This window comes from Vibrio sp. Y58_MX_L22, from assembly GCF_024181865.1.
Taxonomy (GTDB): Bacteria; Pseudomonadota; Gammaproteobacteria; order Enterobacterales; family Vibrionaceae; genus Vibrio; species Vibrio alginolyticus.
In genome coordinates, this window is sequence record NZ_JAMZAN010000004.1 from 57,672 (window position 1) to 455,789 (window position 398,118).

General features: G+C 44.0%; 361 protein-coding genes, 4 tRNA genes, 3 pseudogenes and 1 other annotated feature. Of the genes and pseudogenes, 223 read left to right on the forward strand and 145 right to left on the reverse strand.

Translation table 11 applies throughout. The features are described 5' to 3' along the window. Positions 1 to 311 precede the first annotated feature (311 nt). Together pta and NL626_RS10825 are read right to left on the reverse strand one after the other, a co-directional pair. The gene (pta, locus tag NL626_RS10820; protein ID WP_253657334.1) at positions 312 to 2,456 is read right to left on the reverse strand and encodes a phosphate acetyltransferase; all 2,145 of its coding nucleotides are present in this window, start codon (positions 2,454 to 2,456) and stop codon (positions 312 to 314) included. 136 nt (positions 2,457 to 2,592) lie between these two features. Then, a complete protein-coding gene (locus tag NL626_RS10825) occupies positions 2,593 to 3,789 on the reverse strand; it encodes an acetate kinase (RefSeq protein WP_005380807.1) in 1,197 nt (398 codons plus the stop codon). A gap of 346 nt (positions 3,790 to 4,135) precedes the next feature. Here NL626_RS10825 and yfbV point away from each other — a divergent pair, with 346 nt between their 5' ends. The 6 genes from yfbV (at position 4,136) to NL626_RS10855 (ending at position 11,388) form a co-directional block, all read left to right on the forward strand. Next, complete coding sequence (gene yfbV, locus NL626_RS10830) at positions 4,136 to 4,588, forward strand: terminus macrodomain insulation protein YfbV (protein WP_253657335.1); 453 nt, start codon at positions 4,136 to 4,138, stop codon at positions 4,586 to 4,588. A gap of 330 nt (positions 4,589 to 4,918) precedes the next feature. After that, positions 4,919 to 5,884, forward strand: coding sequence for an ABC transporter substrate-binding protein (locus tag NL626_RS10835; RefSeq protein ID WP_017633858.1), 966 nt, complete (start codon positions 4,919 to 4,921; stop codon positions 5,882 to 5,884). A gap of 174 nt (positions 5,885 to 6,058) precedes the next feature. After that, positions 6,059 to 6,994 carry an ABC transporter permease gene (locus NL626_RS10840; RefSeq protein WP_012841584.1) on the forward strand — a complete coding sequence of 312 codons (936 nt, stop codon included), beginning with the start codon at positions 6,059 to 6,061 and terminating at the stop codon, positions 6,992 to 6,994. Then, the gene (locus tag NL626_RS10845; RefSeq protein ID WP_005387275.1) at positions 6,991 to 7,785 is read left to right on the forward strand and encodes an ABC transporter ATP-binding protein; all 795 of its coding nucleotides are present in this window, start codon (positions 6,991 to 6,993) and stop codon (positions 7,783 to 7,785) included. The genes NL626_RS10840 and NL626_RS10845 overlap by 4 nt, the downstream gene beginning before the upstream one ends. 141 nt (positions 7,786 to 7,926) lie before the next feature. Beyond that, the gene (malZ, locus tag NL626_RS10850; RefSeq protein ID WP_253657336.1) at positions 7,927 to 9,753 is read left to right on the forward strand and encodes a maltodextrin glucosidase; all 1,827 of its coding nucleotides are present in this window, start codon (positions 7,927 to 7,929) and stop codon (positions 9,751 to 9,753) included. Positions 9,754 to 9,927: 174 nt separating this feature from the next. Next, positions 9,928 to 11,388, forward strand: coding sequence for a sensor domain-containing diguanylate cyclase (locus NL626_RS10855; RefSeq protein WP_005380815.1), 1,461 nt, complete (start codon positions 9,928 to 9,930; stop codon positions 11,386 to 11,388). A gap of 51 nt (positions 11,389 to 11,439) precedes the next feature. On the opposite strand, the gene dusC is transcribed toward NL626_RS10855, so the two are convergent. Continuing rightward, positions 11,440 to 12,399 carry a tRNA dihydrouridine(16) synthase DusC gene (dusC, locus tag NL626_RS10860; protein WP_017633856.1) on the reverse strand — a complete coding sequence of 320 codons (960 nt, stop codon included), beginning with the start codon at positions 12,397 to 12,399 and terminating at the stop codon, positions 11,440 to 11,442. Between the two features lie 170 nt (positions 12,400 to 12,569). Here dusC and NL626_RS10865 point away from each other — a divergent pair, with 170 nt between their 5' ends. After that, the gene (locus NL626_RS10865; protein WP_005380818.1) at positions 12,570 to 13,187 is read left to right on the forward strand and encodes a YecA family protein; all 618 of its coding nucleotides are present in this window, start codon (positions 12,570 to 12,572) and stop codon (positions 13,185 to 13,187) included. Between the two features lie 79 nt (positions 13,188 to 13,266). Here the strand turns inward: NL626_RS10865 and dsbB are convergent, their stop codons facing one another. After that, the gene (dsbB, locus tag NL626_RS10870) at positions 13,267 to 13,803 is read right to left on the reverse strand and encodes a disulfide bond formation protein DsbB (RefSeq protein ID WP_171344335.1); all 537 of its coding nucleotides are present in this window, start codon (positions 13,801 to 13,803) and stop codon (positions 13,267 to 13,269) included. An 83-nt stretch (positions 13,804 to 13,886) separates the two neighbouring features. Further along, complete coding sequence (gene nhaB, locus NL626_RS10875) at positions 13,887 to 15,473, reverse strand: Na(+)/H(+) antiporter NhaB (RefSeq protein ID WP_005380822.1); 1,587 nt, start codon at positions 15,471 to 15,473, stop codon at positions 13,887 to 13,889. 639 nt (positions 15,474 to 16,112) lie between these two features. On the opposite strand from nhaB, the gene fadR reads away from it, so the two are divergent. After that, entirely contained in the window at positions 16,113 to 16,952 is an 840-nt protein-coding gene (fadR, locus tag NL626_RS10880; protein ID WP_005380824.1) for a fatty acid metabolism transcriptional regulator FadR, read from the forward strand. A gap of 110 nt (positions 16,953 to 17,062) precedes the next feature. Here the strand turns inward: fadR and NL626_RS10885 are convergent, their stop codons facing one another. Then, the gene (locus NL626_RS10885) at positions 17,063 to 17,872 is read right to left on the reverse strand and encodes a hypothetical protein (RefSeq protein ID WP_017821380.1); all 810 of its coding nucleotides are present in this window, start codon (positions 17,870 to 17,872) and stop codon (positions 17,063 to 17,065) included. 310 nt (positions 17,873 to 18,182) lie between these two features. Here NL626_RS10885 and NL626_RS10890 point away from each other — a divergent pair, with 310 nt between their 5' ends. Both NL626_RS10890 and NL626_RS10895 read left to right on the forward strand, forming a co-directional pair. After that, positions 18,183 to 19,256 carry a hypothetical protein gene (locus NL626_RS10890; RefSeq protein ID WP_171344334.1) on the forward strand — a complete coding sequence of 358 codons (1,074 nt, stop codon included), beginning with the start codon at positions 18,183 to 18,185 and terminating at the stop codon, positions 19,254 to 19,256. 109 nt (positions 19,257 to 19,365) lie between these two features. Then, the gene (locus NL626_RS10895; protein WP_226975267.1) at positions 19,366 to 19,611 is read left to right on the forward strand and encodes a hypothetical protein; all 246 of its coding nucleotides are present in this window, start codon (positions 19,366 to 19,368) and stop codon (positions 19,609 to 19,611) included. A gap of 78 nt (positions 19,612 to 19,689) precedes the next feature. Here the strand turns inward: NL626_RS10895 and metG are convergent, their stop codons facing one another. Beyond that, a complete protein-coding gene (gene metG / locus NL626_RS10900; protein ID WP_005387290.1) occupies positions 19,690 to 21,765 on the reverse strand; it encodes a methionine--tRNA ligase in 2,076 nt (691 codons plus the stop codon). A 162-nt stretch (positions 21,766 to 21,927) separates the two neighbouring features. On the opposite strand from metG, the gene apbC reads away from it, so the two are divergent. The 3 genes from apbC (at position 21,928) to NL626_RS10915 (ending at position 26,101) form a co-directional block, all read left to right on the forward strand. Beyond that, positions 21,928 to 23,004 carry an iron-sulfur cluster carrier protein ApbC gene (gene apbC / locus NL626_RS10905; RefSeq protein WP_253657337.1) on the forward strand — a complete coding sequence of 359 codons (1,077 nt, stop codon included), beginning with the start codon at positions 21,928 to 21,930 and terminating at the stop codon, positions 23,002 to 23,004. A 180-nt stretch (positions 23,005 to 23,184) separates the two neighbouring features. Continuing rightward, positions 23,185 to 23,826 carry a uridine kinase gene (udk, locus tag NL626_RS10910; protein ID WP_005380833.1) on the forward strand — a complete coding sequence of 214 codons (642 nt, stop codon included), beginning with the start codon at positions 23,185 to 23,187 and terminating at the stop codon, positions 23,824 to 23,826. 187 nt (positions 23,827 to 24,013) lie between these two features. Beyond that, positions 24,014 to 26,101 (forward strand): AsmA family protein, encoded by a 2,088-nt coding sequence (locus tag NL626_RS10915; protein ID WP_253657338.1) that lies wholly within the window; start codon positions 24,014 to 24,016, stop codon positions 26,099 to 26,101. A 62-nt stretch (positions 26,102 to 26,163) separates the two neighbouring features. Here the strand turns inward: NL626_RS10915 and cobO are convergent, their stop codons facing one another. Further along, positions 26,164 to 26,769, reverse strand: coding sequence for a cob(I)yrinic acid a,c-diamide adenosyltransferase (gene cobO, locus NL626_RS10920; RefSeq protein WP_005380837.1), 606 nt, complete (start codon positions 26,767 to 26,769; stop codon positions 26,164 to 26,166). A gap of 117 nt (positions 26,770 to 26,886) precedes the next feature. On the opposite strand from cobO, the gene NL626_RS10925 reads away from it, so the two are divergent. After that, positions 26,887 to 27,336, forward strand: a complete 450-nt coding sequence (locus tag NL626_RS10925) for a low molecular weight protein-tyrosine-phosphatase (protein WP_253657339.1) — start codon at positions 26,887 to 26,889, stop codon at positions 27,334 to 27,336. A gap of 60 nt (positions 27,337 to 27,396) precedes the next feature. Here the strand turns inward: NL626_RS10925 and NL626_RS10930 are convergent, their stop codons facing one another. After that, positions 27,397 to 28,956, reverse strand: coding sequence for a SulP family inorganic anion transporter (locus tag NL626_RS10930; protein ID WP_005380840.1), 1,560 nt, complete (start codon positions 28,954 to 28,956; stop codon positions 27,397 to 27,399). A 332-nt stretch (positions 28,957 to 29,288) separates the two neighbouring features. Then, a complete protein-coding gene (gene rne / locus NL626_RS10935) occupies positions 29,289 to 32,372 on the reverse strand; it encodes a ribonuclease E (RefSeq protein WP_253657340.1) in 3,084 nt (1,027 codons plus the stop codon). A 639-nt stretch (positions 32,373 to 33,011) separates the two neighbouring features. On the opposite strand from rne, the gene rluC reads away from it, so the two are divergent. After that, positions 33,012 to 33,956: a 23S rRNA pseudouridine(955/2504/2580) synthase RluC gene (gene rluC / locus NL626_RS10940; RefSeq protein ID WP_021033985.1), complete on the forward strand. Its 945-nt coding sequence runs from the start codon at positions 33,012 to 33,014 to the stop codon at positions 33,954 to 33,956. Between the two features lie 58 nt (positions 33,957 to 34,014). Here the strand turns inward: rluC and NL626_RS10945 are convergent, their stop codons facing one another. Then, positions 34,015 to 34,596, reverse strand: coding sequence for a nucleoside triphosphate pyrophosphatase (locus NL626_RS10945; RefSeq protein ID WP_253657341.1), 582 nt, complete (start codon positions 34,594 to 34,596; stop codon positions 34,015 to 34,017). A 149-nt stretch (positions 34,597 to 34,745) separates the two neighbouring features. Between NL626_RS10945 and yceD the strand changes: the two genes are divergently transcribed. From yceD to NL626_RS11020, 15 genes are all read left to right on the forward strand, one after another. Then, entirely contained in the window at positions 34,746 to 35,270 is a 525-nt protein-coding gene (gene yceD, locus NL626_RS10950) for a 23S rRNA accumulation protein YceD (protein ID WP_213901622.1), read from the forward strand. Positions 35,271 to 35,329: 59 nt separating this feature from the next. Beyond that, the gene (rpmF, locus tag NL626_RS10955; RefSeq protein WP_005396978.1) at positions 35,330 to 35,500 is read left to right on the forward strand and encodes a 50S ribosomal protein L32; all 171 of its coding nucleotides are present in this window, start codon (positions 35,330 to 35,332) and stop codon (positions 35,498 to 35,500) included. Positions 35,501 to 35,510: 10 nt separating this feature from the next. Then, positions 35,511 to 36,536: a phosphate acyltransferase PlsX gene (gene plsX / locus NL626_RS10960; protein ID WP_017633846.1), complete on the forward strand. Its 1,026-nt coding sequence runs from the start codon at positions 35,511 to 35,513 to the stop codon at positions 36,534 to 36,536. Positions 36,537 to 36,541: 5 nt separating this feature from the next. Further along, positions 36,542 to 37,492 (forward strand): beta-ketoacyl-ACP synthase III, encoded by a 951-nt coding sequence (locus tag NL626_RS10965; RefSeq protein WP_017821385.1) that lies wholly within the window; start codon positions 36,542 to 36,544, stop codon positions 37,490 to 37,492. A gap of 75 nt (positions 37,493 to 37,567) precedes the next feature. Continuing rightward, positions 37,568 to 38,491, forward strand: coding sequence for an ACP S-malonyltransferase (fabD, locus tag NL626_RS10970; protein ID WP_005387313.1), 924 nt, complete (start codon positions 37,568 to 37,570; stop codon positions 38,489 to 38,491). 45 nt (positions 38,492 to 38,536) lie between these two features. Next, the gene (fabG, locus tag NL626_RS10975) at positions 38,537 to 39,271 is read left to right on the forward strand and encodes a 3-oxoacyl-ACP reductase FabG (RefSeq protein ID WP_031781117.1); all 735 of its coding nucleotides are present in this window, start codon (positions 38,537 to 38,539) and stop codon (positions 39,269 to 39,271) included. Positions 39,272 to 39,517: 246 nt separating this feature from the next. Further along, positions 39,518 to 39,751 carry an acyl carrier protein gene (gene acpP, locus NL626_RS10980; RefSeq protein WP_004406112.1) on the forward strand — a complete coding sequence of 78 codons (234 nt, stop codon included), beginning with the start codon at positions 39,518 to 39,520 and terminating at the stop codon, positions 39,749 to 39,751. Positions 39,752 to 39,844: 93 nt separating this feature from the next. Next, complete coding sequence (gene fabF, locus NL626_RS10985) at positions 39,845 to 41,095, forward strand: beta-ketoacyl-ACP synthase II (protein ID WP_005372948.1); 1,251 nt, start codon at positions 39,845 to 39,847, stop codon at positions 41,093 to 41,095. 107 nt (positions 41,096 to 41,202) lie between these two features. Next, on the forward strand, positions 41,203 to 42,018 hold the full coding sequence (gene pabC, locus NL626_RS10990; protein WP_253657342.1) for an aminodeoxychorismate lyase: 816 nt from the start codon (positions 41,203 to 41,205) through the stop codon (positions 42,016 to 42,018). Then, positions 42,015 to 43,031: an endolytic transglycosylase MltG gene (mltG, locus tag NL626_RS10995; protein ID WP_005387347.1), complete on the forward strand. Its 1,017-nt coding sequence runs from the start codon at positions 42,015 to 42,017 to the stop codon at positions 43,029 to 43,031. Before pabC ends, mltG begins: the two co-directional genes overlap by 4 nt. Further along, positions 43,028 to 43,660: a dTMP kinase gene (gene tmk / locus NL626_RS11000; RefSeq protein ID WP_005387350.1), complete on the forward strand. Its 633-nt coding sequence runs from the start codon at positions 43,028 to 43,030 to the stop codon at positions 43,658 to 43,660. The genes mltG and tmk overlap by 4 nt, the downstream gene beginning before the upstream one ends. A 24-nt stretch (positions 43,661 to 43,684) precedes the next feature. Further along, on the forward strand, positions 43,685 to 44,647 hold the full coding sequence (locus NL626_RS11005) for a DNA polymerase III subunit delta' (protein ID WP_054729226.1): 963 nt from the start codon (positions 43,685 to 43,687) through the stop codon (positions 44,645 to 44,647). Then, complete coding sequence (locus tag NL626_RS11010) at positions 44,638 to 45,405, forward strand: TatD family hydrolase (protein ID WP_253657343.1); 768 nt, start codon at positions 44,638 to 44,640, stop codon at positions 45,403 to 45,405. The genes NL626_RS11005 and NL626_RS11010 overlap by 10 nt, the downstream gene beginning before the upstream one ends. Before the next feature lie 444 nt (positions 45,406 to 45,849). Then, positions 45,850 to 47,280, forward strand: a complete 1,431-nt coding sequence (ptsG, locus tag NL626_RS11015) for a PTS glucose transporter subunit IIBC (RefSeq protein WP_005372959.1) — start codon at positions 45,850 to 45,852, stop codon at positions 47,278 to 47,280. A gap of 212 nt (positions 47,281 to 47,492) precedes the next feature. Continuing rightward, positions 47,493 to 47,894 carry a hypothetical protein gene (locus NL626_RS11020; protein ID WP_253657344.1) on the forward strand — a complete coding sequence of 134 codons (402 nt, stop codon included), beginning with the start codon at positions 47,493 to 47,495 and terminating at the stop codon, positions 47,892 to 47,894. A gap of 68 nt (positions 47,895 to 47,962) precedes the next feature. Here NL626_RS11020 and NL626_RS11025 read toward each other — a convergent pair whose 3' ends face one another. The 3 genes from NL626_RS11025 to NL626_RS11035 form a co-directional block, all read right to left on the reverse strand. Then, the gene (locus NL626_RS11025) at positions 47,963 to 48,058 is read right to left on the reverse strand and encodes a MetS family NSS transporter small subunit (RefSeq protein WP_005372963.1); all 96 of its coding nucleotides are present in this window, start codon (positions 48,056 to 48,058) and stop codon (positions 47,963 to 47,965) included. Further along, positions 48,055 to 49,521: a sodium-dependent transporter gene (locus NL626_RS11030; protein ID WP_005372966.1), complete on the reverse strand. Its 1,467-nt coding sequence runs from the start codon at positions 49,519 to 49,521 to the stop codon at positions 48,055 to 48,057. Before NL626_RS11030 ends, NL626_RS11025 begins: the two co-directional genes overlap by 4 nt. Before the next feature lie 568 nt (positions 49,522 to 50,089). Then, the gene (locus tag NL626_RS11035; protein ID WP_253657345.1) at positions 50,090 to 50,680 is read right to left on the reverse strand and encodes an outer membrane beta-barrel protein; all 591 of its coding nucleotides are present in this window, start codon (positions 50,678 to 50,680) and stop codon (positions 50,090 to 50,092) included. A 127-nt stretch (positions 50,681 to 50,807) separates the two neighbouring features. Here NL626_RS11035 and NL626_RS11040 point away from each other — a divergent pair, with 127 nt between their 5' ends. Next, positions 50,808 to 50,900, forward strand: a complete 93-nt coding sequence (locus NL626_RS11040; RefSeq protein ID WP_005372970.1) for a YnhF family membrane protein — start codon at positions 50,808 to 50,810, stop codon at positions 50,898 to 50,900. Positions 50,901 to 50,944: 44 nt separating this feature from the next. Continuing rightward, positions 50,945 to 52,096 (forward strand): patatin family protein, encoded by a 1,152-nt coding sequence (locus tag NL626_RS11045; protein ID WP_176311090.1) that lies wholly within the window; start codon positions 50,945 to 50,947, stop codon positions 52,094 to 52,096. 108 nt (positions 52,097 to 52,204) lie between these two features. Here NL626_RS11045 and pyk read toward each other — a convergent pair whose 3' ends face one another. Beyond that, positions 52,205 to 53,647: a pyruvate kinase gene (gene pyk / locus NL626_RS11050; RefSeq protein ID WP_253657346.1), complete on the reverse strand. Its 1,443-nt coding sequence runs from the start codon at positions 53,645 to 53,647 to the stop codon at positions 52,205 to 52,207. Positions 53,648 to 54,057: 410 nt separating this feature from the next. On the opposite strand from pyk, the gene NL626_RS11055 reads away from it, so the two are divergent. Continuing rightward, positions 54,058 to 55,275 carry an ROK family protein gene (locus NL626_RS11055; RefSeq protein ID WP_005385828.1) on the forward strand — a complete coding sequence of 406 codons (1,218 nt, stop codon included), beginning with the start codon at positions 54,058 to 54,060 and terminating at the stop codon, positions 55,273 to 55,275. 363 nt (positions 55,276 to 55,638) lie between these two features. Further along, positions 55,639 to 56,592, forward strand: coding sequence for a chemotaxis protein CheV (locus NL626_RS11060; protein ID WP_005372976.1), 954 nt, complete (start codon positions 55,639 to 55,641; stop codon positions 56,590 to 56,592). Between the two features lie 72 nt (positions 56,593 to 56,664). On the opposite strand, the gene NL626_RS11065 is transcribed toward NL626_RS11060, so the two are convergent. The 4 genes from NL626_RS11065 to NL626_RS11080 all read right to left on the reverse strand — a co-directional run bounded on the left by NL626_RS11065 (position 56,665) and on the right by NL626_RS11080 (position 62,743). Next, the gene (locus NL626_RS11065; RefSeq protein ID WP_239933086.1) at positions 56,665 to 59,739 is read right to left on the reverse strand and encodes an error-prone DNA polymerase; all 3,075 of its coding nucleotides are present in this window, start codon (positions 59,737 to 59,739) and stop codon (positions 56,665 to 56,667) included. A 27-nt stretch (positions 59,740 to 59,766) separates the two neighbouring features. Further along, positions 59,767 to 61,170 (reverse strand): DNA polymerase Y family protein, encoded by a 1,404-nt coding sequence (locus NL626_RS11070; RefSeq protein ID WP_253657347.1) that lies wholly within the window; start codon positions 61,168 to 61,170, stop codon positions 59,767 to 59,769. Between the two features lie 4 nt (positions 61,171 to 61,174). Beyond that, positions 61,175 to 61,867 carry a translesion DNA synthesis-associated protein ImuA gene (gene imuA, locus NL626_RS11075; RefSeq protein WP_017821660.1) on the reverse strand — a complete coding sequence of 231 codons (693 nt, stop codon included), beginning with the start codon at positions 61,865 to 61,867 and terminating at the stop codon, positions 61,175 to 61,177. Between the two features lie 129 nt (positions 61,868 to 61,996). Further along, on the reverse strand, positions 61,997 to 62,743 hold the full coding sequence (locus NL626_RS11080; RefSeq protein ID WP_005372980.1) for a YciK family oxidoreductase: 747 nt from the start codon (positions 62,741 to 62,743) through the stop codon (positions 61,997 to 61,999). A gap of 254 nt (positions 62,744 to 62,997) precedes the next feature. Between NL626_RS11080 and sohB the strand changes: the two genes are divergently transcribed. The 8 genes from sohB to NL626_RS11120 all read left to right on the forward strand — a co-directional run bounded on the left by sohB (position 62,998) and on the right by NL626_RS11120 (position 72,108). Continuing rightward, entirely contained in the window at positions 62,998 to 64,059 is a 1,062-nt protein-coding gene (gene sohB, locus NL626_RS11085; RefSeq protein ID WP_005385819.1) for a protease SohB, read from the forward strand. Between the two features lie 208 nt (positions 64,060 to 64,267). Then, positions 64,268 to 64,948 carry a (d)CMP kinase gene (gene cmk, locus NL626_RS11090; RefSeq protein WP_053306696.1) on the forward strand — a complete coding sequence of 227 codons (681 nt, stop codon included), beginning with the start codon at positions 64,268 to 64,270 and terminating at the stop codon, positions 64,946 to 64,948. A 110-nt stretch (positions 64,949 to 65,058) separates the two neighbouring features. Then, positions 65,059 to 66,729, forward strand: a complete 1,671-nt coding sequence (gene rpsA, locus NL626_RS11095; RefSeq protein WP_005385817.1) for a 30S ribosomal protein S1 — start codon at positions 65,059 to 65,061, stop codon at positions 66,727 to 66,729. Positions 66,730 to 66,942: 213 nt separating this feature from the next. Further along, a complete protein-coding gene (gene ihfB, locus NL626_RS11100) occupies positions 66,943 to 67,224 on the forward strand; it encodes an integration host factor subunit beta (RefSeq protein WP_005385816.1) in 282 nt (93 codons plus the stop codon). A 269-nt stretch (positions 67,225 to 67,493) separates the two neighbouring features. Further along, the gene (locus NL626_RS11105) at positions 67,494 to 67,790 is read left to right on the forward strand and encodes a LapA family protein (RefSeq protein WP_005376663.1); all 297 of its coding nucleotides are present in this window, start codon (positions 67,494 to 67,496) and stop codon (positions 67,788 to 67,790) included. Between the two features lie 18 nt (positions 67,791 to 67,808). Beyond that, positions 67,809 to 68,984, forward strand: a complete 1,176-nt coding sequence (gene lapB / locus NL626_RS11110) for a lipopolysaccharide assembly protein LapB (protein WP_005376665.1) — start codon at positions 67,809 to 67,811, stop codon at positions 68,982 to 68,984. Between the two features lie 84 nt (positions 68,985 to 69,068). Continuing rightward, positions 69,069 to 69,770, forward strand: coding sequence for an orotidine-5'-phosphate decarboxylase (pyrF, locus tag NL626_RS11115; RefSeq protein ID WP_017821659.1), 702 nt, complete (start codon positions 69,069 to 69,071; stop codon positions 69,768 to 69,770). A gap of 499 nt (positions 69,771 to 70,269) precedes the next feature. Next, the gene (locus NL626_RS11120) at positions 70,270 to 72,108 is read left to right on the forward strand and encodes an extracellular solute-binding protein (protein WP_253657348.1); all 1,839 of its coding nucleotides are present in this window, start codon (positions 70,270 to 70,272) and stop codon (positions 72,106 to 72,108) included. Between the two features lie 61 nt (positions 72,109 to 72,169). On the opposite strand, the gene NL626_RS11125 is transcribed toward NL626_RS11120, so the two are convergent. The 10 genes from NL626_RS11125 to dsrO all read right to left on the reverse strand — a co-directional run bounded on the left by NL626_RS11125 (position 72,170) and on the right by dsrO (position 84,250). Beyond that, complete coding sequence (locus NL626_RS11125) at positions 72,170 to 72,409, reverse strand: hypothetical protein (RefSeq protein WP_253657349.1); 240 nt, start codon at positions 72,407 to 72,409, stop codon at positions 72,170 to 72,172. Between the two features lie 206 nt (positions 72,410 to 72,615). Continuing rightward, the gene (locus tag NL626_RS11130) at positions 72,616 to 73,389 is read right to left on the reverse strand and encodes a hypothetical protein (RefSeq protein WP_005385811.1); all 774 of its coding nucleotides are present in this window, start codon (positions 73,387 to 73,389) and stop codon (positions 72,616 to 72,618) included. A 102-nt stretch (positions 73,390 to 73,491) separates the two neighbouring features. Then, positions 73,492 to 74,070 (reverse strand): membrane integrity-associated transporter subunit PqiC, encoded by a 579-nt coding sequence (locus tag NL626_RS11135; protein WP_054574786.1) that lies wholly within the window; start codon positions 74,068 to 74,070, stop codon positions 73,492 to 73,494. Then, positions 74,070 to 75,716, reverse strand: a complete 1,647-nt coding sequence (pqiB, locus tag NL626_RS11140; protein WP_253657350.1) for an intermembrane transport protein PqiB — start codon at positions 75,714 to 75,716, stop codon at positions 74,070 to 74,072. Before pqiB ends, NL626_RS11135 begins: the two co-directional genes overlap by 1 nt. Continuing rightward, entirely contained in the window at positions 75,709 to 77,040 is a 1,332-nt protein-coding gene (locus NL626_RS11145) for a paraquat-inducible protein A (protein WP_005385807.1), read from the reverse strand. The genes pqiB and NL626_RS11145 overlap by 8 nt, the downstream gene beginning before the upstream one ends. A 303-nt stretch (positions 77,041 to 77,343) precedes the next feature. Continuing rightward, complete coding sequence (locus NL626_RS11150) at positions 77,344 to 78,396, reverse strand: c-type cytochrome (protein WP_213968760.1); 1,053 nt, start codon at positions 78,394 to 78,396, stop codon at positions 77,344 to 77,346. A gap of 8 nt (positions 78,397 to 78,404) precedes the next feature. Then, on the reverse strand, positions 78,405 to 79,016 hold the full coding sequence (locus NL626_RS11155) for a c-type cytochrome (protein WP_017821653.1): 612 nt from the start codon (positions 79,014 to 79,016) through the stop codon (positions 78,405 to 78,407). Positions 79,017 to 79,245: 229 nt separating this feature from the next. Continuing rightward, positions 79,246 to 82,338, reverse strand: a complete 3,093-nt coding sequence (locus tag NL626_RS11160; RefSeq protein WP_213968759.1) for a tetrathionate reductase subunit A — start codon at positions 82,336 to 82,338, stop codon at positions 79,246 to 79,248. Between the two features lie 17 nt (positions 82,339 to 82,355). Continuing rightward, the gene (gene nrfD / locus NL626_RS11165) at positions 82,356 to 83,486 is read right to left on the reverse strand and encodes an NrfD/PsrC family molybdoenzyme membrane anchor subunit (RefSeq protein ID WP_253657351.1); all 1,131 of its coding nucleotides are present in this window, start codon (positions 83,484 to 83,486) and stop codon (positions 82,356 to 82,358) included. Next, positions 83,483 to 84,250 (reverse strand): sulfate reduction electron transfer complex DsrMKJOP subunit DsrO, encoded by a 768-nt coding sequence (gene dsrO, locus NL626_RS11170; protein WP_176311085.1) that lies wholly within the window; start codon positions 84,248 to 84,250, stop codon positions 83,483 to 83,485. Before dsrO ends, nrfD (NL626_RS11165) begins: the two co-directional genes overlap by 4 nt. A 178-nt stretch (positions 84,251 to 84,428) precedes the next feature. Between dsrO and NL626_RS11175 the strand changes: the two genes are divergently transcribed. The 5 genes from NL626_RS11175 (at position 84,429) to NL626_RS11195 (ending at position 90,078) form a co-directional block, all read left to right on the forward strand. Further along, complete coding sequence (locus tag NL626_RS11175) at positions 84,429 to 86,261, forward strand: sensor histidine kinase (protein WP_253657352.1); 1,833 nt, start codon at positions 84,429 to 84,431, stop codon at positions 86,259 to 86,261. Positions 86,262 to 86,286: 25 nt separating this feature from the next. Beyond that, a complete protein-coding gene (locus tag NL626_RS11180) occupies positions 86,287 to 86,889 on the forward strand; it encodes a response regulator transcription factor (protein WP_186584814.1) in 603 nt (200 codons plus the stop codon). 102 nt (positions 86,890 to 86,991) lie between these two features. Then, entirely contained in the window at positions 86,992 to 87,390 is a 399-nt protein-coding gene (locus NL626_RS11185) for a hypothetical protein (protein WP_253657353.1), read from the forward strand. Between the two features lie 64 nt (positions 87,391 to 87,454). Then, positions 87,455 to 89,566: a protein-disulfide reductase DsbD gene (locus NL626_RS11190; protein ID WP_253657354.1), complete on the forward strand. Its 2,112-nt coding sequence runs from the start codon at positions 87,455 to 87,457 to the stop codon at positions 89,564 to 89,566. Further along, positions 89,563 to 90,078 carry a protein disulfide oxidoreductase gene (locus tag NL626_RS11195; protein ID WP_213968757.1) on the forward strand — a complete coding sequence of 172 codons (516 nt, stop codon included), beginning with the start codon at positions 89,563 to 89,565 and terminating at the stop codon, positions 90,076 to 90,078. Before NL626_RS11190 ends, NL626_RS11195 begins: the two co-directional genes overlap by 4 nt. Before the next feature lie 49 nt (positions 90,079 to 90,127). Here NL626_RS11195 and NL626_RS22945 read toward each other — a convergent pair whose 3' ends face one another. Beyond that, a complete protein-coding gene (locus tag NL626_RS22945; protein ID WP_258480658.1) occupies positions 90,128 to 90,259 on the reverse strand; it encodes a hypothetical protein in 132 nt (43 codons plus the stop codon). Between the two features lie 515 nt (positions 90,260 to 90,774). On the opposite strand from NL626_RS22945, the gene NL626_RS11200 reads away from it, so the two are divergent. The 7 genes from NL626_RS11200 to NL626_RS11230 all read left to right on the forward strand — a co-directional run bounded on the left by NL626_RS11200 (position 90,775) and on the right by NL626_RS11230 (position 97,873). Continuing rightward, a complete protein-coding gene (locus NL626_RS11200) occupies positions 90,775 to 91,587 on the forward strand; it encodes a TIGR02594 family protein (RefSeq protein ID WP_253657355.1) in 813 nt (270 codons plus the stop codon). Positions 91,588 to 91,589: 2 nt separating this feature from the next. Continuing rightward, positions 91,590 to 92,024, forward strand: a complete 435-nt coding sequence (locus NL626_RS11205; protein WP_017633884.1) for a hypothetical protein — start codon at positions 91,590 to 91,592, stop codon at positions 92,022 to 92,024. A 227-nt stretch (positions 92,025 to 92,251) separates the two neighbouring features. Next, positions 92,252 to 93,385 (forward strand): efflux RND transporter periplasmic adaptor subunit, encoded by a 1,134-nt coding sequence (locus NL626_RS11210; protein ID WP_253657356.1) that lies wholly within the window; start codon positions 92,252 to 92,254, stop codon positions 93,383 to 93,385. After that, the gene (locus tag NL626_RS11215; protein WP_017448389.1) at positions 93,378 to 94,649 is read left to right on the forward strand and encodes a TolC family protein; all 1,272 of its coding nucleotides are present in this window, start codon (positions 93,378 to 93,380) and stop codon (positions 94,647 to 94,649) included. The genes NL626_RS11210 and NL626_RS11215 overlap by 8 nt, the downstream gene beginning before the upstream one ends. Further along, the gene (locus tag NL626_RS11220) at positions 94,646 to 95,860 is read left to right on the forward strand and encodes an ABC transporter permease (protein ID WP_149192479.1); all 1,215 of its coding nucleotides are present in this window, start codon (positions 94,646 to 94,648) and stop codon (positions 95,858 to 95,860) included. Before NL626_RS11215 ends, NL626_RS11220 begins: the two co-directional genes overlap by 4 nt. A 2-nt stretch (positions 95,861 to 95,862) precedes the next feature. Further along, positions 95,863 to 97,146, forward strand: coding sequence for an ABC transporter permease (locus NL626_RS11225; protein ID WP_213915218.1), 1,284 nt, complete (start codon positions 95,863 to 95,865; stop codon positions 97,144 to 97,146). Positions 97,147 to 97,168: 22 nt separating this feature from the next. After that, positions 97,169 to 97,873 carry an ABC transporter ATP-binding protein gene (locus NL626_RS11230; protein ID WP_253657420.1) on the forward strand — a complete coding sequence of 235 codons (705 nt, stop codon included), beginning with the start codon at positions 97,169 to 97,171 and terminating at the stop codon, positions 97,871 to 97,873. A gap of 66 nt (positions 97,874 to 97,939) precedes the next feature. Here NL626_RS11230 and NL626_RS11235 read toward each other — a convergent pair whose 3' ends face one another. Then, positions 97,940 to 98,623, reverse strand: a complete 684-nt coding sequence (locus tag NL626_RS11235) for a topoisomerase I (RefSeq protein ID WP_042523048.1) — start codon at positions 98,621 to 98,623, stop codon at positions 97,940 to 97,942. A 75-nt stretch (positions 98,624 to 98,698) separates the two neighbouring features. Next, on the reverse strand, positions 98,699 to 99,616 hold the full coding sequence (locus NL626_RS11240) for a leukocidin family pore-forming toxin (RefSeq protein ID WP_005376731.1): 918 nt from the start codon (positions 99,614 to 99,616) through the stop codon (positions 98,699 to 98,701). 1,099 nt (positions 99,617 to 100,715) lie between these two features. On the opposite strand from NL626_RS11240, the gene NL626_RS11245 reads away from it, so the two are divergent. Beyond that, complete coding sequence (locus NL626_RS11245) at positions 100,716 to 101,690, forward strand: DUF1852 domain-containing protein (RefSeq protein ID WP_005457949.1); 975 nt, start codon at positions 100,716 to 100,718, stop codon at positions 101,688 to 101,690. 30 nt (positions 101,691 to 101,720) lie between these two features. Continuing rightward, positions 101,721 to 102,749, forward strand: a complete 1,029-nt coding sequence (locus NL626_RS11250) for a methionine synthase (RefSeq protein WP_253657357.1) — start codon at positions 101,721 to 101,723, stop codon at positions 102,747 to 102,749. A gap of 1,193 nt (positions 102,750 to 103,942) precedes the next feature. On the opposite strand, the gene NL626_RS11255 is transcribed toward NL626_RS11250, so the two are convergent. Together NL626_RS11255 and NL626_RS11260 are read right to left on the reverse strand one after the other, a co-directional pair. After that, positions 103,943 to 104,962, reverse strand: coding sequence for a DUF2955 domain-containing protein (locus tag NL626_RS11255; protein ID WP_253657358.1), 1,020 nt, complete (start codon positions 104,960 to 104,962; stop codon positions 103,943 to 103,945). Between the two features lie 9 nt (positions 104,963 to 104,971). Beyond that, positions 104,972 to 106,036, reverse strand: a complete 1,065-nt coding sequence (locus tag NL626_RS11260) for an HlyD family secretion protein (protein WP_025625303.1) — start codon at positions 106,034 to 106,036, stop codon at positions 104,972 to 104,974. 99 nt (positions 106,037 to 106,135) lie between these two features. On the opposite strand from NL626_RS11260, the gene NL626_RS11265 reads away from it, so the two are divergent. Both NL626_RS11265 and NL626_RS11270 read left to right on the forward strand, forming a co-directional pair. After that, positions 106,136 to 106,996, forward strand: coding sequence for a LysR family transcriptional regulator (locus tag NL626_RS11265; protein WP_005494676.1), 861 nt, complete (start codon positions 106,136 to 106,138; stop codon positions 106,994 to 106,996). 149 nt (positions 106,997 to 107,145) lie between these two features. Further along, positions 107,146 to 107,688, forward strand: a complete 543-nt coding sequence (locus tag NL626_RS11270; protein ID WP_206953374.1) for a hydrolase — start codon at positions 107,146 to 107,148, stop codon at positions 107,686 to 107,688. A 39-nt stretch (positions 107,689 to 107,727) separates the two neighbouring features. Here NL626_RS11270 and NL626_RS11275 read toward each other — a convergent pair whose 3' ends face one another. The 3 genes from NL626_RS11275 to NL626_RS11285 form a co-directional block, all read right to left on the reverse strand. Further along, positions 107,728 to 108,624, reverse strand: coding sequence for a 1-aminocyclopropane-1-carboxylate deaminase/D-cysteine desulfhydrase (locus NL626_RS11275; RefSeq protein ID WP_053349647.1), 897 nt, complete (start codon positions 108,622 to 108,624; stop codon positions 107,728 to 107,730). Positions 108,625 to 108,731: 107 nt separating this feature from the next. Continuing rightward, the gene (locus NL626_RS11280; RefSeq protein ID WP_213866450.1) at positions 108,732 to 110,018 is read right to left on the reverse strand and encodes a HAMP domain-containing sensor histidine kinase; all 1,287 of its coding nucleotides are present in this window, start codon (positions 110,016 to 110,018) and stop codon (positions 108,732 to 108,734) included. Beyond that, entirely contained in the window at positions 110,015 to 110,692 is a 678-nt protein-coding gene (locus NL626_RS11285) for a response regulator transcription factor (protein ID WP_005389368.1), read from the reverse strand. Before NL626_RS11285 ends, NL626_RS11280 begins: the two co-directional genes overlap by 4 nt. A gap of 152 nt (positions 110,693 to 110,844) precedes the next feature. Between NL626_RS11285 and NL626_RS11290 the strand changes: the two genes are divergently transcribed. The 3 genes from NL626_RS11290 to NL626_RS11300 are packed head-to-tail and all read left to right on the forward strand — an operon-like array spanning position 110,845 to position 113,715. Further along, positions 110,845 to 111,885, forward strand: coding sequence for a glycosyltransferase family 2 protein (locus tag NL626_RS11290; protein WP_020197904.1), 1,041 nt, complete (start codon positions 110,845 to 110,847; stop codon positions 111,883 to 111,885). Between the two features lie 2 nt (positions 111,886 to 111,887). Then, on the forward strand, positions 111,888 to 113,294 hold the full coding sequence (locus tag NL626_RS11295; protein ID WP_253657359.1) for a glycosyltransferase family 39 protein: 1,407 nt from the start codon (positions 111,888 to 111,890) through the stop codon (positions 113,292 to 113,294). Between the two features lie 4 nt (positions 113,295 to 113,298). Then, entirely contained in the window at positions 113,299 to 113,715 is a 417-nt protein-coding gene (locus NL626_RS11300) for a GtrA family protein (RefSeq protein WP_238843769.1), read from the forward strand. Positions 113,716 to 113,848: 133 nt separating this feature from the next. Here NL626_RS11300 and NL626_RS11305 read toward each other — a convergent pair whose 3' ends face one another. From NL626_RS11305 to NL626_RS11325, 5 genes are all read right to left on the reverse strand, one after another. Then, positions 113,849 to 114,793: a hypothetical protein gene (locus NL626_RS11305; RefSeq protein ID WP_239938492.1), complete on the reverse strand. Its 945-nt coding sequence runs from the start codon at positions 114,791 to 114,793 to the stop codon at positions 113,849 to 113,851. 3 nt (positions 114,794 to 114,796) lie between these two features. Further along, a complete protein-coding gene (locus tag NL626_RS11310) occupies positions 114,797 to 115,261 on the reverse strand; it encodes a DUF2079 domain-containing protein (protein ID WP_182016748.1) in 465 nt (154 codons plus the stop codon). Positions 115,262 to 115,380: 119 nt separating this feature from the next. Continuing rightward, positions 115,381 to 116,334, reverse strand: coding sequence for a hypothetical protein (locus tag NL626_RS11315; RefSeq protein ID WP_182016746.1), 954 nt, complete (start codon positions 116,332 to 116,334; stop codon positions 115,381 to 115,383). A gap of 3 nt (positions 116,335 to 116,337) precedes the next feature. Beyond that, positions 116,338 to 119,847 (reverse strand): T6SS effector BTH_I2691 family protein, encoded by a 3,510-nt coding sequence (locus NL626_RS11320; RefSeq protein WP_182016744.1) that lies wholly within the window; start codon positions 119,845 to 119,847, stop codon positions 116,338 to 116,340. A gap of 262 nt (positions 119,848 to 120,109) precedes the next feature. Further along, entirely contained in the window at positions 120,110 to 122,443 is a 2,334-nt protein-coding gene (locus NL626_RS11325) for a YgiQ family radical SAM protein (RefSeq protein ID WP_132936814.1), read from the reverse strand. Positions 122,444 to 122,868: 425 nt separating this feature from the next. Here NL626_RS11325 and NL626_RS11330 point away from each other — a divergent pair, with 425 nt between their 5' ends. The 3 genes from NL626_RS11330 (at position 122,869) to NL626_RS11340 (ending at position 126,475) form a co-directional block, all read left to right on the forward strand. After that, complete coding sequence (locus NL626_RS11330) at positions 122,869 to 125,325, forward strand: EAL domain-containing protein (RefSeq protein WP_151514980.1); 2,457 nt, start codon at positions 122,869 to 122,871, stop codon at positions 125,323 to 125,325. 86 nt (positions 125,326 to 125,411) lie between these two features. After that, positions 125,412 to 126,122 carry a hypothetical protein gene (locus NL626_RS11335; RefSeq protein WP_005389354.1) on the forward strand — a complete coding sequence of 237 codons (711 nt, stop codon included), beginning with the start codon at positions 125,412 to 125,414 and terminating at the stop codon, positions 126,120 to 126,122. A 152-nt stretch (positions 126,123 to 126,274) separates the two neighbouring features. Further along, positions 126,275 to 126,475, forward strand: a complete 201-nt coding sequence (locus NL626_RS11340) for a DUF4250 domain-containing protein (RefSeq protein WP_005376762.1) — start codon at positions 126,275 to 126,277, stop codon at positions 126,473 to 126,475. A gap of 21 nt (positions 126,476 to 126,496) precedes the next feature. Here the strand turns inward: NL626_RS11340 and metR are convergent, their stop codons facing one another. Then, positions 126,497 to 127,408 carry an HTH-type transcriptional regulator MetR gene (gene metR, locus NL626_RS11345; RefSeq protein WP_065274681.1) on the reverse strand — a complete coding sequence of 304 codons (912 nt, stop codon included), beginning with the start codon at positions 127,406 to 127,408 and terminating at the stop codon, positions 126,497 to 126,499. A 278-nt stretch (positions 127,409 to 127,686) separates the two neighbouring features. On the opposite strand from metR, the gene metE reads away from it, so the two are divergent. Further along, positions 127,687 to 129,969 (forward strand): 5-methyltetrahydropteroyltriglutamate--homocysteine S-methyltransferase, encoded by a 2,283-nt coding sequence (metE, locus tag NL626_RS11350; RefSeq protein ID WP_213962760.1) that lies wholly within the window; start codon positions 127,687 to 127,689, stop codon positions 129,967 to 129,969. Positions 129,970 to 130,102: 133 nt separating this feature from the next. On the opposite strand, the gene NL626_RS11355 is transcribed toward metE, so the two are convergent. From NL626_RS11355 to NL626_RS11390, 8 genes are all read right to left on the reverse strand, one after another. Beyond that, a complete protein-coding gene (locus tag NL626_RS11355; RefSeq protein ID WP_005386726.1) occupies positions 130,103 to 130,495 on the reverse strand; it encodes a GspS/AspS pilotin family protein in 393 nt (130 codons plus the stop codon). 3 nt (positions 130,496 to 130,498) lie between these two features. Continuing rightward, complete coding sequence (locus tag NL626_RS11360) at positions 130,499 to 130,795, reverse strand: YciI family protein (RefSeq protein WP_005386727.1); 297 nt, start codon at positions 130,793 to 130,795, stop codon at positions 130,499 to 130,501. A 115-nt stretch (positions 130,796 to 130,910) separates the two neighbouring features. Continuing rightward, positions 130,911 to 131,306 carry an acyl-CoA thioester hydrolase YciA gene (gene yciA, locus NL626_RS11365; RefSeq protein ID WP_005376768.1) on the reverse strand — a complete coding sequence of 132 codons (396 nt, stop codon included), beginning with the start codon at positions 131,304 to 131,306 and terminating at the stop codon, positions 130,911 to 130,913. A 225-nt stretch (positions 131,307 to 131,531) separates the two neighbouring features. Then, on the reverse strand, positions 131,532 to 132,095 hold the full coding sequence (locus NL626_RS11370) for a septation protein A (RefSeq protein ID WP_253657360.1): 564 nt from the start codon (positions 132,093 to 132,095) through the stop codon (positions 131,532 to 131,534). 198 nt (positions 132,096 to 132,293) lie between these two features. Beyond that, positions 132,294 to 132,536: a hypothetical protein gene (locus NL626_RS11375; RefSeq protein ID WP_005376770.1), complete on the reverse strand. Its 243-nt coding sequence runs from the start codon at positions 132,534 to 132,536 to the stop codon at positions 132,294 to 132,296. 111 nt (positions 132,537 to 132,647) lie between these two features. Further along, positions 132,648 to 135,188, reverse strand: coding sequence for a hybrid sensor histidine kinase/response regulator (locus NL626_RS11380; RefSeq protein WP_253657361.1), 2,541 nt, complete (start codon positions 135,186 to 135,188; stop codon positions 132,648 to 132,650). Next, the gene (locus NL626_RS11385; RefSeq protein ID WP_253657362.1) at positions 135,181 to 136,365 is read right to left on the reverse strand and encodes an acyl-homoserine-lactone synthase; all 1,185 of its coding nucleotides are present in this window, start codon (positions 136,363 to 136,365) and stop codon (positions 135,181 to 135,183) included. The genes NL626_RS11380 and NL626_RS11385 overlap by 8 nt, the downstream gene beginning before the upstream one ends. 156 nt (positions 136,366 to 136,521) lie before the next feature. Continuing rightward, positions 136,522 to 137,781 (reverse strand): dicarboxylate/amino acid:cation symporter, encoded by a 1,260-nt coding sequence (locus NL626_RS11390; RefSeq protein WP_005376774.1) that lies wholly within the window; start codon positions 137,779 to 137,781, stop codon positions 136,522 to 136,524. Positions 137,782 to 138,324: 543 nt separating this feature from the next. Between NL626_RS11390 and NL626_RS11395 the strand changes: the two genes are divergently transcribed. Then, on the forward strand, positions 138,325 to 139,866 hold the full coding sequence (locus NL626_RS11395) for a long-chain fatty acid--CoA ligase (protein ID WP_064354141.1): 1,542 nt from the start codon (positions 138,325 to 138,327) through the stop codon (positions 139,864 to 139,866). A 126-nt stretch (positions 139,867 to 139,992) separates the two neighbouring features. On the opposite strand, the gene NL626_RS11400 is transcribed toward NL626_RS11395, so the two are convergent. From NL626_RS11400 to NL626_RS11435, 8 genes are all read right to left on the reverse strand, one after another. Then, positions 139,993 to 140,688, reverse strand: a complete 696-nt coding sequence (locus NL626_RS11400; RefSeq protein ID WP_005376777.1) for a Crp/Fnr family transcriptional regulator — start codon at positions 140,686 to 140,688, stop codon at positions 139,993 to 139,995. Positions 140,689 to 140,884: 196 nt separating this feature from the next. After that, positions 140,885 to 141,691 carry a tryptophan synthase subunit alpha gene (gene trpA, locus NL626_RS11405; RefSeq protein ID WP_253657363.1) on the reverse strand — a complete coding sequence of 269 codons (807 nt, stop codon included), beginning with the start codon at positions 141,689 to 141,691 and terminating at the stop codon, positions 140,885 to 140,887. Continuing rightward, positions 141,691 to 142,881: a tryptophan synthase subunit beta gene (gene trpB / locus NL626_RS11410; RefSeq protein WP_005445041.1), complete on the reverse strand. Its 1,191-nt coding sequence runs from the start codon at positions 142,879 to 142,881 to the stop codon at positions 141,691 to 141,693. Before trpB ends, trpA begins: the two co-directional genes overlap by 1 nt. 64 nt (positions 142,882 to 142,945) lie before the next feature. Then, complete coding sequence (trpCF, locus tag NL626_RS11415) at positions 142,946 to 144,385, reverse strand: bifunctional indole-3-glycerol-phosphate synthase TrpC/phosphoribosylanthranilate isomerase TrpF (protein ID WP_253657364.1); 1,440 nt, start codon at positions 144,383 to 144,385, stop codon at positions 142,946 to 142,948. 13 nt (positions 144,386 to 144,398) lie between these two features. Next, positions 144,399 to 145,409: an anthranilate phosphoribosyltransferase gene (gene trpD / locus NL626_RS11420; protein WP_033905671.1), complete on the reverse strand. Its 1,011-nt coding sequence runs from the start codon at positions 145,407 to 145,409 to the stop codon at positions 144,399 to 144,401. Positions 145,410 to 145,446: 37 nt separating this feature from the next. Then, complete coding sequence (locus tag NL626_RS11425) at positions 145,447 to 146,055, reverse strand: aminodeoxychorismate/anthranilate synthase component II (RefSeq protein WP_054574752.1); 609 nt, start codon at positions 146,053 to 146,055, stop codon at positions 145,447 to 145,449. A gap of 16 nt (positions 146,056 to 146,071) precedes the next feature. After that, positions 146,072 to 147,637 (reverse strand): anthranilate synthase component 1, encoded by a 1,566-nt coding sequence (locus NL626_RS11430; RefSeq protein WP_033905669.1) that lies wholly within the window; start codon positions 147,635 to 147,637, stop codon positions 146,072 to 146,074. A gap of 126 nt (positions 147,638 to 147,763) precedes the next feature. After that, positions 147,764 to 147,867: a sequence feature (Trp leader region), on the reverse strand. Continuing rightward, positions 147,814 to 147,939 (reverse strand): trp operon leader peptide, encoded by a 126-nt coding sequence (locus NL626_RS11435; protein ID WP_005376787.1) that lies wholly within the window; start codon positions 147,937 to 147,939, stop codon positions 147,814 to 147,816. It overlaps the preceding feature by 54 nt. 95 nt (positions 147,940 to 148,034) lie before the next feature. On the opposite strand from NL626_RS11435, the gene NL626_RS11440 reads away from it, so the two are divergent. Next, a complete protein-coding gene (locus tag NL626_RS11440; RefSeq protein ID WP_005386777.1) occupies positions 148,035 to 148,892 on the forward strand; it encodes a PHP domain-containing protein in 858 nt (285 codons plus the stop codon). Positions 148,893 to 148,951: 59 nt separating this feature from the next. After that, positions 148,952 to 149,572 carry an L-threonylcarbamoyladenylate synthase gene (locus tag NL626_RS11445; protein WP_005376791.1) on the forward strand — a complete coding sequence of 207 codons (621 nt, stop codon included), beginning with the start codon at positions 148,952 to 148,954 and terminating at the stop codon, positions 149,570 to 149,572. 93 nt (positions 149,573 to 149,665) lie between these two features. On the opposite strand, the gene NL626_RS11450 is transcribed toward NL626_RS11445, so the two are convergent. After that, positions 149,666 to 150,376: a calcium-binding protein gene (locus NL626_RS11450; RefSeq protein ID WP_005376796.1), complete on the reverse strand. Its 711-nt coding sequence runs from the start codon at positions 150,374 to 150,376 to the stop codon at positions 149,666 to 149,668. 565 nt (positions 150,377 to 150,941) lie between these two features. On the opposite strand from NL626_RS11450, the gene rluB reads away from it, so the two are divergent. Then, positions 150,942 to 151,880, forward strand: a complete 939-nt coding sequence (rluB, locus tag NL626_RS11455) for a 23S rRNA pseudouridine(2605) synthase RluB (protein WP_005376798.1) — start codon at positions 150,942 to 150,944, stop codon at positions 151,878 to 151,880. A 187-nt stretch (positions 151,881 to 152,067) separates the two neighbouring features. Here rluB and NL626_RS11460 read toward each other — a convergent pair whose 3' ends face one another. Then, positions 152,068 to 152,388 (reverse strand): HI1450 family dsDNA-mimic protein, encoded by a 321-nt coding sequence (locus NL626_RS11460; protein ID WP_005376800.1) that lies wholly within the window; start codon positions 152,386 to 152,388, stop codon positions 152,068 to 152,070. A 2-nt stretch (positions 152,389 to 152,390) separates the two neighbouring features. Then, positions 152,391 to 152,957 (reverse strand): elongation factor P-like protein YeiP, encoded by a 567-nt coding sequence (yeiP, locus tag NL626_RS11465; RefSeq protein WP_005376801.1) that lies wholly within the window; start codon positions 152,955 to 152,957, stop codon positions 152,391 to 152,393. A gap of 194 nt (positions 152,958 to 153,151) precedes the next feature. Between yeiP and NL626_RS11470 the strand changes: the two genes are divergently transcribed. Beyond that, complete coding sequence (locus NL626_RS11470; protein WP_053306582.1) at positions 153,152 to 153,919, forward strand: nucleotidyltransferase; 768 nt, start codon at positions 153,152 to 153,154, stop codon at positions 153,917 to 153,919. Here NL626_RS11470 and NL626_RS11475 read toward each other — a convergent pair. Next, positions 153,916 to 156,279 carry a DNA polymerase II gene (locus NL626_RS11475; protein ID WP_253657365.1) on the reverse strand — a complete coding sequence of 788 codons (2,364 nt, stop codon included), beginning with the start codon at positions 156,277 to 156,279 and terminating at the stop codon, positions 153,916 to 153,918. The two genes, NL626_RS11470 and NL626_RS11475, sit on opposite strands and share 4 nt — an antisense overlap. 427 nt (positions 156,280 to 156,706) lie before the next feature. On the opposite strand from NL626_RS11475, the gene uvrY reads away from it, so the two are divergent. From uvrY to nspC, 10 genes are all read left to right on the forward strand, one after another. Further along, positions 156,707 to 157,351: a UvrY/SirA/GacA family response regulator transcription factor gene (uvrY, locus tag NL626_RS11480; RefSeq protein ID WP_005386783.1), complete on the forward strand. Its 645-nt coding sequence runs from the start codon at positions 156,707 to 156,709 to the stop codon at positions 157,349 to 157,351. Between the two features lies 1 nt (position 157,352). Then, entirely contained in the window at positions 157,353 to 159,185 is a 1,833-nt protein-coding gene (gene uvrC / locus NL626_RS11485) for an excinuclease ABC subunit UvrC (protein ID WP_203345909.1), read from the forward strand. A gap of 46 nt (positions 159,186 to 159,231) precedes the next feature. Beyond that, positions 159,232 to 159,789: a CDP-diacylglycerol--glycerol-3-phosphate 3-phosphatidyltransferase gene (pgsA, locus tag NL626_RS11490; protein ID WP_005394805.1), complete on the forward strand. Its 558-nt coding sequence runs from the start codon at positions 159,232 to 159,234 to the stop codon at positions 159,787 to 159,789. Between the two features lie 463 nt (positions 159,790 to 160,252). After that, a tRNA-Cys gene (locus NL626_RS11495) sits at positions 160,253 to 160,326 on the forward strand. Positions 160,327 to 160,362: 36 nt separating this feature from the next. Continuing rightward, a tRNA-Gly gene (locus tag NL626_RS11500) sits at positions 160,363 to 160,438 on the forward strand. Positions 160,439 to 160,515: 77 nt separating this feature from the next. Then, positions 160,516 to 160,602, forward strand: a tRNA-Leu gene (locus NL626_RS11505). A 13-nt stretch (positions 160,603 to 160,615) separates the two neighbouring features. Then, positions 160,616 to 160,691, forward strand: a tRNA-Gly gene (locus NL626_RS11510). Between the two features lie 899 nt (positions 160,692 to 161,590). Then, positions 161,591 to 164,467, forward strand: coding sequence for a pyridoxal phosphate-dependent class III aminotransferase (locus NL626_RS11515; protein WP_005386787.1), 2,877 nt, complete (start codon positions 161,591 to 161,593; stop codon positions 164,465 to 164,467). An 18-nt stretch (positions 164,468 to 164,485) separates the two neighbouring features. After that, the gene (locus tag NL626_RS11520; protein ID WP_253657366.1) at positions 164,486 to 165,730 is read left to right on the forward strand and encodes a carboxynorspermidine synthase; all 1,245 of its coding nucleotides are present in this window, start codon (positions 164,486 to 164,488) and stop codon (positions 165,728 to 165,730) included. 103 nt (positions 165,731 to 165,833) lie between these two features. Beyond that, positions 165,834 to 166,967, forward strand: coding sequence for a carboxynorspermidine decarboxylase (gene nspC / locus NL626_RS11525; RefSeq protein ID WP_054577687.1), 1,134 nt, complete (start codon positions 165,834 to 165,836; stop codon positions 166,965 to 166,967). A gap of 77 nt (positions 166,968 to 167,044) precedes the next feature. On the opposite strand, the gene NL626_RS11530 is transcribed toward nspC, so the two are convergent. Both NL626_RS11530 and NL626_RS11535 read right to left on the reverse strand, forming a co-directional pair. After that, positions 167,045 to 167,557 (reverse strand): glycine cleavage system protein R, encoded by a 513-nt coding sequence (locus tag NL626_RS11530; protein WP_005376814.1) that lies wholly within the window; start codon positions 167,555 to 167,557, stop codon positions 167,045 to 167,047. 221 nt (positions 167,558 to 167,778) lie between these two features. Continuing rightward, positions 167,779 to 168,681, reverse strand: a complete 903-nt coding sequence (locus NL626_RS11535; protein WP_005376815.1) for a DUF3943 domain-containing protein — start codon at positions 168,679 to 168,681, stop codon at positions 167,779 to 167,781. 191 nt (positions 168,682 to 168,872) lie between these two features. On the opposite strand from NL626_RS11535, the gene NL626_RS11540 reads away from it, so the two are divergent. Continuing rightward, positions 168,873 to 170,105: a CinA family nicotinamide mononucleotide deamidase-related protein gene (locus NL626_RS11540; protein ID WP_005376816.1), complete on the forward strand. Its 1,233-nt coding sequence runs from the start codon at positions 168,873 to 168,875 to the stop codon at positions 170,103 to 170,105. A 96-nt stretch (positions 170,106 to 170,201) separates the two neighbouring features. On the opposite strand, the gene yfaE is transcribed toward NL626_RS11540, so the two are convergent. From yfaE to ubiG, 4 genes are all read right to left on the reverse strand, one after another. Further along, a complete protein-coding gene (gene yfaE, locus NL626_RS11545) occupies positions 170,202 to 170,483 on the reverse strand; it encodes a class I ribonucleotide reductase maintenance protein YfaE (RefSeq protein ID WP_005376817.1) in 282 nt (93 codons plus the stop codon). Further along, positions 170,483 to 171,616, reverse strand: coding sequence for a class Ia ribonucleoside-diphosphate reductase subunit beta (gene nrdB / locus NL626_RS11550; protein ID WP_005376818.1), 1,134 nt, complete (start codon positions 171,614 to 171,616; stop codon positions 170,483 to 170,485). Before nrdB ends, yfaE begins: the two co-directional genes overlap by 1 nt. A gap of 83 nt (positions 171,617 to 171,699) precedes the next feature. Further along, positions 171,700 to 173,982 (reverse strand): class 1a ribonucleoside-diphosphate reductase subunit alpha, encoded by a 2,283-nt coding sequence (gene nrdA, locus NL626_RS11555; protein ID WP_005376819.1) that lies wholly within the window; start codon positions 173,980 to 173,982, stop codon positions 171,700 to 171,702. Between the two features lie 501 nt (positions 173,983 to 174,483). Next, positions 174,484 to 175,191 carry a bifunctional 2-polyprenyl-6-hydroxyphenol methylase/3-demethylubiquinol 3-O-methyltransferase UbiG gene (gene ubiG / locus NL626_RS11560; RefSeq protein ID WP_005376820.1) on the reverse strand — a complete coding sequence of 236 codons (708 nt, stop codon included), beginning with the start codon at positions 175,189 to 175,191 and terminating at the stop codon, positions 174,484 to 174,486. Between the two features lie 475 nt (positions 175,192 to 175,666). Between ubiG and gyrA the strand changes: the two genes are divergently transcribed. The 3 genes from gyrA (at position 175,667) to NL626_RS11575 (ending at position 179,731) form a co-directional block, all read left to right on the forward strand. Next, positions 175,667 to 178,387 carry a DNA topoisomerase (ATP-hydrolyzing) subunit A gene (gene gyrA, locus NL626_RS11565; RefSeq protein WP_054574746.1) on the forward strand — a complete coding sequence of 907 codons (2,721 nt, stop codon included), beginning with the start codon at positions 175,667 to 175,669 and terminating at the stop codon, positions 178,385 to 178,387. 123 nt (positions 178,388 to 178,510) lie between these two features. After that, positions 178,511 to 179,134 carry a tetratricopeptide repeat protein gene (locus tag NL626_RS11570; protein ID WP_054701274.1) on the forward strand — a complete coding sequence of 208 codons (624 nt, stop codon included), beginning with the start codon at positions 178,511 to 178,513 and terminating at the stop codon, positions 179,132 to 179,134. A 42-nt stretch (positions 179,135 to 179,176) separates the two neighbouring features. Next, positions 179,177 to 179,731 (forward strand): hypothetical protein, encoded by a 555-nt coding sequence (locus NL626_RS11575; protein WP_253657367.1) that lies wholly within the window; start codon positions 179,177 to 179,179, stop codon positions 179,729 to 179,731. 130 nt (positions 179,732 to 179,861) lie between these two features. Here NL626_RS11575 and nrfA read toward each other — a convergent pair whose 3' ends face one another. Then, positions 179,862 to 181,289, reverse strand: a complete 1,428-nt coding sequence (nrfA, locus tag NL626_RS11580; RefSeq protein ID WP_253657368.1) for an ammonia-forming nitrite reductase cytochrome c552 subunit — start codon at positions 181,287 to 181,289, stop codon at positions 179,862 to 179,864. 450 nt (positions 181,290 to 181,739) lie between these two features. Here nrfA and nrfB point away from each other — a divergent pair, with 450 nt between their 5' ends. The 15 genes from nrfB to NL626_RS11655 all read left to right on the forward strand — a co-directional run bounded on the left by nrfB (position 181,740) and on the right by NL626_RS11655 (position 196,232). Beyond that, the gene (gene nrfB, locus NL626_RS11585) at positions 181,740 to 182,342 is read left to right on the forward strand and encodes a cytochrome c nitrite reductase pentaheme subunit (RefSeq protein ID WP_031781070.1); all 603 of its coding nucleotides are present in this window, start codon (positions 181,740 to 181,742) and stop codon (positions 182,340 to 182,342) included. A gap of 1 nt (position 182,343) precedes the next feature. Continuing rightward, positions 182,344 to 183,030, forward strand: a complete 687-nt coding sequence (nrfC, locus tag NL626_RS11590; RefSeq protein WP_253657369.1) for a cytochrome c nitrite reductase Fe-S protein — start codon at positions 182,344 to 182,346, stop codon at positions 183,028 to 183,030. Then, positions 183,027 to 183,998 carry a cytochrome c nitrite reductase subunit NrfD gene (nrfD, locus tag NL626_RS11595; protein WP_213886645.1) on the forward strand — a complete coding sequence of 324 codons (972 nt, stop codon included), beginning with the start codon at positions 183,027 to 183,029 and terminating at the stop codon, positions 183,996 to 183,998. The genes nrfC and nrfD (NL626_RS11595) overlap by 4 nt, the downstream gene beginning before the upstream one ends. A 9-nt stretch (positions 183,999 to 184,007) precedes the next feature. After that, the gene (locus NL626_RS11600; RefSeq protein WP_213886646.1) at positions 184,008 to 185,915 is read left to right on the forward strand and encodes a heme lyase CcmF/NrfE family subunit; all 1,908 of its coding nucleotides are present in this window, start codon (positions 184,008 to 184,010) and stop codon (positions 185,913 to 185,915) included. Beyond that, positions 185,893 to 186,426, forward strand: a complete 534-nt coding sequence (locus NL626_RS11605) for a DsbE family thiol:disulfide interchange protein (protein WP_053304294.1) — start codon at positions 185,893 to 185,895, stop codon at positions 186,424 to 186,426. The genes NL626_RS11600 and NL626_RS11605 overlap by 23 nt, the downstream gene beginning before the upstream one ends. Continuing rightward, entirely contained in the window at positions 186,413 to 186,823 is a 411-nt protein-coding gene (gene nrfF, locus NL626_RS11610) for a heme lyase NrfEFG subunit NrfF (RefSeq protein ID WP_025767282.1), read from the forward strand. Before NL626_RS11605 ends, nrfF begins: the two co-directional genes overlap by 14 nt. Positions 186,824 to 186,968: 145 nt before the next feature. Further along, positions 186,969 to 187,145, forward strand: a complete 177-nt coding sequence (locus NL626_RS11615; RefSeq protein ID WP_020480909.1) for a hypothetical protein — start codon at positions 186,969 to 186,971, stop codon at positions 187,143 to 187,145. Between the two features lie 211 nt (positions 187,146 to 187,356). Next, on the forward strand, positions 187,357 to 188,013 hold the full coding sequence (gene ribA, locus NL626_RS11620; RefSeq protein ID WP_005376846.1) for a GTP cyclohydrolase II: 657 nt from the start codon (positions 187,357 to 187,359) through the stop codon (positions 188,011 to 188,013). Positions 188,014 to 188,187: 174 nt separating this feature from the next. Continuing rightward, positions 188,188 to 189,450, forward strand: coding sequence for an imelysin family protein (locus NL626_RS11625; protein WP_253657370.1), 1,263 nt, complete (start codon positions 188,188 to 188,190; stop codon positions 189,448 to 189,450). A gap of 92 nt (positions 189,451 to 189,542) precedes the next feature. Continuing rightward, a complete protein-coding gene (locus tag NL626_RS11630; protein ID WP_253657371.1) occupies positions 189,543 to 190,925 on the forward strand; it encodes a di-heme oxidoredictase family protein in 1,383 nt (460 codons plus the stop codon). 10 nt (positions 190,926 to 190,935) lie between these two features. Beyond that, the gene (locus tag NL626_RS11635) at positions 190,936 to 191,973 is read left to right on the forward strand and encodes an imelysin family protein (protein ID WP_253657372.1); all 1,038 of its coding nucleotides are present in this window, start codon (positions 190,936 to 190,938) and stop codon (positions 191,971 to 191,973) included. Then, positions 191,954 to 193,036 carry a DUF1513 domain-containing protein gene (locus tag NL626_RS11640; RefSeq protein WP_253657373.1) on the forward strand — a complete coding sequence of 361 codons (1,083 nt, stop codon included), beginning with the start codon at positions 191,954 to 191,956 and terminating at the stop codon, positions 193,034 to 193,036. The genes NL626_RS11635 and NL626_RS11640 overlap by 20 nt, the downstream gene beginning before the upstream one ends. 153 nt (positions 193,037 to 193,189) lie before the next feature. After that, a complete protein-coding gene (locus NL626_RS11645) occupies positions 193,190 to 194,731 on the forward strand; it encodes a murein L,D-transpeptidase (protein WP_005376852.1) in 1,542 nt (513 codons plus the stop codon). 166 nt (positions 194,732 to 194,897) lie between these two features. Beyond that, on the forward strand, positions 194,898 to 195,446 hold the full coding sequence (locus NL626_RS11650) for a DUF882 domain-containing protein (protein WP_031778936.1): 549 nt from the start codon (positions 194,898 to 194,900) through the stop codon (positions 195,444 to 195,446). Positions 195,447 to 195,575: 129 nt separating this feature from the next. Next, entirely contained in the window at positions 195,576 to 196,232 is a 657-nt protein-coding gene (locus NL626_RS11655; RefSeq protein WP_005376855.1) for an MBL fold metallo-hydrolase, read from the forward strand. Between the two features lie 18 nt (positions 196,233 to 196,250). Here the strand turns inward: NL626_RS11655 and NL626_RS11660 are convergent, their stop codons facing one another. Then, complete coding sequence (locus NL626_RS11660; protein WP_005376857.1) at positions 196,251 to 196,916, reverse strand: DUF2982 domain-containing protein; 666 nt, start codon at positions 196,914 to 196,916, stop codon at positions 196,251 to 196,253. Between the two features lie 273 nt (positions 196,917 to 197,189). Here NL626_RS11660 and NL626_RS11665 point away from each other — a divergent pair, with 273 nt between their 5' ends. The 6 genes from NL626_RS11665 (at position 197,190) to NL626_RS11690 (ending at position 203,192) form a co-directional block, all read left to right on the forward strand. Further along, positions 197,190 to 197,594 carry a hypothetical protein gene (locus tag NL626_RS11665; RefSeq protein ID WP_047103233.1) on the forward strand — a complete coding sequence of 135 codons (405 nt, stop codon included), beginning with the start codon at positions 197,190 to 197,192 and terminating at the stop codon, positions 197,592 to 197,594. A 414-nt stretch (positions 197,595 to 198,008) separates the two neighbouring features. Next, positions 198,009 to 199,100, forward strand: a complete 1,092-nt coding sequence (locus NL626_RS11670; protein WP_017636112.1) for a TRAP transporter substrate-binding protein — start codon at positions 198,009 to 198,011, stop codon at positions 199,098 to 199,100. A 115-nt stretch (positions 199,101 to 199,215) separates the two neighbouring features. After that, positions 199,216 to 199,755, forward strand: coding sequence for a TRAP transporter small permease subunit (locus NL626_RS11675; protein WP_005376869.1), 540 nt, complete (start codon positions 199,216 to 199,218; stop codon positions 199,753 to 199,755). A gap of 12 nt (positions 199,756 to 199,767) precedes the next feature. After that, positions 199,768 to 201,054 carry a TRAP transporter large permease subunit gene (locus NL626_RS11680; protein WP_253657374.1) on the forward strand — a complete coding sequence of 429 codons (1,287 nt, stop codon included), beginning with the start codon at positions 199,768 to 199,770 and terminating at the stop codon, positions 201,052 to 201,054. 151 nt (positions 201,055 to 201,205) lie between these two features. Further along, entirely contained in the window at positions 201,206 to 202,561 is a 1,356-nt protein-coding gene (locus NL626_RS11685) for a cache domain-containing protein (protein WP_005386831.1), read from the forward strand. Beyond that, on the forward strand, positions 202,554 to 203,192 hold the full coding sequence (locus NL626_RS11690; protein WP_005376875.1) for a response regulator transcription factor: 639 nt from the start codon (positions 202,554 to 202,556) through the stop codon (positions 203,190 to 203,192). The genes NL626_RS11685 and NL626_RS11690 overlap by 8 nt, the downstream gene beginning before the upstream one ends. A 40-nt stretch (positions 203,193 to 203,232) precedes the next feature. On the opposite strand, the gene NL626_RS11695 is transcribed toward NL626_RS11690, so the two are convergent. Further along, positions 203,233 to 203,709 carry a MarR family winged helix-turn-helix transcriptional regulator gene (locus tag NL626_RS11695; RefSeq protein ID WP_005376877.1) on the reverse strand — a complete coding sequence of 159 codons (477 nt, stop codon included), beginning with the start codon at positions 203,707 to 203,709 and terminating at the stop codon, positions 203,233 to 203,235. A 387-nt stretch (positions 203,710 to 204,096) separates the two neighbouring features. Here NL626_RS11695 and NL626_RS11700 point away from each other — a divergent pair, with 387 nt between their 5' ends. Together NL626_RS11700 and NL626_RS11705 are read left to right on the forward strand one after the other, a co-directional pair. Beyond that, positions 204,097 to 205,668 (forward strand): BCCT family transporter, encoded by a 1,572-nt coding sequence (locus tag NL626_RS11700; RefSeq protein ID WP_005394723.1) that lies wholly within the window; start codon positions 204,097 to 204,099, stop codon positions 205,666 to 205,668. A gap of 231 nt (positions 205,669 to 205,899) precedes the next feature. Continuing rightward, positions 205,900 to 207,783 (forward strand): methyl-accepting chemotaxis protein, encoded by a 1,884-nt coding sequence (locus NL626_RS11705; RefSeq protein ID WP_005376880.1) that lies wholly within the window; start codon positions 205,900 to 205,902, stop codon positions 207,781 to 207,783. A gap of 69 nt (positions 207,784 to 207,852) precedes the next feature. Here NL626_RS11705 and NL626_RS11710 read toward each other — a convergent pair whose 3' ends face one another. Beyond that, positions 207,853 to 208,572 (reverse strand): 3'-5' exonuclease, encoded by a 720-nt coding sequence (locus tag NL626_RS11710; RefSeq protein ID WP_213903911.1) that lies wholly within the window; start codon positions 208,570 to 208,572, stop codon positions 207,853 to 207,855. Positions 208,573 to 208,580: 8 nt separating this feature from the next. Then, positions 208,581 to 210,470, reverse strand: coding sequence for a DUF294 nucleotidyltransferase-like domain-containing protein (locus NL626_RS11715; RefSeq protein ID WP_033905640.1), 1,890 nt, complete (start codon positions 210,468 to 210,470; stop codon positions 208,581 to 208,583). A gap of 314 nt (positions 210,471 to 210,784) precedes the next feature. Here NL626_RS11715 and NL626_RS11720 point away from each other — a divergent pair, with 314 nt between their 5' ends. Next, positions 210,785 to 211,426 (forward strand): outer membrane beta-barrel protein, encoded by a 642-nt coding sequence (locus NL626_RS11720; RefSeq protein WP_253657375.1) that lies wholly within the window; start codon positions 210,785 to 210,787, stop codon positions 211,424 to 211,426. A gap of 89 nt (positions 211,427 to 211,515) precedes the next feature. On the opposite strand, the gene NL626_RS11725 is transcribed toward NL626_RS11720, so the two are convergent. From NL626_RS11725 to NL626_RS11735, 3 genes are all read right to left on the reverse strand, one after another. Continuing rightward, the gene (locus NL626_RS11725; protein WP_017636105.1) at positions 211,516 to 212,706 is read right to left on the reverse strand and encodes an amino acid aminotransferase; all 1,191 of its coding nucleotides are present in this window, start codon (positions 212,704 to 212,706) and stop codon (positions 211,516 to 211,518) included. Positions 212,707 to 213,037: 331 nt separating this feature from the next. Then, positions 213,038 to 213,337 carry a hypothetical protein gene (locus tag NL626_RS11730; protein ID WP_005376885.1) on the reverse strand — a complete coding sequence of 100 codons (300 nt, stop codon included), beginning with the start codon at positions 213,335 to 213,337 and terminating at the stop codon, positions 213,038 to 213,040. Between the two features lie 245 nt (positions 213,338 to 213,582). Next, positions 213,583 to 213,813, reverse strand: a complete 231-nt coding sequence (locus NL626_RS11735) for a hypothetical protein (protein WP_017636104.1) — start codon at positions 213,811 to 213,813, stop codon at positions 213,583 to 213,585. Positions 213,814 to 214,071: 258 nt separating this feature from the next. Between NL626_RS11735 and NL626_RS11740 the strand changes: the two genes are divergently transcribed. Further along, the gene (locus NL626_RS11740) at positions 214,072 to 215,463 is read left to right on the forward strand and encodes a PLP-dependent aminotransferase family protein (protein ID WP_171344301.1); all 1,392 of its coding nucleotides are present in this window, start codon (positions 214,072 to 214,074) and stop codon (positions 215,461 to 215,463) included. Positions 215,464 to 215,561: 98 nt separating this feature from the next. Next, positions 215,562 to 215,786: a hypothetical protein gene (locus tag NL626_RS11745; protein ID WP_033905633.1), complete on the forward strand. Its 225-nt coding sequence runs from the start codon at positions 215,562 to 215,564 to the stop codon at positions 215,784 to 215,786. 91 nt (positions 215,787 to 215,877) lie between these two features. Here the strand turns inward: NL626_RS11745 and asnS are convergent, their stop codons facing one another. Further along, on the reverse strand, positions 215,878 to 217,278 hold the full coding sequence (gene asnS / locus NL626_RS11750; protein ID WP_017636101.1) for an asparagine--tRNA ligase: 1,401 nt from the start codon (positions 217,276 to 217,278) through the stop codon (positions 215,878 to 215,880). 189 nt (positions 217,279 to 217,467) lie between these two features. Then, positions 217,468 to 219,093: a methyl-accepting chemotaxis protein gene (locus tag NL626_RS11755; RefSeq protein ID WP_054729078.1), complete on the reverse strand. Its 1,626-nt coding sequence runs from the start codon at positions 219,091 to 219,093 to the stop codon at positions 217,468 to 217,470. Between the two features lie 293 nt (positions 219,094 to 219,386). Between NL626_RS11755 and queD the strand changes: the two genes are divergently transcribed. Continuing rightward, positions 219,387 to 219,749, forward strand: a complete 363-nt coding sequence (queD, locus tag NL626_RS11760) for a 6-carboxytetrahydropterin synthase QueD (RefSeq protein ID WP_005376896.1) — start codon at positions 219,387 to 219,389, stop codon at positions 219,747 to 219,749. 89 nt (positions 219,750 to 219,838) lie between these two features. Here queD and NL626_RS11765 read toward each other — a convergent pair whose 3' ends face one another. The 5 genes from NL626_RS11765 to NL626_RS11785 form a co-directional block, all read right to left on the reverse strand. Then, positions 219,839 to 220,306, reverse strand: a complete 468-nt coding sequence (locus NL626_RS11765; RefSeq protein WP_064368577.1) for a GNAT family N-acetyltransferase — start codon at positions 220,304 to 220,306, stop codon at positions 219,839 to 219,841. Positions 220,307 to 220,400: 94 nt separating this feature from the next. Next, on the reverse strand, positions 220,401 to 222,116 hold the full coding sequence (locus NL626_RS11770; RefSeq protein ID WP_238966974.1) for an EAL domain-containing protein: 1,716 nt from the start codon (positions 222,114 to 222,116) through the stop codon (positions 220,401 to 220,403). Positions 222,117 to 222,328: 212 nt separating this feature from the next. Further along, positions 222,329 to 223,690 carry an L-serine ammonia-lyase gene (locus NL626_RS11775; RefSeq protein ID WP_005376899.1) on the reverse strand — a complete coding sequence of 454 codons (1,362 nt, stop codon included), beginning with the start codon at positions 223,688 to 223,690 and terminating at the stop codon, positions 222,329 to 222,331. A gap of 97 nt (positions 223,691 to 223,787) precedes the next feature. Continuing rightward, positions 223,788 to 225,041: an aromatic amino acid transport family protein gene (locus NL626_RS11780; protein WP_005376900.1), complete on the reverse strand. Its 1,254-nt coding sequence runs from the start codon at positions 225,039 to 225,041 to the stop codon at positions 223,788 to 223,790. 345 nt (positions 225,042 to 225,386) lie between these two features. Next, positions 225,387 to 225,986, reverse strand: coding sequence for a CoA pyrophosphatase (locus tag NL626_RS11785; RefSeq protein ID WP_005376901.1), 600 nt, complete (start codon positions 225,984 to 225,986; stop codon positions 225,387 to 225,389). 231 nt (positions 225,987 to 226,217) lie between these two features. Between NL626_RS11785 and NL626_RS11790 the strand changes: the two genes are divergently transcribed. Both NL626_RS11790 and NL626_RS11795 read left to right on the forward strand, forming a co-directional pair. Then, positions 226,218 to 226,757, forward strand: a complete 540-nt coding sequence (locus NL626_RS11790; RefSeq protein ID WP_005388282.1) for a heme NO-binding domain-containing protein — start codon at positions 226,218 to 226,220, stop codon at positions 226,755 to 226,757. A 7-nt stretch (positions 226,758 to 226,764) separates the two neighbouring features. Then, entirely contained in the window at positions 226,765 to 228,465 is a 1,701-nt protein-coding gene (locus NL626_RS11795) for an ATP-binding protein (RefSeq protein ID WP_005376903.1), read from the forward strand. A 365-nt stretch (positions 228,466 to 228,830) separates the two neighbouring features. Here the strand turns inward: NL626_RS11795 and pabB are convergent, their stop codons facing one another. Continuing rightward, positions 228,831 to 230,195, reverse strand: coding sequence for an aminodeoxychorismate synthase component 1 (gene pabB, locus NL626_RS11800; RefSeq protein ID WP_054577019.1), 1,365 nt, complete (start codon positions 230,193 to 230,195; stop codon positions 228,831 to 228,833). A gap of 270 nt (positions 230,196 to 230,465) precedes the next feature. Between pabB and NL626_RS11805 the strand changes: the two genes are divergently transcribed. The 8 genes from NL626_RS11805 to NL626_RS11840 all read left to right on the forward strand — a co-directional run bounded on the left by NL626_RS11805 (position 230,466) and on the right by NL626_RS11840 (position 238,354). Beyond that, a complete protein-coding gene (locus NL626_RS11805; RefSeq protein ID WP_253657376.1) occupies positions 230,466 to 231,983 on the forward strand; it encodes a fumarate hydratase in 1,518 nt (505 codons plus the stop codon). A 174-nt stretch (positions 231,984 to 232,157) separates the two neighbouring features. Continuing rightward, a complete protein-coding gene (locus tag NL626_RS11810; protein ID WP_005376906.1) occupies positions 232,158 to 232,343 on the forward strand; it encodes a hypothetical protein in 186 nt (61 codons plus the stop codon). Positions 232,344 to 232,598: 255 nt separating this feature from the next. After that, the gene (locus tag NL626_RS11815; RefSeq protein ID WP_005376907.1) at positions 232,599 to 233,975 is read left to right on the forward strand and encodes a YcjX family protein; all 1,377 of its coding nucleotides are present in this window, start codon (positions 232,599 to 232,601) and stop codon (positions 233,973 to 233,975) included. Then, entirely contained in the window at positions 233,972 to 235,012 is a 1,041-nt protein-coding gene (locus NL626_RS11820; RefSeq protein ID WP_064354116.1) for a YcjF family protein, read from the forward strand. Before NL626_RS11815 ends, NL626_RS11820 begins: the two co-directional genes overlap by 4 nt. Positions 235,013 to 235,112: 100 nt before the next feature. Further along, positions 235,113 to 236,657, forward strand: a complete 1,545-nt coding sequence (tyrR, locus tag NL626_RS11825) for a transcriptional regulator TyrR (protein WP_005376914.1) — start codon at positions 235,113 to 235,115, stop codon at positions 236,655 to 236,657. Between the two features lie 36 nt (positions 236,658 to 236,693). Continuing rightward, entirely contained in the window at positions 236,694 to 237,278 is a 585-nt protein-coding gene (gene rimJ, locus NL626_RS11830) for a ribosomal protein S5-alanine N-acetyltransferase (protein ID WP_005376916.1), read from the forward strand. Between the two features lies 1 nt (position 237,279). Further along, complete coding sequence (locus tag NL626_RS11835) at positions 237,280 to 237,867, forward strand: HD domain-containing protein (protein WP_005376917.1); 588 nt, start codon at positions 237,280 to 237,282, stop codon at positions 237,865 to 237,867. Between the two features lie 13 nt (positions 237,868 to 237,880). Further along, positions 237,881 to 238,354: a DUF2947 domain-containing protein gene (locus NL626_RS11840; protein ID WP_064354115.1), complete on the forward strand. Its 474-nt coding sequence runs from the start codon at positions 237,881 to 237,883 to the stop codon at positions 238,352 to 238,354. Positions 238,355 to 238,397: 43 nt separating this feature from the next. Here the strand turns inward: NL626_RS11840 and NL626_RS11845 are convergent. The 3 genes and pseudogenes from NL626_RS11845 to NL626_RS11855 all read right to left on the reverse strand — a co-directional run. Then, positions 238,398 to 238,502: pseudogene (locus NL626_RS11845) on the reverse strand (integron integrase); the annotation flags it as partial. 236 nt (positions 238,503 to 238,738) lie between these two features. Next, entirely contained in the window at positions 238,739 to 240,655 is a 1,917-nt protein-coding gene (locus NL626_RS11850) for an ATP-binding protein (protein ID WP_253657377.1), read from the reverse strand. A gap of 453 nt (positions 240,656 to 241,108) precedes the next feature. Next, complete coding sequence (locus NL626_RS11855; protein WP_253657378.1) at positions 241,109 to 241,696, reverse strand: site-specific integrase; 588 nt, start codon at positions 241,694 to 241,696, stop codon at positions 241,109 to 241,111. 134 nt (positions 241,697 to 241,830) lie between these two features. Here NL626_RS11855 and NL626_RS11860 point away from each other — a divergent pair, with 134 nt between their 5' ends. Next, the gene (locus NL626_RS11860) at positions 241,831 to 242,478 is read left to right on the forward strand and encodes a class I SAM-dependent methyltransferase (protein WP_253657421.1); all 648 of its coding nucleotides are present in this window, start codon (positions 241,831 to 241,833) and stop codon (positions 242,476 to 242,478) included. Between the two features lie 258 nt (positions 242,479 to 242,736). Here the strand turns inward: NL626_RS11860 and NL626_RS11865 are convergent, their stop codons facing one another. Next, positions 242,737 to 242,904 carry a hypothetical protein gene (locus NL626_RS11865; RefSeq protein WP_253657379.1) on the reverse strand — a complete coding sequence of 56 codons (168 nt, stop codon included), beginning with the start codon at positions 242,902 to 242,904 and terminating at the stop codon, positions 242,737 to 242,739. A 172-nt stretch (positions 242,905 to 243,076) separates the two neighbouring features. On the opposite strand from NL626_RS11865, the gene NL626_RS11870 reads away from it, so the two are divergent. From NL626_RS11870 to NL626_RS11925, 9 genes and pseudogenes are all read left to right on the forward strand, one after another. Next, positions 243,077 to 243,676, forward strand: coding sequence for a glutathione S-transferase family protein (locus tag NL626_RS11870; RefSeq protein WP_054579718.1), 600 nt, complete (start codon positions 243,077 to 243,079; stop codon positions 243,674 to 243,676). A gap of 210 nt (positions 243,677 to 243,886) precedes the next feature. Beyond that, complete coding sequence (locus NL626_RS11880; protein WP_140139435.1) at positions 243,887 to 244,219, forward strand: type II toxin-antitoxin system RelE/ParE family toxin; 333 nt, start codon at positions 243,887 to 243,889, stop codon at positions 244,217 to 244,219. Continuing rightward, entirely contained in the window at positions 244,206 to 244,520 is a 315-nt protein-coding gene (locus NL626_RS11885; RefSeq protein WP_140139434.1) for a DNA-binding transcriptional regulator, read from the forward strand. Before NL626_RS11880 ends, NL626_RS11885 begins: the two co-directional genes overlap by 14 nt. Positions 244,521 to 244,658: 138 nt before the next feature. Next, on the forward strand, positions 244,659 to 245,012 hold the full coding sequence (locus NL626_RS11890; protein ID WP_031848073.1) for a VOC family protein: 354 nt from the start codon (positions 244,659 to 244,661) through the stop codon (positions 245,010 to 245,012). Next, positions 244,996 to 245,119, forward strand: a pseudogene (locus NL626_RS11895) (DUF3265 domain-containing protein). Before NL626_RS11890 ends, NL626_RS11895 begins: the two are co-directional and overlap by 17 nt. A gap of 41 nt (positions 245,120 to 245,160) precedes the next feature. Further along, complete coding sequence (locus tag NL626_RS11900; protein WP_025613414.1) at positions 245,161 to 245,571, forward strand: cytidine deaminase; 411 nt, start codon at positions 245,161 to 245,163, stop codon at positions 245,569 to 245,571. A 187-nt stretch (positions 245,572 to 245,758) separates the two neighbouring features. Then, a complete protein-coding gene (locus NL626_RS11910; protein WP_005448240.1) occupies positions 245,759 to 246,016 on the forward strand; it encodes a type II toxin-antitoxin system Phd/YefM family antitoxin in 258 nt (85 codons plus the stop codon). Further along, positions 246,004 to 246,306 (forward strand): type II toxin-antitoxin system RelE/ParE family toxin, encoded by a 303-nt coding sequence (locus tag NL626_RS11915; RefSeq protein WP_025796191.1) that lies wholly within the window; start codon positions 246,004 to 246,006, stop codon positions 246,304 to 246,306. Before NL626_RS11910 ends, NL626_RS11915 begins: the two co-directional genes overlap by 13 nt. A 154-nt stretch (positions 246,307 to 246,460) precedes the next feature. Further along, a complete protein-coding gene (locus NL626_RS11925; RefSeq protein WP_367618282.1) occupies positions 246,461 to 246,871 on the forward strand; it encodes a hydrolase in 411 nt (136 codons plus the stop codon). A 152-nt stretch (positions 246,872 to 247,023) separates the two neighbouring features. On the opposite strand, the gene NL626_RS11935 is transcribed toward NL626_RS11925, so the two are convergent. Beyond that, positions 247,024 to 247,302, reverse strand: coding sequence for a type II toxin-antitoxin system RelE/ParE family toxin (locus tag NL626_RS11935; RefSeq protein ID WP_253657382.1), 279 nt, complete (start codon positions 247,300 to 247,302; stop codon positions 247,024 to 247,026). Further along, positions 247,299 to 247,583, reverse strand: coding sequence for a type II toxin-antitoxin system RelB/DinJ family antitoxin (locus NL626_RS11940; protein ID WP_005398409.1), 285 nt, complete (start codon positions 247,581 to 247,583; stop codon positions 247,299 to 247,301). Before NL626_RS11940 ends, NL626_RS11935 begins: the two co-directional genes overlap by 4 nt. 196 nt (positions 247,584 to 247,779) lie before the next feature. On the opposite strand from NL626_RS11940, the gene NL626_RS11950 reads away from it, so the two are divergent. The 22 genes and pseudogenes from NL626_RS11950 to NL626_RS12095 all read left to right on the forward strand — a co-directional run bounded on the left by NL626_RS11950 (position 247,780) and on the right by NL626_RS12095 (position 264,824). Then, on the forward strand, positions 247,780 to 248,148 hold the full coding sequence (locus NL626_RS11950) for a hypothetical protein (RefSeq protein ID WP_225474307.1): 369 nt from the start codon (positions 247,780 to 247,782) through the stop codon (positions 248,146 to 248,148). 832 nt (positions 248,149 to 248,980) lie between these two features. After that, complete coding sequence (locus NL626_RS11965; RefSeq protein WP_253657383.1) at positions 248,981 to 249,799, forward strand: DUF2892 domain-containing protein; 819 nt, start codon at positions 248,981 to 248,983, stop codon at positions 249,797 to 249,799. 140 nt (positions 249,800 to 249,939) lie between these two features. Further along, positions 249,940 to 250,242, forward strand: a complete 303-nt coding sequence (locus NL626_RS11975) for a hypothetical protein (RefSeq protein WP_253657384.1) — start codon at positions 249,940 to 249,942, stop codon at positions 250,240 to 250,242. A 684-nt stretch (positions 250,243 to 250,926) separates the two neighbouring features. Next, complete coding sequence (locus NL626_RS11990) at positions 250,927 to 251,325, forward strand: DUF6232 family protein (protein ID WP_064368481.1); 399 nt, start codon at positions 250,927 to 250,929, stop codon at positions 251,323 to 251,325. 156 nt (positions 251,326 to 251,481) lie between these two features. Next, the gene (locus NL626_RS12000) at positions 251,482 to 251,952 is read left to right on the forward strand and encodes a GNAT family N-acetyltransferase (protein ID WP_065646338.1); all 471 of its coding nucleotides are present in this window, start codon (positions 251,482 to 251,484) and stop codon (positions 251,950 to 251,952) included. A 165-nt stretch (positions 251,953 to 252,117) separates the two neighbouring features. Next, a complete protein-coding gene (locus tag NL626_RS12010) occupies positions 252,118 to 252,600 on the forward strand; it encodes a MazG-related protein (RefSeq protein WP_042769992.1) in 483 nt (160 codons plus the stop codon). A 139-nt stretch (positions 252,601 to 252,739) separates the two neighbouring features. Next, complete coding sequence (locus tag NL626_RS12015; RefSeq protein WP_253657386.1) at positions 252,740 to 253,165, forward strand: hypothetical protein; 426 nt, start codon at positions 252,740 to 252,742, stop codon at positions 253,163 to 253,165. A gap of 685 nt (positions 253,166 to 253,850) precedes the next feature. Then, positions 253,851 to 254,372 carry a GNAT family N-acetyltransferase gene (locus NL626_RS12025; RefSeq protein ID WP_253657387.1) on the forward strand — a complete coding sequence of 174 codons (522 nt, stop codon included), beginning with the start codon at positions 253,851 to 253,853 and terminating at the stop codon, positions 254,370 to 254,372. Between the two features lie 104 nt (positions 254,373 to 254,476). Next, a complete protein-coding gene (locus NL626_RS12030) occupies positions 254,477 to 254,878 on the forward strand; it encodes a DUF2007 domain-containing protein (protein WP_104979296.1) in 402 nt (133 codons plus the stop codon). Between the two features lie 143 nt (positions 254,879 to 255,021). Continuing rightward, the gene (locus tag NL626_RS12035) at positions 255,022 to 255,630 is read left to right on the forward strand and encodes a pyridoxamine 5'-phosphate oxidase family protein (RefSeq protein ID WP_213915354.1); all 609 of its coding nucleotides are present in this window, start codon (positions 255,022 to 255,024) and stop codon (positions 255,628 to 255,630) included. Between the two features lie 141 nt (positions 255,631 to 255,771). Beyond that, positions 255,772 to 256,185 carry an RDD family protein gene (locus NL626_RS12040; RefSeq protein WP_031778951.1) on the forward strand — a complete coding sequence of 138 codons (414 nt, stop codon included), beginning with the start codon at positions 255,772 to 255,774 and terminating at the stop codon, positions 256,183 to 256,185. Positions 256,186 to 256,328: 143 nt separating this feature from the next. Next, positions 256,329 to 256,892, forward strand: a complete 564-nt coding sequence (locus NL626_RS12045; RefSeq protein WP_213915353.1) for a sugar O-acetyltransferase — start codon at positions 256,329 to 256,331, stop codon at positions 256,890 to 256,892. A gap of 253 nt (positions 256,893 to 257,145) precedes the next feature. Beyond that, the gene (locus tag NL626_RS12050; RefSeq protein WP_253657388.1) at positions 257,146 to 257,691 is read left to right on the forward strand and encodes a GNAT family N-acetyltransferase; all 546 of its coding nucleotides are present in this window, start codon (positions 257,146 to 257,148) and stop codon (positions 257,689 to 257,691) included. A 142-nt stretch (positions 257,692 to 257,833) separates the two neighbouring features. Beyond that, entirely contained in the window at positions 257,834 to 258,475 is a 642-nt protein-coding gene (locus NL626_RS12055) for an alanyl-tRNA editing protein (protein ID WP_225491901.1), read from the forward strand. Positions 258,476 to 258,613: 138 nt separating this feature from the next. Further along, positions 258,614 to 258,901 (forward strand): putative quinol monooxygenase, encoded by a 288-nt coding sequence (locus NL626_RS12060; protein WP_158173947.1) that lies wholly within the window; start codon positions 258,614 to 258,616, stop codon positions 258,899 to 258,901. A gap of 143 nt (positions 258,902 to 259,044) precedes the next feature. After that, the gene (locus NL626_RS12065) at positions 259,045 to 259,341 is read left to right on the forward strand and encodes an antibiotic biosynthesis monooxygenase (RefSeq protein ID WP_025768092.1); all 297 of its coding nucleotides are present in this window, start codon (positions 259,045 to 259,047) and stop codon (positions 259,339 to 259,341) included. Positions 259,342 to 259,433: 92 nt separating this feature from the next. Next, positions 259,434 to 260,039, forward strand: coding sequence for a hypothetical protein (locus NL626_RS12070; RefSeq protein WP_186584962.1), 606 nt, complete (start codon positions 259,434 to 259,436; stop codon positions 260,037 to 260,039). A 97-nt stretch (positions 260,040 to 260,136) separates the two neighbouring features. Further along, positions 260,137 to 260,490 carry a DUF1428 domain-containing protein gene (locus NL626_RS12075; protein WP_017821465.1) on the forward strand — a complete coding sequence of 118 codons (354 nt, stop codon included), beginning with the start codon at positions 260,137 to 260,139 and terminating at the stop codon, positions 260,488 to 260,490. A gap of 129 nt (positions 260,491 to 260,619) precedes the next feature. Then, entirely contained in the window at positions 260,620 to 261,246 is a 627-nt protein-coding gene (locus NL626_RS12080; RefSeq protein WP_042523838.1) for a LysE family translocator, read from the forward strand. A gap of 327 nt (positions 261,247 to 261,573) precedes the next feature. After that, complete coding sequence (locus tag NL626_RS12085) at positions 261,574 to 262,200, forward strand: LysE family translocator (protein WP_186584964.1); 627 nt, start codon at positions 261,574 to 261,576, stop codon at positions 262,198 to 262,200. A gap of 169 nt (positions 262,201 to 262,369) precedes the next feature. Next, positions 262,370 to 262,829: pseudogene (locus NL626_RS12090) on the forward strand (DUF2846 domain-containing protein). 336 nt (positions 262,830 to 263,165) lie between these two features. Beyond that, positions 263,166 to 264,824: an autotransporter assembly complex family protein gene (locus NL626_RS12095; protein WP_253657389.1), complete on the forward strand. Its 1,659-nt coding sequence runs from the start codon at positions 263,166 to 263,168 to the stop codon at positions 264,822 to 264,824. 58 nt (positions 264,825 to 264,882) lie between these two features. Here NL626_RS12095 and NL626_RS12100 read toward each other — a convergent pair whose 3' ends face one another. The 6 genes from NL626_RS12100 to NL626_RS12125 form a co-directional block, all read right to left on the reverse strand. Next, entirely contained in the window at positions 264,883 to 266,334 is a 1,452-nt protein-coding gene (locus NL626_RS12100) for a phospholipase D family protein (RefSeq protein WP_115386045.1), read from the reverse strand. Positions 266,335 to 266,435: 101 nt separating this feature from the next. Further along, a complete protein-coding gene (locus NL626_RS12105; protein WP_253657390.1) occupies positions 266,436 to 268,475 on the reverse strand; it encodes a carboxylesterase family protein in 2,040 nt (679 codons plus the stop codon). A 210-nt stretch (positions 268,476 to 268,685) separates the two neighbouring features. Beyond that, positions 268,686 to 270,341, reverse strand: coding sequence for a hypothetical protein (locus NL626_RS12110; protein WP_017821369.1), 1,656 nt, complete (start codon positions 270,339 to 270,341; stop codon positions 268,686 to 268,688). 302 nt (positions 270,342 to 270,643) lie between these two features. After that, positions 270,644 to 271,999 (reverse strand): FUSC family protein, encoded by a 1,356-nt coding sequence (locus NL626_RS12115; RefSeq protein WP_253657391.1) that lies wholly within the window; start codon positions 271,997 to 271,999, stop codon positions 270,644 to 270,646. Between the two features lie 13 nt (positions 272,000 to 272,012). Next, positions 272,013 to 272,876, reverse strand: a complete 864-nt coding sequence (locus NL626_RS12120; RefSeq protein ID WP_005377105.1) for an HlyD family secretion protein — start codon at positions 272,874 to 272,876, stop codon at positions 272,013 to 272,015. A 10-nt stretch (positions 272,877 to 272,886) separates the two neighbouring features. Then, positions 272,887 to 273,099: a DUF1656 domain-containing protein gene (locus tag NL626_RS12125; RefSeq protein ID WP_005377106.1), complete on the reverse strand. Its 213-nt coding sequence runs from the start codon at positions 273,097 to 273,099 to the stop codon at positions 272,887 to 272,889. 426 nt (positions 273,100 to 273,525) lie between these two features. Between NL626_RS12125 and aspT the strand changes: the two genes are divergently transcribed. From aspT to NL626_RS12155, 6 genes are all read left to right on the forward strand, one after another. Beyond that, positions 273,526 to 275,241: an aspartate-alanine antiporter gene (gene aspT / locus NL626_RS12130; RefSeq protein WP_213898655.1), complete on the forward strand. Its 1,716-nt coding sequence runs from the start codon at positions 273,526 to 273,528 to the stop codon at positions 275,239 to 275,241. A 95-nt stretch (positions 275,242 to 275,336) separates the two neighbouring features. Further along, positions 275,337 to 276,932 (forward strand): bifunctional aspartate transaminase/aspartate 4-decarboxylase, encoded by a 1,596-nt coding sequence (locus NL626_RS12135; RefSeq protein ID WP_253657392.1) that lies wholly within the window; start codon positions 275,337 to 275,339, stop codon positions 276,930 to 276,932. Between the two features lie 125 nt (positions 276,933 to 277,057). Continuing rightward, positions 277,058 to 277,915: a pyridoxal kinase PdxY gene (pdxY, locus tag NL626_RS12140; protein WP_151514840.1), complete on the forward strand. Its 858-nt coding sequence runs from the start codon at positions 277,058 to 277,060 to the stop codon at positions 277,913 to 277,915. A gap of 210 nt (positions 277,916 to 278,125) precedes the next feature. After that, positions 278,126 to 279,295: a patatin-like phospholipase family protein gene (locus NL626_RS12145; RefSeq protein WP_253657393.1), complete on the forward strand. Its 1,170-nt coding sequence runs from the start codon at positions 278,126 to 278,128 to the stop codon at positions 279,293 to 279,295. A gap of 17 nt (positions 279,296 to 279,312) precedes the next feature. Then, positions 279,313 to 279,741, forward strand: a complete 429-nt coding sequence (locus tag NL626_RS12150) for a hypothetical protein (RefSeq protein ID WP_253657394.1) — start codon at positions 279,313 to 279,315, stop codon at positions 279,739 to 279,741. A gap of 142 nt (positions 279,742 to 279,883) precedes the next feature. Beyond that, on the forward strand, positions 279,884 to 280,792 hold the full coding sequence (locus tag NL626_RS12155; RefSeq protein ID WP_017634569.1) for a LysR family transcriptional regulator: 909 nt from the start codon (positions 279,884 to 279,886) through the stop codon (positions 280,790 to 280,792). A 286-nt stretch (positions 280,793 to 281,078) separates the two neighbouring features. Here the strand turns inward: NL626_RS12155 and NL626_RS12160 are convergent, their stop codons facing one another. The 5 genes from NL626_RS12160 to NL626_RS12180 form a co-directional block, all read right to left on the reverse strand. Further along, the gene (locus NL626_RS12160; RefSeq protein ID WP_253657395.1) at positions 281,079 to 282,230 is read right to left on the reverse strand and encodes an ABC transporter permease; all 1,152 of its coding nucleotides are present in this window, start codon (positions 282,228 to 282,230) and stop codon (positions 281,079 to 281,081) included. After that, the gene (locus NL626_RS12165; protein ID WP_054579566.1) at positions 282,227 to 283,393 is read right to left on the reverse strand and encodes an ABC transporter permease; all 1,167 of its coding nucleotides are present in this window, start codon (positions 283,391 to 283,393) and stop codon (positions 282,227 to 282,229) included. The genes NL626_RS12160 and NL626_RS12165 overlap by 4 nt, the downstream gene beginning before the upstream one ends. 22 nt (positions 283,394 to 283,415) lie before the next feature. Further along, positions 283,416 to 284,396: an HlyD family secretion protein gene (locus NL626_RS12170; protein WP_253657396.1), complete on the reverse strand. Its 981-nt coding sequence runs from the start codon at positions 284,394 to 284,396 to the stop codon at positions 283,416 to 283,418. Positions 284,397 to 284,399: 3 nt separating this feature from the next. Next, positions 284,400 to 285,815, reverse strand: coding sequence for a TolC family protein (locus NL626_RS12175; protein ID WP_104975368.1), 1,416 nt, complete (start codon positions 285,813 to 285,815; stop codon positions 284,400 to 284,402). A 130-nt stretch (positions 285,816 to 285,945) separates the two neighbouring features. Beyond that, positions 285,946 to 286,173: a hypothetical protein gene (locus NL626_RS12180; protein ID WP_005377125.1), complete on the reverse strand. Its 228-nt coding sequence runs from the start codon at positions 286,171 to 286,173 to the stop codon at positions 285,946 to 285,948. 476 nt (positions 286,174 to 286,649) lie between these two features. On the opposite strand from NL626_RS12180, the gene NL626_RS12185 reads away from it, so the two are divergent. Together NL626_RS12185 and NL626_RS12190 are read left to right on the forward strand one after the other, a co-directional pair. Next, positions 286,650 to 288,269 carry a sensor histidine kinase gene (locus NL626_RS12185; protein ID WP_253657397.1) on the forward strand — a complete coding sequence of 540 codons (1,620 nt, stop codon included), beginning with the start codon at positions 286,650 to 286,652 and terminating at the stop codon, positions 288,267 to 288,269. Then, on the forward strand, positions 288,266 to 288,952 hold the full coding sequence (locus NL626_RS12190) for a response regulator (RefSeq protein ID WP_154204529.1): 687 nt from the start codon (positions 288,266 to 288,268) through the stop codon (positions 288,950 to 288,952). Before NL626_RS12185 ends, NL626_RS12190 begins: the two co-directional genes overlap by 4 nt. 91 nt (positions 288,953 to 289,043) lie before the next feature. Here NL626_RS12190 and NL626_RS12195 read toward each other — a convergent pair whose 3' ends face one another. Then, positions 289,044 to 291,179 (reverse strand): TonB-dependent siderophore receptor, encoded by a 2,136-nt coding sequence (locus NL626_RS12195; protein WP_213916760.1) that lies wholly within the window; start codon positions 291,177 to 291,179, stop codon positions 289,044 to 289,046. A gap of 99 nt (positions 291,180 to 291,278) precedes the next feature. After that, positions 291,279 to 292,244: a helix-turn-helix domain-containing protein gene (locus NL626_RS12200; protein WP_033906176.1), complete on the reverse strand. Its 966-nt coding sequence runs from the start codon at positions 292,242 to 292,244 to the stop codon at positions 291,279 to 291,281. Between the two features lie 537 nt (positions 292,245 to 292,781). Between NL626_RS12200 and zwf the strand changes: the two genes are divergently transcribed. The 4 genes from zwf (at position 292,782) to NL626_RS12220 (ending at position 297,238) form a co-directional block, all read left to right on the forward strand. Further along, positions 292,782 to 294,284, forward strand: coding sequence for a glucose-6-phosphate dehydrogenase (gene zwf / locus NL626_RS12205; RefSeq protein ID WP_017634563.1), 1,503 nt, complete (start codon positions 292,782 to 292,784; stop codon positions 294,282 to 294,284). Continuing rightward, positions 294,281 to 294,997, forward strand: coding sequence for a 6-phosphogluconolactonase (gene pgl / locus NL626_RS12210; protein WP_253657398.1), 717 nt, complete (start codon positions 294,281 to 294,283; stop codon positions 294,995 to 294,997). Before zwf ends, pgl begins: the two co-directional genes overlap by 4 nt. A 38-nt stretch (positions 294,998 to 295,035) precedes the next feature. Next, positions 295,036 to 296,484: a decarboxylating NADP(+)-dependent phosphogluconate dehydrogenase gene (gnd, locus tag NL626_RS12215; protein WP_005377160.1), complete on the forward strand. Its 1,449-nt coding sequence runs from the start codon at positions 295,036 to 295,038 to the stop codon at positions 296,482 to 296,484. 226 nt (positions 296,485 to 296,710) lie between these two features. Next, a complete protein-coding gene (locus NL626_RS12220) occupies positions 296,711 to 297,238 on the forward strand; it encodes a hypothetical protein (protein WP_005377161.1) in 528 nt (175 codons plus the stop codon). Between the two features lie 10 nt (positions 297,239 to 297,248). Here NL626_RS12220 and NL626_RS12225 read toward each other — a convergent pair whose 3' ends face one another. Next, positions 297,249 to 297,452 carry a hypothetical protein gene (locus NL626_RS12225; protein ID WP_005377162.1) on the reverse strand — a complete coding sequence of 68 codons (204 nt, stop codon included), beginning with the start codon at positions 297,450 to 297,452 and terminating at the stop codon, positions 297,249 to 297,251. A 578-nt stretch (positions 297,453 to 298,030) separates the two neighbouring features. Between NL626_RS12225 and NL626_RS12230 the strand changes: the two genes are divergently transcribed. Next, complete coding sequence (locus NL626_RS12230; protein ID WP_005377165.1) at positions 298,031 to 298,168, forward strand: hypothetical protein; 138 nt, start codon at positions 298,031 to 298,033, stop codon at positions 298,166 to 298,168. A gap of 61 nt (positions 298,169 to 298,229) precedes the next feature. Here NL626_RS12230 and NL626_RS12235 read toward each other — a convergent pair whose 3' ends face one another. Beyond that, the gene (locus tag NL626_RS12235) at positions 298,230 to 299,996 is read right to left on the reverse strand and encodes a sigma-54-dependent Fis family transcriptional regulator (protein WP_005377167.1); all 1,767 of its coding nucleotides are present in this window, start codon (positions 299,994 to 299,996) and stop codon (positions 298,230 to 298,232) included. Positions 299,997 to 300,235: 239 nt separating this feature from the next. Here NL626_RS12235 and NL626_RS12240 point away from each other — a divergent pair, with 239 nt between their 5' ends. Further along, positions 300,236 to 301,756, forward strand: a complete 1,521-nt coding sequence (locus NL626_RS12240; RefSeq protein WP_005377169.1) for an aldehyde dehydrogenase family protein — start codon at positions 300,236 to 300,238, stop codon at positions 301,754 to 301,756. 126 nt (positions 301,757 to 301,882) lie between these two features. On the opposite strand, the gene exsE2 is transcribed toward NL626_RS12240, so the two are convergent. Together exsE2 and exsC are read right to left on the reverse strand one after the other, a co-directional pair. Next, positions 301,883 to 302,188 carry a T3SS regulon translocated regulator ExsE2 gene (exsE2, locus tag NL626_RS12245; protein ID WP_005377171.1) on the reverse strand — a complete coding sequence of 102 codons (306 nt, stop codon included), beginning with the start codon at positions 302,186 to 302,188 and terminating at the stop codon, positions 301,883 to 301,885. Positions 302,189 to 302,196: 8 nt separating this feature from the next. Further along, on the reverse strand, positions 302,197 to 302,643 hold the full coding sequence (exsC, locus tag NL626_RS12250) for a type III secretion system regulatory chaperone ExsC (protein ID WP_005377174.1): 447 nt from the start codon (positions 302,641 to 302,643) through the stop codon (positions 302,197 to 302,199). 388 nt (positions 302,644 to 303,031) lie between these two features. Here exsC and NL626_RS12255 point away from each other — a divergent pair, with 388 nt between their 5' ends. The 20 genes from NL626_RS12255 to NL626_RS12350 all read left to right on the forward strand — a co-directional run bounded on the left by NL626_RS12255 (position 303,032) and on the right by NL626_RS12350 (position 319,140). Then, complete coding sequence (locus NL626_RS12255) at positions 303,032 to 303,445, forward strand: YscW family type III secretion system pilotin (RefSeq protein WP_253657399.1); 414 nt, start codon at positions 303,032 to 303,034, stop codon at positions 303,443 to 303,445. Positions 303,446 to 304,054: 609 nt separating this feature from the next. Next, the gene (locus NL626_RS12260) at positions 304,055 to 304,915 is read left to right on the forward strand and encodes a helix-turn-helix transcriptional regulator (RefSeq protein ID WP_253657400.1); all 861 of its coding nucleotides are present in this window, start codon (positions 304,055 to 304,057) and stop codon (positions 304,913 to 304,915) included. Between the two features lie 148 nt (positions 304,916 to 305,063). Beyond that, positions 305,064 to 306,044, forward strand: a complete 981-nt coding sequence (locus NL626_RS12265; RefSeq protein WP_253657401.1) for a T3SS regulon anti-activator ExsD domain-containing protein — start codon at positions 305,064 to 305,066, stop codon at positions 306,042 to 306,044. Between the two features lie 12 nt (positions 306,045 to 306,056). Further along, positions 306,057 to 306,485 (forward strand): YscB family type III secretion system chaperone, encoded by a 429-nt coding sequence (locus NL626_RS12270; protein ID WP_171344943.1) that lies wholly within the window; start codon positions 306,057 to 306,059, stop codon positions 306,483 to 306,485. Further along, entirely contained in the window at positions 306,473 to 308,356 is a 1,884-nt protein-coding gene (sctC, locus tag NL626_RS12275; protein ID WP_253657422.1) for a type III secretion system outer membrane ring subunit SctC, read from the forward strand. Before NL626_RS12270 ends, sctC begins: the two co-directional genes overlap by 13 nt. A gap of 5 nt (positions 308,357 to 308,361) precedes the next feature. Next, positions 308,362 to 309,663, forward strand: coding sequence for a type III secretion system inner membrane ring subunit SctD (gene sctD / locus NL626_RS12280; RefSeq protein ID WP_017821344.1), 1,302 nt, complete (start codon positions 308,362 to 308,364; stop codon positions 309,661 to 309,663). After that, complete coding sequence (locus tag NL626_RS12285) at positions 309,650 to 309,853, forward strand: EscE/YscE/SsaE family type III secretion system needle protein co-chaperone (protein ID WP_253657402.1); 204 nt, start codon at positions 309,650 to 309,652, stop codon at positions 309,851 to 309,853. The genes sctD and NL626_RS12285 overlap by 14 nt, the downstream gene beginning before the upstream one ends. Positions 309,854 to 309,871: 18 nt before the next feature. Further along, on the forward strand, positions 309,872 to 310,120 hold the full coding sequence (gene sctF, locus NL626_RS12290) for a type III secretion system needle filament subunit SctF (protein ID WP_005377199.1): 249 nt from the start codon (positions 309,872 to 309,874) through the stop codon (positions 310,118 to 310,120). A gap of 3 nt (positions 310,121 to 310,123) precedes the next feature. Continuing rightward, positions 310,124 to 310,483, forward strand: a complete 360-nt coding sequence (locus NL626_RS12295; protein ID WP_005377200.1) for a YscG family type III secretion system chaperone — start codon at positions 310,124 to 310,126, stop codon at positions 310,481 to 310,483. Next, positions 310,480 to 311,115 (forward strand): YopR family T3SS polymerization control protein, encoded by a 636-nt coding sequence (locus NL626_RS12300; protein ID WP_017821342.1) that lies wholly within the window; start codon positions 310,480 to 310,482, stop codon positions 311,113 to 311,115. The genes NL626_RS12295 and NL626_RS12300 overlap by 4 nt, the downstream gene beginning before the upstream one ends. 8 nt (positions 311,116 to 311,123) lie before the next feature. Continuing rightward, the gene (gene sctI, locus NL626_RS12305; RefSeq protein ID WP_005387149.1) at positions 311,124 to 311,468 is read left to right on the forward strand and encodes a type III secretion system inner rod subunit SctI; all 345 of its coding nucleotides are present in this window, start codon (positions 311,124 to 311,126) and stop codon (positions 311,466 to 311,468) included. After that, a complete protein-coding gene (sctJ, locus tag NL626_RS12310) occupies positions 311,468 to 312,214 on the forward strand; it encodes a type III secretion system inner membrane ring lipoprotein SctJ (RefSeq protein ID WP_086012989.1) in 747 nt (248 codons plus the stop codon). The genes sctI and sctJ overlap by 1 nt, the downstream gene beginning before the upstream one ends. Beyond that, a complete protein-coding gene (vscK, locus tag NL626_RS12315) occupies positions 312,207 to 312,872 on the forward strand; it encodes a SctK family type III secretion system sorting platform protein VscK (RefSeq protein WP_054728547.1) in 666 nt (221 codons plus the stop codon). Before sctJ ends, vscK begins: the two co-directional genes overlap by 8 nt. Further along, positions 312,851 to 313,489 (forward strand): HrpE/YscL family type III secretion apparatus protein, encoded by a 639-nt coding sequence (locus NL626_RS12320; protein WP_053307008.1) that lies wholly within the window; start codon positions 312,851 to 312,853, stop codon positions 313,487 to 313,489. The genes vscK and NL626_RS12320 overlap by 22 nt, the downstream gene beginning before the upstream one ends. 185 nt (positions 313,490 to 313,674) lie before the next feature. Then, positions 313,675 to 314,106, forward strand: a complete 432-nt coding sequence (locus tag NL626_RS12325; protein ID WP_025768117.1) for a type III secretion system chaperone — start codon at positions 313,675 to 313,677, stop codon at positions 314,104 to 314,106. Positions 314,107 to 314,109: 3 nt separating this feature from the next. Then, a complete protein-coding gene (locus NL626_RS12330) occupies positions 314,110 to 315,273 on the forward strand; it encodes a VopS family T3SS effector adenosine monophosphate-protein transferase (protein WP_154204538.1) in 1,164 nt (387 codons plus the stop codon). 255 nt (positions 315,274 to 315,528) lie between these two features. Continuing rightward, positions 315,529 to 315,975 (forward strand): type III secretion system chaperone, encoded by a 447-nt coding sequence (locus tag NL626_RS12335; protein WP_054576980.1) that lies wholly within the window; start codon positions 315,529 to 315,531, stop codon positions 315,973 to 315,975. A 10-nt stretch (positions 315,976 to 315,985) separates the two neighbouring features. Next, positions 315,986 to 316,963: a hypothetical protein gene (locus NL626_RS12340; RefSeq protein ID WP_253657403.1), complete on the forward strand. Its 978-nt coding sequence runs from the start codon at positions 315,986 to 315,988 to the stop codon at positions 316,961 to 316,963. A 230-nt stretch (positions 316,964 to 317,193) separates the two neighbouring features. After that, positions 317,194 to 317,652: a CesT family type III secretion system chaperone gene (locus NL626_RS12345; RefSeq protein WP_005387141.1), complete on the forward strand. Its 459-nt coding sequence runs from the start codon at positions 317,194 to 317,196 to the stop codon at positions 317,650 to 317,652. 9 nt (positions 317,653 to 317,661) lie between these two features. After that, positions 317,662 to 319,140 carry a hypothetical protein gene (locus tag NL626_RS12350; protein ID WP_005387135.1) on the forward strand — a complete coding sequence of 493 codons (1,479 nt, stop codon included), beginning with the start codon at positions 317,662 to 317,664 and terminating at the stop codon, positions 319,138 to 319,140. Positions 319,141 to 319,229: 89 nt separating this feature from the next. Here NL626_RS12350 and NL626_RS12355 read toward each other — a convergent pair whose 3' ends face one another. The 10 genes from NL626_RS12355 to vscN form a co-directional block, all read right to left on the reverse strand. Beyond that, a complete protein-coding gene (locus NL626_RS12355) occupies positions 319,230 to 320,126 on the reverse strand; it encodes a DMT family transporter (protein ID WP_213904045.1) in 897 nt (298 codons plus the stop codon). A 112-nt stretch (positions 320,127 to 320,238) separates the two neighbouring features. Next, positions 320,239 to 320,949, reverse strand: a complete 711-nt coding sequence (locus NL626_RS12360; protein ID WP_130546118.1) for an AraC family transcriptional regulator — start codon at positions 320,947 to 320,949, stop codon at positions 320,239 to 320,241. A gap of 102 nt (positions 320,950 to 321,051) precedes the next feature. Continuing rightward, a complete protein-coding gene (gene vscU / locus NL626_RS12365; protein ID WP_005387129.1) occupies positions 321,052 to 322,101 on the reverse strand; it encodes a SctU family type III secretion system export apparatus subunit VscU in 1,050 nt (349 codons plus the stop codon). Positions 322,102 to 322,116: 15 nt separating this feature from the next. Then, positions 322,117 to 322,902, reverse strand: coding sequence for a type III secretion system export apparatus subunit SctT (gene sctT, locus NL626_RS12370; protein ID WP_253657404.1), 786 nt, complete (start codon positions 322,900 to 322,902; stop codon positions 322,117 to 322,119). Beyond that, positions 322,899 to 323,165 (reverse strand): SctS family type III secretion system export apparatus subunit VscS, encoded by a 267-nt coding sequence (gene vscS / locus NL626_RS12375; protein WP_005377227.1) that lies wholly within the window; start codon positions 323,163 to 323,165, stop codon positions 322,899 to 322,901. Before vscS ends, sctT begins: the two co-directional genes overlap by 4 nt. A gap of 13 nt (positions 323,166 to 323,178) precedes the next feature. Next, complete coding sequence (gene vscR, locus NL626_RS12380; protein ID WP_005377232.1) at positions 323,179 to 323,829, reverse strand: SctR family type III secretion system export apparatus subunit VscR; 651 nt, start codon at positions 323,827 to 323,829, stop codon at positions 323,179 to 323,181. Then, the gene (gene vscQ / locus NL626_RS12385; RefSeq protein WP_017634547.1) at positions 323,826 to 324,794 is read right to left on the reverse strand and encodes a SctQ family type III secretion system cytoplasmic ring protein VscQ; all 969 of its coding nucleotides are present in this window, start codon (positions 324,792 to 324,794) and stop codon (positions 323,826 to 323,828) included. The genes vscR and vscQ overlap by 4 nt, the downstream gene beginning before the upstream one ends. After that, entirely contained in the window at positions 324,791 to 326,002 is a 1,212-nt protein-coding gene (locus NL626_RS12390) for a type III secretion system needle length determinant (protein WP_213874506.1), read from the reverse strand. The genes vscQ and NL626_RS12390 overlap by 4 nt, the downstream gene beginning before the upstream one ends. Positions 326,003 to 326,011: 9 nt before the next feature. Continuing rightward, a complete protein-coding gene (locus tag NL626_RS12395; RefSeq protein ID WP_005377236.1) occupies positions 326,012 to 326,473 on the reverse strand; it encodes a type III secretion protein in 462 nt (153 codons plus the stop codon). Beyond that, a complete protein-coding gene (gene vscN, locus NL626_RS12400) occupies positions 326,470 to 327,792 on the reverse strand; it encodes a SctN family type III secretion system ATPase VscN (RefSeq protein WP_213894451.1) in 1,323 nt (440 codons plus the stop codon). The genes NL626_RS12395 and vscN overlap by 4 nt, the downstream gene beginning before the upstream one ends. 185 nt (positions 327,793 to 327,977) lie before the next feature. On the opposite strand from vscN, the gene sctW reads away from it, so the two are divergent. The 13 genes from sctW (at position 327,978) to NL626_RS12465 (ending at position 339,589) form a co-directional block, all read left to right on the forward strand. Beyond that, positions 327,978 to 328,871, forward strand: a complete 894-nt coding sequence (gene sctW / locus NL626_RS12405) for a type III secretion system gatekeeper subunit SctW (RefSeq protein WP_017821331.1) — start codon at positions 327,978 to 327,980, stop codon at positions 328,869 to 328,871. Then, entirely contained in the window at positions 328,852 to 329,136 is a 285-nt protein-coding gene (locus tag NL626_RS12410; protein ID WP_005377239.1) for a TyeA family type III secretion system gatekeeper subunit, read from the forward strand. Before sctW ends, NL626_RS12410 begins: the two co-directional genes overlap by 20 nt. Continuing rightward, positions 329,123 to 329,497 (forward strand): type III secretion chaperone SycN, encoded by a 375-nt coding sequence (sycN, locus tag NL626_RS12415; protein ID WP_213964382.1) that lies wholly within the window; start codon positions 329,123 to 329,125, stop codon positions 329,495 to 329,497. The genes NL626_RS12410 and sycN overlap by 14 nt, the downstream gene beginning before the upstream one ends. After that, the gene (gene vscX / locus NL626_RS12420; RefSeq protein WP_005377246.1) at positions 329,494 to 329,871 is read left to right on the forward strand and encodes a type III secretion system protein VscX; all 378 of its coding nucleotides are present in this window, start codon (positions 329,494 to 329,496) and stop codon (positions 329,869 to 329,871) included. Before sycN ends, vscX begins: the two co-directional genes overlap by 4 nt. Positions 329,872 to 329,876: 5 nt before the next feature. Beyond that, positions 329,877 to 330,218, forward strand: coding sequence for a type III secretion system chaperone VscY (gene vscY, locus NL626_RS12425; protein WP_005377248.1), 342 nt, complete (start codon positions 329,877 to 329,879; stop codon positions 330,216 to 330,218). Beyond that, entirely contained in the window at positions 330,202 to 332,328 is a 2,127-nt protein-coding gene (gene vcrD, locus NL626_RS12430; protein ID WP_086013006.1) for a SctV family type III secretion system export apparatus subunit VcrD, read from the forward strand. Before vscY ends, vcrD begins: the two co-directional genes overlap by 17 nt. Next, complete coding sequence (locus tag NL626_RS12435; RefSeq protein WP_253657405.1) at positions 332,328 to 332,741, forward strand: LcrR family type III secretion system chaperone; 414 nt, start codon at positions 332,328 to 332,330, stop codon at positions 332,739 to 332,741. The genes vcrD and NL626_RS12435 overlap by 1 nt, the downstream gene beginning before the upstream one ends. 60 nt (positions 332,742 to 332,801) lie before the next feature. Then, positions 332,802 to 333,086: an LcrG family type III secretion system chaperone gene (locus tag NL626_RS12440; protein WP_005395092.1), complete on the forward strand. Its 285-nt coding sequence runs from the start codon at positions 332,802 to 332,804 to the stop codon at positions 333,084 to 333,086. 10 nt (positions 333,087 to 333,096) lie between these two features. After that, positions 333,097 to 334,920, forward strand: a complete 1,824-nt coding sequence (locus tag NL626_RS12445; RefSeq protein WP_301338853.1) for a virulence-associated V antigen — start codon at positions 333,097 to 333,099, stop codon at positions 334,918 to 334,920. Between the two features lie 12 nt (positions 334,921 to 334,932). Next, a complete protein-coding gene (gene vcrH / locus NL626_RS12450) occupies positions 334,933 to 335,418 on the forward strand; it encodes a SycD/LcrH family type III secretion system chaperone VcrH (protein WP_005377258.1) in 486 nt (161 codons plus the stop codon). 7 nt (positions 335,419 to 335,425) lie between these two features. Beyond that, the gene (gene vopB, locus NL626_RS12455) at positions 335,426 to 336,625 is read left to right on the forward strand and encodes a type III secretion system translocon subunit VopB (RefSeq protein ID WP_054866172.1); all 1,200 of its coding nucleotides are present in this window, start codon (positions 335,426 to 335,428) and stop codon (positions 336,623 to 336,625) included. Positions 336,626 to 336,635: 10 nt separating this feature from the next. After that, complete coding sequence (vopD, locus tag NL626_RS12460) at positions 336,636 to 337,640, forward strand: type III secretion system translocon subunit VopD (protein WP_253657407.1); 1,005 nt, start codon at positions 336,636 to 336,638, stop codon at positions 337,638 to 337,640. A gap of 977 nt (positions 337,641 to 338,617) precedes the next feature. Next, positions 338,618 to 339,589: a TAXI family TRAP transporter solute-binding subunit gene (locus NL626_RS12465; protein WP_005388171.1), complete on the forward strand. Its 972-nt coding sequence runs from the start codon at positions 338,618 to 338,620 to the stop codon at positions 339,587 to 339,589. 293 nt (positions 339,590 to 339,882) lie between these two features. Here NL626_RS12465 and NL626_RS12470 read toward each other — a convergent pair whose 3' ends face one another. From NL626_RS12470 to NL626_RS12490, 5 genes are all read right to left on the reverse strand, one after another. Beyond that, complete coding sequence (locus tag NL626_RS12470) at positions 339,883 to 340,653, reverse strand: sulfite exporter TauE/SafE family protein (RefSeq protein ID WP_047102688.1); 771 nt, start codon at positions 340,651 to 340,653, stop codon at positions 339,883 to 339,885. 81 nt (positions 340,654 to 340,734) lie between these two features. Then, a complete protein-coding gene (locus tag NL626_RS12475; RefSeq protein ID WP_064353969.1) occupies positions 340,735 to 341,250 on the reverse strand; it encodes a hypothetical protein in 516 nt (171 codons plus the stop codon). Positions 341,251 to 341,529: 279 nt separating this feature from the next. Then, entirely contained in the window at positions 341,530 to 343,056 is a 1,527-nt protein-coding gene (locus NL626_RS12480; protein WP_005388177.1) for a tripartite tricarboxylate transporter permease, read from the reverse strand. Positions 343,057 to 343,075: 19 nt separating this feature from the next. Continuing rightward, positions 343,076 to 343,570: a tripartite tricarboxylate transporter TctB family protein gene (locus NL626_RS12485; RefSeq protein ID WP_005388179.1), complete on the reverse strand. Its 495-nt coding sequence runs from the start codon at positions 343,568 to 343,570 to the stop codon at positions 343,076 to 343,078. Between the two features lie 238 nt (positions 343,571 to 343,808). Beyond that, entirely contained in the window at positions 343,809 to 344,780 is a 972-nt protein-coding gene (locus tag NL626_RS12490; protein WP_213908116.1) for a tripartite tricarboxylate transporter substrate binding protein, read from the reverse strand. A gap of 266 nt (positions 344,781 to 345,046) precedes the next feature. Between NL626_RS12490 and NL626_RS12495 the strand changes: the two genes are divergently transcribed. The 10 genes from NL626_RS12495 to NL626_RS12540 all read left to right on the forward strand — a co-directional run bounded on the left by NL626_RS12495 (position 345,047) and on the right by NL626_RS12540 (position 358,539). Continuing rightward, positions 345,047 to 345,445 carry a GFA family protein gene (locus tag NL626_RS12495; protein WP_253657408.1) on the forward strand — a complete coding sequence of 133 codons (399 nt, stop codon included), beginning with the start codon at positions 345,047 to 345,049 and terminating at the stop codon, positions 345,443 to 345,445. A 264-nt stretch (positions 345,446 to 345,709) separates the two neighbouring features. Continuing rightward, a complete protein-coding gene (locus NL626_RS12500; RefSeq protein WP_005377279.1) occupies positions 345,710 to 346,423 on the forward strand; it encodes a GntR family transcriptional regulator in 714 nt (237 codons plus the stop codon). Positions 346,424 to 346,435: 12 nt separating this feature from the next. After that, positions 346,436 to 347,332 (forward strand): methylisocitrate lyase, encoded by an 897-nt coding sequence (prpB, locus tag NL626_RS12505; RefSeq protein ID WP_005388185.1) that lies wholly within the window; start codon positions 346,436 to 346,438, stop codon positions 347,330 to 347,332. 132 nt (positions 347,333 to 347,464) lie between these two features. After that, complete coding sequence (gene prpC, locus NL626_RS12510) at positions 347,465 to 348,607, forward strand: 2-methylcitrate synthase (RefSeq protein WP_005377283.1); 1,143 nt, start codon at positions 347,465 to 347,467, stop codon at positions 348,605 to 348,607. 156 nt (positions 348,608 to 348,763) lie between these two features. Further along, entirely contained in the window at positions 348,764 to 351,355 is a 2,592-nt protein-coding gene (gene acnD, locus NL626_RS12515) for a Fe/S-dependent 2-methylisocitrate dehydratase AcnD (protein WP_253657409.1), read from the forward strand. A gap of 9 nt (positions 351,356 to 351,364) precedes the next feature. After that, complete coding sequence (gene prpF / locus NL626_RS12520) at positions 351,365 to 352,561, forward strand: 2-methylaconitate cis-trans isomerase PrpF (protein WP_047102685.1); 1,197 nt, start codon at positions 351,365 to 351,367, stop codon at positions 352,559 to 352,561. 77 nt (positions 352,562 to 352,638) lie between these two features. Beyond that, on the forward strand, positions 352,639 to 354,516 hold the full coding sequence (locus NL626_RS12525; RefSeq protein WP_170890264.1) for a propionyl-CoA synthetase: 1,878 nt from the start codon (positions 352,639 to 352,641) through the stop codon (positions 354,514 to 354,516). A gap of 189 nt (positions 354,517 to 354,705) precedes the next feature. Then, positions 354,706 to 355,185 (forward strand): GNAT family N-acetyltransferase, encoded by a 480-nt coding sequence (locus tag NL626_RS12530; RefSeq protein ID WP_005377290.1) that lies wholly within the window; start codon positions 354,706 to 354,708, stop codon positions 355,183 to 355,185. A 191-nt stretch (positions 355,186 to 355,376) separates the two neighbouring features. After that, complete coding sequence (locus NL626_RS12535; protein WP_253657410.1) at positions 355,377 to 356,708, forward strand: trypsin-like serine protease; 1,332 nt, start codon at positions 355,377 to 355,379, stop codon at positions 356,706 to 356,708. 385 nt (positions 356,709 to 357,093) lie between these two features. Next, positions 357,094 to 358,539, forward strand: coding sequence for a bifunctional NUDIX hydrolase/phosphatase PAP2 family protein (locus NL626_RS12540; protein WP_253657411.1), 1,446 nt, complete (start codon positions 357,094 to 357,096; stop codon positions 358,537 to 358,539). Between the two features lie 160 nt (positions 358,540 to 358,699). Here the strand turns inward: NL626_RS12540 and NL626_RS12545 are convergent, their stop codons facing one another. Beyond that, positions 358,700 to 359,509 carry a Cof-type HAD-IIB family hydrolase gene (locus NL626_RS12545; RefSeq protein ID WP_017821691.1) on the reverse strand — a complete coding sequence of 270 codons (810 nt, stop codon included), beginning with the start codon at positions 359,507 to 359,509 and terminating at the stop codon, positions 358,700 to 358,702. Between the two features lie 216 nt (positions 359,510 to 359,725). On the opposite strand from NL626_RS12545, the gene queE reads away from it, so the two are divergent. Beyond that, positions 359,726 to 360,376, forward strand: coding sequence for a 7-carboxy-7-deazaguanine synthase QueE (gene queE / locus NL626_RS12550; protein WP_005377296.1), 651 nt, complete (start codon positions 359,726 to 359,728; stop codon positions 360,374 to 360,376). 310 nt (positions 360,377 to 360,686) lie between these two features. Here the strand turns inward: queE and queC are convergent, their stop codons facing one another. The 3 genes from queC to eamB form a co-directional block, all read right to left on the reverse strand. Further along, entirely contained in the window at positions 360,687 to 361,343 is a 657-nt protein-coding gene (gene queC / locus NL626_RS12555; protein ID WP_005377298.1) for a 7-cyano-7-deazaguanine synthase QueC, read from the reverse strand. Between the two features lie 67 nt (positions 361,344 to 361,410). Then, on the reverse strand, positions 361,411 to 361,752 hold the full coding sequence (locus NL626_RS12560; protein ID WP_005377299.1) for a helix-turn-helix domain-containing protein: 342 nt from the start codon (positions 361,750 to 361,752) through the stop codon (positions 361,411 to 361,413). A gap of 299 nt (positions 361,753 to 362,051) precedes the next feature. Further along, positions 362,052 to 362,636, reverse strand: a complete 585-nt coding sequence (eamB, locus tag NL626_RS12565; protein WP_253657412.1) for a cysteine/O-acetylserine transporter — start codon at positions 362,634 to 362,636, stop codon at positions 362,052 to 362,054. A gap of 112 nt (positions 362,637 to 362,748) precedes the next feature. On the opposite strand from eamB, the gene NL626_RS12570 reads away from it, so the two are divergent. Beyond that, a complete protein-coding gene (locus NL626_RS12570) occupies positions 362,749 to 363,648 on the forward strand; it encodes a LysR family transcriptional regulator (RefSeq protein WP_053350357.1) in 900 nt (299 codons plus the stop codon). A gap of 1,234 nt (positions 363,649 to 364,882) precedes the next feature. Here NL626_RS12570 and NL626_RS12575 read toward each other — a convergent pair. From NL626_RS12575 to NL626_RS12585, 3 genes are all read right to left on the reverse strand, one after another. Then, positions 364,883 to 365,812, reverse strand: a complete 930-nt coding sequence (locus tag NL626_RS12575) for a LysR family transcriptional regulator (RefSeq protein WP_033906145.1) — start codon at positions 365,810 to 365,812, stop codon at positions 364,883 to 364,885. A 145-nt stretch (positions 365,813 to 365,957) separates the two neighbouring features. Beyond that, positions 365,958 to 369,098, reverse strand: coding sequence for an efflux RND transporter permease subunit (locus NL626_RS12580; RefSeq protein WP_005377311.1), 3,141 nt, complete (start codon positions 369,096 to 369,098; stop codon positions 365,958 to 365,960). A gap of 12 nt (positions 369,099 to 369,110) precedes the next feature. Further along, positions 369,111 to 370,280, reverse strand: a complete 1,170-nt coding sequence (locus NL626_RS12585; protein WP_172563242.1) for an efflux RND transporter periplasmic adaptor subunit — start codon at positions 370,278 to 370,280, stop codon at positions 369,111 to 369,113. 378 nt (positions 370,281 to 370,658) lie between these two features. Here NL626_RS12585 and NL626_RS12590 point away from each other — a divergent pair, with 378 nt between their 5' ends. Then, positions 370,659 to 371,582 carry a LysR family transcriptional regulator gene (locus NL626_RS12590; RefSeq protein WP_253657413.1) on the forward strand — a complete coding sequence of 308 codons (924 nt, stop codon included), beginning with the start codon at positions 370,659 to 370,661 and terminating at the stop codon, positions 371,580 to 371,582. A gap of 140 nt (positions 371,583 to 371,722) precedes the next feature. Continuing rightward, positions 371,723 to 372,697, forward strand: coding sequence for a porin (locus tag NL626_RS12595; RefSeq protein WP_253657414.1), 975 nt, complete (start codon positions 371,723 to 371,725; stop codon positions 372,695 to 372,697). A gap of 604 nt (positions 372,698 to 373,301) precedes the next feature. Here the strand turns inward: NL626_RS12595 and NL626_RS12600 are convergent. After that, positions 373,302 to 373,646, reverse strand: a complete 345-nt coding sequence (locus NL626_RS12600; protein ID WP_005377323.1) for a DUF3316 domain-containing protein — start codon at positions 373,644 to 373,646, stop codon at positions 373,302 to 373,304. Between the two features lie 461 nt (positions 373,647 to 374,107). Here NL626_RS12600 and NL626_RS12605 point away from each other — a divergent pair, with 461 nt between their 5' ends. The 4 genes from NL626_RS12605 to NL626_RS12620 all read left to right on the forward strand — a co-directional run bounded on the left by NL626_RS12605 (position 374,108) and on the right by NL626_RS12620 (position 377,907). Next, a complete protein-coding gene (locus tag NL626_RS12605; RefSeq protein WP_005377324.1) occupies positions 374,108 to 374,896 on the forward strand; it encodes a transporter substrate-binding domain-containing protein in 789 nt (262 codons plus the stop codon). Positions 374,897 to 375,031: 135 nt separating this feature from the next. Then, positions 375,032 to 375,979, forward strand: a complete 948-nt coding sequence (locus NL626_RS12610; RefSeq protein ID WP_005377325.1) for an amino acid ABC transporter permease — start codon at positions 375,032 to 375,034, stop codon at positions 375,977 to 375,979. A 14-nt stretch (positions 375,980 to 375,993) separates the two neighbouring features. Further along, positions 375,994 to 376,728 carry an amino acid ABC transporter ATP-binding protein gene (locus NL626_RS12615; protein WP_170893395.1) on the forward strand — a complete coding sequence of 245 codons (735 nt, stop codon included), beginning with the start codon at positions 375,994 to 375,996 and terminating at the stop codon, positions 376,726 to 376,728. A gap of 276 nt (positions 376,729 to 377,004) precedes the next feature. Beyond that, on the forward strand, positions 377,005 to 377,907 hold the full coding sequence (locus NL626_RS12620; protein ID WP_053304412.1) for a homocysteine S-methyltransferase family protein: 903 nt from the start codon (positions 377,005 to 377,007) through the stop codon (positions 377,905 to 377,907). 147 nt (positions 377,908 to 378,054) lie between these two features. Here the strand turns inward: NL626_RS12620 and NL626_RS12625 are convergent, their stop codons facing one another. Then, positions 378,055 to 379,047, reverse strand: a complete 993-nt coding sequence (locus NL626_RS12625) for a zinc-binding dehydrogenase (protein ID WP_206954749.1) — start codon at positions 379,045 to 379,047, stop codon at positions 378,055 to 378,057. 325 nt (positions 379,048 to 379,372) lie between these two features. Between NL626_RS12625 and NL626_RS12630 the strand changes: the two genes are divergently transcribed. Next, positions 379,373 to 380,467 carry a permease gene (locus NL626_RS12630; RefSeq protein ID WP_253657415.1) on the forward strand — a complete coding sequence of 365 codons (1,095 nt, stop codon included), beginning with the start codon at positions 379,373 to 379,375 and terminating at the stop codon, positions 380,465 to 380,467. A 98-nt stretch (positions 380,468 to 380,565) separates the two neighbouring features. Here NL626_RS12630 and NL626_RS12635 read toward each other — a convergent pair whose 3' ends face one another. Further along, positions 380,566 to 381,327 (reverse strand): transporter substrate-binding domain-containing protein, encoded by a 762-nt coding sequence (locus NL626_RS12635; protein WP_005388903.1) that lies wholly within the window; start codon positions 381,325 to 381,327, stop codon positions 380,566 to 380,568. A gap of 120 nt (positions 381,328 to 381,447) precedes the next feature. Continuing rightward, positions 381,448 to 381,966: a cysteine hydrolase family protein gene (locus NL626_RS12640; RefSeq protein WP_025768146.1), complete on the reverse strand. Its 519-nt coding sequence runs from the start codon at positions 381,964 to 381,966 to the stop codon at positions 381,448 to 381,450. Positions 381,967 to 382,086: 120 nt separating this feature from the next. Here NL626_RS12640 and NL626_RS12645 point away from each other — a divergent pair, with 120 nt between their 5' ends. Continuing rightward, complete coding sequence (locus NL626_RS12645; RefSeq protein ID WP_062730577.1) at positions 382,087 to 382,998, forward strand: GlxA family transcriptional regulator; 912 nt, start codon at positions 382,087 to 382,089, stop codon at positions 382,996 to 382,998. A gap of 203 nt (positions 382,999 to 383,201) precedes the next feature. Here the strand turns inward: NL626_RS12645 and NL626_RS12650 are convergent, their stop codons facing one another. The 3 genes from NL626_RS12650 to NL626_RS12660 all read right to left on the reverse strand — a co-directional run bounded on the left by NL626_RS12650 (position 383,202) and on the right by NL626_RS12660 (position 386,094). Continuing rightward, positions 383,202 to 384,251 (reverse strand): alcohol dehydrogenase family protein, encoded by a 1,050-nt coding sequence (locus tag NL626_RS12650; protein ID WP_253657416.1) that lies wholly within the window; start codon positions 384,249 to 384,251, stop codon positions 383,202 to 383,204. After that, positions 384,248 to 384,769 (reverse strand): TetR/AcrR family transcriptional regulator, encoded by a 522-nt coding sequence (locus NL626_RS12655; protein WP_042523849.1) that lies wholly within the window; start codon positions 384,767 to 384,769, stop codon positions 384,248 to 384,250. Before NL626_RS12655 ends, NL626_RS12650 begins: the two co-directional genes overlap by 4 nt. A gap of 143 nt (positions 384,770 to 384,912) precedes the next feature. Next, complete coding sequence (locus NL626_RS12660) at positions 384,913 to 386,094, reverse strand: MFS transporter (protein ID WP_158173913.1); 1,182 nt, start codon at positions 386,092 to 386,094, stop codon at positions 384,913 to 384,915. A gap of 159 nt (positions 386,095 to 386,253) precedes the next feature. Here NL626_RS12660 and NL626_RS12665 point away from each other — a divergent pair, with 159 nt between their 5' ends. Beyond that, positions 386,254 to 387,138, forward strand: coding sequence for a LysR family transcriptional regulator (locus NL626_RS12665; RefSeq protein WP_005377338.1), 885 nt, complete (start codon positions 386,254 to 386,256; stop codon positions 387,136 to 387,138). A gap of 115 nt (positions 387,139 to 387,253) precedes the next feature. Here NL626_RS12665 and NL626_RS12670 read toward each other — a convergent pair whose 3' ends face one another. Both NL626_RS12670 and NL626_RS12675 read right to left on the reverse strand, forming a co-directional pair. Continuing rightward, the gene (locus NL626_RS12670) at positions 387,254 to 388,159 is read right to left on the reverse strand and encodes a TIGR03571 family LLM class oxidoreductase (RefSeq protein WP_086046771.1); all 906 of its coding nucleotides are present in this window, start codon (positions 388,157 to 388,159) and stop codon (positions 387,254 to 387,256) included. Between the two features lie 132 nt (positions 388,160 to 388,291). Further along, the gene (locus NL626_RS12675) at positions 388,292 to 389,197 is read right to left on the reverse strand and encodes a LysR family transcriptional regulator (protein ID WP_005377343.1); all 906 of its coding nucleotides are present in this window, start codon (positions 389,195 to 389,197) and stop codon (positions 388,292 to 388,294) included. Between the two features lie 112 nt (positions 389,198 to 389,309). Here NL626_RS12675 and dkgB point away from each other — a divergent pair, with 112 nt between their 5' ends. Further along, positions 389,310 to 390,110: a 2,5-didehydrogluconate reductase DkgB gene (gene dkgB / locus NL626_RS12680; protein WP_053304418.1), complete on the forward strand. Its 801-nt coding sequence runs from the start codon at positions 389,310 to 389,312 to the stop codon at positions 390,108 to 390,110. A 198-nt stretch (positions 390,111 to 390,308) separates the two neighbouring features. Here dkgB and NL626_RS12685 read toward each other — a convergent pair whose 3' ends face one another. The 6 genes from NL626_RS12685 to NL626_RS12710 all read right to left on the reverse strand — a co-directional run bounded on the left by NL626_RS12685 (position 390,309) and on the right by NL626_RS12710 (position 396,508). After that, positions 390,309 to 391,001 (reverse strand): SDR family oxidoreductase, encoded by a 693-nt coding sequence (locus NL626_RS12685; RefSeq protein WP_054730597.1) that lies wholly within the window; start codon positions 390,999 to 391,001, stop codon positions 390,309 to 390,311. Positions 391,002 to 391,107: 106 nt separating this feature from the next. After that, on the reverse strand, positions 391,108 to 391,806 hold the full coding sequence (locus NL626_RS12690) for an IclR family transcriptional regulator (RefSeq protein WP_253657417.1): 699 nt from the start codon (positions 391,804 to 391,806) through the stop codon (positions 391,108 to 391,110). A gap of 87 nt (positions 391,807 to 391,893) precedes the next feature. Further along, positions 391,894 to 393,864 carry a diguanylate cyclase gene (locus NL626_RS12695; RefSeq protein ID WP_253657418.1) on the reverse strand — a complete coding sequence of 657 codons (1,971 nt, stop codon included), beginning with the start codon at positions 393,862 to 393,864 and terminating at the stop codon, positions 391,894 to 391,896. 187 nt (positions 393,865 to 394,051) lie between these two features. Beyond that, positions 394,052 to 394,405, reverse strand: coding sequence for a DUF2750 domain-containing protein (locus NL626_RS12700; RefSeq protein WP_005377352.1), 354 nt, complete (start codon positions 394,403 to 394,405; stop codon positions 394,052 to 394,054). 175 nt (positions 394,406 to 394,580) lie between these two features. Further along, the gene (locus NL626_RS12705; RefSeq protein WP_005377354.1) at positions 394,581 to 395,195 is read right to left on the reverse strand and encodes an OmpA family protein; all 615 of its coding nucleotides are present in this window, start codon (positions 395,193 to 395,195) and stop codon (positions 394,581 to 394,583) included. A 2-nt stretch (positions 395,196 to 395,197) separates the two neighbouring features. Further along, a complete protein-coding gene (locus NL626_RS12710) occupies positions 395,198 to 396,508 on the reverse strand; it encodes a TolC family outer membrane protein (RefSeq protein WP_017635971.1) in 1,311 nt (436 codons plus the stop codon). Between the two features lie 400 nt (positions 396,509 to 396,908). Here NL626_RS12710 and NL626_RS12715 point away from each other — a divergent pair. Continuing rightward, on the forward strand, positions 396,909 to 398,118 hold a 1,210-nt coding region (locus NL626_RS12715; RefSeq protein WP_253657419.1), incomplete at its 3' end, for a cadherin-like domain-containing protein.

Sequence of the window (398,118 nt, forward strand, 5' to 3'; positions counted from 1 at the left end):
TTGCAGTAGCTTTTACGTATTTCCTAGCAAAAAAGTTTAGCTAAAACGTAAATAATGCCGATAAATTGAACAGGGACCGTGCTGCTTTGGAGCCAATGCATTTTTGGGAGTGGGTCAATCGGTGTAATAACAAGCACGAGCAATGTCGATTAGGTATGGGGGGGCGATAGGGAGAAAAGCTTTGTGCACCAGTAATTATAGGTTGTGCAGTAATTGGTATAAAAAACAAATAAGTGTTCTGGCCAGCAATAGAAAAAGCCCTCGACGAATCGAGGGCTTTGTATCTATATCCAACTAGATGTCAGAAGCGATTATTTAGCTTCTTGGTCTGCTTGGATAGCTGTTAGAGCGATGGTGTACACGATGTCGTCTACTAGCGCGCCACGAGACAAGTCGTTTACAGGCTTACGCATACCTTGCAGCATTGGACCGATAGATACTAGGTCAGCTGAACGTTGTACCGCTTTGTAAGTTGTGTTACCCGTGTTTAGGTCTGGGAATACAAATACTGTCGCTTTACCTGCAACTGGAGAGTTTGGTGCTTTAGAAGCAGCAACGTTTTCCATAATAGCAGCGTCGTACTGTAGAGGACCGTCAATGATAAGATCAGGACGTTTCTCTTGAGCCAGTTTTGTTGCTTCACGTACTTTATCAACATCTGCACCCTTACCAGATTCACCAGTAGAGTAAGAGATCATTGCAACGCGTGGTTCGATACCGAATGCTGCTGCAGAGTCAGCAGATTGGATAGCGATTTCAGCAAGCTGTTCAGCAGTTGGATCTGGGTTGATTGCACAGTCACCGTAAACCAGTACTTGATCAGGCAGAAGCATGAAGAATACTGAAGATACGATAGACGCATTTGGTGCCGTCTTGATGATTTGGAACGGAGGAACGATAGTGTTCGCCGTAGTGTGAACAGCACCAGAAACTAGGCCGTCAACTTCGTCGTTCTCAAGCATCATTGTGCCAAGGAATACTGAATCTTGTAGCTTCTCACGAGCCACAACTTCAGTCATGCCTTTCGCACCGCGCAACTCAACTAGGCGAGCAACGTAGTTTTCACGAACAGCATCTGCATCAATGATGGTTACACCAGTACCTAGCTCAACGCCTTGTTGAGCCGCTACGCGACGGATTTCATCTGGGTTACCTAGAAGTACACAGTCTGCAATGCCGCGTTCAGCACAGATCGCTGCTGCTTTAACTGTGCGTGGTTCGTCACCTTCTGGAAGAACGATACGCTTACCTGCTTTACGAGCAAGTTCAGTTAGCTGGTAACGGAACGCTGGTGGGCTTAGACGACGAGACTTCTGAGTGCCTTCAGTCATAGACTCGATCCAGTTACCGTCAATGTGGCCAGCAACGTGTTCGTTGATGAACTCGATACGCTCTTTATCGTCTGCAGGTACTTCGATGCTGAAGCTCTGTAGGTTTAGAGACGTTTGCCAAGTGTTACCTTGTGCTTTGAAGATAGGTAGACCAGTGTCGAATGCTGGTTTACATAGGCCTTCGATTTCGTTAGGGATATCGTAACCGCCAGTTAGCAGTACTGCACCAATATCCACACCGTTCATTGCAGCAAGAGAAGCAGCAACGATAACATCAGGACGGTCTGCAGAAGTAACAAGTAGAGAGCCCGGTTTGAAGTGCTCAATCATGTTTGGCAGAGAACGTGCACAGAAAGTGATGCTCTTGATGCGACGAGTGTTGATGTCACCTTCGTTGATGATATCTGCTTTCAGGTGTTTAGCCATGTCGATTGCACGAGTCGCAATCAGATCAATGCTCCATGGCACACAACCTAGTACACGAATTGGAGAAGTGTTAAAAATTTCCATCACTTTCAATTCGTTTTGTTTCGCGCTGTCTGCATCGTCAAAGATTTCAGATAGGTCAGGGCGAGTACGGCCAGCTTCGTCAACAGGAGCGTTTAGCTTGTTGATGATAACACCAGAGATGTTTTTGTTTTTAGTGCCGCCGAAGTTAGAACATGCTACTTCGATACGCTCTTTCAGTTGCGCAGGGTTATCAGTACCTGGAGTCGCAACTAGCACGATTTCTGCACCAAGTGTTGCCGCGATTTCCGCGTTTACTTGGTTTGCAAATGGGTGCTTACGAGTAGGTACAAGACCTTCGATTAGCGTAACGTCTGCGTCTTTGTTGATTTGGTTGTAACGTTCAACAACGGTTTCTAGCAGCTCGTCCATGTTGTCGTTACCGATTAGGCTTTCAGCAACAGACATCGCCATTGGTTCACCGATCTTCATATCGCTGTTACGACCAACGATAGTTGAAGTCAGATCTGGCTGATCACCACCTGAACGTGGCTGACAGATTGGCTTGTAGAAAGAAACTTTAACGCCTTTACGCTCCATAGCGCGAAGAACACCCATGCTAACGCTTGTTAGGCCAACGCCTGCGCTAGTAGGGATAAGCATAATAGTACGAGACATTCGTAGAGTACCTTTAGCTATTTGGGGGATAAAAGCTCAACTCTTATTCCATGAAGCTCGAAGAATAGGAGTTGAGCCCCTAAGAAATTCGTTTGAATGAAAATCTGGCTAGCCGAGTGGCTAGCCAGGAATTCAATTAAAGACCTGTCAGGCGAGCAGTGTCTTCAGCGATGACTAGCTCTTCGTTAGTAGAGATAACCATTGCAGGGATACGGCTGTTTTCAGTCGTGATAACGCCTTCGCCGCCGAAGCGAGCTTTAAGGTTAGCTTCGCTATCTACTTCGATACCGAAGATGCCAAGACGGTTTAGAACCATTTCACGGATAGGGCCAGAGTTCTCGCCGATACCGCCAGTGAAAGTGATTGCGTCTAGACGGCCTTCCATTGAAGCAGTGTAGCCAGCAACGTATTTAGCTAGACGGTGGCAGAACACGTCCATTGCGCGTGTTGCTTCTTCTTTTTGACCGTAGTTGTCTTCAACGAAACGACAGTCAGAAGTCACTTCAGTTAGACCTTGAAGACCAGACTCTTTAGTTAGCATCGTGTTGATTTGATCAACAGAGTAACCTAGAGCGTCGTGTAGGTGGAAGACGATAGCAGGGTCGATGTCGCCACAGCGAGTACCCATTACCAGACCTTCAAGTGGAGTAAGACCCATAGACGTGTCTACAGATTGACCGTTCTTGATCGCACATACAGATGCGCCGTTACCTAGGTGACAGTTGATGATGTTTACTTCTTCAACTGGTTTGTTTAGTAGGCCTGCAACTTCACGAGTGATGAACAAGTGAGAAGTACCGTGCATGCCGTAACGACGGATACCGTGTTCTTTGTATAGGTTGTATGGAAGAGCGTATAGGTAAGACTCTTCAGGCATAGTTTGGTGGAACGCAGTGTCAAATACAGCAACGTTTTTCAGCTCTGGGAAGTTTTTCTTAGCCGCTTCGATACCGATGATGTGAGCAGGGTTATGAAGAGGTGCAAATGTTGCAGCGTCTTGAATACCTTTTAGAACTTCATCAGTAATTAGTGCAGATTGAGTGAACTGCTCGCCGCCGTGAACGATACGGTGACCGATTGCGCCTAGGTTAGCTTTAAGCTCTGGCTTAGAAGCAAGAATAGTTTCTACCATAAACGCTAGTGCTTCTTCGTGAGCTGCACCATTGCCTAGTTGAGCTTCGTGCTTGCCATCAAGTTTCCACTTGATGCGAGCTTCAGGAAGGTGAAGACACTCAGCAAGACCTGACAAGTGCTCGTCGCCGTTCTCGGCATCAACAACGGCAAATTTAAGAGAAGAACTACCGCAGTTTAAAACTAAAACTAGCTTAGACATGTATGACTACCTGTTATTCGTCTGATAAAAAATCAGTTAAAGAATGAAAAATTAATCACAAGAATAGCCGATACCCAGAAGGCTGCGTACTAATCCTGGTCAAAAATTGTTCTAATTCCATATAAAGAAATAGTGATGAACCCTTCCATCACTATGATGCGATCCGTGCAGATAGATATCTCGGAGTTGCTTAAATTGTAAATAACAGCAACAATGAGATTGAGGGTCTGCAAAGGATAGCGATAATAAGCAATGATAACAAAAAAAATTTGAAAGAATATTAACTTTCATCAATTTTTTGTACCTTCAGTTGAAATGTTCAACTATTTTTTAGTGAGAGAGCGGTATGAGTAATAAAGTCGGATTGATCCATAGCCTGAAAGATGGCCAGAATTACATGGAGATCTGGCCGGTTCGTAAAGAGCTAAGCGCCATATTTCCGGAACAGCGTATCATTAAGGCGACTCGCTTCGGCATTAAAGTCATGCCGGCCGTTGCTGCGATCAGCGTACTCACTCAAATGGCATTCAACAATTACCACGCGTTACCTCAATCCATTGTTGTCGCCTTGTTTGCGATTAGCTTGCCACTTCAAGGCATTTGGTGGCTTGGGGCTCGGTCCAACACGAAATTGCCGCCTTCTTTGGCCTCTTGGTATCGGGAGTTGCATCAAAAAATTGTGGAAACAGGTTTTGCATTAGAGCCTGTCAAAGCTCGCCCTCGTTACAAAGAGCTTGCGATAATACTGAACCGAGCGTTTCGCCAGCTCGATAAATCGTCATTAGACCGTTGGTTCTAATTTAAATTGTTTGAAATGGAGTGTGCACTGGCCGCTCCATTTTTGATCCTGCCTCTATTACCTACTTTGACGGTCGTTGATGAAGCGAGCGAAGCTTTGTTTACCAAAGATTCTTTCCGGATGAAGAAGTCCCCCCGATCACAAATGTTGCTTTAGTGTTAAATCTTTCTTTTCTTTACTAAGACTTAGTAGTAATAATAAAAACAAGATGCGCAAGAAGTGCACAGTTATATGAACACAACAATACCGCCTTCAAACATTTGAATTCACGAGTCGATACACATATTGAAAGCTCGTGAAACAAGGACGAAGTCACATCAAGGAGTTATGATGAAAACGAAACGTTTATTAGCCACTGCCGTTCTATCAGCTACTGCTATTTTCTCTTCTACCAATGTACTGGCCGCCACTGCAACTGTCGCAGTTTCACAGATTGTCGAACACCCGGCGTTAGACGCGACGCGCCAAGGGTTACTTGATGGTTTGAAAGCGAAAGGCTACGAAGAAGGCAAAAATCTAGAATTTGATTATAAGACCGCACAGGGTAATCCAGCGATTGCGGTGCAAATTGCCCGTCAGTACGTCGGCGAAAATCCCGATGTGTTAGTTGGCATCGCGACACCTTCGGCACAAGCTTTGGTGTCGGCTACTCGCTCTATTCCTGTTGTCTTTACTGCGGTAACAGATCCGGTTGGTGCGAAATTGGTTAAGTCGATGGAACAACCAGGCAAAAACGTAACTGGCCTGTCTGATCTTTCACCCGTTGCTCAGCATGTCGATCTCATCCAAGAAATTCTTCCTCAGGTGAAAAGCATCGGGGTTGTATTTAATCCCGGTGAAGCTAATGCCGTGACTTTAGTTGAATTACTAAAAGAAAGCGCAAAAGCAAAAGGCATACAAGTGGTTGAAGCGACCGCACTAAAAAGTGCTGATGTTCAGTCTGCGACTCAAGCGATTGCAGCGAAATCAGACATTCTTTACGCCCCAACAGACAATACAGTTGCAAGTGCGATTGAAGGGATGATTGTGGCAGCGAATCAAGCGAAGAAACCTGTATTTGGTGGCGCGACGTCGTATGTCGAAAAGGGTGCTATTGCAGGCTTAGGTTTTGACTACTACCAGGTTGGTGTACAAACCGCGGATTACGTGGCGGCGATTCTTGATGGTCAAGAACCAGGCAAGCTGGATGTAAAAGTCGCGACGGGCTCTGACCTTGTAATTAATGAAAGCGCAGCATCTAAGCTCGGTATCAAGCTGCCAAGTTCCGTGGTTGAACGTGCGACAAGCATGCAATAAGTAACGCTTTTTGGGGTTAAGCCTGTCACGTTGGTTGGTAGACGCTTGCCCCAAAATTGATACTCGCCGGATTTCTCGTGTAGAGCATTCTGCTAGAGAAGAAGGGGAGTATACGTTAGAAGTCTTACGTTCAGGTTGGTATTAGCCAGCCTGAGTATGCAGAAAGGAGCAGTTATGTCTGCATTTGCTTTTTTTGGCGCACTCGAAATTGGCTTGATTTATGGCCTAGTCGCTCTGGGTGTGTATCTTACGTTCCGTGTTCTCGATTTCCCCGATTTGAGTGTGGATGGCAGCTTTCCAATGGGAGCGGCGGTGGCTGCAACGGCGATTGTCGCAGGTATTAATCCTTGGCTTGCGACAATAATGGCGATGATAGCTGGTAGTATGACGGGGTGGGTAACCGCTTTTCTGGCTGTTCGGTGTGGTATTTTACACCTGTTAGCTTCCATTCTTACCATGATCGCTGCATTTTCAATTAATATTCGTATTATGGGCAAACCTAATATGGCGTTGCTTGGAGAGGATACTATTCTCACTCCGTTTGAAGCATTGGGCGATGCGATGTTTATTCGCCCTCTGGTTGTTGGGGTCTTAGTTCTTCTTTCCGCTTTCTTTGTCATTCGCCTGCTGAACAGCGACTTTGGTCTTGGTTTACGAGCCACGGGTGTGAATGCGCGTATGGTTTCTGCGCAAGGGGCGAGCACTGGCTTTTATACCTACTTTGGCTTGGCTTTATCCAACGGGTTTGTGGGATTCGCAGGCGCGTTGTTTGCACAAACGAACAGCTTTGCGGATGTGACCTCTGGCGTGGGCACCATTGTCGTTGGTTTGGCAGCTGTGATTTTGGGGCAGACCCTTATTCCCGGGCGCAAGATTTGGGTTGCGGTATTTGCGGTCATCATCGGTTCGGTACTTTATCGCCTTGCAGTGGCTTTCGCTTTGAGCTCTGGCATGTTTGGTTTACAAGCTTCAGACCTCAACCTTGTTACCGCAGTATTGGTGGCTGTGGCGCTTATTGCTCCAAAGCTAAAACAGAGCATGAGAGCGAAACAACGCGTTACTGATGCTAAACAAGCGGCATCAAAAAATGGTTCTGGGGAGGCATTATGATCGAACTAAATAACATTCAGGTCACGTTCAACCCTGGGACGATTTTGGAAAATCGTGCATTGAAAGGCGTCTCTTTAGAGGTTCCAGAGCATCAGTTTCTTACCGTGATTGGTTCTAATGGCGCAGGAAAATCCACGTTGCTTGGTGCGGTGACAGGTGAGACGCCGATGATAGGTGGTCAGGTGATCATTGATGGCAAAGACGTCACCAAGCAGACGGTAGCCCAACGTGCGACGCAATGTGCCCGAGTGTTTCAAGATCCATTGGCCGGGACTTGTGGCGAACTGACGATAGAAGAGAACATGGCTCTAGCGCACATGCGTGGTAAAAAACGCAGCTGGGGGTTGGCGCTCTCTACTAAACGTCGCAAGCTGTTCCAAGAGCGAATTAGCATCCTCGGTCTTGGTTTAGAAGACCGCTTGGGCGATAGCATTGGGTTGCTGTCTGGTGGGCAACGACAAGCCGTTAGCCTTGTGATGGCGACGTTATCGGAGAGTAAGCTGTTATTGCTTGATGAACACACGGCTGCGCTTGATCCTCGTATGGCGGCGTTTGTTATCGACTTAACTAAACGTATTGTCGATGAGTTCGATTTAACCGTGATGATGGTGACGCATTCGATGAAAGACGCATTAGCATGTGGCGATAGGACCGTAATGCTTCACCAAGGTGAAATTGTGCTTGATGTGGCTGGAGAGCAGCGCGCTAACATGCAAGTACCAGACTTGTTGGATATGTTCTCTAAAGTGCGTGGTGAAGAGCTTGCAGATGACAGTCTCTTGTTGAACTAAGCGGTATCCGACAAGTCACTACGCCTACTAAGTGTGATCCTCCTTGGGAAAATTGGCTGATATGTCAACTCGCAGGGAGGATTTCTTGTCTCTAATTCTTCAATAACATAGTGGCATATCCGATGACGAGGAGTGCCCATAATGAACCTGCCATTTATTTTTCATAGTCAAACTATTGATGGTTTAGCTTTTAATGACGAGCAAATTACAGTCAGACTGAAAACCGAGACATTGGATTTTGATTCCGTCTATGTGCGTATTGAGCCGGACAACGAAGAATATCTGGTCGACATGGCTCAAGTAGGAACGGCTGGTGAATTATTACTATGGGAGGCATCGTTTCGACCAAATCAAGATCGAGATGTCACACATTATGTGTTTAAGCTCCTCAAAGACGGACAGCAATACTGGCTCGATGCACGAGGCGTACAAAAGCGTATTCCACCCAAAGAGTTCCACTTTAAGTTGAATGTAGAGCATCAACCACCAAGCTGGGTCCAAGAGCAAGTTTTCTATCAAATCTTTCCTGACCGTTTTTCTGCTAGTAAAAGTGAGTCTGATATTCGCCACGCTTATGCTCAGTATGATTCTGCATCGGTCGTCAAGGCGTGGGGAGACGCGGTAGGCTCTCACCAAAATACCGGGGCACGTGAATTCTTTGGCGGCGACCTCAAAGGTGTAGAACAAAAGTTGGACTATCTTGAACAGCTCGGCGTTACTGCGCTTTATTTCAACCCGATCTTTTCTTCACCAAGTAATCATAAATACGACACCACCGATTACTTCACTGTTGACCCTATGCTCGGCACCAACGATCAGTTTGCTGAACTGTGTGAGAAAATCCGTGGTAAGAATATGAAGATTGTCTTAGACGCGGTGTTTAACCACACGTCAGTGCATCATCCTTGGTTTGATATCCAACAAAAAGGAGAAGGAGCGTATGGCAATCCGCAGTCAAAGTTCCGTGATTACTACTTTTTCGAAGGTGAAACCAATCACTACATTGGTTGGAAAGGCATTGGTAACTTACCGGTTCTGAACTTTGAAAATGAACAGGTGCGCGACTACATCTACCAAAGTGAAGATTCTGTCATCAAGTATTGGCTGAAGCCACCGTACTTGGTTGATGGCTGGCGGTTTGATGTAATCCATATGCTTGGCGAAGGGGACGGCGCGAAAAACAATGCTCATTATGTGGCAGCGTTTCGTAATGCGACTAAGTCAGTAAACCCGAATGCTTATGTGTTAGGTGAGCACTTTTTTGAAGCAACGCAGTGGTTGCAAGGTGATCAAGAGGATGGGGCGATGAACTACTACGGTTTTGCTCATCCAGTCCGAGCTTTTATCGCACGACAAGATATTATGTACGATCCAATCAACATTGATGGTTTGGAGTTTAAAGCATGGTTGGACGAAGCCAGAGCAAAAATCCCATTTTCTAATCAGCTATCGCAGCTAAATCAACTCGATAGTCACGATACTGCTCGGTTTATCACATTGGTTGATGGTGATAAGCGTAAAATGAACATCGCGCTAGCAATGCTTATGACTTACGTTGGCACGCCTTGTATTTACTACGGGAGTGAAGTCGGTCTAGAAGGAGGGCTAGACCCGGATAATCGTCGTTGTTTTCCTTGGAATGAAATTGAAAGTTCACAATGGCTATCGCTTTACCAACAATGGATCAAGATACGTAAACAATGTAAGCCTTTACAGTCGGGCTGTATTCAATGGTTGCATTGCACTAACAACCAGTTGGCGTACGCACGTGTACTGGGTCGTGAAGCAGTCGTTGTTATGATTAATCTCAGTGGTAATGAATGTTCAATCGATTTACCTATGTGGCAACTGGGCTTGGAGGTTAGCCAAGTTATATCGTTGTTAGATGACACAGAACAGGTTGATTATAAAGGTCATATCTCTGTCAATATGTCGGCACAGAGCTGCAAATTATGGCGACTAAAGTGACACCACACTCTATATTGATTAAACTCCTTTAATATATAAACGGTCTCAAACAGCGCGCACACATTTGTTTGGTCTCTTGTTATCTGGTGCTGCATTGCATGCGTCACCAGATAACGAGTATCAATTTAATAGCAGTCATAAGAGACTATTGACCTTTCATATGCATGGTACTCAATGGTAAACCAAAGGCGATTTAGCCTCTCATTTGTCATCTTTTTTCCTCTGGCGTTATTTGTAGTGGTTTTACTCGTGACAACGAAAAATTACTATGATGCGGTTAACCGCTATATCGATTCTGAGTATTCGCGTATCGAGCGTGCAATGTCTCGCGGTATTAAAGTACTCACGGCTTTAGATTACAGCTTCACCAACTATACCAATTACGCTAACCCACTGTTTGAAGAACATAATTCTTTAGTCAAAGAAGGGCTTTGTTATCTTTGGCCTATAGATGTGTTATTACTCGAAAGTGTCTATAGTGAAGGGTTACCTGCGGTTGACCTTGATTATATGATCGTAGGGGACGAAAGCTTATGCCAGCAAGGTTCAACGATTAACCAGTTAGCTGAACAAAAGGCGGGTTTTGCGCCGTCCTTGTCATTTCTGCACGATATTGAATCGCACATTGTTGGAATCCATTACATTGACAAGCGCGGTTACGTTATCTCCTCACCCGATACCTACGCAAAAAATTTCACGAGAGAGCTTTTGTCAACGCTAAAAGCCCGACCTTTTTGGCAAAAAACCGCGCAAGATAAAGTGAACATTACCTTGGCTGGACCAGGGCCTGTGTTGGACTCGATGGAAGGTCAAGTCATTAGTATGACGGTACCCGTCTATGAGAAAGGAGAACATCAAGGTGTTTTATCTATTGATTTTGACATCAATACGCTTATGGCTTCGTCGCTAGGTCTTGTAGGTCAGTTTCATTTGGTTTCCAATTTACAATCCATTCCTTCAAACAGTACACGAATCAAACCAGTCGAATTAGAGCGATTGAGTGCGAATCACAGCATGTACTACGAGTACAACCTTTGGGATGAAGCTAAGAACCTAGCGGTTTTTGAAAAATACAGCCTTATTGTCGCACTATTTATTTACGTGTTGAGTACCGTCGTCTTGTTCTATGTGAATATGCATAGCGAGCGACGCTACTTTAAAGAACTGGCAGCAAGAGACCCAATGACCAGCTTATTGAATCGTCGAGGTATGCAAACCGTGTGGCGTAATAAGATGACAAAAAAACAGGTTGCTTTAGCAGTGTTCGATATTGATAACTTCAAGAAGATCAACGACACCTATGGTCATGATGTCGGTGATTCTGCAATTCAGCTTGTTGCAAAATGTATACGTGAAAATATTCGCCATACCGATGTTGCCTCAAGGTTTGGTGGCGAAGAGTTCGTTTTAGCGATTTATGACGAAGATTCAGAGGGCATTAAACTCATTTTAGACAGAGTAAAAAAGGCCATAGATGAGCGCTCGACACGCGTAACGAAAGAAGGCTTTACGATCTCTGGCGGTGTGGTGTTTAGTAAAGAGAGCCGAGTAGAAAACTTTGATGAATTGTTTAAAGCGGCGGATGAAAAGTTATATCAAGCCAAAAGTACCGGCAAAAATAAGATCTGTTACTAGGATTTAGGTACAAAAAAGGACGAGATATTCGTCCTTTTTTGTGTTCGGGAGTTATGCAACCTGAGAGTTTAAGTCATCGCGGTAGCGTTGAATATGCTCAACAATTGGTGCGGCTTTGTTGAACGTTCTGATTTCTCTAAATAGGTCTTTTGCTTCAGGATAAGCCTGACGTAAGTAAGAGAACCATTGTTTTACGCGGTTTGGGTAATACAAGCCTTTATCGCCTTTCATCTCAAACTTGGAGTAATAGATGAGCAACTCAACCACCTCGGGCCATGACATTGGCTGGTGGTTATGTTTTACCATATTGCCTAAGTTAGGGATATTGAAAGCGCCTCGGCACACCATCAAAGAGTTAACGCCAGTCGTTTCAATGCAACGTTGACCGTCTTCATAATTCCAAATTTCGCCATTCGCAATCAGTGGGATATCAAAACGTTCGCGAATTTGGTTGATGTAATCCCATTTTATCTCAGAAGCTTTATAACCACCTTGTTTAGTACGTGCGTGTACGGTCAGTTCATTTGCGCCAGCAGACTGAATGGCATCGACAATTTCAAAGCAATCTTCAGGGTTCTCCCAGCCAAGACGAATTTTTGCAGTTACGGGAATGGCTTCTGGAACGGCTTCTCGACAAGCTTTCACAACACGGTGAATGAGCTCTGGATGCTGGAGTAGCGCTGCACCACCTTTACTTTTGTTGACCATTTTGGCTGGGCAACCAAAGTTTATATCAATGCCTCTGGCACCAAGATTTGCCGCTTTAATTGCGTTCTCAGCCATCCAGTTCGGTTCTTGTCCCAACAATTGCACATGTACTGGCACACCAGATGCAGTCTGAGAACCTTGCAACAGCTCTGGGCATAAACGGTGAAATACATGATCGGGTAATAGCTGGTCGATTACGCGAACAAACTCCGTAACACATAGGTCATAGTCGTTTATCTCGGTCAGGATTTGGCGCATCAAATGATCTAAAACGCCTTCCATTGGGCCTAGTACAACTCGCATAGCTTGCCTAATACAGTTTGGTGGTAAAAAGGAGGGCGATTGTAGCGATGTAAGTTAAGTTTGTCATTAAAAGACTCGAAGCGCCCAATGCAGTCAAACACACAACGTTAGGTTACGTGCTTTTGAGCTCTGAGGTATAATGCCGCCAAATTTATGGGAAACCAGATGTCATGCAATACACATTGATTGAAAAAGGTGAAGTTCACGTCGATGAATCTTGCCTATTTATCGAAGGCGCAGTGTTAGCTGCGAATCTGACGACAAAACCACTCGCACCTGAAAAGTGGTTAGAGCCGCTATTAGGTGAGGGATTCAAAGCGATTCAACCAGCTGTGGAAGAGCAAATTCACAAGCAGCATAACCGAATTCAACGAAACGAATATTCCGTGCTAGAGCTAACAGGCAAAGAACCTGAACAACTTGCTGATTTTGCCGAAGGCTTTATGTCTGTTTGGCCAATGATTGAAGAACAGTGGCAAGACGTTGAGCTCAATGATGGATTACAGCGTATGCTGCAAGCATTACTGACCACTTTGATGCTGGCGATCGATGAGCCAGCAACGCAGCAACAGATGCGCGACGCAGGTATTGAAACGCCACCGGCCCTGACAGATTTAGTCGACCAGCTTGATTTAATGGTCGGTGAAGTCGCGCTGGGCGCGGATGAGTTGATGGTAGGAAATAAAGCTCAAAGCCTAAACCCATTCAAAGGTATCGGGCGCAATGATCCCTGTCCTTGTGAGAGCGGAAAAAAATTCAAGCAGTGCTGTGGTCAATCACGCGGCTAAAGCGAATCGCCGCGCTATCCACTTAACAAAAAGCCGATCAGATGGTCGGCTTTTTGTTAATTTTTACGCGTCAGTAGGATTAACGAATTGGATTAACGCGTTTTGCAGGGAAGAATTGTGCAATTACAATTAATGCCAAAGCGATTAAATTGCCTGCAAAAATTACGACTAACCATTGTGGCATTGATAAATCAAGGAGCTGCCACACAACCTTAGAGCAATCACCATATGCTTCAAACATCCAAGGAACCCACTGATTGAGCGGAGCCCAGCTAGGGAATGTGACGAATAAATCACAAGTCGCGAATGGTGATGGATTAAACTGGTAGTCAACGTGCTGCATTGCAAGTAACAAACCCTTGTAAGCACTTAATCCCCAGCTTATCAAACCTAGCCAGCGGAAAATTGGGTTCTTGGGTGCCAATATACCAACCATTGCAGCGACGCCCACTCCCATCATCGCGACTCTTTCATAAATACACATGACACATGGTGCAAGCATCATGACGTGCTGAAAATAGAGGGCACATGCTTCAAAGAAAACGACGAATAGCAGAAGCAGTAGCCACGATAAACGTCCCTTTGAAAACTGGTTAAGTGAATTTAAAATAGTCACGTTTTTGTTCCTGTCTGAAATAGAAAAAGCTCTGAATACTCAGAGCTTTTTATCGTGGATAAGTTTCCTAATCAACTCAAATTTTAGTGACCACCGGATACTACGGGAGTCAGATCACCACTATGAGGTAAAATCCAACCAGCTTCGTAGAAAGAAGCTGTTGCAGGCTCTAGGAAGAACATGATTCCCATCAGACCGACAATCGCAAGAACGACGGTGTAAGGCAGCGCCATGATAACCATTCGACCGTAAGACAGACGAATTAATGGAGCGAGAGCTGATGTGAGTAAGAATAGGAATGCCGCTTGACCGTTTGGCGTTGCAACAGAAGGCAGGTTAGTACCAGTATTGATTGCCACCGCCAGTAAGTCGAACTGATCACGAGTAATGAGACCCTCAATGAGTGCAGTTTTTACTTCATTGATGTAAACCGTACCAACGAACACGTTATCCGACACCATAGATAATAAGCCATTCGCCACATAGAACAGAGCTAGCTGAGTACCTTTATCTTCAACGGCAAGCACCGCATCGATGACTGGTTTAAACAGCTCTTGGTCAATGATTACAGCAACGATCGAGAAAAATACTGCAAGCAGTGCAGTGAAGGGCAGGGCTTCTTCAAACGCTTTCCCCATGGAGTGCTCTTCAATGACACCAGTAAATGCGGTCGCTAAAATGATCACAGAAAGGCCAATTAAGCCGACAGCCGCTAAGTGCAAAGCGAGTGCAACGATCAACCAAACCGCAATAAGACCTTGAACCCAGAGTTTTGCGACATCTTGATTTGTTCGCGTTTTACGCTCTTCACGGTCAAAATCGACGAGGATCTGACGAACGTTGTTAGGAAGCTTCGCGCCGTAGCCAAACACTTTAAGCTTTTCAACTAAAGCACAAGTGATGAGACCACAGAAAAATACAGGGAGTGTCACTGGAGACATACGGATTAGGAATTCACCAAACAACCAACCCGCTTGGTCTGCAATAATTAAGTTTTGAGGTTCACCAACCATCGTGGTTACGCCACCTAAGGCAGTACCTACACCAGCATGCATCAACAAAGAGCGCAAAAAGGCACGATAGTTTTCTAGGTCATCACGCGTTAGTTCAGTGATCGTGTCATCTTGTGTATGGTCATGGTCACCGATAGGGTTACCAGACGCCACTTTGTGATAGATAGAGTAAAAGCCGATCGCCACGCTGATAACAACGGCGATAACCGTCAAGGCATCCAAAAATGCAGACAAAAATGCAGCAGCAAAGCAGAACGCGAGTGATAGTAGGGTTTTAGAGCGAATGCCAAGTAAAATTTTGGTAAAAATGAACAGCAATAGCTGCTTCATGAAGTAGATGCCCGCAACCATAAATACCAGAAGTAGCAGTACTTCGATATTTGCTACTAATTCGTGCTTAACTTGCGCAGGGCTAGTCATGCCGATAGCAATGGCTTCAATAGCAAGTAAACCGCCAGGTTGTAATGGGTAGCATTTTAATGCCATTGCTAGCGTGAAAATAAATTCAGCGACCAACAACCATCCAGCTACAAATGGGTTTATTAGGAAGAATACAATCGGGTTAATTATTAAGAAGGCTATAATGGCAACTTTGTACCAATCAGGCGCTTTACCAAGGAAGTTCTTGATAAAAGCGTTTCCGAGCGATATCGGCATGATAATTCTCTTTATAACAAAATTATGAATAGACACTACAATAGTGCTTAAGTATCTGTTTGTTAGACTTATTAACTAGTCTTTAAAAACAATAACTTAGTAAAACAACAATCCTTTGTTTATTGTAGTCTTGCCAAGTTACTTCCCCTGAACTCAAGCACCGCTCACTTTCGACCGCAAACTCTACACTCAGGCATTTATTAGTCAATAACAAAACGTGATGCTACCGACTAAAATGACTTTTTAAATGTAATAACGCGATCAAAACGGCGTTACTATACCATGAAAGTCTTAAAAAAATCCTCTTGGATTTTAAATGACGGTCAGTGACGAGAAAAGGCAAATTAAGAAAGAATATTAACTGTGATATACAAAGTAATTTTTCATATTTTGAATATAAAAATGTGACACGGTTGTCTTTATTTCTCCGAGATTTGTGAGCTGTTTAATTAAATGAAAATTCATATTTTACTGCTTTCGCTCGCATGTTAGAGCCTCTTAAATTGACACAACATATAGAGTATTAACTCTATGTTATGGAGTCGTTTCCACTATTGATCGTAAATTTTCTCAAACCGCTAAGTAGTGGTATGATGAGTAGTATCGACCCTCAGAAATCAATATTGGATAAAAAGTAGAATGGTCATAAAGGCGAAAAGCCCTGCGGGATTCGCAGAAAAATATATTATCGAGAGCATTTGGAACGGCCGTTTTCCTCCAGGCTCAATTTTACCTGCTGAGCGCGAGCTGTCCGAACTGATTGGTGTTACTCGAACGACTTTAAGAGAGGTTCTTCAACGACTAGCCCGTGATGGATGGCTGACTATCCAGCACGGCAAACCTACGAAAGTTAACCAATTTATGGAGACCTCTGGTCTGCATATTTTGGATACTTTAATGACGCTAGACGTTGATAATGCGACAAACATTGTAGAAGATCTGCTTGCGGCACGTACCAACATCAGTCCTATCTTTATGCGCTATGCATTTAAAGCGAACAAAGAGAGCTCTGAGCGTACAATTAAGAACGTAATCGAATCTTGTGAAGCTTTAATGAATGCGGCTTCCTGGGACGAATTCATCGCTTCTTCGCCGTATGCTGAAAAAGTTCTGCAGAATGTGAAAGAAGATAACGAGAAAGATGAAGCGAAGCGTCAAGAAATCTTGATTGCTAAAACGTTCAACTTTTACGATTATATGCTTTTCCAGCGCCTAGCATTCCATTCAGGAAATCAAATTTACGGTTTGATCTTTAATGGTTTGAAGAAGCTCTACGATCGTGTCGGTAGCTACTACTTCTCAAATCCAGCTTCTCGTGAGCTAGCTCTGAAGTTTTACCATCAATTGCTCGAAACTTGTGAAAGTGGCCAGCGTGAACAACTACCAGTGGTGATTCGTCATTATGGTATGGAAAGTGCGTTGATCTGGAACGAAATGAAAAAGCAATTACCAACGAACTTCACGGAAGACGACAGCTAAGCGCTGACAAGTTGAATAAACGAAAACCGCAGTGCCTTAGGCCTGCGGTTTTTTTGTTTTTATTTATAAGTCGGCGACGGACCTAGCACCAATAATAAGGCATGGAACGTTTATCCTGCTAGCGAGAGTCTGGGTAACGGTAGATATAATGACTCTACGACATCTGAAAGGACATGGTCGTAAGTATTGAAGATGGTCAATGACAAGTCCGATGTGACGCCATAAAGCTCTGCTTCTGTTAAGTCGACATGACTCCCTGTCACGTATTCATTTAGCGTCTGTATTGAGCGCGTGGAAGCAGGAGAGGTAATGCTAAGTGGAGCGATAACCGCTAGTTGGTTTAGCTTACGCATCATGACCGATGCATAGTTTTTGAAACGCTCATTTCCGCCTTGTTCTCCTAAATCTTGAATGCTGATTCGTAACTGAGTCAGGGTCTCCAAGCTATCCATAATGTTTTGCCAGTTCATGTGATACTCATTATGTAAGTCATCTCTTTGTTCAACCGCTAGCCATGCGATGGTTACTTCATCCATCAAAAACAAGCAATGACGAATTAACTTACCATGCTCCATCTGGTTTCTTGCAACACTATGGTCATTCCATTGTTCAAGTAGTTTCCCTACTTTAATCTGTAATACGCGATACATGGGTTTGTTTTCAAACCGTGATGTTTCGACTAAAAGATGCAGCTTGTTAGTCAGAGCATCATGAAGAGCGTCCAATTTTTGTTGATCGTTTTGTTGGAATTGAAGCGAGTAGTGAGTAGCAGCTCGGTGGTGTCTCAGAAGGTGAACAACATCTCGCAACAATGTTAACAGCTGATATTTGCGCGCATGTTGCTGCTCTCGTTTAGAAGATAAGTGATATATTCCGGCTAAAATAGCGATGGACAATAGTGTGGAAATCAAAACAAACATAACCAACTCCTTGTTAGTGTTTGGACCTAACAAGGAAGATTGCAGTTTTGATGCCAAACAAAAACTCAATTTAAACAATTGGTTATATTGAATGTTCTTTTCGAATGGTCGTTGTTGGTGCATGGATTCACCAAATTTGTGAATATGTTTGATTATTCGGTGTCGATGCTTGGTGTACGCGTTATTCTTTGTGAGTTACATATTGATTACTTTTTAGTCTGATTCAAGTCACAATGTTTAGAAATTAAAATATTCGAACACTTCATATGATATAAGTTGTCTATTTTGTTGATTGTTCGAGGTAATTAATTTGTCTAATAAATTCGACCTATGCTTCAGTACTCACTCAAAGATAACGCTCCCTATCGATACAAATGATGAGGATAGGTACCTTCAGTTTCGTAAGGACAACCCACATATATTTGGTAGTTTTATTCCCGCAGGTACTCCTTTCATACTGAACGAAGGCTCTGTGATCAACATAGCTAAGTTGCGTAGCGAGAGACCTGATATAGCTTGTGCTCTTGATACTGTAAAAAGTTGGTCACAAGAAACCAAAAGAAATGTAGCCAATCTAACAAGTGAGTTTGGCGATGAAAACTTACAAGCGGTAGCCCTCCTCTATGAAAAAGAGATTAAGCCTTTTTTAGATGCTACTAATCATACTATGGGAGGGAAAATCGATGAGTATACTGCAGTAGGTGCTGCCGCTACTGCTGTTAATGAAAAGCAAGTCAGATTGAGTAATTTCGGGAAAGCTTTGCTCAAATATCAAAATGCCTTACTAGATGTACGTACAGCCTCACGAAATGGTGCGCAGAAAAAGGAGCTTGTGAAGCTTGGATATAGAGTTAAAGAAGCTCATAGTTCTTTGAATGCAAAATTTACAAAAGAACTTGCCCATTATGCAGGGCGAATTAAAAGTAGCCGCGGTAACATTTGGAGCAACCCGAATAGGGCTGTCAATATCGCGCGAAGCGGTAGGGATATAACTAAGTTACATTTAACATCTATAGCTAACATCCGCTCAATTCGAGTTCTTGAACAAAGCTCTAGTATTGTAGGTAAAAAGATCATCATGATTGATGCTGGTGTTCGCTTTAACAATGTTCGAAATGCCAAGAATAACGGAGAAAATTGGCAAAAAAGAGCGGCAATGGAAGTTGCTGGGTTTGGTGCGAGCAACGCTGCTGGCATTTGGACCACATCCAAAGTGATTGCATCTGGAATGGGAATCGCTTTGGCTGCTGGCCCATTTGGAGTCGTAGTCTTAATTGGTGTGGGCTTAGGTGTCGGCTATGCAGCAGCTAAGATGGCTGATAGTGCAGGGCAAAATTTAGCCAAAGGTGCCTATGAAGTTAGTTCTAACATTCATTGGAATTAAAGGGATCAACGTGTCTTATTTTGATATGACAAATATGATTATCGGATGTACTTGGTTAGTTAGTACTTTGCTTTTCATTCGTGTTTCGGTAAAGCGGATCGAGAAAAAGATGTCGAAGGATGGTCATGGCCCTGTCGGTTGGGATAGAGATACCTGGGGGGTTAGATTCCCAATGTATACTACAGTTTTAATGCGAGGCAAGCCTGCGAAAGTATCACTTGTAGATGATCAGTTAATACTAAAATACGCAACGACATTTGATCGAGTTCTCGCTTTTGTAGTCACGATCAGCTTTGTACTTTTCCTTGCATGTGGCGCGATTATTACTTGGGGTCCAGAAGAATTCTCTTTGTAGTACAATCAAGCTTAATCGATAAGCTTAACTGCGAGAAAAGGCTTAACTGATTTAGTTAAGCCTTTTCAATAAAGATACTTACATTACGCGCATGCCAGGTTGAGCGCCTTCGTGTGGCTCAAGGATCCACAGGTCGCTACCACCAGGGCCTGCCGCTAGGATCATACCTTCAGACATACCAAACTTCATCTTACGAGGTTTTAGGTTTGCTACCATTACCGTTAGCTTGCCTTCTAGCTCTTCAGGTTTGTAAGCTGACTTGATGCCAGAGAATACCTGACGAGTTTCACCACCGATGTCCAATTGGAACTTAAGCAGTTTGTTGGCTTTTGGTACTTCTTCACAAGAGATGATACGAGCGATACGCATATCTACTGCAGCAAAAGCATCGAACTCAATCTCTTCAGCGATTGGTTCTTTGTCTAGCTCGGTTTGGCTAGCCTTGTTCTTTTCCGCTTCAGCTTTCTCTTTCGCCGCCATTTCTGCCGCCGCATCTTCTTTAGACGCTTCGATCATCGCTTCAACATTCTTCGGATCGATACGGTTGAACAGTGCTTTGAACTTAGTGATCTCGTGGCCTGTTAGTGGAGCAGCGATGTTTTCCCAAGTTAGCTCTTGGTTTAGGAACGCTTCAGTACGCGCAGCTAGCGATGGCATTACTGGTTTCAGGTAAGTCATCAGTACGCGGAACAGGTTGATACCGACAGAACAGATGTCTTGTAGTTCCTGATCTTTGCCTTCTTCTTTTGCTACAACCCACGGTGCTTTTTCATCAACGTATTGGTTAGCTTTGTCTGCCAATGCCGTGATTTCACGGATTGCACGACCAAACTCACGCGTTTCGTAAAGCTCAGCGATACGGTCAGCAGCAGCAACAAATTCGTTGTAAAGTTCAGGCTCTGCAAAGTTGTCAGACAGTTTGCCTTCAAAACGTTTCGCGATGAAACCTGCGTTACGAGATGCCAGGTTAACGATCTTGTTAACAACGTCAGCGTTTACGCGCTGAGTGAAGTCTTCAAGGTTAAGATCTAGATCATCGATACGGCTGTTTAGCTTCGCAGCGTAGTAGTAACGTAGACACTCAGGGTCTAGGTGCTCTAGGTAAGTGCTTGCTTTTACGAACGTACCTTTAGACTTCGACATTTTCGCGCCGTTTACGGTTACGTAACCGTGTACGAATACGTTGTTAGGCTTGCGGAAGCCAGAACCTTCTAGCATTGCTGGCCAAAATAGGCTGTGGAAGTAAACGATGTCTTTACCGATGAAGTGGTACAGCTCTGCTGAGCTGTCTTTTTTCCAATACTCGTCGAAATCTAGGTCGTCGCGCTTGTCACATAGATTTTTGAAAGAGCCCATGTAGCCGATAGGCGCGTCTAGCCACACGTAGAAGAATTTGTTTTTCTCACCAGGGATCTCGAAGCCAAAGTATGGTGCATCACGTGAGATATCCCATTGCTGCAAGCCAGATTCGAACCATTCTTGCATTTTGTTCGCTGTTTCAGCTTGTAGCGAGCCAGAGCGAGTCCACTCTTTTAGCATGCTTTCAAACTGAGGCAGGTCGAAGAAGAAGTGCTCTGAATCTTTCATTACTGGCGTCGCACCAGAAACCGCAGATTTAGGATTGATCAGTTCTGTTGGGCTGTAAGTCTCACCACAGTTGTCACAGTTGTCACCGTACTGGTCTTCAGACTTACATTTTGGACAGGTACCTTTTACGAAACGGTCCGGTAAGAACATCTCTTTTTCTGGATCGAACAGCTGAGAGATAGTGCGGCTAGAGATAAAGCCATTTTTCTTCAACTCAAGATAAATGTGTGACGCTAGCTCACGGTTCTCATCTGAGTGTGTGCTGTGGTAGTTATCAAAGCTGATATCAAATCCAGCGAAGTCTTTTTGGTGCTCTTCGCTAACTGCGGCAATCATTTCTTCAGGAGTAATACCCATCTGTTGCGCTTTAAGCATGATTGGCGTGCCGTGAGCATCGTCAGCACAGATGAAGTTTACAGTGTTGCCGCGTAGGCGTTGGTAACGAACCCAAATGTCCGCTTGGATATGCTCAAGCATATGACCAAGGTGGATCGAACCGTTAGCGTACGGAAGGGCACAAGTTACCAGCATTTTCCTTGACGGAAAGTTTTTTGGATCGTTTGCCATACTTAATATTCGCTTTTCTTGATAGGTATAAATAAATTTTGATGGATAATACTACCCCATGAACTGACTAACTCCAAGGTGTCAAACTGCGGAATGCCTTAGTTTTTTTGGGGTTCTGGTTGAGCCTGGACGGTGGTAGCATGACATCTAAAAGGAGGGCTTATGCATCAGTTCACTTCAAAACAAGATTTTTGTCACTGGTTTAACCAATTCCAACATCCACAGTTGGTGGAAAACTGGGCAGATATTCATGGCGCAATTTCGATTACGACACAGGGTTCTATTGATATAACGTTGCCATTCGCAAGTAATGAGCTTCAAACCGTACTGCATGACTGGATCAAACAGCAGCAAGCCTCGGGTAAAGTGGCTGAATTCCCATTTAATATTCGCCTTGGAGTTAAAGCTTTAGAAACTCAAGTGGCTAACTCGGTTAAGGGTGTTAAGAACATCATTGCCGTCAGTTCTGCGAAAGGTGGCGTTGGTAAATCTACTACCGCAGTTAACTTAGCGTTGGCAATTGCTCAATCTGGGGCGAAAGTGGGATTGTTGGATGCTGATATCTATGGTCCGTCCGTACCTATGATGTTGGGGCAAGAAGATGCTAAACCAGAAGTTCGTGATGGCAAGTGGATGAAACCCATTTTTGCTCACGGCATCTATACTCATTCTATCGGTTATTTGGTGGATAAATCAGAAGCGGCGATATGGCGCGGTCCAATGGCTTCAAAAGCGTTGTCGCAGTTATTAACTGAAACAGATTGGCCAGATTTGGATTATTTGGTGATTGATATGCCGCCAGGTACGGGGGATATTCAATTGACTCTGTCACAACAAATTCCGGTAACAGGTAGCGTGCTAGTCACAACACCGCAAGATTTAGCCCTTGCCGATGCAAGGAAGGGAGCGGCAATGTTTAACAAAGTCCATGTCCCGGTTATTGGTGTTGTGGAAAACATGAGTTATCACATTTGTAGTCAATGTGGCGCGAAAGAGCATATTTTTGGTATGGGCGGAGCTGAAAAAATGTCGCAAGAATTTGGCTTAGCATTGTTAGGACAAATTCCGCTTCATATCTCTATGAGAGAAGATATTGACGCTGGCGTGCCAACGGTAGCAAGACGCCCAGAAAGTGAGCATGCAGGGTATTATAAGCAACTTGCCGATCGCGTATGTAGCACGATGTTTTGGCAAGGCAAAGCAAAACCAGATGCGATTAGCTTTACAATGGTGAACTAAGTTTACTATGCCTGTTGGTTGATAATTGCACATTTTAACGTTTGCTCGGAGGTTAATCCTCTGAGCAGGCAGAAACTTATGACTAAACCCTAATTCCAACTAGTAACTATGGGGTGAACTCCCTATAATCAGGCAGTTTATCTTTTTATGTGACTAGAAATCATCATCGGGTGCAAACTAATGTCTGATAATAATCAATGCGTCATCGTAGGTATTGCTGGCGCTTCTGCTTCTGGAAAAAGTCTGATCGCGAGCACTATTTATAATGAGCTTCGCGCGAAAGTAGGCGATCATCAAATCGGTGTCATCACGGAAGATTGCTACTACAACGACCAAAGCCACCTAAGCATGGAAGAGCGAGTAAAGACGAACTACGATCACCCGAGTGCGTTGGACCACGACCTACTGTGTGAGCACCTAGAAAAATTGGTACGTGGTGAAGCAGTAGAAGTGCCTGAGTACAGCTACACTGAGCACACAAGAACAATTAACACCACCACAATGACACCTAAAAAGGTGATCATTCTAGAAGGTATCCTTCTTCTTACAGACCCTCGTCTTCGTGATTTGATGCATGCGACAGTATTTATGGACACACCGTTAGATATTTGCTTGCTTCGCCGTGTTAAGCGTGATGTGGAAGAGCGAGGCCGAACTATGGAGTCTGTTCTTAAGCAATACCAACAAACAGTACGTCCGATGTTCATGCAGTTTATCGAACCTTCTAAGCAATATGCGGACATTATTGTTCCTCGCGGTGGTAAAAACCGTATCGCAATTGATGTATTAAAAGCTCACATTGCAAGACTTTTGAAAGCTTAAGCCTATAGACGGCTATATCGCTTTATTTTTAGGAGAAGAAGTGGCACCTTAAGTGCCACTTCTTTTTTTGTTTTTAAATTAGTCAGTTGCAGGTTAAAACCAGACACTTTTCACGCTTTGTGGAACTGTCAGCGGCAAATGGAGTCTGCGCTTATAATTGTAAAAACACTCGAGCAAGGAAAAACAAATGAAGAAACTGCTCTTAATTCTAGCAATACCGATTGTGGTCATTTTGGTCGCAATTTTAGCGTTAACCATCTTCGTCAATCCGAATCAGTTTAAACCCCTTATTGTTGAGCAAGCGCAAAAGCAAACGGGATTAGAGTTGGTGATTGAAGGGGATATCAGTTGGCAATTTTTCCCATCAATTGGCTTTGAGTTGGGACATACAGAATTGCGAAACCCACAAGGCTTTAGTAAACCCAATTTATTCAAAGTTGATACCGTTGGTGTAGACATCTCTGTTATGCCACTTTTTAGTCAACAGCTTGAAATTGGAAACGTCACGCTTGATGGTGCTGAGTTCTACATTGAAACCAAGAAAGATGGCAGCAAGAATATTGATGCATTGACGAAAGCCCAAACACAACAAGCAGAACAAGAGAACAATGCTGCGCCTACGCAAAATGGTGAAACGCAAACTTCTGGTTCTGATTGGAGTATTAATCTTGCTGGCGTTACGGTTTCTAACGGTTCATTAGAAATGCAGGATAAGCAAGCCGGTAGTTACACCAAACTTTATGATATTTCATTAAACCTTTCCGAATTCGCTTTTGACAACTGGACAACGGCTGATTTTGGCGTGAAGGGCGAAATGAACGACCAAAAGTTCACCGCGAAAGGTCAGGCAGACTTTAAGCTAGAAAAAGGTTTGGCAAACTACGCGCTAAAGAACATCAACTTTGATGCGACATACTCTGACCCTGCCAATAAAATTGAATCGGCAACGATCGGTTTAGACACGTTTGAATTCGATAAAGTAAATAACCTGACTTATGCCATTAAGGGTGACGCTGGTGGTATGAAGTTAGATATGCAGGGTGCTGGTCAACTTAGCGTGGACAAGGCTATCAGCAAAGTACAGTTGGATAAGTTAACTCTTAAATCGACTTTTGAGGGTGATGCCTTACCTCAGTCCCCGATGAAAGTCGACATGGTGTCTGATCTGTCTTTCGACCTAACGAAAAACCATCTGAGTTTTGTTCTAGAGAAGTTAACAGCGAATGCTATCGCCCTAGATGGTAAGGCAGATGTGACACTCGGTGATATTCCTAAAGTACGCTTTGCTCTCCATAGCCCCAATATCGATCTTGATGAGTTCTTAGGGTTAGATAAGCAAGCTGCCGAAGGTAATAAGCCTGCTTCTGGTGGCGAGAGTGCTCCTGCCGGACCTGAGGTTGAGCCTGATTTGTCTGCGTTGAAAGCGTTAGATGTAAAGGGTGACATTACCATCGACAAATTCAAAGCGGCAAATGCGAAGATGGAAGCGGTAAAAACGAGCTTCACTGTAAATCGTGGCGTGTTTGAGCTTACATCATTTAGTTCGAAGTTGTACCAAGGCTCAATCTCAGCGACAGCGAAGTTAGATGCCCGCCAATCACCAGCGACTTACAGCGTTAAAAAGTCAATCAAAGGCGTGAAAGTTCAACCGCTACTTATAGACGTTGCTGAGAACGACAAACTTGAAGGGACAGGTAACATTGATGTGAATGTTACAGGTAAGAGTCTAACGCCTACCGGTATCAAGAAGAATCTATCTGGTACGGTTGTTATCAATTTTGCTGACGGTGCGGTGAATGGCATCAACGTTGCTCAGTTGATTCGTGAAAACTATGCGAAATTTAAAGGGCAAAAAGTTGAAGGCACCAATGAAGCTAAGAAAACAGACTTCAGTGCGATGACGGCGACATTGAAACTCAATAAAGGTGTCGTATCAACGGATAATATGCAAGCTCAGTCTCCATTGTTACGTGTTCGTGGTAAAGGTACCGCAAACTACATCAATGAAACAGTCGACTTTACTATCAGCACGTCAGTTGTAGGCAGCCTAGAAGGCCAGGGCGGTAAAGATATAGATGAGCTGAAAGACATCACGATTCCAATCAATGTGTCTGGTAAGTGGGCAGATCCTAAATTCAAGCTCGTATTCGATGATGTTCTGAAGCAGAAAGCTCAAAAAGAAATCGATCGTGGCGTGGAGAAGCTAACGGACAAAATCAAAGACGAGAAAACCAAAGATGCGGTCGATGGTTTATTGAAGAATCTTTTCAACTAACCGTGCGTGAAAATCAAAAGGGTTGGCATTTTGCCAACCCTTTTTAAATTACTCTGCGAGTGTTACCAATCGACGCCTTTGAGGGCTTTTACGCCAGATTCAAATGCGTGCTTTACATTTTTCACTTCAGAAACGGTATCGGCCATTTCAATCAGGGTTCGATGTGCGCCACGCCCAGTAATAATAACCGACTGCATTTTAGGTCTGTTGCTCAGTGCTTCGACCACTTCGTCTAAGTCGATGTAGCCGTAGCTCACCATATAAGTTAGCTCGTCAAACAAGATGACATCGATAGAGTCGTCTTGCAGCATGCGCTTACATTCTTGCCATACGCCTTGCGCTGCTTCGGTATCAGCGGCTTTGTTTTGAGTTTCCCACGTAAAGCCGGTTGCCATTACTTGGAATTCAACGCCGAGTTTCTCAAGTAGGTTGCGCTCACCGTTGTCCCAAGTACCTTTAATAAACTGCGCGACAGCACAATTCAAACCATGACCCACTGCGCGTGCGATCGTACCGAATCCTGATGTCGATTTACCTTTACCATTTCCGGTAATGATCAGTAGCAGACCTTTTTCCTCTTGAGCAGCAGCGATTTTTGCGTCTACCTGTTCTTTGACTTTTTGTTGGCGAGCTTTATGGCGTGCTTCTTTATTTTCTTCGATAGACATAATACTTCCTCAATTCCTTTTCGTGCTGTGCCCAAGCTAATTTGGGTTCATTGATTTATCTCGCTATGATAGACCAACATATCGTGAAGAAAAACCACCGATAATTCAGGGAATAAAATGAAGAAAATACTTGTTGTTTGTATGGGAAACATTTGTCGGTCACCAACTGGAGAGGCAGTGTTAAGAGCGAAAGCTCAAAAGCTAGGCGTTGAAGTAGAGGTTGAGTCGGCAGGTACAATTGGCTACCACGCAGGAAACCGACCGGATTCAAGAGCGATGGCAACAGGAAAGCAGCGAGGTTATTCTTTTAAAGGAATGCAAGCGCGCCAAGTCACCATTGATGACTTTGAAAAGTTTGACCTTATATTAGCCGCAGATAAAGCAAATTTGGCCGATTTATTGGATATTTGTCCGTTGAAGTATCGACACAAAGTATCGTTATTTTTAAGTCATTCTGAGTCAGTTTACGACGAAGTCCCGGACCCATATTATGGTGGGGAAGATGGCTTTGAACTGGTGCTTGATTTAATCGAAGAGGCATCAGACGCAATTTTGAAGAAGCTATAATCACCGTGCTTGAAGACAATAGAAAAAGGGATGAGCTCAGCTCATCCCTTTTTATTCGTGTTAACCCGCTAGTATGTCGGTTGCGACTTTGTAGCTTGGGTCTTCCTTCACGTTAATTTCAACCAAGCTGCCAGCTTTGTCCAAAAGTTTACGACAATCTGGGCTTAGGTGACGAAGGTGTAGCGTTTTACCTTGAGCATTGTAACGCTCAGCCAGTGTTTCAATGGCTTCAATTGCAGAGTGATCAGTCACGCGAGAGTCTGCAAAATCGACAATCACATCTTTTGGATCTTCAGGCGCGTTAAACAACTCCAGGAAGTTAGCCGCAGAGCCAAAGAAAATAGGGCCGTGAATCTTGTACTCTTTTGAACCTTCCTCGTTTAAGCACGTGTCGGCATAGATGTGCTTAGCGTGTTGCCATGCAAACATTAATGCAGAAACGATAACACCAACCGCTACGGCAACAGCAAGGTCAGTAAGAACAGTAACAACGGTCACAAGAACAATAACGAAGAAGTCTTGCTTCGGTACGCGGCGTGCTAGCTTAAATGTTGCCCATTCGAATGTACCAATGACAACCATGAACATCACACCAACCAGAGCAGCGAGTGGGATCATTTCAATTAGCGAAGAAGCGAATAAGATAAACATCAATAGAGCGATAGCCGCAACGATACCAGATAGACGGCCGCGACCACCTGAGTTTACGTTGATCATCGACTGACCAATCATCGCACAACCACCCATTGCGCCAAACACAGAACACGTCATGTTTGCCATACCTTGACCGATACATTCGCGGTTAGATTGACCACGAGTGTTCGTCATCTCATCTAAAACTGTCAGCGTTAGCAGAGATTCAATTAGACCAATGGCCGCTAGAATGATCGCGTATGGAAGAATGATTTGTAGAGTTTCTAGCGTAAATGGCACCGCCGGAATAGAGAAGGTCGGCAGTGAACCTGCGAGTGTTGCCGCTTCATCACCAGACATTGTACGCAGGAAGTCAACAACAGTGCGAGTTTCCAGATCCAAACCAACCACTAAAGCAGTCACCGTTACGATTGCAACAAGTGAAGAGGGTACAGCCGTTGTGATTTTTGGTAGAAAGTGAATGATTGCCATAGTTAGCGCAACCAAACCAAGCATTAGTAGCATTTGGTCTTGTGGTAGCCAAGTAAGCATGCCGTTGATATCTGGCGCTTTAAACTGACCCAACTGAGCTAGGAAGATAACAATAGCCAGACCGTTCACAAAACCAATCATCACAGGGTGAGGCACGATACGGATGAACTTACCCAATTTAAACATACCAGCGGCAATTTGAAGTATACCAGCGAGCATGATGGCTGCGAATAGGTACTGGACACCGTGAGTCGCGACAAGCGAAACCATTACGACTGCCATGGCACCTGTTGCACCAGAGATCATGCCGGGACGACCACCGAAAATGGAAGTAATAAGACCAACGATGAATGCAGCGTAAAGACCGACCATCGGATCTACGCCTGCGACGAACGCAAATGCGACAGCTTCAGGAACCAATGCTAGCGCAACGGTTAAGCCTGATAGCACATCATTTTTTACGGAGTGCTTAGAAAATTGGGGAAATTCGAACATGTTTGTTTTTAAGTTCTCTTTGCAATGAGTTAAACCCGACACATATTCGTATTTGCACAAGCCACTGAGTGGTTGATTTCTAATCAAACATTGCAGTGTAAACCGTAGTATTAAAAGAGCAGCATCAGAATGGTGTCGAAAACTTGAGTCGGCGCATGCTACCGAAAAGTGTGATTAAGTTCAAGAATGATACGAATAATGGCGTACAAATGTGATCACGAATTGGTATTTATATGAACAATTTATTGGGCAAATATGAAGATAAAAAAGGCTACCAGATGGTAGCCTTTAATTTATTTATGCCGTTAAGCCGTTGAACGTAATGATTTAGCCTAGTTAAAGTTAGGCTTTGTCATCTCTGCTGATGCGCGGTTTTTAGCCACTTGGCTACCCGCACCTTTAGCTTGGTAACGTTCGGTTTTGAACGGTGCTGCTGCAACCGTGATTTCGCGTAGCTCTTGAGGGCCAGGTGCTTTCGTCATCGGTGCGCTAGCGTTTAGCTTAGCCGCAACTTTAATGGCTTCGACTTTAGGCTCTGATTTAGCTACTGGCGCTTCGGCTGCAATCTCTTTTGCTGCTTCAACCACAGGCTCTTCAGCAGGTGCCGTTTCTACAATGGCATCAACCGGTTCAGTCGCAGGAGTTTCAACGATAGGCTCTACCGAAGCTGTTTCTACTACTGCCGATTCAGTTTTTTCTGCGATTACTGCTTCCACAACAGGTGCTTCTACTACTGGAGCTTCCACTTTCGCTTCAACTGTTTCTTGAATCTTTGATTCAACAACTGGCGCTTCCGTTACAACAGGTTGCTCGCGGCGAATAATCACTTTACCCATAGCCATCTCTGGACAAGCAAAACCACCTTGCATTGTAGGTACTGCTGCTACTGTTTCTTCCTTAACTTGCTCTTCTTTCTTAGGTGCTGGTTTCGGAATGTAGCGTGGCATTACTTTACCCATAGCCATCTCAGGAGAAGCTACACCACCTTTACGCAGGCGGAACGGGTTAGGACGGCGATCGCGGCCACGGCGACGGCGTTGGCCGCTTGCACGCAGGTGACGTGGCGAACGACGGTTACGACGTTGCTTAGACTCTGCTTGCTTGTTGTCTTGTTGTGCTTCTACCGCTGCTTCTGTTGGCTTCTCAACTTTGGTTTCAACCGTTTCTTGAGTCTTAACCGCCGTTTCTTCTGCTTTCTTCTCAACCGCTTCTTGGTCTTTAACGCGTACAGACTTGTTCAGTTTGCGACGTTGGCGACGCTCCTTCACTTTTTCTGCTTTCGCGTTTTGTTGCTTTGGTTTGCTCTCTTCTGGTTTTGTTTCAGTTCGAGCTTCCGCCGCTAGCTGCAGGCCTTTTTCCGCTACTTTTGCATTTGCTTTTTGCTCTTGGGCTTTGTCTGCTTGTTGAGCTTTAGGCTTACGCTTTTGGTTGCGGTTTTGCTGTTTATTGGTTTGTTGTTGAGCTTCGTTTTGCTCATTCGCTTGCTCATCACGAGGCTTACGACGACGTCGGTTATCGCGATTGTCGCGGTTATCACGATTATCACGATTATCACGATTATCGCGCTGGTTGTTATTGCGACGACGATCGTTGCGATCACGCTTATTACGTCGATTATCGCGATTTGGTTTTTTCTCTTCCTGAGGTTTCTGTTCTTCTTTTGTTTCTTCAGAACCACCGAATAGGAAGCTACCAAGTGCTTTAAACAGACGGCTGAACAATCCAGGTTTCTCTTCTTGTTCAACGTTTTGTTCTTTCTTCTTCGCCTCAGGAGCTGGTTTAGCTGCTGGTGCAGGTGCGGTTTGAGACGGAGCAGCAAAGCCTTTAAGAACTGGCTCTTCAATTCGTTTTGGTTTTACGTCAACTTCCGCTGGCTCTTTACCTTCTGCTTCTTTCATTGCTTCCAGTTTCTTAGGAAGTAAGTAAGAAATCAGATCGAACTCTTCGCCTTCACGAACACGGATAACTTCAAAGTGCGGTGTTTCCATATCAGAGTTAGGAACAACCGTAATTTTCACTTCTTGAATGCGTTCGATATGGTTTACTGAACGACGTTTTTCGTTCAATAAGTAAGAGGCGATTGGCACAGGTACGACTGCAAGTACTTGTGCTGTATTGTCTTTTAGCGCTTCCTCTTCAATTAAACGAAGTACAGAAAGTGCTAGAGATTCGTTGTCGCGAACGACACCAGTTCCGCTACAGCGAGGACAGATGTGATGGCTTGCTTCTGCAAGAGAAGGGCTCAAGCGCTGGCGTGACATCTCCAACAAACCAAAGCGAGAAATACGACCGATTTGTACACGAGCGCGGTCAAGGCGAACGGCTTCACGTAGACGGTTTTCTACTTCTCGTTGGTGACGAACTGGGGTCATATCGATAAAGTCGATAACCACTAAGCCACCTAAGTCACGTAGACGCAATTGGCGAGCAATTTCGTCGGCTGCTTCTAGGTTCGTGTTTAGAGCTGTTTCTTCAATATCGCCGCCCTTGGTTGCACGAGCAGAGTTGATATCGATAGACGTTAGTGCTTCAGTCGGGTCAATAACAATAGAACCACCAGATGGCAGACGCACTTCACGTTGGAAAGCCGATTCAATTTGGCTTTCGATTTGGTAGTGGCTGAATAGTGGAACTTCGCCTTCATATTTCTTAACGCGGTTAAGGAAATCAGGGCGCACCAATTGAATGTGCTCTTTTGCACGTTCGTAGATGGTGTTGCTATCAATTAAGATTTCGCCAATATCACGACGCAAATAGTCACGGATTGCACGAACGATAACGTTACTTTCTTGGTGGATTAAGAATGGAGCAGGGTTAGAGTCCGCTGCACCTTTGATTGCACCCCAGTGGTTAAGTAGTACATTCAAATCCCACTCAAGCTCTTCAGCACTCTTGCCAACGCCAGCAGTACGTACGATTAGGCCCATGCCCTGAGGCAGTTCCAAAGTACTTAATGCGGCTTTTAGTTGAGTACGCTCGTCACCTTCGATTCGACGAGAAATACCGCCAGCACGAGGGTTGTTAGGCATCAGAACAAGGTAACTACCAGCAAGAGAAATGAAAGTAGTAAGAGCTGCGCCCTTGCTTCCTCGTTCTTCTTTTTCCACTTGAACGATAACTTCTTGGCCTTCCGTTAGCACTTCTTTGATGCTTGGACGACCTTGGTAGGTGTAACCTTCAGGGAAATATTCGCGGGCAATTTCTTTGAGAGGGAGGAAACCGTGACGCTCGGCGCCGTAATCAACAAATGCGGCTTCTAAGCTTGGTTCGATACGTGTGATACGTCCTTTGTAGATATTCGCTTTTTTAGATTCATGACCTGGACTCTCGATATCAAGATCGAAAAGTCGCTGGCCATCAACCAGAGCGACACGCAACTCTTCTTTTTGAGTTGCGTTAATTAACATTCTTTTCATTGAAAATTCTCGTTGTCTTTTCTTTTATATCTTTCTTGTCGACTTGCCACTGTTTTTTCGCTCTTTCACGGTGCCTGATCCCATGGCTTGTATTTTGCAGCCTCCCGGCTGGAAGGGGATGCTCTCGGGCACTTCAGTCATCACAAGCCTCTTGTGGTTTCTGTTGGAAACGTAGACTTGTGACCCGCTATTTGGGCGGTAGGTACTCAACGTGAATATGCGAGGAGTAGGGTGGCAAGAGTGTTGAATTCGATGTGTCTCACGCCAATGCTGCACTCGACCTTCAACGATCTACTCACATTGCTTGAGGATAAATGATTGGTAATGAATAAAATGTAACCAAACCTTCCTTAGCAGCTGTGAACTATAGCAGTGCGCGTGGCTATCAGCAATCTGCTTTCACGCAAACGATAGAAAATTTGCCGCTAAACTCAAAATTTCTAATTTATAACTGGCTGTTTCATAAGCAATTGAGATGTGCAAACTGTTCAGGACAGAAAACAAATTGAGAACTTGATTGAGAGTTTTAATAATTTAAACAAAAGCTTGGCGAAATTTAGACCAGTATGTGTCACCGAGTGTTTCTTTTACGACAAGAATAATGTGAAGTCGCACGAAATTGAGTTTACAATACGGCTCATGAACGAAATAAGAACAAAAGTCCAGTTCGTCGACATTGACGAAGATATGGCGGGTCAGCGCATTGATAATTTTTTGCGCAACCAATTAAAAGACATTCCTAAAAGCATGATTTATCGAATTGTGCGTAAGGGCGAAGTGCGCGTAAATAAAAAGCGTATAAAAGCAGAGTACAAGTTAAAAGCAGGCGATCTCGTTCGTATTCCACCGGTGACCGTCGAGAAAAAAGATGACGATGTCGCACCAAGTACGAAACTTAACAAAGTCGCTGAGTTGGAAAATATGATTATCTTCGAAGATGATCATATGTTGATTCTAAACAAACCATCTGGCACCGCTGTGCATGGTGGCAGTGGTTTAAAGTTTGGTGCGATTGAAGCGCTTAGGGCTCTGCGACCTCAAGCTCGCTTTCTTGAACTTGTGCATCGTATTGACCGTGATACTTCAGGGATTTTGCTGGTTGCTAAGAAGCGTTCTGCACTTCGTCACTTGCAAGCCCAGTTTCGTGAAAAGACAGTAAAGAAGTTTTACTTAGCTCTTGTCATGGGGCAATGGAAAAGCAGTTGTAAGGTTGTGAACGCGCCACTGCTCAAAAACGAAGTGAACAGTATTGTTCGTGTTAACCCTAATGGTAAGCCGTCAGAAACGCGTTTTAAGATTTTGGAAAAGTTCGAACAAGCTACATTGATTCAGGCGAGTCCGATTACTGGTCGAACTCACCAAATCCGAGTTCATACGCAATACACTGGTCACCCAATCGCTTGGGATGATCGCTACGGTGATCGCCGCTTTGATGCTTATACAGGTCAAGTTGGTTTAGATCGTTTGTTCCTACACGCGGCAAACATTAAGTTCCAACACCCATCAAATGATGAGTGGATGGAAATCAACGCACCGATGGAACCGAAACTAGAAAAAGTGTTGGCGGGTTTAAGAAACGCGTAACCATGTTTTCCTCGCGGATGCAAAAGGGAGCCACAGGCTCCCTTTTATCGTATTTGGGTTAAAGGACATCGAGTCCTTGAACATGCAATATATCAATCAAATCAATCAATGGTAGTCCGACAAGTGTGTTCGGGTCTTTACCAACTAATTTCGTAAACAAACAAACTCCCATGCCTTCGGCTTTAAAGCTGCCTGCGCAGTAAAAAGGTTCTTCCCTGTCGACGTAGCGTTCGATTTGTTCAAGCGTTAAATCTCTAAAGTGCACCTCGAAAGAATCAAAGCCGACTTCTGTATGGTTTGTGACGGTGTTATGTACTGCAAGACCAGTATAGAAAGTGATGACTTTTCCACTTTGAGCCAAAAGTTGATTTATCGCGTTATCTCTATTTAAAGGCTTGCCAACGATTTCACCATTAATGACACAAACTTGGTCACTGCCGATAACTAAACTTGCTGTATCCGTCTGGCAAGATATTGCTTTCTCTTGGGCCAGTCTCTGCACAAGTTCAGTTGGCGTTTCTTGGTCAAAAGGTGTTTCATCGCAATCAGGTGATAAACAAACGAATGGTAGTGAGAGCTTTTCAAGCAGTTGTTTACGAAAAGGGGAGGTTGAGGCTAAAACCAGTTGGTAATTTTTCATTTTGAATTACAATTCGTGGGAGCATTTCCAATAGGATAATCGATCAAAAATGATTCTGGCTAATGCTCTGTATGTTAAGCGTAAAAAAGTACAACTTTTTTGCCTTTTTCTTTGACTAATTTTGATTTGGAAGATAATATTCGCGCCCTATGCAAAAGGTAAAAATACCGCGAACGGTTGACCCAGCTAAAGCTGCACAGAAACGATTGGATTACGATGGCATCATCCAAGCTAGTCTTTTCAAGCGCTTAGTGGAAACAACTGAAGGCGTAAAACGCGACGCAGAAGTCTCATTGTCATTTGGGATGGATGAACAGCGACTCGTTGTTGTCTCTGGTAAAGCTAACATCGAAGTCGATTTAGAGTGTCAGCGTTGTAATGAGGTATTCGCACATGAGTGCGAAGTTGAATTCCTTTCTACTCCTTACTACGGTGAGAAAACAGAACAGGAAGCACCAGAAATTTATGATTTGGTAGATCTAAATGAATATGGTGAATTAGACCTCATACAACTTGTTGAAGACGAGTTCATCTTAGCATTACCTCAAATTGCGATGCACGATGAAGCGGATTGTAGCGTTGATTCAAATAACATGGTTTTTGGTGAGATTCCTGAAGAAATTGAGGAAGAAAAACCGAATCCATTCGACGTTTTGAAAAGTCTGAAAAAGTAATAGGTGTGGTAGCCGATTCTTCTTCAGGTTTTTAACCCAATAGTATAGGAGTAGGGTCAATGGCCGTACAGAAAAACCGTAAAACTCGTTCTAAGCGCGGTATGCGTCGTTCACACGATGCGCTAACTACAGCTGCTCTATCTGTAGACGCGACTTCTGGTGAAACTCACCTACGCCACAACGTAACTGCTGAAGGTTACTACCGTGGTCAAAAGGTTATCAACAAGTAAGGTTGAACCTTTGCAAAGTATTACCGTTGCACTTGATGCAATGGGCGGGGATTTCGGTCCACGCGTAACAGTGCCTGCCGCCGTGCAGGCACTGTCTCATTTCCCAGAGCTAAAAGTGATTCTTATTGGTGATCAATCTCTGATCACGTCTCAATTATCTCAACTCGGTACCTCGACCAGTTCCCGCTTGACTATTCTTCACAGCGAGAAAGTTATCTCGAACTCAGAAAAACCTTCATTGGCGTTACGTAATAGCCAAAATAGTTCTATGCGTATGGCTATCGATTTGGTTTCTGAGCAGAAAGCGGATGCTTGTGTTAGTGGTGGCAACACCGGTGCATTAATGGCACTATCGCGTTTCATTCTTAAGTTACTTCCTGGCATTGAACGTCCTGCTTTAGTTTCCGCTTTACCGACGATTACCGGAAAGCGTACTTGGATGCTAGATCTGGGGGCGAATGTATCGTGCGATGCTGATAGCTTGTTCCAATTTGCTGTAATGGGCAGTGCATTAGCTGAAGAACACTTGGGTCGTCCTCCTCGCGTTGCTGTACTCAATATTGGCGCAGAAGAGATTAAAGGTAACGATTTAGTCAAACGTTGCGCAGAAATGCTTTCTCAGACCGATGCGATTAACTTTGTCGGTTATATTGAAGGTAATCAAATTTTGCATGATGTTGCGGACGTCATTGTTTGTGATGGATTTGTCGGCAACGTATGCTTAAAAGCCAGTGAGGGAACAGCTCAACTTTTTATCGAAAAAATTAAAACCAGCATAATGGCATCAACGATAAAGGGTTGGATAGCTAGAAAGTTGTTTTCTAGGCTGTTTAATGAACTAAAAACACTGAACCCCGACCAGTATAACGGCGCAAGTTTGCTAGGATTGCGCGGCATTGTCATAAAAAGCCATGGAAGTGCGGATGTATCTGCGATTGTCAATGCACTTGGCGAGGCAGTACACGAGGTCAAACGACAAGTACCAAGCCGTATTAGCGATCGTTTGGAAGCGGTTTTACTCGAGAGGCATTATTAGTCTTCATGTATAGCAAAATTTTAGGTACTGGCAGCTACCTGCCATCTCAGGTGCGTACAAACGCAGATCTAGAGAAAATGGTAGATACAAGTGATGAGTGGATCGTTGCTCGCACGGGTATTAAAGAGCGTCGAATTGCTGCAGAAAACGAAACTGTAGCAGACATGGCATTCTACGCAGCTGAAAACGCTATCGATATGGCGGGTATTGATAAAAACGATATCGACCTGATTATCGTAGCCACAACGAGCAGTAGCCATACTTTCCCTTCATCTGCGTGTCAGGTGCAGGCAAAGCTTGGCATTAAAGGTTGTCCAGCTTTTGACTTAGCCGCTGCTTGTTCTGGTTTTGTGTACGCATTATCTGTTGCAGACCAACATATCAAATCTGGTATGTGCAAAAACGTACTTGTGATTGGTTCAGATGCTTTGTCTAAAACGTGTGATCCGACAGACCGTTCAACCATCATCCTATTTGGTGATGGTGCCGGAGCCGTTGTCGTAGGCGCTAGCCAAGAGCCTGGCATTATCTCTACCCACATATACTCGGATGGTCAATTCGGAGAGCTTCTAAGCCTACCTGTACCTGTGCGGGGGCAAGATGCGGATAAATGGCTTCATATGGCTGGGAACGAAGTATTCAAAGTCGCTGTCACTCAGCTATCGAAACTAGTAAAAGATACGCTTGAAGCCAACAACATGCATAAGTCTGAACTAGACTGGCTAGTGCCGCACCAAGCGAACTACCGCATTATTTCAGCGACAGCGAAGAAACTTTCGATGTCACTAGACCAAGTCGTGATTACACTTGATAAACACGGCAACACATCAGCTGCTACTGTGCCAACAGCACTAGATGAAGCGGTACGTGATGGTCGTATTAAACGCGGTCAAACTCTGCTTCTTGAAGCGTTTGGCGGCGGATTCACTTGGGGCTCGGCCCTTGTGAAGTTCTAAGTTTCACAAGAATTCAAAATTTAAGGTGCACTTGGTGCATCTTATTTCTTTTTACTTTGCTTAAAGGAAAACAACATGAGCAAGTTTGCTATCGTATTTCCAGGTCAAGGTTCTCAAGCTGTAGGTATGCTTGCAGAACTAGGCGAACAATATGACGTAGTAAAACAAACATTTGCAGAAGCATCTGACGCACTAGGTTACGATCTATGGGCGCTTGTTCAAAATGGACCTGCAGAAGATTTAAACGAGACTTTCCGTACTCAACCAGCTTTGCTAGCTTCATCTGTTGCAATCTGGCGTGTATGGCAGGAACTTGGCTTAGAGCAACCAGCAAACCTAGCCGGTCACAGCCTAGGTGAGTACTCAGCACTTGTATGTGCGGGTGTTATTGACTTTAAAGAAGCCATCAAGCTGGTTGAATTACGTGGTCAACTTATGCAAGAAGCAGTACCAGCTGGTACTGGCGCAATGTACGCGATTATCGGTTTGGCTGATGATGCGATTGCAAAAGCGTGTGAAGACGCAGCGCAAGGCGAAGTGGTCTCTCCAGTAAACTTTAACTCGCCTGGTCAAGTCGTTATCGCTGGTAGCAAAGACGCAGTAGAGCGAGCTGGTGCGCTATGTAAAGAAGCTGGTGCGAAGCGTGCGCTTCCTCTTCCTGTTTCAGTACCTTCACACTGTGCACTTATGAAGCCAGCAGCGGAAAAACTTGCTGTAGCTCTTGAGTCTATCGAATTTAACTCACCACAGCTGCCAGTTATCAACAACGTTGATGTGGTTGCTGAGACAGATCCTGCAAAAATCAAAGATGCGCTTGTTCGTCAGCTACATAGCCCAGTTCGTTGGACTGAAACAGTTGAACTGATGCACGAACAAGGCGTAGAAAATCTTCTTGAGCTTGGTCCTGGTAAAGTTTTAACAGGTCTAACAAAACGTATCGTGAAAACGCTAACTGCAGCAGCAGTGAATGATATCGCATCGCTAGACGCTGCGAAGTAATCCATCAAGCGATAAATTTGCGATAAGAAAAGGAAACACAACATGATGAATCTAGAAGGTAAGATCGCGCTAGTTACCGGCGCAAGCCGTGGTATTGGCCGCGCGATCGCGGAACTTCTTGTCGAGCGAGGTGCTACGGTTATCGGTACTGCTACTTCTGAAAGTGGTGCGGCTGCTATCAGCGAGTATCTTGGTGATAACGGTAAAGGCTTAGCGCTTAACGTGACTGATGTCGAGTCTATCGAAGCGACATTAAAAACGATCAACGAAGAATTTGGTGTGATCGATATTCTGGTGAATAACGCTGGTATTACTCGTGACAACCTATTGATGCGCATGAAAGATGATGAGTGGAACGACATCATCGATACCAACCTAACGCCTATCTACCGCATGTCTAAAGCGGTTTTACGCGGTATGATGAAAAAACGTGCGGGTCGTATCATCAACGTAGGCTCTGTTGTTGGTACCATGGGTAATGCTGGTCAAACTAACTACGCAGCAGCGAAAGCGGGCGTGATTGGTTTTACTAAATCAATGGCTCGTGAAGTTGCGTCTCGTGGTGTAACAGTGAACACTGTTGCTCCTGGTTTCATCGAAACTGACATGACTAAGGCGCTAAATGATGACCAACGTGCGGCAACTTTGTCGAACGTGCCAGCAGGTCGTTTAGGTGACCCACGTGAAATTGCATCAGCAGTAGTTTTCCTTGCTTCTCCTGAAGCAGCGTACATTACTGGTGAAACTTTGCATGTAAATGGTGGCATGTACATGGTTTAATGCGACAGTTTATGCAAAATAAGCTATTTTACATTGTGAAAAATAGCCTATAGTTGCAGTTAACTATCATGAACTTGTCATGCTTATGCGCAAGATTTGTGCATGATTTAAGTCAAAAATGTATTGAAATTCGGTTAAATTCGCTAATTTTGTGGTTTGACCAGCAAGGACCCCCTTGCAACTTTCAATAGTTCGAATAAACTACGGAATCATCGCATTAGGCGAAATCTGTAAAGGAAAAGAAAAATGAGCAACATCGAAGAACGCGTAAAGAAAATCATTGTTGAACAGCTAGGTGTAGACGAAGCAGAAGTTAAAAACGAAGCTTCTTTCGTTGACGATCTAGGTGCTGATTCTCTAGACACTGTAGAACTAGTTATGGCTCTAGAAGAGGAATTCGACACTGAGATTCCTGACGAAGAAGCTGAGAAGATCACTACTGTTCAAGCTGCAATCGACTACGTAAACAGCGCTCAGTAATTAGCTCTCCCAGGCGGTCTCCTAGACCGCCTGTGTTCTTTCTAACTTCTTCTATCCTCTCATAGAAATATTCAATTCCCGGAGAATTATATCGTGTCCAAGCGTCGTGTAGTTGTCACTGGCATGGGTATGTTGTCACCGGTAGGCAACACAGTAGAATCATCTTGGAAAGCCCTGCTAGAAGGTCAAAGTGGTATCGTAAATATCGAGCACTTTGATACTACGAACTTCTCAACTCGTTTTGCAGGTCTTGTTAAAGATTTCGATTGCACAGAGTACATGTCTAAAAAAGATGCTCGTAAGATGGACCTTTTCATCCAGTACGGCATTGCAGCGGGTATTCAAGCTCTTGATAACTCTGGCTTACAAATTACCGAAGAAAATGCGGCTCGAGTTGGTGTTGCTATCGGCTCAGGCATTGGCGGTCTTGACCTTATCGAAACTGGCCATACTGCATTAGTAGACAAAGGCCCTCGCAAAGTTAGCCCATTTTTTGTTCCTTCGACCATTGTAAACATGGTTGCAGGTAACCTATCTATCATGCGTGGTCTTCGTGGTCCAAATATCGCGATTTCTACCGCATGTACTACTGGCCTGCATAATATCGGCCATGCAGCACGTATGATTGCCTACGGCGATGCAGATGCGATGGTTGCTGGTGGTGCAGAAAAAGCTTCTACGCCTCTTGGCATGGCTGGCTTTGGTGCAGCTAAAGCGCTATCTACTCGTAATGAAGAGCCTCAAAAAGCGTCTCGCCCATGGGATAAAGGCCGTGATGGTTTTGTTCTAGGTGATGGTGCTGGCATGATGGTGCTTGAAGAGTACGAACACGCAAAAGCACGTGGCGCGAAGATTTACGCAGAACTGGTTGGTTTTGGTATGTCTGGTGATGCTTACCACATGACATCTCCAAGCGAAGACGGCTCTGGTGGTGCACTTGCGATGGAAGCGGCGATGCGTGACGCTAACATCACAGGTACTCAAGTAGGTTATGTGAATGCTCACGGTACTTCTACTCCAGCTGGTGATGTCGCAGAAATCAAAGGCGTGAAACGTGCTCTTGGTGAAGAAGGTGCGAAGCAAGTTCTTGTGTCTTCAACTAAGTCGATGACGGGTCACCTATTAGGTGCTGCTGGCTCTGTTGAAGCAATTATCACGGTTATGTCTTTGGTTGACCAAATTGTTCCGCCAACCATTAACCTTGATGATCCAGAAGAAGGTCTAGACATCGACCTTGTGCCGCATACAGCGCGCAAAGTTGAAGGTATGGAGTACGCTATCTGTAACTCGTTTGGCTTTGGTGGTACAAACGGTTCTTTGATCTTCAAGAAGTTCGCTGAGTAACACTATCTAACCTAATTTAGATAAGCGAAACTTGTATTCTAACGGCTCGATGCTTAGCATTGAGCCGTTTTGTTTTATTTGTTGTCTGCTAATTTGAAGGTACGTGAATGTTTTGGGTAAATGGAGTTCCGCAAACGCATGTAGAGCTAGGTGATCGCTCATTCCAATACGGTGATGGAGGCTTTACCACCATCCTGACCCAAAATGGAGAGTTGGTTTACTGGCAAGAACATACTGAGCGCATGAGTGCTTGCCTTGACGCTTTGAAGATCTCTTCACCTGACTGGAAAGTTGTGCATGATTGGGCAAGCAAAGCGGTTTTATCTGACGCACGAGCGGGGGTGAAGATTCACGTTAGCCGCGGTATTGGTGGGCGAGGGTATAGCCCTAATGGGATTGAAGGCCCTATCGTGACGATTTCCAATTTTGCGTTTCCTTCTCATTATTCATCTTGGCAAGAACAAGGTGTGGACTTGGGCGTTTGTAATACTCGTCTAGGGATTCAACCTTTACTTGCTGGACATAAGCATAACAACCGTTTAGAGCAGATTCTCGCCAAGGCTGAAATCGACAATACAGAGTTTGCAGATGCAATAACGTTAAATGTGCAAAACCATGTCATTGAAACTACAATGGCCAACCTTTTTTGGGTTAAAGGTAATAAAGTATTTACGCCGGAGCTGACCTTATCAGGCGTTACGGGCGTAATGCGTTGTAAGGTGCTTGAGTTACTTAAAGTAAGTCATATTGAAGTCATCGAGGGGCGTTTTATACTTCCAGATTTGCTGAGTGCTGACGAGGCTTTCATGTGTAACTCAATATTAGGTGTCGCACCTATTAGCAGCATAGTGACATCGAACTCTAAGACTATATTTCCGATAGGAAAATTGACTCAACGACTGCAAGGGAATTTAACTACGTGATTAAAAAACTGTTGGCTTTTGTTGTGCTGATCGCAGTGATAGGCGCAGCAGCTGTTTTTTATATAATTTCACAGGCTAAACAATACGTTGAAAAGCCTATTCTATTGGAACAACCTCAGCTGTTTACTGTAGAAAGTGGTACAAGCTTTCATCATGTCATGCGCGCCTTAGTTGAAGATGAGGTGATTGAAACATCGGAGTACATCCGTTTAATTCCTCACTTATATCCAGAATTGTTGCAGGTGCGAGCGGGTACTTACCAACTTGAGCCTGGTATGTCGCTTTCGCAAACATTGGAGCATCTGAATACTGGAAAAGAATACCAGTTTGCGATCACTTTTGTTGAAGGCAGCCGCTTTTCTGAATGGGTAGATCAACTAAAAAGTGCTCCTTATTTAAAGCATGATTTAACCGATCTTTCAGAAAAAGAAATGGCTGCGAAGCTCGGAATTGAGAGAGAAAAGCTAGAAGGGTTGTTTTTAGCAGAAACCTACCATTACACAGCGGGTGCGAGTGAAAGCCAGTTATTAAAACGAGCGCATCGAAAACTCAATAAAATACTGGATGCTAGCTGGGAAGCTCGTCAAGAAAAGCTGCCATTACAGGACAAATATGAAGCCTTGATTCTCGCGTCTATCATCGAGAAAGAGACGGCTATTGATTCTGAGCGTGAGCGCGTCGCTTCTGTGTTTATCAACCGATTGAACAAACGCATGCGGTTACAAACTGATCCGACAGTTATTTATGGTATGGGTGACGCCTACGATGGCAACATTCGTAAGAAAGATTTGCGTACGCCGACACCATATAACACCTATACCATCAATGGTTTGCCACCAACACCGATTGCGATGGCTGGTAAAGCTTCCATTGAAGCGGCTTTGAATCCAGAAAGCAGCAACTATTTATATTTTGTAGCAAGTGGAAAGGGCGGACATGTATTTTCGAAATCCCTTGCTGAGCACAACCGTGCTGTTCGTGCCTATTTAAGAGAACTAAGAAAGAACAAATGATGAAAGCAAACTTTATTGTCGTTGAAGGCCTAGAAGGCGCGGGTAAAAGCACTGCGATTAAAACCGTTTTAGATACGCTAAAAGCGGCCGGTATTGAGGATATCGTAAATACCCGTGAGCCAGGAGGCACACCGCTAGCAGAAAAAATGCGCGCTCTGGTGAAAGAAGAGCACGAAGGCGAAGAACTTAAGGACATGACGGAGTTGCTTCTTCTGTACGCTGCACGTGTTCAGTTGGTTGAGAACGTGATCAAACCAGCTTTGGAAAACGGTCAGTGGGTGGTTGGTGACCGACACGATATGTCGTCGCAAGCTTATCAAGGTGGTGGCCGTCAGATTGACGCATCGTTAATGAAAAATCTCCGGGATACAACGCTTGGTGATTTTAAACCTGCTCTCACTCTCTATATGGATATTGACCCTCGTGTTGGGCTTGAGCGTGCACGTGGGCGTGGTGAGTTAGATCGTATAGAGAAGATGGATATTAGTTTCTTCGAGCGTACACGTGAGCGTTATTTGGAGATTGCTCATGCCGATCCTTCCATCGTTATCATTAACGCAGAACAGACGATTGAAGGCGTGTCGCGTGATATTCGGGACGCTCTAAACGAGTGGCTAGCTCGTCAATAAGTGAAACGTAAATTTAGGTGACTCATGTTAAATGATTATCCATGGCTACAGCCAATATGGGATAACCTCAAAGTAGGGTTAGAGTCGGACAGAATACCAGGTGCGCTTTTATTACAAAGCGAGCAGGGCTTGGGCATCGAAAAACTTATCGAGTTTTTTAGCCAAGCACTTCTTTGCCAAAATTACGCGAGTGAAGCATGCGGTTTTTGTCATAGCTGCCAGCTAAATCAATCTCAAAACCACCCTGATTTACACTGGATCAAGCCAGAGAAAGAAGGAAAGGCGATAACGGTGGACCAAATTCGCGCTTGTAACCGTCTTGCTCAGGAATCATCTCAGCTTAATGGTTACCGCCTATTTGTAATAGAACCGGCGGACTCTATGAACGAGTCGGCATCGAATGCGCTGTTAAAGACGCTAGAAGAGCCTGGGGCAAAGTGCTTGTTTTTGCTCGTTACCCACAATCAGGAGCGTCTGCTCCCAACGATTCGTAGCCGTTGCCAACACTGGGTTGTTGCGCCTCCGTCAGCGGAACAAGCGATGCAATGGATGCACGAACAAGGGGCGAAGCAAGTTCCTGCTTATGCCTTAAAACTGAATATGGGCTCTCCAATAAAAACATTGGATGCGTTAAATAATGGTGAGCTCGAAGCTTACTTGGCTTTTGAACGCAGTTTTATTAAGGCAATGTCTTCGCCTGTTTCAGACGTTTCTGAGTGTGCTTCTTTAATCGCTAAACACTCAGAGCAATCACTAGACTGGGCATGGTATTTACTGACAGATGCTCAGAAAGCGCAGTTTGGTGTATCAGAAGCTCAAATGCTTCCGGGCGCGACAAAGTTTCAACCGGACAACTATAACGGTTTGTACTCATCAGCGAAGGCGCTGATGAACCTGAAAGCTCAGGTGCAAGCCTTTCCTGGCCTGAACCTTGAGCTACTATCAATGAATTGGTTAATTGAATCACGAGAGGCATTATGTTCGTAGATTCTCATTGTCATTTAGACAAATTGAATTACGACGATCTCCACATCAATGTGGAAGACGTTATTAACAAAGCTAAACAAGCAAACGTAACTGAGCTACTTTCTGTTGGAGTAACGCTGGATTCTTTCCCGAAAATGATGGAAATGATCGAGCCTTATGACAATGTTTATGCTTCGTGCGGTGTGCATCCACTTGATGTTGAAAGCGACTTTTCGATGGACGTATTGCGCCACCATGCGTCGAATGCAAAAGTCGTCGCTATTGGCGAAACGGGTTTAGATTATCATTACAAGCCCGAAACGGCCGCGTTACAGAAAGAGCGCTTTGAGCAACACGTTGATCTTGCAGTGGAGCTCAACAAACCTTTAATTGTCCATACCAGAAACGCACGTGCGGATACTCTTGATATTTTGCGTAAGGGTGGGGCAGAGAAATGTGGTGGTGTTATCCACTGTTTTACAGAAGATCTTCCATTTGCTGAAGCTGCACTGGAGCTGGGGTTTTATATTTCTATCTCGGGGATTGTTACTTTCCGTCAAGCTACAGAGTTAAAAGAAGTGGTGAAGACTCTACCTTTAGAGAAGCTTCTTATTGAGACAGATTCTCCTTACTTGGCTCCTGTCCCTCATCGTGGCAAAGAGAATCAACCCGCTTATGTTGTCGAAGTCGCTTCTTATATTGCGCAACTCAAATCGTGCTCTCTTTCTGAAGTGGCACAAAAAACCACCGAAAACTTCCGAAATCTTTTTTTGCGATGAAAAAATAATAAGAGCATAAAAAAGGAGCTTAGGCTCCTTTTTTGTTGATAAAAACAACAGATACGCTCACGAGTTTAATGTTTACTAAAAATGTTGATTTAATAACATTCAAAAATCACAAATGTAATTTTGTTACTAAAAATAACATTGAGGCGTATTTTATTTACGCCTTAAAATTAATTATATAAATAATTAATTCTTTATAAAACAGTAATATAAGTGCAATGCAAACCTTTTCATCGGCTGTTTTTGGGTGTGATCCAAGACTTGTTTTGAAACTAAATTTCGTAACTGTGTGGAAAGTTTGAGGGTCATCAATATATATTTAGAGCCGGAAAATATAATGCAGTTGTGGTTACATTTTCATTGGGTGCTAACCTTTAGGCTACGGGGGTGTGCCGTTAGTGCCCAAATAATACTTATAAATTTATCAGGAGCATAAACATGTTTAAGAACCTTTTTGCTAACCTGCAAAAAGTTGGTAAGGCTCTGATGCTTCCAGTATCAGTTTTACCAGTTGCAGGTATTTTATTAGGTGTGGGTGCTGCCCATCTAAGCTTTATTCCAGAGATCGTTTCTAATCTTATGGAACAAGCTGGTGGTTCAGTATTCGGCCAAATGGCACTTCTATTTGCAGTAGGTGTAGCTCTAGGCTTCACTAACAACGACGGTGTTGCAGGTCTTGCAGCTATCGTTGGTTACGGCATCATGACGGCAACGCTAGGTGTAATGGCGGGCGTTATGGGTGTTGAGAAAATCGATACAGGTGTACTAGGTGGTATCCTTGTCGGTGGTGTGGCTGCTTGGGCATTCAACCGTTTCTTCAAAATCCAACTTCCAGAGTACCTTGGCTTCTTCGCTGGTAAGCGCGCAGTGCCAATCATCACTGGTTTTGCTGCGATCATCCTAGGTGTTATCCTTTCTGTTATCTGGCCACCAATTGGCGGTGCAATTTCTGCATTCTCTGATTGGGCTGCACACCAAAACCCACAGCTAGCATTCGGTATCTACGGTGTTGTTGAGCGTTCTCTAATCCCATTCGGTCTACACCACGTATGGAACGTACCGTTCTTCTTCGAAGCAGGTTCTTGTGTTAACGCTGCCGGTGAAGCTCAAAATGGTGTGCTAACTTGTTACCTAGTTGCTGATGAAGCATCTCGTGCTGCTGGTAATGGCTTCGGTCAGCTAGCGGGTGGTTACATGTTCAAGATGTTCGGTCTACCAGCTGCAGCAATCGCAATTGCTCATTGTGCTAAACCAGAAAACCGTGCAAAAGTAATGGGTATCATGGCGTCAGCTGCACTGACTTCATTCCTAACTGGTATTACTGAGCCAATCGAATTCTCATTCCTATTCGTTGCTCCACTACTATACGGTATCCACGCTCTACTAGCTGGTTCTGCATACATCGTTTCGAACACTCTAGGCTTTGTACACGGTACTTCTTTCTCTCACGGTCTGATCGACTTCCTAGTTCTATCTGGTAACGCTCAGAAGATGGTGCTAATGATTGCCGTTGGTCTAGTTTACGCAGTAATTTACTACGTAGTGTTCCGTGGTGTAATCACAGCGCTTGACCTAAAAACACCTGGCCGTGAAGATGAAACGGAAAGTGCAGCTGTAACTTCTGGCTCTGATATGGGCGGTGAACTGGTTGCAGCGTTTGGCGGTAAAGCTAACATTACTGGTCTAGATGCATGTATCACACGTCTACGTGTAGCAGTTGCAGATACAGCAGCTGTTGACCAAGACAAGCTAAAACAACTAGGCGCTGCTGGTGTTGTAGTTGTAGCTGGTGGTGTACAGGCTATCTTCGGTACTAAGTCTGATAACCTAAAAACTGAAATGGATGAGTGGATTCGTAACCACGGTTAATCGCAGTCATTCATAGTAATGCATAAAAGGAGGCTTCGGCCTCCTTTTTTAGTTCCTATTTTATTAACTGACAGTTCCTTTTTAGTGTGATCCTAAACTCATCTTTACTTTTGTCAGCTTTTTCATACATCGAGCTTACCCATCGTTGACATATTGATATGCCATTATGTTTGAATAGCGAATAATGTTTTTTTGAATAATTGATAACGTGTATGAAGAACAAATTCATTTTAGTTTTGGGACTAGTTTCTAGTACAGCAATGGCGGCAAGCGAACCAACGAATCTATCAGTTGGTATGGCTGTCGATCAACAATTAAGTGTTGTTGTAGAGTTAGATAACAAATATCGTGGCATTATCGGAAACGATGGTATGGCGTTTGATTACATCGCTAAGCGTGGAACATTCGATCAAAACATGCCTGTGACTTGGTATGTCGGCGTTGGTGGCTGGTATGAATGGGATGACGAGTTTGGTGTGAGAGTACCACTTGGTGTGAACTGGGATTTATCACGCGGCTGGGACCTTTATGGTCAAATACACCCAGAGCTAGATCTTTACAAAGGTGCTGACTTGCAACTTGGCGGCGCCGTTGGCATCAAGTACAGTTTCTAGAATTGAACTAATGTATGTATAAAAAAACGCCGGTAACTACCGGCGTTTTTTATGTGGAACTTAACGTTCTATTGTTTATCCATGGCTCGCTTGATGCAAACGGCAGCGCCGCCCCAAGTGATACCTAAACCAATAACCATCATAATAATTGCGCTGATTGTCATTTTGCTGTCTCCTTGCGGTTCACTGCGTTGATCACTAGACCAAAGATAAAGAGTGCGGCGATAAGTGCCCAGCCTAAAGTTAGATCATAGCCACCGTAGCCTTCAGTAATTAGGGCGTATAGCTTGGTCGCTAAGATAATGGCGAGCATGATTGGTGTAACGAAGCGTAAGCAGATCTCGAACCATTGACCAACAGAGAAATCAGAGCGCTCGTTAACGTAATTACGTACTTCTGGCACGCGCTTCAATAGCCACGCCATCAAGACAATCTCAACCAGACCACCAACCATGATGCCAACGTTGTTTGCAAAGTGGTCTACTAGATCGAGTAGCAGCAGACCGCCATTGGTAGCAAACGCCATAGAGACAACGAAGCCAATACCAATCACAACATTTGCAGCTTTTTTACGGCTCCACTTCAGCTTGTCGATAATGGCTGAAGTTACGGCTTCCATAATTGAAATATGCGAACTTAGACCAGCAACCACCAGTGCAAAGAAGAACAGTGGACCAAGAATATATGGGGCAGGTAGTAGGTTAATTGCCGCAGGTAAAGTAACAAAAGCCAAGCCAACGCCTGCAGATACCACCTCTGTTAACGGCTTACCTTGCTCTTGAGCCATGTAACCCAATACTGAGAAGATCATGATGCCGGCTAGGATCGAGAAGCCACAGTTGATCAACACGGTCATAAACGCGTTATTCGTTATGTCTGACTTTTCTGGTAGGTAGCTAGAGTAAGCTAGCATGATGGCGAAGCCGATACTTAGCGTAAAGAAGATCTGACCATATGCCGCTGCCCATACTTTCACATCCCAAATTTTGCTGAAATCGGGTTCGAACATGTAGTTCACGCCATCTAGAGCTCCTGGCAAGAAAATCATACGTCCGATTAAGAAAATCACCATCAAGAATAGGATTGGCATCATAATTTTAGATGCTCGTTCAATTCCTGATTTCACGCCTTTGGCAATAGCGGTGTAAGTAATTGCCCAAGCAATCACCATGGATAAAGCAATCTTCCATTGAATACTGCCTAAGTCTGTTGGTGAGTTGTCACCTAGCTTTAGGTATTCACTAAAGAAAAATGCGTTGGTATCGGTTCCCCAACCTTGAGTGAACGACAACCCAAAGTAAGAAATCGACCAACCGATAACAGCCACATAGTAAACGGCAATAACTGCAGCCACACCAACTTGGAACCAGCCAAGCCATTCAAATTTAGAATGAATTTTCGCTAGTGTTTTTGGTGCTGAGCCTCGGTATTTTTGTCCCATACTGAACTCAAGGATCATAAATGGAATACCGGCAGTGATCATGGCAAAAATGTAAGGAATAAAAAATGCGCCGCCACCGTTTTCATAGGCCATGTATGGGAAACGCCAAATGTTTCCCAAACCGATAGCAGACCCAACTGCTGCTAAGATGAATCCCGCCCGGGATCCCCATTGTTCTCGCTTCATATTTGACTCCTATAAGACTCCCTGAGGAATGAAGCTCTCTACGTAACACAGTAATAATTGCGCAAACAGTTGGAAGAAAGGACCGCTGTTATCCATCAGCTTTTCTATCCTTAATTCTAACTTCTTATAATTTTATAGAGCTATATTCTGGCTACTGTAAGAGAAAGTAGATTATTAATCTTAAAATTTTGATGTGTGTTTGATAAAACTGAAATATTTATCTGTTTTCACTGATCAGACTAACTTCTAATAATACTTAGCGCAATAGAATCTAAATGTTAATTCAGATGCGTTGTCTGGTTTTAATCTTGTTAAATTTGAGTTTGATTGTGGTTTTGTGTGGGTGGGTGGTTGTTTGTATGGAATAAATGACTGGGATCCAATAATTGCTTTGGTGTTTAAGACTATTTTGATTAATTAGGGCGTACGGCTATCTTTTGTGCACCTATCTAGATGATGCTTCGTTACTTTGCCAAACAATGGTGTTTAGACGATATCCTTTATCGTCTCTGTGCAGGACTCGTTCAGCGTTCTTTGTGACGAGTCCTACAAAGGAGCATGCATAAGATTAGAAGCGGAAACTAAAACCGACATTTGATTGGAATTGGTTCATCCAATCAGTATCGAACTTAATGATACAGTTTGAGCCGTCATTAGGTAGAGTACAGGCGCCAGATGTATCGTTATCAACGACCGTTCCTAACCATCTCAGTTGGGCTGTTAATGCAAAGTTCTTTGAAAATTCATATTCCAGCCCTGCAAAAGCGCTAGCCGAAAATCCGTATTTTTTGTCTACCCAATCCACATCGGCGTAAGAAGCGCCCAAACCTACACCGATATAGGTTTGCCAATTTTCTGCGACAGGATAGTACATGCTGCTTTGGAAGTGCAGATAATGGATATCTGCCGAGTTGGACAGCTTTTCAAGTTCCGTCGATTGATTGGAGTAAAACAATCCGATCCTTCCTTTTTCTAAGGGAGTCTCGACTGAAAGAGCGTAATTCACTGCGGGGTCGAGATTGTATGTATTACCACTTGCATCCTCTACTTGGCCGCCTCCTGTATAGCCTATGTATGGTGTAACGATGATATTCGCTTGTGCATTGATAGCAGTACTCATCATCATGATTCCTACTAGCCAGCTGAGTTTTTGGTTCATGCCCTATCTCCTTATTATGACTAAGCTAATTGTGATGGGTTAGTCAAAATTGCGCGACTAAATTAAGCAAATCTTGAACATATTTCACACCGGTGTTATTAATTTGTTACATATTAAGGAGGTGTTTATGGAACACGATCTAAAATCCGCATTAATCATTGTGGTGACTGTTTTTGCAGTGCTTTTGTCATTTGGCATCATTGCTATTACAACAGCTTAAGATAACCACTTTTACCAAACGATTTAACAAAATGGCGTGAGCCTATGATACGTAACAGCGGTATAATCACAGAAAGCCATGCAGAGCTTGATGTAAAAGTTTATGAGCACTTTAGGCATGGTAAAACTGCTTTAGTCACGCAAGGTGGAGGGCAGAGAGGGATTTTTACCGCTGGCGTTTTAGACGCCTTTTTACTTTCCAACTTCGATCCTTTCGATGAGTTCTATGGCACCTCTGCCGGAGCACTTAACTTATGTTCTTACTTGTGTCGTCAACATGGCATGGGCAAAGCTTTTATTACCGAGCTGACAACGTCTCCTGAATTTTTTAATCTGTTTCGCTATATCCGAAAGCAGCAGTACTTAGGTTTAGAGTGGGCATTAGAACGGATTCAAGATTTCCCATACAAGCTTGACCTTGATTTAGGTCGCAGTGCATTGGGAAAACGAGGAGCGTTTGCTGCGGTAACGAATATAGAGACGCTATCAGATCAATATCTACCAATCTTGGATGACTCGTGGTTTAACACTATGCTAGCGACATGTGCGATTCCCAAGTTGTACCACGGACCTGTCGACGTAAATGGCAATAAGTTTGTTGATGGCGGCGTGTCTGCCTCTATCCCTGTACAAGAAGCGTGGCGTCAGAATGCTCGCAACATTATTGTCATTCGCACAGAGCCGTTTTCAGAGATTGAAGCGAGAGCCCAAAGTGAAGTGGGGGATGTGCCTGTCGAATGGTATCGGGAGTCTATCAACTCAGTACAGCAATCATGGCAGCAAAAAGTGAATCAGTGGAAGCTGGATTGGGCGTCGTTCTTCCAACAAAAAATTAATGCAGCACATCAATCGAAGCTTGCAGGGAAAATGCTGTTAAATGGAGGTCGTTGGTTGTTCGGTGCCGATAACTTGTATCGTTTAAGTCATCTGATTGGTGAGAATTTTGATTCAGGTTTAGCCGACATGCTGATGATTCATTATCAAACATTTGAGCTCACTCAGGCCTTTATATCTGCTCCACCTGACGACACTTTTATTTTACAAGTTGCGCCTAAAGAGGGGCTTCGTTCTTCTTCTTTGTTAAGTGACCAAGAGTCACTAGAGCATGACTATCAACTTGGGCTTCAAGCTGGGTTTAACCTAGTTCAACTCTATGACCAGCTGGATGTTGAAATTGATGGTAGAGAGAGAGCATAAACCTTCTTACGTTCACGATGTGCGCAATATACAAAGCATATAAATAAGGCTCCATTTTCGGAGCCTTATTTGCGGGTTCTTGTGGTTAACTCCGGTTAGGTATAACGACTACGCTTGTAGAATGCGCATGCAGTTGGTTGAGCCAACAACATCCATTACATCGCCTTGAGTAATAATGACTAAATCACCTTTGTGCAAGTACCCTTGCTCTTTAAGGCTAGTAATCGCTGCTTGAGCCGTTGGTAAACCCGCATCACTTTTTGACTCGAAATATACAGGTGTCACGCCTCGGTATAATGCTGCTCGATTTAGTGTCGATTCATTCCGTGATAAGGCAAATATTGGCAAGCCAGAGCTTAAGCGAGACATCATCAACGCAGTCCTGCCGGACTCAGTTAACGAGATCATCGCTTTAATTCCTTCCATGTGATTCGCAGAGTACATGGTTGCCATTGCGATGGTTTCTTCAGCGGTTTCGAAGGTTCTATCTAAGCGATAGGTTGATAGACTTGCCTCCGACATTTTTTCTGCCCCCACACATACTTCGGCCATGGATTTGACCGTTTCTACAGGATATTTACCTGCAGCGGTCTCTCCAGAAAGCATCACCGCGTCAGTGCCGTCTAGAACCGCATTGGCCACATCCATCACTTCAGCACGCGTTGGCATTGGGCTAGTAATCATGGACTCCATCATTTGTGTCGCAGTAATCACGATACGGTTTAAACTGCGTGCGCGGCGAATCAGTTTTTTCTGGACACCTATGAGCTCAGGGTCACCGATTTCTACACCAAGGTCACCACGTGCAACCATCACTACATCGGATGCGAGAATAATGTCGTCAATAGACTCATTGGTCGCGACGGTTTCTGCTCGTTCGACTTTAGCCACTAACATGGCTTCAAGGCCTGCATCTCTGGCTAAGCGTCGAGCGTAATGCATGTCTTCGCCGTTACGCGGGAATGAAATAGCAAGGTAGTCTACTTGAATTGCTGCGGCGGTAAGAATGTCGGCTTTATCTTTCTCTGTGAGCGCATCGGCTGACAATCCGCCGCCTTTTTTGTTGATCCCTTTATTGTTGGACAGTGGACCACCGACAATCACACGGGTATGAACTTTATTACCCTCTACTTTGGTAACTTGCAGCTGAACGCGTCCATCATCGAGTAATAAAATGTCATTTGGTGAAACATCTTGCGGTAGTTCTTTATAATCTAACCCTACAGATTCTTGATTGCCTTCCCCTTTTGGTAAATCACTATCTAATGTGAATTTATCGCCCACATTCAAAATGACTTGGCCGTCTTTAAACGTTGATACACGGATTTTAGGGCCTTGTAAGTCACCAAGAATTGCAACCTGACGCCCAAGTTTTGCTGCAATGGTACGGACTTTTTTCGCACGTTGAATGTGGTCTTCACTGGTTCCATGTGAAAAATTCATACGAACAACGTTTGCACCGGCTTTGATGATCTCCTCAAGTATATTGTCCTTATCCGTTGAAGGACCCAGCGTAGTGACAATTTTTGTTCGTCTTAATTTGGAAGTCATAGATTCTCCGATGAATGTGTGTGTAAAGGTAACTTGAACTCTATCCTTACTTTACGCAGTCGCTCTCAAGGTTAGCCTCGTTGCTGAGCCCACGCCTTAAAGCTACTTGAATATAAGTATATGCACAGAATGTTTACATTAAGAGTAACCCCGGTAAAACAGACAGATATTCGACAGGCAATGGCCTTATTGATAAAAATACGCTGCTTTAAAGGCATTACTTCATAATTTAGTGAATAAAAATAAGTTATTTTTCAAACAATTTAACAGGAGTAGATTCTTCGTTATTTGATTGAATACACAAACAAACAGGTTTATACGTGATGCTTGTCACGGGGATTTATTAATTCACTTCACAATTAGTTCGCAAAGTAAAAAAATTGTCCCGTTATAGAATTTCGGAGTGCAAGATGTACATGGCTCAACCGGGCCATATTGATCATATCAAACAGGTCAATGCTGGTCGTGTATATAAACTAATTGACCTAAAAGGTCCTATTTCTCGAATTGATTTGTCCAAGCAGAGTGAGCTTGCTCCTGCTAGTATCACCAAAATCACTCGAGAATTAATTGAAGCGCACTTGATTCATGAAACGACAGTACAAGAAGCGACGAGTCGTGGTCGACCTGCTGTCGGTTTGCAGGTCAATAATGAAGGTTGGCAATTTTTGTCAATGCGTTTGGGGCGAGGTTATTTAACTATTGCTTTGCATGAGTTAGGCGGTGATGTACTGATCGATACTAAAATCGAGATACACGAGCTTGACCAAGACGATGTGCTTGAGCGCCTGCTTTACGAAATTGATGAATTCTTTCAGACTTACGCGGATCAACTTGATCGGGTTACCAGTATTGCCCTTACGCTACCTGGTCTCGTGAACTCAGAGCAAGGTGTCGTTTTGCAGATGCCTCATTACAATGTCGAAAATCTTGCTCTTGGACCAGAGATATACAAAGCAACAGGCTTGCCAGTTTTCATTGCCAATGACACGCGAGCTTGGGCATTAGCAGAAAAGCTTTTTGGTCATTCTCAAGATAATGACAACTCCGTTCTTATCTCTATCCACCACGGTTTAGGTGCGGGCATCATTCTGGATGGGCGCGTTTTGCAAGGCCGTCACGGTAACATTGGTGAACTCGGGCATATTCAAATTGACCCAAATGGAAAACGTTGTCATTGCGGCAATATTGGCTGTTTGGAAACCGTTGCCAGTTCTCAAGCAATTCGTGAAGAAGTCGTAAGACGAATCGCTGATGGCGAAGACTCTATTCTTGCTAAACAAGAAGAAATGAGTATTGAGAGCATTTGTGAAGCCGCTGCAAACGGTGATCCTTTGGCCGTCGATGTGATTGAAAAACTTGGACGCTACTTAGGCTCTGCAATTGCTATTGTGATCAACTTATTTAACCCTGAGAAAATCTTGATCGGTGGTGTGATTAACCAAGCAAAAGATGTGCTTTATCCTGCGGTTCGTCGCTGTATCGAAGAGCAGAGTTTACCTGTTTATCACCAAGATCTTGAGCTGGTGGAGTCTCGTTTCTATAAGCAAGCCACAATGCCTGGTGCCGCGTTGATTAAGCAAGCGTTGTACGATGGTCAACTATTGATGAAGGTTGTGGAAGGTTAAGTACTTTTTAACATGATGATGTACCTGGCTGTTGAGACTGCATTTGTAGGTGATTTAGGGTGAGACTTAACGGCTCACCCTTTTTGATCGCCTATTACTAGAAAGGGAATTTGAGTTATGTTGCATTGCTATATCTGCGCCATTCATGTAATTTCCTAAAAAGCTCAAGTAAATAAACAAAATGGCTTTCAATGTGCTGCGTGACTTTGCGTCTGATGCAAAGAGAAGTAATACGCTAAAACTGTTGTACTTTAAAGCTGTGCTCGAAAAGCCAAATATTTTAAGGTTATTTGGTTATATAACCTTGCTGTGTCTGTACTGATTTCGAGTAAAATAAGAATTATCCATAATTTAGGTAGTAGTATGTCCGGAGTGTTAAATACGGTTGACCAGCGTACAAACTTGGTTGGTGAAAATCGACTAGAGCTTCTGCTGTTCACTTTAAATAGTCGCCAATTATTTGCGATTAATGTGTTCAAAGTGAAAGAGGTCATCAAGCTTCCACCGTTAACCAAGCTCCCTGGATCGCACTACAATATTCGTGGGGTTGCTTCTCTACGAGGTGAAGCGGTACCAGTGATTGATTTACGAGGCGCAATTGGTTTTCCTGCTTTACGTGGTGAAGCGGAAGAAGAAAATTTGATCGTGACAGAGTACAACCGCACGGTGCAGGGCTTCTTAGTCGGTCCGGTTAAAAACATTATTAATACGGCATGGACTGAAATTCAGCCGCCTCCTTCCACGTCTGGTCGCTCGAATTACCTCACGGCTATCACGCAAATCAAAGAGGGGGATGCCTCTCAAATTGTCGAAATTATTGACGTTGAAAAAGTTTTAGCAGAGATCGTACATTACGACGTGACTATCTCGGAGGACATTCTCGATCAAGAATTGGCCCAAGCAATGGTCGGGCGTAATGTTCTGATTGTGGATGATTCCTCTACAGCTCGTAATCAAGTTCGCGATACGCTTTCTCAATTAGGTATGAATATCATCGAGTGTCGTGACGGGCTAGAAGCGTTAACGGTTTTAAAACGTTGGTGTGATGAAGGTAAAGATGTAGAAAAAGAGCTGTTGATGATGATTACGGATGCTGAAATGCCTGAAATGGATGGTTATAAACTGACCCATGAAGTGCGCCAAGATCCACGTATGTCTAAGTTGTTTATCACATTGAACACTTCTCTGAGCGGTAGTTTTAATGAAGCCATGGTACAAAAAGTAGGCTGTGATCGCTTTATATCTAAATTCCAACCGGATCTGCTGGTTGAAGTTGCTCAAGACCGATTACGCCAGATGCTTTCTAAAAGTGCATGATTAGATCTAGTGAAATCAGAGGGAGCGCACCTCTCTCTGATTTTTAACATCTCTCTCCTTAATTCCTCTGTACTAATGGAAATCCCGAGATTTACTTTGTAGATTGTTCAAGTAGTGCGTGCAATCAATCAACTTACCAGCAATAACGTGCGTGACTTCTCCCTCTCTTTCAAGAATGCCTTTCACCATTAATACTTTAGCGCCTAAATACGCTTGCTTTTGGGCTCGTGCTGTCGCTTGCCAAACGACCACATTAATGTTGCCCGTGTCATCTTCTAACGTAAAAAATGTCACGCCAGCGGCGGTGCCTGGAGATTGTCTTCCTGTTACCACACCTACCACTGTGACCAGTGACTTATGCGGTTTCTCTGTCAGTTGCCTCATGCGGGTAAAGTGAGGGAGTTTGCCCGTTTCTTCTAATAATTTAATTGGATGGCGGCTAAGAGATAGTCCCGTGCTTGCGTAATCCTCAACTAAATTTTCATATTCAGAGGGTCGAGTCTGGTAGCTAACATTGGGTTCTTCGACCTTGTGAAACAATGGTAGGTCAGATAAGGAATCCATTGCTGCCCAGCGAGCGTTATAACGATTTCCCGATAAGGCCTGAAATGCATTGGCTGAAGCCAATAATTCAATGTCACTTCGGCTTCTTAATACCTGCTTTACTTCTTGAATCGATCGGTAACCATTAAGTGGTTTGCGCTCAATAAGCCTTTGTGCGCTTTCTGCGTTAAAGCCTTTCACCAAGCGAAAACCAAGTTGCACGCCGAGCCTGCCATTCGGACGTGAGACGAGATGATGTTGATATTTTGAATGATTGACGCACACCGGCAATACTTCGACGCCATGTCGGCGAGCATCTTGTACTAATTGCGATGGGCTATAAAATCCCATTGGTTGGCTGTTCAACAATGCAGTGTAAAATTCGGCTGGGTAATAATATTTTAACCATGCAGAACAATATGCCAGCACTGCGAAAGACGCTGAATGACTTTCAGGGAAGCCGTACTCACCAAAGCCGCAAATCTGATCGAAAATGCGCTCAGCAAACGCTAAGTCATAACCTCTCTCTTGCATACCATTGATCAGTTTTGGTCTGAATTTAGCGAGATCGCCATTCTTTTTCCATGATGCCATCGCTCGACGGAGTTGATCGGCCTCGCCGCCGCTAAACCCTGCGGCTACCATGGCTAGCTTGATGACTTGCTCTTGGAAAATAGGGACGCCCATAGTCCGCTCAAGAACGCTTTTTACTTCTTCCGATGGATAACTGACAGGCTCTTTGTGATCTCGTCGTTTTAAAAAAGGATGCACCATATCACCCTGAATAGGGCCTGGACGAACAATTGCAATTTGAATCACTAAGTCGTAATAACAAGCAGGCTTTAGGCGAGGAAGCATGCTCATTTGTGCACGAGATTCAATTTGGAATACGCCTATCGTGTCAGCTTTTTGGATCATGCGGTACACGTGTGGATCATCTTGTCGGCGAGTGATCTCGGAAATCGAGAGGGATCGCTGGTGATGTTTCTCGACCAGTTGAAAGCACTTTTTGATGGCGTTTAACATGCCGAGTGCGAGCACATCGACTTTTAGTAGCTTCAAGCTTTCTAAATCGTCTTTATCCCATTGAATGATAGTGCGATCTTCCATCGAGGCATTTTCAACAGGAACCAACTCATATAAAGGGCCAGATGAAATTACAAAGCCACCTACGTGCTGAGATAAATGGCGTGGGAAGCCAATGATCTCGTTGACCAATTGGATGAACTGCTGCCCTTTGAGAGATTCTGGTTGTAAGCCCAGTTCAATAATTTGAGCTTGCCAGCCTTGGCTGCGATCTCGGCGATTAACGTTCTTAATGAAAAAATCCAATTGGGTCTCTTCAATCCCTAGTGCTTTACCGACTTCACGCACGGCACTTTTAAAGCGATAGCTGATCACTGTTGCAGCAAGTGCTGCACGCTCACGGCCATATTTTTTGTAAATATACTGGATAACTTCTTCACGGCGCTCGTGTTCAAAGTCCACATCAATATCCGGCGGTTCCTTACGTTCTTTACTGATAAATCGTTCGAATAAGACAGCGATTTGTCGAGGATCGACGGCGGTAATTTCCAGGCAATAACACACCACAGAGTTTGCAGCGGAACCTCGCCCTTGGTAAAGAATGCCTTGCTGTTTCGCGAACATTACGATGTCGTGAATAGTAAGGAAGTAGTAGTGGTATTTCAGCTCTTGAATAAGCGCCAGTTCATTCTCGATGGTTTGATTGACTTCTGCTGGCACGCCTTCAGGAAAACGCAGCCTTTTACCACGTTCGACCAACATACGTAAGTAAGAGTCGGGTGTATAACCATCTGGGATCAGCTCGGTAGGATATTCGTATTTTAAATCGGAGAGCTTAAACTCGCATAAATCGGCGATGTAAGTACTTTCTTCCAGCCATTCTGGTTTGTAAATCCGAATCAACTTTTTAAAAGGACGAAGTGCTCGCTCAGTATTCGAAATACGATCAAAACCGAGTTTATCGACGCTACACCCATGCTTTATAGCAGTAAGTACATGCTGTAATGGCAAGCGTTCAACATCATGCATGAGAACGCCTCCGCAGGCAGTTATAGGTAATTGAAATTCATGTGCTAACTGCTCGCAGTGCGCAATGTATTCAGTATCGTTGTTACTCAAATGGCGCTGAATCGCTACCCACAAACGATTAGCGTGGTGTTGATTGAGCCAGCGCCCCCAGTAGTGATCACTCTCTTGATGTGTGGGCAGCCACAATACCAAACAATGTCGAACCGACATCAAATCCCATTCGAACAGTTGATAGTTGCCTTTTTCACTGCGTCTCCTTGCGTTTGTGATGATACGACACAACTCGGCATAAGCCTTGCGACAAGGGCAAAGCAGTACGATTTGGCATTCATCATTTAACCAAAACATACTTCCAACGATTTGTTTGATATCGAGTTTATGTTGTTCGATGGTTGCATGGGCTTTGACAACGCCCGCGACTGAACATTCATCCGTTATAGCTAGAGCTTGATAGCGATAGAAAGCAGCTTGGAGTACCAGCTCTTCTGCATGAGAAGCCCCAGTCAAAAAAGAGAAGTTAGACTGACAAAATAGTTCCGCGTAACTCATAATGACCCAACAAAAATAACTGTCGATTTAACAAAAATAGCCATGAAGAAACCAGTGCTTGTGCTGATCGCGAAATATCCATAACCAGCGGCCTTGCTTGGTGTGTGCAATGTAGTAATCACGCATGATCTCATCACCATCCCACCACCCAGAAACTATTCGCTCAGGTCCGTGGACCAAAGAAACTTGCTCTTGCAATACAATGGGAGTCGGTAATTGCATTGCTGGGCGTAGTATGGATGGTATGGCGTGCCCCTTTTCATCCGGAGCATCAGCAGGGCGATACTGACTGGCCTTTTCTGGTCTAGGATCGCAAGCAATATTGGGTTTTAAAACGGCACTTTTTCCCAATTTAGCTTGCAGTAAAGAGAGCAGCTCTAAAGCATTCATGTTTCCTTTCTGCCCAGCAAAGAGATCGCGTGATGCACTAAGAGGCTCACCTTGACGGATGACTTTTAACGTTAGCCCTGTGACTGGGCCATTAAGCGAGAGTGATTCTAAGCTTAAACTCGCTAACTGTTGCCAACGCTGACATAGGTAATCACCTTGCGCAGAAGTGAGTTGAAGGTGTTGCTCTTGTTTCTCACGCTGGTGGAGTGTTAAACACAGTTCAAAAGCGACCTTATCTCTTAATTTAAGAAAGGTTTCGAGTTGACGAAGTAATTTGGCCAACGGCTTTTCAATCCACTGAACGTTTTCGATCTCAAACAAGAGCTCTAAATAAACTTGGAAGGATTCGGTAGGGTGATAAAAGTCGACAGGGTGTTTAAACTGCCCAGTCAGTCGACCAACGTAGTTCACCAAATCGATATCAAAGCGTCGTGCGATGTCTTGCAATGGCAGTTCAAGCAGGTTTTGCAATGTGGTGACACCTACACGTTGTAACTTCTCTACGGTAGCGTTTGATAAATCTGTCAGTTTTAACGGTAGTGGTGATAAAGCTTTTTGTATGGCAGATTTGTCTTCACTGATGACGTTCGCTCCTGATATTGCCATCAATTTGGCAGCAAAAGGCGAAAAACCACATCCGAATTGAAAACTCAGTTTCAGCTCCGATAAGTGAGCTCTGACTTTATTCCAATAGTTTTCAAGCCCTTCATACAGAGCGAGCATTGGAGTAGCACGCAGTAAAATACCTTGGTTTGGCATCAACACAACGTCAGATGTGATCAAATACAGCCATTGAGCAATTTCTTGTAACTTGCTCCATTCGGTGTGCGGATGATAAGGATGCACTTGTAAATCTCGACACAAGGACGCAGCACTGCCTAGGCCCATACCTGGTTTAATGCCTTGTTGTTCGGCAATCTCGTTGTATTGAAGAATCTGGCAACGTTGGCTTTCGACAATCACCACGGGTTGTTCTTGGTTATCACCAAAGAGTGCGTCTAGCTGCAGGCGAGGGAAGTGCAAGTAAATCCACAGAGACATATCACTAACCTTGGTTCGCCAGTGGGAAGTTGACCACAGTCGAGTGCACAGTTTCAGATGATGGTTTCACCAGTTGCGGGTAATGGTGTTGGAATCCGATACTAACGCTACCTCTATTCCAGCCTCCTTTCCTTTTCAGCACTTCAACATGAATCCCTTGCTCGTCGCCTTTCAGTTTTAAACTGAGTGACACAGGCAAAGACAAGCGGTTGATAGTATCTGTTTTAAGCATAAAGAGAGGGCAACTCCCTTGTTCACTTGCTACCTGTAAGCGTTTCACTTGATGTATTTCAAGCTCTTCTTGCCATAACAAAACATTACTGCATACCCCACTTTTCAGACATTGCTCTGCAGCCCAAAGAGCGTCTTTGGGGTGAGTTGGAGTAACGACCCACACTTGGTTTATATCCAACCCGATGTAGTGTAAAAACAGAGAATTCACTAGCGCAGGTGGTTGAATAAATGCGGTCACACCATTGGTCTGAGTGGCTTTTAAATAGGGAGCGAGCAAACGCAATTCACCAATACTACCAATAGATTCCATCTCCACTACGCCATGAGGTGGAAAGCCTCCGCCGAGCAAATCATCTAATTCAGAAAAACCGGAACTAGTCTGCAACTGCTGAGGATCTGCTTTCGTTAAATTTGCTTGCCAAACAAGGTGTTGGCTTTTTAAGTTCTGAATAATATCTTGCATAATAAATACCTGTATATATATACAGTATATTTCTGTGGGAGAAAGTCGCAAGATTTTTATGAAGAGAGAAATGAAAAAAGGCAGCGTTTGCTGCCTTTTCAATCGATTATGTGAGGTAACCTGAATGAGTTATTTACGCTTCGGTTGAGCGTCGATGCACTGACCGTTCACATCGGTAACCGCAGGATCCATTAAGTGCAAATATAGCGGCATGATATCCAGTGGCGTTTTGAGAGTATTCGCATCTTCACCCGGATATGCTTTTTCACGCATGCGAGTACGAGTGGCACCAGGGTTAATTGCGTTAACGCGGATCGGTGTATCACTCAGCTCGTCAGCCAAAACTTGCATCATGCCTTCTACGGCAAATTTAGAGATAGCGTATGGCCCCCAGAATGCGCGGCCAGAGTGGCCGACGGTTGAAGAGGTAAAGATAATACGCCCAGCTTCTGATTTACGCATCACAGGCAGTAGTGCTTGAGTCATTAGCACTTCGGCTTTCACGTTGATCTGCATGATATCGTCGAAGTCTTCCTCTTTGATTTGATCAAATGGACACAGCGAACTCAAGACACCTGCGTTGTGTAATAGACCATCCAAGCGACCAAACTGTCCTTCGATTGTCTCTGCCATATCAATGTAATTCTGCTGAGTTGCACCCTTGAGATCCAATGGAATGATAGCTGCTTGTGGATAGCCAGCAGCTTCAATCTCATCATAGATAGATTCAAGGTTTTGCACATTTCTACCCAAGAGAATAACAGTTGCACCGTGCTCGGCATAAGAAAGCGCGGCTTGACGGCCGATGCCATTACCAGCGCCAGTAACAAGAATGACTTTACCTTTTAGAGCATCAGCTGAAACGGAGTAGTTCACGGCGATAAATCCTTATTATTGTAAGAGGGTCCATGATAGTTAATTGACGCTAAAAAACGCCTGTTTCTCAATGGAAAATCTTGGTAATCGTGACAAGATGGTTACAATACACCAATTCATGTGTTATACCAATTCCAGAACTTTCGTTAGGTATGCTATCAATCAGAACAAGTGGTTACAAACCGCGCTGCCTTCTCGCTGATGTTTCTGCGTAACATACTAACGTCATCTGAAATGAGATAAAGGAGCTCTCGTTGGAATTTTTATTAGATTATGGTCTGTTTCTGGCCAAAATTATCACGGTGGTTGCTGCGATAATTGTTCTGCTCATTATTGCAAAATCGGCTGGTGGCAAATCGGGTGCGGCGAAAGGGGAGTTAGAGATTACCAACCTTTCAGAGCAACACAAACAATCTGTTGAGCAGTTAGAGCATCATTTGCATGACGATGCTTTCATCAAGGCTCGAGATAAAGCCGTCAAGAAAGAAGAAAAAGAGAAGAACAAATCTCGCGAGAAAGAAATCAAACAAGCGAGCAAAGACGGTTCATTAGATAGCAAGCGTGAACCACACCTATTTGTTCTTGATTTCAACGGTAGCATAGACGCAAAAGAAGTCGCGTCTCTACGTGAAGAAATCACCGCTATTTTGGCTGTCGCACGTGAAGGTGATGAAGTGTTACTTCGCTTAGAGTCTGGCGGTGGTATGGTTCATGGTTACGGCCTTGCCTCTTCTCAACTGGACCGAATCAAAGCTGCAGGTCTTCCTCTGACCATCTCTGTTGACAAAGTTGCGGCAAGTGGCGGTTACATGATGGCATGTGTAGCAGATAAGATTGTTTCTGCACCATTTGCAATTGTGGGGTCTATTGGCGTTATCGCACAAATTCCTAACTTCAACAAACTGTTGAAGAAACATGACATTGAGTACGAACAACTAACAGCGGGTGAATATAAACGCACGCTAACGATGTTCGGTGAGAATACCGATAAAGCGCGCGATAAGTTTAAGCAAGAACTTGAAGAAACACATGTCTTGTTTAAAGACTTCATCCGTGAGCGTCGTCCTAGTTTGGACCTAGACAAAGTAGCCACTGGTGAGCACTGGTTCGGTACACAAGCGAAAGAGCTTGGTTTGGTGGATGACATTAGTACATCTGATGATATCGTTGTTGCAGCATGCAAAGATAAAACTGTACTTTCTGTGCATTATGTACAAAAGAAAAAACTGGCCGACAAGCTAGCAGGTGTGGCGGGTAAAGTCGCTGATAGTGTGATTTTAAAGTTAGCTGAGCGTGGTCAAAAGCCGATTGTTTAATCGAGCTTAAGTTCATGACATTTAAAACGGCGAGGGCGGAAGCTCTCGCCGTTTTTGTTGAACTTTATGTTTATTGATGAATCCAATTACGCATTAGGTGTAATGCTTTACACGACATTTTTCCTCGCTCCAAAGACTGATTACCCGTATAATGTGCGCCTCGAAAACCGAGCAAATTGCTGAAAAGAAACTATTGGTGGAGAAGAACATGTCCTCTCAAACTCCGGTTGTAACCGTAGATGGACCTAGTGGTGCAGGTAAAGGCACTTTATGTATGTTGCTGGCGAAAAAGTTGGGTTTCCAACTCTTAGATTCTGGCGCAATTTATCGTGTACTTGCACTCGCTGCGATTCACCACGGTGTCGACACCGAGTCAGAAGATGCTCTTGTCCCACTAGCAACCCACCTAGACGTTCAATTTATCGCGGAAGGTGACTTAGTTAAGGTCATTCTAGAAGGCGAAGACGTGTCAGGGGAGCTTCGCAAAGAAGAAACAGGCATGGCAGCATCTAAAGTTGCGGCTTTGCCACGTGTTCGTGAAGCATTACTACGTCGTCAGCGTGCATTTGAGACCGCTCCGGGTCTGGTTGCTGATGGTCGTGATATGGGCACAATTGTATTCCCGAGTGCGCAAGCAAAAATCTTCCTTGATGCGAGTGCTGAAGAGCGTGCAAATCGACGCCTTAAACAGTTGCAAGAGAAAGGGTTAGATGTTAGATTTGCTGACCTTTTAAGCGAGATCCAAGAGCGTGACGACCGAGATCGTAACCGCCCAGTGGCGCCATTACGCCCTGCTGAGGATGCGCTTGTGCTAGATTCTACGTCGATGAGTATCGACGAAGTAGTAGAAAAGGCACTACAATATATCGAATCGAAGCTAGCTGAGTAATAATACTCGACTAGGCTAAGAGCGTTGGTCGCAAGGATGATGACTGGCGAATTTAATAACCCCATGCGGTAGGATACCCGTGGAAGTTTAATTTATTGAAGATTAATTAAATGACTGAATCTTTTGCTCAACTCTTTGAAGAGTTTCTAAACGAAACAGAATTCCAACAAGGCAGCATCGTTAAAGGTACTGTAGTAGCTATCGAGAACGGTTTCGTTCTTGTTGACGCTGGTCTTAAGTCTGAATCTGCTATCCCTGCTGAACAGTTCAAGAACGCTGCTGGCGAACTTGAAGTAGAAGTTGGCGCTGAAGTAGACGTAGCTCTAGACGCTGTTGAAGATGGTTTCGGTGAAACTCAACTTTCTCGTGAGAAAGCTAAGCGTCACGAAGCTTGGATCGTACTTGAGAAAGCTTACGAAGAAGCTGAAACTGTTGTTGGTATCATCAACGGTAAAGTTAAAGGCGGTTTCACTGTTGAACTAAACGGTATCCGTGCTTTCCTTCCTGGCTCTCTAGTAGACGTACGTCCAATCCGCGACACTGCTCACCTAGAAAACAAAGAGCTAGAGTTCAAAGTTATCAAACTTGACCAAAAACGTAACAACGTAGTTGTTTCACGTCGTGCAGTTATCGAATCAGAGAACAGCGTTGAGCGTGACGAGCTTCTAGAAACTCTACAAGAAGGTTCTGAAGTTAAAGGTATCGTTAAGAACCTTACTGACTACGGTGCGTTCGTTGACCTAGGTGGCGTTGACGGTCTTCTACATATCACTGATATGGCTTGGAAGCGCGTTAAGCACCCATCTGAAATCGTTAACGTTGGTGACGAGATCCAAGTTAAAGTTCTTAAGTTCGACCGTGAGCGTACTCGCGTATCACTAGGTCTTAAGCAACTAGGCGAAGATCCATGGGTAGCAATCGCTAAGCGTTACCCAGAAGGTCACAAACTAACTGGTCGCGTAACTAACCTAACTGACTACGGCTGCTTCGTTGAAATCGAAGAAGGCGTTGAAGGTCTAGTTCACGTTTCAGAAATGGATTGGACTAACAAGAACATCCACCCTTCTAAAGTTGTTAATGTTGGCGACGAAGTTGAGGTTATGGTTCTTGAAATCGACGAAGAACGTCGTCGTATCTCTCTAGGTCTGAAACAGTGTAAAGCTAACCCATGGCAGTCATTCGCTGAAGCACAAGCTAAAGGCGACAAAGTTACTGGTAAGATCAAGTCTATCACTGACTTCGGTATCTTCATCGGTCTAGAAGGCGGCATCGACGGTCTAGTTCACCTATCTGACATTTCTTGGAATGTTGCTGGCGAAGAAGCTGTACGTGAGTACAAGAAAGGCGACGAGATCTCTGCAGTTGTTCTAGCAGTAGACGCTGAGCGTGAGCGCATCTCTCTAGGCATCAAGCAAATGGAAAATGACCCATTCAATGCTTACGTTGCTGACAACAAGAAAGGTGTTCTAGTTAACGCTACTGTAACTGCTGTTGACGCTAAAGGCGCTACTGTTGAAATCGCAGAAGGCGTTGAAGGTTACATCCGTGCTTCTGAAGTATCACGCGATCGCGTAGAAGATGCTTCTCTAATCCTAAGCGCTGGTGATGTTGTTGAAGCGAAGTTCACAGGTGTAGACCGTAAGAACCGCGTAATCAACCTATCTATCAAAGCTAAAGACGAAGCTGACGAGCAAGAAGCAATGGCATCTATCAACAAGCAAGATGACAATGCATTCGGTAACGCAATGGCTGACGCTTTCAAAGCTGCTAAAGGCGAATAATATACTCGCTTAAGCAAAAAAGGAGCCGCAAGGCTCCTTTTTTATATTTGGTCATATTTAAGTAGTAATACTAATGACAGTAAACTATCTTAATAAAAGGCATTTCTTCATTGCGCATTTTGCATAAAATTTGTCTAGAATTGTCAGCAAGTGTTTGTTGGAATTAGTATTACTTACTATAATAAGTGATAAAGATACTCAAAGAGGGCAACTATGACTAAGTCTGAACTGATTGAAAGACTCTGCGCTGAGCAAACACACTTATCAGCGAAAGAGGTAGAGGATGCTGTAAAAGATATTTTAGAGCACATGGCCTCTACACTAGAGAGCGGTGACCGTATCGAGATCCGTGGCTTTGGTAGTTTTTCTCTTCATTACCGCGAGCCTCGCGTAGGTCGTAACCCTAAAACGGGCGATAAAGTGGAATTGGAAGGTAAATACGTTCCACATTTCAAACCTGGTAAAGAACTTCGTGAGCGTGTAAATATTGGTTAATGCACTCTTATTAGTTTGAAAAAAGCGGCATACGTTTGTGTATGCCGCTTTTTTGTAATGTATCCAAGTTAGTCATACATCCAAGATCGTTTACTAATCTAATTGTGGATTCAGCTGTTTTCTATACCCAAATAACTTTAACTTCTAAGCATGTCTACAAACTAAGCATCTTGAGGTTACTTGGGTATAGATTATTGCTAATATACGTAGTCTGAAGAAGCATTTTCCTGCATAATCTTACCGACTTACTCCTAGAAGGGTGATGTAACATGAAAATTATAAAAATCGTTGCTGTTTTAGCTCTCTTTTTAATTGCATTGGCGTTAGGTTCCCAAAACCAAGAGCTCGTGACTTTTAACTATCTTCTAGCAAAAGGAGAGTTCCACTTATCTACGCTATTAGGTGTAGTATTTGTGGTTGGCTTTGCTTTAGCGTGGGTTATCTTTGGTAGCATCCAACTGAAAACTCAGCTACAGGTCCGTCGTTTAAAGAAAAAACTGAAAAAGTACGAACCAACTGAATCAAACAACGCTGCTGATAAGCCAGCCATTGAAAAACAGGCATAAGGATAAGGCTTAACTTTAATGCTTGAACTACTCTTCTTGTTGTTGCCTATAGCTGCTGCGTATGGCTGGTATATGGGGCATCGCAGCGCTCAGCAAGACAAGCAGAAGCAATCTCATCAAATCTCTCGTCAGTATATGACGGGTCTTAATCTGCTGCTCTCTGACCAATCAGATAAGGCTGTCGATCACTTTATTGAATTGCTCCAAGTTGATAACGAGACCATCGATACTCACCTTGCGTTGGGTAACCTGTTCCGGTCTCGTGGTGAAGTCGACCGCGCAATCAGAATTCACCAAAATCTTATTTCTCGTTCAGGCTTAACACTGGACCAAAAGAACCTCGCCCTTCAACAGTTAGCGAAAGACTACATGGTCTCAGGTTTTCTTGATCGTGCAGAGAAAATCTTCGAACAGTTAGTCGAAGAGCCAGATTACAAAGAGGCGGCTCTTCAACAATTAGTGACCATTTATCAGCAAACACGAGAATGGGAAAAGGCGATTTATTACGCGAACCAATTGGCTAAGTTAGGTAATAAACGCTCAAGGATGCGTGCAAATATTGCCCATTTTTGGTGTGAAATAGCCATGCTCGACCAAGCTGATGGGAATACTAATAAGGCAATACAGCATTTTAAAAAAGCGTTAGCGGAAGACCCGAAGTGTGTTCGAGCAAGTATTGCTTTGGGACGAATTTACCTAGAGTCTGAAGACTATAAGCACACCATCAAATATCTGACGGGGGTACTTGAGCAAGATAAAGACTTTATCAGTGATGTCTTGCCAACTATTGCAGAATGCTATCATCATCTGGGTCAGGAAGATGAACTTGTCGAGTTTCTGAGAGCTTGTATTGATAAGAAAGCAGGCGTATCAGCCGAGTTGATGTTGGCTCAATTAGTTGCTCATCACGAGAACGTTGGGGCTGCTCAAGAGTTACTGACGAAACAATTGCTGAAAAACCCAACCATGAAGGGCTTCTACCGTTTAATTGACTACCACATTGCAGAAGCAGAAGATGGTCGAGCGAAAGACAGCCTATCAACACTACAAGCGATGGTGGGTGAACAGTTAAAAGTGAAACCGCATTACCGATGCCGGAAGTGTGGATTTTCTACCCATTCCCTTTATTGGCATTGTCCGTCCTGTAAAGGATGGGGGACGATCAAGCCAATCCGCGGATTGGATGGTGAATAATTCTTAATGCAGCTGGCAGAGTTTCTGTCCGCTGCATTTTTTTAACTTTTTATTGAATAAGAACCAAAACAGTTAGGAGATGAAATGATCGACCAAAAAGTTATTGTCGCACTGGATTATGATAACCAAGCAGATGCACTTGCGTTTGTAGATAGAATTGATCCTGCGTCATGCCGACTAAAAGTTGGCAAGGAGATGTTTACGCTATTTGGTCCTGATTTTGTACGTGAACTCCATAAACGTGGTTTCTCTGTATTCCTAGATTTAAAATTTCACGATATTCCAAACACCTGCTCGAAAGCAGTTCGCGCTGCGGCTGAAATGGGTGTATGGATGGTGAACGTACACGCGAGCGGTGGTGAGCGTATGATGACGGCATCACGTGAAATTCTTGAACCATATGGTAAAGATCGTCCACTTCTTATCGGTGTAACGGTACTAACCAGTATGGAACAAAGTGATTTAGCTGGTATTGGTTTGAATGTTGCGCCTCAGGAGCAAGTTATTCGTCTAGCAACCTTGACCAAAAACGCAGGCTTAGATGGTGTCGTATGTTCAGCGCAAGAGTCCTCATTACTGAAGAGCGAACTAGGCCAAGAATTTAAATTAGTGACCCCTGGTATTCGACCTGCTGGCTCAGAACAAGGTGACCAACGCCGTATCATGACACCAGTAGACGCTATCCAATCAGGTTCAGATTATCTTGTGATTGGTCGCCCTATCACTCAAGCGTCAAATCCTGCAGAAGTGCTGAAGTCGATCAATGAGAGCTTATCTAAAATGTAAGCACTGTCTCGATTGTATGGAGAAAAGTGAGGCTAAGATGCCTCACTTTTTACATCGAATGAAAATACTAATCGCGGTAAAAAACCATTCCTTTTAACCAGCTATGTCTGATCATTTACTCGCTGTAACTGGTATATCGGGGCCAATTGAGATAAAGGTTCTGCGGTTTATTCTGAGTAAAGTAGGGCTTGGTACTATGCCGATCACACTTTTGTAACATAACTCACTGTGATGCCTCGAAAATGCAACCATGTGTTATTGATGGCTTGCGTTACAAATGTCTAAAGAATACTATGGCGAAGATGCATTCACTGCGTTGTAAGGTCTAGGATGACCTAGTGAAACTCTTTGAAATTAATATAGAAGCTGGCAGGACGTCACTTCATATTACGTTCCTATTATTTCCTATCTGCGTATTTTAAATCGCAGCTTTCTGTGAGCTTTCACACGCTGTCTTCCTTGTTACGACCTTAGTGCGCAAACACAACAAGGAAGAAACATGACTAAAAAACTGCCATTTTCAGTACTAGCAACACTGACCGCTGCCAGTTTTCAACTGAGTGCGGCAGAATTGCCAGCTGATATCGAATGGATTTCAAACAACAACGAACCTCTATTTGCCTCTGAAGAGGCGGTACGAGGTGGCACCTATCGCACTTACATTCAGAGCTTTCCGCAAACATTACGAAGTGTTGGTCCAGATGCGAACTCAGGTTTGCGCCAATACTTAATGGATGGTTCACCAAAACTGGCTCAGCGTCATCCAAATACTGGCAAATGGATCCCTCAACTTGCTAAGTCATGGGCATTTGGAGAAGACAACAAAACCGTATTCTTTAAACTCGACGAAACGGCCGAGTGGTCAGATGGTGAAAAAATTACATCAGATGATTACGTCTTTATGATGAAGTACTACACGTCAAAAGACATTATCGACCCGTGGTATAACGACTTCTTCACAAACAGTATTGTGAGTGTTGAAAAAATTGATGACTACACGATCAAAGTCAATCTTGCTGTAGCTCAAAGTCATGACTCACTTATGGTTATGATTAACATGCCAAGTAATGGTTTTCAGCCTCGTCCTGAACACTTCTTTGAAGGAGAAAAGGACGCAAATAACGATGGCATGCCTGATAACTTCGTCAGAAAGTTTAACTTTAAATCTGAGCCAACCGCAGCGCCTTACTACATTGATCAAGTGAAGAAAGGTAAGAGCGTGACATTCAAACATGTCGGTGAAGATTGGTGGGGATACAACAACCGCTACTATAAAAACCGTTATAACGTTGAAAAGGTTCGCATTAAGGTGATTCGCGATCCTGATATTGCCATGAAGCACTTTGAGAAAGGCAACTTAGACTACTTTGAGATGGTGCTACCAAGCTTTTGGCATGACAAAACCAATAGTGATGTGTACAAAAAAGGCTATATCCAAAAGTACTGGGGCTTTAACGAAGCACCGCAAGGAGCTGGTGGTCTTTGGATGAACACAGCGATGCCGATGTTGGATAACCTAGAAGTGCGTAAAGGTGTTATGGCAGCCACTGACTATGACGGCATGATTGAAAACATCATGCGTGGAGATTATTCACGTAAACCGCATGGACTCGGCTTTGGTCATGGCGAATACGATGATCCTAACAATACACCGCCAAAGTTTGATGCTGATGCGGCGGTTAAACACTTCGAAAAAGCGGGCTTTGACAAAGTGGGCGCAGATGGTATTCGTATTAACGACAAGGGCCAACACTTGAGCTTTGCTATCACCTATGGATACAACTCTTGGACACCGCGTATTGCATACCTGAAAGAGCAAGCGAAACTTGCTGGTCTTGAGTTCACGTTAAACTTGGTGGATGGCTCATCTGCGTTTAAATACATTCTTGAGAAAAAGCATCAGCTAGCGTTTTTGAATATGGGCTCTGGTGAGATCCCTGCGTATTGGGAATACCTACACTCGGATAATGCAAATCGACCACAAACGAATGCTCACACCAACTACAGCAGCCCTGAGCTAGACAAGTTAATTGAAGCGTATGATTCTGAGTTTGATCAGGAGAAGCGTTACGACTTGTCGCATCAAATCCAAAACTATGTCAGCAAAGCGAACATCATCGTTCCTGGCTACATGGTGCCTTATTCTCGAGTTGCTCATTGGCGCTGGGTTAAAATTCCTAAAAACGGCATGACAAAAGCGACAGAATGGGTGCTTCATCCAATGGATATCGGTAATTTCTGGATTGATAACCAAGTAAAAGAAGAGACAGAGGAAGCGATGGACGAGGGTAAAACCTTCCCAGAATTAACGGTAATTGATGATCGTTACAAATTGTAAATCAGTAGTTTAGATAGAAAATGATAGCCCCGGTAATGAATTTTATCGGGGCTTTCTTTTTTTACTTAATAAGGTAAGACACTTCTAAAAGGTAGGTTTTTGCATCACCAAGCAAAGAGAACGCTCTATCGATGGTTTTAAATCGATCATCAAGCGAGTCGCTTGATATCAGCTGGCTGAATGTTTGTAACGAGAAATCTTCGTTTGCTTTGAAGAACTGATGTACGTTTTCAAGCTGCACTTTATGAATATGCTCCACCTTATTTAGGGCGGTGGTTAAATCGGAAATGTTAATCGACATTGCTACTCGGGAACCTTATCAACAAGACCTATATGAGGTCATAGAGTGGGGTTTTATATTTTGTGACAGAGAGTAGCACCGAAGAGCAATTTATAGTCTGATGAAGATCAATTTGCCTTATTTAAGCATCTGTAACGTGGCACTAGACGTGTACCTAGAGCTAGTACACGTTACAACGCTTGAATATAGGCTAGGATTTCACCTGATCAAAAGTAAAAGCCAAGTCCGACTAAAAGTCCTTGAGAAGCTGTATCATATTCAAATACTCCCTCATTTTTGTAATCAACCCAGGTCGACTTGTAAGCTAAGTTGAGATCAGACCATTCGTTAAAACGATAACGAACACCAGTTTGAATGGCATAAGTGAAGTGAGTATCGTTGCCAAGTCCGGCGTCGATGCTGGCATGAAATCGCCAGTTTTCGCTCAATTCATCAATGAGTCGCAAGCCAACTAAAAAATCGACCCAATCTTCTTGTAATGACAGTCTATCTTCTAGTACCCGGTTATCATTACGATACAGCTTGCCGGTGATGTCATTGTCCCACCAACGTAATCCAAACATATAATCCAGTTTACCAAATGAATATTGTTCGCGTTGGAATGCCTTTGCTTCTAGAACACCTTGCCGTATTTCGATGTCCGCACGATAACGAGCGTTAGGCAGAGCGCCCTTGATATTATTAACATCACCACTTAAGTTCATGAAACTATAATCTATGTAGTAGCCCCACTTACTTTGGTAAATACTCTCGAATCGCAACATCGCCCCAATATCGAGGTGGTCTACGATGAACTTAGGATCGACATCCACCTCTGATGAAAAGCGACCAATACTGGTATCCCCGTGGATATTCAGTCCTAGCATGTACACTTCTATGCTATTTCGCCAACGAGATTCTTGTGTCTCGGCTGAGAGCGCTACTGATGTAGGTAATACAAGAATGAGTGAGGAGAGTGATAGCAGGTTACATGGTTTCATCCAATTTCCTTTTCGGCTTTTCGTCAGCTTTCAGCTTAGTAGAAGTCGCTACACTCTGCATAAAAAAGGGAAGCAACTTGCTTCCCTGTAATTAACATTGACTTAGAGTTGTTTGGCAATGTCTGAGGTTAGGCTTTCTAAGCCTATGGATAAAGCGTTGACGAGCGCTTCATAGCCCTCATCTTGAAGCGGCTGTGAGATTTGTATTGGCGCGCTGTTTTCTACCTTACCTTCGGCATTAATGAGTAACCATTCCCCCTCAATTTCGATATTACCTTTGTAGCTGCCATTAAATTTATTTAACGTAAGCTGGAGTTTGGCTTCACCGCTTTGATCCAGCAGATTATTCATTTCAGCCGGCCAGTAATGACTTTGCTTGTGACGCAGCTCCGCGACGACTCTCTGAGTGATTTGCTCAGAAATACTGTGCGCCCATTGATTGTGTTTCGCCTGAATAACTTGGGTCTCAGAGGTTCGATAAACAATGCCATTATCATTCAAATAACTCGCCAATGTCACTGGACGAACAACTAAAGTTGGGCGCTGAGCGATATCAGAAGAGCTCAGCGTCACTGGTTCCGCCTTAGGTAGAAGGTACATAGCTCCTTTAGTTTGCGGAGCGCTACTGCAACCCGTTAGACCGACAAATAGCGCGATAGACAGAAAGAATACTCGTTTCATTAGTTTTGGCCTTTAACTGGTATTGGGTCACTGATTTCATCTTCTCCAAACACAAGAGAGTTTGGCTTTTCGTTTAGCTGTTTAAGTACGGGTTTAAACTCTGTCATCACGCTTTCTAATTCTTTTAGCGTGGCTTCCATTTCGCTGTACATGGTTGAGTTGGGCCCATAACCATCGAGTGTTTTTTGTAATTGCTGTAAGCTTTGGCGAATATCTGTTGGGATCTCTTGCGTCTCTTTTTGATTCAAAAGTTTATCAATACTGTCCGTCACGCGTTCTGCTGAAGCTAACGTTTTTTCAGACGTTTTTAACGTTGAATTGAGAGAATCTAGCGTTTCTTCCATCGGTAAGTTATTAATCTTATTTAGGAAGTCGTTCACTTGGCGCTGAACCTGCGCAAAACCACCACGCATGGTTGGGAAAACATCTAAATCAGCAAACTTACTCGGTACGTAAGGCTCGTCATTTGGATAGAAGTCGGCGTCAACATACAGTGCCCCTGTTAATAAGTTACCTGTTTTTAAAGTACCACGTAGGCCTTTAGCAAACTCACTCTTCAATTTATCTTTTAACATTGGTAAAGATTGGGATTGGAAATCGCCATAAACACGGCCGAGCTCGATACGTACCAATACAGGGATTTTTTTCGCAGAAAAGTTCTCTTCTGGGGTTGGAAGTCGCATTGGTACACGCATCACAGTACCAATTCTCAAGCCTCGATATTCGACAGGTGCCTTACGTTTAAGTCCTCGTACCGATTCATCAAAAAGCATAACGAATTCAATATAATCATCGTACATACCTTCTCGAAGTTGTTTAATATCATCGTACAAGCGGAAGTTGACCATATTTTCAGTGAGCTGTTCACCGGATTCAAGACCTGGAACGGTATCGAAGGTAACACCACCCGTTAGCATGCTCTCTAATGAGCCAAACTTGACTTCGAACCCTTCAGCATTGAGCTGTAAATCTACGCCAGAATTCAGCCAGAACTTGGTACGAGTGCGCACTAAGCTGTCATAAGGCTTGAAAATAAAGAGTTGGTATAACGCTTTGCGAGTGTCAACATCAAAGCTGGTTTTCTCTACGCGACCAACCGTAAAGCCTTTATAAATGACGGGGTCACCAACGCCTAGCTTACCAGCCTCGCGGTGTGTTAACACAAGGCGTAACCCCTCTGCATCAGGAGAGGCCACTGGGGGAACATCTAAGACCGTAAAGCGCTCTTTCTCTATCTTAGATTTACCCGGTTGAAGTTGGATATAAGCGCCAGAGAGCAAGGTCTCTAAACCTGAAACGCCATCACGGCCAATACGAGGCTTCACCACCCAAAACATGGTGTCATCTCGCAGCATGCGTTCTGCATCCTTGTTCATTTGTGCCTTAGCGATGATGTGATCGTAATTTTCACTGAGAGTGACTTCAGTAATCAGTCCGACTTTTACATTCAATGCTCGGATTTCGGTTTTGCCAACCTCAATCCCATCTGCGGTTGGCAGTTGGAGAGTAATTTGTGGGCCTGTACTGTTGATATATTGGAACAGCATCCACGCTCCCATGGCTAGCGCAAGGATCGGGACAATCCATATCGCAGAAATCTGCTTTTGCGGTTTTATTTGAGCGGTTACGTTGTTCTCATCACTCATATTTGGCTTTCTCGTTTAAGTTGTCAGAAATCGGCTCCTGCACTTCGTTTTGTGGCAATTGCCACAACAAACGTGAGTCAAATATCATTGCAGAAAGCATAGTAAAAATGACCACTGCCGCGAAAGAGAGCGCAGCAGGACCTGGATAAATCGCCATTAAGTTTTGCAGTTGAACCAGTGCAACTAAGATCGCGACGACGAAGATATCGATCATGGACCAACGGCCAATAAACTCAGTTATACGGTAGATCTTTAAGCGTGAAATACTCTCTTCGTGCGGAAGATATCGCGCTTTTTGCGCATTGTAATACAGCCACGCGAGTGCCAGCATTTTCGCCATTGGAATAAATACGCTAGCAAAGAAAATTACCATCGCAATAGGGTAAGAACCTAAATGCCAAAGCAATATTACCCCCTCCATGATAGTTGAACCTTCTGCATGTCCAAGACTTACGGTGTACATCATAGGGTAGAGGTTTGCAGGGATATAGAAAATGACTGAAGCAAACAAAAGCGCCCAAGCTTTTTGTAAGTTGTCTGCGGGGTTGTATTTGTGAATAGGGCTTTTACAACGAATGCAGTGTTGGTGTTTTTTAGCTTCAATAGGGTTGAGCTGGTGACACGTATGACAACCAATATGGTTGTGGTTATGGTGCGTATCACCCTCTTTTACATCAGATAGCTCGATAGCTGGAATAAAGTGCCCCCAGAGCCAGCTTTTGTCGACCATTGATATGCATTTGACTACCAGAACGGTATATACACAAAACGCCCAGAATGAAGTGCCCATTCCTATGTCTGCGAGTGAAGCGATTTTAATTAAGCTGACCAACACGCCAATCAAAAAGACATCCACCATTAACCAGGGTTCGACTCGAAACAGAAGACGGCATAAAACTTTTGCCATTCGTTGCTGCTTTCTAGAGGGGGTATGTTTACGTGCTTTTAATGCTTCAAGGTGAAGAAAGAGAATGAGACCAACATAGATTGCAGGCAAAACGATAACTGTTGCGAGTAGCAGCACACCCAAAAGCACATTTTGAAACTCAGCCAGCATTTTGGCAGCGTGCAACAAGGTGATTTCTTGCGACAACCCTTGCACGCTGAACGACATAAAAGGGAAAGAAATGCTTAGCACTAACATGATCAAACATGCCGATGATATGGCGATCACGCTTTGGTAAGGCTTGGCATTCACTTTAGTCAGCGAATGCGAACATCGAGGACATTGTGCTTTTTGCCCCTGTTCGATATCAGGAATGCGAACAACAAGGCCGCACTCTTCGCATGAAATTAACTGACGGGAATTAGGTTGAATACTCATCGGGTAGGTTTTAGATTCATTTGCTTTAAGAATACTCTTTTTTCACTAGGCACGCTTGTTTTGATTCAGGAGTTTACGAGTTTCTTACTTTTGGCATTAGAGCATATGGGAGATCTAAGACATAAACGAAGTCGCGTTTGGTACAAGATTTTACGGCGAAGATGAGTATGTTGGAAGCCGAAAGTAATATGATGTTGCTTGTTTATTGGAGGGGGTAACTACTTGTTTTTAAGGGTAAGTAACCCTGCCCAGATAATCTGAGCAGGGAAAAAGAGCATTTTATTTAAGGTGCTTAGTTGTACTTTACTTGACCGTTCCGCTCTTAAAGGCATTGGAGCCGACTTGCGTACCGTTGAGCGTTTTGCCGTAATAGCCTTGGTGCTGGTGATATTTCTCCGAGTTTGCGGTGACATTGCCTTTGAATCGAGGATCTTGTGGGCGCTCATGGCTGTTAACGTATGCTGCGACATCCCAAGCTTCTTGCTCTGTCAGCTGGACACTTTTCCCAAGCGGCATGTTTTCGTAAATAAAATAGGCCGCTGTGTTAATCCGGTGCATACCTGCGCCCCAGTTATACGCATATTCGCCCCAAAGTGGTGGAATGTATGAGTGGCCGTTGGTGTCTTTGATGCCAGAACCGTCGGCGCGATGGCAAGTTTCACAGTTCTTTTCGTAGACCAGTGCGCCTCGCTCTATTGATGGTTCTTGCTCAGGGGCGTTGATTTTTGGGTAGCCACGCCCAGAGAGATTACCTCGCTTTTCAATTGGTAGTGCTTGTGCGATGGCTTCGGGCAACGGGAAGTCTTTTGCTTTTCCACCAATTTGCAACGCTTTTGCGTCTAGCTCTGGAATGGGTTCATCCGCCATACCATGTTTGTCAAGCAAACCGCCCATCGCTAACCAGTAGGCGTAAGCACTAAGGGCAACAATTTCTGGCGAATCGTAAGCGGGCGCTTTACCGTTCATGGAATACTCGAAACAACCCTGGATACGGTCAGCATAGCTATTTACGCGATCGTTTTTCTTACGATATGCCGGGTATGCCATGTAAGCTGCCCACAGTGGCGCAGCGTTTGCTTTTCGTCCTGCCTCCATATGGCAGTTCACACAGTTTTGTTCGTTGCCAACGTATTTTCCGCGCATTTGTTGTGAGTTAACAAAGAGCGAGTAACCGCGTTTTACTTGCTCACCAAATGCGGTGTTTGGGATTGTGCTGAGACCACGCGGTTTTAAGTATTCACCGTGCTTTTCTTTTTCTATCGCAGGTAGCTCTTTCTGGCGGTCCGGTAACAGATCGTTAGCTAATACGAGCGTAGAAATGAAAGGCAGTGCGAACAAAGAATAGAAACGTTTCATGACTGCTCCTAGTAACGTAATGAGGCAAAGTAGTAAGCAAGATTTTCGATCTCTTTGTCAGTGAGATTTTTTGCGATGGTCCCCATCATATTGAGCGGGTCACCACTGCGAGTGCCGTTTTTCCATGCCATCAATTGCGTTTTTAAGTAATCAGCATGTTGGCTTGCGAGGCGAGGGAACTTGTCGACGCCCATACCGCTGGCTCCATGACAAGTTGCGCAAGCTGGAATATTTCTATCCCAATCGCCTTGGAAAATTAATTTACGATACGGGTTACGAATATCAGCTTGGTCGCCGCGTTGTTCTGGATTCGTGAACTCATAGCTCGGGAGGTTAGCAAAGTACTCCATAACTTCCTTACGGTCTGCGGGATCGCTGAGTTCCTTCGCCATGCCTTGCATGACCACATTTTGGCGTTCGCCACTAAGGAATAGTTCGATTTGAGTGTTGAGATAATTCGCGTTTAAACCAGCGATCATAGGCGCGATATTTGGCTGTCCCATGCCATCTTGGCCGTGACAACCGCTACATACGCTGGCTTTTTCCGGAATAGACGAGGCGCTTGCGCCCATAGTGGTTGCTAACAAACAGGCCACCACCACTGGAAGAATTTTTGACATGCTGACTCACTTTAATTTTTATTAATATGTCTAAGTGCTACTTGGTAGTCACTTGGACAATATTGTCGGCCTTATCAATAATGAAAGGTATTGTGGATTTCCACATATTTAATAAGTGTAAATGGCCGTATTTGTTTTTATTGGTTGTTCTATAAGCGATAAAAACAAAGTGGTGAAGAGCTGCACAAATCGGCAGCTCTAAGTGGTAGAGACGTCTTAACGTGCGGCGTTACGCTTTGCGGATTTTGGCTGGTAATGATTGACGAGCCGCGGCTCCTACCACCCAATCCAACAATACACCTTTACCTTCTCGGGTAGGATCAATTAAGCCAATGTCGTTAATATTGACGCCATCTTGGCTGCGCGTTTTTACGGGTTGTTGTTTATCGCCGATCCAGTGCGAGCGTTGTCCTAGCTCGGTATGACCAAACCCATGTTCAAATCCGAGTGTGCCAGGGCGAATCCCGCTGACTATCATCGCAAGTGCTTTGGTGCTTGCAGATGGTGTCTCGATAACAAACTCATCACCCGTTTTAATGTCTGCGCGCTCGGCATCGATTGGATGGATGTACACTGGGTTTACGCCTTTAATCGAGTTCAACCTTGGCGATAGATTGGATACCGCACTGTGAATGTTGGATTTAAAGTTCGTCAGGCTGAAAGGCCATTCTGAGCTTGGGAACTGGTCTTCCATTGGTGTGCCATCGGCCAGTTTTTGTGGATGCCATGTTGGGCAACCCGTGTAGAAATCACCGGTCATGGTGTTTCTTGCACTGCCGACACGTTCATTCCATATCGCGACAGGTCGTGTCCATTTGTGCTTCATTTGCTCACCTTGATACGCTTCGGTTGCATTTTCAAAACGTCCACCGCGAGCAAAAATAAACGCCACACGTTTCATCTCATCCGCTGTCAGCGTCTTCTGCATGGCTGGCATTAAACGCTCTAGGCCGGACCACGCAATGTCTTCTGCCGAAACTTCAGGCACCCCGCCTTTCACATAAGCCAAGTTTGCCGCAGCTCGCAAATAGAAATCTTCAGCGCTGTGGAGAGCGTGCCAATTCCCTTGCGCATCTTGAATCGCGTTGTCACCAAAGCCGCCTAGTTGCATTTTCTTGGCGACATCAATCAAAAAGTTTTCTAAGCAAATTGAACGACCATCGGCGGTTTTCTCTGTTCGCGCTTCCACAATCGGCCAGCGAGCGGTGACGGTTTTCACCGGAACGTCGTGCCAAGGCGTTGCCATACCCCAGCTTTCGTAGGTGACCGTGTCCGGCACAATATAATCCGACAATGCGGTGGTTTCGTTAATGAACGCATCAACAGACACAATCAAACCGAGTTGTTTTGGATCTTTAAGCTTGTCTTCCAGCAGCGTTTTCAAACCGGGCACACCATACATCGGGTTCGCCATGTGGTTGATCCACGCTTTAACGCGATATGGATAACCATCAATAGCCGCAGATAGGTGTTCTGTCAGCAGTGGCGCTGCAAACGGATACCAAGGTGCGCGAGTTGGATAAGGGGATTCACCAGCCTCAACGCGACGTTTGTATTCGCTGGTTTTGTGGTATGGGAATTTACTGCGCGATAAAAAGACGCCTTTCGGGCCGACTTTGCCAGCAAATTTGGTGAAGTCGTAACGAGGACCCGCAGCGGAAGTTGGGTAGCCACCCGCTTTCGCCATCGCGCCGCCTTTCATGTTGATGTTACCAATCAACGCATTGAGCATCATGATGGTAAACGAGTTATAGAACCCATTGGTGTGCATGTTGCCACCGTGGGTATCGACCACCGCTTTTGTTCCGTGACTGGTAAAGCGCTTTGCTAGTTCAACAATTTGTTCGACAGGGATTTCACATTGTTGGCTGTAGAACGCAAGGCTGTATTTGAACGCCTCTTCTTTGAGTCTTTGTAGAGACGATTTTACGCGCACTTCGCCCGATGCAAGCGAAACCGTTTTATCGATAAACAGTGCCGCTTCCTCAGCTTGGGTATGAACACCAAATTCGCCTCTTTGCTCATTCACGATGACGTACGGGTCGGAGTCAGACAACGCTTCGCCCTCAAATGGCAGGTTCAGATCAGATGCGCGTAAAAACGTGCCGTTTCTCGGGTGCTGCTCATCGCTGATTACCAAGTGCGTGGCATTACACCAGTGCGCGGTGCCGGCTCGCTTCATCGCGTTTGCCCCCGGCTGCGCCAAGAAGGTTTTGTTGTAGCGTTGGTTTTCGATGATCCACTGGATCATGCCAAGCACGAGGGCAGAATCGGTACCCGGTTTGATTGGTATCCAGCGGTTGTTGTCACCGGCAGCTAAGCTCGATGAACCAGCAGGCAAACTTGGTGTGATGATGGTGTATTCCAAGCTACCTTCTGTTCGCGCATTGGCGAGTTGGCGCGCCTGACGCTTAAAAGGGTTACCCGCTTGAGCTGGTGACATACCGATGAAGATGATGTATTCCGCGTTATCAAAGTCTGGCTTCAAGTGCGCGTTCTTATCTAAATCGTTCATGAATGCGCCGCTGCCAGCACGAAATGCGTAGCCGCAGTAAGAGCCGTGATGCCCAAAGTTACGTGTACCATAGCTATTGAACGCGAAGCGTTTGAATATGTCGTCTCGGCCTTCGTTACCGGCGTTGGTCATTAACAATTGGTTGGCTTTCGGTCCATATTCCGGGCTTTCAGGATCTACGGGCGTTGTTAAATCGCGGATGTCGCGTAAGCCATCAACATGGCCTTCACCAAATAAATCACCACCCTCTACGACTTCTTCTATCAATTGCTCGTAGCTGATCGGAATCCATTTTCCTTCGCCGCGTTTTCCAACTCGTTTCAGTGGCTGAGTAATGCGGTACGGGCTGTTGCGAATTTCTAGCATCCCATTGCCACGTGCGCATGCTGTTGAACGACCGTCAAGGCCCGCTTCTCCTGCCAAACTTAAATAAGCATCTTTGACTGGCGTTTCGAACGGAATGTGTTGCTGATGAGAGAGTGGGTGATATGGGTTGCCAGTAATACGCAAAATCTCGTCGTTACGGTTATCAATGCGTACACGCAATCCGCACAGTGACCAACAACCAAAGCACATCGATGGCGCAACGCGCTGATTTGGATTAGGGATTAGGTTGCCTTTGCTGTTGACCGTGTACTCAGGTTCAAGCGAGTTACCGTGGTGAATATCACGCGTTTTTTCTCCCGCAGTGCCTTCGAGCGCACCCTCGACCATGTGTTTGGTGGTGGTGGCGTAACCCGCAGCGAATGCGCCAAGCCCACCCACTGCAATGCCTGATTTCAAAAACTGACGGCGTTTGTTATCCATGATGAAATCCTCTTTGATTAGCGTTCAGTTAAGGTGAGTGATGAGGCTTTTACTTCGATCTTTTGTTTTGGCTGAACCAGCTCCGAACCGAGCAGTGCCAGTGCAAGCCATAATCCGAGCATGCCGATAATGCCTATCCAGCCATTTCCATCCATAGTGAGTTGGTATGGATACAGCCCTGCATCGAACTTGGCGATGGTTTGCACTTCCATGATGGTAAACCAGCGAATCAGCCATGCACTTGCCAGTGCGGCAGCAGACACAAAACTGAGCCCTATGACGTGACGAAATCTGGCTGATGCGGACTTTTTGGTATCGCGCAAGAAGATGAAAGCGAGCAAAACACAACCTAAAACGACAAAAGTGAGCAGGGCAATGTTGTGCATCCATTGTTCGCTAGAATAGAGCGAAAATGCGGAATTGTTGGATGCCCAAATCGGTAGCAGTATCAGCGTTAATACACCGCTGGTAACCACTGATTTTTTAAGTAAATTAGTATCGCCAGATGTCAGTGTCTTTGACTGACTAGGCAGCAAGAGCCAAATCAACAGAGAAAATCCGACCGCGCTCATAAATGCAGTGACAAACCAAAGAACCGGCGACGCGGGTTGGTGCCATAAAGAGCGCGATTTAACGACTGCAATTTCAGCGCCTGTGTAGACTGCAATGGTGATGCCTGATAGCACCGTGATAACAGATACCATAAGCATGACTCTACGAGAGAGCGCCCAGTCACCCAGTGACAGCTTTGAAATTAGAGGCAGTACTTTCCCTGGCTGATTACGTAAGTTGATCATATCCTCGCGGAGATACAGCCATGCAGTCACTACCGCTAAACCTGAGAAAACAGGCAAGAAAAGCGACCCTAAAGACATCCATGACCACGGAGTGATGTGTGCGTAAAAATGCCATGCTCGTCCCGGTTGGTGTAAATCACCAGTTAACGCTAATGGTCCCACGATGGCGCCTATGGCCAGCGTCAGAACAAGCGCAGCGCGCAGTCTTTGACTGGTGTGTTTTTCAAATAATAGGGCGATTAGGAACAAAACAGCAGCCGCATAAGCCGAACCGATGTAGAAGAAATACTGCACCGCCCACGGGAGCCAAGCTATCGCTTGAGGCTGGACTAACACTTCGGTGATGTTCATGCGCGATCTCCTTGTGGGTCGTAAATAGCAGGTTGTCCGTCGATGTGGCTGGTGAAGCGTTCATCCATGCCGATGTAAAACACGTGAGGCTTGGTGCCTTCATTGGGTTTTAGCACTTTGATATCGTCTTGGTGCTTCGCAATTAAGCGGCGAACTTCACTTGATGGATCATTCAAATCACCAATTACACGTGCTCCGCCAACACAGGTTTCCACGCAGGCAGGCAATAGACCTTTTTCTAGACGGTGAGCACAGAAGGTACATTTATCTGCGGTGAGGGTGTCTTCATTGATAAAGCGAGCATCGTAAGGGCAAGCTTGTACACAATACGCACACGCTACGCAGCGACTGTTATCCACCATGACGATGCCATCTTCGCGCTGAAAGGTTGCTTGAACCGGACACACTGCCACGCAAGGTGGGTTGTCGCAGTGGTTACAAAGGCGCGGTAGCATAAAGGCTTTTGCTTCTCGCGTGGCTGTAGAGCCATCATCTAACGTAACTTCGTATTGCTTTACGGTGGTTCGGAATTGACCGATAGGCACTTGGTTCTCGATGCTGCAACCCACAGTGCAAGCCTGGCATCCGACACATTTACGCAAATCTATCACCATGGCATAACGCTTCCCGACTTGTCCTTTTCGGTCAGCGGACTGGTTATTTCGAATAATGTTTCCCGCAGTTGCCGTGCCAATGCCTGCGACTGGAATTAACGCGGCTCCGGCTGTGACCGCGCTGAGAAAGCGACGTTTGGTGGAATCCATAACTCACCTGCTTTTTTGTTGTATTTGAATTGACTGATTCCATTGTGAGAAATGCACTGCGAGGCTTATATTGTGGATTTCCACATACCCAGATCAAACTTGATCTAAAACAAATGTGGTTTAGGGAAGGTAGCTGTTACTCTTGTCGTACTCTCTTGACGGAACGATTCGACTCATCATGAAAAAAGCACTGTGGCTTCAGCTTTGGATTCTTTGCTTAGTTGCCTTTGCATCTTTGGCTCAGGGCGCAGTTTCTGAACAAGCAGATCTGCAAGGAATGCAAGAGCAAAAGGCAGAGCAGCCAGAGGCCAAGCAGAAAGTTGAAGTGGGCGTGTTAGCGATACGCGGCCACCTCTATGCAGAGCAAAGGTGGCAACCGACCATTGATTGGCTCAATCAGCAAATTTCCGATGTGCATTTTGTTCTTCATCCCCTTAACTTGGATGAAATGGGCGAAGCGGTGAAGTTTCAGACGATGGATTTCATCTTAACCAACCCAGGTCAAGCAGTGCGGTTGGGCAGGCAATACGCGCTGTCGTGGATGGCAACGCTAACCAGCCGAGCGCCGCAAAATTCGAACTACGGCATTGGTTCGGCGCTTGTGGTTCGAGCCAATTCAAGTTATCAAACGGTGCAAGATGTCTCAGGACGTCCCGTTGCGGCGGTATCAGAAAAAGCCTTTGGTGGTTATCTCACGATGCGCTATCAAATAGTCAAAATGGGGCTTAATCCAAACGATTTCTTATCCGATGTCCGCTATCTTGGTTTTCCTATTGATGCCAACCTGTATCAATTACGTGATGGCAATGTGGAAGCCGCTGTCGTCCCTGCTTGTTTATTGGAACAGATGCAAAATGAAGGTCTGTTACAGCAAGGTGATTTTCGAGTCCTAAATCAACAGCTAAATGAACATTCTTCGTGCGCTGTTTCTACGCCGTTATATCCAAACTGGTCATTTGCCAAAACAGAGCGCGGCTCAGCTCAGATTGCCAAACAGATTGCGCAAGTATTGCTAGCGATGCCACCTGAACACCCTGCGGTTATTGCGGCAGGCGCGTCAGGTTGGACGTCCCCCGTCAGCTTGCTGAGCATCGACAAACTTTATCAGGCGTTGGATCTCCATCCGTTGCAACAACCTTGGTGGAGTGAGGCTCTACGCTGGCTGCGTAGTCATCAAGAATGGGCATGGGCGCTGTTCATGTTTGTGATTGTATTGAACGCTTACCACTTTTGGCTTGAGTATCGATTTAGCAAGAGTAAGCAAGCGTTGGAGCAGACATCGTTACGATTAAAAGAGAAAAGTGAACAGTTAGAACATTCACAAAGGGTTGCGATTGTCGGAGAAATCGGGACTAGTCTTGCCCATGAACTCAATCAGCCACTGGCAGCCATTCGCAACTATAGTGAAGGTGGTTTACTTCGCTTGGCCAAAAAGCGCCCTCATGAAGATATTGTCCCTGTGCTTGAGAAAATACAGGGCCAAGTTGAAAGAGCCGATGCAATTATTCAGCGATTAAGAACGTTGATTCGTAAGCGCAGTGTCGACAAAACGTCGTGCGATCTTCAAGTACTCATTGATGACACGATTGAGTTGCTCCATTTTCGAATGCAGAAGCAAAACACTTCGATCGTGACCAGTATAGAAGGGAACATGCGTCCGTTACTTGTCGATGCAGTTGGCGTACAACAGGTTTTAGTTAATGTGATCAGCAACGCGATTGATGCGTGTACTTTGTTCCAAGAGAAATATCACTCATCAGGCTATCAAGGTAAAATTGCCCTGCATTGCGATTACCAAATCAATCAACTCTCTATTCGAGTGTTAGACAATGGTACAGGGTTGCAGCAAGAGAATCCGACTCAAGCGTTTGTGAGTAGCAAAGAAGAAGGGCTTGGGCTAGGGTTAGCCATTTGTCGCGATGTGATGGAAATGCATGGTGGCGAGTTTGTCATCAGCTCGATAGCACCACATGGTTGTTTGGTTGAGCTTGTGTTTCCATATCAAAACTAATCTGAACTAGGCATAGGAGCACTCAATGAGCAGCGGTGAAAAGCAGCTACCTGTTTTTGTAGTCGATGATGATGAATCGGTGCGTGACTCGCTCGCTTTTATGTTGGAAGAGCATGACTTCAACGTGACGACTTTTGCTGATGGGCAATCTTTTCTCGATAAAGTGAACATTCATCAGGCCGGATGCGTGATCCTTGATAGCCGAATGCCCAACCTTCGTGGCCAGCAAGTGCACCAAATTTTAAATAAAGCCAACAGCCCGTTAGCCGTTATTTATCTGACAGGGCATGGTGATGTTCCGATGGCGGTCGATGCATTGCATGCTGGGGCGGTCAATTTCTTCCAAAAACCAGTCAAAGGCGATGAACTGGCACGAGCCATTTTGCAGGGACAGGCGCAGTCTGCCACAAACCTCGATATGGCAGCAGCAAAATCGGCTTATGAATCGCTCACACCTAGAGAAAAAGACATTTTGCGTTTGATCATTGAAGGAAAGCGCAACATTCGTATTGCTGACGAACTTTGCATAGCAATGCGAACGGTTGAAGTACACCGAGCTAATCTATTGAAGAAGTTCTCGGCAAAAACCGTCGCAGAGTTGGCATATATTTATGGCAAGCTAGATTAAAGCTTACCGAGTGAAGCCTCTTAAGGCTATTTAGAGGATACAACTTGAGCTTTATGACGACTCGCGTATTATCTTCTTCGTTCTTATTTTATCTGAATTCTTATGAGTTTGTTGACTAAACGACATCACACGCCACATAAGCGGGCAAAATGGCTACTGGCGATTATTGGCTGGGTGGTGGTTGTGTGTCTGATGCAAAATTCAGGTTTTGCATCGCCATGCTCTATGAAATATGAGACGGAATCGCCCGCGGTTTCACTTACTGATGAGCGTTCGAGCGTCAAGTCGATTGATACTAAAGAAACCAGCAAGTGCGAATTGTCTGAAAAGTTAATTCAGTTTTCTCAACATCAACTCGATGTATTTATTGTTGTTCTGTTTGTCGGTCTTTTTGCTTCGGCAATTTGGTTGTGCAGTGCCTATATTGGTGCGCAACATTGGACGGAACCGATAGGCCGTAAGTATCGAGTCCATCTGACTTTCTGTGTGTTCCGAGAATAAAAGCGTGCTTTCTGACCACTAGCGTCAGTTATTTAGCACCTTTGTCTTTTAACTAGGAATCACTATGAATCAAATTACTAAACTGACTCAGTTTGCGTTCATGTTTTTTATGACGCTTGCTTTGAGTTTGCTCTCTCTGAGTATTTCAGCTCAAACTACTGATACAGGTTGGATAACCAACCCACAACATCCTCCAGTGCAAACGCGCTTTGTGCTCACTGGTCAACAAGATCCGCAAGCCAAAACACTTACAGGTTATTTGGATGTCAAGTTAACCGGAGATTGGAAAACTTACTGGCGTTCACCTGGTGAGGGCGGCGTAGCACCATCTATTGATTGGCAAAATTCACAAAATTTATCCAAAGTGGATTGGCAATGGCCGCACCCACAAAAATTCGAACTATTAGGTATCGAGACTCTTGGGTATAAAGGCGATACTTTGTTCCCCATGACGCTGCACGTCGAAGACATGTCCAGACCTGTCACGATTGATGCGGTACTGACACTTTCTTCTTGTACGACGATTTGTGTGCTGACCGACTATCAAATTCAATTGACGTTCTTGCCTTCTGATCTAACAGTCGATGAAGGCGTGATGTTCAGTTACGCTCAAGCAGTGAGTAACGTGCCGCAGCCATCGCCGTTTATTGATGTTACTCAGGCGAGTTGGGATGCGAACCAATCGAAACTACAAATCAAGCTACAGAACAGTCAGGGTTGGCAACAACCACAAGTGCTGGTGGATGGTGTCGATGAAGCAACGCGAGACTATAGCTTCAAGCTTGAAGGAATGCATCAAGAAGGAAACATCGTCACCGCGAGCTATATCGTTGATACTTGGCTGGGCGATGTGGCGTTAGATGAACAGTCGCTGTTTGTGACCATCAAAGACACCAATTTACTAGCAGAAGAAACCACTCAAGCAACTGCTGAGGCAATAGTTGAACCGCTGCCGAGCACGTCTCTAACGAGTGTTTTTCTATTCGCGTTGCTCGGCGGTTTAATTCTTAACATTATGCCTTGCGTTCTTCCGGTTTTGGGGATGAAGCTAAGTAGTATTGTTGCCGCTCAAGGTATCGAGCGTCGTCAAATTCGCGCTCAGTTTGTTGCCTCGTCACTTGGTATATTAACGTCGTTCTGGATTCTCGCTGGTTTTATTTTGGTGCTCAAGCTAACAGGTAATGCCATTGGTTGGGGCGTGCAATTTCAAAGCCCCTGGTTCTTAGGTTTGATGGTGTTGGTCACCACTTTGTTTGGGGCCAATATGCTAGGGCTGTTTGAAATCCGTCTATCATCGGGTACCAATACATGGCTGGCCTCGAAAGGTGATAACTCCCTAGTTGGTCACTATGTTCAAGGTATGTTTGCTACATTGCTTGCGACGCCTTGCTCCGCGCCTTTTCTAGGAACGGCCGTGGCATTTGCCTTGGGTGCCGACGTATTAACGTTATTTGCAACTTTTACAGCATTAGCATTGGGTATGGCACTGCCTTGGCTCTTAGTCGCTGTGTTTCCAAATATCGCGCTGAAACTACCAAAGCCTGGCTCGTGGATGAATGTCGTTAAAATAGTGTTTGGCATAATGATGTTGGCAACCAGCGTTTGGCTACTTTCATTAATGGCAAATCATGTACCGATGCTATGGATTGCACTTATCGCTGTGGCTGCTTTTGTTGTAATGATGGCAAGAGTTAAGAAAGTGTATGGTGAGAAAGCGCTTGCTGTATCCGGAACTGCGTCATTAGTGTTGATAGCTGGTGGCCTGTTACTTGGTAGTGTCACTGCCGACCAATGGGCGACACCGCTTCCTGAGGACTTAGCGTGGCAGAAGCTTTCTAACTCGGCGATTGAAGATCACGTCAATAATGGGCGAGTGGTGTTTGTGGATGTCACTGCGGATTGGTGTGTCACGTGTAAAGCGAACAAGATCGGTGTGATCTGGCAAGATCCTGTCTACTCATTGCTGCGAAGCCCTAATGTGGCGACGTTAAAAGGGGATTGGACACATCCGGACAGCTCGGTAACTGACTTTTTACGAGCTCATGGGCGTTACGGTGTGCCGTTTAACATCGTCTATGGCCCGGCGGCGCCACAAGGTATCCCGTTACCTGTTATTCTGACTGATGATGTTGTTTTAAGCGCGGTGAAACAAGCGAGTGGGGGAACCATTCAATGAGTTCGACAAAGCAGCGTAGAACATTCCGATATTGGCTCGTTCAAATCGTACAGATGGTGCTCATTGTCACCGTCATTTCCATCACGATGGATTGGTATCGCACTAAAGATATTCCTAAACAGGAGTTACCACCATTGAGCTCCGTATTGAGCGCTGGTGAACACTTCGATGCCATCGCGCAAAGTTATGAACAACCTGTCGTTGTTTATTTTTGGGCGACTTGGTGTCCCGCTTGTAAATTTGTAAGCCCAAGCGTGAGCTGGCTGAGTGATGACTACACCGTAGTTGGCGTTTCTGGATCGTCGGGACCGAATGAGCGTGTGGCGCAGTTTATGAGGGCAAAAGAATATCGTTTCGAAAACATAAACGATCCTTCAAGCGATATTATGCGCGAATGGAAAATTAGCGTGACCCCAACCATTTATGTTTTAAGAAATGGTGAAATTTCCTCTGTCACAACTGGCGTTACCACTCCGATAGGAATACTAGCGAGAATTTGGTTAGCTCGATAACGTAATAAAAATCCGATATTCAAAATATTGAGTATCGGATTTTTTCTTTTTATTTTCTTGCTCTAACGGGAATAATAATGTGTGCGTATGGCATACCATTCCACATCACGTATGGGCCATCATAACTTGAACCGATGGGTAGATAGTCGAGCAACACTTGGTCTAGGGTAATAATCATCATGTGTGGTCCTTCCACAATCCATTGGTTATCGTCCGTTATTCCTTCTGAAAATGGGTCGGTGTTATTGGCGCCGCCATCACCCGCTAACATGCCAAAAAGTACAATTAACTGAAATGAAATTAGTTAAATAGTCAGATTAATGAATTAAAGCTCAATTTAATAAAAATTAAAGTTTGATAAATTTAATTATAGAGTGCCTTTAAAAAGGAAGTGTTATTTAAATTTAAAATAGTAATTGATAGTTTTACTATGTTAATTTAAGTGTTCATTTATAAACATTTTTTCGTCTATTAATACGCATGGTTTAAAACATCTTGGCTGTCCTGCTTTGAAGCGTGACCAAAAGGTGATAAATAGGTGTTTTTAGTGATATGAGCTGAGTTTATTTGTAATCTATATTTTCAACACCTAATTCCCCTCGTATGGCTAATCGTATAAAACAACATTTTATCTTTATTGTTGTCACGCTAAAGCGTACTTTCTTAATTATATGATTAGTTATAAAGGTAACGAGAATGGGATTAAAAATCCGTGGCTCTGTTGGTATAAATGGCACTAATTCGAAAAATGATGTTAAAGCAGTTCAACAATTTTTAAATGATAACCAAAAGAGAATAGGTTTTACCCGACTGTTGGTTGTTGATGGCTCGTTAGGGCGGAGTCCTCATTTGTCGAAAACAGTAGAGGCAATAAAAGTGTGTCAGCGTAAGCTACTTTATATGGTAAAGCCAGATGGTCGGATCGATGTAAATGGTAGAACTCATCGTAAGCTCAATGGATTACCATCCTATAGTTCAGTGAAAAATGATCCTCATGATGCTCAAAAACTAGTAACCAAAGTGCCTTGGATGAAAACAGCGTTGGGAGAAATTGGACAAAAAGAAGTTTCAGGCACTAAGGCCAATCCAAGGATTTTAGAGTATTTTACAGCATCTAAGTTTTGGGGCACTGATGACTCTGGAGGTCAAAATTCTTGGTGTGGTTCGTTTGCCGCTTGGGTTTTTAAACAACACGGAATCACTCCAGTAAAAGAAGCTTATCGAGCAAAGGAGTGGAAGGGTTTTGGTAAAAACATCTCAGAACCTATACATGGAGCTCTAGGGATTAAATCGAGAAAAGGTGGTGGGCATGTTGCTTTTGTCGTGGGAAAGAGCCCTGATGGTAGGCATTTGTACATGTTAGGAGGAAACCAAAGCAACCAAGTCAATATAGCAAAGTACTCTATTGATGTCTGGGACAAGTTCGTAGTACCGAGTAACTACGATGAAACAAAAGGTACTTTACCTGTATATACAAAAGGCTCTGCCTTAGCAGGAACGGAAAGTTAAACATGAAGAAATTTATAAGTTTGCTAGGCTGTGTGAGCTTATCAGCTTGTGCTTCACAGGGAGTGTACTCTCAGAATGAGGTACTCAAAGATGCGATATTTCAAACGCCCTATTCTGCAGTGGTGAAAATTACAGGTTTTGAAAAGTTTGCTGAACACGAGGAAGATGTTCTCTTTAAAGTTCAAGCAGAAGTGATTCAGAAACTTCGTGGAGACGTTGGGTCTGAGATTACTTTCAGTATGTATGGCGAGCTAGGAGATGAGCCCAATATACACAATGATCCTGTCATTCTCACACTATGTCGTGATAAAGATACATATTATTGGCCTGGAACGGGGGCTGAGTTTGGGGCTAATCAAGAGAACATATTAAACGCTCAAGAAACAGCTGCTCACTTGGATACAGAACAGCGCCATTTTGCACATTGTTCAGAATGAAAAGGGTGGCGGTTGAAACGAGCGGTTACAGAGCATGTTAGTCGCCATCGTAGACAGCGTCTTTGCTGAATGATTCGTCGAGATTTTTTAGTCTTTGATTGTCAGAGGCGACTGACAAAACCATACCAACTGTGACAACCATACCGCTATTAAAGCAGGATATTATTCCTTCAACTTTGTGTTTTAGGAGTAGTCATTAGACTACCCAATAATTGTTGGAATAAATAATGACGAAACGTTGGCTTGTCTCCGCTGTGAGCATTGCGCTGCTCGGCGGTGGTACGTATTTCTATCTCCAATCTGCCGCTCAACCAGAATTGCTGCCTACATTGATTGTGGAAAAAGGCACGATTGAAAAACAAGCGGTGGCTGTTGGTAAAATTGTCCCTGCACACTCCGTGTCTATCAAGTCACAAATCGACGGTATCGTCGGTGAAATTTATGCGAAAGTTGGTGAAAAGGTGAAGCAAGGCCAGCCGCTGATCAAAGTGCGTCCAAACCCAACCCCCCAAGCATTAACGGATGCATCGGCAGAACTCATGCGTAGTGAAGCCGATCTGGAATCCGCCAAACAAAAACTGTCCAACTTAGAAAGCTTGGTCAAGCAGGACATTATTCCAAGTAACTACGACGAATACGTAAGTGCGCGCTCGGCAGTCAAATCTGCGCAAGCGGACGTATTGCAAAAGCGCCAGAATCTCGAACTCATCCGCAGTGGTGAGGCGTCTATCGGTGATGCGCGTTTAACGTCGACGATCTACGCGCCAATTGATGGCACGGTACTCAACCAGAAAGTTGAGGTCGGAGAGCCGATCATCTCGACTCAATCAAGCCAAGCCGCGACTGAAATGATGTCATTGGCCGACATGAACAGTCTGATTTTTAAAGGTAGCGTCAGTGAGCATGATGCTGCGCAGTTGTCTCCGGGAATGCCCGTTATGTTGACGGTTGCGCCTTATCCTGATGTGGCGATTTCTGGTGTGCTAACCAAAGTGGCGATTCAATCTGAGAACCTTAACTCACCAGAAGGCAACGCTTCGGCTAAAAGTTTTGATAACGGTTTTGAGGTTGAAGTGGGAGAACTCAAGATCCCACAAGATGTGTTGCTTCGTTCTGGTTTTTCATCGACGGCTCAAATCATTCTGAAGACTTCTGAAAACGTGCTCACGCTACCGGAGCGCGCTCTGCAATTTGATGGTGACGCACCGAATGTTCTGATCTCCGATAGCTCAGAACAAGGGTTTCATAAACAACCTGTGAAACTCGGTCTGTCAGATGGCATCAATGTCGAAGTGCTTGACGGCGTGGAGCTTGATGAAGAGGTTATCGACAACAGTATGATGGGAGCGGCGCATGGTTAAGCTGCAACGATCAACAATCGCCTTTGCATTGTTGGCTGCCACGCTCAGTTTGCCGACCTACGCAATTTCTATTGAACAAGCTTGGCAACAAGCAAAGCAGAACGATCCAAATTACGAAAAAGCGAAAATCGGCGTCCAGCTTGGCGAGGTTGGCGTACAGAGTAGCCGCAGTGCGTTATTGCCGGGTTTAAGCGCCAGTGCGTCAGCGGATTGGAATGAGTCCTCAAGCCATTCCAACAGTTACGGTGCTACCTTATCTCAAACTATTTGGGATAGCAGTTTGTGGTCGGAACTGGATCAAGCGAATGCCAATTATCTCAAAGCACAGTTAGAGCTATCTCAATCACATAACGAGCTTGCGCAGAAGTTGCTCACCGCTTACCTAGATGTGGCAAGCGCACAGGGCGACCTCAAATTGGCGCAGTCCAAGCTGGAGGAGGGGAAAGAACTTCTCAACATCATCGAGAAACGCTATCGAGCAGGCAAAGTGAAGTCGGTTGATGTTGAAGAGATGCGAGCGAATCAAGTTTCTGAGCAAGCAAGTATCCTCAATGCAAAAGCCGATCTCGAAGTGAAAAAAGCAGAGCTTGCGGCGTTAATCAATCAAATGCCGGAGAGTGTCGACCAAATTCGAACGGATTCTTTGATTCAGCCGCCGATGCTGGTGGACTCTCAGGAGCAATGGCTAAAGCTGGCTAAAGACAGCAGTCCAGAGCTGTTGGTGGCGGCGCAGATGGTGAAAGCGAGCGAGTTCGCGAAAGATTCAGCTAAAGGTGGATACTACCCAACCGTCAAAGGCAGTGTGGGCTACAGCGATGGTGACAATCGTTCAAACGGCGAGTTTAACGCTGGGATTAGTTTGAGTTTGCCGATTGACCTCAATGGTGCAGTGCGAGCGAAAGTGGACGAAGCATCGTTGAACATTTTAAGCGCCAAGCAAGATATGCGTAGAGTGGAAATTGATATTCAGAAACGAGTTATTCAGCAGTTTACGCAGGTCGATATCAACTGGAATCAAGTTTTGATAGCGAACGAGCTAGTTGAGTCGCGCGCCAGAGTGTTGCAAAGCAAAGAGAAACTTTACGACGCTGGCCTGCTTGAAGTGTCGGAAGTTATCAGTGCACACAACAGCTTGTTTGAGGCGAAAAACAGTCTGCAAACCAACTTGTACAGCTATTGGCGTAAGAGAATCGGCTTACTGCAAACCGCAGGGAAACTCGATGACGATACCATGGCGTTGATCTCTCGGGCTTTTCATTCATGAGCAGCCTGTTGCAGCAAACTTGGCAAACGTTGATGGCGCACCGCATGAAGAGCGTGCTAGCCATTATCGCGATTGCTTGGGGCGTGATCTCTGTGGTGGTGTTAATCGCACTTGGCGAAGGCTTTTATCGCCATCAGACCCAGTCGTTTTCATTTATGATCAACAATGTGCAAGTGGTGTTTCCATCGAGCACCAGTAAACCGTGGCAAGGATTACCTTCAAGGCGACAAATTGATATTCCACAAGAAAAAGTCGACATGATCAAACAGTCGGGCTTCGTGCAACTGGCGTCGAGCGTTTACGCCAAATGGGATGCGAATATCACCAATCTCAAAGGACAGAATTTATCGAGTACGGTCAGCGGTATTGATACGTCTTACTTTCCTTTAATGCAACGCAAGCTGCAATCCGGTTCGAGAAACCTGTCACCAAGTGATATGGACAACCACACTCGCGTGGCGGTGTTAGGCGATCAAATTGCGCAAATGGGTGGAATCCAAATCGGGGATAGGCTCAAAGTCAACGGCATTCCGTTTTTGGTGATTGGGATAACCGTTGGTGAGGACACTGGCATTTCATTCGGCGATAGCCGCACGGTTTTCATTCCTCAAACAACGTACCGCGATTTGTGGGATGCGAAACCTTGGATGGTATTGATGAAGCCGAGAGAAGGGATGGATGCATCGTCGTTTCGACAAAATATCGTGAACTTTTTCGCCAAGCAGCTTCATTTTGACCCAAGTGATAAAGATGCGGTCGAATTACCCGATTTTAGTGAAGGAGCGGCGGTCATCAGTGGAATTTTGCGTGGCATTCAGATTTTTCTTGGAGCGAGCGGCGCGATGACCATGGCGGTCGGTGCGCTTGGTGTTGCCAACATCATGTTTTTATCTGTCACGGAGCGCACGCGTGAAATCGGTGTGCGTTTGGCGATCGGGGCGACTCAAAAATCCATACTCAGTCAGTTTATTCTTGAAGGGCTTATATTGGTAGCCGTGGGCACGGCATTAGGTCTGATGTTTTCGTATGCAGTGGTATCTGTCCTAAGCAGCATGGCATTACCGGAATGGATTGGTTTACCTGTGATCACGCCAGATTCCATTGCTTGGTCTTTACTTGTGACGCTTATCTTGGCATTGATGGCATCGTATTTCCCAGCAAGGCGAGCATCGCGTCTCACGCCAGTCATTGCTTTGAGTGCGAGGGCCTAGTCATGTTGTTACCGATGAGACAAATTTTCCAAGAAATGGCCGCAGAAAAGCTGAGACTGGGTTTGACCATTCTGGCTGTAGCGTGGGCGACCCTTTGTATCGCTGCTATGTTGGCGGTAGGTGAGGGTATTCGTCAGGGCGTATTGAAAACCGCACAAAATGGTAACGGCAACTTGATTTATTTGACCGGAGGGATGGCCACCGTCGACCACGGTGCTTTTCACCAAGGTAAGTTTCTGACACTAAAAATGGACGATTCAGAGGTCGTTCGAGCGTTACCCGATGTAAAAAGCGTTGCGCCAACGGCGAAGTGGAAAGAGCGTATCACCGTTGGTGACAGAAGCTCGTGGCAAGAGCCGTTAGCGGTCACGAGCGAGTTTCAATCCATGACCAATTTGGTGCCGATGGCGGGGGGGCGATGGTTAAACCCACTCGATCAAAAAGAGACGCGCAAAGTCGTTGTACTGGGTTATGAACTGGCAGCCGACTTATTCAACCCGAATGAGGACTTTAGTTGGTTTGCGACAGTCACATTGCAAGTCAACCCTGTGGGGAAAAAGGTAAAAATCGGCAATGAGGAGTTCACTGTTGTGGGCGTATTGGAGAAAAACAGCGCCCAAATAGAACTGGGGGATCTTATCAACTATTCCAGCTTTGTGCCGTTAGCGACGTGGAAGCGATTTCATGTCAACGGTGAAATTGGTGGCATCAATGTGCAGCCACAAGCAAATGTAGACCGAGAAGCCTTAGCAAAGACGATCAGGCAAGTGATTGCCCGTAAACACGGGGCAAGTGTCAGTGATGAACAGGTCGTCCAAGTCGATGATATGTTCCTTAAACAAAAGAGTATGCAGCAGTTTCTGATAGGTTTGCAGAGTTTTCTTGGCATTATCGGCTTCGTGACGTTAGCTGTTGCTGGCGTTGGCATCGCCAATGTGATGTATGCCACCGTAAAGCGATCTACGCGTGATATCGGCGTGCGCATGGCAGTCGGTGCAACCCCAACGGCCATTCGCATGCACTATTTAGTGCAGTCTTTATTGACAATGATGATGGGGGGCGCGCTTGGCTTAGGCGTGACGTACGCGCTGGTGTCTGCCATCAGTTCCATTCCTTTAGAGGGCAATGCCTTTTATGAACAACTGGGTAAACCTGTCCCTGAGTTGTCGTGGGTCGTTGTCGCGATTGTCATCCTCACCTTAGTGATAATTGGTGTGGCATCTGCATGGTTACCTGCAAACCGAGCCGCAAAAGTCAGCCCATTGGAGGCGCTACAAAGTGAATAACAACAATAACTCTGGAGAGAACATGTCGAACCAGCCGCTTGTTGAGCTAACCAACATCGGCAAATACTACTCAAGCGGAGAGGCGGAAGTTCGCGCGTTAGACGGCGTTGACTTAACCATTAATCAAGGCGAGTTTCTTTCGATTCTTGGCCCGTCCGGTTCGGGTAAATCAACGCTAATGAACATGCTCGGCTGTTTGGATAAACCCACCGATGGCGAGTACCAACTTGGCGGACAAAACGTCGCAAGTTTAAGTGCGAATGAGCTGGCTGGCATTCGTAACCAAAAGATTGGATTTGTCTTCCAAAGCTTTAACTTATTGGAGTACGCGACGGCGCTCGATAACGTGGCACTGCCGTTGGTTTACTCTGGCATCAAAGCCAAAGAACGTCGCCAGCGCGCCGCCAAATTGCTAGAGCAAGTCGGGCTAGGGGATCGTTTAGACCATAAACCAAACCAGCTTTCTGGTGGTCAAAAGCAGAGAGTTGCTATCGCCAGAGCGTTAGTGAACGACCCTCAAATCATCCTAGCTGACGAGCCAACCGGCGCGCTCGATTCAAAATCTGGTGCTGAGATCGAAGCTCTGTTCAACCAACTCCACGTCGAAGGTAGAACCTTAATCATCGTGACGCACGATAACGCTCTGGCAGAGCGCACTAAACGCATCATCACCATCAAAGACGGCAAGGTAATTTCGGATAGGGTGCCGGTAAGTAGGGAGAAATGAGCTTTTCTTAATTGAGAACTGAGTTTTAAGGGAAATAGCGATACAGAGGCTATCTCCCTTTACTTTTTATTCGCGATGTTCGTTTTGTCTCTCTTTTATCAAGTCATGCTTTTGTTCTTTAAGTAGAGTGATTGCGAGCTTAGTGTCCTCAATCAATTTACTGTTATCGTTGAGATCTTTGCTCTTCAAAGGCAAAACTAGATAATGAATGCTGCCATCTGCATTCTGTACTCCGGTAGCGATGATGACATCACCTTCAGACGCCGTACCAAAATACTCTGATACGACTTTGGTTTCGCTGACACCGTAGCTATCCAAATAGGATGACTCCGTATTGTCAAACAAGATAGGAACCCCTTGCCTAGCTAATGTTCGCAATTGTTTTTGCTTTTGCTCGTCGAATGGATAGTCGGTCGTACTGATGTAACTTACCTGTTCAGCTTCAATAAAATCGTACAGTTCATTGCTCAGTTCATTTAATGGGGCAGATATCCAAGGTGTAGCTGGAATGACGTCGGAAGTATCATCATTGCCACTTTGTGGTGTTGGAGTGGTAACCACCTTCTGAGCAGCATCGCTCTCAGGAGGCGTTACACTTATTGTAGCAGCGTCTTCTGTCTTGATTTGCTCGTCAAGGCTTGCAACAGGTTCGGTCTGGGCATTCTTGTTATTTGAATTAATCAGAAATATGGCGAGTACTGCACCAAGTGCCAGCACCGATCCAGTCAAGAGTTTTTTGTTACTTGTCATGTGTCATGTCTTACCGTTTATTTCATTAGTAAATACGGCGGCCACTTATTTATTCCGTGGCCGCAGGCTAATAAGTTAGTGGTAGAGATCGTCATTCCAAGAGATAGTTACGGCTCGGCTAGTCTCTGTCCATTGACTGCTATCACGATTTTTCTTCCAGGTATTTTCTGGAGTGGTATACCAGCTACACCAGTCGCGACCAAAGTAGTAATTGGTTTTTCGCCAACCAGCAACCAGCTTGACCTCTGATGTATCTAGGCCATCTTGAATGTCATTTTTTCTATATACGACGCCGACTTGTGGTTTAAAATCTGAACGCATAACGACAGGTAACTCATTGTAATCAATCAAATTACCCATGTCACAACTGGTCCAACGATACAATAACCAGTCTTTAGCTGGCGTATTATGGCGGATAGTCTTGTTTTCAATTAACCAATTAATGCTTTCGTTAGCTTGGTTAAAATCGGCAACCGTTTGAAACTCTGGCTGGTCGTACGTTACACGGTTGCTCCAGGAGATTCCCCCACTAATATTTGGAGAAGTAGAAGCACTGAATCCAAGGTTAAAATCTAGCGACTCACTGACAGATGCCGTTGCAATGGTGTTTTCTGGAGCATGGCTCATGTGGCGTAAAGGGGCGCCATTTAAATAGCTCAGTGCCAGCTTAAAAGCCGTTGGAACGGTGTAACGGTAATCTCCCCCAGTGGCAAAACCATAGATTTGTTCTTTGTTTGGAACATTAGTCATGTCGAAGCCAGAGCCGCCATTTAGGATCAACTTAGCTTCTTTAGCGCCATTTGGTAGTAAAGATTGGTTCCAGACATTTTCTAAAGAATAAATTAAGCGGATTTTTTTCGAGCGTGCATCACCATCATCAAGCTGAAGCAACGTCGAAGTGTAAGATTTTAATGTATCTTCAGCATGTGCTGGTGCTAAAGAACCAAGTAAAGCGAGTGCGATAATACTCGCGGAAAGATGCTGTTTTTCCATTATTGTTTCCTATTAGTCAGCCCATAAAGACTTTTGTTTTAAACTATCTTGATGGGCACTTTATAATTATGGACAGGTTATAAATTCAAGCTCAATAAATGAGCGGTGAAATAGTGCATCTTGTTTTTTATTAAAAAAAGAAAAAGGATAGATTCGTGGGATTAATGTCTCATAGTTTTTAAATTCACCTCTCAACTATAATAAATAAGAATCTGGTTATTAAGTCTTGCCTTTTTAAGTTATTGCTTAATTTTAATTTTCTAATGTTATATTGAGCTTTTTTATTGATAAAAGTGAATTTTATAAATGTTAGCCATGTTATTTTTAGGGCTTTTGTTATACCAAACTAAGTAAAGTATCGTTATGTGGTCATCTCGGGTTTATGGGCTTAATTCAAATTAAAACAGTGGTTTATGTTTTTTGTTATTGGTTTTTTAGAACTTAATGTAATAGTTGAGTAATAAAGTCCGTCAATGAAGTTGTCATGTTCGTGTATGAAGTTATATGTGCTTTTACAGCAGGAAATTAAACTTTACGTTTAAGATGGTAAAGATAGAAAAAGAAATAAATAAGATAATTAAATAATCATGTTTCCGAGAATATAAATGTAACGTACTTCTAATTAAACGAATGCTTGAATAAACGATGGAGCATGAAAAGTACTATTTAAGTTACGCTGTCCTATATTCCAGTTGGTGCCTTGTTTATACAATGCGTTTTCTCGGCTTAAAACTGGTTTACGTACTGCTAATCTCTTATCCGTTTCTTAATTACACATATTGGCAATATGCTCGCCAAGTTACGTGTATTGGTGTCAATGAAAAACAGTATCTACGATAGCTCTCTCAGGGTTGGAACTCCCACTATGAATTTCCTTCATGTTCAATGTGAAACAATACCAATATTACTCAACTCGTGAAGCAAGTATAAAAAAAGGACTGCTCTGGTGTTAGGCACTGCGACCGCCGTTTTTAGTACGAACGATTCGTCGTGAAGGCTGCGCAACCTAACGATTGGGAAAACCAAAAAACAAAAATATCCCCATGCACAGAGTTAGGAAAAGTCTGCTTTATCTAAGGAAATAGGATACCAACTCACGATGAATAACGATTTCACATTTGCTATCAAAAGCATTCGTTTTGATGAGAATTACCAACCATCAGACAACACGCGAATCACTACCAACTTTGCTAATCTGGCTCGTGGAAACTACCGCCGAGAGAATCTGCGCAATGCACTCCGAATGATCGACAATCGTTTTAATGCGTTGGCACATTGGGATAATGCGCAAGGTGACCGCTACTCAGTTGAGCTTGAAATCATCTCTGTTGATATGGATATCCAAGGCAGTGGCGAAGCCTTCCCATCAATTGAAGTGCTCAAAACCAACATTGTTGACCACAACACTAACGAGCGCATCGAAGGCATTGTGGGCAACAACTTCTCTTCATACGTTCGTGATTACGATTTTAGCGTTTTGCTGTTGGACCACAACAAAAACCAGCCCCGTTTCAGCATCCCAGCTAATTTCGGTGATTTGCATGGCAAACTGTTCAAAGCTTTCGTTAATTCTGAGTCTTACAAACAGCATTTCAAAAAGCTGCCGGTGATTTGTCTGAGCGTATCGGACAACAAGGTATACCGACGCACCGAAAACCAACATCCTGTTTTGGGCTTTGAATATCAGCCGAATGAATCTTCGTTGACGGAGCAGTACTTCAAAAAGATGGGCTTACAGGTGCGCTACTTTATGCCACCAAACAGTGTCGCACCATTGGCATTCTACTTCTTCGGTGACTTGCTGAACGATTATTCAAACCTAGAGCTTATCAGTACGATTAGCACGATGGAGACATTCCAGAAGATTTACCGACCTGAGATTTACAATGCCAACGCGGTTGCCGGTAATTGCTACCAGCCAAACCTAAAAAACCTAGACCACTCGCTAACTCAAATCGTTTACGACCGAGAAGAGCGCAGCCAACTGGCGATTGAACAAGGGAAATTTGCCGAGGAGCATTTCATCAAACCTTATCAATCTGTGCTTGAACAATGGTCTGCAAACTACGCGTAATCGACAACGAGAATCTAGAAAGGAATGACGATGAAAGCACTATTACCGACTTCAACGGCTGGCAGTTTGCCGAAACCTTCTTGGCTAGCGGAACCAGAAAAACTTTGGTCACCGTGGAAACTGCAAGGTGAAGAACTGATTGATGGCAAACGCGATGCGTTACGTGTCGCTTTGCAAGAACAAGAACTGGCAGGCGTTGATATCGTCAGTGATGGCGAGCAAACTCGCCAACATTTTGTGACGACCTTTATTGAGCATTTAAGCGGCGTAGATTTTGAAAACCGCAAAACGGTGACCATTCGCAACCGTTATGAAGCAAGTGTTCCGACTGTGGTTGGCCCAGTAAGTCGCACAAAGCCCGTGTTTGTTGAAGATGCAAAGTTCTTGCGTCAGCAAACTAAGCAACCTATCAAGTGGGCGCTGCCAGGCCCTATGACGATGATCGATACGCTTTATGATGATCATTACGGTAGCCGTGAAAAGCTGGCTTGGGAATTTGCAAAGATCCTCAATCAAGAAGCGAAAGAGCTTGAAGCGGCAGGTGTCGACATCATTCAGTTTGATGAGCCTGCGTTCAATGTGTTCTTCGATGATGTGAACGAGTGGGGCATTGCATGTTTAGAGCGTGCGATTGAAGGGCTGAAATGTGAAACGGCGGTGCATATCTGCTATGGATACGGCATCAAAGCGAACACGGATTGGAAGCAAACGTTAGGCACTGAATGGCGACAATACGAAGAAGTATTCCCTAAGTTGCAGCAGTCGAATATCGATATTATCTCGCTCGAATGTCATAACTCACGAGTGCCTATTGAGTTGCTTGAGTTGATTCGCGGTAAGAAAGTGATGGTTGGTGCGATTGACGTTGCAACCAACAAAATTGAAACGCCAGAAGAAGTGGCGAATACACTGCGAGAGGCGTTGAAGTACGTTGATGCCGACAAGCTTTACCCATGTACCAACTGCGGTATGGCACCTTTGTCTCGTGAAGTATCGACCGCTAAGCTCAATGCGTTAAGTGCGGGTGCGGAGATCATTCGTAAAGAGTTGGTGGGTTGATATTAATACTTAGGCTCCGCACCATGAACCAAAATTAGGGTCAATCTAGCGAGTTTAAACGAGACTAGGAATCTGATTACAGCTCGCTAGGAAATGACGATAACTTTCGCACTTCAAAGCTCTCGGTGGGTAGATCCTGAATCACGCTCGTCCCTCGCTGTTCAGGATGACGGATGTTGGGAGATATGTTACTCACATACCCAACTATTTGGCTTGTATTCAAATTTGGGTTATTCCAGCGAGTCTAGACGAGACTAGGAATCTGATTACAACTCGCTGGGAAATAGCGATAGTCTACGAACCTCAAAGCACTCGGTGGGTAGCTCCTGAATCACCTCGTCCCTCGCTGTTCAGGATGATGGATGTTGGAAGATACATCGCTCGCCACAAAACCGATATTTGAGCAGCTCCAAGATAGGGTCATTCCAGCGAGTCTAGACGAGACTAGGAATCTGATTACAGCTCGCTAGGAAATGACGATAACTTTCGCACTTCAAAGCACTCGGTGGGTAGCTCATGAATCACCTCGTCCCTCGTTGTTCAGGATGACGGATGTTGGAAGTATATTGCTCGCCACAACCCTAGTTATTAGAGCAGTTTCAAGATAGCGTCATTCCAGCGAGTTTAAACGAGACTAGGAATCTGATAACAGCTCGCTGGTAAATGACGAGAACTTTCGCACTTCAACGCACGTGATTAGTAGATTCTGAATCACTTCGTCCCTCGCTGTTCAGGATGACGGATGTTGGAAGATATATTGCTCGCCACACCCCTAGATATTAGAGCAGTTTCAAGATAACGTCATTCCAGCGAGTTTAAGTGAGACTAGGAATCGGGTTACTGCTCGCTAGGAAATGACGATAACTTTCGCACTTCAAAGCACTCGATGGGTAGCTCCTGAATCACGCTCGTCCCTCGCTGTTCAGGATGATGGATGTTGGAAGATACGTTACTCACATACCCAATTATTTGGCTTGTATTCAAACTTGGGTCATTCCAGCGAGTCTAGATGAGACTAGGAATCTACTAACAACTCACTGGAAAATGGCGATAACCTTAGAACTTCACAGCACTCGGTGAGTCGAGCCTGAACCACGCTCGTTCCTCGATGTTCAGGGTGACCGTTTTAAATAAAAATGCCGCTCACAGTAAAGTGAGCGGCATACATTTCCCGTTTCCAGCCTCGGCCAGATTTAATTCAACTCCACGTTCTTCATCTCAGGATGCTTTAGCAATATCACACGAATCCAGTGATGCACCACCCACATCACCATCGCGGTGAGCAGAACAGCAACGAAAATCGAGCTGAAACGGTACAAGATCGAAAAGAACGCGTCTTTTTGTTCTGGCACCAATGAAGTCGTCAGCGGAACCGATAGGGCAGACATGGCAGAAAACGCGATAGCCGCTTTAATTTGCCCCTTTGTGAGCCACAAGCAGAATGGCCCCATTGCAATGGTAAAGGCGAGCCAAAAGAGTAGCCCATGCCCATACCAACTGCCCAATATCAGCTGAACAGCCATCCCTGCGATGCAGCCTAGTGCGGTGCCGATGATGCGAATTTTTGCCATGGCGAGCGAGCCGGCTAAAGTCATTGGGGTTAGGATGATCAAAATGGAAGCTTGTGCGGATAACGAGTCATATAAGTCCGCTACTTGGAATACGATAAACGCCGCCATCGCCACTAACCAACCCATAGCAACTTGGCTGATGTAGTCAATATCGCTTTTCACTGGGGTCGACATCTCAATGTGCTCGGCGGGGGATTTTGGCTCCGGGAACAACCAATACGCGAATGCGCAAACAAAAATATTGCTGAACGCCATCACCCACATGTTGACATTGAACTCTTCAATATCCATGAAGTTATAGCTGGCAAAATTCAACACAATTGAACCCACCAACAGCCCCATGTAACCAAACAAATAGGTTTTCTGGTTCATCATTGCAATGCACTTGAACAGCATCATGATTCCGACGGCAACGGTCATTAATGTTGGATGAAACTGCAAGTATTCCAGCAAAAATGTGGCTTGTATGGTTGTCCACACCGCAGAGAAAAACACGATCAATAAAGCCGAAATATTAAAGTTGTCCATTCTGCCCAATATAAACAGTGGCATCATGATGGCAAAAAATCCGTAAGACCAACCGAAGATCATGCTTAGCGCGAGCCCTAAAGAGCAGCCGAACCAAATTCGTAAGGTTTTCATTGTCGCCGCCTAGTAAATGAAGTGGAACCAGCTTGCGAGGTGAATCTGTGCTTGCGCCATCAACTGCCAGAAAATGCTGTTGTCTGGGTACAAAACAATGGTAGCGCGAGAGCCGACAAACAGTGCTGGTGGTAACTCTTCGCTGCTGGTTAGGTTCACTCGTGTACGCTGCGCATCACGTACCCAGCGGTTGTTCACTTCCACTTTGGTCAGTGCGCCATTAGGCGTTTGTTGTGCGGCTGCTACACCGTAATCGCGGCTAGCTAAATCAAAGTCGTACACCGAACCTGGGTTGGCATCAAATGTGACCAAGGCGTGGAAAGTCTTGTCTACGTTCGCGACGGACTTTTCACGAAAATCAGCGGCTACCCAGAGTGATCCTGTTGGTACAAACGTCAGCAATGGCATGTTGGTGTTTGCCATCGTGCCAACTTCTAGTTGCAGGTTGGTCACGACACCATCACTGGGAGCGAGTACCGCGGTATTTGCCAAATCAAGTTGCGCCTTTTCGATGCCGTTTTTGGCAATTCGAACGGCGGTGCTTTGACCTTTTTGGTCGCCTAATTGCGCCTCAATGACTTTTAAGTTTTGTCGTTCCGCTTTAAGCGCTGCACGTGATACCTGATTTTGGGCAAAGGCATTATCGAGTGTCGATTGAGAGATGACTTTCTGCTTCGATAGTGTCAGTAAGCGGTTGTACTCGCGGTGTGCATTATCAAATGTCGCTCGTGCGCGGGCAATATTGGCAAGAGCGGCTTCGCGTTGAGAATACAGTGTTGCTTCTTTTTCATAGGCGGATTGCAGAGACAGCTCCGCCTGTTCAAGCGCTATCTTGTATTTACGATCATCAATCGTAAACAACACATCGCCTTTTTGAACGGACTGGTTATTCTCGATGAGAACGTCGGTCACTTTACCAGATACCTCGGGTGCGACTTGGACAACGTATCCTTGCACTCGTCCTTCGGTCGTTAAGGGGGCGTGGCGGTCAGCAATGATAATGTACAAAAATAGTACGATGAACAGGACAATCAAAGTTCGCATCCAGTGTTTGAATTTTTGGTCAGCCGTCATTACAAGTTCCGTTAAACATATTGGATAGCGGATTATAGAGAAGTCACTCACAATTCAGTAGAATGATAATACGAACATAAATGACCTAAAAATAGGACAATGAACGTTAGTTTTGATGATATTTACCTATTCACTCAGACGGTGGTTCACGGCGGTATAAGTGCAGCGGCAGAGGCGAATCAACTACAACGCTCAAAAGTGAGTCGTCGCCTGCAAGAATTAGAGAAATCGCTCGGGGTACAGCTTTTGATCCGCACAACACGCAGCATTGAGTTGACGGAGCACGGGAAACGCTTGTTTGAGTTGGTGGGGCAGCCTATTGACCATATTCAGCAAGGTTTAAATGCCATGCACGAATATCAACAAGAGCTGACGGGCAAGGTGCGTTTAGCCATTCCTTCCGCATTGATGAGCTCTGCCGCGTTTAACGCGATCATCACCGAGTACACAACGCGGTATCCGGATATTTCGGTCGAGATTGAAAACCATCAAGAGAGTGTCGATCTCAAGCGTCAATCGTTTGATTTGCAGCTTCTTCCGAGCGTGGTCAAAGTCACCGATGACAGCTATGTGCAGTTCAGTCTTTTGCCTTATCGTAGTCACTTTGTTGCGTCAAAAGCCTATCTAGAATCGCATCCGCCAGTAAAAACGGTGGAAGATCTTAAGCAGCATCGCCTTTTAACTAATCGTTACAATGCTGATTTGCTCGATTCAGATCTGCATGTGGCGTTGCGCTCGGACGACCTCAACTTGCTGCGCTCGATGGCGATAGCAGGAAACGGCATCGCGTTTATTCCACAAATTCATTCCAAGCCTGCATTGCGAGATGGTTTGTTGGTCGAGGTGCTGCCTCAATTTGCGCATCCGAAGCAGCATCTTACTCTGATTTATCCCTCGGCCTTATTTCTGCCCAATAAAGTCAAAGCCTTGATTGAGCTAATTCGAGAGAAATTTAAATAGTCAGTTCAAACCACCCTTACCTAAGGGCAAATGTGTGAGCGAAGGTCATCTTTCTAGGTTTTATTGCTTAACATGAAAGGGTTCTGATACATTAACTGTTGTTCAACTTGTTGAGTATGTTTTGTGGTCGCACAAGATAGGAGATGGAAATGTTATCGAAAGGAAACACGGGCCTGATTGTGGTGGATGTTCAGGGCAAACTCGCTACATTAATGCATGAAAGCGACGCACTGATTGAAAATATCACGAAACTGGTAAAGGGGGCCAAAGCACTAGATTTGCCTATTCTGTGGCTAGAACAGAATCCAGAAAGGTTGGGCCCAACCGCGGAGCCGATTCGTGAAGTGCTTGAAAGCACGCATTTACCTATTACCAAGTACACGTTTGATGGTTGCAAAGAGGCGACGTTTAAGGTCGCGGTGGAGAATGCGAAAGTTGATACCTGGTTGGTTTGCGGTATTGAATCCCACATTTGCGTCTATCAAACCGCGGTTTCTCTGCGTCAGTCCGGTTATCGCGTTGAATTAGTCACAGATTGTGTATCTTCCCGAACCGCTGCCAATAAAGCGCTCGCTCTTGCGAAGTTAACCGCAAACGGTGTGGTGCTCACTGGGTTAGAAATGTGTTTGTATGAAATGGTCGAAGATTGCCGAGTACCTGAATTCAAAGAAATTCTGGCGCTCATCAAATAGTGGAATCACTGTAATCAGCAACAACTTTATTTGAACACGCTATTCAAATTCTCGTTGATATCTTGGTAACATCGACTCGTTGCCAAGTAACCCACCTTGGTGAATGTAAATCACCGTTTTATCTGTGTTCTCTTCGAACCAAGGTGTTAGGCATTGCCACATATACGGGTCGTATAACAGGTCAAATTCGAGGTCGGTTTGCTCAAAGAGTGCTTTCCATGTGATGTAATCTTCTTCGTACAAGCGACCAAAATGGTGTTTGTTGCGGATGGTTAAAATGGTTGGGTGGCTGTTTTCACAGAGCTGGTTGAACTGCTCAGTTAAGTAATCTGCATCGCCTACGCAAGGGCAAGTTAGCACTTCTATGCCGTGTGGGCTTAAATGTTTATGAAGATATAAAGCGGTCGTGCCAGTGCCTGATGGCAGGGCGACGGTAAACTGTTCTTTACCTCTCAATCGCGTCCAATCAAGAATTTCTCGTGCTAACTGTTTGATGCCAGCTTCAGCGAGGTGGGAACGTCCACCCTCTGGAATAAGCAATGTCGACTCATCTAATCTTCGTACCTGGTGGATGTATTCACTAGGGTGGAGTTCGCTACCGATGTCTTGCATGGCGGTGATTTTCATACCCAAATCGAGAGCGCCGCGATAGTTTCCGATGGGGGAGCTTTTTAGCCAAGATGGAATGTGATGAACATAAAACTCAAATGCCCAACCTTTAATCTGGGCGAGAGCCGCTAGCGAATACATCGCGTTGGATTGAGCAGAGCCGTAACTGATGAGGGTTTTGATGTCGCTGTTTTGCGTTTCCATCAACGCCATAAACTTACGTGCTTTGTTCCCAGAAAAGTGAGAATGCAGCATGTCATCACGCTTAAGAAAAAACGTATGACCGTTGAAGTTGTGTTGAGTTATCGGGCTTTCAGAGAGTTTCATGTGACTGCTGACGTGTCCAACCACGCGACCTTGCCGTTAAAAAGGGCGCGTAGTGTAACGCCATTAAACCCAGATAAAAAGTCTGGGTTTCAGTACATCCATTTCGGTTATTCCTGATGCTCTGACGCAAGATCAATTACTGCCTCACAACCACCTTCTGGATGTGTACCAATCTTAAATTGCCAGCCATAGCGTTGGCACAAATCGTCCACAATCATCAAACCTAATCCGTGCCCATCAGAATGTGGAATGGTCGAAAAGCCTTCACCTTCATCGCGCACCGAGATGGTGTTTTCATCCATATTGATATGAATTGATCCCGAAGGTGTCGCAGCGATGCCGTTGCGAATCAGGTTGCCAAGAATAATGGTCAACACGGCATTGGTCGCGCGCGTTCTAGGGTTGCCGTCGATCTGTACATCAAAGCTGAGTGCTTTCTCATCCGCCTGAGCTTGGCTTTGGAAGATGATTTGGTTGAGTTCTTCTTCGGTGATGCTGCGCACTGGTGAATCATCTGCATTACGCTCGTAACGTACTAAGCCGAGTAGGGCATCCACCATAGTCGACATTTGCTGCGTTGCATCCTGAATTCGGTGCACTTGGCGGGTTTGGAAATCCGTGTTCGCACTTCTCGCCAGTAAGCTGCTTGAGCCTTTCATCACGGTTAACGGTGTACGCAGTTCATGACTCGCGTATCGTGCAAAGGCTTGCTCGCGCTTGATGACTTGGTTGATTTTGTGGCGGTACTCATTCAACTCATCCGCGAGGGTTTGGAACTCTTTGGCTGAACCTTCTGGCACACTAAAAGTCTGCGTAGCATCGCCTTGATGATGGTCGAGTTGAGTTTTGAGCGCATTGACGGGTTCAATTAAGCGCTGTGACAAACGCAGCAGCAGACTACCAAATAGGAACACCAGCACGGCGACAATGGACAACACCATAGCGACGACGAGAATGAATTCCTCTGAGGTGATCTCGATTTCATCAATCAAGGAAACCAGAATCACGGGATGCTCAACGCCTTTATAGGTGTAAGTGCTCATGTAAACCATGCGCGAGTATTCACCGTCTTCTACTTCATCAAGAAAGTGCTTTTGACCAATCAGGTATTTTTGGTAGCGCTCGGCAACCAATGAGATGTCGTTGTAGGCAGTGGTGAGCAGGTCAAGCTGAATACTGCCTTGCTCTGGGTGGGACTGGAAATGTTCAATCGCTTCTTTTTTGTCGACCATAATACGACGCTCGCCCACGCGGTCTTCAGACCAAAGCAGGGAGCCGGTAATCAACAAAAAGCAGAAGATGCCAATCACGACAGACACAAAAGAGAAAAACAGAGCGAGCCGCCCTGTCATACTTTGTGTGCTTTGCGTGCTAGCAAGTAAGCGATTGATCATGCACCTGTCTCCAAGCGGAAGCCAACTTTGGGCACGGTGATCAGCACATGTTGTTCAAATGGCTTATCAAGTTGGTTGCGAAGTTGGTAAATGTGGCTGCGCAGAACGTCGTTGTTCGGCTCGTTCTCTTGCCATAGTTGGAAGGCGATTTCTTCACGTGTTACTACGTCTGGCGCGCTTTTCACAAGCATTTCCAGAATGGTGTAAGTGGTTGGGTTTAGCGCCAACAGTTTATCTTGGCGGTAAGCTTTACGCGTTTTTTGGTCGATAGACACTTCACCGTATTCCAACTTACTCGACGCGACAGTACCACGGTAACGTCGGATCAGCGCCATCATACGCGCTTCTAGAATATCCAAGTCGAAAGGTTTGGTCAGATAGTCATCCGCACCGTGTTGGAAGCCTTTGAGCATATCGTCGCGGCTATCGAGAGCCGTCAGCATAAGCACTGGTGTGTTGTTGCCCGCATCGCGAAGTTTATTACACATGGTCAGGCCATCCATGCGTGGCAGCATGAGGTCGAGCAAGATGATGTCGAAGGTGTTTTCCATCGCCAGTTTCAAGCCGAGCTCGCCGTTGTCTGCATAATCGAGCTCCATACCTGCACACTCAAAATAATCGAACAGCATGCCTGCGATTTCTCGATTATCTTCGACTAAAAGTACGCGTTTCATGTATTTCTCTCCAAGTGGGCAGGTTTTCGAAAATAAGACTTCGTCTTAACCGAACATTATTCACTAAGAACGTGAAAAAGATGTCAACAACATCTCTTTCACATTGATGTTTGTAGACTGGATTCATTCATCGGATTTAGTGGAAGAGTAGCATGTCAACCTTCAACATTCACGCTGCAACCTTTTCAAAGGTGAGCCAACACACTGAGCCTAAAACAGTTTTGTCTGTTGTGGTGCCATTCTTTAACGAGCAAGAAGTCTTGCCTGAATTTCATCGTCGTTTAGCCGCCGTTTTGGATGAAATGCCAGAACGCTGCGAAATCGTCTATGTGGACGACGGTAGCAAAGATGACAGCCTAATGATCGCGCAAAACTTTTCTCAATCTTCTAGCGACGTTCGTTGTATTGCATTAAGCCGTAACTTCGGCAAAGAGTCCGCCATGAGTGCAGGTCTAGAACACTGCCAAGGTGAAGCGGTGATCGTGATTGATGCTGACTTGCAAGACCCGCCTGAGTTGATCCCGCAAATGGTATCAAAATGGCGTGAAGGGTATGACGTAGTGAACATGCAGCGCAGCGAACGCCACGGTGAAACCTGGTTCAAACGCTTCTCGGCCGCTTGCTTTTACAAAGTGCTGAATAGCATGGCGAAATTGGATGTACCGGAGAACGTGGGCGATTTCCGTCTACTGAGCGCAAAAGTGGTTAAACACATCAATGCGTTGCCAGAGCGTAACCGATACATGAAAGGCATTTTCTCTTGGCCGGGTTTCAAGCAAGTGACGGTTCAGTTTGAGCGTGACGCTCGTTTCTGTGGTGAAACCAAATGGAACTACCTCAAGCTGATTGGCCTTGCAATGGACGGCATTACCTCGTTTTCCATTCGTCCTTTGCGTTTAGCGACACTTGCCGGTGCGTTAGTGGCGTTCAGTGCCTTTATCTATGGCGCATTCATAGTGATGAAAACTGTTGTGTTTGGTGAGCCTGTCACTGGCTACCCATCCATGATGGTCGTCCAACTTGCCTTGGGCGGTGTGCAACTGCTGTCGATTGGCCTTTTGGGCGAATACATTGGCCGCATTTTTGTCGAGACCAAGCAACGTCCTCTTTATCTTGTTCAGTCTGTTTACGAGCAGCCTGCAAAACATCAATCCATCCAAACCATGAAGTTTAAACTGGGAGAAACCGCGTAATCATGAGTATTAATAAAACCCATCTGTGGTTGTTGTTGGCGTTTGCTCTTTTACTCCGTCTTATTTCACTTGCCGCTTACCCTTTGATGGACACCACGGAAGCCCGCTACGGCGAAATGGCGCGCTTAATGGTGGAAACAGGCAATTGGCTTACCCCACAGTTTGATTACGGCGTGCCTTTTTGGGGGAAACCACCCCTGTTCACGTGGATGAGTGCTTATGGCATTGAGTTGTTTGGATTGAATGAATTCGCAGTGCGCGCGCCTCATTGGTTGGCGGGTGTCGCGACTATTATTTTTGTTGCAGCCATGGCGCATCGCGCTGGCTTTAATGCAGTCATCGCAGCGTCGGTATTGGCGACGTGTGGCATCTTTTCAATTGCGGCGGGTGCAGTGATGACAGACATGGCACTGACGTTGGCAATGACGATGGCGATGGTCGGTTTTTACTATTGCTGGCTCGGCAAAGACAAACACAGCCGATTGTGGGGTTACCTCGGTTTCTTTGGCTTGGCTTGCGGGCTGTTAGCAAAAGGCCCAGTGGCGATCGTGATCATGGGCATCGCAGTGTTTCCTTGGCTTGTGATTCAGCATGGTTTCTTTGGTGCCTTCAAAGCCCTGTGGCAGCGTTTTCCAATTGTATCGGGGTTGGTGCTCATGCTGGCGATTGCTCTGCCTTGGTACATCATGGCAGAAATGGCGACGCCTGGATTTATTGATTACTTCATTGTTGGCGAGCACTTTAAGCGTTTTGTTGTCAGCGGTTGGGAAGGGGATCTGTATGGCTCCGCTCATGATCAACCACGTGGGATGATCTGGGTATTCTGGCTGCAATCGGCTGCACCTTGGTCAATAGTATTGCCTATCTTGGCGTGGAAACGTCGTAAAGTACTCAAAGCCATTGAAACCGATCATCAAGGTTTATTTAGCTTCCTGATGTGTTGGCTGATTTCTCCAATGATCTTGTTCACCATGGCTGGGAATATTTTGCCTGCTTACGTACTACCGGGTGTGCCTGCGTTGGGTATCTTGATTGCGATGCTGGTGGATAAACACGATTTCAAATGGTTGACCGGAACGGCGGCGGTGTTGCCAGCCCTGCTTATGATTGCGATGTTGGTTTTGAATATGGGCAAAGCAGATAGTCGCAGCGACCGCATCATCTTCGCGCAAATTAATGACAACGCTCCGGTCTTTTATATTGGTAAGCGCCCGTTCTCAGGCCAGTTCTATAGTCATGGTCAGGCGAAAAAGCTTGAAGATAAGAATGACTTAAACAATCTGAAGAAATTCCACCTGATTGGTAAATCGCAGCAAGTGGATAGCATGATTCATGAAAATGCGTTGAGCTGTACCAACGAGTTCACAGCAAAATCGAAACGCTCACTCTACACCTGTGTGGTTGGATAACGGAATGTGCAAATTAATACAACTTGCTTCGTTAGAAAGGTTTGCTTCGTTAACAAGGTTTGCTCTGGTAGGAGGTGTCGGCTTTATGGTCGACACCCTTATCTTTTCTGTGTTGTTCCATTGGTTTGGTCTGGAGTTGATGCTGGCTCGTGGGATAGCATTTTTGTTTGCGGCAACCACGACGTGGCTTGGCAATCGCTGGCTGACTTTCTATCAAGCAGAAAAAACCAACCCTTTCGCTCAATGGCAAAAATTTATGGCGAGTGTCTTTATCAGTGCTTTGCCGAACTTTATTGTGTTCAAAGGCGTAACGCTCGCGCTAGGAACGCAAGGGGTGATGGTCTATTTGGCTTTGATCTTAGGCATATTGGCAGGCATGGTGAGTAATTATTTGCTCAGTGCAAAATGGGTGTTTAGTTGAGGATAGAAAGGTTCGGGCTTACTATCCTATCCTCGAGTTAAAAATTCGTTATTTGAACCAATTTTTCTTTTTGTACATCAGAGTAAACCTAAAGCTTTTCATGGGGTATGTAAAAAGGTAAATAAGCCAAGGTTTATACCTTGGCTGCCGTTAGTTCAGATTTTGATTGTTCGATTTCAAACTCGGTTTGCCACTTGCCGTTGTAAAGATACTTACACTCTGGGAGTGGCGCTTTCGCATCCCTTAAATCAAACACTTCATTGGTAGGGTATTCTCGATAATAAGCGGGAGTCGTAAAAAGTCTAGGTTCAGGCTTCGCTTCAAACAGCTTTTTATGATCATTGACCTCTTTACAATCCAGTTTGTAGACCTCTGACAGTTGCGTGACCATGGATTCTAATTCCGCTTCATTTTTAAAGAAAATGTAACAATAAAATCGTCCCTGTGAGCGAAAAGTAATCTCCTGAGCAGTATCTTGGTATTCGCACCTGTCATACTTAAAAAAGAACTTAATTACTTTCCTTTTCTTATTGTAATCAGCAAAGAGCCAGTCTTCACGTTCTCCGACCCTCACTTCTGTTGGTTCATCAGGCTGACGTTTAAGCATTTTAAAGGATACTAATATAAAAGCACCAGCGCCTGCTAACGCCATCGGGCCAACCACCGCAACCATCACCACACACACCACAGCACCTATCCAGCCAACGGCTTGCGTGGCGGTATTCACCCAGTTAGGCATGTTGCGACGTTTCTTCATCACAAAGCCTTTGTCAGAAAAAATATAGTCATAGCGATAGTCGAGGCCAATCGTAAGGTAAAAGGCTCCAGACACCATCACCGACAAAATAAAAGAAAAAATAGTTACGTCAACCGTGTCACTCGTGTGTATAAACAAAGTTAATAGGAATGGAGCGATCACAAATGGAAGCGCAAAAAGTTTAAAGTAATAGCGAAATGGTTCCTCTACATCATACTTGTGCCATGTTCTGACATTATCGCCTGCGAGTATTTCTTGCTCTTGCGCCTCTTGATAAACTGCCAATTCTTTTGGGGTGATATAAAATGGTGAATATGCCAAGAACTAATCCTTATTTATAAGTGGATAAAGATTATCCGAGTCTTCTAGTTGCTGTAATGTTTTTGGTGTGATGCAAAGAGATTCTTCTCTAGCAAACTTAGTTGCGAAGAATGGTAGGTAGCCTTCGGGGGAACGAGAGCACTCTTTCAGTCCAGCATTGTCATATCGTGTTTGATAAATCCAAGGGGTAATTAGAGTCAATACGATAGAAACAGCAAGAGAACCTAAGATCAAATATTGTAAGCCATTTCCATATACTTGATCCCAGCGTTTCTTTTTAAATGCAAAAAACAAAGCACTGATTAACCCTCCAAGTAATACGAAGCCAAATGGAATCATCGCTAAGTCAAACCTTGAGTAAACCGCAACGTCTCCAATTTGGGAAGTTAGCGCTGAGATTTTTTGATATCCAAAGTAAAAACAGAAGCTCGTTAAGCCAGCAAGGAGCAATAAACCACTTAAATACATAAATTGACTAACCAGAAGTTTAGGCTTGGTTTGTGTACCTTATGTTTTTGCATTCTCAAAAACATAAGGTACGGGGGCAGGTTGATACCTGGAGCCCTTTTTTTAGTGCTTGTTGTGAACTATAAAACGGAAGTAGCTTGCTGTTCACCTGCCGCTTTTAAGCGTTCGATTTCAGATTCCGTTTGCCACTTGCCGTTGTAAATACGTCGCCATTCAGGAAGTGGGGCGTTTTTAGCTCTCAGGTCAAAGGTATCGGCTACCGGAAATTCAAGGCTGCGAGAAGGGATATCTTCAATTCGAGGTTCAGGTCTTCCTTCAAAAAACGCTTTATGGTCTGGAAAATCAATACATTCAATGTCGTATTTGTTTGAAAGGGTCTCTAGCATTGCATCTAGGTCTTGAACAGTCCTAAAGAATATGTAGCTATAACCACGAGTTTGAGCTCTGAAGATGGTATGCTTCTCTAGGCTCCATTTAGAACACTCGTCATACTTGTGGTAGAAGCGAATCACTTTACGCTTTTTGTTGTAGTAGGCGAACAGCCAATCTTCTGTCTCTGCTACTCGAACTTCCGTAGGTTCGTCAGGCTGACGATTTAGCATACGAAATGAAACCAGTATAAACCCTCCAGCACCGACAAGAACCATGGGCCCAGCAATACCTACCATTACTACACAAACTATAGCACCAACCCAGCCCATGACCTGCGTTGCTGAGTTTACCCAATTAGGTAAATCACGTCGCTTTTTTATCACTAAGCCGTTGTCGGACAAGGTGTAGTCATAGCGATTGTCTAAACCAAAAGTCAAATAGGACACTCCAGACATGATTATCGTCAGACCCGATAAAATGTAAGTTAAGATCATTTCACTACTATCATGTAGGAAATAGGTAAGGAAAAATAATGGGCTAACTGCGGCTATAGCAATCGATAAATATAAGTATCGAAAAGGTTCCTCAATATCGTGCTTGTGCCAGGTTGCAAGATCTTTCCCCTTTAGAATTTGTTGCTCTTGTTCTTCTTGGTAGGCCGAAAGTTCGTCTGGCGTGATGTAAAAAGGTAAATAAGCCAAGGGTTACTCCTGTAAGCTAAGTTCACTAGCATCAGAAGTTAATGAACTTCTGATCGTTGCTTGTTTAGTATTGTCTGAAATCGCCGTATAAGTTGCACGCTGTTTTGCATTATTTTGGAACCAGTACTTACGGCTTAATTCGTTTTTATCATCAAGGATGTATTCAATCTCAAATGCTAGATAGTTAGCTGAGTCTTTCATTGGTAAAGTTAATTTATAGACGCTTTGAGAATCTGAGGAATCCGTTGAACTATTCAACGTTTCTAGATTTACTCCAGTGTACCAAGCTCCCGACATCAGTCCCTCCTCTGTTACAGAAGTATTTGTCCGAAGTTTTATGCCATCTCTTGCATTATTGGTGGGAACTTGGATATGTAGCTCAATACCAAACAATTCTTGTTTTGCTGCTGGGTACTGTGTTGATGAATTCGGAACGGTACGCATCATTGGTGTTTGGCAGATTAAAGGTTTATCCATTATGGTTTTTAACTCAAAAAGGGCCTCTTGTACTAAAGAAGAATTATGCTTTTCTCTCTTTACCAAGCTTGAGGATTGACTCCAACGTGCTTTATCTGGGTGATAGCCCCAAGGAAGTTTATCTAACCATTTTTGATAATCGTCTTGTTTAAGTTTACTCATGATATGATTACTAAGAAGGTAAACCGCAGTGAGTCCCATAATGACAAACATTACTGGTCCTCCAAAGAGAACGTTTGCCGACCATATACCTGTTATTCCACCAATGGCCTGAAAGGCACCAACGACCGTTAATCCGACCAACGAAGAAAAGTTAAAATACCCAGCGATTCTTGCATCTCTTTCTAGGTCATCGATGCTATTTAAAACACGATAAGCCTCTATTCCTGACGCTAGTGCACCTATGATCCCAGTAACTGCAAGCCATTTATTGAAGGTTTTTATGTCGTCTATTATTAGGTGCTCGAAACCATCGGCTTGATCTGCAATTAGCTTTTTAAGCCTTATCCGTGAGTGTGCTCTGAGTTGGGCTTCACCTTTCACGCTATCCCATAGCTTACCGGTGCGAATTCCCGTCCAAGCGTTTACTGTATAAAAAAGCTTTTGCTGAATATCCAAAAATTCATCTGAGGACATTAACCCCGTGTCTTGGATACTACTCATGGCATCACCAAGCGCGATGCAGTTGAATATTAGTGCTAAAAAGCCTAGGCCACCTGCATTCTCGAACAGTTTATTCAAATCATCGAGCTTATTCATAGCGATCCGAGTTCTAAGCTCGACGGTTCTTTGCGGTAGATCATCGGGTAATTCAATATATTGTGGGTACTCCAATGTAGTTACAGCGAGTGCCTTCTTAATTCTCTTTTTATTTTTTAAAGCTGTTGTGTATTTAGAGTCGGCTTTGCGGTTGTTTTTCTGGAAGTCAGCAATGACCGCATCGTTTTTCTTGAGCTCACTTAGGTAATCATTTACGCGTGTTTTCCATTTTTTAAAATCGCGAGCGTAGCTTTCATTTACAGTCACCGGCATATTGTGTGCCATATGCTCTGCAATAACGGCTAACAAATAATAGCTCTGACGGTTCAGAGGTTTAGCGAAAACAGGCATCAGTAAAATCGATGCTTGTGAAGTCATGCTAACGCCAAACTCTAAAACTCCTTTTGCAAGTGCACCTATTGCAGATTTAAAGATAATGTCCAGCTCTTGGAAACCTTTGGCGATATCCTTGAGAAAGTCCGTTTCCGCAGTGTTTGGGTTGGAAACAAAGTCCATGATCTTAGAGTACATATTCACGCGGTTGCTTGTATCAGATATCTGGTCCATCAACTGATTATCAGGTTCAGGATTGTCTGAGACGATCGACTGTTCATCAAGCGCCTCTGTAATATTCTTCTCCATCACTTTAAATAAACTACGACTAAACCCTGAGGCATAGAGAGCAAGTAAACTGGTTGGTTTTTCCCATTGGCTTTCAGCCCACTGTCGGTCTTCTTCTTGCATCACCAGAGTAAATGACTCAACGGCTTGCTTGTGCAGTTGATACAAGCTGTACTGCGTGTCTTCGCTGTATAGGTCGAAGGTTCTCTCAAGATGATGAGGTGTCAAAGATTCCATTACAGCAATAAAGTCGCGTTTGACCGAAACCACTTGGGCTAGCATGGTTTCTTTTTGTTCTGACAGCTCTTGCATCTCGCTCAGCATTTGCTTCCAGTTGAGCTGCTGACGCCAGCGTTCAGTCGCTATCCATTGTTCGTATTTACCAAAACGGCTCGCAGAAATTCGATATTTGTCCTGTATCGCTTTAGCAATGTCACTTTGGGTATGTTGGTGTGATTCAATCGCTCCAGCGGAAAATTTAGCAGGATAGCCGGACTGAACTGAGCTTTTGTTCTGCTCTGCCAAATTAAGTTGGTGAGAGGAGTCATAATAGTCAGCCATGTCGGTATAAAACGACAGCTCTTCGCCGTTACGCTTAACGCTAGCTGGCATGTCTATCTCGTCACTTGATCCAAACATACACAGTTGCATGGCAGTCTGCATCAAGTTCCACTGGTTTGAAAACTGGTCAGTGAAAAGGCGGTAAGGGCTTGCGGCACCAACAAAATGCAGTGACATATCTTGAATGTCTGCGGCGTAATCTTTTATCGCGACGAAGTAGCCTGATTCTTCTTCTGGAATCGCAGAGGTTAAATCGCTTTCGACTGCGACAGGTTTAAAGACAGAACCATCTTCATCTGCTTTGGTGGCGATGCCAGAATCCGCAAAGCGACCATCATCGACGGCAGAAGATTCAATATCAGCGACTTGGGTTAACTTATCTATTGGTGCAATGTTGTGCTGATTCTCGTTTGAGGACAGAACAATGGTTTGCATGCGATCGATATGATTACTCGGATTGTTAAGTACGCGCATGAACGTGTGCCATGTCCACCGGTGCTCAGAGAAGCAAATTGATAGTACGCTTCCGTTGACGTAAGTAAGGAAGGGCTTTGCATCTTGTGGTGTCCCACGCTGCTCTGATTTTGGGCTTTCTGATTCTCCCAACTTATAGAGCGTGAATTGCGTTCCTTTGATTTCGTATTCGTCTAAGCTTTTGTTGATTGCATCATACACATACAGCCAACCGTCGCGCAGTTGACGCAGGGTGTAACCAACGGTATTGAGTTTGGCTGGGCCTTGGCCTTTCCATTCTTCAGGCAAACCAAAAGGTTGTGTCTCTTCTGTTTCTAGCTGATCGATGGCATAGCGGACTGGGATAAAGTGCGCAGGTGATGCTTCCGTTGCTTCCTTCTCAGTTTTTAAATTGAGAGGCTCTGGTTCAGACGGCGGTGGCGGATCGATTTTTTTTGTTTCTCCCTCCCAAAACATACTGCGCTCTGGGGGTGAGCCAGCAAGATCATCGGATTCCGTGGTTGGAACGATATTCAGCGATTTCAGTGTACCATCGCTTTCAAATGCCTGAACGGCCTCCTCATAGGTATAGCTGTTGTCATACCAGAACATAGAAGTTTTTGGGGGAAGTGGATTATTCATCGTTAGCCCATGTTTAAGAGTTTTATTCTATTACGCAAATATCGCACCAAAATAAAGCAATTAAAAATCAATGAGTTAGATTTTTATGGTTTTGCTTCAATCAAATAATTGTTTGTTTTTCCAATAAGTTGGTTGGTGTTTACCATTTTTTGTATTGATTGAATCAAAGTTTGAGTTGTGAGTGATGCCTCAATGAGCCGACAAAACAAAAGGGCTCCAGAGTTAACTCTGGAGCCCTTTCTAGTATTTAAGCTCTAAATAATTAGCGACGCTTTGGTTTACGTTGACCAGCTGGTTTGCCTTGTCCTTGCGGGCGACCTTGGCCTTGCGGCTTGCTACCTGCCGGGCGGTTTGCACCGTTGCCGCTAGGACGTTGGCCGTTGCTTGCAGGGCGTTGACCACCTGTAGCTTTGCCAGAACCGTTACGGTTACCAGATGGCTTACCATCTTTTGAACCGCTTTCAGAGCGTTTGTTCAAATGACCACCGAAGCCTGGTTGATTTTTGGTATGTTTGGTTGCAAAGCGGTTTGCCCCGTGACGACCAGATTTACGACGTTGCGCAGGTGTTTGTGCTTCAATGTCTTCTGCAGGAACGAGACAGCCTTGTTTGTCACCAATCAAATGTTTTTTACCCATACTGACTAGGGCTTCACGGATCATTGGCCAGTTTGCTGGATCGTGGTAACGCAACAGCGCTTTATGTAGGCGACGTTGACGTTCACCTTTTGCTACAGGTACATCTTCACGTTTTTTGTACTTCACGCGTTTCAGAGGGTTTGTCTCTGAGTAGTACATCGACGTTGCGTTACACATTGGCGAAGGGTAGAAGTTTTGTACTTGGTCACATTCGAAGTTGTTCTTTTTCAGCCACAGAGCAAGGTTCAGCATGTCTTCGTCTTCTGTGCCTGGGTGCGCAGAGATAAAATAAGGGATTAAGTACTGCTTCTTGCCTGCTTCTGCACTGTATTTCTCGAACATCTCTTTAAAGCGATCGTACGTACCCATGCCTGGCTTCATCATTAGATCAAGAGGACCTTTCTCTGTATGTTCCGGTGCAATCTTCAAGTAACCGCCTACGTGGTGAGTCACGAGCTCTTTCACGTATTCTGGTGATTCAATCGCAAGGTCGTAACGTACGCCAGATGCAACCATCACTTTCTTCACGCCTTCAACTTTACGCGCTTCGCGGTATAAATCGATCGTGTGTTTGTGGTCTGTGTTTAGCTTGTTACAGATGCCCGGGAATACACAAGAAGGACGACGACAGTTCGCTTCCGCTTTTGGATCTTTACAGCCCAGGCGGTACATGTTTGCAGTCGGGCCACCAAGATCGGAAATTGTGCCGGTAAAGCCCGGAACTTTGTCGCGAATTTCTTCAATCTCGTTGATGATAGACTCTTTCGAACGGTTTTGAATGATTCGACCTTCATGCTCGGTAATCGAACAGAAAGAACAGCCACCAAAGCAACCACGCATGATGTTCACAGACGTCTTGATCATGTCGTACGCAGGAATTTTTGCTTTCCCGTACATAGGGTGAGGGACACGCGCGTAAGGCAGGCCAAACACAAAGTCCATCTCTTCGGTCGTCAATGGAATTGGAGCTTGGTTTACCCAAAGTTCACGATCACCATGGCTTTGAAGTAACGCTCGACCAGAGTACGGGTTCGTTTCTAGATGCAATACACGGCTTGCATGCGCATAAAGAATGCGATCGTTTCTTAGCTTTTCAAACGAAGGTAAACGGACCGCAGTCGTCGCAGCATCGTGGCGTGATGGGCGAATCGTGATTGGTTGTGCAACTGGCTCGTCTTTTTTAGTTTCACACTGAGTTTCTACTTCGTATGGGTTCTTTGGTACGAACGCTTCTTTACGAGGTTTTTCAATGCGAGAAGAATCAATAACCGTGTAGCCTTCTGGCGCCGCTGGCAAGTTCACGGCAGTACCACGAATATTGGTCATGGTGCTGATGTCTTCGCCGTTTGCGATGCGATGTGCTACTTCGACAAGTGCGCGCTCTGCGTTACCAAAAAGTAGGATGTCTGCTTTTGCATCAAACAGTACAGAACGGCGAACTTTATCTGACCAGTAATCGTAGTGCGCCACACGGCGTAGGCTAGCTTCGATACCACCTAAAACAATAGGTACTTCTTTGTATGCCTCACGACAACGCTGAGAGTAAACCAAAGTCGCGCGGTCTGGGCGTTTACCACCTTCGTTATTCGGTGTGTACGCGTCATCGTGACGAAGCTTTTTATCCGCGGTGTAACGGTTGATCATGGAGTCCATGTTACCCGCAGTGATCCCGAAGAACAGATTTGGCTTACCAAGTTGCATGAACTCATCTTTATTTTGCCATTCTGGTTGAGCAATGATACCGACACGGAAACCTTGTGCTTCTAGCAGGCGGCCAATGATAGCCATACCAAAGCTTGGGTGATCCACATAAGCGTCACCGGTTACAATGATAATGTCACAGCTATCCCATCCTAGGGCATCCATTTCTTTGCGACTGGTCGGCAAGAAAGGTGCCGTACCAAAACACTCTGCCCAGTATTTTTTGTACTCATGAATAGGAGTGATGTTATTGGTCATATTTTGCTCTCTGTTCCAGGGAGCGCGAATTATAGCGATTTGATTATCAGGTATCTATAACAAACTCATCTATTCCAGCTTAGTTCATCGAGTTTTATTTGGTTTGTAAAAATATCAATGCTCTATCGGCGATTTTCTGTCTAATTTCACCTTGAAAGCCTCATGGTTATAGATCGGTTCATGAAAAATGTCGCAATCTTAATACAAAGTATAAGCAATGGTGTGCTTATATGGGGTAAAGCCTATAATCAAATTAGTGCATATTAAATGCAAAAGGCTGAGCTGCTCTGGAAATAGTTCTAAGTCGATAGGCTTATCGTTGACACAATCCATCTATAAAGAGGATCGGCAGGTCCCAACTGGAATGTCGCGAATTGACTGTGAATTTTGAGCCTTGGGCTAATTACAAAAAAAGGGGCTAGGGTATGAGTGAATCTACGACAACAGTGCATCCAAAAATGCAAACGACTTCCAGTCTAACTCCTGTTATAGAGTGGTCTTACGATATTGATACTCGCGAGTTCGAATGTGATCAGCAAGGAATGGCAAAGGCATTTGGGATAAGTACGCCAGTAACCAGCCTAAATAACTTGTTTGATCATATGCTGATGGGGCAACAAGAAACGCTAAAACAACGAATTCTAGAAGTGGAACTCTTTGGCGGACGGGGGCGGTTTTCTTGTTGCATGATGCTAAAAAACGTTAACTTAGTGCACGTTACTATTAGTTTTGAAAGGCTCAATAAGCGCATTATCCAAGGCACTATCATTCCACAATTAACAATCACTGGTTGCGAGGAGTTAGCGAAAATCCTCGAAACGATTTTTGATTTGCCAAATGTAGGCGTTTTAGTTGCCGATGAAGATACGCGCATCTTAGGTTGTAACCGTGCCTTTGAGTTACAAATGGGCTATCAAAACCGAGATCTGGTTGGGCTTAAAACTCATATATTCAGTACCTCTCACCATAGCCAAGCGTTTTATGATCAGCTGTGGCAGCAAATTAATGATGAAGGATGTTGGTGTGGTAACTTGCTGAGCAAAACAGCAAACGGTAGCAACCAAGCTCATCATCTTTGTATTTACCGACTTACGTTTCACTCTGGACGAATTCTTTATCTCGGATTTTCTACGGATATTTCTGCTTCGTTGTTGTGGATGAAAAATCGTTGTGAACAACAGCATGATTGGGCTGCCTTTTTACCGACGAGGAAAGAATTTGAACTCCAATTAGCTACCTTAGCGAATGAAAGCAGAAATAAAGAACTCAACATTGTTATGACACTAAGACCCAAGTTTTCGGAGAGATACTTGCTTGAACAGCAATTAGGTTTTGCAGATTTTATTATGCGAAGTCGCTACACCAGTATTGCGGGGCAGTTATCTCGGGATGTGTTTGTCGTATGCTTGCAGACCCCTCATTGTCAATGGTTGAGCCCGGTTCGTTTGATCCAAATTGCCATGAAAGGGTTCTTTAATGAGCTTAGAAATGAAATGGGCACAAAAATGCATGCCACTATCGTTAAAGGCCAAACTGGTGTGTCAATCCTTGGCTATGATACGAACCGACCAAGACAAGCGCTAGCACATGCAGCGCAAGCAATGTTGTCCTCTATTTCCGGTGAAGGTAGCTATTTCAACTTTTACGACAGTGAACTTCACTCTGAATTAGTGAAGCGCCAACATCTCGAGGCGTTTTTGGAGGCGCAAATAGAGAGTGGGCTAGTGGACGTTTACTTTCAACCGATTATCGACGTTCAAACCGGAAGCGTGGTTAAGTTCGAGGCTCTCGCACGCTTCTATGATGAAAATGATGCGTATTGCACGCAAAAGATGATCGCTATTATTGAAGATCTAGAACTCATAGCGGCACTTGATGATGTGGTCTGCCAAGCTGCGTTGAAGCACTTTCCGCGCTTACAAGAAATTTATGGCGAGGAAGTGGGCGTGACCATCAATCGCTCCCTCAATACGAAATTGGATTCTCTTCAGATCCTTCAGCGGTCGCATGATTTGATTAAAGCCAGTGGTGTAGACCCTAAGCGAGTAACTATCGAGCTAACAGAAACCGCGTATTTTGAACAAGATGAGGAGCATACTCGAGCTCTAGAGGAAGTGCGGAAAGAGGGCATTGAGATCGCGATTGATGACTTCGGTACTGGGTATTCTTCTTTTTCTTATCTAGAAAAAGGGCAGTTTGATTTACTGAAAATAGACCGAAAATTCATCAAGAACATTCATAAAGGGAGCACCAGCTATAACATTGTGAAAATGGTCACCGAGCTTGCACAGCAAATGAATGTAAAAGTGGTTGCTGAAGGCGTGGAATCTAAGCAAGAACTTCAAGTATTGGCAGAAATCGGTGTCGATTACATGCAGGGCTTTCTATTTTCTGCTGCCGTGCCTGTCGATTTGATGGATAAAGCGGACAGTTATGAGCATCTGTTCTCTGACATCGCGATTGAGTCTAAGCAAAGTGATGTGCTGCAATCTTTGAGCCATGAACAAGTCAGGTCTATGGACCCTGGAGAACCGCTCTCCTTGGCAGTGGAGTACATGAATTTGAATCCAAGCTTGCCTTTAGTTGTTCTCAATGAAAATCGTTGTGTTGGGTTAATTACGAAAGAGACGGTGAATTTACACCTAACGCCCTCGATGGGCACAGAGCGAGAAACTGAACGAGAAAGCAGAATTTGGAAACGTCCTGTTAATCAGATAATGAGCACCGAATTTGTGTTGGTTGATGAGGATTTACCTGTCTCTGTTATTCGAGAGTTGGTTAAAACCGGCATTCGTTTCCCTTGGGTATTGTGTAATACCAAAGAAGAGTACCGTGGAGTTTTAACGCAGGAAGACGCGTTGAAGTATCTTGCTTCTCTGTGAATAAAATTGTCTTACCGTTTTAGCTCATTTGGGGGCCGACTTTCGGTGGTTTGGCGATAGTTGATTTGATATTATCGCCCCCCAAAATGACTTTTGAGCGTGCATTCAACATGATTCAACAATTGCTGGTTACTTTCCCTCCGATGCTATTTGGCGCACAAGCGCTACTGACTTTGCTTCTAATCAAGGGCGATATTTGTCCTGGTCAGCGAGGACGTCTTCATAAAATGTTGCCTGCAGTAGCTGTATTGTGGCTCGCTGTTGCGTCACTTCGCATTGAAGCATTTATGATCGTGTTTGCTATTTTCTACTTCTATTCTCAGGTTCAAACCAAGAAAACGCGTGAAAAAGGGCCACTATGGGCGATGCATTTAGCGAATGGTTTGGCCTTTGCGTATGTGAGTATTCAAGTATTTGAGCAATCAAGCTGGCCAGCATCGATAGCGATGGCGCTAATGATATTTTTCCTTGGGGCGTCATTTTCTCAATTGCTGCTTACGATAGCTCGCAGCAGATTACAGGCATTTCACCGTATTTTACCAGTTACGGGCATTGTGTCTGGAATGCTATTAGTCATCGCAACGTTGTTTGCTTCTTACCAGTTAAATGAAGCCACACTAAACGCTGCGACACAGCCGATCTTGCTGTCTTTAGCTATGCTAATTTCTTCAATTATTGTGTGGTGTTGGCATATTTTTACGCATAAGAAACCAGAAAAGGTGCAACTGAGCGTTGCCTTGCTTCTAGCACTCGCGTCGATGACGAGCCTGCAAGGTTTATTCTCTCTCGCGGCTTAACCTCTATTCTAAAGACAAAGCTAGACAGCTTATATCCAAGTGCTTTCTTGGTGCTTGGGTATAAGGTGATCACGTTTTAGATCGCACTCACTTTAAATTCGCGTGATTACTACTACGCTTGTTTATATACCTTGTCGAAGAGGAGAGTCGCGATGGATTTAAGCAATGTAGGTAATCTGGACAGCACTATTTTGCTAGGTATCGTCAACGAAAAGCTACGTTTAGAGTGCGACAGTTTTGACGAGTTAGTATCAGTGTATGAGATGGATGTAGAGTCTGTAGTCGGCAAGCTTGATATGCTCGGTTATCAGTACGATCCATTGACTAACCAATTTAAAGCATATCAACGCTAAGCCTTTCATAATCCAAATCTTTTAAGCCACCTTGATTCCGTCAAGGTGGCTTTTACATTGTAGCCTCGCGGTTGCGAAAAAAGCTTGTAAGTAACGCTTCTCTTTCTCTGAGTGACGCGTTGCTGCAAACAAGCGACGCCATAAGCCTTGGCCGAAAGGTTTACTGGTAATAAGACCTTGGCGAGAAAATTCAGAAATCGCCCAATTGGGTAGTGCGGCCACCCCCAATCCAGCAGAGACCATCTGAACTAACATGAGAGTGTTGTCGGCTTGCTTCCATTTCGCAGGTTCTATTCCTGCTGGCTGAAGAAAGTGTTTTACGACGTCTAGCCTTTGTTTTTGAACCGGATAAGAGAGCATGGTTTGATCTGCGAGATCTTGCGGATCAATAATGTCTTTTTCCGCCAATGGGTGGTTGGTTGCGGTAATTAAACGCATTTCAAAGTCGAATAGAGGCTCGTAGTGGACTTCAGATCGAGGTTGGATATCGGAAGTAATAACGAGATCGAGTTCGCCTGCCAATAGAGCTGGGAGTGGTTCAAAGCCAAAACCAGAGGAAAAGTCCAATGTTACGCTAGGCCAAGCAAGTTGGTACTCCCTAAGTGCAGGCATTAGCCATTGGAAGCAAGAGTGACATTCAATGGCCATATGTAATCGGCCATTGACGTCTTCTTTCAAGCTCGCTAAATCATTTTCTGCTCTTGCGAGTTTCGGAAGGATATCTTCTGCAAGACGCAATAGGATTTCTCCCTCTGAAGTGAACTTCACCGGACGAGTCTTTCTCAGGAACAGTTGCCCTCCAATTCGCGCCTCCAAATCTTTGATCTGATGAGACAGTGCCGACTGAGTGAGATGCAAAGCGGTCGCTGTTGCCGTTAGAGAGCCAGTGTCTCGAAGCGAAGTGAGTGTCCGCAAATGTTTTAGCTCTATCATGAATTCCTTTCATCCTTTGTTGCTCGCTATGAACAGAATAGCAATCGTGTAAATAACTTAACGACAAAAAATGGATATGTAAACGTCTAGACGTCTATTTGTTGTGTTTATTTGCGAATCATGTCGCCTCATGATGAATTTTTTTAATAAACAAGTTGAATAAATGGACGTTGTTCAAACCGCAGATGAGAGCGATAGTTTAGCCATCCAGACATCTTTCATGACGAAAGATACTCTGACCCAAACAAATTAAACAAGATTGAAAAAGGAATAGGGACATGGCGACAACAACGCACGTACTAGGTTATCCACGCATTGGTGAAAAACGAGAATTAAAATTCGCTCAGGAAAAATACTGGCGCGGAGAAATTGATCAAGCAGAGCTTAAAAAGGTTGGAGCAGATCTGCGCGCTAAAAACTGGCAAACGCAAACAGATGCTGGCTTGAGTTTTACCACCGCTGGCGATTTTGCTTGGTACGATCATGTACTGACGACCACGTTGTTACTGGGTCACGTGCCAAAACGTCACGCAGACGGTTTCCCTGATTTGGATACGCTATTCAAAGTGGGTCGCGGTCAATCTCAAGCGGGTTGCGGCTGTGCGGGCGCTGCAGCATCGGATATGACTAAATGGTTCAACACAAACTACCACTACATCGTACCTGAATTTAGCAAGGACGATACATTTGAAGTGAGTTGGCCGCAACTGTTTGAAGAAGTCAACGAAGCAACCCAAGCTGGGCATAAAGTGAAGCCAGTTTTGCTTGGCCCAGTCAGTTATCTTTACTTAGGTAAAGAGGTAGAAGAAGGGTTCGATCGCCTGACGCTACTGCCACGATTGCTTACGGCTTACCAAGCTATTTTGGCAAAGCTCGCAAGTCAAGGTGTTGAGTGGGTTCAGATTGATGAGCCAATTTTGTCACTGGAGCTAGAAAGCAAATGGGCTGATGCGTTCAAGCTAGCGTACCAAGTGATTCGAAGCGATGTAAAAGTGCTGCTAACGACGTACTTTGACTCTATAAGCGATACGCTAGACAAAATTGTAAAGCTACCAGTGGATGGTTTGCATATCGATTTATCTGCCGCGCCTCAGCAGCTTGACGACGTGGTTGCCAAACTACCGGAGGGGTGGGTGCTGTCTGCTGGCGTGGTCAACGGTCGTAACGTGTGGCGCTCGGATTTGAGTGCGCAACTTGAACGTCTACAGCCAGTAAAAGAAAAACTGGGCGACAACCTTTGGGTTGCGAGCTCATGCTCTTTGCTACATAGCCCGGTTGATCTGGAACAGGAAACAGAACTCAGTGAGGAAGTGAAAAGCTGGTTTGCGTTCGCAAAACAAAAAGTAACAGAAGTCGCCTTGCTTGGCCGCGCACTCGATGGTGATCAAGATGCGATTCTCGCTTGTGATACCTACAGCCAGCCAATCAAAGCACGTAAAACGGCAACGCATGTGAATAAGCCACAAGTTCAAGCACGTTTAAACAGTATTACTGCGTCACTTGCCGAGCGCAGCGCACCTTACGCGGAGCGTGCTGCGCATCAAGCTGAAGTATTGGGCTTGCCTCTGTTGCCAACAACGACAATCGGCTCTTTTCCTCAAACGGGTGAAATCCGGGTGCAGCGCAGCGCTTATCGTACAGGTCAATTATCTGAGTCTGAATATATCCAAGCACTTAAAGGACATATTGCTGACGCAGTAAAACGTCAAGAGGCGCTCGACCTAGATGTGCTAGTTCATGGTGAAGCAGAGCGTAACGACATGGTGGAATACTTCGCTGAGAACTTGGCGGGTTTTCAAACGACCAAATTTGGTTGGGTACAGAGTTATGGTTCTCGCTGTGTGAAACCTGCCATTGTAGTTGCTGACATTGAACGTGAAAAACCGATCACAGTTGAATGGTCGACGTACGCACAATCGCTAACCAGCAAACAGATGAAAGGCATGTTGACTGGACCAGTAACGATTTTATGTTGGACGTTCCCACGTGAAGACATCACACGTCAAGAAATTGCGCAGCAACTTGCTTTGGCACTACGTGATGAGGTGTCTGACCTGCAAGATGCAGGCATCAATATCATTCAAATTGACGAGCCAGCCATTAGAGAAGGTTTACCACTCAAAAAACGCGATCACAAAGCGTACTTAGAATGGGCCGTAAATGCGTTTAAGGTCTCTGCGGCAAGTGCAAAACCAGAAACTCAGATTCACACTCATATGTGTTACAGCGAGTTCAATGAAATCATTGATTCGGTTGCGGCACTCGATGCGGACGTCATTACCATTGAAACATCTCGCTCAAATATGGAGCTGCTGAAAGCATTTGAAGAGTTCAATTACCCGAACGAAATTGGCCCTGGTGTTTATGACATTCACTCACCAAACATTCCTACGGAAGAATGGATTGAAGGTTTAATCAAGAAAGCGGCAGAAAAAATTCCGGCTCAACGTTTGTGGGTAAACCCAGATTGTGGTCTGAAAACACGAAACTGGAAGGAGACAGAAGCCGCATTGGCAAATCTGGTTTCAGCGGCGAAGAAGCTCCGTGCTGAGCTGGCGTAACACATCGTTACAGCAAATAAAAACGGAGACTGTGGTCTCCGTTTTTCTATTCTTAATTGTTAACTTTCGTTTTCAGATTATCCAATAATAGCGAATCATCGTCTCATGCCGAAAGCAACAAAAATTACTGTAGCTACTTCACCTGAGTACAAGTCTGTGCGGAAACCAACTCATCTGCCATCAACTGACCGCGAGAATTACGTACCTTAATACGATACATCAAGCCCATATCAATTTGCTTGCGAACTTCTGGGTTGCTGCAGTAGGTATAGATACTGGTATTCAGTACTTGATTTAACGGCTTTGCACCGAGTGCGCCATCGTTATAAATCATCATCATCTCTACAACATTTTTGTTGGATGAGACACGCATTATTTGCAGTGGACCGTACTCTAAAGGGAGGCCCGCAGACAAGACTCCTGCTCGGTTTGATGCCATAAGCTCAAGTTGGCGCTGATTATCATCGGTTGATGAACAGCCAGCCAGAGCACCAAATACCAAGAAAAGACACAGTAATTTTTTCATAAATTAAAACACTTTTTTGAACGGTTTCACGATTACATGATCGTAAACACCAGCCGCTACATAAGGATCGGCTTCTGCCCACGCTTTAGCATCCTCTAGAGAGGCGAATTCAGCGATGACAGTTGAGCCCGTAAATCCAGCTTCACCAGGATTGTCAGAATCTATCGCAGGCATCGGACCAGCTGTAAGAAGGCGACCTTCGTCTTGTAGCTTTTGTAAGCGATCCAAGTGTTGTGGGCGAACGCTCATGCGTTTTTCCAACGAGTTCTCAACGTCCTGTGAAAAGATGACATACCACATAGCATAGTTCCTTAATTGGTAGGGTAAAGTGTTAATTTAACGCCTTTTTTGTGTCTCTCACAAGTGAACAACAGAAAATGTGAGCTCCTTTCTAACTGTTAGCGTTGTAGGTTGACTAATTCTGAACCGGACGTGGTTTACCTTCACTGTCAATGGCTACGTAGTTGAAGGTCGCATCACAAACCATGAAGCGTTCGCCAACACCGTGAGCTTTGACGGGTTTGACCCATACTTCCAAATCGACACTCATGGATGTGCGGCCGATCTTAGTGCATTCGCCGTAGCAGCATACGACATCGCCCACACCAACAGGTTTTTTGAACGTAATGCTTGATACCGAAACGGTGACAACGCGACCACAAGAGATCTCTTTTGCCAGAATCGCGCCCGCTAAGTCGAGCTGAGACATTATCCAACCGCCAAAAATATCGCCATTGGCGTTTGTATCTGCAGGCATTGCAAGGGTACGAAGCAGCATTTGACCTTTCGGAGAGCTAATTTCTTGACTCATTGTGACATCCTAAATCTTAAAGGCGCTCAAACTAAGCGCCAACATAGTAAATACCTAGAACCAAAGGTCCTTAAAAAACCGCAGATACCGGACCAGAGAAAGTTGGTTTACAGCAGCAAGAATGGTCTGAAAACGGTACGTTGTTTGAGCGGTTTACTGATACATGGAGCAAAACAGCGACCCGAAGGCCGCTGTGAAGTCGCGGATTATAGCAAAACTGAGTTTTTAATCATCAGTGGACACATCGGATGAGTTATTTTTTTGTTCTTTTGGCATGTGTTTATAAATGTAAAAGCCAGTCGCAAACATGTAGGCAAATGTCGCGATCAACATTCCAAATACTTTGAAGTTAACCCAAACATCCAACGGCAATTCGTAAGCAATATAAATGTTTAGGCCAGCGAAGAATGAGAAGAAGCCAACCCAAGCCCAGTTAATCTTTGCCCAAACAGCGTCAGGTAACGTAATTTCCTTGCCTAGCATACCTTTGATGGCTGATTTTCCCAATGCGTGGCTCACTGCTAAGCCAATCGCCAGAATCGCGTAAATGATGGTGACTTTCCACTTTATAAAATTGTCGTCGTGGAAGAAAAGGGTCATGCCGCCGAAGATAGTGACGATAACAAATGTTATTAGCTGCATCTTTTCGACTTTCTTATACAGCGCATAGGTGACGACAAGCTGAATGGCTGTTGCTGCGATCAGTGCACCTGTCGCCACATAGATGTCGTACAGCTTGTATAAAGCGAAGAAAACGATGAGTGGTATAAAGTCTAGGATCTGCTTCATGATGGCAAAATCTACCTAATTGTTGAATTGAAGACAGTCTAACGGAATCTGACAAGATGTGAATACTGGGGAAGTTAAGGTAAGAATAGTAACGCTTAGTATATCGTACAGCCCGCAAGCTTCTTCCACGTCGAAACAGCAAATGGAAAGAATAAAAATTGCCGCGTGAAGCGGCAATAAAGTTGAGAGTTTTAAACCTTAAGCAACACGTTGATATTGGGAAATAAGCGTTTTTACATCTTCTAAATAGCCTTCCCGTAGTAAGTTATCGACCGTTGCTTCTAGCTCTTCGAGAGACATCGTGAAGCAAGTGGATTTACCAGTCATCAGGCTCAGATATTGATGATACTCTTCTTCTGTATAGTGGCCTAAGCGATCAAGTAACAGTGTTTTGATTCCATGATGAATCAAGCCGTAGTATGTATGTCGATGAAGTAACATGGCGATCTCCTTATCAAGCTCATACGCTACTCATTTGCAGCCTGCTTGACCTTCTGGATAATTCGATTTACCCCAATAATGCACATCTAGTGCCAATTCTATATTTGCAAATTAAAAAGTGTTGGAAGGTGCAAAATTCTCGTTCTGTAGCCATCTTTGGATGACGACTTGAAGTGCATTTAACGTGGTGGGCTTTTCGAGTCTGTCATCCATGAGTTTCGAAATTAGCTCCAACTCTCTAGCTCCAGACTCACCAGATAAGGCAATGATTGGAACGGAGGATGTGATTTGCTTAATCCGTTGGCTTGCGTCAAATCCATTCATTACCGGCATTTGGACATCCATAAGAACGAGATCAATCTTGTGAGAGTGGAATAGTTCTACCGCAGAGGCTCCATTATTTGCTTGTAAGCTGTTGACTCCCAGCCTTTTTAAATACATCTGTACCAAGGTGCGTTGCACCTCTTTGTCATCAACAATGAGCACTGTTGGTGCATCTTTAGATACTTGTACGTGTTGAGCTGAATGATTTTCAGAATGTGATGCAGTTGCTTTCCAGCTATCAAAGTCCGGTGCTCTTAATGTCTCTGGTTTTGGTGCGTTTGGTACGACTGGGAAATACAAGTAGAATTCTGTGAACTCATTCAATTCAGACTGGCACTCTATTCGTCCTCCGAAGGAGCGCATAACACGTTGGCAATAGCCCAAACCTAAGCCACTGCCTCCGCTTTTTTGATACGAGAAAAAGTCATCAAATATCTTGTGTAAGATACTGCGATCTATACCTGGCCCACAATCTCGGAAGATCAGAATGTTTTCGTAAGCCCCCGTCTGGGTACGAATCTCAATTTGACTGTCGGGATAAGAATCAAAATAGTAGATAGCGTTACGAATCAAATTGAAAATGACAAAGTTAAACAGGGTCTCATTTAACTTCGCGACAAAATCGTGTGCCTGTGGCAGGTTAATTCTCTCTATTATTTGATCGTTTTCAAAACCATAACGGCTTACTGCTTGGTCGGTGGCTTTATGTATGGAAGTGAGAGCTAAAGGCTCATGCTCTGGTGAACTGTCGCTAACTTCTCGTAAAATAATATCGATAAGTTGTCGACCGCGTTGTATAGCGGCTTCACCTTTATCAATTTCTCTTTTTAGCGTATCCAGTGAGGCGTTTGACTCTATATGCTGTTTTAAAGCTTCAAATTGTAATTGTACTTGAGCGAGAGGGTTACGCATTTCATGTGCAATGGAGTTAGCCAGCGCACGGCTTTGGCGTACCTTTCTATCGGCTTCTATGGTGCTCTGGATGCGAACTAATAACGTTTGCAGAGCTGAGATTTCTTCATTAGAAAACAGCTTATTATCTATTTTATGTGAAGAAATCAGCAAGTGAGTAACAGACTTTCCACGACCGAAGAGAGGCATAACGAGCGCAGTATTGCTTGAGCGCATACGCTCGTAGAGCTTTCTCATAGACCCTTTAGAAGAGGAGGCATAATCAATTTCTTCAGACAACTCATCAAGCACGAGAACTGACTTGCTTGACGGCAGGTACTCTTCGTAAAACGTTTCTGTGTAATTGCTAGTGACTAGCTGTAGCTTGTTGTTTGGTATGTTAAGTAACGATGCCAACTGACGCATAGCATCATCTATTGAGCGTTTAAACTCTTCCTCTAACCCAAGGATTTGCTGAACGGGAGTGTGTCGTTTCCCATAAATAAAATACGAAGCGAAACGACTGACTCGCTTAAAAAGCAAGTGCCAAGTGATACCGATAAGCGCGCATAAAGGTACCGCAACAAGCCATTGGTTATCTTCAGAGATAGGAATAAATATCGCCCCTAGCGGCAGAACAAAAATGGCGCAGACTAAGAGCGCGCTTACCGTTAAGTACGTGAGATATTTAGCGCTGTAGAAGCGGGAGGTAAGTAGGGCATAGCCCACAAACAACATTTCGCTGATTGAAAGTGCTGGTGGTAACCAAGTTAGGGAGAAGTCGCCAAGGAAATACGTCATTCCAAGGTGTATCACTGCCGTAGATAACATGAATACCAAAATGCCAGCGATCATATAGTTGCTTTTTGCTAGCGTGAGCTTGCTGCTGTTCGCGCGCATGGCAATCAAGTTAAGCAGCGTTAGTACCACGAAAGCTAGCAAACTAATGAAAAAATATGAGGTATGTGGGCCAAATTCAATGACGAACTGGCTTGGACCACTAATGGTGACATTTTCGACAGTAAGATTCGGCACTAAGTTGATGTACAGTGAATACGTTGCTAGTGCGACAAAGACGACTTTTTGCCAGACTTTGACCGCTGTTTTTTTAACATCTGCGGTTAACTGGCAAGAAAAATAGAATGCAAACGCAAAGGCGAAAAAAGACGCTAAGTTCGCTAACTTAGCCATAAAGATGCCACCAACAGAGCCTAATTCTGGCAATAAATCGGTATGGAAATAGGCGTTGCTGCTTATCCAAACAATGATACAGCTGGAATAAGCGATGTAAGGCGCGTGATGCGAGCCTAAGATTGATTCACTCTTCTGTTTTAGGCGATAGCAGTAATACAGTAGCCAAGCGAATACTATTAGTACAGTCGCGTACAATGCCATTGCTTTTGGGTAAAAGAGACCGTGCAAATGAACATCAAGCATGCTCATTCACCTTTTTATCCATTCTTTTTGTTCGTACGCAATGTTTGTAGTCGCGAAATTGTATGTCTTGAAATGCTTCAACCATCATACCTAAATTCCAGAAACCGCGGTATGTCTTGGTACCGTCACCGTTAATGTCGCGGTATCCTGAGTGAAAGTAGGCACTTAAATCAATAGATTGATAGAAATTTAACATAAATACTTGCTCAATAATGGTAAAGCCGAGCTTATAGCCTGCTTTATAGAGCTCGCTCATCATAGTTTTTTGCGCCAGATACAAAAAATACAGCTTTTGTTGAATGTTGCCTCCCACCGTAAGACGCAGTACTTCGCAAACCGCTTCAGTGTTCTTTACATGAGATTGAAACTGAGCATCAAACCCAATAAGAGTGTGCTCATGAGTTAGAGCACGACACTCCAAAATACCCAGTTGATTGAGAACACTGTACCCATGATTAGGAAAGCAAAACTGCCATTGTTCGTTACTAAACTGTGGTGAGTAACTGAGCCAGTTATTTCGTTGATGCCAGCCTTGCACTAAAGCGGAGGAGACCATGATTGGTGAAGATGACGATTTGAGCAAGAGCGCAAAGTGCTGCCCTTTTTGCGAGAGTGATAAAAGAGGCAAGATTTCAAACCATTGTTCAGTTTGGACGAAAAGCTCAAGATTACTCAGTGTGATCGCTTCGGAAATCGGCATTAACGCTGCATGATTTGGCAGCATTACCTCAAGATCGCAATCTGCGATATCTTCAATTAACACGCCAGTATAGCTGTGGTCGTCAAACGGAAGCGGAGTAGGAATCGCAGCTTCGTTTGACGGATATTTTTGCTTGATTGCTTCGATCTCGCATTGACACCAGAAAACCATCCAATGCGGGTAACAATCTGCGGCAAGTTGTTCAAGTAAACGAATCTCTTCGGAGAAACCTGTAGGATACTGTTGCACTAAATCTCGATAATCCATTAACTCAAATAGTGCAGAAAGACTTTTTGATGCGTGTTTAGGAAAGAGAGATTTAAGCAGTTTTATTCGATACAGAGCAACCTGTTGAAAAAGAGCATCTCGTTTTTGTTTCGTTAGGGTAAGAATAACTGAGTCAACCAGTGCCTGCTGCTTTGATTCGATCGGCAAATTTGTTTTGGTGAGATATTCCAAAGATTGCTCAAGACTCATGATATAACCTAGTTCTAACGTTTTGTTATATTTTGTAATGGTTTATATCATTTTGAAAAATTTATGCCATCGGTTTCTATTTGTATAGTTACGTAATGCAAGAAAAGACAAAAAAACCGCTCATAATGAGCGGTTTTTGGTCTATTCAAGAAAGAGTTAGGCTTCTTGCTTTTTAAGCTCAGCTTCTGCCGTTTCTTCTTCAATTAGCGCATCAACGATAACTGCACATGCAGCATCACCTGTGATGTTCAGTGCTGTACGAATCATATCGAAAATACGGTCAAGAGCGAATAGCAGCGGTAGACCTTCAATTGGAATACCAGCGGCAAGAAGCACGGCAACCACTAGGAAAGAAGGGCCAGGAACACCCGCTTGACCAACCGCACCCAATGTAGACGTTACGATAATTGCAATGTAAGCGCCCATGCCTAGATCGATATTGAACAGTTGAGCAAAGAAGATAGCAACCAAGCCATAGTAAATCGCATTACCTGACATGTTGATCGTTGCGCCTAGAGGCAGAACAAATGATGCAGTTGAATTTTTTACGCCCAGCTCTTTTTCACAGGTGTCCATTGTAACAGGCAGTGTTGCCATAGAAGACGCTGTTGAAAGCGCAACTGCTTGCGGTTTCTTCATTGAAGACAGGAATTTCTTCGCAGATGTCTTCGTGAAAACATGCACCATTGCTGGGTAAACAACGAAACCGAAGATTAGGATGGCGGCAACGTAAACAACGAACAGTTTAAACACCACCATTAGCGCACCAAAACCGAACGTACCGACGGCTTCTGCCATCAGACCAAATACACCGATAGGTGCAATGATCATTACTTTGTTGATCATCCAAACCATTGCGTCAACGATGCAGTTAACACCATTGATGATTGGTTCACGACGCTCTTTTGCTTGCTTAGAAATCGCAATACCAAAGAACATACAGAAAACGAGGATCTGTAGGATGTTTGCTTCATTTAGTGATTGGAAAACGTTGGTTGGGATCATACCAGTGATGGTTGCCCAGAAAGTAGGTAGTTCACCTTTTGAAGCGTATTCTGCTGAGAACATGCCTTCAACGCCAGAGACGTCGATACCCATGCCTGGTTGGAATACTTCACCCATAAATAGTGCAAGCGCAACGGCTAGGGCGGATGTTAAACCAAAATAACCTAGAGTGACGATACCAACTTTACCTGCTGACTGGCTGTTCCCAAGACCAGCGGCGCCAGAAATCAAGGCTACAGCGACCAAAGGAATAACCAACATTTTGATTAAGTTGATAAAGATAGCACCTAAAGGAGCGAACACTGTCGCATCATGACCCATCATGGCACCAACGGCTGTGCCCACGATCATGGCGATTACGACTTGTACGCCAATGTTGTTTAGCAAACTCTTTTCTTTTAACACTTCCATAACCTCTGTGCTAATAAAATGTAAAATCCTAAAATTACCCACTAACCATAAATGGATTTACGGATAATTATCTCGCCTTGCTTTTTACACTTATCGTTTACAATTGGCAATATGCAGCAAGGTATTATTGATGGATTAATCGATATTTTATTGACGAACGATAAAGTTTTGTTCAATAGCAAACGTTTGCTATTGATTTTTCTTATAAGGGTTACGCTTGGGATTGTTCAAGTTTATTTTTCTTTATTTGTTTTCTTTTTGTTAATTTTAACCGCTTTTGTATTTGCTATTGCAGTCAGAGTTTTTAGTGACTTGGGGTGATATTTATAACAATTCATCTCTTTCAAGCTCACACTTTTATTAATTTGCCTTCTGAAATGTTAATTGCTTTACATTCTTAGTCCTGATTGCGTTGTAAACATAATGTTAAATGGTAATGACTGGTGAGAATCAAATGCTGACGATCCAGTGTTAAGGATAACTTGCTTAGTTAATGCTCCTGAGCTGATTAGACGAGAAAGACAAGTAAGAGGTGAAGAGACTATGATGAATCTTGCTGCTGCGTTACAAAGAAATGCTGCGAGTAAACCAGATAAAACGGCGTTGATATGTGGCGCTGAAAAGATAAATTATGCGCAGTTTAATGCGATCGCCGGCAAGATCGCAGCGTCTTTAATCAATAAAGGCGTAAAGCCAGGTGACCGCGTTGCGATTTCATGCCCAAACATTCCTTTTTTCGCGTTTGTTTATTATGCAATACAAAAAGCTGGCGCGGTTGCAGTCCCATTAAATGTGCTTTTGAAAGCGCGAGAAATTAAGTATCACTTAGAAGATTCAAAAGCGAAGTTTTATTTCTGCTTTGAAGGGACGAAAGAACTGCCAATGGCAAAAGAGGGCGTCAAAGCCTTTGAACAAGTCGATACATGCGAAGGCATAGTCGTACTGACTCAATCTCAAGATCAAAGCTATTGGAATGGTGTAATAACTCTCAATGCGTTTATAGCCGATGTCCAACCGTTGCCGGATTATATACCGCGTAATGCGGATGATACTTGTGTGATTTTGTATACATCAGGGACGACAGGCTTACCAAAAGGCGCTGAGCTGACTCAGCAGAACATCATAATGAACGCTCTGGTGGCACAAAACATTATGGGCAGCCAGGCCGATGATATTCACTTAGTAACTTTGCCTTTATTTCATACATTTGGTCAAACCGTCCACTTAAATGCTAGTGTTTTGGGCGGGGCAACATTGGTGTTAGTGCCTAGGTTTGAGCCTAAACATGTTCTTGAGCTGGTGGAAAAACATAGGGTGACGATATTTGCTGGTGTGCCAACGATGTACATCGGTCTGCTTCACGTGCAGCATCAATTTGATACCTCGTCATTGCGTGTTGCAGTAAGCGGTGGTGCGCCATTGCCAACCGAAATCTTTCGAACCTTTGAAGAAACATTTAATGTGCCGATCTTAGAAGGATACGGGTTATCGGAGACAAGTCCTATTGCATGTTTTAATCATTTGGATCAGGAGCGCATACCAGGCTCGGTAGGTCAACCGGTTCAAGGTGTCGAAGTAAAAGTTATCGATATTGAAGGTAATGCACTACCGATAGGCGAAGAAGGTGAGATTGTTGTGCGTGGTCATAATGTTATGAAGGGATATCTTGACCGCCCAGAAGTTACTGAATCTGCGCTACAAAATGGTTGGTTCCATACTGGTGATGTGGGCCGCTTTGACAGTTCAGGTAATTTATTTATTGTCGATAGAATGAAAGATCTGATCATTCGAGGTGGATTTAATGTTTATCCCAGAGAAATTGAAGAAGTTTTCATGACTCATCCTGCAGTTTCAATGGTAGCGGTGATAGGGATTCCAAATGAAGAGTATGGCGAAGAGATAAAAGCCTACGTTGTACTTAAACCAAAAGAATACATTGACGCCGATTCATTACAAAAGTGGGGTAAAGAGCAATTAGCCTCGTTTAAATATCCTCGTTATGTCGAAATTCGTGAACACCTCCCGATGAGTGCGACAGGAAAGATTTTGAAACGTGAGTTGAAATCTGAATTGAATATAGCTTAGTCAATTCAATGGTTTTTGTGTCACAGCGCCACTTGCCTAAGTGCAAATGGTGTTGTGCTCTTGACCAATTAGATGCATAAGGTTTTTAGCTATCGTTAGACAATACTTACCATTTGTTGAATGGATCTATTGCTCGAGTTCTTTAAAGTATTCTTCTAAGCGCTTCGGATTGGTAATGGTTACTGAGCCATAGTTTAGCTCTAGCATCCCGATACTTTCTAATCGTTTTAGTATCTTGTGTACACTCTGACGAGTTAGCCCCATCATGTTAGCGATATGTTCTCTTGTTACCCTGACAACGCATGGTCGAGTATCGATCGCTTGATTAAGTTGGTATTCAGCAAGCAGCAGCAACCTTTTGGCGACTCGTTCTTCAATTCCTCTAATCGCGTCATCTTCGATAACAGAAATAGCAGACCACAAGCGGCGGCTAAGTAAGTCGAGTATAGTGGGGTAACTTTGAGGGTATTTGGCGAGTAATTGGCGAAATTTATCTCCAGGAAGCTCCATTACAGTCACGTCAGAATGCGCGGTCGCACCAAAAATACGAGGCATGCCGGGAGAAAAAACATTGTCTCCAAACCAGCCACCAGCTTCGAAAATCATCAGTGTGACTTCTTTGCCTTTTGAACTAATTGAGTTCACTCTCACTGCACCTTGAGCTATGACCATAAGAGAAGATTGAAGCGCACCTTTATTGCAAATCAGTGCTTTTTCGTCGAAGCAGCGAACCTTAGTCATTTGCGCTGCTTCACTAAGCCCTTTATCTGGCAGCCCTGATAGTACAGGACATTTGGCTAGCAGTGTTTTGACTTCTTCCATGTAGCAACCTTACTGCACATTGCTTTATTGAGTTAGTTAAGTGACCCAAGCTTAACACTCTTTGAGTGCTCTGCTTGAGATAGATTTGGAAAGTGCGGGCGTTGAACAAAAAATGACGTGGTATAAACGCGATAGTAAGAAAACGCCCACTAAACATAATGTTAAGCGGGCGTTGTTGTGTCATATCAAACTGAAATTATTTTTGAGTGGCAGCTTTCATTGCAGAAACGAATTCACCTAGCTTGTCGAGCATAATTTGTGGCTGCTCAACGTTCGCTTCAATGATTTTGACCACGGCTGAACCAGAAATTGCACCAGCCGCACCAGATTCTAGTGCTTGTTTCACCTGTGCAGGCTCAGAGATGCCAAAACCAAGTAGCGCTGGTGGTGCATCAAATTGGTCCAGTCTATCGAGCATATGACCTACAGGCATGTTTGCTTTGGTTTCTGCGCCAGTAACACCTGCACGAGAGAGTAGGTAAGTGTAGCCGCCACCTAACTCTGATACTTGCTTCAGTGTTTCATCACTTGCTGTTGGTGGTGCGATGAAGATTGGGTGAATATCAAACTTCTCTGCAGCCGCAACGAACTCAGTACTTTCATTAGTTGGTACGTCTGCAATCAAAACAGAATCGATGCCTGCTTTTGCACAACGCTCATAGAAGTTCTCGATACCACGAGAGTAAACAAGGTTCGCGTACATCAGAAGGCCAATAGGTAGCTCTGGGTACTTAGCTCGGATCTTACCAATTTGTTCGAAGCAGATATCCGGTGTTGCGCCTGAATCTAGAGCACGAATGTTCGCACCTTGGATAGTCGGGCCATCCGCAAGAGGATCTGAAAATGGAATACCGAGTTCAAGGGCATCTGCGCCAGACTCGACCAGTGTTTCCATGATTTTGTAAGACTGCTCTGCGTTTGGATCGCAAACCGTTACGAACGGTACAAATGCGCCTTGGTTCTTTTCGTTTAGGCGCGCAAACATCTTTTCATAACGGCTCATTAGATTGCTCCTTTTTCTTCTAAGATGGCGTGTACGGTGAAGATGTCTTTGTCACCACGACCTGATAGGTTAACGACCAATAATTGCTCTTTTTCTGGATTCTCACGAGCCATACGCAGTGCATGAGCCAGTGCGTGAGAAGATTCTAGAGCAGGGATGATACCTTCGTGACGCGCAATTTCTTGGAATGCTTCTAGTGCTTCATCATCCGTCACGTTGTCATATTCAGCACGGCCAATTGCGTTTAGATGTGCGTGCTGTGGACCAACTGAAGGGAAATCAAGACCAGCAGAGACAGAGTATGACTCTTCAACCTGACCGTTTGGATCTTGCATCAATGGCGCTTTCATACCAAAGAAAATACCCGTTTTACCATGTTTAAGTGGTGCACCGTGCTGGTCAGTATCGATACCTTTACCTGCTGGCTCAACACCAATTAGGCGAACGCTTTCTTCTTCGATAAAGTCAGCAAACATACCAATCGCGTTTGAACCACCGCCCACACATGCGATAACCGCATCAGGAAGACGACCTTCACGTGCCAAAATCTGATTCTTCGTTTCTTCACCAATCATGCGTTGGAAGTCACGCACGATCGTTGGGAATGGGTGAGGACCTGCCGCTGTACCTAGTAGGTAGTGCGCGTCTTCATAAGTTGCAGACCAGTCGCGTAGCGCTTCGTTACATGCATCTTTAAGTGTCGCAGAGCCCGAGTGGACAGGGATAACTTCTGCGCCCATTAGTTTCATACGGAATACGTTCGGGCTTTGACGCTCAACGTCTTTTGCACCCATGTAAACGCGACACTTAAGGCCAAGCAGCGCACACGCTAATGCAGTTGCTACACCGTGTTGGCCTGCGCCTGTTTCTGCGATGATTTCGTTTTTACCCATGCGTTTTGCAAGCAGCGCTTGACCCAACACTTGGTTGGTCTTGTGCGCGCCACCGTGAAGTAGGTCTTCACGTTTTAGGTACAGTTTGGTTTTCGTACCTTTGGTTAGGTTACGAGTTAGAGTCAAAGCCGTTGGACGGCCCGCATACTCTTGAAGAAGCGTCATGAATTCGCTGCGGAATTCTGGATCTTCTTGCGCGTCGATAAACGCTTGCTCTAGTTGCTCCAGTGCTGGAACTAGAATTTGCGGAACGTACTGACCGCCGTATTCGCCAAAGTAGGCATTCAGTTTTGCCATCGTTATATTCCTTCTCGTATTTTTCGCTACGAATAGCTTTAAATTTTTTAGCTGATATCCAGCTTTAGTAGTTGCGAATAGCAGTGAATGCCGCGAGCAACTTCTGTGAATCTTTTTTGCCTGGTGCGCTTTCTACACCAGAGTTTAAATCTAACCCCAAGCAACCTAGTGTCGCTGCTTGTTGAGCATTTTCTGGCGACAGTCCGCCCGCTAGCATAATTTGACTTGGGTCGCCGATCAGTGACCAGTCGAAAACTTGACCAGTTCCGCCGGTTTGAGTGCCAACTTGTGCATCTAATAGGTGACGGTCAATGTTTTCTGCAAGTAGTTCTGGCTTGGCATCAGTCACGCCGTAAGCTTTCCAAATTTCTACCGCTGCTGGCAGTTCGGCTTTAAGTTGGTTTACGTAAGCTTGGTCTTCTTGACCGTGCAGTTGCACCGCTTTTAAACCCAAAGAGGTCACGACAGAAGCAACAAAATCGATATCGTGATTTTGGAAAACGCCCACGTAGTTCAGTGGAGCACCGCTCATGGTTAGGCGAGCACCTTCAAGGTCAACCGCACGCTTCGACTTCTCGACAAAAATCAGGCCACCAAATACCGCGCCAGCTTGATATGCTTTTGCTGCGTCATCTGGATGCGTTAAGCCACACACTTTGTTTTCGCCTAAGGTCACTTTACGTACAGCAAGTTCTAAGTTGTCTTCTGCCATCAGTGAACTACCAATCAAGAAGCCGTCTGCGTATTCCGCTAAATCACGAACTTGTTGATGCGTATAAATGCCAGATTCTGAGATTACTGTTGCGTTAGGAGCCAGTTCGCGAATTGTCGGTGCCAGTTCTTTAGTACGATTCAAATCAGTACTTAGGTCGCGAAGGTTACGGTTATTAATGCCGATAACGCGTGCGCCTAGCTTAACTGCACGATGAAGCTCTTCTTCGTTGCTGACTTCGGTCAAGATACCCATGTTCAGGCTGTGCGCCGCTTCCTCTAGCGCTTTGTACTCTTCGTCATTAAGGACAGAAAGCATCAGTAGCACGGCATCAGCACTGTAATGACGTGCTAGGTAAACTTGGTAGGTATCTACCATGAAGTCTTTGCACAGAACCGGTTGTTTGACTTGACTGCGCACTTGAGGAAGAAAGTCAAAGTTACCTTGGAAGTACTTTTCGTCTGTTAGGACTGAAATTGCATCTGCGTGGTTGTTGTAAACCGACGCAATGTAATCCAAGTCGAAGTGATCACGAATCAAACCTTTAGAAGGAGATGCCTTCTTACATTCTGTGATGAATGCCGTCTTTTCGCCACTCAGAGCATCGTAGAAGCTGCGGTCCGATGGCAGCAAATCAGACTGAAATGTGCTTAGCGGTTGAGACACCTTACGGTCTGCTACCCACTGATATTTGTCGCGGACAATTTTCGCCAGTACTTCTGCCATTTCTGCTTCTTTCTTAGAAACGTGTTCAGACAGGTTGTTAGCTTGCTGAGTGTTGAAGTCAGTCATCTTCTTCAATTCCTTAAGCGTGTGCGGCAAGTTGTTGTACCAATTGGTACGCCTTGCCTGAATTCATTGCCTCAATCGCTTGTTGCGTGTTGGCTTTTAAATCTTCGTGGCCGAATAGACGCATTAGCAGAGCAACGTTTACTGCCACTGCGCCCAATTGTGCGTCTGTCCCTTTACCCGTCAGAATATTGGTAATGATCGCTTTGTTTTCTTCAGGATCGCCACCTTTGATTGCTTCTAGTGGGTGCGCTTCTAGACCGAAGTCTGCAGGCGTTAATTTGTATTCTGTGATCTTACCGTCTTTGATTTCGGCAACGGTTGTTTCACCGTGAATTGCTACTTCGTCCAAACCACTGCCGTGTACTACAGCGGCGCGCTTCATACCCATTTGTAGCATGGTTTCTGCGATAGGACGAACCAGTTCTTCACTGTAAACGCCCATCAATTCGATGTTAGGACGAGCAGGGTTAATCAGTGGGCCAAGAATGTTAAAGATGGTGCGTGTTTTCATGGTTTGACGCACTGGCATCGCATGGCGCACACCACCGTGGTATTGAGGTGCAAATAGGAAAGCAACACCGATATCGTCTACCGCTTTGCGCGTATCTTCTGCGCTCATAGCTAGGTTGATACCAAATGAATCAAGAAGATCAGAAGAACCAGATTTGCTTGAAACGCTGCGGTTACCGTGTTTCGCTACTTTTAGACCACATGCTGCAGCAACAAACGCCGCAGTGGTTGAAATGTTGATGGTGTTGTGACCGTCACCACCAGTACCTACGATATCTGCGAAATCGTAATCTGGGCGAGGGAATGGATTTGCGTTTGCCAGCAGTGCTTTCGCCGCGCCTGCAATTTCGTCTGGCGTTTCGCCTTTGAGTTTTAGTGCAGTCAGTGCTGATGCCATCAAAATTGGGTCTAGTTCACCACGGATAATGATGTCGAATAGCTGTTGGCTCTCTTCCTGAGTAAGCGATTCTTGCTCGTACAGTTTGGTAATAATAGGGTTGATGATTGCTTCCATATTTCCTCTCCTAAATTTCTTATGTGCCAAGTGCTTTTTAAGCAGTGAGTGGGTTCGCTGAAGTTTGTTCTTCAAGTGCCCATTCGATGGCATTGGCCAACAGTGTTGCTCCGTAGGTCGTCATAATAGATTCCGGGTGGAACTGGAACCCGCAAACTTTATCTTCTTCATGTACAACAGACATTACCAAGTTATCCACTTCTGCTGTGATGGTTAGGCTCTCAGGAACCTTGGTCGCAACCAGCGAGTGGTAACGTGCAATTGCAAGTGGTGATGGTAGGTTTTGGTAAATCGCATGGTTTTGGTGCTCCATCATAGAGACCTTACCGTGAATGATTTCGCCCGCGCCAGCAACGGTGCCGCCGTATGCTTCAACAATCGCTTGGTGACCAAGACAAATACCAATCATTGGCACTTTGCCTTTCATACGTTGGATAAGCTCTGGCATTGAGCCTGCCTCTGAAGGTGCACCAGGACCTGGTGATAGTAGAACCACTGGGTTTTCAAGCGCGTTTACCGCTTGTTCGATGGTTTCTGCTGGGATGTTGTTTCGGTAAATCTTGACTGAGTGACCTAGCGAGCGGAATTGATCCACAAGGTTGTAGGTGAACGAGTCAAAGTTGTCGATAAAAATGATATTAGCCATCTCTGAACCCTATTCCTTATTGTGACTTATGCGCTGCTTGGATAGCAGAGATTACCGCTTGTGCTTTGCCGCGCGTTTCGTCTGCTTCCGCTTGTGGATCAGAGTCGAACACCACGCCTGCACCAGCTTGAACTTGAGCAATGCCGTTTTCTACGTAAGCTGAGCGAATGACGATACACGTGTCGAGTGTGCCTTCACCAGTTAGGTAACCAACCGCACCGCCGTAGCTACCGCGACGTGCGCCTTCTACATCGCGAATCAACTGCATTGCACGAATCTTTGGTGCGCCAGTGAGCGTACCCATGTTCATACAAGCTTGGTATGCGTGCAGTGCATCTAGGTCTTCACGCAGTTGGCCAACCACACGAGAGACCAAGTGCATTACGTGGCTGTAACGGTCGACTTTTAGAAGGTCTGCTACGTGGCGAGTGCCAGCTTGAGCAATACGAGCGACGTCGTTACGTGCCAAGTCAACCAACATCATGTGTTCTGCGTTTTCTTTCATGTCGGTGCGCAGTTCAAGTTCGATGCGGCTGTCTAGGTCGAAATCAATCTCGCCGTTAGGGCGCTTACCGCGGCGACGAGTGCCTGCGATTGGGTAGATTTCAATTTGGTTGGTATCGGTTTCATACTTAAGCGCGCTTTCTGGTGATGCGCCAAACAGAGTGAACAGCTCATCTTGCATGTAGAACATGTAAGGGCTTGGGTTACTTTGTTTCAGTTCTTTATAAGCAGCCAGTGGAGAAGGACAAGGTAGAGTGAATCTACGAGACGGTACAACTTGGAATACATCGCCTTTCACTACGAACTCTTTTAAGTCGCGAACGGTTTGGCAGAAGTCTGCATCAGACACGCTAGGTTCTACCGTTACATCTGTTATTTGCTCTGCACTCGGCAACAGTTTTGGCGCTGCACACTGGGCGCTAATTTCTGCAATACGAGTCTCTAACGCTGTTTTCTCTGAACCATCAACAAACAACGTCGCTTGAAGCTGGCAAGATTCCGTTTGATGGTCGACAACAAGTAGTGTTTCCGCGACGTAGAAAACGTAATCTGGACACTGATTTGTTGCTTCGGCATTACCAAGCGGCTCGAAGTTTGCGACTAAGTCGTAGGCAAACAGACCACCAAGGAAAATCGCGTGTTTGTCTTGCTGTGAAATATCAAAACTATGCTGAACCAAACGCAGCGCATCGAAAGAAGAGGCTTCACGTAGACGAGAGTCTTCATCTAACGTGTCGCATGGCTGGTTAAACTGCAAAGTTAGCGTTTCGCCATCGAACTTGCTCTCAACGTCACCACGGATGTTCTGGTTTAGGTGAGACAGTAGGTTTTTACCGTTATTAGTCAAGGCGTGCATGCTAACGGTATGGCCGAAGCAAACAATGCGAACCGCTGAATCTACGATCAGCAGGGATTTTAAATTTTGCTTTGAATCGATCTCAGCAGATTCCAGCAATAGGCTGTCAGTTTTGTTCTCACATAGTGTGTGGAACAAGCGAGTCGGGTCTTGAGTATAAGGGACGGAAGCCGTTAGCACTTCAAGCTGTCCAAGTTTCTTAATTTCAATGGCCTTGTTCACAAGACCTCCTTGTAGCTGTTTAAATCTTCCTGCCGTACATAGTCGCATAAAGCAAACGTTCTCCCAATCTAGAGTTGGCTATATTCGATTAATGTTTAGGCAGTTGAATGTGAAATGAGCAACAAAACAAAAAAGCCCGCTTAAGTAGCGGGCTTTACAACGTTTGGTTCTATAAACTAGAAGTATACGTTTGCCCACCAAGAACTAGTCCAAGTGCGCCACCAAGCAAGATCTGATGAGTTTGCCTTATTAAGACAAACCGCAACTTTCGCTTTTTGGTTTTGGTTAAATTCTTGTAACATGGTGAACCTTAAATTACATACTTTGTATTTGTGTACTAGTTAACTAGTGCGGGAGTAAAAAGTCAACCCCAAAACGGCATTAAAACGATAAAAATATGAGAATTGATTTACATAGTCACACCACTGCATCGGACGGTCGGTTAGAACCTAAAGATTTAGTGGAAAGGGCGCTGAGTTTTGATATCGAGGTTTTGGCGATCACTGATCATGATACGGTTGACGGTTTGGCGTTAGCTAAGCAATACGTTCAAGATAATAATTTGCCGATAAAAATCATCAATGGCATTGAGATATCGACCGTCTGGCAAAACAAAGACATTCATATTGTCGGCCTGAATATCGATCCGGAAAATGAACAATTATCTGCCCTTATAGAACAGCAGAAGCAGCATCGCATAACACGATCTGAGTTAATTGCAGAGCGACTACAAAAAGCAACTCGAGTAGGTGTGCTTGAAGAGGTAAGGCAAATCGCCGGTGATGCCCCAGTGACAAGAGCGCATTTCGCGAAATGGTTGGTAGATAATGGTTACGCAAAAACCATGCAAATGGTGTTTAAAAAATACCTAACGCGTAATAACCCAGGTTATGTACCACCGAATTGGTGTTCGATGAAGGATGCGGTTGATGCTATCCATGCGGCTGGTGGAATGGCGGTATTAGCGCATCCTGGTAGATATAAGTTGACAGCGAAGTGGATTAAGCGTCTTCTAGCAGCGTTTGTCGAAGCGGGTGGTGATGCGATGGAAGTTGCACAGCCACAGCAAGCGCAACAAGAAAGGCGCAACTTGGCTGATTATGCTATACAATACAAACTATTAGCCTCTCAAGGCAGTGATTTTCACTACCCATCACCGTGGATGGAGCTAGGAAGGAACCTATGGTTGCCTGCTGGCGTCGAACCAGTTTGGAAAGATTGGGGAATAGATCCTTCGTTGAATAACACTCAGTAATACGAAGTCGAGAACCCATAAAAATATAGAGCCGAGAGGCTCGATAATGAGGAATTACAATGAGCCAGTTTTTTTACGTTCACCCAGAAAACCCACAGGCTCGCTTGATTAATCAAGCAGTAGCAATCATTCGTAACGGCGGCGTTGTGGTTTACCCTACTGATTCAGGGTACGCACTTGGCTGTCAGTTGGAGAACAAACAGGCACTGGAACGAATCTGTCAGATTCGTCGTCTGGATGATAAGCATAACTTTACTTTACTGTGTCGTGATTTGTCGGAGCTTTCTCTCTATGCGCGAGTGGATAACTCTGCATTCCGACTGCTGAAAAATAACACACCAGGTCCTTACACCTTCATCTTCAAAGGCACAAAAGAGGTGCCGCGTCGTCTGATGAATGCAAAACGTAAGACCATCGGTATCCGTGTTCCAGACAATCAAATTGCCTTGGACTTGTTGGAAGCATTAGGTGAGCCGATGATGTCTACGTCGTTGATTCTACCTGGCAGTGACGTAACAGAATCTGATCCAGAGGATATTCGCGATAAACTAGAACATGCGGTTGATGTGATTCTTAATGGCGGTTACCTAGGTGAACAACCTACGACTGTAATTGACTTTAGCGAAGGTGAACCTGTTGTGGTTCGTTTGGGATCTGGTGACCCTGCACCATTCGAATAGTAGACGCACACCACCGTCAAACAAAATAGGAGGCATCGCGCCTCCTATTTTTGTTATCATATCGAACATCTCATTGAACTTAACTGATTGAGGTTAAGCGAAATCGAAAATGTCGATACCATTTTGTTCTGCATAGTTGATGTATGCAGAGCTCACACCGTTTAGTGTCACTTCAACATTGTATTCATCACTTGAGAATACTGCCCAGCCACATTCATTGTAAGATAAAGTCAGATCATCCGCCGAATCCAAGAACGTATCTCGAATGCCATCGTTATCAGTGTCTCGGCCCATATCAAAGACAAGTTTGTCATGGAAAATATTAAAATCGACAATGTCGGCTTTAACATCAATATCGTTGGAAGACACTGGCTGATCAGGTACACCAATAGCCAGGCGGTTTGTAAGCACGAAGGTGTCGTCTCCACAGCCACCGCTCAGTACTGATTCACCATCACCAACAACGAGCGTGTCGTTACCCCAGCCACCACTCAAGTAGTTGTTGCCTGAATAATCAAAAATTGTGTCGTCGCCGCAGCCACCAAAGAGTTTGTCGTTTCCTAATCCGCCGGATAGGAAATCGTTTCCAAAGCCGCCAGAAACAAAGTCGTTACCTCGGCCACCAAGCAAGGTATCATCTCCCCATCCACCGAAGACAATATCATTACCTCCGTATCCTACAAACTTATCATCACCACAGAAGCCGAAGAAAATATCGGTTGTTTCAGAGCCTTTTGTGCCTGTCATATCGTCATCTTGAGATGTCCCAAAAATCCAATTTAGGTCGAGATTTAGCATAGACATTGTTCTATTCCTTTTTGTCTGATTTATGCCAATCGCCGAGAGTGCAGAGCGAACCTAGAGAGTCAGAGTACACGATAGCATTAGTGTTATTTTTGATGTGAACTAATGACTTAAAGACAATTTTTGTCTTGTTACCCACGACCTTGCTTTGCTATGAGCGCTCATTGTCTGCGGTGATTGGTATTACTTAGCAGCAAACAGGGACGGCTTATTTTTCGTTGCTTTCTAGCAATACGAACAGTAAACACACCCCAAGTGGTTATTGTTGTAACCCTGACAATTTTATCAGGTACCGCGTGGTTAAAGTGGTTCAGGAAGACCGATATTAGTGGGATTCTCGTTGAGCAATGCCTGCATTAAGTAGTAAAAAAGTTGCAGAATAGGACAAATATTTCGGTCATTTTTGATGTGAATTTTGGTGTGGAGAATGGCGCCGATTTAGCTTACATTAACTAAGAAAGTTACGTATAATGTCCGACCGAAAAATCCCACTGAAATGGGTAAATAGCAAAATGCAGACCAATCCTGGTCTAGACGTCTGTGAAGACGACACATAGGTAGATAAATGAGCGAAAAGTTACAAAAAGTATTAGCACGTGCTGGTCACGGTTCTCGTCGTGAGATTGAATCGTTAATTAAATCTGGTCGCGTTAGCGTGAACGGTGTAGTCGCTAAGCTTGGTGAAAGACTTGAAGACGAGAGCAGCGTAGTTCGTATCGATGGTCACATTGTCTCTGCAAAGATTCAAGAAGAAGTGATTTGTCGTGTACTTGCGTACTACAAACCTGAGGGTGAACTGTGTACTCGTCACGATCCAGAAGGTCGTCGTACTGTTTTTGATCGTCTGCCAAAAATTCGTGGCTCTCGTTGGATTTCAGTTGGTCGTCTGGATGCGAACACTTCTGGTCTTCTACTTTTCACAACGGATGGTGAACTGGCGAACCGCTTAATGCACCCAAGCCGCCAAGTTGAACGTGAATACCTAGTACGTGTGTTCGGTGAAGTAACTGAACAGAAAGTTCGTAATCTAGTAAAAGGTGTTGAACTGGAAGACGGTTTAGCTCGCTTTGAAGATGTTGTTTACGCGGGTGGTGAAGGCATGAACCACACGTTTTACGTTGTTATCAACGAAGGTCGTAACCGCGAAGTTCGTCGACTATGGGAATCGCAAGAGTGTACCGTTAGCCGTCTGAAACGTGTTCGTTACGGCGACATCTTCTTAGACAAGAAACTGCCTCGTGGCGGTTGGATGGAGCTTGACCTGAAAGAAGTAAACTACTTGCGTGAGCTTGTAGAGCTTCGTCCAGAGAAAGAAACCATGCTTGATCTGAACAAAGACAACACGTCACGCAAACGTGAGCGTGCACGCAGCCAAAAAATTCGTCGCGCAGTTAAGCGCCATGAAGAGCGTGTTAACACACCAAAAGGTCGCAGCAACAACCCTTCTCGTCGTAAGCCGAAGAAGACTGCTGGTGACCAAGGCGCACGCAACAAGCATCGTTAATCGATAGCAAAACATCAGAAAGGCTTGCCAATTCGGCAAGCCTTTTTCTTATCTGTTACATAACAAAAGGATCTAAAGCCGATATAGAGCAGGGTGTTTTGGATAAACAAATATCTCAGCTAAACAAAAACAGCAGATAAAAAAATACCAGCACTAGGCTGGTATCTTTGTTCATGATGAAGAAACGTTAATCGCGTTTCCAAAGCATATGGCAGAACTTATGTTCAGGGTCTCGGCTGATTAGCATACGAGCAAATACGTCATCAAGAACGTCATTTTCCTCATTTACTAGGCCGATACGAACCTCTGCATATACTTCTTTGTCGATCTCGAAGCCAACATGTTCAACCCAGTCATCACCGGTTTCAACAAGTTCTGCGGCACCACGATCTTCAAATTGCGCAGTAAACAGAATCACGTCAGCAGGCTCTAGGTTATCTGGAGCCATCTCAAGGAAAATGTCGTACGCTGCGTCGATGACGTCGTCGTAAGAAATCAAATCAGACATGCTTATGCTCGGCTCATGTATTTACGTTCAGCTGTGTTAATGATAACACGGTCACCAGTTGCAATGTACTCAGGAACCTGGATGACAAGACCTGAAGCGAAGCGTGCTGGTTTAGTACGAGCAGATGCAGAAGCACCTTTGATTGAAGGGTCAGTTTCTTCAATCACTAGCTCAACAGAAGATGGTAGTTCAATACCCACTGCAGCACCGTTAACAAGGATAATGTGGATACCTTGTGTATCTTCGTTGATGAACAGCATGTCGTCTTCAACTTCATTGTGCTTGAATGTGTATTGTGAGTAGTCTTCGTTATCCATGAAGATGTGCTCATCGCCGTCAGCGTATGAGTACACAACTGCACGTTTGTTCATTTCTACCGTTTCAACAACGTCATCAGACTTGTAACGCTCATCTACACGTGCGCCCGTGTTTAGATCTGTACAACGCATTTTGTAGATTTTAGCGCCGCCACGACCGCCTGGAGTCGTTACTTCGATGTCTTTAACTAGAAGAGTTTTACCATTAGACTCGATTGCGAAGCCTTTTTTGATTTCACTTGCCTTTGGCATTGTATATTCCTATTCATACTTATTAAGCAAAACTCGGTGATTATAGCGCTAAGTTAGCCGCCTAGCATTAAAATTCATTGCAGAAATTTGTTGTTACTCCCATGACTAAACACCTGAATGGACTTGATTCAGTGAGTCTGCTAAGAGAACATATAGTCCAACTTCTTGAACCATCTGAGAACACGTTTTAAGTCATGTCTCTGCCTGTTATCGATCCTAAACAACCATTTCAACCAGAGTTTGCGCCTTTAATTAGGGAAGTCATCGCTTGTCTCAAAGGTGGACTGGGGCAAAACTTACACAGCGTTTATGTATACGGTAGTGTTGCTCGTAAAACAGCGATCGTTGGGAGGTCGAACTTAGACCTGGTTGTCGTTACTCAATCATCCTTTGAGCACAATCGCGCGACTTTGCTCAACACAATTAAGTGGCGTGCGCAGCAGAGTTACCCTCACGTTAATGGTGTATCGGTCCGTACAGCCTTAGTGAGCGAAGTGGCTAATTTAGATAGTATTTTTACTTGGGGCTTTATGCTTAAGCATTGCTGTGTCTGTGTTTATGGTGATGATCTAGCAGACTGCTTCGGTGATTACGTCCCAAGTTGGGAAATTGCTAAGCACTGGAATATGGATGTGGAAGATTGGATTACGGTGTATCGCAAAAAAATCGTACAAGCGAAGACGATAGAAGAGCAGGTGGCCGCCCAGCGCGTGATTGCTAAAAAGTTACTAAGAGCGTCATACTCTTTGGTGATGTATCGAGATAAACGTTGGTTTGATGACCCTATACAATGTGGCAAGGTATTCTTAACTTATCATCCTGAAAAGCAGCTTGAGATCGAGCGGCTAGAAATTTTACTTTCTGGCCGGGGGATTCCCAAGCGTTCTGTTATCGGGCTAATTGATGCGTTTGGTGATTGGTTAGTCAAACAGTACCAGAAAACAGAGTTTCGTATCGGCTAAAACAACCCCATTTGTGGCGCTGAAAGCCTGTCAAAGTCCGTCCCAATGAAAGGGAGAATCGCATCCGCAACGGGTTTGAGTTGTTTATCAATGTAATGTTGATAATCAATCGGGCTATTGAGGTACTCATAAGGTTCAGGGCCGTTCACGGTAATAATGTATTCAATTCGCCCTTTGTTTTGATACTGTAATGGGCGGCCAAGCTTGGCATTTATCTCATCCGCTAAACGAGCTGCACGCACTTGTGGCGGGACGTTCTTCTGATACTCATGCAGTTTTCTGCGCAGTCGCTTTTGATACACCAACTGTTCATCAAATTCACCGTTATTAGTTTTCTCAACCATCTCTCGGACATAGTCGCTTGGATCTTCACCATGGAAAATCATGCTATAGAGTGTATTTTGAAATTTCTGTGCTAACGAGGTCCAGTCAGTACGGGCACTTTCTAACCCTTTAAATACAATCCGTTCTTGCTCTCCTTCACCGATTAAACCCGCATAGCGCTTTTTCGAGCCAGTTTCTGCGCCACGAATCGTTGGCATAAGGAATCTGCGATAATGGGTTTCATACTCGATTTCCAACATAGATGTTAGGTTGTACTCAGAACGCAGGTGTTTTTGCCACCAAGAGTTGATGTAATCAACTAATTGATTTCCAACAGCGTCAGCTTCTACTTGACTGTATGGTCGATTCAACGACACGAATGTGGAATCCGTATCGCCGTAAATCACTTGATATCCTTGCTCCTCAATCAGCACCTTAGTTTGCTTCATGATTTCATGTCCGCGCATGGTAATACTAGAAGCTAACCGAGTATCAAAGAAACGACATCCCGATGAGCCCAGTACGCCATAAAAGGAGTTCATGATGATTTTGATTGCCTGAGAAAAAGCTTTTTCATTGTTCTTCTTTGCAACATCACGTGCTGCCCAAAGCTTTTCAATCATTTCTGGTAAAAAGTGTTTCGTACGATGGAACTGCCCACCGCGAAAGCCAGGTACAGCCTGATTTTCTTCTTTTCCAATATCGAGCAATAACCCCTCAACTAAACCCATAGGATCAATCAAGAAAGAGCGAATAATCGATGGATATAGACTCTTAAAATCCAATACTAAAACAGAATCATATAGGTTAGGGATGGAGTCCATCACGTAACCTCCGGGGCTGGCAATCCAATTTTCAGGGTGTAGGTTCGGAGCAACGTAGCCTGCTCGGTGTATCTGAGGCATGTATAGGTTTGTGAATGCTGCAACCGAACCGCCGACACGATCCAGTTCGACACCAGTGAGACGAGAGCGCTCTATTGCAAAGTCTAGCAGGTGAGTCTGATTGAAAATCTTATTCACTAACACGCAGTCTTGTAAATTATATTTAGCCAGCGATGGTTTGTCGGAGCGGTACATACGATTGATCTCATCCATGCGGTCATGAACGTTGTGGATTTCTTTCCCTTCCCCTAAGAGTTCTTGAGATACAGACTCTAATGACCAAGACCGAAAGTGATAAGTCGCCGTTTTTAACGTATCGATACCGTCCATTACAACTCGCCCTGGAATGGAAATAAACCCTTGTTGGCTTTGAGATGAACTTCTGAAAAAGCTGGCTTGGTCTGCTCTACCAAGCATTAGCTTCATGTTGTGCCATTCTGCTCGTTTGTGTAGCAGACGAAAGTCAAAATCAATGACGTTCCAACCGACAATGACATCGGGGTCGAATTGTTTAAACCAAACGATGAGTGCTTCTAGAAGCGCTTTTTCATCCTTAACCCATTGTATCGGTGTCTCCGAAGGTTCTGGTTCTCCGATCATTATAACGCGGGAATCCATGACGCTGTCTAATCCGATTGAGTAAAGAATGCCTTTCTCAGAGCATTCTAGATCTAACGAGACAACGTTTAACTTCGGCTCATATTGCCCCGCACGGCATTTTGCGCTCTGGACGTGTTGGTAGCCATTGGTGCGAGTCACATTGCCTGTAAACTCGATACTGCCTTTGATAAAACGTTCCATTAGGTAGCGATCGGCGAGGCGAATATCACTTTCATACGTAGTGATATCTTTTTGAGCGAATGTGTCTTTGAGTGCGAGAGCGTCTCTGGTTACATTGGTATAGCAGGCAGCAAGAGGCGTATGTTCAAACGTTTTGAGATCCAAAAGGCGGATGTCGACGAATATGTTTTTTTCTCGTGCGAGTGTCTTTGCTTGCTCTGAGTGTTTCTGAGCGATGAAAAATACTGGCTTCTCACCATTAATAAGTAACTGAGTAGGGCCTGCTTCTGTCGAAAGCCACAGCTCGATTTGAGTTTGACCTTTGATGTCTCGTGCATGTCGAGTTAGCAGGAAGCCTTGTTGAATATTCAAATGTGAGAAACCTTAGAAAACTTGAAGAACGTTAGTTTAACACTAAGAACTGTAAAAATAACCAGTAAAGAAAGCGTCTCAAATTTTTGCTGGAATTAGTGATTACAAGTTAGTCTTTGGTGCAAGAGGGACAGTGTCATTTTAAGTTATAGCGTGTTTCTCTGGGCAATATGAAACCTAGTTACTTGATTTATTGTACTTAATGTTGTTAATTGTCTTTTCTTAGATTTCGGTTCTGCTCATCACGCTCTAAAATAATAGAGTGGTTTATGAATAAGTTCTTGCTAAAGTTTGCGTTTCAGCACATATTCATAGAAAGCAATTTTTTGTCGATTACGTTAGTATATAGGCAGTCATACTGATATCCACATTTAACAAATAATGGTTATGTGGGTGCAGAACCAATACAAAGTGTGGAGATACAAGTTTGATAAATGTTTTCCTTGTAGATGATCACGAGCTGGTTCGCACAGGGATACGACGTATTATTGAAGACGTCCGTGGAATGAACGTAGCAGGAGAAGCTGACAGCGGTGAAGATGCAGTAAAATGGTGTCGCAGTAATCATGCTGACGTCGTTTTAATGGACATGAACATGCCAGGAATTGGCGGCTTGGAAGCCACTAAAAAAATTCTTCGCGTGAATCCTGATGTGAAAATCATCGTACTTACCGTTCATACAGAAAACCCGTTTCCAACCAAGGTGATGCAGGCAGGTGCGTCTGGTTATTTAACCAAAGGTGCTGGCCCTGACGAAATGGTGAATGCGATTCGTGTAGTTAATAGTGGGCAGCGTTACATCTCGCCAGAGATTGCGCAGCAGATGGCATTGAGTCAATTTTCTCCAGCCTCTGAGAACCCTTTTAAAGACTTATCCGAACGTGAATTGCAGATCATGCTTATGATCACCAAAGGCCAAAAGGTAACGGATATTTCTGAGCAACTTAATTTAAGTCCAAAGACAGTCAACAGCTATCGCTACCGACTCTTTAGTAAATTGGACATTAATGGTGACGTTGAGTTAACTCACTTAGCGATTCGCCACGGAATGCTGGACACCGAGACCCTTTAGCGTGAATCCTCCTTTCGATTCGGCTTCCTTTCTCAAGACAGTAACTCATCAGCCCGGCGTTTACAGAATGTACAACGCCGAAGCTGTTGTAATCTACGTAGGTAAAGCCAAAGACCTTAAAAAGCGCCTTTCAAGCTACTTTCGAAAAAAAGTAGACAGTGAGAAAACTCGCGCGCTTGTCAGTAATATCGCCAAAATAGACGTCACGGTGACTCATACTGAGACAGAAGCGCTGATCTTAGAGCATAACTACATCAAGCAGTATTTACCGAAATACAATGTGTTGCTGCGAGATGATAAGTCTTACCCTTATATCTTTATTAGCGGTCATAAGCACCCACGGCTTTCTATCCACCGTGGCGCCAAGAAGCGCAAAGGTGAATATTTTGGCCCCTACCCAGATTCTGGTGCAGTAAGAGAAACATTGCATTTGCTGCAAAAGATATTTCCTGTGCGCCAGTGTGAAGACACTGTCTATTCCAACCGAACGCGCCCATGTTTGATGTACCAAATTGGTCGTTGTGCAGGACCATGCGTTAATACCATCATTTCTGATGAAGAATATGCAGAGTTGGTTGGCTTTGTGCGCATGTTTTTGCAAGGCAAAGATCAGCAAGTACTCAAACAGTTGATTGAGAAAATGGAAGATGCCAGTCAGCAATTGCGCTTTGAAGATGCCGCTAAATTTCGCGATCAAATCCAAGCGATTAGGCGTGTTCAAGAGCAGCAGTACGTCTCAGAAGACAGCATGGATGATATGGATGTACTCGGGTTTGCTCAGGAGAATGGTATCGCGTGTATCCATATCCTGATGATACGCCAAGGCAAAGTGCTTGGTAGCCGTAGCCATTTTCCGAAAATCCCACAAAATACAAGCCAGCAGGAAGTGTTCGATAGTTTTCTGACTCAATACTATTTGAGCCATAACGAAGCACGTACAATTCCTTCTCGTATTATTTTGAATCAAGAGTTGGCAGAAGATATTGCGCCAATACAGAAAGCGTTAAGTGAAGTGGCAGGCCGTAAGGTTCATTTTCATACGTCGCCAACTGGCTCTCGAGCAAGGTATCTCAAGCTTTCGAACACGAATGCACTAACGGCGATTACCACCAAAATCAATCACAAGATGACGATTAATCAGCGTTTTCATGCGCTTCGCGAAACATTGAAGTTGGAGTCTATAGCTCGAATGGAATGTTTTGATATCTCCCATACGATGGGGGAAAGCACGATTGCGTCATGTGTGGTGTTCAACAACGAAGGCCCCGTAAAGCAAGAGTATCGTCGCTACAACATTACTGGGATTACCGGTGGTGATGATTACGCAGCAATGGGACAAGCGTTGGAGCGCCGTTATTCGAAGCAATTGGACGTAGAGAAAATTCCCGACATCATCTTTATCGATGGCGGTAAAGGTCAGTTAAATCGTGCGCATGACATCATTTCGCAGTACTGGGGGGATTGGCCAAAGCGTCCTATCATGATTGGTATTGCAAAAGGCGTTACTCGCAAACCAGGTTTAGAAACGCTGATTACAGTCGATGGGGACGAGTTTCATTTACCAAGCGATGCTCCTGCGCTGCATCTTATCCAACATATTCGTGATGAAAGCCATAACCATGCTATAGCGGGGCACCGTGCTAAGCGAGGTAAAACCAGACGTACGAGTGCACTCGAAGGGATTGAGGGAATCGGCCCTAAACGACGTCAGGCGTTACTCAAGTACATGGGTGGGTTACAAGAACTTAAACGTGCAAGTGTCGAAGAAATCGCCAAAGTACCGGGAATAAGTCACTCTTTAGCAGAAATTATTTTCCAAGCATTGAAACAATAAGGAAAATCGCGCAACATTAAGCCGCAATGTGTAAGAGAATAATAAAATGCGTTTGAATATCCCGAACATTCTGTCTCTTCTTAGACTGTTCCTAATCCCTGTTTTTGTGGTTGTCTTTTATCTACCTTATTCATGGGCACCGTTTGCAGCAGCAATGGTGTTTTGGGTAGCGGGTTTTACTGACTGGCTTGACGGCATGTTGGCCCGTAAACTTGGCCAAACTTCTCGTTTTGGCGCGTTTATTGATCCTGTCGCTGATAAAGTGCTAGTGGCAACGGCATTGATTCTAATCACGGAACATTATCATTCAATTTGGGTGACCATTCCTGCGGTAACGATGATTGCGCGAGAAATCATTATCTCAGCATTGCGAGAATGGATGGCTGAAATCGGTAAGCGAGCAAGTGTTGCGGTATCTTGGGTTGGCAAAGTAAAAACTGTTTCGCAAATGTTCGCCTTATGGGTATTGATATGGCGTTACGATGAATGGATGGTTTGGCTAGGCTTTGCGGCCTTGTATGTGGCAACTTTCTTGACATATTGGTCAATGATTCAATATTTGGCTGCTGCGAAAGACGATCTGTTGAATGAAGAGCACCATTAAATTCTGATGTTAGAAAGCAGGCTTAATAGCCTGCTTTTTTGTATCTAAGACAATCTACAGCATTTTTTGGCTTCTCTCGCTTTTCAATGCTTGCTAACGGCCATGTTTGCAATTTGTATCTGGGGCTTTTGCTTCGATAGAGTTCTATTTGTGATCTAAGTCTTGTTTTTGTCCTTGGAGAGTCTTAGAGAGGCGAGTCTTCTGATTATTAATACTTCAATGCACGCAACGCACGGCCAGCAGTGTAAGGCGTAGCCAAAGTTTTATGATAAACAAGTGTATTTAAGCGATTTTTAGTATTAAAACTAAGCAATCCATCGTCTTTCGCACAAATTCTAGTCAAACGATTTAAAAAAATAAAAATAGTGTTGACTCGATCGCTCGAATCCGTAGAATGCATCCCGTACCCAAGAGAGCACGGCTCGAAAGGGTGGTGAAAAAGCTTAGTTTTATTCACAAATGAGGCGCCTTGGCAGAGTGGCTATGCAGCGGATTGCAAATCCGTGGACCTCGGTTCGACTCCGGGAGGCGCCTCCATTATTCTTTTGAGAGCGAATGGCTTTCGAGAAAAATGCGACACTAGCTCAGTTGGTAGAGCGCAACCTTGCCAAGGTTGAGGTCACGAGTTCGAACCTCGTGTGTCGCTCCAAATTTTATTGATATGGCATTGGCGATATCAGATGGTGTTTTACTTTTCTGTAAAGGCATCACAAAGAATATTTGTGTGCCCTGGTGGTGGAATTGGTAGACACAAGGGATTTAAAATCCCTCGACGTTCGCGTTGTGCCGGTTCAAGTCCGGCCCGGGGCACCATCTCATATTAAATGCGACACTAGCTCAGTTGGTAGAGCGCAACCTTGCCAAGGTTGAGGTCACGAGTTCGAACCTCGTGTGTCGCTCCAGATTTAAGGCCTAACATGAAAATGTTAGGCCTTTTTCGTATTTTTTTGAAAATCTCAAACTTCTTTTCTGTCACAGACTTCGTTAAGTAGCGAACCCTTTGTCTCATTGACTCAAGTGATTGTTAATTCTGCCATTGCAAAACATCTTAGCTATTCCTACTAGTCTATGTTTAAACCATCACTTGTGGTGAATAACCACTCTTACTCCAGGCAAAGCTGTGACGAGAATGCTATCTTTTTAAATGTTCCGGATATAGAAAGGAATGTTTTACGATTAAGCAGCACAACCTTAAACCTCTGTTTAGATGAGGTGATGATATCTCAAGAATATTTGTTTAAATAACAGCTATTTGAGAGAAGCAGAAAAGCATAGCTCATGAATATGAACATGTGAGTTGCAATGGGGTATGTTTTGTTGTGATTTACATCACTGTTACTAATATGAAAAATCGTTGCCAGAAGATTTTATTTTGTGATAAATTCGCGCGCAATCTCGGAGCGTAATTAACAACGTTTGATCTCTGGGGGATACGCGTAGTGACCATTCAAGCTGATTGTGACACTGCGTAGGGTAGGTATCGGCAAAGCCTTTTGTCGATAGACGGGATACTAATGCTGTAAACGCGGCATATTAATGGGAAACCCAACATTGAAACCTTTGAATAAACACACACTAATCAGCTTCATACTGCCGAAATGTCCTGTTTTACAAAACGGGTGCATTACAGAACCTTGATTAATCCCTTTTACATATAAAGCCGCGAGTATCGTGGCGGATGATCTGTATTTGTCATTTATGCACTGACAAATGCGGAGGGGTATTCACACCTCCTGTAATTTCATTCTAATGATTATTAATACAGGATACAGAATTATTATAATTCAAGGGATTATGTAGTATGAGCACTGCCTTTGAAGTCGATAGCAATATCGCAAACATTTTTTCGTCTCAGGTTCCTATCGTTGAGGGAACGTATGACTTAACGCCAGATCAAGTATTGATTGATCAGGCTGAGCATGAATCTGAAGTACGTTCTTATCCACGTCGTTTGCCGATCGCAATTAAACAAGCCTTTGGGTGCTTGGTTGAAGATACGCGTGGACAGATCTTTCTAGACTGCCTTGCGGGGGCAGGCACTCTAGCTTTGGGGTATAACCATCCTGAAATAAACCAAGCTCTGAAAGAGCAATTAGATTCAGGACTGCCATATCAGACGCTAGATATTGCAACATCAGCAAAAACGACGTTTATTCAATCTGTTAAGTCTTTTCTTCCTCAAGAGTTAAGCGAGAACAGCGTTATCCAATTTTGTGGCCCGTCTGGAGCTGATGCGGTTGAAGCTGCTATCAAGCTCGCGAAACAGACTACCGGTCGCAACACCATGTTTGCCTTCCGTGGCGCATACCATGGTATGACTAATGGTACGATGGGGATGATGGGTAACTTAGGCACGAAAGCTCGTCGAACTGGTTTGATGTCGGATGTGCACTTTATGCCTTTCCCATACAACCTGCGTTGTCCTTTTGGGCTTGGCGGTGATGAAGGTGCGAAAGCAAGTATTCGCTATATCGATCGTCTTTTAAACGATGATGAGTCAGGCATTATGAAGCCTGCCGCGATTATCGTGGAGCCAGTGCAAGGTGAGGGTGGTGTTGTTCCTGCGCCAGCATTCTGGCTACGAGAGTTACGTCGTATTTGTGATGAACACGGTATCTTACTGATCTTCGATGAGATCCAGTGTGGTGTTGGTAAAACTGGCTACAATTTCGCGTTCGAAGAGTCGGGCATTGTTCCAGATATTCTGTGTTTATCAAAAGCAATTGGTGGTGGCTTACCAATGTCGCTATTGGTTATCAACAAGCAACATGATACATGGAAGCCGGGCGAGCACACAGGTACATTTCGTGGTAACCAGCTAGCTATGGTCTCTGGTGCGAAAGCATTAGAAATTATCCAGCGTGATAATCTTGTTGAGCATGCCAATATTGCGGGTCAGTACTTGCGCTACGGCCTTGAAAGTATTCAAAAGCGTGTGAACTGTATCGCAGAGGTTCGTGGCAAAGGTTTGATGCTAGGCGTGGAGATTAAAAATCCAGACGGTGAGCTCAATAAATTTGGTGAACCTCAAGCGGATAGTGAACTCACACTTTCTATTCAACGCGCAGCACTCGAGCGTGGCTTGATCGTTGAGAAAGGTGGACGCGAAGGTGCAGTAATTCGTTTCCTTCCTCCTCTTATCATCTCGTTTGAGCAAATCGACTTTGCTTTACGTGTATTTGAAGACGCGATTTTAGCCGCTGGCGGTAGTCACATCGAAACTCAGCCACAAGATGAATGGAAGAAGCATTTCATCCACACTGGAGAGATGGGCAGCAATGAATTTGCTTCGGTGATGAATCACACTACTACGGCAATGAAGTCAGTGTTTGAACAAGTGACTGCACCGTATTCAGGTATGGATCCAAAAGCATTGGAAGCAGCGATTCACGACGTTGATCTTGATAATGGAAATGCGCCTCTTAAAACCGTTATCGACGATGCTGCTGAGCTGGTCGCGAAAAACGCAATTTTTACTCAACATCCAGATTGTATTGCTCACCTACATACTCCACCGTTGATGCCAGCGATTGCGGCAGAGGCAATGATTGCGGCTTTGAACCAGTCGATGGACTCATGGGATCAAGCTTCATCAGCGACTTATGTTGAACAGAAAGTTGTGAACTGGCTATGCGATAAATATGAGTTAGGTGAAAAAGCGGACGGTATCTTCACGAGCGGCGGCACGCAAAGTAACCAAATGGGTTTGATGCTTGCGCGAGATTGGATTGCTGACAAACTCAGTGCACACTCAATTCAAAAGCTTGGCCTTCCTGAATACGCAGACAAGCTACGTATTGTATGTTCGAAAAAATCCCACTTCACGGTTCAAAAATCAGCGTCTTGGATGGGGTTGGGTGAAAAAGCGGTCATGACTGTCGATGCTAATGCCGATGGAACGATGGATGTCACTAAATTAGACGAAGTTCTCAATCAGGCCAAAGCAGAAGGTTTGATCCCATTTGCCATTGTTGGTACAGCGGGTACAACGGACCACGGTGCTATTGATGACTTAGACTTTATCGCCGATATGGCAGCGAGACATGACATGTGGATGCACGTCGACGGTGCATACGGTGGAGCTCTGATTCTAAGTAGCCAAAAAGCGCGTCTGAAAGGTTGTGAGCGTGCACATTCCATCAGCGTAGACTTCCATAAGCTGTTTTACCAAACCATCAGTTGTGGTGCGCTATTGGTAAATGACAAGTCTAACTTTAAATTCCTGCTTCACCATGCAGACTATTTGAACCGCGAACACGACGAACTACCGAACTTGGTGGATAAGTCTATTGCGACAACTAAGCGTTTTGATGCGCTCAAAGTGTTTATGACGATGCAAAGCGTAGGGCCAAAAGCCCTAGGCGATATGTATGATCATTTGCTTGAACAGACGCTTGAAGTGGCGGGCATGATTCGAGATAACAAACACTTTGAGTTGTTGGCTGAACCATCACTATCTACGGTTCTGTTCCGCGCGACACATGAATCAGCGGATCTTGATGAACTGAACAAAACGTTGCGCTTAGAAGCGTTAACACGCGGTATCGCGGTATTGGGTGAAACCATTGTCGACGATAAAACTGCATTGAAATTTACGATTTTGAACCCGTGTCTGACGACGGCGGACTTTGAATCTTTGCTCTCAAAAATCAATACGCTAGCGGCAGAGCTAGTTTAACAAAGGTAACGGAAAACTATGGCAATTCTACAGATTGGTGCAGGCGGCGTTGGCTGGGTAGTTGCACATAAAGCAGCACAAAACAACGACGTTCTGGGTGATATCACAATCGCATCACGTACCGTAGGTAAGTGTGAGAAAATCATCGAATCGATTCAGAAGAAAAACAATCTGAAAGATTCAACTAAGAAATTAGAAGCGCGAGCGGTAAACGCGGACGACGTAGATTCTTTAGTTGCTTTAATTAAAGAAGTACAACCTGACTTAGTGATCAACGCAGGTCCTCCTTGGGTGAACATGTCTATTATGGAAGCATGTTACCAAGCTAAAGTGTCATACCTTGATACATCTGTTGCGGTTGATTTGTGCTCTGAAGGCCAACAAGTACCTCAAGCTTACGATTGGCAGTGGGGTTACCGTGAGAAGTTTGAAGAAGCGGGCATTACAGGTATTCTTGGTGCTGGTTTCGATCCGGGCGTAGTATCGGTGTTTGCCGCATACGCAGTGAAGCATCTGTTCGATGAAATCGATACTATCGACGTAATGGATGTAAACGCAGGCGACCACGGTAAGAAGTTCGCAACTAACTTTGATCCAGAAACGAACATGCTTGAGATTCAAGGCGATTCGTTCTACTGGGAAAACGGCGAGTGGAAACAAGTACCTTGTCACTCACGTATGCTTGAGTTTGAATTCCCGAATTGTGGTTCACACAAAGTGTACTCAATGGCGCACGACGAAGTTCGATCTATGCAAGAGTTCATCCCGGCGAAACGCATCGAATTCTGGATGGGCTTTGGTGACCGTTACCTAAACTACTTCAATGTGATGCGCGACATCGGTCTACTCAGCCCAGATCCACTAACGCTTCACGACGGTACGGTTGTTCAACCTTTGCACGTGCTAAAAGCACTACTACCAGATCCAACATCACTCGCGCCAGGCTACACTGGCCTAACGTGTATCGGTACTTGGGTTCAAGGTAAGAAAGATGGTAAAGAGCGCAGTGTATTTATTTACAACAACGCTGATCACGAAGTCGCATACGAAGATGTTGAACACCAAGCTATCTCATACACCACTGGCGTACCAGCGATCACTGCGGCTTTGCAGTTCTTCCGTGGCAAATGGGCAGACAAAGGCGTGTTCAACATGGAGCAGCTAAATCCAGACCCATTCCTAGAAACCATGCCATCTATTGGTCTAGATTGGCATGTTCAAGAACTGGAGCCAGGACAACCTGTTATCCATAAATTGAAGTAAGAATTTAGCGACTCTTATTTGTACGTTTAAGCCGATGCACTTGCGTCGGCTTTGTTCGATTTTATAGTGTCTTTGCTAAGGCGAAGGGACGTAAGGTATCAAAATGCAACAAAACGAACTAAAAACGCCATACTTCATGATCAATGAAGACAAGCTGATTGAGAATCTAGAGAAAGCAAAACAGCTAAAAGACATCTCTGGTGTGAAGCTTGTATTAGCACTGAAGTGCTTCTCAACATGGGGTGTATTCGACATCATCAAGCCTTACCTAGACGGAACAACAAGTTCTGGCCCGTTTGAAGTGAAGCTTGGCTACGAAACGTTCGGTGGTGAGACACACGCATACAGTGTGGGTTACAGCGAAGATGACGTTCGCGATGTGGCGGACATCTGTGACAAGATGATCTTTAACTCTCAGTCACAGCTAGCGGCTTATCGTCATATTGTCGAAGGTAAAGCATCGATTGGCTTGCGCCTAAACCCAGGTGTGAGCTATGCAGGGCAAGACTTAGCAAACCCAGCGCGTCAATTCTCTCGTCTTGGGGTTCAGGCTGATCACATCAAACCGGAAATTTTTGATGGTATTGATGGCGTAATGTTCCACATGAACTGTGAGAACAAAGACGTGGATGCGTTTATCGGCTTACTCGATGCTATTTCAGATCAGTTTGGCGAGTACCTAGATAAGCTGGACTGGGTTAGCATGGGCGGCGGGGTATTCTTCACATGGCCGGGTTATGACATCGAAAAGCTTGGCCTAGCGCTGAAAGCGTTTGCTGAAAAACACGGCGTGCAAATGTACCTAGAACCGGGCGAAGCGATCATTACCAAGACGACTGACCTAGTGGTCACTGTGGTTGATATCGTTGAGAACGTAAAGAAAACCGCGATTGTGGATTCAGCAACAGAAGCACACCGTCTTGATACGTTGATTTACGACGAGCCTGCATCGATTCTAGAAGCGTCTGAAAATGGTGAACATGAGTATGTGATCGGCTCGTGTTCATGCCTTGCGGGTGACCAGTTCTGCGTGGCGAACTTTGAACAGCCGCTAGAAATTGGACAACGTCTGCATATTCTTGATAGTGCGGGTTACACCATGGTGAAATTGAACTGGTTTAACGGTCTACGTATGCCGTCGGTCTACTGTGAACGCTCGAATGGTGACATTCAAAAACTGAATGAATTTGACTACTCTGATTTCAAACGTTCACTATCTCAGTGGTCAGTGAAATAAGACGTATCGCGCCATAAGCACCAAAAGAGCAGCTTAATCGCTGCTCTTTTTATTGGGGAAACGATAACAGTACGTGATTAACTCTCCACAATCACACGAGTGTCTTCACTCAGAGATTCTAACTCATTGGCTATGTCTTCAATTTCTAGCTCGCTAGGCAGTTTTATCGCCATTTTAGCGCTGAATAAGCTAGAGCTTACCCCTCCGCCTCCAGCAATGAATACACGCTGACAATCCATATCTAAAATTGAGATACCTTGATTATCGAGAACGTGAGTAATTTCATTCACAATACCCGCTCTATCGTTGGCATCTAAACGAAGTTGGAAGATAGTGTCTTCACGATATGAATGAGGCTCAGAGTCGACGAACCTAACAACAAGAGTCTGACAAGAAGAGAACGCCTGTTTAACGATGTCGGCATTTTCTCTTGGAAGCTCTACTTTGATGACACCTGCAACTTGGTCTTCGATAAAGTTTACTTTGCTGATCAGCCATTTCCCGCCGTTTTCGTGTGTGATTGCAGCGAGCTCTTTAATCGTGGCGGGTGACGCTTGTCCGACAAAATTAACAATAAATACGGTGTTCATAATGTCCCCTCCTGGAATCAAGGTTTGGACGCAGTACGAATAAACGTGCTACTTAAGTTATTGGAATAAATCCTTTTATTTAGTGTAGGTGCTAAGGGCGGGTAATGTTTGATGAAAGTCAATTTTTAACACTAATTCGTGATGGAAATAATTAAAACAATGTTCAGAGCACAAAAAAGCAGCCATCGTAAGGCTGCTTTTTACCGAGTATCAACTTAGGATTAGAAGGTTACTTTTAACTCGACACCATAAAATTGACTGTCGTAGTTTGCGCCTGCGTCCATGGCGAATTTTGCAACATCTTGGTTTCCAAACCAAGGTGATGAATTGAATTGTAGTTCTGCACTACCGCCCCATGCATCAGTTACCCAATAATGAATATGTCCAACAGGGTTTAAGAAGAAGAGCGAAACATCACCTGCGGTTTCAGAGCCCATAACTTCGCCACCGTTGGCAATAATGTCTTGCTCAGCCGTTAACATCATTTCACCAACAACAGCACCAAAGAACGGTGTGATAAAAATATCCTGCCAAGATGGTACTTCTGCGAACGCCTCTACGCCATACTCCCAAAAGAACGTCGACATAGTTGCGGAGTACAAAAACGACTGAAATTCATTATAGCCAGCGTGACGTGCTGCCGTGTAGTAAACGCCGCCAAAATATGGGTGCATGATGTAGTTGAGGACATGTTCATCGCGATCCCAAACGGGGCCGTCAGAGACATTATCTTTCCACTTTTGCCCCAACTTACTCATGTCCCGGTCTTCTTCGTCCCATTTGGTGATACTTTCTGGAAGAAAAGTCATCATGCCTACGGTCGCGATACTGAGACCTAGAATGGTGTAGGTTTGACCCATCAGATAATCCCAGTCTTTATCTTGAGGGATGATGAGATGTTTAGGCTGAAGCCCTGCGTCAAGGTTTAGCGAATCATCATTATTCTGTTCATACATAACACCGCGATTTTGAGCCTCGAAGGTGTACAGAGTCGTCGTTTCGCAGTAACCTGACAAACAATCAGGTGTGTAAGAAAACTCTGTATGACGGCTTAGGTCATAGTGACTTGCGTGCGCAAGCGCTGACGAAGCCAAGCAAAGGCCTGTTAGAGTCGTCTTGAACATGGATGATTTTGACACAAAGGTCTCCGAGTTAATGGTGTATGTTCGGGCTCGTAATTATCCCTCAAAACATCAATCATTTAAACACTTGACCCTTATTTAGTCCCAACAAACCTCGGCGAGATTTGTCCAAATAAAAAGAAAAATAAGCGCTATAACGAAAATAGGATTGTGCTTACGTTCAGGAGTCAGTTGTGAAAATAGCAATGCTTAGTACTGGTGAGGAAGTCCTCCACGGTGATATTGTTGATACTAATGCGGCATGGTTGTCTAGCCTGTTTTATCAACATGGATTTGGCTTAACAAAGCGCTCAACGGTTGGCGATAGCCTATCGAGTTTGGTTGAAGAGTTTTTAATGCTCAGCTTTAACAACGATGTGGTTATTGTTAATGGTGGTTTAGGCCCTACAACGGATGACATGAGTGCCGCCGCCGCCGCGAGAGCCGCCGATTGTAAACTGGTGCTATTCAAAGAGTGGTTGCAGCATCTAGAAAGTTTGTATGCTCGACGTGGCATCCCTATGCCGGACAGTAATTTAAAGCAAGCAATGCTGCCAGAAACGGCAGAGATATTGGACAACCCGATAGGCACTGCTTGCGGTTTCAAAATGCTGATTAATGATGCCATTTTTTATTTCACACCGGGTGTACCAAGTGAATTTAAGCTCATGGCAGAGACGCAAATTCTTCCCGATCTGAGAAGAGTGTTTCCCGATGTGCAAGGTTCATGTTGTAGCCGAATCTACACGTTTGGTCTGTCTGAATCCGGTATTTCAGATAAGCTAGATCAGCTAAAACTTCCTCAAGGCTATGAGCTAGGGTATCGCTCTTACTTGCCTTTTATTGAAGTGAAACTTTTTGGTCCTTCAGATCAGCTTGAACAGCGTTTGAAACTCGTACAGATAATTAATAAACACCTTGAGAGTAATACCGTTAGTATTGACTTACCTATGGTTGAAAATGTCGGCCAGTTGTTGGTCGATAAAGGACTAACAGTGTCGACCTCCGAAAAAAGTAGCGGAGGATACTTAACGTACTGGCTAAACGGTGATGAAAACGCTGAAAAGCAACTAGGGCATGGTTGGATACTACCGAGCCTGACTCAAGCGATGGCCAACAGCGGAGATCCATTAGCAGAAACGTTTGCTCTGGCTGGTGCTACGCGAGAGAAGTGTGGGACGGATTTATCACTCGTTACTGGCCATATTGAAGAGGGTGTTTTTTCCGTCGCTTTATCGACACCGTCAGGCGAGTGGGGAGCGTTATATAAACTCTCGAAAAAGTATCAGCGCAGTGATCAAGTTAAAGTGATCAGCACGGCAGCACTAGACTTGTTGCGTCGCTACCTAGAACGTAAACCGATGTTTGCGCATTATGCATTTTTAGAGAAAGTTAAAGAGATGCACCTCCCGAGCAGTGCTTTATAACCAAAGCTCTATACAGTAGTCTGAGAGACAAAACACAGAGACAAAAAAGCCAAGGTGATTGCCTTGGCTTTTGCATTTTATACCGTCGAGTCAACGTTATGCGCGCTGCTTTTCTTTCATCGCGTAGTTAACGCCGCTAAGTGACAAATCTGATTTTGCTTTACAGATACAAGGTAATATTTCATCACTTTGTGTGTAAGCCATGGCAAAACCAACATACTCCACTTCACCAGACTCCAATTTGCAGCGACAGGCGCCGCAGTGCCCATCACGGCAGTTGTATTCTGGTAATAGGCCAGCTTGCTCCATTGTTTCCAAAATCGTATTGGAAGGGTTGGATTCAATGCTGATCAGTTTGTTGATTTTGAGTGTTGCCATTACAGCTCGAATCCTTCGAAGTCATCTGCGCGAACTTCATTGTCAATTTGACCCACAAGGTAAGAAGAGATTTCTGCTTCTTGAGGCGCAACTTGAACGTTATCTGAAGACAACCAAGCGTTAATCCATGGAATTGGGTTGGTTGTTGCTTCTGGATACGCTGCTGGTAGACCTACCGCTTGCATACGAATATTTGTGATGTATTCAACGTATTGGCTTAGGATGTCTTTGTTTAGACCGATCATAGAGCCATCTTTGAATAGATACTCTGCCCACTCTTTTTCTTGCTCAGCCGCTTCTTTGAATAGGTCAAAACAGTCCTGTTTTGCCTCTTCTGCGATTTGCATGAAAGTGAAGTCATCTTGACCGTTACGTAGCAGGTTGATCATGTGCTGCGTGCCGTTTAAGTGAAGTGCTTCGTCACGAGCGATCAGCTTGATGATTTTCGCGTTACCTTCCATTAGTTCGCGTTCTGCGAAAGCGAAAGAACATGCGAAACTGACGTAAAAACGAATAGCTTCTAATGCGTTAACAGACATCAGACAGATGTACAGCTTCTTCTTAAGATCGTACAGACTAACCTTAACCGTTTCACCGTTAAGGACATGCTCACCTTCACCGTAGCGATGGTAATCATTCGTCGCTTGAATCAAATCGTCGTAGTAGTGCGCGATGTCTTTTGCACGCTTCAGAATGTGCTCGTTCTCAACGATATCATCAAACACTACAGCAGGGTCGTTCACGATGTTACGAATAATGTGTGTGTAAGAACGAGAGTGAATCGTTTCAGAGAAAGACCAAGTCTCAATCCAAGTCTCTAGTTCTGGCAGAGACACAAGCGGCAGCAGTGCCACGTTAGGGCTGCGGCCTTGGATAGAGTCAAGAAGCGTTTGGTACTTCAAGTTAGAGATGAAGATGTGCTTCTCGTGATCTGGCAGTTTGTTGTAATCGATACGGTCGCTAGATACGTCTACTTCTTCTGGACGCCAGAAGAAAGAAAGTTGTTTCTCGATAAGTTTTTCGAAAATCTCAAACTTTTGTTGGTCGTAACGTGCAACGTTTACTGATTGACCTAGGAACATTGGTTCCTTCAATTGGTCATTCTTTTTTTGGTTAAAAGTACTGTAAGCCATAATGCCTCAATTCCTTTTAAACCTCCCCGTAAGGGGGAGGTTATCGATAGTCTGTCTTTACGGGTTCGCTAGGTACGGGAAGATTAAATCTTACAACCGCCGCCAGCACAATCGTCATCTTGTGGTTGAACAGCGTCTTTCTGTTCATCTTTCGCGCCATCACGAGTGTTGTGGTAGTAAAGCGTTTTCACACCAAACTTATACGCTGTTAGCAGGTCTTGAAGTAGTTTCTTCATTGGAACCTTGCCAGTCTCGTAACGTGACGGGTCGTAGTTAGTATTAGCAGAGATAGCTTGGTCAACAAACTTCTGCATAATACCCACAAGGTGTAGATAACCGTCGTTCGAACCGATATTCCAAAGCAGTTCATAGCTGTCTTTAAGTTCTGTGAACTCTGGTACAACTTGCTTCAGGATACCGTCTTTCGAAGCTTTTACTGAAACGTAACCACGTGGTGGCTCAATACCGTTAGTTGCGTTTGAAATCTGAGAAGAAGTCTCAGAAGGCATTAGCGCAGTCAGTGTTGAGTTACGTAGGCCGTGCTCCATAATTTCTTTACGTAGGCTGTCCCAGTCGTAGTGCAGCGCTTCGTCACAAATTAGGTCGATATCTTTCTTATACGTATCAATCGGCAGTAAGCCTTTCGCGTAGTTCGTCTCGTCGAATGAAGGACACTTACCTTGTTCTTTCGCCAGTGCTACAGATGCTTTCAATAGGTAGTACTGCATTGCTTCGAACGTACGGTGAGTTAGGCCGTTCGCGCTACCGTCAGAGTATTTCACGCCATTCTTCGCTAAGTAGTAAGCAAAGTTAATCACACCAACACCTAGCGTACGACGGTTCATAGTCGATTTGTATGCCGCTGGTAGAGGGTAATCTTGGTAATCAAGCAGTGCATCTAACGCACGAACAACAAGATCGGATAGCTCTTCGAAATCATCTAGAGACTTGATAGCACCTAAGTTGAATGCAGAAAGCGTACACAGTGCGATCTCGCCTGAGTCATCTTCAACGTTAGTTAATGGTTTCGTTGGCAGTGCGATTTCTAAACATAGGTTCGACTGACGAACTGGAGCGACTTCAGAATCAAATGGGCTGTGAGTATTACAGTGGTCCACGTTCTGGATGTAGATACGACCCGTTGATGCACGCTCTTGCATTAGCAGAGTGAACATTTCAATCGCTTTAACCGTTTCTTTCTTGATTGAAGGATCGTTCTCGTACTTCACGTATAGACGCTCAAACTCTTCTTGGTTTTCGAAGAATGCGTCGTACAGACCAGGTACATCAGATGGTGAGAATAGCGTAATATTGCCGCCTTCAACTAAACGTTGGTACATCAGTTTGTTTAACTGAACACCGTAGTCCATGTGACGAACACGGTTTTCTTCAACACCACGGTTGTTCTTAAGTACCATTAGTGAGCGTGCTTCACCGTGCCACATTGGGTAGAACACAGTAGCTGCGCCACCACGTACACCACCTTGTGAACAACATTTTACTGCTGTTTGGAAGTACTTGTAGAACGGAATACAACCAGTGTGGAATGCTTCACCACCGCGAATCTCTGAGCCTAATGCACGGATACGACCTGCGTTGATACCAATACCAGCGCGCTGAGATACATAACGAACAATTGAGCTTGCTGTTGCGTTAATAGAATCAAGACTGTCTCCACACTCGATCAGAACACATGAGCTGAACTGGCGAGTAGGGGTACGCACGCCAGACATAATTGGCGTAGGTAGAGAAATCTTAAATGTCGATGTCGCATCGTAGAAACGTTTGATGTAATCAAGACGTGTCGCTTTTGGATATTTCGCAAATAAGCACGCTGCTACAAGGATGTATAAGAACTGAGCACTTTCGTAAATTTGGCCCGTAACACGGTTCTGTACGAAGTACTTACCCTCTAGCTGCTTAACTGCCGCGTATGAGAAGTTTAGGTCGCGTTTATGGTCGAGGTACGCATCAAGTTCGTCGAGTTCTGCTTTTGTGTAGTCTTCTAGAATATGTTGATCGTACTTACCCATATCGACGAGGCGAGACACGTGATCATAAAGCGTTGGTGGCTCGTATTGGCCATACGCTTTTTTACGCAGATGGAATACCGCTAGGCGAGCAGCTAGGTATTGGTAATCCGGAGTCTCTTCAGAGATCAGGTCTGCCGCAGACTTGATGATTGTCTCGTGAATATCTGTCGTTGTGATGCCGTCGTAAAACTGGATGTGAGCGCGAAGTTCTACTTGAGAAACCGAAACATTATCTAGACCTTCTGCAGCCCAAGTGATAACGCGGTGGATTTTATCCAGATCGATACTTTCTTTACGGCCATCACGCTTGGTGACGGTAAGTTGTTGGTTCATTCTGCTTTATTTCCCTAAGAAAACTGATAAAAGCCGTATTTTTGTTTGTTTATGTGCAATATGAGTAAAGCTTGCGGCGGCTTTGTGATCAAAGTCTATCTATATATTGTCGCTTAAACACAACATATAGGGGTTCATTTGTTTGCGGGTTACAAGATAGTGCTATTACACTGATTTATCAAGGTACAGTTCGGGGATGACTTGTGGATAACTGACAAAATGAAAAAAATCAGTAAGTGAACACTAACCGATGAGAAAAGGGCAGACTTGAATGGTTAAAAGTACGGTTTCGAGATCGGTTTAGAAATAACCGCATGCAAAAATATTTTCCTTGATCTTTGGCCGTTTTTATCTACGAAAAATGGCTTGGTCAAAATGGAATCTAGAGCACGAATTTTAGCCATAAAAAGACAAAAAAAGCGGCAACTTTGTGCTACCGCTTCCGATTCATTTTCTTTAAAAAATGTCAATCACAAAACTCATTTTTTAACTTAATAGCGTTCAGTATTTTTTAGTATGAACGATGTAGTTTACATCTACATTACGACCGAGTTTGTAGCTGTCATTTAGAGGGTTGTAATGAAGCCCAGTAATGCCCATTTCCGTCAGGTCAGTTTGGTCTATCATCTTCATCATTTCGGCTGGCTTGATAAACTTATCGTGCTCATGAGTGCCTTCAGGAACAATCTTAAGAAGCTTCTCAGCACCGACAATAGCAAATAAGTACGACTTAATGTTTCGGTTCAAAGTTGAGAAAAACACGTGACCACCGGGTTTGACTAGCGCAGCACAAGAGCGGATAACGGAGAGAGGATCTGGAACGTGTTCAAGCATCTCCATACAAGTCACGACATCGTAAGTTCCTGCGTTTTCTATAGCGTGGTCTTCTATTGTGCTCTGAATGTAGGTCAGTTGAGTACCTGTTTCTAATGCATGTAGTCGCGCGACTTCTAATGGTTCTTTACCCATATCAAGTCCAGTCACAATTGCGCCTTCTTTTGCCATGCTTTCAGCAAGAATGCCACCACCACAGCCGACATCAAGTGCGCGCTTGCCAAACAAGCCATTTGCTTTTTCAAGTACATAGTTCAAACGAAGTGGGTTAATTTGATGAAGCGGCTTAAACTCGCCTTCTAAATCCCACCATCGAGAAGCCATGTCCTCGAATTTCTTAATTTCACTTGGGTCGACGTTTTGTGCTTTAGTCATAATTGGTTTTATTGCATTCAATCTGAGTCCTTTAGAGGGCGCCAGTATACTCCAACGTTTTACACCCAAACAACCTCGATGTGCTTAGTTAAGGGACAATGACAGAGTTCATTGGCGCGGCAATAGCGACAAGTTCCTGTATTTTTGAAAGCGCTAGCTATTGTTTTTGGTTCATCCTTGAACTGATGCCAGTGACAATAACTCTAAAACCTGCATTTTCGCGTTGTGTGGTTAAAGGAATTTACCTCGCTTTTCCGCGTAAAGGGTCCGATTTTGCTCAATATTGACCGAAATATAACCACTAATCAGAAAGATATGGGATGAGTGTGCAAATTCTCGACATTTGATTCATAACCAAGCTCACAACCTGATAAAAGGAGAGGGAAAGTGATGCCGAAGTGATGAATTGTGTGTTATATTTTTGCACCTTACACGTATCGTAATTACGATCAGATAATAGAGGGATAATGGCTCTATGAGCGATTTAGCTAAAGAGATCACGCCCGTAAACATTGAAGATGAGCTTAGAGGTTCATACCTAGACTATGCGATGTCAGTCATCGTGGGTCGTGCTCTTCCAGATGTGCGTGATGGCCTAAAACCAGTACACCGCCGCGTTTTATTCGCGATGAACGTACTAGGCAACGATTGGAACAAACCATATAAAAAATCAGCCCGTGTTGTCGGCGACGTAATCGGTAAATATCACCCACATGGTGATAGTGCTGTGTACGACACAATCGTACGTATGGCTCAGCCGTTCTCGCTTCGTTACATGCTGGTCGATGGTCAAGGTAACTTTGGCTCGATCGATGGCGACTCTGCTGCGGCAATGCGTTACACCGAAGTTCGAATGGCAAAAATTGCCCATGAACTATTGGCTGACCTAGACAAAGAAACCGTAGACTACGTACCAAACTACGACGGTACTGAGCAGATCCCAGCGGTTCTTCCAACTAAAATTCCAAACCTATTGGTTAACGGTGCTTCTGGTATCGCAGTAGGTATGGCAACCAACATCCCGCCTCATAACCTTGGCGAAGTGATTGATGGCTGTCTTGCATACATCAATAATGAAGAAATCACTATTGATGAACTAATGGATTACATTCCTGGTCCTGATTTCCCAACGGCGGCGCTTATCAGCGGTCGTAAAGGCATTGTAGACGCGTACAAAACAGGTCGTGGCAAAATCTACATGCGTTCGAAAGCGGACATCGAAGTGGAGAAGAATGGTAAAGAGACCATTATCGTCACTGAAATTCCTTACCAGGTGAACAAAGCTCGCTTGATCGAAAAGATCGCTGAGCTAGTTAAAGATAAGAAAGTAGAAGGCATCAGTGCACTGCGCGACGAGTCAGATAAAGACGGTATGCGCATTGTTATTGAGTGTAAGCGCGATGCTGTGGGCGAAGTAGTTCTAAACAACCTTTACGCTCAGACTCAGCTGCAAACCACTTTCGGTATCAACATGGTGGCCCTAAACAATGGCCAGCCACAGCTATTCAACCTAAAAGATATGTTGAAGTGCTTCGTTGATCACCGTCGTGAAGTTGTGACACGTCGCACTATCTTCGAACTGCGTAAAGCGCGTGAACGTGCTCATATCCTTGAAGGTTTAGCTCTAGCGCTTGCTAACATTGATGAAATCATTGAGCTTATCCGTAAGGCACCTACACCGGCTGAAGCAAAAGCGGGTCTTATCGCTCGTGGTTGGGATTTAGGCAACGTTTCAGCAATGCTAGAGCGTGCTGGTACAGATGCTGCGCGCCCTGAATGGCTAGAGCCTGAATACGGTATTCGTGATGGTCAGTACTTCCTGACTGAGCAACAAGCACAAGCTATCCTAGATCTACGTTTACATAAACTAACAGGTTTAGAACACGAGAAGATTCTAGGCGAATACAAAACACTTCTAGAAGAAATCGCTGAACTCATGCATATCCTTGCGAGCACTGAGCGTTTGATGGAAGTTATCCGTGAGGAACTTGAAGCGGTTCGTGACGGCTTTGGTGACGCTCGTCGTACAGAAATCACAGCTGCGAGCCATGATATTGACATGGAAGAGCTGATCGCACGTGAAGACGTTGTAGTTACTCTATCTCACGGTGGTTACGTTAAGTACCAAGTACTGAGCGACTACGAGTCACAGCGCCGTGGTGGTAAAGGTAAGAGTGCGACTAAGATGAAAGATGAAGACCATATCGAGCGTCTTCTAGTGGCGAATACCCACGATAACATCTTGTGTTTCTCTACTCGTGGTAAGACATACCGCCTGAAAGTTTACCAATTGCCTCTAGCGAGCCGTACTGCGCGTGGTAAGCCAATTGTGAACATCCTTCCGCTCGAAGAAGGTGAGCGCATTACCGCGATTCTACGTGTAGATGAATTCTCTGAAGACAAATTCATCTTCATGGCAACAGGTGACGGTACGGTTAAGAAAACGCCGTTGAACCAGTTTGCAAACGTACGTTCAAACGGCCTAATCGCTGTGAACCTACGTGAAGACGATTCGTTAATCGGTGTGGATATCACTAACGGCGAAAACGAAATCATGCTGTTCTCTAAAGCGGGTAAAGTGGTTCGCTTTAAAGAAGCAGAAGAGATTCCAGTACTTGATGAAAATGGTAAACCAGTTCTTGATGAGAATGGTCAGCCAGAGATCAAGTTTAAAGGTGTTCGTCCTATGGGTCGTACCGCCTCTGGTGTTCGTGGTATGAAACTGGCTGAAAATGACCAAGTTGTATCACTTATTGTTCCTTCGCACGAAGGCGACATCCTAACGGTTACAGAAAACGGTTATGGTAAACGTACAGCACTTAGCGAGTACCCGACAAAAGGTCGTGGCACTCAAGGTGTAGTTTCTATCAAAGTTTCTGAGCGAAATGGCCCGGTAGTTGGTGCTATCCAGGTTGTTGAAGGTGATGAAATGATGATGATCACCGACGCTGGCACGTTAGTACGTACTCGTGTGGGTGAAGTTAGCCAGGTTGGTCGTAACACACAAGGTGTAACGCTTATCCGTACTGCGGAAGATGAATCAGTTGTTGGTTTGCAACGTATTGAAGAAGTTGATGATGAAGAGCTGCCTACTGATGAAGATGCAGAAGCGTTAGAGTCAACAGACGAAAATACGCAGCAAGACGCTTCAGAAGCTCCAGCTGCTGATGATGCAGAGGAAGGTAACGAAGAGTAATCTTACATCGTTATCCTGATATGAAAAGCCGAGCCTTAGTTGCTCGGCTTTTTTGTATCTGTATCAACGCATTTAAAGTAAGAAATGCGTACACTGACGTTATCTTTGTTTACAGGACGTGTTATGTCTGTTTGGTTTTTCGCTGCCATCACTCTGATGGGGTTGTTTATCGTACTCTTATCATTGAGTGCATCAAAAGTTAAACCTGCTCAATGGTTTGGCTTTTGCCTGTTAGTACTTGTCGTGACGAGTGCCAGTTTCTTATTGCTGCATCAAACACCGCCTAAACCAATACAAGCGGAAATGTCACGAATGATGACTGCTCGTGACATCATGAAAGAGATCCAAGACCAGTTGCGTGAAGATCCGAACAACGCTGAATTGTGGTTCCAACTCGGGCAGGGCTACCTGCTAGAGGGGGAATTTGATGGCGCGCTGATTTGTTTTGATTACGCGATCCAGCTGACTGAGCCAGTCAGTGCCACGCAACTTGCCGCAAAAGCGACGACCTTGTACTACATTCACCAGCAATCAATGACGCAAGAAGTTAGCTTGCTTTTGGAGCAAGCTTTGCAGATAGAGCCGCACAATGAAGCCGCTTTGTCTTTGATCGCAAATGATCATTTTCTGTCATTCCGCTTTCAGGAAGCGATTGATGCCTGGGTACTATTATTAGATTCTAATGATCCAAATTTAGATAGGGTGCAAATCATTAACTCTATCAACAAAGCAAAAGAGCTATTGTAAGCGTACAATTTAACAAGCAATAGAGGGAAAGGTGGGCAACGAATGAAAAATAAAGCACTAAGCATATTGGTTTTGCTGTGCGGCTCTGTGCTGGCGGGTTGTAGCTCTTCCGATCATTCTGGCTCTTCCTCTACGGTTTATTATTCATCGGGTTACTACGACCCGTGGTGGTACGATCATGACGACTACTGGATTTATTACTATCCGGGCTGTTGCGATAACGACGATGAATACAAAGAGAAACTGGAAGAGTGGTGGAATGGTTTAGATGAAGACCAACAGCAATCCATCAAAGACAAAGTCGAAGATTGGAAAGACGATGATATGTCCGCCAATATCGATAACATGAAACGCCAACTCGACGATCATTGGCAATCATTGCCTGACGAGCAAAAGCAAGAGATTAAAACCAAATGGGAGAATCGTCCGGAACGTATTGAGCCAGCGACTTTACAAGACAAAGCGGTAAAAGAAAAGGTTCAACAAAGAAAAGCATTACCGGAAACGAAGATCCAGCGTCCAGTTGCTCGCCCAAATGTGCAGATACCTAAAGCACGTCCAAATATTCAACCTAGACCTAGACTTCCTCGTCGCTAGTACATTCGATTTTGTCTCTCGATAGAATCGGGGATGAAGAAATAAAGATAACAAAGAAACAAATAAACAAAAAAAAGGGGCGTTCAGTGCGCCCCTTGTTGTATCTATAAATTAACCGTTGCCAGTTAGACTAATACGTGGCTTCGCGTTCAGCCGCTGCTTTATCCCAGTCTGGCGCTACTGTTTCTAGGAAGTGTTCCTTGTCTGCGTTCATCTTTTCCATATCCATGCCCAGTGCTTGTTGTGCTTTCGCTTTGGTCGAGATATCTGGAATTTGAACAGGGTCAGTAATGCCTTTGGTTGCCAGTAAACGAACCAATTTGGTACGGGCGTCAGCAGCGCGATCAACTGCAGTACCTAGTACTTCAAGTGCTATCTCAGGAGCATGCATGTGGACACCGTGAGAAGCAATCGCGTAGTCCCAACGCCATTGTGCATGGCGAATATCTTGTAGGATAGGTTCCATCTCTGCTTCTGTTGCACCTGCTTTCCACGCTGCGCCTGCTTCAAAGTGTGCCGCTACGATTTGCTTCTCGGCGGTTAGCTTCATGTTCAGTACTTGCGCTTTGCGAGTCGAGACGATGCCTTGTAGCTGCTCTTTAGTTTGGGTATGGCATTGCGCACAGGTGTCTTCAAAACGATCAAATGGGTTACCCACTTTGTGGTCTGTGTACACCGTACCGTCTTCTTTGGTCACTTTAGGCATGTGGCAGTCCACACACACCACTTTGTTTTTACCATGAATACCCGCTCTCCAAGTTTCGAAACCCGGGTGTTGTGCTTTTAGCATCGGCGCTTTAGATACGGCATGCGTCCAATCTTTGAAATTCAACGCGTCGTAGTATTTCTCCATGTCATTAACGGTGGTGCCCATATCCCATGGGAATTTAACCGCTTTAGTTGGGCCGGTGAAGTAGTATTCAACGTGACATTGAGCGCAGACCGATGCTTGCTTATCTAGGCGAGACTGTTCATCAAAGTTTTTACCAATAGTATCAAAAGCACGCTCGACGTATGGGCGAGTCAGTGCTAGCGCAGGTTCGCCTTTCTTGAAGGCTTCAGAGCCTGTGTTGTGGCAATCGGAACAACCGATAGGGTTGACGATTTCTGAGCCTAAGCGTGCCCATTTACCTTCGAAATAACCGTCTTCACCACGTTCATCAATCACGCGAGCAACGTCAGGGCTTTTACAGCTCCAACAGGCCATTGGCATAGGCCCGGACTTCTCGTCGGTTGGTGCGCCGGTACGTAAGGTTTGACGAACATCATCAAGTGCGTAAAAGTGACCGCGCGCTTTGTTGTAGTCTTTTGCGAAGCCGTAGCCAGCCCATAAGATCACCATGTTTGGGTCTTCACTTAGAGCATCTTCAATGTGCTCACTTTCGGATGTTGCTTTCCAAGAGTGGTATTGGTCGGGATGGTTCTGTTCAAAGGCGTCATTTCGAGGATCGATGAGGCCTTTTTCTTCTGCCGCCAACGGAGCGCCGACCAAAAATAATTGGCTGGCGAATAAGGTCGCAACCGCGATAGGTGCGCTCATCCAGTGTTTTATGCTCACGGTGTTATCTCCATATTCGTTTTTATTAGCAGCGTTGTGAGAAGCTATTCCAAATAAGAACTGGAGATCTACGATTAATAATATTGCTTAATTGGATAGATGAAATAGTGAGTGAATCTTGTCTTGTTTTAGATCAATTTACACCAGTGATCTCAGTCATGCTTGAATTTATATACCTCTAAAGTGGTAGTTGTTAAGTCATTGTTCTGCAATGCTTTGGGTTTTTAACCTTTTTAAAAATAGGGTGATTTGGTTCGCTTTTTGAGCAGGCGTTTCTACCCCTTATGAATAATAGAGGTATTATAAATATAGGTTTAGCGTTGTGGCTTTCCGAAATAAGAATTGATGTCATTTGAAGATCTAAAAAATATCTTCAGAGGAAATTAATTGTCGCTCAAATAAATAATTGAGAATAGTTATCAATTATTATCGAGCTAAGGAAAGAACAATATGGGCAATATAAAATTGACCATAGAGACAATGCTGAAACTTCTCTTCATCTTTGCCATCTATGGTTTCTCCATCGCCGCCCATGCGACTTCTTCAGAGCCGATTGAAGGTGCTCAAGCAGAGCGTCATCAAGTCGAGTTGATCCGTGACCGAGACTACAAGTGTCTGCAATGTCATAAGGATGCAAAAGAGACTCTGAACCTATCGCATGATTCGCAAGCGTTATTGAGTCAAGGTAAGCAACTTAATTGCACCAATTGCCATAGCAACATTGGTCCCGACCATCGTGAAGGCGCGCCTGATGTAATTAAGTTTTCTGCCGCGCAATCGAAAGAGGTACACGACAAAGTGTTCCTTGATCCAAGCATGATTCTTAAAGCTAACAGCCAATGTGTGGATTGTCATGCACCGACACAGCTAAGAGAAAGCCACTGGACGCACGATGTGCACGCCAAAAACCTCACTTGTTCAAATTGTCACGATGTACACGCAGCGAAAACCAAAGCGTTGTCGTACGACAGAAAACAACTGATCAAGCAGTGTGTGGATTGTCACTCTGAATTTGCCGTCGAACCTGAGCTTGCCAAAGAAGAGGAGAGATAGCATGAAATGTTCGAGAAGAAACTTTTTAGCCGGCAGCGGCGCGTTGATTTTAACTACAGGCGTTGCAGGCACTTCCGTTGTTAGCTCCTCTCTTCATGCCAGCAACCGTGAACAAGCGAAACGCATGGGTATGGTTCATGATGAAAATGCCTGCATTGGCTGTACCGCTTGTACCGATGCTTGTCGCGAAGTAAATAAAGTCCCTGAAGGCGTAACGCGACTTAAAATTCATCGCAGTGAACCGATTGGCGAATTCCCAGATGTGGAATACCAGTTTACTCGCGAATCCTGTCAGCACTGTGATAACCCACCATGTGTATACGTTTGTCCAACAGGCGCTGCATACAAAGATGAAGCGACCGGCATCGTGGATGTACACAAAGATAAATGTGTCGGATGTGGTTATTGCCTTGCTGCTTGCCCTTACCAAGTGCGCTTCTTTAATCCCGTCGATCACTCTGCGGATAAATGTAACTTCTGCCGTGATACCAACCTAGCGCAAGGTAAGCAGCCAGCTTGCGTGGAATCTTGCCCAACAAAAGCACTCATCTTTGGTGATTTGAATGACCCAACTAGCGAGGTGAGCAAAGCTATCGAAAGCCATGTTGTCTATCGCGATAAATCGCATTTAGGTACGCAACCTAAACTGTACAAAATTCCGCATAGCAAAGGGGAGGTGTCATCATGAACGGCTTCGAAAGTGCATTCCACTTTGACTCGTTAGTCTGGGATTGGATCATCGCGATTTACTTATTCCTTGCTGGGATGTCAGCAGGTGCGGTGATGATTTCTATCTATTTAAAACGCAAAGTGATTGAAGGTGATCCCGCAAACAACGGCATCATGAAAGCTATGGCTTGGCTCGCACCATTTGGCATCATTGCTGGGTTGGTAATTTTGATTTTCCATTTAACCAAGCCTTTAGAGTTTTGGAAGATCATGATCTACTACAACCCAACGTCTGTGATGTCGATGGGCGTGATCTTGTTCCAAGTGTACATGCTAGTGCTGTTTGTTTGGATTGGCGTTATCTTCCGCCATCAAATCATCAGCTTCTGTGAAGGGAAGTTACCAAGCAAACTGCTGGATTTTGCCGATGGCATTTTGATTAAGGCGGGGAAAGCCAACAACGCAATTGAATTATTCTTGGGCTTCTTAGCCATCGTACTTGCAGCGTACACTGGCTTTCTATTGTCTGCGTTGAAGACTTACCCAATGCTAAACAATCCAGTACTGCCAATCTTGTTCCTGTTCTCTAGTTTGTCCTCGGGTGCAGCAGCATGCTTGATGTTCGGCATCTTGGTGTTTAAAGAGTCGACCAGCAGCCCAAGTGTGTCTTGGGTACACGGATTTGAACGCCCAGTAGTATTGTTTGAGCTGTTTGTCTTAGTGACCTTCTTTACTGGACTGATCTTCAGCGGTGGTCAGAACGAAGTCGCGGCTTGGAATGCTATTTCGAGTGGATTCTGGGCTCAATGGTTCTGGGTTGGGGTAGTGTTCATAGGCATGATAACGCCTTTGACTCTCAATTGGTTGACGCCTTCTGAAGTGCGCCACAAAGGCAGTTACGTTTTTGTGGTCACGACGTTGAGCTTGGTTGGCGTACTTATGCTGCGTACTTTCATTCTCTATGCCGGTCAAATGACCGTAGTGTAAGGGGGATAAATGGAAGCTGAGCTAGGGTTCTTCTTACTGATATTGGTGGCTGTAACATCGACTTGTGCATCGTTGCTGCATTGGCTACGTCTTGCTATGGGTAAGAAGGCGACATTGCCGCATCAAGTCGCGATGTCCCACATCATTAGCTTAGCTTCCATCATTTGTTTAGCGCTTCTGATCGTCTGCTTCGTGCAAGACAACTTCGCGTTGGAATATGTTGTTACGCATTCCAACAGTCAACTTCCCGTGGCGTTCAAAATTGCTGCCGCTTGGGGTGGGCACCAAGGCTCCATGTTGTTTTGGGTCGTCACCCTGAGTTTATGGGCGTCGTTTATTGCATTTAAGTCACCGCTCAACGCCCAATATACTTGTGACTGTTTAGGAATCATGAACGTTCTTATTGCAACATTTGCTTGGTTCACGTTAATGACCTCTAACCCGTTCGAATATGCCCAAGTATTGGCGTCGGAAGGGCGAGATCTAAATCCAATGCTGCAAGATGTTGGGCTTATCATTCATCCACCATTGCTTTATCTCGGTTATGTCGGTTACGCAGCAATATTAGCTTTTGCATTAGCGGCGCTATTGGGTAAACAACTGATGAGCGATTGGTATGTGGTTGCTCGAAGCGCAGCGTTTTTTGCATGGGGAACGCTCACGTTGGGTATCTTGGTGGGATCATGGTGGGCGTACAATGAGCTAGGGTGGGGCGGCTGGTGGTTTTGGGACCCTGTGGAGAACGCTTCTCTACTCCCTTGGCTTACTGGTACTGCTTTGTTGCACAGCGGTGTTGTCGCAACACGTAACAGAGGCGCAATTTGGAGCACCTATGCACTGGCGTTTGCTACGTTCAGCCTAAGCATTTTAGGGACATTCGTGGTGCGCTCTGGCGTGCTGACTTCAGTGCACGCTTTTGCGGTGGACCCAACTAAAGGTTTGGTGCTGATTGGTGTATTGAGCTTGCTTGTCATTATCACTTTTGGCGTACTGATTTTGCGAGGAGAACAACTCCCTCGTTTCAAACTTCAATCTCTAGCGAGCCGAGCTTACACTGCTTATATCGCCAAAGGGCTGCTGGTTATTGCGACTGCCATCGTTTTTCTTGGCACTTTTTATCCGATGGTTTATCAACTGCTCGGCTTAGGGAACATTTCGGTTGGCGCACCTTACTTTAATAGTCTGACCTTTCCATTAAGCATACTGGCTCTGATTGCCTTAGCATTCATGCCAGTGCTGAAATGGACAAAAGGCGCAGTTCCGAGTGGAAGCACTGATATCGCGATTAGTATTGCGTTATCTATAGTCTCTGGGAGCGGGTTTATGTTCTCAGTGAACGTACTGCATTTCGAAGTATTGCTAACCATAATATTGGCTACTTGGGTGATTGTGGCACATCTCGTTATGCTGTTTCGTTGTTCCAATAAGCGCAAACTCATGCCAATCGTGATGGCACATATCGGTTTTGCGCTGGCGGTGAGTGGAGCTGTATTCAACAGTCACTACTCATATGAACACAATTTACGTGTCGAACCCGGCAGTTCTCAACAAAGGGCGGGGATCACTATCGATTATCATGGTATCGAATGGCTGGTGGGGCCAAACTACACCGCTGAACAAGGACAGATCACCTTGCACTTGGAAGATGGCCGCATGTTCAATTTCAACCCGCAAAAGCGCCATTACCCTGTGCGAGTGATGAATATGACCGAGCCTGCGATTCGTTCACTATGGCATGGCGATTATTACGTGACATTGGGTGACAAAGTCGACACTCATGCTTATGCGATTAAAGTTCAGTACCGAGCAGGTATTTGGTGGATATGGTCTGGTGGGTTATTAGCTGTGTTTGGTGCGCTGTTAACCGGCCTAAAGAAAAAGAGAGAGGCTATCAATGCGATCGAGAAATACGCTTAAACTCGCAGGTCTCGTTTTGGCTGTTGCCGTGTTTACTGTAGTAACTGCGATGGCCTTGTCTGAGCGAGCACATGTTGAATTGTCCCCACAACGAAATTTAGAGACACCTAATTTTCGCTCTACTTCTCTGATCTCTGATGACATGGTTTCTGAGCAGTTGTTCAAAAGCGACGGATATAAATTATTGAATGTTTGGGCATCTTGGTGCGGAGTATGCAAACGAGAGCATGAAGAATTATTGCAGTTAGCAGAACTCGGTGTGCCTATTATTGGGCTGAATTATAGAGATCAAAAACAAGCCGCTCGTGAATATTTGAGCTCTAAACGAAATCCATATATTGAAGTAATTAGTGACCCTAATGGAAAGCTCGCTGTGGAGCTAGGTGTTATCGGAACGCCGGAAACTTACTTGATTGATCCAAATGGTCGTATATTGATCAAATATCGTGGAGAGCTAACGGCAGATAAATGGAACGATATATTTTCAGGATACTTGAATGTTTCGATTTAATAATCTTCTCCTCACTTTAATCCTATTTATACTATTTTCTCCTTTCACGAGAAGTGCGGATATAGAACAGAATGTTGATCTGTTTGAATTTCATTCTGTTGAAGTGCAACAGCGTGCAACCTCGTTAGCCAAGACATTGCGCTGCCCGCAGTGTCAAAACCAAAACCTTGTCGAGTCTAATGCACAAGCGGCTAAAGACCTGAGGTTGAAAGTGTATACGATGGCCAATGAAGGCAGCTCAGATCAAGAAATAAAGGACTATCTAGTTGCTCGTTATGGGAATATTGTTCTGTATCAACCACCATTAAATTATTCCACGGCGCTGTTGTGGATCTTTCCTGTGCTATTTTTGATCTTTTTTGTCTTATATTCGATCCGAATGGTGAAGCGTAATTAATGTGACCGTTATTCCACTATTAAAAATAAATTGTGCACTTAACAAGCAGAATGTTATCATTTTTCCGAATTTATGAAGTTTCCAGTATAAAGAAAATAAAAATTTTGAGCTGGATAAGTAATAAAAGAACGAATAGGTGCACGCAGTGGATTCAGTTATATTACAACTTAAAAAAGACTTTTATTCGCAGATTCGTGCATTGCAATCACCGAACCTGCCTCAAGTTACTTCAACGCTCGCCGTGTTGACCGACGAGGAAATCCAAGAACTCGAAGCAGTTTGGATTGAACTCGCCGTTTGGAAGCGCAGTCAGACCCATTAAAAGATAGACCAAACGACCTTCTTGAAACCCCAGACAAAATTTGTCTGGGGTTTTTTATTGTAGTTTTTTTAAATTGTTATAATATAACAATTGTTCAGTTGGAGAGTGTTTCTCTTTTGCTGTCTTGAGTGGATAACTGCCCTCAATTGTGATCTCTATATTGCAAAATGCGGTATCAGTCCCCATAGTTGAAGAGCAACGAGTAAATCCCATGAATGCAATAACGAAAACGCATCAAGCGCATCAAGCAATAAATCGAGTGAGTATAGATATGGCGGAAGTACGTGCCAGAGTAGATTTTAAAGTCGGGGCAAAAAGTAACATTGATGCCGAAATTCTGTCTTTCCATGGTCTGAAGACAGACAAAGAGCATGTTGCTATTATCTTTAAACAAGCGGACCAAACTCAGGACATGCCTTTAGTTCGTATGCACTCTGAGTGTTTGACAGGCGATGTGTTCCACTCTTCACGCTGTGACTGTGGTGAGCAACTAGAAGAGACGATCAATCGCATGGGCGAGTCCGGTGGTATCATCTTGTATCTCCGTCAGGAAGGTCGTGGTATTGGTTTGTACAATAAGATCGATGCATACCGCTTACAAAGCCAGGGCATGAACACGTACGAAGCTAACAACCATTTGGGCTTTGATGATGACCTGCGTGATTTCACAGAAGCAGCACAAATGCTAGAAGCTTTAGGCGTGAATAAGATCCGCCTCGTGACGAACAACCCTAAGAAAATTCGTGAGTTATCTGAGTACGGAATTGAAATTGGCGAGGTTGTCAATACCTCTGCACATATCAAAGATGGCAACGAAAATTATCTGAAGGCAAAAGTCTCTCACGGAAAACATGACCTAAAGGTTTAATCCTAAAGATAAAACTGACAATAAAGCCTGTGAAAAACCTCATTTTTATGAGGTTTTTTTGTATCTGGAGTTGCAAATAAATTGTAAATTTGTATTATCTCGAGACTAAAGTGCAAATAAGAATAATTAGCACTACCAATACGATAATTGAAAAGCTCAACAAGGATGCTTCAGATGAATGCAAAAAAAGTTTTAGTCCAATCTATTGCTGCATCACTCCTCATTGCCAGTGGTTCTACCGTTGCTGCCACAGTAACTAAACAACAAGTAGTCGAACATTACGCGGACGTTGCCCATGCTGTGTTTGCTGATTCAGTAACAACAGCGAAAGCGCTGGATGTAAAAATCGACGAATTCCTAAAATCACCATCAGCGAAAAAGCTTGAAGAAGTAAAACAAGCTTGGCTAGATTCTCGCGTTCCTTACCAACAGTCTGAAGTTTTCCGTTTTGGTAACGCGATTGTTGATGATTGGGAAGGTCAGCTGAACGCATGGCCACTTGATGAAGGTTTGATTGACTACGTAGCGGCTGATTACCAATACGAATTGGGTAACGAGGGCGCTGCTGCCAACATCATCGCGAACACTAGCCTACAGATCGGTGCTTCTAAACTGGACGTTTCAAAAATCACTCCAGAATTGCTAGCGGATCTAAACGAAGTAGGTGGTTCTGAGGCAAACGTTGCATCAGGTTACCACGCGATTGAATTCTTACTTTGGGGTCAAGACCTAAACGGTACTAACGCGGGTGCAGGTCAACGCGCTTACACTGATTTCGTTGTGGGTTCTGAGTGTACGAATGGCCATTGTGATCGTCGTGGAGAGTACCTAAAAGCAGCCGCTGATCTACTGGTTCAAGACCTTGAGTGGATGGAAAAGCAGTGGTCTGCTGAAGTGAAAGGTAACTACCGTGAAGAGCTACTGAACGACTCAGCAGACAATGGTCTACGTAAGATGCTATTCGGCATGGGTTCTCTTTCTCTAGGTGAGCTAGCGGGTGAGCGCATGAAGGTGGCACTAGAGGCAAACTCGACTGAAGACGAGCACGATTGTTTCTCAGACAACACGCACAACTCTCACTACTACAATGAGCAAGGCATCTACAACGTTTACACAGGTACATACAAAGGTGTAAACGGCAAAGAGCTATCTGGTCCAAGTATCGCTGACCTTGTTGCTCAAAAAGACAAGAAAGCCGCGACCGAAATTCAAAAGCAGTTTGATACAACACGTAGCCAAGTTGGTGAGCTAGTGACTTCTGCAGAGAAGAACAACCAGCACTTTGACCAACTTATTGCAGCGGGTAACGCACAAGGCAACGCGCTAGTAAACGACACCATCATGTCGTTGGTAGCACAAACCGGTGCGATTGAGCGCGCGGCAAGCATTGTCGGCATCGACAGCCTAAGCCCTGATACTGCTGACCACGAGTTTTAATAAGAAAACCATAATAAATAAGGGCTCTTTGTGAGCCCTTTTGACGTTTGAGCTCGTTGTTATCACCCTTGTTGTCTATGTAGAGCAATGATATGAAGCCATACCTAATTTCTGCGCTAGCCGCGATCCTTTCTTCTTCTGCCATGGCTTATGATGTTAAGTCTGGTGGCAAAACCAGTGTTAAAAAAGACGGCGCGAATGCCTATTCTCTTCCTGCTGCTAACTTGCCAATGAGCAAACGCCTCGATTTTAGCGTCGGTAACAGCTTTTTCCGCAACCCTTGGGTACAAGCGCCAGCGTCAACAGACGCTCGTGATGGCTTAGGCCCGCTTTTTAACACCAATGGTTGTCAGAATTGTCACATCAAAGACGGTCGTGGTCATCCGCCAGAGAAAGATGATTTACATGCCGTGTCTATGTTAGTGCGCTTAAGCATTCCTGCGATGACGCCAGAACAAAAGAAAGCTTACATCAAAGATGGCGGCATACCTGAGCCGACTTATGGTGGCCAGCTTCAAGATTTCGCCCTGCAAGATCAAACGCCAGAAGGCAAAATCGAAATCACTTACACCGATGTCCCAGTGAAATTTAAAGACGGTACGACGGTGACGCTAAGAAAACCTCATTTGAACATTACCGATCTGGGTTACGGCGATATGCACCCTGATACCGAGTTCTCAGCACGCGTGGCACCGCCAATGAGCGGCCTTGGTTTGTTAGAGAGTATTCCCGACGAAACGCTACTTGCTTGGGCTGATGAACAAGATGCCGACAAAGACGGTATCTCAGGCAAAGTCAATAAGGTGTGGGATATTGAGAAGGACGACTTCTCGATTGGTCGTTTTGGCTGGAAAGCAGGACAACCGACGCTAATGCAGCAAAATGCAGCAGCATTTAATGGTGATGTGGGTCTTACGAGCCATTTATTCCCAAATGAAAACTGTACCTCGAAACAAAGCATTTGTGACGACATGCCAAATGGCGGCAAACCAGAAGTGAGTGAAAATATTCTCGACTTCGTAGAGTTTTACAGCCAGCACTTAGCTGTACCTATTCGCCGTAATGTCAATGACCCTAACGTGAAACTTGGTCAGCAAATCTTTGCTGCGTCTGGCTGTGAAAGCTGCCACAAGACCAGTGTTAAAACGGCGAAACGACCAGAGTTACCAGCGCTTTCTGAGCAGCTTATCCACCCATACACCGACATGCTTTTGCATGACATGGGTGAAGGCTTAGCCGATAACCGTCCGGAATATCAAGCAAACGGCCGCGAGTGGCGAACAGCACCGCTATGGGGCATTGGTTATACCGAAGAAGTAAACGGACATACTTACTTCTTACATGATGGTCGCGCTCGTAACCTGATGGAAGCAGTGTTGTGGCACGGCGGCGAAGCTGAAACGGCGAAACAAAATGTTTTAGCTCTGAACAAAAAAGAACGTGATGCTCTCATTGCGTTTCTGAACTCTCTATAAGGAAGCAACCATGAAAAAAACACTGTTAGTGAGTGCGATTGCCGCAACGTTAAGTTTGGTTGGTTGCCAATCGACCGTCGGTTCGAGCTCAGCCAAGCCTGAGAGTACAAGTCATATTTCTCAAAGCGTGTACGAGGTTGAGTTTCAATCAGCTCAGACGTTTTTAGCGCAAACCACAGAACTTGAACAGCGCTTCGCGGATTACTGCGCATCAGAGTCGAAAGATGATGCACAAGTAAAACAGCAATGGCATCAAACGATGCTTGCGTGGATGGCATTACAAGGTCAAGAACGTGGCCCTGCTACGGCGTTGGAGCAAAGCTGGAATGTTCAGTTTTGGCCAGATAAAAAGAACACCACTGGTCGTAAAATGTCTGTACTGACGAAATCTGATCAAGCTTGGAGTGCAGAAGATATCTCCACCCAAAGTGTCACCGTGCAAGGTTTAGGTGCATTGGAATGGCTGCTTTACGATAAAGCGTCGACCTTATCTAGCAATAGCAATACCTGTGCGACAGGTGTTTCGATTGCAGAAAACCTCGATAACAAAGCGCAGATCATTGCGGATTCTTGGGCAGAGAACCCTTGGAAATCGCTGGAGATGACGGAATGGGAATCTGAGTACATTTCACTGCTCTCTAATCAGCTTGAATACAGCATGAAGAAGTTGAGCCGACCGCTAGCGAAGATTGGTAAGCCTCGCCCGTACTTTTCAGAGTCATGGCGTTCAGAAACTTCGCTTTCAAACCTAAAAGCCAACCTACAAGGGATGGAAGCGTTGTACTTTGCTCACGGAAATGGTCTAGATGCGTTATTAAGAGAGCAAGGCCATGCAGATCTCGCAGACCGTGTTGTTCATCAGTTTGAAATGGCGTTAGAAACTTGGCCAGAAGATAAGAGCTTGTTTGCTGCACTACAAACAAAAGAAGGCTATCGCATGGTGCTCGCTCAATACAATAAGCTAGAACAATTGAAGTACCTGATTCACGAAGAAGTCGCGATCGAGCTTGGCGTGGTTATAGGATTTAATGCAACCGATGGTGACTGATCAAACCCGCCGAATCTTGCTGAAAGCCGCTCTATTCGGGGCGGCTACACCTATGATGCCATTTGGTTGTGCTTCAACAAGCTCACGTGAGCCTGCGTTGATCGGCTGCTCTATCATTGGTCGAGACAAATTCGCAGCGGTGGTAGCGGATGAGCATGGTATGCCGCTATCTTCATTGCCGATTCCTGAGCGTGGTCACGGTGTGGCAACAAACCAACAAGGCCACGCCGTAGTTTTTGGTCGTCGGCCAGGTACTTTCTTCATGGTGTTTGATTATCGCTCAGAGCAGATGATCAAACTGCAGCTGGCAAAACCAAATCGCCATTTCTATGGGCATGGCGTTTACTCCCATGACGGCACATTACTATTTGCCACAGAAGGTGAGAGGGGGACAAGCCGTGGGATCATTGGTGTTTATGATGTACAGAAGCAATATCAAAAGGTCGATGAGTTAACGGGTTTTGGTCTTGGTCCTCATGAAGTGATCATGATGCCTGATGGTGTATTGGCGATTGGCGTCGGTGGCGTACACACTAACGGTCGTGAACCTCTCAATCTTGATAGCATGAAACCCAGCCTGAGTTACCTTTCACAGGAGGGTGAGCTACTGGATCAAGTGTCTTTACCGGATCATAAGTTGAGTATTCGCCACTTAGCCCATGATGGTGCGGAAACCGTGCTTTGTGGTCAGCAATATCGTGGTGAGCCGGACGAGTATCCAGCTTTGATCGCCATGCACACGCGTGGTGGTGAAATGCAAGATCTTCAAGCTGAGCCTGAAGAGTGGGCGCGTTTCAATCACTACGTTGCGAGTATTGCAGCAACCGATGAATGGATCTTAGCCACTTCGCCTCCGGGCAGTTGTTATGGTATATGGTCTAAATCTACGGGCAAATTGGTCGAGCTAAGTGCGTTACCAGATGCCTCTGGTGTTGTGGTCTATGGCGATGAGTTCCGAGTCAGCTCTGGGGCGGGAAAAGTGGTAGAGCAAAGACCAGAGGAGTCAAAAAGTACCTTCGCAAGCGGAGTGCAATGGGACAACCATTGGTCGAGAATTATCTAGAAAGATCATTGAGTAATTACTTATAGAGAGTTTTGTTGTCGTTTTCGGCATCAGATTCTTAATTTTAAACCTGCAAGCTGTGAGATATTTGCCATACTTTTTATTATGGCAAGTAGCGCAAGGATCATTTCAGTGTTTGCTAGGGTTTTAATCATGACGGCACTTCTGGTGCCGTTTTGCAGCTTTTCCACCGTCGTTTCTCTCGAAGCTTCAGCGCAAGTCGAGCAAGAGGGAGCGGTACAAAAGCTGTCTGTAGAAAAAATGATCCATTATCCAGAGGTTATTGATCAACTGTATCAAAGCACCAATTACCGTTTGAACTGGGAAAATGAAAGTGATATTGAGCAGTTTCTTTTTCAAGTAAACCTGGTTGCACTTGCGGATGTCACCGATGAATTCGAAAATCAACTTCACCGGATAAACCAAGTAAGGTGGCAGGGAGATAATCTCGACTTCGATTTAGTGATGACAGATTCACTCTTGATGTACCTTAGTTATCTTGAGCAACTCCCCGAAGAAGGGATTAATTGGCTATTTACAGACAAAGCCCATGTTACGTTACCCGCTCCTAGCATCGATACTTTATCGGTTCTGAGTAATGAGATTACGGTTGGCAAACTTGGTCAGTTTTTGGCAAGTCTCCGGTCTCCATTACAAACAGATGATGCTTTCTACTCCGCCTATTCTTCGCTATCGGAACATTCTCAGTACCAATATCCTGCCTATCAACAAACTGGGCTAGCACGTGTTGGCGATATATTAGAAAACAGACCCCTATTGATTGAGCGAATGGAGATCGTAGGCGTAGATGTTTCTTACTTGGATTTAGTCACTGAAGAATATGACGAACAATTAGAGCTTGCGATAAAAGAGTTCCAGCGTATTCATGGTTTGAAAGAAGATGGCGTTATCGGCCCGAATACCATTCGATGGATCAACTTTTCTCCTCAAGAGCGATTGCATCTGCTGGCGTTGAATTCTGAGCGTTCAAGAATTTGGTCGAAAGAAAGGGATAATGTTGTCTTTGTTAACGTGCCTGGATACGAAGTCACGTATTGGCATGACGGTCAACCCTTGTTTGAGTCTAAAGTTGTGGTAGGGAGAGCATCAAGAAAAACGCCCATCATGTCGGTAGCACTGGATTCAGTTATTCTCAACCCAACTTGGAACGTGCCTTGGACTATCATGGTTAAAGACATTATTCCTAAAGTAAAACGTAATCCGATGTATTTGATTAACCATAACATTCAAATCATTCGGTCTTGGACTTCGAACGAAATTATTGACCCTACAACCATCAATTGGGCAACGGTGAATCCGAGAACATTTCCTTATCGTATGCGACAGGCGTCGGGCTTACAAAATGCACTGGGATTGTACAAGTTCAATATGCCTAACCCACAAGCTATTTATTTGCATGACACGCCAAGTAAGAACTTGTTTGAACAGGACAGACGCGCATTCAGCTCAGGATGTGTTCGTGTAGAACATGCAGACCAGTTAGCAGAACTTCTGTTCAAAACTCAGGGGTTGGAAGAACGTTTAGCGAAAAAGCGAGAAAGTTCTCGTCGGTCTAACACGTCAGTTCCTTTGGGAGAGCGCATTCAAGTACACATCATTTATCAAACAGCATGGTTGGAAGAGGGAACGCTTTACTACCGTGATGATATCTATAAGTACGATCACCGCAGTTGAAATCTTTAAGGAAAATTTACAAAACGAAGAATTCTCTTTTCGTTTAATAATTAAGCAATAATTGCTGCATCTGAAAATCAAGATGGAGCGTTTTATGCATTTGACGTGACAAATGTGTTTGGTTAATGTCCACGACTTGTCTAGTTGTTGAGCACTGTATTTTGAAATGGTAAGTCGTAACTTTTCCCGCCGAGATTTCCTTAAAATGACCGCTGGTGGTGTGGTGTTGGCATCTGCCCTGCCATCATTTTCTTGGGCTTCACTCCCTGACGAGCCACGTGCGCTGGCGATGAACAATCTTAATACTGGAGAGATCCTCGAAACATGCTATTTCGATGGAAAACGATACATTAATGATGAACTTCAAAGGCTGAATGAGTTTTGTCGAGACCATCGACGAAATGAGGTTCATCCCATGGATAGACGCTTGTTCGATCAAATAAGTCAAATTCAAAAGTTAATTGGTACAGAAGCAGAGGTGATCGTCATTTCAGGTTACCGTTCTCCTGCCACTAACGCCTCGCTGCGCAACGGGTCTTCTCGTGTAGCGAAAAAGAGCATGCACATGGAAGGAAAGGCCATTGATTTCCGTTTAGACGGCGTGAAGCTTTCAACGGTTCGTGATGCTGCATTAAGCCTAAAAGCCGGTGGCGTGGGTTATTATCCAGGCAGTAACTTTGTTCATATCGATACGGGTGCTGTTCGTTCCTGGTAGTGCCAGTTGAGACAAGGTTTCTAGTCTCAGAACGTCGTCGATTACCCACAGTTCAAAGCTTGAAGTCGCTAGGCCTTAGTGTCATAGTTGCGGCAGTTTTCACGCAAATTTATTCGGTATAGGTTATCTATGGCTCTGAAATACCAAGTTGTTCCAGTAACATCTTTCTCTCAAAACTGTTCTATTGTCTGGTGTGACGAAACCATGAAAGGCATTGTGGTTGACCCAGGCGGCGATGAAAAGCAGCTCGCTATGCTTATCAAAGAGCTGGGTGTTGACGTGGTAAACCTCGTGCTAACACACGGTCACTTGGACCACGTAGGTGGCACGGAGCCGCTGTCTGCACTGCTTGGCGGTACAGAGATTGTTGGTCCTCACAAGGCAGATAACTTCTGGTTGCAAGGTTTGGAAGGTCAGAGCCAAATGTTTGGTTTCCCGCTGACAGAAGCGTTTGAACCGCACCAATGGCTAAATGAGGGTGACACTGTCACGTTCGGTAATCAAGTGCTGAACGTATTCCATACACCTGGTCATACACCTGGTCACGTTGTGCTTTACAGTGAAGAAGCGCGTTTAGCGTTTGTGGGTGACGTTTTGTTTAACGGTAGCATTGGTCGAACTGACTTCCCACAAGGTGATTTCAATACGTTGATTAGTTCTATCAAAGAGAAATTGTGGCCTTTAGGCAATGATGTCACGTTTGTCCCTGGTCACGGCCCTCAATCGACTTTCGGTCACGAGCGTAAAACTAACCCGTTCGTTGCTGACGAGATGCCGCTTTACTAAAAGTGCGTGTACTAAGCATTATTCTGGCTCGGCGGCAGCTAAGTATCGCCGAGTCAGTCCCACAAAATCCTCAGCCTCACGATCTAGATCACTTGCTGATATAAATAGATCGTAGCCATAAAAGCCTCTCTGATACTTCATCCGGTTGGCGAGCATCGCTAACAAACCTTTGTACTCAATCCCATCTCTGTTTATATACGGTTTAGGGTCAAGCACCATATCCTCAAACTTATCTTCACACTGATTTTGTTTCGCGCCTAAGTAAAGCAGTGCTCGCTGGCTGAGGAGAATTTCTGTCGCTATACGAGGGCAGATTGAATTTAAGTAGGGTGAGTAGTGTTTTAGACGAATACCGATCCAAGGTAGCGGTTGGTGCCACCCTTCCTGTTGGTAGCTACAAATACCGATTGACTCAATATTTCGCCATCGGACGACCCAACCTCCTTTAAAAAGGTGTTGCTGAAAGTGAGAAGCTGTCAGCGTAAAAGTGACTTGGCTTTTCTTAATCATCAAGATGGCGAAACCAACGATTGCAGACATCAAAATGACCGACAACATGGCTTGCTTCCATCCCGGAGAAATGGCAACCAAAAACAAAGTGATGAGTGCAACGAGTAACAAAAGTATTCTGTTGATAGGGGAGTCGGGTTTGAAATGTGAATTTGTTAGGTGCAGCGTTTCCATGCTTATAACCTCATCGAATACTTGTTCAAAAATAAGTGGGCAGCTTTATGTGCATTGACTTGCATTTAAAATAAAACAAACCTCTGTTTTTATACCCAGTATTCAATAAATCCGTTCATAAAATATCTGATTAAATAGTAGACGTTCTATGCTTTGAGCGCATTTTTCATCGCGTTTCGCCGCTAAAACCTACAAATTGCTTGTGAATTTTGGTATAAAACGCGCTTCAAATTTTCATCCCTGCTGAGATGCAGTGAACTGGAGAAATATTCAATGAGACTTGCTCATAAGCGTAAAGTGCAGATGAAACTGCAAAAACGCATTAAAGCGACAGTAGCAAACTTAGCTGCAGCACCTAAAGCAGTGAAGCCTGTTGCGGAAAAAGCAGTAGCACCTTCTGTTGCTGAAAAAGCTGTTGCGGAGAAAGTAGTAGCTGATAAAAAAGTAGCTGCAGTGAAAACAGTTGATGTTGCCCTTACTCCTAAGCAACAACAAGTATTAGACATCGTTATTGCGAATGCTGAAGGTATTAACCCTAAAGGCATCGGTCTAGCTGCAGGTCAAGAAGATACTAAAGCGGCATCATGGGCTACTGGCGCACTAAAGAAGCTTCTTGAAGAAAACCTAGTTCAAAAAGAGCAGTTAGCAGGTAACAAAGTTATCTACAAAGCAGTTTAATTACCACTACCGTTCTAGATTGAATACCTCGGCCGATGCCGAGGTATTTTTTTATCTTGGTATTGGAAATAATGCATTAAGTACTGACTTTAACACTACCAATAAGTGGTTTGTCACATTTTCTTAAATACTATGTAAATTTTTTGGCAGAAAAATACGTACGTATTGTCTTTTATTTTTATTCATAGATAAAAATATAATTTATTGATTTTGCTATTAACAGTCTTTTGTCATGACGATTATCCTACGTACTTGTACGTAATACCTTAGGCTAATGCCTTATTGATGAATTACTCGCTTCCGTGTTCATGCCCATTTCGCATTAGACAACATTGTTACATCTTTTATACCGAATACAGCCAATCCTAATGAAATGGATGACAACAATAACCTTGGTGATAAAGGACGTGAACGATGAGTCTAATCCAAAAATCTTTAAAACGAGTGCTCAAAACAACCGCTGTCGCTGCCGCGATGGCACTCGCAGCGACTTCTGTAAACGCTGCTGAAAAAGTCTATCGTTTAAAGCTTGCTGAAACTTGGGGGCCTAATTTCCCAATTTTTGGTGATACCACAAAAAACATGGCAAAAATGGCGGAAGAGATGTCCAACGGACGTTTGCAAATCCGCATTGATTCCGCAAACAAGCATAAAGCGCCTTTTGGGGTGTTTGATATGGTTAAGTCGGGTCAGTATGACATGGGTCACTCAGCGTCTTATTACTGGAAGGGTAAGGTTCCAAACACACTTTACTTCACTTCTATGCCCTTCGGTATGTTGCCAACTGAGCAGTATGCATGGTTTTACTACGGCGGTGGTATGGAGCTGATGGAAAAAGTGTACTCTCCACATAACTTGATGTCTTTCCCTGGGGGTAATACCGATACTCAGATGGGGGGGTGGTTCCAAAAAGAGATCAAGTCCGTCGAGGACTTACAGGGTTTGAAAATGCGTATCCCAGGGTTTGCTGGTGAGATTTTGGCTGAGTTAGGTGCCAAGCCAACGAATATCGCCCCTGGTGAGCTATATACCTCTCTAGAGCGTCGCACAATTGATGCCTTGGAATGGGTTGGTCCATCACTGGATCTACGTATGGGCTTCCACAAAATCGCGCCTTACTACTACACAGGTTGGCATGAGCCAGCGACTGAGCTTCAGTTCCTCGTTAACAAGCGCACCTGGAACCGTCTACCTGATGATCTAAAAGCGATTTTGCAAGTAGCCATGAAAACGGCCGCTTACGATATGTACACGCAATCGAAACACGAAAGCGGCAAAAACTGGGCATCTATTAAGTCTGAATACCCAAATGTTGAAGTAAAAGATTTCCCACCTGAAGTCGTAGCTGCGTTGCGAGAAGCAAACGATCGTTTGTTGAAAGAACATGCAGAAAAAGATGCTTTGGCGAAAGAGATTCAAGAGTCACAAGCGAACTATATGAATCAAGTTCGACCATGGTCAGATATTTCGCACCGAGCGTACTTAAACAGTCAAGCTCAACAATAACGTTATGGAGCAGGCGATGCCAAGAGGTTTAGCCTGCTATCGAAGCCCAAGAAAACTTCATAATGAATGCTCCGCACTATAGCGGAGCGCATCTAAACGTTCCACGGAGTTCGGAATGAGAAGTCTTATTTATATTGAGCGATTATTTAACCGCTTTAGCGATTTCCTCGGATGGTTATCCAGCATCCTGTTTATTTTGTTGTTAGCAAACGTTGTGTACGACGTTGTCATGCGTTACGTGTTTAATGATGTGTCTATCGCATTCCAAGAAATGGAATGGCATCTATTCTCTGCCGTGTTCTTGCTTGGTGTGCCTTACGCAATTAAGTCCGGTGGCCATGTTCGCGTCGACATTTTTTATGAACGCTTATCTTACAAAGCACAATCCATCATCGACATCATAGGCACACTATTTTTCTTATTCCCTTTTTGCCTACTGGTAGCTTGGTTTGGTATTGATTTCGCCAAGGAGAGTTACGCGTTAGGCGAGACGTCTGGTGACCCAGGTGGCTTACCATATCGTTGGATTATCAAAGCGATGATTCCGCTGTCATTTTTCTTTATGGCGGTGAGTGGTATTGGATTGTTACTTCATTCAATCAACAAAATTGTCAACCCTCATCTCATCTATGCCGGTAATAACGGTAAGTCGTAAAAGGAAGTCATTATGATCGGTATAGTGATGTTTTTTGTTGCGCTCTTTGCGCTTCTATTGGGATTTCCCGTTGCCTTTACTTTTGGTGGTATCGCGCTGATTTTTGGTGTTTGGGCTGAAGGCATCGAGATGTTTGCTTTTATGCCATATCGAATTCAGTCCATTATGGAAAATACGGTGCTAATGGCCGTACCGCTGTTCGTTTTTATGGGGCTAGTGCTACAGAAAACGAAGCTTGCTGAACAGCTACTAGAATCAATGGGGCGTTTGTTCGGTGGCGTTCGCGGTGGTATCGCTATTTCTACCGTGTTAGTTGGCGCATTGCTTGCAGCTTCAACGGGTGTGGTAGGCGCATCAGTTGTTGCGATGGGCTTAATATCTCTTCCTGTGATGCTCAAATACAATTACGACAAAGGTTTAGCGTGTGGGACTATTTGTGCGTCTGGCACGTTGGGCCAAATTATCCCACCTTCTATCGTGTTGATCTTGTTGGGTGATGTACTTGGCGTACCGGTAGGGGACCTATTTCAAGCTGCGATCTGGCCCGGTATTACACTTGTTGGCGCCTATGTGATCTACATTCTCATCTACGCGAAGTTTAACCCTCAAGCCGCACAGGCGATAGAGCGTGATGAGTCGATCAGTCGTAAACAAGAAGTGCTCACCGCACTGAAAGCTGTATTGCCACCTTTAGCATTGATCATCGTGGTATTGGGCTCCATCTTTGCAGGGATTGCAACACCAACAGAGTCAGCGGCACTGGGTGGTGCAGGTGCGATTATTTTATCGCTATTGTATAAGCAGTTTAGTTGGTCGATGATTTATGATGCATCAAAAGAGACAGTTAAAGTAACCGCAATGGTCTTTGCGATCTTACTTGGTGCGACCGCCTTTTCAATGGCATTTACCTACACTGGTGGTGATTATTTAGTTGAAGAGTGGATGTTAGAACTGCCGGGTGAAAAGTGGGGATTCCTTATTATTACCATGGTGGTGATTCTGATTTTAGGTTTCTTTATCGACTTCGTTGAAATCTGTTTTATCATCGTGCCAATTATTGCGCCAGTCGCTGAATTGATGGGCATTAATATGACGTGGTTTGCGATTCTTATTGCGATGAACTTGCAGACGTCGTTCCTCACACCGCCATTTGGCTTTAGTTTGTTCTATCTAAAAGGTGTCGCTCCAGCAGGGGTTACTACGCGTGATATCTACAAAGGTGTGATGCCATTCATCGCGATTCAGATTGTTGTGTTGACGTCTTTGCTGTTTTTCCCAGGTTTTTACGGTATGAGTTAATCACTCGATAATAAAGAGATTTTGTGAACTGAGAGTTTTTACCTTTTGAGACAAGTTGTTAAGCTGTTAATTATGTCTATGCAGACACAATCGATTAGTTTGTACTGCTAAGATAGTAAGCTGTAAAGGCAGCGTTTCATGGAGGGAAGGGATGCCTCTCAAAGCAAAGTTAATTCTGCTGACACTGATACCCGTGGTATTGGTGTCAGCGAGTATCAGCTGGATCTCTATCTATCAAACCAAGACCCTTGGCAAAAGGGAGGTAGAGATCTTTCATCAAAACCTGATCCAATCAAAAGAAGCGGCGCTGAAAGATACGGTCGACGTCGCTTTTGACTCCATTTCTTACATCTACAACGATCCGACATTAGAAGAGAGTGTTGCCAAAACGCGTGTGAAAGCGATTTTAAATCGTTTGAGTTATGGGTCTGACGGCTATTTTTTTGCTTATGATAAATATGGTACCAACCTTGTACACCCAGTTCTTCCAGAGCTTGTCGGGGAAAACTTACTCTATCTTGAAGACGAAAATGGCGATCGCTTAATCGAAGCTTTATTGTATCAAGCGCAATCAGGTGGCGGATTTCATCAGTACCTGTGGCAAAAGCCATCTACGGGTGAAGTCGTCCCTAAGCTTAGTTACGCTGCATGGCTCGATAAGTGGGAATGGATGATAGGGACTGGGCTGTATATTGAGGATGTCAGCCGAGAAGTCGCCAATATGCGCGCGGCAGTGAACAAAAATATCGAAACGACATTTTTCTCAGTCGTCGTGATCTTAGCGGTGACCGTTGCTGTAATCATTGTTCTCACTTTGGCGATCAATCTGCACGAGCATCGCCTCGCTGATAAGAACCTGAAAGAATTGGCACATAAAACCGTGATGTTCCAAGAAGATGAGAAAAAGCATTTAGCGCGAGAACTGCACGATGGAATCAATCAGTTGTTAGTCTCCAGTAAATGTCATTTAGACTTAATGAGTCATAGACTGGAAGACGAAAAACTCAAATCCCACTTAGATAAATCACAACGATCGCTCGTCACCGCGATAAATGAGGTGCGGCATATTTCTCATCAGCTCCGTCCAAGCGCCCTCGATGATATCGGTTTAGAAGCAGCACTGACGACCTTGCTACAGGATTTTCATTCCCATTCCGGGATTGATATCGAGAGCAATTTCGATACTCAGCAGCACAAACTGACTTCGGAAGTCGCAACGACGCTATATCGCGTCGCTCAGGAGTCTTTGAATAACATTGAAAAACATGCGCGAGCGAAAAAAGTAACGGTTACTTTGCAAAAAATGGGCAATATGCTGCAATTACTCATACGTGATGATGGCGTTGGATTTGTGGTTAACCAAGCAGTGCACCAACAAGGGATTGGGTTAAGGAACATGCAAGAGCGTGTAGAGTTCATCGGTGGTGAATTTGAGCTAATGAGTGAGCTTGGCTTGGGAACAGAGATTACTGTGCTGCTTAATTTGGATGAAATAGTTTATGGATAAACCGATTAGTGTAGTGATTGTCGATGATCATCAAGTGGTATTGGATGGCTTCATGGCTCGTTTGGAGTTAGAGCCTGACATCGAAGTGGTGGGTACAGCAAGCAATGGCTTGGAAGCGATAGAGGTCGCAAAGCACTTGCAACCGGACGTCATATTGATGGATATCAGCATGCCAATAATGAACGGTATTGAAGCGACTGGTGTGATTAAAGAAGCTCGCCCAGAGAGCAAAATACTTATGTTGACCATGCACGATAATCGCGAGTACATCATGAAGGTCATGCAAGCTGGTGCCGTAGGATATATGCTCAAGGAAATCTCGGCCGAGAAAATGGTGCAAGCAATAAAAACGGTTAACCAAGGCTCGACGTATTTCTGTGAATCCGTCACACAAACACTCTTTACCCAAGAAGTGGTGCCTGCCACGCAAAAAACGAATCCTCTCAGCCGCAGGGAAGAAGCGGTACTTAAATTAGTTGCTCAAGGAAACAGCAGCAAGAAAATCGCCACTTTACTCAATATTAGTTATCGAACGGTAGAGACGCATCGCCATAACATTAAGCACAAGTTGGACTTACATTCGACGGCAGAGTTAGCAAAATATGCGTTTGAAACTGGGTTGACTGAGTAGGAGAGTAGTGCCCGCAAAAAGCGAGCACGTGGGAGCGAAACTAATCGGCTTTGGTAATGCTACCAAGCTCTAGCATTGGAGCAACATCGATGTCCTCTGCATTCATCATCGTCGAGATGCGTTGAACGGAAGATAGTAGAAGGGATTGCTCCCATTCTTCCAATTTTTGGAATCGATTAATGAAGTGCTCTTGCAGCGGCGTTGGTGCTTGTTTTAAGGCTTCTTGGCCCTTGCTCGTAAGTACAGCATGCACTTTACGCTTGTCTTGAACACTGCGCTGACGCTCAACAAACTGGCCTCGTTCTAGTCTATCTAGAATGGTCGTTGCGGTCGCTTGGCTCATGTTAGTGTGGCTAGACAACTGTTTAATCGTCACGTTATCTAAGTCATTGATAGCGCGCATCAAAATCAACTGTGGAGCAGTCAATCCAGACTCTTTGCTCAGCTTTTTAGAATGTAAATCAATAGCGCGGATGATCTGACGAATCGAGACCAATACTTCTTCGTACTTTTCCAATTTATTCATCCAGTCTGTAGGGAACATTTATCGAGGCGACACTAACTTAAATGCGCCCTTATTTAAAGGGGGGAAATCAAAAATTACCTCTACAATTTTACGCCGTGTCCTCAATACCATTTTGTCGCGCCTTTTCGACAAAATAAGAAGAGCTAAAATTATTATAGCAATAAATGTTTGTGGTCTAACTATTGTAGTAGTGATTTGTTCTATCAGAGGCCGTAACCACACAGTGAAAAGTAAGTTATTGGATTTTTTAATAGCAAAAAGATAGACAAAAACGTGTCAAATGATAGGATCTTGCGCCTTCACGGAATGCAAAACGTATCGTGTTCGAAAGATTTTTTTGTTTGGTACGTAAAAACACTACAAAAATAGAGAGGAACGATGACAAAGGGTATAGATAAGTACAGTATCGATAGTACCGACTATACGGTAGGTCAGGACAACGTTCAAAAATGGGGTTTTGATGTTCATAACCCAGTTTTTGGTATTAGTGCAGGTTTAATTGCGCTGTTTCTTGTCGCTGCATTAGTTCTAGATGCACATACCGCAAAGACGGCACTTGATGGGCTGAAGTGGAAAATTATTGGTTCATTCGATTGGTTGTTCATTATTGCAGGTAACATTTTCGTTATTTTCTGTTTGGCGCTTATCGTCTCACCAATGGGTAAGATCCGACTAGGTGGTAAAGACGCTGTTGCCGATTACTCGTTTATGTCATGGCTTGCAATGCTATTTGCAGCTGGTATGGGTATCGGTTTAATGTTCTGGAGTGTTGCAGAACCTGTCGCTTACTTCACCGGTTGGTATGAAACGCCACTTGGTGTTGAGGCAAATACACCAGAAGCCGCGAGATTGGCACTGGGTGCAACGATGTTCCACTGGGGCCTTCACCCATGGGCAATTTACGGTGTTGTAGCACTTTCTTTAGCATTCTTTGCCTACAACAAAGGTTTACCGCTATCTATGCGTTCGATCTTCTACCCACTTCTGGGTGATCGTGCATGGGGTTGGGCTGGCCACATTGTGGACATTCTGGCTGTGCTTGCGACTTTATTTGGTCTTGCTACATCCCTAGGTCTAGGTGCGCAGCAAGCAGCAAGTGGTATTCATCACGTATTTGGTGTTGAGCCAGGCCTTGGCCTACAAATCGTCGTCATTACCGTGGTGACTTTACTTGCTGTTGTTTCAGTGGTACGTGGTATCGATGGTGGCGTTAAAGTCATTAGTAACATCAACATGGTTGTGGCGTTCTTGCTACTGATTCTTGTTGGTCTTATCGGTTGGGCGGCGAGTTTAGGCTCGATTCCAACCACACTTATGGCATACGTAGAGAATATTATTCCACTAAGTAACCCGTTTGGTCGTACAGATGAGGCATGGTTCCAAGGCTGGACAGTATTCTACTGGGCTTGGTGGATTTCATGGTCACCATTCGTAGGCATGTTCATCGCGCGTGTTTCTCGTGGTCGTACCGTTCGCGAGTTCATCACAGCAGTTCTACTGGTTCCAACGGCGGTTACCGTTGTTTGGATGTCTGTATTTGGTGGCCTGGCGATCGAGCAAGTTGTTGATAAAGTAGGTGAGCTGGGCACAAATGGCTTGACTGACGTATCACTTGCTATGTTCCAAATGTTTGATGTTCTTCCATTTGGTAGCATGCTTTCTATCATCGCTGTTGTGCTGGTACTTGTGTTCTTCATTACGTCTTCTGACTCTGGTTCACTTGTTATCGACAGCATCACAGCGGGCGGTAAAGTCGACGCTCCTGTACTTCAACGTGTTTTCTGGGCATTTATGGAAGGTGCAATTGCGGTTGCTCTACTGTGGATTGGTGGCTCCGAGGCGGTTCAAGCTCTTCAGGCAGGTGCCATTTCTACAGCACTGCCATTTACCTTCATTCTGCTTGCAATGTGTGTGAGCTTATTGATGGGTATGAGAACAGAGCGTCAGTAATTCGGCATTTTATAAAACCGCCTGACTAACAATTAATCAAAAGGCCAGCAATTTGCTGGCTTTTTTTGTGCGGTTTTTATGACGCTCGAGACAAAAAAATGACACATGAAAGTTCATATTTTACAAAGAGTTAATGTGCTATTTTGTTTTTTAAAAATTAGTGAATAGTCGTAAAAAAGTGTGTAATATTCATGCACCTTAACTGTTCTCCCAACTCAAAAAACTATAAATATGAAATTATCATTAAAACAAAAGCTTATAGGCGCAAGCCTTTCTGCTGTTGTTGTGATGGCAACAGCACTTACTTGGTTGTCGGCTGGTCAATTATTTGATCAGACTCGTTCAGGTGTCTATTCACGTGCGCAAAGTCTTAGTACTACTGCGTCAGAGGGAATTTCTGATTGGGTCAATATCCGTAAAGATATTGCCACTGCGTTCAACGACTACTCGACCGAGCAAGACGTTGTTCCTTTCCTACAACAAGCTCGCAAGGCTGGTGGCTTCGATGACATCTTCCTTGGTACACCAAACGGTGACATGTACCGCTCTCATCCGGAGCGTAACCGTGCTGATTATGACCCACGCACACGTCCTTGGTACAAGGATGCTGATGCAGCGGGTAAGCAAATCATCACAGCCGCATATCAAGACGCAATCACGAATGCACTACTTGTGACCATTGCTGAGCCAGTAATGAAAAATGGTCAGTTTGTTGGTGTTGTTGGTGCAGACGTACTGATCGATCAGCTTATCAGCGATGTGATTAACTTAGATGCAGGTGAAAACGCGCATGCGATGCTAATCGACATGAATGAAGGCACCTTTTTAGCGCATCCAGATAAAAGCTTGACGCTTAAGCCTATCACCAGTGTTCTAAAAGATTTTTCAGAAGAGGCAATTGAGCGCGCCGCCGATGAAGGTCGTATCGAAGATACGGTAATCAAAGGAAAAGAGAAGCTTTACTACTTCAATAAAGTTCCTGGTACGCATTGGATGTTTGCGATTGAAATGGATCGTGCAACAGAAGAAGCTGGTCATGCGGTATTGCTACGAGATCTATTGTTTACTGCTGTGGCGATCACGATTGTGGTTATTCTTGCAGTTTCTTGGCTAGTTGGTTTCTTGTTCCGTGACTTGAACCGCGTATCAAATGCACTGGAAGAAATTGCATCTGGCGAAGGTGACTTAACGCAACGCCTAGAACCACGCAGTGATGATGAAGTAGGTAAACTGGCGGAAAACTTCAACCGTTTTGTTGGCAACATGCACACAATGGTTACTAAGCTTAGCCACGTATCTTCTGCGCTTTCAGAGCAAGCACGCACGACAGCACAGCAAGCTGAGGAGCGTAGTCAGCGTATCTCTTACCAGCAAGATGAAATCAACATGGTGGCGACGGCTGTGAACGAAATGGCAGCAGCGACACAAGAAATTGCAGGTAATGCTGATAGCACGGCAAGTAATTCAGAAGAAGCGGTTCAAGCTTGTTCACATGGTTCTAGCCAAGTAACTCAAACGCAAGGCTCTATTCAGAACTTAGCGCAAGAAGTTCAAGTTGCTACTGATGTGATTCAAGAGCTAGAAGCACACGGAAATAGCATCAATACGATTCTATCAACGATTCAAGGCATTGCAGAGCAAACGAACTTACTTGCACTGAACGCGGCGATCGAAGCGGCACGTGCAGGTGAGCAAGGCCGTGGTTTTGCTGTGGTTGCAGATGAAGTCCGCGTATTGAGCCAGCGTACTCATGCTTCAACGCAAGAGATTCAAGAAACTATCGAGATGCTACAAGGCACAACAGCCAAGGCGGTCGGTATTATGGGTGACAGTCGTCGTCTAGCTGATACCAGTGTTGATGATGCCAATGCGGCTGCAGCGAGCTTGACGCAAATCCACACTGCTGTTGAGCGTATCAGTGATATGGCAACGCAGATTGCTTCAGCAGCAGAAGAGCAAGCATCGGTAACCACTGAGATCACTCGTAATACTGAAGGTATTCGTGACGTGTCTAACGAGTTGTCAGTCGAAGCTCATCAAGCAGCAGAACAAGCTGCTCACCTGTCTGAGCTATCACACGAACTTGAACAAGAGATTCAACGCTTTAAGCTGTAATCTTGTCTCAACCTAAGTAAAAAGGAGCCATCTGGCTCCTTTTTTGATCGCTATTAAGCGTGAAGTATACTACAGCCAGAACTCACTGATGGGTTGCTCTTCACTGTAATGATGGGCGATTTGCGCTTGCAGTAGCTCTGCGGTAGCAATTGCATCGGTTAATGCATGGTGAGGCGTATAGTCTGGCAGCCCATAACGGCGTCGAGATTGCGCTAGCCTAACCGATTCTGGCTTTTTCCCTTTTAAACGCTCCCAGAGAGAGCCGGAACGTTTCTGTTGAATGGTTTCTTCAAGGTGCAGCGTATCTAAAACAGGAAACTCAATACCTTCCCCTAAACGGCTTTTGAGCGCTTTATCCAGAAACTCTCTCTCGATACGACGGTAATGAACAACAATGATTTTCCCGCTTAAGCATGGTAGCAGCTCGCTTAAGATATCGCCTAAGTCAGGTGCATCGATCAATTCGCTGTGAGTAATACCGTGTATAATGACTGAATCTTCATCGAGTGCACGCTGTGGACGTACCTTCCAATGACGCGAGTTACGTAGGAAAATTCGCTTCAGGTTAAACGGCACCAAACCAATAGTAATGATGTCATGTTTTTCAGGATTCAAACCCGTCGTTTCGAAATCTAACGCCACGAACTCCACCTCAGATAACGGTGTTTCTGGAGCAGGCGGCCTGTTGCTATAAAACGCAATTAAATTCTCATCCTTCGCCATCTCCAGCTTTTGTTCAAACTTCGTTGGCCACTGAATGGTTGGCTTCTGAAAGAGCTTTTTAATCATGCTAAACCTCACTTAAAGCTCTTGTTCGCTTGGTAGCGGAACTTAAGGAAATTTTGACCATTGCTTAGGATCTGGAATGCATCCTTTAGGTTGCGACGTTCAAACTCAGAGAGGTTTTCCGGTTCGATATTGTTATCAGGCTCAATGCCTAGTTCCACATCCGTCGCTTGGTGACGAATACGTACCATGGAAATAAATTCTAACGCGTCTTTTAAGTCTTGTGCTCGACCTTTTGGCAAAATGCCAGCATCAATAATGTCGTCAAGACGCTCAAACGAGTTCTGTGCACGTGAACCAACCGCCAGAGAGTGAACGCGAATTAAGTCGACCAGAGGAGCAGTACCGCGACGTTTGAGGTTGATGGAGTTGTTGTGTCTGCCATCTTTTTCCATCACGAAGTCTTTAAAGAAGCCTAGAGGTGGTGTTCTGTTTAGTGCGTTACGAGCCAAACACGCTAAGAAGCGGTTGTTCTTTCGAGCGCGACGAACAATAAAGCTAGTTAACTGTTCTGCCCATTTTAAGCGGCCATAGACACCATCCAAGTCGAAAAAGATGGAGGCGTTGAGTAGTGCTTTCGGGTTCGGGTTATCAATCCAGTCAGCAAAACACTCTTCCCACTCTGAACGAGTCATGCGCCATAGTGGGTTGGTTGCCATAATATCACCTGTGCAATATTTGTAGCCACAGGCATCTAACCCATCGCTGACGTATTTTGCTAGGGCTTCGAAGTATTTACCATGTTTCTCTTCTTGATAGGTCTCATCTAGAATGATGGCGTTATCTTGGTCAGTCACCAACAGTTGCTCATCTCGCCCCATTGAGCCAAGTGCAAGGAAACAATAAGGAATTGGCGGTGGGCCAAGCTCTTCTTCTGCCATTTCTAGCAGACGCTGTTTGAAGCTTCGGCCAATGACCGACATCGCGCTACCCACCATGTGAGAGTTGGCATCTTCATTGACCAGACGCACGAAGCTGCTTTTCACTTCTTCGGCAACAACGGCTAAATCTTCGATAGTCTGTTGTTGGAAAATACTACTCACCAACAACAACGAATTCTGAGATTCATAACGAACAATGTCGGTTGTTTCGATAATACCGATTGGTAATTGGTTTTTTACCACTGGTAGGTGATGTACGTTGTAACGCAGCATCGTTAACATTGCTTCATAGATGTAAGCGTTGTGGTCAAGAGACATGACCTCCGTGGTCATCACACTGGACACATCGTCCTGTGGGGACAAACCTTCAGCTAACACACGGGTACACAAATCACGGTCAGTAATGATACCAAGTACTGGGGACTGTGGATCGTCTTCGTCACGAACGAAATCTGGGTCGACGATAAGTAAAGCCGATACGTTGTCATTCGCCATTTGCTGCGCGGCTTGCTGGATTGTCTGACCACGATCAATCGTATGAGCATCGCCAGTCAGCAAGGTTTTCACTTTCGACGTCGTCAGGTCATTGGCGTCTTTGTTTTCTGAAATGGCTTGGCGTAAACGAGCGCTATTTTCAACTTCAACAAAATCCGCAAAGGAATCAAAGTTATCGTAAATTTCTTGGAAAATGTCACCAGGAATACAGTAGAGCAGGGTATCCTCAATGGCTTTTACCGGAAAGCGGACTTTGTTATTGGTGAGCATGCCCATCTGGCCAAATAGGTCACCTTCGTCAAGGCGATTATACAGCTCACCTTTGCGTCGATAAACTTCAACAACACCGCTTCGCACCACGTATAAATCTTGGATATAGTCTCCAAAATGGATGATGGGGGTATCTTCTCGGTAGTACGAGATTTCGACACTCTCTGTCACCTTGTTTAGTGTTTCTTCAGGGAGTTCATTGAACGGGGGATACTTGGCGAGAAAGTTGTAAATCTCGAGAAGTTCTGCATCCATCGAAGGCGCCTTTTAGTTCGCAAATAATAAAGTAATCTTAACTTAGTTTTAAAACAGAGTCTTATCTGAACCGCGATTTTCGTGCTCAGTCATAAGATTCTGACATATCGCACGATAAGGGAGCTTCATTTTTACTACTATATGGTCACCTCAATTGAAAAAGACGTCGTCGATATGTTTTCTTCGTGATGACTGATTAGATCTTTGGCTGTTTCAGATCGTTATCACGTCTTTAGATTAAGCTATTCTTCTTGAGCCAAGTAGCTCAGGCGATGGAATACAGTGTTTAGATAATTCTCATGAAAGGAAGTCGAATGGTGAGAAATTTATTGCTTGTTTCTTTAGCTGCTTTGCCGGCGATATCAAGCGCAGCGGTCATGGACCAAGCAGAAAAATTTGGGTACGAACACATTCATTTGGATGTTGGTGCCGGAACGACAAACGAAGAATGGTTAGATAACTCTAATGCGACCACAGTTGGACTCGGTGGTAACTATTTGTTTACTGAGAACTGGTTGTTTAATGTTGATTACTCAGCGCAGTTTTTCCATCCGGATGATTTTACTCTTCGCATTGACCGCCTTTTGTTTGGTGGTGGTTACCGTTATGGAGTTACAGAGCAATTCGATATCTACGGGCTATATGGAATAGGCGCAATCAAAGCGAAAGCGACGGACGACAAAACGGATAATACGTTGTCTTCCGATAGCGAATTGATTCAAGCTGTAACTGTTGGGGTGAATTACTTGCTCAGTGAAAAGCTTATTGCGACAGCTGAAGTGGAGTTGAACCGTAGTGATATCGTTGATGAGAACAATTTTAAGATCGGTTTTAACTACCAATGGCATAAAGTCATCGGCACTGGTCTTTTTTATCAGTTTAGAGATACTGATTACAGCGGTGAAAGCTCAGATTACGTCAATGAAGTAGGGCTGAGTTTGAAGTTTGTCTACTAGATCGGACGGGTTCGTTTTTGGCGTTAAGTTAAAACAAAAAAGGTCAGCTTATGCTGACCTTTCCTTTTAATAAAGTATGCGACAGTCGATTATAAAACCGCTGCAATGCCTTTACATAGAGGGCCCATATTTGACTTCGTCATACCAGCAACACTGATTCGGCCAGAACCGACAATGTAAATACCGAACTCTTCTTTAAGGCGGTTAACTTGCTCTTTAGAAAGACCAGAGAAAGAGAACATACCATTTTGACGTTCGATGAAACTAAAGTCTGCGTCCACACCCTCTGCTTTTAGTGTCGCTACAAACAGTTCACGCATTTCTTGAATACGGTCACGCATTTCTGCTACTTCAGCTTCCCATTCCGCACGCATTTCGGCGTTGCCAAGAATGTGAGTCACGACAGCGCTGCCGTGTGCAGGTGGGTTAGAGTAGATAGAGCGAATAATGGCTTTAACTTGAGAAAATGCGGTTGTTGCGACTTCTTCTGACTCAGCTACTAACGTGAAGGCACCTACGCGTTCATTGTATAGGCCAAAGTTTTTCGAGAAAGAGCTCGCGACTAGGATTTCTTTGTTGTATTTAGCAAAAGTACGAAGACCTGCAGCATCTTCTTCCACACCTTTAGCAAAGCCTTGGTAGGCGAAGTCGAACAGAGGAAGCAATTTCTTCTCTGCGACAAGTTTCGCCAATGTTTCCCACTCTTCAGCCGTAGGATCGATCCCTGTAGGGTTGTGACAGCAGCCGTGTAGAAGCACGATGTCGCCTTCAGATGCAGATTGCAGATCATTTAGCATCGCATCGAAGTCTTTGTCTTTTGTTTCAGCATTGTAGTAGCTGTATTGTGCCGTTTCGATACCAGCAGCAGTAAATACGCCGTTGTGGTTCGCCCATGTTGGGTTGCTGATCCAGATCTTTACATCGCCTAGTTGACGTTTAATGAACTCGCCGGCAACACGTAGTGCACCAGTACCACCCGGAGCTTGAGCTGTTTTAGCGCGTTTTTCGTTTACAATTTCTGCATCAGAGCCGAAAAGCAGTTTTTGCACTGCAATGCCGTACTCTGCTGTGCCTTCGATGGTTAGGTAAGATTTGGTTTTTTCAGTTTCAACAAGTGCTGCTTCAGCTTTCTTTACTGTCGCAAGAACGGGAGTTTCGCCTTGCTCGTTTTTGTAAATACCTACGCCAAGGTTAATTTTGTCTGCGCGAGCATCTTTTTTAAACTCTTCAGTAAGGCCAAGAATAGGGTCAGCCGGAGCGGCAACTACTTTTTCAAACATAATCTTCATCCATGTTAATCGAAGGGGTGTGCTAACATTTATACCTTTCAGCAATATTGGTTACAACCGTTACTGAAAAGAAAACCTAAAAAAGTTGCGATTTGAAACAGAATTCTAACATAACTAAAGTTTTTGCCATGAAAACGTTTGGTAGGCACAGAGTTTGAAGGGCATTTATGCCATGGTTGGAGAAGTTTTGCACACATCCCAATCGTTTCAATTCAGTGCTTTGCGTTAACACGTTTATAATTGTCTAGTGAGGATTTGTTGAGACAAAAACGCCCCACCAAAGGTGGAGCGTTTACTGTTAGAGTATGGATATCGGTTGGGGTTATTTCTTCAGATTGATTTCCGACTCAACCGCATTGGTTTCGATGTCAGGGTTAGAAGAAAGTTTTTCAGTCGCCCAGTCGTTCATATGCTTTAAGATCGCTTTTAATGCGTGCTTTTCGGTTGGTACTTCTGTCTTTTCAACTTCAAGTTTTTGCTTCGGATGCGTACCCGTCGCATCTTCCGCAACGTGTAGCCAATCTGGGTGCCAGTAATAAGGTTGGCCGGAAGGAGAGCTCCAAGAATGTACGCCGTTGGATTCACCTTTGTATTTAATATCTTCTTCGTTGTATTTCGCCATTATTGTTTTCTCTCATAATCCATGAGTTGAGGTGTGCATCACCATTACTATTTAAATGTAACAGATGTAATGAAAATTAATGTGATAACAATCGACTTATTTTGCCCTTTGAACGCTATAGAAGATGCGTACTTCTCATTCAGAAGAATTTACTATTTGGCAGGTTTTAGCTTTATTTGTGTTTAAAGCATACAACGATGGATTCGCCTACCTAATGCTATTCTTGAACGGTGATAGAGCCTAAACTACTCGTCATTCAAGTGTTTGAGAATCGCCGCTTTTGCATGCTCTTCTGTCGCTGTTTCTCCATCAGGGACTTCAAGGTCAGCCTTTTTGTGTTCACCCAAAGCATCTTCAGCGATATGCAGCCAATCAGGATGCCAATAATAAGGGGTGGTACTGCCAGGATGGTCCCAACTATGTACACCTTTATGTTTTCCGCGATACGAGAGATCGTCCATTGTAAAAACTTTCATCGCTTCCTCCTGATTTAAAGACAGTAGTTCGAAGTGAGTTTAACGCACTCAGTCCAACGTAAAACCTTGGCTTTTAGGTATTGCAAAGATGTGAGGCAATATGTGTGTAACGGTCAAAGTATGGGATATAAACGCTCACTTCGTGGCTGAAATATCTATTATAAGATTGATAAATTACGTTGCTAAATTGAATACTCCCATATCAGAATGCTGGCGCGAAGTATGCTATGGTGCGGCTGTAAGTGAAATGAGGGAAACATGAACCGATACCGTCAACTGGCTGAGCTGTTCAAAACGCAGATTCAGCAAAATACTTGGAGAGCAGGGGAAAAGCTGCCATCAGTGCGTGTAACAAGCCGAAACCATTCTGTCAGCGCAGGTACGGTATTACAAGCTTATCAGCTGCTCGAAGCACAAGGTTGGGTCGCAGCGAAACCTCAGTCTGGATACTTTGTTACTGCGGAGTTGGACCGCTTCGAACCGAGTTCTCCAGCCACTTCCGTTTATCGCTCCAGCATCAACGATGAACTTTACGACTACCTCAAAAATCAGGCCTCACCGAATGCGGTGAAGTTTGGCTCCGCGTTTCCAGACCCTGCATTGTTCCCATTAGAAGCGCTAAACCGCAACCTAGCCAGCTCAGGCAGGAAGATGGGGGCAGAGACGTTATTGGATAACTTGCCGCCGGGCTGTGAGTCTCTACGCCGTTTGATTGCTCAACGGTACATCCAACAAGGTATGGTGTTTACCCATGATGATATTGTCGTTACTTCTGGCGCATTAGAAGCATTGAATTTGAGCCTTCAGGCCGTGACCCAGCCTGGAGATACTGTTGTAGTTGAATCACCGACGTTTTATGGCGCACTTCAAGCGATTGAACGTTTAGGTCTAAAGGCGATAGAAATAACGGTGGATCCGTTAACTGGACATTCAGTGGATCAAATTGAAGCGACTTTTGCCGGCAATGATGTTCGCGCATGTTGGTTAATGACTAACTTTCACAATCCAACAGGAACCTTATTAAGTGACGGGCAGAAGCAACGTATCGTCGAACTGGCTGACAAATACGATGTGTACTTGATCGAAGATGATGTGTATTCAGAGCTTTATTTTTCTGAAAAAAAGCCAAGCTCACTTAAAGCTTTTGATACACAAGAGCGCGTGTTGCATTGTGGATCATTTTCAAAAAGCCTTTGCCCTGGCTATAGGCTGGGCTGGGTGGTAAACAAACGCTTCAATGAGCAACTTCAAAAGCTGCAACTTATCTCGACGTTGTCAGGCAGTGCACCAATCCAGCAGGGTATCGCGCATTACTTGCAAAACGATAGTTATGATAGCCATCTTAGAAAACTGCGAAAGAATCTTGAGCAGCGGCAATTGGCGTTTATTGAACTGGTTGATAAGTACTTTCCCCAATCGATTCGTTACACGCAACCGGAAGGCGGCTATTTTCTTTGGATAGAACTGCCGAAAACAAAGTGCGGAAAAGCGATTTATCAAAAGTTATTGGAAGCGAACATCACTGTAGCATTTGGTCAGTTGTTTTCTGTCGCTCCAAATTATGAGAACTACCTGAGGCTTAATACATCGTTACCTGTAAATGATGAATTAGAACAAGCCGTGAAGACGGTCGGAGAATTACTTCATTAGCCAACTGTTTACCTGTTTTTTGCTCAAACTGTATCAGTGGACGATACCGAAGCTGTGTTTCAATCATGGGCAGACAACCATTTAGGTTAGGAGCCGTAATGAAAAAGCAGTTGGTAAAGCATGAACTTAGGTTGATGGGTGTTGCTATTTTTAGCGCATTTTTGTTGGTGTTTGCACACTTGATATTGGCGAAATCTTTCTCTCATATGGTTTGGACGGAATACACTGCTGCCGTTATCCCATTTGTGATGTTTGGCTTGTGTGTGGTTGGAGTAAAATACGCAGCGCGAGCAGATGAGGATGACGACGAAGATAACAACTAGAGTGCATACACCGGTTGCTAGAAAATCATTCGTACAAAATAAAAGACCTCCACATGGGAGGTCTTTTTAATTCAATATCACTAAAAAGTGATTAGAAGTTCGCAGAGCGAGGAGTACGTGGGAATGGGATCACGTCACGAACGTTGCCCATACCAGTTACGTAAGATACTAGGCGCTCGAAGCCTAGACCGAAGCCTGCGTGTGGCACTGTACCGTATTTACGTAGGTCGCGGTACCAGCTCATATGTTCAGGATCGATACCCACTTCACGCATACGTGCATCTAGAATGTCTAGGCGCTCTTCACGCTGAGAACCACCGATGATTTCGCCGATGCCCGGTGCTAGAACGTCCATCGCTGCAACTGTTTTACCGTCATCGTTAGCACGCATGTAGAATGCTTTGATGTCTTTCGGGTAGTTCTTAACGATTACAGGTGCTTTGAAGTGTTCTTCAGCAAGGAAACGCTCGTGCTCAGAAGACATATCGATACCCCATTCAACTGGGAATTCGAACTCACGACCTGAATCAAGAAGGATCTGGATTGCGTCAGTGTAGTCAACCTGCGCGAAGTCAGAAGAAACGAACTGCTCTAGACGAGTGATTGCTTCTTTGTCGATGCGTTGAGCGAAGAACTCAAGGTCATCGCGACACTCTGCAAGCACTGCTTTAAACACGTACTTGAGCATGTCTTCAGCCAGTTTCGCTACATCATCCAGTTCTGCGAACGCAACTTCAGGCTCAACCATCCAGAACTCTGCTAGGTGGCGGCTTGTATTTGAGTTTTCAGCACGGAAAGTAGGGCCGAAAGTGTAAACTTTGCTTAGCGCACAAGCGTAAGCTTCTGCGTTTAGCTGACCAGATACGGTTAGGAACGTCTCTTTACCGAAGAAGTCTTCGTTGTAGTCCACTTTACCAGCGTCAGTGCGAGGAAGGTTTTCCATGTCTAGCGTAGATACACGGAACATTTCACCAGCGCCTTCAGCATCTGAAGCCGTGATCAACGGCGCAGATACCCAGAAGTAACCTTGCTCGTGGTAGAAGCGGTGGATTGCTTGAGATAGGCAGTTACGTACACGTGCTACTGCACCGATTACGTTTGTGCGCGGACGTAGGTGCGCAACTTCACGTAGGTACTCGATAGAGTGACGAGTTTTTGCCATTGGGTAAGTTTCAGCATCTTCAACCCAACCAACCACTTTAACGTCAGTGGCAGCAAGTTCGAAGTCTTGACCCTTTGCAGGAGATTCAACAATCTTACCAGTTACTTCAACAGAGCAGCCAGTCGTTAGCTTTAATACTTCGTCTTCGTAATTATTAAGATTATTTGGGACCACGGCCTGAATCGGGTCGAAACAAGAGCCGTCATATATGGCAAGGAAAGAGATTCCAGCTTTGGAATCACGACGTGAACGGATCCAGCCACGAACAGTTACTTCACTGTCTACTGCTAGCTGACCTTTCAAAACGTCTGATACAGGCGCGTAAGTCATGTTTTCAATATTCTCCATTGAGGTAAAAATTCAACTCAACGCTTACTTAAAGTACTTGTCTAATAACATTTTTGTTCAAAAAACAAGCTAAGCGCTGAGTTGGGTAGCATTTTACAGATTCAACGAGACATATTACCTGTCAATTCGCTCGCATCAACCTTTATATTCGTTTTGATGGGGAGAATCTCTCTATTTATTCACTCTTTTGTGCTCTGAAAGTGTGAATTGGTTTAGTAATTGCTCTAAACGTTCGGATAGATGCTCTAAATCAACACTAATATCACGCGTGTGCGATGCTGATTGCGATGTGTCGTTAGCATGCAGTGTGATCACATCTATTTTAGATTGAATATGCTGACTTACATCAGATGTGGTTTGCGTCTGGTTTTGGATATCTTCTGCATGTCTGAGCACTTGGCGCATTTCGTCAACAACGTTATGCATTGTGGCTGATAGTGCCTCGACATCGACAGAGCGTTGATGAGCAAACTGGCAGACGGTATCAACAGAAGTTAATGACTCTTCACTTCCTTGCTGGAATTGAGAAATGATATGTTCAATATTACCAGTGGCCTCAGCCGTCCTAGAAGCCAGGTTACGCACTTCTTCCGCGACGACCGCAAAACCGCGTCCTTGCTCTCCGGCACGGGCGGCTTCGATAGCAGCATTCAACGCGAGCAGATTGGTTTGTTCTGCAATACCCTTAATAACCACAAGAATGGACGACACTTCTTCGGTTCTTTGATTTAGAGAGCTGATTTTTTCCCGTACGGTATCAATGTTACTTACTAGTTGTTTGATGTCTTCACTGACGTTGTGTGCTTGGCTTGCACTATGAGTGGCGACATCAACGGTGTGATTGACCAAAACAGTAGCGTTGTTAGTCGAGTCCTCAACCGCAGTTTGTTGCTGCAACATATCGGTGATATTACTTTGTACTTCGTTGGTCTCTAGCTGTTGGTTATTGGCCGCTTTATCTGTGGACTGCGCGACAGCAGTTAGTTTACTCGCGGAGTCGGCAAGTGAGTGAGAGGTGTCTTGCACACGTTCTAAGCTTTCGGAGACCGTATCCATGAATGAATTGATTGCTGTAGAAAGTTGGCCCACTTCATCCTGTTGGTGATGCATAAGTCGTTGAGATAGATCTTTGCTATGGCTCACATTCGACATGAATTTCGACGTTCTTTGAATTGGTCGTACAATGATTTTTTGAATCAAACTCATCGTTATGATGAAGCCCACAAATGCGATTACGGCCATTATTCCCATCGCAAACATTGCCTGTTTACTGATCATTGAATTGACATGATTCATGTTGTATTCCAAGCGAATCGCGCCCAACACTTCACCTGCTGGTGCAACGTGGCAAGAAACGCAGTTGGTGCCACGGTAATTTTCGCTCGATTTCATTGGTAGCGCGACTACTAACCCTTTGCCCCAATCGGCTGAGATTGGTTCAATCACCAGTTCACCATTCAACGCTCGTTGATCAATATCATCGACAGGCTGCTGGTTTTGTTGCCCAGGTCCGTAAAGTTTGGTCACAGCGTCAGCTCGCAACACGCGAACTGCTTCAATGCCTTCTTGGGCCAGGGCCTTTTGACGTAAGGTTTCTTTTTGCGACATGGTGCCCGTAAGCATCATCATATTTAGGCTGTCGAAATAATTACTAGCCTTATCATGGAGTTGTTCACTAAGAACATCATTGATTAAGGTTTTTTGTTGATGGTATTGGTAAGCCGTAGAGGCAGCTAGAACGCAGCTGAAGACAGCAATTAACGCCAGTAAGAGCTTAAAAGTGATAGTTGAGCGCATAAATTTATAAGTGTAATTGGAACGAACTGCACAATATTAATGTGCACAAATGCGCACTGCGAACAACGAAATGAATGATTGTGACCCCACACATGTTGGGGATATGTAATTGTGATGTTAGTGCTGTGTAATCAAATGTTTGGCGCGTGACAGAAATACGGCGCTTTGGTGTGAGTGATAGCAAAGAGGCCGGGAACCAGCGGAAGTTTTTGCTACGCTTGTATGGGGTAACGCTTGTCTCTTGGCAGCGAATTCCTTAGTATTGCCTGTCTTTTTAAAGCCTGAGAATCAAGATGAAAACAGAATTATACAAAGAGTTTATGTTCGAAGCAGCACACCATTTGCCACACGTACCAGAAGGTCACAAGTGTGGTCGTTTGCACGGACACTCTTTCCTTGTTCGTCTTTATGTAGAAGGTGAAGTTGATCCACATACAGGTTGGGTAGTGGATTTTGCAGAGATCAAAGCTGCATTTAAACCAATTTACAATCGCTTAGACCATTACTACCTAAACGACATTGAAGGGTTAGAGAACCCGACTAGCGAAGTGTTAGCAAAATGGATTTGGCAGCAGCTTAAGCCAAGCTTACCACTGCTAAGTAAAGTAGAAATCAAAGAAACGTGCACAGCTGGTTGTATTTACAAAGGCGAATAAGTCACTTTCTATTGAGCATTAAACAAAGGCAAGCGAGAAGCTTGCCTTTGTTGTATCTGAATGCCCCAATTTTGATTATGCTTCGCCTGCTAGCTTAATGGATGTCGTAGAATCCATTCTTTTTCATTATCACCCAATGTTGTTTCCTCTGTATTAATGAATCCGCACGCATCAAAAAAACTAATAGCGTATTGCTGACTTTGTGGAACAGTGGCGCAAAGAGAGGTGCTTTTAGGGTTAATGGTATACGCATAAAGGAAGAGTTTACGCAATGCCTCACTCCCAACCCCTTGACGTTGGAAATGTTGATCAATCATCAAGTATTTAAGCTCCAGTTCGTATCGTTTAGCAAACGGCGCATGTTGGGAGAAACCTTTATCGATAACAAGATAGCCTACTAATAGATCATCAGAATAAATCGTAAAGAACGCCTCTGACTTACTACGTTTTTGATAAGCCATTTCAAACGGTGTAAAAAATCCTTTTTGCTCTTCTTGCACATCCAATTGCATCAAACTTGAAAAATCTTTCAGTTTGGTGGGTTTAATCGCAATCATCGCTCAATCACAAATTGGCGGCATACCGTTATGCCACCACGAGTTTTTATAGAGTATTAAATCTATTTTAAGTAACTAACCGAGTGAAGAAAAGCTAGCAATGAAGAGGGTAATAATAACCTTGGTGAATGTATGCGCCCAATGTTGTGAGTAAGTGAGCACTGTCTGCCGTTTCTACGCCTTCAACAATGACCGTGCAGCGATACGTATTGCCCATAGCAATTAACTGACGCAAGGTTTCTATCTTTTTATCATCAGTTTTTAGGCCAATAACAAATTCTCGGTCGATTTTGAGATAGTCCGGATTCAGCTTGCTGATAAGCGCCACATTATTATTGCCGGTGCCAAAGTCATCAATACTGATTTTACAATCCAGAGCTTTTAGTTTTGCGACATTGCCATAAATCTCTGAGGTATAGTACATCGATGCATTTTCTGTGATTTCGATTGTCAGCAAACGGCAATCCCGATTAGATAGCTCTCTATATAGGATTGAAAAGTTACGCCCTCGCAGCAAAGAAGGACAAACGTTAATGCTGATAGGGATGGGCAACGCTTTTTGTTTGGTGTAGATCGAATCAATCACCAGTAAGGTATGAGTTAGCAGCAATCCATTGCGGATCAGTGTTTCAATAAACCGTTGCGTATTTTTTACCTTAAACCGGGAGAGGGCTTCGTAGTGCACAATCTTTTGTGCCGAAGTGTTATAAATCGGTTCCAGTTTTATTTTGAATTGTCGAATTGCGCACAAGTAAGCCATAAAGGCTTGTAGGGAGCGGTGACGCAGTATAATGAGAAAAAGTAAGCTCAGTAGAATGATACTTTGAAACGGTCCAGAGATGTAATACACCTCTTTATAGCCACTATTCTTTACGTGATAATTGAAAAAGCGTTCATTGGTGTTACCAATCTCTAACGACGTTCCGGTATTCGTTGATAGCTTCATACCGGAAAGAAAAAAACGTGAAATATGATTTTCAACATTGTCGGATAAGTTAATGTTTTTAACACGAACCAAAACAGTTGCGTTATTTAAGTCAAATGATTGGGTCGTATAATTGTTATTGTTACTCCACTCTTCAAAGGTTTTTTTGCTGACAGGGACAACGGTTTCTGGAGTGACTAAGCATCGAATATTGAAACGATCTAGCATCATGCTCGATTCCACCAACTTCACATTATCAAATAGTGACTTCAGTTCGCTTTCATTAGCAAAGCAACTCCTGCGGGAAAGGTTCTCTGCAATTTCGAAGGCGTTATCCAGATAATTATGTTTAACGATGCTGTTTATCGCGTAGTAACAGATAGCAAAGAAAATGATCGCAGTGATCAACACAACCCACATTGCTTCTGAATAGATTTTTTTATTACGCAGGCAAATACGAAGCGCTTTGCGAAGACTATTGGTTGTGTATTGATTGATCTTCTGTTGATGTTCGATGCCATTCTGATGGTTGTTTTGCATAGTAAAAGGGATGAAGTATCCGGTCCGGTGAATGTTTTCGATAATGTTTTTGTTAGTGGTTAAATGTTCTTCCGTGAGCTTGCGAAATTTCTTTCTTAGAGCGGCCACCGCGTTTTTAAAGCCATTTTCAGGCAGTGTCATTTTGTATTGTTGAGTGATTTTGCTTTCTATTAACCGCTGACTAATCGGCGTATTTAAACTGCCGTATGTGGCGATAGTTGACAGAATGGCGTACTCATTTGGGTTGACAGGAATGGAGTGGTGGAGTGACTGATTGAGCTCTAGAGATATTTCGTTTTCGGACAAGCAAACGCAGATTTGGTTTCCAATTTCAAACCTAATCATGTGTTGATGTGCTCCAAGTTTAATTTTTGGCTACGTTATCAATAAAGCTAGGGAAGAGATGTGATTTTTTACTGAGATATCCATAATATTTGGATATATTCAACGTTTTAGGTTTTTTTTTACTTGTCCTGATAACGCATTTTCCTGGTTTTTTTAGGTATAAAAAAACCCGAGCATAAACTCGGGTTTTGATTGGTATTCAGAAAGGCGTGTTAGCAAATCACTTTGATTGCTAGACCACCTTGAGATGTTTCGCGGTATTTCGCGTTCATGTCTTTACCTGTTTCTAGCATGGTTTCGATAACCTTATCTAGAGAAACAGTTGGAGCTGAAGAGCGACGTAGTGCCATACGAGTAGAGTTGATTGCTTTTACTGCCGCAATACCGTTACGCTCGATACATGGAACCTGAACCTGACCTGCAACTGGGTCACACGTTAGACCTAAGTTGTGCTCCATTGCGATTTCTGCTGCCATACATACTTGCTCTGGGCTACCACCCATAAGCTCAGCAAGGCCTGCTGCTGCCATAGAACATGCCACGCCAACTTCACCCTGACAGCCAACCTCTGCACCAGAGATCGACGCGTTACGCTTGTAAAGACCACCGATTGCGCCAGAAGCTGCAAAGTAACGGATGTAATCTTTTTCAGTCACAGTTTGGATGAACTTATCGTAGTAAGCCAGTACCGCAGGGATGATGCCACACGCACCGTTAGTTGGTGCTGTAACAACGCGGCCACCTGCTGCGTTCTCTTCGTTTACTGCGAAAGCAAACATGTTTACCCAATCAACAACAGACATTGGGTCGTTTGTTGTCTTTTCTGAAGTAAGTAGCTGCTGGCGAAGTGCTGCTGCACGGCGAGGCACACGCAGTGGACCAGGCAAAATACCTTCTTCATTCATACCGCGATCCATACACTCGCGCATTGTGCGCCAGATGTTTGCGAAATAAGTACGAGTTTCTTCATCTGAATGAAGCGCATGCTCATTCTTCATGGTTAGTGCGCTGATGGACAATCCACTTTCGTGGCATTGGTTAACCAGTTCCTCTGCCGTTGTAAACGGGTAAGGTACTTTTACTGGGTTTTCAGCTTCTTTACCGAAATTTTCTTCATCAACGATGAAACCACCGCCGATAGAGTAGTAAGTTTTTGAGTACGCCTTTTCGTCATCAATCCAAGCGTGGATCTGCATGCCGTTTTCGTGTAGCTCTAGGTTTGTTTTGTGGAAGTTCATTCCACCTTCACGTGGGAACGATACTGTGTGACAGTGCATGCCAACAGGAAGGCGTTCAGTTTCTTCTACACGAGCGATAAAGCCCGGGATAGAATCGATATCAACTTTCTCAGGAGTGTTGCCTGCAAGACCCATGATGATAGCAATATCTGTGTGGTGACCTTTCCCTGTCAGTGATAGTGATCCATAAACGTCAACGGTGATTTTAGTGATGTCGCGCAGTTTTCCCATTGCACGAAGATCATCAATAAACTCTTTACCCGCTTTCATTGGGCCTACAGTGTGTGAGCTTGAAGGTCCAACACCGATTTTATAGATATCAAAAACACTAATCATATCGATTACCTCAGAAGAAAGCCTCCCAAGGGGAGTTGGGAGGCTTAATTTTATCGTTATATTTTTGGATTAATCATACTGCAACGGGCAGAGATGATTAAAGAGCGCCGTAGATTACAGAACTAATTGCAGCAAGACCACAGATTGCTGTGAAAATTTGCACAGGTGCTGAAGTTTTGTACTTAGCCATCGCAGGAACTTTTTGCATTGCGAAGATTGGCATCAAGAATAGGATTGCCGCAATCATCGGTGCACCCATTGTTTCAATCATACCTAGGATGCTTGGGTTAACGATAGCAACGATCCAAGTTGTGATTACAATGAAGATTAGAGACATCTTCTCGATCTTGCTTACTGGTGATTTTGAACGAGATTTCACTAGACCAACTAGACCTTCGTGCGCACCTAAGAAGTGGCCAAAGTAGCTAGAGGTGATCGCTGCGAAAGCAACCAATGGACCCATGTAAGAGATCAGTGGAGATTCATGCACGTTTGCTAGGTAAGAAAGAACAGAGATGTTTTGCTCTTGCGCTGTTGCTAGTTGCTCTGGAGACAGAGAAAGTACAACAGAGAAAACGAAGAACATAACAAAGCCCATCAGCATCATTGCTGCGCCACCAGTGATAGTGTCAGTTTTCTTAACTGCGTCATCACCGTATACACGACGTTGCTCTTTAGAGAACTGAGAAATGATTGGGCTGTGGTTGAAAGAGAACACAATAACAGGGATTGCTAGCCAAACGATAGCTGGCATTGCACCCCAGTCAGGCGACACTTCCATCATTGAAGTGTTCCAACCAGGAATTAGGTATACAGACAGTGCTAGTAGGATGAACACGAGAGGGTAAACCATTGCTGAAGTTGCTTTCAGCATAAGCTCTTTACCGAATACTACGCCTGCTGTCATTGCAGCAATAAGTGCACCAGAAAGTAGCCAGCGAGGAATAGATTCCATGCCCATTTGGTTAACTAGGAAAGAGTCAACTGTGTTTGTGATACCAACACCGTAGATAAGTACGATTGGGTAGATAGCGAAGAAGTAAGCGAACGTAATAAGGTTTGCGCCAGTCTTACCAAAGTGCTCTTCTACTGTGTCGGTGATGTCCGCTTCAGGGTTTTTCGCAGAAAGAACGAAACGAGCTAAAGATTTGTGTGCGAACCAAGTCATTGGTGCTGCAATTAGGGCTAGGATTACTAATGGCCAGAAGCCACCTGCACCTGCTTTAATAGGAAGGAACAGTACACCTGCACCTACTGCCGTACCAAAAAGGGACAGACACCAGGTAAAGTCTTTGTAAGAAAACTTACTAGACGATTGTGCGGTAGAAACCGCAGAAGTAGTTGTATTCATTTTTTAGTTACTCATTTTGGGAACAGGAAATAAGTCGGGAGTAATTTTGCAAGATTTTACACTAGGAAAATTAGATCTAAATCATTTATTGCTTACGCTTATTGAATGATATGTCAAAAACCTGCTTTTTATCACGAAAATGATGTGCTACTCGTGATTTCTGCTAATGAGTAAAATTAGAAAAACTTATCAATAGGGCTGTTTGTATAAATTTATTTCACCGCAAGCGTTTGCGGTGAAAATGGAAAATTAATCTAATGTGAATGAATGTTTATGAAGCAACGTTTTATTAATATTGATGCGCATAATGATCGCGCCTATAAAAGCACCGATATCAACAACTGTTTAATGTGAAATAATATGTTTTTGCATTGATTCGATAATTTGTGCCGTCATGCCCCAGATGAAATGCTGTCTATATGGGATAGCAAATACACGATGACTGCTTCTTTTTAGGTCAAATTTGGTGCTATACAATTTTTTGGGGTTCAGAATATGGTTGGCAGGAACCTCAAAAACTGACTCTACTTCATTTGGGTCAATATGCGTTTTATATTCCGGAGAAACAAAAGCCAAAAAAGGTGTCACATTAAATTGACTAATCGTTGGTAGTGTAGGCAGTTGACCAAACACATGAATATGCTCATCTTCTATCCCAACTTCTTCTTTGGTTTCTCTTAAAGCGGTATTCACGAGCTGAATATCTTCCTGCTCATATTTGCCACCGGGAAAGCTGATTTGTCCCGGATGATGGCGTAAGTGGGCTGCACGCTTAGTCAGAATGACTTGTAACCCGTCATCGCGTTCCACAAAACCGATTAAGACTGCCGCATCTCTCAGGGACTTTTCTTTCATCCATTTCAGTCGTGCAAGGGACTCTTTGTGGTAGCCCGTTGGAAGCCGAAATTGAAAGTTCTGTAGTAAATGAGTTTTGTCGATAACCAAACTGAGTCCTTATTTATCGTGCCTAACCATTATCTATTATACTCAAAGACGGCAAAGCGTATGGCGTTATCGTTACTGGTTACCAAATAAAGCATTCGCATTAAAACACTCGCCAGCACTTTCCCTCTTTGTGTTGTGTGTCTCACTCTGCTTGAACATATTAATTTGAAACTTATAAGGTTATACACCATTCTTTATTTTAGGACGTCACTATAGGGCAAGTATTGGCCAATGAAAGGGATTATTTTCACCGAGTTCATGGAGTTAGTGGAAGAGAAATTCGGTCTTGATGTGTTAGACCAAGTTCTCGACCTTTCTAACGATGAAGGTGTTTACACCGCTGTTGGTAGTTACGATCACAAAGACTTGGTTAAGTTGATCGTGAATCTCAGTAAAGTATCTGGTGTTCCCCCCGAGCAACTGCAAGAAGTGTTTGGAGAGTGCGTCTTTTTGAATTTACTTCGCTCCATTCCTAGTCACGCCAGTTTGCAACAGTGTGAAACGACGTTTCAATTTGTTCGCCATGTTGAAGACTTTATTCATGTAGAAGTTAAAAAGCTCTATCCTGATGCTAACCCTCCGCAATTTGATTTCATTAGTGAAAACCAATCCCAATTGGTATTTGACTACCACAGCGCAAGATGTATGTCTCACGTATGCTTAGGATTGATAAAAGGCTGTGCTGCACATTTTGGTGAGGTAGTTCATATCAAACATCAAAACCAGTCAGAAGATGGCAGCAAAGTACGTTTTTGGTTAGAGGCTCAATAAGAACGATATGACGGGAAGTTCCTCATTAGAAAGGAAACTCAAACGAGAAGTTGCATCAAGAAAAGCAGCTGAGCAGCTGTTGGAACAGAAAAGCTTAGAGTTATATGAATCCAACCAGCAACTCAGTGTTGCATTGAAAAAGCTAGAGCTGAAATCTAAAAAGGATCTTCGTAAGTTTGAGTTTGAAGAGCAAATTGATGCCACGTTGATTAAGTTCGGTCGTACTTTTTTATCGAGCACGTTCGATGAAGCAATGATAGCGAGCTTTATTGAGCAGCTCACTTCTAACTCGATCATTTCTGCGGCTTACTTGTTTCTTGACGCTACAAAGCTGAGCTCATTGCGTCGTCATCACTTTGGTCACTTACAGCTTCGTCATAACAACGAGATTTTCACCACTCCTAATTGGCAGGGAGAGAATTTGCATTTGCCAGTTATCATTGATGGGGAAACGGTTGGGGAGTTGATTTTCTCTGTGTTGCAAGATCAAATCGATCAGTCTTTTATTTCCAAACAGATGGAGCTCGTGTCTGACTTAGTTCATGGTGTTATTGGTCGACACTTAAGTTTAGAGCGAGAGGTCGAGCTGAGAAAGCGGGCTGAGGAATCAGAAAAAGCGACGAAGGAGTTTGTCGCCATGATTAACCATGAGCTGCGAACTCCTCTCAATGGCGTATTGGGTAGTGCGGAGTTATTGAGTCGAACCCAATTAGAAGAAGAGCAGCGTCAATACTTGAGCAATCTGACTCAATCAGGGGACTTATTGAGAGTTATCATTAATGATCTTCTTGATTTCAGTAAGATGAATGCCGGTATGATGGAAATCATACATAAAGTCTTTGCCTGGGAGGAACTTGAAAAAGCCATCATGGGTGTATTTGCAGCTAAGGCTGCGGAAAAACGCATCCATTTCTCTATCGACAAAAAGCTGGGGATCCCGGAATTTTTAGTCGGTGACTTAGAGCGCATTACACAAATTTTGGTTAACTTGGTGGGAAACGCGATTAAGTTTACTCACTTGGGTGGCGTCGTGTTACGGGTGGAATGGCTTAACGGCACGGCTTATTTTGAGGTTGAAGACACTGGTATTGGCATCCCAATAAAAGCACAGCCGTCACTCTTTGATCCATTTGTCCAAGTTGATCGCTCGGCGAAACGCAGCTTTGAAGGCTCAGGTTTAGGTCTCGCGATTTGTAAAAATCTCGTGGATTTGATGCAAGGTCAAATTAGCTTTGAGAGTGAAGAGCGCAAAGGCACAACTTTTAAAGTTGCTATTCCTCTTGAGGAAGGGCAAGCACAAGGCACAGCAGAGGGGGAATTGGTCACCATAGAGCGAAGCGATTTAGCAGGACGCTCAATATTAGTGGTTGATGACATCAGAATGAATCAAGTCATTGTTACTCAAATGCTGAAAAAACTCGACATTACACCTGATTTAAAAGCCAACGGCAAAGAAGCATTAGAAGCGGTGAAAAGTAAAGACTACGAACTGATATTCATGGACTGCCGAATGCCAGAAATGGATGGTTATGAGGCGACGATGTATCTGAGAGAGCGTGGCTTTACTCATCCTATTATTGCATTAACCGCTGGCACTACCATCGAAGAGCGTCAAAAGTGCATTGATTCAGGCATGGACGACATCCTCACTAAGCCGTACACCGCAACCGATATCGAACAGATTATGTGTAAGTGGCTTGAGCAGTAGACGCTGCCTCTTAAAAAGTATGTTTGTTGGCCAACGGCTAAAAGCTAAAGTACATGCAAATAAAACACACAAAAAAACGCACCACACTGGATAATGCCGATCATTTAACGATGTTTTTTGGGTCATTCTAGCGAGCCTTGGCGAGACTGAGAATCTAGTAGCAGCACGATGAGCGGGTAATGAAACAAATTTGACCACAAAGTGCTCGAATAGAAGAACCTGTATCACGCTCTTTCGTCGCTGTGCAGGGTGATGAGATACAGAAATATGCCACTCGCTGTTAAACGAGCGGCATTATCCGTTCTGGAGGCATTTTAGATTGTTTTCGTCAATAGCATTAAAGCGACGTTGTCCGCGGTTGAAATCTACGATTGCAGCGCTGGTAAAATCTTTGAAAGCTTGTCCAACGTTTCTTGATACTCAGAGGCGCAATCGCTATCTGCCACGACGCCGCCGCCAGCCCAAGCGTAAAGTTTGTTTTGTTCCGCTACAAGAGTTCGGATAGTAATGCTGGTGTCCATACGACCATGGCGTGAAATGTAGCCAATACTGCCGCAATACGCGCTGCGTCGATGCGGCTCCAGTTCTTCAATAATCTGCATTGCGCGAACTTTAGGTGCTCCCGTAATTGAACCGCCTGGAAAACACGCTCGCAGCAAATCCGCAGGAGCGTATTGTTCATCCAAATTTGCACGAATGGTGCTCACCAAATGATGCACGGCAGGGAAGCTTTCAATATCGAACAACTTTGGCACGTGGACGCTACCCGGTGATGCAACTCGACCAATATCATTACGCAGCAAATCGACAATCATCAGGTTTTCTGCCTGATCTTTTTCCGCTGTCTGCAAGTCATGGGCATTAGCGTTATCTTTCGTTGGATCTTCGCTGCGTGGGCGAGTACCTTTGATTGGTTTTGTTTCAATGACGCGATCTTTGAGCTCTAAAAAGCGCTCTGGAGAGATACTCAAAATCGAAGACTCAGGCATACGGATAAACGCTGAGAATGGCGCTTGGTTGGCGGACTCCAATTTCAGATACGCTTGCCACTCGCTGCCTTGATACGGTGCGTTAAAGCGCTGCGCCAAATTTATCTGATAACAGTCACCGCTCAACAAGTATTCTTGCACCTTGTCAAAGCGAGTAGCGTAGCTCTCTTTCGTCATGTTTGACTGCCAAGCACCAGACAAAGCGAAGTCAACGGTTTGTTCTGCTTTTTGCTCGTTTAACCACTGCCAAGCTTGCTCGATATTCTGACCAACTAGGCATGCTTTTTTAAGCTTGTGGTCAACAACAACGGCCCATTCATACAGACCTACCGCCATATCCGGCGTGTTGAGATCTTTTTCTGCCACTTCTGGCATCGTTTCTACGCGGCGACCTAAATCGTAACTGAAGTAACCGAGCGCACCACCAACAAAAGGCAAATCCAATTCTTTATTTAACTCTACGTGAGGAAGCCACTGTTCTTGCAATTGATGAAGCAGCGTGAATGGGTCATCTTGAGTTGAATAGGCATTCGATGGCGTTTCAACTTGTGTGTTGTCGGCAGTGGTTTCTAACGTTGCAATCGGGTTGGCGACCAACACATCGAAGCGGCTATCGATATGCGTTTTTGATGCAGAACGCAGCAACATCGCCCAAGGTAGGTGTTGAATGCGAGAAAAAAGGTGAAGAGCAAACTCTGGTGCGTATTCCAACGCTTTAAAATCAATGAATTGATTGTCCATGTTGTTCATTTGTGTAATTTGTGACAAAGAGATCGTTCACTGCATGGCATGTCATGGGCAGCAAGAGTATCATATTCCTCTGTGTAGCCAAACTCCCTCTATTCATAGGGTTTTGAGATGGTTTACAAGTAGGCAACTTCAGCATTTCGTGTGTCGATATCAGCCGTTCGACAATTGTTTATAAAAAACGAAGCTCAAAAGAGCAATAAGCTCAACAAACACGATTGAAGCCAAGCCAATAATGGAAGCATAACTATAACGAGGCATGTAATGACGGTAATACGCAAGCAGGATGTGATCAGCAGTGTCGCTGATGCGCTACAGTATATTTCTTACTACCACCCGCTAGACTTTGTTCAAGCTCTTGAAAAAGCCTATCACCGCGAAGAGAGTCAAGCCGCGAAAGACGCGATTGCTCAGATCCTAATTAACTCCCGAATGTCCGCAGAAGGTCACCGTCCAATTTGTCAGGATACTGGTATTGTGACGTGTTTCGTCAACATCGGTATGGGCGTGCAATGGGATTCGACCGACATGACGGTTCAGCAGATGGTAGATGAAGGTGTTCGACAAGCGTACACGAACCCTGATAACCCGTTGCGTGCGTCAGTACTTATGGACCCTGCTGGTAAACGTATTAATACCAAAGACAACACGCCTGCCGTCGTACATATCAACATGGTTCCGGGCGATAAAGTTGAAATTCAGATCGCTGCGAAGGGCGGCGGTAGCGAAAACAAAACTAAGATGGTGATGCTAAACCCATCTGACGATATTGCTGAGTGGGTAGAAAAAACGCTACCAACAATGGGGGCGGGCTGGTGTCCTCCTGGCATGCTTGGCATTGGTATCGGCGGTACGGCTGAAAAAGCAGCGGTATTGGCAAAAGAATCTCTAATGGAACACATCGATATTCAAGAGCTTATTGACCGTGGCCCACAAAACGCAGAAGAAGAGCTTCGTTTGGATATCTTCAATCGCGTGAACAAACTTGGTATCGGCGCGCAAGGCCTTGGCGGTTTGACGACTGTTGTCGACGTTAAAATCAAAACTGCGCCAACGCACGCGGCTTCTAAGCCTGTTTGTTTGATACCGAACTGTGCGGCGACTCGTCACGTGCACTTCACGCTTGATGGTAGCGGCCCAGCAGAGCTAACACCACCTAAACTAGAAGATTGGCCAGACATCACTTGGGAAGCGGGCGAAAATACGCGTCGCGTAAACTTAGATACAATTACTAAAGAAGAAGTAAAAGAGTGGAAGACAGGCGAAACGGTTCTTCTATCAGGTAAAATTCTGACTGGTCGTGATGCTGCGCATAAACGTATTCAAGGCATGCTAGATAATGGCGAAGGTCTGCCTGAAGGCGTAGATCTAAACGGTAAGTTCATTTACTACGTAGGCCCTGTTGATGCAGTTGGTGATGAAGTCGTTGGTCCTGCTGGCCCAACAACATCAACGCGTATGGATAAATTCACCGATATGATGCTAGAAAAAACAGGCATCATGGGCATGATCGGTAAAGCTGAGCGTGGCCCTGCAACGGTTGAATCTATCAAGAATCACAAAGCGGTTTACCTAATGGCTGTCGGTGGCGCTGCGTACTTGGTGGCGAAAGCGATCAAGAAAGCTCGCGTTGTCGCATTTGAAGATTTAGGTATGGAAGCGATTTACGAATTTGAAGTTGAAGATATGCCAGTAACAGTGGCTGTCGACTCAAATGGTGTTAACGCGCACCAAATTGGTCCAGACACTTGGAAAGTGAAAATTCAAGAGATGGAAGCATAAGGCAAAGGGCAATCTTGCTGCGTCTTAGTAGAGAGAATGTGACAAGGTGCTGATTTACCTAGCAAACAATTGACAAAAGTGCAGCGAAACCTGCACTTTTTGTCTATATAATTAAGGATATAAACCTTTAGGCATAGCAATCAAACGTTATGCGAACAATAATTAGGAGACGGCATGCCTCGTTTTATTCAGATTCTACAAATTATTCTTGCTGTAGTGATAGGTGGCTTTGTTGGCTATGACTTGATTCTTCACGGTATCAGCATCTTTGATGAAAAGTACGTGACCATCACATGTGTGTTGTGGTTGATTTTAGAAATCGCTCTATTTGTTATCTATAAGTTGATCGAAGACGACTAGGCTTAAAGAAAGCGGGTTCCTGTTTAACATAGTAATCCGCGCATATAGAGTTACTAATGCTGTAGATTAAGTAAGCCTCTGAACCACTCAGGGGCTTTTCTTTTTTAACACAGCATTAAGCCGGATGTTTTGTTCATCTTTTATTAAGGTATATAAAGTTAAACTCATAGGATTCGGGATAGAACAGTATTCATAGCTCGAAATTCGAAGTCGCTGACAACGTTGTTTTAAAGTGGAGTAAGATAAAGAAGCGTAATGAAGAGAATAAAGAAAGAAGTTAATGACTTTATCAACAGAGGTATGGACTCTAATGTTCGAATTGCTGTCACCGGACTTTCTCGTGCCGGTAAGACGGCATTCATCACGTCATTAGTGAATCAGCTTCTTCATACTGCAACCCATGACAATTTGCCTCTTTTGACTGCGGCTAGAGATAAGCGCCTTATTGGGGCGAAGCGTGAGCCTCAATCGAATATGATGGTGCCACGCTTTGCTTACGATGAGGCGATGAGCCAAATTCATGCCACTCCACCTCAGTGGCCAGTTCCGACACGTGATGTGAGTGAGATTCGCTTAGCGCTCAAGTACAAACCAAATAAAACTACGAAAAAGCTGTTGAGTAAAACCGCAATTTTAAATGTTGATATTATCGACTATCCAGGAGAGTGGTTGCTCGACCTGCCTTTATTGGACATGGACTTTGCAACGTGGTCGCAAACTCAGTTTGATGCACTTAAAGGCCAGCGTGGCGATTTAGCCAAAGCTTGGCTTTCTGAACTGGAGAAAGTGGATCTCTTTGCAGAAGTGAATGAGAAACTACTTGAGAAAGTTGCACACACATACACAGAGTACCTTCATTCTTGTAAAGACTCTGGCCTTCATTGGGTTCAGCCTGGCCGCTTTGTATTACCTGGTGAGCTAGCAGGCGCGCCGGTGCTACAGTTTTTTCCGTGTCGTGCTGATTCGGAAAGCAAAGCGCCCAAGGGCAGTAACTTAGCGATGCTAGAAGCCCGTTTTCAGGAATACCAACAGAAAGTAGTGAAAGCGTTTTATAAGCATCATTTTGCGACCTTCGATCGCCAGATTGTACTGGTGGATTGTTTGCAGCCTCTCAATGCCGGTGATGAAGCGTTTTACGACATGCGCCAAGCGCTAGAACAGATCATGCATAGCTTCCGCTATGGTCGTAGTAGCTTTTTGCGTCGTTTGTTCTCACCAAAAATCGACAAAGTGTTGTTTGCTGCTACAAAAGCGGATCATATCACGCCCGATCAGCACCCAAATTTGGTGTCTCTGCTCCAACAAATGGTGCATCCAGCATGGCAAACGGCAGCCTACGAGAATATTGAGATGAGCTGCATGAGTATCGCTTCCATCCAAGCAACCACGACGGGGTTTATTTCCTCTGGAGATAAGACCATCCCGGCGTTACAAGGAACAACATTGGGTGGTGAGCCGATGACTATGTTTCCCGGAGAGGTGCCGAAAAAGCTACCAAATGCAGCTTATTGGCAAAACAACGGGTTTGATTTTACGTCGTTTCGTCCGATGCCCTCACCGAATGATGAGCCAGTGAAGCACATACGCTTAGACAAAGCACTGGATTACCTGATTGGAGATAAATTGAAATGAGTGAGTTGAAGCAAAAACAAGTTTTCTCTGAAAAAGTAATGGAAAAAGATCAGCAATCGAATCAACCGGAGTTGACGGCGCAGCAAACATTCGGCGAAAAAGAAACATTTGTACCTGTTGAAGTTAAAGAAGCGCACCAAGAGACCGAACAGGAATTGCAACTCGAGCATGTCATTCGTCCAAAATCGGGCAGAAAATGGCTCGCGACTGGCGCATTTGCAACTTTTGCTGGTTTGGTTGGCTGGCAAGCGGTGGACTCGGTTATAACCGCAATTCAGGCTTCTGATTGGCTGGCCTTAAGCTGGACGGGGTTTATTGCTGCGATCGCTTCGCTTGGTTTAGGAGCTATGGGTAAAGAGCTTTGGAAACTGCGAAAACTACGAAATCATTTTAGTGTTCAAGAAGAAGCAGAAGCACTTGTTAATAGTGAGAGCGTTGGGAAAGGGAAAGACTTTTGCGAAACCGTAGCAGAACAAAGTGGTGTGATGGCAGAGAATCCGGGCTTTGATCGTTGGCAGAACAGTATTAACCCTGCTCATAGTGACGCTGAAATTCTTGATATGTATGACTCGATGGTGGTGAGCCAACAAGACAAGTTGGCAACGAAAATCGTATCACAGCACGCAACCGAGTGTGCGGCCCTAGTCGCCGTGAGCCCTCTGGCTGCCGCTGATATGTTGCTGGTGGCTTGGCGAAATTTCAAAATGATCGACAACCTCTCCAAGGTATATGGGGTAGAGCTAGGTTATGCATCTCGCATCAAGTTACTAAGAGCGGTATTTGTCAATATGGCGGCGGCTGGTGCCAGTGAGCTCGCTATTGATGCCAGTATGGATTTGATGTCGATGGATCTTGCTGGCAAAGTTTCTGCTCGTGCGGGGCAGGGACTAGGTGTTGGTATTCTAACGGCACGTTTGGGCTTGAAAGCGATGACCTTATTGCGTCCACTACCCTGGTATCCTGACCGTCAGGTTAAGTTGGGCACCATACGCAAGGCAGTGGCGGCGAAAGTTGCATCAATTACGATGAAACCGTAACGAATATCAACTTTGATGGATAGGATTGCTTGACGCCATTCCAAGCATGATAGAAACTACTGTCAACTTTTCCTGACAGTTGTGAATTGGGATATTTTAAGTGCGTCTTGAAGTCTTATGTGAAGATCGACTCGGCTTGACCCGAGAACTGCTCGATATTTTAGCGTCTAAAAGCATCGACTTGCGTGGTATCGAAATCGATATTAGCGGTATTATCTATTTGAATTGCCCGGATATTGATTTTGATACGTTTAGTGAGCTGATGGCTGAAATCCGCCGTATTCCGGGGGTGAAAGACGTACGTAAAATCCAGTTTATGCCGATGGAGCGCCACAATACGGAGCTGCTCTCGTTAGTTGATAACTTGCCCGATCCGGTTTTTGCCATTGATCTTAAAGGTGCCGTAGACATGGCAAACATGTCTGCACTTTCATTGCTTGGCCTTCACAAGCAAGAAGTGATTGGTACTCAAATCGGTGCTTTGTTACCAAGTGTTCGTTTCTCTCGTTGGTCTGAAGGTGTTAATGGTCGAACGCGGGAAAACCTTGTGATTGATGGCTTGGACTATGTTCTAGAGTTGATGCCCGTTTATATCCGAGACGAAGCGCAAAACTCGACTCTAGCGAGTACTCTAATGACGATTCGCTCTAGTCAGCAAGTTGCCAGAATTGAAGAAGCGCTACCGCTGCATAATCCTCTGGGTTTTGAGCACTTTGTTGGTATATCGAACCGTCATAAAGCACTAATGAACCAAGCTAAGAAGCTGTCTGTGCTTGACCAACCATTGTTGATTGAGGGCGAAACGGGGACCGGTAAAGAAATGCTTGCTAAAGCTTGCCACAGCCGTTCTAGCCGTGCGAGCAAACCATTCCTAGTTTTGAGTTGTGCTTCGATGCCTGACGATGTAGCAGAAACCGAACTTTTTGGTCATGCGCCGGGTTCATTTAATCATGAACAAGGCCACAAAGGCATCTTTGAGCAAGCAAATGGCGGGACGGTATTTCTTGATGAAATCGGTGAAATGAGTTCGCACCTTCAAATCAAGCTGTTACGTTTTCTACAGGATGGTAATTTCCGTCGTGTCGGTGCAGAAGATGAGATGCATGTCGATGTTCGTATCATCGCTTCAACAAAACATAACCTTGCCGAGCTTTCTGAAGCAGGAATGTTCCGTGAAGATTTGTATTATCGTCTCAACGTACTTACGCTCAGCATTCCTCCGTTACGTAAGCGCTCAAACGACGTTGCACCATTGCTTGAGTTGTTTGTGGCGAAACATGCTCAACAGCTTGGGATTGATAAGCCAGAGTTTGATGATGGTCTAGTTGATGCCCTTGCAAATTATCAGTGGCCAGGAAACATGCGCCAGCTGGATAACATGGTTCTTCGAGCGCTCACGGAAATGGATGGTGGTATACTAAACGCGGATCACTTCAATTTACCTCAGCCTCAGTCAGTCGGCGCTGGTAGTGCAACGCTTAACATCGACGGTTCATTGGATGAGATCATGCGTGATTATGAATCTCAAGTTCTGGAACGTTTGTATCAGTCATTCCCATCAAGCCGCAAGCTTGCTAAGCGCTTAAATGTATCGCATACCTCAATCGCTAATAAACTGCGTGATTACGGTATCCGTAAGAATTAATCGAATTGAACGAAAAGACGGAATTAATCATTTGTAATGGAAGATAACAGCTCATCTATCGCCGTTCATAAGTTGGACGGTGACTTGCTTCTTCGTACCGCTGAAATCGGTGACGCAGATATGATTGCCGAATATTTTCAAGCCAACCGAGAATACCTGAAACCGTTTGAACCGAAACGTGAAGAGGCTTTTTTCTCAGTGAACGGTTGGTTGCAAAAGCTTATCAAGCTCAATGAGCTGCATCGAATGGGATTGGGGTATTATTGCCTTTTAGTCAGAGCCTCTTCGGGTGAAATGCTAGGTACGATATCCTTTAGTAGTTTGAGTCGTTTTCCTTTTTATTCTTGTAACGTCGGATATTCTCTCGCTGAAAAAGCGCAAGGGCATGGTTATATGCGTCGTGGATTAACCATGGCTTGCGACTACATGTTTAACGTTCAGAAACTGCATCGTATTCAAGCTGGCTACATGCCTCACAATAAACGCAGTGAAGCTGTGCTAGAGCATGTAGGTTTCAACCGAGAAGGGTATGCAAAAGATTACCTTTTGATTAATGGTGAGTGGCAAGACCACGTTCTAACGTCGCTTATTAATCCGAATTGGCAGCCAGAAGGGCGATAGTATGGAACGATTGGAAAAGCAGTTAGCACTTGTAATCGAGCTCGATAAACTCAAAAGCATTTTGCGCCGAACTCGAGTTAAAAGTGCTGAAGGGCGCCTCGAAAATAGTGGTGAGCATAGTTGGCATGTCGCACTGATGGCAATATTGATGGAAGAGCATGCGAATGCACCTGTTGATATTTGCCGAGTGATGAAAATGTTATTGATACATGACGTAGTAGAGATCGACGCGGGCGATACCTTTGTTTATGATACTGCTGCGTCTCAAGAGCAAGCAGAAAAAGAAATTAGAGCTGCAGAGCGCTTGTTTGGTATGTTACCCAGCGATCAGGAGCAAGAGCTATTGGCGCTTTGGCATGAATTTGAAGCCGCGCAGACCGATGATGCTAAGTATGCAAAAGCACTCGATCGATTAATTCCAATGCTCTTGAACTACCATAATAATGGTCAGAGTTGGAAGGAACATGGTGTCTCACGCGAACAAGCACTTACCATTAATAAACGAATTGAATTTGGCTCTGTTACCTTATGGGACAAAGCGAAAGAGTTGATTGAAGAAGCCACAGAGAAAGGTTGGCTGAAATCGTAATAAAGGAGACTGAATGTCTTATTTGCCTTTGGACGAATACCAAAGAAAATGGATTTTTACGCATCAGTCGATGCCTGTGCCAGAAGAAGATTTGGCTTTTATTAAGCCGATGAGCCAAGCCCGTTCAGCACAATTTTGGAAAGAAAATATCAGTGCTCAAAGCCCTGATATGGATAGACTTAGTTCCCAAGACTGGCCAATGAATGAGGCGAATTGGTCTGAAACTGTGGATTGGATGGCTGCGTGGGAGTCGGATGATCCTGACATGCTAGCGGAAGTTGAGGCACATATCGATTGGCAAGACGATGTGACCGTTTACTTTTGCTACGAGAAGTACAATGTCATCGAAACGAAATGGTCTATTTTTAAAAAGCACTGGAAGAACTTTCTCTTTTATGACGATGGTCCGATACTAATAGGACGTCGCCGTTCACAAGCACTTTGGTTTGATTCAAAAGGCAATGTGAAACTCGGTGTTCGTCAATAACGAGTTATAAAGCAAAGCCACCTTTCGAGGTGGCTTTGTTTTTCTAAAGGCTGGATAATGGACTCAACACACCGCCAGCCCCGCGCTCGATAACGTGAGTATAGATTTGCGTGGTATATACACCCACTCTGTAACTAATTGTTTTTACGGGTAGGTATCACGCCCCAACAGAAGTGGGGCGCTGGTGGGACAATTTAGAATTATTTATGGTTATGCGGACTAAAGTGTGCGTGAAGATTTGAGCATTAATTGTAGTAACTCATGCTCTATCTTACACACACCGCTGGTGAGTCACTACTGGGTCGTAGTACTGTCTAACTGCTGTATCGTAACTCACACTAGGATGTTTTGAGTTAAAGTCTGACTTCAACGCCTTGTTAAGTTTTATTTTTGGACTTCGGCTAGAACATACTCATATACGCTTGGAATAAATTTACCATTCGTAAGATTGACCATAGATTTACTAACAATGGAGCTTTTTAACTCTCCATCTTTTCTATTCCTACAGTACGCATTTAAAGCGGGATATTTAGTTTTAACCAATTTCTCCAAATCGTGCCCATTGGTCTTAAGGTATTCTGAATCAGTTAGTAGCTCTACTCCAGATACATAACTTAAGGTTGAGTCTTTTTTGCTTTTCCTTCCTAGAATCTTGTGAATATAGCGGTCAACCGATTCTTGAAGTAGTGTTTTATCTTCAAGCCACTCACTCCAATTGACATCAGAACCACATATATCAGACATAGTGAAACAGCTAGCTTTATCGATGTGGAGTAACAAGAGAATACAGATTGGATCTAGAGTCACGTTTTCAATCGAATAGGCGTAACCTTGTGCTAGGACTGAGACCCCTTTTGAAGGGGCATTCTTTAGATCCCAGTCAATAATCCCTCTTACTGAACCATTTTCGTTACTAACTAGAGCCTCAACCTGTCCTACAACCTGAACGCAGTTACCAATACCGTTAAGTGATTCTATAAATTCACTTATTTTAGGTTCATCCGTTACCCCTAATACTTGCTTTACCTTATCGGTTATCTGCTGCTTAGGCATTTTTGGTCCAGAACTTACAAAACTTAGCGAAATCTTAGAGTCAATTAAACTAGAGTTATGCGCTAACTTTGAATATATACATTGATATACATCTACATCATATTGGCTTTCTACAAATACTTGGCGACGGTTTTTAGGGTTCAGTGATATTTGTGTAACTCCATCGAGTAGCTCTGAGATAGCACTATCTTTTTCGATACAGTTAATAAAGTCACTTTCGACTAAATATACGTTTTCACTTGGAGCTAAAGCAACCGTCGTAGGTGAATGAGTACTAATAACAACCAATGAACCGAAATTACAATTAAAAGATTTCAAAGATTGGTACATCTTTAGCACCATCTTTGGATGTAAAAAGGCATCAGGCTCATCTATTAGGAGAACCTTTGGAGTATGCGCTATATCAAATTCATAATATTGACTGTTAAATAATGTAAGTGCTAACCATAATAGAGTTTTCTCGCCTGATGATAAGTGTTCAACTGTTACAGGTGTCTGCTCTTTACCTTGAAGCAACTGCGCTTGATATGTATAGCTTTGAGATTCTTCATCTGGAGTGCAAAATTGGAATTTACCATCAAATGTATCGTTTAAAATTCTGTTAATTATAAGCCAAGGTTTTTCACCAAACTGGTTTAAAAAGTCTTGTTCAGAGAAGTATTGAACATCGACCCCTTTCTGCGTATTCTTCCACTCATTGAACTCATTTTTATGTCGCCTCTTTATATACTGGTTAACAATAGTAGATATACTTTGGACTCCGAGAACGTTTCGAGAAGGCTCTTCGAAATGAAGAATAATATCTTCATGTGTTAGCTCAGAAGCCTGCTTCCCCGTTTTATTTGCTATTGATAGACAGAGTTTAAAAAGGGACTCGTAAGTTAGTCCTTCTTCTCTATCTAAGTTGTAATGCTGATTTTTTTGTTGTTCGTAAGGGAGGTCAAGTTCACTTTTGATTAGATCAAATAATTGCAAGGTTGCTGTTATCTTCCTTTGAAACTGAGCGTCATTATAATTTTGTCCAAAATTGGGAGTTAAACTTGATTGTGAAACCAGTGTAATATTTTGATTGGTAATTATGTTGTCGTTTAGTTCAACCACCGTAGACCCATTTTGCATACTCTCTAATAAACGTGTTTTCCCTGAACCATTTTTGCCAGTTAAAACGAGTATACTTTCATCCAAAGTGATTGTGTTTTGTAATTGAAAACCTTTATGTTCCTTTGCACCTTCAAGTTTAAGTTGCATTCAACTCTCCTTAAAACTGAACGTTATATTAGCGCGCATGCGCGTTTATCCATGTGAGACCAGTGAAAAAACGAGCAGTTAACCATCTGTATATAAAGAACTTATCAGCTTTCTATAAAATACACCATCAGGAAAAACGCGCATGTGCGTTTTCCATGTCTATTAACTAAAATTTAGTCATTATAGTCAACTGATTCTATAGAGTTTTATTTGTTGCTGATAGAATTAGTACGCACTGATATTGTCTTTAAATCATCCCCAAATATATATAAATCTAAATACGACTGCATATCCATACATTGTTAGTAGCTTTACGATAGGCCTAACATAGGAAAATAGATGAGAATTGTGTGGTAACAGGAGTGGGAATTTTCGATTGAGCTAACGAGCTGAATTACGGAGTGAGGCCATTCTGTTCTGCACATTGAAATGCACATCATAATCCGAATGGCCTTATTTATTTGAAGCCATAAGCCCATTTAAGTATTCGACTTGCTCATGCGAGTGTGACTTCATGAATCGGCCGTAAACACGTTCCAACATCATTGTGCTCTTGTGTCCCATCTGCTCCGCGATAAATGACAGGTTTGCCCCTTTGGTGATCAACCAACAAGCGTAGGTATGTCGAGATTGATATGAACAGCGATGGCGGATGCTAGCTCTCTTAAGTGCGCGTGACCATAGTCGATTGTATGTTGTCGTCTTATAGGTCTCACTCGTTTCTTGGCCATTACGACGTTCAGGAATAAACACGAATCGAACGCTTTCCTGGCGAAACGTGTTTGAGCCTTTTACTTCCACTAAAATATCTCTAACCGGGCTAAACATAGTTAGCTCTCTTTGAGACTTAAGGGCAAGGAGAGCAGGTTCAAGTAAGTGAATAGTTCGCTCTGACTTCTTATTCTTCGGCGTTGTGAACTTTCGTTCAATCGTGACGTTGCGAGTAACCTCGATCGTACCTTTCTCAAGGTCGACGTCTTCCCATGCTAACGCACAGAGCTCACCAGTCCGCATGCCCGTGTAAATGGCTAAGGTGAACATATTCCGCTGCTGTAAGTTTGTCGTTGACTCGATTAGCTGGTGGAACTCTTCTAGTTCTAGTGGATCCGGTTCACCAGAGCCACCACTTAGTAACTCGACATGCAGTTAAGTATGCTGAAGTAGTAAAAGACAATATTTACAATGCTTTACTGGAGCGTCCATCAATGATGGCTTTGTTGGGAGATCTACAAGGCAAAAGCGTTATTGATATGGGTTGTGGTCCTGGTGAATATGCTCGATGGTTGCTTGAACAGTCAGTAAGCCGATTGACTTGTACGGATATCTCAGAAGAGATGGTAGACCTAGTTAAAAATCAGTTTGGTTCAAAGGTTAATGCATACTGTCAGAATCTATCCGAAGGACTACCCCTTGAGGTAGATAATAGTGCAGACGTAATAATTTGTCCTTTGGTCCTACATTACATTAAAGACCTGACACCAATTTTCGAGTCGGTTCATCGTGTCTTGAAACCGGGTGGCTACATGGTTTTTTCGACGCATCACCCTTTTGCTGATTTTGAGTGCTCAAAGTCAGGTAACTATTTCGAGCGTGAGTTGGTCGAAGAGGAGTGGAATACGGTTGGTTCGCCAGTGAAAGTACAATTCTATCGCCGTTCGTTAACTGAAATTAGCCAAGCAATTACGAACTCGGGTCTGGTTATATCAAGAATCAGCGAAGGTAAAATTGACGAAAAGGCGAAAAATATTTCCGAATCTACGTACAATCACCTAAAGAATAATCCGAACTTCATATTCTTCAGGTGTGAAAAAGTGCGCACATAACAAAGCATTTAAGAGTGATTCGCAACGCTTGGCGTTTTCGCTTCGCTCAAGTATAGCCAAGCGCTGCTCACACCTTAATGCGGCGTTAGGTTGCTTTAAAGATTGCAGGCTTGTTAGTTCATCGCTCAGCCACTTCTAGTTCATCAGTTGAAGTTACTTTCGCGCCAGTGTGGCTCGAACATCTTCATGTGAAAGCGCCGTTTTGTGGCTCAATTTCGAGTTCAGTGGTTCACCGTTTTTGAGCTTGAACGGCCTTGTCTAGTTATCAGAAACCGCTTGTCCTAAAAAGGCTCTGCGGTTCGGTGTTTGAAGCTCGGTGTATTTTGGCTCAGCGAACCACCGCAAAAAAGTGAAGTGCTTGTCATTTGAGTTCGGTGCTTGTTGCGGTGCTTTCAACATTGGTGTTTTATAGGTCAACCACTGCATTCCAAATCAGCAAAGGCGCTCGGAATAAGCATTCCTAACAAACTGCTCAAGACGGACTGCCAACGCTCGGCGGTTTTACTTCGGGTTAGGTTTGGTGTTTACGGTGGTTTGTTTAAGTTTAGTGGCAGGTTGGCAGCCACTTAGCAGGGCGTTATGCTTTTCGGGAGGATATATGGAAGTTTCGTTGTATAGCGCAGAAGGTTCGAATAGCTCTGAAAGGGTGGAGTGGGTGCTCAATTTTAAGGGTATACGTTACGATAGAATTGAGGTCAGCTCTGACGAACTAACGACAACATACCTAGATATAAATCCTTTTGGCTATGTCCCATCTCTTTCTGTCGATGGTTCGGTATTTTCTGAATCAATGGCAATTGTTGAGTATTTGGAAGAACGCTTTCCTAATCCAAGCTTGTTTGGTAAAAGCCTCAATGAAAAAACGCACATCCGCAGAGTTTGTGAGTACGTAAACTCCAGTATTCACTCTCCCCAAAATAGAACAGTATTAAGGTTTATGCGTCCAGAGTTAAATGAGACGTCAAAGCGCGAACTCCGTGGAGACTGGATCATGCGTTGCTTAGAGAAGTTAAGTACATCGATCTGTTGTGAATCAGGATTTTCAGTGGGTAACGACTTTAGCGTAGCCGATATATTTGTGGCTTCAATCTACAAAAAAGCGTTGCAACATGGTTGTGCGAGAAACGGATTTTACGACAAGCATTTGATGTACATAAGGGCAAATGACAGTGTCGTGGTTTCAGAACCACAAGCATAACAAACAATTTAAGAGTGATTCGGCACGCGTGGCATTTTTACCATGCGTTGGTTTTAGTGATTAAGGCGGTATGCGGTGGCATTGGTATTGCGTGCCTCACACCTTAATTGGGCGTTATAGCTCAGAACAGATCTGCACCCTAAAATGATAATAACTACGTTAATCACGTATAGTTTTGCTATCTATACGTTACTTGCGTATACTTTGCATATGAAAAGTGTATTTGTCGAATCAACCATATTTGAAAAGTACCGTAGTGAATACCTCAGTGATGAAGAGTTTAGACTTTTCCAAGCTGAGTTAATGTCTAACCCGAAACAGGGTGACGTAATTCAAGGTACAGGTGGTTTGCGAAAGATTCGAGTTGCAAGTAAAGGTAAGGGCAAGCGTGGTGGCTCTCGTGTTATCTATTACTTCCTCGATGAAAAGCGACGTTTCTACTTGCTGACAATTTATGGCAAGAATGAAATGTCCGATTTAACCGCAGACCAAAAGAAACAGTTAAAAGCTTTTATGGAGGCGTGGCGTAATGAGCAATCGTGACCTATTTGCAGAATTAAGTTCAGCTCTTACCGAGGCTAAAGAGCACTCAGAGGGTAAGCTTACCCTTAAAACACATCAAGTTAATGACATCAGTGAGTTAAATATCTCACCTGATGAAATCGTGAGTATTCGTGAACAGTTTAATATGTCACGCGGTGTATTTGCTCGTCTGTTACATACATCATCTCGCACATTAGAGAACTGGGAGCAAGGGCGTAGTGCACCAAATGGGCAAGCTGTAACCCTTTTAAAACTGGTTCAGCGTCATCCAGAAACTCTGTCGCACATCGCTGAGCTATAACAAGGCGTTCAAGAGGGACAGTCAACGCGTGGCGAATTTGGTTCAAATCTTGGCATTTGTGTTTACGGTGGTAAATTGAAGTTTGGTGGTAGTGCGTTGCTGCCCCTTAACGCAGCGTTATGTGGTTGGAGAGAAATTATGAATCCATCAGCGGTTCTTGTTCATGTCCCAGATGTAGCGAAAGGGCTTGAATGGTATAAGAAAGCTTTTCCAGAAGCCGTTCCGGTTTACCATCCTGACTTTGACTTCACGGCGCTTGATCTAAATGGTTTCTCCCTAGAAATAGTCCAAGCAGATAAAAAGGTTGGTGCTGGTAAAAGTGGCACAGTTGTTTACTGGTCAGTAGATAACTTATGTGTTGCACTGGCTCATTTTCAAAAGCTAGGTGCGCGCCTTTATCGCGGACCAATGGAAATTGAAGATGGTCTTTCAATGTGCCAAGTTGAGGATCCATTTGGAAACTTAATAGGACTACGTGGGAAAACCACATAACAAATTGTTCAAGAGGGATTCGCAACGCGTGGCATTTTTACTATGCGTTGGTTTTAGTGTTTAAGGTGGCATGCGGCGGCATCGGTATTGCGTTGCTCACCCCTTAACAAGGCGTTATAGCGCACGATAAAATTGAATATGGATGGTCATGGATAATATCGAAAAAGAGCTCTATCAAGCAGCAATAGAACTAGTAAATATGCGATATCCTTCTGGTTGGGGTGGAGCTGCGGCTGTTAGAACAGAGTCAGGAAAAATATTAACAAGCATTGCTCCTGATACTAAAAACGATGCTCTTTCACTATGTATGGAGGTGGGAGCGTATTTAGAGGCTCACAAACTCAATGAGCGAGTGACCCACTCATTATGCCTGTGTCGTGAGAACGAGAACGATGAATTTCTAATCTTGTCACCATGCGGAGTTTGCCAAGAGCGCCTCGTCCATTGGGGTGGGGATGTCAAAGCAGCAATTACGACTCCAGAGAATGCATTGGTTTTCAAGACTATACGAGAATTAATGCCTCATCATTGGTCACTTGTAAACGGCAAAGCGCTATAACAAACTGTTTAAGAGTGATTCGCAACGCGTGGCATTTTTACTATGCGTTGCGTTTAGTGTTTAAGGCGTATGCGGCGGCATCGGTATTGCGTTGCTCACCCCTTAACAGGGCGTTAGCCGTCATGGAGCTTGCTATACTCAAAGTGATAGAATAGTATCACTTTAGTATTCCTTTGGAGCAGCTCTCATGAAAGTAGAACTAGTTACATCACTCAAACGTCAAGCAACTAAGATCCTCGCCGATCTCCACGACACCAAAGAACCAGTGTTAATTACTGAGCATGGTAAGCCATCTGCGTATCTAGTTGATGTTGATGACTACGAATTTATGCAAAATCGTTTAGCTATCCTTGAGGGTATTGCACGAGGTGAGCGTGCACTAGCTGACGGCAAAGTGGTAAGTCATGATGAAGCCAAGGACAAAATGTCAAAATGGCTGAAGTAATCTGGACTGAACCTGCGTTATCTGATCTCAATGATATCGCTGAATACATCGCACTTGAAAATATCGTAGCTGCAAAGCAGTTAGTACAAACGATCTTCTCCAAAGTCGAACGCCTACAAACTTTCCCAGAGTCAGGTCGTATTCCACCCGAGCTAGAACATTTAAGTTATCGTGAAGTTGTCGTTAATCCATGTCGTGTTTTCTATAAACAAGACGGTGACAAGGTGTTTATTCTGTTTGTTATGCGTGCAGAGAGAGATTTGCGTAAGTTCCTGTTGAGTAAGCAGTAACCTTTGGGAATGAGCGGCTAACAAACTGTTTAAGAGTGATTCGCAACGAGTGGCACTTTTACTATGCGTTGCGTATGGTGGTTAAGGTGATATGCGGCGGCATCGGTATTGCGTTGCTCACACCTTAACAGGGCGTTATGTGCTTTGGGAGAGAATGGAAATGGATATTCCCGACAGATTCAAAAATGTAAGATACGTTTCATCCCGCATTCCGGGTTGCAAAGATGATTCAGACTTAACGCTTGGAGCTAACTGTCAGGTCTTTGCTTATAACCTGCTCAGAGACTTCGGTCTAAATCCACCTAACTACTGTTCTAGTGAATTGTGGGATGACTCGGAGTTTAGTGAGGTGGTCACTGAGTTTAAGCCGCTAGATATCATGATGTACAACGACTCTACTGACTCATACGGAGCACATGTTGGGGTGTATGTCGGTAATGGACTCGTCTATCACCTTTCTTTATCCAATGGCGTACGCATGTTTGAGCGCCATTTAGACTTACTTCAACAAAGTAAGTATCAGTTTTTTATTGGCGCTAAGCGTATAAAACAGTTTGGTGCATAACGTAAGCACGCACATAACAAACTGTTCAAGAGGGATTCGCAACGCGTGGCATTTTTACTATGCGTTGTTTTTAGTGTTTAAGGTGGTATGCGGTGGCATCGGTATTGCGTTGCTCACCCCTTAACAGGGCGTTAGTTCCCCAGAGGAAGCAATCAATCCGTAGGGAATTTTTGTTTCTGGTGGAGTACACGCATAACACGGATGATATCGCCCGCAACCCAGTAAGATACAATCATCGAAATCTCAGGAATAATGAGCAATCGTCCGCGGATGCCATCTCGTTGTACACCCATCAAAGGTTGTTCAAGCAAGTTTTCTACTTTTGCTTCAATGAGGTTGTCAGTTTTTTCTGCCGCATCAGGGTTGAAGTCATAGAGAAACTCGAAGATCTTTTCACGATCATTAAGTGACTCTTCTTCCCATAAAATCATTGCTTACCTCGATTACGGATTCTGGCTTTGCGCTCTTCCATTCGAGACTTAGCAGTTTGGTGCTCAACGAAAACAGATTTTCCTGAGTCAAACTTCTCAAATGCTAGGTTTACTTGTTCAGTTAGCCATGCATCGTGAGATAATGTTTTTCTTTGTTGTTCAGCGAGTTGCTCAGTAAGTTCACGGCAAGCATCACTTAAAGTTCGACCTTGGCTCTCAGCCATTTGTTGAGCTAGGCGTTTTGTTTCTTCATCAACACGAAATTGAATTCTAGTGTCCATGATATATTCCTTTGTTGGTGTGTGTACAAATGTTAGCACTAGGCTTTGAGATGGGCAACTAACAAACAATTTAAGAGTGATTCGGCACGCGTGGCATTTTTACTATGCGTTGGTTTTAGTGATTAAGGTGGTATGCGGGAGCGTCGTATTGCGTGCCTCACACCTTAATTGGGCGTTAGCACTAAAGGAGTATATAATGACAGATTCAATTACAGTAACAACAAAAGCAGAATTAGAAAAAGCTAAAGACGATGGTGTACATGAAATTATCATTAAAGGAGAGCTAGCAAATAAACTAAAAAGATCTAAGAAAGTTGCAATGCTAAGTGGTGTAGGGCTTGCTGCTTTAACTGCTGCATTAGGGGTTGCAACGGTAACCGCACCAGCTACTGGAGGTTTGTCATATTTTGCAGCCGCACCTGTTGCTGCATTAACTGGCCTTGAGATTGCTACCATCATTACGGCTGCTTCATTAGGTATAGGTTTTATTGTTGCTCTATTTTTGGGCTATGAAGAAGTTAGTTTCGAAAATGGTCGCTTGGTATTACGTAAAAAGCAAAATTAACTTAAAGCTAAACTATAGGGTTTGTCATGTCCGAGATGCAAATCGATATGGCTTAAGAAAGACTTTTCTGTGCGTAAATAGTGCTAACAATCTGTTCAAGAGTGATTCGCAACGCGTGGCATTTTTACTATGCGTTGGTCTTAGTGGTTAAGGTGGTATGCGGGAGATTCGGTATTGCGTTGCTCACACCTTAACAGGGCGTTAGTTTGCAAGAGGAAAAACTCAGCTATATCGCAAGATCTAGTGGTAAAAGCTCAAAGTTTAAGTCGTCGTACAGGCTTTCAATTTTAGTGTTAACTAGCGTGGTGAAAATCCAAAATTGGCATCGTTTCACCCGTTGATTTGTTCTTTGGAGCGGTGACTTTGGGGTTAACTGAGTCGAACTTTTTTGCTGAAACTCTGCTCGTTGAGTTTGTTGGTGCAAAAGCCGATTTAATCGCTGAAATGACGTTTTCTCTGGTATGGAAAATTCAAGTGGTTTCAGTGACTTTGTTGAAAGTCCTCATTGTGAGATTGGTTTTCCAAAAGCGCTTTTTGGTGTTGTAAGTTCGTTTTCTGCAGCGTTGCTTGTTCTACGTGGTTTCATTGAGTAGCCGCTTTGAGACTACGCCTGGCTTAAGTGCATCGAAACACTTACAGCTTATTGTTTGCAAAGTTTAAAATGACGTAAAATCAACGCGTTAGGTTTGCAAACTAACAAACTGCTCAAGAGGGATTCGCAACGCGTGGCATTTTTACTATGCGTTGAATTTAGTGATTAAGGTGGTATGCGGCGGCTTCGGTATTGCGTTGCTCACCCCTTAGCAGGGCGTTATGTTTACAGGAGGTTACATTGGGAAATACGGAACCCTCAGAGCTAGAGGCTAAAAAAAAGAAATATGATGAAGAGTTCAAACTAGGTTTATTTGGGACTTTAGGGTTTCTGCTTACGGTTGTTATCCCTTTGGCTTTAATCGATGAGGACTGGTTTAAACCGTATATTCATTTAAGTTTTTTTAGTGGTATTGCCTGGCTATTGGTTTACATTGCAGCTTTTTTTGAAAGAAATTCGTATATCTCTGAGCTGTGGAAGTACAATTCAGTGAAGTTTGCGATCTCTTTAGCTTTTTCATTGCTTGTTTATTCATCAAACTACACGGCTTCGGCAACAATAAATGCAGTTTTTGGTGTTGATGCGTCTGCTTTTCCTTATACTCAAGTTGCACTTACATTTTTAAATACTGTTTTGACTCTCGAGGTTGTACTTAGAGTTGTGTTTTTAGTTTCGTTTGTGATGCTATCTCTTAGTGCGTGGGCGTATCGAGGAGAGAACAAGTATGGTTGGTTGGCTTTTCTCCTGGGGGTGGGGTATTTAGCCTCTGCTCTCACTGGGTGGGTGTTTACTAATAGATACTTTGATAGTGAGCAGCATATGAAGCTTAAGGCTTATGCTGTCGCACATAAAGTTGACTTTAGTACGAAACACTTTTGTTCCAATTTAGGTGAAAATAAGTCAGTAATTTTCCTTGGTCCTCAAATGACTACTGTGCTTGTCGACAACGCTATCCAGCTAAATCCTAGTATCTATGAAACTCTTAAATTAAAACAAGAACCTCAAAGCATCATTACTGTTCCAAGCTCATTTAGTATAGTGCGGTGTATCGTAGAATAAAACATAACAAACTGTTTAAGAGTGATTCGCAACGCGTGGCATTTTCACTATGCGTTGCGTTTAGTGTTTAAGGTGACATGCGGTGACTTCGGTATTGCGTTGCTCACACCTTAACAGGGCGTTATGTTTTCGGAGGGAATATGAGCAGCTATAAGAAGCTATTTGAGTGTGTGAGACCTGACTTTATTTGTAGTCTCACAGCGACTCGGACCGAAGAACAAGGAGTTCTTAAGCTTAATCTTCGAAGTGACAACGAAAATGTTGAACTCTATGGGTTTGAAGATTTGGCTGATTCAGTTAGTGATTTATTATCGTCTGAACGTATAACAATCTCAGAAGAACTAGGTACTTATAAAGAGTTTGGCACAATACGAATTGAGTGTTGGGTAAACGAAAGTTACTCAGAGTATTGGTGTGATCGCGCGAATGTAGAACAAACATAACAAATTGCTTAAGAGCGATTCGCAACGCGTGGCATTTTTACCATGCGTCGGTTTTTGTGTTTAAGGTGGTCTGCAGAGGCTTGGGCATTGCGTTGCTCACACCTTAGCAAGGCGTTAGTACGGGGTTGGCATCAAAGGTTAAAAATTTCGGTGTTTATCAGTTTCGTTTCCTAGCTTTATACTTGAACGGGCGTGCCTTTCACGTTCTTTCCGGTGGCACTATATGCGGAGTGTTCGCGTCGATTTCATCGTTTACGGTTTCTAACTTTTTGACTATTTCTCTGGCGCGGCTTCTTTTGCGTGGCCAGTTTTTCAGTATCAAATTTAGTATATTGGTGTGGTTGTCAAAGTTCGGTGGCCGAATCCTTTGCTAATTTGAAATTGGTCAAAATAGGGTAGTTTGGCGTGTTTTTCTTCTAGCTAACTTGAGTTTTGAGGTTGAGTTCTAGTTTCGCAGTTGCCCTTTCAGTTTCAGCGTTTTAAGCCAACAGTTTCGTGCTATATTTCAATATCTTGGTGCAAACCAAACGGTTTGGGAACAGCGTACTAACAAACAATTTAAGAGTGATTCGGCACGCTTGGCATTTTGGGTATGCGTTGGTTTTAGTGGTTAAGGTGGTATGCAGAGGCTTGGTATTGCGTGCCTCACACCTTAATTGGGCGTTATACGAATAGAGGGAATTTATGTACAAGAGTACTGATTTTAGCTTGGATTCAAAAGAGTTCAGGTTTAAGAAAGACTCATATCCTTTGTCTAAGATAAACAATGTTAGGGTTAAAAAGTTAAGTTTTCTTGATAATTTAGGTCAAGTTTTATTCTGGGTGTGTGTGTTTTCAGGGGCAGTTTGGTTAGTTATTCCAAGGTTGGAAGAGGTACCACAATGGCTACTAGTTTTAGTTCTTAGTCTGACCGTCGTAGGTTTGGTCTTTGCTCTTCTTCGTTGCTCTAAATATGCACTTCAAGTCGAGTTTCGCCACATAGATGAAACGGGCGTTCAATGGGTTAATGTCGCCAAGTCATACTCAAAGTCAGATTGTGAGTTATTTGAACAACAAGTGTTGGCACTGAAGAAATTCGTATAACAAATTGTTCAAGAGTGATTCGGCACGCGTGGCTTTTTTACTATGCGTTGGTTTTAGTGGTTACGGTAACATGCGGCAGCATCTGTATTGCGTGCCTCACACCTTAACAAGGCGTTATGTAGCCGCGAGAGGACGGTAAGTTAAAAGGATTTATATATGTTAAATATTCGTCAAGCTCGCATTGAAGATATCAGTGTTATCAAGAAACTACAGTTTCAGCTTAATGAGTATCATCAAGCAAATTTACCTGATGACTTTTTATCACCGGAAGAAATTGAACAAAAAATAGACCTGCACAAGATAATCGAAAGTGAAAGCTCGATTTGTCTGGTAGCCGAAAGCAAAGGGCAGTTAGTAGGTTTTGTTTTTGGTGAGCTATGGGTTCGTAAGTCTTGGACGCTCAAACAGCGAAAGATCGCAAGCGTTGAACAGATTGTAGTGGATTCACGCTTTAGGAGTCAGGGTGTTGGACTGGCGCTAATAGAGGCATTTGAAGAAAGGGCTATTTCTAACGGCGGAGAAGAGCTGTGGTTAGAGGTATATTCTTTCAATGAATCTGCTCTAGCTTTGTATCGCAAAGCTGGTATTGCGCCCAAAATCCAAATTGGACAGAAAGCACTAACCTGAAAGTCGGCTACATAACAAATTGTTAAAGAGTGATTCGGCACGCGTGGCATTTTTGCTATGCGTTAGTTTTAGTGGTTAAGGTGGTATGCGGAAGCTTAGGTATTGCGTGCCTCACACCTTAACAAGGCGTTATGGCGCAGGGCAAAATTCAGCTAAGGGAACTAGATGAGTGATAAAGTTAAAGTAGCCTTGCAGTGGCTCAAAGAAATCTTGGATGCAGAGGATGTGGAGTATCAAATAGTCGGTGGGTTAGCGGCAACCATTCATGGTGGTAGTCGGGAAATCGCAGATATAGATCTTTATATTCATAACTCTGACGCAGACAAGGTGTTATCGCATGTAGCAAAATACATATCAAAGCCGTTAGCTCATTATGCCGAATATGGTTGGGATTTAGAGTATTTCCAGTTGGTTTACCAAAGTCAAAAAATTGAAATCGGTTTGTCTCAACATACGAAGATACAATCACGTCAAGATGGCTCTTGGCATCAGCTTGAAATCTACTTTTCAGAATCAGTTATTAAAGAATATCAAGGTATCGAGTTGCCAGTCATCCCAGTTCATCGTTTAGTCGAGTACAAGCGAATATTGGGTAGGGAAGTAGACCAAATTGATATACAAGAGCTAACTTTGAGTTCAGCGCCATAACAAAGCATTTAAGAGTGATTCCCAACGCTTGGCATTATCAGTTCAAGGTTAGGTTTTGTGGCTACGGTGCAATGGGTTAGGTTTAGTGGTAGCGTTGCTCACACCTTAATGCGGCGTTAGCTTTCTTTGGGAGAGTAAAGTGAGTCAATATTTGATCGAACCAGAAGTTCCTGGGAGTGTGGGTGAAAATACTTTGGCAAATTTCGATTTGCATCCACCGATAATAGAAAAGCTACATTTTCAGTTTGATGGGTGGTTAGGTGATGATTTATTGACTTCATTTCCATGCTTTTTAGTCACTGAACGTTTAGCCACGGCCTTAAGTTCATCGCAGTTGTCAGGATATAATCTGCAAGTGGCTGAAATATCTACTTCTGACGTATTTGAAGAACTGTATCCAGAGTGTACTTTACCTCGTTTTTCGTGGCTCCAAGTATCCGGAACCATCGGTAAAGACGATATTAGCGTAACAAATGATGGGCTACTCTTAGTTTCTGAAAAGGCAATGGTGTTGTTACAAAGATATCAACTAGAAAATGCTGACATCGTAGTGTACAAAAGCTAACAAAGCATTTAAGAGTGATTCCCAACGCTTGGCATTTTTCATTCCATCGTTAGGTTTCGTGTTTAAGGTGGTATGGTCAAGTTTTGTGAAAGCGTTGCTCACACCTTAATGCGGCGTTAGTACGGGGTTGGCATCAAAGGTTAAAAATTTCGGTGTTTATCAGTTTCGTTTCCTAGCTTTATACTTGAACGGGCGTGCCTTTCACGTTCTTTCCGGTGGCACTATATGCGGAGTGTTCGCGTCGATTTCATCGTTTACGGTTTCTAACTTTTTGACTATTTCTCTGGCGCGGCTTCTTTTGCGTGGCCAGTTTTTCAGTATCAAATTTAGTATATTGGTGTGGTTGTCAAAGTTCGGTGGCCGAATCCTTTGCTAATTTGAAATTGGTCAAAATAGGGTAGTTTGGCGTGTTTTTCTTCTAGCTAACTTGAGTTTTGAGGTTGAGTTCTAGTTTCGCAGTTGCCCTTTCAGCTTCAGCGTTTTAAGCCAACAGTTTCGTGCTATATTTCAATATCTTGGTGCAAACCAAACGGTTTGGGAACAGCGTACTAACAAACAATTTAAGAGTGATTCGGCACGCTTGGCATTTTGGGTATGCGTTGGTTTTAGTGTTTAAGGCGGTATGCGGAAGGTTCGGTATTGCGTTGCTCACCTCCAAAAGGTCATTAATACTCAAAGGTCAAATATGGATATTTACCCAGAAATCGAATTATCTAAAGCGCAGCATAATGCAATTGAAGCTCTTAGAAACCAGTCGTTTCCTGAACACCAAGTTACTCGCTCTTACTATAAGCAACTCCCGCATATGAGAGTTCTGAATTACGAAGGTGATCAGTTAGTTGGTTACATGGGATTAGACTACAGAGTTGTTCGCGTTGGTGATGAAATTTATAAAGTATTAGGTGTGAGTGACTTTTGCGTCGAGAGCACAGTTCAAAGACAAGGTATTGGCACAACAATGTTGTCTCAACTCAGCGAGTATGCGTCCACTAAAGATGTCGACTTCATCATTTTAGTCTCCGATTTGGAGCGTTTTTATCTGGCTAATGGTTATCAGCGCCTTAACTCTCTAAGTTCTTGGTTGCGCGTTCATGAACATAAAAATTACGGTGTTGCTGTAGAGCAACTAGATGATTTATATGTTAAACCTATCAGCGGCAAAACTTGGGCTGTTGGCCATATAGATTGGTTAGGGTATATGTACTAGTCTGTAGTGGGCTAATAAGTTGTTCAAAAAGAAATACTACACGTGTCATTTTCAATTAGCGTTTCTTATACCTTACGAGCGCGCTTTCCCACAAGGAGTAATATGTGATTGTAGTAGCAAGGTTTTCTTTTCCTCATGAAGCTCATATTGCGAGAGCAAGCCTAGATAGTGTCGGAATAGAAAGTTACATCGCTGACGAGCACACGGTAAATACTCAGTGGCTTTATTCAAATGCAATAGGCGGCGTCCGTCTGATGGTGGACGAAAGTGATGCAGAAGATGCGAAACAAATACTTAGTAGCGATTTCTCAGAATCATTGGGAAATGAAGTTGACGTTGATGAAGAAAAAGACGCTTGCCCTAAATGTGGTAGTAAAGATCTATTTGCATTTACAAAAGGTAAACGCCCAGCTTTCTTAGTTTTTATTTTACTGGGTTTTCCACTGTTTTTTTACAAGCATGGTTATAAGTGTAAGCAGTGTGGGGAGTTTAGTGAAAAACTTTAAACCTTTAGATAACAAGGCATTAAAGAGATAACTTGTACTCGTAGTATTTTTACGATGAGTTAGGTCTAGTGCCTATACAAGAAATCAGAGTTACTGCTTGCTTACAAGCAAAGCATTATACGATAGTGAAGGAATAACATTGAATGAGTGAAGTTAAAACAATAGAGCAGTTAAAAGAAATTTACGCAGAGCCAAGTGCGAGAGCTAAAAATAAAGCGCTGCCTGTGCTGGATGTTCATGCGATTACATTAATTAATAATTGCCATTTTGCAGTTCTAAGTACCGCTGATTCACAAGGGTATATCGATCTTTCTCCTAAAGGAGGGGAGCCTGGCTTCGTAAAAGTTTTAGATGAATCAACATTGCTGCTCCCTGATAGCTCGGGGAACAATCGTATCGATAGTCTAAAAAATATCATTAGTAACCCCAAGGTAGGGTTGTTATTGATGGTAAATGGTATTGATGAAGTGCTCCGTATTAAAGGAATCGCAAGTATTCACACCGACGCCAACTTGATATCTGCTTGCCCCGATGGAAGTAAAGATCCTAAGGTTGTTATCAAAATAGTCATAGAGAGTATGTACTTTCATTGTGCGAAAGCGGTGATGAGAGGGAAACTTTGGTCTGATGACTATAAAGTAAATCGCTCAATTCTCCCTTCATTAGCTCAAATCTTTAAAGATCAACAAAAGTTAGAAAGTAAAGCGCTTAATCAAGAAGAGATGTTGAAATATTACCAATCTAGCCTTTAGAACGAGCGTGGTAATATATTGAAAAGATAGAAAAATCAGGTTCGACCGTGCTCTGCGGAAGTATGGATTAGGTTTAGTGGGGATGTTACTGTCTCAATAATGTTAGTTCACCAATAAGTAATTGTTAGTCCAAATTTTAAAATGAAAAATGCAGAAAAATTTACTCTAGAAAATTACGTTTTGGCTAGTCCGGGAGTTAGGTGTGTTGGACAAATGATTGATCTTTTTGTCAGTTTTAGCATTTTTACTCTCGTTTTATGGGTCGGCTTAGAAATCGGTATTGAAAAAGAGCTTGTGCGCGCTACAGCAGTAACTGCGACTGTATCGTATTACCTTTTTTCTGATTGTTTACCAAATGGTCAAAGTGTGGGAAAAAAACTTTTGGGCATTGCAGTTATAAGTGCAAGAACGGGTAAAAAGTGCAATATTTTTCAGTCGCTCTTTCGAAATGTTATTACTCCATTCTTCGGTTTTATTGACTCAATTTTCATTCTTGGTAAAAAGAGGCAACGGCTCGGTGATAAGTTAGTGAGAACGGTGGTGGTAGTTCACTAACTTGTTGAAAAAATTGATAGCGCTGAGGACTTGGGTTCAAGTTGGGCTTTGTTTTCGTGGTGAAATAACCTCGTTTAGGTGGTAGCGTTACTCACATACTTAATGTAGCGTTGTAAGAAAATTGGTATTGGAGTCCAAGTTTTATGTCAGAAAAAGAGAAAATGTTAGCAGGTGAGCCTTATGACCCAAGTGATGAAGAGTTATTAAAGTTAAGGTTGAGCGCTAGGTTACTAACTGAAAAATTGAATGCCACGTCTGTTGAGCATAAACAAAAGCGAGTTCAAATAACTAAGCGCTTGTTCGGCACAACAGGTGACGATATTCATGTTGAATCTTCTTTCAATTGCGACTACGGATCCAACATTCACGTTGGAGATAATTTCTACGCTAATTTTGGTTGTGTGATTTTGGATGTTGCGGAAGTTAAGTTTGGTGATAACTGTTTACTTGGGCCTCAAGTTGGAATTTATACTGCGACTCATCCCTTAGATCCTATCGAGAGGAACAGTGGTTTAGAGCTAGCAAAGCCCATAAACATTGGTGACAATTGTTGGATAGGTGGCCATGCCGTAATCAACCCTGGCGTAACACTTGGGAACAACGTGGTGGTAGCCTCTGGCGCAGTCGTTACAAAGAGTTTTGGAGACAATGTCGTTGTTGGTGGCAACCCAGCCAGAGTACTGAAGGAAATCGTCACTAAGCGATAATAAAGTATATGGACTATTTTGAGCCTGAGTTTAGGACTTATGATCAACTCACCCCAAGCTTTGATGCGTTCAGCGGTTACTTGTTGACGCACTTGAATGTCTAAAATTTGCTTCAATATAGAATCGTTACACGTGGCGCTTTTGCCGTGCGTTGAGCTTGTTTAAAAGTCTCATACGAAATCATTTGTATTACGTGTCTCATACTTTTATTGGATTTTCGTCACCAATAACAAACCAAAAGGCTGACCCCAAAATGTTAGTAACAAAGATTGAAACGGAACGATTAATTCTAAGAGAGCTAGTTGAAGATGATGCAAGCGAATTGTTTGACATCTTCTCAGACCATGAGGTCATGAAATATTGGAACTCTGGCCCTTGGGTTTCAATTGAAGAAGCGCGGACATTTATAGCCAAGAGTACACAGGCCATGAATAGCAATACAGAAGTGACACTAGGCATCTTCCTAAAGAGCAATGGCCAACTTCTGGGTAAGATAATGCTGTTTAATCACGTGAAAGAGTCTAGGCGCGCAGAAATTGGCTTTGGCGTTAGTCGTCATTTCTGGGGTAAAGGCATTGTATTAGAGGCGGGAACTGCATTAATCGAACACGCATTCAAAACACTGAATTTACGTCGAATCGAGGCTGAGATAGATCCAGACAATGCTTCTTCAGGTAAAGTCTTGGAACGGTTAGGTTTTATAAAGGAAGGTTTCCTTAGGCAGCGTTGGGAAGTGAATGGAGTAGTCTCAGATTCCGCAATTTACGGGTTGTTAGCTAACCCCCTAGGCAGCGTTTAGTATCCGGCCTTAAACGCATCTAATAGGTCTAGCCTGCTCGTGCTCTATACACAGCCTTACATTTGACGGTGAGGTTTCTTGAATTGACTTGGTGGTCACTGCATGTACTATCAAAGATAGGACTTACTGCAAGGATAGCAGCATGAGCGAGAAATTATTTTGGGTTAATCCCTACCAAACAGAACTTAACTCAAGAGTGAGCAATGTAGACGGAAATAAGGTTGAATTGGACCAGACTATCTTCTTTGCAGAGTCTGGAGGCCAAGAGAGTGATAAAGGAACGATTAATGGTATTCCGGTTTTGATTGCTCAAAAGTTAGGTGTTCGACTTATTTACACATTGGAATCCTCTCCAAATTTTATTCTTGGTGACATTGTAACTACGAATATTGATTGGAAGCGTAGATACGCCTTAATGAAGCTACACTTTGCGGCTGAAGTGGTGCTCGAGATGTTTTATCAGCGTCGGGAAGGCATTGTTAAGATAGGCGCGCATATTTCTGAAAATAAGAGTCGCATAGATTTCGAGTGGTCTGAAAGTATTGGCCCGCTATTGAAAGAAATTGAAACTGATGTGCAAGATTTGATTAACTCTGATTCAGTTATTATTAGTGACTTTTCCGATCAAGAGAGTGAAAGAAGGTATTGGAGAGTGGATGGGTTTGCGCAAGTGCCTTGCGGTGGCACTCACTTAAAGCGCACATCAGAAGTCGGCCAAATTCAATTAAAACGCAAGAACATCGGTAAAGGCAAAGAAAGGGTAGAGATAACCTTATGCTCGTAGGTCGATAGGGCATTAGAAATAGATTCCTAACACGTGGCATTTTAATTCATGGTGAGATTCACATTTGCGATATGAAGGTTGAGATTGAGGGCGTGTTGGCTACTTCTGAACGAAAGGTTACAGGGGTGAGAGGATGATATGTCGAAAGTAACATTGAAAGGCTTTATTTTAGTTCCGGAAAAGGATTTAGAATTAGTAAAACATGAGTTAATAATTCACAAAAGGCTCACGTTAGAAGAGTCGGGCTGCCTTACTTTTCTTGTGACTCAAAGCTCGACTAATCCGTTTCGTTTTGATGTCTATGAGGAGTTCGTCGACAAAGCCTCTTTTAAACAACATCAGGAAAGAGTTCAAGCCTCACATTGGGGAAAAGTAACAGCCAATGTTAAACGGCAATACGAAATCTTTGAATGTGTGCATGACTAATCGAATCGGAGTGATTTAGAGCGTTTACGCTTTGTTTTTTAGATTGCTCTACGCTCTACTATGTTGCTTTATTCATCTATTCACCTGGCTTAGTGTTCTTAATACTTTGCCGTATTAAATCTAGAAATTTTAATGGAAGTGTTATGTTTAGAGTTGTGTATGAATGGCGTGTGCCAAGTGAAAAAATGGATGAGTTTCAAAATATATGGCGTTCGACGACAGATTCAATTCATCAGTCAGTAGATGGGGCGCTTGGTAGTTTTATGCTTCGTTCTTACGATGTACCGGAAAAGGTTTTAACTATTGCCAAGTGGCGAACACGTGAAGACTGGGAGCGGTTTTGGGGAACTAGTAACCCAGAAAAAATGAAGAAGATGAGTGAAATTGCAGAGCGTATTTCAGTTGAACCATTCGATGAAATTGAAGATAGAACTAAGTAGGGCTAGAAGCAAACAACAGAAACGTTAAAGTGATGCCTAATGCACAGTTTGGCGGATAATATGAAAGACAACCTTAACGAAGGAACGGGGTTATGCAGATTTTAATTGTTGGAGGTAGTAAGGGGCTAGGAAGGTTTTTGGCTACGAACTTACAGGGTACAGAAATTTATACGATTTCTAGATCAAAGCTAGTTGAGGATGGAGTAGTTTCTGTTTGTATTGACGTTGATCCCGATAAAAAACCAGATTACACGTGCTTCAAAGGTGTAGAGTTTGACATCATCGTTTATTTGGCGTCGATGTGGGGAGAGTCTTCAGAATTGACAACAAGCGAACTGATTGAGTTTATGAATGTTGGCCCGATTGGGTATCTTAATTTAGTCAATGAGCTTAACGCTTTAGGTTCACTTAACGATAAATGCAATATTGTATCTATTGGCTCTACAGCAGAGCTTTCAGAAAGTAGTGAATACCCTGCATTCGCCCTCAGTAAAAGATTACTCAAAGATATTTCTAGCCAGCTGCAAAACGTTTATCGTGATTACCGCTTTACTCACTTTACAATAGGTGGGATCGGGCATGCTGAAGAGGAACGTATTGAGTATTCGAGTGTTTTGGAGATTATAAATATGCTAACCAAGCTTGATCCAAACACATACCTTTCAAATATGCATATAAAGTCCAAGCTAGGAATGTAGCTCTCAAGCTGTATTACGTACCTGTTTCTATGGTTTGGCATCATGTGCATTCTTTTTATTGAGCTATGGTTATAACTCCAATGAAAGGAGTTTACTTATGTCATACATTGATGGGTTTGTCGCTGCAGTACCGACAGCGAATAAAGAAAAGTATATCGCACACGCAAAAATAGCAGCAGAAATGTTCAGGGAGTTTGGGGCCTTAAAGGTTGTTGAGACGTGGGGGAGTGAAGTACCAGATGGTGAGATCACATCATTTCCCATGGCAGTTAACGCTGAAAGCAACGAAACCGTTGTGTTTTCGTGGGTAGTCTGGCCTTCAAAAGAAGTTCGGGACTCAGGGTGGCAGCGGATCATGGGTGATCCTCGAATGAGTCCAGATAATAACCCAATGCCCTTTGATGGAAAGCGTCTCATTTATGGCGGATTTGATGTTATTTTGGAGCAGTAAAATACCAAAGAATCTCAACTCGATTCGTGACACTTGGTGTTTTAATCAGTATTACGCTTCTGATGTACGTTCAATAGACTATTCTGCGATAAGTGTTGATAAAACTCCATTTGGAGGCTTAGAGTAAAAATGGAAGAGATAAATTATTCACTGATTGTCGTATCAGCTATCGCTGCCATCGCTAGCCCCGGACCTGCAACTCTTGCGATAGCAGGCACGTCAATGAACCACGGTCGGCGCTTTGGTGGGTATTTGGCTGCAGGTGTTTTAACGGGGTCTTTATTTTGGTCAACCTCAGCCGCTTTTGGTCTCGCAACCATACTCTATAGCAATGTTTGGCTTTTTGAAATTCTTAGATATTGTGGGGCATTTTATCTTTTATATTTGGCTTTAAAGTCTGTACATTCAGCCTGCAACATCGAGCAGCTAAAGTTACCCAAAACATACGTAACGACAAAGAAGGGTAACTACTTAACCGGAGTGTTAATTCACTTAACTAACCCAAAGGCTATTCTGTTTTTCGGTGCGCTTTATTCGATAGGGGTTCCTCCTAAGGCCAGTCCGTTGGAATTGTTGTCGGTCATTTTTGTTGTGGGGCTGGTTAGTGCTTTGGTTTTCTTTGGCTATGCTTTTCTTTTCGCGCATAAAAAGGTCAGACAAACCTATCTCAGATCCAAAGCAGTTTTTGAAGGCGTGTTCGCGTTATTTTTTGGTGTAGCAAGTATTAAGTTGCTGCTTAGTGAGGCAGGAAAATGAAGCACAAAAGGCTTGAAGAAATAAGAATAGATAATCTATCTGATTTGACGGTCTATTAAGTATACTAAGTAGCCGATTTGTTAACTTCCATAAGAGCTGCTGGCTAGAAAAAGCTTACAACCCAATGATGCTAAATATTATCATTCAAAGGGCTAACAAAGGCCCATAATTTAATTCGTATCACTGTTCATGATTGTGCTCTTCGCGCAGTGCTGTAGTATTAGTAACGTGTTGTTAATACGAAATATAACCAATTGAAACCTGGACGTTGCATTACTTGTAGTTCGATGAAATGTTATCCCGCAAGACGTTAATTTGGAGAAAAGAATGGATTCAAACTCACTATTATTATTTGTTGTCGCTTGTCTCGCTATCAACATGATTCCTGGACCTGATGTAATTTATATTGTTTCCAATACAATGAAAGGTAAATTATCTGCTGGGCTGAAAGCGGCTCTGGGACTTGGTGTTGGTTACTTTTTTCATACACTAGCGGCATGTTTAGGTTTGTCAGCAATAATTCTGAGTTCATCTTTGGCTTTTAGCGTTGTTAAATGGTTAGGGGCCGCTTACCTAGTTTATTTAGGTGTTCAGTCATTACTGTCTATGTGGCGTGGAGAAAATAAAATCGTTGAAAACAAAAATGTTGATAATAATAAAAATGTGTTTGTTCAGGGGGTTATCGTCAGCGTCTTGAATCCCAAAGTAGCGCTATTCTTTCTCTCGTTTCTGCCTCAATTTATTGATACGTCTGCAAGCTCAACATCAATGCAATTATTAGTACTTGGCTTGCTGTTCAGCGTACTTGCGACGACATGTAACGTTTTGTACGCATCTGTGGGTAATTGGGTATTTAGTCGTCCACACTCTCAGCGTTATTCAAGAACTCTTGAAGGTGTTTCAGGTATTCTACTTATCAGTCTAGCGAGTAAAGTGGTATTTAGTGATCGTTAGATACAGGGCATTTTATTCTCGTGATTATTATATGGCTAAGGTTTGCTCAACCTATACGCTAAATGAGTGTTATTGCATAGGTTGAATCACAAATTTCAAAAATACCAATAAGTGAACGTATTTATTTATAGTATGGTTGGCGCGATTTTATCGTAGCTAGGTTAATAACATGAAAAATAAAGTAATTCTGTGTTCCGCATTCCTTTTGGGTTTGTCAGGTTGTGCTTCTGTTCCTACTGTTGATTCGACAGTATCAAATCAAATCATTTGAAGCACCTCAAAAGGGGAACGCAGGGATTTACATTTATCGAGAAGACGCTTTTGTCGGAGCAGCACTTAAAAAGTATGTTTACGTCGATGGGGAATGTATTGGTGAAACCGCTCCTGGTGTGTTTTTCTACCATGAGGTCGAAGGCAATAAAGAACATCAAGTAAGTACAGAGTCTGAGTTTTCTGAAAATCACTTAACTATCTTAACGGAAGAGGGCCGTAATTATTTCGTTAATCAATACATTAAAATGGGTGTATTTGTTGGTGGTGCGGGCGTAGAACTCGTAGACGAAAGCAAAGGTAAAGCAGAAGTACTAAAAGTCGACATGGCAGAAAAAGGAAACTGTTCTTCGATCTAGTTTTACAAACAGACCGCTTTTTAGATTAAAAAACACATTATCAATGTAACCCAACGCTTGATGAGATCCATTCAGCGTTGGGTTTTGTATTTTTGGCAAACAGTATACCTATTTCAGACCGCATGATTTGCCACCTCCTAGCTTGAGCCCACTTATTGTTCAAAGAATCTACTTGTGAAACGTGAATTTTCGAGAGGATTTCGTAGGGAGCAATCCTACAAACGCGATTAACAGATATGCCATTCCATCATTAACCTTGTCGAGTGTATTGCTAAACTAGGTAGCGGTGTGTCTCCTCTCATTAAACAAATAATAGGTATATCAGTTTTAGCTTCTATGCCTTTACATCATGCACTCGGAGCGCAATTTAAAATCAAAGGGCTAACACCAATATTAGAGAAAAATCTTGAAAGTCACCTTACACCACTAACGAAACTCTCTGTTTCAAACATTACCTCAAATCGACTAACGCAGATGGTTAATAATGCGTTAAACCCTTATGGCTACTATCATTCCGAGCTCAATGTTCAGAGATCAGAGAATGATCTCATCACGCTTGAGGTTGACGCGGGGGAGGTGATGTTGGTCAAAACATCTAATCTTGCTGTGTCGGGAGAGGCCAGTAATGATCAAGATTTCATCGAACTAATTAATCAAGCTCAACTTAAACAAGGGCAGCCGTTGCTTCATTCTGAGTACGACACGCTAAAACGAAACTTGATTTCATTGGCTCAGCAAAAAGGTTATTTAGATGGACGTTTTATCGAATCGTCTTTGGAAGTCATTCCAAGTTTGAATCAAGCCCATGTGAATCTGCATTTCTCTAGTGGTTCTCGTTACCAATTTGGAGAGCTCTCTGTTCTTACGTCGGGTATCGAAACGGCTCGAATAGAAGCGATGAGAACATTTGAGTGGGGCGACGATTTTGACACTGTGAAATTGAGTCAATATCAGGCCGACCTCTCCAGTACTGATTGGTTTCGCAGTGTGATTGTGAAAGCGGATTTCGAGGAGGTATCCGATGGTCATAAGGTGCCGATAGAAGTGCTCGCAGAGCCGAATTCACGCAATATTGTGCAAGTCGGCGGTGGGTATTCGACAGACTTGGGATTACGCGCTTCACTAAACTGGACCAAGCCTTGGTATAACGCACGTGGACACAGTTTTGAGGCACAAGCGTACGCTTCCAAACCGGAACAATCGCTATTACTTGGTTACAAAATTCCCACCCAAAATGTTCTAACGGATTACTACGGGATTCAGTTTGAATCTAAGCATGTCGACTATCGAGACACATCGAGTTTTTCTAATGATTTATCGTTTGAAAAACACTGGCAGTTAGACAGCGATTGGCAAAGCACCATGCACGTTCGTTATTTGCAAGAAAGTTATCGACAAGCGTCGGAGAATAACGAATCACAGTTGTTATTACCGGGGGTGACATTTTCACTGCTTGATCGCAAGAACGATCAATTAGAAGTAAAGCACCGTCACGTTTACTCATTGGAATACTCAGACCCTAATTTTTTCTCCGATTCTCGTTTGCTGCGCATTGAAGGCAACAGTGTGCTGTCGTGGGATATTAGTGAAAAACACAAGTTTCACTTTCGTTCCAATGTCGGTATTAATGTCGCTGACACTTTGAGCGATATTCCATCATCATTACGTTTCTTTGCGGGAGGTGACGGCAATCTTCGTGGTTATGGTTATGAGTCTATCTCTCCGAGAGATGAAAATGGCGATTTAACCGGTGCTCGTTACATGTTTACTGCTGGGCTGGAATATCAATATCAGGTCTACCGCCAATTGTGGCTTGGGGCATTTTATGATGTTGGTGATGCCTTCAACGATAGGGTGGATTGGAAAAGCGGTACAGGGTTGAGTTTGATATGGAATTCAAAATACGCGCCCGTCAAAGTGGACTTTGCTTATGGTTTAGATGCTCCTCAAGGAGACCAATTCCGCGTTCACTTTTCGCTAGGCACACAGTTTTAGCGGGCATTAAAAAGGCTCTCATCCTTGCAGATAGAGAGCCTTTTTAAGCCTTGATTGTTTAGAGTTCGAACTCACCATTCAGTTTCTTGAATATCCAGTTAGGTGCCTTATGCCATCCACCATAGTTTGGATTCTTAGTATGGATCTCATTCATTGATTGCCACTGAGTTTGGCCTTGTCCATCTCGAGATACTCGCCAAAACAGTTCATCTTGTTGTCGAGTTAAGTAGTGCATGACATGTTCTGCAAAGGCTTCGCTCTGGACCAACACACCAAATTCCACATTGAGGAAATCCGATCTTGGGTCGAAGTTTGATGAGCCGATATAAGTCAGCCGATCATCGAGTATCACCGTCTTGTTGTGATAATAAGTATCCGCATGGAAGTAATGGTCATCATTTTTCGCTTGGTTTTTGTACTCAAGTATATGAACGCCCTTATCCAACAGGGTTTGGCGATGCTCCTCGTAATAAGCCGGAATAAAGCCAGAATCATTAGATGCAGACGAGTTCGTCATTAACGTGATGTCCGCTTTTTGCTCCATCAAGGTATCAATAAAGGCAAATTCACCATCACTTGGTACCACGTAAGGCGTTGATATCACGGCTTTAGACGCAGTGGCTATTTGTTGCCAAACTTGGTGTTCTGCACGTTTTCTAAAGTAGGGTTTGTTGTTTTCTAACTTGTTTAATGAGTCGAAAACGGGGGTGACTTGCGCAGTGATGAAGTCGGGACTGGTCAGGTGTTTAACCTGTTTTTCAACCTCAGCCAGAATGATGCTTTTGTCTTTCTCACCTTTATTAAGCGCTTTAGTAAACGCAGAATAGTTTGGGGTAACGTTAACGATGTTTTCTATTGGCGTGACATGCTCGCTGTCCCAAAGCTGTTGGTAGTTTTTGTCGAATGCTCGAATAATGCTGCCTTTGAACAAGACATCCATATCAAAGAAGTTGGCTTTGCGGCTGTAACCAAAATAGTCGTCGCCAATGTTACGTCCACCTAGAATCATCCATTGATGGTCGACGTTGAAGTACTTCTCGTGCAGACGATTGTCCAAACGTTGTTGATGAGTAGAGAAGTTGACGGCGCGACCAATCCAGCCTGACTTACGTGAATCAAACGGATTGAATAAACGGATTTGAATGTTGTCGTGAGCACTGAGATCAGCAAGCCATTTCTCGTTAAACACCAATAAATCATCGAGAGTGAGTCGAACTTGCACGCCTCGATCTGCTGCTTGTTTGAGTTCATTGAGTAGCATCAAACCAAGCGTGTCACTCTCCCAAGAAAAGTAAGTCATATCGATGCTTTGCTGAGCGTTTCTTACCAGTTCAACACGACGAGCAAAGGCTTCTGGCGCGGTAGGAATTAAGTAAACTTCGGCTTGATGCTGAGTAGTTTGCCAATTGGCTTCAAAATCCGGTTCAACTTGAGGGTAGGGCTGGGCACAGCCAACCAATAGTGCACTGAAGATGAAGAGTAGCAGGGCACGAAGGGCGTTAGGAAACATGAGTAAACCTTCCTAATTATGTTCAAGGAATAAGGATGAAAAAAGCCAGCGAACTGGCTTTTAGGTATTTGGTAACGACTTTTTAGTAACTGAAGATAACGTTACATGTGACTCAGAATCAGCCCAAGTTCCTCTAGACCGTTGAGGCGACCTTGGCGCAGTTTTGGATCGATGCCTGAGTGATGAGCATTGTCCCAGTCTTGCGTGGACTGAATGCCGCCATCGTTATCGATCAGCAATACTCGGTCAGTCGCGCTGTTGTATTGGAAGTCCTCAAATAAACGTTCGCTAAACCACATACGAGAGAGCTCGTTCATCATCGCTTTGTCTTTGCTACCTGGGCGAACACTTGAACCATCAAGCTTTAATGCCTTGTTAAACACAAATGGTAATTCCGATGCATTACAAGCGCCCACAATACAACTGATGCTTTTGAGTAAATCACCAACGTCGAGATCGCCATTTACACCTTTGGTGTTGTAAGTCCATACGTTGAATCCAGGTTTGTAGTCAAAGTAGTAGAAGCTTGGCGTTGCTCCTGTTGCTTCTTCCGTTGAAACTTTATGACGGTTTGGACCCGTGAAGAGCAAATCATGCAACGTGGTTTTGAATTGCTGCATGTTTTTGGCCGCGCCATTCAGTTCGCTTTCATCGTTAGGGAAGAAGTCAGCCAGAGCAAGTAACTCCGTGGTTGAATCGGAGTTCCCCAAACCGAAGAACAACTTAGTCATCGCCTCATAAGCGGTGCTAGGCAGCAGTTCCAATAAGTCAGAAAGATCGAGTTCAATTGAAGCTGAATCGCTGAGTAATGAACGATATTCGGTGCGTAAACGGTTTAAGTTCGTTTCCGATTCTAGCCACTCAACCATGTATTCGACGATTAAGGTTTCGTCACCACTTTCAATGATTTCTGGTGCTTCTTGGCTCAAGATTTCAATGATAGTTGGGATCAAAAATGTCAGGCTCGGCAGCATGCCCAGAGTATTGATTTCTGCGCTGTTAGAGCCAATTACCGTTGGTACGATCCATTCACTCTCAATGGCTTGCTCAGTAAAGTGATAGCCTGGTACTTCTTTCACTAGAAACGCTGGTGGGCGATGCTCGATGTAAGGCGCAAATGGCATCAATGTAGCTAATGGGCTGTTGTCGCGTGTTGGGCTTATAACCGGAATATTCACGGCGGTCAGTACCCAGTTCTTAAGACGTTGAATAGGATCAAGCATCTCGCTTTGTACCTTCATGATCTCTTCAAGTGGTAGTAACGCAAGATCTTCAACGCTTTGCTCTGGTCTTTGGCTCTTGGCAACATCGTAACTTTTATATTCAAAGCCGTAAGGGTTGCTTTGCATGATGGCACGTTGAAAGTGCTCACCTGCGATTGCAGCATCGCCTTTTGATTGCTGTAAAATTCCCACCGACATGGCACCCGCACCTTGACCCATGAGTGTCACGTTTTGCGGATTGCCGCCGAATGCCTCTATGTTTTGTTGAACCCATTCAAGCGCGTGTTTTTGATCGCCTAGGCCAAAGTTACCGCCCTCTGGGTTGTCCAAACCATCGACCCAAACACTGCCCAACAAGCCCAAGCGATAGTTAAAAGTAACTGCAATAAACGGGTTACCATCGTCAGCACCTTGTGCAACCACCATATCACCATGAATCAGCGGTTCTGAGCCCGCGCCGTATTCAAAGTCTCCACCGTGAATAAAGACATACACTGGCAAATCTGCGTACGCTTCTGTCCCTGCTGGTCGCCAAATGTTTAGGTTCAAACAATCTTCTGATTGCGTTTGTGCCGTGGTTTTTAACTGCGGGCACGCATCACCGAACTGAGTCGCATCAATATCGCCTTCAAGTGGGATCGCAATGCTGTGCTGAAAGCGGTCTGCTTGCGCAAATTGGATACCTTTGAACGCCTCTACCGCTGCCAGTTTTTCATCCGCAGCAAGAGGCGTGATGACAAGGGACTCTTTGGTCGCTTGAATGGTTGCATCGCCAATTTCCAAAGCGATTTGCTCTGGTGGTAAGGGTTGTAGTGGCTTCGGGCCGTTAGGAACGCTAGGTTTGCTTGAATCATCACTACAGGCAGCTAAGGCAAGAGTGATGGTAATGGCTAAAGTTGAGCGATTGAGTAAAGTCATTGTTATGTCCAAAAAGTCATTTGGTGCGTACACCTAAAATGTTAAACGGCATCTAACAAGCGACGTCCTGACGCTTTGGCATTAATCCGTGAATGGTTGGATGGCTTGTTGTATTGATGGCTCAAATGGTAGGACATCGGCGACAGTTTCAGTAATCGCCTTTGTAGGATGCAGTCCTACCATCGTCTAGGGGCGGGCTCTTTATGAGAGTTAGAAACGGTAACCAAGATTTAAGGTTACTGACTCTCGAGTTTCCCCTTTGTTATAGAGAAAGGTCAGGTTGTAGTTTTTGCCGATTTGCTTATTGAAACCAGTCAAAAACGCCCATTGATTAAGATCTACACCAATGTCGTAATCGAATTCGATATCACCACTTTTTACATGCCCGTCCATTCGAGCGTCCAGTCCTTGATATTCTGCTCCGACAAAGAACTGCGTGCGATAATCGACAAGTTGATAACCCAACATCGGCTGTACAGTAACAATACCATCGCCCCAATCATCTAAGCCCTTTAAGCGAGTTTGCGAATAGGTACCAGTGACAGAAGCAAAGAATTCTTTATAGCCAACCGAAAGGGTTGTACCTATACCACGAAGGTCATATTCCAAATGCAGCGGCACGTCTAGGCGTCCGCGACTACAAAGTGCAGATAAACCATCGCAAAACTTATCACCTAATCCTGGCAGTTTATCGTTCAGCTTATCTTTTATGTACTGGCCACCTTCACCCGTGTAGGCGGCATCAACATTGGCATCGACATTAACTTTTCCGATGTAACCAAATACATTCCAAAATGGCAGGATGTTTACATCGCCACGAAGCGTCATGCTCTCAGCACTGACGATGCCGACACTGTCTTCTGGATCAAACAATTCATTAAGGCCGATGCCTTCAATCGTGAAATCATTAAATGGAATATTCATATCTTGATTTCGATACGCTAGCGATACACCAAACGGCAGAGGCAAATCGATACCTTGACGACGAACCATATCACCCATTAAAGGAAAAACGCGGTCTAGCTTAACACTGGCTTCTTGCATGCGTGGATCAGAGACCTCATTCAAGCGTTTTTCGTCTAGTACTTGCACGCCAAGCTTATCTTCATAAATCGCTACCGGTTTTACGCTGCTCATCATTTCGAGGGGTTTATTTTTCTTTGAACCAACTATCTTGGTGTTTTTACTGGCAATCGCAATTTTGCCTGATGTTAATTTCTGGAAGAGGATCTCTTGATCGTAAGAATCCACTTGGTAGTTGTGATGTGTGAACGGTTTATCGTTGGTAATGACCATACGTTTCGGTTCACCATTAACCAACTCAATATCAACGCTTAAAAAGCGAAAGTAGGCGATATCTTGAGGAAGACCGTATTTTGAGTAATTAAAACTGATGATCACATTACCATTCTGATCCTCTTTGGCTCTTACTGATGACGGATCAAAACTCTCCGCGTAGTTTCGAAGGCGGTATTCTGTTCGTGTGAAAGCTTCGATCTCATCAAGTACTTTTTCATTTTCATCGAGTTGTTCAGGGTTGTACTTGATACGCAGATCAATGTTGCCTTTGTTATCGGTGTTCTTGACCAAGTAGACGGACGAATCGCGAACGCTATCACCGATTTTAACACTTCGGTGGGCATGCTCGACCAAATGCTCGCCTTGAACTAGAGAGCTGATGGCCAGTTTTGGTAAATCATGACTGATACCGTATTTGTCGAACAGTGCTCGGCCTTGCTCGATTACTTCGTTGTAGGTCGTCGTCTCTTCAGCGGCGAAGCCAAAAGTGGGGGTAGTAAGCATTAGTGCGCTCGCGAGCACAGTAAGAGAAGACGTCTTGCCGGCGCGTAATTCAAAAAAACTCATGACAGTTTCCACTCTGAATAGTCTCAAACCTTCGAGACTCAGACAGTTAATGTGTCACTGAACTTCTTGTTCAGTTAAATAGATGTGTTTGCTGTGATTGACGTTGTGAATGCAGAGTTTTCGATTGCATTTCGTGAATCAATGAGAGGATTTTATGAGGTGAAGAGAAATACCGTTAATCGCTTTTGATGGATACTATCCTCGCTTTATGGGTTACGGAGGAATAATGGCTAGCTCACAAACAAACAGCCCCGCAGAGCAGAAGCAATGCAGGGCTTTAGTTTCAAGAACGGAGGTGACGCTTAGACCGTAACGCGAACACGAAACAGATCAGTAAACAACTTGGCAATCATCAAAATAATCATAATGTTTACCAGCATCAGCAAGGGCGTTTCAATTCGATACGCTGGGGTTAAATTGAGCGCTCCTGATGTCAAGACAACCAATAAGTTAATACCTAGAATTCTGTGTACCATCAGCTTTGGTGTGGAAAATACCTTCCAAATCACGATGATGTTGATGAAGTAGAATAGCCCAAGCTGCCAAAGCTCGGTCATCATTGGCATTAGGAAAATGTATTGCAATAGAATCACCGTGCCAGTGCCTATCACACCAAAAAATGCATCTTTAATAATGCTTGGTGGCATAGTAGGAACGATTGAAGAGAACACGCCTGCTAGCATCGGAAAAATGAAACCTCCGGGCACAGGAAGATAAATCCAGATCAACAGCGACGTCACGAACATGGAGACACCTTGCAGTACCTTTCTGCCGTCTTCATTCAAATGCTGGATAAACGTTCGATGCTCGTGATGCCAAACTGTGTTTTTCTCTCTTTGCATGACACAAGCAACGTGACCGATGAGAGACGTACTTGGATTTTTAATATCAAAGCTTTGAAGTTGCTGCGTTAGCGTTGGCCAATCGATCTCACGACTTTGCGATTTATCTGCTTGTTCTAGCAATCGGTCTTGGATTTGTGCCATCTCATTTAAACGCGCACGCCATAGCTGACGATGTTCTTTCAAGTGGTAGCTGCCAGTAAGTGGTAAGCCGACCAGTTGGAATAACTTTTCTATGTTGGCGGTGTTGGTCTCAAGAGCTTCAATATCTATATCATTGGGCGATTTCATAGCGTTAAGCATCGCCTCTCTGCTGGCCTCAAAACGTTGAATGAAGTTTTGTTCTGTACTGACTGGCCAGACTAATCGGTACACAACAGAAAACGTGATCACACCAAGAATCGTCTCTTGCATACGAAGAACAGCGAAGTGGAACGTTGCTTGACTATCAAATCCTCCCATACATGCGATGATGGAGCACACAGCAAAACCGATAGAGAACACATAACCATACTTTTCGTCGCTCGACATAAAAATGCACGCACCTAAAAACAAGGTGAAGAAGGTGAGAAACAAAAAGCGATCTTGAGAAAACGTCGTGATGAGGAAAAAGGCATAACCGATGCCAAGGAGGGTTCCTAATAAGCGATTATGACCTTTGTTTATTGAGTGAGCGAAGCTTTCATTTAATGCCATTACCGCGACTGCGATCGCTGCCCAATACGGTTTCTCCCATTGAAACCATAAGGCAAGGCAGATCGCGATAACGATAGACAGCGCAGCTTTGATTGCTTCTTTGGTTGAGGCATTAAACATACATTCCACCACATTATTGTTTGATGATTTTGATAGAGGCCGTCATACCAACACGTAGTTGAAAATCTTTCGGTAAGTGATCTAATTTAACTTTAATTGGAATGCGTTGAGCTAAGCGTATCCACTGAAAGTTAGGGTTCACATTGGGCAAAAGATCGTTACCAGTACTACCATCTTGCTTCGCAATGCCGTAGCCAATGCTTTTGATTTTGCCTTCCAGCACAGCTTCATTGTGCATCATTAAGGTCACGTAGGCTTTATCTTGTGGATCAACGCCAACTAAATCCGTTTCTTTGAAATATCCTTCGATCCAAAAGCTGTCTTCATCAATTAAAGCCACGACTGGGGAGTTAGCGACGACTTGAGAGCCGACGCGTAAGTTCAAATTAGTGATATAACCATTCGTTGGCGCATAAACTTTTGTGTAATCAAGGTTTAGCTTGGCTTCTTCAACATTGGCTTTCGCGAGTTCTACGTTGGCAACGGCTGTCTCCACCGCATTGTCTAGGTTATTCAATGTCAGTACAGGTACGGCGCCAGGTGTGCGCTTTTCTAACTTAAGTGCTCGCTGCTCTTCATTTTTGGCCTTTGCTAGTAATGCAATGGCTTGCTTTTGAGCTGCTAGCGCTTTGTGGTACGCCGCTTTATAGATGCTTGGGTCAATCTCAAACAGCAAATCGCCTTGTTTCACTTGCGAATTGTCTTCGACGTAGACTTGGATGATTTGTCCTGTTACGCGGGGGGTTATAGAAACGATGTGCGCGCTAACTTGGCCATCTCTAGTCCAAGGGTTGTCAGAGTATGATTGGTAGTAGCTGAAAATCACGGTGCCAGCGGAACACAGTAGTAGCAGTGTGATGAGATAACGTTTTATCACGGAATTTGCCTCAAAATATGGTAATGAATCGACCAATAACGCCAGTAAAAATCACAATTAGGCTTAGCTCTGCGAGTGCAGGAAATGCAACGTATTTGTGGAGTCCCAGTTTTGTAGCAACGGTTCCGACCAAAATGGTGAGCATGTAAGCCAATGCAATAACCAGCAACAAGGGTGGGAAGTAAACTTCGCCCCACACAAGTTCATGTGGCATTGAGTTCATGGTGTTTTTCTCTATTAACTTGATGAATGGAAAGATAAGGCAAATGATGGCATCCGTGATAATCGCTTTTGGAGGATCTAATCCATCAAACGAAAGGTGTTATGCGCTATATAGAGGGAATGATGCAACCAAACCGCTTTTTTAAGCGCGAAAACAAAAATAAAATTATTTTGCGATTTATCTGGTGTTCATTGCAGAACGCTAAGTTATTAAATTTTCGACAATTATTGATCGATTTTTGCTTTTGAATATGCGAAGTGATGGTTTCATCCTTCAAATGGGATTACGAGTTGTGAGGTTTTGTTCCTAATATTCGCTTCGAAGCAAACGAGATGCTTTTTAAATTAAATAATCCAACAAATATGAGTGACAGATTATTCGTTAGATTATTTGAGTTTTATATTTATTAGTAAGAGTAAAATTGTCATGGAAATTATTTCTAATCTTTTTGACATGGCACCATTTGTTGCTCTCTTTATTACGCTCTCTCTCGGTTATATGGTTGGTAAAATTACCATTGGTCGATTTGTTCTTGGCGGTGTTGCCGGAACATTATTAATGGGTGTAATTATTGGGCAATTTGGTGTTCATATTGATCCCGGCGTAAAAAGCATTTTCTTTGCGCTCTTTATTTACGCAGTAGGGTATCAAGGTGGTGCGCAGTTCTTCAAAGCATTGAACTTTAGAACCATCAACATTCTACTTTCTGCTGTAGTGATGACGGTGTCTGGCCTGCTTTGTGTACTAGCAGCAGCTTGGATGTTTGATCTAGACAGAGGTACGGCAGCAGGCCTTGCAGCTGGTGGTTTGACTCAATCGGCAATCATCGGTACAGCGGGTGATGCGATCGCACGTCTTGGTGGTGTGACAGAAGAAGCGAAGCACCTAATGCAGACCAACGTCGCAGTAGGCTACGCAGTTACGTACATCTTTGGTTCGCTTGGTCCAATTCTGATGGTGACATGGGTATTCCCAACACTGATGAAGTGGGATATCCGAGCAGAAGCGATTGCGCTAGAAGAGAAAAATTCAAATGGTAAGCGTGATTTAGCGCCGGGTGAGTTCAACGCTGTCACAGCGCTGGTTACACGAGCATTTAAAGTGAGCAAAGATGGTGGGCTAGCAGGCAAAACCTTAGCCCAGTTAAACCAACACGCTCTGGCTGCTTGTATTGAATTGATTCAACGCGATGGCAAAGTGCTAGACGTGGACAAATTCACAGCACTGAAAGAAGGGGATGTCATTGTTGTAACAGGTCGCCGTAATGCAGTACATCAGCTGCAAGATGGTTTGGCTGACAACGAGATTGCACTTCCAGAAGGCTATGAAGTTATTGAAGAAAACCGTCAACTGATCGCAGACAACCGCAAACTGATTGGTAAGTCGCTGCAAGAGATTAAAGAGGCTTCGAACCAAGGCTCTATGCGCGGTATTTATGTGACGGATTACATTCGTGAAGGCAGCTCTATCGAAATGACGCCGGATCTTGTGGTGAAGAAAAACGACGTCATCCAGCTTACAGGTACAGCAAAAGACATCAATCGCGTTGAGAAAAACATTGGTCAGCGAATGGGCTCAGCAAACGTGACTGACTTAGTCGTGCTTGGTATGGGCATGGTGGTGGGTCTATTAATTGGTCTAATCAGTTTTAAGATTGCTGGTATTCCCGTCACTATCGGTTCTGGTGCAGGTTGTTTGATCTCAGGTTTGATCGTCGGTTGGTTGCGTAGCCGCAATCCGCATGTTGCTCAGTTTCCTGTGGGTGCCGCGAACTTTATTCGAGATTTCGGTTTGGCAGCATTTGTGGGCATTGTTGGCCTTGAGGCTGGGCCTCAAGCGGTCGACACCATCAAAGAACACGGTATGTCTCTGTTGTTCCTTGGCATGGGTGTAACGATTATCCCTCAGATTATTTCGTTCTTCTTCTCATATTTTGTATTGAAGATTAAGAATCCAGTTGAAGCACTTGGCTGTGTTACAGGTGGACGAAGTGCGAACCCAGCATTCGCGGCTTTAATGGAAAAAACAGGTAACGCAACGCCAGTATTCTCATTCACCGTGACTTATGCTGTCGCCAATGTACTGCTCACCCTATGGGGTCCTATTATTGTCGGCATTATTACTTTAAACGCCGGCATGTAATTTAAATAAATTCGAACATTCTTATCGCCTTATTAAATAGGCGGTAGGGAAAGTATTATCCAAATTTCACTAAATAATAAATTCAGGTAAATATTATGACTACGCAAAATACAACAATTGATTTTTCAAAATTTGCAGATTTAAGCCCATTTGAATTAAAAGATAAACTTATTGAAGTGGCACAAACTGTTCCTGACCGCGCTTTATTAGATGCAGGTCGTGGTAATCCTAATTTTCTTGCGACACTACCGCGTAAAGCGTTCATTCGTTTGGGTGAGTTCGCAATATTGGAAGCCGAGCGCACTTATTCATACCTAGATGGTGGTTTCGGTGGCATTCCAGATGGTGTGGGCATTGTTGAACGCTTTGACACGTTTGCAAGCAAGAATAAACAAGACCAAGGCGTACAGTTCTTGGAAAAGTCGCTGAGCTACGCAAAAGACCGTTTGGGTCTAGAGAAAGAAGCATTCTTGAATGAACTGGTTAACGCATACCTTGCATGTAACTACCCAGTGCCACCACGTATGTTGACGAACATCGAAACCGTTGTGAAGCAATACATTGCAGAAGAGATGTACGGCCCAATGCCAATGACGACAGATTTCGATCTGTTTGCAACTGAAGGCGGTACGGCGTCTATGACGTACACCTTCCAAACTATGTTCAACAACGGTCTATTAAAGAAAGGTGACAAGGTTGCGCTAATCACTCCAATCTTTACGCCGTACCTAGAGATCCCAGAACTGAGTGAATACGAACTGGAAATCGTTGAGCTACGTCTGGATGAGACAACATGGCAACTGCCGATGGCTGAAATCGAAAAGCTTGCAGATACAGACATCAAACTGCTTTGTGTCGTGAACCCAGCAAACCCAGCATCTGTGAAGTTCTCGGATGAAACTCTGGATAACCTATCAAACTTCGTGAACAACGAACGTAGCGACCTGTTCATTGTGACTGACGATGTATACGGCACATTTGCGGACGACTTTGTCTCACTGTTCGCGAAACTGCCATACAACACGCTTTGTGTGTACTCGTTCTCGAAGTACTTCGGTGCAACAGGCTGGCGTTTAGGCTCGATTGCGATTCAACACAACAACGTGTTTGACGATGCAATGCGCAGCCTTCCTGAAGCGCGTCAACTTGAGTTGGACGATCGTTACAAAACACTGACTCCGGAACCTCGTGAGATCAAATTTATTGACCGTATCGTAGCAGACAGCCGCAGCGTAGCGCTTAACCACACAGCAGGTTTGTCTCTTCCTCAACAAGTTCAAATGGCGCTGTTCTCTTTGAACTGCTTGATGGACTCGGAACAAAACTACAAAGAAGCATGTAAACGCATCATCCGCGAGCGTTACAAAACTCTGTACAAAAACATGGGTGTAGAAATTGAAGAAAACAAAGATCGTGTGGACTACTACACACTGCTTGAGCTCGACACTTTGGGCGGCAAATTGTACGGACCAGCCTTCGTTGAATGGTTCAAAGCGAGCGAGAAGGGCAAAGACTTCCTGTTCCGCCTTGCACATGAAACCGGCGTTATCCTGCTTCCAGGCCAAGGCTTCGATGTAGTGCACGCATCAGTTCGAGTTTCACTAGCAAACCTTACTCACCACGAATACGAGCTTATCGGTCGTGCAACACGCAAAGTGTTGGATGAGTACTTTGCTGAGTTCCAAGGCTAATTAATCCAGCCTGATTAAGAATAAGCCTCGGCGTTGTCGAGGCTATTCCGACCAAATAAGCACAGTGCGCGGCATTGTGTTTATTTAGTCGCCAAGCTAACAAACTTCCCTATTAAGAGTGACTTATGAAAAGCATTATTTCTATTCAATCTCATGTGGTTTATGGCCACGCAGGAAACAGCTCTGCCGTCTTCCCGATGCAGAGAATGGGCCTCGAAGTATGGCCAATCCACACGGTTCAGTTTTCAAATCACACTCAGTACCAGCAAGGTTGGACTGGACAGAAGTTTGGGGCAGATGAAATTCATTCTCTAATGAGAGGCTTAGATAACATTGAGAAGTTAGGCGAATGTGGCGCGATACTGTCCGGTTATCAAGGCAGCGCAGAGCAATGTCTAGCGGTGGCCGAAGCGGTAAGTTTAGTCAAATCGCGTAACCATAGTGCACTTTATGTGTGTGACCCAGTTATGGGTGATCCAGACAAAGGTTGCATTGTGGCAGACGGTGTCAAAGAAGCGATAAGCCATAGCTTGTTGCCCATCGCTGATGTGATTGTTCCTAACCAGTTTGAACTGAGCGAGTTAACAGGTGTGAAAATTGACTCTCTTTATGATGCGGTCACTGCATGTAAAAAAGCCTTAGAGTTAGGACCGAAAATGGTATTGGTGAAACATCTGCATGCTCTAACAGATGACGCCTTCAGTATGATTTTAGCGACGCCGAAAGCAAGCTATTTGGCTCAACGCCCTAGTGTTGAATTTGCTATGCAGCCAGTCGGTGTCGGTGATTTAATTTCTGCGATTTTTACCTCTTGTTTGGTGAAGAAGATGTCTCCTGTCGCAGCCTTTCGTCATACACATAACGCCGTTTACGGTGTATTGGAGATCACCAAAGGCTATGGCACATGGGAGCTACAGACGATCAATGCCCAATACGAATTTGTCGAACCGACGCATGAGTTCAACGTCGTGAAAATTGCTTAGCGCAGTACCTAATTAACGGAGAAGCGTAAAGTTAGCATATAGAAACTTGGCATAATTGCTTTGATGGATAGCATCCTACAATCGCGATTATGGGGTTTAGCCGTGCCTAGCTATAGTAACTCCACACAACGAAACGGACTTCATTTTGACCCAATTAACTTCAAACTGAGTCTCTGGTCATACGCCAGAGAACATTAAATGAGACTGATTATGAATCGTTTAATTTCCTCTGGTGTGACGGTTGTACTTTCGCTACTGATAGTAGCTTGTAGTTCACCCCATACGCTGGATGTTCGTGTTTCTCAAAGCAACTATAAAGATGTCGAGATCGCGAGTTCGACACCAAATGAGCCACTTCGAATGTGGGCCAATGAAGCTCCGGATTTTCTCTACTCGTCGCACAATCAAACCACACCGATCAAAGTAGAGGGTGAACAGCTCAATATTTTGGCCTTATCGGGTGGTGGCGTAAACGGCGCATACGGTGCCGGCGTTTTGATGGGGCTGCAGGAAAAGGGGGAGCTAAAAGATTATGCCATCATTACTGGAGTCAGTGCGGGTGCCCTAATCGCTCCTTTTGTTTTCATTGGCGGTGATGCGATGCCAAAGATGAAAGAAGTCATGCTCAACATCAATGATAAGAATATTTTGGGTAAGAAGAACTTCTTAAATACCCTGTTTAAGGACGCGTTTACCGATGGTGAGAATCTCTATGATTTCATCGCAGACGCTTACCCTGAGCCCATGATCGAGGCGATGGCGCAGCAACACCGCAATGGTAAACGCCTCTTTATTGGCAGTACCCATTTTGATTCAGGCGAACTGGTGATTTGGAATATTGGTGCGATTGCGAACAGTGATTTAGCGGACAAATCTGAACTGATTTACAAGGTGCTTGCTGCGAGCGCATCGATCCCTGGTGTTTTCCCTCCACAATTTATCGATGTTGAACATGATGGGGAAACACTTGAAGAGTTACACGTAGATGGTGGTCTTGCAGCGCAGGTCTTCTTTAATCCGTCTAACTTCAACTATCAACAAATTTCAGAGGCTCTGGGGTTAGAAAAAGCACCTCAGTTGGATGTGATTCGCAATGGTGCTTTGAAAGCACCGTATCGACCACTAAAAGACAAAGGGTTGGATTTGGTATCGAAAAGCGTCTCAAGCCTTACGTTAGCGCAAACTCGTGGTGATCTGTATCGAATGAAATACATCAGTGAAATCAACGATATTGAGATGCAGTTTACCTACATTGATCAAGATTTCAGATACGCCAAAGTAACGAAAGATATGTTCGATCACCGCTACTTGCTGACGATTTACGAATATGGATTCAAAAAAGCCACCCAAGGGCAACTTTGGGTAACTGAACTCCCTTAATACAGGAAAACGATACAATGAAAAAAGCCGTTCTTACACTCATGATGCTTACCGCTTCCGCGACTGCATTCGCCCAAAGTGGAGCCCATCTTGACCAGCATAAAGTGGATAGTGACATGCAGCAACTGTCTGCAATCAAAGAAGAAGGTGCAGCCTTTATCATGATTGACGAGAACTCGAGTTACGTGGCGGTCGAGTTCGTGGGAAAGTGGGAAGAGATCAACAACTATGTGTCACACAAAGAAGCGAAACAACGTAAATTGGAAAAAGTGAACAAGCAGTTCGTGTACTCTCAGGTCGGTGGAACGTTGGAGTCACTTGAGCAAAAAGTCGTTGACCACATTTACGCTGATCAACCTAAATATTTCAGTGTCGATGTCTACCGCGATTACCATGGTGACTCAGGAGAATTCAACTATTTAGCTCGTGTCGTTGAGTACAACTAAGTTAGAGAAAACCTACTGAAGCTAGTAGGTTTTTTTGTGTCGTCGAGAAGGAATTCAAACGCAGATTGTTTCCGTTACCAAGTAGCAATTCTACGATCTTGTGGTAATTTAATTAGATAACTCTAAAAAGTAAGCACAACCTATGAATTTTAGTTTTGAACAACTTCTCGCGTTCGTAACCGTTTATGAACAGCTTTCGTTTAGTAAGGCGGCGGTCAAACTCAATAAGCACCGAACCACAATAGGGCAGGTGATTACCAATCTTGAAGACCAACTGGCGGTCAACCTGTTTGAGCGAGTGGGGCGCTCGGTAGAACCGACAGAAGATGGTCATCTTCTTTACCACTATGCTAAGCAAACCATCGAACAAGCACGTACTTTCGATAAAGTCGCATTAAGTCTAGCTTACGGTGGGTTAGAGAATGTTAGTATCGCCTATTCAAGCGCTATACCACACCGTTTTCTTGTATTGCTTCGTATTCAATTAGCAGCAGATTTTCCGATGATGCGAGTTAACTTTCTTGTTCGTAATCGCAACGAAATTAAAGAGGGTTTACAGAATGGTGATTATCAATTCGGTATTGTCAATGTGCATGATAGTCGAGCAATACATAGTCTGGATGCGACGTTTTTAGGTCATTTTGAATTTGTTCCTTTCGTCCAGAAAGGTGGTGAACTCGCTTCTATGGCACCAGATCGAGTATTGACAGCCTTGAGGAATAGTAAACAATTTGTACTGCGGTCTCTTATTGAAGAGGGAATGGGCGAAAAAGTCATCGTAAGTTCGAACCATGAAGAGGTCGACCAATTGGCCCTTGTAGTGAAAATGGTTGAAGCAGGTTTAGGATGGGCGATTCTCCCCAGAACGTTTGCCCATTCGGAGTTTTCTAATAATCATATAGAGCCAGTGGAAGCTTCTGAATTATTGGAAGGTTTTAAGTTTGGTTTTGGCCTATGGTGCCAACCCTCTAAGCAAGTCGGTGATGTAAAAAATTCAATCATGAAGGTCGTTACAGAATACCGAGAGAAAATAATCCGTGATATGACTTAGCGGCGACATGTATCCTGCTCATCCCTATCAACAACAAGACTCAATGTGAGTCTTGTTTTTTTGTGTCTGAAAAACGTTATCGTTCTAGCGAAGACTAATGTCTATTGGAAGGATATGACCCTCTATATGAGAGTATGGAGTCCATAGTTTTTGGCTTAATCTAACCTCGCTCAATGGGTAAGCCCAGAGCAAAAAGTGTTTTTACCATATGTCCGCTGCAAGGACGCAGATTTTCAGCCGGGTTTAGTTACCCGGCTTTTTTTATAGTAATAAAAAATGTCAGCTGTCACCCCAAGCTCTCTGTTACAACTGGCTTGTTACTTCGCTTAGCAATCCAGTACGCAACGCTACCCCAAAGCACGGTGAGTGCCCAAAGCGCCGTCCAATGTGGAGCGACTTGTTGCCAGGTTGCCCCCATTTGGTTTAGCGCTAAGAAAGCTTTTATCGCCCAAGTGCTTGGGCTTAAATCAGCAATCCATAATAAGGGAGTAGGTATGGCTTCAATTGGCCAAATAAAACCAGCCAAGAAAATGAGCGGCATAGAGCTCACTAAGACGACTAAGGTGACAAGTTCACGCCGAGGTAATAAGTAACCTAGCCAGAAGCCTAGTCCGCAACAACCTAAAAAGAACGGGAACAACATAGCCAGCAATTCGCCCGCATTGGCGATATGGTTTACGTTTAAACGTTCGAAGCTAAAACCAAAATAATAGGCGCCGAGTAAATAATAAATTGCCACAAATACTAACGTTCTCACAAGCAGCAGCGATCCCGTTGATACTTGTGACCAATAGCCACGACCATGACGCTGTGTTCCCGTTTGTAATCCAACCGCCATGATCAACGTTTGTTGTAAAATCAGAACAAATACTGCCGGCACTACGTATTCGATGTAACCCATGGTTGGGTTGAACGTTGGTTTCATATTAAGCTTAATAGCAGAGTAATTATGGCTAGCCATACTCATGGGCACACCATCTATCACCATTTTACTGACTTTCACTTGGGCCCCTAATGTGCCTCCAGCTTGGGCCAATCCTTCTACCACGGTTCCGTACACGAGAAAATACGAGGCGTCCGCAGCGTAGGCCAGAGTCGGGCTTTTACCTAGCATTAGGTCTATGTAAAAGTGTTCTGGTATGACTAAAAAACCGGTGATCTCTCGTTGTAAAAATGCTTGCTTTGCATCGGCAATCGTATGAAGTCGAGTGACTACGTTGACTTGCGGAGTGGCATCAACCATACGTTCTAGCTTTAAACTCGTCTGACTACCATCTAGATTAACAATCGCGATTGGTTGTTCACGAGGCGTTTGTTGTGCATAAGGCAAAGGGTATAAAAACGAGTAAAATACGACACCACCAAACACGGTCAACGTAACGACTGGATTGGTTAGAACGGCCTTAAGTTCCGCTTTAATCAGTTGCCACAATGTCATACCGCCTCCTTCGCTTGGCGTGTTGATGAAGCTGTTCGATGTTTACCCATCAAGGCTGCGGTAATGAGCAGGGGCACAACGTAACCAATCATAGGCCATAGCGAGCTTAAAGATTGTGCGGCCGATGCTCCATAGCTTGCTTGACTCACTTGTACTTCAATGTAATGGGTAATCGGCAATAATGAACGCCATGCATAAGCGAGCGTGTTCATGTCAGAAACTGGGAATGTAATTCCCATGAACGCGAAGCTTGGAGCCGTAAATGCGCCAGCAAAACTCATCGCACGTGCAGGATCCATCGACAAGAAGAAGAACAACGCTCCCATAATGATACAGGCGATAACCGTCGCCAATTGTGCTAATAGCATAACCACAAAACTGCCTTCCATTGGCCAATCAAGCACGGAATAAAACCAGTACAAGAACAACGCACCTTGCGCCATAAAGACCGGAATGTACTGACTTAATAGGGTAGTGAGCCTGGCGTATGGCTTTTCGCCCAAAAATGCAAAGCTATTCTTTCCACCATAAATGCGAAAGTGCGCGGCAAGAATCAAAATAGTGCTTACTACAATACATATTTGCCAAATGGCTGGCACGATAGCCGTTACCAAAAATTGTGCGTAGTTATTGTTACGGTTAAATAATGCGGTTATTTGTGTCGACACGGGTACAGCCTGTCCAGCCGCTGCTAACGTTGTGGTGTTACCCTTAGCCAAGTTGCCCATTACTTCAACCTGAGCGTCGAAATAGCCTTGTGCTTGCGCAACGGCAGAGTTGATCAGTTTCGCTACCAAAATGTACTGACTGTTGTAAAAGACAGAAAGTTGAGGTTGGCGGTGCTGGAGAATATCTTGGTCGAACTTAGATGGGATGACCGCGTAAGCGTAGATATCGCCTTCAATCATCGCATTTTTTGCTTCGCTTGCACTGGCGTAATGATAGTTAACAGCCAGACTCGACGACGCATCCAAAGATTGAATGAGCTTTCGAGAAAGTTGGGAATGTTGTAGATCAACCACACCGATTGGCAGATCCCGGGCAATGCCCGCAGAGAACACTCCCCAAATCATCATCGCGAGCAAAATCGGTATCCAAGTAAGGCACGAAAGCAACCACTTGTCTCGTCGTAAGATATGCCGCTGTGAAATCTTAATCGTCATAGCATTAACCTAGTGGTTGTGATTAAAGTTCAACGACAACACTCATTCCCATACGCAGTTCAGGTTCGGGTTGAGCTGGACGAGCTTCTACTTCAAAGGTACGAAGATCAAAACCTTGAGAAGCATCGGTTGCTCTCCACGTTGCAAAGTCACCCATAACGGCAACATGCGTTACTTTGAACTCAACATTTTTCTTTAAGGCAGGCAAATAGGCATCAAAGGTTGCTCCTTTATTAAAGTGTTGAAGGTAATCTTCACGCACATTAAGTGTCGCCCAGGCATCTTCTGTATCTATCACGGTAACAACCGGGAAGCCCTGAGGTGCTAATTCACCACTTTGAAGTAGAACTTGAGAGACTTCGCCGTCAAACCAGCTGTAGATCTGAGTATCTTTCGCATACGCTTCTACTTCGGCTACGGCACCTGATGCCATGCGCGCTTTTTCCGCCGCAGCCACTTTGGTTTCACTTCTAGCGCCTTCTTTTGCCATTTCATACATTTGAAACGCAGCACTTTCTGTGTATTTCGCTGCTTGCCATTGAGTTAAAGCTTCATCGCGTTTTTGTTCTGCAACCACGCCATCGTTATAAAGGTTATTCACACGATTGTAGGTTTTTTCCATTAAATTCGCAGCGGCTTTGGCTTTCATCCACTGATCTTTTGCTGCTTGGATTTGTTGCTCACGTGCGCCTTTCTCAGCTTCTTGAGCTAAGGCGTCCGCCGCTTTTTCACCTGCTTTTGCTTGTTCTAACTTCGCTTCAATTTCAGGACTATGAAGGGTAAAAATAAGCTGACCTTTCTCTACATCGTCGCCTTTACGTACCATGACCTCATCAATACGCCCTGGAACTTTTGAGGAAATACTGTATTGCTGGGCTTCAATTAATCCCTGTAAGCGGACCGGTTCCGGTTGATAGGCTTGGTAAAATTGATACCCAACCCAAGAGGCAACACCCAAAGCACAAAGTGAGAGTAAAACGGGTTTTAGTGATTTAGCTGCCATGATTTATTTCACCTCTTTGGATGTTGAAGCAGGGATATAAGCGGTATTTTGATATTGTTCGAAGCTGTTCATTTCACTGCTCAATGCGAGTAGCTTGGTTAAAGATATTAAATAGCGGAAACGCGCCGCTGAACGTTGTGTTTCTATACTCGCGACATAAAGTTGTGCATCCACAACATCCAGAGAAGACGACAGACCCTGAGTAAATGCTTTTTCACGCAAGCGCAGGTTTTCGTTAGCGAGTTCAATGCTAGATGCGAGCCCTTGTACTTCATCAATGGCTTGCTGAGCCTCCAAGTATGTCTTTTGGACTAACAGCGATAAGTCTTGTTTGGCTTGAGACTTTAATGAGTCGACCTGCGAGACGACGCTTTGAGCGGCTTTGACTTTTTCGCTTCGCCCTGATGATTCAATCAGTGGAATGCTGACACCAACACCAACTAACCAGTCAGGCTTCATTTGGCTTGCGAGAGAATCGTCTTCATACAAGCTGTAGTCGCCGTAAAGATAAACTTCAGGGTAGTATTTCCCTTTTTCTGCTTTGATTAAGCTAGAGGCTTGTTTGTGTTTAGCGCTCAGAAGCTCTAACCCCGGATAGGTAAGCAACGTTTGATCGACAAAAGCAGTAAGAGGGGGAAGACTGTCGTTGATAAACAAAGATTCAGCGGGCTCTACGGCATCATCTTGCGCGAGTAATTTACCTAATGCAGCCTGAGCGATACTCAAATCACTGGCTGCTTTACGTGTTTCTACAGATGCTTTATCTAAAGAAGCCTCGGCTTGCAGGCGCTCAACGTGCGCGATTTGTCCTTGCTCTTCAAGCTTAATGGCAAAATCTCGATGCTTTTTTAGCCCTGCTTCAACCGCTTGCCGCGTTGCGAGTACTTCCTTTGCCAGTACGACAGAAAAGTAGTACTTCGATAAATCTTCAAAACGCGCTTGTTGTTCCATTAGAAGCTGACTTTTCGCCTCATCCGTTTTGCCTTCTGCTGCTGATTGAGCCGCAGAAATTCGACCACCAGTAAAAATTGGCCAAATCGCACGAATAGACGAAGAGAAAATATCGCGCTCGGTTATGGTCGAAGTGGTATTAGCTAAGGCACCAAAAATAGGCTGAAAAGCAGGAGGTACGTTAATGTGTGCTCCTGTGCTGTCTAGGATCTGTTTTCCCGAAAGCGTGATATCGGTATCTAAACGCGTGTAATTCGCGCCAATAGTAACCTGAGGTAAGTTGAGATTGCTGGTGGCACTCTCTTGGTATTGGTAGTTCTCGACGTTTGAGCGTTGAGCTTTGAGAGAATAGTTGTTTTCTAGCAATAGCTGCCATGCGGTATCAAAAGTGATCGGTGCCGCATGACAGGCAAGGGAAATCGAGCTGCTAAGTAAGCCCAGTATCCAAACCTTTCCTGTTTTTTTCATAATGGCTGCTTTGTCGTAGAGTATTAGCTCTAATATAAAGGATTCGTAACTGCGTGTTAAGTAGGAGGGAAAATTGGGCAGTAGTATGCGCCCAGTTATATTTGTGCTGGGCGCGGGAGATGTTACAAATTTATTTCGTATATGGACAGTGAAACTCCGCTCTCCACTCGAGCTGACGAGAACCTCGCATCGTATTCAATAGATCTTTTCCACTCATTTGAGGGAACGATAACAGGACTTTGAGATCAGAAGTACCGCCTCCGTTTTTTTCATAAGCCCTGACGTGTGTAAATGTTGAATACATATTCTCTGACAGCATCGCCTTATTCAGGCATATTCCAAAGGTATCGCGTTCCATGTTTGGTGTTCCTTCTAACTATAAATGCACCTCTGTTTATAGTTTTCCAGTTTTCAGATGGTGTCTAAGTGTTTGTCATATAGTCAGTATTTGTATTTTGTTTTATTTGTGTCCAAACCACTGACGTCAATGTTGAGCTTTTAATAGACTTCCAGCTTCACTGCTTTCAAACCGAAACTCTCATTGGTTTCGTTGATTAAAAATTATACGTTGTAAAGTCTAAAAACGCCTCAAAAACCGCTAAAATCGATGTGATCACGATCATGATTTTAAGGGCAATTTATGTATGGAATTGAGTATCAGAGAGGAATGCTAAATTTGGTGAATGGTTGTAATTTTATGTTTCAGCTCGTCGATTAATTAACCGTAAACTCTGCGGTTTGCTTGTCTTCCTCACAGATTTATCACCACGATAACGTCATGCTGTTAACTGAGTGTTAACGTTACGCTCAAGAGTGAATCACAAGGATGTATCAATGAGTTGGAAAACCATCAGCTTTCGTAAGCGGATGCTCATTATCATGACGCTATCGGGGTTGATAGAGCTGTTATTGCTTGTTGCCGCAGGGTTCACTTATCTCAAAATCAATCAAGAGCAAGAAATGGGAGAAAAAGCACTGGGTGTTGCCCGTTTTTTAGCGGACTCAGCGGTTGTTCGTGAAATGATCGAAACCCATAACCCCCAGCCATACCAACTTCGCTTTAGAGAATTAACCGAAGCCATAGGTGCTGCATTCATCGTTATTGGCGACCATAAGGGAGTACGCTTAATCCACCCTGTTGATGAGCGGTTGGGCAAGCCAATGAGAGGTGGCGACAATCGTCGAGCGCTAGAGCAGGGGTTGTCTTATGTTTCGACGGCACAGGGCTCGTTAGGTTATTCAGTTCGTGGTAAAGCTGCGATTTTTGACGAGCAAGGGAACATCATTGGTGTGGTTTCGGTTGGCTATTTGCTCGACCGACTGCAAGACCGCATCGAACCATTTTTGGCCTTTTTGATTTTAATGGTCATCGTAGTTGTCGTCGCTAATGCCATTGTATCCAATTATGCGTCGAGAAAGTTTCAGCGCGCCATTTTAGGCTTTGAGCCTGAAGAGATAGGGCGGTTGTACGGCGAATTAGAAGTGACGATGAGCACTATCAAAGAGGGCGTGTTAAGCATTGATGCCCAAGGGATACTTCGCTCGATAAATCGTAGTGCCTGCCAGATTCTCGGTATTGATAGAGAATCAGCGCTCAATAAACCTTTGACTGATACGCTGCGTGATAGCGATCTATATACAGTGTTAGAAAGCGGGCAGGAAGATCATGATATTGAAATATTCCTTAATCATAAGCGCCTGATTGCAAATCGCTCTCCAATTTATGTTGATGGGAAAATTGTGGGGGCGGTATCGAGTTTCCGTTTAAGGGATGAAATCAATGATCTAACCGAGCAGCTATCACAAACCAAGGAATATGCAGATTTGTTACGTTCGCAAACCCATGAGCATCGCAATAAGCTAAACACTATCAGCGGGCTAGTACAAATGGGTGAGCTTGATGCGGTGCAAAAGTTAATTGGACAAGAAACCGCACACTATCAAGCAATGATTGAGTTTTTAAGAGATACCGTTAAGGACCCGCTAATTGCAGGTATGTTGCTTGGAAAAACTGAACGTGCTCGCGAGTTAGGCTTACAACTGGTGGTTGAGGAAGGCAGTCGTCTGGAGCCCCTACCTGAGTGGCTAAATTCGGAAGACCTTGTCACAATTTTGGGTAATTTGATTGATAACGCTTTCGATGCCACGTTAACTTCAATTCGCGATGAATCAAATGTTGCGTCAGAACGCAGAAATATTGATGTGTCCGTTAGCGATTACGGAAATGAAGTGATACTTGAGGTGATAGATCATGGCTGCGGCCTCCCAAAAACAATGGATCCACAAACATTATTTACAAAAGGCGTTTCAACGAAATCTCGTCAAAATCGAGGTGTTGGGTTGCACCTTGTCAATCAGCTTGCTACTCGATATCACGGCCATGTTGAGATGATACCCAATACAAATTATGGGACAAGAATAACGGTGTACTTACCCAAGGAAGAACAATTATGAGTATGGCGACTCGCGTAATGATCATTGAAGATGATCTGGCTATTGCTGAGCTGCACCACAAATACTTAAGCCAACTGACAGGTTTGGAAGTGGTCGGAATTGCGACCACGAGAATGGAAGCGGAAATGCAACTCGACATTCTTAAGCCAGATTTACTATTGATGGATGTCTATCTTCCCGATGGCACAGGGCTTGAGATACTAAATACACTGCGTGCAAGTAACCAAACGTGTGATGTCATTTTGATTACAGCAGCAAGGGATGTCGATACGTTACAACAGGCGATGAGGGGTGGCGTTGTCGATTACCTGTTAAAACCAGTGATGTTTCCACGCTTAGATGCCGCACTGAAAAAGTATGTGTCCCAACGCCAACAACTAGACATCGTAGAGAGTTTGGATCAGAACCTCGTTGATAAAATGCTGCAGTCTCACGCCAATCAAGACAACTTGCCGAACCGATTACCAAAAGGGATTGATGGTGTAACCCTAGACAAGATCAGAGAGTTGTTCCTAAATGGCAGTGTACTGACCGCTGATGAGGCAGGTGAAAAAATCGGAGTGAGCCGAACAACGGCAAGGCGCTATTTGGAGTATCTGATCAGCACTGGTGAACTAGAGGCTGATTTAAACTATGGCTCTGTTGGTAGGCCAGAAAGGTGCTATAAAAAAGTGACACGGTAGCGTTTATATTGATGCTCTATGCAAAATACAAAGCGATGGCTTGTTTTAGAAACCATCGCTTTACAAATTACTGCTGTTCCGCTCTAAGAGGTTAGAAGTTGTATTCTAACTTCGCTTCGATAGAGCGCTCAGCGCCAAACCAACAGTTATTTTTGTCGTAACAAGAATAGTATTCTTTATCGAATAGATTGCTTGCAGAAAGCGTGACGCTAGCCCCTTTCATTGATTCAGATACCGTTGAGAAATCGTAACTTGCTGCTAAATCAAACAAGGTGTAGTCCGGTACTTTTTGACTATTCTGTGCATCAATTTGTGCTTCTCCGACATAGCGAACGCCAGCACTGGTACGAAGGCCTGAAAGATTTCCTTCAAAGAAGTAATTTGCCCATAGAGAGGCCGTTTGCTCAGGTACCCAAACCGGCGTTTTACCTTCTTGGTTGTAATAACTGTCCTCGGTAATCTCCATATCGGTATATGTATAGCCTAGAGTGAAATCAGCTTGTGCTGTGGCTTGCCATTTTGCCTCAAGTTCAATACCTTGTGATACCACTTCGCCCGCTTGATAGTTCGGTGCATATGGGTTATTCGGATCGGTCAAGATCGCGTTTTTCTTCGTAATATGGAAGAGTGCTAAGTTACCTGAGATATCACCAGATAATGGTGCGTATTTAAAGCCTAACTCCCATTGATGACCGGTTGATGGCTCAAATGCTTTACCAGAAGAGTCGGCACCCGCAATTGGCTCAAAACTTTCCGAGTAAGTAAGGTATGGCGAGAGGCCAAAGTCTAGCTCATACAAACCACCGACTCGGAAAGATACGTTGGTATCGTCTAACTCTTCCTTGCTGTTGGATACTGCTCCTAGATAATCGCTAACGGCGTCTGTATTTGAATCGTATTTATCCCAACGAAGACCTGCAATCATTACAAGTTGGTCGTAACGAACTTGATCTTGGAAATAAACGCCAATCTGCTTCGTTTTGATATCTAAGTTTTGTTTGTATTGGAAATTCAGTGCATTACGATCAATGCTGTTGTGGTCAGGATTAAAAATGTCCTGAGTTAGCGAATACCCAAGCGTGTCTTTGTATTTTACATCTGAGTCTAGATACTGATAATCAAGCCCGAACAATAAGTTATGTTCAAAATTTCCTGTTTTAATGTAGCCAGATAGTTGGTTGTCAATCACAAAGGATTTGGACTTTTCATCGGTTAAATAGGCATTTCGACCAACGGTACGGTTATCCGCTTCAAGTGCACCGTTATATGTGTTTTCCTGATAGGCATCGGCGGTCATGTAGCGGGCATTCTGTAGAAATTGCCAATTGTTGTTAAAGTCGTGTTGGACTTTGTAACCCATCATCAGAACTTCGCGTTCGTAAGTGTTCCAGTCCTCATCCCCCAAATAGGTGCTTGGTGACATCGAGCCAAGTGGGTTTTTAATCACTGAGCCAGATGCAGGCACAGTCGTGTAGATACCTGCTGATGGATCATTTTGATAGTAAACATTCACGTTCACTAATGTGCTTTCTGTCGCTTGCCAATTGAAAGATGGGGCGAGTACATAACGTTCGTCTTCAGACGTATCGGCTTGACCATCTCGCTGTTTTGCCAGGCCGACGATACGGTAATCAACATTAGAATCACCAATTTGTCCTGTGGTGTCGAACGTCAGTTCTTTTAGGCTGTTAGTCCCTGTACTAATCGAGACAGAGTGCGAGGGTGTTGACTGAGGCGCCTTGGCGATAATGTTGACCATACCTCCTGGTGGAATATTGCCGTAAAGAACAGACGTTGGCCCTTTAAAAACCTCGATTTGCTCAAGAGCAACGGAATCGACCTGCGGTTGAAGGTTCCAACCGTTGTACAGCAAAGGAAGACCATCATAAAAGTTGGTGTAGTTAATAAAACCACGAATATTGAATAGGTCAAGTCGGGAAACGGCACCACCACGCAATTCTGTATTTACGCCAGGCGCATAACGCAATGCTTCGCTCACCGAGTTTACGCCGCGTAGGTCCATGTCATCTTTAGTGATTACCGTGATCGCTTGCGGTGTTTCCTCCGGTTCTAAAACGGTTTTAGTTGCGGTGTTTCGGTATGTTTCTCCTAGCACCGTAATCGTTTCGTGTTGGGATATGCTCTCAGTCGCATTGGCGTGGCCAGCGAGCAATGCGGATACGACGATAGCAACCGCTGAACGATGAAATCGAATCGGACTTTCCATATTTATAAATTCCACTACTTTTTCTATTTATTGATAATGATTGTTATTTGTATTCTATATTCAAAGAAATAGGAAAAGTTAACAATTTGGTGCAAAACACTAATCTTTGGAACTTATTCTTCTGTTCTTAGGTTTTAAAGATAGCGCGTCGTTTGGCTCGACAGGAATCCAATACTGCATTTGTGCTTGTTCGCTATCAACATCATAACCTTCTGGATAAAGCTCTAACTCATAACCATCGATAGCATGATAATTAGAGTAGGGTAGCCAATGTAAAATAAACCATTCTAGCGTTGAGGCGAGCTCTGATGCTTTGCCTATGTGTGTAATGACGGCGTAGGTTTGCTCAGGAACAGCCAAGAGGTCTAACCCCGAGTTGGAAGAGTTCGTTGATCTTGGTGCGTTTGCTGTTGGACTGCACTCATAACCTGCCCAATACTCAAGTTGTTGGTTGTTTGAATACGCTTGAGTCACATCAATCACGCCAAAGTAACTACTTTCCGAATTGTTAAGGTTTTCAGATGAATAAAGACGTGACCAAAGTGACGGTACTTTGGATTGGAAATCGGGCGTAGCGGAAAACAATCCGTGAATAGGTTCATGATAACCAGCAAGTTCAAAAGCCGGTTTTGTTTCTATTCGAACTTCAATAAAGCGCTGATGTTTTTTCTCTTCTTCTGGTGTCTTACGCAGCGTCAAAGGTTGCCTCAACCCGGAGAGTTGTTGCGTTTTTCGATATTCGCGGGGGCTTTTTGAAAACATATTCCTGAACGCACGGCTAAATGCGTGTTCAGATGTAAATCCCATTTCTATCGCTATATCTAACGAGCGGTCAGAAGTATGGATTAAGCGCTCAGCCGCAAGGCTAAGTTTAAGCTCTCTGATGTAGTGAGCGACGGATACGCCAGTGTGTTGTTGAAATACGCGTTGCAGTTGCCAGCGCGACCAACAACTTGCTTTCGATATTTCATCTACGCTCAGAGTGCTGTCTAAGTTGGTGTGAATGTAGTCAAGCACCGATTGTATTCGGTTTATGGGATGTGGGTTAATGGCGCTTGATTTCATGGCGTTCTACTTTCACATTAATAGTGATTTCATTATCTTTAATTGAGTATCATTATCAATAGGATGATGAAATAAAAAGTAAGTAACACAGATCACGATAAAACTGTAATGGATTGCAAGGATGAGTGATTATTGTCCATATTAGAGTTTTTGCTTAAATTTTGGAGCGTTCAGATGAAACTTTTTTTATCAATAAAATACAATCGCTTATGACGTTTTGTGCAACTTATTTAAACGTTTGCACTGGCAAGTGTTGATGTAAATCAAATAGTCGTAGACAATATTGCCCCGTGTCGGACTCTCCTCCAGCGAGTACAGTGTGTACTTTTGAGACATAAGTGACTTAAATGACCTCAATACGTCGTGTTTCCAAGAATCGGAAATGCAACTTCTTGAGGTTCTTTGGGCCCATAGACTTTACCTATCAACGTAATAGGTAAGACCAATTTTCTATTTTGAGGTGCCATTGATAGGGTTGGCTCATTCTCTAGCCGTATCCGGGCACACAATAAGTACCTCGTTTTTAAGGGAAAGATGATGGTAATACCAGAAAACAGCAGCATCGTTATTTTTGGTGCTTCAGGTGACCTTACGTACCGTAAGCTCATTCCTGCTTTATACCACCTCTACGCGAACAAGCAGCTTCCAGAGAATTTTGCCATTCTGGGTGTAAGTCGCACTGAATACAGTGATGAGTCTTACCGCGCGAAGCTGAAAAAATCGCTTCAGGAAATGGAAAAGACTGAGCCAGAAACGCTTGATGCATTTATTAACCATCTGCACTACCAAGCAATTAATACTTCTGACACACAAGATTACGGTAAGCTATCTTCTCGCTTAGACCAACTTGCGGACGAATATCAATTCGAGCAACGCAATACGCTTTTTTACTTAGCAACCCCACCAAGTTTATACAGTGTGATCCCTGCAAGTCTTGCAGCACATGGTCTTAACAGTGAAGAGGATGGCTGGAAACGCCTGATCATTGAGAAACCATTCGGTTATGACCTTGAATCGGCGCGTATTCTGGACAAAGAAATTCACGAGCACTTCCAAGAGCATCAAATCTACCGAATTGACCATTACTTAGGTAAAGAAACGGTACAAAACCTACTTGTGCTTCGTTTCTCTAATGCGATGTTTGAGCCGCTTTGGAACCGTAACTTCATTGATTACGTTGAAATCACAGGCGCAGAATTCCTTGGCGTAGAGGAGCGTGGTGGTTACTACGACAACTCTGGCGCTGTGCGCGACATGTTCCAAAACCACTTGCTACAAGTATTAGCAATGGTAGGTATGGAACCACCAGCGCAAATCAATGCAGACTCGATGCGTGATGAAGTGGTAAAAGTGCTTCAATGCTTAAAGCCATTAGACGAAAACGCTCTGCGCAATGACCTAGTATTAGGCCAATACACGGCGTCTGAAGTTCGTGGGCAAAGCCTACGCGGCTACCGTGAAGAGCCGGGAGTTGCAGACGATTCTCGTACAGAGACTTACATCGGTTTGAAAGCGTACATCAACAACTGGCGTTGGAATGGCGTGCCATTTTACGTGCGTACTGGTAAGCGTCTTCCAACACGCGTTACTGAGGTGGTTATCCACTTTAAACAAACACCGCATCCTGTGTTTGGTCAAAACGCACCAGAAAACAAGCTGATCATTCGTATTCAACCAGACGAAGGCATTCAAATGAGCTTTGGCTTGAAAGAGCCAGGCGCAGGCTTTGAAGCGAAGGAAGTGAAAATGAACTTCCATTACGCTGACCTGCAAGAAACGCAAATGCTAACGGCATACGAGCGTCTTCTACTTGATGCTTTGAATGGTGATGCTACGCTATTTGCACGTAGTGATGCGGTGGAAGCGTGCTGGCAATACGTACAGCCAATCTTAGATTTTAAGCAAGATCCACAATCCCTCTTCGGGTACGCATGCGGCACTTGGGGACCTAAAGAGTCAGATGACTTGTTACAGCGTGATGGCCGCGCTTGGCGTTTCCCATGTAAAAACTTAACAGATACGGATTACTGTGAACTATGATCAACCATAAGATCTACCAAACAGCAGAACAGGTAGTTGAAAGCCTAGCTAACGATATGAAAGCGTTTAGCGAAATGGGCAGACCTGTTCACATCTCTCTTTCTGGCGGCAGCACTCCTAAAATGCTGTTTAAACTACTGGCTTCAGAGGCTTACGCAACCTCCATTCAATGGGAAAACCTCCACTTTTGGTGGGGTGACGAACGTTGTGTTGCCCCTGACGATGCAGAAAGCAACTACGGTGAAGCGAACACGTTGTTGTTTAGCCAAGTAAATATTCCTGCAGAAAACATTCACCGCATCCGTGGCGAAGATGAGCCTAAAGCAGAAGCCGAGCGTTTTGCAAAAGAGATGGCAGAGGTGATCCCGAGTGAAAACGGCACACCTGTGTTTGACTGGATCTTATTAGGCGTTGGTGCAGATGGTCATACAGCTTCTCTGTTCCCTGGCCAAACGAATTATGATGATGCGAACCTATCTCTTGTGGCGTCGCATCCTGAATCGGGCCAACTTCGTGTGTCGAAAACCGCACGCGTATTAGAAGCAGCGAAACGTATTAGTTACTTAGTGCTTGGTGCAGGAAAAGCGGACATTGTTGAAGAAATTAACAGTTCACCAGCACACGCACTGCTATACCCAGCGGCTAAGATTCAAGCGAAATCGGGCCTAACGGAATGGTATTTAGATTTAGACGCGGCGGCAAAAATTGCTTAAGACGCTGCTCGTCGATGAAATAAAATTGGAGAGAAACAATGAAAGGTGATATCGGTGTAATTGGCCTAGCAGTAATGGGTCAAAACCTTATCCTAAACATGAACGATCACGGCTTTAAAGTGGTTGCTCACAACCGTACTGCTGCTAAAGTAGACGAGTTCCTGGAAGGTCCAGCAAAAGGCACGAACATCATCGGTGCATACTCTCTAGAAGAACTAGTAGAGAAGCTAGAAACGCCGCGTAAAGTAATGTTGATGGTTCGCGCTGGTGACGTTGTAGACAAGTTCATCGAAGCGCTAGTACCTCTGCTAGACAAAGGCGACATCATTATTGACGGTGGTAACACTAACTACCCAGATACAAACCGTCGTGTTGCTGCACTACGTGAAAAAGGTATCCACTTCATCGGTACTGGTGTATCTGGTGGTGAAGAAGGTGCGCGCTTCGGTCCATCCATCATGCCTGGCGGTGCTGCTGAAGCATGGGAAGCGGTTAAGCCTATCTTCCAAGGTATCGCTGCGAAAACTGACGCTGGTGAGCCATGTTGTGACTGGGTTGGTAACGACGGTGCAGGTCACTTCGTTAAGATGGTACACAACGGCATCGAATACGGTGACATGCAGCTTATCACAGAAGCTTACCAGTTCATGAAAGACGGTCTTGGTATGTCTGCAGACGAGATGCAAGCAGTATTCGCTGATTGGAACAAGACTGAGCTAGACAGCTACCTTGTTGAAATCACGGCTGACATTCTTGGCTACAAAGATGAAGACGGTGAGCCTCTCGTTGAAAAGATCCTAGACACAGCAGGCCAAAAAGGTACTGGTAAATGGACTGGTATCAACGCACTAGACCTAGGTATTCCACTAACGCTTATCTCTGAGTCTGTATTCTCTCGTTGTCTATCTGCACTGAAAGACCAACGTGTTGAAGCTGAATCTCTATTCGGTAAGACAATCACTCCAGTTGAAGGCGACAAGCAAGAGTGGGTTGATGCACTACGTCAAGCGCTACTAGCTTCTAAGATCATCTCTTACGCTCAAGGCTTCATGCTAATGCGCGAAGCATCGAACGAAAACGGTTGGGACCTAAACTACGGTAACGTAGCACTAATGTGGCGTGGTGGTTGTATCATCCGCTCTGCGTTCCTAGGCAACATCCGTGATGCGTACGAAGCGAACCCAGACATCGCATTCCTAGGTTCTGATGAGTACTTCAAAAACATCCTACAAGGCAGCCTAGCAGCATGGCGTAAAGTAGCAGCGAAATCTCTAGAGTCTGGTATCCCAATGCCATGTACGATTTCTGCGCTATCTTTCCTAGACGGTTACACAACAGCTCGTCTACCAGCGAACCTGCTTCAAGCTCAACGTGACTACTTCGGTGCTCACACTTATGAGCGCATTGACCGTCCACGTGGTGAATTCTTCCACACTAACTGGACTGGTACAGGCGGCGACACAGCGTCTACAACTTACGACGTGTAATCGTTTTAAGTAAACCGACTAAATATAAAGATATAAAGGGATGCCCAAGTGGCATCCTTTTTTGTGTCTGTAAGATATTGGTAGATTTAAAAGTTACATTAAACGTTGATTCGTCACGCAGTTCTCAGAAATGGGAGAGCATGCATTTGCTAGCAGTTTAATATTTCTCTTCGAAGAGTGAAGCTAAGCCGCTCTCTGCCGTCTCCTCAACTATAAGGTAATAGAAATGACACAACAGAAGCATCCATTTCACACAGCTTTCGTGTTGCTTATGTTCATATTACTGATTACTTACTCCATCTATCGCCTTTATCATCATTTCGTTTTCGAATCTCTACCGCTTCAGCTCAGTAGTGGTTTTCAAGTGGTCTACATTGATGCGTCATATGTTTTAAGTATCGCAAGCTTACTCTTGTGCCCTACATTATTGGTCTATATTTTATTTGATCGAATGACTCAGTTAGTCAAAGTGCCGATTAAAGTGATAACTATAACAATTGTCTTGTCCCTTATCGTTGCTATTCCAGGTCAAATTTTTGAATTTGGGCGATTGAAGTATATTGCAGAAAATAATGGTTACTCAGCGTGTCCACCTTTCACAATTGCATCAAGCGGAATGTTTGTAGAAGCTATGGTAAAAGAAGAAAAATACTGTATAGAACCAGAAATTAATCGTATTGGTATGTATGGTTATTTTCACGAACTCGAACGGATTGATAACTATATCAAGTCACACAGAAATGACATTCAATAGAAAAGAGCGCCTAGGCGCTCTTTTCAGTGGTCGTTTTCTTGTTTTGATAAAACCTGTCTTTTAGGTAGAGAATTGCACTGACCACAAGAGCCACTAAAGAAACAGTAAATAGGGCGTACATGCTGAGAATCCATGCGAATGTGGCCGTCAAGAATGCGATGAAGGAAAACATCCTGCTGAAAGACATCACATGGCCAAGTTTGTTACTTTTCATAAACGCCTCCCGAAGCTAAGTGGGGATAGACAATTGTGGTCATATGCCACACTTTTAATTGTCTGCTCTTTTGGGGCGTTTCACACAAAAAAGTGGCTAAAGATTTCTCAAAAAAGATGAAATATTGAACTGGTAGACAAATCGTTAAACTGAGTTGCACAGATATGACTTCGGTTGTCTATCACTTCAAAGTTTTTAACTACGCAGATTAAGGGCATGTAGCGCTATTATTATCGTATTCGAACTCTACGATACACAATTGCAAGTGAACCTACACTCGTAAGCTCATCCCTGTCGTCAGTTACAGTAAAAGCTTTTTTCTCTGTTTAACAATACCTTAGTAACTACGGGCAATTAAATCTGTTTTTCGATCGAAACTCAGATTGCACAAAAGGTGAAAAAGAGTGCTAGGTAAGCCTCTAAACTACGCCTATAATTAGCGCCCACATGGAGGATGTTTATTATATGAACATCCTTTATTTTTTGAAACTAGCAACAAGGATCCAGTAAAACATGTTTTTCTGGTTTTGTTTACGTCGACCAAGAAGGTAATTAACACAGCAAATTGAGGTTCTAAGATGACTCTTAACAAGTACTTTGTTTTCATTCCAGCAGAATTGGAACAGGAAATGCACAAGGACAATCAAGTGATCTCTGAGAAGGAAACTCAACGTCAGGCATTAGTAAAACAGGCACAACAACAAGGCGGCCTGTAAGCTAGGTTTCAAAGAGAAAGAGCACCGCAACGGTGCTCTTTTTGTATCTGAGGTCGTAGAATTAACTTAATATGCCAAGGCTTTTCAACTTTCTGTAAATGGTATTTCGGCTCACACCAAGCATACGAGACGTTTTGCTAATGTTCCCCTGGTTGGCTTGATATGTTTTGAGCAACTTATCTTCGACGGTTGCACGCAGTTCTGAAGTTGGTTCAGCGGATGCTGCTCCTTCTTGAGCTTGGCTGAGTTTCTTACTTAGGTGGGCTGGGACGTGTGTGAGTTCCAATATTTCTTCACCTTGCGCCATTAAGGCGGATACTTTGATTAAACTATCGAGTTCACGCAAATTTCCTGGCCATGAGTAAGACAGCATCAGAGAAAGTAGGTGAGGGCAAAGCTGTTGTTCAGATTCGGCGTGACGCCGATGAATGTTCTCAATCAGTTGTCGTTTGTCATCACGTTCCTCAAAGCGAGGTAGCTCAATGATCAAGCCATTAAGGCGATAATACAAATCTTGGCGGAACAATCCTTCGCTGACCAAATGTTCCAGATCTTTATGCGTGGCTGCAATGATTTGCGTATCGACTTGAATACTTTGGTTTGAACCCACGGGAAGCACGGTTTTATCTTGCAATACATGGAGCAAGCGGCTTTGAGCTTCCAAGGGTAAATCTGCGATTTCATCCAGAAACAAAATCCCTTTGTGTGCTTGGCGAATTTTCCCCTGATAGCCTTTGCTGTTTGCGCCAGTAAAGGCACCGGCTACGTAGCCAAATAATTCAGATTCAACCAGATCTTTTGGTAGCGCTCCGCAGTTAACGGAAACCAACGGTCCCGTTTTTCTCTGGCTGTTTTTATGAAGCGCTTTCACAAACTCGTTTTTGCCAACACCAGTCTCTCCGAGAATCAACAAACTGATGTCTTTATCGATGACGCGATTGGCTTGCTGCCAACAGTGCTCAACTGCGGAGTCGCCATAATGAAGATCATTGGACGCCGCTACAGCACGAGACTTGACCTTGCTATCTTTATCGGTAAGCGGTTTTGTTTTGAAAACGAAAGGGTGCTCATTTCCCCGAGTGGATAGAATGTCGTCTAAGGATTGCCCAATGATACTTTTTTGCGCAAAAAGTTGAGAGGCTACTTGATTGTGAGCCAAAACTTGTCCGTCTTCATTTGCAATGATAATTCCTTGCCAACCACTATTCAGTAAACCTTTTTCGCACGCTAAATCCACACGAATATGCCCTTGTGGAATCAAGTTAAGTAGTTGATTCTCCACTTGCTGGACCATGTTTTGTACTAGTACTTGCGTTGAGAAGTCATGTCTCTTTTGCTCGCTTGTAATATCTAATACGCCAATGAGGTTACCAAGATGATCGAAAATAGGATTAGCCGAACAGCTAATAAAACGATGGTGTTGGATAAAGTGCTGATCACCAATAACAGAAACGGGCTTTGCTTCAACCAAAGCTGTACCAATCGCGTTGGTGCCTTTGACCTTTTCTTGCCAGCATGCTCCAGAGCTTAGCGAGATTTCCGTTAACTTTTCACGAAATCTAGGCTGTCCCCAACTGCCGATGATGACACCATCTGAATCCGTCAAAATTAAGCGACTGTCGCTATGAGCAAATAGCTGATTAAACAAAGGGAGCGCAAATTGAGTGACTGCCTCTAGCAAAAAATTGAGTTGGTGACGCCTATCTTGGAGCGTCGCTGGCGTTACTCGAATATCTTCAGGGCGTCGACGCTGTTTTAAACCCGCTTGTTCACTTCTGACCCATGAAGTTGAAAGCCAATTGTTATCGCTAATATGTTGAAGTTCCATGACTGTACCATTTTGTCACAGTGAGGGTGTGCCATTTTGGAACACTTGAACATTGGTGTTCACACCATACATCCGCTCAAACATCGCTCACTTGGTTTGTTATCGCTTGGTAATCATAGTTTTACATTTAATTAACAACAAGCGTGGCGTAGTTGGCGTGTGACTTGCGTAATGCTCTTTGTGAACAGTGCGATACGACACTGCAATAACACATTGAACGAGAAACAAAAGGAAGAGTTATGATCTATGCACAGCCAGGTAGTGAAAATGCCATTGTTAACTTTAAATCGCATTACGATAACTTTATCGGTGGGGAATGGGTAAAACCAACGGGTGGTGAGTACTTTGACAATATCTCACCAATCAACGGACAAGCGTATTGTAAAGTTGCTCGCTCTGGCGAGGAAGATATTAATTTAGCACTGGATGCCGCGCACAACATCAGAGCAAAATGGGCCAAAACCAGCGTGACAGAACGTTCGAACATCTTGCTGAAAATTGCTGACCGTATTGAGCAGCATCTAGAAGAGCTTGCTGTTGCAGAAACTTGGGAAAACGGCAAACCAGTTCGCGAAACCTTGGCGGCAGATTTACCTTTAGTAGTGGATCACTTCCGTTACTTCGCTGGCTGTATTCGCGCACAAGAAGGCAGTGCGGCAGAACTGGATGAGCACACCGCAAGCTACCACTTCCCAGAACCGATTGGTGTGGTTGGTCAAATTATTCCGTGGAACTTCCCAATGTTGATGGCGGCTTGGAAACTAGCACCGGCACTAGCGGCGGGCTGCTGTGTGGTATTGAAGCCAGCAGAGCAAACCCCAACATCCATTCTGGTTCTGATGGAAAAAATCGGTGACCTTCTTCCTCCTGGTGTCATCAACGTTGTAAACGGATATGGTTCTGAAGCGGGTCAAGCATTAGCAACCAGCAACCGCATTGCGAAACTCGCTTTTACCGGGTCTACGCAAGTTGGCAACCACATTCTGAAATGTGCAGCAGACAACTTGATCCCATCGACAGTTGAGTTAGGTGGTAAATCTCCAAACATCTACTTCTCAGATATCTTCGATTACGAAGATGAGTATCTTGATAAGTGTATCGAAGGTACGTTACTTGGTTTCTTCAACCAAGGTGAAGTTTGTACTTGTCCATCTCGCGTACTGGTTCATGAAGCGATTTATGACAAGTTTGTAGAGAAACTGACGGAACGTGCACAGCTGATTAAACAAGGTAATCCGCTCGATACCGATACTCAAGTTGGTGCTCAGGCTTCTCAAGAACAGTTTGATAAGATTTTAAGTTACCTGGAAATCGGCCGTGAAGAAGGCGCAAAAGTGGTCTTTGGTGGTGGAGTGTCAGAACAGCCAGAGTCTATCAACCAGGGGTACTACATTCAGCCAACCATGTTGGAAGGCCACAACAAGATGCGAATCTTCCAAGAAGAAATCTTTGGCCCAGTGATCGCTATCACCAAATTCAAAGATGAGGCTGAAGCGTTGGAAATCGCAAACGACACTGAATATGGCTTAGGCGCAGGTGTTTGGACACGTGATGCGAACGTTGCATATCGTATGGGCCGTAATATTGAAGCTGGCCGGATCTGGATTAACTGTTACCACGCTTACCCTGCACACGCAGCGTTCGGTGGTTACAAAAAATCGGGTATCGGGCGCGAAACGCACAAGATGATGCTGGATCACTACCAGAATACTAAGAACTTGCTGATTAGCTACAGCATCGACCCGTTAGGCTTCTTCTAGTGAAACTAAGTAATTAATAAAGAAAAAGCAGTATGAATCAAAACCCCGAATCTTCGGGGTTTTTTATTAGCGTGAGCTTGTCGGCTGAAGGTTAACCTAGATGTTTAACCTGCTTTTATTGTGATATCAGGAACGTTGAATTATCGCCACTTTTCGTTCCATAAGCTTTTCTACGGCGGCGTTTTGCTTGTCAATATTGAGTTGCGGATCAAAGTCCAAAACGCGATTGCAAGATTCGAGACTGGCAAATTGATTTAAACATTCACCAAGCTCTCTTTTAGAGCTTGTTCGCGTCATACTGCTTTCTGATGAGGAGAGTAGGGTGACTTTACGGCCATGAAACGTTCCTTGCGGCACTGCATCACTTTGCTGCGCTTGTTGAACGTCATGAACCGATGAATTGGTGTATGTGGATTGGATGTCATTGGACATAAAGACACCTAAACTCTCAAGTCTAAAGTTTGTGGCATCGGTGGTGCCTCATCAATGGTTACATGAGAAGACAATAACGCTTCCCACGACTCGCTGTGCGTCAGCAATTCTGCTAAAGCTGTTTCAAAATATTCGTAATCCAGTCGCCTAATGTTAATGAGTCGGTTTAAACATAGGACATGTCGGTGGTTATCTAAACTAAAAAATAACTGGTGCTCAGGCCAGTGATAATTAAAGGCCAAGAAAGAGCGATAGAGATCGGAATTTACAATTTGAAGGCCAACAATCTCAGCTTCGAGCTGCAGAGTTGTAGATTCAGGATGAAAGATGATATGCACCCTTAGATTATCATCAAAGGCTAAGCTTACTTCATTTTCCGTTAGATGCAGTGCAGGCAAGCCTATTTGATGAGCAAACTTTAGCAAAATCTCATCGATAGTTTGGCGTGCTGACATAGGAATAGTCCCTTTTGAAATTTTATCAAGGAAAATATTAGATGTATCTCTTCATGTTTATCAATATTAGTCGGTTGTTATTATATTTTGGCTTTTAAATGTGTTGAGAGAAATAGAAAGGAAAAAGTAAATGTGTTCAGATGCATATCTCGATGGTAATGATATATATGAATATCACTTTTCTCTAATGAACTTCAATTAAGGAAGGAATGAAAGAGAACAGAAACTGCTTTTGAAATTACAGTCCATGTTAACTACGTGTTGTTGAAAAATGCGATTTATTGTCCGCTTGTAGTATAAATATAAGTTGATCTTTTATATTTTTACATAAAGAATTGTGTGAATTTCAAATGAGCTAGATTATATAAAATAAGTTTATGGGGTCATAATGAACAATTCTATATGGGCCAGTTTTATTGGGTTGTTCATACTGAGTGGGTGCAGTCAGACTGTATCCGTCAATGGGGTGGATGGCTTTGATACACAGAGTCAGGCATCAGTCTATGGTTGGGTTTCTGTCGACGGCTACTTTCCACCTTCGATTACTTCTCTTGAAGTGGAAATATGTAAAGTTATTGATAATCAATGTCTTAAGTCGGCATCTCAGAGCTACCAAGGCGTTCAGTTGCCTGTGCAGTATTCGTTTTTAATTGCACCAATTCAAGCTGGTGAAGGAAAAATGAAGATTATTGGAAAGCTTTATTCAAACGGTGAGCTCGTTGCGGAAAAAGAAAAGAACTATTTATTTTTAGAGGGAAATAAACAAGAAAACTTGATTCTTGTTCCAAAAATAAACAGATAAAATTTTAAGTACTACATTTTTATTAGAATTTTCTAATTTATAAAAATAAAGACCATATCTTTCCTTTTGTGAAAGATTTGTTGTCTTTTATAAGCATTAATTACATGACTTTGAAGTCATCGGGTCAGTTGTTTTTTAGACTCATACTTGTTGCAAAAACAGTATTTTTTATGATTATATCTCGCTCCTTGAACACGTTGGCTTGGCGTTTTAGGCTATAAAACATACATTTTTATGATTTTGGAAATTTAATTTTGTTCTCGAAACGATGCCGAAATCTATTTAATTGTATTCTAATGTATAACAAAACAACCAAACTTAAATAACGAAATGATATTTAAGTTTTGGCTAATGATAAACGCTATCTGATAAAAATAATAAAGACGGACAGCAGAAATTTACTAAGTCAAACTTTTACCTTTAGGTAAAGGTAATGCTTGGGTTATTCGCTAATTATTCGGGGGGTATGGTAAGTGATAGAACTTCTATGCTCTTTTCTTTGCTTCTTTAATTCATACAGCAGTACTTAGAAATAACAACAATCAAAGTAGTGCTTTGAAAGTTTCTCAACATTTGCACTGAGAAACTCAAAATAATGAAGGGTAGAAAATGGATGTGTCAGGCCAACTAAACTCAGAAAGGGTCGACTCGAGTTCACGAAAAATTCGTAGTTTTTCCTGCTATGAAAAATCTGACGAAGTATTTCACTCAGACCAGTCTCACATTGTTGTCGTTCACAATGGTCAGCTTCGAGTTCAAACAGGTGATTGCACAATCGATGTTGCTGCAGAAAATGGGGTATTTCTATCCCAAGGAGATTACTTGTTAGAGTACTCTCCGCTAGATGGGGCATACAAAGCGTCGATTATTGCTTACGACAATGAACTCGTTAGTCAGTTGCTGCAAAAACACAGTGATCTCTTGATGATGCTGCCTAAGGTAGACAAAGTTTGTTCTGGTTTGTTTACTTTTGGTTTGAACATACTCGTTGAACAAGTGCTTTCCAGCATGCAGACGCTTGAGCAACAAGCGTACCCAGATGCCATTATGTGCCTAAAATACGAAGAACTACTCGTTCTCTTGCTACACAGCAAAGGAGGAGAATCACTGTATGCGTTGCTGTCACAACAAACAAACCGTACGTCGGAACGGTTACGTCGATTTATGGAACTGCATTACTTAAAAGAATGGAAGTTGACAGACTACGCGCAGGAGTTTGGTGCCAGCTTAACCACTTTTAAAGAGCTTTTTAATGAGCACTATGGCATTTCTCCAAGAGCTTGGATCAGTGAGCGTCGACTACTGCATGCTCATAAACTGCTGTTGACGAGCAAGATGAGCATCGTAGATGTGGCGATGGAGGCAGGGTTTTCCAGCCAGTCTTACTTTACGCAGAGTTACCGTCGTCGTTTTGGAACGACCCCAAGCCGCGTACGTTCGGGAGACGATCAAGTGGCTATCGCGAAATGAAATGACTTGGGACTAAAATTTTCTGACTAATTTTGAAAGTCACTCACCAGTGTAAATTCTATTATGTATCGTGTAACAACGAACGATTAAAAATTATTACATCTCTTTCTTTCTGGATTGTTCGAAAGGGGTGCGGAGACGAACATAAATGAAAAAGCAGCATTGGCGACGCCGTTCGCTTTTTCCAGACAGCATAGTGACACAGCGGAAAGTGACTGTTTTACAAAGAGGAGCTCGTTATGAAAGCGCCTCGAAACCTACGCAGGATCTCAATGTTGTGCACGTCAATCACCGACAATTGTTGAGTGAAGGCGTCATAAATTATGAGCAGTTATCTTTACTTCAACGCTTGTTGGATAGAAATGTCGTCGATAGCCTATGCGCTAGCCAGTTAGTTAAAACGTATCAAAAACTTGGTGCTTCGATAGACCGGTTTGCCATGCGTTTATTTTTGGAAATTGGATCGCAGCTCAGTGATAGCAGTACAATCACAACGTTCGAACAAAGGCTGCACTACATCAACTCTCGTCTGGGCTTTCGCTTTAATTTGGCTGTCCCAAAAACGTTGATGCTTTGTTTCCATTTATCACTCAACGAGTGGATTAACCGACAAGTCGATCAAAGTGCTCTTCATGCTTCGATTAAAGTTGAACAACTTATCAATCAACTCGATATTCAGAAGGAATATTGGTCGAAGCTATCAGGGGAAGACACCAGTGCCGTCTTTGTTCAACAGCAACTCGATCTCATTAAGAGCCAGCAGCATCAACTTAAAAAGCAACTTGGGACGTTAAGCGAACAACAGTTGCAAGTGATTGAATGTCATCGTTTGTTAATTGAGAAGTGGCAACCGTCTTTAGACGAGCTGAAAGGGTTCGCGGAGTACACCTCTACAACCGAACAATTTATTTCTGAGTGGAAAAATTGGTGTTCGGAAGTGCGACTTGAAGCCCCTGAGCTGAACGAAGTTTGGGATGCATGCGATGTGGTTTACAACGACCAAAATGCGGTTGCGAAAGTATGGCAATGGTTCAAGAACATGCAAACTGTTGGTGATATCGATCACTACTATTTTGATACTCAAAGTGGTCAGTGCGGCCAGGCTTGCAATCACCTCAGCCAGATCTAAATAGGGCGTTAAATGTTAGATAAGATGATGAAATCTTTAGCGGAAGCGCTAAAGGTAGGGGATTTTATTGCCTCAGAAAATGGTTCTTACAACATCGAGGTTGACCAGTTATCACTGACCATCAAGCAACATGCGTCATGGATTTTATGGGAAGCGACGTTACCCTTCCAGTTTAAAGAGCATCTAGATTATCAACAAGAACAAGCGTTACAACGTTGCATGCAGCTCTCATTAAAAACCATTCGTGAGGATGGCAGCGTACTGACAACCAATGATGATCAGCAATTGATTTTGCAAAGTAAAGTAAGGGTTGAGGACTGTTCGGTGGAACGGTTCTCTGCTTTGCTTTCTAAGCACGTCAATCTATGCGAACGTTACATTGCATTATTGGAACAAGAACGTGTGAACCACACAATCAACCATACAGTGTGGTTACCATGATGCTAAAAATCTTTCCCAACATTAGGCGTGCTGCAACAAAGGCATTGTTATGCGCAGTGAGTGTTGTTCCTTTGGGATACGCGCAAGCAACAGACTTACACTGGCCCGAACAACCGTTCCGCTACTATGCAGATAACGACTCATTAAAAGAGTTGTTGAATAACTTCGGTGCAAATTATCGTGTCTCGGTTTCTGTTAGTGACAAAGTCAACGATCGAGTGAATGGGCGTTTTACCCCTGAAGATCCGGCGGAATTCCTCGATTACTTATCGCAAGTGTACAACTTGATGTGGTATTTCGATGGTGCCGTCTTACATGTCTATAAGGCGACAGAAACTCGCTCACGTTTACTTCAATTGGAATTACTTACGGCTAGAGAGCTACGCAGTACGTTAATTTCCACCGGCGTTTGGGATTCTCGTTATGGTTGGAGAGCGGCTGAGAGCAAAGGGTTAGTCTATCTTGCGGGTCCTCCACGTTATGTCGACTTAGTGGTACAAACGGCGGAGGCATTGGAAACGCGCTTGCTGCAGAAATCGAATTCAACCGACGAATTATTCGTTGAGATAATTCCTTTGAAGTACGCTTCTGCAACGGATAGAGAAATTGCATATCGAGATCAGACAATTACGGTCCCGGGCATCGCATCGGTGTTAAAACGGGTCGTGTCTGGTGTTCAAACGCAAGTGGCGAGTGCGTCTAGCAAAGAAGTTACCAGTCCAGATAAGCCTGTAAAAAGTAATAAAACCGCCTCAGTTCATGGTGGCGCAACAGTTGAAGCAGAGCCGGGCCTTAATGCGATTATCGTTCGTGATACTCAAGCACGATTACCGCTCTATCGTAAACTGGTCGCGCAATTAGACCAGCCGCAATCAAGAATTGAAGTCGCGCTATCGATTGTCGATATCAGTGCCAACGATTTAAGTCAGTTAGGCGTGGATTGGCGAGCGGGAGTGTCTGTCGGAAACAACCGCATTGTCGATATCAAAACAACAGGTGATGTGAATTCGGGGGATGTGACGCTCGGCAGTGGACAGAACTTTAAGTCCTTGCTTGATTCAACCAACCTAAATTACTTGCTGGCTCAAATTCGTTTATTGGAATCCAAAGGCAGTGCTCAAGTGGTTTCAAGACCAACATTGTTAACTCAGGAAAATGTCGAAGCGGTACTGAACAACAGCAGCACGTTTTACGTCAAGCTGGTTGGTAAAGAAACCGCAGCGCTGGAAGAGGTCACGTATGGAACGTTACTGAGAATTGTCCCACGTATCGTTGGTGATAGATTTGCTGCACGACCTGAAATTAACCTGAGCCTTCATCTCGAAGACGGTGCAAAGATCGCTGATGGTGGCGTCGATGATCTTCCTTCCGTTCGTAAAACTGAAATCAGCACCTTAGCGACGGTTAAACAAGGGCAAAGCTTACTTATCGGTGGTGTGTACCGAGATGAAGTGAGCCATCAGTTACGTAAAGTGCCATTACTAGGAGACATCCCATATTTAGGCGCGCTGTTTAGAAGTAATACCAATACTAAGCGCCGCACAGTACGAATGTTTATTTTAGAACCTCGAATTGTTGTGGATGGTATTGGCGATAGTGTGTTGATTGGCAACGAATATGACTTGCGACCAAGTATCGGCAAGCTTAACAACATCTCCAACAATAGCGCTGAATTTAAATCGGTAGTGGAAGTATATAGCTGCACATCGAGGGTTCAGGCCGAGCGCTATCAACAAGACTTATTGTCACAGAAAAAGTCGTCTCAATTAACGCAGTGCCAATTACCAACAGGGCAAAAGGGTTGGCGGGTGAAAGTATTGGAATGTGATGACTCACAAAGTGAGTGTGTGCGCCCTTCAGAGGAGTCTTAACCGCGATGCAGCAATGGAAAATTCGTATTTTATCAGGCGTGCATACCGGAGTAGAAGTCACCTTACCTGAAGGTGCTCTCGTGCTTGGCAGTGACGACTTTATTGCTGATCTTGTACTGTCTGATGCTGGGGTCGAAGCGAACCATTTCACCCTCGTTTGCCAGCAAGACTCGGTCATTTTACGAGGCTGCGAAGAGGCAAATATTAACAGTGAAGACATCGCTGTTGCAGGTGATGGTATCGAGTTGTCACGCCATGCTGTTGTCTCGGTCGGCGTTGTGAAGTTCGCTCTGGGATACGCGGAAGATGCGTTAATTGTGAGTAACGTCAGCGACGAATCTAGCCAACAGAATACACCTGTGGTTGCTGTGCAACGCTCTAGCTGGAAAAAAACAACGCTCATCGCTTTGCTCTGTAGTTTTGTCCCGAGTGTCATTTTTGCCGGTATGTGGTACAGCCAAGCTAACGGAAACAACAATGAAATTGTTACAGAAGCAGAACCCATTGTTTTGGTACGTAACATCTTAGGCGAGCTCAAACTTAGCGACGTTCGTGTGGAATGGAATGCCGCCGCACGCCAAGCAGTCTTAGAGGGCTATGTTGAAGACCGAACACAGAAACTCGATCTGCTTGGTCGAATTGATGTATTGGGCATCAATTACAAAAGTGACTTAAGAACGATGGAAGAAATCCGTCGCGGGGTTCGATTTATTTTGCGCAACCTCGGCTATCACCAAGTGAAAGTCGAAAATGGTGATGAGACCGGCACACTGCTGCTGACGGGCTATATCGATGATGCAAGCCGCTGGAACCAAGTTGAACAAATCTTGGAGCGAGACGTGCCTGGTCTTGTTGCGTGGAAGGTTGAACTGCAGCGAGCGGGTGCCTACATGGATACGCTAAAAGCGTTATTGACGGATGCGGAGCTACTGAAAAAAGTCCAGTTGGTCACCAGCGGTGATCGCATCGAGGTTCGTGGTGAGCTTGATGATATCGAAACGACTCGATTTTACGGTGTGACCCGAGACTTCCGGGAACAATATGGTGAGAAACCGTACTTAGTTTTGAAATCCATACCTAAGGTGAGTAAAGGTACCAACATCGATTTCCCGTTTCGTAGCGTTAACTTTGGCCAGGTTCCATATGTGATTCTGACCGATAACGTTCGCTATATGGTCGGTGCAAGAACGCCTCAGGGCTACCGAATATCCAGTGTTACACCTGCTGGTATTGAGTTGGTTAAAGGCGGGCGGGTGATAACAATAGAACTCGGATATGAAGGCGAGACGAACAATGACAAATCTTGAACAAATTTTAAATAACGACACAAACGGTGCGGAAGCGCACAAGATTAAGAGCAAGCTCTTAGAAGCACAAGCGGTGGTGAAACGTCAGTTGGATTTAGGGTGCTCACCACAGCAGTACCAATTGCTACTCAAACAGTATGAAGCTTACACAGCCGCCTATGCGGTCGTTGAATCATACGAAGCTAACTAAAAAATACGAGGAAGTCTTATGTCATTTTACGATGCTAGTAACAGTGTAAACCTTGATGATGTTAAAGCTAAGTTAGAACAACAAGCGAAAGATGCTAACACAGAAGTGACGGCAGCCATCAAGAACCTAGAAACCAATGCCGATGATCCATCAAAGCTTGCCGAGCTTCAGCACGCGATCAACAAATGGTCTGTTGTTTACAATATCAATGCGACCACGACTCGTGCGATTAAAGATGTGATGCAGTCGATTCTCCAGAAGGTGTAAAGCATGGAACGAGAAACGCGCCAACTGCTGGCTGAAATCGCGCTGATGGCAACAGGTATGCATCGTCATCAAGAAGCCAACACGATTGCAGATGGCCTTGAAGCAAGCTCAGGTTCTGAAGAGACCGTTGCGATGATTCGTGCAATGAGCCTCATGAATAAAGGCTTGTATGAAGAGGCTCATCAATTACTCGAACCACTTTGTAATGCCTATCCAGATCTGATCAGCTTAGCGGCTCTTGCTTCGGCCAAAGCCGGTTTACTGAGCAAAGCGGAAAGCTGGGTAGAACTTGCGTCACAAGGAAGCGAAGAAAGCCAAGCATTTGCTGCGAGCTTTTCTCAGGACATTAGGAATCTTGGATGATCATTGATTCAAGCAACCTAAGTCTTCAACACCAATCTTTGCGTCAGTCGGAGTCGCGCCATTATGAGCGGAGCGATGAAGACAAGATGAAAGCACTCATGGAGCGAAGTGACAAGCAAGAGCAAGTTTCACATGTTTCTCCAAAAGAGACGCTAGAGAAAACAGAAGCGAAACTGGCGGAGATTAAAGCGTGGTACGAATCATTAAAAGACGCAGAGGTTGTCAGTAAACAAAGTGTCTTATCATCGTTAAATGAAGCGTTTTCCGACCCTCAAGTTAAACGAGAGGCAATGTGGTACGCCTTTCATGAGGCGAAGAGTGCAAAAGGCAACGAGCAGCCACAATCTGATTTGTTAAAGGTGTTGAAGCAGGAGTTACTAGGGAGTTTTTCGGGACAGCTTATTGCCGAACCACCTGCTGATAAAACAGCACTAAAAGCAATGCTAGCGCAGCATTTTCCACTGGGTGCCCAGAAAGAACAAGCCTTATGGCATTGCTGGGCAGAGTTGAAGTCGTTACCTGATATGGCATCAACACTGGACATGGTTCGTGATGAACTTAGCTTCATGATCCAAAAAAATGCGATGGTGAAAAACATCATGACTCACAGTCACAAGTTAGATTTATCTTAGGAGTACATATGATAAACACGCAGTACACCGAGGTGATGCAAACCAACATTGATAAGTTGCAGGATGCGCAAGTCGAAGACGGTTTAAGCGAACGTTTTGAGCAAGCCATGTCGGTTCCCGAGGCAAGTAATGGCCTGGAGGGAGGTTTGCTAGAAAACATCAGCGAGTTGAAAAACACTATCGATAACGCGAAAAGTAACCTGCAAGACAACATGAAGATGGTGGGTGATGATCCGGCGCAATTACTGCAAATGCAGTGGGCGCTGACACGCATTACTTTTCAAGAAGAGCTGATCGCGAAAACCGTGGGTAAAACCACACAAAACGTAGAAACCTTATTGAAGGCACAATAGTGATGATGAATAAAATGAGAGCAGTTTTCATCATGCTCACGTTGTTTCTGGTAGGTTGTCAGACCGAGCTATACACCAACGTTACTCAGAAAGAGGGTAATGAGATGTTGTCGATCTTACTATCCGAAGGTGTCGTTGCAACAAAAGAACCTGACAAAGACAACACCGTCAAGTTAATGGTAGACAGTTCTCAAATCGCCTTCGCGGTAGATGCGCTAAAGCGAAAAGGTTATCCAAGAGAGCAGTTTTCTACACTGAAAGAGGTGTTTCCTAAAGACGATTTGATCTCGTCACCATTAGCAGAACGAGCCCGTTTGGTGTACGCGAAATCTCAAGAGCTCTCGTCAACCTTATCTCAGATTGATGGCGTGCTGGTGGCACGTGTTCATGTTGTTTTGGAAGATCAAGATCTGCGTCCAGGAGAGCGCCCAACTCCAGCTTCTGCCTCCGTATTTATTAAACACGCAGCAGATATTGCGCTTGATTCATATGTTCCGCAGATCAAATTATTAGTGAACAATAGCATTGAGGGGCTGAACTACGATCGAATCAGCGTAGTGATGGTACCCTCATCAGAGGTTCGAGTTGCTACTCAAAACAATCAATTTAAAAGCATTTTGTCGGTTCAGGTCACCAAAGAGACGGCGAATAATCTTATCGCCATTTTGGTGTTCTTGGTAGCGGCACTCATCGGCTCGAATATCGCTACCTTTACATGGTGTCGTAGGAACACGAAGCGTGGTTAAACCAGAAACACCACTCGCGCAGGTACAACACCAGTTTAACTATGCGCCTTGCCAGTACATCCATAGAAGTTGGATAGAGCAAAAGCAGCCTTGGTTACTAAATATCGAAGGCTGGAGAGATAACCCCATGTTCAACCAGTGGTGTATCAATGAGTGGGCGCTATCTCCCGTTCCTGAGACGGCTTTTAACAGACCTTGTCATAGTTTGGCATTGCTCCCGACAGACGCGTTGAATCAACTCGTATTGATGGTGGGTGGAGCTTTGCATTGCGTTGCGATGCGAAGCGTTGTCTTAAAACATCCTAAACAGGTTCTGAACAACGTATTTGGTTTGGAAGGCGCTCGGTTCTTAATTCAAAACGGGCCGATGCTGTTATCCAGCTGGCCGCAAGGCTGGCAGCGTTCGTTACCAGAACTATTGGATGAAAGGTCTGTTGAAGCAAGCATGAGGGCGCTAGGATATTTTTGGATGAGGTTTATTTTGATTAACTCACCAGAAGATGTTGTTCTTCGTTGGCAATTCAAATTAGAAAAGCAACTTAGCGAAAACGCGGAAACAGCTAACTGGTTGGAAGCGGATCAACGAGATCTGGCGTATCGACTCACAAAAAAAATCGCAAAACAGGTTATTCCTCAATGGTTTCATTTGTTGAAATAAAAACAGACAATTTGCAGCTGGCACCTGGCTTAAAGGTGCTGAAAGCGAAAGATTATGCCAGTTATCTGGATTCGCAACACTTAGTTGAAGCCGCGAACTCCAAAGCTGAGAGCATCATTGCTAATGCCCAACAAGCCTACGAAACCGAAAAACAACGTGGTTATCAAGATGGCCTTGCACAAGCCAAGATTGAAAATGCGCAAACGATGGTTGAAACCTTAGCACGTTGTAATGACTACTATCAGCAAGTCGAAGAAAAAATGACAGATGTGGTGTTAGAAGCAGTACGTAAGATCATCGATACCTTCGATGATGTCGATACCACGGTGAGTGTAGTTCGAGAAGCGTTGCAACTGGTGAGCAACCAAAAGCAGGTCATTTTACATGTCCACCCAGAGCAGGTTGTTGAGGTGAGGGAAAAGGTGGCTGGTGTATTAAGTGATTTCCCTGAAGTCGGTTACGTTGACGTGGTAGCAGATGCGCGCTTGAAAAATGGAGGCTGCATTTTGGAAACAGAAGTTGGGATCATCGACGCCAGTATTGATGGACAGCTGCATGCATTAAAGCAAGCCATGGTGAAGCAGCTCAGCGAGCGTAAAATTACGATTCATGAATAAACCTTAAAAACTCAGCACTTGCTGAGTTTTTTCATTTTAATGCCTTTAAACAAAAAAAATCCGACCATTTCTAAAATATTCACTGCCATAAATCCTTAAGAATACACCTAAGAAAGCTGCTTAGTTGATAAGTGTTGCAACCAAGCAGCGCCTCTAAAACAACAAAAATAGGATTATTTAGTCGAATGGCTAATGGATTTATAACTTCTTTACTGACAGATTTTGCCAGCCGCTGCCAATTGGAGCCGTTGGTTTTTGATGAAGATGATTGTTGCCATCTACTCGTTGAGCAAAACACAGCAATCACTATTCGTGCACAAGAAGATCGTGTGACGCTTATCGGGCTGATTTCAGGTGATGAACCGAGTGCTGATATTTTGCATCAACATATGAAAGGTGCCTTAACGCAAGGCTCTCCAGCGGTATGCTGGGAGGAAGAGACCGGATATATCGGTTTCATACACCTGCCTCAGCAACTGCTAACTGCATCTTTTTTCGATGAGTCATTTGCGAATTTCATCGAGTGGTTAAAAAGTGCGAATACACAAGAAGTAACCAATAAAACAACCGAAGTACCGGAAACGAATACCACTCATTTTTCCACATTAAGGGTTTAAAACATGATCAGTTTTGGAAGTGTTAGCGCGTTGCAGGCCGCCATGCCGCAAGCTCGTAACGAGATACTTAACGAAGGTAAGCTGAGTATTGGTGGCAAAGAATACCAAATCAACGCAGCGACCCAAGAATTTACTCGCGCCAATCCTACGAATGGTGCAGTAGCGCGATTTTTTGAAGCGACAGGAAAACTGTTTCGCGAAGGTAGCCCACAATCGGTGGCGAAAGCCCTTACAAAAGCCGTATTTGATAATGAGCAAGGACAAGCTCAGCGTTTACAAGCTGCTTCTTCTGTTGAGCATGGACAAATGTTCTTCAAAGATGGAAGCATAAAAACCGCATCAGATGTCTTAAATGCCTTTGCGAAGTTAGACAGTAAATCAGTTCAGTCGAACTCTGCTGAGCTAAACCAGTTAGCAGAGCGAGCGATGACAGAGGCAATGTTAGAAACCGATTCTGGTAAAAACCTCACGTCACTGATTGGCGAAAGTGCAGCGAAGTCGCTTGCTGGACGTGTAGTAAAGGACTACGGCGGTGGTATATCTGCAGCGCAGAAAAATCCAGCAGGTAGCATCAATCAAATGCAAGCGGTGTTTGATATGGAGGTGATGCATCTTAAATCGGCGCAACGTCATATCGAAGGTCTAGCAAGCACCGATCTAAGCCAAGGTGTATACGCTGAAGGACTGGCAGAGGACGTGTTTAACAAAAGTGGCGTAACCAATAATGTTGAAAGAGCTGCGGCGTGGATCATTAATGCTTCTAACTCTAAAGGAAACGATGCCGAAAATATTACGTCTTTACTGAAAGAATACGCGTCTAATGGTAAAGATTTATTGAATATGGAAAACCTAAAAGAGCTACACGCTCGATTGGTGCCTAATGTTGAGCGTGATTACCGAGGGCCAAATATTTCGGGTGGTACTTTGCCTTCAAGTATTGGCGGTGAGGGCATGTTAAAGCAGCACATTGAAGGCTTTTTGAAAGAGAACCCTGTAGAAGATAAAGACTTAGGTAAACATTTGTTCGCCGGAGTTATCGGGTACCATGGCTTTACCGATGGAAATGGTCGCATGGGGCGCATGCTATACGCGATAGCAGAACTTCGTAACGACTCGTTCAATCCTTTAGCTATGGATGCAGAAAATAGCCTTCACGGTATTAAGTGATTTTTTACTTCTATTTAATTTTTGGAGCGGCGATTGCCGCTCTTTTATTTTCCAGCTTAACCTTAATTTTTCTTCTCAATAAAACGGCTAATAGCAATAAAAATGAGACGTTGAAATAAAGTGTCGGTTTCTATCTCGCCATAAAATCTCTTTTATCCTTATTCGCTTATTTAAATGAGCCGTTATACCCAAGTGGCTTCGCTGAAACAAATATATCGATGTCACTTAGTTATAATAAATTAGACAGGACACAACATGGATACAGGAAAGATTAATATGCTTCTCTCTGAGCTAGGAGAAGTGCTGAACCTTGAGCGCGTGACAGCGTATGACGATCAAATGTGGTCACTGCATTTTGCTGAAAACAACAGTGTCGATGTTCTGCTCGTAGAGGAAAAAGGCGAGTTATTGATTTCCAAAAACCTGCTTATAGAACAAGATGATATTACGCTAGATAAACTTCAAGTTTTACTTGAATACAACTTTTTGTATCGAGAAACAGGTGGTGTGCAGTTTTGTGTGAATCCAACACGCAAAGACGTTGTTCTTCAAGTTGCTATCGCGGCTGGAAGTGAACTCACCAACATTGCTAACTTAATCATTCAGTTGAATGAATTAGTTGATACTTGGGTACAGTTATTTCAAAACAACACGGTTGTAGATTTTAGCCAAACAGACGTACACGCATTTATTCAAGTTTAAGGCATCACACATGGTCAATATTAATACATCGCACATGCACTCGTTGAGTCAGTTAACGTCACATTTGGCGACACAAAATCAAGCTGACGACAAAGAGGTTCGAGCACACAACGGCAAAGATATTTTTGTTAAAGAGGGTGCACCAAAAAATAAAAGTATCAGCGCGCGTATTAGCCACCAGAATAAAGCGAAAGATATTGTAGTGAGCCTGCTTACTAAGCAGGGTATTCCTAAAGATGTTGCGAAGCTCATGCTGAAAAAAGTGTTGAATGGTGAAAACAAGTTAACGCTTGGGAGTCTGAAAAATCTTGAGAGATTGTCGTCTGGTCCTAGCTCAAATTGGCCAACTGCACAAACGGCAGCCTCTTCTTCCAAAACCAATAAAGCTTCATCGAGTGTCGCGCTTATCAACGAACATAAAGCCAACCTTCAAAAGCTTGGTGATTTTTCCTGTACGGACTTAAATACGTTCGGTGTTAAGGGGTCACAGTTTTATGAAACAAAAGGAAAGCCACGACTAAAAGAGCTTCACGCGGATCAAGCGCGAATCATGCAAGATCACAGAGCGACGATGTCCGCAAACGGAGTTCAAGCTGCAGCACAAAGAGGAACCGCACCGCAATTAAGCACTCTACAGAACATTGCTAAGGCAGTACAAACCGCGAAAGCCGGCTGCTGTACTACATTTGCCTTTGCTGCCGCCGCTGAGATGATTCAAGGCATGTCAGGAACACCTGAAAGTGAACCCAAAGTAGAAGTGGTTGCGTTTAAAAAGGGTCATTCAGGTACACACCTTTATGTACTGGTTGGTCGACAAGAGGAGAGCGACATAAAAGATCCATCAACGTGGAGTAAGGATGTGAAAATTGTTGACCCGTGGGCGACATCTGCATTCGGTGCACCAATGTTTGGAGATGCACAACGACCACCTGTTTCGAATATGTTCCCGCCAACAGAAGTCATTTTTGATAGCCATAAACTGGGTTAGTCACTCTGCAAAAGAAGTGAGCAAATACATCATGCTAAGCATCTAACCTTTATTGAAAGAGCAGCTCTGAGCTGCTCTTTTTTATTACTCTGGCAACTCGATTTTAGAGCGAGATTTCTGCGGAAAACCTCACAATGAAGGCGAAAAAGTGACAAAAATAAAGCCATTACCGACATCGTTCAATCTGCAATCGTTGTTCAATAGAGTTATTGAAACAAAAGGAAAAAGTTATGAACACGATTCAACAACTGCTCTTGGAGTTTTGCCAACTCAATGAGTTGCCCGAACTGAATTTTGAAGAAAATGAACGTTGTCAGCTACTGGTCGATGATCGCTACATGTTGTATTTCATCGCTACAGATACGGATGATTTGATGCTGTCTGTAACGTTCGGAGGGTTAGAAAAATCCGGTGAACAACGACTAAAAGGTTTAGAGCTTCTTGCTCATGCTAACTATCAAGGAATAGGTAGTGGCAGCCTCGCACTTGCTTTGGCTCCAAACGGTCGACAGCTTGTCTTAGCAGGACGTAAACCCGTTGAGCATCTAAATACGACGAACCTTACCGCTTGGTTTCACGAAGTTATTGAACAGGCCGAGCTGTGGCAAGCGCGTTTCGCAATGTTGGATCAAGCGATTCCAACCACCTCTAATCATGAACAAGCTCATGTTCAATCACTTCGTGTGTAGGAGAGAAAAATGGTTAATACAACACAAAAAATCAGCCAAAGCCCAGTACCTGATCTAGAACAGTTTCGTGCAGTTGCTGCGCAAAAAGATGACCGAGTGATCAGTAAAAGAGGTGAAGTAAAAGAACCTTCCACATTCCACAAAGGTCATAAGTTTGCTTCTATTCACGAAGGCGTATTGAGAAGCAAATACACTAAGTTTTTCCAAGAAAACATCAAAACTCACCTTGATTTAAAGCAGGCGCTACTTAAGCAAGAAAAACCTGAGGTTGCGCTGTTGGCTTACTCCCTAGTGAGTCCTTCAGGCTATCGCGGTGAGCCACTTACTGAGCGTAAAATCTTAGAAGTTGTCAGCCTATTGGATGAAATAAAAGTGAGCAGCGATACGTACCAGCAGCTTAAAAATACGTTTGATGCGATCAGCAAAGATCCGCGTATGCAGGTGAGTTTAGAAGCCCAGTATCCAGGAAAAATGGATGGCTTCGCTGCTGAACTGTTACAGATGGGCAAAGAAAAGCTAAAAGGTTCTGGTGTGAACGCCGTTATTAACTTGGCATTACCTGGCGTTGGCTTATTGATTTCTACAGGTCGAGAGCTGCACAAAGCGGCCGTAAATGGTGATGCTGAGGCTTACCATCATCAGTTAGAACAAATTTCACAGCTGCCAGGGCGAGATCAACGTCTTTCTATGCCGATGCAGCAAACCTTGGCTCAAGGTCATGCGATACTGTCGGCTGAAGGTGGCATTGGAGCTACGTTAGGTATGGCGACGGGGAGCCTGGGCACGTTCGGTGTTAGCTCTGTAGCAACGGTGGGCGTCACACCGATAGCAAAAGAGGCAATCGGTTCTGCGGCAACGACTGCTATCATGAGCGGCGGTGGCTTTGTGGCGAACCAAGCTGGGGCATACGGGTTAAATACGGAAGTAAAAGAGCAACTTATGCAAGGCGAAATGTCTGGTGTTTTACCTAGACTTGAAGTTTCCAATGCAAAAGGAGACTTTACCTTCAGTATGCAAGATCCGGCTTCTGTCCGCGCATTAATGGCGTACCTTGGTCCTAAGGAGAATACTGCAATGACTTCTCCTCAAGCGCCTAAAGAGGCACAAGAGATGGAAGCCGCGCGATTAACACTGAAAAAGATGTTGGGTTCAGAGCCAAGTGAGCACTTGGTTCCTGACGTAGACTCTATCTTGAAGCTAAGCCCAGAGGATGCACCAAGTAAAACCGAGTCTATTGCTAACGGGGCGTTTAAAAAACTGTTAGGAGAAGATTGGGATTGGCTCATGCCAGCTGTTCGAGCGATTGACAAAGGGGAAGCAAGTAAAATAAACGAAAAGCTCACCTACAAGCTCCCCCTAGATGCAGCAAACGGACGAGTTTATCTTGATAAATGCCCAAACCTGAGTGACGTCCAGTTAGATGCGCTAGAAAAATTAGGCTCACCAAGTCAATTGCGATTGATGTACTTGGCAGAAGGCTGGGTGTAATTTCAAATGGTAAAGTAGGGAGTAGGTGCTGCTCCTTACTTTATCTACCGTCAGCGTTCCTTTTTGGGGCTGGCTAATATCGGTTGAATTTAACTTTTCGACTGAAGAAACAAACACACAAGTGTCAACGTTATACCAACCCAACCAATGAAAGAAATTTCTTCCCCAACAATCGCAACTGCTAGTGCTGCTGCGATAACAGGTTCAAATAGCGTGAGTATGCTAGCTCCACTGGCTGTAACAAATCGTAACCCAAACCCAAAAGCGACGTAACCTAACCCCATTGGAATCAAGGCCATGTAGAGCATGACCGTCGTATTAGTTGACGATGCAAATAGATTATCACCCGTGATGAAAAGTGTTGGTAGAAGCAAAACTCCACCAATACCAAAAACACTTCCCATGGCCGTTTGCGATTCAATGCCGTGGTCAATCATAGCCTTTACTCCCCATGAGTAAATGGCGTACGTCAAACCTGCCAATAGGCCAAGTAATACACCCCAATGCTTCATATCCTGATCAAATAAGCTATTTGCGGATGACTCAGAAGCCAGCAACAAGGTAATGCCAATGACCCCGATTGCGAAACTCATCATCCAGCGCTTGGTTATGGTCTGATTTCGGCTAAAGAGACACTCTAACAAAGCAGAAAAGAAAGGTGCAGTGGAGATAGAAATAACCGTACCAATAGCCACACCGGCGAATCGCATTGATGAATAAAAAGCCAGTGGGTAGGTGGCTAAGGCGATAATACTAACCAGTAACGTTTTCTTCTTATGTACGACTTTTCGAAAATCTCTCTTCAGTGACTTCGCAGATAGACATGCTTGCATAAACCCACCAATACCCATAGAAAATGCGCCAATGGCGAGAGCACTGACATCCGGTGCCAAGCTGGCAGCGGTGCCCGTCGTTCCCCACAGGGTTGAAGCAAAAAGTATGGATAAAGTTCCTAATTGATAGTCGGTGAAATGTTTTTTTAACACTGTAATTTCTACCTAGTGAATGGCTGTTTTAGGGTAGAAAGAATAAAAGAAAGCGATAGAGATTTTTGTGCTGAAAAGACGGAATACTTGTTCCAGAGGACTATTTTAGTGGCTACCGGGAAAACTCTCTAGGAGACATGCCAAAATGCATTGAAAACCGTCGACTAAACGCGGAAAGGTCACTATAGCCAACTCGTTCAGCTATCAACTGGACTGGAAGGTCTGTATGAGTCAGTAGTGCTTTGGCTTTTTCCATACGTTGTAGTGTAATGTACTTATGGACGCTCATTTTTAGCTGCTCTTTAAAAAGCTTTTTAAACTGCGTCGGACTCAAGCAAGCGGCATTCGCTAATGAGGCAATGGTGAGTGGCTGATCAAGCTGCTCGGCGATCACAACCTGTACATCTCGAATACGCGAATCCACGGAGCGAGACCGCTTTTGCTGCTCCAGCAACAGATAGAAGGTTGCAACCATTGAGTTTTCAATTTCATCATTAACCTGATACTCAAGTTGCTTTTCGACAAACTGGATAAAGCTCAGTAGAGGCGGGCTAATCGAAAACACAGCCACACTACTATCCATCAAATGAGTGGGCAAAGTGGTCATATCCGCAACAATAAAGCGTGATGACTCTTCGGCATTAAAACCGTGAGCACAACTTTTGGGGATGACTATGCAGTCGCCAACCGCCACCTTTCCGACATAACTATCCATATCAATCTGTATGTTGCCCTGGAGAGGAAGCACGAGTTGATGATAATCACTATGAGTATGTCGGCTCATACGTTTCGTGTAGGAGCGAATGCTTAAGCTAGATTTCATAAAAACAACATACAGTTAAAGGATACCGCATTATAGCGTTGAAAGTATCGAGGTTGAAAGCTGGGCAGTTGTAAGCCCAGATCTTGAATGGGATGTGGTTTGTTAGTCCGCCTCGGACTCTAACGAAGCCAACCAACGAAGCACTTCCGCAGTTGCCTCAATAAGATCGCTTGGGATGTACTGGTCGACGTTACCGTCGGCGTATAGTGCACGAGCAAGAGGGACTTTTTGCATCACAGGCACGCCTTCCTCTTTAGCGATTGCGACCATACGTTTGGCTACCGCATCGGTTTCCATCAAAGTGATGACGGGCAGGGGCGTTTCGCCTTTCTTGTAATAAAGGCCAACCGCGATATGTGTTGGGTTTGTAACTAATACATTAGAACGTTTAACGTTTTCGCGTTGATTGGAGGCTTGTAGCTCTTGGTGCAACTGACGACGTTTGCTTTTTATTTCTGGACTGCCTTCCATCTCTTTGTATTCGCGTTTCACTTCGTCCTTGCTCATTTTGAGCTTTTTCGTGTGATCAAATTTCTGGTACGCAAAATCTGCGGCAGCGATGACGATGAAGCCTACCGAAGAGATAATCATTAATTGTTTAATCATGACGCCAGTAATGGTCGGGACACATTCTAGCCCACAAGTTGGAATTTGCATTAAAGCGTTGATGTTACCGCGTAATGTCACCCAGATAATGCAGGAAAGAAGAGAGACTTTAAGGATCGACTTGATAAACTCAATCACACTCTTAAGGGAAAAAATGCGTTTGGCCCCTTCGACGGGATTGATCTTTTTGATGTCGGGTTTAACGGATTCACCACTAAATAGGAATCCGAACTGCCCCATATTGGAAAAGATGGCGACGAGTGCAGCAACCAGAATAATCGGAGCGAGTAGATAGGCAATTTCTTTTGCGATGGCGATAGCGACATCGACTAGCGCATCTTGGAAACCCTGATAAGCAAGCTTACTTGGTAGGAGAATAAGCGCTGAGATGTGCGACATGTAATAATCGGCGAACGCAAACAGTACAATTATGAGCGCCAAAATTAATGCAGACGATACGATTTCTTGGCTTTTGGCAACCTGACCTTTCTGTCGAGCATCGCGTAACTTTTTTGCGGTGGGTTGCTCTGTTTTTTCTGCACTCATAAAGAATCCTAAGCGTTATTGCCAAATGGTATTGAGTTGTTCTGCGAATCGGGTAATGCCGTAAAACTGTACTTCAAAGTGATCCATCATTATTCCGAGATACACGATCAGTAAAACACTCGCGATGGCACTTTTTATTGGCATGGCAAGGAAAAAAACATTCAATTGCGGTGCAAAACGACTGATAAGCGCCAGACCAAACTCAGCAAGAAACATTGCCAACACTAATGGAGCGGACATCAACACACCAAGCCACATAAGCTGTTCAAATTGCGCGTAGAAGAAGCTCACCCATGCGTCGCTAACGGTTGGGAAAAAGTCCACGATCGGCCAAGATGTATAGCTTTTGAATAACGCATAGATAAAAGTGACAAAGCCCCCGCCAGAGAAGAACAGGGTAATCAACGTTTGGGTCAGTAATACCGCTGTTGGTGTGGATTGTGAGCCTAGCGTTGGGTTAAACATACTTGCCATGGCAGCCCCACGTTGGTTGTCGACCAGAAAACCGGCCGCTTCTATCGCCCAAAAGGGGATAGCAGCAACAAACCCTATCAATAGCCCAATTAATACCTCCTTACCCAAAATCATTATCAGCCAAATGCCGTCGGTTTCTGCAGGCAAGCTTTGCTGATTAATCATCGGAAATATAAACAGTGCGAGTGAGCAAAGCACACCATTTCTCACCATGGTGCTGCCTAACATTTGCTTGCTCAAAATAGGCAAAAAGATGAAGCATGCCATTAACCGAGGTAACGTCAGGCTGTACAAAAATAAAGCCTGGTGTAAGTCGTGATAACTCATCGTATTTGAGGAATTTTATCCATAGCAAGCGAGGCGAAGGCGTGGAGCTCTGCCCCTAGCCATTGCGTTGTGACGAACAGCGTAATAATGACCGCGATAAGTTTGACCACAAAGCCTAACGTTTGTTCTTGGACCTGAGTTAACGCCTGAATAAGCGACACCAATGTACCAACCAATGCTGCGACTAAAATCGGCGGTAATGACAAGTACAACACTAGGGTTAATGCTTGAGTCGTGAAATGAATGATTTCAGCAGAATGCATACTTTCTCCGTGATTAACCGTAACTCAACACTAAGCCGTGGGTGAGCTTTGTCCAGCCGTCAAGCAAGACAAAAAGCAACAATTTGAAGGGGAGGGAAATCGTCATTGGCGATACCATCATCATCCCCATCGCGAGTAGGATATTCGACACAATTAGGTCAATAGCGATGAACGGTAAGTACAACAGAAAGCCAATTTCAAAAGCGCGAGTAAGCTCGCTGACGGTAAATGCGGGCAGTAAGAGCAATAAACTGTCCGACTCTAAACGGTCTACGTACTTCTGTGGCCACAATGTGCGTGCAGCATCAGTGAAGAATATGGCTTCGGTTTCCCGAATATGCTTTTTCAAAAATTCTCGATAAGGCTGTAAACCGCTTTCAATGAGGCCTTCTACACTTGCAGAATCTTCAAGGGAGATATCATGCTGCTTTACGTAGTCGTAGGTTTCAAATCCGACGGGAGCCATGATGAAAATTGACAAAATAATAGCCAATCCGTAAAGCGCCATATTCGGCGGAATTTGCTGTACACCGAGAGCGTTACGCAACAGTGAGAATACAACGGCGAGTTTCACAAACGACGTCGCCATCATGGCGATAAATGGGATCAGTGCCAGCAGTGCTAAGCTGACAATGAGATTGAGCTCGTCGGGTAACTGGATCATGCTGGCTCCTGCGTGCCACCGAACAGCTCCAGTACGCGCACGCCTAAATGTTCGTTAACATTAACCAGTTCACACTCACCAATGATTTTGCCGTTGGCACGCAATGTTACCGGCTTAGATACAGGCTGGTTTAGCTCGAATACGTACCCTGGCTGAAGCTGGTTAAGCTGCTCTAGCGTGATGGTTTGATGGCCGATATCAAACGTGAGTTCCACAGGCAGTTGCTGGTGGTCGGTTAACATTTCTGAAGTGTTTACGTCATTCATATTGGTTTCTTTTTCCATAATGTGAAGAGTTTGGTCATCCAGTTGGCAGCGCCAGAGATTCTGGTTAGATACTTGAAAAATGGCTTGTTGCTTGGCGATGTAACCATCGTCAAAAAAGATGACATCTCCCAGCTCGAGCGAATTAAATTCGCTTAACGTCAAATGGGTCCTTCCAAGACTTAACCACACAGGTAAAGCGAGGTGTCGAGCTTGTAGAGCAGCGCTGTTTGGTAGCGCATCCAACAACACGTCTGATCCTTCGCTAACCCACAAACAAAGAGAGCCGTTAGGCTTATTGAGGGTTAACATTAAAGTATGCTCTTGGGCCTGGCTCGCCTCTAACGGCTGTAGTTGACTAAGAATAGGTAACTGACCAAATAGCGCTTTGATTGCCTCACTATGCGGTTCTATCTGTGAGCTCAAAAGTGCTAACTGGAGGGAGTTAGGCAGGGACTCAAACGCAGTAGCATTTAAGGTCGATTTCAGCCAATGTTGGAGCTGCGCACGAGAAAAGTCTACTTGTAGGGTTTGCCCTCCAATCAACGTGGTTAAACGGAACCCTTCAAATGAAGGGATTTGAGCAACAGTAATCGATACGCTCTGACCATCAGTCCCTTGGAAGTGGCACTGTTTTGCACAAAGTTGATTGCTGAGCGCGATACTTTCTGCATCCACTTTGGGGATTATTAACGGCGTCATAGGTCATTCTCCGCTTGCCATTCTTCATACACGCTGCGTTGTTGGCGTGAGTGTTGTTGTTCATGTTGTTGTTGATCGAGCTGTTGAGTTTGTTCGCTGATCGCTAAGCGAAGTGGCTGCTCACCGCCGAATCGGTTTAGCCGTTCAGCAAGATCTTGTCTAGCTTGCTGGCTAATAATGGAAAGGGCATGCTCTTGTCGAATCGTCACGCTATACCCTTGAGCGTCCAACTTTATGTGGATTTCACCACCTTTTAATTGCCCTTCACTTAGAAACAGCCGAACCTCTTTGTTGTCCGATGCGGTTGGCAGAGCAACATAGATTTTGTCCACCAATTGCTGGAGTAATTGGTTTACGTCTCGCGTTGGGCTTGGTTGAGCCTGCGAAGCAACACTTTTTAGGATGACATCGCCTTGTGTTACCGCACTTGCAAAGGGTTGAGAAGGCACTTTTTCTTCATCCGTTTTAACGGCGACTAGTGCGCTTTTCGTCACGATTTTTTCAAGAGGCTTGGTTTCAGGCAGGCCACCAGTTTGGTCTGGTCGTTTGCCTGTATTCTGTAGCGACGGAGTTGCACGCTTATTGTGCGTTTTTTCAGTTTGCTTTTTCGTTAAGCCAACAATGTTAATCCCATATTGAGCGAGCTCTGTCTCTGTCGCACTTTGGGGAAGCAAGCCAGATTCAAGCGTAGAGAGACAATCCGGCGAGGTATGTTTATCCATCGGCGTCGGTTTATCATCTTTCAAATGAGCTTGAGCTTGAAAGTGAGGATCAACACGCTCGGTAGAAGGGGAGCTTAGAACTGTGTCGCCATCGCTTTTTCCATCATTTTTAAGCAATTTATTGTTTTCGCTAATTATTTCTTCGCTATTTGCTGCGTCGTCTTGCGGTTTCTCTATATCTCTCTTAGTGACGACGTCACTTTTACCTTTTAAAGTGGAGGTGTTTTTGTCAGCGTTGGCTTCTTGGTTCGATGAGTTAGGTTTCTTATCTAGACCTTGAGATGTCTTATGCCTTAGCGGTATGTCTTCTTCGCCAGTATGATTTTTTTGGGGATTCGCAACGATAGACTCCTTTCCCTTGCTAGGCTTCTTCGTCATTGCATGCTCGAATTGTGATTGAAGCTCGGCCTCCTTCTCGAGAGGCACTTGTTCCGGCGTTGATTTGTGCAGCGTATTCGATGTTTCAGTTGTTGGGGTAATGCGCATAGTGAACCTTTAGATAATGTCGACAGTGCGAAACTCTTCCTGTTCGAGTTCTTCTTGGTATTGCCTTTCTCGCGATTTTTCCGCGACTTCTTGTTGCTGCAACTGAACGAATTTTTCTTTGGTTTTATGGGCTTGTCGCGCCTCTTTTTGCTTTTCTTTAAGTGCCGAGCGTTCGATTTCAAGCGCTTTTTTTGACTCGGCCACACGTTGTTTAAGTTCGGCTTCTCTCTCTCTTAACAACGCGATTTCTTGTCTTAATGTTTCCAGCTCTTTAAGAACGAGCGTTTGTTGTTTTGCTTTAGCAAAACGTCGCTCTTCTTCTTCCTGGCGCCAAACGTGATAGTCCGCGACAGAACGTTCGGCCTTTTGAACCTGTGCTGCGGCGTTTGACACTCGGTATTCTTGACGCTTGACGGCTTTATCCGCACGGTCAGCGCGAATTTTTTTGATTTCTAATAAGCGTTCTATCATTGTTTCGCCATCCCTTTAAGTTGAGCGATAGCGCCATCAAGATCGCTTGGTTCATGCGTGCCTTGGCGTAAAAAGGCGTTTATATCATCACTTTGTGCAATGGCCATATCCGCTCGGCTATCTGCGCCATGTTGGTATTCGCCAATTTTGATTAGCAGTTCAACTTCTTCATACTTAGCTAACATTTCGCGAATATGAGCAGCAGACGCCTGATGATCGGATTCAACGATTTGATTCATCACTCGGCTTGCTGACCGAAGTACATCAATCGCAGGGTAATGGTTCATTGCCGCAAGTTTACGCGAGAGAATGATGTGCCCGTCTAGAATTGAGCGAGTTTCATCCGCGACAGGCTCTGTCATGTCGTCACCTTCCACCAACACGGTGTACAGTGCTGTAATTGATCCTTTGTCTGATTGTCCAGCTCGTTCCATCAGCTTTGGCAAAGCGGCAAAAACGGAAGGCGGATAGCCACGTCGTGTTGGTGGCTCGCCTGCGGCTAGTCCAATCTCCCTCTGTGCGCGGGCGAAACGCGTTACAGAATCCATCAGCAGTAGCACGCGTTTACCTTGGTCACGAAAATATTCTGCGATAGAAGTGGCAACAAAAGCGGCTTTGGCGCGCTCCATTGCTGGGCGATCAGAGGTAGCGACCACTAAAACCGATTTGGCCATTCCTTCTTCGCCTAGGTCATGCTCAATAAACTCGCGTACTTCGCGTCCGCGTTCACCAATTAAGGCGAGAACGGTCACGTCAACTTCTGCGGAGCGAATCAGTTTTGCCAGTAGGGTACTTTTACCCCCGCCAGCCGCTGCAAAAATACCCATGCGCTGACCTTCACCACAGGTCAGTAGCCCATCAATGGATCGAACGCCAAGAGAGATTGGCTTTTCAATCAGTTTACGTTGCATTGGTGGTGGCGCATCGCGATAAACAGGATACCAAGCGCTTGGTTCCTGACTTTGCGTACCATCGAAAGGACGTCCAAGCCCGTCAAGCGTTGTACCTAACAGGTGGTCGCCAACACCCACTTCGTGCATTTTACCCATTGGGCTTACTTCTGTATTTGAGGAAATCCCAAACATATTTCCTAACGGGGTGAGCAGAGCGTGATGCTGCTGGAAGCCAACCACTTCCGCTAACAAAGACAGAGTTTGATCGGGATTGCGCAACTCACACAGTTCACCTACACGAACGCCAGGGACGACAGCTTTGATAATGGTGCCGGTGACTTGTGTAACGCGCCCGCGAATTTGGATCAAACGCGTGTGTTTAATCGCAGATTGTTGGATATCAGTGATGTATGAGAAATCGTTCAAGGTAAAAATATGCGCAATGATTGATGCTGAGAGGATAGAAAGTATAAGAATCAATTTATAGTGAATATCAGTCGGGAGTTTTTAGAAAACTGAAAGCGCACTAAAAAAACACGTCTGATTTTGACAGCTTCAACAAAGCGCACTTTCTATAATTCGCCTGTATTGTGCGGAAGGAGTGCAAGTGAATGAGTATTATCAACAATCATATCGCAACAAATCCAAAGTTTGATGCGTCTATCCAAAACGGGTTGGAATCGTCTCGCCCCGACGTTTCACAAAAAGGCAATTATCGCGGTGAAACCGTCCGTGTTCACAATGCTACACAATCACTTTTTGATGCGATGGAAGAACTCACTTCACTCGGTTCCGAAAAAGCAGAGAAAGATCTGACTAAGCGCAAAGTGAAAGACAGTGGTGTTCGAGTTAATGAAGCACATGAACTCGTTTCGGACTATTTAAGAAAAGTCCCTGATCTTGAAAAGAATCAAAAGATCAAAGATTTGGCTACAAAAATGGCGGGAGGAAATATCTCGACCATCGCGCAATTACAAGCCTACTTGAATGGGTTTTCCGAGGAGAAAAGCCATCAATACCTCGCGCTAAAAGCCGTTAAAAAGTTTTTGAGTGCGAGTCCAGAAAGTAAACACCTACTAGCGCTGATTGACCAAGCACTTCTAAGAATCGAGCAAAACCCAGATACATGGTCTCAAATTGATACGGAAATCCGTGTCTCAAATTTTGCTGATGAATATAGCCAAGAGCAAGAGTTTAGCTCTTTGCATCAGCTGCGCGGCTTCTACCGCGATACCGTTCATAGTTATCAAGGGCTCGGCGCTGCTTATCAAGATGTGGTGGCGCGCTTTGGTGAGCAGGAGGTATCGACCGCTGTTGACTTTATGCTGCAAGGCATGAGTGCAGATCTTAGTGTTCAAGGTAGCAGTATCGATTCGGTTAAGTTGCAGTGGTTGATGTCCGATATGCAAAAACTCAAAACTCTAAATACGTTGCAAGATCGTGTGAGTCAGCTGTTCCAAATGTTTAAACCGGAAAGGACGAATTATGGCTTATCAAGTTTCTAATTTGATGGCTGATGTGATTGCGTTGGTAGAGCAGCGATGGGTAAGCAGTGATGAGATATGGAAAGTCGCCAACGCAATGGAATTGACGGCGGTAGAACAAAAAATCGATTTTTTTCGAGAGTTCCATAAGTTAGTTCGCGCAATCCCAATTGACGTATTCGCCGATGAAGAACAACGACAGAATTTAATCCAAGCGGTACAAAAGGCGCTAGACGAAGCCATTGATATAGAAGAAGAGGAAGCGTGGGAAGATGAGTTGGATTGATGCATCCGTCGATGAATTTTGCCGAGGAATGGGGCTCGATGCCGTCGATTTCTCATCAGCTGGACGGGTGCAGCTGGATTTTGAGCAAAGTGGTACGCTGCATATTGAGCGACAGGGTGAGCAGTTATTCTTGATGTTGTCTCGAGCGTTATCTTGGCATCAAACCAGTGACATGATTCAAAGTGCACTGTGTTTGTGTCATGCCGATCAAGGCTGGCCTTTCGAAATTAAAACCGGCTTGTTAGATGAACAAACTCTGGTTTTTTCAGCAAGGCTAAAAGGAGAAGAAGTAACACTTCCGACCTTAGAGCAAGCGTTTACGCTTTTGGCTCGTCTGCATAACGTTGTGGCAGGCTCATGACTCGAGTCAGCACTTTAAACGTAGGCATCGAAGCCTTTACGCATGTTACTCATAGTGAAGTTAAGGCCGATTTCCCAGAGCGATTTCAATTGCTTCCTGATGGTCAGGCGGTCGCTACACATTTAGAGAAGCTCTATGACCTCCGGCCTTCAGACCAATATCTCATCGCGTTAACTAAGCCCAAGCTGCTGCACTCAGAGTTGTTGCGTCCAGAAAAATACCGTCAACAATTTGATGAAACGTTAGCTCAGCTGCAAGTTCTTGCACAGGATTCAGGCTCCGCTTCTTTTATCAAAGCATCTGAAACGCTACAAAGTACGCAACTAGATCAGCGTTACCTCACTATGGCGCTCAATCTCCTTATTCAGGTCTAACCAACATGTTGAGATCCAAAGACATTGAACTCTTACTTGTTCACGCTGCGCTACAAGTTCAATACCAAAAGCCAGAGCATGCCATTTCTATTCTCGATGCGGTTCTAGAAATAGAACCGCAGCACAAAGAGGCGATGCAAACACTTGCTGTGGCGTGTTTACAAAGTGGTCGATATACCCGGGCGATTGAGGTGTGTGAGCACTTATTAAAATCTGACCTTCATCCTGACTCGGCAGGACTCTGGTTTTGTTTAAGCCAAGCGCGTTGGAAACAAAATGACGTCGATGGGGCACGCCAAGCGCACCGACGCTATCTGCAATCTTTAAATAGTGAATCACATGAATAAGTTGATCGATATTCTAAACAAAGTAGGGCAACGCAAAGACATCATGCTTGCGGTGATGTTACTCGCGATCGTCTTTATGATGATATTGCCACTTCCTACCGCACTGGTGGATGTGCTGATTGGCACCAACATGAGCATTGCGGTGGTGCTGCTTATGTTAGCGATTTACATCACCACGCCACTTGAGTTCTCTGCATTTCCTGCGGTGCTATTGATCACGACATTGTTTCGTCTGTCTTTATCTATCACGACAACCCGCTTGATCTTGCTACAAGGCGATGCTGGTCAAATCGTTTATACATTCGGTAACTTCGTTGTGGGCGGTAACTTAGTGGTCGGTATCGTTGTGTTCCTGATCATTACCATTGTTCAGTTTATGGTGATCACCAAAGGCTCAGAAAGGGTAGCAGAAGTTAGTGCGCGCTTCTCACTCGATGCGATGCCTGGTAAGCAGATGAGTATTGACGGTGACATGCGTGCCGGAGTAATTGACGTACACGAAGCTAGGCACCGACGATCACTGATTGAAAAAGAAAGCCAAATGTATGGCTCGATGGATGGCGCGATGAAGTTCGTTAAAGGCGACTCCATTGCGGGTCTGGTCATCATTGTGGTCAACATCTTAGGTGGCGTCACGATCGGGGTAACGCAAAAAGGCATGAGTGCTTCTGAAGCACTTGAATTGTTTGCGATTTTGACCGTTGGCGATGGTTTGGTATCGCAGATCCCGGCACTCTTTATCGCGATTACCGCCGGTATTATCGTGACGCGTGTTTCCCATGAAGACTCTTCTGATCTTGGATCGGATATTGGTGGGCAGGTGATTGCTCAGCCACGAGCTCTTCTTATTGGTGGTGTGCTTTTGGTGCTGTTCGCACTCATCCCTGGGTTTCCAAAAATCACTTTTCTGGTCTTGGCCGCCGTGGTTGGTGGTGGTGGTTTCTTCCTTTTCTATCAACAGAAAAAACAAGCTGAATCAGATAGCACCGACTTATCAAGCTTTGTTTCGCAAGGGGCCGGTTCGCCAGCAGCGAAGCCAAGCAAACCTACGCCTTCTAGAAACAGTAAAGGTAAGTTAGGTGAGCAAGAAGAGTTCGCCATGACGGTCCCGCTGTTGATTGATCTTGACGCGAGCCTTCAGGAAAGCTTGGAAGCAGTCGCATTAAATGAAGAGCTAGCAAGGGTGAGGCGCGCACTATATCTCGACCTCGGCGTGCCTTTCCCGGGTATCCACCTGCGTTTTAACGAGGGGATGCAAAATGGCGAATATTTAATTCAGTTACAAGAAGTTCCGGTTGCACGAGGACGAATTGTAAAAGACCAACTCTTGGTGACAGAAGGGAATGAGCAGATCGACTTATTAGGCGTGCCTTATGAGCAAGATGAAGATTTTCTACCCGGTATTTCTAGCATTTGGGTGGCACAGAGTTATGAGCAAAAACTCGTAGCCAGTCATGTCGGTTTTCTCACACCCGACAGGATTTTAACGTACCACTTGTCTCATGTTCTCAAGGAGTACGCACAAGACTTTATTGGTATTCAGGAGACGCGTTATCTGTTGGAGCAGATGGAAGGCAGTTATTCGGAGCTAGTCAAAGAGGCCCAGCGTATTGTTCCGTTGCAAAAAATGACGGAAATCTTGCAACGCTTGGTTTCTGAAGACATTTCTATCCGAAACCTTCGCGTGATCTTGGAAGCGATGGTTGAGTGGGGCCAAAAAGAGAAAGATGTTGTACAGCTGACGGAGTACATTCGTTCCAGCTTAAAACGTTACATTTGCTACAAATACGCGAGCGGACAAAACATGTTGCCCGCTTACTTATTGGATCAAAATCTCGAAGACACAATACGCAGCGGTATTCGTCAAACCTCAGCAGGGAGTTACTTGGCGTTAGATCCGTCAGTAACGCAACAATTTGTCAGTGATGTGAAACAGACCATTGGTGACTTAAGCCGCATGCCGAATAAACCTGTGCTAGTTGTGTCTATGGATGTACGCCGATATGTGCGAAAGCTTATTGAATCGGAATACTACGATCTGCCCGTTTTGTCATTTCAAGAACTAACCCAGCAAATCAATATTCAGCCACTGGGAAGGGTGGGGATGTAATGAAAACAAAACTAATACTCTCGCTGGCGCAAGCGGGGATCGAAGTGACGCCATACTTTTGGCAACAAAGTGAAATTCAACTTGGTTATCGAATTGAAGTTGAGGGCTTAGAGCTTGTTTTTCGGGTGGAGGACGGTGAAATCATCATCGTTCTTCTGAAACGCGTTCGTCCAAAATTGGGGTTGAGTAACCCCTTTGCCGGCTTATTTCTCTTGGCTGAACATGCCATTCAACTTTATCCCTCCGATTGGGTCATTCGCGGCAACGTCGATGTGTTACGTGGTAGCAACATGAGCAGCCAGCGATTGGCACAGTTCTATCTAAAAGCATGCGGTGCAAGCCATGATGAGCTAGACGAATGGTACTGTTTACGCCTAGCAGATTATAGACCTTTGAAAAAGTTGAAAAAGTAAAAACTCACGACTGTTACTGACAGCACCGATGAGATGACCCGCTTTAAGATAGGAATCAAGATGAAGCAACCGTTTACCGATGCGATTGAGAACGCTGAGCTTGCCATTAGAAAAGCTGAAGACAGAACCGATATTTTTAACGAGCTATTGGAAGGCTTAGGTGTTGGTCCTGTTGCGGGGGATGTTTTACTTGGCGGCATAAAAGCGCCAGTAGATACCATGAAACGTGCAGAGCAAGAGCTAATAGACGAAGTCCAGCGCCGCCGGCAACAACAAAATCAGCTACAAGGTACGTCAGGTAAACGCAGAAAGCGTCCCACAGTGATGCGCGGCATGATGATTTAGAGGTTTGGAAATGACGAATATGAAAACGACTGGCTCTACGACAGGAGCAACAGACACAGCTGCGAGTAGTGCACCATTACCCACTTTCCAACAAAACTTGATAGAGGCATTTACCCCTGTACTGGGTGAAGCAGAGACTCAGCAACTTGCCTCCCTAATCTCTTCATTGCCAACTATCTCGGGACAAACGGAATCACAAAGTATCGCGCTTTATGTTGATACGCTTGAAAACCTAAAAGCGAAAAATAACGCGTTTGCTGGTATATCATTGACCGACACCGCATCTGTCTGGATAAAGTCGCTACAAAGTTCTAACTCAGATGGCGAATTAACCACAGCTGAGTTTAATGCTCAAACAAACCAAACGCTATCAAATCAGTTTCAGGCTTGGTTTAGTAAGTTACTGACGGACAACGTAGATAGCTCGTTATCTACTGAGTTTGTTAGTCAATTTAATCTGGGCACTCAGAGTAACCAAGCGGAGCAGATCGCCAACCTCTCCGAGACAGGTCTGGCTAATGCCACCAAAGAAATTTCTCTTTTTGTTGCAGAGCTTGCTAATCAAATGGGCTCCCGTGAAGTGAGAGATGCTTCTATTTCTTTTCTTCGCAATGCCTTTAGTAGCTTAGGTTCCGTTAATCTCGCGCAACTGAAGAGCTCGGATTTTCTGTTGACTAAAGAGAGTTTCGCTCTTCAAGTCTCAGCTCAATTAAAAAGTAGTTTTCAAGGCATCGGTATTACTTTAAGCACCGATGACGCAAGTGCGCTAGCTAGCAGAATTACCTGGACTCCTGGTATTTCTAAACAGCAGCTTAAAGAAGCGTTAGATGAAATGGCCGCTCAAGTGAAAGGCCAATATAGCGCAGCTTATGGTGAGGCGAGTGGAACGAATAATCTAAAAGCAGCACTTAATACTGTCATTGGTGGAACTGAGCCTTTGACCCTTTCTAGTCTGTTCGCCAACTTCGCGGTGAGTTTAACAAATATAGAAATCGACGACTTTTACCAGGACAGCGCGATAGCCGATGTCCAAAAAACACAAATAACGGCAGCTCAAGTTAATTTGATCAAAGAAAACACCGAACGAGATATCCGATTACAGTTTGAAAAAATAGTAAAAGGTGAATCTACCGGGGCTTCATTTACTGAGCGATACGAGGCATTGCGCAAGAACTTAGGAGCATTGAAAGAGCGTCTACTCAATATCACCGATAAAGAGAAAGCGGATCGCGAGGTGAGAGCAGAGCACTCTCTAACGGCTCGTGATTTGTTGGCCGTTGTTGAGTCCAGCATTGGAGACCGTTTTGATGAGCAAGTGCTGCTTGCGCTAAATGAGCGTCGTGTTAACCGTTTAGAGAAACGTAATGACCAGAAAGAGGCATTAGAGGATCTCACAATACAGCTTAAAGTTTTTGGTGTTGTGCAATCAAAAATTCACTCTACGCAAAGTGTTGATGGGGTTTATAAACCGGGATATCCAGAAAGTAACTTCAAAGCGAGTGACTTTAACTACAGCAATCAAACGGATTTTGAAGCTTCACCTGAGTACAAGTATTTGACGGATAATAAGATAACAAACCATAGAGACTTCCTTCAAACACAAGGTATTACTATCGGTGATGGTGCGTCGTACCAAGACGAAGAGAAGTCGAAAAAACTGTCTAATTTTTCTAGTTCTGTCAGTGCTAAATCCAAGTTGCTTAACGATGAAGTGCAAATCAAAACCACTGAGCTGAACGACACCAGTTCTCAATACAACTCGACCGTTGAAGCGATGAACAAGTTTGTTCAGAAGTACCACAGTATTTTACAAGAAATCCTACGAGCCATTTAAGGATAACCAACCATGACTAAAACAAACGCGACCGATCCATCCCAAATGCAAGCAGAAGAGCTGCTGTCTTTTCTGGAAGAGGGAGGCACGCTAAAAATGTTGCACGATGTGTCTCAGGACACCATCGAACACATTTATGCCGTAGGTTACAACTTTTTCCAATCGGGAAAGATTGAGCAAGCAGCGAAAGTATTTCAATTACTCAGCATGCTTGATCATTATCAGGCGCGATTTTTCATTGGCCTTGGCGCGGCTCGTCAGGAGTTGGGTGAGTATCTGCAGGCAATAGACGCCTACAGCTACGCAGCGCTAGTGGACGTAAATGATCCACGCCCACCTTTTCACTCTGCTGAATGTCACCTGAAACTGGAACAACTGACAGAAGCAGAGAGTGGGTTTTACAGCGCGAAGGAGATGTCTGCCGGAAAATCACAATATGCAGATTTGCATGAGCGTGCAGGCATCATGTTAGAAGCGGTGAGAAATAAAAAGGAGTAATTAGACTATGAGTTCTATTGCACTTGACCGCATCCAGACACAGGTTTATAGCCCTGAATCTGGCCAAGCCACGTTAGATAACGTGCAGAAAACGGCGTCTACAGCGACGCCTTCTGTGACGGTAGAAAACGTGAAGAGTAAAGATGCAGATGTACTGAACACCGGAAAAGTAAAAGTTCAGTTAGATGCACCTAACGCAGCTGTTAGTGACAAAGTGAATGATTTGACGCTAAAAGCCATGGCACAGCTGCAAAAGATCGTCGATACCATTGCAAAATCTCTCCATGCAGTTGCAGACCAAACAGGTTCGATTGCCGTCAAAATCATCGCAGGATCTGCTGATGATTTTGAAGTAGAGCTTGCTGCTATCACGGATAAACTGAAAAGTGCTCAAAACGAGCTGAAAATTCAGGAAGTGAAGGTCGCAAAAGCTAAACACGAAAAAGAGATGGTGGAAAACCAAGACAAAATCAAAGAATCGGAAGCCGCTGCAAAAGAAGCCCAAAAATCAGGCTTAGCAGCGAAGATCTTTGGTTGGATCAGTGCGGTGGTTTCTATTGTTGTTGGTGCCGTAATGGTGGCAACGGGTGTTGGTGCAGCAGCCGGTGCACTTATGATCGCTGGTGGCGTTATGGGAGCAGTGAGCATGGCGTTGCAAGAGCCAGCCGTTCAAGATGCGCTAAAAGAAGCGGGCATAAATGTCGATGTGCTAAACAAAGTCGTAATGGCATTAGAAATCGCCGTCGCGGTTATTGGAGCTGTTGTGACGTTTGGTGGTGCAGCAGCTGGCGGTATCGCGAAACTTGCAGCAAAAGGTGCTGGTAAGGTAGCTCAAAAGGTCACGGAAATCGCTACGAAAGCCGCTGCAAACATGGCGAAAGTGGCGGATATGGGCACAAAAGCTGCGACAACAACAGCGAAAGCGATTCGTTATGGCGCAGAAACCGTCGATCTTGCCGTCAATGTGGGGAAAGGCGCAACGGACAGTGTCCATGCTGCTAACAATGCTCACGTGACAGAGATTCAGGCTGATATCACAGACCTTCGAGCCAAAATGACGTTAAGCCAGGCTGTCATTGATAAGCTCAAAGAAGAGATTGGTAAGTTGATGGAAGACTTCCAAGAGTTGATGAGCCTCATCATGCAAATGATTCAAGCGAAAAGTGAAACTATGCAAACGGTGTTAAGCCGTCCTGCAACGGTATAAGGAGTTTATTATGCTAGATAAAGTAGGCGGAACGGGTCGTGGTGAACTATACGGTTTAGGCTATACCATAAAAACCAACAAAGCAGAAAAAGCGCCGGAAACAAAGCTTGAAGCGGGCGCCGTTAAAAACCAAAGTGAGTCAGGTGTTTCTGGTGCAGCACGCTACCAGTTAGAGACACCTACAGCTCCTACAGTGAGTAACCAAGCTCAAGTTGTTGCAAACCTAATGAGCGCTCTTGCACCGACGGTGAGCTCATTAATGAGCACAACGATGAAAGCGCTTAACGGTGAGGAGGTGATCAAGTCACCATCAGATGCGGTATCACAATCGTTGACGCTATTAACATTGTTGTATCAAGTATCAAAGCTGAGCCGTGAGCAGCAAGTGCTACAACGTGAAATTGCTGTTGAAGCAAACGTCGCGAGTTTAGAAAGCCAAGCGGCAGAACTCAACAACTCGGCAAGCGCAATGATCGCGATGGCAGTCGTTTCGGGTGTATTAGCGGGTGCTACCGCAATTATTGGTGCCCTTGGTTCTTTCAAAGCAGGGAAAGAAATCAAGAATGAAATGGCGAGCAATAATGTACTGAAAACGCAAAAAGCTGGCTTCGATCAAGCAGAAGAGTTATTAAATAACAATAGCTTGTCTAAAACGCAGCAAGATCAGGTTAAGCGTGCGCACTCACTAGCGAAAGACAATATCGCAGACACGACAGCGCAGCTGACAAGTGGTGGCCGTAAGTTCGATAAGTTGATGAGCTCAAACCAAGCGAAGAACGCGATTCTTCAAGCTTTGGGCCAGATGGCAAACTCAGCATCGAATGTAGAGCAAACCAAAGCGCAAGCGCGCAGCAAAGATGATGAAGTACAAGCGACTCGCGCACAAGCAGCCAAACAGAAAGCCGATGAAAACATTGGTTTCCAAGAAGGTTTATTGAAAGAGCTACGTGACTTGTTCCGATCTATCTCAGATAGCCAGAACCAAGCGTGGCGAGCATCAGTCCCAACGGTGTAACCATCTGTTTCACTAACTACAAAGCGTTGTTTATACAACGCTTTTTTTATTTCAGCTATCTAAACTAGATACGGATATTTACTGGGTGATTTGTTTGTAAAGCAATATAACGTAGTGAGTTACATTGCATAAAAGTTACTGTTTTTGTTGAACTCAGCTCAAAGCTAACAACTTCATAGTAGCCTTGTTGCGTAAAATTAAGTTAAAGTGCCATTATTATTCACAAAAAGTGTGTTTAAGAATTTTTTGTAGTGAAGGGTGTAATTAGATACTCAATAACAAAATATGGTAGTTCGACTGGTGAGTATTTGGGAACAGAATTATATAAAACTCAACTTAATAAGTAGTCGAAGATGGAAGATATCAGTTTAGCATCAGATTTAGTGATTTATCTGACTACGGTTGGAATTTTAGGTATATTTGCTTGGTTTTTGTTTGTTATTTATTTGAAATCCAAGTGGTTGAGGTATCTTGAAGATGCTCTTGATAATGGAGTTCGATACTACACTCTGAATATATTCTTATGAGGTCACGGAGTACTACAATATGGAACTGTTTTTCTGAGCACTTTTCATGCGAAACGATATAAAATGTTAGAGAAGAGGGATAAGGTTCCAATTCATATTCAACGATTGTTTGTTCTCTCATTCGTATTATTTATTTCAAGTGCATCATGTCTTTTGGCTGGAGTTATAATTCATCATATTTATATAGAATAAAGGTTATCTAACAAGATTATAGTAATTTGACCTGAATATTTCTATCTAATAGATAGTTTAGAATGGGCATATCAGTCTAAAGATTTAATTTTCTAGACTGTACGGTTTACGCTTATATAGAGCCTTATATGATGGCAGAATATGCCGATAAAATGGTGATTACTAAGCTAACCGCCAAGGATGAGAACTCAAACGTTATCAAATTGTTAACGATTGCTATACTTAAATGGTCATCAACACAAGTAAAAGGGATGTTCAATGTTTAAGTTTAAGCAAATCGCACTTGCGGCTTCTTTGGCGGCACTCACAACAGGCTTTTCTGCGTCTGCGGAGGAAACGTTTGTCACGATTGGTACCGGTGGAGTAACAGGGGTTTATTATCCGACTGGTGGCGCTATTTGTCGCTTGGTTAACAAATCGCGAGAAGATCACGGTATCCGTTGTTCGGTAGAAAGTACTGGGGGATCGATTTATAACATCAACACTATTCGTGCTGGTGAATTGGACCTCGGTATCGCGCAATCAGACTGGCAGTATCATGCTTACAAAGGAACCAGTAAGTTTGAAGAAAGCGGGCCTTTTAAAGAGCTACGCGCCGTATTCTCCGTTCATCCAGAACCGTTTACTGTCGTTGCACGTAAAGACGCGAACATCAAAACTTTTGATGATTTGAAAGGTAAGCGCGTTAACATTGGTAATCCTGGTTCTGGTCAGCGAGGTACTATGGAAGTGCTAATGAACCAGTATGGTTGGAGTAACGACGACTTTAAGCTTGTCTCTGAGTTAAAAGCAGCAGAGCAATCAAAAGCACTTTGTGATAACAAAATTGATGCGATGATTTATACCGTTGGTCACCCAAGTGGAGCGATTAAAGAAGCCACTACGTCGTGTGATAGTAATATCGTAACGGTAGCTGGACCTAATGTAGAAAAGCTGGTTGCAGACAACAGCTTCTATCGTGTCGCAAATGTCCCGGGTGGTATGTATCGTGGCACAGATAGTGATGTTCAAACCTTTGGTGTGGGCGCGACGTTTGTTTCTTCTACTGCGGTACCAGAAGATGTGGTTTATAACGTGGTTAAAGCGGTATTTGAAAACTTCGATGATTTCCGCCGTCTCCACCCAGCGTTTGCAAACTTGAAGAAAGAGGAAATGGTAAAAGACGGTTTATCTGCGCCTCTTCACCCAGGTGCGCTCAAATACTACAAAGAAGTAGGGCTGATTAAGTAAGCGTTACCTTCTCTTATTATTGATGTAAAACGCCATCTTTCTCGATCAATGCCACTCGTTTAACTGCGAGTGGCATATTTCTATCTCTCGTCATCCTGTACAGCGACGAAGGAGCGTGATACAGGATCTTCCATCCGAGCACTTTGTGATCAAAATGGTTTCATTAGCCGCTCAGTGTAGTGCTATTAGATTCCTAACCTCGCTGGAGTGACACAAAAAATCGTTAAGCTATCTGCATTAATCTTTCGCGCTGGTGTTTTTGTAGGAGTGTTATCCACTTGTACAAGTTTTGCTTAAACATAAACATCAATGAAAAAGTAGATAGTGATGAGAATAGAAGAAAGAGCAACAAACCCTTTAACATGATTAGGATTCAGTTGACGAGAGACACGAGCTGCAAGATACCCACCTACCAACGTACCGACCAAAACAACACTACCTGTGTGCCAGTCAATGGAGCCATTGGCAACAAAAATCACGATAGCAATGAGTGAAACACACGTAGATACGAGCAATTTCAAACCGTTCATTAAATTAATGTCTTGGTGGCCAGCTACTACCAGATAGCTCAGAACAATAACCCCTAAACCTGCGTTGAAAAAACCACCGTAAGCAGAGACACCAACAAGTAGTAAACCCAACGCGATTGCTCCGAGTATGCCAGCATGTTTGTGCTCTTTCGCGACAGTTTTGATTAGCATTGTTAAACGAGAACCGGTGAGAAAAAGCACGGTGGCAAATAAGAGTAACCAAGGGATAGCTTCCATAAATAGCGATTCTGGCGTGTTGAGCAACAGATATGCTCCGACAGCGCCGCCGACTAAACTGAATGAGACTGTGAACAGCAGTTCATGCTTGTTCTTCATGATCTCTTCTCTGAACCCGACGGCTCCACTAATGTAACCCGCACATGAAGCATATGTGTTTGTTGCGTTAGCCATAATAGGAGGAACACCAACTGCCAATAGAGCCGGAAAAGTAATAAAGCTTCCGCCTCCCGCTATGGAGTTAATGATCCCACCAATTACGCCAGCAATGAATAAAAGTGAGAGTTCTAAAAGCATAAACAATCCTTGTTATGTTCTTTTTTATTGTTAGAGCTTCAGATGATCTAACCTACATGCTCTAATGTTCTGATATGAGGTTTACTTTACCCGCTCTAAAACAAAATTGTTCAGTTCTGTAACGTTTTTGATGACATGAACGGCTTTACTTTGAGAGTACCCTTCGAGGCGATACATAAAGTCATCATTCCAGAATGCGGGGCATTGCTGAAGAACTTTGTAGCTTTGTAACGTTCCTTTCAGTACCGAACTACCATCAGGCCAACCTTCAGGTTTTATGAATAGTCCTTTAAGGAGACGTTTCGTCACAAACCAATAGCTTACGGAGTATGGTAGATCAATATAAATGAGAGTATCGGCTGCATCTAAACGAGCGTTGAAAGAGCTGATCGGTCCAAGGCCATCTATAATCCAACGATCTGAGCTTAGTATATTGCTATGGGCTTCATCAAAAACGTTACGCTCAACGGGATCACCGTTTGGTTTATAGACTATTGAATCTAATTGATGAAGAGGAAGACCGGTAGCCGACGCGATTACTTTACTTACCGTCGATTTTCCACTACCGGGTTTACCAAAAACTGCTATTTTTTGCATTGTGACCGCCTCCAAGAGAGCTTTTCCCATACGGTAGAGACAGAAAACCCACCGCTATGGGTGGGTTCGATAAATACTGAGCGCATCAAAAAATCCCACCATTCCTATGGAATGATGATAATTCGTTGGTTAAGTTGCGCTAAGTGTGTGTTCATACAATCACCTTCATATAACGACAGTGATTTGTCAATACCATCTGTACAACAAGCGAACGATTTGGAAGGGGGAAGATAAAGCCATCACGATGGATGGCTTTATCTAGGTTGAAAGAGACAGCGATTACTGCTCAACGCTGACTGGCTGTGCTTTAAACTTTTGAATCAGCTTTACGATTAGTGGACTTGCCAATACCAATACAGCTAAAACAGTAAAGGTAAGGGTAATAGGACGCTCCCATAGGAAACTCAGTTCTCCATCTGAAATCATTAATGCGCGGCGTAAGTTCTCTTCCATTAATCCTCCAAGGATGAAGCCCAGCAATAAAGGTGCGAGCGGGAAGTTAGCGAGCCGAAGTGCAATGGCAGCCATAGCAACAATCAGCATCACGAACACATCCATAGTGTTAAAGGAGACCAAATAAACCCCGGTGATTGAGAAGAATAAAATCATCGGTAGAAGCACCGTTCTTGGAACCGCCAAAAGCTTTGAAATGTACGGAATCAACGGTAAGTTCAGGATCACAAGTACGATGTTGCCGAAGTACATGGAAATGATCACTGACCAGAACACATCTGGGTGTTCAACAAACAGGCGAGGGCCAGGTTGAATACCATAAGCGATCAGAGCGCCGAGCATTATTGCTGTTGTACCAGAACCCGGAATACCAAGCGTTAATAGCGGTACAAATGAACCACTAGATGCTGCATTGTTCGCAGACTCTGGCGCAACCAAGCCACGGATACTGCCTTTACCGAACTCATCCTTTTTCTCTTTAGGTGCGAGGTTGCGCTCCATACCATAGCTTAAAAAAGCAGCAATGGTTGCCCCTGCGCCAGGAAGAACGCCAGTGAAGAAACCTAATATTGAAGAGCGAATTGAAACAGGCGCAACATCTTTGATTTCTTCCTTGGTCACTTTCATTGAGCCAATGTTGCTCAGCTTTTCTTGTTCTTCATCGCTGGTGTCTTTTGATGGTTTAAGGATGCCCATCAGTGTCTCACCCAGTGCGAATGTCGCCATTGCAAGCAACAAGAAGCTAAAGCCATCCATTAAATCCGTTAAACCGAAGGTAAAGCGTTCAACGCCTACGCCTTTATCGATTCCAACTGTAGATAGCATCAAACCAAGAATGGTCATCATCCACGCTTTGATTACCTGACCTTTCCCCGCAAAAGCCGCGACTGCTGATAACCCAAGTAGCATCAACGCAAAATAGTCCGACGATTGGAAGCTAAGGGAGACGCTAGCCAATGCTGGTGCGGCAACAAGCAACATAATGGCAGATAGCGTACCGCCAGTGAAAGACGAATAAGCTGCCAAAGCTAATGCTTTACCTGCCTGGCCTTTTTGAGCCATTGGGTAGCCGTCGAATGCTGTGACCACGGTTGAAGAACAACCCGGCGCGTTAATTAAAATCGACGATGTAGAACCACCAAATACCGCACCGTAATAAACACCCGCCATTAAAATAAGGCCAGAGGAGGGCTCTAGGCCATAAGTAATTGGGATCATCAAAGCAATGGCTGAGATCGGCCCAAGTCCAGGTAACATGCCGATAAATGTACCGACGAAGCAACCAACGATCACCATCATAATGTTCATTGGCATTACTGCGGTGGATAAACCTTGTAGAATTCCATCTAACATAATTCAGTCCTTTCTTTGACTACCAGATGGTGAAAATCAAACCCGGTTCGAGATAGATGTCCAAACCTTGAGTGAGTAATAAGTAGAACGCGATCACGAATGGAAACGACGCGCCAAACAGAACGGGTTTACGTCTTTCCCCGAGCAGATAAAAGCCAGCCAATAAAAAGAAGCCAGTAGCTATCACAAAACCTAGATAAGTCAGGCCCACGCCGTAGAGCGCCATTAAAATTAAAAAGGCAATCAGTAACTTCCAATTGAAGGTCAGCACTGCGCCACTTTGTTTATCTGGTTGTCCTGTCACCAGCAATAGCAAAGAAAGGCCGACACCAACGTAAGTCAGGATGGTTGGCAGAGTACGTGCGGTGAATGGTTCATACTCATCACCTGGAAACAATGGAATTTGTGAGGTTTGATAACCGTAGCAAAGACAGAAAAGTAGAAAGATCATTGCGCCGACGCGGTCACGACAGAGCAAATACTCTTTGGTGAAAAAGTTGGTTGAACGAGGCATATTCAACTCCTAACAAAAGTAAAAAAGACCGCATATGGACGTCAATGAATAAACTAAACCATTAACAATTAAGCATTTCGCTGCTAGTCGAGCCGCTTTGGGTATATAAACAAAGGAGTGTGCATGTCGATTGTCGACAATGTCCATATGCGGTGAAACTTAGAGTACAAATACAATGGGGAAATACCAACCTACGTTATTCATTGAGGTTGGTATCTGAGGGACCCCAATTCGATTGTTACTTCAGGAAGCCTAACTCGCGCATTAAGTCACCCATCTGCTGCTCTTGATCTTCAAGAAACGCGAAGAATGCTTTATCCGCTTTATAGTTGTCGATCCAACCATTGCGGTCTCGAACGACTTGCCATTCGTCGGTGTTATACATTTTAGTAAATGCGGCATTCCATTCATCTAGCTTTTCTTGGCTTGTGCCTGGTGCTGCAAAGAATCCACGCCAGTTAGCAAAGACAGTTTCATTACCATATTCGGTGAGAGTTGGAATGTTAGGCGCAGCTTCTAAACGTTTTGGTGCTGTAATCGCTAACACTTTCACTTGCCCAGACTTAGACATTTCGAGTACTTCACCTAGCCCTGTAGAGAGCAGTTGTGTTTCGCCTGAAAGTAGGGCAGCCATGGCTTTTCCACCTGCATCATAGGCAATGTAACGAACTTTGCGCGCATCAAAACCTTCACCTTTGAAAGCCGCTGCTATAACCAAATGATCCATAGAACCACGAGCAGAGCCACCAGCAACCTTCACTTTACGAGGGTTTTCTTTAAAAGCTTTAACGACATCTTCCCAAGAGTTGTAAGGAGAATCGGCTGATGTAACAATGGCGCCATAATCGGCAACCGTTGCGGCAACAGGAGTCAAGTCGCGGAAAGATTGTGGGAAGATCCCACTGAGCGAGCGAACGACGATCGGTGTTGAGTTCACCATGAGTGTATCTTCTTGACGATCAGCCGTTTCAATCAAATGTGCGATTGCTTTGCCACCGCCGCCACCAGATAGGTTTTGAAATGATACGGTTTCGACGATGTCTGACTTTATTAATACATCACCAGTACCTCGGGCGGTCATGTCCCAACCGCCACCGGCACCTCCAGGGATAAGAAAGTGCATTTTTTCAATATCTGCAGCAAGAGCGTTGAATGAAAATGAAGCTGCGATGATTGAAGCGGCGAGCGTTGGTTTGAGTACCTTTAACATGTTCACGTTCCTTATGTTAGCGACTCTATTTAGTTGAGCCTTATTGTTTTTGCTCAGTTGTCATGCCTTGTAAGCGTTAAAGCTGAACTTGGTGTAAAGGTTAATTAAGTGTTAAATATCTGTCTGTAAAAGAGATATAAAGAGAATATTGAGCATTTCGGTTATTTTGTTCATAAAGTTCACGGCGAGAAGTTGGTGTTAGGTCACGCGGCTTTACGCTTTGGTAGGCCATAATAAAATGACGGAAAATGAACGAGGAAAAGAGAATGAAAGGGAAGTGTTTGTGCGGCGCAATTGAAGTCATCGCTGAGGTTAAAAATGAGGTTAGCCTGTGCCATTGCTCTATGTGTCGAAAATGGTCGAGTGGCGCACTTCATGCGGTGCATTGTGGGCCTAACGTGACGTTTAAAGGTGGCGAACCTAAACGTTATCAGTCGTCAGACTGGGGAGTGAGGGGGTTTTGCGGTGAGTGTGGCACAAACCTTTTCTACCATTTGTTGCCGACAGGTGAGTACATTCTTTCCGCTGGTTTGTTCGATAACCCAGATTTCAAACTCACTTTAGAGATTTTTACCGATGAAAAGCCAGCTTATTATGACCTCAATTCCGCTTCACAAAAGATGACTTCGCAACAAGTCTTTGATCAATTTGTACCTAAAGAATAGTTTTTTATCCGATTATTGTTCGACAGCTGAGCTTTTAGTTTTTAGATCATAAGCTTAAAGGTTTACAAGTTGTCGACAATATGAGTTCCCCATTCTTTATTTCTGCTAAAAACGGCACTTAATAGGCATTTTAGGCCAATTTAAATTACGACCTTAGTCTAAATTGTCGACAATTTACTTGATTGTCGACACTTTGATCGACTACTTTATATTCAGGTTAAGAAATTGTAGACATTTCGATGTCGGTAACAAGAGTATCTGAATATGAACTCTGAGTTGAAAGCTCGTTATAAAGTGCTGGGTTCTGAGAAAGAACACACCAAATCCGAAACGCTGACCGAAACACTGATTGAAGTCATTGTTAATGGCGATGTGAAGCCTGGCCATAAGATATCAGAGCCTGAGCTAGCAAAGAAATATCAAGTCAGTCGTGGGCCTTTGCGTGAAGCATTGATGCGCTTAGAGGGGCTAGGGCTCATCGAGCGAATTCCTCATGTTGGGGCTAGAGTGACCACTTTTTCTCCGGAAAAGCTGATAGAACTTTATGCCGTTCGAGAAGCATTGGAAGGCATGGCGGCAAGGTTAGCTGCGCGACACATTACGCAAGAAGAGCTCTTAAGCTTGGAAATGCTATTGTCGACACATTCCAAGCATATAGACCAAATGGAAGGCGCGTCTTACTTCCATCAACATGGTGACTTTGATTTTCACTATCGCATCATCCAAGCGAGCAGAAACAGTAAGTTAATATCTCTGCTGTGTGATGAACTCTATCACTTATTACGGATGTATCGTTACCAGTCGCCACGTGCGCAATCTCGCCCGAATGAGGCGCTCACCGAACACAAATTCATTTTGGAAGCCATTCGCAATCGCGATGAAGAGCTTGCAGAAATGTTGATGAGAAGACACATATCAGGAAGTCGAAAGCTCATCCAATCTCAAATTATACATACAGAAAGTTTAGACAAAGACTAGAAGGAATTCGTCATGAGCTTAACACCGGGAGCGAAATTCAGACTCGCCATTGAACAAAATAATCCACTACAAATTGTCGGCACTATAAACCCGTATTGCGCCATGATGGCAAAAAACTTGGGTCACCAAGCGATTTACTTGTCTGGTGGCGGTATCGCAAATGCTTCATACGGATTGCCGGATCTCGGTATCACAACATTAAACGACGTTTTGGTTGATGTTGACCGTATTACTAACGCATGTGATTTGCCTCTTTTGGTTGATATCGACACGGGCTTTGGCGGTGCATTTAACATTGCTCGCACGATCAAAGCGATGGAAAAAGCGGGCGCGGCAGCGGTGCACATGGAAGACCAAGTCGCACAGAAACGTTGTGGTCATCGTCCGAACAAAGCAATAGTCAGCCAGCAAGAGATGGTTGATCGTGTAAAAGCCGCGGTTGATGCACGCAATGATGAAAGTTTCGTGATTATGGCTCGTACTGACGCGTTAGCTGTTGAAGGCATGGACAGCGCAATCGAGCGCGCGATTGCGTGTGTGGAAGCTGGCGCAGACATGATCTTCCCCGAAGCGATGAACAAGCTGGACCAGTACCTTCAGTTCTCAAATGCGCTTGAGCAAGCGACCGGAAAGCACGTTCCTATTCTGGCGAATATTACAGAATTTGGCGCGACACCGCTGTATGGCTGCGATGAGCTAGCGAAAGCAAAAGTGGACATGGTGCTTTATCCATTAAGTGCGTTCCGTGCCATGAACAAAGCTGCTGAAACGGTCTACAAACATTTGCTAGAAGTGGGTAATCAGGAAGCACTGGTTGATTCGATGCAAACACGTAAAGAGTTGTATCAGCACCTGAATTACCACGACTATGAAGACAAACTTGACCAGTTATTCTCTGAAGGGAAATAGCGGGGGAAAAGCAAAAATAAACGGAAGCCCAAGAAAAAGATAATCGGAATTTATCTCATCTAATAACGTGAAATTCGTTTGGCTAAAAACACCCCAGAGAGGGAAAAGTCAGACAGAAAAGGAGTTCAAACAATGTCTCAAACTGCAGAAAAGAAAGCAGAATTAGGTGGCGCAGGCCTTCGTGGTCAAAGCGCAGGAAGCACAGCTTTATGTACTGTCGGAAAAACGGGAACTGGTTTAACTTATCGTGGATACGATATTACTGATCTTGCGAACAACGCACAGTTTGAAGAAGTGGCTCACCTTCTGTTACGCGGTCACTTGCCGAATCAACAAGAACTTGATGCGTACAAGACACACCTACTCAGCCTTAGAGGTTTGCCAGCCGAGTTAAAACAAGCTTTAGAGTTGATTCCTGCAAGCGCACACCCAATGGACGTAATGCGCACGGGTTGTTCTGTATTGGGTAACCTAGAGCAGGAAATGAGCTTTGAGGAGCAACTGAAAGCAACCGAACGTATGCTAGCCTTGTTCCCTGCCATCATCTGTTACTGGTACCGCTTTAGTCATGATGGCGTGCGTATCAACACCGAGGATCAGACTGAAGATTGCATCGGTGGTTACTTCTTGCGATTACTTACAGACAAAGCGCCATCTGCGCTGCACAAACAAGTGATGCATTGCTCGCTCATTCTTTATGCTGAACATGAGTTTAATGCTTCTACATTCGCAGCACGCGTTTGTGCATCAACGTTGTCAGACATCCATTCTTGTATCACGGCAGCAATCGGTACGCTTCGTGGACCACTTCACGGCGGCGCAAACGAAGCGGCGATGGAAATGATTGAAGATTGGCAAACGCCCGATGAGGCGGAAGCGAACATCATGAAAATGCTAGCCAATAAAGACAAGATCATGGGATTTGGTCATGCGATTTATCGTGAAAGTGACCCTCGCAACGCCTTAATAAAACGCTGGTCCAAAGAGTTATCGAAGCAAGTTGGTGATACACATCTATATGCGGTTTCTGAGCGTGTTGAGTCAGTGATGAAGCGAGAGAAAGGTCTGTTCTGTAATGCGGACTTCTTCCATGCATCGGCTTACCACTTCATGGACATTCCAACCAAACTATTTACCCCAATCTTTGTGATGAGTCGTTTAACGGGCTGGGCTGCACACGTTTATGAACAGCGTGCCAATAACCGTATTATTCGCCCAAGTGCTGATTATACGGGCCCAGATCATCAAGAATGGGTGCCTATCGAGAATCGCTAGCGCGAAGGTCAACGAGAGCATTATATGCTTTGGTTGACCACCTCCTTCCTTTGTCATTCTCTCTAACAGAGGAAGGAGAACCTCTCATCACTGTGTTTCTGGAGCAATGGAAAACCTTGATGAAGGCAAGATGTAAAGACTGAATGGAAGCAAACCATGAACACAAATATTAATACCCAATATCGTAAGCCGCTTCCGGGAACTCAACTGGATTATTTTGATGCACGCGAAGCCGTCAATGCCATTTCTCCTGGAGCCTATGAAACACTCCCTTATACCTCTCGCGTGCTAGCTGAGCAGCTGGTCCGCCGCTGTGACCCGAACACATTGACAGATAGCCTGAAACAGTTAATAGAACGCAAACGCGATCTTGATTTTCCTTGGTATCCAGCACGCGTTGTTTGTCATGACATTCTTGGTCAGACCGCTCTAGTCGATTTAGCGGGTCTGCGCGATGCCATTTCAGATCAGGGCGGTGATCCTGCAAAAGTGAACCCAGTGGTTGAGACACAATTGATCGTTGACCACTCTTTAGCGGTTGAACATGCGGGCTTTGACCCTGATGCCTTCGACAAAAACCGCGCGATTGAAGAGCGCCGTAATGAAGACCGATTCCACTTTATCGAGTGGTGTAAAACAGCGTTTGAAAACGTCAGCGTGATTCCGGCTGGGAATGGCATCATGCACCAAATCAACTTGGAAAAAATGTCTCCTGTGGTACAAGCAAAGCAGGGCATTGCCTACCCAGACACCTGTGTGGGTACGGACAGTCACACGCCTCACGTAGACGCTCTTGGTGTTATTGCGATAGGTGTCGGTGGTCTGGAAGCAGAAACCGTCATGCTTGGCCGACCATCAATGATGCGTCTACCAGATATTGTCGGTGTCAAACTGACGGGTAAACGTCAACCGGGCATTACCGCAACGGATATTGTCCTCGCGATTACTGAGTTTCTGCGTAATGAGCGTGTGGTATCTTCATATCTTGAATTCTTCGGAGAAGGCGCACGTGATCTAACGATCGGAGACCGCGCAACGATTTCAAACATGACACCAGAATACGGCGCAACAGCTGGCATGTTTTATATTGATGAGCAGACCATCAATTACTTGAAACTAACTGGTCGAGATGAAGAACAAGTTGCTTTAGTAGAAAATTACGCAAAACAAACCGGTCTTTGGGCAGACGATCTTGATAGCGCAGTTTACGAGCGCGTACTTGAGTTCGATTTATCATCAGTTAGCCGTAACTTGGCTGGTCCGTCAAACCCTCATCGTCGTTTACCAACTTCTGAGTTGGCACAGCGCGGCATTTCTGGAGCGTGGGAAGAGAAAGAAGGCGAGTTGCCAGATGGTGCAGTGATCATCGCTGCTATTACCTCATGTACGAATACCAGTAACCCAAGAAACGTGGTTGCTGCTGGCCTTGTGGCGAAGAAAGCCAACGAACTTGGTCTTGTACGTAAACCTTGGGTGAAATCGTCTTTTGCTCCGGGTTCTAAAGTTGCACGCTTGTATCTGGAAGAAGCGGGCTTATTACCAGAGCTAGAGAAGCTTGGCTTTGGCATTGTTGGTTACGCATGTACAACTTGTAACGGTATGAGTGGTGCGCTGGATCCAAAAATCCAACAAGAGATCATCGACCGTGATTTATATGCGACAGCGGTGCTTTCTGGTAACCGTAACTTTGATGGTCGAATCCATCCGTACGCCAAACAAGCTTTTTTGGCTTCACCACCATTGGTTGTCGCTTATGCGCTAGCGGGTACGATTCGTTTTGATATCGAGCGCGATGCATTGGGCACGGACCAAAACGGCAAACCAATTTATCTCAATGATTTGTGGCCAAGCGATGAAGAGATCGATGCAGTTGTCGGTACTCATGTTAAACCTGAGCAGTTTAAGCAAGTTTACATTCAGATGTTTAAGCTGAATGATCAAGAGCAAAATCCCAACCCGCTGTACGACTGGCGTCCGATGAGTACCTATATCCGCCGACCACCGTACTGGGAAGGTGCGCTAGCGGGAGAAAGAACATTGTCTGGCATGCGTCCATTGGCGATTCTGGGCGACAACATCACCACTGATCACTTATCACCATCCAACGCGATTCTCGCAAGCAGCGCAGCAGGTGAATACTTAGCGAAAATGGGTGTGCCAGAAGAAGATTTCAACTCTTACGCGACTCACCGTGGTGACCACCTAACGGCGCAACGCGCGACCTTCGCTAACCCAAAGTTGTTCAATGAAATGGTGAAGGAAAACGGCGAAGTCGTGCAGGGATCTCTGGCGCGTGTAGAGCCAGAAGGGCAGGTTGTACGCATGTGGGAAGCGATTGAAACCTACATGAATCGTAAACAGCCACTGATCGTGGTGGCTGGCGCGGATTACGGTCAGGGTTCATCTCGTGACTGGGCAGCAAAAGGCGTTCGATTGGCTGGTGTAGAAGCAATCGTTGCAGAAGGCTTTGAGCGTATTCACCGAACTAACTTGGTTGGCATGGGCGTGTTACCACTGCAATTTAAGCCGGGTGTTAATCGCAATACATTAGAACTGGATGGTACTGAACTGTATGACGTGGTTGGTGAAATCAAGCCGGGTGCAGATTTAGCCTTGGTTATTAGACGTAGCAACGGTGAGAAAGTCGATGTTCCGGTCACCTGTCGCTTAGATACCGCTGACGAAGTGCATGTGTATAACGCAGGTGGTGTTTTACAACGCTTTGCTCAAGATTTCCTGGCGCAATAGGGAGTAATTATGGAAAACAGTACTCCTAGCAAAATGAGCCAAATCAAAGTGCCTGCGACGTACATGCGTGGCGGCACAAGTAAAGGTGTTTTTTTCAGCCTTGAAGATTTGCCACCAGAGGCACAAGTCGCAGGTGCAGCGCGTGACAAACTGTTGTTGCGAGTTATCGGCAGCCCGGATCCTTACTCGAAGCAAATTGATGGCATGGGGGGCGCGACGTCAAGCACCAGTAAAACAGTGATTGTTTCGCGCAGCAGCAGAGCCGATCACGATGTTGACTACTTATTTGGTCAAGTGTCGATCGACAAACCATTCGTCGATTGGAGTGGTAACTGCGGCAACTTGTCTGCGGCAGTTGGTCCCTTCGCCATTCATGCTGGGCTGATTCCACAAGACCGCATTCCAGAAAATGGAATTGTGACGGTGCGTGTTTGGCAAGTGAACATAAGCAAAACGATTTTGATTCACGTGCCAATCGTCAATGGTTTCGTCCAAGAAACCGGAGAGTTTGAACTCGATGGTGTCACGTTTCCAGCGGCAGAAATTCAAGTGGATTTTGTTGATCCTTCCGATGGCGAAGGAAGTATGTTCCCAACGGGTAACTTAGTTGATGATTTGGTGGTGCCGGATGTGGGTACGTTCAACGCGACCTTTATTAACGCGGGCATACCAACCATTTTTATTGATGCTGAATCGATAGGATATCAGGGCACAGAGCTGCAAGACGATATCAACAACGATGACACAGCATTAGCGATGTTCGAATCCATCCGTGCATATGGCGCGTTAAAAATGGGCCTGATTTCTGATTTAGAAGAAGCTCAAACACGCCAACATACGCCGAAAATAGCGTTTGTTTCTAAACCGAAAAGTTACCTGTCTTCAAGTGGTAAAGCCGTTAATGAGTCGGATATTGATGTGCTCGTTCGCGCGCTGTCGATGGGCAAGCTACATCATGCAATGATGGGAACAGCAGCCGTTGCTATCGCTTCTGCTGCGTGTGTGCCCGGAACGTTAGTGAATTTAGCCGCTGGTGGCGGTGAAAAAGAGTCCGTGACTTTTGGTCACCCGTCAGGAACGTTAAAAGTTGGGGCACAAGCGAAGCAAACTGAGCAGGGCTGGGTGGTGCAAAAAGCCATTATGAGCCGAAGTGCGAGAATACTGATGGAGGGATTTGTGCGTGTACCCTTCTATGTCTTCGATTAAAAGAGACGATCTTTGGATTAAAAGAGCGATCTTTGAGTAGAACGAGAGCAATGTCAGGACATACTGGAGGAAGCAATATGTCTTCATACGAAAAAGAATACTTATGGGCGAAGAATGAACCGGAGAGTTTTTGGCGCGCTCAAGCGGAGAATCTCGATTGGTTTGAATCTCCTAAAACTATCTTGAAATCTGATGAAAACGGCATAGAACGTTGGTTTCCAGATGGTGTAATGAATACGTGCTGGTTAGCATTAGATTACCATTGCGAGCAAGGACGCGGTGATAATACTGCACTCATTTATGACTCGCCAGTGACAGGTCGTAAAGCCACGTACACCTATAGCGATCTACGTGACCAAGTAGCAAAAATTGCTGGCATGCTGTCTGCTCAAGGTGTTGAAAAAGGCGACCGAGTCGTTATTTATATGCCGATGATCCCAGAAGCCGCAATGGCGATGCTTGCCTGCGCGCGTTTGGGGGCGATTCATTCCGTAGTATTCGGTGGTTTTGCACCTAATGAGCTTGCTGTACGAATTGAAGATGCAGAGCCGAAAGTGATCATGACGGCGTCGTGCGGGATTGAGATCAACAAAGTCATTCCATACAAACCAATGGTAGACAAAGCCATTATGGACAGCCGTTGGAAGCCTGAGAAAGTGTTTGTTTTCCAACGTCCAGAGTGCGACGCTGAGCTAAACCAAGAAAGAGACTTAGATTGGCAGCGAGAGTACAAACAAGCGCTGCCACATGGTTGTGTTCCGGTGTTAGCAACCGATCCGCTCTACATACTTTATACATCGGGCACGACAGGTAAGCCGAAAGGCGTTGTGCGTGATAACGGTGGCCATGCTGTCGCGATGAAGTACTCCATGAGCGCAATCTATAACATTCCTCAAGATGGCGTCTTTTGGGCGGCATCTGATGTGGGCTGGGTAGTAGGGCACTCTTACATTGTTTACGCCCCACTGATTCACGGTTGCACTACTATCCTATTCGAAGGCAAGCCTGTTCGAACACCGGATCCTGGCGCATTTTGGCGAGTGTGTGATGAATATAAAGTAGATGCGTTGTTCTCTGCACCAACGGCGTTTCGTGCGATTAAGAAAGAGGACCCGGAAGGCGAGCACTTAAAACAGTACGACTTGTCGAATCTGAAAAACATCTTTATGGCGGGAGAACGCCTTGACCCTCCGACACTGGAGTGGGTTCAGAGCAAAGCGGACAAGCCCGTTATTGACCACTGGTGGCAAACCGAGACGGGCTGGGCCATCGCTGGCAACCCGACAGGTGTCGAAATGATGCCAGTTAAAGCTGGTTCTTCGACGAAGCCCATTCCGGGTTATCAGGTCGAAATTCTGAATGAACTTGGAGAGGCTGTCGGGCCTAACCAACAAGGCTTTGTCGCATTAAAACGTCCGCTACCACCAAGTTGTCTGCCAACGGTTTGGCGTAATCATGACCGTTTTGAAACTGGTTATCTTAGCCAGTTCCCAGGCTACTACGTGTCTGGTGATGGTGGCTATCTGGATGAAGACGGTTACCTGTTTATTATGGGACGTATTGATGACGTGATTAATGTCGCGGGACACCGATTGTCGACAGGTGAAATGGAAGAAATAGTAGGAGGCCACCCAGCGATTGCAGAATGTGCGGTGGTCGGTATCCACGATGATCTAAAAGGTCAGCTTCCACTTGGTTTTGTTGTACTGAAAGACGGCGTCAAAGTGGATGAGCTAGACCTTGAAGGTGAGCTTGTTGGCAAAGTGCGTAGTGAGATAGGTGCAGTTGCTTGCTTCAAGCATGCGTTGGTTGTAGACCGTTTACCGAAAACACGTTCAGGTAAAATTTTGCGTCGAACTATACGTCAAATAGCTGATGGTGAAAAATACACCGTTCCGTCAACGATTGATGACCCAAGTAGCTTGAACGAAATTGAGCGAGTGCTACGACGCTGAGAAAAACTCAATTCTAACTAACCCCTGATCCTCGAACTCTGTTGGTTGGTTCTGCCTCTGTACGTTTATTAAGTGCAGGGGCCTTTTTGTTGTTCAAACAGTACAAACGTATCGTGAAAGCATTTGTGACTTGCCAATACGACGTTTTCCTCACAAACTACAGCCATTCCATTTTTAGTGACCCTTTGTATGACCACGTTTGCGATTAAACCTGCGTGTTTTAGCGACCTAGAGTTGCTCAACGATCTTATGTTCGAGCTTCATGATGAGCATCATCTTCAATCTCCTGAGCTTTTCAAAACGGCAGAGGAGATAGAACAAGAAAAAAGCATTGCTCGATATATTGACGACCCTGAGTGCCTTGTTTACGTAGCAAAACAAGGAGATGAAATTATTGGCTTTATCTCTGGTCACTTCTGTGAACTTATTTCTACCGTCAGCCAGCCAGTTATGATGGGAAGTGTGGATGAGCTCTATGTGCTGCCTGAATATCGAAAACAAGGTACGGCGCAGGCATTGATTAATAAAATTGAGTCAACGTTCTCTGATTACGGTGCAAAACAGATGTTTGTTGAAGTATGGCATTTTAACCAGGGCGCAATATCTTTGTATGAAAAACAAGGATTTGCACATCATATCCACTATTTAAGAAAACCGCTGAACGAATAATCGTATTTAACTTTAATATTGTGATTTAGGTTCATTCGAATTGAAATCATTCAGTTCGTCAATAGACTTTTCTCTATAAGTTGCTCGCAATGTTAATAAATTGATATGCACCCATATTGGTATCGGCGTTTTTGTCTGCTTGTTTATTAGTAGCACGAGGATCGTGCTTACAAAAACAAGAGGACAATATTTTGAAACTAACAAAATCGTTACTTGCTTTAGCCGTTTTGCCAATGTTCGCAAGTGCTGATGATTTGTCACAGACGCAAAATCACACTATCCAACCCCAGATCGTAGGCGGAGTAACTGCCGACCCACGTGACTGGAAATTCTACACCCAAATTGTTAGTCGTTATGGTAACCGATCGTATTGTGGGGCCAGTTATATCGGGAATGGTTACGTCCTGACTGCTGCACATTGTGTTGAGGGTGATTCTCCGAGTCAGATTGCGGTTAAAATCGGTGGCGTTGTTTATAACGGTAGTGATGGTGTTCGTGCAAACGTCAGTGAGATCCATATGCACCCGGCATATCGCCGCGCGACGCTTTCTCATGACCTCGCGGTATTGAAGCTCGACTCTGTGCCTCAAGGTGTTTCTTCAGTTGAGATTGCGAATGGTAGTCTAACGCAATACGCGAGCATCGGAGATTGGCTTAGTGTTGCTGGCTTAGGGCGAACTTCTGAAGGAGGAAGCTCTCCGTCTCGATTGCAAGAGGTTGACGTCCCACTTGTGTCGGATATGACTTGCCGTCAAGCCGGTGGCAACTACACAACGGTTGGAGAAGTGTCATTCTGTGCGGGTATTCCTCAAGGTGGGATAGATTCTTGTCAGGGAGATAGTGGAGGTCCAATCGTCATTAATCGCAGTGGTGTAATTACTCAACTTGGTGTGGTCAGTTGGGGAATAGGTTGTGCTCGTCCTGGTATGTATGGGGTTTATAGCGATATCGCTGCTATGCGCAATTTTGTCGATGGTGTTATCGGAACAGCAACACCACCAAAAGAGAATGTTTCTGTTGGATACACCACTGAACAGACACTGGCATCATTTAATGTTGGGGAGTTACAGCAACATAGCTTTGTTATCCAGAATTCAGGGAACACCACGTTCACTGTGGAAAATGTTCGCGCGTTTGCTTCGGGTGTTACTGATGCAGCTGTTATTGCCAATGATCAGTGCTCTCAGACGACGTTAGCAATGAATGCAAGTTGTCGTGTTGATGTTGAATTTGGTGCTACTCAGAGCGGAGAAGCAAGAGTGGCTTTGAACTTCAACGTTGATAAGACCAGCACACAATACCAAGCGTTAGTATCCGCTCAAGCGAAAACGGTGACAACGCCTCCCACAGATAGCTGTAAAACTGTATGGCAAGCCAGCTTAGTGTATCTCAAAGGAGATACGGTTACTTGGAATGGTAAAGTTTGGCAAGCGCAGTGGTGGACTCAAGGTGATAATCCAGCAGACTCAGGGCCTTGGGGTGTTTGGCAAAAAGTAGGCGATGCGAATTGCAAGTCTAACTAACGATCGGGCCAGTGAATTTGATTCGTTGACCATGAGATAAGATTCATTCTTGGTTTCAACGATCAGTACATAGTTATTATAACTGGGGTTTATTGTTTGCGAATAATAAGCCCTTTTTTATTGTGTCAACTATGAGAACCCACAAAATGTGTATGACTTTGTCCTGACGTTATCTTTATATAACTGGCAGAATTGCGATCAACATTTTATGTTTTGTCTGATCTTTGTCAGGTTTGCATTAAATTATTCTCCAGTGAGCGTTGAGATCGGGTTTTACGCGATCAACTCAGTTTGGCATAACTCGTTACTTAATTTTTGTCGAAAAAGATAAGATTAACTGCCATGATTCATTGGTTATCATTATGTTTATTTAAGGTCATATTTTGTGTTGAGACAGCTGTTATTACTCATCCTTTGTTTTATTTTGTTACCTGTTTCACCGATCTCTACGGCTAAAGCCACTGCGAGCGAAGTTAAAGGAGCGCTCTGTATTGTTCGCGCTGATGACAAGTTAGTGCTAGTTCATGAAGTATTAACGGATAAGATTTCTCTACCTGGCGGAACCATCATTGATGGTGAGTCTCCACAAGTTGCTGCTCAACGAGAAACGTGGGAAGAAACCGGTATAGTGGTTACGGTTGGAGAGGAGCTTGGCAGAACGGACACTGCGGTTTTTTACGACTGTATATCAGACTCTGACATTATCGCTTTTTCTATGAATAATTCTTTAGGTGGAAATGAACTGCCTATTTGGTTTGCCCCTCATTATGGAGTAGAAGTTGCGTCAGCGATGTTGCTTAGCCCATCTGAATTACCATCATCTTTATATCGTTATCCTGAGCAATGGCCACAAGCCACTCAGTTTTTTGATCAAGCTACCAAGCAATCAGTATCTTATGTGACTCAGTTGATCGAATCCGCGCCTTCATTTCGTCAGGTTGAATTGGCGTGGCTGATAGATTTACAGAGTTGGGTAGGGGCGTTGTCAGAAGCGAGTTACGAGGTAGCTAGTCAGATCTCGAAACTGGTTATAGACCTGACAGAACCGACGGTACTACTCTTTCTATTTCCTTTTGCCATGATGCGCTTTGGTAGCCGGTTTGTGTACCGACTCTTTTTTGCAATTAGTGCAACGTCGCTTATGGTGCTTGTCGCTCAACAAGGCTTTTCGTTACCGCGCCCACATGTCTATATACCAATGATGGAGTTAACGCACAGCTTTGGCTTTAGTTTTCCTAGCTTGCCTATCGCTGTGTGGTTTTGTGTTCTGACGTTCTTGTTTCATAGAACCCAGTATTTCGGTTTGAATGGAACAACGGCAGTCTTCGTGTTCATCACTCTTACAGTGGTGTTAGGTAAGTTTTTCCTCGGCAGTGCCTTTATTTTAGATATGTTATTTGGCGCGCTGTTAGGTAGCTTGGTGGCTTGGCATGTTCTTCGACTGGAGACAAATCAAGATGTGAACGTTGATCAAATTCTAAGCTCAAAAGGCGTCTGGTTCATTATGACTGCGGCAACAGCGGTCATCTCCGTCATCTGGCCATTACCTGTGTTTGGTCGCTGGCTAGCAATTTTAATCACTGCATCAGCGTTGGTCATGACATTTAAAGAGTCGAAAGCACATTTAGATACTCGGCAGATGATCTTTGTAACGCTGGCATTGTTGCTTGTTGATCAACTCTATTTGTACTCGGCTAATATCGTATCGTTTAGCGGTTTGTGGTCATTAGTCTTGTCGACGTTACATTATCCATTATTAATGTTGTTATTTATGCTGCTTGCAAGGAAGCTGACTTGTGAAAACCAACCGAGCAAAACGTTGCTAGATTGATGGCTGTATTTGTTATCTATTAGTATTTAAGTAAAAACAAAGCCTTGCATTACAGCAAGGCTTTTACACGTTTAGTCCACGAACAACGCAGCTTGCCTATCTTGGACGGCTAGGGATGTTAAACGTAAGAAGCTTAACGCAACAGACATGGCGGAAAGGGCTATGCATTGAGCACGAACTTTTCTATAGCTTTAGCGACACCGTGCTCATCATTACTTGCCGTAATGTAGTCAGCGATTTGCTTGGTTTCTTCCATTGCATTTGCCATCGCGATACCAAGGCCAGCGTATTTCAGCATGTGGTGGTCATTTTCTGCGTCACCCATACAGATAACTTCTTCCGGTTTAATTCCCAGATACTCGGCAATTGCGGCAACACCAATACCTTTGTTGCTCGCAGGGTTAAGAAACTCAAGGAAAAACGGAGCGCTTTGAACAACCGTAAACGCTTCGCGCATTTCAGCTGGCAGTGCTGCTATAACTTCTGTTAGTTTGCTTGGCTCTGCAACCATCATAGCTTTGATGATTGGATGATCGTCTTCTAGTGATTCGAAGTTCATCTCGGTGACATTTAAGCCATTTATCTTTGCTTCAATATCGGTGTAAGGGTTGTGCTCGTTGGTGATTAAACCATGAACTTGACTAAAAGCATGGACGTACGCACCTAGCTCTTCGGCTTTTCGCGCCACCAATTTTGCAGCTTTACCATCTATGATTTGCTGGTGGATGATGTCGTTTGTGCCTACGTTCTTGACCATCGAACCGTTGTAGTAAAGAACAAAATCTCGATCGGAATGGATATTCAGTTCGTCGAGCTTGTCTTGCATTCCTTCTAATGGGCGACCAGAAGCGAGAACGACAGTAACGCCTGCTTCTCGAGCTTTTGCGATCGCTTGTTTGTTTTCTTCAGAAATGGCTTTATCACTATTGAGTAGCGTGCCATCCATATCTAGTGCGATCAGTTTATACATCATTTCTTACCTTAAAGTTTTTTGGGAGCTGTCAGTGAATAAGGCTTGGTTTAACGTTAACCAGAAACCTATATTCATTACGCTATGAAACTACAAAATGGTCTATTTTAACAATTAATTTTTGGTTTAAATTGACCTAGACACGCGTGTCCATTATGGTCTTCGCCTCGAAATGTTATGAGTTGAGTGAGTTCTGCGTTGTATAAGCTAAATGAGATGTTTGAAACCATCCAAGGGGAAGGGGTTTTTACTGGAGTCCCTGCTGTTTTTGTTCGGCTTCAAGAGTGTCCGGTTGGTTGCTCATGGTGCGATACCAAACAAACGTGGTATGCAGATGAGAATGATCAACGTCAAATAGGCGATATTCTGGTGAAAACGGAAGATTCTCCGACGTGGTGTGTTGCATCTGCCGAGAACATCGTAGAGCAATATCAACAACAAGGCTTTAATGCTAAGCATATCGTGATTACTGGTGGAGAGCCTTGTATTTATGATCTGCGCCCTTTAACAAAGGCGTTTGAAGATATGGGGTGCCAATGCCAAATTGAAACCAGTGGCACATCAGAAGTGATTACTTCAGAAAATACGTGGGTGACAGTGTCACCAAAAGTAGCAATGAAAGGTAAATTACCAGTGCTTAATAGCGCATTAGAGCGGGCAAATGAGATTAAGCATCCAGTCGGCACCCAGAAAGACATCGACCACCTTGATGATCTTTTAGCAAATGCGAACGTAGCGGCTGAGACTATCATTGCACTACAACCAATTAGCCAGAAGCCTCGTGCTACGCAATTGTGTATTGATACGTGCATTGCCCGCAATTGGCGTTTGTCTGTTCAAACTCATAAATATTTGAGTATTGCTTAGACGAGAGACTCGTCATCATTCGAGGTAGCTTTTCTATCTAATTCCGGTTTCGCGAGTAATGCCGTTGGTAGCTTTGCTATCGAAACATTGTCGATATATCTAAACAATTTATAGCGTTGTAAAAGCTAAGCAGTGTTGGCTGTTGTGGTGTGGTGCTATCTTTGGTTCGACAATCGTTTCGCATTTAATTGATGCCACCAATCTGGCGGCATCAAAATGAAGCTCTGTTGGCTGGAGTTTCACGCTGAGATAAAACGTTTAGAAGCTAACGCAAAAGGTTTTATCCCAGCGCTATTACCGCTAACAAAGACTATTTGCTCGCTAAGTATTCTTCTAAGCCGCTTTGTCGCAGTAGGCACGCTGGGCATTCACCACAGCCTTTACCAACGATTCCGTTGTAACATGTTAAAGTATTGTTTTGAACAAATTCCAACATATTATGCTTATCAGCTAGAGCCCAGGTCTCGGCTTTAGTAAGCCACATTAAAGGAGTCTTAATATTGAAGGCTTTATCCATACCTAAATTGCAAGAGAGATTTAGAGAGCGAATAAAGTTGTCTCGGCAGTCAGGGTAACCACTAAAGTCTGTTTCGCAAACTCCCGTAATGATGTCTTGAATGCCAAGCTGGTAAGCATGGATACATGCGTAAGTAAGAAAGAGAATGTTTCTCCCTGGAACGAATGTATTGGGTACGTTAGCGTCGCTTAAGTCATTAGATACCGGAATGTTGTCTCTTGTCAGCGAGCTTATCGCTAACTCATTAATTGATTTTACATCCAGGACTTTGTGGCTTTTGATGTTAAGTTGCTTACCTAATTCGATAGCGATATCTATTTCATCTGAATGACGCTGGCCATAATCAAACGTTATAGCATGAACTTCATCATATGTATTTAATGCATCGATTAAGCAGGTCGTAGAGTCCTGCCCACCGGAAAAAACCACAAGTGCTTTTGTTGTAGCCATGTTGAACCCTTAGTTATGCTCTTTGATTCTTTGGTATTGATACGTATTCTTAGGCGTTTAATCCCAATTACGTACTCGACTTGTTCGTGACGATTGCGTCCGCAATCAACTGGGCTGTGCTCTCAAGCACTCTTTGCTTGTCATCATTTGACAGCTTGTGGAGATTCGCAGCAAGTTCAGCGGTGATTTCATCTTCACAAAAAAAATAGTTTAGAGGTACGTTTAGCTCATCTGCGATAAGTTTGAGCGTTTTTACGTCGGGAGTATGGCGCTCCCTTTCGTATTGATTCATCCTTGCACTTGCAGAACTATCATCCATGCCGATACGGATGCCCAGTGCTTTTTGGGATAGATTCGCTTGTTTACGCGCATGCTTAAGGCGGGCTGGGAGTGGATTATTAAACAACACTTAAAGTTCATACGAAGGACTTGGATGACTAAGATTATCTTAGTTTTTCTGATTTGTGTATACTAAGTAATGCTTAGTTATTGCCGAGGTCGCCAAGGCCGTGTCTGTATAACTAAAAAAGATTTCGTATCTTTAGGTTGATTAAGTGACGTTGAATCTACTTCTTCAAAAACTGCCGTATGAAGGAGCGAGTAAGGGCACGAGAAACCGCAGCGATTTGTAGAGCAGAATTTGCTCTTCACATAAACGTAGTCGTCTAAGTTGAAGAGCAATATTGTTCTTGATGATCAACTATATACTTAAGTAAATAACTGTGTCGCACAATAGATCAGAGCTGCTGCTAAGCTCATATTTATGACTTTGCCATATCTCTGGAATTGCGATTGAAGTAGCTTTCCTGCAACGGCCCAAACTACGTTGCTAAGGAGTGCGATCAAAGCAAGAATGAGGCTAGTCGCTAAGATCCAGTAGATATTCTGAGTGTGGGGCAGTACGAACGTAGAAATAGAGGTAATTCCATAAAGAATGATTTTCACATTAACGAACTGCAAACCGAAACCTGTTAAGAAACTGATACCTTTAGAATTATCCGATGAAGTTTTGATCTCACTCGTAGCAAGCCCCCAAGCCAACCAAACAATATAAGCTGCTCCAATCCATGTTAGCCAAGGTGTAATCACGGGCAAGAGGCTGATCATGTTATACGCGAAAGCGCCACAAAGTAGTATCAAAACAACATAGCCACAAAACATCCCCGAAATCACTTTTGTTGAGCGTTTTAGTCCATATTGCGTCGCGATGCTGAGCGATAAAATGTTGTTTGGCCCTGGTGTAATTGAAGTAATGATTACGTAAGTAAAAAATGCGGTGTAGATGGCTGTCATCTCTATCTCTCCTGTTTTTACTGCACTATACTTCGCTACAACTGATTAAAAAATTGAATAAATTAAAACTTAGACTTTTAATTTATTGAACTGTTGGTTGTGGAGTCTAGTCATGAATCTAAAACGCTTTCTTACTTTTAAAGCTATTGTTGAAGAAGGATCGTTTCTAAAAGCGTCACAGAAGCTTTATTGCACGCAATCAACCGTCACCTTTCAAATCAAGCAGTTGGAACAAGATCTGTCTCTGCAGCTGTTCGAAAAAATAGGGCGTAAGATGGTTTTGACTCAAGCAGGAGAAAAGATACTGCCTTACGTCTATGAACTGGCGCGAGTGATGGAAAATATTGAGGGAACAGCACAGCAAGAAAACTCGGAGCCGACCGGTGAATTGAAAGTGCTGGTTGCTGAGACTCAACTTGCTTATAAGATGGCTAATGTTTTAAAAGAGTTCAGGATCAGAGCGCCCAATGTCAGACTCTCTCTGCAATCACAAAATTGCTATCAGATTCGAGATGAGTTGATAGCGGATAAAGCTGATTTAGGTGTGTTTTATCGAGTAGGTAATGACGATACGCTCAAGGTCCACGAGTTTGAGCACGAGCCACTGGTATTGGTTGCTTCACCGCTTTTAAAAGGGCTAGATTTAAAGAAGAGAGAGCAACATATTGATTTAGGGTTTATAAGCAATGGCCCTAAGTGCCTTTTTCGACGGATGTTTGAGAGCATTATTCAGGAGCGTGATATTAGCATCGACAACATGATCGAACTTAGCAGTATTAATACGATCAAAAATTGCGTTGAGAGTAATATTGGTATCTCTTACTTACCTCGTTTTACGGTTGAAAAAGAGTTGCAAGAGGGCAGTTTACAAGAGCTTGAGTTCACCGAATTTTCACAGATGATCAAGCCACTCTGCGCTTATCATGCTGGGAAGTGTGTGACGCCGGCGATGGAAGTCTTTATTGATTGTATGCGTAACGAGTATGAACGGCTTTCTACTCAGAGTCGGTGATCTTTAATATGTTCTATCTGATATAGTTTCGTTTTTACTCCTTTTTATTTTTTAAGTGGCTACTTCTAATTTATTGATTTTTATTGCTTTGTTTTGAATCCGACTGTTGTGGGATGATAAATGGGATCTGATGTGAAGAGCTATTTATTGACGGAAAGAGATAAGATATAAAAACGACGGCGTGTGATAACTAGATTAGATAAGGTTACATAATTAACAGTGTAATAAATTCCATTCTTTATGGATTATTTTCAACGAGACTTAATTGTTACGGTTCGTTATTATTAACTCGTTAACGCATCCATTGCTAGGAAGTTAACTTACGCATATTGTTTTTTTCATCATTTGCAGCAAATATAATTTGCTGCTTTTTTTTAACCAAAAAAGTTCAAAGCTTGAACTACAAGCTATGAACTTTTATTTATACTTAGTGGTTTTCTACTTTAATAAGTAAAACACCGTTTAAAAGTATCGCGTAACCTAGTAACTCTAAGCTTTCTTCGACCAAGTTTTTCACGTCTCTATTGTATGAGTTCCCCATAAACTCGACCCAAAAATCACCATACCCTGCAAAGCGTGAGAATAAGAAAACAATAAAAAAGCCAATCGTTAATGTCGTGAAGCTAGAATGAGAAATGAAAAGTTTTACCTCATTTTTTATGTTAACTATGTTATTAAAACAAAAATAACAGACCGAGACTATTATAATCCAAGCAGGATACTTCCATGAACCGTGAGGGAAATACTGCTCTATGTGGTAGTCCATTTCTCTAACGAATATAACCATAAAAAATGAAGACATTATTACTAATATGTGTTTGAGTTCAAGATATTCCTTAGATTTATACAAACACATTAACGATGAAAAAAGCACAAATGCTATTTGAGTCATTTCTATAAGAGAGTTCTCCGATGTGCTTTTGTCCATTTGTACGCTAAAATAAATCGTTGCTAACGTGTAAATAACCAAAAAAATAAGATAAGATATTTTATATACTAACAAACTAGTGACCGAGGTGTGTTTTTCTTTAATATACATCGTAACTTGTATAGGTGATGGATTTGTTAGTATTATAAATCAAGAATGTTTTATATTTAGTGAATTAAGCGCCATTTAGAATGGAACTTAATTCACCTAACATTAAACTCCTATGAATCTTAAATATTCCTGTTTTAACTTATTGATTTTATTTGATGTTTTATTTGCTGTTAATTTTTGGTTAAATAGAATCACCTAGCTTTTATTGAAATGCTTTTCCCATATTGGTGGTATGCCAATTTCTTCTTGAACGATATCAATGAATGCCCTAACCAATGGTGATTGCTGACGGTGTGAGTACATGGCATAAATATCACCAAAATCTTGAGTTTCATATTCTGGTAAAAGTTGAACTAAATTAGAAGACTCTAGGTTGTTAGGGAGCATAAATTGACCTATAAGTGCTGCGCCCAGACCTGACTTTACGCTTTCAATTATTAGCTCAGCTTCATTTACCATGTATGACCCTGATATTGGGTATGTATCTAAACCATCTGATTTTGCTTTGTCGTAGAATTTAAGTTTATCGACAATAAAATTACCATTTGAATAAATAATAAAAGGTAGCTTAACTAACTCATCAGGCGTTTCTGGGTTACCATGTTTTTCAATTAAATTTCGAGAAGCAATGATTGCAGTCGTATTTTTTGCTAATTTTCTTGCTACCATTGATGAATCCCTCATAGGTCCGATTCGAAAAGCAATATCAAAATTACTTCTAATCACGTCTACATGAAGATCATCTAGCATTAGTTCAACACTTGCTTTTGGGTACTTATGTAAAAATTTCTCTATCGAAGGTTGTAGATAGAGTTTTCCAAATAATGTTGAGCTTGAAATTCGTACTTTCCCTGAAGGCTCAGTCTGAAAATTCTCCGCTATTTGTTGAGTATCATCAAGGAGTTGAGATATTTGGTCTGCTTTTTCTACTATTTGCTGGCCGACTTGTGTTAATGAAAGAGAGCGAGTCGTTCTGTTTAATAGCCTAACGCCTAAGTGCTCTTCTAACTGCTTGATGTGTTTAGACAAAACAGAGCGGTCGATATTCATCCCATCTGCTGCTTTTGCAAAAGATCCAGCTTTAGAGACTTCTAAAAGCAGGTGTAGTTTATTTGCTAAATCCACAATGTTTATCCAAGTTAGATATTAGCGTATTAGTTTCATGTATAACTACTGCTCTGTCTAGAAATTATTAATATACTTAATAACCAAAAGAAAAGGGAGCAATAGCTCCCTTTAGTATGAATTTAAATGAGTATTTATATTATGGTTATAGTGTTTGACGTTTTTTGTTTCGACTCACTAACATGTAAAAAACAGGTGTGAGTAGTAATCCAAATACCGTTACGCCTACCATACCCGAGAATACGGCAATACCCATTGCTTGTCGCATTTCCGCTCCGGCCCCTGTACCAATCATTAATGGAATAACACCAGCGGTAAATGCAATTGATGTCATTAGAATCGGTCGAAGACGTAAACGACATGCTTCCAAAATCGCTGATAAGGTATCTTGGCCATTGTCTTTAAGTTCTTTAGCGAACTCCACCATCAAGATGGCATTTTTACACGCTAGAGCCACAAGGACAATCAAAGCAATTTGTGTGAATATATTGTTGTCACCACCAATGAACCAAACACCTGCTAGTGCAGAAAAAATGGTCATAGGAACGATCAAAATGATAGCGAATGGTAGTTTTAAACTCTCGTACTGCGAAGCTAGCACCATGAAAACTAACAAAACAACAAGTGGGAATATATACACCATCGTGTTACCAGCCAAAATCTGCTGGTAGGTTACATCAGTCCATTCATAAACCATTCCCTCTGCTAGGTTTTGATCCAGTACTTCCTCAATAGCCGTTTGGGCTTGGTCAGAACTGTAACCAAAAGCAGGACTGCCGTTTAGTTCTGCACTAGGGTAGCCGTTATAGTGCATCACGCGGTCAGGCCCAATAGTGGGTATGATCTCCAGTACAGCGCCGAGAGGAACCATTTGTCCGGCAGCATTTCTTACTTTGTAGTTAAGTATTTGGTCAGGTTCGAGACGATAGTTCATGTCTGCCTGGGCATTCACTTTGTATGTTCTACCAAACATATTGAAGTCATTGACGTATAATGATCCTAAATAAACTTGAAGCGCATCAAAAACCTGCTCTAGAGGAACACCTTGCAGCATCGCTTGTTCACGATCTATTTGGATGTCCATCTGCGGCACTTGTATACGAAATGTGGAATATAATCCCATCAGCTCGGGTCTTGTTGATGCCTCACTTATTACCAAGTTCAATTGCTTGAAGAGCTCATCAAACCCCTTGTTCGCACGGTCTTCGATTTGAAGTTTAAAGCCGCCAGTAGAGCCAAGTCCTTGGATTGGTGGTGGTGGAAAAATCGCAACGAAGGCTTCATCAATGATTGAAAAGCTCTTATTCAAAGATGCAACAATCGCATTTGCTCCGAGAGTTGGATCATTTCGTTTATCGAAGTCCTCAAGCGTAACAAAAACGATGCCACTATTCGGACTGTTAGTAAAACCATTGACCGATAAGCCTGGGAAAGAAATGGTTTGTGCTACGCCAGGTGTTGCCAGCGCGAGGTTTTCCATTTCTTTAATAACGGACTCTGTTCTATCTAAACTTGCTGCATCTGGAAGTTGGGCGATCGCAACTAAATACTGCTTATCTTGTTGAGGAATGAATCCTCCAGGAACCGCTTTGAATAGAGAAACCGTTCCCCCGAGTAACGCAATGTATACCACCACAACAACAAGGCTAAAGCGAATCAGCTTCTTGACCAGAGCTTGATATTGGTTCGAGCTGTACTCAAAAATTCTATTGAATGGCGCAAAAACATACTTACCAAAAACCGCATCCAATAGCTTGGTTAGCCGATCGGGTTTTGCGTTCTTATCTTGTAATAGCAGTGCTGATAAAGCAGGCGATAACGTCAACGAGTTAATTGCTGAAATAATCGTCGAGATCGTAATTGTTAGTGCGAACTGCTTATAAAACTGACCGGATAACCCTGTAATAAAGGTCGTCGGGATGAACACCGCACATAACACTAAAGCAATTGCAATAATTGGCCCGGTAACTTCGGTCATTGCTTGTTTCGTTGCTTCTAGTGGTGCAAGACCATTATGGATGTTCCGTTCCACGTTTTCGACGACGACAATGGCGTCATCGACGACGATGCCTATGGCGAGAACAAGTCCAAACAACGAAAGCGTGTTAATCGATACTCCGAGCATTTGCATTACGGCGAACGTACCGATTAATGAAACAGGCACCGCAATGATAGGGATGATAGACGCGCGCCATGTTTGCAAAAACAAAATGACTACAACAACAACTAGTACAATTGCCTCTAGCAGAGTATGAACCACTGCGTCTATCGATCCACGAACAAAGACGGTCGGGTCGTAGGCTATTTCATATGAAACTCCAGCTGGAAAGGCTGCTTGTAAACGGTCCATGGTTGAGCGAACCTGATTAGATAGCTCAATAGCATTAGCACCAGGGCGCTGGAATACGGGCATCGCCACCGCTGGTTTACCATTTAACAAGGCGCGCAGTGCATAAGAGTTTTGACCTAGCTCTACGCGTGCAACGTCTTTAAGACGTGTCAAAGCCCCTGTTTCGTCAACTTTTACTACAATGTCGTTGAATTCATCAATATTCTCCAAACGGCCCTTTACGTTCAACAAAACTTGGAATTGGTTTTCATTAGCGGCTGGTTGCGCACCTAATGAGCCTGCTGCCACCTGTTGGTTTTGAGATCGGACGGCGGAGACAACGTCCATTACGGTTAGATTTCTAGAAGCGAGCTCATCTGGATTTAACCACAAGCGCATTGAGTACTCGTCACCACCGAAAAGGCGCACATCACCAACGCCTCCGAGCCGAGCTATCTCATCTTTCAAGTTTAAATTAGCGTAGTTAGCTAAATAACTGACTTCACGGCTAGAATCTGGAGAATATATATGCACAACCATGGTGAGATCAGGAGAGGCTTTTTCGGCAACAACTCCTAACCGTTGGACGGCTTCTGGTAATCGGGGCAAAGCTGTAGTGACGCGATTTTGAATTTGAACCTGAGCTTTGTCCAAGTCCGTACCTAAAGCAAAGGTTACGGTCAATGTCATTCTGCCGTCACTGGTTGCCTGTGAAAACATATATAACATGTTTTCTGTACCATTAATTTCTTGCTCCAGAGGCGTAGCAACTGTTTCTGCGATTACTTTTGGGTTCGCACCAGGATAGTTTGCTGTAACTACCACTGTAGGAGGGACAACCTCTGGATATTCACTCACAGGCAACTGTAAAAGTGAAATTGCGCCTACTATTAATATCAATAGCGATAACATAGAGGCAAATATGGGTCTTTGAATAAAAAAGTGTGCAAATTTCATTCGGTTGTCTTCTTAGTCTTGAGCTAAACGTTTATTTGGCAACGATGTTGAGTTTGAAGCCATAATCAATGAGGTGTTGCTAATATCTAGCGTGACATTTTTTGGTGTGATTTTGCTATTTGGGCCAACTTTTGCTGGGCCATTTACCGCAATAACTGAGTCGGCGTTCAAGCCATTCTCGATGGCACGAAATGTTCCGTAACGTTCGCCTAAGGTTACGATGCTGTATTGCAACGTATTCTCTCCATTGAGTGTTAATACAAAGCGGTTTTCTAGATCTGTGCCAATAGAACGCTCTGGAACGAGAACTCGTTCAACTGGTTTGGTTGTTGATATCTGAACTCGGCCAAACGATCCCACTTTTAAGTTTGATTTTGTTGCATCGAATACCGCTCGAACCTGCAAAGTACCGGTGTTTTCGTTGATGGAGTTGTCGACGAAGTCAACGCGTCCAAAAAACTCCTGCCCATTTTGTCCAGATAGTTCAAGACGAGTAGGTAAGTTAGAGTCGGCATTGATTGTCGAGAAGTAACGGTTCCAAGTTCGCTCATCGACATCAAAGTATGCATATACCTGATCGTTAGAGACAATGTTTGATATAACGCTTTGATTTGCGTTTACATTGTTTCCTTTAGTAATGAATGCTCTTGAAATAGTGCCGCTAATAGGGGCATATATCTTCGTAAACTCAAGATCTAACTTTGCGGATTCTAGCTGAGCACGCAAAGCCATTAGTTCTGCAGAGCGTTGTTTTACTGCGGTATCTCGGGCCTCTGCTTGTTCCGCTGAGATGGCTTTTCGCTTAACAAGTTGAGCTGCCCTCTTTTGTTCGTTTGCTGCTTGCTCTAGCGCCGCTCGAGCACTCTTAACTTGCGCTTCAAGTCGTGAGACCTGAGCTTTGAAGGTTCGATCATCAAGAGTGACGAGTAAGTCGCCTTTGTTGACACTCTGTCCGTCTTTGAACTCTACCGTTTCAATAACTCCGGAAACGCGTGGCATTAAAGAAACTTTCTCTGGGGCTTGAAGCCTTGTTGTAAAGGTGAACCACGATTGAACGGGCTCATAGATGACTTTGGAGACGTCTATCGTAGGTAAGGGAGTATTAGGTTGTTTGGTTATCTCTTCGTCTGCACAAGCAGCTAAAACGGATAAAAGGCCAATGCCGAAAACTTTCTTTAACATTTGTCGCGCCCTAAATGATTCTGTTCATACTAAAAGGAACGGCATTGTATTCATTGTACCTATGGGTAAATAGGCCCTCAGCGAACATAGAGTAGTGATAAAAATGCACGATTAAATATTGGTCAAAATGCTCACTTTTTGGTTTGAAAAAGGTCAGTTTAGGGTTTTAAAGACGTGGAGTATTGTTAAATGTAATAAGCCATAATAGATGGGAATAACTAAACAGAAGCTAAAGATAGCGACGAAAATTAAAGCGTTTTTAATTCGTGCATTATTTGCAATTCACTGATGCAATTTGAACCATAAAAAATTGAAATTAATTTTGTAAAATCCATTTCCCATCACATAAAGAATAAAAACTAAATAAGGAATTGTGCAGTGGATCTCGCAAGCCAACTTGAATTACTACTGGATGTCTCTGAATACGGAACTTTTGCTAAGGCTGCTGACAGAAATCATATAGATCGTTCAGCTTTGTCAAAACAGATCAAAAAGCTAGAGGATGAATTGGGCTTACGGCTGTTAAACCGTTCCACGCGTTCGCTATCCCTGACCAATGCAGGTGTTGAGATGGTGGCGCAAGCCAAGAAAGTAAGAGAGGTTCTAACCGAAACTCGTAGTATTGCTGCTACATTTCAGGATGAACCGAAGGGTAACTTGAAAATATCAAGCTCCACTTTCTTTGGCAGAGCATACTTAAATCAGGCAGTTAAAGAGTTTATAAAACAGTACCCAAACATTAGTGTAGAGCTGCTGCTCGATGATAATCGAGTCGATGTTATCCACGAAGGTTTTGATGTTGTGTTTCGTATCGGACCAATCCGAGAGTCCAACATGATAGTACGTAAGTTGGCAAGCAATAATATGGCACTGGTTGCATCGAAGAGTTTTATTGACAAGTATGGAACCCCGAGCTCTCCAGAAGAGCTTATAAAAATGCCAGCAGTAATATACTCTAATGCTAACTTTAAGGCAGATAAGCTACGTATAGCGCCAAGCCAGTCATCAAGCGACGTTAGAACGTATAATATCAATGGGCAGTACTTCGTGAATGAAACTGAGTTAATGCTCGATGCCGTAAAATCTGATCTAGGGTATGCTTTAATAGGGCAGTTCTTTCTTCAGGAGAGTTTGAGTAAACAAGATCTTGTACAGTTGCTTCCTGATTATAATCTTCCCGCGATAGGGGAAATATATGCAATGTATACTCACCGAAATCAACAACCATTAGCCAAACTGTTCATTGATACTGTTCAAAAAATAATAGGGACGCCTCCTGTTTGGATGGATTATCTCAACTAATATGAGTACTAGGACATAATGTTTTAGATTGAGGGCTTGTTTATATTTATCCATAGAATATGGTTGAATTTGCACTTTAAAAATAATTGCCACTGTTCATAATTTCACTCGATTCAAACAACACAAGTAGTGGTAATTAAATGAAAATGATAAGAACGTCGATCGCAATCGCTGCACTTTTTTCTGCAAGTGCTGCAAATTCAGACGTAGTTTATGAAGATCAAGAATCAGTATTAAATATTCATGGCCGAGCGCAAGGGATGTATTATTTCTCTGATGATAAAAATGCAGACGGAGATAATAGCTACATTCGTGTAGGACTTGCAGGTGAGTCTAAAATAAATGAAGATCTTTATGCCTTCGGCTTATATGAGTTGGAATTTAAGTCTAATCGCAGAGATGCTGATGGGATTGAAGATGATGAATTTGATATCCGAAAAGGCTATGTAGGAGTTGGTGCAGATTACGGAACAGTAAGTTATGGACGTCAATACGGTGCGGTCACTTTAGTATCTGACTACACGGATATTTTCCCGGAGTTTGGTAATGAAGCTGCTGGCGTAAGTGCGGATCTATATGGTACCGGTCGCTCCGATTCAGTATTTAAGCTAACGACAAGCTATGAAGGTTTGAATATTCATGTTAGCTATCAGGCTGAAAACGATGAAGTGTCAACAGATGCAGCCTCTTATGGTGCGGCGGCGGACTACAAGTTGCCATATGGCTTCAAAGTTGCGCTTGGTTACAACGAAGGTGAAGGGCAATCGGGTGCAGAAGATGCAGAGCTGCTAACGGGTGCTATTGCATTTGAATACGACAAGTTTTATGCCTCTGTTTTATACAGTGATGGTGAAAACTGGGCTAAAGATGGTTCTGAAAGTAATATTGATTACACCGGTATTGAAGCAGTTGCCACTTATGAAGTAACAGATAAGCTTTGGGCACTAGTTGGCTATAACAATCTAGAGCGTGATGATGAAGATGTCGTCGATTACTACTCACTAGGTGCAGAGTACGATTTGACTTCTAATTTTAAAGCACTAGCAGAATACAGAATTACAGATGTAGACAATGAAGACGATATTCTTGCAATAGCTGCGAGATATTCATTCTAAAAAATTAATAAATATAAAAAGCCTGAAACTATTTTCAGGCTTTTTTATTTATCGGTGTGATTTTATAAGTGCTGATTTTCATCCATATATAATGGATTATATTGATCGTTACTTGTTAAAGTGTTTTGGATATAATTGTTTTGTTAGCTAGTCCACTGCTAGTTTTCATTTTCATATTTTTTGAATGATGATTTTTTCTTTGGCAACAAGAAGTATCTTGTTGCCTTTTTTTTACGTCTTATGGTTAATTAAAACAAAAAGAGTTTTTTATATATTGCTATAAATGAGAAAAATATAACGACAATTGTCAATCTTAGGTTGAGTTAATCTTCATAAAAAAGTGAACTCAATTTCAAGGGTCTTTTTCATTTAAGTGATGTGGAATCCATATGGCGAACCAAGTGAATGATAAAGCGCCAAACGACGAAATGTATCTCAATGAAGATTGGAAAAATTATTTTTATGTAAACGATAGAGGTAGGGATTGATACTGTTTATGTAAGGAGAGAGCGATTTATGAAAAGCAGTCGTTTCAATGTGATTAGACACCTTTACTTTCTTAAAATAGGAAGGGCTCTAAGAAAGTAAAGGTGCAGATGATTTTTTAGTTTTTACCGCCATCACTTGTTCTGAAGTGATAATCGAAGTTTATGATTGCACGATATTTAACTTCATCACGGTTAAGTGCGTATTCTTCAACTCTCACCTTACTATCATCGATTGCAATATCACGAGGGAAACCGCTTCCAATGATGTTTAGACGATTTCTAAGTTCATGTTTTGATAGCGTTTGGTATTCATCGACAAGATCAAACGCAGAGCTATAAGCGGCATCTTTTGTCGTAAAGTCATTGAGAACAACTTTGTTTGTAGAGTGTTCGACATGAATACCAGCAGTAGCAGATAAACTGAATAATAATAGTGATGAGAGCGTCATTAGTTTTTTCATATAGTCACCTTTTTATTTGTATTACAAAGTCAAGATGTCCAACGAATCCTTGTTAATATCTCTCGACAAAGGTGATAGTGCCATTATAGAAATGTGCTGTACATCACATTTGTGACCATTGACTATGGAAGAATTGTCAACAATAAAACTCAAGCACTTTTGACATTACGGTCAATGTGAAAAAGCGAATATCTGTATGGTTTCGTTAATAATTAAACCACTCTCGGAAACGCTGACTATTCAGTCAAAGCGTATGTTTCTTGTCGTTATAGTGACCTGCCTACAACTTAATCACTTAATGCATGCAATTCAATTGCAATGGCTTGGTATAGATTTTCATTCAGATCTTCCAGCTTAGTAACGATCCTACAAATTCTAGTGATTAAAAAGTCATTATTTGTGGTTTTTTATTCTATTGTCGTGTATAAAAAAACTTTACAACAAATGATAAAGGAATATCCATGAAAAAGTTATTGTGTTTTGCTGCACTGGGGTTAGCTGTTTCGACGACGGTTAATGCAGACCCAATTTTAGACGATATCAAAAGTACAGGGGAGCTAAAAGTCTGCTTTGATTCTGGGTATATGCCTTTTGAAATGACAGCAAAAAATGGGCAGTACATTGGGTTTGATATCGATTTGGGTAAGCAAATGGCGCGTGCCATGGATGTTAAGTTTGTGCCGGTAAACACTTCATGGGATGGCATTATCCCAACACTGTTGACTGGTAAGTGTCACATGATTATGGGCGGGATGACTATCACACCTATGCGAAATACTCAGGTGAATTTCGCTGATCCCTATGTGGTTATTGGTCAATCCATTCTCGTAGATCTCAAACATGAAGGTAAAGTGTCTAGTTACCGTGATCTCAATAGTCCAGAATATGTTGTTGCAACTAAGCTTGGGACAACGGGTGAGCAAGCGGTAAAACGATACCTTCCGAAAGCTAAGATAAATCTATACGAAACGCAGTCTGAAGCGGTACTTGAGGTTGCCAACGGAAAGGTAGATGCGTTTGTTTATGACTTTCCTTACAACTCTATTTATGTGGCGGAAAACAAAGGGCAGTTAATGCACTTGGCTAAACCGTTTACTTACGAGCCTTTGGGTTGGGCTGTGCCGCAAGGAAATCCAGATACGCTTAACTTCTTAAACAACTATTTACGTCAAATTAAGGGCGATGGAACTTACGATCGCATTTACGATAAGTGGTTTAACGACGATAAATGGTTAAAGCAAGTTAAGTAATCATTTTGTTATTGTAGAGGAGCGGCTAGCTTCTGGCTCGGTTCATCGCCAACCAAACGGTTCGTGCTGTGAAGCTAACGCTTTTCTTTATTCAAATACCCAACCAACTTTAATCAAAGTCATTCTCGGAATCACATGCAAAATAACTTTAAATCCCTATTGTGGAACGCTGTTTTTGTTCTTGTTTTGCTATCAATTTGCGGCCTTGTCTATCTGTCAGGTAAGCGAATCGATTACAGCTGGAATTGGGAGCGTGTCCTTCCTTATATTGCCACTAACGCTGCTTCATCCATTACCGCGCCTGTCGATGGGAACATCATTCTCGACGAGAATAACCAACTGGCTCTGGAGAGTATTCATGGTGATATTGTTCTTGAACTAAGCCAATATAAGTCTGTCGACGTCTATGAAGGTGATCTTATTTTTGAAGGAGATACCTTAGCAACTATAAAAGAGTGGCGCTCTGGCCCAATTTTAGATGGTGTTGTGACGACCATTAAAATCTCGCTCTGGTCACTTATCATTGCTCTAGCGTTGGGCTTAGTTGTTGGACTAATGCGCATATCCAGCAATCCGGCATTAAAAAAGCTGGCGCTTGTGTATGTCGAGGTCATTCGTGGAACGCCTCTTTTAGTACAGATTTTTATCGTTTACTTCTTTATTGGTACTGTGCTTGACCTTGAGCGTTTTACTGCGGGAGTGATAGCGCTCTCCGTGTTTACCGCTGCTTATGTCGCAGAAATTGTGCGGTCAGGAATCCAGTCAATCCCAAGAGGACAAATGGAAGCGGCGCGTTCACTAGGAATGAATTATCCCAAAGCGATGATTTATGTCATTTTACCTCAAGCGTTTAAGCAGACATTACCTCCCTTAGCCGGGCAGTTTATCAACCTGATAAAAGATTCCTCACTTGTCTCCGTGATTTCGATTACTGATCTGACAAAAGCGGGCAGGGAAGTCGTAAGTGGTAGTTTTGCCCCATTTGAAGTTTGGTTTACCGTAGCGGCCCTTTATTTGCTTCTGACTAGTACCTTATCTTGGGCAATACAAACGTTAGAAAAGAAATTGGCAGCAAGTGATTAATGGTGGAGTCATTAATGGAATACATTATTTCAGCAAAAACAATTAATAAAATTTACCCTAATGGCTGCCATGCGCTCAAGGACGTATCGGTAAATGTAGAAAAAGGGGAAGTGATTGTCATCGTAGGACCGTCAGGTTCTGGTAAGTCAACATTCTTACGGACGATCAATCAATTAGAGACAATAAATAGTGGGTCTATTATCGTAGATGGTATCGATATGTACCACAAATCTACGGATATCAATAAACTACGCGCTGATGTGGGCATGGTATTTCAAGGCTTCAACCTTTTTCCACATAAAACGGCGATAGAGAACGTCATGTTGGCACCTTTAAAGGTTTCTAAACGTGACCCTGAATCGGTGAAGAAAGAAGCAAAAGATTTGCTTTATAAAGTCGGTCTATCGGAGAGAATGGATAATTATCCTAATCATTTATCAGGTGGGCAGCAGCAGCGCGTCGCAATCGCTCGTGCGTTAGCAATGAAGCCCAACATTATGTTGTTTGATGAACCCACATCAGCACTAGATCCTGAAATGGTTGGAGAAGTTCTTGATGTGATGAAAGATTTGGCCAAGGACGGAATGACGATGGTCGTGGTTACTCATGAAATGGGTTTCGCAAAAGAGGTCGCTGATAGGGTGTTGTTTATGGAAGATGGTGAGCTTTTGGTTTCTGACTCTCCTGAGCGATTTTTTGATAACCCCACCAACCCTAGATTGCAGAAGTTTTTATCTAAAGTCTTATAATAAAAAGAAAATTTGATTGAGGGCGAGTCCCTCAATCACTTCATGCACTATTGTGGCTCGTAACGTTCGCCTCGCCGAGAGACATAGATAATGGGCTTTTTACTCGAAGTTAATGGCGATAACATTAGCTTGGTCCGAATGAAAGGTCTGGTAAATACTAAAGTGTTTAATCAGCCATTAAGTCTTTGTTCACTTTAAACATAACAATTTCATTTTGAATTGATAAAAATTGTGTTTGAATAGAGCTTATGGATGTTTGGCGGTATGGATGTCTAAATGAAGAAAGTAACAATTTTAGATGGTGGCATGGGGCGAGAGTTGAAACGTATTGGCGCCCCTTTTTCTCAGCCGCTTTGGAGTGCACAAGCGCTAATTGAATCACCACAACATGTAAAAATGGCCCATGAGAATTTCATAGACGCTGGCGCAGAGATTATCACTGTTAACAGTTATGCATGTGTCCCATTTCACTTAGGCGAGGAACTCTATGCAAAACGGGGGACTGAGTTAGCAAAATCTGCAGCTAAAATTGCCAGAGATGTAGTCACTAGCTCTAACGATAGAGTGCTCGTTGCGGGCTCTCTTCCTCCTGTAATGGGGTCTTACAGGCCTGAATTATTCGAGCCGAAAAGGGCACTGGAAGTGGCTTCTGAGTTATTTGAAGCTCAAGATCAATATGTTGATATTTGGTTAGCTGAGACCGTGTCTAGCCTCGCTGAAGTTGAAGTTCTATCAATAATTTTAGCCAAAACAGATAAGCCCAATTATATTGCTTTCACCTTAATGGATGAGCCTAACTCTTTGCCTCGCCTTCGCTCAGGGGAATCTCTTAAAGTCGCGGTTAATACGCTGTTGAAAACAAATGTTTCAGGTATCTTTTTCAATTGCTCTATTCCTGAAGTTGTCGAGCAAGCGATCATAGATACACAAGCAGTATTGAGTGAGTCAGGTAGAGAATTGACGATAGGTGTTTTCGCAAATAGCTTTGCTCCGATAAAGCAAGCGCACCAAGCCAACGAGACCATTCAGGAAGTTCGTCATTTCTCTCCGACTGAATATCTTGAGTATGCTAAAAAGTGGCATGCGCAGGGAGCAAGCATTATTGGTGGTTGCTGTGGGATTGAACCACGTCATATTAAATTGCTAGCGACTTGGAGAGACACTCTCGAAAACGCCTAATTTTGGTGAAGCGCAGGGAAGTATGGCAAGAGGTTTTGTTTTTCATTCATCGTTATAGACAAAATAAAGGTCTTTCATATCTGGCAAAGTAACAAGATGCTTTAACTTGCTCATTACTTTGCCAGTTTGCCTCGAGATCTTTATTAATTACTTTTGGTTCAGATTAACGACAATCTTTCCAACTGTTCTCTGATTTCGCATGTCCAAGAGTGCGTTACCTACATCCTCTAAGCCGATGATCTTCAGTTTCGGTACTTCCAATTCTCCATTTTCTAATAGCTCAGACACTTCCTTTCCGGCATTAACGATACTTGCAAACCCTCTCTCGCCAAAGACATGACCAGAGCCCAAACTTATTTGGTGGAAGCCCAAGCCTTTTAAGAAGGCATCTGGATATTGAGAAGGGTCGACAGTCTTGACGAGCTCCACCATTTCTCCCTCAAAGGTTAACACCGAGGCTGCAATTCGGTCGTTATCACCGCCTACACAATCGAGTGCAACCTCAACGCCATGATTTCCGGTAATGTCCATTACTCGCTGAACTACATCTTCATGATGATAATCAATCATATGGGTTGCTCCTAACGAGGACAAATATGCGTGATTAGCTTCTGAACTAGTAGCAATGATCTGTTCAACACCAAATGTCTTTGCTAACTGAATAGCAAAGCTTCCAACGCCGCCAGCACCTCCGGCGATAAAAATGCTGCTTCGATTTGAAATATCGAGCTTGTCTACCAAAGCGCGATATGCGGTCCAGGCTGCGCAAGGTGTAGATGCTGCCACTTCAACCGGAACCTGAGGGTGCTTTATGAGCGTTCTTGAATCATGGATAGCAAATTCAGCGAATCCACCGTGATTGCGCCTCATGTTTCCGTGATACAACACTTTATCGCCAACCTTCCAATCAACGACCGCATCGCCTACAGAGACTATTTCTCCTGATACGTCTAACCCGCCAACAAAATTGTTATCCATGTTAGTGACCATGTCTGACCAATAATGAATTTTTGCATCGACAGGGTTCAAACCAACAGCGTTAACTTTAACCAATACATCAAATTGGGTTTCTAGTTTTGGTGTAGGTAATTCGGATAAAGAGAAAGTATCGTTATCTCGTTGGTAAGTTATCGCTCTCATAGGTTTTCCTTATTATTAAGAATGGTCGAAAGTCATACTAACTCAGAGGGTGCTGCTGCAATAATTATGGTTTTTTCTTATTTTGATAATTTTAGGTTATGTTTGATAAAAAGGATTCGAGATGCTCTGAAATTATCATCGACAACCAGTCTGCATAGCTAACGACATGTAACTTTATGATAAGTAATGACTAGTTTTATTATTCCATTTTTATGGAAATATTTTGTTGATCTTTTGTTTTATGATTCTATAATTCCAGAAATATCGAAATTAAGGCTTATCTATCAGGTAAGCTTGTTAGCGAAAAATGACGAGGAGAGTAAATGTGAATACAGAAATTATAACAATGGTTAAAGAAGCGCTGGATATGTTTGCGTTTCTAGCAACCGAACTTATCATCTTATTTCTGGCAATTAGCTACATTGTCGGTGTGTTGCAAGATTTTCTAACGCCAGAAAAAATTCAATCTATTCTCAGCTCGAAAAAGGGTAAAGGTTACTTCATTGCTGCGTTGCTAGGTTCGATTACGCCTTTCTGTTCGTGTTCGACCATTCCTTTCTTAAAAGGCTTGTTGCGTGCAAGAGCAGGTTTTGGACCTATGATGGTGTTCCTATTTGCAAGCCCGTTGCTTAACCCAGTGATTATTGGCTTGTTTGTGGTGACTTTTGGTTGGAAAGTTGCGGTATTTTACTTTGCTATCGCGATGTCAGTATCAGTGGTAGCAGGCTATGTACTTGAAAAACTAGGGTTTGAACGTTACGTCAAACCAGAAGCATATCAAGCGGTAGGTTCTTCTTCGTGCGGTACTTCTTGTGGCGATTCAAGCAAGAAAAAAGAAGAAGCGAGACCAGCATCAATCTGTGGTACCAGCGCCTGCAATGAACCTACGCCAGTTGCGGCGAAAACATCTTGCTGTGGTGATGCACCAAAACCTGAACCTAAAGTGGAAGTGTCTTGCTGCTCATCAGACGGTAGTGCAACAGCGACAGTCGTGGAAGAGAAAGAGCCTAGCCGCTGGGCACGTATTTGGCAATCAACTTGGAAAGACTTTAAGCAAGTGTTCCCTTATCTCATGATGGGCATTGCGATTGGTTCATTTATCTATGGCTTCATCCCGACGGAGTTCATTGCGGAGTTCGCTGGTGAAGCGAAGTGGTACGCGATTCCGGTCGCAGCAATCATTGGTATTCCATTGTACATCCGTGCAGAGGCGGTCATTCCACTTAGCGCGGCACTAGTACAAAAAGGTATGGCTCTTGGATCTGTTATGGCGCTTATTATTGGTAGTGCTGGCGCAAGTCTTACAGAAGTGATTTTGTTGAAATCAATTTTTAAGAACCAAATGATCGCTGCCTTCCTAATCGTTATCTTAACGATGGCCATGGGAGCGGGTTACTTATATACGTGGGCTTTTTTATAAAAATAACCCTCGGGCGATTGCTCGAGGGCTCTGTTTTTGTCGCCATATAGGGAAAGGGAAGTTTCCTATACCGCGCAGGCTATAAAAAAATAGCGAGGTTACTCGTAAATACTATAGGAGAAATATTTGCTGGCGATGGTTTTATGCTTACCGCTCTGGATCAATTTTTGTATTCCGCTATCGAGTAATGCTTTTAATTCTTTGTCTTGTTTTCTCACTGCTACGCCAATGCCACGGCCGAACCACTTTTCCTCTGTAAACGCTGGTCCAGTAAAGTGATAGCCTTCACCTTGTGCAGTTTCAAGAAAACCAGCACTTAAACCGATTGAGCCGCCAAATACAGCATCTAACCGTCCATTGAGTAGATCAGTAAATGCCTCATCGAACGTACCATAACGACGAATATCAATATCTGGATACAAGGCCGAAAGGTACTTATCACCAATTGTGGCTCTTTGAACTCCAATAGATAAACGATTTAGGCTGCCGTCATCCATGTTGATTTCTCTATCATTTTTCATTACAAAACGAGTCGGTACTTTTGCATAAGGGACGGTGAAATCGACTTTCTTTTCTCGTTCTTCTGTGATTGTCATTGCAGCAATAATCGCATCGTTCTTGCGACTAAGGAGAGAAGGGATGATGCCATCCCAATCCATTTTTGAGATAACGCACTTTACTTCTAACTCTTTGCATAACGCGTTAGCGAGGTCGACTTCAAACCCTTCTAGCTTTCCCTCTTTTGTCGTCCAGCTAAATGGAGGGTAAGCCCCTTCAACAGTGAAGCGAATTTGTTTCCACTCTTTCGCATGGCTGAAAACTGAAAACAAGCTAATAAACAATACGACTATCCATTTCATAAACGTTTCCTTGTAACTATTTGGAAACCAATGTTTAACACAAAGTAAGCAAATATCAATGAAAGTGCATATATGTGTGACCTTTCGCCCGCATTGTGTGAGTGAAAGGTTTTACGTGTATTACAGCTTATCTTCAATAGTTACGAGGGGAACTCTCGTTGAGACAGCGTGAAGTGCAATGTTGTGAATCATTTCATCGACCGTGGTACAGCTATCGATTAAGATCGAAACATCATACTTGTCCGCAGATTTTGAGATAGCAGTATGTGTCACGCAGTTTTGTGTCATCATTCCACATACAAGTAACTCCGTTACATTTTTGCTTGCCAATACTTCTTCTAAACGTGTTCCTTCAAAGCTATCTGCGAAGTGCTTTACCACGATTTCGGAATTCGGTGCTAAAGCAAGAACTTCTGGGTGAATATTGGCACCGTCGCTGCCTTCATTGAAGAATGGGGCAATACCCATGGCAGGGTCGGCAATATGCTGAATATGAATCACAGGAATGTTTTGCTCATTGGCTTTAGTTATTGCTCTCTTAACATTGTCTAAAGTCGATTCTGTATTCCATAAAGGAAACTTTCCTTCCGGGAAATAGTCGTTTTGCAAATCAATTACAAGTAGGGCTTTTTGAGTCATTTTATTTTCCTTTTATTGAGGATCATTGCGGTACGAATAATATAAAGACTTTTAGCCACCTTCTTTAGAGTCTAAAATGACACAAAAGAGTCAAAAAGCGACACTTGAAGATAATTGAAAATGAAAATAGCACTCGTTAATTACCCAGATAGCTCGCAAGCCTCCGTATATGGTTTAAGCGAACTCTTCGAGATGGCAAACCGTGCTGCGGCTAAATTGGGCGTTGATGTGCACTTTGAAGTAGAGATATTGGATCACTGGCCAAACACGCACTTCGATGTGAAAACAGCGGTAATGATTCCGCCTAGCGGCACTGGTCAATATTACTTAGAACCAGAGCCAGAGCTACTCGACTGGTTAAATGTCCAATATAGTAAAGGTGCGATTTTAGCCTCCGCCTGCGCTGGTACTTTTATTCTTGCTCAAACCCAGTTGTTGACCAATAAGTCTTGTACAACACACTGGGGCTTAGCTCCTTCATTAGCGAGTCAGTTTCCCGATATCCACGTAAGACAAGAAGCCATCCTTATTAACGAAGGAACGATCATTACGGCTGGGGGTATGATGTCATGGGTGGATTTAGGTTTGGAGCTGGTTTCCTTATTTGCGTCACCGGCAGTAATGCGCCTGTTAGGCAAAATGTTGGTTATTGATACTGGTCCGAGAGAGCAACGCTTTTATCAACAGTTTACCCCAAACTTCCAACATGGTGATGAGGTAATTGTTCAACTACAGCACTATATAAACGATCATTATCAAGGAAAACTGAGCAATAAAGAGCTTGCAGAGTTGAGTTGTTTAACAGAAAGGACATTGCAGCGACGCTTTAAAAAGGCGACAGGTTTCAATGTTAACCAATACATACAAAGCTTAAGAGTACAAAAAGCTTGTGATTTACTTGAGTCGACAACCCTAACATTTGACGCAATATCATTTAGAGTGGGTTACCAAGATGTGAGCGCGTTCAGGAAAATATTTAATAGGATCGTAGGTTTAACACCGAAGTCGTTCAGATCTCGGTTCTGTTCATGAACGCCAGAAGTAAGATAATGTTGGTATTAAACATTTATAACTCAGAAGCAAACACACATATTTTTACAAGCTGGCTTAGCGTGATGAAAAGGGATAACAAGCTAAGCCAACCGTAGCGATCTTCTAAGTATTGAGAACTTTTTAGGATGCTTAAAGTGTTCTCAAATTACAACGACTTGTATAGGCCGCTGTTAATCGAAAAGCTATGTGATTTCCAAAACCAGTTTCCCAGTATGTTGCTTGCGTGAAAATACTTCTTGCGCTTGACCTATCTGGTTCAAGGGAAATGACTCCGCGACTAAGGGACGAATTGCGTTCTGTTCGATATAGCGAACCAAGTTACCGAATACTTCTGGTGCCAAAACGGTACAACCAAATAACGCTAGGTCTTTAAGGTAAAGAGTTCTTACATCCAGCTCGACAATTGGGCCGCCTATGGCGCCGGAAACAGCGTATCTTGATCCTGGCTTTAGTACCTGAAGAAATTGTGGCCACTGCTCTCCTGCGACCAAATCAATCACTACGTCAACGCTGTTTTCTCCGAGAGTCGCCGGCAAATTTGCATCGCGAGGGATAACTTGGTTTGCTCCTAATGCCGTGATCTGTTCATTTTTTTCTGGGCTGGCGATAGCAATGACGTATGCTCCACGCGCCTTCGCCAGTTGGATTGCGGCAGAGCCAACACCGCCGGATGCCCCTGAAATCAGTACGGTATCGCTCGCTGTGACATTAGAGCGGACAAGCATGTTCTCGGCAGTTGAATAAGAACAAGGGAAGGAGGCCAAATCGATATCCGATAAACTACTATTCACAGCATATGCATGTTTACTGTCAACAACAGTGAACTGAGCAAAGCCACCATCACATTCTGAACCGAAGTACCAAGGCGAGCTAAGTGCTTGACTGTGGAAGCGCGTAATACATGGTTCGATAAGCACACGCTGGCCGATTCGTGATGGGCAGATATTCTCACCAACAGCGACGATGGTACCGCATACATCGGCACCTTGGATTCGAGGGAGAGATAGCGCGTCTCCTGACCAGCTTGCATCCATGCTATTGGCGTCGTTTTTAGAATACCATGCTGTTCGAGTATTGATGTCGGTGTTATTGACTCCGGCGGCGGCAACTTGGATCAATACATCATCAGGCGAGGGGACTGGCACAGGTATATCATCGCGGTAACGAAGCATATCTGGCCCACCATGACCGATAAGTTGGACGCCTTTCATGACTTTCGGGATTGTGGTCATTGATTGTTCTCCTTCATTAGTTCTAGCAGAGTGTGTTCAGCGGATGCAAAGGCAGCGTGACCGAGAACCGGCCATGCGTTGGATAAACCTTCATGTAACAAGAAGAGTGTGGTTGCGAGGTCTTCTCGCTGACTTAGTTGGAGCATAAGCTGACGGACCGCCAATTTGTGTTGTTTTACTGCTTGATTAATCGATAGATTTTCTGGATAGGCTGCTAATGCATTGATGGACATGCAGCCATTCGGTGCAAACTCCTTCATCCAATCCTCGAGGCGAGTGAATAGGTGTAATACAGCCGGTGTTCCATTGGCAGGGGCGTCTTCGAGCAAAAAACTCAAATACCTTTGATGGCGATGCTCGAGAGCTGCAACAATCATCGCTTCCTTGGAGGGGTAGTATTTGTACAGGGTTCTCAGGCTGACTTCGCAGGCGTTTTTGAGTTGGGGTACGCTCGGCTCGGCGAAGCCATACTGACTGAATGCTTTTTCTAGGCTTGCTGCGATTTTTTCTTTCACTATTTGACATACCAGGTAGAACGTTTGTTTTACCTAAGGGTAGAATAAACTTTCTACCTCAGTCAATGGTGTATTTAAACTCTGTATTGAAAGCCCGACGTAATGCCGGGCTAACTTAAGTGATTTTTATCGATTCGGAACGTGAATCAGTGTGCCGTTGCGTGCTGCTCTCGACGCTTGTCTAGCATTCCGCTGAAACGGGTTAGTAGTAGAGCACCTAATACTACGATCGCGCCAATCCAAGGTGTGTGCATCAGCCCAGCATTGGCCACGATAAGGCCACCGCCCCAAGAACCCAGTGCAATACCTACGTTAAATGCAGCAATGTTGAGACCAGAAGCGACGTCGACTGCATCAGGTGAATATTTCTCTGCTAGTTTGACAACATAAACTTGAAGTCCTGGAACGTTACCAAAGGCAAAGGCACCCCAGACAAGAATGGTCACTACTGCAGAAATTGGATTAAATGCTGTGACACTAAACACGAGCAATACCACAATTAGGCCCGAGAAAATCGCTGTCAGAGCTTTGATTGGCCCCATAGAGTCGGCCATCTTTCCGCCCCAGATGTTGCCGAATGCGACTGATACACCATAAACCAACATAATTAGGCTGATAGCGCTAGAGCCAAACCCCGATACTTCTTCCAAAATAGGAGCCAAGTAAGTGAAGGCTGTGAACGTACCACCGTAACCTAGCGCGGTGATTGCGTACACCAAAAGTAGACGAGGCTGAGTCAAGACTTTCACTTGCGATGACAGCTTGGTTGCTGGTGGTTGTTTCAGATTACTCGGCACTAGCAGAGCGCTTCCTATCAGTGCGATGATTCCAAGGATCGCGACGATTAGGAAGGTTGCCTGCCAACCAAATGTCTGGCCAATCCAGGTGCCAAGTGGCACGCCCGTCACTAGAGCTACGGTGAGACCGGTAAACATAATAGCAATTGCGCTAGCGGCTTTTTCTTTTGACACTAGGCCAGTGGCGATAGTCGAGCCGATCGAAAAGAACACACCGTGTGCAAGCCCGGTCAGTATCCTTGCTGTAACTAGTGTGTTGTATCCAGGTGCTTGCCAGGCTAACAGATTGCCAAGAACAAACAGTGCCATCACAGAAAGCAGAACGTACTTTCTTTTCCAGTTACCAGTCAGCGCTGTTAAAACGGGAGCACCAACCGCGACACCAAGTGCGTACAGGCTAACTAAAAGACCCGCTGAAGGTAATGATACGTTGAGGTCGGAGGCCATAGTCGGTATCAGACCGACAATTACAAACTCCGTGGTTCCAATAGCAAAGGCGCTAAGCGTCAATGCAAGTAAAGCTAAAGGCATAACAACTCTCTCTTATAATCATTGAATATGAATGGATAAACGAATAGCCCGTCTCCATGTCGTGTATTATTAAAGAGTTATTCGTTGCGAAAAATGGTGTTTATTACAAAATACTTTTGTTATAAGTGAAGGAAATGCGCAGTTAGGAAAGGGGATGAAATGTTAACCCGATCAGATGAATTAGAGATTCTTATGGCAGTTGTGGATAGTGGTGGATTTTCTTCCGCTGCTGATGCACTAGGTATCCAAGTCGCTAGGGTATCTCGTGCGGTTAGTAAAGTTGAATCACAGTTGGGGGTAACCTTGCTGAATCGCACGACACGCAGAGTGGAAGTTACTGAGGAAGGGCATCAGTTTGTTGAAGCGGTTCGCTTAGGTTTACTACAAATACAGCAAGCTGAAGAAGAGATCATCACACGAGGTGAATTACCCAAGGGGCGCTTAAGAGTTGATGCCGCTAGCCCATTTGTTTTACATCAACTCGTGCCGTTAATTCAGCCATTTAAAGAGGCTTATCCTGATATTCAGCTCGATCTTACCTCTAATGAGGGTTTTGTGGATCTATTGGAAAAAAGAACCGATGTGGCGATACGTATTGGACGATTATCGGATTCAACACTGCATGCTAAACCTTTAGGAACAAGCCCACTATTTATCGTTGCCACGCCTGGTTATTTATCTAAACGAGGTTTCCCTGAAGCGGTGAGCGATTTGCGCAGTCATAACTTGATCGGTTTTTCTGGCGCTAAAGTGTTAAATCAGTGGCCATTACGAGGGTTTGAGATGATAGAGCCTGATATCCTATCCAGCAGTGGTGAAACGGTTAGACAGTTAGTGCTGGCAGGGAACGGCATTGCATGTTTATCTGGCTTTATGGTGAAAGATGATCTTGATTCTGGACGGTTAGTGGCATTGTTTGAATCGGAAAAAATCACAAATACTGGACGAGAACAGGTCAATGCTGTGTTCTACAAATCTTCTTCAGTCTCTAAGCGTATTTCCGCGTTCATCGACTTTATTCAACCAAGACTTACTTTAAAATAACACTATTATTGTTGTTTTAACAAAAGAGTTTTGTCGTTATTGCGGCTTTTGTTTTTCCAACTGCCAAGCCTAGCGTGCCACCCCTTAGTAAGGTGGCACATATTTTTATTTGCTCTTAGTTAAAGCGTGGCAACACGTACTGAGCGATCTGTTCCATTGATTTATCAATTGGTTGGCTATTACGACGGAAATGCAACCCGATGTGATTGACTCCTGCTTCTTGCATTTTTTCTAGCTCATCGCTCAAGCCATTGACTCCGGCCTGGATACCAAAATGATGCCGAACGACTGGTGCATTTGGGTTATCGACTAAATCAAGATGAATAAAGCTGGCGTAGGGTTTGTTTCCCGCTACGGAGCGCCAAAGTGCAACGCGGTGTTCATGATCATCAGGTGTGCCTGGGTAGGCGAGCCAGCCGTCTAGGTTTTCTCCTATCCATTGTGGACTTTGCTGCGCTAACCCTGCGACATAGATAGGAATATCAGCAAACTCGGGTAATAACTGTAGATCGTTACCCAGCTTATCATTTTGCGTATCTTTCAAAATCTCTACACTTTCTCGAAAAGCTGAGCCACGGCTGTCAAAGTTGGCATTAAAAACGGGATATTCACTAGGGCGGTCTCCACTAGCCACACCGAGTATCAGGCGGTCACCACTTAACTCGTTGATGGTCGCAGCGGCTTTTTTCACTAGCCAAGGTTGTCTTAACGGTAATACTATCGCTGCTGTCCCTAGTAGAATGTTGTCGGTGCACGCAGAGAGATAGCCAAGATAACTGAACGGTTCATAAATTTGTGCCGCGTCTCCAAAGTTAGGGTCGTACAACGGGACATCTCTCACCCAAGCTACGTTAAAGCCTAACTTATCGGCTAACATAATACGCTGTTTATGTGCACTCATGTCTGGTACGCCGAACGGTTTTCGTTGGAGCAGGCGTTTTTTCTGGCCTTCTTGGGTCCAGTCATTATCTAGGGGGAGCTCAACCCCGATGGTGAATCTGTTACTTAAATCTTTATGCATTATGAAGCCTGACTATTACTGTGAGTACTAGGAGGCAAGGTGCCTCCCTGATATTCAGGACACTATGAGATTTTTGTTGTGAGAAAAAGCGGCAAAAAGACAAAAGTGTTTTGCCACAAACAGCGGTGGTCTTTAAAGGAACTGGTGGTTCTCTACCTTGATTTCTTGCTTGATGAAGTCAATAAAAGAGCTGATCCGGCGTGAGGTACTGGCATTTTTGTAATACACCGCATGAACGGGCTGTTCGACATTATGCGTGTGTTCACTAAGCACGCCCACTAAGCGACCAGCTTGTCGGTCAGAGTAGGTCATAAAGTCAGACAGGCAAGCTATCCCCGCACCATGTAAGGCTAAACATCTTAGCGTCTCGCCATTATCAGATCTTAGGCTACTCATAATACGCAGAAGTTTGTTCTTATCATCCATGATCGGCCATTCCTTAAGATACTCCGGCTTGTTGAATCCAAGTAGCTTGTGATTGAGTAACTGATCTATTGAGGTTGGAGTACCATGTTGTCTTAAATACTCTGGACTCGCGACGATTCGAATCCGACTTTTACCAAGAAATATCGCGCGCATGGTTGAGTTTTGTAGCTCACCGATACGAAAAGCAATATCGGTTTTTGTTCCCAAAAGGCTAATATTTTCCTCATTGGAATTGAGATCGATTTCGACTTCTGGATACAAGCTCTGATATTTAGCAATGTGCGGCGTTAGTACGTGCAGTAAGAAGGGGGTAGCTGCGTTTATTCGTAGGAGGCCAGAAGGCTTATATTTCTGGCTTTTCAGTTGTGCTTCGGCATTCTCTACTGCTTCTACAATATGTCTGACTTTATCGAGGTATATCGTTCCTTCATTAGTAACATCTAACTTACGGGTTGTGCGATTTAACAAGGTCGTTTCGAGTTTGGCTTCTAGCCGAGATACCGATCGACTCACCGCCGAGACGGTCATCGATAACAGTTCAGCCGCAGAGCTGATTGAACCCGTATCGACCACGGCCATAAAGGTGCGCATTTCATCTAGAGTAGCTTTCATTGTTGAATATATTTCAAATTAGATTTGAGTATTGTTAACTTTACGGAAAGTTTCTTGCGGCGTAAAGTTTTGCTTCGAATCAACTATAAAATCGATAATTCAGGAGATTTAGATGAAAGTACCATCATTTGGCGTCGGCACGTTTCGTTTAGAGGGTGAAGTAGTTAAGGATTCAGTCCGTAATGCGTTAGAAGTGGGTTACCGCGTAATTGATACTGCACAGATTTACGGTAATGAGGCAGAAATCGGTGAAGTATTGACACAGTCCGGTATTGCACGTGATGAGCTATTCATTACGACCAAGATCTGGGTTGATAACATGAACACGGAACAACTCATTCCAAGTCTAAAAGAGAGCTTAGAAAAGCTAAATACAGATTATGTGGATTTGACCTTGATCCACTGGCCTGGCAATAACAATAACTTGAACGAATACATGGCTTCATTACTTGAAGCTAAATCGCAAGGGTTAACCCGTAATATTGGCGTATCCAACTTTAATATTGACTTGTTGCAACAAGCGATAGAAGTGGTCGGTAAAGAGAATATTGTTACTAACCAAATCGAGCTTAGCCCTTATTTGCAAAATCGTAAGTTGGTCAGCTTCATGCAGGAAAACGATATTCAGGTAACGTCTTACATGACCTTGGCATATGGGAAAGTACTTGGGGACCCAACTATTGCAGGTATTGCTGAGGACTATCAGGCCACGCCAGCTCAAGTCGCGCTTGCTTGGGCTTTGTCAAAAGGTTACGCGGTGATCCCGTCTTCAACTAAACGAGAGAATTTAGCAAGTAACCTGAAAGCACTTGAACTTAATCTGAGTGAAGAGGCGATTGCAAAGATAGATGCGTTGGAAAGAAATGGCCGCGAAGTAAACCCTGAAGGGCTAGCGCCTGAGTGGGATGATTGAGTGAGTTTCACGGGAAATCATTGCCTAAATGACACCTCTGCAATCGCTGACTTCCTCAGCGTTTGACGGTAGTACAACACCATAGACGATAACGGCTCGCTTGTCTGACGATAGTGCGAGCTTTTATCTTTTTGGCCTATTAGTTTACTGTATTCTCCCGGCCTTCAATTTGGCCGGGAGACGTCATTTAGAGAACAGTTACCATTCGATTGTAGAGCCATCAAATACGCGGAAGCTTCCGGATTGCTCAAGTGTTAGCTGTTCTGCGACCGAAACAATGCCTGCAACACTTTCCTCGGCAGAAAAGGTTGCGTCCTCACCGCCCATATCGGTTTTTACCCAGCCGGGATGAACTGCGACAGTTTTTACTCCTCGCGATTCGAGATTGCGTGCTGCTGATACTAGAACCTGATTAAGCGCTGCTTTAGATGCTCGATAACTGTACATGTTACCTGAACTGTTATCGCTTAAACTCGCAACTCGGGTTGAGATTCCCACGATGGTTTTGTGCTGACTTTTCGCAACGTTGTCTTGTAGGGCTTGAATTAGCAGGGCAGGTGCGACGGTATTTATGTTTAGTACTTCTAGCCATTTTTTCTGGGTCATTTCGCCAAGCTTTGCACACTCTTCGCCTAATACACCTGCATTAAGAATTAAATGATCGAGCGGACGATCCGCTAATTGAGTGGCTAACTGATCGATATCTTGTTGGTTAGTGACGTCTAGAGCCATCAGTTGAAGTTGATTAGATTGGGTTACTAGTTCATTGAGCTGCTTAGCATTTTCTGGTGAACGACAAGTTGCGATAACTTGCCAACCTTTTCCAAGGTAGTGGCGGACAAATTGCAAGCCTAAGCCACGGTTAGCGCCGGTGATTAATACAGTAGACATCGCTTCTCCTACGTTGTTGAGTTGAACAACGACCATATTAGAGGCGACGTATAAGCATGTAATCAAAACAGTATAAAAATGGCCTAGGATTCGACATTGTCAAATCTTAAAATTTGAGAAAGATGCTGGCAAAGTGTTTTAGCCTAGTGACCGTCAGTTCGGAGGCAGCACCGCTGACACCTGCAACAGCAACGACCTTACCATCCAAGTAAAGGGGGATCGCTAAGCAATTGAGGTTTGGCTCTGCCTCTTCTAAATCGAGTGCGTAACCTGATAATACAACCTGATTAAGTTCAGTTTCTAACGTGGGGGATATTTGGCTTTCAAGGCGCAATGTTCGGCGAAGCTCATCATCAAAACTAAGAAAAGCCTTGCCGATCGCAGATGTTGTGAGTCCTTCTCGTTTCCCTCTCGGGCTACGGATAGTAAGAGGGTTATCCTGCTCTATAGCATCGATATACAAGTACTCTTTAGCGCCACTTTGTACAGCGAGGTAAGCAGTGTTGTTAGTCATTTGGGCCATTTTTTTCAGCAATGGAACAAAGTGTTGTCGGATAGCTTCGTTTTTTTGTTCAATCGGCTTAGACAGTTCATAGCATCTAAACCCTAGGCTGTAGCTATGGTTGTGTTTGGATACATATCCAAGAGAGTGTAGAGTCGCAAGTAACCCGTGAACAGTCGTCTTATTTAACTGGATCGCATTACTGATCGTCTGTAATGATAGGGGAGACTCACTCATCGAGAGCAACTCGAGGATTAGAAAACCTCGCTCTAGAGACTGAATGTTTTTTCTTGCCTTGGGCACAAAGACTCCTTGATGATGGTGTTGCATCTGAATGGCTTACTGATGCTTCCACCTATAACAAACCACTACGCTGGTGGTTTGGTTTTATTAGAGAATATACTCAGCACTTAAACTGATCGGCTCGTTGTATGCGTCCACAAGGGAGTTTTTTCCTTGCTTCTTAGCATTGTATAACGCTTGGTCTAATATCGAATAGAGCTCATCAAAGTTGGTGAGTGGCATTGAGGTTGATAGATAGGCCAGACTCGCAGATATATTCAATTGATGGTCATTAAGCGAATGTACACTCTTTTCTGAAATTGTTTTATGCAGACTTTGTATTCTAAAGGGAACGTCAATCTCATCGACGTTTTTCAATAGCAAGATAAACTCTTCTCCACCTAAACGACCCAAGTAATCTCCCTTATTAAGTTTAGCTTTAAGCGCTTTGCATACCTGTTGTAGTACTAAGTCGCCAGTTGGATGACCGTACTGATCATTAATCGCCTTAAAGTCATCTAGATCGATTAATGCTAGAACGTAGCGGAAGTCTCCTTCCGCTTTGGAGGTTTGGCTTTTAATCGTCTCTATAATTGCCGCTCTGTTTAATGCACACGTTAAGCTGTCTATTTTGGCTTTTAAGCGTGTTTGTCGCTGAACCATCAATGCCAGAGCGAGGAGAATCAATAAACAGAAAACAACAAAATTATAAGTGCGTTGTTGGTCTGTGAGTTTTTCAAACTGGTACTGACTTAGAAGAGTTTCGTTGTTCAACTGCGCGACTTGTAGATCATATTCATACTCTTTTTTAGAGAGATCTAGTGCCTCTAACGCCTTGATATTACTCGCGTCTCGGTTCGTTAGTTCAATCGTCGAGTAGGCCTTGTGATGCTCCAGTGCCTTTTTGTAATCATTTTGAGCTTGGTATGCTTTTGCGAGGAGTAATTGGGCTTGCGCTTGCAATAAGGGCCTAGCGTTTTTTACCGCTAATCTTAACGCTATTGTAGTGTGTTCAATCGATTTTTCGGGTGTATGGTTCTTTAAATATGCCAATCCAGCAGCCAAATGACCCTCTGTTTCAAGGTGCGTATTCTCATAAGTTTGGGCAATGTTTAATGCTCTTCCAATGTAATCTACCGCGGTATCTAATTGCCCAGAATCGGCCAAAGCAGCAGATAACCCTAAATAGGTCAACCCTTGCCCGTATGGGTAATGAAGTTGTTCGAGAATCGTTAATGCATTTTTGTAGTGGCTGATGGACTTATCGAGTTCTTTGGATTTTCTGTACATCGCTCCTAGACTATGTTCGACTTGTGCAACTTCAAGAGGTGTCCCTTCATCTTGGCGAACCAGTAGGGCTTGAATGAGATATTGCTCTGATTGTTCAAATTGCCCCAGCTCTGCAAGTAAATTGCCGACGTCATTGTAAATCCCTGAAGGATCGCTTTGCGTCGACATGTTGGCCATCAACTGTCGATACAAACTTAAGGCTTTTTCATAGTCACCGCGGTAATTGTAGTTATTTGCTACCACGCGCAAAGCAAGATCAACAGGGAAGTTTTCTTGATGCTTATGATTTAAGTGGCTCTCTAAGGATGAGCAATAAAAGTTTGCTTTGTGATAACGACCTTGTTGATTCAGCGTATAACAAAGTTGATAGTTCATCAGAGCCTTGCCTTCGGAATCGGATATTTTCTTCATTGTCTGTCGCAAAGAAGAAAAGCTATCTACTGAGGCCTCGTAACTACCATGCTTACGTTCATTTAACGCAAGAATATATTCTGATTCTAATTGAGAAAAAGGGTTGTCTAAGACTTGACTGCTGCCATAGTAAGGCTGATTTATGTTTGACATATATTCATAAATCAATCCACTTACGTAGAGCTTTTCGCTGTCCGATTTCGCTGTATGGTAGCGATCTTGAAGCATGCTCAATGCCGACTCAGGGTTGCTTCGTAGTGTGGTTTGGTAGACAGAGTGCCACTGTGTGATATTTTGGTTTGGTTCAATATCTTGAGTGTCGCTTGCATATACTGGAGTGAGCAAAAGTGACGCAAGCAAGGGATAGAGCACGCGCATGTTTAAACGAGCCTTTAATTTAAGGTGCCTTTAAAGTTGAGTTATCATAGCGCTTTTAACGCATCAGCGTTGTGATTAAGTTGGGTGTACTAAGAAAAAGAGTAGTAAAACTATGCACTTGGTCGAGATATTGAAAGAAGAGGCATAAAAAAGAAAGACCTCAACATAAAGTTGAGGTCAGAAATCTTTAATCAATGTAAAGCTTTGCTAGATCTTGAGGCTCCATTTCTTTGCCTTCTAACTGATCGTTCCAGTTAGTTCCAACAAGAACACCATCTTCAGCAAGAGTCAAAAGCCAATCTTCAACAAAGATATCTAATGGGATTTCTAGTACAGTAAAATCTGCCCATTCTTCAACATTATGTGCTTCTGCATCTTCTTTAGAAGACCAGAAAGGCATGACTTCGCTGTTTTCGAATTCAGTTGAATCGCAAGATAGCCAACCTTCTTCATTGCGTAAACCCCAAACCAATTGGTTTTCTTTCGTTTCTGCAACAAAAAGGTCAAGGTTCGCTTGGATATCTGATGTAAGTTTGCTCATTTCAAAACTCTCGTTGTTATGACGTGGCTAGAGTAACACTAAAGTGCCGATTCCTAAAGCATAATACGGTTGTCGAAATGAGTAAAAATAAAGGAGCCGAAGCTCCTTTTCTGAGGTTAAGTATTCACTCGTTTTTGTTTGCTTTGTGCTTGCAGAGCAAACAAAAACAGGTACTTTACCTTTCTGGAAGAGTTGTGAATATTGTCCACTCTCTTTTTATCTCGCCTTTGTAACCAACGACTGATGCGGTTACTCGACGATTTAAAGCATGGCTGACTTCATCGGTCCCTTGCTGTGCTAAGTGAGTGTCACCAAAACCAACAATGCGGACTCTACTCGGTTCGATGTCGTAGCTTAGTAGGGCTTCACGGACATTGCGTGCTCGTCTTTCAGAAAGATCTTGGTTATGCTTTGAACCACCAACTTTACTAGCATAGCCGTGCAGCTCTATCGAAGTAGTAGGGTACTCTTTTAAAAAGTCGGAAAGCTCTCGGACTTGTCTTCTGAAGACTGGATTGATCTCATCAGAGTCGTTAGCAAAAAGTATCCGCACTTGCATGTTATCTGATGCTTTAATGTATTCTCCACAACCGTCGTTGTCGACCTCTGAGCCTTCAGGTGTACCTGGGCACATATCTCGAGCATTGATGACACCATCGTTATCGTCATCTTGCAAATCTGCTATTTGTTCTGCATTTGGTACAGGACGATACTCATATTCGTCTTCAGCAACAACGTGTTGAGTGATGGCGAGCATACCCAATGCAAATAGAATCTTCACTGGTTTCATGATCAGTACTCCACCTTTTCATTCCATTCTGTAGGTACATCGACACGCAAGGCATTTAACAATTGGCCAGTCGCGTTCATAACGCGGTACTTGGCGTACTGCTCTGAGTATCGAGCATCCAAGTAGTTCTTTCTTGCTTCGAAAAGTTCGTTTTCAGTATTTAACAAGTCCAGCAGAGTGCGTTTTCCAATGCGATACTGCTTTTCGTAGGCGATGACAGTTTCAGAGGCCGAATCTACGTGATCCGCTAGGAACTCTTTTTGTTGAAGTGTTAAATCTAACGCACTCCAAGATAGACGAAGACCTTCTTCTACTTGGCGGTATGCACGTTCTCTTAGGTCTTTTGCTTTATTTAGTTGGTAGGCAAAACTTTCAGCGTTGGCTACGTCACTACCACCGTTAAAGAGGTTGTAACGCATACGTAACATTGCTGTTGTCTCTTCGCTGCTTCCTTCGATACCGCTTGCATCATCACGCCATGTTTGAGCCGCTTCTACCGATATCGTTGGGTAGTAAGTTCCCTTAGATTGCTTGTATTGGAACTTTGCAGAGTCCACATCAGCTACCGAGATTTTGATTACTGGGTGTGACTCGAATGCCAAGTCAATCGCTTCATCGATGGTGTAGGGAATAAAGTTTTGGTCCGCTCTTGGGAAAATCAATCCTTGTGGTGACTGTCCGACAAGGCGTGTAAAGGTGGTGTGGCTGTCATATAAGTTGTTCTGAGCTGCCACCAAGTTACCATGAGCCTTTGCTAAACGAGCCTCTACCTGGGTTAGGTCTGCTGTAGAACCGATACCTGAGTTAACTCGCTTTTTAATGTCTTCATAGATCTTCTTATGCACTTTCAAGTTATTCTCGGAAAGTGTCAGAATTTCATAAGCTTTTACTGAGTCTAAATAAACTTTCGCGACCTCTAGAGCGGTGTCTTGGGCATCAGCTAGAAGTTGATAACGGACCGATTCAGCATCAGCTGCTGTTCGATCCATATCATTAAGTGTCGCTGAGCCATCCCATATTAGCTGGGTTAGTGTCACGGTGGCTTCTTTTCTTGTCAGATCGGTTGAATCTCGCCCTGACTCTGCAGGTTTGATTCCTTCGTAACCGATACCGGCATCTAAGTCTACGGATGGGAGGTAAGCACCACCAGATGCTTCATTCACATACTGCTTGCTAACGAATTCATTGAACGCACTTTTGATGTCAGGATTGGTTTTTAATGTGTTTTCAACCGCTTGCTCTAGCGTTTGCCCAAAAGCATGACTAGCGGTGAACATACCAATACAAAAGGCGTTGGCACGAGTCCACTTCACTGTGATTCTCCTAGATAATGGTAAAAATTCTCGAGGTGATAGGGCTTATAAGTGGAATACTTATAAGGGCGTCAATAATTTAGCGCACAATAACATTAATATGCGATGAAGTAACCTGTTGATTCGCTGTTCATTTGTTTCAATTTTGATAAATCAACCTACTAAATCTGCCTGAAACTTGAATTAAGATCTCAAATTAAAGATGAAGGTAATAGCTAGGAACGTGTGTCCAGATTTTAATAAAATAAAACACTTATGCATCTGGATTCTTATTGATGTATGACACATAATTACTTTATTGAGCATCAAATTGCTGTTATTGCACTATATATTCGGGCAATATATAGCAAATTAGTATTGTTAGTCAAAAACTTGACAGTTATTTAGGGTTAAGGTTTATATGGATCGTACAGCATTAGTGCCACTCGGTAATCAAGTCGTCGTAATAGGTTTGGATGGGCAGCTGAGAGTCCTTGCAGAAGGACAGCAGCCTCTACCAGGTGAAGTGATAGTGGCAATGACAGATGCTGCGCCTCAAGACCTGAAAATTCAGCTTGCTCAAGAGCAAGGTTTAAAAGATATTTCAGACGATGTAGCACAGATTATTAGTGCTATTGAGCAAGGTCAAGACCCTTCTGCTATTGATGAAGAACTCGCACCTGCAGCGGGTGAAAATAGTGGCTCCAGTTTGCAAAATAGTGCCACGATTGTACGAGATGGTACTGAAGTGCTAGCCTCAACAAACTTTGAAACTATTGGCTTAGAATCCCTCGGCTTATCTGAAACTCAAGCGTTGACCTTAAATGACTTCTTCACAACAGGTATCGAGACAAGTGGGGATGGCTCAAGTAAGCCACTTACTAATTCTCCAGTGACATTAAGCGCTGTTGAGGAAGATAGCGATCCAATCACGATAACTACTGAAGAATTACTATCGAACGTCAATATTGATGATGTCGATACTCTTGTCATTACAAACGTCACTATTGAGAGTGGGAATGGCACCTTAATTGATAACAGCGATGGATCTTGGACTTACATTCCAGAGGCTGACGATGACACTGAAGTGTCATTCTCCTATGACATTATTGATAACGATGGCGGTGTTATTAATGGCACTGCTAACTTAGATATTACGCCTGTTAATGACGCGCCAATAGCAACTAATGATGCGATTCAAACTGACGAGGATTCCCAGGTTGTAATTGATGTGCTCGCTAACGACAGTGATATTGAAGGTGATGATTTAATCATTACCTCTGCTTCTGTACCAGAAGAGCAAGGTATCGTTGAGATTATCGATGGTAAGCTTGTTTTCACTCCGGCTGAAAATTTCAACGGTAATGCAACGATTAGCTACACCATCTCAGATGGTGAGTTAGAGGATGAAGCTCAAGTTTCGGTAACAGTAAACTCAGTTAACGATGCGCCTATTGCCTCTAATGATACAACAATTACAGAGGAAGATAGCTCAGTAACGATTGATGTCCTGCCAAACGACACCGACATTGATGGCGATACGTTAAGCATTGATTCGGCGTCCGTGCCGAGTGACCAAGGGAAAGTTGAAATTGTTGATGGCAAACTGGTGTTCACACCGGCCGAGAACT

Coding starts and splice junctions, on each gene's coding strand:
- vcrH (WP_005377258.1), top strand. CDS start 334,933: ATGACTAAAACAAACGCGACCGATCCATCCCAAATGCAAGCAGAAGAG.
- NL626_RS12255 (WP_253657399.1), top strand. CDS start 303,032: ATGAACAATTCTATATGGGCCAGTTTTATTGGGTTGTTCATACTGAGT.
- NL626_RS12660 (WP_158173913.1), bottom strand. CDS start 386,094: ATGCCTTTAGCTTTACTTGCATTGACGCTTAGCGCCTTTGCTATTGGA.
- NL626_RS11380 (WP_253657361.1), bottom strand. CDS start 135,188: ATGCTTGATGTTCATTTGCACGGTCTCTTTTACCCAAAAGCAATGGCA.
- NL626_RS12145 (WP_253657393.1), top strand. CDS start 278,126: ATGAATCGTTTAATTTCCTCTGGTGTGACGGTTGTACTTTCGCTACTG.
- NL626_RS10925 (WP_253657339.1), top strand. CDS start 26,887: ATGAAGAAAATACTTGTTGTTTGTATGGGAAACATTTGTCGGTCACCA.
- NL626_RS11655 (WP_005376855.1), top strand. CDS start 195,576: ATGGCTCTGAAATACCAAGTTGTTCCAGTAACATCTTTCTCTCAAAAC.
- NL626_RS11210 (WP_253657356.1), top strand. CDS start 92,252: ATGACGAAACGTTGGCTTGTCTCCGCTGTGAGCATTGCGCTGCTCGGC.
- NL626_RS11720 (WP_253657375.1), top strand. CDS start 210,785: ATGGTGAGAAATTTATTGCTTGTTTCTTTAGCTGCTTTGCCGGCGATA.
- NL626_RS11870 (WP_054579718.1), top strand. CDS start 243,077: ATGGAAGTTTCGTTGTATAGCGCAGAAGGTTCGAATAGCTCTGAAAGG.
- sycN (WP_213964382.1), top strand. CDS start 329,123: ATGAGTTGGATTGATGCATCCGTCGATGAATTTTGCCGAGGAATGGGG.
- NL626_RS12050 (WP_253657388.1), top strand. CDS start 257,146: ATGTTAGTAACAAAGATTGAAACGGAACGATTAATTCTAAGAGAGCTA.
- NL626_RS11105 (WP_005376663.1), top strand. CDS start 67,494: ATGAAAATTATAAAAATCGTTGCTGTTTTAGCTCTCTTTTTAATTGCA.
- queC (WP_005377298.1), bottom strand. CDS start 361,343: ATGGCTACAACAAAAGCACTTGTGGTTTTTTCCGGTGGGCAGGACTCT.
- NL626_RS12200 (WP_033906176.1), bottom strand. CDS start 292,244: ATGAAATCAAGCGCCATTAACCCACATCCCATAAACCGAATACAATCG.
- NL626_RS11200 (WP_253657355.1), top strand. CDS start 90,775: ATGGGATTAAAAATCCGTGGCTCTGTTGGTATAAATGGCACTAATTCG.
- imuA (WP_017821660.1), bottom strand. CDS start 61,867: ATGCAAGATATTATTCAGAACTTAAAAAGCCAACACCTTGTTTGGCAA.
- nrfD (WP_213886645.1), top strand. CDS start 183,027: ATGAACGGCTTCGAAAGTGCATTCCACTTTGACTCGTTAGTCTGGGAT.
- NL626_RS11835 (WP_005376917.1), top strand. CDS start 237,280: ATGGAACGATTGGAAAAGCAGTTAGCACTTGTAATCGAGCTCGATAAA.
- NL626_RS11780 (WP_005376900.1), bottom strand. CDS start 225,041: ATGAATACAACTACTTCTGCGGTTTCTACCGCACAATCGTCTAGTAAG.
- NL626_RS11285 (WP_005389368.1), bottom strand. CDS start 110,692: ATGAAACGCGTACTTTTAGTCGAAGATAATCGAGAAATCGCAGGCATG.
- NL626_RS11640 (WP_253657373.1), top strand. CDS start 191,954: ATGCAACCGATGGTGACTGATCAAACCCGCCGAATCTTGCTGAAAGCC.
- rpmF (WP_005396978.1), top strand. CDS start 35,330: ATGGCCGTACAGAAAAACCGTAAAACTCGTTCTAAGCGCGGTATGCGT.
- NL626_RS11515 (WP_005386787.1), top strand. CDS start 161,591: ATGAGCACTGCCTTTGAAGTCGATAGCAATATCGCAAACATTTTTTCG.
- sctT (WP_253657404.1), bottom strand. CDS start 322,902: ATGAGTTATCACGACTTACACCAGGCTTTATTTTTGTACAGCCTGACG.
- NL626_RS10915 (WP_253657338.1), top strand. CDS start 24,014: ATGAAGAAACTGCTCTTAATTCTAGCAATACCGATTGTGGTCATTTTG.
- NL626_RS11325 (WP_132936814.1), bottom strand. CDS start 122,443: ATGACCAATAACATCACTCCTATTCATGAGTACAAAAAATACTGGGCA.
- gyrA (WP_054574746.1), top strand. CDS start 175,667: ATGAGCGATTTAGCTAAAGAGATCACGCCCGTAAACATTGAAGATGAG.
- NL626_RS11180 (WP_186584814.1), top strand. CDS start 86,287: ATGAGCAGCGGTGAAAAGCAGCTACCTGTTTTTGTAGTCGATGATGAT.
- NL626_RS12685 (WP_054730597.1), bottom strand. CDS start 391,001: ATGTCTACTGTATTAATCACCGGCGCTAACCGTGGCTTAGGCTTGCAA.
- NL626_RS12595 (WP_253657414.1), top strand. CDS start 371,723: ATGAAAATGATAAGAACGTCGATCGCAATCGCTGCACTTTTTTCTGCA.
- NL626_RS10840 (WP_012841584.1), top strand. CDS start 6,059: ATGTCTGCATTTGCTTTTTTTGGCGCACTCGAAATTGGCTTGATTTAT.
- NL626_RS12235 (WP_005377167.1), bottom strand. CDS start 299,996: ATGGAACTTCAACATATTAGCGATAACAATTGGCTTTCAACTTCATGG.
- vscQ (WP_017634547.1), bottom strand. CDS start 324,794: ATGACGCCGTTAATAATCCCCAAAGTGGATGCAGAAAGTATCGCGCTC.
- vscS (WP_005377227.1), bottom strand. CDS start 323,165: ATGCATTCTGCTGAAATCATTCATTTCACGACTCAAGCATTAACCCTA.
- NL626_RS12620 (WP_053304412.1), top strand. CDS start 377,005: ATGAAGAAAGTAACAATTTTAGATGGTGGCATGGGGCGAGAGTTGAAA.
- NL626_RS22945 (WP_258480658.1), bottom strand. CDS start 90,259: ATGATGATTATTACCCTAGACCAAGTGTTGCTCGACTATCTACCCATC.
- NL626_RS11530 (WP_005376814.1), bottom strand. CDS start 167,557: ATGAACACCGTATTTATTGTTAATTTTGTCGGACAAGCGTCACCCGCC.
- NL626_RS12525 (WP_170890264.1), top strand. CDS start 352,639: ATGTCTTCATACGAAAAAGAATACTTATGGGCGAAGAATGAACCGGAG.
- NL626_RS11010 (WP_253657343.1), top strand. CDS start 44,638: ATGTTCGTAGATTCTCATTGTCATTTAGACAAATTGAATTACGACGAT.
- NL626_RS12580 (WP_005377311.1), bottom strand. CDS start 369,098: ATGAAATTTGCACACTTTTTTATTCAAAGACCCATATTTGCCTCTATG.
- NL626_RS12085 (WP_186584964.1), top strand. CDS start 261,574: ATGGATTCAAACTCACTATTATTATTTGTTGTCGCTTGTCTCGCTATC.
- NL626_RS12695 (WP_253657418.1), bottom strand. CDS start 393,864: ATGCGCGTGCTCTATCCCTTGCTTGCGTCACTTTTGCTCACTCCAGTA.
- NL626_RS11680 (WP_253657374.1), top strand. CDS start 199,768: ATGATCGGTATAGTGATGTTTTTTGTTGCGCTCTTTGCGCTTCTATTG.
- NL626_RS11045 (WP_176311090.1), top strand. CDS start 50,945: ATGATACGTAACAGCGGTATAATCACAGAAAGCCATGCAGAGCTTGAT.
- vscY (WP_005377248.1), top strand. CDS start 329,877: ATGTTGAGATCCAAAGACATTGAACTCTTACTTGTTCACGCTGCGCTA.
- acpP (WP_004406112.1), top strand. CDS start 39,518: ATGAGCAACATCGAAGAACGCGTAAAGAAAATCATTGTTGAACAGCTA.
- NL626_RS11435 (WP_005376787.1), bottom strand. CDS start 147,939: ATGTTACAAGAATTTAACCAAAACCAAAAAGCGAAAGTTGCGGTTTGT.
- NL626_RS12440 (WP_005395092.1), top strand. CDS start 332,802: ATGAAGCAACCGTTTACCGATGCGATTGAGAACGCTGAGCTTGCCATT.
- NL626_RS12045 (WP_213915353.1), top strand. CDS start 256,329: ATGTCAGAAAAAGAGAAAATGTTAGCAGGTGAGCCTTATGACCCAAGT.
- NL626_RS12335 (WP_054576980.1), top strand. CDS start 315,529: ATGGATACAGGAAAGATTAATATGCTTCTCTCTGAGCTAGGAGAAGTG.
- NL626_RS12070 (WP_186584962.1), top strand. CDS start 259,434: ATGCAGATTTTAATTGTTGGAGGTAGTAAGGGGCTAGGAAGGTTTTTG.
- NL626_RS11120 (WP_253657348.1), top strand. CDS start 70,270: ATGACTAAAAAACTGCCATTTTCAGTACTAGCAACACTGACCGCTGCC.
- vscX (WP_005377246.1), top strand. CDS start 329,494: ATGACTCGAGTCAGCACTTTAAACGTAGGCATCGAAGCCTTTACGCAT.
- NL626_RS10885 (WP_017821380.1), bottom strand. CDS start 17,872: ATGTTTGTTTTGATTTCCACACTATTGTCCATCGCTATTTTAGCCGGA.
- yfbV (WP_253657335.1), top strand. CDS start 4,136: ATGAGTAATAAAGTCGGATTGATCCATAGCCTGAAAGATGGCCAGAAT.
- NL626_RS11650 (WP_031778936.1), top strand. CDS start 194,898: ATGGTAAGTCGTAACTTTTCCCGCCGAGATTTCCTTAAAATGACCGCT.
- eamB (WP_253657412.1), bottom strand. CDS start 362,636: ATGACAGCCATCTACACCGCATTTTTTACTTACGTAATCATTACTTCA.
- NL626_RS12075 (WP_017821465.1), top strand. CDS start 260,137: ATGTCATACATTGATGGGTTTGTCGCTGCAGTACCGACAGCGAATAAA.
- NL626_RS11290 (WP_020197904.1), top strand. CDS start 110,845: ATGTCAACCTTCAACATTCACGCTGCAACCTTTTCAAAGGTGAGCCAA.
- NL626_RS10930 (WP_005380840.1), bottom strand. CDS start 28,956: ATGTTCGAATTTCCCCAATTTTCTAAGCACTCCGTAAAAAATGATGTG.
- dusC (WP_017633856.1), bottom strand. CDS start 12,399: ATGCGAGTTGTACTAGGCCCAATGGAAGGCGTTTTAGATCATTTGATG.
- NL626_RS11125 (WP_253657349.1), bottom strand. CDS start 72,409: ATGTCGATTAACATTTCCGATTTAACCACCGCCCTAAATAAGGTGGAG.
- NL626_RS11805 (WP_253657376.1), top strand. CDS start 230,466: ATGACGGTAATACGCAAGCAGGATGTGATCAGCAGTGTCGCTGATGCG.
- NL626_RS11385 (WP_253657362.1), bottom strand. CDS start 136,365: ATGAGTCTTGAGCAATCTTTGGAATATCTCACCAAAACAAATTTGCCG.
- NL626_RS11775 (WP_005376899.1), bottom strand. CDS start 223,690: ATGATTAGTGTTTTTGATATCTATAAAATCGGTGTTGGACCTTCAAGC.
- NL626_RS12035 (WP_213915354.1), top strand. CDS start 255,022: ATGAGTGAAGTTAAAACAATAGAGCAGTTAAAAGAAATTTACGCAGAG.
- NL626_RS12160 (WP_253657395.1), bottom strand. CDS start 282,230: ATGACATTGTGGCAACTGATTAAAGCGGAACTTAAGGCCGTTCTAACC.
- NL626_RS12115 (WP_253657391.1), bottom strand. CDS start 271,999: ATGTTTAATGCCTCAACCAAAGAAGCAATCAAAGCTGCGCTGTCTATC.
- cobO (WP_005380837.1), bottom strand. CDS start 26,769: ATGTCTATCGAAGAAAATAAAGAAGCACGCCATAAAGCTCGCCAACAA.
- NL626_RS12220 (WP_005377161.1), top strand. CDS start 296,711: ATGACACAACAGAAGCATCCATTTCACACAGCTTTCGTGTTGCTTATG.
- pgl (WP_253657398.1), top strand. CDS start 294,281: ATGATCAACCATAAGATCTACCAAACAGCAGAACAGGTAGTTGAAAGC.
- NL626_RS11225 (WP_213915218.1), top strand. CDS start 95,863: ATGTTGTTACCGATGAGACAAATTTTCCAAGAAATGGCCGCAGAAAAG.
- NL626_RS12150 (WP_253657394.1), top strand. CDS start 279,313: ATGAAAAAAGCCGTTCTTACACTCATGATGCTTACCGCTTCCGCGACT.
- prpC (WP_005377283.1), top strand. CDS start 347,465: ATGTCTCAAACTGCAGAAAAGAAAGCAGAATTAGGTGGCGCAGGCCTT.
- NL626_RS12445 (WP_301338853.1), top strand. CDS start 333,097: ATGACGAATATGAAAACGACTGGCTCTACGACAGGAGCAACAGACACA.
- malZ (WP_253657336.1), top strand. CDS start 7,927: ATGAACCTGCCATTTATTTTTCATAGTCAAACTATTGATGGTTTAGCT.
- NL626_RS11300 (WP_238843769.1), top strand. CDS start 113,299: ATGTGCAAATTAATACAACTTGCTTCGTTAGAAAGGTTTGCTTCGTTA.
- NL626_RS11840 (WP_064354115.1), top strand. CDS start 237,881: ATGTCTTATTTGCCTTTGGACGAATACCAAAGAAAATGGATTTTTACG.
- cmk (WP_053306696.1), top strand. CDS start 64,268: ATGTCCTCTCAAACTCCGGTTGTAACCGTAGATGGACCTAGTGGTGCA.
- sctI (WP_005387149.1), top strand. CDS start 311,124: ATGATAAACACGCAGTACACCGAGGTGATGCAAACCAACATTGATAAG.
- NL626_RS11685 (WP_005386831.1), top strand. CDS start 201,206: ATGCCTCTCAAAGCAAAGTTAATTCTGCTGACACTGATACCCGTGGTA.
- NL626_RS11795 (WP_005376903.1), top strand. CDS start 226,765: ATGACGGGAAGTTCCTCATTAGAAAGGAAACTCAAACGAGAAGTTGCA.
- NL626_RS12340 (WP_253657403.1), top strand. CDS start 315,986: ATGGTCAATATTAATACATCGCACATGCACTCGTTGAGTCAGTTAACG.
- NL626_RS12485 (WP_005388179.1), bottom strand. CDS start 343,570: ATGCCTCGTTCAACCAACTTTTTCACCAAAGAGTATTTGCTCTGTCGT.
- NL626_RS11260 (WP_025625303.1), bottom strand. CDS start 106,036: ATGACGGCTGACCAAAAATTCAAACACTGGATGCGAACTTTGATTGTC.
- NL626_RS11535 (WP_005376815.1), bottom strand. CDS start 168,681: ATGTTCAAGACGACTCTAACAGGCCTTTGCTTGGCTTCGTCAGCGCTT.
- NL626_RS11450 (WP_005376796.1), bottom strand. CDS start 150,376: ATGTCTATGCTAAATCTCGACCTAAATTGGATTTTTGGGACATCTCAA.
- NL626_RS11710 (WP_213903911.1), bottom strand. CDS start 208,572: ATGATTAAAAAGCTCTTTCAGAAGCCAACCATTCAGTGGCCAACGAAG.
- NL626_RS11220 (WP_149192479.1), top strand. CDS start 94,646: ATGAGCAGCCTGTTGCAGCAAACTTGGCAAACGTTGATGGCGCACCGC.
- NL626_RS12330 (WP_154204538.1), top strand. CDS start 314,110: ATGATCAGTTTTGGAAGTGTTAGCGCGTTGCAGGCCGCCATGCCGCAA.
- NL626_RS12270 (WP_171344943.1), top strand. CDS start 306,057: ATGTTAGATAAGATGATGAAATCTTTAGCGGAAGCGCTAAAGGTAGGG.
- rne (WP_253657340.1), bottom strand. CDS start 32,372: ATGAAAAGAATGTTAATTAACGCAACTCAAAAAGAAGAGTTGCGTGTC.
- fabD (WP_005387313.1), top strand. CDS start 37,568: ATGAGCAAGTTTGCTATCGTATTTCCAGGTCAAGGTTCTCAAGCTGTA.
- NL626_RS12195 (WP_213916760.1), bottom strand. CDS start 291,179: ATGGAAAGTCCGATTCGATTTCATCGTTCAGCGGTTGCTATCGTCGTA.
- NL626_RS12705 (WP_005377354.1), bottom strand. CDS start 395,195: ATGAAACCAGTGAAGATTCTATTTGCATTGGGTATGCTCGCCATCACT.
- NL626_RS11425 (WP_054574752.1), bottom strand. CDS start 146,055: ATGGCTAATATCATTTTTATCGACAACTTTGACTCGTTCACCTACAAC.
- NL626_RS12225 (WP_005377162.1), bottom strand. CDS start 297,452: ATGAAAAGTAACAAACTTGGCCATGTGATGTCTTTCAGCAGGATGTTT.
- NL626_RS11370 (WP_253657360.1), bottom strand. CDS start 132,095: ATGAAGCAGATCCTAGACTTTATACCACTCATCGTTTTCTTCGCTTTA.
- NL626_RS10855 (WP_005380815.1), top strand. CDS start 9,928: ATGGTAAACCAAAGGCGATTTAGCCTCTCATTTGTCATCTTTTTTCCT.
- NL626_RS11630 (WP_253657371.1), top strand. CDS start 189,543: ATGAAGCCATACCTAATTTCTGCGCTAGCCGCGATCCTTTCTTCTTCT.
- metR (WP_065274681.1), bottom strand. CDS start 127,408: ATGATAGAGCTAAAACATTTGCGGACACTCACTTCGCTTCGAGACACT.
- NL626_RS11255 (WP_253657358.1), bottom strand. CDS start 104,962: ATGAAAACCTTACGAATTTGGTTCGGCTGCTCTTTAGGGCTCGCGCTA.
- apbC (WP_253657337.1), top strand. CDS start 21,928: ATGCATCAGTTCACTTCAAAACAAGATTTTTGTCACTGGTTTAACCAA.
- pqiB (WP_253657350.1), bottom strand. CDS start 75,716: ATGAGTGATGAGAACAACGTAACCGCTCAAATAAAACCGCAAAAGCAG.
- dkgB (WP_053304418.1), top strand. CDS start 389,310: ATGAAAGTACCATCATTTGGCGTCGGCACGTTTCGTTTAGAGGGTGAA.
- NL626_RS12065 (WP_025768092.1), top strand. CDS start 259,045: ATGTTTAGAGTTGTGTATGAATGGCGTGTGCCAAGTGAAAAAATGGAT.
- NL626_RS11280 (WP_213866450.1), bottom strand. CDS start 110,018: ATGATCAATCGCTTACTTGCTAGCACGCAAAGCACACAAAGTATGACA.
- NL626_RS12155 (WP_017634569.1), top strand. CDS start 279,884: ATGAATTTTAGTTTTGAACAACTTCTCGCGTTCGTAACCGTTTATGAA.
- trpD (WP_033905671.1), bottom strand. CDS start 145,409: ATGGAAGCAATCATCAACCCTATTATTACCAAACTGTACGAGCAAGAA.
- udk (WP_005380833.1), top strand. CDS start 23,185: ATGTCTGATAATAATCAATGCGTCATCGTAGGTATTGCTGGCGCTTCT.
- NL626_RS12010 (WP_042769992.1), top strand. CDS start 252,118: ATGAGTGATAAAGTTAAAGTAGCCTTGCAGTGGCTCAAAGAAATCTTG.
- vscR (WP_005377232.1), bottom strand. CDS start 323,829: ATGATCCAGTTACCCGACGAGCTCAATCTCATTGTCAGCTTAGCACTG.
- NL626_RS11030 (WP_005372966.1), bottom strand. CDS start 49,521: ATGAAGCGAGAACAATGGGGATCCCGGGCGGGATTCATCTTAGCAGCA.
- NL626_RS11520 (WP_253657366.1), top strand. CDS start 164,486: ATGGCAATTCTACAGATTGGTGCAGGCGGCGTTGGCTGGGTAGTTGCA.
- pabC (WP_253657342.1), top strand. CDS start 41,203: ATGTTTTGGGTAAATGGAGTTCCGCAAACGCATGTAGAGCTAGGTGAT.
- NL626_RS12675 (WP_005377343.1), bottom strand. CDS start 389,197: ATGAAAGCTACTCTAGATGAAATGCGCACCTTTATGGCCGTGGTCGAT.
- NL626_RS11635 (WP_253657372.1), top strand. CDS start 190,936: ATGAAAAAAACACTGTTAGTGAGTGCGATTGCCGCAACGTTAAGTTTG.
- prpB (WP_005388185.1), top strand. CDS start 346,436: ATGAGCTTAACACCGGGAGCGAAATTCAGACTCGCCATTGAACAAAAT.
- NL626_RS11575 (WP_253657367.1), top strand. CDS start 179,177: ATGAAAAATAAAGCACTAAGCATATTGGTTTTGCTGTGCGGCTCTGTG.
- NL626_RS12475 (WP_064353969.1), bottom strand. CDS start 341,250: ATGCAAAAAATAGCAGTTTTTGGTAAACCCGGTAGTGGAAAATCGACG.
- yceD (WP_213901622.1), top strand. CDS start 34,746: ATGCAAAAGGTAAAAATACCGCGAACGGTTGACCCAGCTAAAGCTGCA.
- NL626_RS11025 (WP_005372963.1), bottom strand. CDS start 48,058: ATGACAATCAGCGCAATTATTATGATGGTTATTGGTTTAGGTATCACT.
- acnD (WP_253657409.1), top strand. CDS start 348,764: ATGAACACAAATATTAATACCCAATATCGTAAGCCGCTTCCGGGAACT.
- NL626_RS12095 (WP_253657389.1), top strand. CDS start 263,166: ATGCCTTTACATCATGCACTCGGAGCGCAATTTAAAATCAAAGGGCTA.
- NL626_RS12360 (WP_130546118.1), bottom strand. CDS start 320,949: ATGAAATCTAGCTTAAGCATTCGCTCCTACACGAAACGTATGAGCCGA.
- prpF (WP_047102685.1), top strand. CDS start 351,365: ATGGAAAACAGTACTCCTAGCAAAATGAGCCAAATCAAAGTGCCTGCG.
- NL626_RS11880 (WP_140139435.1), top strand. CDS start 243,887: ATGAAAAGTGTATTTGTCGAATCAACCATATTTGAAAAGTACCGTAGT.
- NL626_RS12055 (WP_225491901.1), top strand. CDS start 257,834: ATGAGCGAGAAATTATTTTGGGTTAATCCCTACCAAACAGAACTTAAC.
- NL626_RS12605 (WP_005377324.1), top strand. CDS start 374,108: ATGAAAAAGTTATTGTGTTTTGCTGCACTGGGGTTAGCTGTTTCGACG.
- NL626_RS11195 (WP_213968757.1), top strand. CDS start 89,563: ATGAGTTCGACAAAGCAGCGTAGAACATTCCGATATTGGCTCGTTCAA.
- NL626_RS11065 (WP_239933086.1), bottom strand. CDS start 59,739: ATGAGTTACGCGGAACTATTTTGTCAGTCTAACTTCTCTTTTTTGACT.
- NL626_RS11645 (WP_005376852.1), top strand. CDS start 193,190: ATGACGGCACTTCTGGTGCCGTTTTGCAGCTTTTCCACCGTCGTTTCT.
- NL626_RS12645 (WP_062730577.1), top strand. CDS start 382,087: ATGAAAATAGCACTCGTTAATTACCCAGATAGCTCGCAAGCCTCCGTA.
- NL626_RS11375 (WP_005376770.1), bottom strand. CDS start 132,536: ATGTTACTTCATCGACATACATACTACGGCTTGATTCATCATGGAATC.
- NL626_RS11055 (WP_005385828.1), top strand. CDS start 54,058: ATGTACATGGCTCAACCGGGCCATATTGATCATATCAAACAGGTCAAT.
- NL626_RS11360 (WP_005386727.1), bottom strand. CDS start 130,795: ATGTGGTATGTCATCTTTTCACAGGACGTTGAGAACTCGTTGGAAAAA.
- NL626_RS11665 (WP_047103233.1), top strand. CDS start 197,190: ATGAGACTTGCTCATAAGCGTAAAGTGCAGATGAAACTGCAAAAACGC.
- trpA (WP_253657363.1), bottom strand. CDS start 141,691: ATGAGCCGTTATGAAAAGATGTTTGCGCGCCTAAACGAAAAGAACCAA.
- NL626_RS11670 (WP_017636112.1), top strand. CDS start 198,009: ATGAGTCTAATCCAAAAATCTTTAAAACGAGTGCTCAAAACAACCGCT.
- NL626_RS11740 (WP_171344301.1), top strand. CDS start 214,072: ATGAACCGATACCGTCAACTGGCTGAGCTGTTCAAAACGCAGATTCAG.
- NL626_RS11730 (WP_005376885.1), bottom strand. CDS start 213,337: ATGGCGAAATACAACGAAGAAGATATTAAATACAAAGGTGAATCCAAC.
- NL626_RS11070 (WP_253657347.1), bottom strand. CDS start 61,170: ATGTCTCTGTGGATTTACTTGCACTTCCCTCGCCTGCAGCTAGACGCA.
- NL626_RS12135 (WP_253657392.1), top strand. CDS start 275,337: ATGACTACGCAAAATACAACAATTGATTTTTCAAAATTTGCAGATTTA.
- NL626_RS10825 (WP_005380807.1), bottom strand. CDS start 3,789: ATGTCTAAGCTAGTTTTAGTTTTAAACTGCGGTAGTTCTTCTCTTAAA.
- NL626_RS11155 (WP_017821653.1), bottom strand. CDS start 79,016: ATGTCAAAAATTCTTCCAGTGGTGGTGGCCTGTTTGTTAGCAACCACT.
- NL626_RS12300 (WP_017821342.1), top strand. CDS start 310,480: ATGATCATTGATTCAAGCAACCTAAGTCTTCAACACCAATCTTTGCGT.
- nrfC (WP_253657369.1), top strand. CDS start 182,344: ATGAAATGTTCGAGAAGAAACTTTTTAGCCGGCAGCGGCGCGTTGATT.
- NL626_RS11975 (WP_253657384.1), top strand. CDS start 249,940: ATGAGCAGCTATAAGAAGCTATTTGAGTGTGTGAGACCTGACTTTATT.
- aspT (WP_213898655.1), top strand. CDS start 273,526: ATGGAAATTATTTCTAATCTTTTTGACATGGCACCATTTGTTGCTCTC.
- tmk (WP_005387350.1), top strand. CDS start 43,028: ATGATGAAAGCAAACTTTATTGTCGTTGAAGGCCTAGAAGGCGCGGGT.
- NL626_RS11770 (WP_238966974.1), bottom strand. CDS start 222,116: ATGATTAGGTTTGAAATTGGAAACCAAATCTGCGTTTGCTTGTCCGAA.
- NL626_RS11335 (WP_005389354.1), top strand. CDS start 125,412: ATGACTTTTGAGCGTGCATTCAACATGATTCAACAATTGCTGGTTACT.
- exsE2 (WP_005377171.1), bottom strand. CDS start 302,188: ATGTCCAATGACATCCAATCCACATACACCAATTCATCGGTTCATGAC.
- pabB (WP_054577019.1), bottom strand. CDS start 230,195: ATGGACAATCAATTCATTGATTTTAAAGCGTTGGAATACGCACCAGAG.
- NL626_RS12105 (WP_253657390.1), bottom strand. CDS start 268,475: ATGACTTTACTCAATCGCTCAACTTTAGCCATTACCATCACTCTTGCC.
- NL626_RS12265 (WP_253657401.1), top strand. CDS start 305,064: ATGAAAAAGCAGCATTGGCGACGCCGTTCGCTTTTTCCAGACAGCATA.
- NL626_RS11235 (WP_042523048.1), bottom strand. CDS start 98,623: ATGACAAGTAACAAAAAACTCTTGACTGGATCGGTGCTGGCACTTGGT.
- NL626_RS12700 (WP_005377352.1), bottom strand. CDS start 394,405: ATGAGCAAACTTACATCAGATATCCAAGCGAACCTTGACCTTTTTGTT.
- rimJ (WP_005376916.1), top strand. CDS start 236,694: ATGGAAGATAACAGCTCATCTATCGCCGTTCATAAGTTGGACGGTGAC.
- metE (WP_213962760.1), top strand. CDS start 127,687: ATGGCGACAACAACGCACGTACTAGGTTATCCACGCATTGGTGAAAAA.
- NL626_RS11275 (WP_053349647.1), bottom strand. CDS start 108,624: ATGAAACTCTCTGAAAGCCCGATAACTCAACACAACTTCAACGGTCAT.
- NL626_RS12080 (WP_042523838.1), top strand. CDS start 260,620: ATGGAAGAGATAAATTATTCACTGATTGTCGTATCAGCTATCGCTGCC.
- NL626_RS11440 (WP_005386777.1), top strand. CDS start 148,035: ATGAGAATTGATTTACATAGTCACACCACTGCATCGGACGGTCGGTTA.
- NL626_RS11950 (WP_225474307.1), top strand. CDS start 247,780: ATGACAGATTCAATTACAGTAACAACAAAAGCAGAATTAGAAAAAGCT.
- ubiG (WP_005376820.1), bottom strand. CDS start 175,191: ATGACTAAAGCACAAAACGTCGACCCAAGTGAAATTAAGAAATTCGAG.
- NL626_RS10835 (WP_017633858.1), top strand. CDS start 4,919: ATGAAAACGAAACGTTTATTAGCCACTGCCGTTCTATCAGCTACTGCT.
- NL626_RS11855 (WP_253657378.1), bottom strand. CDS start 241,696: ATGTTCACCTTAGCCATTTACACGGGCATGCGGACTGGTGAGCTCTGT.
- NL626_RS12610 (WP_005377325.1), top strand. CDS start 375,032: ATGCAAAATAACTTTAAATCCCTATTGTGGAACGCTGTTTTTGTTCTT.
- nhaB (WP_005380822.1), bottom strand. CDS start 15,473: ATGCCGATATCGCTCGGAAACGCTTTTATCAAGAACTTCCTTGGTAAA.
- NL626_RS11850 (WP_253657377.1), bottom strand. CDS start 240,655: ATGCAACTTAAACTTGAAGGTGCAAAGGAACATAAAGGTTTTCAATTA.
- NL626_RS11160 (WP_213968759.1), bottom strand. CDS start 82,338: ATGGATAACAAACGCCGTCAGTTTTTGAAATCAGGCATTGCAGTGGGT.
- NL626_RS11990 (WP_064368481.1), top strand. CDS start 250,927: ATGTACAAGAGTACTGATTTTAGCTTGGATTCAAAAGAGTTCAGGTTT.
- NL626_RS11060 (WP_005372976.1), top strand. CDS start 55,639: ATGTCCGGAGTGTTAAATACGGTTGACCAGCGTACAAACTTGGTTGGT.
- NL626_RS12545 (WP_017821691.1), bottom strand. CDS start 359,509: ATGTATAAACTGATCGCACTAGATATGGATGGCACGCTACTCAATAGT.
- NL626_RS11020 (WP_253657344.1), top strand. CDS start 47,493: ATGAAGAACAAATTCATTTTAGTTTTGGGACTAGTTTCTAGTACAGCA.
- nrdA (WP_005376819.1), bottom strand. CDS start 173,982: ATGAACCAACAACTTACCGTCACCAAGCGTGATGGCCGTAAAGAAAGT.
- NL626_RS12000 (WP_065646338.1), top strand. CDS start 251,482: ATGTTAAATATTCGTCAAGCTCGCATTGAAGATATCAGTGTTATCAAG.
- NL626_RS12650 (WP_253657416.1), bottom strand. CDS start 384,251: ATGACCACAATCCCGAAAGTCATGAAAGGCGTCCAACTTATCGGTCAT.
- NL626_RS11915 (WP_025796191.1), top strand. CDS start 246,004: ATGGCTGAAGTAATCTGGACTGAACCTGCGTTATCTGATCTCAATGAT.
- NL626_RS11885 (WP_140139434.1), top strand. CDS start 244,206: ATGAGCAATCGTGACCTATTTGCAGAATTAAGTTCAGCTCTTACCGAG.
- NL626_RS11320 (WP_182016744.1), bottom strand. CDS start 119,847: ATGAATAATCCACTTCCCCCAAAAACTTCTATGTTCTGGTATGACAAC.
- NL626_RS11390 (WP_005376774.1), bottom strand. CDS start 137,781: ATGGAAGTGTTAAAAGAAAAGAGTTTGCTAAACAACATTGGCGTACAA.
- NL626_RS12585 (WP_172563242.1), bottom strand. CDS start 370,280: ATGTTAAAGAAAGTTTTCGGCATTGGCCTTTTATCCGTTTTAGCTGCT.
- queD (WP_005376896.1), top strand. CDS start 219,387: ATGAAAACAGAATTATACAAAGAGTTTATGTTCGAAGCAGCACACCAT.
- NL626_RS12495 (WP_253657408.1), top strand. CDS start 345,047: ATGAAAGGGAAGTGTTTGTGCGGCGCAATTGAAGTCATCGCTGAGGTT.
- NL626_RS11625 (WP_253657370.1), top strand. CDS start 188,188: ATGAATGCAAAAAAAGTTTTAGTCCAATCTATTGCTGCATCACTCCTC.
- NL626_RS12060 (WP_158173947.1), top strand. CDS start 258,614: ATGTCGAAAGTAACATTGAAAGGCTTTATTTTAGTTCCGGAAAAGGAT.
- sctD (WP_017821344.1), top strand. CDS start 308,362: ATGCAGCAATGGAAAATTCGTATTTTATCAGGCGTGCATACCGGAGTA.
- trpB (WP_005445041.1), bottom strand. CDS start 142,881: ATGGCAAAACTGAATGCCTACTTTGGCGAATACGGCGGTCAGTACGTT.
- NL626_RS12285 (WP_253657402.1), top strand. CDS start 309,650: ATGACAAATCTTGAACAAATTTTAAATAACGACACAAACGGTGCGGAA.
- NL626_RS11230 (WP_253657420.1), top strand. CDS start 97,169: ATGTCGAACCAGCCGCTTGTTGAGCTAACCAACATCGGCAAATACTAC.
- NL626_RS12635 (WP_005388903.1), bottom strand. CDS start 381,327: ATGAAATGGATAGTCGTATTGTTTATTAGCTTGTTTTCAGTTTTCAGC.
- NL626_RS12530 (WP_005377290.1), top strand. CDS start 354,706: ATGACCACGTTTGCGATTAAACCTGCGTGTTTTAGCGACCTAGAGTTG.
- NL626_RS11005 (WP_054729226.1), top strand. CDS start 43,685: ATGTTAAATGATTATCCATGGCTACAGCCAATATGGGATAACCTCAAA.
- NL626_RS12615 (WP_170893395.1), top strand. CDS start 375,994: ATGGAATACATTATTTCAGCAAAAACAATTAATAAAATTTACCCTAAT.
- NL626_RS11150 (WP_213968760.1), bottom strand. CDS start 78,396: ATGAAACGTTTCTATTCTTTGTTCGCACTGCCTTTCATTTCTACGCTC.
- NL626_RS11705 (WP_005376880.1), top strand. CDS start 205,900: ATGAAATTATCATTAAAACAAAAGCTTATAGGCGCAAGCCTTTCTGCT.
- NL626_RS12100 (WP_115386045.1), bottom strand. CDS start 266,334: ATGTTTCCTAACGCCCTTCGTGCCCTGCTACTCTTCATCTTCAGTGCA.
- NL626_RS12110 (WP_017821369.1), bottom strand. CDS start 270,341: ATGAGTTTTTTTGAATTACGCGCCGGCAAGACGTCTTCTCTTACTGTG.
- queE (WP_005377296.1), top strand. CDS start 359,726: ATGTTTGAAACCATCCAAGGGGAAGGGGTTTTTACTGGAGTCCCTGCT.
- NL626_RS11735 (WP_017636104.1), bottom strand. CDS start 213,813: ATGAAAGTTTTTACAATGGACGATCTCTCGTATCGCGGAAAACATAAA.
- dsrO (WP_176311085.1), bottom strand. CDS start 84,250: ATGGATTCCACCAAACGTCGCTTTCTCAGCGCGGTCACAGCCGGAGCC.
- NL626_RS11355 (WP_005386726.1), bottom strand. CDS start 130,495: ATGAAAAAATTACTGTGTCTTTTCTTGGTATTTGGTGCTCTGGCTGGC.
- NL626_RS11040 (WP_005372970.1), top strand. CDS start 50,808: ATGGAACACGATCTAAAATCCGCATTAATCATTGTGGTGACTGTTTTT.
- sctF (WP_005377199.1), top strand. CDS start 309,872: ATGTCATTTTACGATGCTAGTAACAGTGTAAACCTTGATGATGTTAAA.
- NL626_RS11135 (WP_054574786.1), bottom strand. CDS start 74,070: ATGAAACGAGTATTCTTTCTGTCTATCGCGCTATTTGTCGGTCTAACG.
- NL626_RS11910 (WP_005448240.1), top strand. CDS start 245,759: ATGAAAGTAGAACTAGTTACATCACTCAAACGTCAAGCAACTAAGATC.
- NL626_RS11755 (WP_054729078.1), bottom strand. CDS start 219,093: ATGCGCTCAACTATCACTTTTAAGCTCTTACTGGCGTTAATTGCTGTC.
- NL626_RS12185 (WP_253657397.1), top strand. CDS start 286,650: ATGAGTTGGAAAACCATCAGCTTTCGTAAGCGGATGCTCATTATCATG.
- rpsA (WP_005385817.1), top strand. CDS start 65,059: ATGACTGAATCTTTTGCTCAACTCTTTGAAGAGTTTCTAAACGAAACA.
- NL626_RS10865 (WP_005380818.1), top strand. CDS start 12,570: ATGCAATACACATTGATTGAAAAAGGTGAAGTTCACGTCGATGAATCT.
- NL626_RS11660 (WP_005376857.1), bottom strand. CDS start 196,916: ATGGAAACGCTGCACCTAACAAATTCACATTTCAAACCCGACTCCCCT.
- metG (WP_005387290.1), bottom strand. CDS start 21,765: ATGGCAAACGATCCAAAAAACTTTCCGTCAAGGAAAATGCTGGTAACT.
- trpCF (WP_253657364.1), bottom strand. CDS start 144,385: ATGACTGACTTCAACACTCAGCAAGCTAACAACCTGTCTGAACACGTT.
- yfaE (WP_005376817.1), bottom strand. CDS start 170,483: ATGGCAACACTCAAAATCAACAAACTGATCAGCATTGAATCCAACCCT.
- NL626_RS11890 (WP_031848073.1), top strand. CDS start 244,659: ATGAATCCATCAGCGGTTCTTGTTCATGTCCCAGATGTAGCGAAAGGG.
- NL626_RS12465 (WP_005388171.1), top strand. CDS start 338,618: ATGTTTAAGTTTAAGCAAATCGCACTTGCGGCTTCTTTGGCGGCACTC.
- pyk (WP_253657346.1), bottom strand. CDS start 53,647: ATGACTTCCAAATTAAGACGAACAAAAATTGTCACTACGCTGGGTCCT.
- NL626_RS11400 (WP_005376777.1), bottom strand. CDS start 140,688: ATGGAAGAAGTCAAAACACTGCTAGCCAAATGTCCTGTACTATCAGGG.
- NL626_RS11295 (WP_253657359.1), top strand. CDS start 111,888: ATGAGTATTAATAAAACCCATCTGTGGTTGTTGTTGGCGTTTGCTCTT.
- yeiP (WP_005376801.1), bottom strand. CDS start 152,957: ATGCCAAAGGCAAGTGAAATCAAAAAAGGCTTCGCAATCGAGTCTAAT.
- NL626_RS12350 (WP_005387135.1), top strand. CDS start 317,662: ATGGTTAATACAACACAAAAAATCAGCCAAAGCCCAGTACCTGATCTA.
- NL626_RS12190 (WP_154204529.1), top strand. CDS start 288,266: ATGAGTATGGCGACTCGCGTAATGATCATTGAAGATGATCTGGCTATT.
- NL626_RS11445 (WP_005376791.1), top strand. CDS start 148,952: ATGAGCCAGTTTTTTTACGTTCACCCAGAAAACCCACAGGCTCGCTTG.
- gnd (WP_005377160.1), top strand. CDS start 295,036: ATGAAAGGTGATATCGGTGTAATTGGCCTAGCAGTAATGGGTCAAAAC.
- NL626_RS12240 (WP_005377169.1), top strand. CDS start 300,236: ATGATCTATGCACAGCCAGGTAGTGAAAATGCCATTGTTAACTTTAAA.
- NL626_RS12390 (WP_213874506.1), bottom strand. CDS start 326,002: ATGCGCATTACCCCAACAACTGAAACATCGAATACGCTGCACAAATCA.
- NL626_RS12125 (WP_005377106.1), bottom strand. CDS start 273,099: ATGAACTCAATGCCACATGAACTTGTGTGGGGCGAAGTTTACTTCCCA.
- NL626_RS11765 (WP_064368577.1), bottom strand. CDS start 220,306: ATGATTGCGATTAAACCCACCAAACTGAAAGATTTTTCAAGTTTGATG.
- NL626_RS12260 (WP_253657400.1), top strand. CDS start 304,055: ATGGATGTGTCAGGCCAACTAAACTCAGAAAGGGTCGACTCGAGTTCA.
- NL626_RS11600 (WP_213886646.1), top strand. CDS start 184,008: ATGGAAGCTGAGCTAGGGTTCTTCTTACTGATATTGGTGGCTGTAACA.
- ihfB (WP_005385816.1), top strand. CDS start 66,943: ATGACTAAGTCTGAACTGATTGAAAGACTCTGCGCTGAGCAAACACAC.
- NL626_RS10965 (WP_017821385.1), top strand. CDS start 36,542: ATGTATAGCAAAATTTTAGGTACTGGCAGCTACCTGCCATCTCAGGTG.
- NL626_RS11190 (WP_253657354.1), top strand. CDS start 87,455: ATGAATCAAATTACTAAACTGACTCAGTTTGCGTTCATGTTTTTTATG.
- NL626_RS11570 (WP_054701274.1), top strand. CDS start 178,511: ATGTCTGTTTGGTTTTTCGCTGCCATCACTCTGATGGGGTTGTTTATC.
- NL626_RS10845 (WP_005387275.1), top strand. CDS start 6,991: ATGATCGAACTAAATAACATTCAGGTCACGTTCAACCCTGGGACGATT.
- NL626_RS12320 (WP_053307008.1), top strand. CDS start 312,851: ATGGTTTCATTTGTTGAAATAAAAACAGACAATTTGCAGCTGGCACCT.
- NL626_RS11865 (WP_253657379.1), bottom strand. CDS start 242,904: ATGCAGTGGTTGACCTATAAAACACCAATGTTGAAAGCACCGCAACAA.
- NL626_RS12435 (WP_253657405.1), top strand. CDS start 332,328: ATGAAAACAAAACTAATACTCTCGCTGGCGCAAGCGGGGATCGAAGTG.
- pdxY (WP_151514840.1), top strand. CDS start 277,058: ATGAAAAGCATTATTTCTATTCAATCTCATGTGGTTTATGGCCACGCA.
- NL626_RS11810 (WP_005376906.1), top strand. CDS start 232,158: ATGCCTCGTTTTATTCAGATTCTACAAATTATTCTTGCTGTAGTGATA.
- pgsA (WP_005394805.1), top strand. CDS start 159,232: ATGCGTTTGAATATCCCGAACATTCTGTCTCTTCTTAGACTGTTCCTA.
- vscU (WP_005387129.1), bottom strand. CDS start 322,101: ATGAGTGCAGAAAAAACAGAGCAACCCACCGCAAAAAAGTTACGCGAT.
- NL626_RS11675 (WP_005376869.1), top strand. CDS start 199,216: ATGAGAAGTCTTATTTATATTGAGCGATTATTTAACCGCTTTAGCGAT.
- NL626_RS12170 (WP_253657396.1), bottom strand. CDS start 284,396: ATGGCAGCTAAATCACTAAAACCCGTTTTACTCTCACTTTGTGCTTTG.
- NL626_RS12175 (WP_104975368.1), bottom strand. CDS start 285,815: ATGAAAAAAACAGGAAAGGTTTGGATACTGGGCTTACTTAGCAGCTCG.
- NL626_RS11185 (WP_253657353.1), top strand. CDS start 86,992: ATGAGTTTGTTGACTAAACGACATCACACGCCACATAAGCGGGCAAAA.
- NL626_RS12665 (WP_005377338.1), top strand. CDS start 386,254: ATGTTAACCCGATCAGATGAATTAGAGATTCTTATGGCAGTTGTGGAT.
- fabG (WP_031781117.1), top strand. CDS start 38,537: ATGAATCTAGAAGGTAAGATCGCGCTAGTTACCGGCGCAAGCCGTGGT.
- exsC (WP_005377174.1), bottom strand. CDS start 302,643: ATGTCAGCACGCCAAACTATCGATGAGATTTTGCTAAAGTTTGCTCAT.
- NL626_RS11460 (WP_005376800.1), bottom strand. CDS start 152,388: ATGTCTGATTTGATTTCTTACGACGACGTCATCGACGCAGCGTACGAC.
- NL626_RS11205 (WP_017633884.1), top strand. CDS start 91,590: ATGAAGAAATTTATAAGTTTGCTAGGCTGTGTGAGCTTATCAGCTTGT.
- NL626_RS11330 (WP_151514980.1), top strand. CDS start 122,869: ATGAGTGAATCTACGACAACAGTGCATCCAAAAATGCAAACGACTTCC.
- NL626_RS11175 (WP_253657352.1), top strand. CDS start 84,429: ATGAAAAAAGCACTGTGGCTTCAGCTTTGGATTCTTTGCTTAGTTGCC.
- NL626_RS10895 (WP_226975267.1), top strand. CDS start 19,366: ATGTCGAAGGATGGTCATGGCCCTGTCGGTTGGGATAGAGATACCTGG.
- NL626_RS11925 (WP_367618282.1), top strand. CDS start 246,461: ATGGAAATGGATATTCCCGACAGATTCAAAAATGTAAGATACGTTTCA.
- fadR (WP_005380824.1), top strand. CDS start 16,113: ATGGTCATAAAGGCGAAAAGCCCTGCGGGATTCGCAGAAAAATATATT.
- ptsG (WP_005372959.1), top strand. CDS start 45,850: ATGTTTAAGAACCTTTTTGCTAACCTGCAAAAAGTTGGTAAGGCTCTG.
- rluB (WP_005376798.1), top strand. CDS start 150,942: ATGAGCGAAAAGTTACAAAAAGTATTAGCACGTGCTGGTCACGGTTCT.
- NL626_RS11940 (WP_005398409.1), bottom strand. CDS start 247,583: ATGGACACTAGAATTCAATTTCGTGTTGATGAAGAAACAAAACGCCTA.
- NL626_RS12395 (WP_005377236.1), bottom strand. CDS start 326,473: ATGATAGAACGCTTATTAGAAATCAAAAAAATTCGCGCTGACCGTGCG.
- NL626_RS11145 (WP_005385807.1), bottom strand. CDS start 77,040: ATGAGTATTCAACCTAATTCCCGTCAGTTAATTTCATGCGAAGAGTGC.
- NL626_RS12345 (WP_005387141.1), top strand. CDS start 317,194: ATGAACACGATTCAACAACTGCTCTTGGAGTTTTGCCAACTCAATGAG.
- zwf (WP_017634563.1), top strand. CDS start 292,782: ATGGTAATACCAGAAAACAGCAGCATCGTTATTTTTGGTGCTTCAGGT.
- NL626_RS11700 (WP_005394723.1), top strand. CDS start 204,097: ATGACAAAGGGTATAGATAAGTACAGTATCGATAGTACCGACTATACG.
- NL626_RS12165 (WP_054579566.1), bottom strand. CDS start 283,393: ATGACGATTAAGATTTCACAGCGGCATATCTTACGACGAGACAAGTGG.
- NL626_RS12410 (WP_005377239.1), top strand. CDS start 328,852: ATGGCTTATCAAGTTTCTAATTTGATGGCTGATGTGATTGCGTTGGTA.
- rluC (WP_021033985.1), top strand. CDS start 33,012: ATGAACGAAATAAGAACAAAAGTCCAGTTCGTCGACATTGACGAAGAT.
- NL626_RS10945 (WP_253657341.1), bottom strand. CDS start 34,596: ATGAAAAATTACCAACTGGTTTTAGCCTCAACCTCCCCTTTTCGTAAA.
- pyrF (WP_017821659.1), top strand. CDS start 69,069: ATGATCGACCAAAAAGTTATTGTCGCACTGGATTATGATAACCAAGCA.
- nrfB (WP_031781070.1), top strand. CDS start 181,740: ATGGGCAATATAAAATTGACCATAGAGACAATGCTGAAACTTCTCTTC.
- NL626_RS11035 (WP_253657345.1), bottom strand. CDS start 50,680: ATGAACCAAAAACTCAGCTGGCTAGTAGGAATCATGATGATGAGTACT.
- NL626_RS11340 (WP_005376762.1), top strand. CDS start 126,275: ATGGATTTAAGCAATGTAGGTAATCTGGACAGCACTATTTTGCTAGGT.
- NL626_RS11130 (WP_005385811.1), bottom strand. CDS start 73,389: ATGAAACCATGTAACCTGCTATCACTCTCCTCACTCATTCTTGTATTA.
- NL626_RS11935 (WP_253657382.1), bottom strand. CDS start 247,302: ATGATTTTATGGGAAGAAGAGTCACTTAATGATCGTGAAAAGATCTTC.
- NL626_RS12025 (WP_253657387.1), top strand. CDS start 253,851: ATGGATATTTACCCAGAAATCGAATTATCTAAAGCGCAGCATAATGCA.
- NL626_RS12325 (WP_025768117.1), top strand. CDS start 313,675: ATGGCTAATGGATTTATAACTTCTTTACTGACAGATTTTGCCAGCCGC.
- NL626_RS12040 (WP_031778951.1), top strand. CDS start 255,772: ATGAAAAATGCAGAAAAATTTACTCTAGAAAATTACGTTTTGGCTAGT.
- lapB (WP_005376665.1), top strand. CDS start 67,809: ATGCTTGAACTACTCTTCTTGTTGTTGCCTATAGCTGCTGCGTATGGC.
- NL626_RS12180 (WP_005377125.1), bottom strand. CDS start 286,173: ATGGAACGCGATACCTTTGGAATATGCCTGAATAAGGCGATGCTGTCA.
- NL626_RS11820 (WP_064354116.1), top strand. CDS start 233,972: ATGAGTGAGTTGAAGCAAAAACAAGTTTTCTCTGAAAAAGTAATGGAA.
- vopD (WP_253657407.1), top strand. CDS start 336,636: ATGCTAGATAAAGTAGGCGGAACGGGTCGTGGTGAACTATACGGTTTA.
- ribA (WP_005376846.1), top strand. CDS start 187,357: ATGAATGCAATAACGAAAACGCATCAAGCGCATCAAGCAATAAATCGA.
- NL626_RS12670 (WP_086046771.1), bottom strand. CDS start 388,159: ATGCATAAAGATTTAAGTAACAGATTCACCATCGGGGTTGAGCTCCCC.
- NL626_RS11470 (WP_053306582.1), top strand. CDS start 153,152: ATGTCTCTGCCTGTTATCGATCCTAAACAACCATTTCAACCAGAGTTT.
- NL626_RS11250 (WP_253657357.1), top strand. CDS start 101,721: ATGAAAGCACTATTACCGACTTCAACGGCTGGCAGTTTGCCGAAACCT.
- nrfD (WP_253657351.1), bottom strand. CDS start 83,486: ATGAACATCACCGAAGTGTTAGTCCAGCCTCAAGCGATAGCTTGGCTC.
- pta (WP_253657334.1), bottom strand. CDS start 2,456: ATGTCTCGTACTATTATGCTTATCCCTACTAGCGCAGGCGTTGGCCTA.
- NL626_RS11240 (WP_005376731.1), bottom strand. CDS start 99,616: ATGGAAAAACAGCATCTTTCCGCGAGTATTATCGCACTCGCTTTACTT.
- nrfF (WP_025767282.1), top strand. CDS start 186,413: ATGTTTCGATTTAATAATCTTCTCCTCACTTTAATCCTATTTATACTA.
- NL626_RS12500 (WP_005377279.1), top strand. CDS start 345,710: ATGAACTCTGAGTTGAAAGCTCGTTATAAAGTGCTGGGTTCTGAGAAA.
- NL626_RS12570 (WP_053350357.1), top strand. CDS start 362,749: ATGAATCTAAAACGCTTTCTTACTTTTAAAGCTATTGTTGAAGAAGGA.
- NL626_RS11265 (WP_005494676.1), top strand. CDS start 106,136: ATGAACGTTAGTTTTGATGATATTTACCTATTCACTCAGACGGTGGTT.
- vopB (WP_054866172.1), top strand. CDS start 335,426: ATGAGTTCTATTGCACTTGACCGCATCCAGACACAGGTTTATAGCCCT.
- NL626_RS11815 (WP_005376907.1), top strand. CDS start 232,599: ATGAAGAGAATAAAGAAAGAAGTTAATGACTTTATCAACAGAGGTATG.
- NL626_RS11215 (WP_017448389.1), top strand. CDS start 93,378: ATGGTTAAGCTGCAACGATCAACAATCGCCTTTGCATTGTTGGCTGCC.
- NL626_RS12480 (WP_005388177.1), bottom strand. CDS start 343,056: ATGTTAGATGGAATTCTACAAGGTTTATCCACCGCAGTAATGCCAATG.
- NL626_RS11245 (WP_005457949.1), top strand. CDS start 100,716: ATGAATAACGATTTCACATTTGCTATCAAAAGCATTCGTTTTGATGAG.
- NL626_RS11790 (WP_005388282.1), top strand. CDS start 226,218: ATGAAAGGGATTATTTTCACCGAGTTCATGGAGTTAGTGGAAGAGAAA.
- NL626_RS12230 (WP_005377165.1), top strand. CDS start 298,031: ATGACTCTTAACAAGTACTTTGTTTTCATTCCAGCAGAATTGGAACAG.
- NL626_RS11270 (WP_206953374.1), top strand. CDS start 107,146: ATGTTATCGAAAGGAAACACGGGCCTGATTGTGGTGGATGTTCAGGGC.
- NL626_RS12490 (WP_213908116.1), bottom strand. CDS start 344,780: ATGTTAAAGGTACTCAAACCAACGCTCGCCGCTTCAATCATCGCAGCT.
- NL626_RS11310 (WP_182016748.1), bottom strand. CDS start 115,261: ATGTATTTAAGTGGTTTATTGCTCCTTGCTGGCTTAACGAGCTTCTGT.
- NL626_RS11745 (WP_033905633.1), top strand. CDS start 215,562: ATGAAAAAGCAGTTGGTAAAGCATGAACTTAGGTTGATGGGTGTTGCT.
- NL626_RS12625 (WP_206954749.1), bottom strand. CDS start 379,047: ATGAGAGCGATAACTTACCAACGAGATAACGATACTTTCTCTTTATCC.
- NL626_RS11900 (WP_025613414.1), top strand. CDS start 245,161: ATGGATAATATCGAAAAAGAGCTCTATCAAGCAGCAATAGAACTAGTA.
- NL626_RS11715 (WP_033905640.1), bottom strand. CDS start 210,470: ATGGATGCAGAACTTCTCGAGATTTACAACTTTCTCGCCAAGTATCCC.
- asnS (WP_017636101.1), bottom strand. CDS start 217,278: ATGACTTACGCGCCTGTATCAGACGTTTTGAAAGGTCAGCTAGCAGTA.
- NL626_RS12295 (WP_005377200.1), top strand. CDS start 310,124: ATGGAACGAGAAACGCGCCAACTGCTGGCTGAAATCGCGCTGATGGCA.
- yciA (WP_005376768.1), bottom strand. CDS start 131,306: ATGAGTCAAGAAATTAGCTCTCCGAAAGGTCAAATGCTGCTTCGTACC.
- nrdB (WP_005376818.1), bottom strand. CDS start 171,616: ATGGCTTACAGTACTTTTAACCAAAAAAAGAATGACCAATTGAAGGAA.
- NL626_RS12640 (WP_025768146.1), bottom strand. CDS start 381,966: ATGACTCAAAAAGCCCTACTTGTAATTGATTTGCAAAACGACTATTTC.
- NL626_RS12600 (WP_005377323.1), bottom strand. CDS start 373,646: ATGAAAAAACTAATGACGCTCTCATCACTATTATTATTCAGTTTATCT.
- NL626_RS11690 (WP_005376875.1), top strand. CDS start 202,554: ATGGATAAACCGATTAGTGTAGTGATTGTCGATGATCATCAAGTGGTA.
- sctW (WP_017821331.1), top strand. CDS start 327,978: ATGAGTATTATCAACAATCATATCGCAACAAATCCAAAGTTTGATGCG.
- nspC (WP_054577687.1), top strand. CDS start 165,834: ATGCAACAAAACGAACTAAAAACGCCATACTTCATGATCAATGAAGAC.
- NL626_RS11725 (WP_017636105.1), bottom strand. CDS start 212,706: ATGTTTGAAAAAGTAGTTGCCGCTCCGGCTGACCCTATTCTTGGCCTT.
- NL626_RS11605 (WP_053304294.1), top strand. CDS start 185,893: ATGCGATCGAGAAATACGCTTAAACTCGCAGGTCTCGTTTTGGCTGTT.
- NL626_RS11395 (WP_064354141.1), top strand. CDS start 138,325: ATGATGAATCTTGCTGCTGCGTTACAAAGAAATGCTGCGAGTAAACCA.
- NL626_RS12470 (WP_047102688.1), bottom strand. CDS start 340,653: ATGCTTTTAGAACTCTCACTTTTATTCATTGCTGGCGTAATTGGTGGG.